This is a genomic window from Dermatophilaceae bacterium Sec6.4, from assembly GCA_039636865.1.
Taxonomy (GTDB): Bacteria; Actinomycetota; Actinomycetes; order Actinomycetales; family Dermatophilaceae; genus Allobranchiibius.
In genome coordinates, this window is record CP144172.1 from 1,549,842 (window position 1) to 2,011,214 (window position 461,373).

Below are 461,373 nucleotides of genomic sequence, written 5' to 3' on the forward strand. Positions count from 1 at the left end.
CGGTACGTGCCAGCCCCAGCCGATCGGGGTACCGCTCGATCATGAGATGCACGCCGTCGATCTGCTCCAAGGTGGCGGTCACCGCGGCATGACCTGGCAAGGTCGCCGGCACCCACACCGACCAGAACTGACCGCCGACCAGGCCGGCGCGCAACCGCGGCAGGTCTGTGTGGGTCCGCCCCTCGGTGCCTGCCCGCAGGTCGAGGCGGTCGAAGTCGTATCCCGCCAACTCGCGGGCTGCCCAGGGCAGGTCGTTGTGTCCGTCGATCAGCGGATAGTCGTGCAGCAGGTCCTGCAGGTCACGTGCCATCCGGCCATCTCACCACCCCGGGGGTTCGCGCCGGGCGGCGCGCCCGAGGCCAACTACGCTGTAATCCATGTCGACCTCCTCGCGCAGCGTTGCGCTGGTAACACTCGGGTGCGCGCGTAACGAGGTCGACTCCGAGGAGTTGGCCGGCCGTCTCGCCGCAGGCGGGTGGACGCTCGTGGACGATGCGGCGGATGCCGACGTCGCCGTGATCAACACCTGCGGCTTCGTGGAGCAGGCCAAGAAGGACTCGATCGATGCTCTCCTGGAGGCGAACGACCTCAAGGAGCGCGGTCGTACCAAGGCCGTCGTTGCCGTCGGTTGCCTGGCCCAGCGCTACGGCAAGAAGTTGGCCGAAGAGCTACCCGAGGCGGACGCCGTGCTCGGTTTCGACTCCTACGAGGACATGTCCGCCCAGCTGACCGCGATCCTGGACGGGGAGCGTCCGGAGTCCCATACACCCGGGGATCGGCGCAAGTTGCTGCCGCTCTCACCGGTGGACCGGCAGGGCAGCGGCGTAGCCCAGCCAGGTCATGGGAGTAACAGCAGCAGCCTTTCGACCGCAGTTCCGCAGGATGTCGCGGTGGAGTCCCCGATCGCGACGCCGCGGATCATCCGGGCCAGGCTGGACGGTCGCCCGTGGGCGCCGTTGAAGATAGCCAGCGGGTGCGACCGCCGCTGCGCCTTCTGCGCGATCCCGATGTTCCGGGGGGCCTTCATCTCCCGGCGCCCGGCCGACGTGCTGGACGAGGCGCGATGGCTCGGTCAGCACGACGTCCGCGAGATCTTCCTGGTCAGTGAGAACTCCACGTCGTACGGCAAGGACCTGGGCGACCTGCGGCTGCTGGACACCATGCTGCCGGAGCTCGTGGCCGTGGAGGGCATCTCCCGGGTGCGCGTCTCCTACCTGCAGCCGGCCGAGATCCGCCCCGATCTGCTGGACGTGATGACCTCCACGCCGGGTGTCGTCCCCTACTTCGACATCTCCTTCCAGCATGCCAGTGGTCGGCTGCTGCGTACGATGCGCCGTTTCGGGGACCGTGAGTCATTCCTGGGTCTGCTGGAGCAGGTCCGCGAACGCTCCCCTCAGGCCGGTATCCGGTCCAACGTGATCGTCGGCTTCCCCGGTGAGACGCAGGACGATGTCAACGAACTGGAGGAATTCCTGCTCGAAGCCCGCCTCGATGTGGTCGGCGTCTTCGGGTACTCCGATGAGGACGGCACCGAGGCGGAGACCTACGGGGCGAAGCTGTCGGGCGATGAGATCGAGGCGCGGGTGGACCACATTCGCACCCTGGTGACCGAGCTGAACGAACAGCGCGCGGGTGAGCGGATCGGTGAGCTGGTGGAGGTACTGGTCGAATCGGTCGAGTACGACGAGGACATCGACGGCTGGGAAGTACGCGGTCGCGCCGGTCAGCAGGGTCCGGATGTCGATGGAGAGACGATCCTGACCTGCGCCGACGGTGCGTTGCCCGCCGTGGGCGAGATCCTCTCGGCACGGGTGGAGGACACCCTCGGAATCGACTGGATCGCGAGCCCGGTGTGAGCGGTGAGCGCCGATTGGTGCCGCCATCTCTGGTGCCCGATCCGGCGACCGCACCGAGTACCGGGGTCTCCAACTGGAATATCGCCAATGCGCTGACGATGCTGCGTATTGCCCTGGTACCGGTGTTCGGGTGGGTGCTGCTCGCTCGTGGTGGGCACGAGACGACGTACCGGTGGGAGGCGCTCGCGGTGTTCTTCGTGGCCTCGATCACCGATCGCATCGATGGCAACCTGGCCCGGTCCCGGGGTCTGGTCACCGACTTCGGCAAGATGATCGACCCGATCGCCGACAAGGCCCTGATGGGGATGGCACTGGTCGGTCTGTCGCTGATCGGGGAGATCCCCTGGTGGATCACCACACTCATTCTCGTCCGGGAGATCGGCATCACCATGCTGCGGCTGTGGGTTCTGCGGCACGGTGTCCTGCCCGCGAGCCGGGGCGGAAAGCTGAAGACCGCACTCCAGGCGTTGGCCATCGGATTGTTCGTCATGCCACTCGGCGGGATCGTGCACGTCGTGGCCTGGGCCGTCCTGCTGGTGGCGCTCATGATCACGGTGCTTACCGGTATCGACTACATCTTCCAGGCGCTGCGGTTGCGCGCCGGGTCGAAGCAAACAGGTCAATGACGATGAGGTCGACGCCGATGTTCGAGCCGGCAGAGCTGATCGACGCGTTGCGACTGCGCTCAGCGACGGTTGCCGTAGCCGAGTCGCTGACCGGCGGGCTCGTGGTGTCAGCGCTGGTGGGGGTGCCCGGCGCGAGCGAGGTGGTGCGAGGGGGAGTCGTCGCCTATGCGACCGATCTGAAGTCCAGCGTGCTCGGCGTCGACGCCGACCTGTTGGCCCGCGGTGGCGCGGTACAGGCCCAGGTGGCGATGCAGATGGCGGCCGGCGTGCGCCGGGTGCTTGCAGCGACCTGGGGTCTGGCCACCACAGGTGTTGCGGGTCCGGCGCCGCAGGACGGGCAGCCCGTCGGTCGCGCGTTCATCGCGGTGTGCAGTCCGGGCTGGTCGCAAGTGCAACAGCTGGACCTGTTCGGCGACCGCGCCGCGGTGCGCGAACGGTGTACGAGCGCAGTGCTCGAGCTGCTGGCCACCGCGTTGGAAGAAACCGGTGCGAGGACTAATTCGCCCGGCTGAATTGTTGCGCGGTCATGGTGTCTGTGGGCAAAGTCTGTGTGCACGGTCAGGGCTGCGTGAGGCATTGGTTAGGCTGAAGCCAGCACGACATAGTCACGGCTCGACATTTCGATATCTGTTGCACGACATCTCGATGCGGACACCTGGGAGGCGCTCATGATCTTGCTACGACGCGAACTCGGTGATGTCCTGCGCGACGAGCGTCAGGAGCAGGGCCGGACGCTGCGTGAGGTCTCGGCAGCCGCTCGGGTATCGCTCGGCTACCTCAGTGAGATCGAGCGCGGCGAGAAGGAAGCCAGCTCGGAGTTGCTTTCCTCGGTGTGCTCGGCGCTCGGCATCCCGCTCTCGATCGCCCTTTCTCAGGTGTCCGAGCGGGTCGCTGCAGCCGAAGCCGTGTCTGCGCCGGTGCCGCTGCCGATGCACAAGCCTGCGACCCCGGTCGTCTCTGCAGCCTGACCGCAACCTGACCGCCTCGTCGCGGAAGTTGTGTGAACGGGCGCGCTCCATGAGGCGCACCCGTTCACACAACTTCTCGAGAACGCAGCCTCAACGGCCCAGCGGTCGCTGCTTTTTCCCGTCGTCGGTAGGCCCCAGGCCGCCCTGACAGGTGGGGCAGTAGAACATGGTGCGGTCCTGCGGTGGCTGTCCGATCATGGCCACCCGGATCTGGCGGCCGCACCGTTCGCACGGCAGGCCGCTGCGTCCGTGCACGTAGTTGTCGTCCTGCAGCCCGGTGCGTTGGGTGAGCGACCGGTTCGGGTGATGTGCTGAATGTTCGAGTTGCCGGTGGGCGACGTCGACCAGTTCGCGTAGTTGCGCGTGCTCCAGTTCTCCCACGGGCTGCCACGGCGGCATCCGCTGGGCGAAGAGGGCCTCCGCCGCGAAGAAGGTGCCGATCCCGGCGAGATTGCGTTGGTCCAGCAGCGCCGCACCGATCGGCACCTGCGGCGCGCGGGCGAGGTGGCTCACTGCCTGGTCCGGATCCCAGTCCGGGCCCAGGATGTCCGGGCCAAGATGTCCCACGAGCCGGTGTTCGCCCGACGTGGGGATCAGATCGAGCATTCCGAGCCGCCACCCCACCGCAGCCCAGGTGTCGGTGGCGAGCAGGGCCCGGATGTCGCCAGCCCGGGCAAAGCGCGGGGTGACCGAAGAGGTGGGACGCACCCGCCACGATCCCTCCATCCGCAGGTGGGAGTGGATGGTCAGTCCCGAATCAAGTCGGTGCAGCAGGTGTTTTCCACGACTGTGCACGCCGGTCGTGACCATGCCGTGCAGCGGGCGGTCCCCGATGTTGGGCCACCTCAGCTCCGCGCCTGCGAGTGGTTCACCCCGCAGCGCCGCATCGAGCCGTTGGGCGGCCTTCCACACCACATCTCCCTCCGGCATACGTTCGAACGTAGTTGCCGACGGTGCCGGCCGGCTGCGGGGGTCGAAATAGGATGGTCCTGCTCAGCGCAGGTATGTGAAGCTGAGTGCCGCGCCGCGCATCGTTGCGGCATGTTCGGGCACCGATGCAGCAGGAGGACACGATGACGCAGGAATCGCAGTCGAAAGAGCCGAACGCGAAGGACCCGCAGAACGGACCGGATGAGGAGATGCGGCGCAAGTTCCGTGAGGCGCTGGACAAGAAGCACGCGCACGGTGGGCCCAATGCCCCCGATCGCAGTGGTCGCTCCAAAGCAGCGGGAAAACACGATGCGGAAACTGGGGGAACCCAGCAGATGTTCCGCCGTAAGTCGGGCTGACCCAGCGCGTTGGAATGTCGAACAGCTGAGGCATTGATCGACGAGGGCGTTGATCAACTGCCGCGTTGGTCAACGTCGTAGTCGCAGGCCGCGGGGTGTCGTATGGAACCCCGCGGTCTGTAGTGCAGCGGTCAGCGGTGAGTCGGCACCGAGTACGGCGTCGCCGTCCGCAGTGTGCACGGTAATTCCACTCAGTGCGCCTTCGCGGACGGCGAGTACGAGCGCGTCCGCCGCGGCTTGGAGTTCGGATTCTTCGGTGGACCAGCTCAGCAGCGACTTGCCGCCGCGCTCTATGTAGAGGGCCAACGACCCGTCCACCAGCACCACGAGAGCACCGGCTTTGCGGCCCGGTTTGTGTCCGCCACCGGATTCGGGCCAGGGCAGTGCCGCGCCGTACGGGTTGGCAGGGTCGGCAGCGGCCAGGACGACCGCGCGCGCTGCCTCGCTCGGCGCCGGCGGATCCCACGGGTTGCGGTGCGAGGTGATCGGTTTGGTTCCCGCGCGGAGCCGATCGATCGCGCCGGAGGTGGCGAACTGGGCCGCGCCCAGACCTTCCACGAAGTATCCACGTCGCACCCGTCCGGTCTCCTCAGCCGAAGCCAGCACCTTGTAGATGACCGAGAACCCACCCGGCACCCCTTCGGCAGCCACCGATCCACGGGTCACCACGCCATAGCGGTCCAGCAGCACCTCGGTGGTCGCGAGCGCGCGCAAGGTCGCGTCGGTGTCTGCAGCGGGCAGCGCGGACCACCGCCCCGCGCCGGTTGGCGGACCACCGCGGACCGGCATTGCCGGGCGGGCAGCGCCCATCGCGCGCAGACCGGAGCCGGGTCGGGCATACCGCGTGCGCCGTGGGCCGGACGTACGGGCCTTGTGGGCCGTCTTGCCGCCGGCCAACAGGGCGCGTACCGGAGTCAGAGTGTCGCCGGTCATTCGTCCGGCCCACACCAGATCCCACAGAGCGGTGATGAACTCGGTGTCGTTCGTCGAGCCCACCGCGTCCGAGAGTGACCGGAAGAAGTAGGCGCCGCCCGCGCCGAGCGCTTCGATCAGAGCGAGGTGGGTCGGTGCCAGCTCGAGCGTCGTATCGGCCGGTGCCAGCGTGAGGTGGGCTGTCTCCGCCAGATGCAGGGACACCCATCCGTCGTCGCCGGGTAGTGCTGCGTGCCCCTGCCAGAGCACCTCACCACCACTGGTCAACTCGTCCAGCAGCGCCGGGGTGTAACCGACGACCCGAGCCGGCAGCACCAGGGTCTCCAGCGCGCTGGCGGGCACCCGGGCCCCGGCAAGCTGTTCCACTGCGCGCAGCAGGCCATCGACACCCCGGGCGCGCCCCTGGATGCCTTGCCAGGAGGGCATGAACCGCGCGAATTCCACTGCCGGCACCGGTTCGACCTCTGCCCGTAGCGATGCCAGCGAGCGCCGCTTGAGGATCCGCAGCACTTCGCGGTCGCAGAACTCCAGCGCGCCCTCGCCGGACTGCACGCCGGGCCTGAACTCGCCCTCCACCAACCTGCCGACACCCACGAGGCGCCGCAGGCCGTCGTTGACCACTGCGCGACCGAGACCGAACGACTCGGCGGCTTCCATGACGGTGAACGGGATATGCGTGCGGGCGTAGCGCGACAGCAGCTCCCCGAGCGGGTCGTTGACCGGTTCGAGGAAGACACCGGGCACGCCGGGTGGCAGGGCAACGCCGAGTGCGTCGCGCAGGCGGGATGCGTCTTCGATGGCGGCGTACCGCACAATTCCACCCCAGGAGGGCTCGATGACCCGCCGGGTCTGGATGAGCTCGGTCAGCCACCCCTGGACCTCGCCGATGGTGCTCTCGCTGCGGGCGGTGACCTCGGTGACGGTGAGTGGGCCGAGCACCCGCAGCAGGTCGGCGACATCCTCCATGTTTCGTGCGCGACGGTTCTGCGCCAGGCGTTGCAGCTCTTGCCCGGTGTCGGTGACGACCTGCGGGTCCAGCAGATCGCGCAGCGAGGCACCCTCGGCGGTTCCCAGCAGATCCGACAGCAACGACGGGTCGAGCGAGAGCGCGGCGGCACGACGTTCGGCGAGTGGGGAGTCGCCTTCGTAGAGGAACTGTGCGACGTACCCGAAGAGCAGACTCGCCGCGAACGGTGAGGGTCGCGGTGTGTCGACCTGCACCATGCGCACCTTGCGTGCCCCGATATCGCGCATCAGCTGAGTCAGGCCCGGCACGTCGAAGACATCCTGTACGCACTCGCGCACCGCCTCCAGCACGATCGGGAACGACGGATAGCGGCTGGCGACCTCCAGCAGTTGCGACGCTCGTTGGCGTTGCTGCCACAGCGCCTGCCGCTTACCCGGCTGCCGTCGGGGCAGCAGCAGGGCACGTGCCGCGCACTCGCGGAAGCGCGCTGCGAACAGTGCCGATCCGCCGATCTGCTCGGTGACCAGCTGATGTACGTCATCGGGGTCGAGGGCGATGATCTCCATCAACGCACTGCCCAACGACTGCTCGCCCTCGTCGAGATCCAGGTCGAGCAGCCGCAGCACGATGCCGTCGTCGCCGTGCATGGCCTGCACCTCCAGGCCGAACCGCTCCCGCATCCGAGCCGCGATCGCGAGTGCCCAGGGTGCGTGTACCCCGGCGCCGAAGGGTGAGTGGATCACGATCCGCCAGTCGCCCAGTTCGTCCCGGAACCGCTCGACGACGATCTGGCGGTCGTGGGACAGGTGGCCGGTGGCTTCCTGCTGATCGCGCAGGTAGGCGATCAGGTTGTCCGCGGCCCACTGGTCCAGGCCCGCGGCGCGCACCCGTTCATGTGCCTTGTCGTCGGGCAGGGCACCGACCTCGCGGACGAAGGCACCTACCGCGGCGCCCAGCTCGACCGGCCGTCCCAGCGAGTCGCCCTTCCAGAACGGCAACTTTCCCGGTTGGCCGGGGGCAGGCGTCACCAGCACCTGGTCGTGGGTGATGTCCTCGATCCGCCAGGTGCTGGTGCCGAGGGTGAACAGGTCACCGACCCGCGACTCGTAGACCATCTCCTCGTCCAGCTCACCCACGCGACGCCCGGGCCCGGTGCCGCCGGCCAGGAACACGCCGTACAGCCCGCGGTCGGGGATCGTGCCGCCGCTGGTGACCGCGAGTCGTTGCGCGCCGGGACGACCGGTCAGGGTCGCGCCGACCCGGTCCCAGACGATGCGCGGTCGTAGCTCGGCGAACTCTTCGCTGGGATACCGACCCGAGAGCATGTCGAGCACCGACTCCAGCACCGTGCGCGCCAGCGTGCCGAACGGTGCTGCTCGTTGCACCAGTGCGTAGAGCTCCTCGACGTTCCACTCATCCATCGCGCACATCGCGACGATGTGCTGAGCCAGCACGTCGATGGGGTTGGACGGCACCTTCAGGGCCTCGATGCCGCCGCTGCGCATCCGCTCGACGACGACAGCGGTCTGCACGAGATCGCCGCGAAATTTGGGGAAGACCACGCCGTGACTGACGGCACCGACCTGGTGCCCAGCACGCCCGACCCGCTGCAACCCGCTCGCGACACTGGGTGGGGACTCCACCTGGATCACGAGGTCGACCGCCCCCATGTCGATGCCGAGCTCCAGGGAACTGGTGGCGACCACAGCCGGCAGTGCGCCGGTCTTGAGTGCGTCCTCGATCTCGCCGCGCTGCTCCTTGCTCACCGACCCGTGGTGGGCGCGGGCGAGTACGGCGGGCGCACCGCGGGCGCTGCCTGCCTGCGCCATCATCTGGGCCGGTGGGCGCGACGCCTGATCGTCGGCAGTATCGGCCGATTCGGCGGTGCGTTCCTGCCAGATCTCGTTGAGGCGGGTTGTCAGTCGCTCGGCGAGCCGCCGAGAGTTGGCGAAGACCAGTGTGGACCGGTGGGTGGTGATCAGGTCGACGATGCGTTCTTCCACATGTGGCCAGATCGAGCTGCGCTCGCGGGGGCCGGCTGCGGCACCGCTCAGATCCTGGGTGACCTGGCCCAGTTCAGCCAGATCGGGTACGGGGACGACGACGTCGAGGTCCCACTTCTTGGTCGACGGTGGTTGGACACAGGTCACCGGCCGGCCGCCGGCGAGGAACCGGGCGACCTCCTCGACAGGTCGAACCGTGGCGGAGAGTCCCACCCGTTGCGCGGGGGTGTCGAGCAACGCATCCAGCCGCTCCAGGGACACGGCCAGGTGCGCACCACGTTTGGAGCCGGCAAGCGCATGCACCTCGTCCAGGATCACGGTCTCGATACCGGTGAGGGTCTCGCGAGCAGCCGAGGTCAGCAGCAGGAACAGCGACTCCGGGGTGGTGATGAGCACGTCGCTGGGGGTGCGGGTGAAGGCACGGCGTTCCTGCGCAGGGGTGTCGCCCGAGCGTACGGCGACCGTCACCTCGGGCGGCTGTTCGCCGAGGCGTATTGCGGCGTGTTTGAGGCCGACCAGCGGCGCGCGTAGGTTGCGTTCGACATCGACGGCCAGTGCCTTCATCGGAGAGATGTAGAGCACCCGGCAGCGTTTCTGCGGATCCTCCGGCACGGCCTGCGTGGCGATCCGGTCCAGCGCCCACAGAAAAGCGGACAGCGTCTTACCGGAGCCGGTGGGCGCGACCACGAGCGTGTGGGCCCCGCTGGAGATCGCGTCCCACGCACCGACCTGCGCGGTCGTGGGCTCGCTGAACGTGCCCGTGAACCACGCCCGGGTGATCGGGGAGAACCGGTCCAGGACATCGGCTGTGCTCTTGGCTGTGCTCTTGCTGGTGCTCATCGCGTGCTCAAGACTGCCATCCGCCACCGACAGCCGTTCAGGCGACGACCAGGGGATGGAGGTGCAGGGGGGTCACCCGAGGCTGGGCTGCTGCTGGGTGATGCAGTGGACGCCGCCGCCACGGGCGTACAGCTCACGGGCATCCACGCCGACAACCTCACGGCCGGGGTAGACCTGTCGCAGCACGTCCAGGGCGCGGTCGTCATGGGCGTCGTCGAAGGTGCACGCGATGACGCCGCCGTTGACGACCAGGTGGTTGACGTAGCTGTAGTCGACCGGGCCCTCCTCGTCGGTCAGGGTCGCCGGCGCAGGGATCGGCACGATCCGGACCGTGCGTCCCGCCGAGTCGACCGCGCCGCGCAGGCTCTCGATGAGCTGCTCGCTGACGGCGTAGTCGGGGTGGGAGTTGTCCTCCTGATGGTGCACGAGCACGACGCCGGGCGAGGGGAAGGTCGCGACGATGTCGACGTGCCCGCGGGTGCCGAAGTCGTCATAGTCGCGGGTCAGCCCGCGGGGCAGCCAGATGAACGTGTCGACACCGATACACCGGGTGAATTCGGCCTCGATCGACTCCTTGGTCGCGTCCGGGTTGCGGCCGGGGTCCAACTGCACGGTCTCGGTCAGCAGGACCGTGCCCTCGCCGTCGATGTGAAATCCGCCGCCTTCGTTGACCAGCGGGGAGGAGATGACGTCTGCGCCGGCGAGTCCCGCCACGAAGCGCCCGATCTTCTCGTCGTGCTCCCAGCTCGCCCAGGACTGCGCGCCCCACCCGTTGAAGATCCAGTCCACGGCGCCGAGCCGGGTTCCATCCGCAGATCGGACGAACGAGGGGCCCATGTCGCGCATCCAGGCGTCGTTCAAGGGCGCCTCGTGCAGTTCGACCGCCGGATCGAGCAGGTCGCGGGCGATCTGCACGTCGGCCGGTGCCACCACCATCGACACCGGCTCGAACGCCACGGTCGCGTTGGCCACCGCAGCCCAGGTGCGCCGGGCGGCACCGGCCTCCTCGGCCGTGTCGCCGAGGGTGTATCCCTGGGTCGGGAACGCCATCCAGGTGCGCTCGTGAGGTGCCCACTCCGGCGGCATCACCCATCCGCCAGCGGTATTCACTGCTGCACCGTCCGCGCGTGCTCGGACGTCACCGGCGCCGCCAGTGCGGCGTAGGTGTCCGGTCTGCGGGTCGCGAGGAAGGGGAACAGATCCAGCCAGTCCCTGCACTGCCCCAGATCGAGATCGGCGACCAGCACCGCCTCCTCGTCGCGGGGAGCCTGGACGAGCACCCGGCCGTACGGGTCGGCGATGAACGAACTGCCGTAGAAGGTGATCAGGCCCTCGTTGCCGCAGCGGTTGGGCGCAATCACAAAGAGTGCGTTGGCGATGGCATGCGCGACGATCGTGTGCTGCCACAGCGGCTGGGTGTCGAAGTCCGGGTGGTCCGGCTCGGAGCCGATAGCTGTCGGGTAGACCAGCAGCTGGGCGCCCGCGAGCGCGTAGGACCGCGCGACCTCCGGGAACCACTCGTCCCAGCAGGTCGGCAAGCCGATTTTGATATCGGGGTCCTGCACGACGGCGACCGGGTAGGCGTCCTGCGGCGGACCGGGGCGGAAGTATTTGTCCTCGTAGTAGCCGGCGGTGACCGGGATGTGGGTCTTGCGGGTGCGCTGCACCAGTTCGCCGTCGGGCGCCACCAGGATCGCGGTGTTGAACCCGCGGCCGTCCTCGGCGTCGGCACGCTCGTAGAGAGATGAGTGCACGTAGACGCCGAACTCGCGCGCTGCCCGCTGCACCAGCTGCATGGTCGGGCCGCTCACCAGGTCTTCGGCCGTGTCGCTCGGGGTGCCGGTGGGCAAGGTGTCGGCGGGGTAGCGCGAGAGGGTGATCTCGGGCAGGAACACGAATTTCGCACCTGTCTCGGCCGCCTGCCCGATGGCCGCGTGCAGGGTCTGCGCGAGCCGTACCGGGTCGCAATCCCACGCATGCTGGACCAGTCCGACGCGGACAGGCGGTGACTGTGGTTCCTGGACGCGGGCAGGGGAATCGGGGACATCGGGAGCGATGATGAGGCGCATCACTGCAGTATGGCGTGCGTCACCCGCCGCACGCACCGGATCAGCGACCGTGACTCACTGACACACTGAGCGGGTGCGAGTGAGCGAATTCTGGCGACTGATGGATGAGGAGTTCGGCTCCGGATACGCCCGGGTGCTGGCGAGATCCCACTCGATCTACGCGCTCGCCGATCGCACCGCCGATCAGGCGATCGATGAGGGCGAAAACCTGCGCGACGTGTGGCAGGCACTCTGCAAGGACATGGATGTGCCGCCGGACCGCTGGCTGGGTCGGGATCTGCCGGCTCCCCGCTGACTGTGGCGCGTGTCGCTTCGTACGCGTGTTCGGGGTGTGGTCTAGAGTTTCCACAGGTGCCCCACCGGGGAGTCGCTCATCCACACGTGCTGGATCAAGTGCGGCGGCTGTCGGTGGCGGCGCTTAGCGTCTGACCAGATCCAACGTCATCGCACGAGGCGTTGAGGAGAAGGTCGCCTGTAGGCGCGATCCACCGCGAGCAGAGAGAAGCACCCGATGAGCCCAGTAGCAGCCGGTCCCAAGCCCGGAGACAAAGCAAAGGCCCTCGAAGCCGTCATGGCCCAGATCGAGAAGGCGCACGGCAAGGGTTCCGTGATGCGCCTGGGCGAGGACGTCCGTCCCCCGATCGACGTCATCCCGACCGGTTCGATCGCGCTCGACCTGGCCCTCGGTATCGGCGGGCTCCCGCGCGGTCGGGTCGTGGAGATCTACGGCCCGGAGAGCAGTGGTAAGACCACGGTTGCGCTGCACGCGGTCGCCAGCGCCCAGCGGGCGGGCGGTATCGCTGCGTTCATCGACGCCGAACACGCGCTCGATCCCGAATACGCCAAGAAGCTCGGAGTCGACATCGACTCGCTGCTGGTCAGTCAGCCCGACACGGGCGAGCAGGCGCTGGAAATTGCGGACATGTTGATCCGCTCCGGATCGATCGCCATCATCGTGATCGACTCCGTCGCTGCCCTGGTGCCGCGTGCGGAGATCGAGGGCGAGATGGGTGACAGCCACGTCGGCCTCCAGGCCCGACTGATGTCCCAGGCGCTGCGCAAGATCACCGGCGCTCTCAGTAACACCGGCACGACCGCGATCTTCATCAACCAGCTGCGCGAGAAGATCGGCGTGATGTTCGGCTCGCCGGAGACCACTACCGGTGGCAAGGCGCTGAAGTTCTACGCGTCCGTGCGGCTGGACGTGCGCCGCATCGAGACGCTGAAGGACGGCACCGACCCCGTCGGTAACCGCACCCGCGTCAAGGTGGTCAAGAACAAGGTGGCTCCGCCCTTCAAGCAGGCCGAGTTCGACATCCTGTACGGACACGGCATCTCCCGTGAAGGTGGCCTGATCGACATGGGCGTGGAGCAGGGCTTCGTCCGCAAATCCGGAGCCTGGTACACCTACGAAGGCGACCAGCTCGGACAGGGCAAGGAGAATGTCCGCAAGTTCTTGCTGGACAACCCCGACCTGAGTGACGAGATCGAGAAGAAGATCAAAGAGAAGCTCGGTATCGGCCCGCAGGTCGACAAGCCTGCCGAGGTTGTGGTGTCGGCAGGGGCAGTCGCACCGGCCAAGGCTGCGGCGCCGGCCGAGGTGCCGGTCGACTTCTAAAGATGACGTCGCGGGGAATGTCCTCGCCCCGTCCGGCAGGCGACGGCGCGTCGGATCCGCATGACGTCGCGCGGGCCATTGTGTTGCAACAGCTCACGATGGCCCCGCGAAGCCGTCGCCACCTGGAAGACAAGCTCGTCGCCAAAGGGTGCGACGAGCAGGTGTCGAAGGTGGTCCTGGATCGGATGCAGGACGTCGGGTTGGTCGACGACGCGGCGTATGCGGGGATGCTGGTGCGCTCCCAACAGGTGGGCCGCGGGCTGGCCCGTCGGGCGTTGGCGCAGGAGCTTCGCCGTAAGGGCGTGGACGACGACGTGGCCCAGGAGGCACTTGAGCAGATCGATGACGAGAGCGAGCGGGCCCGCGCTCACGCGCTGGTGGCCAAGAAGATGCGATCGATGCACGGTCTCGATGCCCTGGTTCAAACTCGTCGCCTCGCAGGCATGTTGGCGCGCAAGGGTTATTCGTCGTCGATGTCGTGGTCGGTGATCCGGGAAGCCGTTGCCGATGCTCCCGAGCACCAGCGCGACTGACCTGGGCCGACTGACCTGGGCCGACTGACCCGGGCGGGCCGCTCAGCAGCGTAACGTCGGGCAGATGACTGACGTTGCCGAGGCGCTGCACGCACTGCGCGGAATGCTCGACCCCAGGGTCGTGCTCAGCGATCTGGATCTGATGGCGAGCTACGTGCATGACGAGGCGGAGTGGGCACCGTACGAGATGCCCATGGCGGTGGTCCGGGTGCGCAGCGCCGCCGACGTGCAGATAGTCGTCCGGTGGGCGCTCGAGCACCGCATCCCCGTGGTCGCGCGAGGTGCGGGCACCGGCCTGTCCGGCGGCGCGAACTCGCTGGCCGGATGCGTGGTGATCTCCTTGGATCAGCTGAACGCAGTACGGGAGGTCAACCCGCTGGAGCGACTTGCGGTCGCGGAGCCGGGAGTGATCAACGACGACCTGCGCAAGGCCGTTGCGGAGCACGGACTCTGGTATCCCCCCGACCCGGCCAGCTCACCGTGGTCGACGATCGGCGGAAACGTCGCGACCAACGCCGGCGGTATGTGCTGCGTCAAGTACGGGGTTACCCGCGACTACGTGCGTGAACTGCAGGTGGTCACCGGCACGGGCGACATCGTCCGGTTGGGACGCCGGACCGCCAAGGGGGTGTCCGGGCTGGACCTGATGAGCTTGTTCGTCGGATCCGAGGGCACCCTCGGCATCATCACCGAGATCACCGTCCGTCTGCTACCGCTGCCAGATCCCGGGCACACCGTGATCGGTTATTTCGACGACCTGGTCGCGGCGGGCGAAGCTGTGCGGGCTGTCGCCTTGTGTGGGCTGACGCCTGCAGCCTTGGAACTGGTCGATCGAACGACCCTTGAGGCAGTCGACGAATACGCGCATCTGGGCATCGGTGCGGAGGCGAACGTCGTCCTCATCGGCCGGATCGATGACGGCGGCGAGGCGGGCTCGGCCGGTGCGCTCGCGATGCGTGAGGTGTTCGCTGCGGCGGGCGCCACCTTTACCGCGGAAGCCGCCGACGCAGAGGAGGCGGAGGCGATGATGGCGGCGCGGCGGCTGGCCTACCCGGCGCTGGAACGGCTGGGGGAGGTGCTCACCGAGGACGTGTGCGTGCCGAAGGCAGCCGTACCGCAGATGCTGCAGGACGTTGCTGACATCGGCATCAGGCATGACATCAGGATCGCCAACATCGCGCACGCCGGTGACGGAAATCTGCACCCGCTGATGCTGATCGAGCGCGGCGATGTCGCTGCGAAGGAGCGCGCGCAGCTGGCGTTCACTGCCATCATCGACGCCGCATTGGCAGCAGGTGGCACGGTGACCGGTGAGCACGGGGTCGGTCTGCTGAAACGACCCGGGATGGAGCGCGAACTCGGCCCGCAGGTGCTGGCCATGCAGCGCGCCGTCAAGGCAGCCCTGGACCCGCACGGCATTCTCAATCCCGGCAAGGCCGTCTGATCTGCGCTGCGGCCGGCTGCCCTCGTCGACCACGGCCTGGCAGGAGGCCGACAGGAGGCCCGCGCAACACGCCGTATCCTGGACCGCGTTATGCGCACGTATGAGGTCCGCACCCACGGGTGCCAGATGAACGTCCACGACTCCGAGCGGATCAGCGGTCTGCTGGAGCATGCAGGGTATGTCGACCGGATGACCCTCGCCTCGGCCGAACAGCCGGAGGCGGCCGATGTGGTGGTCTACAACACCTGCGCGGTGCGCGAGAACGCCTCCGACAAGCTGTACGGCAACCTGGGAGCGCTCAAAGCGGTCAAAGACGTGCACCCCGGAATGCAGATCGCGGTCGGCGGCTGCCTGGCGCAGAAGGACCAGGGCACGATCGTCGAGCGCGCACCCTGGGTCGACGTGGTCTTCGGCACCCACAACGTCGGATCGCTGCCCGTCCTGTTGGAGCGGGCCCGCCACAACGCCGAGGCGCAGGTGGAGATCCTCGAGTCGTTGGAGACCTTCCCCTCCACGTTGCCGACCCGACGCGATTCGGCCTACAGCGGCTGGGTATCGATTTCGGTGGGCTGCAACAACACTTGCACCTTCTGCATAGTGCCTGCTCTGCGCGGTAAGGAGAAGGACCGTCGGCCGGGGGATGTCCTGGCCGAGGTGCAGGCGCTGGTCGACCAGGGAGTCGTGGAGATCACGCTGCTGGGTCAGAACGTGAACACCTACGGCGTGGAGTTCGGCGACCGCCTCGCGTTCGGCAAGTTGCTGCGGGCCTGCGGGCAGATCACGGGCTTGGAGCGCGTGCGATTCACCTCGCCGCATCCGGCGGCCTTCACCGACGATGTCATTGACGCGATGGCGGAAACTGCCAACGTCATGCCGTCCCTGCACATGCCGTTGCAGTCCGGTTCGGACAAGGTACTCAAAGACATGCGCCGGTCCTATCGATCGGCCAAGTTCCTCGGCATCATCGACCGGGTCCGCGCATCGATGCCCGAGGCGGCCATCACCACCGACATCATCGTCGGCTTCCCTGGTGAGACGGAGCAGGATTTCGAGCAGACCCTGCGGGTCGTTCGAGAGGCACGGTTCTCCTCCGCGTTCACCTTCCAGTACTCGATCCGACCGGGCACACCGGCGGCAGAGCTGCCCGATCAGCTTCCGAAAGCAGTGGTTCAGGAGCGGTTCATGCGGCTGGTCGCGCTCCAGGAGGAAGTGTCCTGGGCAGAGAACAAGCGGATGATCGGCCGCGAGGTGGAGGTCCTGGTTTCACCGAGCGAAGGTCGTAAAGACGCTGCGAGCGGGCGAATGTCCGGTCGCGCACAGGACAACCGGTTGGTGCATTTTGCGGTGCCGGAGGGCGCGGAGCGGGCCCGACCAGGTGACATGGTCACCGTTGGTGTCACCTACGCAGCCCCCCACCACCTGGTGGCCGACTCCGGTGTCGAGGGCGGCGCCTACTCCGTGCGCCGCACCGCCGGCGGCGATGCGTGGGCAGCACTGCAGGACGGCGCGACGCCGGGCGCGATCAACAAGCCGGCCGTCGCTCTCGGAATGCCGAGTATCGGTGCGCCGGTATTGCGCGAGGTCGCGGCTGGTCCTGCCTGTGCCGGCTGACCCATCCGGCCAGGAGCCGACCCGCACCCTGCGGGCGGTTCCGCCGCAGCAGCGACCGCTACGGACGCGACGCACCGCGCGGGTTCTGCTGATCGACCGAGCAGAGCGGGTGCTGCTCTTCTCCGACCGGGACCCGGGGGTCAGCGGTGTCACCTGGTGGATCACCCCCGGTGGCGGAATCGAGGCCGGCGAGTCCGATGTCGTAGCGGCCATCCGTGAGGTGCACGAGGAGACCGGTTTGCTGCTGGACGCGACCGCTCTGATCGGGCCGCTCGCGGCGCGGCGGGTGCGGCACGGTTACTCCGACGTGGTCATCAACCAGCACGACACCTTTTTTGCGGCGTACGTCGATGCGTTCGAGGTCGACACCTCCGGGCACACGCAGGAGGAGAAGATCACCATGACCGCGAGCCGGTGGTGGTCCCGCGACGAGTTGGCAACGACGACCGCGACGATCTGGCCTGCCCAGTTGGGTCAGCTGCGGGACGCCGCGGGCGAGTTCGAGGACAGCGCTCGGACGATGGCTCAGCTGCCCGATGCCGACGAATCCACAGTCTCACCCGACCTCGGTTGGGCCCGCTGACGACCACCCTCCGCGTTTTGGACATGCCGGGCGGGGCATATATGCCCCGCCCGGCATGTCCAAATGCAGGACGAGGCTGAGCGGGATGGTTGCAGGCACAGCGCCGACACCAGCCGGTTACCGTCGTAGGGAGCCCGGCTACCGGCGGATCACGCTGGCCCTCTTCGCGGCCGGTATGACGACCTTCGTTGCGATGTACGCCGCGCAGGCCGTCCTGCCTGCGCTGTCCGAAGATTTTGGCGTGTCGCCTGCCGGGTCGGCGCTCGCCGTGTCGGCGACGACCGGTGCGCTGGCATTGGCGGTCATCCCGGCGAGTGCTCTTTCCGAGAAGTTCGGCCGGGTCAGGGTGATGACGGCGTCGGCCCTACTCAGCTTGATCGTCGGGTTGGTGCTGCCCTGGGTGGGCTCTTTCGGGGTACTCATCGCGTTGCGGGCGGTGCAGGGCGTCGCGCTCGCGGGGGTGCCTGCTACCGCGATGGCCTACCTCGCGGAGGAAGTACACGCAGGTGATCTCGGTGCAGCAATGGGTCGATACATTGCCGGCACGACCATCGGTGGCCTGGCGGGGCGCATCATCGCTGCGTTGACACTTGATCTGTCCACGTGGCAGTGGGCGCTGGAGGCAGCCGCGCTGGTGAGCGTGGTGTTCACGCTGATCTTCATTCGCTCTGCGCCGCCGTCGGTGTATTTTCGCCCGCAACCGGTCGGCCTACGGACGACGACCCGCGCGGTGCTGGGACACCTGCGGAACCCTCGCCTGGTGGCTCTTTTCGCGACCGCGTTCCTGCTGATGGGCGGCTTCGTCTCGCTCTACAACCTGCTCGGCTACCGGCTGCTGGCCGGCCCGTTCAATTTGTCGCAGACGGTGGTCGGTCTGGTCTTTCTGATGTATCTGTCCGGGACCGTCTCCGCAGCCGCAGCCGGACGGTTGTCGGACCGTTTCGGTCGTGCCTCTGTCCTGATATGCGCTGAGCTCGTAGCCCTGATAGGGCTGCTGCTGACCTGGACGACGAGGTTGCCGGTCGTTCTGGCGGGGGTGCTGTTCTTCACCGCGGGCTTCTTCGCGGCACATGCCGTCGCGAGCGGGTGGGTCAGCCGTATCGCGAATGAGCACCGCGCAGAGGCCAGCTCGCTCTATCTGCTGGCGTACTACGCGGGCAGCTCGGTGTTGGGCGCAGTCGCCGGTTTCGCCTACTCCGGGGCAGGCTGGCACGGCGTCATCGCCTACATCGGTGCGGCGTTCGGCGTAGCAGTCCTCATCGTGGTCGCCCTCAGCCGCGCGACACCCTGATATCTCGCGATTTGGACTTGCTGAACGGGGCACATGTGCCCCGTTCAGCAAGTCCAAAAGGTGGGAGGTGCGGGGGTTAATGCAGCGCGACTTTCGTACTGGTAGCGCGCCGCGATTCTGTTGCCGGAGAAGGACCACAGCTGTTTGCGCAGCGCATAGTCCAACTCGCGTGACCACTTGTCCCGAAGCAGCTCGATGATCTGCTGATGCCCGGTGACGAAAGTCCCGCGATTTCGCCACACCGAGTCCTGGGAGTAGCCCATCGCGACCTTCCCCGGGTCGCAGGTGTTCCAGGCGTCCTCAGCGCCTTGCACCTTGTGCAGTGCGCTGTCCTCATCGAAAGGAGGAAGAGGGGGTCGCGGTTGCGTCATGACGGTCTTTTCGCTATCGGGGACGACGATCAGTTCGAAGCTTTGACGCCGTGACGTGCGAGCACCCTGATGACCTCGCCGGGGTTGTCCGGAGTGACGACGGGCTTGATGTGCCGACCGAGGTTGATAGCCAGGGCTGTCTTCTTCCTGGGACGTCCCACGTCGAGGTTGTGCCAGTCGACGAAGTTACCGGTGCCCCACACGCGGCCCCGACTTGCCGGGCGCGATTCGATCGAGTGGATCTTGGAGTAGGGAATGGTCTTGCTGCTCGCCAGCGGGAAGTAGTACCTGCGGATCACCAACGCGTCCTCGGTGCAGACCACGAGTCCGTCATCATATTCACTCACAATGCAACGATAGGCACATTCGCTATCCCCGGCAATCAGCTCCGCACCCGCCCTTCGTTGCGCGGCAGTAGATCGGAACAGACACGTGATCTGGGATCCGCGCGGGTTTTTCGACGCGGATCCCAGATGTAGAGAGGTGATCGGCCGGACCGATCAGACCGAACTGTTCAGACCCGAGGGTCACTCCAGCTCGCCGGACGCACCGCGGGCAATGCGCTCATACCGTCCCGTCGGCGAACGGCGGTGATCTGGTCCACACCCATCCGGCCGTCCTGGAACGCGAGCAGTCCGCCTGCGAGGTAGAGCTCCCACACCCGCACGACCTCTTCGCCGACCAGCTTGGTCAACTGGTCCTTGGAGGCTTCGAAACGGCGTTGCCACGCGCGCACCGTCCACACGTAGTGCTCACGCATGGCGTGTACATCGCGCACCTCCAGGCCGGCCCGCTCCAGGAAGGCAACGGTTTGACCGACCGGCCGCATGGTCATGTCCGGGGCGATATAGGCCTCGATGAACGGGCCGCCACCGGGGTGACCGTCGTGCCGGGACATTTGTTGGATGACGATCTGGGCCTCATCCGAGGCGCAACGGGCCAGCGTGTCGGCATAGGTCGCATAGTTGCGCTCGCCCACGTGCTCGCCCATCTCCAGCGACGCGACAGCCTCGAACGGCGGGTCGTCGATCTCGCGATAGTCCTGCAACCGGATCTCGACCTTGTCGCCCAGCCCGCGTTCGGCGATCCGGGCGTCGATGAAGGCCTTCTGCTCTTTGGAGATCGTCACGCCCGTGACCTGGGCGCCGAAGGCCGATGCGGCGTGCAGCGAGAGCGAACCCCAACCACAGCCGATATCCAGGAACCGCATTCCGGGGCGCTTGTCCAGGCCGGCCTTGCGGCACACCAGATCCAGCTTGTCGCGTTGTGCATCCTCCAGTGAATACGCCTCGGACTCCTCGCCGTCGAGGTCCGCACCCGTGACGTACGCGCTGGAGTAGGCCATGTGGTCATCCAGGATCAACGAGTAGAACTCGTTCGACAGGTCGTAGTGGTTGTGGATGACGTCCCGGTCGCGGCCTACCGAGTGCAACCGACCCCGTACCGCGATCTGTGTTGCCGGCGCCCGTAGCGGAGTGCCGAGGACGCCGAGTTCGCGTGCGAGCTTGGTGGCTTCCACGAATGTGCGTGCGGGCGGGCGACCACCCGTGACACCGCGCGCCTTGAGCGTCGCGCGTACCGCTGACAAACCCTGCACGAGGTCGCCTTCGACCTCCAGCTCTCCGGTGACGTAGGCCTGCGCGGCGCCCAGTTCACCCGGATGCCAGAGCAACCGGCGAATTGCCTGCGGGCTGTTCAGCGTCACGTGCGGAGCATCTGTGGGTCCGGCGCTACTGCCGTCCCATACTGTCAGATGCACCGGTAGCGCACCGCCGGCCAGCGGAGAGATCAGTGCTTCCAGGCGTGCGGCGATGCCCGTGTTCGACGAGGTGGTCATCGGGTCTTCCCCTTGGCGAAGGTCAGCTGGTGCACGTCCAGGTAGTCGGCCCGGAACCCGCCCTCGCTGTAGCGCAGGTAGAAACGCCACATCCGCTGGAACGTCTCATCGAATCCGAGCTCTTCGAGACGATCGCCCGCCGCATCGAATGCTTCGGCCCAGACGCGCAGGGTCTCCGCGTAGCTGGCACCCATCGCGAGGTCGTCGCCCAATGTCAGGCCCCGCCCTGCTGCACTGTCCCGCAGTATCTGGACCGACGCGAGCGCGCCACCGGGGAAGATGTACTTGTGGATCCAGGTATAGGTGTTCTTGGTCTCCAGCACGCGGTGGTGCGGCATCGTGATGGCCTGAATCACGGCGATACCTCCCGGCTTGAGCAGGCTGGCGATCTTCTCGAAGTAGGTGTCGAGGTACTCCAGGCCGACGGCCTCGATCATCTCCACTGACAGGACGGCGTCGTATTGCCCCGTGGTGTCTCGGTAGTCACGCAGCGCGATGTCGACCAGATCGCCGACTCCGGCATCATCGATCTTGCGCTGCGCCCAGGCGAGTTGTTCACGCGACAGAGTGACTGAATCGACGTGCGCGCCACGTTGCGCAGCGCGTAACGCCAGCTCGCCCCATCCGGTGCCGATCTCCAGCACGCGGGCCCCCGGCACGACGCCGGCCCGGTCGAGCATCCGGTCGATCTTGCGGTGCTGGGCACGCTCCAGGCCGGCCGCGTCGACCGGGCCGTCGAGCAGCGCCGACGAGTAGGACATCGACGGGTCCAGGAAGGTTGCGAACATCTCGTTCGAGAGGTCGTAGTGCCGTTCGACGTTGCTGCGGGAATTCTTGGTCGACGGCTTGTCCGACATCGGCTTACGAGCCAGGTAGGCGGACCGCATCGTCTTCAGCGACGCCGGCACGAGGGTGTCCACGCCGCCCGCGAATGCCGCGATCAGACCGGCGAGGTCGTCGCAGTCCCATTCGCGCGCCAGGTAGGACTCGCCGAACCCGATCAGGCCACCAGTGCCCATCCGACGCATCAGTGCGGGCGGATTGTGCACGATCATCGTCGGGGCGTCACGGTGATCGGCGCTGCCGCCCAGCGTCACGCCATCCGGCATCACGACACGGATCGGAAGGCCCGCGACGGCGCGGCGGAACAGTCCGCGCATCACGCGTTGAGCAGCGGTTGCCTTGAGGCTGCGTGGAATTCGTACCACGTCGGGCCACCGGATGGGATCGATTCCCTGGGCTGTCGGATCGAACAAGGCGGTCATACTGCCTCCTGGGGCGAGTGGTGTGGTCGAGGTTGGATGGGCAGTCGCCGGGTCCACAACCGCACTCCGTGCAGGTGGATCAGGGCGGTCACGACATAGGACGCGAGGGGGGTTGCCAACACAGCTTTCGCGGTATCACGACGGCCTTCTACGCGGCGTCCGCGCCAACCGGTCGCATACGGTCGCTGATCTGGGCGCCGCAAGGTGATGGCGATATCGAAATCGGTGTCCGGCTCGGGCAGCGACATCGTGTATTCGCCGCTCACGTCGTTGAACGGCGAGACATAGAAGTCCTTGTGCACGTTCGCGCGCCCTCGTGCGTCGGGTCGGATCAGATAGGCGTGCCGCTCGCCGTAGGTGTTGTGCACCTCAGCGATGACACATGCCAGTGCGCCGTCAGCGTCGTGGCACCAGTAGATGCTGACCGGGTTGAACACGTAGCCGAGGGAGCGAGCGGAGGTGAGCACGCGCACCGTTCCCTGCGCGATGTCGATTCCGTGTGTTGCGGCAAAAGCTGTCGCATTGTCACGCCACACCCCAGCCGGGTCGCCCAGGTGGTCGGCAGCCGAGAAGCGCACAAAAGCGCTTTGCCACCAGGGTAATTCGCGGGGACGGTCGGCTGCGCCGAGTTTGTCAAGATCCACCAGCCAGCTGATCCCGGGATAGGCAAATCCATGACTGAGCGGCGACGTGCGCTGATGCCTGACCCGAGTCAGGTAGGGGGTTGCTGTGGGGTGCGGCGTCAGTCCCATGACCCGCCCAGGCTTTCCGCCGCGCGTAATCCGGATAACGCGCCGTCTTCGTGGAAACCCCATGCGTGGTATGCGCCAGCGAAGGCAATCCGGTCATCGGACAGCGACGGGAGGCGTCGTTGTGCCTGGACCGATTCCAGGGTGTACAGCGGATGTTCGTAGGTCATCTGGGCGATCACCGTGCTCTGGTCGACCGTGTGCTGGCCGTTGAGCGTGACCAGCATGCGGGTGTTCGACGGGCTGGGCAGCCGCATCAGTCGGGTCATGTCGTACGTCACCACGACTTCCTCCTTGTCCTGGGGAGCCAGGTAGTTCCATGACGCCCACGCGCGCGGGTTGGACGGCAGGACGGAGATGTCGGTGTGCAGTTGGGCGACATTGACCGAGTAGGTGATCGCGCCGAGAGTGGCGCGCTGGGCCTCGGACGCATCGGGCGACATCGCCAACGCCTGACGCGGGTGCGTCGCGATGACCACGCCGTCGTAGTCCTGCGTCGTCCCTGCTGAGTCGGTGACCTGCACACGGTCACCCATTTTGCGCACGCTGGTGACCGCAGTGGCGAGCCGGGTGGCATGCAGACCGGCCACGACACGATCGACGTAGACCCGGGACCCGCCCGTTACCGTGCGCCAGACCGGAGAACCGTTCACGGTCAGCATCCCGTGGTGGTCCAGGAAGCTGAGCAGAGACCTCGCCGGGTAGTCCAGCGCAGCATCCGGGGCGCATGACCACACGGCAGCTATCACCGGGCGGATGAAGTTGTCGGTGAAATCCTGGCTGTAGGAGGTCTGCGACAACCACGCGCCCATCGTCAGTTCCTCGTGCGCAGGTCCATCCAGGAACACCCTCGCGCGGCGGTGAAAGCGTTTGATGTCCAACAGCATTCGCAAAAACCCGGGGCGTACGACGGTGCGTGGATCAGCAAGGATCCCGCCTGCACCTTTACCGCCCGCGTATTGGAATCCGGTCTGCGGGACAAAAATCGACATGCTCATGTCCGATGCCTGCGTCGGCACGTCCAGCTCGCGGAAGAGTCGTTGAAGTGTCGGGTAGGTCCGGTCGTTGTGCACGATGAAGCCGGTATCGACGGCGATCGTGGTGCCGTCCGGCATGGGCACGTCGTGGGTGTGAGCGTGGCCACCGGGCCGGTCGTCGGCTTCGTAGAGCGTGACGTCCCCGGTGCGGCTCAGGATGTGCGCGGCCACCAGACCCGATACACCGCTGCCGACGACGGCAAAGCTGCGCGTGGACATCTGGGCTCCCTGAAAGGTCTGGTTGTTGGACTGATGATGATTCGTCGCCGGACCGCCCGCGGATGGGTCCTGCAGCGACGAATGTCGCCGGCGGCGGTGCCGCATCGGATAATTCCCTATATGAGTGTGCGCGTCGAACCCGCGGTGATTGCGGTCGTCGGATCGACGGCAACCGGCAAGTCAGATCTTGCGCTGCATCTGGCGCGCGAGCTGGGCGGTGAGATCGTGAATGCCGACGCGTCTCAGATCTACCGCGGGATGAATATAGGCACGGCCAAACTTCCGTTCCAGCAGCGGCAGGGGATCGAGCACCACCTTCTGGATTTTCTCGACGTGAGCGATGAAGCCACTGTCGCGGCCTACCAGGAGCGTGCGACGCGCACGATCGACGAACTGCTGGCAGCGGGCACACCGGTCGTCCTCGTCGGCGGTTCGGGCCTGTATGTACGGGCAGCGCTGGACGTGCTGGACATTCCACCCACCGATCCGCAGGTCCGCTTGGCCTGGGAGGGACGGCTGGCGATCGAAGGGGTAGATGCGTTGCATCGGCGGCTTGCCACCGTCGATCCCCGCGCGGCCGAGGCGATCGGGGCGTTCAACGGACGGCGGATCGTGCGGGCGCTGGAGGTGATCCAGATCACCGGGCGGCCCTTCAGCGCGAGTATGCCGACCCGCACCTACCGGCATCCCACCCTGCAGATCGGACTCCGCGCCGAACGCGAGGTGCTGCAGCCACGGGTCGTGACGCGCGCCCACGCCATGTGGGCGGGCGGCTTCCTGGACGAGGTACGCACGCTGGATGGGCTCGGGCTACGGCAGGGTCGGACCGCGAGCCGCGCCATCGGATACGCCCAGGCGTTGCGGCAACTGGACGGCGACCTGTCGCAGGAGGAGGCGATCACCGAGACGGTGCTGCTCACGATGCGCTTCGCCCGACGACAACGTGCGTGGTTCCGACCCGATCAGCGCATCCAGTGGCTCGATCACGACGACCCGCAGCTCGCGGAACGCGCGTCGCACCTCGTGCACGCCGTTCATCCCTGACAATGGCTGGCATGTCGAGCGTCGAATTCGTCAAGGGTCACGGCACGATGAACGATTTCGTGTTGGTGGCCGACCACGACGGGGCGTTGCAGCTCCGTGCTGAGCACATCGGTTTCCTCGCCGACCGGCACGCAGGAATCGGTGCGGACGGCGTGATCCGGGTATGCCGGGCCGGCGCTGTGGCTGACGCGCCCGCCGGCATGGCACCAGATCTGTGGTTCATGGACTACTACAACGCGGACGGGTCGGCGGCTGCAATGTGCGGCAACGGCACCCGCGTCTTCGCTCAGTATCTGCTCGAGCACTCCCTGGTCTCCGGTTCGTCGTTCGAGATCGGCACCCGTTCCGGGGTCAAGCGCGTCGAGGTGGTGCCGGGCGGATACCGCACCGATCTGGGCCAGTGGGCGTTGTCCCGCCCCGATATCGCAGCCGAGCGCGGCATGGACTCGGTCGTACAGGTCGTCGGCGCCGAGGACCCACTACCCGCGCTCAGCCTCGACCTGGGCAACCCGCACACCGTCGTCGCGCTACCGCCGTCGATCGAGCTGGGCTCGCTGGACCTGCAGCATGCCCCGCATATCGACCCGCACCCACAAGAAGGCAGCAACGTGGAGTTCGTCCGCGTCATCGAGCCGGGTCACATCAGCATGCGGGTGCACGAGAGGGGCGTCGGCGAAACGCTCAGCTGCGGCACCGGGGCTGCCGCTGCGGTCCTCGCGACCTGGTTCTGGAGCGGCCAACCCGCCCAGGATCTGGAATGGATCGTCGACGTGCCGGGCGGCCGGCTGGGCGTCATCATCGCGGGCGACCGGGTGTCACTGTCGGGGCCGGCGACGCTGGTGGCGCAGGGTCGCGTCAATCTGCCCGACTGACACGCAGCAACCGATAGCCCTTCTCACTCGCGTGCCGGGTGGTGACCAGGTCCCCGAACTCCTCGCCCAACCAACGTTGCAGCGAGTCGGATCCGAGGTTTCGCTGGACGACGAGGTAGGCCGCGCCGGTGTCGGTCAGCTTCGGCAACCAGCCGGCCAGCAGCTCATGCAGTGCCTTCTTGCCGATCCGGATCGGCGGGTTGGACCAGATCAGGTCGAAGCGGATGTCCTCCGGAACGCTGTCGGGCAGCCCCGCTCGTACCTCGACTCCGACCGCTTCGGCGTTACGCCGGGTGAGGTCGAGCGCACGCTCGTTGACGTCGACGGCGTGCACCGTCGCGGCGGGCGAACGTAGCGCCATCGTCAGAGCCAGCGGTCCCCAACCACAGCCGAGGTCCAGGAAGGTGCCGGTGGTAGCCGGCGCGGGCACCTGACGCAGTAGCACTCCCGTGCCCTGGTCGATGCGGTCACCGGAGAAGACACCGCCGGCGACCTGAACGGGATAGGTGGTGCCCGCGAGCGGAATATTGATCGTGCGTCGTTCGGTGTCGCCGGCGGGTCGGGCGGTGAAGTAGTGCTGTTGCTCAGAATCCGTCACGAGCGAACGCTACCGACTCCGCTCGCGCCCCACCCGTCCGGCGCCCCGCCCCACTCTTCCTTTTCGCGTTGTGGTCGCTGGCGACGCAAACGTAGGCAGGATCGAGGTTTTCGCTCCTGTCGTGGTCGCTGGCGACCCAAACGTGGAGAGGGGCCGATGTCGCTAGCTTCGAAATAGCGCCGCCACTGTGGTTTCAGGCGAGATGGCTTGCCCCAGCGGCTTGCACCGCGCCGGTGATTCGTCGCAGAACGTGCTCCGGGTGCTGAAGAAGGTCCGCGCCGGTGATCACCATGAAGCGCCACCCCGCCGATTCGAGTTCCTCCCGCCGGGTTATGTCGTTTCGCCACTGGCTTTCGCGGTCGATGTGATCGCGCCCGTCGTACTCGATCGCCAACATCAGGTGTGGATAGCTGAGGTCGAAACGTCGCGCGGTCCTGCCCTGTCCGTCCAGGATGCAGTAGTTGATCACCGGCTCGGGCAGCCCGGCGAACATTATCAGCAGACGCAGCCGTGTCTCGTATGCCGAGTCCACCTCAACGCGAACCAGACGCGCGGCCTTTCGGGCGCGCACAGCACCTCGCACGCTGCTGGAGTCAGTCATCGAGATCAGCTGCTCCGGCGTTGTGCGTCCATGCCGGATGAGCGAATCACCCAGTACGACCAGGTCCACCAGATCCAGACACCCCGCAAGATCCACGAATGTCTGCTCGGCCGTGGTCGTGGGCACCCCACGACAGGTGGTCACTATCGGCGCTGCGGGGTAGCGGTGAGTTCGAATGCCATGGGTACGTGAGCGTTTGTCAAGCACCGTTGCCAGATGTACCTCATCGGTGTCAGGCACGATGCCGCCGAGCAGGCGTGCCGCAGTGTGGTGGCTGGCGGCGCTGGCGTGCATTCGCGCGAGACAGGGAATTTGACGAGTCCATCCATCGAACATGCCGTACATGGACGACGCGTCGGCGACTTATCCACAGGCCGTGACTTGCGGCGGAAACGCCGTTTAGGTCGCCAGCGACCGAGACGACCCGAAAGAGACCCATCCACGCGGCGTTTACGTCGCCGGCGACCAGAACGCGGGAGGGGGAGATGAGCGGTGGGGGAAGTGACGGCATAAAGCATTCGCGGATACCGTTCTCATCTGTAAGCCTAAGGAGAACATGCCAGCACACGACGAATTCTTCGAAACCCGAGCCAGCGCGTTGTCAGCGCGGGAACCCGACCTGTACGACGCCGACGGCTTCGTCCTCGACAAAGGCGACGAGAGCAGGGACGGCGACCAGTCCGAGCGTGAGGACCGCGCTGCGCTACGGCGTGTGCAAGGCCTGTCGACCGAGCTCGAGGATGTCACCGAGGTCGAGTACCGCCAGCTGCGACTGGAACGGGTGGTGCTCGCGGGTGTCTGGTCGGCGGGCACGTCGCAGGACGCCGAGAATTCGCTGCGCGAGCTGTCCGCGCTCGCCGAAACCGCCGGGTCCACCGTGCTTGCGGGAATGCTGCAGCGACGGAGCAAGCCGGATGCGAGCACCTGGATGGGCGCGGGTAAAGCGCGCGAACTACGCGATGTCGTGGTGGCTGAAGGCGCTGACACCGTGATCGCCGACGGTGAGCTCGCCCCGGGGCAGCGCCGCGGCCTGGAAGACGTGGTCAAGGTCAAGGTCATCGACCGGACGGCCCTGATCCTTGACATCTTCGCCCAGCACGCCAAGTCCAAAGAGGGCAAAGCGCAGGTCGAACTAGCGCAGCTGCAGTACCTGCTTCCGCGGCTCCGCGGTTGGGGTGAGTCGATGTCGCGCCAGGCCGGTGGCCAGGCGGCAGCCGGTCAGGGGATGGGTTCGCGCGGTCCCGGTGAGACCAAGATCGAGCTGGACCGTCGCCGCATCAACACCCGTATCGCCCGGCTGAAGCGTGAGCTCACCGGGATGAAGACAATGCGCGACACCAAGCGTCATTCGCGGCGCAGCAATCACGTGCCGTCGGTAGCGATCGCGGGCTACACCAACGCCGGCAAGTCCTCGATCCTCAACCGGCTCACCGGTGCCGGTGTGCTGGTGCAGAACCAACTGTTCGCGACCCTGGACCCGACCGTGCGGCGGGCCGAGACGGCCGACGGTCGCCACTACACGATGACCGACACCGTCGGGTTCGTCAGCAACCTGCCGCATCAGCTGATCGAGGCCTTCCGCTCGACGCTGGAGGAGGTCGCCGACTGTGACCTGCTGCTGCACGTCGTCGATGGGGCCCACCCCGATCCCGAAGGCCAGATCAGCGCGGTTCGCGCCGTGCTCGCCGACGTCGGGGCACACGATGTCCGCGAGGTCATTGTGATCAACAAAGCTGACGTCGCGGAACAGGACGTCCTGGATCGCATCCAACGCACCGAGAAGCACACCATCGTCGTATCTGCCCGCACCGGGGCAGGATTCGAGGAGTTGCGCGCACTTATCGACGAGGAGCTGCCGCGCCCGGAGATCATCGTGGACGTGGTGTTGCCCTACAACAGGGGTGACCTTTTGAGCCGGATGCACGACGAGGGCGAGGTGCTCACCACCGAGCATCTGGCCGATGGCACCCGGGTGCACGCCAAGGTCAATGCTGCGCTGGACGGTGAGCTCGCGGCGTACGCCCGTTGACCGTGCAGCTTGCTGAGGCATAGTCGCGTGGGTGAGCATCGAACACGAGCGTCTGGCCGCCTCCAACGACGACCTCGCTCCATGGCGGCTATGGGGGCCCTACGTGAGCGGGCGGCAGTGGGGCACCGTCCGCGAGGACTACTCCGCAGCGGGCGACGCGTGGGACTACCTGCCGTTCGACGACGCGCACCGGCGTGCGTACCGCTGGGGTGAGGACGGGCTGGCCGGGTTGTGCGACCGGTTCGGCTTCTTCAACCTCTCCCTCGCGCTCTGGAACGGCGCCGACGACCGACTCAAAGACCGGTTGTTCGGGCTCACCAACAGTCAGGGCAACCACGGTGAGGACGTCAAGGAGGTCTGGTGGCCCACCGACGCCACGCCGACGCATTCGTATGCCAGTTGGCTCTACCGCTATCCCCAGCAGGCCTTCCCGTATGCGGAACTGTTGCACGAGAACGCAGCCCGCGGCAGAGACGACGCCGAATACGAGCTGACCGATACCGGGATCCTGGCCGACGACCGGTTCTTCGACATCGAGGTCACCCATGCGAAGGCGACGCCCACCGACATCGTCGTGCAGGTCACGGCGACCAACCACGGCCCGGACGAGGCACCGCTGGATCTGATCCTGCAGGGCTGGTTCCGCAATACCTGGGCCTGGGGTCGCGATTCCCGCAAACCGAGTATGCAACGCACCGGGGACCACGTGCAGTTCCAGCACGACTGGCTGGGCGGCTATCAGCTCGTCGCAGAGGGCGAACCCCAGATCCTGTTCTGCGACAACGAAACCGATGACTTCGCTCTCTACGGCACCGCAAGCGCGTCGGACTGCCCCAAGGATGGTCTGGATCAGACCATCGTGCATGGCAACACGGCGTGCACCCGATCCGATCAGGGCACCAAGGTCGGCTTCCGGTGGCACTTCGACGCGGTCGGTGCCGGGCAGTCCGTCACGGTCCGACTGCGACTGACCGCGCTACCGCAAGAAGGCCCTGCAGCCACGACGGAGAAGGCGGGTAGAGACCTCCGCGCCACAGCGGGCGCCGACCACGCACCGGTCGCTGCGGCATCCGACGATGGGAGTGACACCGTGCTGACCGCCCGCCGCGCCGAGTCGGACGAGTTCTACGCGCAGGTGCTCGCCGGGGCCGCCGACGACCAGGAACGGCACATCGCCCGCCGCGCGTTCGCTGGACTGCTCTGGGGCCGCCAGCTGTACCGCTACAGCGTCGCGGAGTGGCTGGAGGGAGACCCGGCGCAACCCGAGCCGCCCGCGCAGCGTCGAACGGGGCGCAACTCGCGCTTCTCGCATCTGGACATCGCCGACATCATCTCGATGCCGGACGAGTGGGAGTACCCGTGGTTCGCCTCCTGGGACCTGGCCTTTCACACCCTGCCGTTGGCTGATGTCGACCCGTGGTTCGCCAAATTGCAGATCGAGTTGATGGTGCGCGAGTGGAGCCAGCACCCCAACGGGCAGCTCCCCGCCTATGAGTGGGACTTCGGCGACGTCAACCCACCGGTCCTCGCGTGGGCAGCGCGGATGGTGCACAGGGTCGACGGCGGCTCTGACACCGGGTTCCTGGTGCGGGTCTTCAGCAAGCTGTTGCTGAATTTCTCCTGGTGGGTCAACCGCAAGGACGCGGATGGCTCCTACCTCTTCGAAGGGGGCTTCCTGGGGATGGACAACATCGGGTTCTTCGACCGTTCCGCGCCGTTGTCGGGCGGTGCCCGCTTGGAGCAGTCCGATGCCACGAGTTGGATGGCGTTCTACGCGCTGTCGATGCTGCAGCTGGCGGTCGAGCTGGCCAGGAATGCGCCGGGCTGGGACGACGTGGCGCGGATGTTCTTCGAATACTTCCTGCGCCTGGCCGGTGCGATGGACGACTTCGGATCGGCAGGGGTATCCCTCTGGTCACCGGAGGACGGCTTCTACTACGACACGCTGGTCCGCGCGGACGGCAGCAGCGAGCAGTTGCCGGTGCGGTCACTGGTCGGCCTGTTGCCGCTGATCGCCGTGCACTCCATTCACCCGATCGTGCTGGACCAGATCGGCGAACTCGTCGACGAGGTCGAGTGGATGCAGCGGCGCGACACTGCGCTCGCCGACGCGCTGATCCATCACGAGTCGCACGAGGACGACCGGGTGACGATTGCACTCGTGCCGTCGCAGCGCCGAACGGCGCTCTACCGCAGGCTCTTCGACGAGGCGGAGTTCCTCTCGCCGCACGGGATCCGGTCGTTGTCGGCGGTGTACCGCGACGGTTTCGAGGCTGATGTGGACGGCTCCCAGATGTCGATCCGGTACGTGCCGGGGGAGTCCGACAGCGGACTGTTCGGTGGCAACTCCAACTGGCGCGGCCCGGTATGGATGCCGGTGAACGTGCTGCTGCTGGACGCGCTGCGTAGTTACGCAGCCGCAGAGCCGGACCTGCTCGTGGAGCACCCGACAGGAAGTGGCGTCTCGCTGACGTTGCAGCAGATCGCCGATGACCTACGGGCACGGTTGATCGGCTTGATGCGCACTGACGCGAACGGCCGGAGGCCGGGGACCCCGACCTGGTATTCCAGCGGCCCGTTGTGGGATCCGCACGTGACCTTCAGCGAGTACTTTCATGGCGACACCGGCGCGGGTCTCGGTGCCACGCATCAGACGGGATGGACGGCGCTGCTCGCGCATCTCATCTGTCACCCGGGCGGTCTGCGCGACTGAGCTGCATGAGTTCATCCACAGGGTGGGTCGGGCTGCCCTGCCGGAGGTCATACCCTGGCCCGATGCCCGCCGACCTGGACGACTTGCTTGCCGCTGCTGTCCAGGGTGTGGGCGGCACACCCCGCGAAGGGCAGTCGCGGATGGCGCACGCGGTGCACGATGCGCTCGCCGACGACACCCATCTGCTCGCGCAGGCGGGCACGGGCACCGGTAAGTCGCTGGCCTACCTGGTGCCCGCCATCGCGCACGCGGTGCAGAGTGGCAAGCCCGCGATCATCGCTACCGCGACGCTGGCACTGCAGGCGCAGATCGTCGACCGCGACCTGCCGCGCATCGCCGACGCGCTCGCCCCGGTGCTCGGCCGCCGACCGACGTACGGGCTGGTCAAGGGCCGCCGCAACTATGTATGTGTCAACAAGCTCGGGGGTGGGTACCCGGATGACGACGGTGACGGGCTGCTGTCGGTCGGCGAGGTCGACCAGCAGGCCGGCCGGCTCGGCGCCGAAGTGCTGCGACTGCGTGAATGGGCCGACGAGACCGAGTCCGGGGACCGCGACGACCTGGTTCCCGGCGTCAGCGAACGCGCGTGGCGGCAGGTATCGGTATCGGCTCTGGAGTGTCTGGGCTCGAAGTGTCCGATGGTGACCGAGTGCTTCGTGGAGCAGGCCCGTACCCACGCCAAGGACTGCGACGTCGTGGTGACCAACCACAGCTTTATGGCGATCGACGCCTTCGAGGGCCGTCGGATGCTGCCCGAGCACGACCTGCTGGTCATCGATGAGGGCCATGAGCTGGTCGACCGCGTGACCTCGACCGTCACCGACGAGCTGTCCGCCGGGATGGCCGGCGCGGCTGCCCGGCGTTGCGGGCGACTCGCCGACACCTCGGCGATGACCGACGCGGGTGAGTTCGTGCAGAGCGTGCTGGAGCGGTTGGCGCCCGGCCGGTTGACCGGCTTGCCGGAGGATCTCGCGCTCGGGCTGGGCCGGTTGCGCGATACCGCCCGAGACGTCATCAGTCAGCTCAAACCGGAGCAGGGCGCCGCAGCCGACGGTGGTCGCCAGGTCGCGCAGGCCGCCGTCGACGAGGTGTTCGACACCGCCGCCCGGGTGCTGGAGCAGCGGGCGTTGGACGTGGCGTGGATCTCCGATGATCCGCGCCGGGGCCACCTGCTGCGCGTCGCGCCGATGAGCGTGGCGATGGCGTTGCGTGACGCTGTCTTCGGCGAACGCACCGTCGTGATCACCTCGGCCACGCTGGAGCTGGGCGGCAGCTTCGATGCCATCGCAGGCAGCCTGGGCCTGCGCGGTGCGGGCGGGCCCAGCTGGAAGGGGCTGGACGTCGGTTCACCGTTCGACTATCCGAGCCAGGCGATCGCCTACGTCGCCCGGGCGCTCCCGGCACCGGGGCGCGACGGCCCGAGCGAGGCGATGCTGGACGAGATCGAGACATTGATCCGGGCAGCGGGCGGGCGGACCCTGGGGCTGTTCTCCTCCCGCCGGGCGGCCCAAGTTGCCGCCGAGGCCATGCGTGAGCGGCTGGGCACGACCTTCCCGGTCCTGTGCCAGGGGGATGACCAGATCGCGACCCTGGTGCGGCAGTTCGCCTCCGACGCAGCCACCTGCCTGTTCGGGACGATGACGCTGTGGCAGGGCGTCGACGTGCCGGGCAGTGCGTGCCAGCTGGTGCTGATCGACCGCATCCCGTTCCCACGCCCGGACGACCCGCTCGCGTCCGCGCGCACCGAGGAGATCGCCCGCCGGGGCGGCAACGGCTTCATGGCGGTATCGGCGACGCATGCCGCGCTGCGGCTGGCGCAGGGTGCGGGCCGGTTGATCCGCCGCGCCGATGACAGGGGAGTGGTGGCCTTTCTGGACCCCCGCATGGTGACCGCGCGGTATGCCGGATTCCTGCAGTCCACCCTGCCGCCGTTCTGGCCGACCAGCGACCGCGCCCTGGTGCTCAACGCGCTACGCCGGCTGGACGAGACCGCGACGCCGCTCGTAGCGGTGCAGGCCAAGGAGCGACGCCCTGCCGCCAACTCGCCGGCCCCCGTCGTGCGTGACGACGACACGTCTGCGCTCGCGACGCCCTCCACAGATGGGCCCGTCGAGCACCCCGCACCGGCGGAGAGCTTCACACCGGTTGCCACCCCGCTGCCCGACGCGTCAAGTCCCCAGCAGGACCTTCTCGACAGCCTGCGCGCGCAGGTGGCCCACGTTGAATCGCAGCCGCTGGCCCAGCCCTCGATCATGCCGCTGGGCGCCAACCGGCCGCTCGCCCCGCAGCAGCCGGCTGTGGACCGCGTCCCCGTGGCCGAGGAACAGCCGCAGGAGCCTGAGCCGGCCCGTGCGGAACCCACCTTGCGGGTCGTCGCAGCAGACGGTGAGCGGGTCTGGAGCGCCGACGACGACGACGAATTACGCGATGGCGTCGAGATGGGGTTGGACGCAGCCGAGCTGGCAGAACACCTCGGCATTCCGGCTGCAGAGGTGGCGGCGCGGTCCGTTGTGCTCGGCCTGGACCTGCAGCACTGAGCACGGTCGTCGGACCCGCATGGCAGGGTGTGCCGTATGTCGCAGACGCCCGCCTTCGTCCTGATCTCAGGCCCGGAGCGGGTGCTTGCCCAGCGCGGCCTGGACAGCGCGTTGGATGTCTACCGCGCCGCTGACCCTCGGTCGGAGGTGGTGCGCCTCACCGCATCGGACTACCTGGCCGGTTCGCTTCTGGTGCATGCCAGCCCGAGCCTGTTCGGCGGCACCACCGTGGTGGTCGTGCAGGACGTTGACGAAGCAACCGATGACCTGCAATCCGACCTGCTGACCGTCATCGGTCAGGGCGTGCTCGATGACCTGCGGCTGGTCGTCATGCACAAGGGCGGCAACCGCGCCAAGCGGGTTCTGGATGCTCTCAAAGGCGCCGGGGCGCGGCGTATCGATGCGCCGGCGATCAAGACCGACCGCGAGAAACACGAATTTCTGACCCACGAGTTCCGCCGAGAGCGGCGCAAGGCGACCCCGGAGGCCGTCCGGGCATTGCTGGAGGCCGTCGGCCGCGACGTGTCCGAGCTCGCGTCAGCCGCGAAACAACTGGTCGACGACACGCAGGGCCTGATCGACGTCGAACAGGTCGAGAGGTACCACGGGGGCAGAGTCGACGCGTCCGGATTCCGGGTGGCCGACGCGGCGGTCGCGGGTGAGGCGTCCGAGGCGCTACGGCTGTTGCGGCACGCCATTTCATCAGGTGTCGACCCGGTCCCGATCGTGGCCGTCCTGGCGAGTCAACTACGACAGATCGCACGGGTGGCGACCGCGGGCGGCGGGTCCGCCGCATCACTCGCCAGCACGCTGGGAATGGCGCCCTGGCAGGTCGACCGCGCTCGCACAGCGGCGCGGGGGTGGGACGGTGAGCGACTCGGCGCGGCGATTCAGGCGGTCGCCGCGGCCGACTTCGCGGTCAAGGGCGGTGGCCGGGACCCGGTCTACGCCGTCGAGCACGCCATCCTGACCATCACCCGCCACCGAGGCACCCGCTGACCCGCTCGCCTCTCCGACCGACTCCAGCCGTCGCAGCGATGCCGCTGATTTGGGTGCGCCTGGCTGCGCTGGTAGATTTGCCAATCGCGTGCGCGCTCCGGTCGTGCGCGCATGCATCATGTTCTTGTACGACGAGTTCGCCGGGTGTCGTCGATGCCCTCTTTATCGTCGTGAAAGTCGCCCTCATACGACACCATCGATTTCGACCAAGGAAGTTCATTCGTGGCAAACATCAAGTCGCAGATCAAGCGGGTCAAGACCAACGCGATCCGCACGGAGCGCAACAAGGCTCACAAGTCCGAGGTGCGCACCTGGATCCGCAAGGTCCGTGAGGCCGCCGAGTCCGGTGACAAGCCGGCCGCCGAAGAGGCGCTGCGTACCGCAGGCAAGAAGCTGGACAAGGCCGTGACCAAGGGCGTTATCCACAAGAATCAGGCCGCCAACAAGAAGTCGGCGATGGCCAAGAAGGTCAACGCGCTCTGAGTGCAGGCATCCCGCACCATCCGACGCCGGTCATCCCTGTTCAGGGGTGACCGGCGTCGCGCGTTGTTCGGGATCTGGTGGGTCGCGAGGTTGCGGTAACCTCTGACGCATGCATTGCCTGCGCCCCCTTATCTAGCCGCGTTCGATTCAGGCCCTTCACTGAGCCGATCGATACGCGGCCACCCCTTGCCTGAGCAGGGGGTTTTCTCATGCAGTCAGCTGCCGCACGCAGCGAGTCCGGCCCCGCAGGCGAGGATCTGATGAAGGAAGAATCTTGAGCGACACCGAACCACAGCACCGCTACACCCCCGCACTGGCTGCGCAGATCGAGCGCCGGTGGCAGGACCACTGGGAGCAGGAGGGCACCTTCCATGCCCCGAATCCGAGCGGTCCATGGGCGGGGCAGAGTGATGGTGGCGATGGCGCGGTGGAACGCCCCAAGTTCATGGTGCAGGACATGTTTCCCTACCCTTCCGGAGCTGGGCTGCACGTCGGCCACCCGTTGGGTTTCATCGCGACCGACGTTGTCGCGCGATACCAGCGGATGCAGGGCCGCAACGTGCTCTACACCTTGGGTTTCGATGCCTTCGGGCTGCCGGCCGAGCAGTATGCGGTGCAGACCGGTCAGCACCCCCGCAAAACCACCGAGGAGAACATCGAGACCTACATCGGTCAGTTGCGGCGGCTCGGGTTGTCGCACGACGACCGCCGGGCGGTGCAGACGATCGATCCGGCCTACTACAAGTGGACGCAGTGGATCTTTACCCGGATCTACAACAGCTGGTACGACGAGAGCGCGGGCCGGGCTCGCCCCATCGAGGACCTGATCGCGGCGTACGAGTCCGGTGACATCGCGCCGGCGTCGGGAACGCCATGGGCGCAGCTGAGCGCGCCCGAGCGGGCCCAGGCGATCGACTCGCGCCGACTGGCCTACAAATCGACGGCGCCGGTCAACTGGGCGCCAGGGCTGGGCACGGTGGTCGCCAACGAGGAGGTCACCAACGAAGGCCTCACCGAGCGTGGCGATTTCCCGGTGTTCCGACGCAATCTGCCGCAGTGGATGATGCGGATCACTGCGTACGCCGACCGGTTGATCGACGATCTGGACCGGGTCGACTGGCCGGAGTCGGTCAAGGCCATCCAACGTAACTGGATCGGTCGTTCGCAGGGTGCCGCCATTACCTTCACCGTGCAGGACGGTGGCCCCGGTATCGATGTCTTCACCACGCGACCGGACACCATCTTCGGCGCGACCTATATGGTGTTGGCGCCCGAGCACGAGCTGGTCGACGTCATCACGGCGGCCAGTTGGCCGCAGGGCACCGATCCGCGCTGGACCGGCGATGCGAATGACCCGCGGGCCGCCGTGGCGGCCTACCGTGCTGCTGCGAGTCGTAAATCCGACCTGGAGCGACAGGTCGACGACAAGACGAAGACCGGCGTCTTCACCGGCGCCTTCGCAACGAACCCGGTCACCGGAGCTGCCGTGCCCGTCTTCATCGCCGACTACGTCCTGATGGGTTACGGCACGGGCGCGATCATGGCGGTGCCCGCCGAGGACCCACGCGACTGGGACTTCGCGAAGAAGTTCGGCCTGCCGTACGTGCGCACGGTGCAACCCGCCGACGGTCACGACGAGGACAGCGCCTACACCGGCGCCGGCCCGATGATCAACTCCGCCAATGACCGGGTGTCGTTGAACGGCAAGGGCGTACCGGACGCGAAGGCCACGATCATCGAATTCCTGCAGCAGCAGGGCGCCGGCCACGGCACGATCAGCTACAAGCTGCGTGACTGGCTGTTCAGCCGTCAGCGGTACTGGGGTGAACCGTTCCCCATCGTCTACGACGCGACGGGCGCAGCGCATGCCATCCCCGAGTCGATGTTGCCCGTGCAGCTGCCGGAGGTTGCCGACTATTCGCCCAAGACGTACGCGGCCGACGACGCCGCCTCGATGCCCGAGTCGCCGCTGAGCCGCGCCGCCGAGTGGGTCACGGTCGAGTTGGACCTGGGCGACGGCCTCAAGACCTACACGCGCGAGACCGACACGATGCCCAACTGGGCTGGATCATGTTGGTATGAGATGCGATACACCGATCCTGCGAACAGTGAGCGGTTCGTGGACCGTGGTTGTGAGGAGTACTGGATGGGCCCCGGACGGGGTGCAGGCGAGGGAGTTGCCAACGATCCCGGCGGCGTCGACCTCTACATCGGCGGTGTCGAGCACGCGGTGCTGCACCTGTTGTACGCACGTTTCTGGCACAAGGTGCTCTTCGACCTGGGCGAGATCAGCTCCAGTGAGCCGTTCCGCAAACTGTTCAATCAGGGCTACATCATGGCGTTCGCCTATCGTGACGCCCGCGGCCAGGTGGTCCAGGCGAGCGAGGTGCAGCAGCATGGAGAGGGCGCCGCGACGACGTACACCTGGAACGGCGAGCCGGTCACCCGCGAGTACGGGAAAATGGGCAAGTCGCTGAAGAACGTCGTGACCCCCGATGAGATGTGCGAGCACTACGGCGCCGACACCTTCCGTGTCTACGAGTTGTCGATGGGCCCGTTGGATGCTTCTCGGCCCTGGGAGACCCGCGCGGTCGTCGGTTCGCAACGGTTCCTGCAACGGTTGTGGCGCAACGTGATCGACGAGGAGACCGGCGAGGTACGGGTAACCGACGAACCTGCCGACGAGGCCACGATGCGCTTGTTGCACAAGACGATCGAGGGTGTGCGCCGCGATTTCGAGCAGCTGCAGTTCCACACGGCGACCGCCAAGTTGATCGAGTTGAACAATGCGCTGACCCAGCTCGTGCAGGTCCCTCGCGATGTCGCCGAGCAGCTGGTCGCGTTGACCTCACCGCTGGCCCCGCATCTGTGCGAGGAGCTGTGGCAGCGCCTCGGGCACGGGCAGTCGATTGCCTACGAGCCGTTCCCGCAGGCGGACGCCGCACTGCTGACGCAGGTGACGGTGACCTGCGTCGTGCAGGTGACGGGCAAGATCCGCGATCGCATCGAGGTGGCCCCGGACATCTCACCCGAGGATCTGGAGGCGCTGGCGATCGGTAGCGCAAAGGTCGTGGAGTCGCTCGGCGGTGCCCAGATCCGAAAGATCATCGTGCGCGCGCCGAAGCTGGTCAATATCGTGGCGGGGTGACCACCGACCGGATGAACGTCGCCGTCGTCACCGATTCGACCGCCTACCTGCCCGCGGACCTGGCCGCCCGCCACCACGTGCGGGTCGTGCCGCTGCACGTGGTGATCGGTGGGAAATCCTATGACGAGGGTCGTGACATCTCCTCCGCGCAGGTCGCCGCTGCGTTGCGGTCCTTCAAGCCGGTATCGACGTCCCGTCCGTCCCCAGGTGCCGTGCTGGCGGTCTACGAGGAGCTCGCCGACGCCGGCGCGCAACACATCGTGTCGATCCATATCTCCGGAGAGATGTCGGCCACGCTCGCCTCCGCGCAGATCGCCGCCGCTCAGTCGCCCGTTCCGGTGACGGTTGTGGACAGTCGCTCGATCGGTATGGCGATGGGGTTCGCCGTGCTCGGCGCGGCGGAGGCAGCTGCGGGCGGTGCGCCGCCAGTCGACGTAGCCCGGATCGCGCGCGACCTGGCCGGTGCCGCATCGGTCAGTTTCTACGTCGACACCCTGGAGTACCTACGTCGCGGCGGGCGGATCGGTAAGGCCGCGGCATTGTTCGGTTCGGCGTTGGCCATCAAGCCGCTGTTGACCGTGACGAACGGTCGGATCGAACCTCTCGAACGGGTCCGCACGACCAGTAGGGCGCTGGCCCGGATGCGCGAGCGGGCGGTCGCGGCCGCGCAGGCGATGGACGCCACGGAAGGTGTCGATATCGCCGTGCACCACCTGGACTCCCGCGAGAGGGCGGAGCAGCTTGCGCAGGCGTTGGCCGAAGCAGTGCCGCAGGTGCGCCGGGTGCTGCTCGTCGAGCTCGGCGCCGTCGTCGGCGCCCATGTCGGGCCGGGCACCCTCGCGACCTCGGTCAGCCCCCGACTGCCCGGCCGATCGGCCATCCTGGGCGCGTCCGACTGAGCTCGTCCTCCTTCGTACATTTTCCTGAGCCCGTCCTTCTGCGCACGACCGTCCACATCCCCCGCGTCAGAGGCGGTTGTCCACAGCGGTGCGCGACGAGCGGTCGCCGCCAGTGCCGGGTACCTAGCGTGAAGCCATGTCACGCTCCCGGGACGAAGAAGTCGTGCCCGACCGGCTTGCCGCCATGCTCGACGAGATCGATTCCCAGCGACGCCCGGCCGGTTGGATACCCACGCAGGAATCGTTGCTGGACAGTCGCCGACCCGCGGTTCAGGCCGATTCGGTCAGCGATGGCCGATCTGCGGGCCACGGTGGGCGCGGTGGCGCGCGCCTGCACCGACGTCGGTCCGGGCGGCCGGCCCGACATGCTGACACCGGGGTCGACGTACGCCCGCATGCGCCGCTGCTGCAGGGTCCCGCGGCCCTGCGTCATGCCGAGATCGCACCGCGGAGACTCGCGGTGCTGGCAATGGTGTTTGTCGTGCTGGTCGCCGGGTTGGTGTTGGGCGGACGAGTCGTCCTCGCACGGGCGTCGGCGACCCCGCAGTCCGTCCCCACCTCGGCTGCGGTCAAGCAGCCGACGTCCGCGGCCACCGGTCGTGCATCCGGGTCCTCCTTCGGTACCACCGGGCCGCGTGCGGCACCGGCGGCCACCCAGGTCGTCGTGCAGGTGGTGGGTCAGGTCCGCCGGCCGGGCGTCGTCTCGTTGCGAAGCGGCGCCCGGGTGCAGGACGCTGTGGCAGCAGTCGGAGGGGCGTTGCCCAGCGCCGACCTGACCGCGATCAACCTTGCCCGGGTACTGAGTGACGGTGAGCAGATTCAGGTGCCGAAGCCGGGTCAGGTACCGAGCACGCCACCGGCAAATCCGGGCGGACCTGGGGGAACTGGGGGAGCGGCGGGCGCGAACGGCGCTGCGGCGGCGCCCAGCGGCGCGCCGGTCAACCTCAATACAGCGGACCTGTCTGCGTTGGACACCCTTCCCGGTGTGGGTCCCGTGCTGGCCCAGCGGATCTTCGACTGGCGCACCCGAAACGGTCGATTCAGCAGCGTTGACGAGTTGGGTGAGGTGAGCGGCATCGGCGACAAGATGCTGCAGCGGCTACGGCCCCGCGTGACCGTGTGACCCGACCGGCCGGGGTGTCGGGACAGACCCAGACGCCGCACCAGCCGGCACCACCGGCTGTGCTCGATCTGCGGATGCTTATCCCAGCACTGGCCGGGTGGGCTGCGGTATTTCTCGCGCTGCCGTATCCCAGCACGCGGGTCATCTGGGTGGCCGTCGGGTGTTTCAGCTGCGGCCTGGCTGCACTCGGCGCGCACTGGTGGACTGCACGTCGCTGGTTGCTCGCTGCGGCGCTCGGAGCCCTGTGCACGGCACTGGTGCTCGGCGCGGTCGCCGCTCATCAGGCCAGCCGCACGGCCGGGCCGCTGAGCGCGCTCGCTCGTGACTCCGCGATTGTGAAGGTCACCGCAGTCGTACAGTCCGACCCGCGCCTGATCGCGGGCGATCGGGGCCGTTCGACGGTGATCTACCGGGCGCTGGTGCGTACCGTTGCTGGTCGCGGCCAACACAGCGCGGTGCGGACACCGGTGCTGATCTTCGCCCGGCCGGACTGGAAGAGCCCCGACTGGCACGACCGCATCGAGCTGGTCGGCCGTCTGCAGTCCGCCGATCTGGGCGACGACGTTGTCGCGGTCCTGGACGCGCGTTCCGAGCCGCGCGTGGTGCGTCGCCCAGGTGCGGTCATCCGCTGGGTGGGATCGCTGCGCGTGCATACTCGCGCTGCCGCCGCACAGTTGCCGCCGGATCCGCGGGGTCTGGTGCCCGCACTGGTCATGGGCGACACATCGGCCATGCCGCAGCGGCTGAGCGATGACATGCGCGCTACCGGCCTGACCCACCTCGATGCGGTGTCGGGCGCCAATGTCACCTTTGTGCTCGCCGGCGCCCTCTGGTGTGCGGGATGGTGTCGGGTGCGGCGACGCTGGCGGTTGCCAGTGGCGTTCGCCGTACTGGTGTGGTTCGTGATGCTGTGTCGACCCGAACCCAGCGTGCTGCGGGCGGCGGCAATGGGGGCGGTGGGCCTGATCGGCCTGTCTGCCTCGCGGCGGCGGGCCGGGCCGCCGGCCCTGGCCGCGGCGATACTCGTGCTGCTGGTGTGGGACCCGTGGCTCGCGCGGTCCTACGGTTTTGCGCTGTCCACTCTGGCAACCCTGGGGCTGCTGGTCTTCGCCCGCCCCTGGGGCGACGCGATTGCCCGCAGATTGCCCCGGTGGGCGGCTCCCGTCGGCGATGCGACCGCCATCCCGTTGGCTGCCCAGGCTGCCTGCGCGCCGGTGATCGTGCTGTTGCAGTCCTCGGTGAGTGTGATCGGCCTCCCGGCCAATCTGCTGGCCGCAGTGTTTGTGGAACCGGCGACCCTGGCGGGCGTCGCGACGGTCCTGCTCAGCCCGTTGGGGGTGACGGTCGCGGTGGTGCCGGTGTGGTGCGCCGCGGTGCCGGCCTGGTGCATTGCGTGGATCGCCCACACGGGAGCCGACGTGCCCGGTGGATCGCTGCCGTGGCCGCCTGGCGTACGGGGTGCCCTGCTGCTGGCGGCTCTCCTTCTGGTCGTGGTTTGTTCGAGCGTCGGCCTTGTCCGCCGCGGCCGGGCCCACCCCGTGATCGCGACGGTCTGCGTCCTGGCGGTGACGGCTGCGGCCTGGCCGATCCCGCATGCTGGGTGGCCGCAGACCGGGTGGGTCTACACAGTCTGCGATGTCGGTCAGGGCGATGCCTCCATGCTGTCGACGGCCCCGGGCCATGCAGTGCTCATCGACACCGGGCCCGATCCGGCAGCAGTGGACTCCTGCCTGCGACGTGCCCATGTCGAGCATCTGGACGCGATCGTCCTGACGCACTTCCACCGCGACCACATCGGGGGCCTGGCGGGTGCGGTACGAGATCGCGGCGTCCGTGAGATCTTCGTAACGCCGGTCCAGGCCACCGACAGCTCCGCCAGGAGTGAGCAGAGCAATGTGTCGTCGGTGCGGGCCATCGCGACGGGTCGGCGTATCCCGGTACGACCGTTACAGACGGGTGACGTCGTGAACTGGCCGGGTATCCGGGTCGAGGTGCTGTGGCCCAAGCGGGAGATCGACGCCGGTTCGATCCAGAACAATGCCAGCGTCACCCTCGACGTGCGGACCCGCGGACTGCGGTTGCTCCTGACGGGCGATATCGAGCGCGAGGCGGGGGCCGCGGTGCTCGGGGAGCTGCTGCGCCGCCCGCCCGGGCCGCCGTTCGATGTGTTGAAGGTCGCGCATCACGGGTCGGCCAACCAGTCCGCCGACCTGGTCCGGTTCGCACATCCAGCGGTGGCGATCGTGAGCGTCGGTGCCGACAACGACTACGGACTGCCGGCGCCCTCGACGATGGCGCTGCTGCGCAGTGTCGACAGTGCGGCCTACCGTACCGATCAGGGTGGGGATGTCGCGGTGCTCCTGAACGGCGACCGGCTGACGGTGGCTCGCAGGTGATAACCGGTGAGTCAGACCGTCGGGGTCGGCCGCTGCACGGCGGTGGCGGCTGAGCAGAGGGCGCGCAGCGTGGCCGCGACGGCCGGAACCCGGGTCAGGTCCGGCGTGGTCACGGCGTAGACCGTGCGTCGTGGAGCCGGTTCGATCGCCACGACGCTCACCCCGTCGTTGTGAGCCGATGCCAGGATCAGGTCGGGCACCAACGCGACCCCGAGACCCGCGGCCACGAAGCCCAGCACCGCGACGTAGTCCTCGGTCTCGTACGAGACGGACGGACTGAAGCCTGCGTGCTCCGCCAACGCCAGCAGGTGACCGCGACAGCGCGGGCAGCCGGCGATCCATTCTTCGTCGACCAGGTCCGCCATTCCCACCGATGTCATACCGGCAAGCCGGTGGTCAGCGGGAACGACCAGCCGGACCTCGTCATCGAGCAGCGTGCGCGACTGGAACTGCGCGATGTCGTCTTCACCGCGGGCAGGCGTGGTGCCGTCGTAGGCGAACGCGACGGCGATATCGCAGTCACCGGAGCGCAACGCAGCCAGCGATTCAGGCGGCTCAGCCTCGGTGAACGTCACCTCGATGTCGGGGAACTCCCGGCGCACCATGGCCAGGGCGTGCGGCACGAGGGTCGAGGAGGAGGACGGGAAGGCCATTAATCGCACCCTTCCGGCCCGCAGGCCGGCAATGGCAGCTACTTCGGACTCGGCGGTCTCCAACGCTTTGAGGATCGGCCCGGCGTGCCGGGCGAGCACGGCGCCCGCCTGAGTCAGGCGCACGCTGCGGCCCAACCGCTCGACCAGGACCGTGCCGATGCGGTCTTCCATCCTGCGGACCATCTGCGAGATCGCCGGCTGGGAGTATCCCAACGAGGTGGCGGCCGCCGTGAAGCTGCCTTCGTCGGCAATGGCGCGGATGACTCGTAGCCCGGCTGCATCGATCATGCTGCCAATCATATAACTACTTGTTATCGAAAGGCGCGCTATCAACACATATCGTTGAGTGAGCGCCTCCTGTCGGGCCGCGCACGCCGAATGTCACACTGATCGAGTGCCCGCTGATGCCACACCCCCGCCGTCCGACGTCGTTCCGGAGCAACAGTGGGCCCGCCTGACCGAACTGGTCGCGGGTGGCGGCGTCGTGCTCCTGACCGGCGCCGGTCTGTCCACCGATTCCGGCCTGCCCAGCTATCGGGACGTTGCCGGACAACGGATCGCGCAACCGATGACGGTGTCGGAGCTGATGGCAACGTCTGAGGCGCGGCAACGCTATTGGGCCCGCTCCTACGTCGGGTGGCCCAGGTTTGCGGCGGCTCGCCCCAACGACGGCCATCGGGCGGTCGCCCAGCTGCAGGGTGCCGGACTACTGTCCGCGATCATCACTCAGAACGTCGACGGGCTGCACCAGGCCGGGGGCGCTCGGGGGGTGGTCGAGTTGCACGGCAGCCTCGCGCGGGTGGTGTGTAGGAACTGCTCAGCTCTGCATCGTCGGGATGACGTGGACGACTTGATGCGCGCGGCCAATCCGGGCTTCGATCGACATATCGGTGGCGCGGTCCGGCCGGACGGTGATGTCGCGCTGCCCGAAGCGGTGGTGCGGGGGTTCGTTCCCGCGTCGTGCCCGGCGTGCTCGTCCCAGCTGCTCAAGCCGGATGTGGTGATGTTCGGGGAGTCGGTACCCAAGCCGCTGGTCGACGACTGTTTCGCCGCCGTCGAAGCGGCCGGCTGCCTCCTGGTGCTCGGATCGTCGCTGGCGGTGATGTCGGGCTACCGGTTCGTGCGACGCGCTGTGCGCACCGGCGTACCGGTGGTCATCCTCAACCACGGATGGACCAGGGGCGACGGCGACACCGAGTTGAAGATCGACGCACCGCTCAGCCCGACCCTGCTCGCGTTGAGCGCGCACTGCCGGGACGCAACAGAGATCCCCGCCTGAGGCGGCGTGCGGACCTCAGACGCGACGCAGCACGGCCGTGACCTTGCCGAGCACGACCGCATCATCGCCGTCGATCGGGTCGTAGGCAGGGTTGTGCGGTAGCAGCCAGACCTTGCCGTCGGTGCGCTTGAACGTCTTGACCGTGGCCTCGTTGTCGAGCATCGCGGCGACGATGTCGCCGTTGCTCGCGGTCGGCTGTTGACGCACCACGACCCAGTCTCCGTCGCAGATCGCAGCCTCCACCATCGAGTCACCGACGACCTTGAGCAGGAACAGATCCCCCTCGCCGACGAGCTGCTTCGGTAGCGGAAAGATGTCTTCGACGGCTTCTTCGGCGAGGATCGGACCGCCGGCCGCGATGCGGCCGACGACCGGCACGTAGGTCGCTGCCGGACGGCGATCTCCGACACCCGTCTCGTCGACGTCGGTGTCGGTGGCTGCCGACACACTGGCGCCCCCGCGGTAGCCGCGCTGGTCCTGGTCCTGATCGGGAGAGATGACCTCGATGGCGCGGGGTCGGTTGGGGTCGCGCCGTAGGTAGCCCTTGCGCTCCAGCATCGACAACTGGTGCGCGACCGAGCTGGGGCTGGTCAGTCCGACCGCCTCGCCGATCTCCCGAAGGCTGGGGGGGTACCCGCGTCGGTCGACCGAATTACGGATGACCTCCAGTACCCGACGCTGTCGCGTGGTCAATCCGTCATCTTCGCGCTCGGGCATCTGATGCACCTCAGCCATGATCGGTCCCTTTCTCGGCACTGCTGCACCTGTCCGTGATCGTCCTCGAGGAGGCCTGTCGGTGGTCGGTGCTTTGGTGGATTCAGTAGACCCGAGAGTACGAGCTTCGGACACAGTTTCCAAACATTTGTTCGGGGCGTGTCTGGATTTTTTCGAACGCTCGTGCTAACAATCAGACAGATGATCGATCGCACACCCGTACGATCGACGACGTGATGGAGGACCATCTGATGAGTGTCGTGACAACAATGCGCACCCCGCCGGCGCGGCGTCCCGTGACCGACATGACTCGCGGGCATCTTCGCCTCGTGCCCGCCGGGGGCTCACTGCAGCCCCAGCATGCACTGCAGGCTGAGCATCTACTGCCGGCTGCCGATTCACTCAACCGCAGCACCCACATCACCCGACGCGGCCGATTGCTGATCAGCTGCTCGATCGGGCTGCTGTGTGCGGTCGGCCTCGGCTCAGGGGTACGAGTGCTGGCATCGGCGCAGGCTCCCGCGCCGGTGTTCCAGACGGTCACTGTGCAGGCCGGGCAGACGTTGTCGGAAATTGCGCACCGTGCATACCCCGATCTCGCTGTCGGTAACGCCGTTACCCGGGTGCAGCTGACCAACAACCTGAACACCAGTCAGGTGTTCGCAGGCGAGCAGCTGCGGCTGGCGCGCTGAGGCTTGCGTGCTCGGCTCTGGCGACATACGATCCCTACATCTGGTAGTTACATCGTTGGTATTCGTCCACATATAGTCCCCAGGGTGCGCGCGGTTATCCAGAGGTTGTCCCCGACTTATCCACCGGTTACCCACAACGCGCATCGAAAGTGCAGGAGATTCCACCATGCATTGCCCCTTCTGCCGACACGATGACAGCAGGGTTGTCGACTCCCGTTCCAGCGAGGACGGCACCTGCATCAAGCGGCGTCGTCAGTGCCCGAACTGCAACAAGCGCTTCTCCACCTTGGAGACCACGAGCCTGACCGTGGTCAAGCGTTCCGGAGCCAGCGAACCGTTCAGCCGCCAGAAGGTGCTCGTGGGCGTCCGTAAGGCCTGCCAGGGGCGCCCCGTCACCGAAGACGATCTGGCCCTGCTGTCCCAGCAGGTCGAGGAGTCGATCAGGGTGCAGGGTCTGGCCGAGATCGACGCGCACGATGTCGGCCTGGTCATCCTGGAGCCGTTGCGCGCACTCGACGAGGTCGCTTACCTGCGGTTCGCTTCCGTCTACCAGGCCTTCGATGACCTCGATGATTTCGAGTCGGCCATCGCGCGGTTGCGCAGTGAGCGGTCAGTGGCCGCGTCCGACGAGCCCCACAGTATTGATCCAGCCCATCACGTTTCAACGGAGGAAACCGCATGACCGAGACCACCGGCTCACGGACCGATGCCGCCCGCGCAGAGGCAGGGGTGCACATCGAGCGCATCTTCACCACGCCGGGGGTCCACCCGTACGACGAGGTCACGTGGGAGCTTCGCGATGTCGTCCAGCAGAACTGGAAGACCGGCGAGACGATCTTCGAGCAGCGTGGGGTGCTGTTTCCCGACTCCTGGTCGCTGAACGCCTCGACCATCGTGACGACCAAGTACTTCCGCGGCGCGCTCGGGACCCCGGTTCGCGAGACCAGCCTCAAGCAGCTGATCGACCGTGTGGTGCTGACCTACGTCAAGGGCGGCCGTGACCACGGTTACTTCGCCAACGATCAGGATGCGGAGATCTTCGAACACGAACTGACCTGGGCGCTGCTGCACCAGGTGTTCAGCTTCAACTCCCCGGTGTGGTTCAACGTCGGCACCAAGAGCCCTCAGCAGGTTTCGGCCTGCTTCATCCTGTCGGTCGACGACTCGATGGACTCCATCCTGAACTGGTACAAGGAGGAGGGCTTCATCTTCAAGGGTGGCTCCGGCGCCGGCCTGAACCTGTCGCGCATCCGCTCCTCCAAGGAGCTGCTCTCCAGTGGTGGCACGGCCAGCGGCCCGGTGTCGTTCATGCGCGGCGCCGATGCATCCGCGGGCACCATCAAGTCCGGTGGGGCCACCCGCCGCGCAGCCAAGATGGTCGTGCTCGACGTGGACCACCCCGACATCGAGGAGTTCATCAACACCAAGGCGCGTGAGGAAGACAAGATCCGCGCCCTACGCGATGCCGGCTTCGATATGGACCTCGGCGGCCGCGACATCACCTCCGTGCAGTACCAGAACGCGAACAACTCGGTGCGTGTCAGCAACGAGTTCATGCAGGCGGTGCAGGACGGCACCTCCTTCGGGCTGCGCGCCCGCTCCACCGGCGAGATCATCGAGCAGGTCGACGCGCGGGAACTGTTCGGCAAGCTGAACAACGCCGCGTGGGAATGCGCCGACCCGGGCATCCAGTACGACGACACGATCAACGACTGGCACACCACCCCCGAAAGTGGTCGGATCACCGCGTCCAACCCCTGCTCGGAGTACATGTCGCTGGACAACTCCTCGTGCAACCTGGCCTCCCTGAACCTGCTGAAGTTCCTGCGCGAGGACGACACGTTCGACACGGCGAGCTTCCAGAAGGTCGTCGAGCTGGTCATCACCGCGATGGACATCTCGATCTGCTTCGCCGACTTCCCGACCGAGGCGATCGGCCAGACGACCCGCGACTTCCGCCAGCTGGGTATCGGCTACGCCAACCTGGGCGCGTTGCTGATGGCCACCGGCCACGGGTACGAGTCCGAGGGCGGCCGCAGTATCGCCGGCGCCATCACCTCGCTGCTGACCGGCGCCGCCTACAAGCGATCCGCGGAGATGGCGGCGATCGTCGGCCCGTATGCCGGGTACGCCCGCAACTCCGATGCGCACCAGCGCGTCATGCGCAAGCACCGCAGCGCCAACGACGAGCTGCACACCCTGGACACCATGGACGGGGAGATCCACCGGTACGCCACCAAGGCCTGGAAGGACGTCATCGACCTGGGCGCGGTCCACGGTTACCGCAATGCACAGGCCTCGGTGCTCGCGCCGACCGGCACCATCGGCTTCATGATGGACTGCGACACCACGGGCATCGAGCCGGACTTCTCGCTGGTCAAGTTCAAGAAGCTGGTCGGTGGCGGTTCGATGCAGATCGTCAACCAGACGATTCCGCGCGCCCTGACCAAGCTGGGTTACCAGAACGAGGCGATCGAGGCGATTGTTGAGCACATCGCCGACAAGGGCCACGTCGTGAACGCGCCTGGTCTGAAGCCGGAGCACTACGAGGTCTTCGACTGCGCGATGGGTGAGCGGCCGATCAGCGCGCTCGGCCACGTGCGGATGATGGCCGCGTGTCAGCCGTTCCTGTCGGGTGCGATCTCCAAGACCGTCAACCTGCCCGAGGACGCCACCGTCGAGGACATCGCGCAAGTGCACCTGGAGGGCTGGAAGTCCGGCCTGAAGGCACTGGCCGTCTACCGCGACAACTGCAAGGTCGGTCAGCCGTTGTCCGACGGTGGTTCCACGGCGAAGAACAAGGCAGCCGCCGCAGCGCAGGCCACGACCGAAAAGATCGTGGAGTACCGCCCCATTCGCAAGCGGATGCCCAAGCGTCGCAACTCCCAGACCACGTCGTTCGCGGTCGGTGGCGCTGAGGGGTACCTGACGGCCGGCACCTACGACGACGGTCAGATGGGTGAGCTGTTCCTGAAGTTCGGCAAGCAGGGTTCCACGCTGGCCGGGATGATGGACGCGTTCTCGATCGCGGTGTCGATCGGCCTGCAGTACGGCGTGCCGCTGGAGAGCTTCGTGGAGAAGTTCACCAACCTGCGCTTCGAACCGGCCGGGCTGACCGATGACCCTGACGTGCGGATGGCGCAGTCGATCATGGACTACGTGTTCCGCCGGCTGGCTTTGGACTACACCGACTTCGAGACGCGTTCGTTCATGGGCATCCACACCGCCCAGGAACGAGCCCGCCAACTCGAGACCGGTTCGTACGCCGAGTCCACCGACACCGATTCCGATGAGGACCTCGTGGGGGAATTGGAGTCCTACTCCCAGTCCGCGGCGGAATCCTCCAAGCGGGTGGAGCCGGTCATCACGCACGCCGACATCACCCATGGCGACATTGCCTCCGGTGCTGGTGCGGCCAACGCCCGGGTGGTCTCCAGCGAGATCCACTCCTCGGCCGAGCTGATGGAAAAGTTTCAGGGCAAGGCTGCGGACGCGCCCATGTGCATGACGTGCGGTACAAAGATGCGCCCGGCGGGTAGCTGCTACGTGTGCGAAGGCTGCGGCAGCACCTCCGGTTGTAGCTGAAGTAGAGGTACTGCACCCAGGTCTCCTGCAGGGTCGGCTGTAGTCCAGCTGACCCTGCGGGTCTGAGGGTGGTGCGGGAGCCTGGCGCGTGCGACGGGTGTGGTCTGCGGGGTTGTGTGCAAGTCTCACGCGACCACCAGATGTTAGGGACCGCACTTGTCGATGCCACTTCCGCCGGCCACTACGACGCTGACCCGGCGGTGTCGACCACCTGGGTCCAAGACCAGGGGAATGTCGGGTCAGTTTTTGGTGGAGTCACCTGTCGACGCGTTGATATGCCATATCTCGAAGATGTGCTTGCGCTGCGCGGCGCTGGCGTAGCCGGTGTAGCTCACGCCCTGGCGGGGGTTTCGCGCGGCAATGCCACGGTGGGACGCTGGATCGGAGACGAACATGACGAAGCCGATTTGGTCCGGTCCGAGATAGCTGTCCTCGAAGATCAGGTCGCCGGCTCTTTCCTGGCCCGGCTTCACCCGAACGCCGTGACCAGAGGCCAGCCAGTTCCGCTGTTCCTGGGCAGTTCTGGGGATCTTCACACCGATCCGTGCGTAGGCGGCCTGCACGAAGGATGAGCTGTCCCAGGTGTCTGGTCCGTCGGCGCCAAAGCTGTACGCACGTCCGACCTGGCCGCGGGCCCAGGTCATCACACCAGCGGTCCGTGCCGGTGTGGCCGCATCGTTGGACGTGTTGGTGCAGGCTGTGCCGGCGGGCCCGGCGGCATACGATGCGGCGTAGTAGAGCACGTCGTTGACGTACCACGTCGCGTGGTTGTAGCGCAGGAGCGCCGCCCGCACGCCCGCCGCACCGTCCTTGACTCCTGATTCGCGCAGCAGGTGCGCCGCAGAGTAGACACTGTCGGAGTTGTTGTGGATGTCAAGCTTGCCGTCACCATTTCCGTCGACGCCGTAGAGCGCGAAGGTGGCCGGTAGGAACTGCATGAGACCCTGCGCGCCAGCAGTCGACTCGTGGTTGTTACGACCTTGCCCGGTCTCTTCCATGCCGACCCCAGCAAGCAGCGGCCAGGGCACGCCGTACTTCTGACCCGCCGCGACGTACAGATCCATGATTGCGGCCGGCACCGGCAGCGATTGTTGGGTGAGGCTGTCTCTGCGTACCGACCCGGGCGACGGGAGCGTAAAACCGGCAGACACTGCCGTTGTCGATGCCGAGCCGTTCAGTGCCGCCCTGTGCTGGAGCATAAAGGGCACCGGGTTGACCGGTTTACCGTTGACGTGGACCTCGAAGTGCAGGTGGTCCCCGGTGCTCTCTCCCGTGGAACCCTCGACGCCGAGCACCTGACCCGCCGCGACCTGGACACCCGCCTTGATACCGGAGTCGATCCGCGCCATGTGACCGTAGAGCGTCTGCACACCATCCGCATGCCGCAAAGTCACTTCGTTGCCCAGCCCACCGTAGGGGCCGGCATGAACCACGGTGCCCATGTCAGCCGCCACCACCGGCCCCGGGCCGGGCAGCATCGCCAGATCTACGCCGGCATGCAGTCGGTACGTATGGGTGATGGGGTCGGTCCGGAACCCGAAGGGGGAGGTGATGTCATATCGCTGCTCGACCGGCGCGCGCCAGCCGATCGGTCCTGACCCACAACTGGTCCCGGATTTGCTGGATGCCGAGGCCGACGCTATTGGCACCACCAGGACCAGCGCAGTGGCCGGGACCATCGCGACCGGCCGAATCCATGCTCTCAATCCCGTTGACCCAGTACCCATGCCACCCCCCTCTGTTAACCGTCATCATAGAAGCGACAAAGGCTCGACGGGTGGGTTTTGCGCATCCTCGTACCGCCCTTGATGAAAATGTTGACACCTCTGGCGGGATCGTAGAACGGCACAATCCGACGGCTCAACACTCGACACTGGCGGGGTCGCGGACGGCCCGTCTGCGGATCGCCTACCGACTTTGAAGGTAATCCTGTAGCGCGCGCTACTCGAGCTGCTCGCCGGTGATTCTGCGCGTCATCGCGCCGGCAACGCGCGTGCCTTGCAGCTTGGCCTGATCGGCTCGCGCGCCGCAATGCCGCTCATCGATGGTGCGGCACCACAACTGCAACCACCGCGCGAAGTGGGCCGGCGTCAGGTCCGCCTTGGCATGCAGCAGCTGGTGGGGCCGAAGTGCGTTGCGCTTGTAGGAGCCGGCGCGGAACAACACCGTTTCCCAGAAGTCGCAGATCACCGGAAGATGGACCTCCAGATCCATCTGCGCGATGTCGAGGAACACCGGGCCGATCAGGTCGTCCGCAAATGCTCGCTGATAGAAGTCACGCAGCAGAGCGACGACCTCCTCATGAGTGTCGATGTCGTGAGGTCGGTCCGTCATGCGGTCATCGGGCACCTGGGTCCGGCGCGGTGGCGCGGCCGGCGGTGACTGCCTCGCCGTCGAAGAGCGAACGCACCTGATCGGTGGTGTCGGGTCGGGACAGCAGCATCACCTGATCACCGGCGGCCAACGACACCGCGCCCAGTCCGAGCAGCATCGCGTCTCTACGTCGTACCGAGATGACGATGACGCCGCTGGGCAGTACTTCTTCGTTGAGTCGGTGCCCTACCAGCTGCGAATTCTTACCCACCTGCACCTCGAGCACACCGCCGTTGGCGGACACTCGCGAGATCTGCCGGGCTTCCTTGCGCTGCATGGAGTCGTAGGAGCGCACCACGTCACTGAACGCGACGATGCCGCGGACGGACCGATCGTCGTCCAGCACTGTCAGCCAGTGCGTGTCGGCCGGCATCGCGTCGATGGCCTGGTCCAGGGTCGAGGTGATCGAGACCGAGGGCGCGGTGGCGTCAACCTTGCGCGCCAGGGTGGCCGAGGGGTCCTTGCCGGCCGGTTCGAGCAGTTCGGCCATCGTGACAGTGCCCAGGAACCTGTCGTTGGCGTCGATCACGGGAGCTCCGGGAGCGCCGACCTGCGACAACTGCTGCGTTGCGTCGCTGAGTGTGTCCGTCTCGTGCAGCACCAGGCGCGGGGTGGCCATCGCGTCGGTGACTGCGATCCGCCCGAGGAGTGGCAGGCCTGCCCTCAGGCGTGCCCCGGCTGCTTCTTCGCGGTTGGTCAGCTGCGACTCGTAGATCGTCTGGTCGTAGTGCCGGACGATCAGGTAGGCGAGCCCTACAGCGACCATCGCGGGCGCCAGGATGGTCAGGTTTCCGGTCATCTCCGCAACCATCAGCATGATTGCCAGTGGTGCTCTGGCGATGCTTCCGAAGCAGGCCATCATGCCGACGATCACGAACGGTGCCGGGCTGGTCGGGACGCCCGGTGCGAAGGTCTCCAGTACGCGCCATACGGCGGCTCCGGTGAAGGCGCCGATGACCATACCGGGTCCGAAGATTCCGCCGGACCCGCCTGTGCCGATGGACAGCGACGTCGACAGGATCCGCGCGAACGGCAGCAGCAGGATGATCCACAGGGGGATACCGAGCAGTCCGTCGCGGGTCAGCGAAATCTGCACCCAGCCGTAACCGGTGCCCAGTACCTGGGGGATGGCGAGGGCGAGGATGCCCACGAGCAGCCCGCCGACGGCCGGCTTGATGATGGTGCTGCCGGGTAGCCGCTTGACCAGTTTGACCGTGCCGTAGAACGTCTTGCTGTAGGCCAGTCCCACGAACCCGGCAATGATGCCGATGACTGCAAACCAGATAAGCTGGACCGGTTGGTGGAACTGGTAGCTGGCGCCGGCGAATCCGAACATGGGGGAGAAGCCTTCGAAGAATCCGAAGACGGTGTAGGCGACGATCGAGGTCACCAACCCGGGGATCAGTGCCTCGACCTCGAAGTCGTCCTTGTAGACGATGTCTGCGGCGAGCACCGCTCCACCCAACGGTGCGCCGAAGATCGCGCCGATACCCGACCCGATACCTGCCGACACCGCGATCCGGCCGTCCTCGGGGGACAGGTCCAGGGTGCGGGCCAGCAGTGAACCGAATCCCGCGGAGATCTGGGCGGTGGGGCCTTCGCGTCCGCCCGATCCGCCGGAACCGATGGTGATGGCCGAGGTGACGATCTTGACCACCACGACGCGGGCCCGGATCATCCGTGGGTTGCGGTGCACGGCGTCGATCGCGGCGTCCGTGCCGTGGCCCTCGGCTTCGGGCGCAAGTTTGGTGACCAGGAAACCCGAGACCAACCCGCCACCGCCGACGACCAGCGGGATGGCCCACCAGCGGGTGAAATGGCCCGATCCGGCTCGCCCGCCTTCGGAGATCGGGGTGGGGTCCATGTATCCGCCGATGCCGTACAGCAGCAGATCGCCGGCCGTGCGCAGCGCAATGAAGAACACCACGGCACCGAGGCCGGCGATGATCCCGATCGCGGCTCCCAGTACAACCCACTTCTTGAGGTAGCTGGCGCGTCGCACCCACGCGCCGGCGGATGCGCCGACGGATCGCAGCTGCATCTGAACGAGTGTCATCGTGTTTTTTCCCTGGTGCCCGGTGCGGCTTTGGTAGGTGGAAGTGGTCGAGAGTCCCTGGTGCGGTCACTGGCGTGTGCTGCCTGCACCAGCAGGGTGAGTGAGGTGGCGAGCTGGGCCTGCAGCTCCACCGGTATGGCCGCCAGCAGCGCGTTGATCTCGGTGGTCCGCTGGGCGGTACTCGCCTCGATCAGCGCCCGACCCTCGGGCCGAAGAGTCAGAATCACCTGACGTCGGTTCATGGAGTCGGTGCTGCGGTCGAGTAGTTGTTTGCCGATCAACCGGTCGCACATCCGGGTTGCGGTGGAGGGTACGACGCCGAGTGCGTCGGCGAGATGGGCCACGGTCATCGATTCGTGCATATTGATCAGCACCAACGCCCGGAACTGAGGCATTGTCACCTCGTGTTCAACCCCTGCGAGCGCGTTGGCGGCCACTGCCACGAAGACTCGGTTCGCCGCGAGCACCGCGTCCACGATGTCGGCCTGACCGGCGAGCACACTGGCGGTTTCGTCGCCATCCAGCTCGAGGGCGACAGGGTCATCGGACGCAGTTGGTGGCACATTCACATAGGAAAGCATAGTGCAACTATTGCTACTGACACGCAAATGGTGGCGGTGGTGACCGGTGTCACGGCGCCGAGTGATCGTGGCCCTCGAGTAGCCGCGCTCCGGCGAAGTGGTGCAGCAGAAGCTGCGTCAGAGATGCCGGACCCCGGTGTCGTGCAAGAGGGCCGCATAACCTTCGCGGTAGGTGGGATAGGTGAACACGAATCCAGACTCGCGTAGCCGGGTGTTGCGGCATCGTTTGCCTCGACGATGTTCGGTGCCGATAGGCGCGGGGGCTGCTACCGGCACCGGTAGTTCGAGCCTGGCCGAGAGGTACTCGATGATTTCGCGCCGGTCGACGGGGTTGTCGTCGACGCCGATGTATACGGTCTCAGGCCCGTCCTGCCTGGTCATCAGGTGCACGACGGCTGCGGCGGCATCGTCGCGGTGGATGAGGTTGACGAACTCCGGCTGGTCGGAAACGGGCTGGACGCCGTCCCGGACGCGGTCGATCAGTCGAGTCCGACCGGGCCCGTAGATGCCCGCGAGGCGCAGGATCGTCGCACCGGGGATCCGCTCGAGCAGGGCTTCTTCTGCTTCGCGCAGCACGACTGCCGTTGGCGCCGTGGGTTCGGCCGGAGTGCACTCATCGACCCAGGACCCGTCCGAGACACCGTAGGTCGCGGTTGAAGATACGAACAGGACGCGCGGAAGCACAGTGCAGTCGCGTTGAATGGCCGTCGTTACGCGGCGAACACTGTGGACGTACGCCGCACGGTAACCCTCGACGCTGCGCTCATCGGGGCTGATAGCGATCACCACGATGTCCGTGTCCGCAGGCAATGTCGGCACTTCGGTGGACAGGTCCACCGACTGTCCTTCGATCGGCGGCGGCAGTTTGGCGCTCGAGCGTCGCAGGCCCATCACGCGATGCCCCAGAGCAGCCAACCGCAGTCCGGTTTCGGTACCGAGGTCACCGCAACCTGCCATCACAACAGTCATTTCGGCCTCCTTGCCGCACCGCATCGGGGCCGCCGGTTGCCTGGCGGACTTCATTCTGTGCATCACAACACATGGCCCCACCGAATGATCAAACCTGGTATTCAACCACATGACGCAGCACCGAGGCTCCACAAACGCAATATATTGCGGGTGACCCCGGATGGTAACAGAGATGAACTCCCACAAGGTCGTTCGTGGAATGCTTCAACGAACTTGACCAAACCTTGAAGGTTTGTTGTCACCCTACTGACCACCATGTGGGAGGGTCATGACCGACATTGCGGACGCAGGCATCGTGCCGCCGGCTGCGCTGGAGCTCACCGCAGCGGACCGGCTGTCAGCGGTCGGTTCCTGGGGTAGCGGCGCTGCGCTGCCTGCTCGCGGTGAAGGCGTACACACGCGTGACTGGATGAGGCCCTACCTGGTCGCAACCGTACTCGCTGATTTGATCTGCGCGCTGCTGTGTGGCGCGGCTGCCGTGGTGGTCTCGGGTGCTGTGCCGCTTCGGGGCCCGATCCCGCTGCCGTACGTGGTGCTCCTGGCTCTCAGCCCGTTGGCCTGGGTCGGGACGGTTGCGTCGTGCCATGGCTACGAGCGCCGCTTCCTCGGGGTCGGGGCGGAGGAATACCGCGCTCTGATCTCCGCGGCGATCCGGCTGCTGGCCTTGTCGGCGTTCGTGTCCTACGCCATCTACACCGACCGCCCCTATCTGTCCCGATTTTTCGTCCTCGTCTACTTCCCGACCCTGTTGGGCGGTGCGCTCATGGCGCGCTTCATTCTGCGCAAGCAGCTGTACCGGGCCAGATGGCAGGGGTTGGCCTGTCAGCGTGCGGTAGTGGCCGGCCGAGGCTACGCCGTAAGGGACCTGGTTGCCGACCTGCATCGAGAGACTCTGCACGGCATCCGTCCCATCGCGATCTGCACCACTGAAAGCATCGAACTGGTCGGTGGCGTCCGCCGAGAAGGGTCCGTGCGCGACACGGTTGAGGTCGCGCGCAAACACGCCGCTGACGTCGTCGTGGTGGCCAGCCCGTCCGACCTCGACGGGGTCGAACTGCGGCGCCTGTCCTGGGAGTTGGACGACCTCGGTATCGAACTGATCGTGTCTCCGGGAGTTGTCGAGGTGACCGGGCCGCGGATGTCGATTCGGCCGGCCGCGAACCTCTCGCTGTTGCACATCGAGCGACCCGCGCTCCATGGTCTCAATGCGGTGACCAAGGCAGTCTTCGACCGGGTGGTGGGGGGCCTGTTGGTTCTCCTGCTCGCGCCACTTTTCCTACTGGTCGCCCTGTTCATCAAGGTGCGGGACGGTGACTCCGTTTTCTTCCGGCAGACGCGGGTCGGGATTGACGGGCGGAATTTCACGATGCTGAAGTTCCGGTCGATGGTGCCGGACGCCGAGAGTCAACTCGCGAACTTACGTAGCGACGCCGACGACGGCAACGGTGTGCTCTTCAAGTGTCATGACGATCCACGTGTCACCCCGATCGGCAAGGTGCTACGCCGCTACTCGCTCGACGAGCTGCCGCAGCTGATCAACGTCATGCACGGTGACATGTCGATCGTGGGTCCCCGGCCACCACTGCGGTCCGAGGTCGACGGCTACGGCGCCGATGCAGTTCGGCGGTTGCGGGTCAAACCGGGGCTGACCGGTCTCTGGCAGGTGAGCGGCCGCAGCAACCTGACGTGGGATGAATCGCTGCGGCTGGACCTGCGGTATGTCGACAACTGGTCGATGTTCCTGGACCTGCAAATCCTGTGGCGCACAACACGCGCCGTTCTACGCGGAACTGGCGCCTATTGATGCCAGTCAGCCTTGACCACAACAAGATCGGAGTTCACCAGGTGATCAATCTCGCGGTCGTCGGGCTCGGCAAAATGGGGCTGTCTCATTTGTCGATGGCCCGCGCCCACCCCCGAATCAACCTTGCGGCAATCTGTGACTCGTCCGGATACGTCCTGGACGTCCTCAACAAATACACGAAAGTCCCGGTCTTCACCAGCTTCGACAAGATGCTGGCCGAGATGCAGCTGGACGCCGTGATCATCGCCACGCCGACCCACCTGCACGCACCGATGGTTCGAGCCGCGCTGGATCGTGGTCTGCATGTCTTCTGCGAGAAGCCGTTCTGCCTCGATGGAGACCAGGGGCTCGCGCTGGCAGACCTGGCGCAGACCCGCGGCCTCGTCACGCAGGTTGGCTACCACAATCGTTTCGTCGCCTCGTTTCGAGAGGTGAAGTCGCTTCTGGACCAGGGGGCGATCGGGCAGGTAAACCGGGTGCTTGCCGAGGCGTACGGGCCAGTTGTGCTGAAACCGAGCGGCGGCGGATGGCGATCGAGACGTGCCGCCGGAGGTGGGTGCCTCTACGACTACGCGGCGCACCCGATCGATCTCGCGAACTGGTATCTCGGATCGCCGATCGGTGCGGGCGGGAGCGTACTCAGCAAGGTTTTTTCCACGGAGATCGACGATCAGGTCTCCAGCACGCTCTATTACCCAGGTGATGTCAGCGCGCAGGTATCTGTCAGTTGGTCGGACGAATCTCAACGAAAGATGTCGACGAAGCTGAGCATCTGGGGCACGCAGGGAAAGATCTCGGTAGATCGACAAGATCTGAATGTCTACCTGCGGGATGGGGCGAGGATTCCCCCCGGGTACTCCGCCGGTTGGAATGTGCGGTACACGACTGAATTGACGCCTCCGGTGTGGTTTTACTTACGCGGCGAGGAGTACAGCGCGCAGATCGACAGCTTTGTGCACCGTGTCGAAGTGGGCGAACTACGAGGCCTCAACGATTTCGGCAGCGCCATTGAGACCGACCGGGCGCTGGCCCTCATTCTTGCCGATTCACAGCGCGGCGGGGCAATGGCCTCTCCTGTGGCTGCCGATATACCCGCGCCCAGCGCGCGCCGATGGAGAAGTCGAGTTTCTAGATGACAAGAGGTATGCAGATGATTGACACGAAACAGGCCCCGGCCATTGATCGGCTGATGCTCGGGGACAACCAATTCTTCGGTATAAACCACATGTCCGAAGATCGAGCGCGCGCGCAGACTCTGCAGTTTCAGGACATCGAGGCCATCATCCAGGTGATCGATGCGGCCTATGACGAGGGCGTTCGGACCTTCATGTGTACAACGCATGATCGGGTGTCGCTGATCTGCGACCATGTGCGGGCTCATCCCGACCGTTACGAAGGGATGTCGTTCGCTCCTTCCATGCCCTATGCGCACAAGTACGCGAACGCCGTCACCGACTCCGGCATGCTCGGCGCGATCAGGCGCTTCCTACCCCAGGAGGGCATGCTCAACGCTGCCTTACGCGGCGGCCGATCGCTGGCCGGCAAGGATATCGAGGGTGTCACAACGTTACTGGTCGATGCCGAGATGTCGATGTTCAAGGGCCTGTCGACGCCCGTGATCTTCCTGCAGAACGTGGTCGTGGATCTCCTGCTGGGGCTTGGATTCGACGACGCGTTTGCGATCTTTGCTGATCACATCCGCAAGCGGTACAACGCGGAGCCCGGTTTCATCACCATGAACCTGCCGATGCTCCTGGACACCCTCGACCGCGTCGGCGTCGAGAACCCGATTGTGTGCTCCAACATCAACAAGATCGGCTTCCGCATGTGCGGTGGAGTTGATGCCTACGAGGATGCGTTGCGTAACCGCCGCTTCCGAGCCGTCGCAATGTCGATCTTCGCATCGGGCGCGATCCCGCCCCGCGAGGCATTGGAATGGGTCTGCGAACACGAGAATATCGAGTCCATCGTGTTCGGTGCGTCGAGCCGCCGGAACATTCGGGCGACGCATGATCTGGTTGATGAGCTGTGGAGGCCGAGTCGTGTTGGGGTAGGCGGGGCGTTGGCCTCTCTGGCTACCTAACCGGGCCCTTCGCACTTGAGGGTCCTTCTCGTCCCACCCTCAAGTGCGAAGAACCCTTGAACGCTGTGCGCCCGTCCGGTACTCGAGATCACGCGTACTCATTGTTGAACCGCCGCTACCGGGGTTCCGTCGGTCCACACATTCCCGGTGTAGACGGTGCCAGGGGCGCTGGTGTTGATGGAAGTTGTCGGGCCGTAGTGACCACATTTGCCGTATGGACCTTTCTGGAAAACGTTGTTCGTCATCACCACGTTGGTGGACACCGGGTATTTCTTGCCCGGCTGGTAGCCGCCGTAGAGGCAGAACGACGGATCGGGCCCACCGAGCATCAAATTGCGGTCGATGATCACGTCGTTGACCTGCGCCAAGTCCCCGAAGAGCGCCACGTCCGCGGTACAGCCATCGCCTTGTCCAGTGGGTGGGTCGCAGGCGATCGAATTGTGCCGCAACAGAATGTGGTTACCGCCACTGGTCAGAAACCCCTGGATGTGCGCCCCACCATAGGAGCGTTGCCCATGCAGGTAGGAGTCCTGCACGTCACAGTTGCCACGGCATTCAACCGAGTCTTTTCCACCGGAGATGTCAGTTCGTCTGATGACCAGGTTGTACTGCGATTTTGGGGAGGTCAGGTTGTAGGAGATTGCGGCGCTGAACGTGGATTGGTTACCTGCGAAAATGTTCGAGTCGGTCACCGAGACTGTGCCTGGCCAGTCCGCTTCCACCCTCGGCAGCTTCGAGTCACTGATCACGAACGACCCGTTGTAGGCGAGCAACGCGTCACATTTGGCGGTGACGTCTTTGGCCGTGATGGTCACCGTCGAGTCATCTCTGATGGTGCACGGACCGGTATATGGTGCCAGCGTCGTACCAGCGGGAACACCAGTGTTCGACCCATTCGGGTAGGCGGATCGTTGGTAGGCGCCAGGTGCCGTCCTCGACGGAGCCGGCTGACGGGACTGCGCCTCGGCACGTGGGGTGGTGGCCGAACCGGACCGTGGACTGCGGCTGCAACCAGCGACGAAGGTCACGGCCGAAACGAGCAACCCGATGGCGATAGCGATCGCGATCCAGGCTGTGCCGCTGTGTTCCCCACCAGGCCTCCACCGGGCCGGATCTAGCGTGCGCACGCCGTCGACTCGTGGAGGTCGTCCGATACACGCGTTGAGTCGTCGCGCTCCCAAACTTGCGCATCCGCAACCGGGCGGCGTGCACGCACCGCGGCCCAGGCAGTTACTACGACGTAGACCGCTGCTGCAGGTGCGAGCCACGGATGAGGAACCACGACGTCCCGCAGCCAGGACATCCGGTCAGCAGCACGGACAGGGGCGTCGACCATACCGTCCCGTGCGGCTGCGCGCATCGCGGCGTTGCCCCGCCGAACCCTCACCAGCCGATTCACCAGGTCGCGCATATGCAGTGGAGTGGCGATCTTCGTGCTCACTGAAGATACGAGGCATCGTTCCTCGGAACGGAACTGCGCATCTAGGAAGAGGTCATCGGCAATCATCTCCGGGAATACGTCGAATCGGCGACGACCTTCCTCGGACAGGGCAATCAGTCCACGCCCGAACAGGCCGTTCTCGAAGGCCGGCAAGCGGCTGCTGACCGCGTAATATGCGCGCACCGACAGCGGGCGGCCCCGCACCTCGAGCTCCCGGCGTGGATAGGCCGCCAACGGTGGATCGGTGGCATCGACGAGGGTGTGCTGCAGGAGGCGAATGCCCGCTGCTGTCACCAGAATGTCGGCGTCGAGGTAGATCCTGGGATAGCTGCCAACCGCAGCATCACCCGCGTTGAGCGCACCCGCCTTACCAGGTCGAGCCAGCTCAATCACGTGTACACCGGTTCGCTGGCGCGCAACATCCGCAGTGCGGTCGGTGCACCCATTCGCCACCACGACAACTTCGAACTCCTGCGGCCGTGAGCCGCCCAGTAGCCCGTCGAGGCAACGACCGATCACCGCGGCTTCGTTGTGGGCCGCTATCACGATGCTCGTCACGGCGGTCATCCCTTCGTACGCTCATCGGATCAGGCCCTGCGTCACCGACTGCCGGATGCTTCGACAGCCCGGTCACATCCACACCTGCCCCGGATGTGACCGGTGTGGCGGACGCTCTCGCTCCAGATGATGCAGTAACAAATGCTTACCCTGCCGACTTATTGATCGACATGTTCAGTTCTGCAGATGCGCGGCAGCTCGGTGCTGTCGCACGTACCGTGGCCAGCGTGCCAAGGGACGTGAGATCGCGCGCCGTCAGCGTGCATGCTGTGTCGTACGGCCAGTTACCACCCGATGTGTTGGCCGCATGGCGAGGATTTCGTGATGCCGACCCGGCGTTCGACAGTCCGTTCTTCCACCCCGGCTTCGCGCAGGCTGTCGATCACTGTGGTCCGGCCGTTACCGTCGTCTTTGGTCGGGACCGTTCCGGCGATGTCGTGGCAATCTGGCCGATGCACAGGCGTGGCCGGGTCCTCCGACCGGTTGGCTGGCCGGCTGCCGATTTCCAGGGACCCATCGGTACTGCCACGCTGGCCCCTTCCTGTGTCCTGTCCGCCACGCGCGCATCTCTGCTGCTGTTCGACCACCTCACCGACAGCGCACCCGCTGTGAGGGCCGAGGTGCAGACCTGGCGCCCCTCGCCCTTTCTCGACACCACCGGCGGCCTCGAGGGTTATCTGACCCGCACGTCGAAGTCCGGTCGCTCGAACATGACTCAGGCTCGCCGACGCACTGAAAGTGCGACCCGCGATATCGGCCCGCTCCGCTTCACATCCGACTCCACGTCCGATGCTCTGCTCGATCAGGTCATCGCGCTCAAGCGGCAGCAGTACAAAAAAACCGATGCACGCGACTACTTCGCTCAGCCGGAGCGAGTCGACCTGATGCATCACCTGCTCGCGTTGCGTAATACCTCGTTCACCGGTGTGCTGTCGGCCGTTCACTTCGGAGAAACACTGGTCGCAGCTCACTTCGGTATCCGGGCGGACAATGTTCTGCACTGGTGGTTTCCGGTGTACGAACCTGAGTTTTCCGGGCTGGCACCGGGATGGATTCTGCTCCGTGAGCAGGTAGCTGCAGCGCCGGACCTCGGGATCACCCGCATCGATCTCGGTCGCGGTGAGGACATGTTCAAGCGCCATGCGAAGACCGGCGAGGTCGCTGTGGGCGAAGGATTTGTCTCGGCCTCGCGCATCGTGCACACCGGACTGGCATCACAACGAACCGCGCGGGAATGGCTTCGACACAGTGAACTTGCACCAGGTCTCAAACGTGTCGCTCGTGCGCTCGGGCGCTGACTTCACGGGCCGTCCGCCCCCTGTCGGCACGATCACGGAACATCCGGTGCCCTGGGCATCCCACCGTGCACGCACCCCACCAGCGGCAACCCGCACAGAAGTTGATCGGCGCATACGATGAGAGACATGGTGCGCCCTTCGGTCACAGATGGTTGGTTATCCGATCACGCGTCCCAGGAGGTCGAGGCCGACGATGCAGCGGCGTATGTCGATGCTGCCACGGTCGCGCTGCGGTTCTCCTCCATCCAACTGGACGCCGGCGCGACCCAGGACCCACGATCGTTCGAGACCGCCACGCCGCGGTCGCTGCGCGATGCCATGGGTTGCCTGGCCACGGGGGTATGTGTGATCACGACGTTCTGGGAAGGCGACGATGTCGCGATGACGGCCAACTCCGTCACCTCGGTGTCGCTGGAGCCCCCGCTGATCCTGGTGTGTATCGCCAAAACAGCAAGGTTTTACGAAGCAATCATCGAGGCGGAGCAATGGGGGGTCAGCGTGCTGGACGCCACGTCGCACGCATTGTCCACTCAGTTCGCCCGGCCGGGCCGAGAGCGCAACGGCCAACTCGAAGCGATTCGCTTCGACCGTGGACCTGCCACCGGTGTCGCATTGATCAGTAGTTCCGTCGCGCAGGTGGAGTGCGAAACGTCCGCGGTGTATCCCGCCGGTGATCACGACATCATTGTTGGCGCCGTCAGGACGGTATCTCGTTCGGGACCGGGTCAGCACCCACTGCTCTTCCATCGTGGCGGGTATCGCTGGTTGCTCTGACGGCGGCCAGTTGCGGCATGATCCGGCGACGCAGGAAGAGATAGTAGGTGCCGGTCATGGCGAGGCCACCGACGACCAGCGCAAGGATGGGCGTCCCCAGATAAGTAGCGATCAACCGGCCCAACAATCCGGCTGGGACAGCGGCTATGAGCGGGGGCCAGATAGCTTTGAAGAGCATCCGTCCTGAGCCGGGCACGGCCCGAAGCGATAGCAGCACAAGCGGAAGAGTCACGACGACGCCGACGAGCAGGCGTGCCGTGGCGCCGCCATCGATGCCGTACATCTCTGCACCGATGATCATCGCCGGCGCGAGGGCCGCCATCGATCCCAGGTTCAACCACATGACCGACCGCGACGAGCCCTGAGAGAACAGATATTGGGCCGTGAGGTCGAAGACGACTTTGAGCGCCCCGAACAACCCGAGGATGCCGAGGACGTTCGCCGACGGAAGCCACGTGTCGCCGTAGACGAACTTGATCAGCGGATCTGCCAGCGCTACCAGCGCCACACCGATGAACAGAGCCGCGGACCACGTGAGGGAGACCGAGTTGTAGAAAGTCTCGCGCAATCGGTCCGCATAAGTACGAGAGAACGCCGGCAGCGCCACGTTGGCGATCGCGTTACCGATGACGGTGGTCGGCCAGTTCGAGATGTTGAAGGCCAGCACGTAGAAGCCGAGTGCGACCTCACCGAGCACCCGGGCGATGACGATGGTGTCCAGGCCCAGCATGAGTGCAGCAATGAGGTTGACACCGGCGACAGGTATTCCGAACCGCAACGCCGAACGCGCGATCTCCCGGTCGAACCCGAGCCTGAGAGTGGTTCGGGTGAGGAGGAACTGCAGCGCAGTCGTGATTGCGTGAGCGAGCAGTCGGGTAACTGCCAACGCCATCGGGCCCCACCCCATCAGAACCAGGACGATGAGCGCGGTGTTGCTGACGATGAACGCACTGAAATTAGTGTGGAAGATGGTTTTCTGCCGAAACGATCGCAGTAGCATCGCATTCGGTTCCACCCCGAGCCCGGACAGCAGCAGGTTCAACGAAAGGACCTGGATGACGGGGGTGGCGCTCGGTGCGCCCATACCGCGAGCGATGCTTCCCGAGAGCGCGATCATGACCACGGTCAGGATCGCGCCTGTTGCCAGCGAGAGGGTGCTCACTGTCGGAGCCCGACGCTCGAAGTCGTCGGACCTGACCAGATCTGCGGTCAACCCGAGGTCGGCCAGCGTCATGAGAACGCTCATGACCGTCAATGCGACAGCGAAGACCCCGAAGACCTGTGGAGCGAGCAGTCGTGCCAGCACGATGCCGATCAGCAGATTTCCCGACCGGAGCATGATGCCGCCGGCGACGCTCCAGGCCAGCCCTTTGCGCACCTGAGATCCCAGGGAAGGACCCACAGCATCCGGGTGGTCGATCAGATCACCCACGTCCTGCCACCTTCTGACCCCGGTCCGGCATCTCAACTGTCAAGGTTCGGCGGTCGGCGCACCGTCCGACGTGCACTATGTGGACAGCAGGAACGGAGTCCGGTCCTGTGACGTCACGACCGAGTGATTCATCGCCCAGATGAGATCATCGGCAGTCAATTCGTTGGGGTCGCGACTGACCGCTACTCCACGACTGTCCAACTCAGCCGCGATCATCAGCTGGTGGTCATCGACCATTTCGTTGTATCGCGTCTTGAGCCTGGGCAGCAGCACCGGCATCTTGCCGAGGTCCAGCGCTGTGAGCGCGGATCCCACTCCGGCATGCGCAATGACCAGGTCCGCCTCTTTGACTGCCGAGCGCATCTCAGCTGCGGTCACCGATTCGAGACCGTCGATGCCCAGGCCGGTGACGTCGGTGACCCCGGTCTGCCAGAGCACCTCGGCATCTGGAGCCAGGACAGCGGGCAGGAGCGCGGCGACAGCCTCGGCCGCGCGGCGGAAGCCATATGTGCGCATCGTGCCCAGTGTCACCACGACCCGCTGGGCGCGATTGAGATGGCCATCAGGCCTGGGGCGTGGCTCGTACACGTCGAACAGCGACCCTCCGCAGGTCCAGCGATCACCGGCCCAGGATGGGTACTGGGTGTACAGATGCATGCCAGGGATGCGGGACACGATCGACCCTGTGACGCTCGGACCCTGCGCTCTGGCCGAGCTCTCGATGAAATGACACGGCACTCTGCGTGCTCGAGCGATGGGTAGGAACGAAAGGACGATGGCAGACCCTGTCGTGACGATCCGTGAGTAGTCGCCCTGACTGAGAATCCGATGGGCAGCCGGGATATTGCTCAGCACGGCCTTGAAATTGCGTGGCGCGACGTAGGGCACATGGTGCACAACTTCGCCGGCGAGCAACGACCGGGACTGCGGGTCGTCGAACGTGACCCACTCGACCGGTCCGACCGTGGGCTGAAGCCGATCTCGAAGTCTGAGGAGCTGCTCCAGGTGCCCTCCGGTCGAGGCCATCAGCAACGTCGTGCCGGCCCTGTTCCGATCAACCATCTCATTCCATCCTTACCGTTATGGATGCGTGAAAATGAGACTAGGCGGACTAAAACTCAATGGACCGATATTGTCCACGGGCTCTCAGCGCGGAAGAATAGACACATCGTTATCGCGGGGGCGTGGTACGTTCTGCAGCCCTTCCCCAGACCCGAGTGAGTCAGCATGGTTTCGATGTGAGCCAGAAAACTGTCGCGAATATCTGCTTCCACGGCGTTGGTGAACCACGTCGGGAACTGGAGCCGGGCGAAGGTCCCTACTGGGTGGATCGGCAGACGCTGACCGCCATCCTGGACACCGTTGCCGAACGCGCCGATATCGCGCTGAGTTTTGATGACGGCAATATTTCCGACGCCGATACCGTGCTCCCTGAATTGGTCGCCCGGGGACTGCGTGCGACGTTCTATGTTGTCGCTGGGCGTATCGGCAGCGCCGGGTCTCTTGGATCCGGTGACCTGGCCGCGCTGGTGGACGCCGGGATGCAGATCGGCACCCACGGAATGCATCACGTCCCGTGGCGGCACTTACCTGCCGACGCGTTCGAGGATGAAATCGTCCATGCCCGGCGGGTCATAGAGGATACCGTCGGTCGGCCGGTCAGGAAGGCTGCGCTCCCGCTCGGGCGTTATGACCGGGTGCTCCTGCGGGCTCTGCGGGAGCACGATTATGACGAGGTGTCGTCCAGTGACCGATGCCTGGTATCCGCAGGGGCCTGGTTTCAACCACGGTTCAGCGTTACCGGCACCGACAGTTCAGCATCGGTGATGCAGCAGCTGCAGGCTGCCAGTCGGCCGGGCTATCGGATCAAGCGGTCGGCCATCGTGGCCATCAAACGGCTGCGGTAGACCCAACTGTTTATCGTGCGCGTGGCGTGCGCTGGTGGCGGGTCAGAGTCTGTGGACCGGGCCGTTCGTTGCGTAGGGGCATGCTCACCAGTTCCCGGACCGCCGCCCGAGAGGTCGCCTTGCCGAGCATTGCCCGGCTGATCTCACGGCCGAGCACGACCAGATAGAAAGCGGTGGCGCGGAGGTGGCCGTTGCGACGGGTATAGAGACGGACCTTGTTCGCCGACAACAACGCCCACGACCCCGGACTCGCCGTCGAACCACCTTCCAGATGGGTGGCCTGTGCGCTCGGTACAAATCGAGTAGCCAGTCCAGCGCCTCGGGCGCGCAGGCCGTACTCGGCCTCTTCGGAGAACAGGAAGAAGGACTCGTCCCAGCCTCCGCACCTCGCCCAGCACTCGGCGCTGATGAGTTGGGTGGATCCCTCACCCCAGTCCGTCGTGGTCTCGGTCTCGTATTGTGCGGGATCTGCCACGACCTCGCCGAGGAGACCGATGCGCCCCGCACGCTCACCGCCGACGAGTGCATCTGCCAGGGCGCGCAACAATGTCGGCTCGCGCCGCATCGAGCTCACGAGCCGGCCGCGACCATCGGTCAGTCGCGGGATGGCAATCCCCGTGCCGGGGGTACTGAGACCCTGAACCAGGTGAGCGACGCTGCCAGGCCCGAGCCGGACATCCGGATTGAGCACCAGCACCGCAGAGAACTCACCCGCAGCAGCGACGCCGGCATTGATCCCAGCGGAGTAGCCGCCGTTTCGACCGGTCTGCAGGATCGTCGCGCCGGGCGCGAGCCGTCGTGCCACCTCCACGGAGTCATCGGTAGACGCGTTGTCGACCAGAATCAGTTGCCAGTCGGTGCCTTCAAGCCCCGGTGCAAGCGACTCGATCAGGTCGGGTAGCAGCGGGGCACTGTTGAAGAGAACCACCACCACAGCGATCGACTTCATTCGGATCCCTTCGTCAGCTACGCCTGGTGCAGCGTCACGGTAGTGAGGAAGATTCGAATGTGCCGAATTTTGGCGAAACATCACCGAAATCGGCGGTATTGGCGCTGATAGCGTCGAACTGTGAATCCCGACTTCTGCACCGGTGCCGGAAACCTTGACCTTCGGGTAGGCACTGATATTCAGTCCGTGGCCGAGGTTGAGGATGCGCTGCGCGAGCACAGGGCGGGCTACCTGGGCAGAATTTTTACCGACCACGAGGTGGACTGTGCCGGGGGGGCGGACGCGTCGGCAACGGTGCTGGCACCGGGTCTGGCTCGCAGATTCGCTGCCAAAGAAGCCACGTTGAAGGTCCTGAGACCGACAGAACTTGTTCCCCGGTGGCGCGATATCGAGGTGGTGCGTCACGCTGGCGGATGGGTCGGTCTTGCGTTGACGGGTGCCGCCGAGGAGTTGGCGCAGGCACAACAGCTGAAAACTTTTTCTCTCTCAATAAGTCACAGCGCGGGCTTTGCCGTGGCTACGGTCGTTGCTACGAGGCTGATGGAGATCGGCCCGACATAGCCTGAGGGAAAGGAATTTCACCATGGACGCTGAGATCCGCGAGGTCCTGGCCTCTTACGGCCGACTTCCGATGGGCGTCGGGGCACTCGGCCGCAGCGACGATCTGTACCGCGCCGGCCTCACGTCCCATGCGAGCGTCAACGTCATGCTCGGCCTGGAAGACACCTTCGACATCGAATTTCCGGACGCTCTACTGCGGAAAGGCACCTTCGAGTCGATCGTGTCCATTGCTTCCGCGTTGGTTTCGCTCGGGGTCGAACCCGCAGTGCACGAACAGGGGACGAAATGACCACCATCACACACCTCAACGAGCGGCAGTTCCAGGCGCCCGAGCGCCGGGTCGGGGAACAGATCGGAGCCGACGTCGCTGGTCCGGCCGCGGATGACGTCGACAGCAGATCCAGGTTTCCTCGCGAAGCAATCGACGCGCTCCGAGAGGCAGGCATGCTCGGTGCACTCATACCCGTCGAGCTCGGCGGCTTGGGCCTGAACCTGGAGTCGGTGGCCGAGTCGGTGACCGATCTGGCGCGGCACTGTTCCTCGGCCGCAATGGTTTACGCAATGCACCAGATCCAGGTTGCCTGCCTGGTGCGGCACGGAGACTCCGATGAGCTGCGTGCCTTCACCAGGTCGGTGGCAACGGAGGGGCTCTTGCTGGCCTCGGCCACGACGGAACTGGGTATCGGTGGCAACGTGCGCACGAGTAGTTGCGCAGTGCAGCGCGAGGGGGACCGTTTCACCCTGCAGAAACAGGCGCCTGTCATCTCCTACGGGCAGTACGCGGACGCCATTCTTGCGACGGCACGGCGCGCACCGAACAGCCCACCGAATGATCAGGTCCTCGTCGTGTGTCGAAAGGGCGGTTTCGGGCTGGAGGAGAAGTCGACCTGGGATGCGATGGGGTTTCGTGGAACCTGCAGCCTCGGATTCGTCCTCACCGCCGAGGGGCCCGCCACCGACATCTTGCCGGTGCCCTACGGAGAGATCTCCAGTCAGACGATGCTGCCGGTCTCGCACATTCTGTGGTCATCGCTGTGGTTCGGAATCGCGTCAGCAGCAGCCGACAAGGCGCGCCGGTTCGTGCAGGCCGCGGCGCGCAAGAATCCCGATATGACACCGCCGAACGCGATGCGTCTGTCCGAGCTGACCACCGTCCTGCAGCAGTTCCAGGACGTGGTGTTTGCTGCCCGGGCCCGATACTCGGAGATCTCCGACAACCCGGAGAAGACGACGTCGATCAGCTTCGCCATCGCGATGAACTCGTTGAAGGTCTCGGCCTCGACCCTCGTGGTGGACGTCGTCCAGCGTGCCCTGCTCATTTGTGGAATGGCGGGATACGCGAACAAGAGTCCCTTCACGCTGGCCAGGCTTCTCCGGGACTCCTACGGCGCCCAGCTCATGGTCAACAACGATCGGATCAATGCGAACAACGCTCAACTGTTGCTGGTGAGCAGGGGGGTTTGAACCCATGTCGATCACACCCGCGATCGAAGAACGACGCAGTCGTTTCCGTCATGAGCTGGTCGACGCCGGCGTGCTGCGACTCAGCTCGGTGGACGGTATCTACCACCTGTCGGGGACCTTCGAGAGCATCGTCCGTGCAGTGGAGCAGTGTGCTCAGAGTGCAGGTACTGGTACCGCTGAACCATTGATGTACTTCCGGCCGCTGATGTCTCGCGATGCCTTCATCCGCACCGATTACCTGCGGTCGTTTCCCGATCTGACCGGGTCGATCGACACCTTCGTAGGTAATGACCGTGCCCACAGTGAACTGCTGAGGATGCTGGATGCCGGCGAAGACTGGACAGCTGCGCTCACCCCGGCCGAGGTAATGCTCTGTTCTGCCGCCTGCCACCCGCTGTACGAGGGGTTGAGCGGCGACCTGCCCACGGGTGGGCGCACGTTCGAGGTGCAGGGATTCTGTTTCCGGCACGAGCCGAGCGTCGATCCGGCACGGATGCAGAGCTTCCGCCAGCACGAGTTCGTCTTCGTCGGCGAGCCCGAAGCAGCTGTCGAACATCGTGACCGGTGGCTGGAGCGAGGGTTGGAGATGCTGAGTGACCTCGGCCTCGAGGTGGACAAGGTGGTTGCCAACGACCCCTTCTTCGGCCGAGCCGGTCGGATGTTGGCCGCCAATCAGAGGGAGACCGACCTGAAGTTCGAAATCGTCTGCCCCATTACCTCCCGGGAGGAACCGACCGCCATTGCCTCCGGCAACTACCACCTGGACCATTTCGGTGCACCGTTCGGTATCCGCACGGCCGACGGCGCGGTGGCGCATTCGTCGTGTATCGGTTTCGGACTCGAGCGGATCACCCTCGCGTTGCTGCACACCCACGGGATGGCCCCCGATGCGTGGCCGGCCGCAGTTCGTCACCGTTTGTGGCCATGACAAGCTCGATTCTGCCGTTGTCGGCAGACACCTATCAGGTGCATCCGATCCACGCGACAGAACGGATCTGGACAGAGACCAACTGCTATGTCGACGTGTGGATCGAGGTTCTGCATTCCCTCAGGCTGGACCCACTCGCCGCTGCAGCGTTCACCCTGAGCACCGATTTCGAAGGTGATCAGTGGACGTTCTTCAAGTATCCACCGGAGGATCTACGCAGAGCCTACGGAATCGACGTCCACGAAATGAACCCTTGGCGCGGGGTTCTGCAGCACGTCACCGAACAGCTGCGCCTGGGCAGATTCCTCACAATGGAGACCAATTCCTACTACCTGCCGGACACGGCCGGTGTCTCTTACCAGATCGACGCGGTGAAATCGACGATCGTCCCCAACCTGGTCGATGTCGAAAAGCGGCGACTCGGTTACTTCCACAACGCCGGATATTTCGAACTGGAGGGTACTGACTTCGACGGTGTCTTCGGGGTCGGCGAGGGGTCAGGCAGCGCGGCACTTCCGCCATACGTCGAGATCATCCGGATGGAGCGGATGACTCAGAGGTCGCACGATGAGACCACCGAGATCGCGCTCGGTCTGCTTGCCGACCACATCGCGCAGCGTCCCAGGGACAACCCGGTGGCGCGGATGGCTGAGCGAATTGCGACCGATGTGGCCTGGTTGCAGGCGAACAGCCTCGAGGCATTTCACCTGTGGGCTTTCGGCACCCTGCGGCAGTGCGGTGCGTCCTCGCAGATGGCCGCCGCATTTTGCCGCTGGTTGGCCGAGCGGACCGGGGGTTGTCCGGAGCTCACCGAGGCAGCGGCGCATTGGGATGCGCTCGCTGGATCCGCCAAGTCACTGCAGTTCGTTCTGGCGCGGGTTGCCCGTGGCCGCAACGCCGAGTTCGGATCCACCCTCGCGTCGATGGCGCAGGACTGGGACCTGGCGCAGGCCATGTCGGCTCGCGCTGTCGGGTTGTGACGTGCGCAGGCGCTGGTCATGGCAGTGACTGACCTGCTGGCCGACGTGCAGTGGACGTGCAGTTTCAGTGCCACCGCGGACAGTGCGGACACACCACCAGGCGGTCAGTGGTGGCCGATGGCAGTTCCGGGCACGGCGGCGCAGGCAATGGTCGATGCCGGCGACCCGAGCGCCCTGACGCGCAACTACGACGACGTCGACTGGTGGTTCCGCTGCCACTTCACCGGACCGGGCGAGACTCAGAAATTCACGCTGCGTCTCGGCGGACTCGCGACTCTCGCAGATGTGTGGCTGGACGGCGAGCACCTGCTGCACAGCGAGAACATGTTCGTGGCGAACGAGCTCGACCTGGATCTGGAGCCCGGCCCATGCGAGTTGGTCGTTCGGTGCGCGGCGCTCACCCCAGCGCTGGCACCTCGTCGCCCACGACCACGCTGGAAATGCGCAGATCTCGTGCACCCCAACCTGCGCTGGATCCGGACCTCCTTGATCGGCCGGCTGACCGGCGGGGTGCCGACCCCCGCGCCGGTCGGACCCTGGCGGCCGGTGACGTTGACACCGGTACCGGAGGTATCAGTCGCGCGGCGCCGGCTTGTTGCTGAGCCGCTCGACGACGGGAGTGGCCGGATTCAGATCGAGGTCGAGGTGACGGGGTCACTCGGTCAGGAGGTCTGGGTCGAGGCTGACGGTTTCCGCGCGGTGCTGCACACGATGGATTCCGGGGAGAAAGTTCTCGCCACAGGCGTCCTGGAGCTTCCTTCTGTCCGGCGCTGGTGGCCGCACACGCACGGTGACCAGCCCTTGTACGAGGTGATCGTCGAGGTCGGTGCGGTCCGGACGTGTGTCGGCAGAGTCGGGTTCCGGACGATCGACGTGGACCGGTCCGCGGGCGCCTTCACGGTCCGCTGTAACGGGGTGCCCGTGTTCTGTCGGGGTGCCTGTTGGACACCGTTGGATCCCGTGAGCCTTGCCCCGTCGGCGCAACTGCTGCGAGACCGCCTCGACCAGGTCCGACGTGGGCACCTGAACATGATCCGGGTAACGGCGGTCGGCACGTACGAGTCAGATGAGTTCTACAACGTGTGCGACGAGCTGGGGATTCTTGTGTGGCAGGACTGCATGTTCGCCTTCTTCGATGCCCCTGTGGACCAGCAGTTCCAGACGCAGGTCGCAGAGGAGGTGACCCAACTGTTCGGCCGACTGCAGGCCAGGCCGAGTGTCGCGGTGATCTGCGGAGGCAGTGAAAACGAACAGCAGGCGGCCTACCTCGGGTTGCCGCCGGAGCGCTGGGCGGCACTGATTGCCCAGCAACTCATTCCGGCAATGGTCCGCGACCTGCTCCCCGGTGTGGAGTATGTGCGCAGCACACCGGGGGAGAGTCCGCTACCCAGCATGGTCGACCGGGGGCCCGGACACTACTTCGGTGTGGGTGCGTATTTGAAGCCGATAGAGGACGCACGCCGGGCACGGGTGCGGTTTGCTTCGGAGTGCTTGGCGTTTGCGAACCCGCCAGAGCCTTTGGACACCCTGCAGGGCCAGTCGATCGCGCGCGGGATCGGGCATCGTCCTGAGTGGAAATCAGGAATTCATCGAGATGCGAGTACCGCGTGGGATCTTGAAGACATTCGCGACTGGTACACCCAGAAACTTTTCGATGTCGACACGATCGAGGTGCGTAGGGTCGACGGGGAAGCTGCTGCGCAGATCGCTCGAGCCACCGTTGCGATGATCTACGAGGGCGTGCTGGCCGAGTGGCGCCGGGCGGACTCGCCGTGTTCGGGGGCGCTGGTCCTGGAGATGCACGATGCCCGCTTCGCCGGTGGTCTGGGACTTGTCGATGCGCTGGGGCGACCGAAGTCGTCGTGGTACGTGATGCGTCGGGTGATGAGCCCGGCAGTCGTGGTGTTCAGCGATGAAGGCGTCAACGGGCTGCTGTTGCACGTTGCCAGCGACAGACGGGACACCTGGCAGGCCCGGATTAGGCTCGATCTGCTCATTGATGGCGAGCGCGTCGGCGACTCGGTGAGCCTGGAGGCGAGCGTAAGTAAAGGCGGCGCCGAGATCGAGACCGCGACCGTCTTCGGCGGTTTCCGGGACCTCAGCTACGCGCATCGATTCGGACCACCCGCCTACGACGTCATCGTGGCAACGCTGTATGACACGGACGACCGCGAGCTGAGCCGGGCCGTGTGGCTACCGGGGCAACGCTTACGGCCGGTCGAACGCGACCTGGGGTTGCGCGCAGTGCTCACACCTGGCGTCGATCCTGCCGAACCGTGGCGAGCGACGCTGACAACACGGCGTTTTGCGCAATGGGTGAATTTCGACCTCGCAGACTGGGTGCCGTCTGACTCCTGGTTCCATCTGGTGCCAGGTGCGTCGGTCTTCGTGGGGCTCAGACCGCTCGGTGCCGCCGACAACATGCCGAGTGGGTCGGTGCGTGCCATGAACTGCCCGGTGGGGTGCCGGCTGGAGCAGGACGGGGCGACGTGATGGATAACCCGGGCTGGTTCGGACCACCGGATCGATCCCTGTTCGGATGGCTGTGTACGCCGCAGGATGGGAACGCCTTTCTGGGGGTTGTGATCTGCCCGCCGATTGGTGAAGAGGAGCACAACGCTCACGAGACTTTCCGCCGGCTCGCCTGGTCGTTGGCCGACCACGGCATTGCGTCCCTGCGATTCGATTACCACGGCACCGGTGACTCGCTGGGTCGATGGTCGGATCCGGATCGGCTCGATGCGTGGTTGACCAGCGTGACCGATGCCGTGCGCTCGCTGAAAGAGGCCGGTGCCACCGCCGTGGTTGTCGTGGGCATGCGGGTCGGTGCGACGCTGGCGGCAGTTGCCGCCCACCAGGGGCGTATCGAGATCGATGGGCTTCTTCTATGGGATCCGGTGTCCGGAAAGGGAATGCTCCGTGAGGGCCAGGCCCGCCGCCCCAGCGTGCTCGAGCCGCCTGCCGGGGCGGTGGACACCCCCGGTTATCTGTACTCGGCACCGACGGCTGCTGAGCTGCGGTCCCTCGACGTCGCAACCCTGGGCCCCGGCCCGATCGCGCCCCAGTTGCTCGTGGTGCTGCGGGAGGACCGTCCGGCCCCGCGGGGGTTGCGCAAGCGACTGGCCGGCCCAGACGTGGAATGGGCCGTGACCGATGAACAACCCGACCTGCTCGATGTTCCGATGACTGAGTCCGCCGTGCCGGAAAAGACGTTGGCGCGGGTGGTGGACTGGTTGGTGGCACGATCGACCGGCCATCCGCAGAAGATTAGTCAGGTCCTCACGCCGACCCTGACCTTCCGCACCGACATCGGGGTGCGGGTCAGCGAACGGGTCGTTGCATTGGGCTCGATCGGACTCTTCGGCATCCTGTCCGAGCCGGAGGCGGTGAACAGGCCGGTCCTGGTGGTGATGATCAACGTCGCGAATGATCGCCACACGGGGCCGGGCCGCCGATGGGTCGACTCTTCTCGGGAGTGGGCGAACGACGGTTTCCGGGTGCTGCGAATGGACCAGAGCGGGACAGGTGACAGCCCCACTCACGAGGGCCAGCAATTCGGCACCCTCTACGCGCGGGAATGGCTGGCCGACCTGCCGGATGCGCTGTCCTGCCCGATGCTCCAGCACAGCCCGCTGGTGCTGATCGGGCTGTGCTCCGGCGCATACAGCGCTATGGAGGCCGCGTTCTACCGCCCGGTGGTTGCGGTGTACGCCATCAACGTGATCCTGCATGCCAGGGTGACCAGTCGCTGGTCAACTCTTGCCGATCCGCGCCGGATTGCAGCACGCCCGGCCGGCTGGGCCTTCCAGAGGACCGGTGATCGTTGGCCCCGAACAGCCGCGCTGATGTGGCGGATCTACCGACAGGTCACCGTGTGGAACGCGCCCATGGCGGCGGTAGCCGCATTGGTGCGACAGGGGACGATCGTCATCCTGGTCATGAGCCCTGACGACGGTCGGCATTTTCGCGAGAGCGCTTTCTGGAGTGGACTGCATGCCTGGCGCTGGCGCCGTTCGGGTAGGTACGCACTGCTTGAATCTGAGCAGGTGGACCACCCGCTGATGACCCAAGAGGGGCAGACCTGGGCCATGCGGGCTATTCGCGGCGACCTCATCCGCCGATTCGTGGCAGCCCCGCACGAAGCACATTCGTCGCCCGCAGACCGACGTGCTGTTCGAAAGGTTTTGTCAGAAGGATGATCGGCTTCTGGTGAACCCACTCAGAGCGCCGCTGGTCCACTATTTTGGAGGTGCATCGTGTCGCCCACAGCGTCTCGCGTCGAAGACGAGAATTCACCGGTCTGGGCCCGAGTGGTCCAGGACTACGCCGAACTCAGCTCGTGGACGGATCCAGGCGAGATGATCGTCATCAGCGACCTCGCCGACACGGTACGTGGGCATCGCATCCTTGACGTTGGCGTGGGGGCCGGCCGATCAGCGTGGTTCCTTCGCCTGCTCAGCCAGGACTACCTCGGCATCGACTACACGCCCGAGATGGTCCAGGTGGCTCGCAGGATGCGGCCGGCTGTGCATTTCGAAGTCATGGACGCCCGTCACCTCGTAGATATTGCGGATGGCACCTGCGCCTTGGTGATATTCACCCACGCCGGCCTGGACTCACTCGACCACCAGGGGCGAGCCGAAGCGTTGTCGGAGTTCCGGCGCGTACTCGCACCGGACGGCGTGCTTGTGTACTCCACCCTCAACAGGGCAGGAGAGTTCTACCGGTGTGGGCCCGGGCCGGTCGCGCCACCAGGGCAGCGGGTCGGCCCGTACTCCACGGCACGATTTGCTGCTCGCGCCGCACTTCGCCCACGAAGCCACGTTCGCGGATTCGTCAACGTGCGTAGGAATCAGTCGCGGTTTGCTGACCACGGAGACTGGGCGGTCGACACGATGCCCACCCACGACTGGAGCCTCCTAGTCCATTACGTGACGACCGGGCGGGCGACCGCCGAGGTTGAAGAGGCTGGCTTGGAAGTGACCAGACTGGTCAGCCGGGAAGGTGAGGATCTGCCGATGGAATCGTCGGACTCGTCGACAGCATGGTTCCACGTGGTTGCCCGTAAGGCTTCTTCCTGATGGTTTGCCGTCACTGAAATATGTGGGTTGAGCCGACATACGCGGTGACATAGTTTCCGACATGGATAGATCGGACTCAGCGGTGCCGCGATTTTTCCGCGCCTGCCGACGTCTGTGGTTTGTTGCTGTTTTCGGGCTCGTCGCGACCGCTGCTGCCGCAGCGATGGTGCAACATCCCAAAGGCGTCTATTACGCAGATGCCTCGATCCTGTTCACTGGCCCCTCCATTGCTTTCGCAAATCCGGTGGTAGACCACAACAACTCGCTGATCAATACTGCCAGCATTATTCAACGAGCGGTAAGCGGACCGAATGGTGTCCGGTTCACGTCCACCGACATCACGCTGGCTGATGCTGGCGTGCGTCAAGGCAGTCGTGTCACGATGTGGAACGACGGGGGCCAGTGGAACAACCATTTCGACAAGCCCGTATTACGCGTCGAGGTAATAGGGCCCACGAGCCGTGACGCGTCCGACCGGATGACGTCTCTGGTAGCACAGATCAACAAGGAGCTTCTTGTCAGGCAGGTAGCTTCAGGTGCACCGTCGAATGCGCAGATCACGACCCGAACTATTCCAGCGGACCCCATTCCTACCCTTCTCAAGGCGAATCCACACAAAGCGTTGCTGATAGCCCTACTACTGGGTCTCGGGCTGACAGCCGCGGCCATCAGCATCGTTGACGCTCAGCTACCCGAGCGGGCAGCGGATGCCAGGGCACGCAGGTGGTACCCGGGGCCCGGTCGGTCCCCTGAAGTGTTGGATTCACAGGGGGAAACGCAGATGGCATGGCAGCGTTGATGAGTTTCGATGATGAATCCGATGGGGAGATGGTGGCAACATGTTGATGGCCGAGTTCTGGAGTTCACTGCGACACAGATGGTATTGGGTGGTGGTGGGGGCGGTTCTTTCTGCGGCGCTGGCCGCCGGAATCTTTGTTCAGGTCGGCCCGCAGTACTCCCTTGTCACCGAGACGGTGCTCCTGCCGCCGACGTCATCATCGCCGCAAGGCAAGAATCCTTATCTGGGGCTGAGTACTCTCACCCCGACGGTCGACGTGGTGCTGTCGGACGTCCGTGGTCCGAAGACGTCGGAAAGGCTGCGGGCCTCGGGAATTTCGGCGGCGGTCGCTGTCGAGGGCGCCGTGGGTGCCGACCCTTCGAGCCCGGCTCCGCTCATTATCTCCACGGTCACCGCCGATACACCGACGGACGCCGTGCGAGCGTCCAGATTCTTCCTCGCTGCGATCCCGGCAAGTTTGGCGAATTTGCAGTCGCGTTCGAACGTGCCCGACGCCCAGCGGATCACGAGCACCGTTGTTGTCGAGGCCAGTGCGCCGACTCTCGTGCGCAAGAGTCAGATTCGGGCCACGATCGGCGCCGCCATCTTCGGCGGGGTGTTGACGTTGCTGATGGTGGGTGCCCTGGACGCTTTGTTGACCGGTAGGCGTGGTCGACGCCGTGCCAGGAACAGAGGTGCCCGGACGATCGATACAGCAGGGACGACCGACACTACCGGGCTGAACGAAATCTCGGAGAAAGACCCGATCGAGGCGGAGGTGGTGAGGGCTGCAGAGGAAGAGCCTGCTGGGGACGAGGCTGCCCAAGAAGAAGCTGCGCGAGACGAGGCTGCACTCTTGGACCGCGCGCGAGCCGTGGTCGGTAGGCGGTGACTGAGCAGCCGATCGTCGCTGATCACCGCCGCCCATTCGGTACAGCGGACGGCACCACCTTCTTGTCGGTCTATGCGTTTCTGCTTTTTGCAGTGCCATCGCGGCTGATTTTCAAACCTCTGGGAGGCGCCGGAACACCGGCTGCGCTGATAGGTCTGCTGGGTGTGTTGTGGTGGTTGTGGCAACGACTTCACGGCTCTGGACCGCGCCGATCGTTCGGGCCGGTAGGTCGGTGCATGTTGGTTTTTTTCTGCGCAGTGATCGCCAGCTTTGTTGCAGCGATGACGCGGGTCATCAGCTCCGGTGAAATTACCGGCGCCGAACAAAGCATTCTCGGCTTGTTGGGCTGGATGGGCGTCCTGTTCGTCGCTATCGACGGCATCGGTTCCTGGTCACGACTTCAGGTACTACTTCGCAGGGTGTCGCTCCTGGTCGGGTTCGAAGCGCTGGTGGGGATCATCCAGTTTGCAGCAGGGAAGTCCTTCGTCGACGGACTTCATGTTCCCGGGCTCACCTGGAACGCGCCCGTCCAGATAACGGCTCGTGACGGTTTTTTTCGGCCGGCAGGCACTGCGACGCACCCGTTGGAGTTCGGGTTGGCGATTTCAGTACTCCTGCCAATTGTTCTTTTCGTTGCTTTCGACCCGGAGACAGGTGGCCGCATACGGCGGTGGTTCCCGGTATCGGCATTGTGTCTGGCGATTCCGATTTCGATCTCTCGCTCGGCGATCATCGCCACGGCGGTGGTGCTGGTGATTATTTTTCCGATCTGGTCCCGGCGAGCCCGTTACGCCGCACTAGCCGGTGGCTGCGCCCTGCTGGGTGGGATGTATCTGGTCCTGCCGAAGTTCTTCGGGGCGATCCAGGGTTTGTTCGTGGGGCTGTCGAACAACGCGAGTATCAGCTCCCGCACAGACAGTTACAGCATGGCGTGGGAATTTATCGTGCGTTCCCCGGTGGTGGGCCGCGGGTTGGGTACGTTCAACTCGGACTACCGAATTCTCGACAATCAGTACCTGGGGTTGATCATCGGGGTGGGCGTCCTCGGCGCCGGTATCTTTGTGGCCCTTTATCTGGTGGGTGCGTGGTGTGCGTGGCGCGTGTCATACCTGGCGGCTGATGAACCCATGCGAAATCTGGCACGGTCAGTGCTGGCGTCGATCGCGGCATCTGGAGTCTCCTACGCGTTCTTCGATGGGTTCGGCTTTCCGATGTTTGCCGGCATATCATTCTTATTGCTCGGTATCGCCGGACTTCTGTATCGGGAGGCCACGTTTCCCGACGCCGCCCTCGATCAGCGCAAGGGCCGACCTGCCGCCCGCCGTGCGCACACGGTGATGAAACCCTCCAGTGGCCCACGCCAGCGAAAGACTGAGAACAATCCACCGAGTGCCAGCACAACCGCTGCCTCCGGCCAGAAGGCAGCCGTGCCGAGGCCGGGCCACATAGGTGATCTGAGCATGACCAGATGCAGGCTGTAGCTGGTCAGTGACATCGCGCCGGCTCCACCTACGATCTGCCAGAACCTGGTAAACCGACGCGTGATCAGCAGGCTTGTTCCGATCATTGCGAGGGCGCATCCAGTTGTCTGCAGCAGGTCGAACGGAGTTGCTGAATGCGCAGCCTGAACTGTGAGCCACCACCAGGAACCAGTGGGAGTGCTCCCGGAGAACCCTGCAGACATTGCCGCCTGAAGCGCGGCCCACGACGGGTGATCGCCGCCGCCGCTCCAGGTCGACAGAAGCGCATTCTGGACCCGGGGTTGGCGGGTGATGACATCGGATACGGCGGTGGAGAGAGTCGCGAGGAGGGCGCCGCTGATCAGGAGACGAATCGCGAGATCAGTGCGGTGCAGGTTCATCCGGCCGATGGCAATTCCGACAAGTAGGAATGCTACCCAGGGGACTGCGGGGTAATCGCCGGTGAAACCGAAATAGGTTGCCAGGGTGAATGGATCCATCTGGCTCTGTTTGAGCCCGGAAGTATCCGGAAGGTGCGGGCGTATCTCTTGGCATATTGCCGGGACGATGATGGCCCAGCCGGTGGCGATGATCAGCAGCCGGCGGGGGGACAGGCCGAGGAAGGGAATACCGAGAAGAAAGAGGACCCCGTAATAGGGCAGAATGACACCCAGCCCGTTGTTGTGCAGCTTTTCCAGACCCAGGCCGAGCACTGTGATCAGCGCGGCTCGAACGACGAGACCGCGGCTGGCTTGCAGCCGGGCCCTCCCCACAACGGCTGTACGGCCGCCGCTCATCAGGGCAAGACTTGTGCCGGCGAGGACCGCGAAAAGGCCGGACGCCCTTCCGGCGACGAGTGTCTGCTGCCATGGCACCCGCCCGTCGACAAACTTGGGCAGAATGTGCGCCGCCATCATCGCGAGCACTGCAACACACCTGGCGATATCGAGCCCGACGAGCCGGATCTGATCCTCACGTCCAGTTCGCCGCCACTGCCTGAGCACATCGGCCACCGCGCCACGACCGGGCAGTTGGCGGGTCGGAGCCATTACAGACACGGCGGAAGACTACGTCGCGTCCGGCCGTCCGGGGTGGGTATGCCCAGGGGTTGCCGTCCACTGCAATAAAGCGGCTTTACCCTCAGTGCCCGGCAGGTGGCGCCCAGCTCGCTCTCTTGGTGTCGATCCCGCGCAAAGACGGGGTTTTGCCCCCGCTCAACCAGGAAAAACGGCTGCTTTCGGTGCGGCGCCGGCAGCGCGAGACGGTCAGCGGTTAGTCAATTTTCAGTAAAGGGCAGACATTCAAAAGGTAAAGCGGTACGTTCTCGAAAAGGCCGAAGAAGAGACCTGCGAGGGGTCATAACCCCTCGCACCAGATGGGTCTCGCAACATCGACGCGCCAGTCCAGTCCGCCCCCGAATCACGACGGGCCTGCGGTGTCATTTCAGTTTGCGACCTGCTGAGGGGCCTCAATGTCACAGGATCATCCGCACCCACGCCAGGTGCGACAACGTCTGCAGCTCGCGGTAGAGAATCGTAGCATTCTCGTCACCGGCGCCGGCGGGTCCGCCGGACGCGCTCTCGTGGAGCAATTGGTTGCTCGGGGACTCGAGGTCCACTGCGCCGACAGCCAACCGATGAGCACCTCGGCGTTCGCGTTCCACCTGATGCCTGACCCGGCGAACCCGAGCTTCCTACCCTCCCTGGCCAGGATCGTTCAGCGCTACGGCATCGACCTCGTCATACCCGCGAGCGGTGACTCTCTGCCGGCGATCTCGGTCGCCCGCCTGTCACTCGGCGTCGATGTCGTCGTGCCGGGACCGGGGCCGACCGGCACGGCACACGACCGACTGCTGACGGCGTGGAGCCTGTGGTCGCACGGTGTGGCGGTTCCCGACTTCGGCGTGCCGAGTGACTTCGCCAACGCTGACGCGGCGCTCGAAATGATGGGCGGGCAGCTGACGCTGCGCTCGCGGTGGGCCAGTGGGGGGCGATCGGCAACGGTCCTCAACGCATCGCAAGACCTGGACTGGTCGGCGATGAGCGATGACTGGTTCGTGCAGCGGTTCGTACCCGGTACCGGATACTCCGTCGTTGTCTATCGGCCGATCGACGGAAAGGGCCGACTGACAACGGTGTTGGAGGAGTTCGTCCAGGAGGACGGTACGAGCACGGCGACCCGGGTGAACGAAGGTGACGCAGTCGGGGTTGAACGAGTCGCGCAGGCTGCGGTCCGCGCTCTCGGACTGACCGGCCCCCTCGAGGTGGGCATCCGGTGCGGCGCGGATGGACTACCGGTGGTGCTCGACGTGAAGGCGTGCTTCGGGTCGCACTGTGGCTTGGTGCCAGAGGTGCTGGACGCGGTGCTGCGAGACCACCCCACGTCGACGCCGACTGGGGTCGGCCGTGACAGCACCGACGGTTTGACGCCAGGTTCGCCCGGCGGAGTGCTGAATCGCGCGGCGCGCAGGGGGGCAGTGCGATGAGTTGGGTTCCGGGACGCGGCCGTCCGGTCACTATGCCGTACGACTTCACACCGTTGCGCGGTCGCAGCGTCGACCCACAGGCACGCATCGCGTGGCTGCTGCGGATCAACAGACTTGCGATAGCACCCGGCCCCGCCGGCCAGTTCCTGCAGATGCTGCGGGCCCAGGGCTGCACCCTTGGCCCCAGCACCCTGTGTCGATACGAAACCGGCGCTGAGCGTGTCCCGCTCGCGGTGGTCCGCGCCTATGAAGCGGCGTTGAACCTGCCTGCCGGACACCTGGTCGGGGTCGTGTGCGGCATCGACCGGATGTTTGGACCAGCCCTCGCGCCGGAGGCTCCTTTGCCGATATCGCGTGCGCGGCTCAGCGAGGCGCTCGGCGACTGGGAGACCCGGGTGCCCGCAGGCACCATGCGCGGCGCCGATTGGATCCAGGCGGCCGACGTCATCACGCGACCGACCGGGCCGGTGCTTCTGCCATCGGTGCTGAACGGATGGGTGGATCAACTGCTGTCCGAGGCGATGCGATCGGTTCATCACGCGTTGACGACCCGGATGCACGCCATCGGCTTGTTGCTGGCCGATCGTGATGCCGGCCGGATTCTGGTCGATTCGGTAGAGCGTGTCTCCTCGGCGCAGGGAGCGCGGAACTGCATCAACATCGTGGCCATCCTCGGTAACAGCACCGACCCTGTCGTGCTCCGCTGGCTGGTCGGTCTCTTCGAGCGGTCCGATGGCGAGCAGCAGTTGGGTGCGGCGTACGGGCTGCTCACCTCGATCTGTCGCGGCACGCTTCCCGGCGATCTCGTGCCCGCAGTCACTCGCGCCGTGATGGACGCTGCCGGCGACGGGATGGATCGCGGCCGGCCCGCGTTCATGTTGGCGCAGCGGATGTCGGCGGGGCTCACCCAGCAGGTCGTGGCCAGACTGGGTCAGTACCCGGCGCCTACCGCAGTGGGTGCCCGGGTGCAGAGCCCGGCCGCGCTGAGTAGCTACCGGGTTGCCGCACTGCGGGAGTCCGGGCTGGACGACCCGATGCTGGATCGGCTGCTGCGCGAGGCGTTGTCCCCCGATTTCGTGGAGCGGCAACACCATGCGCTGTTGATGCTGGCAGCCACTCCCTATCGGGATGTGCTGGCTGATGTCGCCGTCAAGCAGATGGCTAACCCGACCGAGCCGTATGCAGCGCAAGCGGCGGCACACGTTCTCATCTACCTGGCGCGCCCTGAACAGAGCCGACACCTTGTCGAGTTGATGGTCACCTCGGGAAACCGTTACTCATTGCTGCAGGCCCTCGCCAACGCCGGGGGCGTTCCCGACGAGGTCGACCTGGCCGCGCTGGCAGACGACCCGGCGCTGGCACCGGCGGCAGTATTCGCCGCCGGTATGAGCAACCATCCGGATCTGCAGTGGTTCCAGACCAATCCGAGCCTTGCGGGCAGCGAAGTGCAGTGCGTTGCCACGTGGTGGGGCCGCGCGGGCTCGCGCATCACCGATGTCGCGCAAGCGTCGCAGAGCGACCGCCTGGTTGATGTCGAGCAAGGAGCGCGGAGCGACCGCCTGATTCTGGCGGGGTGAGCGACGCTGGATTCCTGCACCCCGGCGGGCTACTGGCGGGTACGTTGGGACCGATGATCCGTGACGAGGAGACTTCGGCGACCCCGTGGGCCGATGCAGCAGACGGTTCGAACGACGCAGGCCCCGCCTCCGACGACGCCGCACGCCAGGCGGGGACTGTTGTTCGTGCCGTGACGGGAGCGTTGCATGACACGCACGGCGCAGCAGCGACGAGGGCGTTCGCGAAAGCCCGCCGCAACCTCGGCCCGATCGTGACGCCGGTGGAGTTCGTGCACGACCAGATCCTGCGGACGACGTACGGGGCGGCCGCCGTGGCGCTGGAAGGGATCGCCGACGCTGCGGGCGAAGGAGCGATCAAAGCCGCAGAAGCAACCCGCGCAACGTCCTTCGGTCGCTCGACGAGTCGTTACTCCGGGGAAGTGCTGGCCTTCGTGCACGGCTTCAACGGTGACCGGATCGCCGCAACGAACGCGCCGTTGTCCTATTCGATGTCCTTGCGGCGTGCCGGACGCCGGGTGTCCGCGACCGTCGATGGGCTGGCGAGCGCCTACCCCGACGCCCGCCCGCAGCTGGTCATTTTCCTGCACGGCCTCATCGGCACCGAACAGATGTGGAAGCGGCACGCCGACCGTGATGACGAAGGTCGCCGGCTCAGTTACGGGCGACGCCTGGAATCGCTCGGTGAGCACTCCGCGCTGTGGGTGCGCTACAACACGGGCCTGCGGATCGCCACCAACGGGCAAGATCTCGCGGCTCTGCTGGACGACGTGGTGCAGAACTGGCCGGTGCCCGTCGAACGCGTGGTGCTGGTGGGCCATTCGATGGGCGGCCTGGTGACCACCAGTGCTCTGCTGCAGTGGCGCCCACCGGCGACCTGGGCTCCGCTGGTGACCGACCTGATCACGCTGGGCACGCCGTATCACGGCTCGCCGATCGAACAGGGCGCCAACTTCGTCGCGGAGCGGTGCGCCGCCTACAGCGGCACCAGGTGGCTCAGCGAGGTGATCCAGTTCCGCAGCGAAGGCATCAAGGACCTGCGACCGGGGGGCAACCTCTTCCTGGCCGACACGGGCGCAGCAGAACCCGGCGCAGCAGAACCCGGCGCAGCAACACTGGACGCAGCAATACCGGACGCGGCCCAGTGGCGACAACTGCTGGACCCGCAGCTGACCGTGCGACACCTCGCGATCGCGGGTGTGCTGACCAAGGATCCGCATTCACGCCTCGGGCGGATCATCGGCGACGGGGTCGTGTTGCGGGCCAGCGCGCGCGGCGGAATGGACAGCGATCTGAGCACGTCCATCATGATGGGCGATATGAGCCACAACGACCTGGTCAATCATCCGCTGGTCTACCGGGTTATCGCGGACTTCCTAGGAGTGCCCTCATGACCGGTGCAGCGTTCTTCGATCTCGACCGCACCTTGCTGCACGGTGCCTCCGGGCCGATCATCACCGACGCGCTACGGGCGGCCGGGCTGGTGAGCGGTTCCAAACTGCCCGGCGAGGGCCTGTTGTACGGGGTGTTCAACCGGTTCGGCGAGACACTTCCGTCGATGTTCCTGGCGCGCAACGCCACCCTGGTGGCTCGAGGCAAACGCGAGGGGGCCTTCGACGAAGCGGCCGAGCTCGCCGCGCAGGGCCTACTGCAGATGGTCGAGCCCTTCGCGCACCTGACCATCGAGCAGCATCGTGCCGCAGGCCGAAAAGTGGTCCTGGCGACCACCACCCCCCGGCATCTGATCCAACCGCTGGTCGACCTGCTCGGGCTGGACGACGTGATCGCCACCGAATACTCCGTGGACGCGGGCACGGGTCGGTACGACGGCGGCATCGACGGGCCGTTCGTCTGGTCCACGGGCAAATTGGCCGCCGTACGCGGCTGGGCGCGGGCCCATGACATCGATCTGGGTGAATCGTTCGCCTACTCCGATTCGATCTACGACCTACCGCTGCTCTCCGCTACCGGTCACCCGCACGCGGTCAACCCCGACCCGCGCCTGCTGGCGGTCGCGACGCTGCGGCGCTGGCCGGTGCTGCACTTCGACACCTCGCCCGGTGTCGCGAAGGTGCCGGTGATCGGGATGGAGTGGCAGCGCCTGGGTCAGTTGATGGCCCGGCCCGAGGCCTTCCCCTACGCCCGGTTCGAGATCCTCGGAGCCGAGAACGTCCCCGCACATGGCGCCGCGCTGCTGGCGGCCAACCATCGCAGTTACTTCGATCTACCAACCATGCTGATGGCAATGGGGCGCACCGGGCGCACCGCGCGGTTCATGGCCAAGCAGGAGATCTTCGACGTGCCGGTGGTCGGTCAGCTGATCTCCGGAGCGGGCGGCATCCCGGTGGATCGCGACAGCCGCGAGCCCGGAGCGCCGGACCCCATGACATCTGCGGAGTTGGCGCTGAGCGGCGGTGAGATCGTCGGGGTGATGCCGCAGGGCACCATCCCGCGCGGACCGGACTTCTTCTCCACCAACCTGGTGGGCTACCCCGGTATCGGCCGGCTCGCGATCGCTACGCGGGTACCGGTCATTCCGTGTGCGATCTGGGGGACCGAGCAGGTCTGGCCGCGCGCGTCCAAGGTCCCGCAGATCCTGAACTACCGGCATCCGCCGCAGATCACTGTCAGGTTCGGCGAGCCGGTGCAGCTGAAGTACCGGTCCGCCGCCGCCGACACCGATCGGGTGATGAAGGCGATCGCGGCGTTGTTGCCGTCCGAGGCCCGTAGTAAGCGTCGCCCCACCATGGAGCAGCTCGCCTCGACCTACCCCGACGGCAAGGTTCCGGGGTACGACCGCTGGTTCGCACGCGACGGTCACAGCCAGGATTGACGTCCTCTTCACGGGGGATTTCAACCGCGTCAAGGTGAACATCGGATGAACGCCGAAGGTCCGTTGCGTTCCCGCAGGTCACGGCGTTTGGTCGGGACCAAGGTAACTGGACGCCGCGCCCAGGTGCACCTCACACTGTCGCTATGAGCCCACACGCCCAAGAGCTCGTGATCCTGGTGCTGGTCGTCGTGACGGCTCTGGGTTTCGATTTCACCAACGGTTTTCACGACACGGGCAACGCGATGGCGACCTCGATCGCGACCGGTGCGTTGCGGCCGAAGACAGCGGTTGCGTTGTCGGCGAGCCTGAACCTGGTCGGAGCGTTCTTGTCCGTGCAGGTCGCCACGACGGTGACCACCAGCGTGCTGAAGATCCAGCAGTCCAGCTCCGGGGCGTTGGTCAGCGGCATCGACAAGGAGGGCGCGCTGATGATCATCTTCGCGGGCCTGGTCGGCGGCATCCTGTGGAACCTGTTCACCTGGCTGCTCGGGCTTCCCTCCAGTTCCTCCCACGCCTTGTTCGGCGGCCTGATCGGCGCCGGAATCGCCTCGGGCGGCCTGGGCAGGGTCAACTGGGACGGGTTGTTCGCCAAGGTGCTGCTGCCCGCGCTCGCCTCGCCGTTCGTTGCCGGACTGGTCGCAGTGCTGGGCACTTTCCTCATTTATACGATCACCCGCCCCGCCGATCACCGCGGTAAGAACAAGTCGTTCAAGTGGGGGCAGATCGCGACGGCCTCGCTGGTGTCGTTGGCGCATGGCACCGGCGACGCGCAGAAGACGATGGGTGTCATCGCGCTCGCGTTGATCGCGCACGGCAGCCTCACCACCGACAGCATCGTGGCCAACGGGCTGCCACCGTGGATCATCCTCAGTTGCGGCGTCGCGATCGCGCTGGGTACCTACCTGGGCGGTTGGCGGGTCATCCGCACGCTTGGTAAGGGTCTGATCGAGATCGACGCGCCGCAGGGGATGGCGGCCCAGGCCTCATCGGCCGCGATCATCCTGACGTCCAGCCACTTCGGGATGGCGTTGTCCACCACCCACGTCGCCTCCGGTTCGATCATGGGTGCGGGAGTGGGCCGCCCGGGCGCGAAGGTGCGCTGGGCAGTGGCCGGCCGGATGGCGTCGGGCTGGGTGATGACGCTGCCGTGCGCCGGTGCGATCGGCGCGATCTGCTACGCGGTGGCCCACCTTGCCGGTGGGTTGCTCGGCGCCGGCCTCATCTTCGTCGCGCTCGTGGCGATCTCCGCGGTGATCTTCGCCCGCAGCCGCCGCGATGCCGTACACGCGCATAACGTCAACGACCACTGGGACACCAAGCCAGCAAAGGCGACGCCGAAGACAAAGGGCAAGTCAAAGGCGACAGCGACGTCGAAGACCACAGCGACAGTGACACCTGCAGCGAAGGCGAACACCAGGTCGTTGTCCAAGGATTCGCGATGATCACCACTGCTACTTTCACTGCGCTCCTGAGGGTGCTCGTTGTGGGGCTGATCTTCGGCGCCGGGCTACCCGCGCTTTTCGCAGTCGGCGTTCGGCTGTTGGCGGTCGGTCACGGCGCGCCAGGGGATACCGACCCTGCCGGTGTTGCGACCCGGTCCCACCCGGCCGCCCTGGGCGTCGCCTACACCTTGTTCGCAGCTATTGCGGTGGTGGTGTTCCTCGGTGTTCTGTGGATCACCAAGGACAGCCTCAGGCACTACCTGGGGATCGAGGTCTTCTGATGGAGCGGCCGATATTTCTGGCCGGGCTCGTGGCGTGGTTGCGGGCCGGATACCCCGACGGTGTGCCCGAGAACGACTATCTCCCGCTCTTTGCGCTGCTGCGTCGCCAGTTGTCCGACGACGAAGTGAAACAGGTCGCTCGCCAACTCATCTCCGGTGCCCGTAAAGCTGGCGACGATCCGGCGATCTCGCGGGTCGACGTCGGAGTGCTCATCAGCCGGTACACCAACGGGATGCCCGCCCTGGGGGATCTGGAACGGGTACAGCGACGTCTGAAGAAAAAGGGCTGGCCGCTGCAGGACGCCGGCTGAGCCGCTCGAGACCGGTGGTCGGTCCGGTCGTCGCCCTTATAGTTTGACCACCATGCCCACGCCGCTGTCCGAGGTCGACATTCCGATGCCGATCAGGTTGTCGTTGGCGCATGCAGTGGTGGACCACCTCGCGCGGCAGGCCAAAGTCGATCTGCTGCATATCAAGGGCCAGGCGCTCGACCCCGTGCTTCGCTACGAAGACCGCAGGAGCTCAGACGTCGACATCCTGGTTCATCCGACCCAGGTCGATGCGCTGGTGGCGGTATTGATCACCGCAGGGTTTGAGGTCCGCACCCATTTTGAAACCGGCTCGATCTTCCGTCATGCCGCCAATCTGCATCACCCGCACTGGGGGTGGGTCGATGTGCATCGCTCGTTTCCGGGGATCGGCATCCCGCCCGCGTCGGCGTTCCAGCAACTGTGGGAGCACCGGTGCGCCAGCACGATCGCTGCCCAGGAGTTGGCTGTGCCGGCGTTGCTGGATCAGGCGTTGATCCTGGTCCTGCATGCTGCGCGCGACAGTGGCGCTGGAAAGCCAGATGTCGATCATCTGCGCCAGACGTTGTCCGAGCAGCAGTGGGCAACGGTGGTGCGCAGGTCGCAAGAGCTACATGCCGAGGTGGCCTTTGCGGCCGCCACGGGCGACTTGGACGATTTCCGCGATCGGCCCGAGCACGATCTGTGGGAGGTGGCCTCGCAAGGGGGCACCCGGTCTCAGGAGTGGCGAGCGCGGGTGCGCGCGGCCCCGAGTGTGCGGGAGAAGGCGCGGATCGTCGCCGAGGCGTTCTCGCCCAACGACGACCACCTGCGGATGCGGCTGGGTCATGAGCCGTCGGCGAGCGAGCGGCGTCGGGCCTACCTGAGCCGGCCGCTGGTGGCATTGGGTGAGTTGAAATCGCTCGTTGCGAGTCGGCGTGACCGGCGGGCAGCCCGGAGATGAACGAGATTGCGCCTTCCTATGCCGTCCCGCCGCGCGTCGCGTGGATGACCGACGAGCGCGATGGGCAGCTGCGGGTGTACCTCACGACGATGGACGACCTGCAGGCGGTGGTCCTGGAGGGCGCGGCGGCGGTGATCTGGCAGACAGCGCGCCAGGCCCCGGGCGCCGACATCACGTCACAGGTCGCCGATTTCATCGGTGAGCCGGCGGATTCGGTGCGCGGCGCGGTGACTCATTTTCTTGCTCAATTGGTTGAAGGCAGCCTGCTGGAGCCTTTACGCACGAAAGATTGAGCAGTAACAGGTAGCATGCACCCTGCCAAGAGGGGATCTTCAGTCATGCGCTGGCAGGCCCCACCCCTAAGCAAGGATTCGAAGATCACGTGACCGTCGTCGATTTCATCCGGATTGTTCGCGCCAACTGGCAGATTCTTATTGCGGCCGTGGTGGTGTGCATCGTGGCGGCGTTCGCGTATGAGTCCACACTCCCCGTGACGTATGCATCGACGGCGTCCGGTTTCGTGCAGGTAGGTGGCTCCTCCAACCTGGCCGACTCGATCAACGGCACGCAGGTCGCGCAGCAGAAGGCGCAGGCCTACAGCGAACTGGTGAACTCCTATCCAGTGGCGCAGGAAGTAGCTACAACGACCGGTATTCCAGTGGGTCGTGTTGCGGGCAACATCACCGCCACTGCCTCAACCGTTGGTGCATTGATCACGGTGACCGCGACCTGCAGTACGGCCTCGGACTGCCCCAAGATCGCCAACGCCGCGTTGGCCGCGACCGCAGCCACCGTCAAGAAAGTCGAGAATGCCGGTGGTGGGGCACCCTCCATTATCCGCGTGGTGCCACTTCAGGTAGCCGGCGGACAGGGCGCTCGCGTCAGCCCTAGTGTCAAGAAATATCTGGCGGGCGGACTCGTCGTGGGCCTAGTCCTGGGCGGACTGCTTGCTGCGCTGCGCGTGATGCTCGACCAGAAGCTACGCACCGTCAAAGATGTCGAAGACATCACCGGGGCGGGGACCCTCGGCATCCTGCCGAAGACCCCGGCGTTGAAGGGTGACTCCCGCCGCGACGCCGACCCGCACTCGCACGCCGGCGAGGCGTTGCGCCAGCTGCGTACCAACCTGCGGTTCGTCAACGTCGACAACCCGCCCCGGGCGATCGTCGTGACCAGCCCGAACCCGGGTGAGGGCAAGTCGACTGTCGCGGCGATGCTGGCGCGGGTGCTGGCCGATGCCGGCACCGACACCGTGTTGATCGATGCCGACCTGCGGCGTCCGACCGTCTCGGATGTCTACGACATCGACGGGTCGGTAGGTCTTTCGCAAGTCCTGGCCGGTGATGTGGAGCTGAAGGACGCGTTACAGAAGGTCACCACCGAGCGCTTGCTCGTGCTGCCCGCAGGGCGGGTACCCCCGAACCCTTCAGAGTTGGTCGGGTCGGAGCGGATGCGCGCGTTGATAGAGACCCTGCGCGAAACGCACATAGTCATCATTGACGCGCCACCGATCCTGCCGGTGACTGACGCAGGTCTGCTCGCCCACGCGGCCGACGGAGTGCTGCTGGTGACGGTGCAGGGCAAGACGACCAAAGACCACCTGCAGGTCTCAGTGGGTGCGCTGGAGCGCATCAACGCGCGTCTGCTGGGCTCGGTCATCAACCGAGCTTCCGCTAAGGGCCTCGGGTCGGCCTACTACGGGTACGGCTACGGCGGCTACTCCAGCGAAAGCGGGGACGCAGACCAGTCGCGTCGTGCGAAGCAGAAGGGCAAGGGTCGCGCGAAGGTATGACCTTCGGCGAGAAGTCACCACGTTCACCGTGAGGTGATCTCGGTGACTTTCTCGCGCAGGCGAGCGGCGAAGCGCTCCTCAGCGAAGGTCGCGGCATGCTCGATGACGGTTTCCTTGGTGAGCGTCGACCCGATGAAGTGGTCGATTGCCTGTGAGATCAACGCGGCCGTGGGCTCATCGAAGAACACCCCCGTTTCGCCCTCCCGCACCGTGTCGAGGAACCCGCCGGCACGTAACGCAATAGCGGGCGTGCCGTAGGAGGCCGCTTCCAGGATCGTCAGCCCGAAATCTTCGTGGCTGGCCGCCATCAGCACTTGCGCGTGGGCGTAACACCACCGCAGCTGTGCATCCGGCAGGTGGTGCGCGAAGCGAACGTTGGGCGGGGCCTGGCGGATGAGTTGCTCGCGCATCGGCCCGTCGCCGACGATCAGCAGCTGCTCCGCGCGGCCGGTGTAAGCCGCCAGCACACGGTCGACGTTCTTGTAGGGCAGCAGCCGGGCCACCAGCAGGTGGAACGGCCCGTCCGGGGCGTCCTGCGGGCGCTCCAAAGGTGCGGTGGCATCGATACCTGACGGCGGGTGCAGCAGCTCGGACGCGAGGCCGTAGACGTCGTTAATCCGCGTCTGCACCACGGTGGAATTAGCCCAGTAATGGTCTGCACGTCCTGCGGCGCGGCGATCCCAGCGAATCAGTGGTGCTTTCAACGCGAGCGCAGCGATGCCGCGGGGACTGCGCCTGGCTGATCTGCCGACGTACTGGTCGGTGAGGTAGAGCCACCGCGCGGGGGAGTGGCAGTAGACGAGCATCTTCCCCTCCGTGCGAAAGCCGTGCGCCCAACCGCTGGAGGAGGCGATCACCACATCAGCGGGTATGCGGATCCGATTAGCGGCACTTGCCAGCAACGGAAGCGCAGCTCGGTGCCCTCGTCGCAGTGGCGCGACCTTGTTGAGAAGGGAGGTGATGACCTGCGCATCCTTGAACTCCGGAAAGGTCGTCTCGGGGGAGTAGAGCGTCGTATAGATCTTTGCGTCAGGGAAGGTCCGGTGCATGGCCAGCACGACCCTCTCGGCTCCACCTCGTTGCGTGAGGTAATCGTGAGCAATCGCTACGATCGGCTGCTGAGCACTCATACCGTTGGTCTCTCGTTCGCTGTAATGGATACGAGGCCAAATTCCTGCAGGATCTGCAAAAAACGAGTCCGTCCAGCCGCGGGGGAGAATTCATCGGCCCATCGATGTGCAGCATTGTCGAGCATGCCTACAAATCCATCCGGGTCCGCCTCCCGAAAGCTCGAGGCCGCCTCGATGGCATCAGCGAGCGACTCGGGGTCACCGGCGCGTGCTACAAACGGATGGTCTGGCCCGGCGACCTCGGGAAGTCCTCCCGAATCGCTTACGACAAACGCGACCCGAGCCGACATAGCTTCTGCGGCGACCAATCCGAAGGGCTCGCGGACAGTGCTGGGGAACACAGCCAGGTCGATACTGCAGAAGAAGTCGGCACGGTCCACCCAGCCGAGCTGCTCGACAAGGTGGACCACTGGGAGCAGGGCAGCGTCAATGGCCACGGAGTCTGCGGAAGGGGCGAATCGCGCATCACCAGCCATCCGCAAGATGAATCGCCCCGCTTTACGGTCTTCGAGGATTTTCAGAGCCTGCAGCAGCACGTCGACCCCCTTTGCGCAGGTGATCCGGCCCAGGTAACCGAGGATCATCGGTGAACCCTGAGAGTCGGGGCGTGCCGTCACCTCCAGGGGTGAGGTCCAGTTCAACATGACGCGCGACGTCGGCAATAGGTCGGCCATGGCCTGGGAGGGCACGAGAGTGCATCGGGCCCGGATGGCGGCTACCCGAGCGGTAGCGACGTGCTTCCAGGTGGGCAACTGATGGATATGAGCTACTCGTCTGCGGCGGCCGGTGGTCGCCAGCGCCGGCGCCAGACCGTTGCACCACAGGACGTCCGAGCTCCCTCGCAGCAGCCTCCTCAGTGATCGGGCTTGTTGGAGCCGAGTAATGCCCTCGAACTGCAGGACGATAAATCCTTCCGCGCGTGCTGCGTCGACAATTTCTGGAGGGTACTTCGGTGCAATCACCCGGACATCGACGTCCGCTCCGCGAGCCAGTCGGGCCATCTCCAACAACATGACTTCACCACCCCCGATATCGCCGTTGTTCGCAATCAGGGCCAAGCCTGCCGGGAACGGGTTACTATACCGGTTCATGCGTGGGCAAGCTTATCGCTCCAAACGATCTGTTGGGATAGATCGGCGTCCTGATTAACAGACTCGGGGTCGGATAAGCCACCATTCATCCGGCGTCTACTTACTGCGATATGCCTAAGGGCGACGCCGACGGCCAGCATAACAGGCGGGGCAAGAAATACTTCTCCCAAACTGATTGCACACACGAGAGGTCCGATCAACGACGCTTCAACCCACCTGTTGCGGTATTCGCGGGGTAGCCTCAGCAGGGCGAAGAGGCTTAGCGTGATCAGAAGAACCACGAGCCCAAGCAGAATCCACCCCCCCTCCGCTCGAAGTGCTTCGTATGAATTGTGAAAGAAGAACGTCTCTCCTTGGACCGTAGTTTGGGCGGTTCCCGCACCATTTCCGGTCAAGGGGTGGATTTGGACTGACGCTTGAGCTGCCTCGTCGATTCTTTGGCGAAGGGCGTCGCTGCCCTCTCGTCCAGCAAACGCGCCTGCCGTGAAGTCACTCTGCGGCAACGTCGTTACGTACCAGATAAGTACACCAATAACGGCGAGGCGAATCCATGTTGGAATTCGCTCGCCGGCAGTGACCCAGATTCCCACGATGAGCAGTCCGAACAGCGAAGTTCTTGAAAGCGTGCCGACAACTCCCACAATGCAGAATATGCCGATTAAGGCCCGCGTCCGGTTCGTCCGAGAGTAGGCAATCGCAATTGCGCCGAGCGCAAGAATGCACATTCCAGCATTGTTGGGGTCACCCCAGCCCCCGGTAAGACGTCCCGGGTAGCTGGAACGGCTGAAGGTTGCGTAGGCCCACGCGGTTCCAGCGATGACAGCGACCGCAGCACCTCGTGCAATTGAGATCACGCAGACCCGTCCTGAGGAGATGACCAGAATCAGAAGTGCTTCCATCCCGATGTTGACCACCCGCTTCGTGCCGTTCACCCCGTTGAGGGCGGTGGTGATTGCCATCCAGATCGGGATAGCGAGGGTCAGCCAAACGCCCCAGTTCGGGCGCAAGAGCCCGCGAATGGGCCTGACGAAAGATGAGATCATGACGAGCGCGCCGAGGAGTAACGACGCAATCGGGATCGTCGTGCCTGCCTGGGTCTTATCCGCGCCGAGGGTCGCTATCACCAGAAAAACGGGGATCGTCGTCGAGATGACAGCCGGGTTATCCAACCTTTGCAGCGTGTCAACCCCGTGCAGCACTTTGGGTTGCCGATGTTCGAGAGTTATGCGGTCGGGTGTGATCATGCGTGCCGCTTTCGAGTGGGTGTGGTTCGAGAGCATCGGGGCACTGATGCCTCGCCGACACTACCGCTCACGAGCCGATGGTCTGAACTTGGAAGGGTCGGGAGGACCAGAGGTCGATCTAACCGACTGCATGTTGGCTCTCCGGGCTGGACCTGCCGCGAGACCTCCACGCGCCGTTCACTCTGCGCTGCACCTTGACAGCAAGCGCGTGCGTTCCAGCGGCGCACAGTAGGGCTGCTGGAACAGCCGCCCACCACATATGCGCTGGCGTTGTGTCGAGCGCTCGCTCGAACCATAAAAAGATTGGATAATGCCAGAGGTAGAGCTCGTAACTTATGGCACCTAAATAAGCGACAGGTGCCCACCCGAGCGCTTTCCCGAGCGTAGACGTCTTCGCCGATGCGACTCCGCGGATGGTCAAAATGGAACCCAAAGCAACGACTGGGAATGCAATCGACCACTGAGACTGATTCGCGCCAACGGCAGTCCCGCTCGCAATTAAGATGAGTCCGAAACTCGTCAGAAAGCCGGGTTGTGAGACTTTCGGTAGATGCCTGTGTGCAAACGCGTATGCGCATCCGGCGGAGATCCCGGCCACCCGCAGAAGGCTGATCTCCGTACCGTCGAGCAATAAGATCGCATATGTGCTGTAAAGAAAGATTGTAATTAGGGCAAGCGCGAATGAAGACTGCTTCCAAGACCATCGTCTATTCATCATAAAGATGAGCGTCGCTGGCCACGCGAGATAAAAGTATTCCTCCAAAGCGAGGGTCCACGTGTAATCGTATACGCCGTCCAGGTGCAGTAGGAGTCGCGTGAACGGGGTCAGATAGAGGAAGGCCGACGCCGTCGCGAGGAAGTAACCTTTCTCTGTTGTTCCGGAGATGAGGAGAAGCGCGGTAGCTCCGATCAGCACGATCGCGAGGGCGGGAACAAGGCGGGCAAATCTGCGTACGTAAAACCGTGGAAGGTCCAGCTGTCCAGTTTGACTCCGCTCTTGAATCAACAGTGTGGTGATGAGAAATCCGGACAGCACGAAGAAGACGTCCACTCCGTCGTTTCCACCAGCAAATGCCCCAAGGTGTAGGTGATAAAGGATGACCAAGCCGATGGCTACCGCCCGCAGGCCATCCAGTGCGGGTACGAATCCCAACTTCGTGAGGGTCGGGGTCGACTTTACTGCCGATAAGGGCGGTGACGGCATGCTGTCCTTTCAATGCCTACCGAGCTGACCTATGACGGCTGGCCTCGGGCAGACGGGTTTAATCCGACTATTTTCGACGGTGGCAGGCTACCGACTCAAGCATCGTCGGCGCGACTCGCGCGGTACGATCCTTCGCGAGCCGGATGCCGAACTGCCATTCTGAACGAAATTTCCGCGAAAGGTGCAACATGCCAATGAGCGTTATGAACCGACGCAGGTCCGTCGCGAACACGCCTGGGGTGTCAAAAGTTCTGCTTCAGCCGCGTGTTCGCTCAACGGCCGCGAAGGTAGGCTTCTGTCCCGGTTCGTGCGAGCTGCTCTTGTAACCACGACACCAGGGCGCGTTGTGTTGGGCGAGGTTCTACACCGCGGTGAGACGCGAATATAAAACTCGCTCGTCTGGAGTTGCAGTAGTGATGCAACACGGTAGCGATCTGGAAGCGTTATCGGAGTTGTTTGCTACGAAGGAGTACGAGCCGCCGGCTGAGTTAGCCGCCCGGCTGAATCTACCTGGCTTGCGGGTCCTTCACATCGGTGCCAACGTCGGTATCTTCAGTGTCTGGGCAGCCGGATGATTCGAAAAATGCCCGATCACCGCCTTCGAGTCGAGCGACGAGAATTTGCCTGCACTGCGTCAGTGGGTAAGGGAAGCAAAAAGCTCCGCTGAATTGATTGCAGCGTGCGCGATGACCCACGACGATCCGGTGCGATTTCGCGAGGGTGCAGGGTCAAGAGCGCAAATCGTCGACGATTCGGACACGAGAGCAGAGGACGTCGAGCATGACGGTGTTGATGTCTTTCCCTTTATGCACAGAGCAGATTCGGCCCAAGATCGACATCGAGGGTGGAGAGTGGTCTATCTTGGCCGATCCACGGTTTGCTGAGCTCGACCACCTGGTCATCGCCATGGAGTAGCACCGGTTCCTGGCTCCGTCGCTACCAGCGCGATTGGCGGCGGTTGAGCTGATGGCAGCGGCCGGTTTCGCGACGGGTCACGGCGAGGGCAACTACTGGGGGCACGGCGCTCTGTGGGCCTGGAAGGGCTAGTCCACCGAGATCTGAGCAGAATATGCGCTTGAGATCGCACTGGACATCTGTTTGCATGTCAGCCACGTGCCCAACGTGGGCCTGACCAACACCGATGTCGCCTGCTGTACGACTGTGTGCACGATTTCTTGTACGTCTATGGAATCAACGAGACAGCGACTGGGCAGGATTTCAGAGTTACCCCCTACCGGGCTCGCCACTACCCCCACGCCTGCTGCAACAGCGTCCAGCAGTGTGTACGAGCAGTTCTCCCAAACCGACAGCTGCACAACAACGTCGCACGTGGCGAGTGCCTCCGACGGTTCAACGATGCCCGGGAAGTTGACCTTGTTGGCGATACCAAGATTCGCCGTTAGTTTTCGTAATGGCTGTTCGAGCTCGCCCTCGCCAGCAACGGTCAACCGCGCACCGGGGTGGTCGCGCACGAGCACGGCGAATGCCTCCAGAAGCGCGTCAATCCGTTTCTCGGGCGCGAGCCTGCAAAGCGACAAGACGTGCGGATCGGAGGTCGGGGGGCGGTTGTTGCGCTCGGCCGGGGGGTTCACTCCGTTCAGGATGACCGTGATCGGCGCAGTGGTGTGCCAGTTGGTCCGCATGGTTTCGGCGGTGGATTGACATACCGCAATCAGCGCATCGGCCCGATGCAGCCGGGCCTGATGCACGCGACGCATGATCCGTGCTTTGCGGTTGCTGCCCTGGTAGATCTGGTCGTCTGCCGCGATTCCGTGCTCGGTGCTGATCCGCTTCACACCAGGCATCGGGGTGAGCGCGGCGACGATGTCGGCGTACGCCAGGTGGGTGTGCACGACGGCTGGTCGCAGCGTCCTGCAGACGCGCCGCAAGGTGCGGATGGAGGTAGTGAGGCCGGCCGCGGGACCGAAGGCATCGGCGACAACTGCGACGCCGATCTCTTCCAACGCGGTTACCAGCGGGCCTGGGGGAGCGAGCACGACGACGCGCCAGCCTGGGATTCCGGCGCCCAACGCGTCCAGTGTGTGTCGAGCGACGCCGGCAAGGTTGCTGACCGGAAGCACCCACAGCGCGAGCGGCTCAACGGCCGTCGCGTTGTGGGGTGGTGTTCCTGCGCTCAGAACCATGCCTCTAGGCGGTCCAGGGCCACCCAGAATCCTTCGCCCTGACCGACGTGTCCTTGCCAGATCTCGGGGATGAATGCGGCGTGTGGTGCCATTCTGTCGAGTTGGGTCGCCAGTGATGCCCAGTCGACTTCACCGTCGGAGATCTGTACCCCTTCCCCGTCGACACCCGTTGCGTCCACCAGGTGCAGGTGCTCGGTGTGCGGCGCCAACAAGTCGATGTACTCACTGAACGGGCGGCCGGCGAAGTTTGCTGCCAGCTTGGTATGCGAAATGTCCAGGGTGAGCTTGCGGTCGTACTTCTCGGCGAACGCGGCGGTATCGCGCGCGTCCAGGAACAGGTTGTGGAACTGCTGCCCGCCCATCAGCCAGGGGTAGGGCGGCAGGGTCTGCGCGGTCAGGCGGACCCCGGCCTCATCGACCTTGTCCAGCCCTTCGGCGATGCGGGCGTACATCCGGTCCCGCTGGGACGGGTCGACGTGCGCATCGGCGGTGAATCCGCCGAGGGTGGCCACGATCAGTGGGTCCTGCACACAGGTGAAGTGCGGGCGCAGCGATTTGGTAATGTCGATGACGCGTTGCAGTTCGGTGATCGAGCGGTCCCAGATTGCCGGGTCTTCACTGGCGAAATTGAGGATGAAGTCACCGCTGAACAAGTCGGGGGTGTGGGTGGTGAAGAAGTACGGCGCGGGATCAGCATCTTCGGGGAAGATCTCGCTCAGGTCCAGATCGAGATCCTTGTAACTGAAATGGAATTCAACGAAGTCGGCGTTGGAGCCGCTGACCAGTGAACGGAAGTCGTGGTACCGCACCGGGAGACCCCACGGCCGCCGGTAGGAGAAGACGCGCCGGTCGATCTGAGCAACGCCGAGGTCGCCGTCGTAGAAGAAGTCGCCCTCCGTGATGCTGCGCCGCGAGGTGCGGCCGATCAGCTTGGGCAGTGAGTTGGGCTGTAGGCCACGCCCTGGGCTTTTGATCGTCACGTCCTCAGTGGTGATGACCTCGCCGACACTGATCGCGCGCGTGGCCACGAGGCTCTTGGCGAGCGTGACGCGGTTCATCATTTCCCCGGTCGACACCTGGCGCGGCTCCGCTGTACCCAGTGCTTCCTCGACCTCGCGGATCCGGCTGACCATCTCAGCGAACTGCTGCGGGAGCAGCGACACCTTGTGGTCGTTGCCCTCCAGGGAACGGTCCATGGTGAAGTGCTTCTCCACGATGTGCGCGCCGCGGGCCACGGCCGCGATCGGCACGTGGTAACCGCGCTCGTGGCCGGAGTAGCCGACGACGCACTGGCCGATCTCGGCGAGCCGGTCCATGTAGGCGAGGTTGACGTCCTTGAAGGGCGCGGGGTACGTCGACTGGCAGTGCAGCATCGCGAAACTGACGCCCGTGGAGCGCACCAGAGCGGCGCTCTCTCGGATCTCGTCCTCGCGCGACATGCCCGTTGACATCACCAGCGGAATGCCGTAACCCGCTGCTTCACGCAGCAGCGCGTGATTGGTCAGGTCGGCCGAAGCGATCTTCAAGCCAGGGATTCCGTAGGCGGCCAGCGCCTTGACGCTCGGGCTATCCCACGGGGTGCACATCACGTCGATGCCGCGGTCGCGACAGTGATCGAAGACCACGCAGAGCTGGTCGGCATCGAGCGCGAACTTCGCGAGCAGATCCAGCGTGTACTGAGCACCCAGGTCCTCCCCGGCCGTCGAACCCTGGGGGCCGCGATACAGGGCTGCCATGTCGCGTAATTGGAACTTGACGGCGTCCGCGCCCGCATCGGCGGCCAGATCGACCAGTTCCTTGGCGAGGTCGATCGAGCCCTGGTGATTGTTGCCGATCTCGGCGATCAGGAACGACGGGTGACCCGGTCCGATCGCGTGCCGGCCGATGCGCATCTCATCGGCCCGGTCGATCGCGATCGCGACCAGGCGCTGCTGTTCGTCCACCAGCGGCAGGTGGGTGACGCCGGGTCTGAAGCCGGCCCGCATCGTGGCAGTGGGGGTGCCGAAGCGGGCGCTGGCGACATCGCGGTGGGCGGCCTGCACCGCAGCGGTCTGCAGGTCCGCATTGGGGTTCGCGACGATCCAGCGGCGGAAGTCACCATCGGACAGCGAACCCTCCAGCTGCCCGTGCGCGCCGACACAGAAGACGATGCGTTCCTTGTTGTCGCTGATCTTGCCCAGCGCGCGGACGATCGGATCTTCGGAGAAGACGATGTACGGCGCGATGTTGCGTTCGATGATCATTGGTTGCTCCCGGCTGCACTGCTGTGGTCTGAGGTGACGCTGCCTGACGTAGTGCCGCGCTCGGCGATGCGGCGCAGCTCATGGGCTGCGAGGCGCAGGTCGTGCTCCGTGTCGATGTCGATGCCTTCGACTTCGTCCATCACGAAGAGTTCGACACGCCCGCCGAGACGGTTGTTCTGCTCGGCATACACCCAGGGTCGGGTGATGTAGAGCGAGCCGGTCTCGCGGTAGCGCATCTGTAGCGGCGAAAGATCCTGGCGGCGGGGCCGAGCAGCTACCTCATAGTCCGCGCGCGGGGCCGCGCCACTATCGCCCGCCCACCAGAAGAACGGGGCGAAGGGCACAACGCCGACAAGGGAGTCAGCTCCGGATGCCTGGAACTGTGCCATGGCGCGATCGAGGGTGCCGGGCAACCGCAGCGGCGAGGTTGCCTGCAGCAGCATCACGGCCTCCGGCGGTGACCCATGCGCGACGCGGTGGGCGATGGCGTGCTGGACGACGGGCTCAGTCGGGGTGGCGTCCTGGGCAAGCTCGGGCGGGCGCAGGAAGGGCACATCGGCGCCGGCAGTCCGTGCGATCTCAGCGATGCGTTCGTCGTCGGTTGAGACCAGCACGTGCAGGCCGTCAACAGCGAGAGCCTGCTCGATGGTCCAGACGACCAGCGGTCGACCTTCTACCTCGCGGAGGTTTTTGCCGGGCACACCTTTTGAGCCGCCCCGCACGGGGATCACACAGAGGGTTTTCACCCATTGTTCCTTCCAATGACATCCATCACCGCTGCGCGGATTGCGGCCGCCGGATCAGCGCCGGTCCAAGGAGCCGGCGTGGGCTCTTCGCCCCACTGCTTCATGCCGTAGCGGTCCCAAAACTCTGCGAGCCACATCGGCGCCTCAGGGTAGTGGACGAACGAGGGCACCCCTCGCACAGCGGCTTCCAGCACGCCGGTCGAGAACGCAGCCACGACGGGACCGTTGTGCTCACGTAGGGGAGTCCCGCGGCGGTCGATGGTGATTCCGCGCCGTTCCCACAGCGCGTGCTGGGCGCGCGAGAGTTTGTCGATCTCGGAGGGATGCGGTCGGTAGGTCGCGTTGTTGTCGCGACAGAAGGTGAAGGCGGCGCGGGCCATCCCTCGTCGCGGGAGCTCGGCGCCATGCAACTGCCCGAGGTAGGCGGGCGGGCGGTCGCGGCCTGCGGTGGCAGCGGGGGAGGCCGCAGCGTCAGCCAGCAGCTGCGAACCCACAACGGTCGCAGAGACATCGTCGCGCCCGCTAGCCCAGAACTCAGCATCGGCAGCAGACCAGGCAAGAAGGTGAGCATGCTCGGGCAACGGCGGTTGAAACGGTGTCAATAGACCGTGCTGAACGATCAATTGGGCATGTTCGGTCTCCTCCGCCCAACAATGTGCAACAAAACCAGCGGATTCGTAGTGACCATGGGAGATCACCGCGCGCACCCCGGGCAGTAGCACTTTCATCGACTCGAGGGTTACCGACTGCGGGACCCGCCGCATGCCGGGGCGGGGCTTCGCGGTCGGGCGTTCGCTCAATGTGGCAGTCGCGAGGTCGTTGAGGGGACTGAGTAACCGGTCGGCCTTCGGTCCGTCTACGACGTCAAGGGCGACCAAGAGTTGAGCGGGAACGTCTGTGGGCAGTTCGAGAATCAGTTGCTGTGACGTGGCGCGGTGACGAAGCTGACGGGCGCGATTGAGGAGTTGGTGCTGCGATGTCTGCCACTGGGACCAGGACTGCAGGTCATGCGGATGGTTCAGCCCCACAACGACTCCAGGATTGTTACGCGATGGTCGAAAGTGTGCTCGGCGAGAGTGCGAGCGCGGGAGCGCTCACGCAGCGTGTTGCCCCACGTCGGCTCACGGACTGCGCGGGCGCTCTGCTCGGCGAGTTCGTCGGATGATGAGAAGGCAAGAACTTCGGTGCCGATCTCGTAAAGGTCAGCGACATCGGTCCGATCCACGATCTGTACCCCACCGGTTCCGGCTGCTTCGAAGGTTCGCATGGTGAATCCGTCTTGATCACCGTGCAGGTTCAGAGTTGCCGCGCTGCCGGCCATTACGCCATATGCCTCGGCTCGGGTGAGGGTGGGCCCCGACGGCAGATCGCAGGGGTGAATAGTGTGCGTGCGTAGGCGATCGCTCACCTTGCGTGACCAGTCCCGCCCGTACACGCGCACCGGAATGCCCTGGTCGCGCAGGTCGGAAAGTGAGCGTTCTCGATTGGGGTACCGCGCGCCGATGAAGGTGACAGCCTTCTGCGGCTGGGCAGCGAATTGGGTGCGGTGGTCAAACGCCAACGGAAGATGACGTGCGCCGTACGTCTCTGCATCAGCTGCGCTGTAGGTCGCGAGGGGCCCGATTGAGCTCAAACCAGACTCGGTGTACTGGGTGCGACGTACTTCGTCGTAGAGCCACGTCACTCGGGGCAATCGTCGCTCGTCGAGCAATTGCCAGAAAGCGTCTTCGAGCAGATCGCCCTTGACAATCACCACCGCCTGTGGATCCGTGGCCCGCAGCGCGCAAATCGCACGATCCGTCACCGCACTGCGTAACCGGCTGGGCACCAACGAGTCGGGTAGGTCGTGCAGCAGTTTGTTGCCTATTCGCGAACCCAAGGTCGGGGCCACGTCGTAGACGTGCGTTGTGACGTAGTGACCACGTGCGGTCAGCGCACCCTGAATCGCCTGCCAGTATCCGTGGAATCCCGGACTCACCAGCAGCACGCGGCGAGAGGTCACGAGGTCAGTCCGCGGTCCCGTAGCTCGTCCAATGCGACGTCCCACGAGCTGGAGTCTGCGCCTTGCTGGCCCCAGGAAGATCGGACGAAGTCCGCGACGGCGTCGGGAGTGCTCCATCGGGGCTCAGGTGCTCCGAGCGAGCGGCCGCGCGTCAGGTCAGCGCAGGCGTCCTGGATGTCGCCGGCCCGATGCACGTCGACGTGCACGATGTCGACCTTCGAGCCGAGCGTTGCTGCGACGGAGTAGTCGGCGAGCTGGCGCAATGAGGTGCGCACCCCGCTACCGCTGTTTAGCACGCGTGCTCCCTCACCGGCCTCGCTCGGATGCGTGATGGCCCAGGCGATGAGGGCGGTCAGGTCGGTGACGTGCACGAAGTCGCGCGTCGCCGATCCATCGCCATAGACAGAGATATCGCGCCCCTCCTTGAGACAAGCGAGGAAGGCCGCAAGAACGCCGGTATATGGGTTGTGTAGTGCCTGCCCTGCGCCGATGACGTTCTGCGGCCGCAGGATCGTCACTGGCACCGCGCCTGCGACTTCGGCCGCGATTGCATCTTCGCCTTCGGACTTCGTCTCGCCGTACACGGATACAGGACGATGTGGGTCGTCTTCATGGGAGGACACCGGCGAGGAGCCATCTCGAGCGACACCGTCGTAGGTGCGGGCCCCGTCAGGTTCGGCACGCGCGCCCTCTCCGTAGACCGCGCGTGAACTCACCGCGATCAGGGGCACGTTCCGGCGGACCGCCTCACGCGCTGCGAGCCGGGTGCCTCCCACGTTTACCTGCCGGTAGCGGTCCTGCTGGTACATCGACTGGCCCGTGCCGGTCTCGGCGGCCAAATGCACGATGACGTCGGTGCGACCGCACCGTGCCCACGTGTCGGGGTCGCAAACGTCGCCGACGACGACCTCGCCAGGGAAACGCTCTCGCGCAGCTTTCGGGTCCATGTGCACCTGTTCGCTCAGCAGGTCCAGCGCCATGAGTTCATGTCCTGCGGCGCTCAGGGTTGTTGCGAGGTGCTGCCCGATGAACCCAACTCCACCAGTGATCAGGACCTTCATCGCAGCCAACTCACTCGCCGAACGGCGGTGTGGTTGATGAGGGCGCGGAAAAATGGCATGCCGCACGATACCGCGATAGACCGAAATGAGCTTCAGTCCAAATTGATGATGTAATTCTTTCCTATGGATGACAACCCGGAGCGCACGTCGCTCGGCGTCGATCAGCGAGGTCTGGGCAGCAAAGCCGTTCGAGGAGCGGTATCCACGGTCTCGGGGCAGGCCATCCGAATGCTGTTGCAGATCGGCTCGGTTATCATCCTCGCCAGGTTACTGACCCCTCAAGATTATGGGCTCGTCGCGATGGTACTGGCTGTGATTGGCGTCGGTGAAATTCTTCGCGACTGCGGGTTGTCGCCAGCTGCGATTCAAGCTGAGCATCTATCTCGTAAAATGCAGTCCAACCTATTCTGGGTAAATTCAGCAATCGGTTTTGTATTGACGATCATTTGCGCGGCAAGCGCTCCTCTGATCGCGTACTTCTACGGTCGCTCAGCACTCGTCTTCATCACGTTGGCGTTTGCGCCTACTTTTCTACTGTCGGGCTTAGGCACTCAGTACCGAGCTGACCTGACTCGCCGTATGAAGTTCAAGACCCTCGCCATCACGGACGTAGGCTCAGCCGCGCTGGCTCTACTGATCGGAATCGTAACAGCGGCTATGGGGGCGGGATACTGGGCTCTCGTCATGCAACAGGTGTCGGCGGGCGTAATATCACTAGTGATAACTGGGTATGCGGCAGGTTGGTGGCCGACGCGATACGATAAAGATGAGAATGTGATGCCCTTTATCCGATTCGGCATCTCAGTTCTTTCGACGCAGGTCATCACTTATGCGACAGCTAATATCGACTCGGTGCTTATCGGCAGGCTTTACGGAGCGGTCTCGGCAGGTCTTTACAATCGTGGTGTCCAACTTGTGCGCATGCCTCTGAGGCAAGCCAGTGCACCGTTCGCTACCGTCGCCTTACCCGTGTTGGCGCGAGTGCGAAATGACAGGCCACGCCTCCTGCGGACACTTGAATCAGCGCAGATCGCCGTAGGATATCCGGTGCTTCTCGTAGTGGGTGTTGTTGTTGCCACCAGTAAACAATCGGTAACGCTCGCCTTGGGATCTCAATGGGTTGGCGCGGCTCCTATCGTCGCTTTCATTGCGATTGGTGAGGCTGTTTCAGTTGTCGGCACTGTGTCTTATTGGGCCTTTTTAACGCTCGACATCACTGACGAATTACTGCGATACACCATCTACTCGTCGATAGTGCGGGCAGCAATGTTGGTGGTTGGGAGTTTCTTCGGAGTCGTGTGGGTGGCGGCAGCTTATGCGGCATCCCAGGTGCTCTTTCTGCCGTTTACCTTCTGGCGCATTCAGGTCGCGTCGGGCCTACGCACGCGGGGGCTATTGTTTAACGCCGCGCGAATATTCGCCGTAGCGTCAATCGGCAGTTTGGCGGCCGCCCTCGTGGTTCGCGCGACGCCGCTAAGCCAGATCGAGACTATTCTCTTAGCTCTGCTCACACAGCTGGCGGTCACGATGGTCTTGATCTTCATCCCGCCTGTTCGCCGAGACCTCCAGCAGATGAGCGGACTCATGCGCATGCTTCGATCCAAGACAGGAACGTGAAGACGGTGACGCCTGACCCAGGCGCTGAGGTGGCAGCTTTTGCGTATTACCTACCGCAGTTTTACCCGCTTGAGCTGAACTCGACGTGGTGGGGCGAGGGCTTCACTGAGTGGAACTCAGTGTTGCGTGCTCATCGGGGCTGGCGTTCGCCGGAGAGCACTTTAACCGCCCCGTCTGAGCTTGGTTTCTATGACCTGCGAGCACCGCACACTCGAGAGCGTCAGGGTGAGCTCGCAGCGCTCGCTGGATTATCGGCGCTTTGTGTTTACCACTATTACTCCGCCGGTTCACGCCTCTTGCCAGAGGTAGAAGACGCCATCATGGCAGACGGGAAGCCAGATTTCCCGTTCTTTTTCGGCTGGGCCAACCATGACTGGACGCTTGCTTGGAAGGGCCGCCCGCAAGACGTCATCGTCAAGCAGGAATATGACGAACATCTCAACGATGACCACATCACGCGCATCGTCGATTCGTTCGCTGACTCCCGCTACTTCATGGTGAATGGTCGACACGTTGTACTCGTGTACAACCCCCTTCAGGTGCCGGAGTATCTTGCTGTCTTCAGGAAGTGGCGGCAGTTCGCAGCATCCCGAGGCTACGGTTTGTATCTTGTTGGAGCCGCTGCTCGCTTAGGCGTGCCTGCTGCGGAAGCAGCTGGGTTGGATTGCTGGGTGCAAGGCACGGGTGAGACGTTCGCCGTGCCATCGAGAGTCGCCCAGGCCCGTGCCTCCCTGCGCACCCCAGCACGAGCGCTACGTCATTACCGGCACCGAGATCGGTTTTTTCCGTACTCGGAACTCCTAGACAAACTAAACAAAGATTATTTCCGATATCCCGAGGGCACCATCCCGCTCGTCATCAGCGGATGGAACAACACGGGCCGGCGCACTCGCCGCGCGTCCTACACTGACGTGACCCCGGGCGGTCTGAGCGAAGCTATCCGCCGCGCGGTGGCTGTCGCGCCCCCGCAGGGTGAAGGCGACGGTGCTCGGCGCCTGGTGGCCATTAACGCTTGGAATGAGTGGGGCGAGGGAATGACGCTCGAGCCCTCCGTCCAATGGGGTCGCCAGATGATCGAGGCCTGTGCGCGTTCACTTGGGCATGTCACTTGAGTAAAAACGTTATCACTGTCATAAAAAGCTCGTGTCTATTCTGATGACTCACCGAAGGGAATCGGGTGTACCCAGCCTCGCAAGCGATCGTGGCGTATCAGCGTCCGATCAACTGGTCAGTGGTTCCACTGGTGGTCTCGTCTAAGTATGTTGCGGCTCGGCAATAGTCCGAAACTTCGGAAGGCTCAACTAGCAAAGGTGAAACCTCACGTGTCTAAGATCAAGTCAGAGAAGACGTCCAACAGGCGCCGAATACCGACGCGGAGCCAAGTCGATCGAAAGGTATCAAACGCGGTTTCGCGGGTTTTACCTGCAGCTTATGCTTCAGTAACCGGCGTAACTGATCAGTGCACAGTTCTTACCTTCGACGACGGTCCCACTCCCGGTGTCACGGAGAAACTTCTGGAAGTGCTCGATGAATTTAGCGTCACGGCGTCATTCTTCATGTTAACCGGGCGAGCGATTCGCAGCCCAGCGATGGTAACCTCCGTCGTTTCCTCCGGGCACCACATCGCGCTGCACGGGCCTGACCACCGCTACAATCCTGGCTTCGGCTTCCGGGACTCCCTTAAGCGCCTTGAGGCTGCAAAGGCACAACTAGAGGATCTGAGTCAGACGGCCATTGAATACTATCGGCCACCTTATGGCGCGCAGTCCCCATCTAATCTTCGTGCGGTAGCCCATCTTGGAATGCGCTCGGTACTGTGGGGTCCAAGCTTCATGGATTGGGTTGATGTGCCAAATGAGGAGCGCTTGGCATCGAGCGCTAGTCGAGCACCTCGTGGTCAAGGCGACATCGTGCTTGCTCATGATGGATTCGCATGCGAGGCCGATGGCGTTGATGATGGCCCCGAGCCTGATGTTGACCGGCCGGCCCTCTTAGGCGATTTCCTTGCGCGATGTGTCGCTGATGACCGTCAAGCGATGTCCTTGCGAGATGCGCTGGATACCGGCCACAAACTCATACTTACACCTAGATTAACCACCATCGGTCGAGTTTGGGGGATGTCTAAGGTGCCCATCAAAAGTGTGTGACCTGGACTCCCGCAGAGACTCCACCAGTAGCCGGGAACTGCTTCGTGCGACCGCGAGCGCCACATTAATTATGAAGTCTGGAGGGCGAGCACACTGTCTACAATCTGGCAATATTTGGTGATCGTGTGTCTGCTGGCTGGCGCCATTTAGCGAGGGGTGGTGAGTAGTTCCGTGAAAACAATTTCCGTGGAGATTAACTACGTGGTGTTCATGTGTGATGGCAACCTTGCAAGATCCCCGTCAGCTGAGTTTATCTCGCGTCATCGTGCGGGGGAGGGGTCGCCTTGGTCATTCACCAGCTGCGGAGCCCGGGCTGTGCGTAGTGACCGGGTGATGACTGACGTCGCAAACGCGTTGGGCGAACTGGGCGTACCGTCCGCTGGGTTCCACTCGCGACAGGCGACGACGTCGATCCTGCGTGAGGCGACGTTGATCCTGACGGCGGACGCCCGTCAGAACGCTTGGATCGTCGAGGAGACACCGGGGTTGTTCCGCCGCACCTACCTCATCCGGCAGGCAGCCCGGCTCCTCAGTGATCTCCCTGGTGGTGCTGACCCGGTCGCTTTTCTCGAACGAGTGAAGGATCGACCCCGCCCTGACGACGACATAGATGACCCTTACCGGAAAGGCCCGGAGGCCGCGCGGCGGGCCGTGCGCGAGATCGACGAGGCACTCGCCATCATCCTGCCGGCAATCGGAGCTACAGGTTCCGCGCACTCGGGATAGCGCTCGAAGCTCGGACACCTCGTCCCGATGTCAGCGCGGTCACGCACAATGGCGGCGTGAAAGCGTTGCTCCTGGAAAATATTCACCCCTTTGCTGTATCGATGCTGCAGGAATCGGGGATCGAGGTCGAGACCCGATCCGGCGCCCTCGACGAAGATGAGCTGATCACGGCGTTGGAGGGCGTCGACCTGCTGGGCGTGCGCTCCAAGACCGAGGTCACCGAGCGCGTCTTGCGGTCCGCGCCGCACCTACAGGCCGTAGGCGCGTTCTGCATCGGTACCAACCAGGTCGCCCTGCAGGTGGCTGCCGAGCGTGGGGTGGTGGTGTTCAACGCGCCGTTCTCCAACACCCGCAGTGTTGTCGAATTGGTTATCGGCGAGATCATCGCGATGGCCCGGCGGTTGACCGAGAAGGACACCGACCTGCACGCCGGCGTCTGGAACAAGGACGCCACCGGATCCCACGAGATCCGAGGCCGCGCGATCGGCATCGTCGGCTACGGCAACATCGGAAGCCAGCTGTCCGTAGTGGCTGAGATGCTCGGCCTGCGGGTGTTCTTCTACGACACCGAAGACAAGCTTGCGCTCGGCAACGCGCACCGTTGCGAATCGTTGGACGAGCTTCTCGACGTTGCAGAGGTCGTCACGTTGCACGTGGACGGTCGATCCGGCAACGCCGGATTCTTCGGTGCCGAACAGTTCGAACGGATGCGCCCGCGCGCCCTGTTCCTCAACCTCTCGCGCGGGTTCGTCGTCGACTACGAGGCCCTACGTGAGCGGCTGATGAGCGGTCACATCGCCGGTGCGGCCGTCGACGTGTTTCCCAAAGAACCCAAAGTCAAGGGCGAGCCGTTCGTCTCTCCGCTGCAGGGCATCCCCAACGTCATCCTTACTCCGCACGTTGGCGGCTCCACCCAGGAGGCCCAGGAAGATATCGGCCGGTTCGTTGCGACGAAGCTGCGCGATTTCGTCCAGCTCGGCACCACCACGCTGAACGTCAACCTGCCCGCGCTGACCCCGGCACCAGCCTCGGGCGGACGCCGCGTCACCCACCTCCACGTCAACATTCCCGGCGTGCTCGCCAAGGTGAACAGCGTCCTGGCTACCCACGGGGTCAACATTGAGGGCCAGACCCTCGCGACGTCCGGCGACAACGGATACGTGGTCACCGATGTGAAAGACATCCCCGACGCTGCAGTACGCGAGTTGACCGACCTCCCCGAGACCATCCGGCTGCGGGTCCTTTGACAAACCCGCACACGGCAACGGCGGTCAGCACCCTGGGACCGGGTGCTGACCGCCGCTTCATTCCGGTTGTGTGTCAGTAGACGTCGAAGGCGTCCAGCTCGGTGTAGAACGTGAGCTTGGTGAAGGTGATCGTGCTGGTGCCTGCGGGTAGGCGCACCGGGTAGTAGCGGGTTGACCAGTTGTCCCAGGTGGTGTTGGGGAACACCACGTCGGCGCGTTGGCGTCCGTTGACGCTGACCGTGTCGGTCGAGGACACCGCATACCCGCTGTTGTCCAGCGAGCCGTTGCCGTAGCGGATGCCGATCAGTGCCTGGCCGGCGTGCGCGCGGGTAACGGTGATCGTGACGAAACTGTCGGGGTGGTCCAAGCCGCCCACTTTCGCCCCACCGGACGCGCTGGGGTCTTGAACGACCCTCGCGTCGGTGATGGCGCCGGCCTCGGCGTCATACCGCGTGGGGGTGATCCCCGCCGGCGGTTGCGTCGGGGTGGTGTCGGGCAGCTTGTAGGTGCGGTAAACATCCACGGCGTCGATCTCTGCGTATTAGCTTCGCCCGCGGTTCCGCCGCGGTCGTCGTGTCTTGGCGCCACACGTGCCCACCCCGGTGCAGCGGCACTGGCAGGCCCCAACCTCCAGGGCCATCGGTCCCCCCACCGGTCGTACGCAAGCCGCCGGGTCGAGGTGGTCGAGGGCCACGCCCTGAAACCCACACCCGTGGCACACCAGTCATTCAACTCAACTTCTCGGCACGCGAACACAGTCCGCCCGGGTTCCAGGCGTTATCTGAGCACCTCCACCCCAGCTCATCAAGTCCGGCGAGCGTGTTCAGATGAAGGTGCGAATAGGGAGCGTCGGGCCTGTCGAGGCTTTCTGGATGGCTGGCGCAGGAATCTCCATATCTGGGATAAATCGACATGTGCCCACCGACCGAAGCCCCAGCTCGATTTACACCCTCGATTGTAAAGCCCCGCTTCGAGAGTCGAGTCGGTCCTGCACCTGTACCTTTACACGAGAATTTAGTTGTGGTGTTATCGTAAGCTGGCGAAACATGAGGGTCTCGATACAACGAATAGGTCCTTTCACCACCGTTCAGCTGGTGAAAGAACCTATTCGTCGTTTTACGTGGAAGTTCCGATTTACTCAGGGATCAGCACCAAAAATTCTGCGTAAGCGCATACCCCTGCAGGTTTCGGGTCTTGCGAGGTCTTACTTGCAGTACGACACGGTGACGTACCCGTCGGTCCCGGCGCCACCCTTCGTTCCGGTGGGGCCGCCAGTGCCGAACGTTGATCCTGATGCGAAGGACGTGCTTGACTGACCGCCACCACCCGCACGTGAGTACTGGTTTTCGGCGTCTTTGCCGCCGACTGTCTCGAACGTCTCGGTGGGTAACCCGCCAGCACCACCCTGTTTGTCGCCGCCGCCGCCGCCACCACCGCCAAAGGTTCCGGTGGTCAACTGGGACTTTGGGCCGTCCCGCCCGTCCGTACCATTGCCGGACTGATTGGTGTTGCCGGTTTGTCCACCGCCGTAACCAGAATCACTGGGCCCGGCGGGGTCTGCGGTCCCACCGTTCGCGCCAACGCTGGTGTTGTCACCACCGCCACCGCCACCGGTGCTGCCACCACCAGATCCACCGCCGCCACCACCAGCGACCAGCGTCCCCGTCTGAGAGCCAGTGATCGTTAGCTTGGTGCTTCCGCCGCCACCGCCGCCACCATCAGTACTTTTGGTTTTGTTGGTATCTGCTCCCACTGCTCCAGACCCACCTTTAGTGAACCCGTTCCCGCCGGATCCCCCGGCGCCATTCAACGTGCCTTTTCCCCCGCCGCGCCCGTAAACCGGGACCAACGTCAGAGCGCTAGTGGTGATCGGACCTGCCAAGGTCAATGTCACCTGTCCGCCCGCGCCCCCAGCGGCACCGTTACCGGTGTCGTTTCCGCTATCGGCTCCAGACGCGCCGCCACTGGCGCCGTACACGTTGATCACGACGGTGGTCGCACCCACCGGAATTTGGTCGATCGCATCGTTAGGTTTGTACTTTTTCGTAAACGTCTTACAGACGCTGGCCGAAGCTGTCGCTAGGACGCCACCGACCGCGATCACGGGCACTGACCACGCGACGCCGGTCGCGACGGTGCGTCGAGTAACGCCGAGCGCATTTGACTCGTGATTTGGCTCACGGTCTGTTCCTGGTGTAGTCACGAGCCGAAGAGTACACGAAGAAACCGGCGTAGCTAATGGTTCAACCATACGGTTGGCCGCTGGCGTTTGCGGGGCGATCAGGGCAGCTGGGCGCTGAGATCGAGGTGCATGCCTGCGGGTTGTGGGTTGTCAGGGATCGCCATCGTCGTGCAGCTCCTGGCGTGCGGTGACCAGTCCCTCGCGGGAGCTGACGCGAGGGACTGGTGTGCGTCACTTCAGAAGCACCCTCGATTTGTGAGTTCAGGGTGTGGCGAAGTTTCCTAGGTGCAGCGGCTCGATATCCCTCAATACGCTCAGATGCCGCTGGACCAGCTCTTGCAGTCCCGCGGACCTGGCCAGTGCCAGGCCCGCGGGACTGCACGCCGCACAACACAAAACTCGGATCATCGAATATTGCTGAGGTCGTGGGCGACGTGCGGTGGTCGTGCATCTACGAGAGTGCCTTCGTGATGGTGAAATCGGGGCTTTAAAACGTCCGATTTCGCAGCACGTCGAATTGATACGCGCTCGCGCCACCCAACCAAACGGTGGATCGAGGCTTAGCGCGGTGGCGATTTGGTTGCAGCCTGCGAGGCATCTGGTCGGATCGTGTCGATGACCTCAACGCTTCTGCTCCGCTGGTGTCAGTTTGCCAGCCTTACGTGCGTCTCTTTCGATGGGGCTTCATCACGGGATCTTGTTTCGGGTGCCCGGTGCTCGACGCTCAACGTGAAGTCCCTGGGCATCAGGGTCAGCCGTTCGGCGATCCGCAATTTGTAATCCGGGTCGGGGGTCAGGTCGTAGCGGTGCACGAGGCGGGCCAGCGCGAGCACGGACTCGTGCAGCGCGAACTGCCGCCCGATGCACGCCCGGTCGCCGACCCCGAACGGCAGATAGGTGTGCGCGGGGCGCGCCCTGATTTGCTCGGGTAGAAACCGGTCGGGGTCGTAGGCCTCGGCGTTCTCGCCCCACACCTTTGGGTCGCGGTGCACTGCGGTCAGCATCACCAGCACCCAGTCACCCGGGTGCATCGTCCACTGGCCGCCGATCGTCTCGGAGCTCTCGCGTGGCCCGCGGGCGAAACCTGGAGCCGTCGGCCACAGCCTCAGCGCCTCGTCCAGGCACCGACGGATGTACCGGAACTTCGGCACCTGCTCGAAGGTGGGCACGGCATCCGGGTCGGCCCCGAGGATCGCGTCGGCCTCTTGCTGCGCGAGGCGCATCACCTGCGGATCGCGCGTCATGTAGTACAGCGCGAACGACAACGCTCCCGAGGTGGTCTCGTGCCCCGCGACCAGGAATGTGTTGATCTGGTAACGGACGTTGGTCAGATCCAGCTTCTCCCCGGTGTCCGGGTGCGCAGAGTTCAACATCAGCCCCAGCAGGTCACCGGTGCTGGTGTCGCCCTGCGCTCGCCGGGCTTCGATGATCTCGTCCAGCATCGTATTGACGTAGGCGCGGCGCTCGTCGTAGAGCTTCTTCCCGCGCAGTAACAGCAACCGCCCACCCGGCACCGCCGACAGGAACCCCCGTTGCTGGCCACCGGCAAGCGCGGTGATCATGGCCGTTACGAAGGGGTGCTGCTCGGTGCTGGTGAACGATCCGAAGTCGGTGCTGAACGAGGTACGCCCGATCGTCTCCAGCGTCATCTTCGTTAGTGCGGGGGAGACCGCCACCGGCCCGCCGTCGCGGTCCCAGGACGCGATCAGCTCCGAGCACACTTCGTTCATCGTGTCGTGGTAGCCGCGCATCGAGCCCCGGGTGAACGCCGGAAGCAGCAGGTCGTGCGCCAGCGCCCAGTTCGGTTCGTCGCTGAACGCGGTGAAGAGGCCGTCACCGGCAACGTCGCGCAGCGCCTCCACGCCGGGGGCGAGGGTCTTCTGAAAGCGGCTCTCATCGCTCAGTTCAGCGGTCAGCGCCGCATCGGTGGTGAGCACGAACTTGCGGCTGAACGTGCGGATCTCGAACAACGGCCCCTGGTCCTTGGCCAGCTTCAGCATCTGCTGCACCGGCCCGCCACCCTCGGTGCGCATTACCGTCGGAATGTCACCCACCACGGGTCGCCGCCCGGGCGGGTGCGGGAGCTCGGTGTGGGCGAAGTTCCGGTGGGCCGGGGTCCTGCGTAGGCGGGTCCGCATGGCGCCACTGTATTCCAGGTCACACAACAGGTGTAGTGCCAGCGGCACCGCGTCCGGCGCAGAGTGAGGGGCGGCCGTCACTCACTGGGCGACCAACGCAGGACGGGCCTTGAACCGCGACCCCACCCGTTGCGCCAGTCGATGAGATGGGGCCTCACAGATGCGCCCGAACGCCTCCGCCACCAGAAGGCTGACCGGTAGGGCAAAGAACAGCACCAAAGCAGCTTTACTGGTCGCGCACAGCAGGTAGGCCACGGTGACCACAATCGGCTCATGCCCATGGCGGGGGTGAGTATGTGGTTGAGGGTGGTGTGCCAGCGCGCGGCGAGGAGGAGGTCGACGGTGGCGAGGTCGTCAGACCCGGTCAGGACGCTCCGGTTGGAGCAGCAGGGGCGGCCTCTTCTGGCGAAGCATCGTGATTTCAATACCGCGTTCCAGCTGTGGTTCTGAGGGCACAGCCACCATATTTGCGGTCGGATCCGGCGGTGACCATGTCGGGGATGTCGCGAGGGTCGTTGCGGGCCGAGTCCCATTCAGCCACGAGGTGCGGGTATTCCTCGGCGACTCATCCGCGGGGCGTGGTGTGTTGGTTGCGTGATTGGGTGCTTGTCAAGCACCCAATCGTGGACCAGTCCCGGTCGGAGGGCTGATTTTGGCGAACATTTACTAAACGACCGACTGGTGCCCACCATACGTGCCCGCGTAGGCATTTCCAGTAATACTTTCCGTTGGCCCCGGCGTGCACCTGGTTCGTGCTCAGGCCGTCACTGAGCGTGGACATCCGCATGGCCGCTGCGGTGGGGCAGATCACGTCCAGGGTGTTTACTTCCATGGATCGGTATTGTTCCCGCGCACTGGCGAAATCCCCTATTAGTCAGGGCGCGAGCGTTGATCTCTGTGACCCATTCAAACCCGCAGAGGTGACATTGCCACCACGCCCCGCGCGTGCTGCCAGCCCTGACCATTGAGGGTCTCAGGTCCCCGTTGACGGTGGGATGCCACTCATCGGCTAACGGCGGACGGATCGTCGCGAGGTCATCAAACCCAGGCAGAGCGGTACGTCCGGTGCAGACTGGGCACCCCTTGCCACTACTTGGACGGTCCTTGGGGGAAGCGCGCCAGGTATGACCAAGAAAACATTGTCACGATATTTTAAGAATCGACCCAAATGTGAAATAGGCGGATGTCAAATAACCATTGCGTGGGATTTGCCACTGACTCGTCAGGCGAGGAAACTGCGCACCTAACCGGTTAGTTGCGGCCACGTTTCGTAACCTCTTTTAAATCGGGGACTACAACGAGGAGTAGGCGCGGCGGCATATTTTATTAAGCCTTGATGCTCGCACCGGTAGCTTGCCACAAAAAATCGCCGGCACTTACTAATGGAAAGACGCTAAGAATCACGAGGGCCGAACCGCAGTTACTGTAACGGAGCGTGATTCATCAAAATAATGGGTTGGGCGCTACCGAGTAGCGCCCAACCCACAATACTCTACGCTCACGAATAGTCTTCCCGGCAACGGGATATCAACTGTTCTGATACCGGGTAACAGTTCCCCAGCGTGCATTTGTTATTTGGCTGTTGGAGCTGCCCCGCAGTACATGACGGTGACTGTGGCGCCATTGCCGTTGCCGTTGGTTTCAGTAGGTGATTTCTTTGATGGCGTGCTGGAACCGATGTTCCCAGGAACAGTGGATTTCGTTTCACCGGCGCCGCTCGTGGGGTTGCCCTTGCCGTTGCCGCCCGCCGCATTCAACTGGCCCAGGAAGACACCATTGCCAGTGACGGTGACGACCGTTTCTCCGCCGCCGCCGCCGGCAGCGCCTCCGGTGCCCTTCGTTCCGCCTGCGGCTAGACCGAAGGAGAACCCGAGGTCTTGGGTGGTGGGCCCGGAGACGGTGAAGGTTTCTACCCCGACTCGTCCAGTGGCCGGAGTACTTCCCTTGGCGCCGCCACTAGCTCCTATCACGGTCACGATGACTCCCGTGGCGCCCTTGGGGATTGTGACCGTCTGATCGGTCGTGTACACGGTCGTGGTGGTGACACACGCGCTCGCAGCGAACGCGGGGATAGTGCTGCCGATGGCCAGAACGGGAACGGACCACGCGATACCTTTTGCGACGGAGCGCCGACTGGTGCCCTGCGGTACAGCGCCGGCGGTATCAGCGTCAGCTGCTAGTTGAGTGTTCATGGACAGAAAATACCACCGTCCTCTCACTACCACTAATTTCTACACAAAGTCTTCAGATAGTCCAGCCAGGAAGGGTGCCCCCAATCTGAGAGACTCCTATGAGACGTGGGATCCGGCCGGAAATCAGGATCGGACAACGACAGAAAACTGGATCCGTAGAGTCCATCGAGTCGACTAGCAGCTGGTGAGCGACGATGTGGCCGGGGTGGCTGGCCCGCGTGAGGGTCGGGCGAAGCGGCGCATGTTGACGGCGAACTACAAGCGGGCGATGGTGGTGGATTACGACGCGGGCCGAAGGTGTCCAAGGGTGGGGTCCTGCGGCGGGAGCGTTTGTATGACTCCCACGTGCAGGAATGGCGGGCTGCGGCTGGTACTGGCACGCTGGATGGCCTGGAGCGGCGGGTCATCCGATTGGAGGCCGAGCTTGGTGCGAAGGGCGGTGTCATCGCTCGACGGGATGAGGCGTTGGACGTGCTGGGAAAGGGTGTCGCGTTCTTGGAAGCTCTGTCCGGGAAGAACGCGCGATGAGCCGGGCTGTGTATCTGCCTGGCAGACCGAGACCGTTGGTGACCTCGCCGCACTCCTGGGTGTGGTGACCGCATGCGAGCTGGTGGGCCGTTCGCGTCCACACATCACCGCCATGCCGACCCCAGGCCGCGGATGCTTGTACCGACGTGCAACGTGAGGGTCGCTTCTACAGCTGGACCCTCACGATGTGCCGGTTGCTGACCGCCGCGGTAATGCTCGGAGAACGTCGCCGCTGTGGCCGCGTCCGGCGCAGCCGCTACCCCCGACCGTTAAACTCGAACCTGCCCGTTGCGCCACCATATTCAGCCGATGCAGTCGATACGGAGTTCCTTCGCCCGTGGCTTCACCACACCTCGTGACCGAAGACCACCCCCGCTCAGGCGGGTCGTCCCCCGAACGGCAGCGTGACCTGCGCAGGTGGGCCACCACGTACGCGCTACTGACCGTGGCCGCGGCGGATGACCATGCTGCCTGCGCCCGCTGGAGCAGCGAAGACGAGCATCAGGCAGCCCGGCGCGCAGAACTACGCGGCATCCTCGAACAGCTGACCCGCGCCCGCGACCTGCCCGCGTTCTACGCAGCCGTGCAGGCGTGGAGCGTCCGGCCGGGCCCCTTCGGGCAGTTCGAGTCCGTGGTCACCAGCTGGCTCGGTCAGTTGATCGAGCATTACGACGGTCGCGAGCGCGACCTGGCCGATCTGCTCGTCGAGGTCTGCCAGACGCCACCCACTGAGGAACAGGCCGCACAGCAGATCGACGCGCTGGAGGACGCGGTCCGCGCGCACGGACAGTCCACCGGCCCGATCTTGACGATGCTGTCGTGTTTCTGGAGCACGGACGGGCACGTCCAGCTGCCCTGGTCCCCGGCCTGGCCGCCGGCGGTGTCCTCGTTCCTGACGCTGGGCTGGATGGGTCGGCACATGTCTCATTCCGAGCGGTACATCGCCTTTGCCCGCCTGTGTCGCGAATTCGCTCCGCAGGACCCGCGCTCGGTGGCCCGGATGATGACCTACCTCGACGTCGCCGCCCCGTTCGTCGGGATCGGTGCCGGACTGCCGCAGATCTGCGAAGAGGCCGCCGAGCTCGCCGCCCGCCACGACCCCATCCGGGGGTACGCCGAGCCCGAGCAGGAGGCCCGGGCGGCCGGACTGGCGGGCCAGCTGCGCGGCGCTGCGACGATACTGACCCGATCGCTGCACCACCAGCTGGAAGACGCGACCGGGCTGCGGTTGCGCGAGACGAACCTGCAGACCCGGATCGGCGCCACCCGCGATGCCCCGTTCCGCGCCGACCTGCACGCCACCTGGTCACTTCCGGGTGGCCCGGGCACGCCTGCGCTGCGTGTGTGGGTGACCCGCTGCGGAGTCGCCGCCGGGCTGCACGCCGGGTGGGACACCCACGGAGCCGGCCACCCAGACGACCGTCAGCACCGGATGGCCGCCGCCGTCAGCCGGCACCTCAGCGGCGACCTGCAGTTCCTGGCGATCGACACCGGCGCGGCCGGTGACCGGGTCGCTGCCGCGGGGCGCTCCTACCCCGGCGGGGAGATCTTCGTCGGCCGATGGTGGAAGCACCCCGAAGCCCTGAGCAGCGCCGACGTGCAGGAGCAGATCCTGGCCACCGCCCGCCAGCTCGCGCCTCTCGTCAACGTGCTCGCCGGAAACGACCCGGTGCCCACCGGGCCGGCCGACCTGGACCTGCTCACCCGGTTGGAACAGTTCCGCGCCCAACGGCCCTACCCGACCGACCGCGACATCTGGCACCAGGACCAACGCCGCGCGCAGGCCGCGCAGCTGGACCCCGAAGGGCTCGAGGCGTTCGACCTGCCCGCGCTACGCCGGCTGATCACCGGCCGGGCCTACGGGCGGGTGGGCCACCACTCGGTCCTGCAGGCGGCGCTGAACAGCCTGGACGCACCGGGGCTGGACCGTCTCGCCGGTGCGCTGGGCGACCTGCTGTGGGGGCAGGGCAGCGACGCCGAACGCATCGACCGGGCGCTCGCCGACCCGCCCGTGCCCGGCCTGGGCGAGCCGATCGTGATGAAGCTGATGGCGATCGCCCACCCCGACCGCTATCTGCCCGTCTACGCCCTCGGCGGGCCGGACGGCAAGGTCGCGATGGCCCGCGCGCTCGGCGTGCAGTTGCCCGACGCCTCGGCGATGACGCGCGGTCGCCTGCATATCGCGATCTCGGACCGGTTGCGCGCCCGGCTGGAACCGCTGCTACCCGGCGACCCGTGGGGTCAGGTGCAGTTCACCCGGTGGCTGCTGCAGCGCGGCCGGTTTACCGCCGACCCCGAGCGCGACCTCATCGCGGAGACCGCGGCCGAACTGCTGGTCGATGAAGACTTCCTGCGCGAGGTGCAAGCCCTGCTGGCTGACAAGAAGCAGGTCGTGTTCTACGGACCGCCCGGGACGGGCAAGACCTTCCTCGCGCAACGGTTGGCCGCCGCCCTGCAGCCGGACGCCGCCAAACGTGCCGTGGTGCAGTTCCACCCCTCCACTTCCTACGAGGACTTCTTCGAAGGATTCCGACCGCGGCTGGACGCCGCCGGGCAGATGGTCTACGAGCTGCGCAAAGGCCCGCTGGCGCTGTTGGCGGAGTCGGCCGAGAACGACCCGACCACCCCGCACGTGCTGGTGATCGACGAGATCAACCGGGCCAACCTGCCGCGGGTGTTCGGGGAGTTGCTCTACCTGTTGGAGTACCGCTCCAGCAGCGTGCTCACCACCTACCGGCCGGACGAGGGCTTCGAACTGCCGCCGAATCTGCTGTTCATCGGCACGATGAACACCGCAGACCGCTCGATCGCGCTGGTCGACGCGGCGCTGCGCCGACGCTTCCACTTCATCCCGTTCATGCCGCACGAAGGCCCGATGGAGGGCCTGCTCGGTCGCTGGTTGGCCGCCCACGGTGGGCCGCAATGGGTCGCCGAACTGGTCGACCGGGTCAACGACGAGCTACGGCACGCGCTCCGCGGCCCGCACCTGCAGATCGGCCACAGCCACTTCATGTCCGACCGGCTGGACGACGCGGCGCTGCGCCGGATCTGGGACTACAGCATCTATCCGTTCATCGAAGATCAGTTCTACGGGCGCGATGAACTGCTGCGCACCTTCACCTGGGCGGCCGTGCTGGAGCGCTACGGTCCGAAACCATCTGCGTCTGCGACGACAGTGCCACCGATCACCGCGGCACTCTGAGGGCGCGGCCGTCGCCATGCGCACCGTCACCCTCACCGAACACGGCATCAGCGACCCGTTCACGCTGGGCACCGCCGACCGTGAGGCGTTGCTGGAACTGCCCCCGGGGCGCCTGGAGGTACACGCGACCCCCGATCCCGGGCAGGTACGGGTGCGGGCGACCTCCTGGGTGGGAGCGGTCCACCTGCCCGAGGTGACGATCCGGATCACGCCGCGCGCGGGGATGGCGAACCTGTTCACGATGTTCTCGGCCGGAATCCCGGCCGGCACGTTGTCCCAGGACGACGTCGGGTGGGCCGGGCATCGCGAGCTGGTCGACGGGGTGGCGGCGTTCCTGCTGGCGGCGATCGAGGACTGTACGCGGCGCGGACTGCTGCACGGGTACGTCCACCGCGAAGAACAACTGCAGGTCATCCGCGGCCGGCTGCTGGTCAACGAACTCGCGGTACGCCCGTGGAGCGCGGCCAACCCGCCGTGCGGATACGACGATTTCACCATCGACGTTCCCGAGAACCGGGCGCTGGCCGATGCAGTGACCCGCGTGCTGCGGTGGCCGGGCTTACCGGCGGGCCTGCGGCGGGACGCGCTGCGGCTGGCGGCCCGCTTCGACGGGGTCACTCCCGGCGCACCCGATGATCCCCGCAGCGCAGTCACGATCACCCGCCTGAACGCGCACTACGAGGCGGCGCTGGACATTGCCGCGCAGGCCACAGCGGGGATGACGATCTCGCACGAAGAGGGTGAACACCGGGCGCGCGCGTTCCTGATCGACCTGGAACAGCAGTTCCGCAGGTGGCTGGGAGCAGAGTTGCGGGCCCGGTTGTGGCCCACGTTCGAGGTGCTCGAACAACCCAGGTACACCCTCGACCACGACGGACGGCTGCCGGTACGACCGGATCTGCTGATCACCCGCGCAGACCGGCCCGTGCTGGTCGTGCAGACCCGGCACCGGTTGCGGGCCGATGCGCACTCAACCCTCGGAGATCTGTCGGTCGGGGGCAGGTATCCCGTGCTGATGCATGCTGCCGCTCTGCGCACCCCGGCCGCTCTGCTGATCTATGCCAATGACGATGCCGACGCCGATGAGGTGCCGGCGGCCGAAGTGCTGATCCGGGGGACCGGGACCCGGCTGCTGTCGGTTCCGCTGTCGATGGCGGGTGCTGCCCAGGTGCTGGAGGCCCAACTGGACGAGATGGCAGACCTGGTGCGCGCTCTCAGCGGATCCGCGCAGGTCGGGAACCGGATGCCGACGCGAGGCGTCGCAGCTACACGTTGATCCCGCATTCAGGGATCATTCAGTGTTCGTTGTGAAAGCGCCGGACAGCAGACCGGTCGTCGGCGAGAATGTCGGCACCAGGAGAGGGGAGTACCTCGATGAATCTCGTTATTCGCGCGAGCACCGTCACGGCCGCAGCAGCCGGCCTGATGATCGGGCTCAGCGCCTGTGGGCCGCAAGCCCCCGGCGTCGCGCAACCCACCGCCGTACCGTCGTTGCAGGTGTCGACGTCCACATCGCCATCCACGTCGCCGTCCACCACTGCTGACCCGGGCACGTCGAGTTCGTCCTCGCCGGGTTCATCGCCGTCGGTGACCACCCCGAGTGGCTCCAGTTCGGCGAGCAACGTGTGCTCCAGTTCAACACCGGGAATCGGCCCGACCCCCAGCGCTGACACCCCGTCGCGCGCCTACGGATCGACGGCCGTCATCAAGAAGAACGATTCGCAGGTGAGGGTCGGTATCAAGGTGGAGGCACCTCGCGTGGTGACCGGGGGGAGTTTCCCGGCCCGCCCCGGCACCACATTGGTCGGCGTGCAGATCACCGCGAACCTGCTCTCAGGCGCCAGCGCCTTCATCGGGTCGACGACCTTCTCGATGTCCGACGAGCAGGGCAACCTGTGCCGCAGGTCCTACCTGAACGGATTGTCCAGCGACCAGACGTGGCGCGGGTCCAGCTTGGGCTCGAGCACCACCTCCGCAACCGGCAGCCTGGTCTACGAGGTGCCCTCCGGGCAGGACCTCACCAAGCTGGTGGTCGCCTACAACGGGCAGTTCCGCACCACGGCAACCGTCAAGTGGAACAGCTGAGCGCTGCCCGTCGCCCGACGCGTCGCCCCGGCGGCGATCGAGCACCCTGTGTCATCCCCGCGAACGGCATACGTCGTGATGACTCTCACCATGAGATCGTGGACCCCTACATCGATGGAGGATTGATGCGCCGACCAACTACCGGCTACCGCCTGGCAACGTGTGCTGCCGTGCTGACCGTTGCGGGCTCGCTCGCAGCGTGCGGACCCGAGAGCGCGCCCGGGGTGCAGGCGCCCCCAGCGGTGTCCGCAACTGCGTCGAGCTCAGCGAGTGGCGGCAGCTCGACCAGCGGGGGCGGGAGCAGCTCCAGTGGCGGCAGTTCCTCGGGTGCAACCGGCGCCGACGCAGGGCAGTGCTCTGCAGCAGGCACGAACTACGGCCCGCAGTACTCCACCACCGTGGCGCTGAAGTCGTTCGGCACGGCAGCAACCATCAACGACCAGTACGACCGTAAGATCGAGGTGTCTGCGCAGGCGCCCCGCGTGGTGTCCTCCCCGGCGGAGAGAGCGCCCGACGACGGCTACGAATATGTGGCCATCGACGTGCGGGCCAGTCTGCTCAAGGGTTCGTCGTTCTACTTCAGTTACATCAGCTTCTCGCTGTTCGACCCGGCCCGGACCGCCTGCGCCGCAAAGAGCTTCTCCAATGTGATCCCCAGCTCCCAGCAGCTGAACGGGGTCTCGATGAGTGACACGGTGAAGGAGGGGTCGGGCACCTTGATCTTCCAGGTCAAGGCCGGTTCGGATCTCAAGCAGCTGACGCTGCTCTTCTCCTCGACCAGCTCGGGCGCTGCGACCGCCGGGTGGAAGAGCTGAACACGGGCCGGCGCGCCCCGGGCCTGCTCCTGAGTGAGGGCGATGTGGCCCGCCGCGCCGGGCTGCGGCAGATGCGCCTGGTGGCCCTGAGTCTGCTGCTCTTCGCGGCGGTGGTCTTCGTGCTGACCCACGGGGCGGGCGGCGCCTGGGCCTACGTGAACGCGACGGCCGAGGCGGCGATGGTCGGCGCCGTGGCGGACTGGTTCGCCGTGACCGCTCTCTTCCGGCACCCGCTGGGGCTGCCGATACCGCACACCGCGATCATTCCCGAGCGCAAGGACGCCATCGGGGCCAGCCTGGAAGAGTTCGTCGCGGACAACTTCCTGACGCCGGACACGGTGCAGGAACGGCTGGCCGCGGCCCAGATCCCGCTACGGGTGGGTCGGTGGCTCGCCGTGCCGGAGAACAGTCGGCGCGTCGTGCGGACCGCCGCGCCGTTGGTGGCCCGCGGGCTGGAATCCATCGACGACCGCGAAGTGCTGGATCTGCTGGACCGGCTGGTACTGCCACGGCTGAGCCAAGAGCCCATCGCACCGATCGCGGGACACCTGCTGGAAGGGATCCTGCGGGACAAGTCGCATACCTCGCTGGTCGATCTGGGGGTGCGCGAGATCCACGACTGGGTGGCCGCCAACCCCGAAGCGATCGTGGACATCCTCAATGCACGTGCGCCCTGGTGGTCCCCGAAATGGTTGGACGACACGGTGACCACGCGCCTACACCTGGAGATGCTGCGCTTCCTGGCCGATGTACGCGATGATCCCCAGCACCAGACCCGGGAAGCGCTGGACAACCTGTTGCGCCAGCTCGCGGACAACCTGCAGCACGACGAGGCGACGATGGCTCAGGCCGAGTCGCTGAAAGCGCACCTGCTGACCCACCCGTCCGTGCCCGATGTGGTGCTGGCCCTGTGGAACTCGGTGCGCACGGCGGTACTGGACGGGTTGCGCGACGAAGAGAGCGACCTGCATGCGCGGCTGTCGCGGGCCCTGATCGACGCGGGGGAGCGGGTAAGCACCGACGACGACCTGCGTACGTCGCTGCAGAACCGGCTGGAGAGCATGGTCGGCTACATCGTCACCACCTACGGTCGGGAGTTGACCTCGGTCATCACCACGACCATCGAGCGGTGGGACGGCAAAGAGGCCGCGACCCGCATCGAGTTGCACGTCGGGCGCGACCTGCAGTTCATCCGCATCAACGGCACCCTGGTCGGCGGTCTCGTGGGGTTGCTGATCTACACGGTCGCCCAGCTGCTCTGAGGCTGCCAACCAGTGAGACTGTCGTCCGCATCGTGAGATGAACGGATTACCGCAGGATGTTCTGCCATAACATCCTGTTCTAGGTCATGAGTGCCAGCGTTAAGCCCCGGTTTGCTGGCCGGCAACCCTCCTCCGCGGTGGGGTGCCCCGGGTGAAGACCTGGCCGGTGGGCGCAGATCGCCTGCAGGCAAGCGCGGATCGTGGGCTACCCCGCAATCCGCTGCATCATCGATGCAGCGCGAGCTGCTCGATGTCGCCCCGCGATGAAAGGCAGCCTCATGACCGACACCCCCGCCTGGTCCTTCGAAACCCGCCAGATCCACGCCGGCCAGGAGCCGGACGCCGCGACCACCTCGCGCGCCCTGCCGATCTACCAGACGACGTCCTACGTCTTCCCCAGCACCGAGCGCGCAGCGAAGCTCTTCGGGCTGGAAGAGTTCGGCAACATCTACACCCGGCTGATGAACCCCACGACCGATGTCGTGGAGCAGCGGATCGCCAACCTCGAAGGCGGAGTGGGCGCGTTGATGGTCGCGTCCGGCCAGGCCGCCGAAACGCTCGCGATCCTGAACATCGCCGAGGCCGGTGACCACATCGTGGCCAGCCCGTGCCTGTACGGCGGCACCTACAACCTGCTGAAGCACACGCTGCCCAAGTACGGCATCGACGTCACGTTCGTGGAAGACACCAAGGACCCGGAGAGCTGGCGCGCAGCCGCCCAACCGAACACCAAGCTGTTCTACGGGGAGACGATCTCCAACCCCAAGGTGGAGATCCTGGATATCGAGGCCGTCTCGAACGTCGCGCATGAGCTCGGGGTGCCGCTGATCGTGGACAACACGATCGGTACGCCCTACGTACTGCGCCCGATCGAGCACGGCGCCGACATCGTGCTGCACTCGGCCACCAAGTACCTGGGCGGTCACGGTACGTCGATCGCCGGCGTCATCGTCGACAGCGGCAACTTCGACTTCGGCGCCGACCCGGAGAAGTTCCCCAACTACAACACGCCCGAGGAGAGCTACCACGGGCTGGTCTACGCCCGCGACCTCGGCGTCGGCAGCCCGCTGGGTGCCAACCTCGCGTTCATCCTCAAGGCTCGCGTGCAGGGTCTGCGCGACCTCGGATCCTCGGTGTCACCGTTCAACGCGTTCCTGATCTCCCAGGGCATCGAGACGCTCAGCCTGCGGATGGACCGGCACCTGGAGAACACCAAGGCCGTCGCCGAGTGGCTGCACGAGCATGAGCAGGTGGAGTCGGTGCGGTGGGCCTCGTTGCCGGACAGCGACTTCTACGAGCTGGCGCAGAAGTACACCCCGCGCGGGTCCGGCGCCGTGCTCGCCTTCGAGATCGCCGGCGGTGTCGAGGCGGGCAAGAAGTTCGTCGAGGCGCTGGTGCTGCACAGCCATGTCGCCAATATCGGTGACGTGCGCTCGCTGGTGATCCACCCGGCGTCCACCACCCACTCCCAGGGCAGCGACGAGGACCGGCTGCTCGCCGGAGTCACCCCCGGGCTGGTGCGCCTGGCGGTCGGTATCGAGCACATCGACGACATCATCGCCGACCTCGAGCAGGGGTTCGCCGCCGCGAAGTAGCCGCCCTAGTCCCGCCCAGTTTCCCGCCACTCGACCGGCGAGGCGTCGTAAATTTCCCGACACTCGGAGTGCTTTGCGACACTCGACCGGCGAGTGGGGGCGGGCGCCGACTGATCGGCACGGAATGTCGCACCGGTGGGCGTCGTTGGCTACTTCTGTGCGTATCTTTTGTGCCCTGCGACCACCGGCTGCGGAGGTGGACCGACTCGATGACTTCCTGGACGTACGACGTGATGCCGGTCCGTTCAGCTGGACCGACGCGCAGCAGTACCACCTGACGCTCGCGTTCCTGCCCGATGTGGCGGAGTACCAGATCGACGACCTGGTCGAGCAGACCGGTGCCGCGGCGGCCCGCAGGACACCGTTCGATCTCTGCCTCGGCGGGGGAGGCGCCTTCCCCGACCCGGCCCGCGCCAAAGTGCTGTGGGTCGGGCTGCGGCAGGACGAGGACGCCGCCGGCGAGTTGGACGCGCTCGCTGCCGGCGTGCGTGGATCCGCCGCGCACAGCGGCTCCGAGGTCGACGGGCAGCGGTTCCGACCGCACATCACGGTTGCCCGCACCGGGCGCCCGACCCCGGTGGACCGGTGGATCCGGGTGCTGGACACCTTCAGCGGTGCGTTGTGGACGGCGGATGAAGTCGAGGTCGTGCGTTCGCATCTCGGTGAAGGTCCACGCGGACGTCCGCGCCACGAGGTCATCGCCAGGCTACAGATCGGCCACTCGCCACCCGCGGCGCAGCAGTGACGCGCGGACCCGACGGGGCACCGGTCCATGGGTCGCGGACCGCGCGGGACAATGGGGCTGAATCCGCCATGACCTCATCCCCCCGCCGTTCCCGTCCGCCTCGCCGTCGACCGCGTACGCCGTCGACCAGCCGGGCCCCGCGCTTCGACGACGCCGCCCAGCAACGACGGCGCGAGTCGCTGCCCACCATCGAATACCCGCCACAGCTTCCGGTCGTGGCCGAGCGGGAACGCATCCGTGACGCCATCGCAGCCCACCAGGTCGTGATCCTCGCGGGGGAGACCGGGTCGGGCAAGACCACCCAGCTGCCGAAGATCCTGCTGGAGATGGGTCGCGGTATCTCCGCCGTCATCGGCCACACCCAGCCTCGACGGATCGCGGCGCGCTCGGTGGCCGATCGGATCGCCGAGGAGTTGAAGGTGCCGCTCGGCGGCGTCATCGGCTACCAGGTGCGATTCGCCGACCATTCCGGCGTGGACACGCTGGTGAAGGTGATGACCGACGGCATTCTGCTGGCCGAATTCCGCCGGGACCGCGACCTGCGACGCTACGACACCCTGATCATTGACGAGGCCCACGAGCGGTCACTGAACATCGACTTCATCCTCGGCTACCTCAAACAACTGCTGCCACGCCGACCGGACCTGAAGGTCATCGTCACCTCCGCGACCATCGACCCGGGCCGGTTCGCCGCGCACTTCGCCGCGCACGGGGTGCCCGCACCGGTGATCGAGGTCTCCGGTCGCACCTTCCCGGTCGAGGTGCGCTACCGACCGCTCGTGGAAGAGATCCCCGGCAAGTCCGGGCCGCAGCTCGTCGATGTCGATCAGACCACCGGCATCGTGCGCGCGGTGGAGGAACTGTGGAGCGAACCGGTCTCCGACGGGGGACCGCAGGACATCCTGGTCTTCTGCTCCGGCGAGCGGGAGATCCGCGATGCCGCCGAGGCGCTGGACGCCCTGCAGCTGCCGGGCACCACGACGCTGCCGCTCTATGCCCGGCTCTCGGCGGCTGAACAGCACCGCGTGTTCGGTTCGCACGGCGGACGACGGATCGTCATCTCCACCAACGTCGCCGAGACCTCGCTCACCGTGCCGGGCATCCGGTACGTCGTGGACTCCGGCACCGCGCGCATCTCGCGTTACAGCCAGCGCACCAAGGTGCAGCGGCTGCCCATCGAGCCGGTCTCACAGGCCAGCGCCCGCCAACGCTCCGGTCGGTGCGGGCGGGTGGCCGACGGAATCTGCATCCGCCTTTACTCCGAGGAGGACTTCGAGGCCCGTCCGGAGTTCACCGACCCGGAGATCCTGCGCACGAACCTGGCCTCGGTCATCCTGCAGATGGCGTCGCTCGATCTGGGCGACATCGCCAAGTTCCCGTTCGTCGAGCCACCGGATTCGCGGCAGATCAGCGACGGGTTGCGCCTGCTGGAAGAACTGCAGGCCATCGAGCTGCCGGGACGGCAGGGCACCAACGGCGCGACCCGACTCACCCCGGCCGGCCGCGCGATCAGCGGGTTACCCACCGATCCGCGGCTGGCCCGGATGCTGCTGGCCGCCGGCGAGAACGGAGCGCTCGCCGAGGTGCTCGTCATCGTGGCGGCGTTGGCCATTCAGGACCCGCGGGAGAGGCCCGCCGAGAAGAAGCCGCAGGCCGACCAGTCGCATGCCCGGTTCAAGCATGAGACAAGTGATTTCCTGTCGCTGGTCAACCTCTGGAACTACCTGCGTGAGCAGCAGAAAGCATTGTCCGGCAGCGCCTTTCGACGGATGTGTCAGCGCGAATACCTGCACTACCTGCGGGTACGTGAATGGCAGGACCTGCACACGCAACTACGCGAGGCGTGCAAGCAGCAGGGGCTGCATCGCGCGCACAGCCCGGCGGGGGAGGACGCCGTGCATCAGGCGATGCTCACCGGCTTGCTGTCGCATGTCGGATTGCGCGACCGCGAGCGTCGGGACTTCCTGGGTGCCCGGGGTATCCGGTTCGTGGTTCAGCCGGGGTCCGCGTTGTTCCGCAAACCGCCCGACTGGGTGATGTCGGCCGAGTTGGTCGAGACCAGCAGGCTCTGGGCGCGCACCAATGCCGCCGTCGACCCCTCATGGGTGGAGGAGGCGGCCGCACACCTCGTCAAGCGCAGCTACGCCGAGCCGCACTGGGAGCGGCGCCGCGGCAGCGTGGTCGCGGCGCAGCGGGTCACCTTGTACGGCCTGTCGCTGGCGGCGGATCGCAAGGTGGACTACGGCTCGATCGATCCGGTCATGTCCCGGGACGTGTTCATCCGGTCCGCACTGGTCGAGGGCGACTGGGACAGCAGGCACGCCTTCGTCGAGCGCAACCGGCAGACGCTGGCCCGGCTGCGGGATCTGGAGGCGCGCACCCGGCGCCGTGACGTGGTGGTGGACGACGAGACCGTCTACGCGTTCTACGATGCACGACTGCCCGAGACCATTGTGTCTGCAGCACATTTCGACGCCTGGTGGAAGAAGCAGCAGCGCGCGAGCGGCAACCTGCTGACGATGACCGAGGACGATCTGAGGGGCGAAGACGCCGACGAGATCGACCTGGAGGAATACCCGCGCACCTGGTCCAGTGGCGAGCTGGACCTGCGGCTGAGCTACCGCTTCGATCCCGGTTCCGGTGATGACGGGGTGACCGTGCACGTTCCCGTCGAGCAGCTGAACCAGGTGCAGCAGGACGGTTTCGACTGGCTGGTGCCCGGCGTCCGGGGTGAACTGGCGACCGCCCTGATCCGCTCGCTGCCCAAGGCGACCCGTCGCAATTTCGTGCCTGCGCCGGATGTCGCCGCGCGTGCGCTGCCGCTGCTGGATCCCACGCGTGGGTCGATCACCTCCGAATTGAGTGCCGCGCTGCAGCAGCTGACCGGCGTGCGGGTGCCGCCCGAACAGTGGGACTGGGCCAAAGTTCCTGCCCACCTCAAGGCCACCTTCCGGGTCGAGGACTCCCGCCGGCGCGCGCTGTCGCACGGCGGCGATCTCGGCGCGCTGCGTGATCAGCTGTCGGTGCGGGTGCAGTCGGTGATGTCGCGGGTGGGCAGCGACCTGGAACGGACCGGGCTGAGCTCATGGGACCCGGCGAGCATGCCGGAGGATCTACCCGCGGAGCTGACGGAGCAGATCGGCAAACGCACCGTGCAGGGCTACCCCGCGCTGGTCGACGACGGGGAATCGGTGAGTCTGCGGGTGCTACCCAGTGCCGCTGAGCGGGATGCCTGCCACCCGGCCGGCATCCGCCGGCTGCTGCTGCTGCAACTGGACGTGCCGTGGTCGCGCCTGCTGGGAATGTTGAGCAACACCCAGCGTCTCTCGCTCGGTTGGGGCCCGCACGCCGACCAGCGCGACATGCTTGCCGACGTGCTGGCCGCGGCGGTGGATTCGATTGCCTTCGGGACTGCCGCCAGGACTCCGGTGCGTACCCGCACCCAGTTCGAGGATCTGCTGCGCGAAGTACGACAGCAGGCGGCCGCCCGGGTGTTGCAGATCGTCGAGCTGCTGGTGCCGGTGCTGACCCACTCACGCGAGGTCACGCTGGCGTTGGACGCGACGGACCGGGTGTCGGTGGCCCACCTGATCGCCGACGTACGCACACAGCACACCGCGCTGATCTACCCCGGCTTCGTCACGGCCACCGGTGCCGCGCGGATGCGCGACCTGGACCGCTATCTACGCGGGATGCTCGAGCGCCTCGAACGCGCGCCGGACGACATCGCGCGCGACAACGAGCGGATCGAGCAGGTGCACGCCGTGGAGAAAGATCTGCGCCGGCTGGTCGAGGCGCTGCCACCGCACCGGCGCGGTGACGCCGCCGTCCGGGCGTTGTCCTGGCAGGTGCAGGAGCTTCGGGTGAGCCTGTTCGCGCAACGTCTCGGCACGGCCGGCTCGATCTCGGTGCAGCGCATCCGCAAGGCGATGGACAAGGTCAGGGCCACCCCCGCGACCTGAGATGCTGGACGGTATGAGCACCTTGTTCGAGAAGATCATCGATGGTCTGGTCCCCGGTCACTTCGTCTGGCAGGACTCGCTGTGCGTGGCCTTCCTGTCGATCGATCCGCAGACCGACGGCCATACCCTCGTCGTGCCCAGGACGCCCGTCGACCAGTGGCTCGACGCCGACGAGGAGCTGATGGCGCACCTGATGAAGGTCGCGGGGATCATCGGTCGGGCGCAACGCACCGAATGGCATTCGGGGCGGGTCGGGCTGGTCGTCGAGGGTTTCCTGGTGCCGCACCTGCACATCCACGTCTTCCCGGTGAACTCACCCGATGACTTCGATCAGCGCAACGTGACGCATGGTCAGGATCAAGGCGTTCTGGGTCGTAATGCGGATCGGCTGCGGGCCCGACTGCGGTCCGACGGACACACCGACGTCGTGCCGGACTGAGCGGGGGGAATCCAGGATGCTCGGCAGACGTTGGTCACAGGTAAGAAGGCGCAGCAGCGCACGCTCATCCAGCAGGAGAAGGACGATGCAAGATCCACAAGAGCTCTACCGCTTCGAGAACGACGCGCACGCCAGTGAACTGGGCGCCTCGACCCTGATTGCAGCGCTCGGTGGGCTGGTCGATGCCGGGAACACCCAGAAGCAGCTGGTGTCGCACCTGCTCGGTACCCTCGAGCACACCGTGGTCGCCTCCTTCGATGTCGACCAACTCCTGGACTACCGGGGTCGCCGGCCGTTGATGACCTTCGACCGCGACCACTTCAGCGACTACGACGACCCGGCAATGACGTTGTTCCGGATGATCGACGCCGAGGGCGCGCCGTTCCTGCTGCTCGCCGGGCCGGAGCCGGACTACCAGTGGGAGCGCGTCATCGAAGCCGTCCGCACCCTCGTGCGCCGCCTCGGCGTGCAGATGGTGGTCAGCGCCAACGGAATCCCGATGGCCGTTCCGCACACCCGCCCGGTCGGAATGACCCGGTACGCGAGCGACCAACGACTGATCCCCGAGAACCGCCCGGTCTTCGGAATGGTGCAGACACCCTCCAGTCTGGAGACGCTGCTGCACCTGCGACTGGGGGAGGCCGGCGTGGACACGGCCGGGTTCGCCGTCCATGTGCCGCACTACCTGATGCAGACCGACTTCGGTGACGCCACGGTCACGGCACTGGAAGCCATCTGCGCGTTGACCGGGCTGTCCATCCCGATGAACGAGCTGAGTGCGGTGGCCGGGTTGCACCGCGCTGAAATCGCCCGACAGGTCTCGGAGAACCCCGAGGTCGTGGAGGTCGTACAGGGCCTGGAGCAGCAGTACGACGCGTTCCAGGACGGTCTGCAGCGCCAGAGCCTGCTGGCCAACGAGATATCTGAGTTGCCGAGCGCCGATGAGATCGGTGCGGAGCTGGAGGAATTCCTGCGCGACGAGCAGGGCACCGACAAGTCCTGATCAGCCTTTTGCGTCGGCCCAACAGCTGATCACAGCGGTGTCCGTGACGAAACGGACACCGCTGTGACCGCTCCAGCGTCGTGCCGAATCCTGCAGACTCTCCTCGACGGCGTTCGCCACATCATCGGCACGTTCGGCGGGCACATCCAGGAGTAGCTCGTCGTGCAGGCACATCACGATGCGGGCATCGAGGCCACGAACAGCCGATTGCACCGTCAACGCCCACGCTTTGAAGAATTCGGCTGCGGCGCCCTGTACAACGGCATTCCTCGCGAACCGGCCGCGTGCGCGAACCTGCGCCTCGTCGGCTGCCGCCGGTGCCATCGCGATATGCCGCCCACCGTAGGTCGTGACCGGCTCGCCGTCCTCACCGGCACGTTGGGCCGCCAGCAGATAGTCCATCGCGACCGGATACGCCCGGTTCAGGCCCTCCAATGCGGCGGTGGCCCGCCCGGCCGACCCGCCGTACATGGCCGACAACACGGCGGGCTTGGCCACCGGGCGCTCTACCCGCAGCTGCTCTGCGACGGTCTGGTAAAGGTCATCCTGACGGGTGGCAGCCGTCAGCGCCGGATCCGCAGAGATCACCGCGAGCACCCGCGGTTCGATCTGGCCCAAATCGGAGCGGACAAACACCCGGCCGGGCTCGGCGAGGACAGCCGGGCGGAGCGTGGCCGGCAGGTTGTGCAAACCCGCGCTCGCACTCATCCGCCCGGCGCCGCCGTCGAACGAGCTCCAGCGACCTCGCAACCGATCATCTGCGCCGAGGTGCTGATCGAGCCAGTGCCATCCGTAGGTCGATGCAATGCGTTCGTCGACGCGCCACTGCAGCAGGGCGTCGATGATCGGATGGGTGTGCCGGTGCTGCTCGAGCTCCTGTTTGCGGGTGCTGTCGATTCGGATACCGAGGTCGGTCAGCAGGGCACGCACCTGTTCGGGATTTCGCAGGTCGACATTGCGGCCGGGCGGTACGTGACGTAGGACCGGTGCATCCCGAGCCCGGCGTGCGGCAACGTCCTCAGCGGGTCCACGTGGTCGGGGCCCGGCGCTGGCTTCGATGAGGCGTTCGATGGTCGGCCGATGAAGCGGTAGTCCGTCAGCCTGCAGTTCCAGGGCGAGCACTGCGGCGCCGGACTCGCTGTGGGCTGTCATGGTGCAGCGCTCGCGTCGCGCAAGTTGTTCGTACTGGGCGGCCGCCACCTGTAGCGCCAGGCGCGCCCAGTGCGGCGCGGTGCCCTCGGCCGCCAGGAAATGTGAACTCAGATACCCCTGGTCATCCAGTACACCCGGTTCTTCGGCGGAGTCCGGCCCGTGCAGCGCGTCGAACAAGTCGTTGCCGAGTCGTTGGGGGGTATGGGCCGGGTCGAGTCCGCGTGCGCACGCCCAGACGCGTTCCAGTGCCGTCTGCGGTGCGCCACCGTGCAGCAGCGCATGTGCTTGAACCAGGTCGAAACCGCGCCGCGGTCGCACCCCGTGGGAGAGCAGCGCCGCCACGACGTCGGTCGACCACCACACCCATCGTGCCGGCGGGCCCGGTGCTGCGTCGCGACGCGCGACGAGTTCGGCGGCGTCGGGTGCCGCCATCGAGCGGTGCGCAGCCGTCTGTGCACTCGGTCGGCCGTCGCTGCCTGCGATGACGACCTGGCCGGTCCTGGAGTCCAGGCTGATGGCGAGCAGAGGACCCCGCATCCACTCCGGATACGGGGTCCCCTGCACATCGTCAGCTGAGGCGGTCAGCGCTGACCGTTCTGGTCGTGTCCGCCATCTGAATTGTGCTTGCCTTCGGAATTGCGGTCATCCCGATCCGACTGGTCCGCGGGGGACGAGCCTGCGGGGTGGGCACCAGAGCCCTCTGCTGTCGGAATACCCGAGATGGCGGTGGTCGGCGCATCGGAGAAATCGGGTGCGGCATCCGCGTCCGCATCGTTGGCGGATGTGGCGGCGGCACCTCCGCCCTGTGACTGGGGCTGTGACTGGGGCTGCTGACCGTAGTAGCCGCCCTGCTGCTGACCGCCTTGGGGCTGCTGGCCGTAGCCACCTTGCTGCTGGCCGCCTTGCGAAGGCTGCTGGCCGTAGCCACCTTGCTGCTGGCCGCCTTGCGAAGGCTGCTGGCCGTAGCCACCTTGCTGCTGGCCGCCCTGCGGAGGCTGCTGGCCGTAGCCACCTTGCTGCTGGCCGCCCTGCCGTTGACCGCCCTGGGGCTGTTGACCGTAGCCACCCTGCTGCTGGCCACCTTGCGAGGGCTGCTGACCGTAGCCACCATGCTGCTGGCCGCCCTGCTGGCCACCTTGCGAGGGCCGCTGACCGTAGCCGCCCTGCTGCTGGCCGCCCTGTCGTTGACCGCCCTGGGGCTGTTGGCCATAGCCACCCTGCTGCTGGCCGCCCTGCGAGGGCTGCTGACCGTAGCCACCCTGCTGGGAAGACGCACCGTAAGCGCCGGGGGCTCCGTAGCCGCCACCGTAGGTACCACCCTGCTGGTACCCGCTGTAGGTGCTCTCGGGTGTCGTCTTCTTGCGACCGAGCAGTAGGAGTAGGGCGACTCCGATGATCCCGACGACCAGCAGGATGGCCCCGAGCGTGACGCCGATGGTCTGGAAACCGCCGCCGACCTTGTCAGCCCGCGGACCTACCTGAAGACCACTGGTCCCGGCACAGGTGAGGGTGTACGTGCCCTTGGACATGCCGTCAGTGCTTCGCGCCACCTCCCACAGCGTGCCGCCCGTGCCCTTCACGGAAAAGTCCGCGCTGGGCCGACCGAGGGTCGAGGTGCGACCGCCGGAAACCGCCGTACAGACGGTCGCGGTACGCGCGGCCTTGTCTGCGCTGTAGACCGAGAATCCGTCCGTTGTCGCACTGACACTCGACCCGTTCGTGAACGAGGTCACCTTGACGTTCTGACTCGATGCCAGCCCGATGATGAGCAGGACGAGTCCGATCAGCGCGACTACGGCTGGGATGGCTACTAATGCCTTTTTGTTCATAGAGCTTCGTAACCTCATCGATGTGGGTCAGACGGCGTCGGCGCCTGACGCGTGTTCACGGACTTGTCGTTTGATGCGGGCAAGCATGGCCAGCATCCCACGCATTCGCAATGGGGATACTGCCTCGGACAGACCGAACCGCCATGGGGCGTCGTCGGGAACGTCCAGGACAGCCTCTGGTGGTTGGCCGTCGAGTCCCGCGTGCAGAATCCCGGCGAATCCGCGAGTGGTGGGAGCTTCCGGCGGAGCCTGGAAGAAGAGGCGAACGAGTCGATCGTCGTCGACCTCGACGGCGAGGAACAGTGGTGTCTGGCACTCGTGCACCTGCTCGAGCTTCTCTGATCGGTCCAGGTAACGCGCAGGCAGCGCCGGGAGGTCGTCGCTGAGCTCGAGCAGCAGTTGCAGACGGTCCTTGGGCTCCAGGGCGTTGAAGTCCTCGGCCAGCTCAGCCATCGGGGCGGGCAGGTCACCTTTCACTGCGTGCCGCTCTCGATGGGTACGCGCACCGAGTTGCCCCATTCGGTCCAGGAGCCGTCGTAGTTGCGGACCGACTCGAACCCGAGCAGGTGCGTCAGAACGAACCAGGTATGTGAAGACCTCTCGCCGATGCGGCAGTAGACAACGACGTCGTCATCGGCGGCGAGCTGCTGCTCGTCCTGGTAGATGTGTGCCAGCTCCGAGCGTCCGCGGAACCGGCCGTCCTCAGCCGCGGCCCGGGACCAGGGCACCGAACGCGCGCCCGGGATGTGCCCGCCACGCATAGCGCCCTCCTGGGGGTAGTCGGGCATGCTCAGCAGTTCTCCACTGAACTCTCCGGGGGAGCGGACGTCCACCAGAGGTCCGGGCAGGTGGGCGAGCACGTCGTCCCGGAAGGCGCGGATCGGCTCGTCGTGGCGCTGCACCACCGGGTAGTCCACGTGGGCATCGGCGGGCAGGTCGCGGGTGATCGGGCGCTGCTCAGCCAGCCAGGCGGTGCGACCGCCGTCCAGCAGACGGACATCCTCGTGTCCGAAGAGCGTCATCACCCACAGCGCGTAGGCAGCCCACCAGTTGCTCTTGTCGCCGTAGATGATCACGGTGGTCTCACGGGTGATTCCGCGGGCGCCCATGACCTGCGCGAAGTGGTCTCCGTCAACGAAGTCGCGGGTCAGCGGGTCGTTGAGGTCCAGGTGCCAGTCGATCTTGCGCGCTCCGGGGATGTGGCCGGAGTCGTAGAGCAGGACATCTTCGTCCGACTCGAGGACGACGAGGTCCTCACCGCGATCCAGTGCAGCTGCGAGCCACTGGGTGGAGACAAGACGTTCGGGATGGGCGAAATCGGAGAAGGCAGGATCGGAATCCAGGGGTGCAGGCATATTGCAACGGTAGTACGTGCCGGCGACAAGGCTGCCGGGCCGAGCCCGCACCAAGATGGCCTCGCGGCCTGCCAAGTAGCGGTGCGATGACTATTCCGGGGGTTCACCTGGCACCATGGAGGCGTGGGAATCTTGCACCGAAAGTCCAAGTCCGCTGCTCCGGTCGATCTGAACCGTGGAGTATTCGCGGGTAGTTCCCTGACCTTGGCGAATCGTCTGATGCAGGTCGGTATCGACGGCAAAGGCAAGTTCGACTCCGCAGCAGTCGTCGCCGAACGGGCGCTGGCGGACGCCAAGGGCGATCGGGAAGGCGCGATCGACCAGATCGTCTCGGAGCATCGGCGACTTGCGGGAGCCGGCGGCTTCGTCACCGGGCTCGGCGGTTTTCTCACCATGAGCGTCGCCTTGCCGGCGAATATCGCCGGTTTCTATGTGCTGGCCACCAGGATGGCTGCGGCCATCGCTCACCTGCGCGGCTACAACCTGCGCGATCCGAACCTGCGTACCGCGATCCTGCTCGCGCTGATCGGAGGCGAGGCCGACGCCCTGTTGAAGAAGGCGGGCATCGTCAGCACCGGCCGGCTCGCGAATGTCGCGAGCCGCGGACTGCCACCCGCTGCCCGGATGGTGCTGGACAAGGCCGTGGGGTTCCGACTGGTCGCGCAGGTCGGCGAGAAGCTGTTACCGCGGCTGGGGCAGGCAGTTCCGTTCGCCGGGGCAGTGTTCGGGGCCGGTCTGGATGTCTACCTGCTCCACAAAGTCGCCAAGACCGCGCGCACCCAGTTCCCGCCCAACGCCGCGCTGCTGCAACGGGGTGCTTCGGCATGAGTTTGCGGTCGCGTGGCGGTGGCAACCTGGCTGCGGTCCGTTCGCTGCGGGAATCGGTCGCGTTGGTCTCAGCGCCCGGGGGTCCTTCGTTCTCGCGGCGGATCGGCGCCGTGCCGCGAATGGTTCGGGCGATTGCCGCCAAAGAATATGTCGGATCCTCACCGGCCCGCCTGGCGGTCATGGTCGCTGCCACCGCCTACATCGCCTCGCCGATCGATCTGATCCCGCGGCGTCTGGCGCCCATCGCAGGGCTGGCCGACGATGCTGTCGTGCTGGCGTGGTTGGCGAGTGCCATCGTGCAGGACACCGACGAATTCCTGCAGTGGGAAGCCACCCGCAGCCGTAGGCGCACGGTGCGCGGCAAACGTATTCGTTAACATCCCCGGCCGGAAACCCGTGTTGTCCACAGGTGGATCACGGACGCTGCGATGTCACCGCGGTGAGTACGAACCTGTTCGACATGACCCACACCTTGCGCAACCTCGGCGACCTCATTGCCTACCTGCCGTATGAGCTGGGCTTCGTCGCGACGGATTCCCTCGTCGCGGTCGGGTTGTCGCGCGATCGTGTGACGGTCGTTGCGCGGATGGATCTGGACGACGACTTCGCGTTCGCGGACTGTGCCGACACGACGGCCGACGCATTCGGTAGGGCAGGTATCGACGAGGCGATCTGTTGCGTTCTGCTCGATCCCGGAATGCCGGCGAGGCCGGCGGCAACACGTGCGGATCATCTGCGTCGCCGCTTCGCCAGGCGAGGTGTTCGGGTCCGTCACGTGCTGATGAGCACCGAAGGCACCTGGTGGGCGCAACGGTGCAGTTGCGGCGCCTGCCCCACCCGACCGACCCGGGTGCCCGGCCCCGAGCGGGTCGATGCTGTTCTCGCGTCGGTGGTGGAGGGGATGGCGCCCTGTGCATCCCGTGCCGACCTGGCGCGGTCCCTGCGGCAGACGCGGGCCGACCTCGCACGCCGCGTCGCAGCCCACGTCCCCGCGGCCCGAGCCCTGCCGGCACAGGAGCTGGTCGCCGTGTTGTGGCAGATCATGCATGGATCACAGGAGATCGCCCGGATCCCGGCAGCCATGCTGGCGGCCGTCAGCGTTTCGCTGCGTAACAGCAGGACCCGCGATGAGGTGTTCAGCTGGGTGACCCCGGCCCTGCCGATGCCCAGCTCGACGGCACACCCGGTGCATCGGGCCCGACAGCTGCGACTGGTCGATGCGGCTGCCGGGGCAGCACCGCGGCTGAGCACCGCGCAGACCAGGGACCGGATGATCGAGTGGCTGCAGTGCCTGCCCGATCCGCTGCGACCACCGGTGTTGACGCTGATCGCCGGTTCTGCGTGGAGTGCCGGCTCCGGTGCGCTGGCGTCGATAGCGGTGGAGCAGGCACTGCAGATTGACCCCGGCTATCGGCTGGCCCTGTTGGTGGGTCGTGCCTGCGGGTCCGGGTTGCGCCCGCATCTGTTGGCCGAGTCCAGGTAGCCGCGGCGGGGCACTGCTATGGTTTTTTTGGTCAAGAGTCTCAGCGACAAGCCCCGGCTTGCTGAGCGGCAACCCTCCTCCGCGGTGGGGTGCCCCGGGTGAGGACAAGGCCTGCACCGAAGTGGTGCGGGCAAGCGCGGGGTCCGCCGGTCGGTCTGACAGGCGCCCCCTGACCGGGAAGTCGCCATGACTGTTACCCAGCGACCCGCTGATCCGTGGACGGCGCGCGCAAAGCGCCGCTCAGATCACCAGGTGATACGCCCGCCCGTCGGCAGCAACCCGGGTGCGCGGGCTATCCGCCTACCGTGGCTGGAGTTGGAGAACGGCTCGCTGCTCCCGGATGTCGTGGTGACCTACCAGACGTGGGGCACCCTGAACGAACGCGCTGACAATGCCGTCCTGGTCGAGCATGCCCTTACCGGTGACTCGCATGTCGTCGGTCCGACCGGCCCTGCGCAACCCACGGCGGGCTGGTGGCCCGGCCTGATCGGTCGGCACGCGCCGTTGGACACCGATGAGTTGTTCGTGGTGGCCGCGAATGTGCTCGGGGGGTGTCGCGGTACGACAGGGCCCGGCTCACCGGACCCGACCGGCACACCATGGGGATCTCGATTTCCGGTCACCACGATCCGGGACCACGTCGCGCTGGAGGCAAAGCTGGCCGACGCCCTCGGTATCGACCGGTGGCGACTGGTGCTGGGCGGGTCGATGGGTGGAATGCGGGCATTGGAGTGGGTAGCAGGCCACCCTGAGCGGGTGGCCGGTGCGCTGATCATCGCCAGCACCGCGCGGGCTACCGCCGACCAGATTGCGTGGGGCCGCACCCAGGAGTTGGCGATCACCGGCGATCCGGGCTACCGCGGCGGAGATTATTACGGGCATGGTGCCGGCCCGCTCGTCGGACTGGGAATAGCGCGGCGCATCGCCCACACGACCTACCGCAGCGCTGCGGAGTTGAACTCCCGCTTCGGCGGCTCTGCGCAAGGTGACGAAGACCCGCTGGGTGGTGGGCGGTTCGCGGTCGAGAGCTATCTGGACCACCAGGCCGCCAAGTTGGTAGCTCGTTTCGATGCCGGTTCCTACCTGCACCTGTCACGCGCCATGGCCACCCACGACATCACCCGCGGCAGAGGATCCCTGGCGCAGGTACTGAGCGGATACGAAGGGTGCCTGCGCACCGTGGCCGTCGATTCGGATCGGCTCTTTCCCGTCGAATTGTCCGAGGACATCGTCCGCGCCCATGGCCGCGGACACGTGGATGTCATCGAGTCCAGTCACGGACACGACGGATTTCTGATCGAGACCGAGGCCATCGCCGACCGGGTCGGTCGAGCCGTCGAGGTAGTGCGAGCGGCGGTGAGCGGGCCGCTCGGGTAGCGTCGCGAGGGACCACCGGCCCACCGGACGCGCGATCGTGAGATCGATGGAGGCAGCAACCATGAGTGTCGTCGTCAGCTATCTACCCACCCCCGAGGGCGAGGTCGCCTTGTCGTATGCCGTGCGAGAGGTAGCCGCGCATGGTGGGAACCTGATCGTGGTCCCCTCGCGTGCCGGACGCGATGGCAACGAGATCGCTCGGGCGATGCGGGATGCCGGTGCCGATGACGTGGAGTCGGAGGTACTGGAGCCCAGCGGTGACGATGTCACCGAATTCCTCCTGGAGACGGCGCGCAGCCGGTCGGCGCGGTTGCTGGTCATCGGACTTCGTCGGCGCAGCCCGGTGGGCAAACTCATCCTGGGCTCGCACGCTCAGCGCATCCTGCTGGACGCGGACTGCCCGGTCATCGCCGTCAAGCCGTAACCCGCTCGAGCGCCTCCTGGGGTGGGGCGATTCTCCGATTGGGGTGGTCAGCGTTTTATAATGGGTACAGAGGTCGGCGCGCGCCGGGGCGGACAGTTCGTACGGGCGCGTTCATTTAAAGCATCCGATCCCCAAACTTCGATGCCGCTAGCTGCGGTAGGTCATGCGTGCGTGCACATCGTGCGAGTCCGTTGTTTCGAAAGGTAGTTGGTGACCACCCGTGTCCAAAGTACTTCCCGTCCTGCCGGCGCACATCTCCCATCCTGCGTTGGAGAAGCTTGTACAGAGTGCACGAGCGGGTGAGCGGGTGTCCGGGAAGCAGCTGACAAGCGCGCTGGATGAAGCTGGTCACGACAGCTCGCACACTCCGGTGATCCTGGCGGCCCTGGCAGCTGCGTGCGTCACCGTGACCCATGACGAGGACGGCGCCGCAGTGGCTGCGACCAGTCCTACCAAGACCACGGCGACCAAGCCGGCCGCAGCCAAGACCGCCAAAACCGCCGCGACCAAAACGGCCGCCACCAAAACGGCCGCGACGAAGACGGCCGCGACGAAGACGGCTGCTGCCAAGAAGACAACAGTCAAGAAGGCTGCTGCCAAGTCGACCACCACCAAGGCAGCCGACACGGCACCGACCGGCGAGACCAAAGGCCGCGTGACCGCCAGCACGACCAAGCGGGTGTCCAAGGCTGCCGCCACCAAGAGCAGCGCCGCAGAGACGGCCAAGCGCGTCAGAGCGGCGAAGGCTGCAGACGCCGCGGTTACTGCTGTCACCGAAGCAGGACCGGACGAGAGCACCGAGGACTCGACATCCAAGAAGGATGATCAGGCGGCGAAGGCCGCATCCGAGGCCGCCGGCGGTTTCGTGCTCAGCCAGAACGATGACGACGACGCACCTGCTCAGCAGGTCGTCACGGCCGGAGCGACGGCAGATCCGGTCAAGGACTACCTGAAGCAGATCGGCAAGGTCGCGCTGCTGAACGCGGAGCAGGAGGTCGACCTTGCGAAGCGGATCGAGGCCGGCCTGTTTGCCGAGGAGCGGTTGAACTCCGGCGACAAGATCGACATGAAGCTCAAGCGCGAGCTGTGGTGGGTCTCCCAGGACGGCAAGAATGCCAAGAACCACCTGCTGGAGGCCAACCTGCGCCTGGTCGTCTCCCTCGCCAAGCGCTACACCGGTCGCGGGATGCTCTTCCTGGACCTGATCCAGGAGGGCAACCTGGGTCTGATCCGCGCCGTCGAGAAGTTCGACTACACCAAGGGCTACAAGTTCTCGACCTACGCCACGTGGTGGATCCGCCAGGCGATCACCCGGGCCATGGCCGACCAGGCACGTACCATCCGCATTCCGGTGCATATGGTCGAGGTCATCAACAAACTGGCTCGTGTCCAGCGCCAGATGTTGCAGGACCTGGGTCGCGAACCGACGCCGGAGGAGCTTGCCAAAGAGCTCGACATGACGCCGGAAAAGGTCGTGGAGGTACAGAAGTACGGCCGTGAGCCGATTTCTCTGCACACTCCGCTCGGTGAAGACGGCGACTCCGAATTCGGAGACCTGATCGAAGACTCCGAAGCAGTGGTTCCGGCTGACGCGGTCTCGTTCACGCTGCTGCAGGAGCAACTGCACTCGGTGCTGGACACCTTGTCGGAGCGGGAAGCCGGGGTCGTGTCGATGCGGTTCGGGCTGACCGACGGCCAACCGAAGACGCTGGACGAGATCGGCAAGGTCTACGGGGTGACGCGCGAGCGCATCCGACAGATCGAGTCCAAGACCATGAGCAAGCTGCGCCACCCGTCACGTTCGCAGGTCCTGCGCGACTACCTGGACTGAGACCGGGCACGACCAGAAAGATCCGAACCAAACGAAACGGCCCGCACCATCATGGTGCGGGCCGCGTCGCGTGGTCCGCGAACTGCTCAGTGGCGTTTCGCTGCTCAGTGGCGCTTGCGGCCTGGATAGGCGTGCAGCAGTAGGGAGCGCAGCCGCTGCCGCCCGGAACGCGGGAACAACGCTGCACCTGCGCGGCATCGCAGGGAACGCGTGGCACGCACCTTCTCAACCAGGCTGTCGGCCGGCGCCGTCATGTCCAGCGCCGAACCGGACGTCTGGGTGTAGCGGGCCCGCTCCATCACCATCACCACTTCGTGCAGCGCACGTCGCCCCTCCTGGTCCACCGACAGTCTCAGCTGGTAGTAGTCCTCCTGGGACCGCGGTGACACCGGTGGCGGTGGCTCGATGCCCAGGTCCTGCATGCGCATCACCAGGTTGTCCCATTGGGCTTGCACTGCCGCCGGGTCGTCGGTGCTCAGCGGCCTGCTGGCCCGCCGGGCCAGCAGCGGCAGAATCGAGAACGCAACGAGCAGCACGATCAGGGCTGCGAGTGTCCAGAGCACTGCAGTGAGCCATTGCGGCACAGATCCGTTGCCGGTGGGGTCCGTCCCGGTGGGCGACCTGGGAGTGGCCGGCGTCGCTGTGCTCGGCGCATTCTTCGGGCGCGGCACGGTATTCGGGCGGGGCTCCGGCGCGGTAGGTGCAGTGACTTTCGGGGTGGCGTAGCCCGGCGCCGCGCCTGCCCGCGATCCGGGGGTCGGCTCGAAACGCGTCCAGCCCATCCCCGGAAAGAACAGCTCAGGCCAGGCGTGTGCATCCGACTGCTTCACGGTGTAGACGCCGTCAGGACCCGCCGACCCGGGCAGGAAACCGACTCCCAGTCGGGCCGGTACACCGATCGACCGGGCGGCCATTGTCATGGCCGTGGCGAACTGCATGCAGTACCCCTGTTTGGTTGCCAGGAAGTTGCTGATGGGATCCAACGTGCGGCCGGCGGCGTTCTTGCGGGTGGGAGCCAAGGTCAGGGAGTAGACGAAATTGCCACTGCTGCGAAGATACGTCTGGATGGCTATTGCCCGGTCGAAGGCCGAACCGCGTGGTGCGGCCCGCTTCACCAGGGCCTCGATCGCCGGCCGCGAGGTCGGATCCACCGCCAGGTCGGACCGGTACTGCGTAGGGTCCAGGCGCTGATTCGATGGACGAGCGGTAGTTTTCGGACTCAGGTAATCCAGGGAGTAGGACGTGGTCAGCTTCCTCGCGGACGGCTGAGACGACTTGGGGTCATAACTCCACCGGGCACCCTGGAAATCCGCAGTGCCGATCTGGGTGGGTCCCACGACGTACGGCGGCTTCATCGAGTTCTGCGAGATGCTGATCCGGTACCGGTTGGCCGATACCGGCCGAGGGTTGGACGCGGCGCGTTCCAGCTGGCTGCCGTCGGCACCTCGCAACGGGGTGCGGACGCGGTTCGGCTCCCACCGGTTGCGTGCATAATCGTCGGCGATCAGAGCGCGAAGTGGAGCCGGGTCGGGGTCGGTGGTGCGGAAGGTCAGCACCGGTGAGCTGTCCTGCGATGAGAGGTTACGACTGAGATCCAGGTTGTCGGAGAAACCCACCGTGCCCGACCCGCCGCCCTGTCCCCGGGCCAGGCCGTCACCGAGGAATTTCTGCGACGAGGCCGGGAGCATCCCGGCAAGGAGAAGAGCCAACACCAGGGCCAGCGCGCCGGCGGCGCGGGCGGCGAACCCGAACCCGTGCTCGCCGAGGGAAGAGGCGGCGCGGTAGTGCCCCGACGGGTTGACCCGCCGCCCGGACCAGTCACGGGCTGCCCGCGCAGAGGCCCCGTAGAGCATCACCAGCCACGCCGCTGCCGCGAGCAGGAAGAACTTGGGGCTCAGTGCTCCGCCGGAATTCGCGGCCGAGATGATGAACTCGACGAAGAGCGGCACCCCTGCGAGAGCCGGTGATCGACAGGTGACGGCAAGGAAGTCGACACAGATCGCGAGACCCGCCACGATCAGTGCGACGAAGAACACGATGCCCGCGGTCGTCGGTGCGGGGGCGGCGAACCTGGTCACCGTGGTGTTGGCGTCAATACCGAGGTCACGCAGCGCCCCCGGCAGCGACGTGTCGAGGTGGTCCGGCAACTGGGTGACGACCGCGACGGTGACGACACCGATCAGCTGAACCGACAGGGTGACCAGGGGTGAGGCTCCCGCCGCGCGCGCAGCCATCCCGAACAGCGCCGCGAGCAGGACCAGGGATATCGCCCCGAGCACCCAGGAACGACCTTCGAACAATGTGGTGATGGGCCAGGCCGCCACCAGCGTGGCGATTGCCGCGAGCAGTGTCTGTCCCGGCCGTGCGCGGTTCACCGGATGCCCCCAGCGGCGTGCGGTCCGGCAATCGCATGCCAGGCAGCCGGAATCCCGGTGTCCGGGCCGGCGATCGCAGTACGCCATCCGGCGGCCCGCAGGACGGCGGAGGTCCGCTCGGCTGCGACACCTGGCGCAACGGAGCCGGTCCTGTACGCGTCGGTGTCCACGATGATCGCCAGACTCGTCCGGCCGCGGCCGCTCGTGGCCGCCAGCATCGGCAGGGCAGGGTCGGGGTGGTCGGTGAACAGCCCGACCAGGACGCTGCCGGCGGCGACGGCCTGAGCTGCTGCCGCGCTGAGGTCGGCGTGCCGGCCATCGTCCGTGGTGTTGGCCAACGCGAGGCTGTGCACCACCTGCTGTGCATTGAGCAGGGAGGGCAGCCGGTGCTCTGCCGTGGTCGCAGCGCTCACCATCCGCAGTTGATAGTGCAGATCGTCCAGCAGGAGCGCGATCGAGGCAACCGCGCTGACCGTCCACTCGAAAGAGCTGCTCCGTCCGGTGTCGGCGTGTGCGCTGCCGCGCGCGTCGAACCACAACAGGGCGCGTCGGTGTTCGGGTTGGTCTTCGTGGCGCACCATCAACTGCCCGCGGTGGGCCGTCGCGGGCCAGTGGATACGCCGCAGCTCATCACCCTCGACATACCCCCGGATGCTGACGTCCTGTTCACCGTGCAGGGCGACGGAGTGCCCGGCCGCGCTGGCGCCACCGGTGGCATACGGCATCGAGCGCCTCTCGAGCGGGAAGGTGTGCGGGAGTACGACGATTTCGTCGCTGGCCGGCAGGATCGTGAGCGACGTGCACATCCCGAACGGGTCCGGGTGCGTGACGATGCTGGGACCAATGGTGTGACGTCCACGGGCCTGGCTCCGCACGGTGTATTCGATGGTTGCGGTGCCTCGGGTCGGGATGCTCGTCAAGGTGTACCGCGGCCGGTCCCCGAACCCCGGGTCGACACGGTCCTGAGCCGAGCCGAGCCGACTGGCGCGTCCGGCGTTGTTGCGAAAGACCGCGCGCACCGTCGCAGGATCACCCGGCCCGAGCAGGGTCGGGGTGATCTTCCGGCGCAGCTGCAGGTGGGTGGCGTGTGAGGCGGACAGCGCCCAGGCGATCAGCGGCAATGTCAGCACGAGCGCGCCGATCCTGGTGACGTCGCCGTATCCGAGCAGGAGCCCGGCGCCCATGAGACACGCGCCGACGATCAGGAACGCGCGCCCGCGGGTGGTCAGTCTGAGCCGGTCGTGACGGCGGCCGACGGATGGCTGGCGCATGGTCAGCGTGATCGGGAGGGCACGGGTACGCGCTGCAACAGATAGGACAGCAGCTCACCGGTGGATCTACCGGTGCTGTCGGGCCCGAGGATGACACGGTGGTCCAGCACCGTGGTCCACAGCCGTTGCACGTCTTCGGGAAGCACGTGGTCGCGCCCCTCCAGCGCCGCGTGTGCTCGAGCAGCCCGCAACAGCTGCAGGGCGGCACGCGGTGAGGCGCCGAGGCGTACTTCGGGCGAGGTGCGCGTGGCGCTCACGAGATCCACGATGTACTGGCGCAGTGTCACGCTGGCGTAGACGCTGGTCACCGTATCGATGGCGCGCATGACCGTTGCTGCGTCCGTGACCGGCTGCAGCGTGTCGAGGGGTTCTCGCGCCGAGTGGGTGTCGAGCATCTGCAACTCTGCGGACGCGGTGGGATAGCCCATCGAGATACGTGCCATGAACCGATCCCGCTGGGCTTCCGGGAGCGGATAAGTGCCTTCCATCTCAATCGGATTCTGGGTCGCCATCACCATGAACGGACGTTGCAGCAGATAGGTCTCTCCGTCCACCGTCACCTGATTTTCTGCCATGCACTCCAGGAGGGCCGACTGGGTCTTGGGGGAGGCGCGATTGATCTCGTCGCCCACTACGATCCCGGCGAAAACCGCACCCCGCCGAAATTCGAACTGCCGGGAATCCTGGTTGAAGATGCTGACCCCGGTGACGTCGCTCGGCAGCAGGTCCGGTGTGAACTGCAGGCGGCGCATCGAGATGTTCACCGACCGCGCGAGCGATTTGGCGAGCATCGTCTTACCGACCCCGGGGACGTCCTCGATCAGGAGGTGGCCTTCGGCGAGCATCACCACGACCGCAGTTCGGATGACATCGGGCTTGCCCTCGATCACGCCGGCGACCGCGTCCTGGATGGAGGTGGCGACACGGCGCACATCGTCCAGCGTGAACACGGTGCTGTCAGCCACCTCAGTGGTGAGTACATCGACCGGAGCAACGTGAGTCATGAATGAATCTTGCCCGATGTCTCGCAGTGGTAAGTCCGGCCATCGACTTCGCACGGTGCGGGTTCGATGCAGGAAATCTTCCCCCCACCTTCGGACAGCCTGTTGACCTGGGAATTTGTTGCTTTCGAAGGTGCAGATAGGCGCAATTCGCCCTTGTCGTGGGGGATTGTGGAGTAAAGTGGAGGGCAGCGGCGAAAGCTGGCGGGCTATGGGGCCCTTCGACGACAACGGGAGGTGGGCGCGGTCATGTTTCTGGGCACCCACCACCCCCGGTTGGACGACAAGGGTCGACTCATCCTGCCTGCCAAATTCCGTGATCAGCTGGCCGGTGGCCTGGTGATCACCCGTGGGCAGGAACGGTGCCTCTACGTCTTCGCGATGGTCGACTTCGAACGACTCGCCGAGCAGATGAACAACACTCCGGTCACCAACCGCGGGGTGCGCAACTTCCAGCGTGTCCTGCTGTCTGCGGCCTCTGATGAGATCCCGGACAAACAAGGTCGCATCACTGTCCCCTCGGTGTTGCGGGAGTACGCCGGCCTGGCCAAGGAATGCACGGTCATCGGCACCGGCAACCGCCTCGAACTCTGGGACAGCACTGCATGGACCCAGTTCCTGGCGGCCACCGAAGACGATTTCGCATCGCAGGGCGAGGAGGTCATTCCCGGAGGGTTCTTCTGAGGTTCGGCCTCCATCCGCTGCCCGGACCCTCCGATGCCACTTCCCCGGCACCGGAGAGTCCACCGCCACCAGGCAATGCAGCGGCTGGGGACCTGAGTTCAGAAGCCGAGTCCGCACAGCAGCCCGCAAGACCCATGCAGTACATCCGCACCACATACGCAGTACGTCAGGAGGAAGCGCACCGATGAGCCCCGCTGTTCGCGCGACCGCCGAGCGTCACACTCCCGTGCTGCGCGACCGGATACTGCAACTGCTGGAGCCGGCGTTGAGTGTCCCCGGTGCGGTCTTCGTGGACGCCACCCTCGGAATGGGGGGACACACCGAAGCGGTGTTGACGCATTTTCCGCAGCTCACCGCATACGGTGTCGATCGTGACGCCGAGGCGCTGGCACTCGCCGAGCAGCGACTCGGCCCGTTCGGGGACCGATTCATCCCCGTCCACTGCGCCTACGACGACGCCTTCGAGCAGTTGTCCCGCTTGGCGGTGCACCACGTTCACGGGGTGCTCTTCGACCTCGGGGTCTCCTCGCTGCAACTCGATGAGATCGACCGCGGATTCTCCTACAGCCACGACGCGCCGCTGGACATGCGCATGGATCAGGCTCAGACCCGCACCGCTGCCGACGTCCTCAACACCTATGAGGCACGCGATCTGGAACGCGTGTTGCGCGAGTACGGCGAGGAGCGGTTCGCCCGGCGGATCGTGGCGGCCATCGTGCGCCAGCGGGAGCACACACCGTTCGAACGTTCCGGCGTCCTCGTGGACCTACTGCGCGACGCAATCCCGGCAGCCTCTGCCCGGACCGGGGGGCACCCGGCGAAGCGCACCTTCCAGGCGCTGCGTATCGAGGTCAACGGTGAGCTGGAGTCCTGGGAACGAGCCCTGCCGGCGGCGGTGGATGCGCTCGCGGTCGGTGGCCGCATTGCCGTCCTCGCGTATCACTCCCTGGAGGACCGGATCGTGAAGCGGGCCTTCGCCGACGGCGCAACGAGTTCGACACCCGTCGACCTGCCCGTCGAACTTCCTGAGCATCAGCCCTACCTCGAGCGCATCACCAGGGGCGCCGAGCGGCCGTCGCCGCACGAAATCGAGACAAACCCGCGCGCGGCCTCGGCCAGGTTGCGGGTAGCAGAACGCTGTCGATCCACCCCGAAGGGACCCACGTCATGAGTCAGGCAACAGCGCCACAGCGCGCACCCCGCGTCCGCCTGCCGGTAAGCGCCACCTCGCCGGACGGGCGCAAGGCGCTACGGTCGCCCGCGGTCCACCTGCGAGTCGTCGCGCCGGCAGACTCCCGGCACAACAGCGGCATCGCCTTCATCGTGGCGTGTGTCACCGTGCTGGCCCTCGGGTTGGCCACGCTCCTGATCCTCAACACCCAACGCGCCCAGCAGTCATTCACCACCGACTCCCTGCAGGCTGACTCCGCGCGGGTCGCCAACGCCCAGCAGGACCTGCGCTCGCAGTTGCAGAGCGACGGATCTGCTGCGTCACTCGCCCGACGCGCCCAGCAGTTGGGTCTGGTACCCGCCGCGCGCATCCGCTACGTCGGACCCGATGGCAAAGTCGTCGGCGTGGCGAAGGCCGCCGCCGGGTCGACGCCCTTTATCTTGGGGTCGCTCACCGGTGACGCTGCGACGACCGTCGCAGCGCGTGCCTCGATGGGGGTTGCACTCGGTTCGACCGTCGGCGCTCCGGCTCCGGCCAAGGCGACGGTCACGCCGACGTCCCCCGTCACCAAGAAGTCGGTCCCGAAGAAAAACGGTACGAAGACGCCCAGCACGAAAAAGCCCGGCGACAAGGGCGGCGCCACCGGCACGAAGGGCAAGACGACGCCAAGCACGCCCGCGACGACCACTAGGTGACCTTCTTGAGCAAGCCACGCACGTCGAGAGTGACTTCTTCGAATCCTTCGCGAGTAGCAAAGTCGGCCGCGCGATCCGCACCGGAGGGGAATCCTTCAGCTCAGGGTTCCGGCGGGCCATCCGCGCCACAGGGGGCCGCTGCGATGTCGCTCGGACACCCGGGACGACGTGCCCGCATTTTGCTGATCGCGATGCTGTTCATCTTCAGTCTCTTCGCTGCTCAGATCGTCCGCGTGCAGGGTGTCGACGCAGCAGCCGTCTCGCTGAAGGCCAAGGACAGCCGGCTGCGTTCTCTGACGGTGCCTGCGTCCCGCGGTCAGATCGTCGACAGCAAAGGCACTGCTCTGGCGGTCAGCGTCCGGCGTTACGACGTCACCGCCGACGCGACGCAAACCGCGCAGTACAAGCGGGTCGTCAACAAGAAGACGACGGTCCTGGGTAACTCCGGCGTAGCAGTCGCCCTGGCCTCGGTGCTCGGCGGCGACCCGCGCCAGTACTACGCGACCCTGCAGAAGGGGACCGAACGCAAGGCCAAGTTCGTCTACCTGATCAAGAACATCACCCCGGCGCAGTGGACGAAGGTCGCTGCGCTGAACCTGAGCGGTATCTACAGCGCGGCCACCGACGAGCGCCAGTACCCCCAGGGAGCGAGCGCCTCGTCCATTGTCGGCTGGACCGGTGGTGACCTGTCTGCCGGAGCCGGGGGGGTGGAGCTGATGAAGCAGTCCGTGCTCAACGGCACACCGGGTAGCCGCACCTACGAAGAGGCTCCGGACGGCACCGTCATCGCGACCGGAAGCAGCGCCGACACTCCGGCCGTGAACGGTCAGAATGTCAAGCTCACCCTTGATTCCGATATCCAGTACTTCGCCAGCACTGCTCTTGCGCAACAGGTCAAGAAGATGCGGGCGGAGGCGGGCGACCTGGTGGTGATGGATCGCAACGGCAACATTCTGGCCGCAGCGTCCTATCCGACCTTCAACCCGTTGCAGCCGGGCAAGACCCCGGGCAATCTGCAGTCCCGACCGTTCGCCGTCGCCTACGAACCCGGGTCGACCAGCAAGGTCATCACGATGGCTGCGGCCCTGTCGGCCGGAGTGGTCACCCCGCTGTCACCCATCGTGGTCCCCCCGGTGTTGTACCGCGGCGGTACCAAGTTCAAGGACTCCGAGGACCACGGGACCGAAAACCTCACATTGGCCGGTGTATTGGCCAAGTCCTCCAACATGGGCACCATCCTCGCCGGCTCCCGGATCCCATCGAGCACCTTGTACGACTACATGCGAAAGTTCGGTCTCGGCACCACCAGTGGCATCGGATTTCCTGGAGAGTCCGCAGGGTTGGTGTCGCCGCCGGCCCAGTGGAGCGCATCGCAGAAGTACACCGTGATGTTCGGTCAGGGACTTTCGACCACCCTCCTGCAACAGGCGTCGGTCTACCAGACCATCGCGAACGACGGGGTGCGGTTGCCGCCGAAGCTCATCGCGGGTGTTTCCAACTCTTCCGGTGGGTGGACCGCGCCGAAGGACACCCGGAAACCTGTACAGGTGGTTTCCGCCAAGGTTGCCGGCGAAATGCGCACCATGCTCAACGGGGTGGTCACCAAGAAGGGCACTGCAAACCTGGCGAATGTGCCCGGGTACAACGTTTCGGGTAAGACCGGTACCGCCGACGCGTACGACGCGAAGTTGGGTCGGTACAGCGGCTACACCGCCTCGTTCATCGGGATGGCGCCAGCGGAAAATCCGCAGTACATCATCGCCGTATCGCTGCAGCGACCGAAGGCGACCATCTACGGCGGTGACGCGGCGGCCCCGGTGTTCTCCCAGGTGGCAGGTTTCGTCCTTCGTTCGCACGGCGTCCCGCCGAGCAGAGGGCCGGCCGCGCTGTATCCGTTGCAGTTCACTGCCGTCGCCACCAAACAGCAGCCCTGATGATTCCGCTCCGCCTCAGTCGCATTGCACAGATCGTCGACGGCACCATCGAGTTCGCCTCGAACTCCGGCACCGCGGAGGAGGGCCGACGGGCGCAGGACGTGCTGATCGACGGTCCGGTGGTCACCGACTCGCGTGCCGCGCAGCCGGGCAGTCTCTACGTGGCCAGGGTCGGTGAGCATGCCGACGGTCACCTGTACGCGGGGGCTGCCCGAGATATGGGTGCTGTCGCGATGTTGGGCACCCGGGCGGTCGATGAGCTACCCACCATCGTGGTGCCGGACGTGCAGGAGGCCTTCGCGACGCTGGCCCACCATGTTGTGGGCGAGGTCCCGGGCCTGAACATCATCGGCATCACCGGCAGTTCCGGCAAGACCTCGACCAAGGACATGCTGGGTCAGGTTCTGGCTGCTGACGGCCCCACAGTCGCTCCGGAAGGATCCTTCAACTCCGAGGTGGGTGTTCCACTGACTGCGTGTCGGGTGGACCTGAGCACCAGGCATCTCGTGGTCGAGATGGGCGCTTCGGGCGTTGGCCATATTGCCTACCTCACGCGGATCACCCCTCCCCGAATCGGCATTGTGCTGAACGTCGGTCATGCACATGTCGGTGCCTTCGGATCGGTGGAGGCCATTGCAGACACCAAGGCCGCTCTCGTGCAGGCACTGCCGGCCGACGGCGTCGCGGTGCTCAACCACGATGACGCGCTGGTCTCCGCGATGGCGCAACGCACGCGAGCGCGTGTCGTCACCGTCGGGTGCGGCGAGGGCGCGGACTACCGGGCCGTCGACATCGAGCTCGATGACGTCGGTCGGGCCACCTTCACGGTGGTGACCGCTTCGACCAGCAGCACGGTCTCGCTACCCGTACACGGCGTGCATCAGGTGGGTAACGCGCTCGCTGTACTGGCTGCTGCCGTCGAATCGGGGGTCGGGCTGCCCGATGCGATCCGGTCCCTCGGCCAGGCTCGCGCAATCGCACGGTGGCGGATGGAGGTGCGCCTACTGGCCGGTGGGATCACGTCGATCAACGACGCCTACAACGCCAACCCGGAGTCGATGGCGGCAGCCCTGGTCGCACTGGCCCAGATGGGCGGGCCCGACCGGAGCCGCCGCACGGTGGCAGTTCTCGGCGCGATGCGTGAACTGGGCAGTGCCGGTGACGCGGCGCATCGCGGGGTAGGTATGCGCGCGGGCGTCGAGGGAGTCGATCTGGTGATCGCCGTCGGCACCGAAGCCGCGCCGATAGCCGACGGAGCCGAAAAATCGGGGGTGTCGACCTTGCGGGTCGGCGATGTGGATGAGGCATTTGAGTTGCTGACTCAACAGTTACGAGACGGTGACGTCGTACTGTTCAAGTCGAGTCGGGACTCGGGGTTGCGTTACCTTGGCGACCGGATAGTCGAACACTTCAAGGTGGAGGGTGCTACGTGAAGGTCGTCCTGATCGGCGCGATGATCGCGCTGGCGGTGGGCTTGTTCGGCACCCGACTCTTCATCAAGTTCCTGGTCCGTCGGGGCTACGGGCAGTTCATCCGCGACGACGGACCGACCAGCCACCACACCAAGCGCGGCACCCCCACGATGGGTGGGGCGGTCATCATCGCGGGCACTGTAAGCGGCTATTTCATCGCGCATCTGGTGCTCTGGACCTCGCCGACGGTGTCGGGGTGCCTGGTGCTGTTCCTGATGGTCGGTCTGGGGCTGGTCGGATTCGCGGACGACTGGATCAAGATTTCCCATCAGCGTTCGCTCGGCCTGCGGTCGGTTCAGAAGCTGGTGCTGCAGGTCCTCATATCAACGATCTTCGCGGTCCTCGCGACCCAGTTCGCGGACAAGGGTGGTCGTACCCCGGGCAGCTTCCGGATCTCCTTCGTCCGTGACACCTGGGTCAACCTGGCCTTCGGCGGCACGGCACTCGGGATCGTGTTGTTCGTGGTGTGGGCCAACGTGATCGTCGCCGGTACCTCCAACGGCGCAAATCTGACCGATGGTCTGGACGGGTTGGCGACCGGGGTCAGCGCGATGATCTTCGGCGGCTATGTGCTGATCAGCGTGTGGCAGTACAACCAGAACTGCGAATTCACCCCCAGCAACAAGTGTTACCAGGTCCGCGATCCGCTGGATCTCGCGGTGGTTGCCGCGTGCGCGATGGCGGCGTGTTTCGGATTCCTGTGGTGGAACGCGACACCGGCGAAGATCTTCATGGGTGACACCGGATCGCTGGCCCTGGGGGGTGCGGTGGCCGGTCTGGCGATCGTTACCCGCACCGAGCTGCTGGTGGTGATCCTCGCCGGTCTCTTCGTGCTCGAGACGATGTCGGTGATCCTGCAGGTCGGCTCGTTCAAACTCCGTCGCAAGCGGATTTTCCGGATGGCGCCACTGCATCACCATTTTGAGATGCTCGGCTGGGACCAGGTGACCGTGGTGATCAGGTTCTGGATCATCGCCGGCCTGTTCCTCGCTACCGGACTCGGCCTGTTCTACGCCGAGTGGGTCGTCACCTGATGGCCGACCGGCTCGACCGGTCCCTCCAACTTGCCCACCTCGATCACGGTGGCGCCGAATGGGCCGATCTGCGGGTCGTGGTCCTCGGCCTCGGGGTGAGCGGCTTCGCGGCTGCGGACGCGCTGCTGCAGCGGGGAGCCGGCGTCACCGTCCTGTCCGGACCGCCCACCGAGGGTGAGCAGGAGCAGGCCACCGTGCTGGAGATCCTCGGGGCCCAGGTGCGGTTCGGGGCGGAGCATCAGCAACGACCGCCGGAGCGCACCGAACTGGTCATCGTCTCGCCCGGCATCAACCCGCGACACCCGTTCGTCACGGCGGCAGCTTTGGCGGATATCCCGGTATGGGGCGAGGTCGAGTTGGCGTGGCGGATGCGCCCGTCCGAAGGCGCCGCCCCCTGGTTGACGATCACGGGAACGAATGGCAAAACGACCACCGTCACGATGCTGGAGCAGATGCTGCGGGCTGCCGGCAAGAGGGCCATTGCAGCCGGCAACGTCGGTACTGCCCTGATCGAGGCCGTCCTGCATCCGCAGCCCTTCGATGTCATCGCGGTGGAGCTGTCCAGCTTCCAGCTGCACTGGTCCAGCAGCGTGTCGCCGTATTCCAGCTGTCTGCTGAACATCGCCCCGGATCATCTGGACTGGCACGGGTCCTACGCGGCCTACCGCGCAGCGAAGGCCTCCGTCTACGAACGCACGCAGCACGCCTGTATCTACAACAACGACGACGACATCACCCGGGTCCTGCTGGAGGAAGCCGACGTCGTCGAAGGTGCCCGCGCGATCGGATTCACCCTGGGAGTGCCGGGACCATCGATGCTCGGTCTGGTGGACGGAGTACTCGCCGATCGCGCCTTCGTACCGGATCGTCGGTACGCCGCGCAGATCTGCACTGTGCAGGATCTGACCCGCAGTCTCGGGTCGACGCCGTCGGGGCACTACATCGCCGATGCTCTCGCAGCGGCTGCGCTGGCGCTCAGTTTCGAGGTTCCACCGGCGTGCGTGCGCGACGCGCTCCTGGCGTACACGCCCGAGCCGCATCGGGGTCAGGTGGTTGCCACCACTGGGGGAGTGACCTGGGTCGACGACTCGAAGGCGACGAATCCTGGCGCCGCGGCCGCGGCGCTCAGCGCTGTCGAGGACGTTGTCTGGATCGCAGGCGGGCAGCTGAAAGGGGCCGACGTCGAAGACCTGGTCCGTGGCGCAGCGCATCGGCTGCGCGGTGCCGTCCTGCTCGGAGTCGACCGCGCCATGATTGCGACAGCGCTGGCGCGACACGCACCGGATGTCCCCGTGGTGCAGATCGACAGCGTCCACACTGACGCCATGGATCTTGCTGTGCGGCACGCTGCGTCACTTGCCCGCCCTGGGGACGTTGTCCTGCTGGCTCCGGCGGCCGCCTCCAAGGACATGTTCACCGGGTATCCGCAGCGCGGCGAACTGTTCGCACGAGCAGCACGCGCGCTGGGCGGGGAGCAGTCGTGACCGCAGGCAACATCGCCGGGCTGGCACCTGCGCGCGGTTACCTGCAACAGGTCAAGGAGCGGGTCAATTCACCGGTCGGGCCCTACTACCTGATCCTCGGATCGGGTGGGTTACTGCTTGTTTTCGGGCTCACCATGGTGCTGTCCGCGTCCAGCGTGACCTCCTACGCATCGCCCACCCACTCCTCCTACACCATCTTCAAGAACCAGGCGATGTACGCGGGTCTGGGCCTGATCGTGGCATTCGCCGCGAGTCGGGTCTCGGTACAGACCTGGAAGTTCCTCGCTTATCCGTTCTTCCTCATAGCCGCGTTCCTGCAACTGCTGGTCTTCACCCCGCTGGGTCTGACGGTCAATGGCAATACCAACTGGATCGGTGCCGCCGGGTTCACCCTGCAGCCCTCCGAGGTGGGCAAGATCGCCGTGGTTCTGCTGGTGGCGACCGTCCTGGCAGCCCGGCGCAAAGTACTGGCGAACACCCGCCTGCTGCTGATGCCGTTGGCTCCGCTCCTGATGCTGCTGATCGGTGCCGTGCTCGCGGGTCACGACCTGGGCACCACGGTCGTGCTGGCCACCATCGCGGGCACGATGTTCTTCGTCGCGGGGGTGCGGTTGCGACTGTTCGCCATAGCCGGCGTCGCGGCAGCCACCGCAGTTCTCGGATTCGCCCTGACCAGCCAGAACCGCACCGGCCGCATCGACGCGTGGCTGGGTACCTGTGTCAACGCACACACCCCCGGTTGCTGGCAGAAGGTTCACGGGATGTACGCCATGGCCGACGGCGGTTGGTGGGGCGTGGGGCTGGGTGCAAGCAGGGAGAAGTGGTTCTGGCTGCCCGAGGCGCACAACGACTTCATCTTCGCGATCATCGGCGAGGAGCTGGGTATCCCCGGCACCCTGACGATCGTGGGCCTGTACGTCGTCCTGGCCTACGCCTGTTACCGCCTGATCGTGTCCAGTCAGGACATGTTCGTACGCGTCGCCACGGCGGGAATCATGGTGTGGATCGTTTTCCAGGCCATGGTCAACATCGGTTCGGTGACCGGTCTGCTGCCGATCATCGGCGTCCCGCTGCCACTGGTCTCCTCCGGTGGTTCAGCGTTGGTGACGACGTTGTTCGCACTCGGTATGTTGGTGTCTTTCGCGCGCGCCCAGCCGGACTGCAAGGCAGCTCTGGCGACCCGGCCCAGCCTCGCCCGCAAAGCATCTGCGGTGCTGGCCGGTTCGCGCACCCACTGAGCGCCCACGCTCGTCAGGAGAGCCCGATGGATCAGTCCGAACGCATGCTCGACAGCGTGCTTCTCGCCGGTGGTGGGACTGCTGGGCATGTATCGCCCCTGCTGGCCACGGCCGAGGAACTACGCGCCCGGCACCCGGATCTGCGGATCACGGTGCTCGGTAGCCAGGGCGGGATCGAGGAGCGACTCGTCCCCGCGGCAGGCCTGGATCTGCGGGTAATTCCGAAGGTGGCATTTCCGCGGCGTCCGAACGGCGCGGCGGTTCGTTTCCCCGCAGCGTTACGGGGCGCAGTTGCCCTTGCCGCGGCCGTGCTCGATGAAGTCGATGCGCAGGTCGTGGTCGGTTTCGGCGGATTCGTGAGTCCGCCCGCATTCTTTGCGGCCAAGCGACGTGGGGTCCCGATCGTTGTGCACGAACAGAACGCCCGGCCAGGTCTGGCAAACCGTGCCGGCGCCCGGCTGACGCGGTACGTGGCCACGACCTTCAGCTCCAGCGAGCTGGCGCATGCACAGGCGATCGGGATGCCGCTGCGCTCGCAGATCTCGGGGCTGGACCGCACAGTGGGACGCGATGAGGCCCGCCAGTTCTTCGGGCTGTTGCCCGGACTGACCACCATTCTGGTGACCGGTGGGTCGTTGGGCGCGGCGCGACTGAACGACACCTTTGCCAGGCGCAGCCGCGAGCTCAGCGCGGCCGGTGTCCAGGTACTGCACGTGACCGGTCGGGGCAAGGAGATCGACCTCCCCGCCCAGCAGCCCGGCGGTGCTCCCTACATCTCGGTGCCGTACGTGGATCGGATGGATCTGGCCTACACGGCCGCCGATCTGGTGGTGACCAGGTCCGGTGCCGGCATGGTGTGCGAGCTGGCCACTGTCGGCCTACCGGCGGTTTTCGTGCCACTTCCGATCGGTAACGGGGAGCAACGCCTCAACGCCGCTGAGATGGTTGCGGCGGGCGGGGCGCAGCTCGTACCGGATGAATACTTCACGCCGGAGTGGGTCGATGCCCATTTGATCCCGTTGGCTCTCAACCCGGCCGCACTGGACGACATGGCGCAGGCAGCGCGTAGTACCGGCCACAGCGGCGCGGCCGCCGCTCTGGTGACGATGATCGAGCGCGCAGCGGTCGGGGCCTGAGCGGTGGGCAACGGCATCAACGAGCGTTTCGACTTCACCCTCGTTCTGCCGCGGCTGCAGGACATTCGCGCGGTGCACCTCATCGCGGTCGGCGGGTCCGGGATGTCCGGTGTTGCTGCCTTGTTCCTGGCGAGCGGCGTCCGGGTCAGCGGCTCCGACCGGGCAGAGGGTCCGGCACTTGCGAGGCTGCGCGACGCCGGTGCCCACATCATGGTGGGACAGCAGGCGGCCAACGTCGCAAATCTCGACGCAGCCACCGTGATCGTCGTGTCGAGCGCGATCGCAGAGAGTAATCCGGAGCTGATCGCGGCACGGGACCGCGGCATGGTTGTGCTGCACCGCTCACAGGCGCTCGCGGTGCTGAGTCGCAGTGCTGAGGTCCTTGCCGTCGCCGGTGCCAACGGCAAGACCACGACCAGTGCAATGGCGGTTGTTGCGCTGCGCGACGCAGGTGCCCGACCCTCGTTCGCCATCGGGGCCGACATCGCCGGCATCGGGAGCAACTCCGCGATCGGTACTGGCTCCTCGTTCGTCATCGAAGCCGACGAGAGCGATGGTTCGTTCGTCGTCTACCGGCCTGACATCGCGATCGTGACCAACGTGCGCGATGACCACCTCGATTTCTACGGCGACAGCGCCCGGCTGCACGCTGCCTACGACGACTTCGTCTCATCCATCGGCCCCGATGGCTTGCTGGTGGCGTGTGCGGACGACGACGGCAGTGCTCGACTCGCGCAGCGCCACAGTGGGGCGACCAGGGTCCTCACCTACGGGCGGTCCCGCGACAGCGACCTCGTGCTCGGTGACACCCGGCGCGGTGAGACGTCGTGGGCGGCCCCGCTGAGGTTCCCCTGCGGCCAGCAGTCGGAGCTGACGCTGGAGGTGGCCGGCGAGCACAACCTGCTCAATGCGGCCGGGGTCGCGCTCGCCCTGAGCGAGGGCCTCGGTCTGGCACCGGAGCACGTCGTGCACGGGCTGAGTCGTTTCCGCGGGACAGCGCGCCGGTTCGAATACCGGGGGACTGCTGCCGGAGTGCGGGTCGTCGATGACTATGCCCACAATCCCGACAAGTTGGCGGCTGTCATCCGCACCGGTCTCGCGTTGCGTGGCCAGGGCAGATTGATCGTGCTCTTCCAGCCGCATCTGTATTCACGCACGGTGGCGTTTGCTGCGCAGTTTTCCGCGGCCCTTCGGTTGGCCGATCTGGTGTTCGTCATGGATGTGTTTGCGGCGCGGGAGGATCCGCTGCCAGGGGTGAGCGGTGAACTGTTGTCCCGACCGGTGCCCGGCGCGCAGTTCGTGCCCACTGCGGCAGCCGCGGTCGAGGCGGTCGTCCTGGCTGCGCGCGACGGCGACCTGGTCCTGACCGTCGGTGCCGGCGATGTCACCAAGCTCGGCCCACTCATCCTGAATGGACTGGGGTAAGCCTCACCCTCAAGTGGAGGGTTAAGTGGGTGTATCTCCGGGCGGCAGTCGCGTACGATCGCGGTTGCGTGGATACGCCTGCTGTCTGCGGGTCGGTGTCGGGGGCTCCTCCTGTTGCCGACCTGAGGTCACAGTCATATCGCGTGTCGAGCTCTCCACCCCGGCAATCCCCGAAAGGCCCACTTCGTGCCCACTCCTCAGAACTACCTGGCTGTCATCAAGGTCGTCGGCATCGGTGGTGGCGGTGTCAATGCAATCAACCGGATGATCGAAGGCGGCCTCAAGGGCGTTGAGTTCATCGCCATCAACACAGACGCCCAGGCGTTGTTGATGTGTGACGCCGACGTCAAACTGGAGGTCGGGCGCGAGTTGACCAGGGGTCTCGGCGCAGGCGCCGACCCGGCAGTCGGCAAGAAGGCGGCCGAGGACCATTCCGATGACATCGAAGAAGTCCTGAAGGGCGCAGACATGGTCTTCGTCACCGCAGGCGAGGGCGGCGGCACAGGGACCGGAGGCGCGCCCGTCGTGGCCAAGATCGCCAAGGGTCTCGGCGCGCTGACGATCGGTGTCGTCACCCGACCGTTCACCTTCGAAGGTCGGCGCCGTGCCGGTCAGGCCGACCTGGGGATCAACGCCCTGCGCGAAGAGGTCGACACGCTCATTGTGATTCCGAACGACCGGCTCCTGTCGATCAGCGACCGCAACGTCTCGATGCTGGAGGCTTTCCACACGGCCGACCAGGTCCTGCTGTCCGGTGTGCAGGGCATCACCGACCTGATCACGACCCCCGGCTTGATCAACCTGGACTTTGCCGACGTGAAGTCCGTCATGCAGGGCGCCGGCTCGGCGTTGATGGGGATCGGTTCGGCCCGCGGCGAGGACCGCGCGGTGCAGGCTGCCGAATACGCCATCTCATCTCCGTTGCTGGAGGCGAGCATCGACGGCGCCCAGGGAGTGCTGCTGTCCATTCAGGGTGGCAGTGACCTCGGGCTGTTCGAGATCAACGAGGCCGCCAAGCTCGTCCAGGAGGCTGCCCACCCCGAAGCCAACATCATCTTCGGTGCGGTCATCGACGACGCCCTCGGCGACGAGGTACGGGTCACCGTCATCGCGGCCGGTTTCGATAGCGCGACGCCGCAGCGGCGGGCCGACGATCGCGGGATCGGACAGATCCAGGGTGGTCCCACGGCTCGGCAGCAGAACTCGCCCAGTGCGGGTGCATCCCCCGTCGGACAATCTGCGGGCCACCAGGGTGGTCACCCGGGCCAGGCACCGGGCAACGCGGCACAGCAGAACCCCGCACGTCAGGATTCCGGGAACCCGTCAGCTCAGGGAGCACCGGCGGGCCAACGGGTCGGTGACGGTGGGCCTTCGCAGCAGGGCCAGCAGGGCCAGCAGGGCGCATCGCAGGGCTCTGCAGCCCGCCCTCCGCGTCAGGTGCCGGTGGAACCCCCGGAAGATCTCGACGTACCCGATTTCCTCAAGTGAAGTTCCTCAAGTGACATGCCGCCGCTGACTCTGTTGTCGGTGGCCGTGATGTCGGTTCTCAGGCGGGAGTGCCGCGATGTTCTGGTGGCGTGACGAAGTGCATGGCGCACCTGACTCCCGTGGCCGGACTGGTGGGAGCGGTCTGGTCATCGACGTCGGTTTCACCGACCGGGTCGGCGGGCAGAGCAGTGGCGCACTGGATTCCTTGAATCTGGGTCTCGGGGTCGGCGATGACCCGGAGGTGGTGGGGCGCAACAGGGCCGGCGTCGCAGCATCGATCGGAGTTGCGCCGCAGAACCTGGTGTTCAGCCAACAGGTGCACGGAGCACAGGTGCGCACCGTGCGGGCCGCAACGCCGACGACCGCCGGGGAGGTCCCGCGCTGTGACGCGCAGGTGACCGACGTACCCGGGTTGGCACTCGGAGTGCTCGTCGCCGACTGCACACCGGTCATTGTGGTGGACGTCGAAGCCGGCATTGTGGCCACTGCTCATGCCGGGCGGCCCGGGATGACTCTGGGGGTTGTCGACGCAATGCTCGACCGGGTGGTCGAGATGGGCTCGAAGCGGCAGCAGGCCTTTGTCGGCCCCTCTGTGTGTCCCAGGTGCTACGAGGTTCCGTGGCAGATGCGTGAGGATGCTGCACAGCGCGACCCGGTAGCGCGGTCAGTCAGTTGGACCGGTACCCCGGCGATCGATGTCGCGGCTGCCGTTGTGGCCCAACTACGTCACCGGGACGTCGAAGTGACCTGGATAGGCGGGTGTACGCGCGAATCCGAGCGGTTGTTCTCCCACCGTCGTGACCCCGCCGCCGGCCGGTGCGCCGGGGTGGTCGCCATCAGGGCGCCGGACCACGGCAATGTCTGAGGCACGCGAGGAAGAACTCGCGAAAAATCTGGAGGGCGTCCGTGAACGCATCAGGATTGCGTGTCTCGCGGCGGGACGCGCAGAGGCTGACATCACGCTGATCGTGGTGACGAAATTTCATCCGCTGGAGGATGTGCGCCGGCTGATCGGACTGGGCGTGCGTCACATCGGTGAGAACCGTGATCAGGAGGCGGCGGCAAAGGTCGCCGACCTCGACGCCCAGGAACGGCGAGCCCTCACTGTCCACTTCGTGGGCCAGCTGCAGTCGAACAAGGCGGGTCACGTGGCCGGGTACGCCGACTGTGTGCAGTCAGTGGACAGGTCCAAGATCGCCGAGGCGCTCGACCGGGGCGCCGAGCGGGCCGGCAGGGTGGTCGACGTGTTCATCCAGGTCGACCTGGCAGGTACTGATGCCGGTCGGGGAGGCCTGCAGCTGGCCGATGTCCCCCGGCTCGCCGCCGAGATCGCGGTCTTGCCCGCACTACGACTACGCGGACTGATGGCAGTCGCCCCGTTGGGAAGTGATGCAGACGAGGCGTTCACCCACCTCCAGCAGGGTGGTGCCCAGTTGCAGTTGGAACATCCCGACGCGACCTCGATATCGGCGGGAATGAGCGGCGACCTCGAACAGGCAATCGCCCATGGAGCAACACACCTGCGTGTCGGCAGCGCAATCCTGGGTTCGCGGCCCCCGCAGCGGTAGCGTTTTCGCGACCCCACCTGAGCACGATGCCCGGCCGGATCCGGCCTGATAACGCAAGGAGTACGACGAATGGCTGGAAAGCTGCGCGCGATGACGGAGTATCTCGGTCTCTCCGAGACCGATCGTCGGTATGACGACGAGTACGACGACAACTACTCCGGCGACGAGCCCCACGAGTACGTCGAAAGCGGATACGACGAATCCGCGCCCTTCGAGCAAGAGCGTGAGGCGGCTCCAGTGACGCAACTACACAAGGGAACGGCAGCGACCCCGGCCGCGGCCGGCGGACCGATCAGCCGCATCACCACGATCCACCCCCGTACCTACAACGAGGCCAAGGAAATCGGCGAGAACTTCCGCGGCCGGGTCCCGGTCATCATGAACCTCACAGATATGGACGACAACGACGCCAAGCGTCTCGTCGACTTTGCTGCCGGTCTGGTCTTCGGCCTGCACGGCACCATTGAGCGGATCACCGCAAAGGTCTTCCTGTTGTCGCCGTCCGGAGTCGAGGTTGCCACCAGCGGCCAGGAGGCTGCCCGCACCCCCCGCGGACTGTTCAACCAGAGCTGAGCCCTCGACCCTCGCATCCTCGGGGGTCTTCGGTGCGGCGCTCCAAGTTGGGGCCTACCGCACCGAAACGGTTCTGGTGAGTGATACTGGAGCCATGACAAACGTGCTGGGCGTCGTGTCGATCTTCCTCTACCTCTTTCTCGTCCTCCTGCTGGCACGGCTGGCGTTGGAATGGATCCAGGTGTTCGCGCGCCAGTGGCAGCCACGAGGCCCCGTACTGGTGATTGCCGAGACCACGTACACCGCTACCGATCCACCCCTGAAGGCCGTGCGCAAGGTGCTCAAGCCGGTGCGCATCGGGTCGATTCAACTGGATCTGGCGTTCCTGGTGCTGCTTCTGGGCGTGTATCTGTTGCTCAACGTCATCAGATCGGTCCACTGACGTAGGAATTTATCCGTTCATGGTCGGCGGGCTATGGTGAAAGCTACGCGTGCATGCCTGCATGCCGCCCCATCTAGGTGCACCGAGGTGAACACATGGCGTTGACGCCTGAGGACGTAGTAAAAAAAGAGTTCACCAAACCCAAGGGGTTTGGCCGTAGCGGCTACGACGAAATCCAGGTGGACGATTTCCTCGACGAAATTGTCGCGGAGCTACGTCGTCTGAACACTGAGAACGAAGATCTGACAGGCAAGCTGGAGGACAGTCGCCGCTCCAGCGGGGTAGCCGGTAAGGACATCGGGTCGACACCCGCGAGCGCGGCTTCGGGGATCCCGGATGTGAAGTCGGCAAAGGGCGACGGCGCCGACAAGACGCAGGCGGTTCCTGCGGTGGCCCTGTCGAAGGACACCGCAGCATCTGACAGCTCTGCCAACGGCGCTGCGCTGGTCAAGGCGCGTGAGGATCTGGCCGGTGCTCGTCGCGAGTTGCAAGTGGCCAAGGATGAACGCGAGAAGGTGCAGCGCGAAGTTGTGCAGGCGAAGGAACGTCTGGCGGAGCTCCAGAAGCAGATCGATGCAGCGGAGGCGGGCTTGAAGGAGTCCGGCGCCGGGGTCGGCAAAGCTCAGGGGATTTCGTCGGCGGCTGTCGGAACCAACAGCGCCGCGGGTGTCATCGCGTTGGCTCAGCGGCTGCACGACGAGCACGTCAAGGAGGGTGAGACGACTCGAGATCGGCTGATCAAGGAGGCGCGCGAAAAGCACTCCACGGTGATTGCCGAGGCGACTGCCAAGCGCGATGAACTTCTGACGTCTGGGAAGTCGAAGCACGAAGAACTCATCCGCGAGGCCAACGAGCGGTCAACGGGCTTGGTCAAGGAGGCCGAGGATCGTAAGAAGCGCATCCTGGGTGAGTTGACGACGCAACGTGAAGAGATCAGCTCGGGAATCCAGCGACTGCAGACGTTCGAGAACGAGTATCGCTCCAAGCTGACGGTCTTTATCGACGGTCAGCTGCAGTATCTGAACCAGGACAGCGACGTCGCTCCGGACAATCTGGTCGACGCCAAGCCGGGCGATGCGGCTGCGGACAAGCCCGACGGTTCCGCGAAGTAGCTCCGTACGACCGCCATCAATGGCCCTGCACCGACGGTGCAGGGCCATTGTGCTGCGTCCAACAGCAGGAACACGGGACGCCCAGGTCGGTGAGTCGACTCCCCGTTACGGCGTGGCGCAAGGGTCGGTGCAGCGCGGAAGGGGTCTTATCGCCTAGTCTGCGGCAGACATATCGAGCGGGCATCAGTTGCTCGTTCGGACTCATCCGTAGAGAAGGCCGCCGTGAACCGACCAAACTCGCCCACCGCCCCGTCCGAACCAGCGGCGCAGTCCGCCGCGGGTTCCTCTAGTGAGCACTTCCAGGTACGCGAAGACGAAACGCCCTGGACGAACGAGGAATTGGCGGGCGTCAAAGACGAACTCGAAGCGGATGTCGCCAAGCTCACCAGTGAGCTGGCCGGCATGGAGCACGAAATGGCTGACCTGATCAGCGACAGCGGGGACGGCGCGGGGGACGACCACGCCGACGCGGGTGCCAAGTCCTTCGAGCGCGAGCATGAATTCTCCCTTGCAGACAACTCCCGTCAGATGCTGGAGCAGTCCGAGCACGCTCTGGAGCGCATCGCGGACGGCACGTACGGAATCTGCGAGGATTGCGGCACCCCCATCGGCAAGCTTCGTCTGCAGGCCTTTCCGCGTGCGACCCTGTGCATGCAATGCAAACAAAAACAGGAACGCCGCTGACCACGCACGCGCCTCGACGTAGGCCCCGCCCTCGACTGCTCGCGCTGCTCGTGGCGGTAGGGGTGAGCGGCTACGCACTCGACCAGGGCACCAAAGCCTGGGCGGTGGCGGGACTGGAGCCCGGCGTCCGACGCTCACTGGTCGGGTCGCTGCTACAGCTGAATCTCACCCGCAACGCGGGTGCGGCCTTTTCGATGGCGACCAACGCCACGTGGCTGCTCACCTTGATCGCGATCGTCGTGATCGGGGTGACGGTGTTCGCCGCCCGCAGGTTGGGTAGTGTCGGATGGGCGGCGGCGCTGGGACTGCTCCTCGCCGGTGCCTGCGGCAACCTGACCGATCGCTTCGTGCGCGCCCCCGGAGGCGGTCAGGGGCACGTGGTCGACTTTCTGGAGCTACCGCACTGGCCGATCTTCAACGTTGCCGATATGTGCGTGGTGACCGCAGCTGCGTTGATCGCCCTCCTCGCCGTCCGGGGGGTCTCACTTGACGGGACTCGCGCATCGAACGACACGGACGCACCAGGTTCCGAGGGCGCAGGTGAGACCGATGAGCAGTGAACTGAAGGCGATGCCGGTGCCCGAGGGGCTCGAGGGCGAGCGCGTCGACGCGGCCATCGCGCGTCTCCTGGGCCTGTCCCGCAGCCGAGCCGCCGCTCTGAGCGCGGATGGTCTGGTCACCCTGGATCAACGGGTCGTGGGTAAGTCGGACCGGGTGAGTGCCGGTCAGTGGCTGGAGGTCCAACTACCGCAGGTTCGGTCCGGCCCTGCTGTCGTGCCGCGCGCCGTCCCGGGGATGAGCATCGTGCACGACGACAGCGAGCTGGTCGTGGTGGACAAGCCTGCGGGGGTAGCGGCTCATCCGAGCGTGGGTTGGGACGGGCCTGACGTTGTCAGCGGACTGGCCGCCGCCGGGTACCGGATATCGACGTCCGGCGCAGCCGAACGGCAGGGCATCGTGCAACGCCTGGACGTGGGCACCAGCGGTTTGATGGTCGTCGCGAAGAGCGAACGTGCCTACACGGTCCTGAAGCAGGCATTCCGAGACCGCACTGTCGACAAGACGTATCACGCCCTCGTGCAGGGCCTGCCCGATCCCCTGGAGGGCACGATCGATGCCCCGATCGGGCGTCACCCGGCTCACGACTACAAGTTCGCCGTCCGCAGCACCGGCCGCGACAGCGTGACGCATTACGAGGTGCTCGAGGTCTTCCGCGTCGAACGCCTCATGTCGTTGGTGACCATTCACCTGGAGACGGGTCGTACGCACCAGATCCGGGTGCACTTCGCGGCTCTGCACCACCCGTGCGTCGGCGACCCGATGTACGGAGCGGACCCCACCGTGGCGCGTCGGCTCGGCCTGTCCAGGCAGTGGCTGCATGCCAGACGCCTGGGGTTCATCCACCCGGGGTCGGGAGAGTACGTGAGCTACGAGAGCCCCTATCCCCAAGACCTGCAGGATGCGCTGGACCTCGTGCGCGCGACCGGCTGAGACCGCCTGGCAACGTATCGACGGCGATCGGCGAGTACCACGCGCCTCATTCGTCACTGTGCGCGCGGTCTCGCCGCGACTGTCAGAGGACCGACCTAGACTCATCGCGATGTCCACTTCGTCTGCTGGCAATTTCGTGCACCTGCATGTGCACACCGAGTACTCCACCCTCGACGGTGCGGCCAAGATCAAGCCGATGTTCGCCGAGGTGGAGCGGTTGGGCATGCCCGCGATCGCGATGTCCGATCACGGCAACATGTTCGGGGCGTATGAGTTCCAGCAGGCCGCAAAGGATTCACCGGTCAAGCCGATCATCGGCATCGAGGCGTACGTAGCACCATCGACGCGGCATTCGCGCACTCAGGAATTCTGGGCAGGTTCGCGTGAACGCGACGCGAACGTCGACGGTGAAGGCGGCAAGGACGTCTCCGGCGGTGGTCGATACACCCATATGACGATGTGGGCCGCGGACGCGCAGGGTCTGCGCAACCTCTTCCGACTCAGTTCGCTGGCCTCTTTCGAGGGCTATTACATGAAGCCCCGAATGGACCGTGAGCTCTTGGCGCAATACGGCCGCGGGATTATCGCGACAACGGGGTGCCCTTCGGGTGAGGTACAGACCCGGTTGCGGCTGGGGCAGTACGACGAGGCGATCGCCGCCGCGTCCGCGTACCAGGACATCTTCGGTGCGGAGAACTACTTTCTGGAGCTGATGGACCACGGCCTGTCGATCGAGCGTCAGGTACGCGACGGGTTGCTGAAGATCGCCCGCGACCTGCATATTCCGCTGCTGGCCACCAACGACAGCCACTACGTCACCGAGGACCAGGCCGACGCGCACGACAATCTGCTGTGCGTCGGGGTGGGTAAGAACAAGGACGACCCGAACCGCTTCAGGTTCTCCGGCTCCGGGTACTACCTCAAGACCGCAGCGCAGATGCGTGAGCTGTTCGCGGAGTTGCCGGAAGCCTGCGACAACACCCTCGTGATCGCCGAGCGGATCGGTGACTACAGCGAGGTCTTTGCACCGGTCGACCGGATGCCGCAGTTCCCCGATGTGCCGCAGGGCCAGACGCAGGGTTCGTTCCTGCGCGAGAAGATCAAGGTCGGTCTGGGTCTTCGGTACGGCGAGCAGCCGCCGGTCGAGGTGCTCGAACGGGTCGAGACCGAGATGGCCGTCATCGAGCCGATGGGGTTCTCCTCCTACTTCCTCGTGGTGGCAGATATCTGCCAGTACGCCAGGGACAACGGGGTGCCGGTAGGTCCGGGTCGTGGGTCGGCGACCGGGTCGATGATCGCCTACCTGACTCGGATCACCGAGCTGGATCCGATCGAGCACAAGTTGCTCTTCGAACGGTTCCTGAACCCTGAGCGAATCAACCCCCCGGACGTCGACCTCGACTTCGATGACCGGCAGCGCGACAAGATGGTCCGCTACGTCATCGACAAGTACGGCACCGAGTACACCGCGCAGGTCAACACCTTCAGCACGATCAAGGCCAAGGCTGCGGTCAAGGACGCCAACCGCATCCTGGGCTTCCCGTTCGCTCTCGGTGAGCAGATCAGCAAGGCAATGCCGCCGGATGTGATGGGTAAGGGAGTCCCGCTCACCGGGCTGTTCGATCCCAAACACCCGCGGTACTCCGAGGGCGTGGAGTTCCGCGCGATGTACGAAGCGCAACCGGAGGTCAAGAAGGTCGTCGACACCGGGCTCGGTCTGGAGGGGCTGGTCCGCGGCACCGGTGTGCATGCCGCCGCTGTGATCCTCTCCTCGGAACCATTGCTCGATCTGGTCCCGATGCATCGCCGTGACAAGGACGGCACCATCATCACCGGGTTCTCCTTCCCGCACTGCGAGGAGATGGGCCTGGTCAAGATGGACTTCCTGGGCCTGCGCAACCTGGGCATCATCGACCAGGCGATCCGCAATATCGAGACCAACCGTGGCGAGCAGTTGACCACCGAGACGATCCCGCTGGAGGACACGGCCACGTACGAGTTGCTGGCTCGCGGTGACACCCTCGGCGTCTTCCAGCTCGACGGCGGGCCGATGCGCAGCCTGCTACGCCTGATGGTGCCGACCCGGTTCGAGGACATCGCCGCCGTCCTCGCGCTCTACCGCCCCGGACCGATGGCCGCCAACGCGCACATCAACTACGCCGAACGCAAGAACGGCCGCCAGCAGGTCGCCCCGATCCACCCTGAGCTGAAGGACGCGCTCGAGCCGATCCTCGGCACGACCTATCACCTGCTGGTCTACCAGGAGCAGATCATGGCCATCGCCCGCGAACTTGCGGGATACACCCTCGGTGGCGCCGATATCCTGCGGCGCGCGATGGGTAAGAAGAAGGCCGAGATCCTGGAGAAGGAGTTCGGCAGCTTCGAAGCGGGTATGCAGGCCAGCGGCTACAGCGCGGAGGCGACCAAGGCGTTGTGGGACGTCATGCTGCCGTTCTCCGGGTATGCGTTCAACAAGAGCCACACCGCGGGGTACGGACTTGTGTCGTACTGGACCGCCTACCTCAAGGCGAACTATCCGGCCGAGTACGCCGCCGCACTGCTGACCAGCGTCGAAGGTGACAAGACGAAGATGGCCATCTACCTGGCCGACACCCGCAAGCTCGGTATCAGGGTGCTGCCGCCGGACGTGAACGAATCGGTCGCGGACTTCACCGCCGTCGGTACCGATATCCGTTTCGGGATGGCCGCCATCCGCAATGTCGGCGCCAACGTCGTGGAGGAGATCCGCAAATCCCGCGAGAGCAAGGGGCGGTTCACCTCGTTCGAGGATTTCCTGCGCAAGGTCCCAGCCGTGGTCTGTAACAAGCGCACCATCGAATCACTGGTCAAGGCCGGGGCATTCGATGATCTGCAGCATCCGCGCCAGGGTCTGGTGCACATCCACGAGGCGTATGTCGATGCCGTCGCCGAGGAGAAGCGTCACCAGGAACGCGGTCAGGAGTCACTCTTCAGCGGTTTCGGCGACGAGGCGGCGATCGAACTCGCTGCGCTTCCGCAGATCCCACAGATCGAATGGGACAAGCAGACGCTGCTGGCCTTCGAGCGGGACATGCTGGGGCTCTATGTCTCCGACCACCCGCTGTTCGGCATCGAACACATCCTGTCCCAGCACGCGGACATGTCGATCGCCAGACTGCACGGCGAGGACGCGCCCAAGGACGGCAGCCAACTGACGATCGCCGGTCTGATCACTGCCATGCAGCTCAAGCGCAACAAGCGCGGCGAGCTGTGGGCCATCGCCACCGTGGAGGATCTCGAAGGATCCATCGATGTCATGTTCTTCGCCAAGACCTACATGACGGTCTCCACGATGCTCAGCACGGACGTGGTGTGCGTGATCAGCGGCCGGTTACAGATGCGCGACGACGGACCGCAATTGATGGCCTCCGAACTGACCCTGCCGGATCTGAAGGGTGACCTGCGGGGTCCGGTGGTGTTGTCGATGCCGTTGGCGCGCGCCAACACCGGCCTTGCGCAGCAGCTCCGCACGGTGCTCGTGGAGCATCCGGGTGCCACCGAGGTGCACTTGAAACTGCATCAGCCGGGCAGGTCGGTCACCGTCAAACTCGAAGACAGTTTGCGCGTCACCGCCTCACCCGCGTTGTTCGGTGATCTGAAAGCCCTGTTGGGCCCGTCGTGTCTCGTAGGAGCCTGAAATGTCTGAATCTGCTGTCGCTGCTCTGAAGCCCCCGGTGGCGCGCCGCGAATCATCCGTCCGCGAGCACCACGGCGATCGGTTCGAAGATCCCTGGGAGTGGCTGCGCGACAAGGAGTCCAGCGAGGTCATCAGCCACCTCGAGGCCGAGAACTCCTACACCACAGCAAGCACCGCCCACCTGGCGTCACTTGCGGACGCCGTCTTCGGTGAGATCAAGGGCCATATCGTCGAGACGGATGTCGACGTGCCGGTCCGTAAAGGGCAGTGGTGGTACTACTCGCGCACCGTCGAAGGCGCGCAGTACGCCGTGCACTGCCGGGCACCGTACGACGCGGATATGCCGGTGCCGGTGCCGGCCCCGGGCGAGCCCGTTCCGGGAGAAATCGTGCTGCTCGACGAGAACCGCGAAGCCGACGCGCACGAGTTCTTCGAGTTGGGGGGCCTGGAGATCAGCCCCGACGGGAACGCGCTCGCGCTGCTGGTCGACGTGCGTGGCGACGAGCGTTACGACCTGCAGGTGCGTGACCTCACTGCGGGGACAATTCTGGACGACAGCGTGCGCGACGTGCACTACGGGTTGGCCTGGTCCCTCGATGGCGGCACGCTGTTCTACAGCCGACACGACGATGCCTGGCGGCCGCATCAGGTCTGGCGGCACCGGGTGGGCGGCGACCCTGCCGACGATGTGCTGGTGCGTCAGGAGGACGACCCGGAGTTCGGGATCGGGTTCGAGGTGTCCCGCGACGACCGCTGGCTGATCGTCGGTTCTGAATCGCGCACCAGCTCCGAGATGCTCCTGGGTGACCTGTCCCGACCCGAGCAGCCACTGACGATGGTGCACCCTCGAACGCCCGGTCTGGAGTACTCCGTCGAGGTCGACGGAGACCGGATTCTCGTCGTACACAACGGCAACCGAGCTGACTTCGACATTGCCGAGGCGCCGCGCGAGAGCCCCGGACGCGAGTCATGGACCCCGGTATTCGTCGGTGACGAGGGGGAGCGGGTCGAGGGTATCGATGCATTCGAGAAGTTCGTGGTGCTGTCACTGCGTTCCGGGGGGCTGCCGACCGTTCGGGTGTTCCCGAAGGTCGCAGGTGACCTCGGCGCCGCACTACAGGTGCCGGTCGGATCCGAGCTGACGGTGCTGCGGGTGGGCTCGAACGCCGAATACAACACGGCGACAGTGCGTCTCTCCTCGGGATCTTTCCTGGTGCCTCCTACGGTGCTGGACTTTGCCCCCGCGACCGGCGAGGTCCGGGTGCTCAAACAGCGTGAGGTCCCTGGTTACCAGGCGCAGGACTACCTCGAGGAACGGCTGTGGGCCACTGCCGCGGACGGCGCCCGAGTGCCCATCTCGCTGGTTCGGCGACGCGAGGTCTCGGCCGATGGCACCAATCCCGGTCTCATCTACGGCTACGGCTCCTACGAGCTGTCGATGGACCCGCATTTCTCCGCCAGTCTGCTGTCCGCCCTGGACCGCGGCGTTGTGTACGCCGTGGCGCATGTCCGCGGCGGCGGAGAGCTGGGGCGTCGCTGGTGGGATGAGGGCAAGATGCTCGCCAAGCGCAATACCTTCACCGACTTCGTGGCGTGTTCGAAGGCCCTGATCGACACCGGCTGGGTCGCACCGGACCGCCTTGCGGCAGAAGGTGGCTCGGCCGGCGGTCTGCTGATGGGTGCGGTACTCAACCTGGCGCCCGAGTTGTACCGCGCAGCACACGCCGCTGTTCCCTTCGTCGACGCGCTGACGACGATCCTGGACCCGACGATGCCGCTGACGGTGGGGGAGTGGCAGGAGTGGGGTAACCCGCTCAGCGACCCGGACGTCTACGCCTACATGAAGAGCTACTCGCCGTACCAGAACGTCGCAGCGAACGACTATCCGGCCATCCTGGCCACCACCAGCCTGAATGACACCAGGGTCTGCTACGTCGAGCCCGCCAAATGGGTGCAGCAGCTACGGGCGACCGTGACTTCCGATCCCGCGGCCCGGCCGGTCCTACTCAAGTGCGAGATGGTCGCGGGCCATGGCGGTGTCAGCGGCCGCTACGACGCGTGGAAGGACCGCGCGTTCGAGCTGTCCTTCCTGCTGGACCAGCTGAACGCGGCTGAGCTGCTCCAGCCGCCTGCCTCACTCTGACTCAGCTGACCCCGGGAGGCACAGGTAGACCTGTGCCTCCCGGGGTTACCTGCGCCACGGTCGACGCGCCGAGCCGGTGCGAATGTCAGAGAGCGTCGTAGACGCAGCGTCCGCCGACCAGGGTCGCAGCCACCGGCATGGTGCGCAGTCGGTGGCCGTCGATCGCCGAGTTCGTGCCGGGCTCCACCTGCAGCGGGTCAGCGTCCAGGAACACGATGTCGGCCACCTCGCCGACGCGTAGGGTGCCCCGACCGTCGGTGCTGGCCGCCAATGCCTCCGCGGGGGAGATCGCCTGGCCCGGACCCCACGGGTCACGGGTGTCGGCGCTGCGATGGACTGCGGAGGCCATGGCCAGCCACGGGTTGAGTTGGGACACGGGGGCATCCGACCCGAGAGTGACGCGCACCCCGGCATCGAGCATCGACCGGAGCATGAACGACCGCTCGCTGCAGTCCGGCCAGAGCTGGTCGGACAGGTCGCGGTCGTCGACCAGGTGAGCGGGCTGAACGGAGGCCCCCACGTTCAGCGCGGCCATCCGTGGGATATCCACCGGATCCAACAACTGGGCATGCTCGATGCACCCGCGGATACCCGTCGTCTCGAACGCGTCCAGCACCATCGTCGTGGCAGCATCGCCGATAGCGTGCACCGCGGCGTCCATGCCATGCGCGCGCGCTTCACCGAGCGCCGTGACGAGCTCGTCGAACGACACATTGCACGTGCCGCGGGTCAGGTGGCCGGCATAGGGGGCGCAGCACAACGCGGTCATGGTGCCGAGGGAGCCATCGGAAATGATCTTCAGCGGACCCATCGTCGCCATCCCGAGGGTTCCCGGCAGCGCGTCGCCTGTACGTAGCCCCGCTTCGATCGTGCGGCTCAACCCATGCAGGTAGGTGCAGGAGCGCACGCGCAGCGTGTCGATGCCGCGCGGGATCAAATTCGTCCAGGTAGCCACCGAGCTCGCGAACTCCATGTCGGTAATGCCGACGACGCCCTTGCTCGCGGCATCCTGCAGCGCCGTGCGGTAGGCATCGACCGGATCGGTGGTAATGCCCGGAAGCCCCGAGAGGAGCGGGAAGACATCGAACCAGTCGTTCTCGACAATCGCGGTATCGCGGGCCGGTAGTCCGAGCATCCGCAGGGCGGTGGAGTTCAGCCACCCGTTGTGCGCATCACCGGATATCAGCACAACCGGCCGGGTCGGAGCCACCTGATCCAGTGCGTGCACCGTGGGCTGTGTCTGCCACCCGGCTGATCTGAAGCCGAACCCGACAATCGTCGTGGTGCGGTCTTCGATCATCGCCTCGTGGGCAGCGACGATCCGCAGGACGTCGTCCGGCCCACTGGTCGCACTGACATCGAGGCGGGAGAGCGTCATGGCCCATTGCGTCATGTGCACGTGATGGTCCCAGAGGCCGGGGATCAACCAGCGTCCATCGGCACGGACCTCGCGCGAACCGTCGTCCGGCAACGATGGCTCGATCGCTGCGATGCGACCGTCGATGATGCGAAGGTCCACGGGACCAGACGGTGCCGGTCTACCTACAGGGACCAGGCGGGCACCACGGATGGTGACGGAATCGTGGAGCACACCACCAGCGTATGGGTCCGATCGACGTTCGCGATTTGGACATGCTGAGCGAGGCATATCTGCCCCGTTCAGCATGTCCAAATGCTGGTCGTCAGCGATCGCGTTGGTGCCTGCGCAACCCACTACCCAACAGTCGTCGGATCAGGTCGCGGCCGGCAACCTCTTGCGCGCCCGCGTCGACGGCTGTCTGATAACGCTCTTGCGGCACGTCGTAGTGATCACCGTCGTACAACCGCTCCGGCAACCCCACCGCTGCAGCGAACTCGCGCAACTCTGCGTACGAGGTATCACTGATCAAGTGCGACCAGAGTCGTCCGTATGCCGGCCAGGTCGGCGGGTCGATCAAGATCACCCCGGCAAGCTACCCCTAGGGCTCGAGTCGGGCTGACCTCGGCACCCGCAGTGGGTGTTCAGGGGGGGTTGGGCAACGGGGCGGCACCGCTTCCGGTGCCGCCCCGCTTCGGCGCTTGTGCTTTCAGCTCGGCGCGATGACTTGTGCTTTCAGCTCGGCGCGATGACTTTTGCTTTCAGCTTGGCGCGATGACTTTTGCTTTCAGCTCGGCGCGATGACTGTCTTTATTGACGACATCTGATCCGCCGTTTCGCTGCGGCCGCATGCTCGCTTCGCTCGCCCACGGCCTTCGCTGCACGGCGGCTCAAATGTCGTAGTACATCTCGAACTCGTGCGGGTGCGGGCGGAAGCGCAACGGATCGACTTCATTGACGCGCTTGTAATCGATCCAGGTCTCGATCAGGTCCTCAGTGAAGACGCCGCCTTCGGTGAGGTAGTCGTGATCTGCTTCGAGTGCGTCCAGCACCTCAGGCAGCGAGCCGGGCACCTGGGCGATGTTCTCCAACTCCTCGGGCGGCAACTCGTACAGGTCCTTGTCGACCGGCTCCGGCGGTTCGATGCGGTTCTTGATGCCGTCCAGGCCGGCCATCAGCTGCGCCGAGAACGCCAGGTAGGGGTTGGCCGACGGGTCGGGTATCCGGAACTCGATGCGTTTGGCCTTCGGGGAGGTGCCCGCGATGGGAATGCGGATGCAGGCCGACCGGTTACGCGCCGAGTACACGAGGTTCACGGGAGCCTCATAGCCAGGAACCAGACGGTGGTAGGAGTTCATCGTCGGGTTGGTGAACGCAAGTAGCGACGACGCGTGCTTGAGCAACCCACCGACATACCAGCGGGCGATGTCCGACAGTCCGCCGTAACCGCTCTCGTCGAAGAACAGGGCCTCCCCGTCCTTCCACAACGACTGGTGGGTATGCATGCCCGAACCGTTGTCACCGAACAGTGGCTTCGGCATGAACGTGGCCGTCTTCCCGGCCTCGAAAACGGTGTTCTTGACGATGTATTTGAACTTCATCATGTCGTCGCCCGCGGCCAGCAGCGTGGCAAACGTGTAGTTGATCTCCTGCTGACCAGCAGTGCCGACCTCGTGGTGCGCACGCTCGACCCGCAGGCCCGCTTCGCCCATCGCAACCGCGATGTCATCGCGTAGATCGGCGAAGTGGTCCACCGGAGGCACCGGGAAGTAGCCGCCCTTGTATCGCGGCTTGTAGCCGAGGTTGCCGCCCTCTTCTTCGCGGCCGGTGTTCCATGCGCCCTCGACCGAGTCGATGTAGTAGTAACCGGCGTTCGCCTTGGTTTCGAAGCGGACGTCGTCGAAAATGTAGAACTCTGCCTCGGCACCGAAGTACGCGGTGTCGGCGATTCCCGTCGACTTCAGGTACGCCTCGGCTTTCACCGCGATGTTGCGCGGGTCGCGGCTGTACCGCTCGTCGGTGAAAGGGTCGACGATCGAGAAGTTCATGATCAACGTCTTGTGCTTGCGGTACGGGTCCAAGAACGCCGACGACGGGTCCGGGATCAGCTTCATATCCGACTCGTGAATTGCCTGGAACCCGCGGATCGACGAGCCGTCGAACATCTGGCCCTCGGTGAACGAGTCCTGCGACAGCGTCGATGCGGGCACATTGAAGTGCTGCATCACACCCGGGAGATCGCAGAAGCGCACATCGACGAACTTGACGTCCTCGTCCTTGATGAACTTCAAGACCTCATCGCTGGTGTTGAACATGGAACCTCCGTGGCTGGTGAATGGCGTGCGCGTCCGCCCTCGGGGGCATGCGCACAGTTTCCAAATTTAGCGGATGGCGGTTACCCGGTCGTGACTGAAGCGTTTCGGTGAGGTTACGAGCCCACCGCTGCTGCCTCACGAGGCCTGCCGCAGACGGCGTGCGCCACCCGCCCCATGTCGTCGGAGTGGGGGCCGAGCCGCAGCGAAATCCGGCTCTCTATCCTGGAATGCATGGCCGGCCCTACATCTTCCCCAGTGTCGAAGGTTCCGACCTCGGGATGGCCCGGCCAACAATTCGGCTGTGCCTTCAGCGGGCGCACCTCTGTGGTGCGACTGGTACCGAGGGCTGTTGCCCTCCTCATTGACTGGGGGCTGTGCAGTCTCATCGCCGCCGGGCTCCTGGGGTACCGGTGGGGAGGCCAGGGTGGATCCAGTTTTGCCCCGCTGCTGGTCTTCCTGATCGAGAACATTCTGCTGGTTGCAACACTCGGTTCGACGGTCGGTCACTTCATCGTCGGGGCCAGGGTCACCCGACTGGATGGATCGAGCGCCGGGCCACTGCCGGCGCTGGTACGGGCGGTGCTGCTGTGCCTGGTCATACCCGCGATCGTGTTCGATGTCGATCAACGCGGTCTGCATGACCGTCTTCCCGGTACCATCCTGGTTCGCACCAGGTAGCGGTGTGGCGGAACCGCTCGAGCTCGGTGCTAGGTACGAACCGTCAGCGCTGTGACTTGCGATCGGTGCGGGCCGACCGCGGGTCCATTCCCTTGGGAATCGGTGGCTTCACTCCGCCCAGTGCACGGAGCCGCTTGTTCACGGTCTGGACCTCTATGTCCGTCAGCTTGCGAGGCATCTTCGTCATCGTCGACGTCAGTTTGCTGACCGGCACTGCACCCTCGCCGTCGCCCACCCGCAGTGTGTGTACGGGCACCTCGGGACCGGAGATACGACTCACCCGCTTACGCTCGGCCTCCAGGAGTTTGACGGCACTACTGCGCGGCCCTTCGGCCACCAGCACGACACCCGGGCGCCCCACGGCACGGAAAACCATGGCTGCGTTGTTCATATCGCGTACATTGCGAGCCCTGCCGGATTCGGCCGCGACCGGTTCCTTCTCGTAGAACCAGCCCTTGCGTAGGCCGCCCATGGCAGCGCTGGTTGCTCCGGGCTGACCCTCCAGTTGACCGTAGGCTGCCCGCTGCGCCAACCGGCCGAACAGCAGCATGGTGAGCAGGATGGCCAACAGGACCGCGAAGAGCGTGAAGACAATCCGGGCGTACGTGGAGGATGCAAAAGCGAAGCCGAGGCCGGCGACGATGAGGAAGGTCACCAGAAAGGCGCCCGCGAGGTAGAGCGGAACGCGCGGGTCGCGGGAACTGGTGAGCTTGTAGAGCGTCTTGATCTGGGCGATACGACCGGGCTCGGCGCTCGAGGGGTCGCCAGCGACCTTCTTCTTACGGCCGAAGCGGCTCTTCTTCTCGGGTGCGGGTGTCGCGGGCATGCTGGTCAGGATACTTGCGGAAGTGCACGCTCGATGAGCGACGCGGCTTCCTGACGGGCGGGAGAACTCGCAGCGGCCGCGAGATGTGCGAGATTCGCGGGCAATGTGCGCCCGGAACGTTCCATTGCCTGTGCGTAGAGGCGACCGGCACGGTAGGAGGAACGCACGAGCGGGCCGCTCATCACGCCCTTGAAACCCAGCGATTCGGCCACTTCGGACCAGTGCACGAATTCCTGCGGCTTGGCCCAACGGTCCACCGGGTGGTGACGAGGTGACGGGCGCAGGTACTGGGTGATGGTGATGAGGTCGGTGCCCGCGTCGTACAGATCCCGCAGCGCCTGCTCGATCTCGTGCTCCTCCTCGCCCATCCCCAGGATCAGGTTGGACTTGGTGACCAGACCCGCTTCCTTGCCCATGGTGATCACCGAGAGTGAACGCTCGTACTGGAAGGCGGGCCGGATCCGCTTGAAAATTCGGGGCACCGTCTCCACATTGTGGGCGAAGACCTCCGGGGCCGCGTCGATGACCGCGCCGACCTGCTCCGGAACTGCGTTGAAGTCGGGGATCAGGATCTCGACGCCGGTGCCGGTGTTGAGCTGGTGCACCTGACGGATGGTTTCGGCGTAGAGCCACGCTCCGCCGTCATCCAGATCGTCCCGGGCCACGCCCGTGATGGTGGCGTAGCGCAGGCCCATCTGCTGGACAGAGTCGGCTACCCGGCGCGGTTCGTCGCGGTCCAGGTCGGCGGGCTTACCGGTATCGATCTGGCAGAAGTCACACCGGCGGGTGCATTGTTCGCCGCCGATGAGGAACGTAGCCTCACGGTCCTCCCAGCATTCGAAGATGTTAGGACAGCCCGCTTCCTGACAGACCGTGTGCAGGCCCTCGTTCTTCACCAGATTGTGCAACTGCGTGTAGGCGGGACCCATCTTCGCGGTCGTACGGATCCATTCGGGCTTGCGTTCGATCGGCGTCTGGCTGTTACGCGCCTCGACGCGCAGCATTCGTCTGCCTTCTGGTACCACAGTCATGGGTGTCGCTACTTCCTCGAGGTTGACGTCCAACCCTTGGGGTCGCTCGGTGTCTGCACGGATCAACCGCAGTCCGGTGCGGTTGATTCCACAGTACGCGGGGTGCATCGAGGCACCACACGGAGATCGGCCCGGCACCGGGCCTGACTGCGGCGGTCAGGCGAGGATGTCGGGCAGCCGCTTCTCGATCAGTGGGAGTACCTCACGCACCGTCACGTCCCGGTTCAGCTCTCTGCTGAGGGAGGTAACGCCGGCGTCCGGGATCCCGCAGGGGACGATCGTGTCGGCCCACGACAGGTCGCAGTCGCAGTTGAGCGCGAAGCCATGCATGGTCACGTCTCTGCTGACGCGGATGCCGATTGCCCCGACCTTGCGTTCGGGGGTCGAGCCCACCGCCTCGAACCACACGCCGCTGCGGCCATCGATCCGACAGGCATCCAGTCCAAGGTCGCTGCATACATCGATCATCAGTTGTTCCAGCCGGCGAACGTGGCTGACCACATCGATGGGGTTGGGCAGCCGCACGATCGGATAGCCGACAAGTTGTCCCGGTCCGTGCCAGGTGATCTTGCCGCCACGATCGACGTCGATGACCGGTGTGCCGTCAAACGGTCGCTCGTGCGGCTCGGTGCGTTTGCCGGCGGTGTAGACAGCCGCGTGTTCCAGCAGCAGCACCGTGTCCTCCTGGTCGGCTGACACGACACGTGCATGCACCTCACGCTGCAGATCCCAGGCGTCCTGGTAGTTCACCAGATCCGGTGCGAGGCCGAGCTGTTCGATGCGCATATTTTTCACAGTACGCCGCATCGCGGGTTACTCCGGCGTCACGTCGCCACTCGCAAACCGGCCCCTGTGGATAACTTCTCGCATCGCCATCATTGCGTGGCACCGTCAGCAGGTATGGACGATCAGCCGACCTTGAGGGGGTACGAACTCCTGCAGCTGCTCGGTGTCGGCGGTGCCGGACAGGTGTGGGCCGTCGCACGAGCCGACGGCGTGCGCTTCGCCGCCAAGTTCGTCACCGGAAGCGCCGCCGACACCGACGGCACCGAGACCGCACTGCGACATGAGGCCGCCGTGTTGCAGTCGTTGCATCACGAGCACGTGATCCGGTTGTACGAGGTCGTGCCGACCGACGGTGACGCGATTGCGTTGATCATGCAGCTCGCCGAGGGCGGATCGCTGGCTGACAGCCTACGAACCCGGGACCACCTCACACCCGGTGAGCTGGTGACGGTCCTGTGCCCCATTGCTCGGGCGATGCATGACCTGCACAGTATGGGTCTGGTGCACGGCGACCTCAGCCCCGGAAACGTTCTGTTCACGCACCGGGGGAAGCCGTTGATCGCGGACCTGGGGTTCTCGCGTCTCGCCGGGCACGACGACGAGCCGACGTGGGTCACTGAACACTGGGCTGCCCCAGAGGTGCTGGCGGGGGAGCAGCCGACTCCCGCCAGCGATGTGTACTCACTGGGCGCCATTGCGTGGGCAGCACTGGTCGGTCAGGCCCCCGAATGTGCAGCATTGCGACCGGATCTCGCCAGCAGCGCACCGTCGATACCCGACGCACTGCATGATCTGGTGCTTTCGTGTATGTCACACACCCCGACTGCCCGGCCGACACCGGAGGAGTTCGCACTCGCGTTGTGGCAGATGGCGCCGCCGGACCCGGCGCCCATCCAAGGGTCAACAGGCCGACGAGTAACGGATTCGGACCGGTCCGACGATCCGGGAGCAGCGCTGACCAGAAGAATCAGAGAAGAAGCCCATCGCGAGGTTGTCGGTCGTCACAGCGCCCGACCAGCAAAGTCAGCGGCGGGATGGCGCCGCCCCGTACTGCTGCGCACCGTGGCCGCCGCGGCATTCGTCGGACTCGTCGCCGGTGGCTTGATGCTGGTGGGCAACGACGTGTCCGCAGGGGCAAACGGAGACACTGCGTCAGCAGTCAGCGCACCCTCATCAGCCTCGCCGGCCGCAAAGATCGGCGGGCGCCCTTCGACGGCATTGACCACTAGTTCGCCGGGCCCCAGTTTGCCGGGCCCCAGTGCTCCGAGCAGTAGACCCGGTGCCGCGCCGCGGACGGCTGCACAGGGGCAGCAGCAGCTGCAACGGTCGCCGACAGCGGTGCTGCAAGGTCTTGTCGATGCCCGCGCGCACGCCTGGTCCACGGGACGGGTGGCGGACCTGAGCCGCTGCCTGATTCCAGGCTCAACCGCCTACCAGGGGGACCAGGCAGATCTGCTGACGGCGCGAGATCGGGGAGTGCGGTATCGCAATCTGCTCTTTCGGGTCTCAGCAGCGCGACTGCGCCCACCTGTCGGCACGGGTGCCGCCATCGAGGCAACGGTGGTCAGGTCCGGGTACCACGTCGTCAGGAGCGACCGATCCGACACCGTTGTACCCGCCCATGAGGTACGCACTCTGGTCACAGTTGCGTGGACGCCCGCAGGGTGGCGCATTGCGTCGTGGGCAGCGCTTTGAGCTACCTGTCTCCTGCGACGACTCAGCCGGCTGCGAGGTACGCGGCGACATCGGCCATCTCGCGATGCTTCCATTCGAATCCCGACTGCTCGAGCGCTCCAGGCTCGAGTCGAAGACTCGTCAGGATCTCGCTGGAGAATTCACCCAGAATGACGCGCAGGGCAGTAGCCGGTGCAGGTAGGACCGCCGGGCGGTGCAGAGCAGATCCGAGTGCCCGCATGAAATCACGCTGCCGGACAGGCGACGGGCTGGCCATGTTCACCGGACCCGTGATGTCAGGGTTGTCGATCAGGTGCACGATCGCGCGGACCTGATCTTCCAGGGAGATCCAGGACCACCACTGCCGCCCCGATCCGAGGGGACCACCGAGGCCGAGCTTTGCCAGCAGCATGACCTGCTTCATCGATCCCTGCGCGGGCGCAAGCACGAGACTGGTGCGCAGGAAAGTCGTCGGGCACCCGGCCGCAACGGCCGGCTGGGTCGCTGCCTCCCACACCCGCGTGACGTCGGCGAGGAAGGATTCACCCGTGGAGGCCTGCTCGTCGACCACGTCATCACCGCGGTCGCCGTAATAGGACATACCGGACGCGCTGACAAACCGCACCGGTTCACCCATCGAGGCCATTGCATCAGCAACGGTCGACGTGGACGAAACCCGCGACTGCTCGATGGTCTTCTTGTAGTCCGCTGTCCACCGGTGGTCGCCGATACCGGCGCCGGCCAGATTGACGACGGCAGTCACGCCGGCGAGCTTCGTGGGATCCAACCGACCGGCGGCCGGATCCCACGAAACCTCGTCGGCAGCGCGCGGCTCCCGACGAACGAGTCTCACCACGTCGTCGCCTCGGTTCGAGAGGTATGCCGTGAGGGCGGTACCGATCATGCCGGACGATCCAGTGACAGCAACTCGCTGCTTCATATGTGTTCCCTACTTGTTGGTGACGGGTCAGACGTCGAACGCGCCGTCTTCGAGGCGGGCCTTCATCGTGCCGAGGAACCGGGCGGCGTCGGCACCGTCCACGATTCGGTGGTCATAGGACAGCGCGAGGTAGACCATCGAACGGATCGCGATGTTCTCGCCCCCGTCCGCATCCTTCAGCACCACGGCTCGCTTGACGACCGAACCTGTGCCGAGAATTCCCACCTGCGGCTGGTTGATGATCGGGGTGTCGAACAACGCGCCCCGGCTGCCGGTGTTGGTGAGGGTGAACGTCCCGCCGCCCAACTCATCCGGAGTGACCTTGTTGTCACGGGTACGCGCCGCCAGATCGCCGATCTTACGGGCCAGGCCGGCGATGTTCAGATCGCCGGCGTTCCGGATGACCGGAACAAACAGACCCTTCTCGGTATCGACGGCGATACCGAGGTTCTCCGCCGGGTGGTAGACGATCGAGTCGCCCTCGACGCTCGCGTTGAGCACCGGGTGCGCCTTCAGAGCGTCGACGGCCGCAAGCGCGAAGAACGGCAGGAAACTGAGCTTCACGCCCTCGCGGTCGGCGAATCCGGCCTTGGCCCGATCACGCAACCGCGCAATCTTTGTGACGTCCACTTCGACGACGGTCGTCAGCTGAGCCGACACCTGCAACGACTCCACCATTCGTGTCGCGATGAGACGACGCATGCGGGTCATCTTCTCGGTGGTTCCACGCTTGTCCGAGACGTCCGGTACCGACGAGGCTTTCGAGCCAGTTGACGATTCCTGAGCCGTCGACGGAGCCGGAGTCGACGCGGGCTCACTCTTCTTCGCAGCCGCCGCTGCGTCGGCTTTGGCCGACTCGGCTGCGTCGAGAACGTCCTGCTTGCGGATGCGCCCGCCGATGCCGGTGCCCTTGATCGAGCTGAGATCGACCTGGTGTTGACCGGCGAGTTTACGAACCAGCGGCGTCACATAGATGTTCTGATCGGACCCCTCGCTCTGATCGGACGCCGTCTTCGACTCTGTCGTGGTGGATGCGGCAGGTTCGGCCTTCGCGCTGGGCGTATCGGTCTTGGGCGCCGCCTTCTGCACAGCAGCGGCCGGCTTCGCCGGTTCGGGTGCTGCTTCTTCCGGCACCGCGGCAGGAGCGTCCTTCGCTTCGTGCGACTGCGACGAGTTGGTATCGGAGGTGCCGGCAGCATCCGAACTCGAGCCGCCGATCACGGCCAACGCTGTGCCGACCTCGACGGTCTGGTCCTCTGCGACCAGAATCTTGCGTAGCGTGCCGGCCGCTGGGGAAGGCACCTCGGTATCGACCTTGTCGGTCGAGACCTCGAGTAGCGGCTCATCGACCTCAACCTGGTCACCTTCGGCCTTCAGCCAACGGGTGACAGTGCCCTCGGTCACCGATTCGCCGAGAGCCGGCATCGTGACGGTCTCACCGTCCCCGTCACCGTCGCCGCTGGAGTCACCGGTGTCGCTGGACGTAGTGCGATCGGCCTGATCCGTGGCGGTTTCCGACGTGGTCTGAGCTTCAGCGTCGTCGGAGGAGGACCCGCTACCGGCATCGGCCGAGTCCTCGGAGTCTGTGGGGTCCTGGGTGTTCTGCTGATCCATCTCGGCTGCCGCCGACGGTTCGGCAGCGGCGTCGTCGGCATCGGAGGCATTGTCGTCGGACTTGGGCGCTGCGCCCTCACCGATCACTGCAAGGTCGGCTCCGACCTCGACAGTCTCGTCCTCCTGCACCAGGATCTCCTGGACAGTGCCCGCTACCGGTGACGGGATCTCCGTATCGACCTTGTCGGTCGAGACTTCCAGCAGGGGTTCATCGAGTTCGACTTGCTCTCCCACCTGCTTCAACCATCTGGTCACGGTGCCTTCGGTCACAGACTCACCGAGGGCGGGCATGGTCACGCGTTCAGACATGGCCGTCATTCTCCTTCATGTTCGGGCTTCATGGTGGGCGGTCTCAGCTATGGGCGTGTAACGGTTTGCCGGCGAGCGCGAGATGCGCTTCGCCGAGTGCTTCATTCTGCGTCGGGTGAGCGTGCACGAGGGGGGCGACATCATCGGGGAGCGCTTCCCACCCGACGATCAGCTGCGCCTCGCCGGCCTGCTCGCTCATCCTGGAGCCAATCATGTGGATGCCGACGACGGGTCCGTCGGCTCGACGTACGAGTTTCACCAACCCCTGGGTGCCCAGGATCTGACTTTTGCCGTTTCCGCCGAGGTTGTATTCGTAGGTGAGTATGTCGTCGTAGCGCTCGCGAGCAGCGCTTTCGGTCAACCCGACGGCGGTGATCTCCGGATCGCAGTAGGTAACCCGGGGAATGGTGGACTCATCCACCGGTGCCGGTGCCAGACCTGCGATGTGCTCGGCAACAAAAATTCCCTGTGCGAAGCCGCGGTGCGCCAACTGCAGCCCGGGAACGATATCGCCGACCGCGTAGATCGTGGGTAGGTTCGTTCGCAGGTCCTGGTCGGTCGGTACGAAACCACGGTCCACGTGCACTCCGACATCTTCGAAGCCCAGACCATCGCTCACGGGACCTCGCCCGACCGCCACCAGGAGTAGGTCTGCGCTCAGGGTCTCGCCGGATTCCAGCGTGATCTCGACGTCGTCGGCGTTATCGGTCGCCGAGCTGAAACGCTCCCCGGTTCGCACCGTGATCTTGCGTTTACGGAACGCGCGCTCCAGCGCTTTGGAAACCGCGGCATCCTCGGTCGCCACCAGTTGGGGCAGGGCCTCCACGATCGTGACGTCGGCACCGAACGACCGGTAGATCGACGCGAATTCGACACCGATCACACCGCCGCCGAGCACGACGACGCGTTCGGGTACATGGTCCAGGGTCAATGCCTGGGCGCTGGTGATGATGCGGGGTCCGAGCTCCAGGCCCGGCAGTAACCGCGGCCTGGACCCGGTGGCCAGGACCACGTGCTGACCCGTCAGCACCCGGTCACCGACGGTGACGGTCGTCGGGGAGGAGAGCCGACCAACGCCCTCCACGTAGGTGATGTCCTGCCCACCGACCAGCCCCTGCAGGCCCTTGTAGAGCCGGGCGATCACGGCGTCCTTGTACGCGTGTACACCAGGCATGTCGATTGCCTCGAAGGTCGCACGGACCCCGAATTTCTCACTCTCACGGGCCGCGTCGGCCACCTCGGCCGCGTGCAGCATCGCCTTGGTGGGGATACAACCCTGATGCAGGCAGGTTCCGCCCAATTTGCCCTGCTCGACCAGCGCCACCTTCAGCCCGAGCTCGGACGCGCGCAATGCACATGCATATCCACCGCTGCCGCCCCCCAGGACGACGATGTCGAACGTGTCGTCATGATCCGTCTGCTTTTTCTGTGTTCCGGGCACTGTCATTGAAATCTTCGCTCCTTCGGCGCATGTTGGTTCAGGTCTGATACCGAGGCGGATCAGCTGCGTCCTTCGGCCACCGTCACCAGCGTGCGTACTGCGTACCCGGTTCCTCCGTACGGGGTGTATCCGTGAGCCTTCTCGTTGTACGCCGGACCGGCAATGTCCAGGTGCGCCCAGTTCAGCGGGTCCCCGTTCTTGTCGTTTCCGACGAACTCGCGCAGGAAGAGGGCGGCGGTGATCAGTCCGCCGGTCTTCCCGCCGGTGTGCTTGACGTCGGCGATCTCGGAGTTCATCGCCGGACGCAGGTCTTCCAACAGCGGCATCGGCCACAACGCCTCACCGGCGTGGGCAGCAGCAGCGAGGATCTCCACGCGCACCGCGTCGTTGTTGCTGACCACGGCAGCGGTGCGTTCGCCCAGCGCGACGACGGCCGCACCGGTGAGAGTCGCGACATCGACCGTCAGGTCCGGGTACAACCTCGAAGCCAGGCTCAGACCATCCGCCATCACCAGCCGACCTTCGGCATCGGTGTTGATGATCTCCACCGTCTTGCCGTTCGGCATCCGCACCACGTCACCAGGTCGCTGGGCGTCCGCGCCCGTCATGTTCTCGGCAAGGCAGAGGTAGCCCGTGACCGCAATCGGAAGTTTCAAGGCGGCGATGGCCTCGATCGTCGCCGCCACCGCGGCGGCTCCACCCATGTCGCACTTCATGGTGCGCATCCCGTCGGCAGGTTTGATGCACAGACCACCGGAGTCGAACGTGATTCCCTTGCCGACCAGCGCGAGATGACTTTTCGCCCCCCGCGGGGTGTAGCTCAGCGTGACCAATGCGGGACCGCGTGCCGACCCGCGACCTACCCCTATCAGCCCGCCGCAGCCATCCTTTTCGAGCCGGGCACCCCGGGCGACCTCCACCGAGACTTTCGATCCCGAGAAGCGGTTCTCGACGGCTTCGGCGAACGAGTCGGGGTAGAGGTCCAACGGCGGCATGTTGACCAGGTCGCGCGCCCAGTGCTGGGCGCCCGCGAGGATCTGCGCGCGGGCCAGGACGGACTTCGCCTCTTTCGCAGGAACACCGCCGTTGTGGATGCTGAGCACCTGGATGGCGACCTTCGCGTCCGAGTTCTTGTAGGTTGTGTAGGCGTAGGCGCCGAACAACCCACCCTCGGTGGCCGCGGCCAGCAACTCGACGGTGTCTGTGGGTAGAGCGAGGTAGGCGCTCTTGCGTCCGTGCAGCGAGCGGGTGGCCGCACCGGCCGCTTCACGGACGGTCTCCGCGTCCAGAGCGACAGGATCCGCCGTCAGGCCGCAACCGGTCGCCACGACCATCGACGAAATGCCCGCCACCCGTGCGAAGCGCACGACCTCGTCCTGGGCTCCGGTGGCCTGGACCGCCGAGAGCGTGGTGTCCAGCGCATCCCAGCTCTCCTGGCTGAGCGCGCTCGTGCGCACGGTGATTGCGCCGCCGGTGCCTTTACGGGTCAGGACAACCGTTACTTCAGTGTCGTCCGGGGCATTGACGCTGGTCAGGGAAGCGGTCGTGGTCACGGGTGCTCGTCCTCTCGATGGGGTTCGGCAGGGTAATGCCTCTGACGACTGTAGCCACGGCGCCCGGTTAACGTTGAGTCATGACTCCCTCGGGCACCGACACGACGTCCTCAACCGCCTCCGCCCCTGCGGCCAAGTTCTCTCCCCTGGATGAGCGTCATCGCGCGCTCGGTGCCAAGATGGCCGATTTCGGTGGCTGGGAAATGCCGATCGAGTACGCCGGCGGCGGTGTTCTGCGCGAGCACGAGGCGGTACGCGAACGCGTGGGGATCTTCGACGTGAGCCACCTGGGCAAGGCGTCCGTCCGAGGGCCGGGCGCTGCCGACTTCGTCAATCGTTGTTTTACCAACGATCTTCGTAAGATCGCGCCGCCGAAGGCGCAGTACACGATGTGCTGCGACGAGGCGACCGGCGGAGTGATCGACGACCTGATCCAGTACTTCACCAGCGAAGATGAGATCTTCCTGGTGCCCAATGCCGCCAATACGGCCGAGGTCGTCCGACGGTTGCAGGCCGCCGCGCCTTCCGGTGTCGAGGTCGTCAACCAGCACGACGACTTCGGAATCATTGCGGTGCAGGGTCCCTGCAGTGCGCAGGTGCTGACCTCGCTGGGACTGCCGACCGACCTGGCGTACATGTCCTTCACCGATGCGCGGACGAGCTGGCAGGGTCGTGACATCACCGTTCTGAGGTCCGGCTACACCGGCGAATCAGGGTTTGAGTTGGTGACGCACTGGAGCGACACGGCCCTGCTGTGGGACGCGTTGATCGCTGCCATGGTGCCCTTCGAGGGTCTGCCCTGCGGACTGGGCGCTCGCGACACGCTACGTACGGAGATGGGTTACCCCCTGCATGGAAATGATCTCTCGATGACGATCACTCCCAACATGGCACGCGCGGGATGGGCTGTGGGGTGGGCCAAGGAATCGTTCTGGGGCAAGGACGTGCTGACCGCTCAGCGTGCCGAGAAATCATGTCGGCTCGCCGGGGCGCTGCGCGCAACGGGCCGCGGGATACCCCGGGCCCACTGTGCGGTCACCCGCGGGGACGGCACCGTCGTGGGTGAGGTCACCTCCGGCACTATGTCACCAACCCTGAAGGAGGGGATTGCGCTGGCGCTGCTGGACCGGGGAATTGCGGTCGGGGACCAGCTCTTCGTGGACGTCCGTGGTCGCTCGCTTCCCGTGACCGTCGTCAAAGCGCCATTCGTGCAGGTGCAGCCGACCTGACCTCGGTCCGAGCCGCGGATGCCGCGGGAATCTGCGACTCAGTTCGGGGCGGGCGCCACCAACGTGGCCTGGGAAAGATCTACCACTCGACCCGAGAGCACCAGATGAGTGCGCGTGCTGGCTCCGGATACAACCGCGTTCAGCTCCTCCAGCACATCTCGCAACCTGAGTGCACGATCGTCCTCGGGTGCAGCTCCAAAGCTGACCTCGCGGCTCAACGCAACGCTGTCATAGGGGGCGTTGGCCCAGATGGCGCAGAATTCGGCGATTTCCTCCCGGACAGCCAGGGCCCCCGGCCCATCGCCGGACCATGCGTCGTGCTTGTCCAGCAGGGCGATGGCCCACGTCTCCAGCGAGTCGACAAGGACCGATGAACGGCCGCGCAGGATGGTGCGTGTCAGATCGACTGTCTGCACCCGCTGCCATCCATTGGGATCGCCGGTCACAGGTAGGTCCTGCGGAACTATTACGGTGACTGCTGTTTGTGCAGGCAGCAGGGATACGGCATGTCTGCGTGCGCTCAGCGGGGTGCCCCCCAGAACCAACGTCGTGCTCATGGGCCCAGGGTAGGGGGTTCGGCTACCCCCGTCGTCACCGCGGCTGGCGCGTTACAACGCCAACCCCACTGGCGCTGCGGCAGACGCGGCCCACCCATAGGCTCGGGGTCATGAGCGACGAATGGACCTGGACCTACGCAGATCGCGATGGTGCCCCAGTCAGCGGCACTGTCACAGTGGATGCAGCTTTCCCGACCCAGAGTGATGCCGAGTCATGGCTGGGTCAGGAATGGCAGGAACTAGCAGCTGCAGGCGTTGCCACTGTGAGTCTGCTGGAGAACGGCGAGCCGGTCTACGGCCCGATGGGTCTTTCTGCAGAGCTCTGAACGCACCCCGAACGACTGACCGCTACCTGCTGCTGGCGGTCCGGTCTGGTGCCGGGAGATCCTCGAATGCCATCCCGCGCGGCACCTGAGGCTTGGGCATCCGGGTGAACCGCATCTGGAATGCCCGCATGCCTGCATACAGCCACGACCAGCGCGGCGGCTGCTGCCCGGTGAGTGCGACGAGTCGCTTCTTGCATCGGCGCCACATGAAGGAGGCATCGATCACTCCGGCAAGGGCGATCAGCCACACGATGAAGAGCCCGCTGGCCTTCAGGACGCTCGGCAGCGCCACCGAGACGAGCAGCATGACCAACATCAGGGGCAGCATGATCTCGCCCACCCGTACGCGCGCGTCGACGTAATTGCGGATGTAGCGCTTGGCCGGACCGCGGTCGCGGGGGAGCATCGCGCTCTCCTCGCCGCGGGCCATCGCGTCACGTTGAGCCATCCGTGCCTTGCGCTGGCCATCGCGTGACGTCGACTTGGCCGCTTTGCGGTCGGCAGGCACCAGCGGCTTGCGTCGGGCGGCCTGCTGGTCACGGCGTTTGGGGGTCGGGCGCCCTTTTCGTCCGTCTGCTGACGGCTCGACGAGCGCCTCCGCCTCGGTGGACGTTGCGGTGGGTGACTTACTGCGACCTAACACAACACCAGAGTCTACGGGGACGCCGGTACCGTAGCCGGGTGAGTGACACGAATTCGGAAACCACCCAGCGCGCCGACGCGTCGACACAGGAGTTGAGGGCTCGGATCAGTGCCCTGATGCCCGGTGTTCGTCGCGACCTGGAAGCACTGACCGCCATCCCCAGCGTCTCGCTGGACTCTTTCGATCAGACGCATGTCGACCGCAGCGCACACGCGGTGGCGGATCTGCTGAGGGCAGAGGGCCTGCAGGTCGAGATCGTGCGAGAGGGTGGACGCCCTGCGGTGATTGCCACCCTCCCGGCACCCCCCGGCGCTCCGACCGTGTTGTTGTACGCCCACCACGATGTCCAACCGCCCGGCGACGAAAAGGACTGGATCAGTCCGCCGTTCGAACCGGTCGAGAGGGACGGTCGGCTCTACGGCCGCGGTGCTGCCGACGACAAGGCGGGGGTGATGGCCCATATTGCCGCTATCCGGGCGCACAGCGGGCGCCCGCCGGTCGGGGTCACGGTCTTCGTCGAAGGAGAGGAGGAGGTCGGTTCCGACTCGTTGGCGACCATCCTGGAACGGCATGGTGACCGGTTACGCGCGGACGCGATCGTGCTCGCAGACTCCACGAACTGGGAGATCGGCACGCCGGCTCTCACGACGACGCTGCGCGGCATGATCCGGGTCGTGGTGACGGTCGCAACCTTGGATCACAGCGTCCATTCCGGTATGTACGGCGGGCCGGTTCCCGATGCCATCACCGCGCTGATCGCCTTACTCGCTTCGCTGCACGATGCGGCGGGCGAGGTTGCCGTGGCGGGTCTACGACGCGGCGAAGCCGCCGATCTGGACTACGACGAAGCGCGACTCCGGCAGGAATCCGGGCTGTTGGACGGCGTGCAGATCATCGGCTCGGGACCGTTGTTGTCAGCCCTGTGGACGAAGCCGGCGATCACGACGATCGGTATCGACGCCCCGTCGGTGGACACGGCCTCCAACACGTTGGCGGCCACTGCCCGCGCCAAGGTGTCGATGCGGATCGCACCGGACGAAGATCCACGACATGCCTATGAGCTGCTACAGGATCACCTGCGCCAGCACACTCCGTGGGGAGCTCGGGTCGAGGTAAGCCTCGATGACGAGGGCGCCGGGTTCGTCGCACCGTCACACGGCCCGATCCAGGACGCAGCACGGTCGGCCTTCAGAGACGCGTGGGATGGCGCGGAGCCCGTCGATATCGGGGTCGGCGGGTCGATACCGTTCGTTGCCGCCTTCGCGGAGCGATTCCCCGAAGCCGCGATCCTGGTGACCGGGGTGGAGGACCCGGACACCCGGGCGCACGGTGCGAACGAGAGTCTGCACCTGGGCGAGTTCGAGCGGGTCTGCCGAGCCGAGGCCCTCCTGCTGCAGCGACTGGCAGAGGTGAAGTGATGGCCGGCTACCTGGAGCCCTCCTTCGAGCGCGATACGAACTACATCAGTGATCGGATCACGGCCGACCCCGGTGCACAATGGCCGGTGCAGGCCGGTCGGTATCGACTGGTCGTCAGTCGGGCGTGCCCGTGGGCGAGTCGGTTGACCACCGTGCGTCGCCTGCTCGGCCTGGAGGACGTGATCTCGCTCGGGATCTGTGGACCGACGCATGACACGGACAGCTGGACCTTCGATCTGGACCCAGGAGGTCTGGATCCGGTGCTGCGGATACCCCGGCTGAAAGACGCCTTCGAGAACCGGGTGCCCGGATATCCGCGGGGGATCACCGTCCCGGCTCTCGTCGAGGAGTCGTCGCGTGCGGTTGTGACGAACGACTTCGCCCAGATGGATATCGACCTGATCCAGCAGTGGAAGTCATTGCACCGCGTCGGCGCCCCCGATCTCTACCCGGAGGCGCAGCGCTCGGAGATGGATGTGGTCATGCGCCGCGTCTACACGGAAGTGAACAACGGCGTCTACAGGTGTGGCTTCGCCAGCGAACAGACGGCGTACGAAGACGCGTACGACCGTCTCTTTGCCGCCCTGGACTGGCTGGAGGACCGGCTTACCGACCAGCGGTACCTCATGGGAGGTCAGATCACGCTGGCCGATATCCGACTGTTCATGACGCTGGTCCGTTTCGATCCGGTCTATCACGGTCATTTCAAGTGCAACCGCAATCTCCTTGCGCAGCTGCCGGCCCTCTACGGATACCTACGGGATCTGTTCCAGACACCCGGCTTCGGTGACACGGTCGACTTCGAGCACATCAAGGCCCACTACTACGTCGTGCACTCCGACATCAACCCCACGGGGATCATCCCGAAGGGGCCGGATCTGTCCGGGCTGATGAGCGAGCACGGCAGGGAGGCGCTGGGCGGCAGCCCGTTCGGCAGGGGAACGGCACCGGGCGCGATCGCCGAGGTCGAGCGGGTCGACCCTGCACACAATCGGGCAATCGGCGCCGACGGACAGTTGCGTCATCGGTCGTAGGGTCTTGGCGCGTCAACCGGTGAACGCAGTCACCTGATGGGTGGCGAATGGGACCGCCTGACGGTCGCCGCGCCGCACGCGTCGATCGCTGTCGTCGTTGCCTCGGCAGTGCTGGCGCTCGCCCTGGTCGGATGGCCGCGCGCGTGGCGCTTCGCGCGAGTGGGCATCACGCTGGCGCACGAGGGCTCCCACGCGCTGGCGGCCCTGGTCTGCGGTCGTTCGCTGCATGGAATGCGGATCCACCGCGACACGTCCGGCGTCACGGCCTCGCGGGGCCCGGCGCGTGGTCTCGGTGCGGTCCTCACCTTCGGTGCGGGCTATCCCGGCCCTGCCGTGCTGGGTGTTCTGGGTGCCTGGCTGCTGCGCGGGGGATACCCGGGTCTGTTGCTACTGGCGGTCCTGGTCGTATTGGTCGGGATGATCTTGCAGATCCGCAACTGGTTCGGTCTGCTCGCGGTCGCAGCCTGCGGCGGGCCCGTTGCTGCGATCCTCTGGTGGTGCCCCCCGAGCGTGCACATGGCGGTCGCGTTGGTCATGGTGTGGCTCCTGCTGTTCGGCGGACTCCGTACGGTGGTGGATCTGCAGCACGACCGATCAGCCGGCGGGAGCGCCGGCGGCGGTCAGCTGTCGGATGCTGACCAGCTCGCCAGGCTCACACCATTTCCGGCGCTCCTGTGGGTCACCGTGTTCGCGTTGATCAGCGTGGCGGCCGTCCTTCTCGGGGGCGCACTGCTCTGGGGCGAACTGCGTTGAGTGGCCGGCCCGGGCGAGCGACGGGGGAGACTGTGCAGGTGTCTGTACTCGTGGTCTGCGACGCTGTCGACTCGGCCAACCCTGATGAGGTCGCCGAGGGCATCCGACTCGGCTGGCTCGCGAATGAGAGCGGTAGCTCGACGGCTCTGCAAGTTCGTGCTCTGGGCCTGTCCCGCGGGGGCAGAGGGTTCTGCGCCGCGGCTGCCCGGCTGGCGGGTGCCTGCACAGAACCAGTTGCATTGGCCGAGGTCCTCGCGACCGTCGTGCTGCTGCCCGACGGCACCGCGATTCTGGAGGCGGCACAGGTCACTTCCGGCAGGTCCTCCCATCCACTCGGTCTGCTCATGCAATGGACCGTCGCACGGCCGGAGGTGGGCACCCTGATCGTGGGAGTCGGCGACCTGACCTGTCTGGACGGTGGCCTGGGAATGCTGCAGGCTCTTGCTGGCCGGGCCGACGACCCGAACGAGAGCGACCTGGGATGGGTTGCCGATGTGCGGCAGCAGTGGCTCGGCCGTCAGATCATCGCGGCAACTGCAGAATCACTGCCGTTGTTGGGTTTTCACGGTGCGGCCTCCTACGCCCGGGAAAGCCTCGGCCTCGACGGCGCACAATCGCAGGCGTTCGAGAACCGGCTCGGTCAGTACGTCGACCATCTGCGTCGCGTCCTGCCATCGCATCGCGACCTTCTGACAGGTAAGGAACGTCGGTTGGATCGGGAATCCGGCGCAGGTGCGGGGGGCGGTGTCGGGTACGCGCTTGCGGTCCTGGGCGCGCAGCTACGGCCGGGTCCGCAGCTGTTCTGCGAACTCGCCGACGTCGACCACGCGATCGCGCAGAGCGAGCTGGTGGTGATGGGCGCTGACGTCTTCGACTGGAAATCGTTGCAGGACACCGTGATTTCCGAGGTCGGCGCGCGCGCTGCGCGTAGCGGAAAGCCGGTGGTGGTGTTGTCGTACGAAGCGCACATCGGGCGAAGGGAGTCCGCTGCGCTGGGGGTGAGCGGGGTGTACTCGGTGGTCCCAGCCGGGCGGATGGCTTCGAATGTGTCCACCGGCGCAGCATCGGAGCCGGTGGACGGCTGGCAGAGATCCCGCGACCTGGCCATGTTGGCGACCCGGGTGGCGAGGACCTGGACTCCATCCTGACCGCGGGTCCAGGCCGGGGTGCATGCCCCTCACCGAGCACCGGGGGACCGGCCCGGTGGCGCATGCGCTGGAGGAGAAGGAGCGGACGCCGTACCCTGGTCAGTGGACACACCCATCCAGACGGGGCGGCAACCCGGCGGGACGGGAACAACCCGCAGGCAGCCGTAGTTGTCTTCGGTGAACCTCGATCGTGGCGATACGGACACGGTCACCCAGCAAGTTCAGTGGAGGATCCATGAGCGTGGACAGCAGCACCAACCTTTCGACTCCGACCGCCGACGTGGTCACCACGCACGGCATCGAGCTGAGCGACGTGGCGGCGGGCAAGGTCAAGAGCCTCCTGCAACAGGAAGGCCGCGACGACCTGCGTCTGCGGGTGGGAGTTCAGCCCGGCGGTTGTTCCGGACTCATCTACCAGCTCTACTTCGACGAGCGCTCGCTCGACGGTGACCTGGTCCGCGACTTCGACGGCGTCGAAGTAGTCGTAGACAGGATGAGCGCCCCGTACCTGGAAGGGGCCAGTATCGACTTCGCCGACACGATCGAGAAGCAGGGCTTCACGATCGACAACCCAAATGCGGGAAGCTCCTGCGCCTGCGGCGACAGCTTCAGCTGAGCTGAGAACTACAGTCCCGCGATTTCGGCGGTCGGAGCCGGCAATGCCGGCCCCGGCCGCCTTTTTCGCGCCATGACCTCCCACGAGCCGCGACGAGCGGATTCGGATGCGGGTCCGCCGCCGGATAGGTTCGCGGCATGAAGATCGCCGTTACCGGTTCCATCGCCACTGACCACCTGATGACCTTTCGAGGTCGCTTCGCGGATTCGCTCGTTCCGGACCAACTCAGCAAGATCTCGTTGTCGTTCCTGGCCGAGGAGCTGCAGATTCGCCGGGGGGGCGTAGCGGCAAATATTTCGTTCGGGATGGCGGCGCTGGGGGAGCGCCCGGTGCTCGTCGGCGCGGTCGGTGAGGATTTCGCCTCTTACCGGTCGTGGTTGGAGCGGCACGGTGTCGATTGCGAATCGGTGTGGACGTCCGAGACCAAGCACACCGCGAGGTTCGTGTGCACCACCGACGACGATCATGCGCAGATTGCAACCTTCTATGCCGGCGCGATGGGCGAGGCACGCGAGATCGAACTCGGCCCGGTGTCCGCCCGCTGTGGTGGTCTGGATCTCGTCCTGATCGGCGCCAACGATCCGGAAGGGATGCGGCGCCACTCCGACGATTGTCGATCGCGCAACATCCCCTTCGTTGCCGATCCATCGCAACAGTTGGCCTTTGCCGACGGTCCGTTCATCAAAGAGCTCATCACCGGCGCGGCGTACCTGATGACCAACGAGTACGAAGCCCACCTCACCGAGCAGAAGACTGGTTGGAGCGGAGCGCAGATCCTGGACCACGTGGGGGTGCGGGTCATCACCAAGGGTCGAGACGGCGCGTCGTTGCTACGTAAGGGACATCCGCCCATCGAGGTGCCCATCGCCGGTGCTGTCCACAGCGCCGATCCGACCGGTGTCGGCGATGCCTTCCGAGCCGGATTCCTCTGCGGGCTCTCGTGGAACCTGGACCTGGTCACGTGTGCCCAACTTGGTTCGACGCTGGCTACCTATGTCGTTGAGACGGTTGGCACTCAGGAGTACGTCCTCGGGAAAGCGCATTTCATGGCCCGGATGTCTGCTTCCTACGGAGAGACGGCAGCAGCCGCCGTCGAGTCGAAACTACGCATTCAGCGCCCCTGAGGGCGATCGCCGCCATGCCAGCCAGACCCGTTGAACCTGAACCGTCCGCCTGGTCGATGGCGTATGACGAGACGTCGCCGGCTGATCTCGTCGCGGTCGGCGCCGACCTGGCGCCGGGCACACTGCTTGCGGCGTACCGCCGAGGACTCTTCCCGATGGGCACCGGGCGGGGCGGGCGTAAGCCGATGGGGTGGTGGTCACCAGCGACCCGTGGGGTGCTGTTGCCCGGCAATCTGCACGTCTCGCGATCTCTGCGACGATCCCGACGGGCATTCACGACCAGCGTCGACCGCGATTTTGCCGCCGTCGTGCGCGCCTGCGCAGATCCGAGCCGCCCCGGCCGGTGGATCACCCGTCCGATGGTAGCTGCCTACCAACGGCTGCACGAGCTCGGTTGGGCGCATTCGGTCGAGGTTTGGGACCATGACGGGCGTCTCGCCGGGGGCCTGTATGGGGTGTCCATCGGCGGCTTCTTCGCCGGCGAATCAATGTTCCACCTGGTCACCGATGCAGGAAAGGTAGCGGTGTGGGCGGCGGCTGACCGGGTCCTGACCGGCAGCGGCGCCGGCGTCTTCGATGTCCAGTGGTGCACCCCCCACCTGGCCACGCTCGGCGTCGTCGAGGTGCCGCGGGCACGCTATCTGGACCTCCTGCACGCCGCGCTCCATGCCGAACCGCTCGAGGGCTTCGGCGAGGTTCCAAATGCCACCGGGCATGCGGGCCCGGTCTGCCTCAACGGTTCGGACTGAGATAAGGTTTCGACGTGTCCGTATCCTGTGAAAATCACCCTGACGACGTGTCGCGCCGGTCTGCCAGGAGCACCCGCCCCCGGCTTCGTCGGGTAGGCATGACAGCCGGTGTAATCGCTACTGCGATAGCTCTTTCGGGTTGCAGCGCAAAGGTGCACCGGGGGTTCCTGCCAGAAGGCATTACGAAGGTCACCCCGGACATCACCAGCTTCTGGGTGGCGTCCTGGCTGTGGGCGCTCGGAGTGGGTGTCCTGGTGTGGGGTCTGATCATCTACTGCATGGTTCGCTACCGACGTAAGAAGACCGATACGGGACTGCCGCCGCAGCTGGCGTACAACGTGCCTATCGAGATCCTCTACACCGTCGTACCGGTCCTGATGGTGGCCGTCCTCTTCGGAAAGACGGTGGTGCTGGAAAACAAGATGCTGGACACCTCGGGCACCCCCGACAACATCGTGAACGTCGTCGGTAAGCAGTGGTCATGGGACTTCAACTACGTGAACGACAAGGTGTACTCCTCCGGGCAACAGGCACTTCTCAACGGGAAGGCGGGTGCGGAGAAGACCATCCCCACCCTCTACCTGCCGGTCAACAAGCGCACCGAATTCATCCTGACCTCCCGCGACGTCATCCACGACTTCTGGGTTATCGCATTCCTGCAGAAGATGGACATGATTCCGGGCAAGGTCAACAAGTTCGACGTGACGCCCACCCAGATAGGCACTTACCGCGGCAAGTGCGCGGAGTTGTGTGGTGCTTATCACTCACAGATGTTGTTCAACGTCAAGGTCGTCAACGCGGCGGACTACGCCAAGCAGATGCAACGTCTGCGTGCCAGTGGGCAGACGGGTTTCCTGTCCAATGCGCTCAACCGCTCCGGTCTCATCAACGGTCAGCAGCAGTACCTGCCACCGGGGCTTAAATCTTCGGACGTCGTCAAAGTAGGGACAAAGTAATGGCGAGCATTGCAGCGCGCACGACCGAGGGCATCGGCGATTACCGCGAATCGCGCACGATCGTGCGCCACCCCGGGCGTACAGCCGTCAAGTGGATGACCACGACCGATCACAAGATCATCGGCAACCTGTACTTCATCACGTCGTTTGCGTGGTTCCTGATCGGCGGGCTTCTTGCGCTGCTCATCCGCGCTGAACTGTGGATGCCCGGTTTGCAGATTGTCGACAACCCGGAGCAGTACAACCAGCTCTTCACCATGCACGGCACGATCATGCTGTTGCTCTTCGCGACTCCGCTGTTTGCGGGCTTTGCCAACGCGTTGATGCCACTGCAGCTGGGCGCACCGGACGTGGCCTTCCCCCGGTTGAACATGTTCGCCTACTGGCTCTACCTGTTCGGCGGACTGATCGCGGCCGGTGGATTCCTCACCCCGCAGGGCGCCGCCTCCTTCGGCTGGTTCGCCTACGCGCCGCTGTCCAACTCGGTGTACAGCCCCGGTGTCGGCGGGAACCTGTGGGTCTTCGGTCTCGCACTGGCGGGCTTCGGCACGATCCTCGGATCGGTGAACTTCATCACCACGATCGTGTGTATGCGCGCACCCGGTATGACCATGTTCCGGATGTCGATGTTCGTCTGGACAGTGCTGGTCACCTCCATCCTGGTGATCATCGTGTTCCCCGTCCTGGCCGCAGCGCTGTTCGCCCTGGGCGCGGACCGGGTGATGGGTGCGCATGTCTTCGACGCCCAGAACGCCGGTGCAATGCTCTGGGAGCACATGTTCTGGTTCTTCGGGCACCCGGAGGTCTACATCATCGCGTTGCCGTTCTTCGGCATCATTTCCGAGATTCTCCCGGTCTTTTCCCGCAAGCCGCTGTTTGGTTACAAGACCCTGGTCTTTGCGACCATTGCCATTGCTGCTCTGTCGGTGAGCGTGTGGGCCCACCACATGTACGCCACCGGCCAGGTGCTGCTGCCGTTCTTCGCGGTCATGACAATGCTGATCGCCGTGCCCACGGGAGTGAAATTCTTCAACTGGGTCGGCACGATGTGGGGCGGTTCGATCACGTTCGAGACGCCCATGCTCTGGGCGATCGGCTTCCTGGTCACCTTCCTGTTCGGTGGTTTGACCGGTGTCATTCTGGCCAGCCCCGCGCTGGACCTGAGCCTGTCGGACTCCTACTTCGTGGTCGCGCACTTCCACTACGTGGTGTTCGGCACCGTAGTCTTCGCGATGTTCGCGGGCTGGTACTTCTGGTGGCCCAAGCTGACCGGTCGGATGCTCGATGAGCGCCTCGGAAAGATCCACTTCTGGCTGCTGTTCGTCGGCTTCCACACCACCTTCCTGATCCAGCACTGGCTGGGTGTCGACGGTATGCCCCGCCGGTACGCCGACTACCTGCCCGAAGACGGCTTCCAGTGGATGAATGACGTGTCTACGGTTGGTTCGTTCATCCTGGGCATCTCGATGTTGCCGTTCCTCTACAACGTCTACAAGACCTGGCGCACCGCGCCGATGGTCGAGACCGACGACCCGTGGGGCTATGGCGCCTCGCTGGAATGGGCTACGTCGTGCCCGCCGCCGCGTCACAACTTCGACTCCATCCCTAGGATTCGTTCCGAGCGCCCCGCGTTCGACCTGCACCACCCCGAGGTGGCAGCCACATCGGTGGCCCCTGCTCCAGATGCGCTGTCCAAGCTTGTCGGTCCAGGTGACCGCGGCTCGCAGACGCTCGGTGGCGAACGAAAGGGTGACCGATGAAGGTCGAGTACAAACTGTTCGCCATTCTCGGCGCGTTCTTCCTGATCATGGCGATCATCTACGGTTTCTTCAGCGGAGGCAGCGAGCCGGTCGGGGTTGTCGGCTTCGGCCTGTCGTTCGGTTTATGTCTGATGATCGCGTTCTTCCTGTGGTGGACCGGTCGCAAGACAGATCTTCGCCCGGATGACAACCCGGAAGGGCTGATCAGCGACGTCGAAGGTGACTACGGATTCTTCAGCCCGCACTCGTGGTGGCCGCTGTTCTTGGCCGCATCCGGCGCCATCGTCTTCCTTGGCCTGGCTGTCGGTTGGTGGATGGTCATCTTGGGCACGCCGCTGTTGGCGCTGTCTGCGGTTGGTTTCGTGATGGAGTATTTCCGCGGCGAAGACGCCATCTAGCAGAGGTTGTTGTATGCAGTCATCTCGAATCGCATTGCTGTCCCGCCCGCACGGCGCACCGGCGCAGGAGAACTTCCTGCATGAGAGTGTCGAGCTTCCGGCGGCCGGTAGTGACGAGGTAGAACTCGAGACGCTGTTCTTGTCGCTGGATCCCTATATGCGCGGCAGAATGAGCGACGCACCCTCTTACGCCGCTCCCGTTCAGCTGGGGCAGACCATGGTGGGCGGCACCGTCTCGCGGGTTCTGAACTCACCTGGTGGACAGTTCGCACCCGGGGACATCGTCTCGGGGTACGCAGGGTGGCAGAGTCGTTCGGTGGAGAAAGCAGCGCAGCTACGTGTTGTGAACACCGGGTCGGCGCCACTCAGCGCTGCCTTGGGCGTTTTGGGGATGCCTGGTTTCACGGCCTACGCCGGTCTGTTGCAGATCGGCCGGCCCCAACCTGGTGAGACCGTCGTGGTTGCAGCTGCCAGTGGACCCGTGGGTAGTGCAGTCGGTCAGATCGCGCGTCTGCACGGGGCGAGGGCGGTAGCAATTGCGGGGGGTGCACGAAAGGTGCAGTACTGCCGCGAGATCGGTTTCGATGACGCCGTCGACCACCGGTCGGAGTCGTTTCGGGCCGATCTGAAGGCTTCGGTACCCGATGGAATCGACGTTTACTTCGAGAACGTCGGTGGCGCGGTCTGGTCAGCGGTGCTGCCCCTGCTCAATCCCTTTGCACGGGTCCCGGTATGCGGGCTCGTCGCTGGTTACAACGCCACCAGCCTGCCGGAAGGCCCGGACCGCTCAGCCCAACTCATGGGTGCCATCCTGCAGAAGAGTCTGACGCTCCGCGGATTCATCCAGAACGAGTTCGTGGCTGAGCACTACAAGGCATTCGAGCAGCAGATGGCCGCGTGGATCGCATCCGGTGAGGTGAAGTACCGCGAGGATGTCATCGACGGGTTGACCAATGCCGTCGACGCGTTTCAGGGCATGCTCACCGGAAAGAACTTTGGCAAGGTCGTCGTCAGGGTCGCTGACTGATCCCCTTCGTTCTGTCTGATCCGATTCGTCCACGGCGGTATCAGGGGGCGCCTCCAAGCTGCGGTCACTGATAAAGCAGCGGGGGAGTCGCCACCCCACGCGTCTCGGTTGCCTCGTGATAACGCAGGCAGTCAGGCCTTGTGATCGACGGCCGCGATAGCGTCGCCGCGCCTCACTTACCCGCGTCACCAACGCCAAAACCGAGGCCGCGAACGTCACGATCAAGAACAGCAAACGCTGTGGTCGTGGATATCCGGTCCCAAATCAACTTCCTATGCCGGACCATGCTCTACAGCACGGTTCCGACGGCGGCGTGATCACCCGATCCGCACCAGAGCATCATGCGGAAACTGAAGAGCTCCATTGCGGTGGGTCTGTCTGGATCCATCCGGCCCAGCGCTGATGCTCGCCCTCGCCTGGACCATTCTGCCGGACCTGACCGCCAGGCGATGGGGCCTGATGCGTTGTTGTCCGCCACCGTCGGACAACGTCCTCAGGTGGAGTTGAGTTGAGTCCCTGATAGTGGTGTAGCGCAGTTGGCCGTGTTCATCACCGTGGTGGACATAGACGCGGTCACCGCGTGATCCTTCGAGTGATCTCTGACAACCGACTTGAAGAAGGACACACGATGACCGCTCCTCATATTGTCGACCCTGCTGGTCTGCTGGGCGAGGCCCTGACTGATGCCAGCCCGGATCTGATGCGTGACCTGTTGCAAACGATGATCAACGCGTTGCTCTGCGCTGATGCTGATGCTGATGCTGTTGTCGGGGCTGAGTACGGCCGGCCCAGCCTGGATCGCACAGCGCAGCGCACTGGGTACCGGCACCGACCACTAGACACCCGGGCGGGCACGATCGACGTGGCTGTCCCCAAGCTGCGCACCGGGTCCTATTTCCCCCAGTGGCTCCTGGAGCGGCGTAAACGTGCCGAATCAGCGCTGATCACGGTCGTAGCCGACTGCTACCTCGCAGGTGTTCTACCCGGCGGATGGATAAGCTCGTCAAGACGTTGGGGATCAACTCGCTGTCAAAATCGCAGGTCTCACGGATGGCAACCGATCTTGATCAGATCGTTGATGAGTTCCGCCACCGCCCGCTAGGTGAAGCGGGACCGTTTACGTTCCTGGCTGCTGACGCGCTCACGATGAAAGTCCGCGAAGGCGGGCGCGTCGTCAACTGCGTCGTGCTCGTCGCATCCGGCGTCAACGCCGACGGGCGCCGCGAAGTCCTCGGCATCCGGGTCGCGACCAGCGAAACCGGGCCAGCGTGGAACACGTTCTTCGCCGACCTCGTGGCCCGTGGCCTGGGCGGAGTACGGCTGGTGACCTCTGATGCCCACGCCGGGCTCAAAGACGCGATCGCCGCGAACCTACCCGGCGCATCATGGCAACGATGCCGCACCCACTACGCCGCGAACCTCATGGCGGTCACACCCAAAAGCATGTGGCCAGCGGTCAAAGCGATGCTCCACTCGGTCTATGACCAACCCGACGCCCCCGCCGTCCACGCCCAATTCGATCGACTCTTGGACTACGTCCAGGACGCGTTGCCCGGCGTGTTCGAGCACCTCGCCGGGGCCCGCGAAGACATCCTCGCTTTCACCACTTTCCCCGAAGGCCTGTGGCAGCAAATCTGGTCCAACAACCCCAACGAGCGCCTCAACCGAGAGATCCGCCGCCGCACCGACTCAGTCGGGATCTTCCCCAACCGCGACGCGATCATCCGCCTCGTCGGAGCCGTACTAGCCGAACAAACCGACGAATGGGCCGAAGGACGCCGCTACCTCGGCCTGGACATCCTGGCCAAAAGCCGCCTGGCCACCGCACCTACCAACAACACCAACGTCGACAAGGAGACCTCCCAGCACTCACCGCCTGACACCTCAGAAGGAATCACGCAGCGCTACACCACCTCCAGGGGCTTGACCTGGAGTTGACGGGGTTCACCCTCGGCAACGCCGTCGGCCCAGCACGTAGACGATCAGGTTGTGCCGTTGCACACCGTGGACCGAGCCAGCACCGGATCAACCTTCCTTCCGCACGCACGGTGGGGCGGCAGGGCGTCGTCCGTACCGTCAAAAGAAGGATGGGATGCACTCGTCACGAGTGCATCCCATCCTTCTTCTGGAGCCTTAGATCAGGAAGGTTCCTGGTCTTGCGGGTGGGAATACGCGTGGCCTGAGGAAAGCTCCTCGGAACCACCGTGCAGGTGCTGGTCGAACTCGTCGCCGCCCTCGATCTCCAGGAGGTTGCCATCCTGGGGTGCCTCGATAGCCTCATGTGCGATGCCATCGTGGTGGGCTGCTGCGAGCTCAGCGGGCGTGACCGCTTCTATCCGATCACTGAAGTAGAAGTGCGACAACTTGGCCCGCACCTTGTCCTTGGCGATCTGACGACGGCCGACACCGTTGGAATCGGTTGCGGTCGGAGCTGCAATAGGCACATGTGACTCGTAGGAGACAAGCGCCCAGCGCTTCTCTGCCGACAATTCCTCGTGTGCTTCGAAGAAGCGGCCTTCGGCGGTCCGAACCAGACGACCCGATTCTCTGCCGTGCAACACCAGGTCCCGATCACGACGTTGCAACGACATACAGATCCGTTTTGTGATCCAGAAGACGATGACCGGACCGACGAACAACAACACCCGGTTCGCATTGGTGATGTCGTTGATGGATAAGTGCAACGTAATTGCCATGATGTCGTTACCAGACGCCACCAGCAGCACGAAGTAGAACATGATGAAACCCATTCCGAGACCCGTGCGGGTCGGAGCGTTGCGCGGTCGGTCCAGAATGTGGTGTTCGCGGGTGTCCCCGGTGACCCACCGCTCAAGGAACGGATAGGCACCCATGACTCCGAACATCACCGGAATCAACAAGATCGCGCCCAGCATCACGTTGAAGCTGTATGTGTGCCCGAGCAAGGTGAACTCGAAGAATCCCGGCGTGATGCGCAGTGCGCCGTCAGCGAATCCCATGTACCAGTCAGGCTGCGCGCCGGCGGTGACCATCGTCGGGTTGTACGGCCCGTAGGACCAGATCGGGTTGATCGTGAACAGCCCCGAGATGAGAGCCGTGATCCCGAAGACGATGAAGAAGAAGCCACCGGCCTTGGCCGTGTAGACGGGCATCAGCTTGAAGCCGACGATGTTGTTGTTGGTGCGGCCGGGCCCGGGGTACTGGGTGTGCTTCTGCACCAGTAGCAGAATCATGTGCGCTGCAAACAGACCCATGAGGATGGCCGGCAGCAGCAGCACGTGGACCGTGAAAAGGCGAGGGATGATCGCGGAACCGGGGAATGCTCCGCCGAACACCATGTACGAGATGTAGCTGCCCAGCACTGGAATGGAGAGCATGAACCCCTGCGCGGCCCGGATACCGGTGCCTGAGAGCAGGTCATCCGGCAGCGAGTAGCCCGCGAATCCTTCGATCATGGCGAGCATGAACAAGATCACGCCGATGACCCAGTTGATTTCGCGGGGCTTACGGAAAGCACCGGTGAAGAAGACACGGAACATGTGGCACATGATCGCAATGACGAACATCAGAGCCGCCCAGTGGTGGATCTGACGAATCAGCAGACCACCCCGGATGTCCATCGAGATGTGCACAGTCGAAGCAAATGCTTCACTGACTGTTTGGCCCTGCAGGGGAACATACGAGCCGTTGTAGACCGTCTCACCCATGCTGGGCACATACCAGAACGTCAGGAACGTCCCAGTGACGAGCAGGATGATGAGCGAGTACATGGCGACTTCACCGAGCATGAACGACCAGTGGTCTGGAAAGACCTTGTTCATGAGGTGGCGGATGCCTTTGGCTCCACCGGTACGTTCGTCCATCCAGTTAGCGACACCGCCTACGGCGCCACCTCCGGATTTCTTCGGTGGGGTCGAGGTCTCGTCATCATCGCGTAGTGCGTTGGCGGGACGGGGGGACTGTGCGTCTGCGGTCATGCGCGCTCCCAGAAGCTAGGACCGACGGGCTCTTGGAATCCTTGGTCAGCGACGATGTAACCCTCGTCGTCGACCGAGATCTTCAGCTGGGGAAGCGGACGCTTCGCAGGGCCGAAGATAACGTTGCAGTCATTTGCCATGTCGAAAGTCGACTGGTGGCAGGGGCACAACATGTGGTGTGTCGTGTGCTCGTACAGTCCGACAGGACATCCGACGTGGGTGCAGATCCCGGAATAGGCGACCACACCCTGGATGCCCCAGTCCTTTTCTTTCTGGTTCTTGATCGTCTCTTCGCGCATGCTCACCAGGATCACTGCGGCTTTGACTTCCGCATCCTGCACATTGGGCACCTTGTCGATGCCCTCAGGAAGAATGTGGAAGACGCTACCTATGGTGAGGTCCGAAAGCTTGATGGGCGTGAGCTCAGGATCGAGTAGGAGACGTCGTTTGCGACCGTTGATCCCTTTGTCCCACAGCGTGGTGCTCAGATCATTGTGTGGAAGCGGTCCCAGGGAGCCGACGAGCTGTAGCCCGAGCGGAACAGCGAAGAGACCCAGGGCACCGCCGAGGGAGTACTTGATCAGCGGGCGACGGGTCAGTTGCGACGACTCGGCGCTGTCCGTCAGGTGTTTGACCGTGCCGGCCCGGTCTTCATCCGAAGACCGCAAGGTGTGGCGTTCTTCGGTGACCTCCGTGTCGGACATCAGGGTCTTCGCCCAGTGCACGGTGCCCAGGCCAATGCACAGAAGTGACAGACCGAGAGAGACGCCCAGCCCCACGTTCAATGCTTTGGTGGATCCGATGAGCGGGAGGGTCACGACCTGTGAACTGTCGATCACGATGTAGGCGACGACAAAGAGCAGGGTCGCGATCATCGAGATCCCGAACAGCGTTGCCACCTGCCGTTCATAGCGCCTGGCGGCTACCGGGTCGTCGTCTCCCATCCGGTGTACGTGTTCCGGAATTCCTGGGTTTTCGAACCGTGCCGGCAGTGCGTCGTGCTCGCCACCTACGTTGGCAACGGCCTTACCGGTGGCCGGTTCTTCACGAGCGTCGTTGTCGTGACTGGAAGAAATCTCTGACATCAGGCTGCCTTCCGTCCGAGCCAGACCGCAGCGCCGATCATGAGACCGATGCCGATGGTCCAGGCGAACAATCCTTCGGTGACCGGGCCGAGATTGCCCAGGTCGTTACCACCCTGGCTCGGTGCGGTCTTGACGTTGTGGAGATACGCGATGATGTCTTTCTTGCTCTGCGGGGACAGGTTCTGGTCGTTGAAGATCGGCATCGACTGCGGACCTGACAGCATTGCTTCGTAGACCTGGCGACCGCTTGCAGGCATGACACTCGGCGCGTACTTGCCCCGGGTCAGGGCGCCACCGGCGCCGCTCACGTTGTGGCACATGGCGCAGTTGACCCGGAACAGTTCACCACCCTTGGCAATATTTCCTCCGAGGCTCGTGTACTCACTGGGAGGGATGCCGGGGCCGGGGCCCAGGGAAGCCACATAAGCCGCCAGTTGGGAGATTTCTTCCTTGGTGAACTGGACGTTCGGGTTGCGCTCGGCCTGTACGGCCGGATTGGCCAACGGCATCCGCCCACTGCTGACCTGGAAGTCGACGGCGGCTGCACCGACCCCGACGAGCGAGGGGTTGTTCGCGCGGCCATTGCCGTCCTGGCCGTGACACGTTGCGCAGTTGGCGAGGAAGATCTGCTTGCCGGCCGCGGCCTGCGTGGTGGATCCCTCCGCGGCACTGGCGTTCGTCGGTGCGAAGAGTGCATAGAGGCCGCCGGTGACGACCAGACCGAAGAGGAGTACCAGCACGAGCGATGCTGGGTGCCTACGGTGTGCTGCGAGCGAACTCACGGTGCGTAGTTCCTGTCGTCGAAGGAGGCGGCCGGGGTCCCGACTGTCGGATGCGTCATTTGAGGAGGTAGATCGTCGCGAACAGGGCTACCCAGACGACGTCAACAAAGTGCCAGTAGTAAGACGTGACAATGGCGCCGGTCGCTTGGTGGTGGGTGTACTTCTTGCTGGTGAAGGTGCGCCCGATGATCAGCAGGAACGCGATCAGACCGCCAGTCACGTGCAAGCCGTGGAAGCCGGTGGTGAGGTAGAACATCGAGCCGTAGGAGTCGGAGTTGAGGCTGATGCCGTCGCCGAACATGTTCGAATATTCCAACACCTGACCGCTGACGAAGATCGCCCCGAAGATGTAGGTCAGGACGTACCACTCCCGCATGCCCCACTTCTTGAACTGGAGCAGGGTTCCCGTGCGTGCGGGGATTCCCTCTTCCGCCTTGAAGACGCCCAACTGGCACCACAACGACGACACCACCAGAACGGTGGTGTTGGCCGCGGCGTACGGCACGTCCAGGTGCGACGTGCGGTCCGCCCACAGAGGGCTGGCGACAGCGCGAATGGTGAAGTACATGGCGAAGAGTCCAGCGAAGAACATCAGCTCACTAGAGAGCCACACCATCGTTCCGACGGCGGTCATGTTGGGGCGAGTGACGGGTCCGTGACCTGCCGGAAGCCCTTGTTCGCTGGTCGTCGCAGTCGTTGTTGTGGCCACCCGATCATTATGGCCCTACGACTTCCACAAGGACACGACCGACCCCTCGGGTGTTGCCGTCGAGGCGCCACAGCACGCGCAGAAACGGTGTCACGGCACGGGTCCTGCAGTCGGGGAACATGAGTCGAGAGCAGGTCCACAGTGCACCGGCCGTCCTCGCTGCAAGAAACGCTGCGTGGCCGTGCGAGGTTCCCGCTCGTCATGAGTAGCATTCCAGGCATGGCTGAGACCTCTAGATCACAGACCCCGCGGGCGATCAAAGTGTTGCTGTACAGCGACGACATCGCCACTCGTGACGCGGTGCGTATCGGGGTCGGCAAGCGACCCGCAAAGGACGTGCGTATCGAGTCCTGGCGTGAGTGCGCAACTGCTGCGGCCGTGATTGCTGCCGCTGACAACGAAGCGCTCGACCTGCTGATCCTGGACGGTGAAGCCACCCCGGTCGGTGGGATGGGACTGACCAAACAGTTGAAGAACGAGATTTTTCAATGCCCGCCGATCATCGTGCTCACCGGACGTCCCTCGGACGGTTGGTTGGCGTCGTGGTCCCAGGCGGATGCAGCGGTGTCCCACCCGATTGATCCCCTGGAGCTCAGCTCGACGATTGCGGCCGTCGCCCGTCGGCACGGTCGCCTCGTGACACCGACCGCAGGGTGAGTGTGCCCGACGCTCAGACCGACCGGAGCTGGCCCCGGCTGTTCACAGATCTGCTGAAAGGCAGCGACCTGTCGAGCGAGGACACGTCGTGGGCGATGGAGCAGATCATGGCCGGCGGTGCGTCTGCTGCCCAGGTCGCCGGGTTCCTCATCGCGTTGCGTGCGAAGGGCGAGACCGTGTCCGAAGTTCGCGGTCTGGCAGACACAATGCGCGAATTTGCGATTGCGATCAACGTGCCGGGCGAGACGCTGGACATTGTCGGGACAGGCGGCGACGGAGCACATACCGTCAATATCTCGACGATGTCGGCGATCGTGGCGGCGGGCGCGGGCGCACGGGTCGTCAAACACGGAAACCGGGCGTCGTCATCGTCCTCGGGGGCTGCCGACGTGCTGGAGGAACTGGGGTTGGCGCTGGATCTGCCCGCGCAGCGTGTTGGTGCGGTGGCGGTAGATGCCGGCATCACGTTCTGCTTCTCCCAGACGTTCCACCCCTCCATGCGCCATGCTGCGGTACCTCGACGGGAGCTGGGAGTTCCGACCGCGTTCAATATTTTGGGACCACTGACCAACCCCGCCCGTCCGAAGTACTCCGCGGTCGGGTGCGCCGACTCACGCGTCGCCGACCTGATAGCCGGGGTGTTCGCGGATCGGGGTAGTGCGGCGGCGGTGTTTCGTGGTGACGACGGACTCGATGAACTCACCGTGGCAACGACATCGACGGTGCGATGGGTGCGAAACGGTCAGATCACGCTGCACCGCGTCGATCCGGGAGCCCTGGGAATTGCGACTGCCTCGGCCGACGCGCTGCGTGGTGGAGACGCAGCGCACAATGCAACAGTCGTGCACCGGGTACTGGCCGGTGCCGAAGGGCCGATACGCGATGCGGTGCTCTTGAACACCGGCATTGCGCTGTCGGTCGTCGGAAATGGCGGCCCTGGACGTTACGGGGGACAGTCCTCATTCGAGGAGGCATTGCAGATCGGTGTCGATCGGGCCCGAACCGCCATAGACGACGGTTCGGCCGCGCGCGTCCTCGAGCAGTGGATCGCGATCACTCGAGACGGAGTGGACTCCTCGAGGCGCTGAAGCCGCTGGGCCGAAGTGGCACTCAGTCGTTCAGGCTTGCTCAGTCGTCCAGGCCCAACGAGAAGCCTGCGCCCAGATCCCCGCTGGAGTACGTGCGGAACGCGATGTGGGTCTGCGACTCTCGCATCCCTCGAATCTTGTTGATCCGGTCCGCGATGACATCGGCAAGGTCCTCGTGGCGAGCAACCCGGACTATCGCGATCAGGTCGACATCACCGGTGGTGGAATAGACCTCAGTGACACCCGATATTTCAACGACTGCCTTCGCGACCTCTGGAATACGGTCGATGTCGGCTTTGATCATGACAATTGCTGAGATCACCGCATCAGCTTAGAACGCTTCGGCGGTCCTCACTTTCCAATCGGGCAGCGCCGTAAGGAGTGTCGTCGGTGATCTGCTTCAGCACGGACTCAAGACGCGTGCGGACCGATCCGGCACCGTGCACCGGGCAACTCCATTGCCCGTCGATCCTGACAATCCGCACCCCCGCGGTCTCCAGCCAGCGCAGGATCTTCTCGGTCTCCTCCGGATGCGTCGCCGGCACCGGACCGCAGGGAGCAGCCACGATCTCTGCCATGGTCACCACACTGTCTATGTACGGCGTGGGATCGGCCCCGGGCGGACACAGGGTGGTGCCTGCGAGCTTTCCGTATCGCACGCAGATCAGCTCCCACCCGCCGACCGCTGCCGGGCGGGCAGCAATCAGCTGCTGCGTGGTGGCAATCGGTGTCAACCGTTGATTACGGTCAGCGGCGCGGATCAGGACCACCATCCGGTCGCGAACCTGCGCTGCTTCCTCGAAGCGTTCCTGCTCGCAGAGTCGCTGCATCCGTTCGTCCAGAATCTGTGACACAGCCCTGGCGTCGCCGCTGAACAGCTGGCCGACCTGGTTGGCAACTGCGGCGTAATCGAACACGCTCTGCTGGCCGGTGCACGGGGCGCCGCACCGGCCCATTTCCGCCAACACGCATGCGGTCGAACGGGACGTCGCGGTGAGTCGCTGGGTGCACTGCCGCAGTGGCACGGCCTCGTGGATGGCTGCTGCTGCCAGCTGAGCCAGCGCCTTGGATGCGAAAGGACCTGCATAGTGGGCGCCGTCCCCGCGCGTCTCTCGGACCACGGACAGCCGTGGAAAGGTCTCGACCGTCAGCTTTAGCCATACGCATCGTTCCGGATGGCGAGAGCGTCGGTTGAATCGCGGTTTGTGTTCGGCGATCAGCCGGAGTTCACGAACCTGAGCCTCCAGGACCGTCGCGCACACGATAGGTGTGACCGTTGCGGCGAGGCCGACCATCTGGGCCATCCGGGAGCGTTGCTCGCTCGCCGTGAAATAGCTGAGCACCCTCCTGCGGATATCCACCGAGGTGCCGACGTACAGCACCCGTTCCCGATCGTCTTTGAAAACGTAGACGCCTGGTGCATGCGGGAGCCCGTCAGCAAGGAACCTCTTGCGGCGTTGCCGCGGATCGACGCGGCTGGTGAAGGAGGACAACTCCTCCAAGGTGTGGACTCCGAGGTTGCCCACCCGACCGATCAGCGCGTGCAGCACGTCGACGGTCGCCTGCGCGTCGTGCAACGCGCGGTGATCCGGGGTGGTCGCGGCACCGAAGAGCTGTGCCAGCGATCCCAGTTTGCGATTGGGCACCTCATCGTCGCCCACCAGATGTCGGGCCAGGTGGACCGTGTCGATCACGCGATGGTCGGGCCATGAATGACCCAGTCGCGCACAGTTGTTGCGCAGAAACCCGATATCGAAGCGGGCGTTGTGGGCCACCAGAACACTTCCGGCGGCGAACTCCAGGAACGCGGGCAGGGCCGATTCGATGGTCGGTGCCGAAGCAACCATCGAATTGGTGATTCCTGTCAGGACCGCGATGAATGCGGGAATGGCGCTACCGGGATTGACAAGCGTCTGGAACTGTCCGAGCACTTCTCCGCCGCGAACCTTCACAGCGCCTATCTCGGTGATCCGGGAGGTGCTCGGATTGCTGCCGGTCGTCTCCAGGTCGACCACCACGAACGTGACGCCCGACAACGGGGTGCCGAGGTCCTCGAAAGCTGCCTGGAAGGGGTGGGCGTTTGCCATGTCCAGGACGGTAGGTGCCGGCACCGACAGGCGGACCCGACGGCGGTCCGGAGGCGTTGTCGGACCCCGCAGTTAGCGTTTCGGGGAAGGACGACATGAAGGAGTAGTGAGATGCACATCGATTGTGAAAGTTGCCCGGTGCGCGACCGGCATTGCGCCGACTGCATGGTGACCGTGCTGCTGCAGATGCCCGTACCGCGTGCTGACCTGTTTCCCGCGGAAGCGGGCGGTCGCAATGAGGTGGGACTCACTGTGACGGAGCGGGAGAGAGCCGCATTGGATATTTTCGTCGACGCCGGGATGCTGAGTGCCAGCCAGGCGCGCGCCGCGCGCCCGGTCGCGGAACCGCTGGTCGGCCTACGCAGTACCGGGTGATGTCTGACCCGAGAGCGGAGTCAGCGCGATGACCCGCGCCTAGGCTCCTCACGTGTCATCCACCACGCGGGCCGCCCATATACGGCAACGGCGTGCAGTTCTGACAGCCGTGGTCGCGATGACTGTGCCGACGCTGGCCGCCTGTCAGAGCAGCGATCCAACCGGATCGAACTCCAGCCCGCGACCTGATACCTCTTACACACGGTCAGCGACGGCTGGAGCGCTGTCAAAGAGTGGCCCCGGCGTTCGGGTACATGGTGCGGTCAGTGGAGCATCATTGGACGTCGTTCTCGAGCAGGCTGTCCAGGCCCGAGCCTGGGTCGAGCAGCTCTGGCCACAGCAGGTTGCCGCTTTTGGAACGGTGCAGATCGTGATTGCCACCACCGGTGCCCAATTCGCTGCGCTGCGCGGTGGCGCGCCCGGCACCGACGACCTCGCAGCAAGCACCACTGCAGAGGGCACGGTGATTCTCTCCGAGACAGCGCTTCAACTGCTCACGGCCCAGGGTCGTCGCGTGGTGCTGGCTCACGAGCTGACCCACGTCGTGTTGAAGCAGACCCAGCGCCGCGGGTTGCCACCGTGGATCGTCGAGGGTTCGGCCGAGTACACCGCCTACCGGTGGGCGGGCCTTTCTCTCGCACGCGCCTGTCCCACGCTGCGTGCCCAGGTGCACTCCGGTGATGTTCCCTCCCTTCCGCCGACGAAGGATCTCTTCAGCGGGTCATCTCGCCAGTCGGCGTATCAGCAAGCGCACGCCTACATGAGCTTCCTCATCGCCCGTTTCGGGCTCGCTGCGTGGAAGCGGTTTGTCATCTCCGTTGACGGCGCGGCTCCGGGAGCATTTGCGAAGAGCTTCGCAGGGGCCGCACCGGCAGAACTTCAGACCGCGTACAGCTCCTATCTGCGGAAGGTGATGGGGTGATCAGCTGCTGCACCGCGGTAGCAGACGCAGTACCGGCGGCCGTTAGTGTCTGGGCTATGTCGCAGAGCACTTCTTCCTCTCTCACTATCGACGCAGAGGCCGCGGTGGTGCTCGACGTGATTGCCGACTTCGACAGTTACCCGCAGTGGGCCGAGAATGTGGTCCGCGCGGAGGTGCTCACTCAGGATGAAGACGGGTGGCCCCGTACCGTCCGGTTCGAACTCGACGCGGGGGTCCTGCACGACACATATGTCCTGGCCTACGACTGGGCGGTGCGTGCGGACGGAACGGGTGAGGTGACGTGGAAACTCGTTGATTCCACGGTGATCCGCGCACTGGACGGCAGCTATCGGCTCGCCGATCACCGCGATTGCACGCAGGTGACCTACGAGCTGAGTGTCGACGTCAACATTCCCGTGGTCGCCGTGCTGCGCCGTAAGGCAGAGAAGAGCATCATCGATCAGGCGCTGCGTGGACTGAAACAGCGCTGCGAACAGTGACGAGCGCGCGATGCGTGATGGTGGCAGGAGCCGGCGGAGCAGGTTCCTCCACCTTTGCTGCGAGACTCGCGCTCGGGTACGCAGCCCGCGGTCGGCCGGTCGTGCTCATCGGTGCGGATCCGGTCGAGGACGCCACGTCGATGATCAAGAAATCGACCGGCTCCCTGCGTTTGGTGTCCAGTTCGCAGGAGCTGCCCGGTCGAACGCCTGCACTCGGACCGCTGCTCGATCTCGTAGGTCTGGATCCTCGGTTGGCGCAAGAGCTGGGATTGCTCTCAGAGGCGAGCGGCGCGCGCCTGCTATGTCATCTGGCGACCAACGTCCGACCCCACGAGACGGTGGTGATCGATGCCGGACGTGACGGGGTCGACCTCGTCCGCCTCGCAGGTGCCGCGCCATGGATCCTGCAACGGTTGGCTCCGGCGCAACGTGGGTGGCTTGGCGCGTCACGGCCGTTGCTCGCCGGCGCGTTGGGGGCCCGGTGGCCCGGTGCGGGTCTGACACGCGCCGTGCAGGAGGCCGGGCGGCACGCCGCGGCTGCTGGTGAACTGTTGCTGGGCCAGGGAAGTGCGGCTGTGGTCGTGGCGGGGACGGCTCCCGTGGCGAAAGCGCGCCGGTTCGTAGTAGGTCTTGGGCTCAACGCTGCTCCCGTGACCGCCGTGCTCAGCGTCGAGCCCGACGCGGTTCCGGGTGTCGCCGGTTGGGTATCCGGTGTCGACACCGATGTGAGCATCGATGAGCTGGACCGGCATGCGCGGGTCAGCCGGAACGGTGACATCTCGTGGGAACGGGCAGGTGAGAGCTTTGTGTGGCGGATGCCACTACCAGGCGTCCGCCCGGGTGAGCTGTCGCTCTCGATGGTCCTGGATGACCTGGTCCTCAACGCGTTGGGTCACCGAAGCGTGATGACGATGCCGACAGTGTTGCGTCGGTGCGCACCGCAGGACGCGCGGGTCGGCGACGGCGTGCTCACGGTCCGCTTTACTCCAGTGGGGCAAGATGAGACCCGTGACAGGCGATAGCGGGGAACCGGCGGGGCAGTCTTCGAAACCGGGGCCCGGACATTCAGCGCAGGATGTTACGGACGCCCTCGGCGCCGAAGCAGCACGTCTCGCGGACGCGTTCAGCGTCTGGGTCGGCGATCGAGCGGGCCAGGACCCCGATGAATCTGATGCGGTGGACGACGAACCTGCGCCGAAACCGGAAGCTGCGGCGTCCACCGACGCTACGCCGGTGTGCGGTTGTGGTCGCGGAACCGCTGTCGATCTTGTGTGCAAGATGTGTCCGGTATGTCGAGCTGCGGAGTTTCTGCACACGGTCCGGCCGGAGACGCTGGAGCGTTTCGCTGACGTGCTCGCGATGGTCGCCGGGAGTCTGCACGCTATCGCTGCCGACCGCAGCGGCACGCACGGAGCGGACCCGTCGCCAGCAGAACCGTCGAGTCCGGGGAACAGGCAGAACGCTGATCGTGCCGACACAGCCGACACAGCGCGGGCCCCTCGAGGCCCGGCGCAGGGGATTGAAATCCCCGTCCATGACGACATCACAGATCTGGAGGAAGGCCGCTGATGACGCTCAGCATCGGAATCGACGTCGGTGGGACCAAGATCGCGGCCGGGCGGGTGGACGAGGACGGCGTCATCGTTGCTCGTGCCAGGAGGTCCACCCCCGCCCAGTCACCTGACGAGATCGCAGCGGCCATCGTCGATCTGATCGAGGAGTTGAGTGCTCCCGACGTCTGCGCCGTCGGCGTGGCATGCGCCGGGTACATCGACAAAGCGGGCACAACCGTTCTCTTCTCCCCGAATCTGGCCTGGCGGGATGAGCCGCTCAAGGAGCGGATCTGCAGGCACACAACATTGCCGGTGGTGATCGAGAACGATGCCAACGCGGCGGCCTACGGTGAATTCGTGCACGGGGCCGGGCGGTCTCTGCAGGACATGGTGATGATTACCGTCGGCACCGGAGTCGGTGGTGGTGTCGTCAACGACGGTCGTCTCCTGCGCGGAGCATTCGGTATCGGCGGTGAGATCGGGCACATGGTGGTCGTTCCTGGTGGGCGGCTCTGCGGTTGCGGCAACCGCGGGTGTCTGGAGGCGTACGGCAGCGGAACCGCGCTCACCCGCGAAGCCCGGGAGTTGGTACGCAGCGGCGCCCAGTTCAGCGCCCGGTTGTCGCAACTGTGCCACGGAGATGCGAATCGCCTCACCGGCGCGATGGTGACAGGCGCCGCGGTAGAGGGCGATGCGGCCTCCATCGACCTGTTGGCGCAGATCGGCAACTGTGTCGGTGAGGCGGCATCCTCGATGGCGGCCTTGCTGGATCCCGAGGGTTTCGTCATCGGCGGTGGTGTCGCAGATGCGGGGGAGTTGTTGATCGAGCCGATGCGGGCGGCGTTCGGCCGGTCGCTGACGGGACGCGGCTACCGACCGATTGCGCAGTTCGTCCAGGCTGAGCTCGGTAACGATGCAGGTGTCATCGGGGCCGCGGTGCTTGCCCTGAGCGCCGTCGACCAGTGACGGACACGCCGTGTTCCCTGCCGCGGGATGGAGTGGGTGCGGATCAACCACGCGGAACGGACCCGCGCAGCCTGGCTATCGGGGTCGACATCGGCGGTACCAAGGTGCTGGCCGGTCTCGTGACGCACGACGGGTCGTTGTTGGCAACAGCGCATCGGGACACCCCGCACCGGTCAACGTCGGCCCGGGTGGTCGAAGACGTCATCGTCGATGTGGTCGAAGAACTGCTCGCGGTGGCTTCCCCCGGTGTGCCCTGCGCTTTGGGGGTCGGCGCGGCGGGCTTCGTCACGGCGGACCGGTCGACCATTGCCTTCGCACCCCACCTGTCCTGGCGCCATGAGCCGTTGAAAGACGCTCTGGCCCAGCGTCTGCCGATGCCGGTATTTATCGACAACGATGCCAACGCGTCATGCTGGGCGGAGTGGCGTTTCGGCGCCGCGATCGGCGCTTCTCACGTGGTCATGGTCAACCTGGGTACCGGTATCGGCGGAGCGATCATCTCCGACGGAGCCATCCAGCGGGGTCAGTTCGGCATCGCCGGCGAATTCGGGCATATGCAGATGGTTCCCGGCGGGCATCGATGCGAGTGCGGTAACCGGGGGTGCTGGGAGCAGTACGCGAGTGGCAATGCCCTGGTTCGCGAGGCGCGGTCGATGATCGCGGCGGGGGCCCCTATTGCCGCCGACCTCGCGAACATGGTGGGAGCTGACCCGACGGCACTGACGGGACGCATGATCACGCAGGCGGCGCGCAGCGCTGACCAGACAGCGGTGGAACTGCTGGCCGATATAGGTACCTGGCTGGGGGTGGGACTGGCGAACCTGGCCAATGCCTTCGACCCAGGGCTGTTCGTCATCGGCGGCGGGGTGAGTGCGGCTGGAGAGCTGCTTCTCGGGCCGGCCCGGGCGGCCTTCGCGCGATCGTTGACGGGGCGCGGATATCGTCCCGCAGCGCGGATCGTCCAGGCCGCGCTCGGCAACAATGCGGGATTTATCGGTGCCGCCGATCTCGCTCGCGGGGGAGACGGGCGTACCGCCCGTCCGCCGGTCGGAGATGGCAGTGGATGAACAGTCCCCGCGTCCGGCAGGTGTGGTGCGGGTGGCTGCGTACAACGTTCGGGCGCTCAGGGACGACCGAGACGCGCTGGTTCGCGTAGTACGTGGCATTGCTGCCGATGTCCTGCTGCTGCAGGAGGCCCCGCGGCATCCCGGCTCAGGGCATCGTGTTGCGGCCTTTGCGCAGGACGTCGGCATGACCTGGTCCGATGGTCGGCGGGGTCGAATGAGTACGACGTTGTTGACCAGCCTGCGCCTGGACGTGCTGGCGTGCTCCCATCAGAATCTGCCTGTCGCGCGACGTGAGGAACCTCGCGGGTTCGCCCTCGCCCGGCTGCGGCTGCCCGGGTACGTCCCCTTCACCGCGGTCAGCGTCCATTTGAGTTTGCGCAGTTCCCAGCGGCAAGCACACAGCGCGCAGATATTGCGGGCGATCGGTGACTCAGGTCCTGCCGTCGTCGGGGGAGACCTGAACGAGACGTACGGGCAGGGGGCTTGGATCACTCTGCAATCTCGGTTGTGCCAGGTGACGGGCGATGTGCTGACCAGCCCGTCCGGCACACCGGGCAAGACGATCGACGGGTTGCTGGCAACGCCGTACTGGGGTTGCGTAGTGCCTGACCTCGAGCTGGATACGGCAGATCTCCGGCGGGCCACCGATCACCGACCGGTCTACGCGGATCTGGATCTGGGTACGCCAGCGATCCACACGAGGTAGGTCAGTTTTAGAAGTCGTCTGCACTGGAGCGGTAGTGCCTCGAACCAACTCTGTCCGGTCGTCGCCGCAACGGGATCGTTGTCTGCTGCTGTTGTTGTTCACCACCGACGCCATGCGGTCCGCGTTTGCATTGCTGATCAATCTGAATCGCTGATGTCGACGAATACCCCCTGCAGCCGGGCATCGTGTTCGGTGTTGAAGGAGTACCCGCGATGAGCACCGCTACGGACGTTTCACACCCCGCACCAGCGCCCCGCACCGCGACCGACCGCCTCACCGGACTGCTGGATGATCGCGCCGAGCGCTCGCCATGGCGCCTGGTGGCAGCGGTCGCAGCCGCAGGGATGGCGGTCTCTCACATCCCCGTCATCCAAAAGCACCTCACCGAAGCGCCCTACATCGGGATCGGTTTCGTCCTGATCACGATCGCCGGACTGGTGCTGATGCAACTGCTCCTGACCCGCGACACCCTCACCACCTGGATCGCCGCCCTGGTCGTCAGCACGCTGTCACTGCTGGGATACCTGGCCTCCCGCACCGTTGGCCTGCCACAGATCACCGACGACATCGGCAACTGGGCCGAACCGCTGGGCCTGGTGGCCATCGTGGCCGAAACCATCCTGCTCATCACCGCCATCACCCACCTGGCAACCCGCACGAGCCACCCCCGCTGCTGACCACCGCAGCGGCCAAGAAACCAGCAGACCCCGTAGGTCAGTCAGGTCGTCGACGGGACGAAGAAGTCCCCGCACTGGTTGACGACGTATCGACCCACTCGCCGCCTGCGCGGCCCGGGATCCAGGGCCAAGGTCAGTCTGCTGGACGAGATCTACCGACCATCGGTGAGCGGCTCGAGGGCCTCACGTAACTCCAAAGTCATCACGATAGTCATGCTCAGCTCGGCGCCTCCGGCCTCGCCACCACCAGCCACGGCCGGCACCACCCACAGCACCGAACCATCGCCAAGACCAGCAGTGGCAGCTACCCAAGGGTCTGAACCCCCTGCTAAACCGTGGGGCAAATGCCGACCGCGCCAGTGCTCGACACGCCCTGTCCGGTCAGCGATCGCTGACCGGTGCTCGTTCGAAGGCGCGGCACTCCCAACAGGTTTCGAGCAACGGACCGCTTCAGCAGTTGCCTGATGCGGTGGTGACTGTGTCCAGTCGGGGGTGTCTGTGAATTCGAAGCGCGCGTCCTATGTGGTCTGGGCTCTGATGGTCGTCCTCGGCGTCGTGTACGCCATCTCGGGAGCCCTAAAGCTGCTCTCCGTCGCGATTGGCCTGGGATTTGTTGCCCTGGGTGGCGCCGGATTGATTTCGACCCGGCGACGCTCAACGCAACGTTCCACGAGACTCTGAACCGAACACCGGGCGAGCCGCATGAGGATCCGCTTGCGGACGCGGTCACCGCGTCGTGTTCCGTAGAACACCCGAGTGGGACGGTCCAGCTGATGTGAGCTCGAAGGCCGATTGCTGCTTACGGTCGCCGGTGGCCGTTCCGCTACCGGAATAAAATTGGGATACGGCGGCGGCTGCGCTGGTCCGAGTGTCTGATCTTCGAGAGCTCAGGCTCCGTCGGACAACCATCTGCGCGCTTGTTCCTGGACCTCTGCCGCTCTTGGGTGCGCGTAGAACGCTAAGTGCGTGCCCCGGTCCATGATGACGAGCGTGCTGTTGGGGAGTTCGTCGTGGGCTGAAATGCTGTAGGCGGGCAGCGCGTCGGTGTCAGTGTCGCCATGCACTAGCAAGACAGGGCACGTCACCCGGGCAAGGTCTAGGGAGTCGATACGTGCGAAGTTCGCGACATCGTTGCGCCAACCAGCGCGACGGCGACCGCCTGTACCGACCGTGGCCGCGACCTCTAGAACCAATTGGCGCTGCTGTGGGTCAGCCATCACTTGCTGGGTGAGAGTACGAAGTTCCTCAACGCTCAGCGAACCCTCGCTTTCTAGTGCCCCACGGATGAACTGCTCCGGCGACCGCCGCGATAGAAACCTCATCGACCACGTGCCTGCTGACGTGCCGAAAAGGAATCGCTGCACGGCGGTTGATGTAGGTGCGATGTAACGCGAGCTCAGTGCAGCGATGGACACAACCGATGACACACGCCCCGGGTGCCGGACCGCGAGGCGGTACGCGGACGGTCCCCCTCCTGACCAGGCCAACACCCCGGCGCGTTCAACACCAACAGCGTCAAGGACCCCCGCGAGCAGGTCCGATTCGTGGTCGATCGATCGGCCGGTTGCGTCCAGCGGGGTCCCGAGATACCCCGGGCGCGAGACACAGATGGTCTTGAATGCATTTTCTGGGAGGAATCGGCTCATCGCCCGTGCCGCGTCCACGCCACCCGGGCTGCCGTGGACCACAATGACCGGCGCACCAACGCCATGTACCTCGACCTCGACCACGCCTACCGGAGTGGTGATGATTTCCGCAAAACGCTCCGGCATCAGATGATTCTGCCTGTGTAGCCGTCGGCGTGCGCACATTTCTCATGCGACATTTACTTCGGTCGAGCATCCGCTCTCACGATCTCGCTAGCCAGCTGTGAATACGAGACCAACCCCTTCTTCCCAACTGAATCGACCGCCCCCAGGACACGAGTGGCGACGCCCGGGCCGAGTAGAGAGTCTGTCACTTCCAGATGTCGCCCGTGCCGCCATCAATGATCGACCGCACCAGCCCCGGCACCCAGATAGTTTTAAGAGGGCCCGTAGACGGATCGGCTACCGGGCGATCTTCGTTCGCGACGGACGGCGCCCACAGTAGCGTCGGACGGTGATGTTTAGTCGCGAGCTGCGCGAGGCTGTGGCCGGGGGCGAGATCACTGTCTCGATCCGGCTTTGGAGCCGCTTGAAGGTCAAGGTCGGCGGTCAATACGCGACCGCAGGTGTCGTCATCGAGATCGACTCCGTTGAGCTGCTGCCCTTTTCCGCCGTGACATCGGAAGATGTCCGCCGCGCAGGTGAGTGCGATCTGGAGACGCTTCGTAGTCGTGCCGCTCACGCTGGCCCGATCCTGGACAAGACGCTCGTCTACCGCATCGAGTTCCACGTCGTGTAGCACCACGAAGCCGCGGAGCACGAAGGGAGCTACCAGAGGCCGGGGAACAACCGGTTGCGACTGGCGGCATAGTGGCGATAGGGCTCGCCGAGCGCGTTGAGCAACGTCCGCTCTTCGACGTGAATGCGGAATATGAGACCGCCTGTGGGCACGACGGCGAGGACGAATAGAGAGAGCCAGTTGCCCAACGTCAAGCCCATGCCGAGGAACGTGAGGATCATGCCACTGTAGGAGGGATGGCGCACCCACCGGTACGGGCCGCGATCAATGACCATCTGGTCGGCTTGGACCCGGACGTCGACGGTGAAGAAGCGGCCGAGCAGAGTGATCGCCCACTGGCGCACAGCGATGCCGGCCCACATCAGAACTATGCCCACGGCGAACACGCCCCATCTCGCAGGTCTGATCGCGGCCCCTGGGGTGTCACTGGCTAGGAGAAACGCCGCGACGACGCCGACGGCGACCGACGGGATCACCACAAGCAGGCTGCTCTGATCCGAGCGTGACCCGCGCCGGTTCAGCAAGCTGCGAAGCCGCGTCCGCTGTTCCAGCAGCACGAAGACGCCGATGGTCACGTAGAGCGCGATCCGCGCCCCCACATGGGTGTACGGGATCGGGGTCACCGTGCAAGTCTGCCTTCACCTCGTCGGTAGCGACCTTCAACGGGCCGTCACAGGTGCCGCCAACAACCGGAAGCCGATCGGCGACCGGGACGGATCGTCCTCTCGATGGTTCGTTGAGGCTTCTTGAGCGTTGTGAGGCTCTGCTGCCGCAGCCCGCGCGGAGATTACCGTGGCGCTAGTCGTTCTGCTGGGGCATGGGGGCATCGTCCACCTGATCCTCGCGGACACCAGAGTTGTGCACAAGCGAGATTTTCATCTGCAGTTCCGTAGCCGGCCGAACATGCTCTGGTGCTTGGCCGACCCAAGGGGCAGGCTGAATATGCGCAGCTGTCTGCTAGTTCACGCCAGCTTCATATCCGCGCAGCCAGCTGGTACTTACAGTATGAAATACGACGCAACGCTGGCTTATCTTCGCCCGGGGGTGGACGCAAACTCAAACAATTGGCGGACCCGCCCGGTCACTCTGTAAGCAGGTGACGCCCGTTCCGCGCCGCACCTTCATGTCCTCCCCGCGGTGGAGTGCGCGACCATGCTTCTCTGCCCGCATCAGAACGACCAATGACGATAAGACCGGCTCGCCAGACCCAGAGCGTCACCGACCGTTCGGTTGCCGCTCAACCCCTGTCTCGATATTCGATAGGTCAACAGCCCCGACACGTAACTACGCGTGTTCACCCCGTGAGGCCAAACGGCTCAGTTGCAGCGGAGACCAGTTCTCACTGGTCGGGGATTCTCCTGCGGGGGCGTGGTTGGCTGCAACTGCTCCGTACAGTGGACTGACAGGAGAACCTGAGGAGGTGCTGGCAGCGTGTGGATTCTTGTGCTCGGTGCTGGCGTGATCGGCAGTGTCTATGCGAACCGGTTAATGGAGGCCGGACACGAGGTCGTTCTGATGGCTCGTGGCAGCCGACTGGAAGAGCTTCGGGAGCACGGTTTGATCGTGCAGGACGCCGAATCCGGAGAACGTAAGACGACGCCGGTCGTTGCGGTCAGCCGACCAGATCCTGATGATCACTTTGATCTAACGCTTGTACCCGTGCGCGCCGAGCAACTTGGTGACACGCTCCCTTTCTTGACCGCGATGACGGACCGTTCAGACGTGCTGTTCTTCGGCAACACCGCCAACCGTCAGGCCGAGCTGGTGGACGCTCTTGGAGAGCGCGCCTTCTTCGGTTTCCCCGCGGTCGGCGGGACCCGAGACGGCCCGATCATCAAGTACGTTCTGATCGCGCAGCAGAAGACGATGCTGGGCGAGCCGAGTGGCGCGACGAGTTCGCGGGCTCGACTCCTTCGAGACACCCTCGAGAGCGCTGGCTTCCCCATGCAGACCAGCGCCGACATCGACGCCTGGCTGGTGGGACACGCTGCCTTCGTCGTACCGATCGCCTTCGCCCTCTACCGTGTAGGTGTCGATCCGCCCAGGCTGGCCGCCGACCGGCCCACGATGCGACTGATGGTGAACGGCACCCGGCAGGCGTTCAACGCACTGCAGTCCGCCGGCAACACCGAGATTCCATCGAACCTGCGGGTTCTGTACCGCCTGCCTAACTTCTTGGTCATCGCCTATTGGCGTCGCGTGCTTGCCAGTCCCCGCGGAGAACTTTGGTTCGGGGCCCACAGTCGGGCAGCTCGAGAAGAAATGCAGACCCTCGCGCAGCAGCTGCTTGTTTCCGTCCGAGCTACCGGTCGCGCAACACCTGACCTCGACCAGCTACTGGATATCCGCACCTGACACGTACCGGGACCGATCCTGTTCACGACCCCCGTAGGCAGATCCCGTTACGGACGCGTCCACCGCACCCGGCGTCCCGCACGGAGCACTCGTGCGGGAAAGATCGCCACGGTTCCTGCCGGGAGTCAACGATCAACTCTTACGGCACCGACGTGCCTGCATACCGCCCGGCGCCGAGTCGCAGACGAACCCACAAGCGACAGTGTCGGGCAAGATGTCGATGTGCGACGTTTGTTCAAGACCCGGGGCATTGGAACGAGTCTCGTGATTTACACGGTCATGTACGTGCTGGCCGTTCCCGTCTTGGGGGCCTTTGGGTTTCATGCGTTTTGGGAGCAGATTGGGGTCGCAGCCGTTGTCGGCATCGTCAGCTATGCGGTCCTGCGGTTGGTACAGCACCACCCGGCTGAATCCAACAAACACACATAACCAAGCCCCGTGCCGAACCTCTTCGACCAGGTGCAGCTGCAGCTAGTGAGGCGAAGGTGTCGGAGCCGCACGTCAGACCTGTCAGCCTTGTTCTGAAGGGTTCAAGAACAGCAGCCAGGCCGACGACCTACGGGTGGATCCCCGACAACTTGACGAGTCCCGCATCACGATCGATGACTGGGACGGACGGGAGCGGCTGCTGGTCCACCCGGCTGGCCTTGAGAACTCCAGGAAGAGGAGTGTTCTATCCGTAGCTGATGTTCTCGTCGCTCCCGTAGCCCAAACGCGGCCGACTCTGCGTCTCAGACCAGATCTGCATCATGAACTGTTCACTCTCATCGGTTGAGGTCAGCTCACGAAAGTCGCGGCCACGCGCGAACACCCGAAACCGGGTCCACCCCGACGCCTCAAACAACGATGCCCCACCGAGCCCCGAGTTACCCATCACCGCATCAACATTGATCACCGAACCATGCATCTCGACGGAGAACTCCTCACAGATCGTCCACTCCCCAAGATCACCCACCGGCTCCGGCGGCCCATCAAGACCATGCACCGTGATGGTCACTAACCCACGCTGCCGCCCGCACGACACCACGAATCCAGGACCCGACAACAACGGCGTACACATCATGAGTGACTCGGTGTCGTACATCTCCGCATCCTCATCGTCAGCCAGTTCGATGTAGAACGTGGACTGTTCAACCTCGACCCTGCCGATCGTGGTTTTCACTCCTGCACCGCCGACAGACCCTGAAACATGTCCCCAGCCTCGCACGAGATCACTAGATTCAACGGGCCGCATAATCACGGCACGCGCCCCGATTCAGGATCGTCTAAAGAAGCAGGGCAAGTTCGGCTGGTCGCTCACAGCGGAAGAATCATCTGTATCTCGCCAAGGTCGTTAGTTCCCGTCACCGTGAAGTGCGCACGTTCGTAGAGCGCGATCGCGGGTGCGTTGTCCGGGTTGACGGTCAAACGCAGCGCACGGCACCGCTGATCACGCTGCCCAAGTTCGATCAGGTGCTGCAGCGCTGCTCGGCCGTAGCCGTGTCCTTGGTGGTTGTGATCGATCAGTAGGTGAAAGATTCCCAGCGATCCGTTTCGTGATCGTTCATCAGTAACAGCCACCACCCCGACGACGTGCCCGCCGTCTCGTATCAGGAACGGCCACCAGTCCATGTCGCCGGCTTGTACGGCCGACTTTGCCAGGATCACGAGCAGGACCGGCTGGTAACCAGCGACGAACCGTGCCTGGTGCGGGGCAGCGCTCACGCCGAGCCCTTCGCGCCAGTTGGAGTTGGTGACGGTTTCCAGGTCAATCACCTACATCACCTTGCCGGATCGCATGAGTTGTCCAACAACTGCATACCCAGGCCCGTCTCGTGCCACAAGGCGATCGCCGTCCGCAGACGGGTTCGGACTTGTGGGAGTGCGAGCCTTGCCTCCGGCCGGGCGGTGAGATGCTCGCAGCCATGGATGACTTCGAGCTCGCGCGCGACATTGAACAGGCCTGTCGGCTGACAGGGTCGTTCACTCTTCGTTCCGGGCAGGTCGCGACGGAGTATTTCGACAAGTATCTGTTCGAGTCCCGCCCGGCGCTGCTGCGGCGGGTGACCGAGGCGATGGTGCCGTTGCTGCCGCACGACACCATGTTGTTGGGTGGCCTGGAGCTCGGTGGGGTCCCGATCGCGACGATGGTCAGCTCGTTGACGGGTCTACCGGTGATCTTCGTACGCAAGAAAGCCAAGGAGTACGGCACCTGCCGCCTGGCCGAAGGCGCCGATGTCGACCAGGTTCACGTCACGCTCATCGAGGACGTCATCACTACCGGTGGTGCTGTCCGGGCCGCGACACTTGCCCTACGCGAACAGGGCGCGACCGTAGAAACCGTGGTGTGCGCCATCGATCGAAGCGGCGACAGTGAGGGTCCGCTGACGGACGTCGGGGTGCAGACACGCGCGGTGCTCACCAGGGCCGACCTAGACGATGCGCGGATAGCCGGCGGGTAGAACCGCCCACGCGGTAACCACGCGCCGGTGTTCAGTAGCCGATGGCTGACCGGGACGGCACCAGCGCGGGCGTGAATCTCCACTCACGCTGCATCGCCGATTTGTCCCTGACCACTTGCCGACAAACTTGGCTCGTTTTTGGGCCCATCAGGCGAGGGGAGCATCCGTCCACCAACCCGTTGCTGCTGCGATTTTCCACTCATCTTCAGTTGGGTCAATCAGCCCCCAGTAAAACCCGTCCTGATCGTGGTCGTGGCCAACAGCAAAGCTGATCGGCTCCTCCTCAAGCCCGAAGAAGTCAACCAGGCAGTGATTTAGACCAGGTCCGACGAAGCTGTTAATCACGCCAGGGTGGCGAGGCATCAGCACATGATGGCGTGCGCGAAGGGTGGGGAAAGGACATCGCTGGCGTCTTGGACTTGACCAGCAGAGAGAACCCGCTTGCCAGCCACAGCTTGCTGCACATTCAACAGCCTCATGGCGACAGCTTTACATGCCCCCCGCACGTCTTTGCACGCGATCTTCGCACTCGTCATCGCGATGTCGGCAGAACGTCACCGATGAACGATCGGCGTGCGACACGCCTCGCGAGCTGACATCCATCAGATGTGACGGACGTGCTGACCTGCGCTGCGGCGCTACTAGAGCCCGATGGATCCAGGTGCTGGGCCGATCGTTGAGTAGCGCAACAGGCCTGCCAGGCCGGCCGGGTCTAGTCGGCGAGTCCGAGGAAGACCAAGAGGGCGCGGTCCAACCGCACCAGATCAGCATCGGGCAGGTGACCGAGGCGATCATGCACGTTCGCTCGTGGCATTGTCGTGACCTTGTCGACCATGATGTGGCTTGGCCGATCGATCCCAGCTGTCCGAGTCGGTTCCACGGAAATCCGGAGCAGTGGAGCTTCCAGCGAGTTCGTTGTCAGCGGGCATACCGTCACCGAAGCGGTCCCGTCAAACCGATCATCCTGGACGATGACCACGGGCCTCGGCTTGCCGGTATAGGCGCCGCGGGCAGCGGCGGTATAAAGGTCGCCTCGCCTCACTTGTCGAACTCCGCCTCGGCGTCCCAATCGACCGATATCGCGTCGACGAACGCCTGGTCAGCCGCTTCGTGCTCGCTGGCGGCGATGGCAGTGGACTGCAGGTGTGCTTGCGCGACAAACTCAGGAGCCCGGACATCGGGCACCCAGATCTGAACAGGCCGTAGGCCTTGTTCACGCAGACGCTGACGATGCGCGCGTACCCGATCTCGCGTTCCAGCCATACCGCAATGTTACATGTAACGGGTTCGAACGACAACGCCTCAGCGTTTGTAGGACGATTCAGCTGCGGACAAAAGCCGGGTGTCAGATGGCGAGGCGAGCGTGGATGCCACCCTCATCATCCGACTGCGTGAGGTCGAAGCGGAGATGTTCCAAAACCCCTAGCGCGCAGGCGTTGCTCGCGGTGGTTTGTGCACTCACGGAGGTGAACCCCAGCGCGGCGGCCTCGTGCAGGGCCGCTTCCATCGCGGCCCGACCGACGCCGCGACCGCGGCTGCTACGCGTCAGCCACGCGCCGGTCTCCAACTCACCGGACTGCTGGGTGCGTTGCAGACGATCCGAGCCAACAACCTGCTGATCGAGAGTGACTGCCCAGGTGATTTCACCAGCGGGGCCATCCAGACCAGCGCGCCGGTCAACGTGAAAGGCTCGAAGCCACGCGATCCGGGTGGGTGTCCACGCTGCGCAGGCGGTCAACGGTGGTGTCACTTCATCAGCCGAAGCGTCGGTGGACGCAACTTCAACGAGCCGCTCAAGCACGGCGCGATCCACCTCACCAGATTCACTTGGCAATCGCTATCCGGCACCCAGGAACTCTATCTACGGCACCAAGGCGCATACGCCACGCACCACCGGGCTGTCGCCGTAACGGGATCGCTACCCGGGCAGTTTCGGACGATCGTGTGATGGCAGACGGCGAAGGCGCACTCTCGTGCGGTGACGTGATCCAGAGCTTCCTGAAGCTGTCGACACCTGGTGCGATCGAGGAAACCGTCACGGTGGAACTGGGTGGGATCCCGCAGGTTGTGACGATCCGTGGCGCCGACCGCAGCAACCCTGTTCTACTCTTCGTCCACGTCGGGCCAGGCACTCCGCTAGCCCCGACAGCGTGGATGTGGCAGCGGCCAATTGAAGATTTCTTCACGATCGTGCACTACGACCAACGCGCCGCGGGCCGCAGCCACGCGCTGACCGACCTCGACACGGTGCGCGCCGCGATGCGCATCAAGGACTACGTACACGATGCGGTGCATCTGACCGAATGGCTCTGCCGCAAACTCGGCGTCGACCAAGTCCTACTTGCCGGCCACAGCTGGGGCACCGTCATCGCGACGAAGGCAGTCCTGGCACGACCGGATCTGTTCACCGCCTACCTTGGCGTGGGTCAGGTCGTGAACTTCCGCGCCGCTGAGCAATCCAGCTTCGATTGGGTCCTGCAAGAGGCCCACCGCCACCGCGACGAGCACGCTATCCAGGAACTGCAATCACTGATGCCCTACCCGGGGGAAGGGCCTCTGGACGCGCAGAAGCTGATCACCCAGCGCAGATGGGTGACCACCTACGGCGGGTACGCGGCAGGTCGAAGCGACTGTGACTACTTCATTTACGGCGAGGTCACCTCACCGGATTACCAGGGCCTGGACCAGTCCGCTGCCGAGGAGGGCAACCTGCTCAGCTTCTAGATGATCGTGCCCCAGCTCACCGAAGTCGACCTCACCGCGATCACCCAGTTCTCCATACCGATGGTGCAGTTTCTTGGACGTCACGACCAGATGACACCAGCTGCCCTTGTGCCTGCCTGGATGGACGGCTTGACCGCACCCCACAAGGCGATCGAGTGGTTCGAACACTCTGCGTACATGGTCATGTACGCAGAACCAGGAAGGTTCCTCACCGCCCTACTGCAGCACCTGCCCCAGCTGGCGAACACAGGTAGCCGTCCCGAAGAGGCTCCCGCGTAGAAGAGCTCTGGAGAGATAGAGCGAATCCCCGCTCAACGATCGACGACCGGAACGTGTTGGCGGGTATCGGGGGCTAGGCATTCCGCCGGGAGCGAAGCGGGGGTGAGATCGGGGCCTGAATGAGCGAACGTGAGCGGATGCCAACAGACCTGTCCGTAGATGTCGGAGGCATCACCCTCATGGTCCGGCTGTGGGCCGCCGAAGAATCATCCGACTGCGTGCCGTTGGTGTTGCTGCCCGCCACCGCCGAGACGGCCGAGGATTGGGACCTTGTGGCGTCGACGCTGTGCCGGTCGCGTGCCGTGTATGCGGTCAACTTGAGAGGCCATGGCCCCAGCGACTGGCCAGGGACGTACTCAATCGGGCTGATGGCAGACGACGTGACGCACCTACTGGACTGCGGGCTAACCGGTGGTGCTGTTGACCTTGTCGGCCATTCCTTGGGCGGGCTGGTTGCCTGCCAGGTCGCCGCCGCTCGTCCGGAGTTGGTGCGCAGGCTTGTGCTCGAAGACGTTGGCCTGCTGCATCCCCGCTCAGCCGATTCTCCGCCGAAGCCCGCTGGCGTTCTGCTGTTCGACTGGGGCGTTGTCGAGCAGGTACGCCCAGAGATCGATAACTTCGACCCTGGGTGGGCCGATGTGATCGCTGCGATCCCAACTCCAACCCTCGTAGTGGCCGGCGGTCATCGCAGCCCAATTCCGCAAGAACGGATAGACGACCTCGTCCGCCTCCTTCCGAATGGCCAGATGGTGACTATCGACGCTGGTCACCTCGTGCACGCCACCCAGCCCGACGCGTTCATTCACCATCTGGTGACGTTCCTGGGCAAGTAGCTCGTGACGGCCGAGGAAACTCTGTTCCTACCCGCTGAGAGTCAGTCGCCCGTCCCGATCGCCGATGGGTAATCGGAATGCTGCGGGTGCCGATCCCTCAGCAGACGGGCCTGGCGCGCATCATGTGTGAGAAGGTAGCTTGATGATTTCCATGCCTTGATAGAGACCGACACCGCGGGGATCGTCAAGCGTTGGAGCCTAGGCGCCGAGGAGTTGTTCGGCTACTCGGCCAGGGACGCGGTTGGGCGCAAGGTGGACTTCATCGTTCCCGAACATCTGCGCGAAGCCCACTGGGCGGGCTTCCATCGCGCGATGGACGAACCGGTTATCAAGGATCTGGCAGCGGACCTCCCGGTACTGTGCGCCGACGGTGCGATCCGGCCTTTCCCCGGTCGACTGCTAGTTCTCAGCGACGGACTCGGAACAGCACTCGGTGCTATCGCCATCTACGCAAGCGAGGGTACGACCGGGGTGCATCCGTTCGGTTGAGGATCGCTGACCGGAGATAAAGCTCACCGGTCAGCGATCGGCAAACGGTGCGTCGTCGTGGGTGTCCCGTATAGATCACCTCTGCGGACTTTCATCCGACGTGCTCGATGCTCGGCCCGTCCGGGTCTCATCCGTCGCCGGTGACCGTTCGATTTGCGGGACGCGGGGAGTCCCGGTTGGTGCGTTTTCCAGATGGCCTTGGCGATTGCAGCGGAGATGGTGCCGCGTCGAGCTGGGTCTGGGCGGAGGTTTGCTGGCTGCAGGAAACCTCGAGTGTTCACTGAAGCTGAACCGTGTTGTCGGAGCGCGAGTCTGGACCATCGGGAGATTAGTCAGACAGAACGCACACACTTATCCATTGAGTGAGCGTCTCGTCTGCCCACTGAACGGCATATCGGACACCGGCATACGTAAACGCTCTGTTGCTCAACTCGGCTCTGGCTTCTTCCACGGACTGGTATCCCTCGTCCCAAGGGGCATTCGGATCCAAGGAAATGCGCCATCGAACGACTTCACGCGTGCTCCCGCGACGAAGCACGCCTTGGCCGCCCGTCAGCGTCGTGAGCCTGATCGAGAGAAAGCCTATGAGAGCTTCCGACTGGCAGAGCATTGCAACGTAGTCGTGCTCAGTAAGAGGCGAACCACTCGAGAAGGGGCCGTCCGTCGCTGAGATCATCACCATGGCGCCCACCTGTGCGGAGGACGATGATTGATCTGGGTCGACCTACAGGTGTTGTAGCCCTCGGCACTCGAGATGAGGTTGGTCGGAACATGGGAGCGATCAGGTCCTTCAAGGCTACCGATCGCACCCTTCAGCTCTGAGTGCAACATCAGCAGGTCCCAGCGTGTCGCAAGTGCGACAAAGGCTCTAAGACGTCGTCGGTCATGTACCCGATTATCTCGGAGCCGCACACCCGTCGTGCACGCATCGAGAGCATCCCCGATTAGGACCGACACCGTTAATCGATCGATGACCGGGACGGGCTGGTTCACCAGTGCGGCCGGGAGGCGACTGTCCTCAACAGCCGGGGCGAAGCAGATCGTGGGTGCTCAGAGCGTTGCTCATTCAGGGTCAGCGACCTGTCGTGGAGGCCTCACCCCAGGGGTTGAGGCATAAGACACCGAGGGGTTGGAAGTGTTTGGTGTTGCGCGTTGCGACGGTCATTTGCCTGGACTGCGCGACAGCGGCGATGAGGGCGTCGTCGAAAGGCGCATGTTCGGGAACTCGATAGGCCGCAAGGATCCGCGCGGCCAGCAGGTCGAACGACAGCACGCGGTCAGCGAACGTGGGCAAGACGTGCTCGTCGAGCCAACGCCGCAAGATTGTTCCTTGGCTGGTGTCGGATCGTTCCTTGGCGATAACGCCCCGCTCGATCTCGGCGACGGTCGTAGCGGCGATGAACTGATCGCCTAGCGGGACAGATGTCGCCCAAAGCTCGACAAGTCGGTTGCGCCCTCGGACTCGTAGGGCGGACACCACATTCGTGTCCAAGACATATTTCACAGCTCCGCTGTGCGCGCAGTTAGGCCCAGGCGGTCAGGCTCGAATTCGATGTCGCCACCCTCATCCATGCTGAGCATGTCGAGGATCGAGACAGGATCACGCTCTAGGGCTCGGGTCAGAACATCGCGTGCCTCTGCCTCGACCGAGCGGTGGCGCTGCTCGGCACGTGCGCGCAGCGCGGCTTTTGTCCCGGCGGGTAGGTTTCGGATCAAAATTTGTTCCATGATGACTTCCTCCGATATCAAGACGATGATATCGCAACTGGCCTCGGCGTGGTGTTCGTAAGGCGATCGTCTACCGGGCCGGCCGGGGCGGACTACAGCTATGGCGTCGTCGTCAGAGTGACGATTGAGGAAGAAGGTTGGTCTACCTAAAGACGTGTTCGTCGGCGACACGTCGGGAGCGGCATTCTGGCCCTGTCTCGCCGAGCTGATTGGCGCATTCCAGCCCCGATCGCCCTCGACCCGCCCGATGTCGGGAAGAGCCCATCACGCAGTGGGGCGACAGTGCGTCTGGTGTTTCTCAGGATGGCTTCAGCGCTGTTGGTCCAAGATGCAGCGTCAGCTGGTGTTCCGCGAGTCCTCGCAACCGCATCTAGGGCTTGCACCATGGTCGGCACCCGCCTCAGCGGGGGCTGACCGGTTTGTCCTCCAGCGCCGGTTCTTCCGCTCTGTCCGATTGAGCCTGGAATGACCCGATCCGCGTGGTCACTGGTAGCGCGTATCAAACGCACCTTTGATCTGGGTTGCTGTCGGTGATGGCGGGCACCGGCAGCACCGAATTGAAAGGTATTACCTGATGATTGTCGCCTCGCTGCGGATCTACGACGGTTCGCATATCGATGGATCGTTGTTCACGACGGTGACCAACTTCGCCCGCGACACCGCGTGGCTGAACACCCCGGCCGAGCTGTGGACCAACGCTGGACTGGGAGTGTTCGCGATCCTTGTGGTGCTGGGCTGGTGGAACGCTCGCCACCGCGACGCCAAAGCCATGACCTTGGCGTTGGCCGCTCCAGTGAGCATCCTCGTGGCGTTCGCGGTTGCTGAGGTGGTCAAGAAACTCGTGGCCGAGGTCCGACCCTGCTATTCGATACCGCACGACTATTTCGTCGCTGCCTGCCCCGCGCGCAGCGACTACGCCTTCCCCAGCGGTCATACCTCCGTCGCTGTTGCCGCCATCGCCGCGCTGTACTTGTTGAACCGCCGGCTGAGCGCGGTCGCTGCGGTCTTCGCCCTGCTGGAGGCCTTCACCCGCGTGTACATCGGCGCCCACTACCCCCACGATGTGCTCGGCTCCGCTGTCATCGCGCTGCCCGTAGCATTTCTCGTCAGTTTCGTCTTGGGACGCACCGCCGTCCCGCTCGTTGTCCGCCTCCGCAACGGCATCCTTGCACCAGCGCTGACCACTGGGCAGCAGGCGATCGCAACTACACCGCCCACCCCACCAGACCACAAGTAAACTTGCCCCTGCCAGCAGCCCCGGCCACCTGGTGCGCGTGGAGTCTCGCCCGGGGTCGTCACATTGGCACCCAACTCCTGAACACTCCGCCTCACCCGCTGGCCCGCCCAGGTGCACGATTCTCCGCGCTGGGCTCCGGAGTGGCGTCCACTCCTGCTGAGGGGTGGCATGAGATGTCTGAGAGGTCCGCATGAGCTGTGGAAGTAGCGTATTTACCCAGGTGACCCGATGTTTCGCGCGACCTGGGTTCACTGACCCAGGCCAGGCCAGGCCAGCCTGCAGGACGCGGACATTACGAAACCTGGACGGGCCCGGCGGCACCCGCCGTCCCCTGGCGTACTGCCCGTCCTAGTCGGTGAGCTCATCAAGGTCGCGGTTGCAGCCCTCGGGAGGTTAGGAGTTTCATGACTGGCGCAGCGCTTTTCCTTGCGGTGTTCCTGGCGTGTGCTGTGGAGGCGGTCGAGGCGTTGACGATCACTCTTGCTGCCGGAACGTCGCGGGATTGGCGCTCGGCGTTGACCGGTGTCAGCGCCGCGGTCGCGGTCCTGGCCGTGTTGGTTGCTGTCCTCGGGCCGGTGATCAGCGCTATCCCGTTGACCGCTCTGCGGTTGGTTGTCGGTGGCTTGTTGCTCACCTTCGGCATCGGCTGGTTACGTAAAGCGATCCTGCGGGCCAGCGGGCACAAAGCATTGCGCGATGAGGACGCCGCCTACCAGCGGGTGCTGACCTCGGCGGCGGATGCGGCACCTGAGCAGCGACCCCTGGTCGGGGATTGGTTCGCCTTTACCCTCGCCTTCAAGGGTGTCCTGCTGGAAGGTCTGGAGGTGGTGTTCATCGCGCTCACCTTCGGCACCAACCAGCACAACCTGCCATTGGCAGCGATCGCTGCGACCACGGCCGTACTGGTCGTGTCTGTCACCGGTTTCGTGGTGCGGGCTCCTTTGGCGCGGGTCCCGGAGAACGCGATGAAACTGGTCGTGGGGGTGATGCTCGTATCGTTTGGGATGTTCTGGGGCGCGCAAGGCGCCGGTGCGCGGTGGCCGGGCGGGGACGCCGCCCTGCTCGTGGTCGTACCAGCGGTCGCGGTCATCACCGGGGCCTACATCGTCCTCTTCCGGCGGTGGCAACCCGTCCCCGATGCCCACCACGCCCGCACAAGCCAGGTGACCTGACATGCGGTGGATCCGCGGGTTCGTCACATTCTGGTGGGACTTCATCATCGGCGACGACTGGCTCGTTGCTCTCGCCGTCATCGCCGGGCTCGGCGCGACATACGCGATCGCCCACTCCAGCGCCGCACCGATCTGGTGGCTGCTGCCCGTGGCCGTCATCCTCGTACTGCCCCTCAGCATCGTGCGACTCACACGACGATCTCGGCGGCCCTGACCGAAACATCTCCCTCAAAAATTGCCCAACTTCAATAGGCGCAAGATCTATGCAACGCCGCTCAACCCACACCGTCGCTAGCTTCGTGCGTCTCGTAAAGCGAACCCGAACTGACAGCACCGCAGATCAAGACGCGGTCCTGCCCCTGCATGGCGACATCCGTCCCGCAGGGGTCGTGCGGGTACCCATTGCGGGACGGGGACGTCTTACGAGGCAGTGCATGACTGTCTGGTAACCCTTGTGTCACGAGAGGTCTCACCGACAGCTCCACTGCCCACCCGAAACTGCCGGTATTCCGTGACCTGGCGATTCTCGTAACTTTGTCTCGCAACCTGGCGGGTGAATTCGCCCAGCTACTTACTGTTGGTTACGAGACACTGCAGGAGCACGCGGTGGACAAGCAGATCGGATATGCCCGGGTCTCGACCAAAGGGCAGTCCACCGACCCCCAAGACTCCGATCTGCACTGACCAGCAGATGTCAACAGTCGCCGGTTCAACCCGTGCCATCACTGGGGTCGTAGTGCAAACGACTTTCGAAACTGACAAAGCAGTCCAGCGACGTGGGCGAGGTCGTCGGATCGCGCTCGTGCGGTGAGTCAGAAATAGCGCGGATACGGGCTAGAGCCGAGCGCCGTCATCGAAGGGATCCAGGTCGTCGCGGTTGGCCGGTTGACGCAGCACGAGCAAGACCAGACCCAGCACGCTGAGACCGCAGGCCAGGATCCACCACAACGGACGGGTCTCGCGGTCGAAGGCGAAAAGATAGATCAACCACAGCGGTCCGCCGATGAGGGCTCCGCAAATAGCCCAGAACTGGAAATCGTCGCGCGGCAGGGGTGCAGGGGCAGGCGGTTCGTAACTGCCCTCGTCGTCCAGGATGTCATGTGCAGCGCCGTTGTCGGGTACCCGCCACTGACCCGGCATCACAATGTTGACGGGCGGGGGCTTCGCAGCGGGCTCCTGGGGCTGCGTGGCCGCCGCCTCGGGGTCGCCAGGACCGGACAACTGTGACACGATCTCGGCAAAACGGGCGTCGAAGTCGGTCTGTTCGTCGTGGCTCTCGCTACCCGGTGCGCTCATTGCTGGGAAACTCTCGTGATGAAGTCGACAGCTTGATCCTCGATGAGTTCCGCGTCGTGGTCCAGGGTCGCGACATGGTAGCTGTTCTCCAGCACGACGTCGGTGACGTCTTCGCTGGAGATCCGGGACAGCAACAATTGGGAGCACTCCGCAGGGACCACGTGGTCCTGCGGCGAGTGGAACAGGATGACCGGTTGGGTGATCTGCGGCAGATCGCGCGTGACCTGCTCCCACATTTTCATCTGCGAGCGCAGCGCCTTCAACGGGGTACGGGAGTACCCGACTTCGATGGCACCGGGTTTTTTGATGTCCCCGCTGATCGCGCCGAGCGAAGGAACCAGGTGCTGAAGAAGTGGGACGGCCAGCAGACGTTTGTCGTTCATCATGTACGCCGGGTTGATCAGCAGCAGACCGCTCACGCCGCTCGCATATGTCTCGGCGATCAAGGTGGCCAGGGTGCCCCCCATCGACAGGCCGATCACGAATACCTGCTGACAGGTCGCCGCCAGTTCGCAGTAGCCGGCATCGACCTCGGCGAACCAGTCTGTCCAGCGGGTCTTGTTCATCTCCTGCCACGTTGTGCCGTGACCCGGCAACCGAGGAAGACGCACAGAGAACCCCTCGCGGGCGAAGCGATCGGCCAGCGGTCGCATGCTCTGGGGTGAACCGGTGAACCCGTGGCAGACCAGCACGCCGACCGGTCCGCCGTCGTGGCTGAACGGTTCTGCACCGGGAAGTATCTGCATCCCGGTATCTTCGCACTTCACCGCGCGAGCCGTGCGGAGTGCCGTATTGTGCGATGCGCCGGGTACGCAACGAAGGAGTCCAGCGGACGTGTTCTATTGGTTGCTCAAATGGGTTCTCCTGGGACCACTGCTGAAGAGCATTTTCCGTCCTTCGGTGGAAGGCGCCCAGCACGTGCCCGATGAGGGCCCGGCCATCCTGGCCAGCAATCACCTGTCGTACTCGGACTGGTTGTTCATGCCGTTAGTGATCACCCGCCGAGTGACCTTCGTGGCCAAGGCGGAGTATTTCACCGGCACCGGTGTGAAGGGGACACTGCAACGCTGGTTCTTCAAGGGTGCCGGCCAGGTGCCCATCGACCGATCCAGTGCTAGCGCCGCAGCGGGGGCCATCGCCACCGGGCTGCGCATTCTCGCCAACGGTGAGCTGTTCGGCATTTATCCCGAAGGCACGCGGTCACCCGACGGGCGCCTCTACAAGGGTAAAACCGGTGTTGCGCGGATGGTGCTGGAAGCCAAGGTGCCATTGATCCCGGTCGCGGTGATCGGTACCGACGAAGTGGCGCCGCCCGGCAAGATCTTCGGCAGAATGGCGCATCCGCATGTCCGGTTCGGTGAGCCGATGGACTTCTCACGTTATGAGGGCATGGAGAACGACCGTTTCATACTGCGGTCGATCACCGACGAGATCATGTACGAGCTGATGTTGCTGTCCGGCCAGGAGTACGTGGACGTGTACGCCTCCTCTTTGAAGGACCGGGTTACACAGAAGGCGAAGGGCATCGGCGGCGGTGCCGCAGCTCTGGCGAGCACCGCCGCGCACAAACTGGTGCCCGGTTCGGGTGCCGACAGCGGCGATCACTCCAAGAACAGCAACACCGACAGCATCGCTGCGGGTGCGGTCGACCAGGACGTTGTCGAGGCCGATACGCAGAGCACTGTCGCCAGCGGTTGAGCTTAATCCGGACGCGTCTTTACGACTTCTCCCAGCTTGGCGGCCTACGGTTCCCGGAGTCAGAGGTGCGAGCTGCGGGTGAGCGGAGAGTTTGACGATGGCATTCGGTCGACGGGACAACGAACAGTCAGCTGCGGTGAGCCCGCAGGGCACATCTCCAACCGGCGCGGCCTTGCCTGCTGCGGCCGTCAACAGGATCCAGCGCTTGGCCGCCCGGGAACGGGGCGACAAATCGGCGTTCACCTCGGATCTGTCGGTGAACGAGTTCGTGCTTGTCCACAAGCTCGGGTTCGAGCCGCTCGGCTACGTCATGGGTACCTCGATATACCACATCGGGTATCAGTTCCAGAACTGGGGACAGTCGATGGAGCTGGATGTGCTGTCGTCGGCGATGTACAACGCCAGGTCACTGGCCATGGATCGGATGCGCAGTGAGGCGCACGCGTTGGGCGCCGACGGAATCGTCGGTGTGAACCTGAAAATTCAGCGATACGCGTGGGCGACCGATGAGTTGGAGTTCATCGCTCAGGGCACCGCGGTGCGGGCGCGTGAACCCAACCCGTCCTACAAGTTGCGCGACGGTGGGCCATTCACCTCCGACCTGTCCGGGCAGGACTTCTACACGCTGGTCAAGGCCGGGCACTTCCCGAGGGCGCTGGTGTTCGGTGCCTGCGTCTATCACGTCGCGCACCAGAGCGTTCGCCAGACGATGAAGATGGCGGGCCGCAATATGGAGATGCCGCAGTTCACCGAGGCCGCCTACACGGCGCGGGAGTTGGCCATGACACGCATGGAGGACGAGGCGAACCGGTTCGGGGCCGATGGAATCGTGGGTGTGTACACCGATGTCAACGCGCATATGTGGGGTGCGCACGCGTCCGAATTCCTCGCGGTCGGCACTGGCGTGACGAGCTCGCCGGAGAGCGGCATCTCCGACCCGACGATGACGCTCTCCCTGCAGTAGCCGATGGGATTTCTGCGTGGTCGGGGCCGGGAAGTGAACCCTCCTGCCCAGTACGGACCGTCGGTACCTCGACCGTTCTCGGAACTGATCGAGACCGGACCGTCCTCTGCTCTGGAGTCGTTGGCGCGACATGCCAGGGTGCCTGACGACGCGCGCGAGCGACTCCTGCGCCTGGACACTGCGCTCATTCAGGCCGGGCAGTATCTGGCGGACCGCGGGATCACCGGAGTCGACGCCTACGAGGTTGCTCAGATCCGTGACGACTTCGCGCCGTCGGCCGTCAACGCGTACCTCGGTCTCCCGCCGGGCACCGCAGGAACGGCTGTGCTGATGGACGAGATGACTGGCGCTCAGCTGCTGGTGCGCGAACTGGACCTCCTGTTGTCGGCTGTGGATCAGCTGGTGGCCCGGGCGGGAGAAGTGGGGCAGACCCGACTACGTGCGCATCACCGTTTCGTGGAAGAGAAGTACGGGGCACGCCCGACCGACCTGGAGTTGTAAAGCCGGCTGCGCTGCTTCGGTATTCTGGAGCAGTGAGCATCGTGAGTCCTGTAGCGCCCATCGCGGATCCTTCGCCACTGCCGGAGTGGGTCGACGTACCCGCTGCCCAGCAGCCGACCTGGCCCGACCAGGATGCGCTCGCCGCCGTCCGCGAGGAACTCGCCGCCAGCCCGCCGCTGGTGTTCGCCGGCGAGTGCGACGTGCTGCGAGAGCGCCTGGCGGCAGCATCCAAGGGTGAAGCGTTCTTGTTGCAGGGTGGCGATTGCGCGGAGATGTTCGCCGCCGCGACTGCGGACGGTATCCGCGATCGCATCAAGACGATTCTGCAGATGGCAGCGGTTCTGACCTATGGAGCGAGCACTCCGGTCATCAAGGTCGGGCGTATCGCCGGTCAGTACGCGAAGCCCCGCAGCAGCGGCAACGAGACCCGCGGTGAGGTCACTCTGCCGGCATACCGCGGTGACATGGTGAACGACTTCGCGTTCACCCCTGAATCACGCACCCCGGACCCGCGACGGTTGATGCGGGCGTACCACACGAGTGCTTCGACGTTGAATCTCGTGCGTGCTTTCACGCAGGGCGGATTCGCCGATCTGCGGCATGTACACGAGTGGAACCAGGGCTTCGTCGCCAACAGCGCCTACGCGCGGTACGAGAGCATCGCAGCCGATATCGGTCAGGCGATGAAGTTCATGGCTGCCTGCGGAGCGGATTTCGACGCCCTGCGCGCCGTGGAGTTCTTCGCCAGTCACGAGGCCCTGCTGCTGGACTACGAGAAGCCGCTGACCCGCATCGACAGCCGGACGGGGAACGCGTACGCGGTGTCCGGACACTTCCTGTGGGTGGGGGAGCGCACCCGACAGCTGGACGGCGCTCATCTGGACTTCGTGTCCAAGATCCACAACCCCATCGGCATGAAGGTCGGCCCCAAAGCCGACCCGGACGATCTGATGCGGATCATCGACAAGCTGGACCCGCACCGTGAGCCCGGTCGCCTGACGTTCATCACCCGGATGGGTGCGGGCGTCATCCACGATGCCCTGCCGCCGATCGTCGAGCGGGTGACTGCCGAGGGCGGCAAAGTCACCTGGGTGTGCGATCCCATGCACGGCAATACCTTCGAGTCCTCGACGGGGTACAAAACCCGCGAGTTCGACGACATCATCGCCGAGGTCCAAGGGTTCTTCGAGGTACACCAGGGGCTCGGCACCGTGCCCGGCGGCATCCACGTGGAGTTGACCGGTACCGACGTCACCGAGTGCCTGGGCGGTTCGGAGAAGATCCTGGCCGCAGACCTGGAGAAGCGCTACGAGACCGCGTGCGACCCACGGCTGAACCACCAGCAGAGCCTGGAGCTGGCCTTCCTCGTTGCGCAGATGTTGAGCGCGCGGAACAAGGGGATCAGACGACCGACAGCGTGACGCTGCTTCCCTTGCGTACCTTCGTGCCGGCAGACGGATCGGTGGCCCGTACGGTATCGAACAGGCCGCCGAAATAACGGCGTACCTTCACGGTGAGACCGAGCGCCTCCAGCGCTGATTTCGCCTTGGCCGTCGGCTTGCCGGTGACATCCGGCACGGTGATCAGCTCGGGACCCTTCGACACGGTCAGCGTGACGGTGTCGCCGCGAAAGCCGGTCCCGTCTGCGGGAGTCTGCGAGATGACCGTGCCCGCGGGCACGGTATCGCTGAATTCATCGGCAGCCTTGGTGACAGTGAATCCGGACCTGTCCAGGACACCAGTGGCGGCTGCGACGGTCTGTCCCGTGACGGCGGGCACGGCGATCGGCTCGCGACCCATACTGATGGTGAGAGCAACCGCGGCACCTCTTTTGAGCGATGACGTTGCAGCAGGATTGGAGCTGACGACCTCCCCGGCCGGCACCGTGTCGTCGTACGCCTGCGTCACCGTTCCCACTCGCAACGTCGCGGCACTCAAGGCGGTCTGCGCCTGTTCCTGCGTTTTCCCGTCGAGTGTCGGGACGGTATGACGCTCCGGGCCGCGGGAGACGGTCAGTGTGATGTCTGCGCTTTTACGGACCTGGGCCCCCGGTGTCGGCTTGCTTGCAATGACGTCACCGACGGGCACCTTCTCGCTGACGGCCTGTGTGACGGAGGTGTCCAGATGCTGGGCCCGAATCAGCGAGATGGCCTGACCCTGCGGACGCCCGAGGACGTCGGGTACCGAGGTCTGACCGAGGGGGCCCAGAGTGAACAACCAACCACCGGTAGCTATCAGCGCGACGGCCAGTAACGCCACCAGACCCAGCAGGATCGATCGACGACGCTGTGGGCTCGCGGGTGCGTCCGTGGGCTCGACCAACGCGTGGGTGGCATCTATCCCCAGACGTGAGGTGTGCGCCGGATGGTCGCTCTGGCCGGAGGCGGGTCCGACCGGCGCCGCATCAAGTTGATCGTCGGTGAGGCCGGCCCGTATCGCGTTCAACTCCTCCAGAAGTTCGGCCGCGTCTGCGGGACGTTGCAGCGGGTCGGTCGCCGTTGCATCCTCGATCAACGCGTCGACCGCTGCGGGCACCGTCGGCACCGTCTGGGAAGCAGTCGGCACGGTGCCGTGTACATGCTGGTAGGCGACGTGGATGGGGGAGTCACCGGGAAATGCCTTGTCACCGGTGAGCATCTCGAAGATCAGTAAGCCGACGGAGTAGACGTCGGACCGTTCGCTGGACCGGCCGGTCTCGACCTGCTCGGGAGACAGATAGGCAGCCGTCCCGAAGATGACGCTGGAGTCGGCACTTGCAGTGCGTGTCGTCACCGCGCGAGCCAGGCCGAAATCCACGACCTTCACGGTGCCGTCGTCGCGTAGCAGGACGTTCTCGGGCTTGATATCGCGATGCACGATCCCACGTGAGTGGGCCACGGCGAGAGCCGCGAGGATGCCCTCCGCGATCTGCAGGACCCGGCGGACGCTCATCGGCGATGTTGTGCGGATCAGTTCCCGCAGGGTGGTGCCCTCCACCAGCTCCATCGCGATGAAGACGTAGTGCTCGTCCTGACCCTGGTCGGTGACGGCGACGATATTGGGATGGGACAAGCGCGCTGCGGACCGCGCCTCCTGCCGGAAACGCTCGACGAACTGCTCATCGCGGGCCAGGTCCGGACGCATGATCTTCAGGGCCACATGCCGGTCCAGTCGTTCGTCCAACGCTACGTAGACGGACCCCATGCCGCCATCGGCGAGGTGATGCAGCACCTGGTACCGCCCGTCGACCCTACGGCCCACGAGAGAGGACGAGGCGGTTGACGGCACGGTCGCAGTCTACGAACCCTGGCGGCGGTCATCGGGAGGCGCGGCCCGTGGGAAACTGATGACATGGCTGATCTGGAGACAATGGTCGGGGACTGGCTCTCAGTTCCGGAGGTAGCCGAGGCACTCGGGCTGCGTCAGCGGCAGGTTCGCCAGATGATCACTGACGGTGACCTGCTCGCCCACCGCATCGGTGCAAATCTTGCGCTGGGCGTTCCGGCGGTGTTCATCCGCGACGGCGAGATCCTGCCCTCGTTGCCCGGCACGGTGACCGTGTTGCGCGACGCACGCCTGACCGACGACGAGGCGTTGGAGTGGTTGTTCACTCCCGATGAAACGCTTCCGCTTCCGGGGGCACCTATGCAGATGCTGCTCGCCGGGCGAAAGTCGGAGATCCGCAAGCGGGCTTCCGAACTGGCCTTCTGATCAGCTGCGGTCGCGCGGTCTGCGTTACGCAGTGCGCGCGGTGGCGACCTCGACGAGAGAGCTCAGCACCTGCGCGGCTTCATCGGTGACGTGTGCCCGACTGAGGTGCAGGCGGGCGGCAGACACGCGTTCGGTGATCATCGACTCCACGCGGTCAACCGCGCCGGAACGCGCGCACAGCTCGCGCATCCACTGCACGTCCTGCGGACTCAGATCCGGTGAACCGAAGGTCGCGGTGAAGCGGCGCAGCTCATCGTCTCCGACATCGTCCAGGGCCAGCGCGATGAGCACCGTGCGTTTGCCCTCTGCAAGATCGTCTCCGGCCGGTTTGCCGGTCTGCTCCGGGTCGCCGAAGACCCCCAGCAGGTCGTCGCGAAGCTGGAAAGCCTCCCCGAGGGCCTCCCCGTACTGCGCCAACGTCGCCATCGTCTCAGTGTCTGCGCCGGCGCAGGCAGCTCCGATGAGCAACGGTTGCACCACTGTGTAGTTGGCGCTCTTGTAGAAAGCCACGCGTAACGCCTGCTCGACCCGTTGAGCGGTCTGCAGCCCGGCCCACGGGCGCACCGAATCCAGCACATCGAGGTACTGCCCGGCCATCAGTTGGGTACGCATTGTGTCGAAGTCGGGTCGTCCGCGGTCCAGCTCCGAGGCGGGCAATCCACATCCGGCAAACATTTCCCCGGTCCAGACCAGACACAGGTCACCCGCCAGGATCGCTGCAGCGTCACCGAAATCGTCCCCGTCGCCCTCCCAACCCTGGTCTGCGTGCAGTACGGACATCCGACGGTGGGCCGTCGGCTTCCCACGGCGTAGATCGGAGTGATCCATCACGTCGTCGTGGATCAGGGCTGCTGCCTGGAACATCTCCATGGCAGCAGCGAGCGCGACCACAGAATCGGAATCAGGACCCCCGGCACTGCGGTAGCCCCAGTAGAGGAAGGCTGCGCGCAGCCGCTTGCCACCACGCAGCAGCCCGAAGATCGATTCGGTGAGATGCTCGACGTCGGCGCCCAGGGGGGCGAGCACGGAGTGTTGGCGGCTCTCGTGGGTATCGAGTACCTCCTGCACCCGGGCACGTAGATCCGCCACGTCCAACGGATTTCGCACAGCAGGATCCTTCCGGGAGCTCTTGAGAACAGTTGCCGAGAAGAGTAGTTGTCACCGGCCCGCCTATCATCGTCGGCATGTCCCAGGCTGAACAAGCGAGCGAATCCGAGCGTGGTCCCCGGGTTGATATCCCGGCGCTGTTGTCCGATCCGACCCCGACCTTCAGCTTCGAGTTCTCTCCACCGCGCGACGATGCCGGAGAAAAGCTGCTGTGGGAGGCCATCCGTCGCGTCGAGCAGGCGAGGCCCTCGTTCATATCGGTGACCTACGGCGCTGGAGGTTCCACCCGCGATCGGACGGTACGCGTCACTGGTCGGATCGAGCGCGAAACCACGCTGAGCACCATGGCGCACCTCACCTGTGTCGGCTCCAGCATCGCGCAACTACGACAGGTCGTCGGCGAGTACGCCGATGCTGGGATACGCAATATCCTCGCGCTGCGAGGTGATCCTGCGGGCGGGTTGGGAACATCCTGGACCGCGCACCCGGAGGGGTTGGATCATGCCGATCAGCTGGTGTCCTTGGTCGCCTCGCTGGGTGCTTTTACGATCGGGGTGGCGGCATTCCCCGACAAGCACCCGGAGTCCGCCACCTTGCAGGAAGAAGCTGACGTGCTTGTTCGCAAGGCTGACGCCGGTGCATCGTTTGCGATCACCCAGATGGTGACGGACGTCGACACCTATCTGCGGTTGCGCGATCTCGTCGCGTCGCGGGGTCGTGACCTGCCGATCGTGCCAGGGTTGATGCCGGTCACCTACGCGAGTCAGCTGGAGCGGATGACCAAACTCAACGGACAGCCGTTGGCGTCGGATGTGGTCGAGCGGATCCAGGGTGTTGCCGGCGACAAGGACGCGGTCCGCAGGGTCGGCGTCCAGATCTGCACCGAGCACGCAACCCGGCTGCTGAAGGAGGGTGCACCCGGCATTCACTTCATCACGATGAATCGCAGCGTTGCCACGTTGGAGGTCTACCGCAACGTGGCGGGCAGTACAGCGTTCGCCCCGCACACTGCTCGGACCCCGGTCACCGCCTGACCGGCGGGCACACTGCTTCGTGGCGGCCCGCTATGTCGGTGGCCCGCCATACGATGTTCGAACACAGTTACGAACATTGGAGGCGGGCGACCATGATCATCACTTCTCGAACCCTGGATTCTTCTCAGACCCTCGACACCAGAGCCGAACAATCCGGATCGATTCCCGCACGGCAAGGGTCGGACACGGCAATTGCAGCCGCTCCTCCCGCCACGGTGCTGGAGCTGATCGACCGGGCTCGTGATGCTTTGCTGGAGGCCTGTCACAGCCAGGACACTGTCGAACGTCATCGCCTTGCCCAACTCGGTGCGCTGCGTGCGGCGGCCGCTGCGCTGGCCAGCCGATCAAGATCGAAGAAGTCGCCTCGTCGCCGAGATGTCTGGGACTCCCTGGGCGTGCTACATCCCGAGCTGGCCGAATGGGCTCAGTTCTTCGCAATGACCGCAGTTCGAGGAACAGAGGCGGCTCAGGGGCGCGTGCACCTGAACGGTCGAGAGGCCGACGATCTGTTGCGCCAGGCGGAGGTTTTCATCGAGTCGGTGATGTCCCGACTCGGCCTTCCGATGATGGGCCCGCTTCCTGGGTGTGTGCCCGCGTTTCAACGGACGTAGGATGGATACGAGATTTCAGGACCCTGCCTTCACGGGTCCGGGTGTCGACATTTATTCTCGGAGTGCTGAGGGCGACGCGACTGTCGTTCAACGTTTTTCCCTGACAGATCGCCTGGAGGTCACCGTGCCGCTCTCCGAGCGCGAGCAACGCCTGTTGGAACAGATGGAACAGGCGTTAAGCGCTGACGACCCCAAGTTTGCATCGCACATGGTTGCCGACCCGGCGCGACTGCGCGCTCGCCGTCGGCTCGCACTAGGCGTGTTGTTGTTACTGCTGGGCGCAGGAGCGCTGGTCGCCGGAGTGCTGATCAAGAGCGTCCCATTGGGCGCCCTGGGGTTTGCGGTCATGGTGGGCTCTGGTGCCTACGCGATCGGCCCTCCCGGCCCTGGCGGCCCAGCCCTCGGCTCGGTCCGACCTGACGGGTCAGTGCAGCGGAGTCCCCGCCGCCGGCGGCGCGACAATTCTGCTGGCCCGGCACGTCCGCAGGGTGGCTTCATGCAGCGGATGGAGCAGCGCTGGGAGCGTCGCCGCAACGGGTCAGGCCGGTAACAGCAGCAAGGTGCGACCCGCACAACGCAGAACGCCCACCACTGGTTGTGGTGGGCGTTCTCCGTTGTGCGGGTTGTGTTGTTACGAACCTGTCGGGTCGAGACGGTCGGTTTCGTCAACCACTTCCAGTGCGATGCTGCGAAGCTTCTCCAGGTGCTCTCTTCCGTGGTGTGCGCAGAAGAGCAACTCGTGGTCTTCGGTGAGGCGCGCGCGGATGAAGGCCTGGGCGCCGCACCGGTCGCACCGGTCAGCAGCTGTCAATGTCGGGGCGAGGGCTGTTGCCATGGTCGTTCATCCTTTCGTCGGGACGCCTGTCGGCGCCTACGGCGGAGGTCCGTTCGGACCGAGTTCCGCTGGTCGTTATTCGGACCCGAGACTTGTTTGGATCTTCGTAACGTCCTTCAGAACGAACAACAGTCAAGCATGGGCGGCCATTCCCATGTCGCAGGCACCCCCCGTGTGGTGCGTATCACGTGTCGGTGGGCCGGGATAGCCTGCGAACGCAGCATCCGAAGACTGACTCTTGCGAAGGAATGACAGGTGGCCGACGGCAGACAGCGCGTAGATCGACCTGAGGACTACTCGGCCCGGCATTTGCAGGTCCTGGAAGGCCTGGAGGCGGTGCGCAAACGTCCCGGTATGTACATCGGCTCCACAGATTCCAGGGGGCTGATGCACTGCCTCTGGGAGATCATCGACAACTCGGTCGACGAAGCCCTCGGCGGGTACGGCGAGCAGATCGACGTCGTGCTGCACCGGGACGGGTCGGTGCAGGTCATCGATCGCGGGCGGGGCATACCCGTTGACGCCGAACCGCGCACCGGGTTGTCCGGCGTCGAGGTGGCCCTGACCAAGCTGCATGCCGGCGGCAAATTCGGTGGTGGCTCCTACACCGCGACGGGCGGGTTGCACGGGGTCGGAGCCTCGGTCGTCAACGCGTTGTCGAGCCGGTTGGATATCGAGGTCGACCGCGGCGGGACGACCCACTCGATGAGTTTTCGTCGTGGTGAGCCCGGACTGTACGACGATCGCTCGGGTCTTGGACCGGACAGCCCGTTCACCCCTTACGTCGACCGTAGTGAGCTGCGGACATCAGGTCGCACCAAACGGGGAGTGACCGGCACCCGGATCCGGTACTGGGCCGACCACCAGGTGTTCCTGGCTGACGCGAGTTTCGACTACGCGGGCCTGGCAGATCGCGCCCGGCAGACGTCGTTCCTGATACCCGGCCTGCGGATCGTGATCCGCGACGAGCGCGGACTACCGGGCACACCGCCTGCGGATGGACCGCTTGAAGAGGTCTTCCAGCACGACGGGGGCATCTCGGAGTTCACCGACTTCCTCGCGCCCGACGCAGCCCTTACCTCGACCTGGCGTCTGCAGGGGTCCGGCACCTTCCACGAGACGGTGCCGGTGCTGGACGAGCACGGTCATCTCAACTCTCAGGAGGTGGCGCGTGAGGCCACCGTCGACGTCGCCGTGAGATGGGGCACGGGATACGAGACGTCGGTGTCTTCGTTCGTGAACATCGTGGCCACGCCGAAGGGCGGCACCCACCTCGCGGGCTTCGAGCAGGGGCTCGTCAAGGCGTTCCGCAAGCAGTTGGACGCCAACTCACGGCGTTTGAAGATCGGGTCGGACAAACCCGAAAAAGACGATATGACCGCTGGGATGACCGCAGTGGTGACAGTGCGCCTGGCGGAACCACAGTTCGAGGGTCAGACCAAGGAAATTCTCGGTACCTCCGCGGTACGGGGCATTGTCGCCAAGATCATCGAGAAAGAACTGACGGCCCACCTCACCGCGACCGGTCGGGACGGCAAGACGCAGTCGACGCAGCTGCAGGAGAAGATTGTCAATGAGATGAAGGCGCGCATCAGCGCCCGGACAATGAAGGAGACTCAGCGTCGCAAGACCGCGCTGGAGAGTTCCTCGCTGCCAGGGAAGCTGAAGGACTGTCGCTCGACGGACATAGCGCACACCGAGCTGTTCATCGTCGAGGGGGACAGCGCTCTTGGCACCGGCCTCGCCGCGCGCAACTCGGAATACCAGGCTCTGTTGCCGATCCGCGGCAAGATTCTGAATGTTCAGAAGGCCTCTGTCGGGGACATGCTGAAGAACGCGGAGTGTGCGGCGATCATCCAGGTCGTCGGTGCCGGTTCGGGGCGTAGCTTCGAACTGGAGGCCGCCCGGTACGGCAAGATCATCCTGATGACCGACGCGGACGTGGACGGTGCCCACATCCGCACGCTGTTGCTGACGCTCTTCTTCCGGTACATGCGCCCGTTGGTCGATGCCGGGAGGGTGTACGCCGCCGTGCCTCCCTTGCATCGGATCGAGACCGTGGCCCAGGGTCGCGCCAAGGGCGAGGTGCTCTACACCTATTCCGAGGCGCAGATGCGTTCCACCATGGCCCAACTGCAGCGGCGCGGCCGTAACGTCAAGCCTCCGCAGCGATACAAGGGGCTGGGTGAGATGGATGCCGATCAGCTGGCCGAGACGACCATGGAACCGCGCCACCGGATGCTGCGACGGGTAACCCTTGCCGACGCCGAAAAGGCGGAGGCTTGTTTCGATCTGCTGATGGGTAGTGACGTCGCACCGCGGAAGGAGTTCATCGTGGACTCGGCGGCCGCACTGGACAGAGAGCGCATCGACGTCTGAGATCCAGGTGGCGCCCACGGCGTCCTGGTGCGAACATGTGTTCGTGTCTTCATCGGTCAGCGTGTCCGTGCCGGGGATCCTGCACGCCGATCTGGACTCGTTCTACGCGTCGGTAGAGCAACGTGATGACCCGTCCCTGCGCGGTCGCCCGATGGCGGTGGGAGGCGGCATCATCCTGGCTGCCAGTTATCCGGCCAAGGCGTTCGGCGTCCGCACCGCCATGAGTGAGCGGGTGGCCCGCAGTCTGTGTCCGGATCTTGTCATCGTTCCTCCCAGGATGAGCGCCTACAGCCAGGCCAGCCGGGCGGTGTTCGATGTGTTCCACGACATCACGCCACTGGTCGAGGGCATCTCGATCGATGAGGCATTTCTGGACGTATCCGGGCTGCGACGGTTGGTGGGACCCCCGGAGCAGCTGGGCGCCATCGTGCGTTCCAGGGTGCGTGCCGAGGTGGGACTACCGATCTCCGTGGGCGGCGCGAGCACGAAGTTCCTCGCGAAGATCGCGAGTGCGGTGAGCAAACCGGACGGGTTGCTCATCGTGCCGGTCGGCGGTGAAGAGGACTTCCTGCATCCGCTGCCCATCGAGCGACTCTGGGGCGTCGGGAAGGTGACCTCGGCAAAGCTGCATGCCCGGGGCATCGCCACGATCGGCCAACTCGCTGCGGCGCAGGAAACCGACCTCGTGGGCGTCATCGGTGGTGCTGCGGGCCGCCAGCTGTGGGCGCTGGCCAATGTGCGTGACCCACGTCCGGTGGCACCAGGGCGGCGCAGGCGGTCGATGGGAGCCCAGCGGGCCATCGGCGGCCGTCCGCGTACGGGCGCAGAGCTCGATGAGATCCTGATGGGGCTGGTGGAGAAGGTGACCGAGCGGCTACGCGATTCGGGGCGGTGGGGAGTGACATTCACCCTGCGGTTGCGGCTGGCCGACTTCAGTCGCGTCACTCGTTCGCGCACTCTGCCACAGGCGACGGCGGCAACGGCGACATTCCTGCAGATCGGTCGGGATCTACTGGCTGAAACTGCTGCGTTGATCGCGGATCGGGGAGTCAATCTGGTGGGAATCAGCGTCGCGGGGCTCACCGAGCCCGATCGCCTGCAGCCGACACTGCCGTTCGATGTGGTCCAGTCCGGGCAGGTGGATGCTGCGATGGACACGGTGCGTGAGCGCTTCGGGCCCACCGCGCTGACCCGGGGCGTGCATCTGGGACGCCCGGTGGGGTGGGAGACCCCCGTCCTGCCCGACTGAGGAGCGGGTGCGGATACGGGCAAAGTTCCTTGATGGTCGCGCCGCGCCCGAACAGCAACCATCCCCGTATCTGCACCCGCTCTATTTCTGACTCACCGCACTAGGGTTCGGGTATGTCCGACGATCCTCAGGCTCCGGTACATCCCATCCAGATTGCCCAGGAGCCGCGTGCTGATGAGTTGCTCAGCCGCGATCCGTTCGCGCTGCTTGTCGGAATGCTGTTGGACCAGCAGTACCCGATGGAGCAGGCGTTCCGCGGGCCCGCGAAGATCGTCGATCGTTTCGGCTCCCTGGACCCTGCCCGGATCGCCGACCAGAACCCACAGGAGTGGGCCGATCTCTGCTCCACACCGCCCGCGATTCATCGCTACGGTCGGTCAATGGCCGGGCGCGTCCAGGCGCTCGCAGTCGTCATCCGAGATGAGTACGACGGTGATGCCTCTCGCATCTGGACCACGTCCGGCAACACCGAGGACCTGCTGAAGAGGTTGCAGTCGCTGCCCGGATTCGGGGAGCAGAAGGCCCGTATCTTCGCCGCGTTGCTGGCCAAACAACTCGGGGTGGCTCCCCGAGGGTGGCGTACTGCAATCGGCCCCTACGCCGAGCAGGGTAGTTTCCGGTCCGTCGCGGACGTCGTGGGATCGGAGTCGCTGCAGAAGGTGCGCGATTTCAAGAAAGCGTCGAAACTGAAAGCCAAGGAAAGCGCGGCTGCGAAATAAGGCACGAATAACAACGCGTTCGAGGTCGGGCCTTAGACAGAACACCAGAGTCGTCGACAGCACGTGCCCTAGCCTTGACGTGTGGGCATGGGAGAAGGCAATGGGATCGGCCCGATCACTGGGGCGGACTCGGTCTCGGCAGAGGTTCTGCTGCGTGAACTTCGCAGTGGGGCGGAAACGGCAGCTCGCGACCGCGAGCGACTGAGTGCGTTGCTGGACGCCGTTCTGGCCGTCACCACCGACCTCCAGCTCGCGGAGGTACTGCAGAGAATCGTCAGTGCGGCCTGCACACTGGTCGATGCCGAGTACGGCGCACTCGGTGTGCTCGGGCACGACCGAGAGCATCTGGCGGAGTTCATCAGCAGTGGGGTGAGCGATGATCGGCGCGCTGCGATTGGGCAGACTCCTTGCGGTCAGGGAGTTCTCGGTCTGCTGATCGAAGACCCCAGCCCACTGCGCATCGCCGACGTCAGTCTTCATCCGGCGTTCCAAGGGTTTCCCGACCATCACCCGCCGATGCGTACCTTTCTCGGTGCGCCGGTCCGGATCCGGGATCAGATTTTCGGGAACCTCTATCTCACCGAAAAAGTTGGCGGAGAGTGCTTCACCGAACAGGACCAGGTTGCGCTGGTCGCATTGGCGGCCGCTGCGGGCGTCGCCGTCGAGCATGCCCGGCTCTATGAGAGCGCGCGGAGTCGGGAGCGATGGCTGGAAGCCACCGGCTATCTGCGGCAGATGCTCTTCGATGGCGCCTCGGAACGCCGGGCGATGAACTTCCTGGCTCAGCAAGCCCGCACCTTGGCCACTGCGTCCACAGCCGTCGTCGGGCTCTACGACTCAACGCATCGGCTCGCGGTGACCGGTTTCGCCAGCGACTACGCCGCTGGTGTTCCTGATGGCGCAACGCTCGACGATCCGGGGTGGAGCAGGATCGTGGCGAGCGGCGCACCCTGCGTGTTGGACGCAGATTCAGCTGCCGAGGAACGGCGGATGGTTGCAGAGCTGGTGGCCATGCGCGTGCCATCTGCCCCGGCGCGCACCGCGGTAGTGCCGATCAGAGTTGGTAGTGAGGAGCTGGGCGTCCTTGCAGTTGCGTGGGAGGTCGATGACGAGGGCGTCGAGAACACCGTGTTGTCACTGAGTCGGTTGGCCGACCAGATCGGTCTTGCCCTGCTGGCCTCGCGCACCCGGTCCGATCGCAGCAGACTGGCGCTGCTGGAGGATCGCGATCGAATCGCTCGGGATATGCATGACCATGTCATTCAGCGGCTGTTCGCAACGGGCTTGTCGCTGCAGTCCACCTCGCGGATGAGACTGGACTCGACGGTGCGCGGGCGACTGGATGAGGCGGTCAGCGAGCTGGATGAAGCGATCAAGGACATCCGGCACAGCATTTTCGAACTGCAGCATGCCATGCGCGACGTGGCGGGCGAGGTCACTGAGCTGGTTCGCGACGCGTCCGAAGTGCTGCCCACGCCGGCCTCGCTGAAGATCACCGGCGAACTGGATGCCCTACCGGCGCAACTCATTCCCGATTTGATGGCGGTACTACGAGAGGGCCTGGCCAATGTTGCGCGACATGCGCAGGCGCACACCGTCACCGTCCATGTGGCGCACCTGCTCGATGAGCTCGCGGTGACGATCCAGGACGATGGAGTGGGGCTGCCGAATATTCTGCAGGAGAGCGGTCTGGCCAATCTGCGGCGACGCGCCATGGATCGCGGCGGCGCCCTGAGGGTCTCAGGCAGCGCACCCTGTGGCACCACCTTCTACTGGCGGGTGCCGATGGGGGACCTCACGGGTGATGCGGGATAGGACCGAAGTCCCTGGCGTCAGCCTGCGCGAGCGCGTGTAATACCACTGTGACCACTACGATTTTTCTCCTGGACGATCACGAGATCGTGCGCCGTGGGTTGCGAGAACTACTGGAGTCGATCGAGGGCTTCGTGGTCGTCGGAGAGGCTGCCACTGCAGCGCAGGCTCGCGCGCGGATCCCGGCACTGCGCCCTGATGTGGCTATCTTCGACGCCCGTTTACCCGACGGATCGGGCATTGATGTGTGCCGCGAGATCCGGTCGCAGGATCCGTCCATCGCGGCGCTCGTGCTGACGTCCTACGACGATGAAGAGGCGCTGGCGACCGCAGTACTCGCGGGCGCCGCTGGATACCTGCTCAAAGACATCAAGGGCAACGGACTGGTTGATGCGGTCCGAGATGTCGCGGCCGGCAAACAGCTCATCTCGATGGCTGATGTCGAGCGGGTGCGGCGCTCGTGGGTGCGATCGGAGCAGGACCCGCGACTTGCGCGCCTCTCGCCCCAGGAACGCCGGATCCTCGACCACGTCGCTCAGGGCAAGACCAATCGGCAGATCGGAGCCGAGCTGTCTCTCGCGGAGAAGACGGTCAAGAACTACGTGACATCGATCCTGGCGAAGTTGGGAATGCAGCGGCGCACCCAGGCAGCGGTCTTCGCGGTGACCCACGAGACCCACCCTCTGCGGACCTGAAAGCTGCGGACCTGAAAGCTGCGGACCTGAAAGCTGCGGACCTGGAAGCACTGCGGGACCAAGGTCCCTGTCTGATCGGTAGCTGGGGCGCCAGGGTTGGGTCATGAGTTCTATGTCGCATCCCGAGACTGAGATTTTGGCGCAGCATGAGTGTCTGCAGATGTTGCGATCCACGCCGTTCGGTCGATTGGCCGTGGTGATCGACGGCAAGCCGCAGATCTTTCCGGTCAACCATGTGGTGGATCACGGTGGCATCGCATTCCGCACGGCGGCAGGCACCAAGCTCGCGGGCGCTGCCCGCCAGCCGGTGGCCTACGAAATCGACGGATACGACCTGGTCGAGGGCAGGGCGTGGAGCGTCGTCGTGCACGGGACCGCGCAGGAAATGAGGGATATCGACGAGGTGGTTGCTGCCTTGGCGCTGCCGCTGCACCCGTGGGCGCCCGGTGCGCCGAAACCACACGTACTGCGAATAGAGCCCGAGGAGATCAGCGGTCGCCGGTTCCACATCGGCGGCGGCGAAACGTCGGCCACGTGACCGCGCACGAAAGCGTGCACGCAACCCGTGGGGAGACCAGATCTCCCGCATTGATGCTGACGATGGCAACCGTTGGTTTCGCGATCAATTTCTGGGCATGGGCGCTGCTCAGCCCGCTCGGGCCGCTCTTTCGCGCGAAGGGCACGCTGGGCGCCATCTCCGAATCCGACGTGGCGCTGCTCGTTGCCGTCCCCGTCATCGTCGGGTCCGTGGGTCGTATCCCGGTCGGAGCGCTGACGGACCGGTATGGCGGGCGGGTGATGTTCCCGCTGGTGTCTGCCGCCACGATCGTCCCGATCCTCTTCATCGCCTTCTTTGCGCAGACCTCGTACATCGGCCTGCTGGTCGGCGGATTCTTCCTCGGTATCAGCGGGACCTCGTTCGCTGTCGGAGTACCTTTCGTGAACTCCTGGTACCCGCCGCAGCGTCGTGGTCTCGCGGTCGGCATCTTCGGTGCCGGGATGGGTGGCACCGCGATCAGCGCTCTCACCACCGTCAAGCTCTATTCGAACGCGGGCACAAAAGTGCCGTTCTTGATCACAGCCGTGGCGCTCGCCGTGTACGCGGTGATTGCGTGGTTCGTACTGCGAGACGCGCCGGGTCGAGTCGTGCCCACGACTTCCATGGTGGCGCGAGTGACCGCCAACGCGCGACTTCCCATCGCGTGGCAGGCCAGCGTGCTCTACGCCGTCGCCTTCGGCGGGTACGTCGCCTTCTCGGTCTACCTGCCGAGCTACCTGAAGGTTGCCTACTCGCTGACGCCAGCAGACGCGGCGAACCGGATGGCGGGCTTCGTCGTGGTCGCGGTGGTGATGCGACCGGTGGGCGGGTGGCTCTCAGACCGTTTCGGGGCTGTGCCGGTGCTCGCGATCGGCTACGGCGTTGTTGTCCTGGGCGCTGCAATCGCAGCTACCACGCCACTGCTGGAGCACTTGGGCACCGTGTCATTCCTGGCGATGGCAGCGGCACTCGGCTCGGGCAGTGGAGCAACCTTCGCCTTGATCGCGGCTGTCACGGACCCGGCAAAAGTGGGCGGCGTGACCGGGCTGGTCGGCGCTGCGGGGGGACTCGGCGGGTTCGTTCCGCCACTGATCATGGGCTACATATACGGCCGCACCGACTCCTACGCAATCGGGCTGGTCCTGCTGGCGGTCACGGCGGCGCTCGCATTGCTGCTCACCGTCACCATTGTGCGCCGACTCTCCCAACAGCATGCCGGTTCCTATGCCGCCCCTGTACCTTCCACCGTCTCCTCTTAAGGATGTTCCGTGACTCAGACAGCCGATGACAAACGCGGTGGAACCGGCCTGGACGGCGACATCAGTGAAGCATTGGTGCGCACCCGGCGGTTCTTCACCAAAGGCGAGGTGTCGCCCGATCTACGCACCCTGCACAAGAAGGGCGGACGATCTGCCGATGACTTCTACCGGGAGCGATGGAGCCACGACAAAGTGGTGCGCTCGACGCACGGGGTGAACTGCACGGGCTCGTGTTCGTGGAAGGTCTACGTCAAGGACGGGATCATCACCTGGGAGGCGCAGCAGACCGACTACCCCTCGGTCGGTCCGGATTCCCCGGAGTACGAGCCGCGCGGCTGTCCCCGCGGCGCGGCATTCTCCTGGTACACCTACTCCCCGACCCGGGTCCGGTACCCCTACATCCGCGGCGTGCTGCTGCAGATGTACCGCACCGCAAAGCAGGAGTGCGGCGGAGATCCGGTGGCCGCATGGGCCTACATCGTGGATAACCCGGCGCGGGCGAAAGCCTACAAATCGGCTCGCGGCAAGGGTGGGATGGTGCGGGCCAGCTGGGAGGAAGCAGTCGAGATCATTGCTGCCGCTCACGTGCACACGATCAAGAAGTGGGGCCCGGACCGGGTTGCCGGATTCTCTCCGATTCCGGCGATGTCAATGGTCTCGCACGCGTCCGGCGCCCGGTTCGTGAACCTGATCGGCGGCTCGATGCTGAGCTTCTACGACTGGTATGCCGACCTGCCCGTCGCGTCCCCGCAGGTGTTCGGCGACCAGACCGACGTACCGGAGTCGGGGGACTGGTGGAATGCGGGCTACCTGATCATGTGGGGCTCGAACCTGCCGGTCACCCGTACCCCGGACGCGCACTGGATGACGGAGGCGCGCTATCGCGGCCAGAAGGTCATCGCGGTCTCGCCGGACTACGCAGACAACTGCAAGTTCGCCGACGAGTGGTTGGCGCCCAAGCCCGGCACCGACGGCGCGCTCGCGATGGCGATGGGGCACGTGGTGCTCAAGGAGTTCTTCGTCGACACCCAGGAGCCGTACTTCGGTGAGTACGTGCGCAGCTACACCGACCTGCCGTACCTGGTGAAGATCGACATCAGCCAGGACGGCAGCGCGGTGGCCGGCAAGTTCCTGACCGCTGATGACCTGGCGGAGCACCGCGATCAGGAGAACGCCGCATTCAAACCAGTGCTGTTGGACTCCGCCACCGATGTGCCCGTTGTGCCCAATGGTTCGCTCGGGCACCGCTTCGGCGAGTCAGGTGTGGGCCACTGGAATTTGGATCTGGAGGGCGTCTCGCCCCGCTTGTCGCTGATGAACGACGACGGCTCAGTGGGTGATGGTGAGACGGCGCTGATTACGATGGCGCGTTTCGATGCGCCGGACGGTTCGGCGAACCAGTCCGTGCGTGGGGTGCCGGTGCGACGCGTCGATGGCCACCTGGTCACCACGGTCTTCGACCTGTTGCTCGCACAGTACGGCGTGCAGCGGCCCGGTCTTCCGGGGCAGTGGCCGAGCGGTTACGACGACGCGGCAGCGCCGTACACCCCTGCCTGGCAGGAGACCGTCACCGGCGTGCCTGCGTCTGCGGCCGCCCGGATCGGCCGGGAATTCGCCCGCAACGCGGTGGAGTCCAAGGGTCGGTCGATGATCGTGATGGGCGCGGGCACCAACCACTGGTTCCACTCCGACACGATCTACCGGGCGTTCCTCACGCTGACCAACCTCACCGGGTGCCAGGGCGTGAATGGCGGCGGTTGGGCGCACTACGTGGGCCAGGAGAAGGTGCGTCCGCTCACCGGTTACAACCAGGTCGCGAACGCGTTGGACTGGAATCGGCCGCCGCGCAACATGATTCAGACGGCGTACTGGTACCTGCACACCAACCAGTTCCGCTACGACCCGTTCAGTGCGGACGCTCTGTCTTCGACGTCGGCCAAGGGAGCGTTTGCGAACAAGAGCACGGCGGACGTGTTGGCGCAGAGCGCGCGGATGGGGTGGATGCCGTCCTATCCCACGTTCGACCGCAACCCGCTCGACCTGTGCGACGAAGCTGCTGCAGCGGGCCAACCGGTCGCCGAGCGGATCGTGGAGCAGCTCAAGAGTGGCGAGCTGAACTTCGCCGGCGAGGACCCGGATGCGCTGCAGAACTACCCTCGCATCCTGAATGTATGGCGTTCCAACCTGCTCGGATCTTCTGGCAAGGGGCACGAGTACTTCCTCAAACATCTCCTCGGCACCGACTCCTCGGTGCGGGCGACCGAGGCGCCACAGGGTGCACGACCGCGTGATGTGCGCTGGCGCGAGCACGCGCCCGAGGGCAAACTCGATCTGTTGATGACCATCGACTTCCGGCAGACCAGCACCACGATCTTCTCCGACGTCGTGCTTCCAGCGGCGACGTGGTACGAGAAGTACGACCTGAGCAGTACCGATATGCACCCCTTCGTGCACTCCTTCAATCCCGCGATATCGCCGCCCTGGCAGACCCGTAACGACTGGGACACCTGGATGACGATCGCCGAGAAGTTCAGCGAGCTCGCCGCGAGCCGGCTCGGGGTCCGTCAGGACGTCGTCGCGGCGCCGCTGACCCATGACACTGCGGATGCGATGGCCAATCCACATGGTGTGGTGCGGGACTGGAAGGCCGGGGAGTGCGAGCCGATTCCCGGTGTCACCATGCCGAAATTGATCGAGGTGGAGCGCGACTACGGCGCGATCGCAGCCAAGATGGGCGCGCTGGGTCCGCTGATGGACACCCTGGGCGCGACGACCAAGGGAGTCACCTTCGAGGTGGGCGCCCAGGTCGACTACCTGCGGCACAAGAACGGCGTGGTGCGCGGTGGCGTCGCCGACGGTCGTCCGCTGCTGGTCCGCGACAAACAGGTATGCGAGGCGATCCTGGCGTTGTCGGGCACCACGAACGGTGCGCTCGCGGTGCAGGGTTTCAAGACTCTGGAGAAGCGCACCGGGGTGAAACTGGCGGATCTCGCCGAAGAGAATGAGGGCAAACACATCACCTTCGCCGACACTCAGGCCGCTCCGGTAGCGGTCATCACGTCGCCGGAGTGGTCCGGCTCGGAGACGGGCGGACGGCGTTACTCCCCGTTCACCATCAACGTGGAACGGCGCAAGCCGTGGCACACCCTGACCGGGCGGATGCACTTCTACCTCGATCACGACTGGATGACCGAGCTCGGAGAAGGACTACCGGTCTACCGGCCGCCGCTGAACATGGCCTCCCTCTTCGCCGAACCCGTGCTGGGGAACGTCTCGGACGGCACCGGCGGCGAGGTGGAGGGGCTGACTGTGCGGTACCTGACACCACACAACAAGTGGTCCATCCATTCGGAATACCAGGACAACCTCTTCATGTTGTCGTTGGCTCGCGGTGGTCCGAACATCTGGATGAGCGTCGAGGACGCCGCGAAGGTCGGGATCAAGGACAACGACTGGATCGAGGCGGTCAACCGCAATGGCGTGGTTGTCGCGCGCGCCATTGTCTCGCACCGGATGCCCGAAGGCACCGTGTACATGTACCACGCACAGGACCGACTGATCGATGTACCGCTCGCGGAAACCTCCGGGAAGCGTGGTGGTGTGCACAACTCGTTGACCAGGCTGCTGATCAAACCCAGCCACTTGATCGGTGGATACGCGCAACTCACCTATGCGTTCAACTATCTCGGACCGACCGGCAACCAACGCGACGAGGTCACGGTCATCCGTCGACGCTCACAGGATGTGGAGTACTGATATGCGGGTCATGGCTCAAATGGCGATGGTGATGAACCTCGACAAGTGCATCGGGTGCCACACCTGCTCGGTGACCTGCAAACAGGCCTGGACCAACCGCTCAGGAGTTGAGTACGTGTGGTTCAACAACGTGGAAACCCGGCCCGGCCTGGGGTACCCCCGCACGTACGAGGACCAGGAGAAGTGGAAGGGCGGCTGGGAGCTGAACTCGCGTGGGCGCCTGAAACTCAAAGCGGGCAACCGTTTTCGCAAACTGGCGACTATTTTCTCCAACCCCAAACTGCCCTCGATCAATGAGTACTACGAGCCGTGGACCTATGACTACGCGACATTGACCACGGCCCCCGCCCAGGAGCACATCCCGGTCGCACGACCCAAGTCGTTGATCACGGGCAAGAACATGAAGATCGAATGGTCGGCCAACTGGGACGACGACCTCGGCGGCTCGACCGCGACCGCGCATCGGGACCCGATGCTCGCGAAGATCGCGGACAAGGTGAAGTTCGAGTTCGAGCAGACCTTCATGTTCTATCTGCCGCGGATCTGCGAGCACTGCCTGAACCCGTCATGCGCGGCGTCCTGCCCGAGCGGCGCGATCTACAAACGTGAAGAAGACGGCATCGTGCTGGTCGACCAGGACCGGTGTCGCGGCTGGCGGATGTGCGTGTCGGGATGCCCCTACAAGAAGATCTACTTCAACCACCGCACCGGCAAGGCCGAGAAGTGCACCTTCTGCTTCCCACGGATCGAGGTCGGCATACCGACCGTCTGTTCCGAGACCTGTGTCGGGCGGCTGCGCTACATCGGGCTGATGCTCTACGACGCCGACCGGGTGCTGGAGGCCGCGTCCACCGAAGACGACCAGGGACTCTACGAAGCGCAGCGGTCGGTTTTCCTGGACCCCAACGACCCGGACGTGATGCGCGAGGCCGAACTCGCGGGCATTCCCTACGACTGGGTACAAGCCGCTCAGCGCTCGCCGATCTGGTCGCTGATCAGCAAATACAAGGTGGCTCTGCCGCTGCATCCGGAGTACCGCACCATGCCCATGGTCTGGTACATCCCACCGCTGTCGCCCGTGGTGGACGTGATCAAGGACACCGGTTTCGATGCCGAGGACAAGGGCAATCTCTTCGCGGCGATCGATGCGCTACGGATCCCGGTGGAGTACCTTGCCGAGCTCTTCACCGCTGGTGACGTCGAGCCGGTGAACCTGGTGTTGCGCAAACTCGCGGCGATGCGCTCGTACATGCGCGATATCAACATGGACCGCGACCCGGACGCCTCGATCGTGCAGGAAGTGGGGATGACCGAGGAGGACATGTACGACATGTACCGGCTGCTCGCGCTCGCCAAGTACGACGAGCGGTACGTCATCCCGCCCGCGCACACCGAGCAGGCGCACTCGCTAGAGGAACTGGCCACCGAGTGCTCGCTGGACTTCGACGGCGGACCGGGGATGGGCGGCTCGGGCCCGTTCGGCGAAGGGTCCGGTGGCGCCGCGCCGATCGCTGTGGAGAATTTCCAGATGCTCAAAGCCCGCCAGATGAGTGATGCATCTGCAGGCCCACCGGATCGCAGCAGTCGGGTGAATCTGCTCAACTGGGACGGCAACGGCGCGCCGGAGGGGTTGTTCCCAGCGCACTCCGGCGCTGGTGACCCGGAGTCGGCGGATACGAGAGAGGCGGCAGACGCAGCCTCCATCGAGCCTGGATCAAAGCCCCTGCCGGAGGCTCGGAAGTGAGACGCCGCGCGCACGCCAAACAGCGCAGCGACGAGCAGCTGACCATTGTGTGGCAGGCCGCCTCGCTGCTGCTGGACTATCCGGACGAGGTGCTGCTGCGGCGGCTGCCGATGTTGCGGATAGCTGTCGCGAGTTTGCCGGACGCGATGAGCGAGGGCCTCGGAAAGCTGATCTCACGGCTTGAGTCGACGCCGCTGGATCAACTGCAGTGTGACTACGTCGAGACGTTCGACAACCGCCGTCGGTGCAACCTCTATCTGACGTATTTCGCGCACGGCGACACCCGTAAACGAGGGCTGGCACTGCTGCGGTTCAAGCAGACCTTCCAACGGTCTGGTTTCGACCTCGCTGAAAGTGAACTCCCGGACCACCTCTGCGTGGTGCTGGAGTACGCAGCGACGATCGACCGGGAGGCGGGGCGGGCGCTGATGCTCGATCACCGTGCCGGCCTGGAGTTGCTCCGGTTGTCGCTGCAGGACCTGCACTCACCGTGGTCCGGAGCCGTTGACGCGATATGCGCGACATTCCCGCCACTGGGTGGAGACGAGCGGGACGCCGTACGCCGGTTGGCAGCAGAGGGTCCACCGGAGGAGGAGGTGGGGCTCGCGCCGTTCGCCACACCCGAATTCAGTCCGTCCGCCGCGCAGGCTGGGGCGCCCGCGGCCGGCGGCCGTGTCTCCCTGCCGATGCCGAGCTTCCGTGGAGCCAGTCGATGAACGTGTTCCTGTTCGTGGTGTTTCCCTACATCTGCCTGACGGTCTTCGTGGTGGGCCACTTCTGGCGCTACCGGTACGACAAGTTCGGCTGGACCACCCGCTCGTCACAGCTGTACGAGAACAAGCTGCTACGAATCGGTAGCCCGCTTTTCCACTTCGGCATCATCGGGGTGTTCTTCGGGCACGTGATCGGGTTGGGGATACCGCAGTCCTGGACCAGCGCGGTGGGAATCTCCGAGCCGATCTATCACGTCGTCGCGCTGGCAGGTGGCGCTGTGGCCGGTGTGATGACACTCGTCGGAATGGTCATCCTGATCTATCGCCGCCGCACCACCGGACCGGTGTTCTCCGCGACGACGCGGATGGACAAGGTGATGTACCTCTTCCTCGGCACCGTGATCGTGCTCGGCGTCTACAACACGTTGGTCGCCAACGCCGCGGGCGCGTACAACTACCGCGAGGGCGTGTCGGTCTGGTTCCGCGGGATCTTCCGCTTCGACCTGCACCCTGACCTGATGGGGGCTGCTCCGCTCGGTTTCCAGGTCCACGGGCTCGTCGCGATGGCGCTCTTCGCGCTATGGCCGTTCACCCGGTTGGTGCACGTCTTCAGCGCACCGATCGGATACCTCACCCGGCCCTACATCGTCTACCGCAGTCGCGACGATCAACTCGGTAATCAGCCGACCCGGCGTGGGTGGGACCGCATCGACTCCTGAGCCACAACGATCTTGTCCGCCGCGCTTCTGTACTTCAGCGTTTTGGCCACTGCCAGGAGGGGGTGCTGAGCAGTCCCTGGTCACGCAGTTCGGTCTCCCCGTCGCGCTTCTGAAGGTGCAGCCGACCGGCGTCACGCCCGCTGGCACGGTCGATGCAGGTGGCCAGTTCGACGGAGTGCGTGACAACGATGAGCTGGGTAGTGGCGGTTGCTGCGGCGATCAGGGCGCCCAGGGCGGGGAACAGGTCCGGGTGCAGGCTGGTCTCGGGTTCGTTCAACACCATCAGCCCAGGGGGATACACGCTGAGCAGGGCGGCCGCCAACATCAAGAACCGCAATGTGCCGTCCGAGAGCTCAGCGGCACCGAGCACCCGCAGTAGTCCGGGTTGGCGCAGCCCGAGTGAGAAGACGCCGTCTCGGGATTCGACGATCAACCGCGATCCCGGGAACGCCGACGTGATCGCATCATCCATCAGATCGGCATGTCCGAGCTCGATGATCGTCTGGAGAGCTGCGGCGAGGTCACCGCCGTCCGAGCCGAGAACGGGAGTCCGGGTACCGACCTGTGGGGACCGAGCCGGCGCCCCGGGGTCGGTGCGCAGGTGATCGTAGAAACGCCACTCCCGCACCGAGTTCCGAAGCGCGAGTATTTCTGGAGCGCCCTGCGCATCGGCTATTTCGGCGAGCACGCTGCGGTGCCCGGAGAGCTTTGCCGGCAGCTCATGCCAGGTGTCGTCGCGCACCCGCACCACCTGTCGGTTGCGCTCGGCGAGCAGCGTTGCAGGCCGAGGGAACGCACCGGCGAACACCCACTCCCGCTTGATGACCGGATCGCGGACGAAGAGCGATGCCGTGCCGATGTCCATCGGCGTCGGTAAACCGAGATCGACGGCGTACCCGAGGTCGTCACCTGAGAAACCCAGTCGAAGGGCGACCGGTGCCTTCCGCCGGGTGCCCTGGGTCGGATGCCCGCTGTGGGTACCTGTCTCTGGGCCGGCCCACAGCACCGCGCCCAACCCACCCTCGCGGGCCAGCGCGCTGATGGCGCTACCGGTCGCCATCCCGGCGATGAGTCGCAGGGAGCGGTAGACATTGGACTTGCCGCTGCCGTTGGCGCCGGTGACGACGTCCAGCCCGGTGAGGGGCAGCACGAGGCTGCGTACTGAGCGGTACCCGCAGATCGCGACAGTGTGCAGCATCCGCTCATGCTGCCATTCGCTACCGACAGTGCCCGATGATCTGGGCGCGAACCTGCACCGCGCGGATTACCTGCGGTTGCACTCGTAACGACCAGTCCTGCGGCATCAGAGAAACGTCCTGACCCATTCCTCGCTGCCGGAGAATTCGAGACACTGCCTGCCCCCTCCTGGACCATCAACGGGTCTTTTTCTGCGCCTGTCACACTTTGCACAATGGCGGGGGTGGTGTGGTTGTCCGGTGATTCGCGGCAGTCCGTCTCGGTGCTCGACGTGTTCGTCTTCGTGGCCGAGCTGCTGATGTTGTCGGCATTCGGCATAGCTGGAGCGCGGCTGGGACCTGATGCGCTCACCGCCGTGCTTCTCGCGATCGCGCTACCGCTCACAGCTGCCGTGGTGGGGGGCCTGTGGCTGGCACCTCGGGCCAGCCGTGGACTGCCGTACCCGGGCAGCCTGGCCGCGAAGTTGCTCCTGGTCGCCGCCTCGGCCGCATTACTCGCCCTGAGCGGCGACCTCGTCTGGGCAGCACTCCTCCTGGTCGCGACCGGATCGGCGTTCATCCTCGGCGAACGCTCCCAGCGCGGCGATGGGTGAGCGGTCAGATCGGCCAGATGACGGCGTCGTACTGCGCACGCAGGCGCGCGCCGCGCCCGGCGTTGAGCGACTCCACCCAGCCGATCCGCCCGTCGAGATGTCGTCGAAAATCGGGGTGACCGTCGCGGTTCGCGGCGTCGACGCCATGTATGTGCGCGTCGTGTAGGACTGCGCGGAGCTGGTCGTAGTACTCGCGTGGCACGTTCGGTCGTTCGTTGACCACGACCCCGGTGACTTCGTGCCGTTGATGAGGCCCGCGTACCCGCGTCTTGGCCGCGTTGAGCGCGAACCCCTCCTCACGCACGATCGCGTTGGCCGCCGATACGAGACGTTGCGCTGAGCACTGGGGCCCGGAGAAGGTGAGGTCATCGGCGTACCGCGTGTAGGTCAGTCCCGCAGCCGCGGCGTATCCCGCGAGGCGCTGGTCGAGCCCGAAACAGGCCAGATTGGCCAGTGCGGGTGACGTCGCAGCGCCCTGGGGGAGGTGGCGCGAGCGCAGCCGCGACCTCAGCAGATACCGCTGTGAGCTGTCACCGCCGGTGGGTATCTCGGACAACACATGCGCGGGGGTCTGGTGGGTGCACAGCGCGGTCAGCGTCCAGGCCACCGACGCCGGATACCCCATCGAGCGGAAGATGCCGTTGACGCGGTTCGCGGTGATGGTGGCGAAGAAGGTCTGCAGGTCCAGGCAGAGCACCGTGGACGCGCCGAGGTGTGCGGTCGCGTTCGTCACGGCGCTGCGACCACGTACGAAGCCGTGTGCGGCCGGATGCACCGGCACCCACACCAGGATCTCCTGCAGCACCCGGCGCAGCACCGCACGCAAGAGCGGGGTGGGCGACTCGAGCAGTCTCGGCACGGCACCAGGGCGCTGCACCCACTGATGTCGGTAGAGGTGCAGCGGGCCGGGCGGGGTGCGGCGTTGCAGGCCGCGAGTGTCGGCAGCCCACCCCAGCTGCTCCAGTGGTAGGTCCAACAGGTCGGCCAGCGATGCGAGGTCCTCGATCGGCGGCACCGGCCAACGCTGCCGACCCATCGAGGCGGGGGCCAGCACCAGCTGACGCACCCGGGCCGGAGCACCCCGATGGGCCTGATCGGCCAGGGCCTGACGTAGCGGGGTGTGAGTGAGCACGAACCGGGAGAGCGCCTCGGGGCGATCCACCGGAGGACGGTGATAAGTCGCCATCACGGGCCGCACGACGCGCTTCATCCACCGGTACCGGTAGCCGAGGGTGGTCACGGCGGAGGCCACCAGGTCCCTGTCGGTCCATTCGGGTGCCGCGAGAAAGCCCCAGGCCAGCGCTCGGGCGACGTGCTGCGCTGGATCACGTCTCATGGTCGGACTCGGAGGTGAGATGTGGTGACGCCAGGCGACCAGTCCTGCACGAACGGGTACGCGGCTGCGCGAAGCGCAGTGCCGCACCTGTGGGCCTGCTGCAAGGTGAAACTGCTGCTACCGGAGGGAGCCTCGGGCGCCGACCTGTCGAAACAGATCGATGTATCTCGCCGGCGCCACCACACGCGGTTCATCATGCACCCCCGCCGCTCTGACCGACCATGGCTCAGCAAACCCCGAGGGGCACACGTCCACCTGAGCCTCTCGGGGTTTGCTGAGCCACAGTGCCGTGGGCCGGTCAGGCGAGGCGGTGGAGTTTGGCGTGGCGGGCGGTCACCCGGTCGCGCCACCGATTGCTGCGATCGCTCCCGACGCCGGTATACCGCTGCCGTCGCGGCGGTCGTCGATGTCGGGCAGATCCACTGCGAGCCCGGTCGAGCCAGCCGCGCGGGCGGGGGTCGGTCCGACCCACGCTGCCACCAAGGCGTTCTCACCGCGGATGAAGCGGTGCGCACGCACCCCGCCAGTGGCTCGCCCCTTGCCGGGGTAGGCCCAGAAGTCGGTCACTTTCACTGATCCGCCGTCGGTCCCCGGTAGCGCATCGTCGCCACCGGCAACCGTCACCACGGCGTTCGCCACCTGCGAATCCACAGCCCCGAACCAGAGCGCGCTCTGGCCAGCACCGAGCTTGATCCCCGCCATGCCGCCACCCGAACGTCCTTGCGGACGCACCACAGCGGCGCTGAAGTGCAGGAGTTGCGCGTCGGTGGTGACGAAGACCAGCTCCTCCTCACCGGTGTGCAACTCGGCGGCGCCGACCACAGCATCCCCGTCTTTGAGAGTGATCAACTCGAAGGAGTCCCTGCTCGGATAGTCCGTGTTCACCCGCTTCACCGTGCCGGCCCGGGTGCCGAGCGCGAGACCGGGGCAGTCCGCGCGAAGCGAGGTCAGCGTCACCACGGTCTCGCGCGCCGCAAGATCGACGTAAGCCCCCACGGGAGCGCCGCCGGACAGTACCGGCGAACCACTGGTCGGGGGCATCGTCGGCAGATCGATGGCTGTAACCCGCACCACCCGTCCGGCCGAGGTCACCAGCCCGAACTCGCCGCGCGCCGTCGTGGTGACCGCGGCGACCACGACATCGTGCTTGCGCCGAGCGCCGCCCTGCGGCAACGGGTCGTCTGTCGTGGTGCGTGCGAGTAGGCCCGTGGAGGACAGCAATACGTGACACGGGTCGTCCGGCACTTCCAGAGACGCTGCGGTCGCGGTCGTACCCGAAGCCTCGAGCAGCGTCGTACGACGCGGTGTGCCATGGGTCTTCGCTATCTCTGCCAGCTCGGCGGACACCGTGCGGCGCAGCAACTTCTCATCCGAGAGAATCTCGCGCAGTGCCTCGATCGCCTCGATCAGCTCCTGCTGCTCCTTCTCCAACTTGATGCGCGAGAACTTGGTGAGCGCACGCAGCTGCAGATCCAGGATGTAGTTGGCCTGCGCCTCTGAGAGGTCGAAGACGTCGATCAGCCGGGTGCGCGCCGATGCTGAATCATCGGAGCTGCGGATGATCTGGATGACCTCGTCGATATCAACGATCGCGACCAGTAGGCCCTCCACCAGGTGTAGACGGGCCAGCCGCTTGTCCAGGCGGAACTGGGTGCGGCGGCGCACGACGTCGATCCGGAAGTCGACGTAGACCCGCAGTAGTTCCTTCAGGCCGAGCGTGCGCGGTTGGCCCTCGACCAGCGCGACGTTGTTGATGCCGAAGGATTCCTCCAGCGGCGTCAGCCGGTAGAGCTGCTCGAGCACCGCATCGGGATTGAAGCCGTTCTTGATCTCGATGACCAGCTGCAGTCCCTTGGTGCGGTCCGAGAGATCTTTCAGATCCGCGATGCCCTGCAACTTCTTGCTCTGTACGAGGTCTTTGACCTTGTCGATGACTTTCTCGGGTCCGACCAGGTAAGGCAGCTCGGTCACGACGATGCCCTTTCGGCGCGGTGTCACGTTCTCGATCCGGACCGTCGCGCGGGTGCGGAAACTGCCGCGACCGGTCAGGTAGGCGTCGCGAATACCTTCCAGACCGACGATCTGTCCACCGCACGGCAGGTCCGGCCCGGGAACGAACCGCATCAGATCGTCCAGTGAGCAGTCCGGACGGGTGATCAGGTGGCGCGCCGCATCGATCACCTCGACGAGGTTGTGCGGCGCCATATTCGTCGCCATACCGACCGCGATACCGCTCGCGCCATTGACCAGCAACGTCGGGAACGCAGCGGGCAGCACGGTCGGCTGCATGAACTGGTCGTCGTAGTTGGGCTCGAAGTCGACGGTGTTCTCATCCAACCCCGCGAGCATCGTCATCGACACCGGCGCCGGTCGGGCCTCGGTGTACCGGGCGGCGGCCGGCCCCTGGTCCAGCGAGCCGAAGTTGCCGTGTCCGTCGACCAGCGGTACCCGCATGGTGAAGTCCTGCGCGAGCCGAACGAGAGTGTCGTAGATTGCCTGGTCACCGTGCGGGTGATACTTGCCCATCACCTCACCGATCACCCGGGAGGACTTCACGTGCGGGCGCTCGGGGCGAAGCCCCAGCTCATCCATCCCGAAGAGAATGCGCCGCTGCACGGGTTTGAGTCCGTCACGGGCATCAGGGATCGCACGGGAGTAGATGACCGAGTACGCGTACTCCAGGTACGCGCTCTGCATCTCGTCCTGTACGTCGATGTCGACGATGTTCTCGACGAAATCGTCGGCGGGGGGTGGGGTCTTGGTGCCGCGCGCCATGCTCCGCGTGTCTCCTTCAAGGTGGGACGGTGACTGCGGGGTCAGTGTCCCTCACCCCGCCGACCGGTACGCAGTGACCACGCCGTTGCGCCATCCGCCGCAGTCGTCGACCGGGCCACGCGAGATGATCGAGGTATGCCTGAGAAGCTCAGTGATCAGCCGCTCACCTACTCCCCGATCGGCGCGACCCGGCCAGGGCAGCCCACCCCGCCTGGGATGCGGCGTACCGGCGCATCCCGCATCGTGGGTGGACCCGAAGTGTTCGACAAGGCAGCAGCTTTCGTGCTCGGTCTCGGCATGCAACGGGGTCTGAAGATGCGCGTCCAGGCACCGGACCGGGCGCTCGCCGTGGGGGATGTCGTGGTGCTGCACGCCGGGCCGGGGCGCGTGGCGTTCCGGATTCCGACCAGGGTCGTCTACCTGGTCGATGAGCCGGACCGGCAGGGATTCGCCTACGGCACGCTGCCCGGACATCCCGAACGTGGTGAGGAGTTGTTCGTGGCGCAGCGGCTGCCGGACGGCCGCACGCAGGTCAGTGTGAGCGCGGTGTCGGCGCCGGGACGCTGGTACACCAGGGCGGCCGGCCCGCTCGGGCATCTGGTGCAGTCCGTTGCCAGCCGGGGGTACGTGGCTACTGCCGCGCGACACTGCCGCTAGTCGCGGGCAGCGCGCCAGCCTGCCGCTACGGCGTCGGACTCGCTGCAGAACCAACGCTCACCCTTGCTGAGCGTGATTTTCGTCTTGTCGTAGCTCCGCCCGCCGGGCACGTGGTAGATCTTTTCGCCCTTGGAACTGATGTTGCCCTTGATGATGCAGGCACCGGCGGGTTTCGCCGGTTGAGCCGGTGGCGCAGGGGGAGCGGGGCGCCTGGTCGGCTTCGGCGCAACGCTTGGTCGCGCGCTGGCCGAAGTGGGCGTCGCAGCCACCAGCGGAGCACCGAAGAAGGGACACGCTCCCCAGAGTCCCGAGCGGGTGGATTTCGCGCTGACCTGCGCGGACCGGAACTGTTTCTGGAACCGGTACGGCGCGGCATAGGTGTACTCGCGACCGAAGCCCCCGGCGATCAGCGTCTGGGCGACATTGACGCCATCGGCGGTGAAGACGTACCGCAGTGAGCGGTCGTACTTGTCACGGTCGCCCTGGGTGGGGTCGGCCTGCAAGCGGACGCTGCGGCTCTGCACCAGGCTCTGCATTTTGCTGCTGGCCTGTTTCCCGAAGCACTGCACCGGCGTGTTCGGTTTACGGGTCTCTGGCGTATCGACGCCGATCAGTCGGATCTTGACTCTGGCACCGTCGATCCGGACCGCAATCGTGTCCCCGTCGATCACGCTGATGACGGGTACGAGTGGACCCAGTGAGGATCCGTCAGAGCTGGTCGGTGAGTTGCCGGCTCCGGTGCTGGAGGTGGCAGACCCAGAAGCTACGGATGCTGCGACCGAGGTGGCCTTTCTCGGACTGGACGCCGCGGAGTCCGTCGCCGGCTGACACGCTGAGATCGCCAGTGTCGTAGCAGCAAGTGTGAGGACCCCGGCCGCGCGTACCCCGCCGCGCGGCGCTCTCAAAGACAGCTTCATGGGCACAGGGTAGATGGTCTCAGTTATCGAAAAACTATTGGTTGCAGGCAAATTCGCTCCCTATCAAGAACGTCGCCTGTTCTTTACGAAATCGTTGACTACAGATTGCTCCGGATGTCGGTCCTTGCGAGTAGTTTCATTTCGTCGCCACAGCCGTCGTCACCATCGGAGAAATTCATGCCCGAGTCCCCTGCGCCCTTGTCCTCACGGCGTTGGTGCGCTGCTCGCCGAATCACCGTGATCGCGGTCGTTGCGACGGTGCTGCCCGCTCTGGGTATGGCTACGGCGAATGCGTCGAGTCCCATCGGAGCCAAGAGCGTGGCACCTGGGGCCCCCGGTTCGGCGCAGCCGGACCTGCGCCAGTTGCACCGCAACATCGACCGCACACTTTCCCCGCGTACCCAGTTCACGATGGCACCTGACGGCTCCAGCGGACTGACTCAGGGCGGTGCAGGGATACCCAACATCGACTCGGTGAAGTCCACGGTGCGCACCTACTACAACGCCGAGAACGGCATCGCGAACAAGACCAGTTCGCCCTACATCAGCGAAATGAACGCACTGATGGCCCGCGAGACCGCGAAGTTGCCGCGGTTGCTCACGCAGGCAAAGAAGACCGGGAAGAAGCCCGCAGTGGTCTTCGACGCGGACGACACGACCCTGTGGACCTACGACATGGAAGACGCGGGGATGCACTTCAACTTCGACCCCGCGTTGCAGGACGTCTACGTGCAGGAGCAGCGTTTCCCCGCGGTCCCGGCAATAGTCGCCTTCGAGAAGAAGGCCAAGGCAATGGGATTCACCATCTTCGGTCTCTCCGGGCGCAACGACGACCAGAAGACCGCAACTGTGGCCAATCTGAACAAGGTCGGCTATCGCGGCTTCACCGCCAACCGGACCTTCACGAAGTGGACCGGTAAGGGCGCCAGCCAGCAGCCGTCGTACATCGCCTGCGTCACGGTGAAATGCACCACGGTCGAGTTCAAGGCCGGCACCCGCGCACACATCGAATCGCTCGGCTACAACATCGCCCTCAACCTTGGCGATCAGTGGTCGGACCTGCAGGGTGGGCATGCATCGAACTACTTGAAGGTGCCCAACCCGACGTACTACCTGCCGTCACCGGACCTGCCAGGACTGTCCGAGCCGAAGCTCGCGCCACGCAGCCACTTCCGGATGAAGGCCGATGGGTCCAGTGGCAGAACTGCCGGGGGAGAGGGCATTCCGAATGTCGACTCCACCAAGTCGACCATCCGCACCTATTACGGCACCGACGCGACTGGCATCGCGAACAAGGTGACCTCGCCGTACATCAGCGAGATCACCAGACTCACCCGCTCGATCTCGCCGATCCTGAACGCGGCCTGCGGTGTCAGCCGTTTCGTCGGGATCCGCCCCGCGATCGTGCTCGACGTGGACGACACCACCTTGTCGACCTACGACATGGAGGATGCCGCGATGCACTTCAACTTCGACCCCGCGTTGCAGGATGTCTACGTACAGGGCCAGAAGTTCCCCGCCACCCCTGGCATGGTCGCCCTGGCGAATGCCGCGACCCGGTCCGGATGCACCATCATCGGGTTGACCGGCCGCAACGATGACCAGAAGGCTGCAACGCTGGGCAACTTGAGCAAGGTCGGCTACACCGGATTCACGTCGGCGAACCTCTATACGAAGTGGACCGGTAAGGGGGCGAGTCAGCAACCGTCGTACATCAAATGTGCCACGGCAAAGTGCTCGACGATCGAGTTCAAGAGTCAGACCCGCGCCTTCAAGCAGACGTCGGCCGGCGGTCGCTACACGATTCTGGCCAACTTCGGCGACCAGTTCAGTGACTTGATCGGAGGCTCCGCAGTCGTGCCGGTGAAGTTGCCGAACCCGACGTACTACCTGCCGTAAGCCGCAGCGATGTCGATGCGTGAGGTGCTGGGCGACCTTGAGGTATCAGCGCGGGAGAGTCTTGACCCGGTGGTCTGGCATTACATCTCTCGCGGGTCGGGCACCGGGCAGAGCGTGCAGGAAGCCGAGACATCCTGGGATGGATGGCGATTGCGTCCTCGGGTGTTGCGCGACGTCTCCCGGGTCCGCACCTCGAGTGCCGTCTTCGGTGACTGGGATACTCCGATCGGGATCGCGCCGACCGCGTTCCACCGGCTGGTGCACCCCGAGGGTGAGGTGGCGACCGCGAGAGGCGCGGTAGCCGCTGGAGCTCCTTTTGTGCTGTCCAGCCGGTCGACGGTGCCGATCGAGCAGGTCGCACAGCAGGTCGCCGGGGCGCCGTGGTGGTTTCAGGTCTACCTGATGCGCGACGGGACGATCAGCGATGCACTCGCGCTGCGCGCAGCAGCGAGCGGCGCAAGGGCACTCGTGCTGACTGGCGACACGCCGTACCTCGGCTACCGCCCCCGGGCGGGCCAGACTCGCCCGCTTCCATTGGGGCAGGAGCTGGAACTGACCGGTGTGCGGCCGCACCTACCAGCGGGCATCACCGATCCGTGGCCGCTGATCGATCAGACCCCGCACCAGACGATGGCCGATATCGGGCGCCTCGCAGAGCTGACCGGACTCCCGGTGATCGTCAAGGGCGTCCTGCGCGCAGATGACGCCCGGACTTGCGTGGAGGCCGGCGCCGAGGGCGTATGGGTCAGCAACCACGGCGGTCGACAACTCGATGGCGCTGTGCCACCGGCCTGGGCATTGCCGGAGGTAGTGGCCGCGGTGGGTGACCGGGTGCCGATTTTCGCGGACGGCGGCATCCGGGGTGGCCGCGATGCGCTGGTCGCGATCGCTCTCGGAGCCTGTGCTGTGTTCTTGGGCAGGCCTGCGCTCTGGGCGCTCGCTGACGGTGGTGGCGACGGGGTGGAGACCATGTTGACCGGGCTGCGAGACGAACTCGCACACTTCATGGGTCTGGCCGGTGCCCGCGACCTTGCTCACCTGGACCGCTCACTGGTGACCCGGCTGCCGGCCTAGCTGTTCACCACGGGCGGCGTCGTCAGGTCAACGGGGTGCCGTACCGGCCGTCGTGGAACACCTCGGCCAGCGGGCGCCTCGATCGGGTGCGGGTGCTACCACTGCGCCGATCCTCGGCGGCATACCCCAGAGCGATCACCCCCACGAGGTGGTGCCCGCCCGGTATGCCGAAACGATCACGCACCGCCGTCATACGATCGGCAGGCGTACCGAAGAAGAGCCCGCTCAGGCCTTCATCGACCGCCCCGAGCAGCATCAACATCGCCGCCATTCCCGTGTCGACGTCCCAGTAGGGGACCGGCCAACGCTCCTCGCTCCGGTCGCTCCACCCCTTGTCCGGCTGTGCATACCTGTCCAGGTAACGGCCTTTGTCCGAGCAGCAGAGGATCAGGACCGGCGCACTGGAAACACCCCGCAGCCAGGCGTCCGACGTACCGTTCGGGCCCGTCGTGGCCGACCAGTAGGCCGACCGGTCACCGGCGTCGCGAAGAACCACGAAATCCCAGCCCTGGCTGAAACCGGCACTCGGTGCCCGGACCGCCAACGACGCGATCCGGCTGAGCGCATCGCAAGGTACGGGCCGATCGGAATCGAACCGGCGCACCATCCGACGTCGCTGGATCGCCTCGCGTAGCTCCATCGGCGTTCAGTCCTTGGACGCGGAGTTCTTCAGGTCAGGGAAGTCAGATTCCCAGAACTCGCTGGGCGCTGTCTCGTGGGCGCCTGGTGATCCCTCCCCGCGGCGCTCGACCTCTTGGCGGCGCAGCTCGACGCGGCGGATTTTGCCGGAGATTGTCTTGGGCAGCTCGGCGAACTCCAGTCGGCGAATTCGTTTGTAGGCGGCGAGGTGCTCCCGGCAGTACGCCAGGATGTCGCGCGCTGTCGCAGCGGTTGGTTCGTACCCGGCGGCGAGCACGATGTAGGCCTTCGGTACCGACAGCCGGGTCGGATCGGGGGAGGGCACGACGGCGGCCTCGGCGACTGCGGGGTGCTCGATCAGCACCGACTCCAGCTCGAACGGCGAGATGCGGTAGTCCGAGGCCTTGAAGACGTCATCCGAACGGCCGACGTAGGTGATGTACCCGTCCGAGTCCCGGCTCGCGACATCACCGGTGTGGTAGACCCCGTCCCGCATGGCGTCAGCGGTCCGCTCGGCATCGCCGTCGTAACCGACCATCAGCCCGACCGGGCGACCCAGCGGGCCGGCCAACCGCAGGCAGATCTCACCCTCCTCCCCTTCGGTTTCCGATGCCGGATCGACCAGCACCACGTCGTAACCCGGCAGCACCCGTCCCATCGAGCCGGGCAACAGTGGTTGGCCGGGGGTATTACCGACCTGCGCCGTGGTCTCGGTCTGCCCGTACCCGTCGCGCACGGTGATGCCGAGCGCGCTGCGGACCTGCTCGATGACCTCCGGGTTGAGCGGCTCGCCCGCTCCGACCATCTCCCGCAACGACAACCGGTTGCGCCACGACGCGAGGTCGGTCTGCACCAGCATCCGATAGACCGTGGGCGGTGCGCAGAATGTCGTTGCCTGCTCCTGCTCCAACGCCCGCAGCAGGCCATCGGCATCGAAGCGCGGCTGGTTGACCATCAACACCGTGGCGCCTGCGTTCCACGGCGCGAAGACGCAGCTCCACGCATGCTTCGCCCAACCTGGTGAGCTCACGTTGAGGTGTACATCCCCGGGCTGCAATCCGATCCAGTACATCGTGGACAGGTGACCCACCGGGTAGGACGCATGCGTGTGCGTCACCAGTTTCGGTGCGGCGGTCGTTCCGGATGTGAAATAGACCAGCATCGGGTCGGTGGCCCCGGTGTCCGCGGTCGGCGATGAGCCTTCGAAGGCGTCGCTCTCGTTGTATGACGTCCACCCGGTCGGCGTATCCGGTCCTACTGCGATTCGGGTGAACTCGCCCGGCACCGTCTCGAATGCTGCGCATGCGCTGGTCGTCACAATTGCGTGCGAGACGGCGCCGCGCTCGATCCGGTCGCGGATATCGGCGGAGGTCAGCAGCGTGGTCGCAGGGATGGTCACCGCCCCGAGCCGGATACACGCCAGCAGGCTCTCCCACAGCTGCACCTGATTGCCGAGCATCAGCAGCACCCGGTCACCGGCGCGCACCCCCGAGGATGCCAGCCATCCAGCCACCTGGGCCGAGCGGGCCGACAGTTGTGCGAACGTCACACTGGTCCGTCGATCGGCTGCTGAGTCCCTGGGGTCCCCGCCCTGGTCGACAATCGTCAGTGCGGCGCGATCGCGCGAGTCGGGGTCGGCGGCCAGGACGTCGAACCAGTCGGTCGCCCAGTTGAAGTGGTCCAGTAGCGGGACGTCGTAGCCGGACAGTGCTGCGTCGTAGTCGGTCCGGTGCGCCTGCAGATGGTCGCGCGCGGCTCGGAAGACTTCTGTGGGGCTGGCGATAGGCTGCGAGCTTGTCGGATGCATACCTGAATGTAACCAGCGTCACGTGCGCCGGTCACTGTCGACAGCCAACCGAACGGGCGTCAGCGGCGTCGCAGAGAATGTGAGCACCATTTCTCTGCCGTTACGCCGGTCGCGCCCGGTACGTACGCAGAGGAGCACGACCGTGACCCGGGGGCAAGCGGCACGTGAGGCAGACGTGCGTGAGGTGTACGACGCGCACTTCGGTCGACTTGTCGGCTGGGCGACGTCGCTGGTGGGGGACCGCGACCTCGCGCACGACTTTGTCACCGAGGCATTCATCCGGCTGATCAACCACTGGGGTCAGGTCTCCGAGCCCCGTCCGTGGCTCTACACCACGGTGGCCAACCAGGTCCGTGACCACTGGCGCAAACGCGGTCGTGAGACGGCGGCCTACAACAAGTACACAGCAGGTCGGCCCGTCGGTATCGATGTCGCTGCGCCCGAACCGGATGCCGCCACGCGGCTCAGCGTCCGGGACGCCGTAGAGTCCCTGCCGAACCGATTGCGGATGACGGTCCTGCTGCACTATTACGCCGATCTCTCGGTCGCTCAGGTCGCTCGCGAACTCGGAAAATCAGAAGGTGCTGTGAAACGAGACCTGTTCGATGGGCGTAAGCTATTGGCTGCGCATTTGAAGGACATCCGATGAATTTCGGTAACCGGCACGAACCGCCGGAGCCTGTAGAACCGGCAGAATCCGCGAACTTCAGGGAACCCGCCTACGACGATGACCCCGTCGCCCAGTTCTTCGCGCAGGAGCGGCGTGCTGTGCAGCCGCAGGTGGCCGATGATCTGGCCTGGGCGCGCATCACCAAGGGTGCCCGCCGCGCGACCCCGGGCCGGTTCCTGATGGGCGCAGTCGCAGCGGCAGCCGTCGCCGTGGTCGCCGGTTTCGGCATCCTCACCCTGCATGAGCCCCAGGCGACGACTGCCGCGACACGCGTCACGTCACCTGTGCAGTCCTCGATGGCTCAACCCGATCAGACCAACAGTGCACAGCAGAAGGGTCCGGCCCCGTCCGCCGGTCCCTTCCAGTCCAGCACTCCCTCTACTCCTTCCAGGCCCCCTCAGTCCACGCCACCGGAGTTCGTCACCTGGTCCCTCAGCAATGCAGGGGGTCGGCGGATTTTCAACCTCGGCGCGAGTAAATGCGGAAGTGCTGTCTGCCCGGTGCTGCTGCGTTCGGTCGACAACGGAGCACGGTGGACGCCGGTTCACATCTTCCCGGCATCAGTATCGACGCCGACCGTAGGTCCGGGGACCGGTCGGATCGGCAGTTCCGACGCGGTGCGCGACGTCCGTTTCGTGACTCCGCAGATCGGCTACGTCTTCGGCAGCGACCTGTGGGTGACCCGTGACGGTGGCGAAAAATTCTCCCGGATCGCGCACCCCGGTCGCTTCGTGCTCGATATCGAGGCTTCCCGCGGCCGTGCCCTGGTGGTCACGTCGGACAGCTGTGCTGCCTCGGCATGCACGGGCGCAGTGAGTGTCACAACTTTGGACACTGCGGCCGACGCCTTGCCTGCCGCAGGTTCGGCGAACACCGACCTGACCTCCTCGGTGTCTGCAGCCGATCTGGTGGTGCACGGCAACCAGGTACTGCTGTCGCTGACCAAAGCTGCGGACGGCACGCCGCTGCCACTGTTACGGATGCAGGGTGGCTCCCTCAGCCCGGTGTCGACCCCGAGTGCCTGCCGGGGAAGCAACCTGCAGGCGGTGACCGCTGCGGCCGATGCCGACCTTCGCCTGTTCGCGCTCTGTAACCCGCAGGACGGGCCATCGCAGTCGACCTACACGCTCGTGACCAGCACCGACGGCGGCGTCACGTGGGGGGCGGTGTCCTCCGGGGCGGTCCAGCTGCCCAAGGGTGGTCGACCTCAGCTCGCTGCTGTGGACAGTACGCACCTTGCCGCTGCCGTAGGTACGACAGACGGGTCGACCGCGCTCAACGGCGCGCGTCTGCTGGTCTCGCAGAACGGTGGCCGCACCTTCGCCGCCAAGGACAGCCGGTTGGGCCTACCGGCGACGGGCATCGATTGGATCGCGAGCCCGGGAGCCGGCCAGTACTACGCCGTGACCACCGATGGCTCCGGGTACTACTGGTCCACGGACGCCGGGCAGAGCTGGCGCAGGGTCGATCCCAGGGCGTGACGTGGCAGGGTGGCGGAATGACTCCAGTCGAGCAACCACCGGTCTACCCCGCCCACTGGGAGGCGGACGTGGTGCTGCGGGACGGATCGATCGGTCACGTGCGCCCGATTCAGCCGAGCGACGCCACGTTGATCCAGGCTTTCCACGAGCGACAGTCCAAGGAGTCCATCTACCTGCGCTTCTTCGCCCCGCTGCCGCGACTGTCCGACAAGGATGCGTTCCGATTCGCGAATGTCGACCACAGTTCGCGGGTCGCCCTGGTCATGGAAGCCGGCGGGCAGCTGGTGGGAATAGGACGGTTCGACAAGGTCGGTGACGATCCACCCAGTGCCGAGGTGGCCTTCAACGTCGCCGATGACTTCCAGGGCCGTGGGGTGGGGTCGGTGCTCCTGGAGCACCTGGTCGCGATCGGTCAGGAGGTGGGAGTCGAGCAGTTCACCGCGGATGTGCTCCCGCAGAACCGCAAGATGCTGGGCGTCTTCTCCGAGGCAGGGTTCGAGGTGCGACGCCACTTCGATGACGGGGTGATGGCGCTGTCGTTTCGGATCGAGAGCACCGAGCGCAGCCGTGAAGTTCTCGAGGCGCGTGAGCACCGGTCGGAGTCGCTGAGCATCCGGGCGTTGCTGGCGCCGTCCAGTGTCGCGGTGGTCGGGGTCGGATCGCGCCCCAACTCGGTGGGGCGGCAGATCTTCGAGAGGGTACTCAGCCAGGGGTTCGGCGGCACCGCCTATGCCGTCAACCTTCACCCTCACGCTGAGGTCGAGGCTGAGGTCTACGCCCATGTCACCGACCTGCCGGGTCCCGTGGATGTAGCAGTCATCGCAACACCCGCGGGCGCTGTTCTCGACGTCGCCAGAGACTGCGCACAGCACGGTGTGCGGGCACTGGTCGTGGTGTCCGCAGGCTTCGCCGAGGCGGGCCAGGAAGGTGAGGCGTTACAGCGCGAGTTGCTGCAGGTGGCGCGGCGCGGCGGAATGCGGGTCGTCGGACCCAACTCCTTCGGGATCATCGACACCAGGGAAGGTGTCTCTTTGAATGCTTCGGTCGCGCCGACGATGCCAGACGCCGGCGGTTTCGGTATTTTTGCGCAAAGCGGGGTGCTGGGTATCTCGGTGCTTGCATCAGCGGCTCGGCGGGGCCTCGGGCTCAGCGATTTCGTGTCGGCAGGTAACCGGATCGATGTGTCCGGCAACGACATCATGCAGTTCTGGATCGATGATCCCCAGACTCGGGCGGCCGGTCTCTATCTGGAATCGATGGGTAATCCGCGTAAGTTCGCCCGGATCGCACGACGCCTGGCGAGTGAGAAGCCGGTGATCGTCATCAAATCGGGCACCTCGTCGTACGGCGTACCGCCCGGCCACCGCGTGCGCGAGACCACTGTGGGCCCGCGCGCCTTCAGCCAGATGCTGCGCCAGACCGGCGTCATCCGGGTCGAGAACATTCACCAGTTGCTCGATGTCGCGCAACTGGTCATCAACCAACCGGTGCCCGCCGGCACCGGGGTCGCGATCGTCGGCAATACCGCCTCGCTCGCCGCACTTGCAGCCGACAACGTGGTCAGCTGGAACCTGGACGTGGTGCACGGGCCTGTGACGATCTCGCCGCTGGCGAGTGAGGAAGCAACCACGCAGGCGCTGGAAAAGGCGTTCGCCGACCCCGACGTGCACAGTGTGGTGGCCTGTTTCCTGCATGCAGAGGCGGAGCAGAGCATCCGCTCGGCGACCACACTCGCCCGGGTGGCTGCACAGCACGAGAAGTCATGTATCTCCACATTCGTCGGCGTGCAGGAAGTTCGATCTGCGCTGGCGTCCGGGCGAAGCGAGCCGGACGGGCCGAATCGGCCGGCGGGTGTCGACGCAGGAGCAGCTCCTCAGCGCACCGCAAAAGTCATCCCGGTGTACGGAACGCCTGAGGACGGGGTGCGCGCGCTGGCTGCGGCGACACGCTACGGACAGTGGCGTCGGGCCGATCACGGAGAGCTGGTCAACCCCGACGGCATCGAGCGCGCGAAGGTGGATGCCGTGGTGGAGCAGGTGCTGGCGGACTGCCCGAAGGGCCGTGCCCTGGCGCCCACGGAGGTACGCGAGGTGCTGGCCGCCTACGGCATCGACGTCTGGGAAACGGTCAGCGTCGACTCGCCCGCGCGCGCCGCCGCCGCCGCTGTACACCTGGGATTTCCAGTCGTGGTGAAGTCGACATCGCCGTTGGCCACCAGTTTGCCGGTCGCGAGTGTGCGGCTGGACCTCAATACGCGCTCTGCGACCCGGTCCGCATTCATCACGTTGCAGGAGCGTCTGGCTCCGCTGCGCGCAGATCGAATGGTGGTGCAACGAATGGCCACGCCAGGCATCCCGTGTGTCATCTCCTCCGTTGAGGATCCCCTCTTCGGGCCGGTCATCGGATTCGCGGTCGCCGGGCCGCCGCGCGAGGTGATGGGCGATATCGGTTACCGGATTCCGCCACTGCGCACCGGCGACGTGCGAGATCTGATCGGCTCGGTGCGTGCCGCGCCACTGTTGCGCGGTCACGGCGGCCGCCCACCAGCGGATCCGGTCGCCCTGGAGGACCTGATCGCCCGGGTCTCGATGATTGCCGAGCACTTCCCGGAGGTCGCCGCGTTGGAGCTGAACCCCGTCAACACCCACGCCGGCGGGGTCGAGGTGCTGGGCGCGAGCATCACGGTCGCGCCCAGCGCAGTGCGTACCGATCGGGGACGACGAGCCCTGGCCTGACGGCGGGGATGCGACAATGCCGCAATGTCTTATGCCGGCCCACGCAGCGAGGCGCTGCCCGCAGCCCTGCTCTCCGATATCGAATCCTCGGGGTACTACCCGGCTCTGGTCAGCGACGTGGTCGTCACCGCACTCGGTGACGACCAGGTGCTGTCCCACCTGGTGCATGCCGAGACCACGTTCGACAGTGAAACTGTCCGACGGCACGTGACAGTGCTGGTACTGGCACCGCACAGGCTGGTGGTGGTGCACGCCGATGACCACGCGCCATCCGCCGACACCCCGGCCGAGCACCTGGGTGCTGTCGCAACCGCGACGTCCGAGACGATCCCGCTGCAGCGGGTGCGCGGGGTGATGCTTGCTCACGTGGTGGCCGGACCGGAGGACTACGTACCGGGCACGCTCGGTCGCGAGATCAGCCTGAAAGTCGGCTGGGGCACCGTGTCCTCGATCGATCTGATGCCCGCCCAGTGCGCCGACCCGCAGTGCGAGGCCGACCACGGGTACGAAGGGACCATCGGCGACGACGACATCACGCTGCGGATAGCCGGCGACGTCGATGGCGACGCCACGCTGCACCAGGCGAAGGAATTCGCAGCGACCCTGTCGCGTGTCGTCGGCCGATCCACTCGGTGAGCTCGATCGACGCGGCTTCTTGGCAGACGGCCTACCCGGGGTTTCTCATACCGAGCTACGACCGTGGCGGCCTCGCTGGCGTTCTCCCGGCGATCCTCGGCTCGCTGGGCATTCCGTTGGATCTACCCTCGCCCCGCCACGCGGTGCCTGCTGCACGACATGCCGTCGTCGTGCTCGCCGACGGTCTCGGCTGGGAGCAGCTACGCGAACGCAGCGGGCATGCGCCGTTCCTGCGCAGAGCAATGGCTGCCCAGGGCGTCATCGCAGAGCCCCTCACCGCCGGTTTTCCGTCGACGACGGCGACGAGTATGGGTAACTTCGGCACCGGCCGCGGACCGGGCGTACACGGACTTGTCGGCTACCAGGTGCAGATACCGGGCACCACCAGGATCTTCAACGAGTTGGGTTGGCAGGGCGGACCGGACCCGGTGCAGTGGCAACCGGAGCCCACGATGTTCGAGCAGGCCACCGATGGCGGCGTCGACGTGACGATGGTCGGTCCGAGCCACTTCGATGGGTCGGGGCTGAGCACCGCTGCTCTTCGCGGAGCACGTTTCACTGGTGCTGAGGACCTACCTGGCCGGGTGGACGCCACGTTGGCAGCATTGCGCGCAGCGCCACGGGACCGGTCGGCACTGATCTACCTCTACTGGGGGGAGGTGGACAAGGCCGGCCACGTGCATGGTGCCTTCTCCTGGCAGTGGGGTGAGGAGCTGGAGCAGCTCGATGCCGAACTGGCTCGACTGCACCGCTCGTTGCCGACGCAGACCTCGCTGACACTGACCGCCGACCACGGAATGGTGGACGTGCCCGCGGACGCACGCATCGATGTAGCCCACGATGCAGAGCTGCGCGACGGAGTGCGGGCCGTGGGGGGTGAGCTGCGAGCACCGCAGGTGTACTGCCTCCCAGGCGCGGCGTCCCACGTACTCGCGACGTGGCGCAAGCGACTCGGCGATCAGGCGTGGGTCCTCAGTCGGGAGGAGGCCGTGCAGACAGGCTTGTTCGGTCCGGTCCTACCCCGGGTCCTGCCGCGCCTGGGCGACGTCATCGTTGCCATGCATGCACCGGCCGGGATCTTTGACGGCCGCGTCATGACGCCGAGGGTGTCCGGGCTCGTTGGGCACCACGGTTCACTCACCAGTGCGGAGCAGCTCGTACCGCGCATCCACTGGTCTGCGGCCTAGGCTGGTCGATCGTGGCGCAACTGGTTTTCTTCTCCGGCACGATGGACTGCGGCAAGTCCACGCTCGCTCTGCAGATGGAGCACAACCACCGCGCGCGCGGTCATGACGGTCTGGTCTTCACCAGGAATGACCGGGCCGGCGAAGCGGTGCTGTCCAGTCGTCTGGGACTGGCCCGGGAGGCCCTCGAGGTCACCGACGAACTCGATTTCTGGGACGTGGTGGTCGAATTCGCGACCCGTGGTCGTGCCTTGCGTTTCCTGATCTGCGACGAAGCGCAGTTCTACACGGGCGAGCAGGTAGAGGGCCTGGCCAGGATTGTCGACGAGATGGACATCGACGTCTTTGCGTTCGGGATCACTGCCGACTTCCGGGCCCACCTGTTCCCCGGCTCGCAGCGGCTGATCGAGCTGGCTGACTCGGTCAGCTCGCTGCAGGTCGAGGCGCTGTGCTGGTGCGGACGTACGGCGACCCACAACGCACGGGTCGTCGACGGGCAGATGGTCGTGCAGGGCGATCAGGTACTCATCGGAGACGTGCGGGAGAGCCCCACTGTCGGGTCGGTGGAGTACGAGGTGCTGTGCCGACGCCACTACATGCGTCGGATGACCTCCCATGCCGCGCAGGCGACGGCGCAACACCCATTGCCCTTCGACGCCGGCCTGTGCCCGGTGTCGTCGCTACCGTCTGCGTGACGCTGGCAGGTCGTGATCGCCGGCACTGGGTCGTTCCAACGCGAGGTGACCCTGCGGTGACACCCTCGACCTGCATGATGGACCCATGACCGACTCCTCCAGCGATCAGGACCGGACGCGTCCGATGTCCCGCAAGAGGATTGCCGAGCTCGAAGCCGATCGTCTGCGACGTGGGCGGGTCACCCGACCGCTGCCCACATTCGGTGGACCCCGCTCTGCTCCTACCGACCCGGCCGATCCCGGCGCAGCTGCGCCGGGATCGACGCTGTCCTGGCGATCGACCGAGGATGACGTCGAGTCCGAGTCCGAGGTCGAGTCCAACTCCGGGGTCGGCGCCGACGGACCGGCCCGCCCTGGTACCCGCGCCGGTACGGCCGCCCATGGCGCCTTCAAGGGCGCGGCACTCGTGGCACGTGGTGGAGCCGGCGTGGGCCGGTCCTCCTACCGGCTGGCCCGTCGAGCCAGCCAGGCCCAGGGAGCGGGAGAATCCGGCCTGTCGCGGCTGATCGAGGTGCATGCTTTCAGTTCCGCAGGAGATGCGGCCGTGGCGGTCGGCCTGGCCGGAACGGTCTTCTTCGCCGGGACCAACGTCCAGGCCCGGGGCCACACCTTGTTGTTCCTGGTACTCACGATGTTGCCGTTCGCCCTGGTCGCGCCGCTCCTCGGCCCGCTGCTGGACCGGGTGCGACATGGGCGGCGGTGGGCGATCGGGGCGACCCTCGCCGGTCGGGCGTTCCTGTGTTGGGTTCTCGCCGGCGCTGTCGACGCGGACTCGTTGTGGCTTTTTCCAGTGGCGATGAGCGTCCTGGTGGCTTCCAAGGCTTACCTGGTGACCAGGTCAGCCGCGGCGCCGAGACTGCTGCCGAGTCAGTTGACCCTGGTCAAGGCCAACGGGCGGTTGTCGCTGTCCGGAACGGTGGGCGCCGGCGTTGGTGGCGGCATTGCAGCAGCTGTCTCGGCGCTGGGTGGTGCCAGTTGGTCGCTGCGGGTCGCGTTCCTGCTGTTCGTGGTCGGTACGGTCCTCGCGGTGCTCCTTCCGGCCCGCATCGATTCCAGCGAGGGGGAGAAAGAGACGTCGGTGGTCGATCTGGCCACGGGAGAGAACCTCTCCCGGCGCGGCATCTCTCACGAGGTGATCTCCGCGTTGCGCGCAAACGTCGGTTTGCGATGGCTCTCCGGCTTCCTGACGATCTTTCTCGCGTTCCTCATGCGCTCTCACCCCTTTGCCGGCTGGGAAAATCGCACCGGTCTGCTGTTGGCGCTCGTGGTGGGCGCGGCGGGCCTCGGAAATGTCCTCGGAACGGTCATGGGTTCATTGCTACGGGTGGCGTCGCCTCGAGTGATCGTGCTCGCGACCCTGCTCGCGGATGCGGTTGCCATCGTGGGCGCTGCAGCCTTCTTCAGTTTGTGGACAGCCGTAGCCGTCGGACTGGTGGCTGGAATCAGTCAGCAGCTCGGCAAGCTCGCGTTGGATTCGCTCATTCAGGACACGGTCCCCGAACGCATGCGAACCAGTGTGTTCGGGCGATCTGAGGCTCTGATCCAGCTGTCATGGGTGCTCGGCGGCATCGTGGCGTTGGTGATTCCCGACAACGCCACGGTAGGAATGGTGCTGGCCGCGTTCGTACTGGTGCTCTGGGCGTTCGCTGTGCTGGTCTGGCACAGCGGCCGTGGATTACGACCCGTCAGTCGCGGCCGCGTCGGCCACCGAACATGATGTCGTCCCAGCTCGGAACGCTGGGTCGCCCGGATCGAGCAGCACCGGGACGGCTGGGCGGCGTCGGGCGCTCGCCAGCCTCCGGTTCTGCTGCCGGTACCGCCTGCTCGGACTGCTCGGACTGCTCGGACTGCACTGGATTTTCGGCAGTGTGATCGGTGTCGGCGACGTCATCTTGCACCACCTCGTCCTGTTCCTCGTCCTGCGCATCGTGCTCCGCCGCGGCATCGTTGTTCGGCGTCCCGCTGTCCGGGTCGTTGCTCGAACTGATGGCGGGAAGATCGTCGTCGTCACGTTCGCTGCCCGAGACGTCGGCTCCAGCGGTCGCGGGGAGTTCGCCGGTCGGAACAGCGCGGAACAAATCGACTGTTCCGGTGACGGGGTCGTGGCCCAACTCCTGCACGGTGGGCTTGTTCACCTCGGCGGTGGCGTCGTCCGACCCGCCGTCGTGACCTTCACCTGCACCGGCAGTTGAATCTGCCGGGCTCCCGTCACCTGTGCGGTGCGAGTCCAGCAGCTCCGCGGATATGGGCCCATCGTGAGGTCGGGTCGGGGGGACCCGTCGGTTGCGTGCCCGCCGCCCGCGCGAACGCGCCTGCATCGCCGAGACGAGATCCACCGGTTCCGCACTCTCGGTCACGCCGCCTTCGGCTTCCACGTCGAAGACCTTCACCGGGCGCGCAGGGGTCTGGACCGATCCACCCTGACTTCGTTCGTCCTCACCGAGCCAGCGTGCCTCGTCATCAATGGGGGACAGCGAGCGTGTTGCCGGGCGGAAGTCCCAGGAAGCCTCCCGCGCACGACCGCCCGCGCTGAACCGGCATACGACGACCCACCCGCGGCCGGCACGACGCGATGCGTCCCACTGCACGGAGGCGGCGTCGACTCCGCGATCCTGCAGGCGGGCCGCTATCCGGTCGCCGACGGTGCTGGCCGAGTGGCCGGAGGCGGCGCCGACCGGCAGGTCCTGCACCAGGCCGGCGATGTAGGACCGCTCGGCTTCGATCGGTGCGGCGTACCGCTCCACCTTTGCCAGCTCCCAGTCGGCTGCCGCGGCCACGTGAGTAACGGAGTGGCCGGCGCGCAGGAGCTCCTGGACGGCCCGTGGCGTCACCAGCTCACCAGGCGGCAGCATCGGGACGTCGCGGACCTGCTGCGCAGGTGTGACAGCGGTCGCGAAAGCCGTTGCGGGTGGGACGGCCACCGGACGCAGGGCCCGATCCTCCGAGGCACTTGCACGGTTACCCGAGCTGTCGGCGTCGGTTCCGGGGTTCGGGCCGCGCTCGCTGTCCAGATCGCCCAGGTCGGACTGATCCCGCAGTGTCGCGAGCGAAGATCGCAGCAGGTCGGTGACCGGCAACGCGAACTCTTCGCCGTCATCGTCGACCAACTGCAGATCGGCACCATCGATTCCGGTCACCTGTAGGTACCGCATCGCTCGTCCTGCCTCTCGGAGTCCTGGAGTTCGCAGAATGCCACGATCTCGGTGCGCACCATGCATGGGCACGCCGACCTCCCGCACGTGCGCAGCACCCGACGCGCGACACTTAGCGTATGAGTTCGCCGATTGCCGATCCAGAACCCGCCGAGCCGAGCACCCCCCGCCAACCCGATGCCGACCAAGCAGACGGGTCTACGACTCCTCCCACAGCCGGGGACCCAGTAGGCACAGAAGGCGCGGGAGGTAGGGAAGGCTCAGTCAGCGACGAGGTGTTGCGGGCGGCTCTCGAGCCGGTCGCGCAGACCGGCTCTGCGGCCGAACTGGCCGCCCTCGAGCCGTACGACACCATCGTGCTGCTCTCCTTCGGGGGGCCTGAGGGTGTCGACGAGGTCATGCCGTTCCTACGCCGGGTGACGGCCGGTCGCGGCATCCCTGATGAGCGGCTGGCGTCGGTGGCCACGCATTACTACGACTTCGGCGGTGTCAGCCCGATCAACGGTCAGTGTCGCGAGTTGCAAGCTGCCCTGCACGGTGAGTTGCGCCGCAGAGGCATCGCGACGCCGGTGCTGTGGGGTAACCGCAACGGAGAGCCGTTCCTGGTCGACACGCTGCGCGAGGCATACGACGGCGGTGCCCGGCGGGTGCTGGTCGTGACCACGAGCGCGTACTCCTGTTACAGCTCCTGCCGTCAGTACCGCGAGGACATCGCCGCCGCGCAGCTGCAGTTGCGCGACGAGGGTCGCGAGCTGAGCATCGACAAGATCCGCCCGTACGCAGCCCATCCGAGCTTTTCCAGGGTCAACACGCGGCTCGTAACCGATGCGGTGCGCGCTATCGAGCAGCCCGACGACGACAAGCTGCGCCTGGTTTTTGTCACCCATTCCATCCCGGAAGCCATGGACGACACCTCAGGCCCGGGCGACGGCGACGGCAACCTGTACGAGCAGCAGCACGATGAGATCGCTCACGTCATCATGGACGAAGCGGGCATTACGTTGGATCGCGATCTGAAGGGCGCGCTGGTCTACTGCTCGCGGTCGGGCGCGCCTGGCCAGCCGTGGTTGGAGCCCGACGTCAATGATCACCTGCGCACCCTGGCAGCTGCCGGCATCACCGACGTGGTGGTGGCCCCGATCGGATTCGTGTCCGATCACATGGAGGTCAAGTACGACCTGGACACTGAGGCCCGTGAGACGGCGGACGAGCTCGGACTGCGCATGGTTCGGGTGCCCACGGTGGGTATTGACGCGGAGTTCGTCAGCGGTCTGATCGATCTGACGCAGGAACGCGCGGCGGTGGCGCGCGGAGAGCAGATCGTGCCGGCAGCGTGGCCGGGCGCGGCGATGCCGCCGGTGTGCGCCCCCGGTTGCTGCCCCAACCTGCGAATCTCCAAACCGGCCGCCTGCGGCAGCGACTGATGGCAGCGGACCCCGAAGACCTGAAAATGAGCGGCACCCCGATGCATGACGCCGTGACACCGGATGAGTCGAGCATCGGATTCATCACGGGGGCGACCGCTGAAATGTCTCAGGAGCTACTGGTCGAGCTGGAGCAGATTGCCTGCGACCTGGCGGTGGCGGCCGGGCGACTGATCGTTGACGAGCGTCCTGAGGGCCTCGGTGTAGCGGCCACCAAATCCAGTGATACCGACGTCGTCACCGTGATGGATCAACGCAGTGAGGCGTTCCTGCACCAACGACTCGCCGAGCTGCGACCCGATGACGGGCTGATGGGTGAGGAGGGAGCCAGCAGTCAGGGCACCTCCGGCATCACGTGGGTGGTCGATCCCATCGACGGAACCGTCAACTACCTGTACGAGATCCCGGCATACGCCGTGTCGATCGCAGCGTGCGTGGGCGACGTCACGACCGTCGGCGGATGGCGCACGGTGGCCGGTGCGGTGTACAACCCGGTGACGGATGAGCTCTTCCACGCGCGGTCCGGAGGCGGCGCGATCCTGCGTCAGGGCGAGCGGGTGCACCGTTTGACGGTCAGTTCTGAGCGCGAACTGGGCCACGCGTTGACGGGGACCGGCTTCGGTTATGACTCCGCGAAGCGCACGCGGCAGGGTGACATCGTGGCGCAGATCGTGGGCCAGGTCCGCGACCTGCGACGGATCGGCAGTGCCGCGCTCGACCTGTGCTTCGTGGGGGCCGGGCGGCTCGATGTGTACTACGAGTCCGGGCTCAACCCGTGGGATCAGGCCGCCGGACAGTTGGTCGTCACCGAGGCCGGGGGCGTCGTGCAGGGCCGCGGATCGGACGCGCCGAACAAGGACCTCGTGGTCGCCGGACCGGTACTTCTGGTGGACGCATTGAAGGCTCTCCTGAACGCGTGACATCGGTCGGGAATGACCCCGGTTGTGGACGCGTTCTTCGGGTAAGTAACAATTCCCCCGCACCGCGTCCCGATCGGACCGGTTGCGCGCGCGAATCACCTGGAGAGGGCACGAAGCATGGCGACCGACTACGACGCCCCACGCAAGACCGATGACGACCTCAGCGAAGACTCCATCGAGGAGCTGAAATCACGACGGGTCGACAAAAACGCCGCGAGCGTCGATGTCGACGAAACAGAGCAGGCCGACGGCTTTGAACTGCCTGGTGCGGACCTGTCCGGCGAAGAGCTGTCAGTGCAGGTGATTCCGCGTCAAGCGGATGAGTTCACCTGCTCCCGCTGCTTCCTGGTGCACCATCGCAGCCAGCTGGTCAGTGAAGTCGCCGGGCTGCCTGTCTGCAGTGAATGCGCTGCCTGACCTGATGATGGGGCTGTGACGTCGCTGCCCGTCCGGATCGTTCGACTCGATACCGGGCTGCAGCTTCCGTCGTATGCCCGGCCGGGTGACGCGGGGATGGATCTGCTTGCGCGGACCGGTCTCACGATCGCGCCGGGCCACCGGGCGTTGATCGCGACCGGGATCGCCGTGCAGCTTCCGGACGGGTATGCCGCCTTCGTGCATCCCCGGTCCGGCCTGGCTGCCCGGCACGGGATCTCGATCGTCAACGCACCAGGGGTCATAGACTCCGGATTCCGCGGCGAGATCCAGGTGATTCTGGTCAATCTCGATCCGAGAGAGTCATTCTCGTTCCATCGTGGGGACCGCATTGCCCAGCTGGTCGTCCAACGCGTCGAAACGGTGAGCTGGATCGAAGCGGACTCGTTGACCTCCAGTGAGCGCGGCAACGCCGGGCACGGGTCAACTGGTGGTTTCTCCGGTGCAGCATCGCGGGATACCGTGCGCTGACACCATTTCGAGGAAGGGACGTAGCAGCTGTGGGCATCTTCCGCCGCAAGGCGCAGGAAGACAGTCGGAGCGTGACGCAGGCTGACGCGGCCGTGGATGCGGACGAGATCACGGATCCGGACGAGGTCATCGATGCGGACGAGGCGGTCGACGACGATCAGTCCGAGGTCGTCGACGGTGCAGCTGGTGATGCTGGTGTCGACGGCCCCGGGGCCGGCACCGAACATGCCGCTGCAGATATCGATACGCAGTACACCCGACTGCCGCGGCCCTTCGACCTGGACCGGACCCAGGGTCCGTTCGACCGTTCCGAAGTCGATGAGCTGGGTGACCGGCTTGATTTCGGTGCGCTCGCTGTGCAACCGGTCGCGGGTATGGAGTTGCGCCTGGACCTTGATGAGGCCACTGGCAGCATCACCGGGCTGACAGCGGTCCTCGGGAATTCGGCCGCTCAGGTGCAGGTGTTCGCTGCGCCCAAGAGCAGCGGCATCTGGGACGACATCCGTGATGAGATCGCAGACGGACTGATCACCGGCGGTGGCAGTGCCACCGAACAGCGCGGCCCGCTGGGTATCGAGTTGGCCGTGCGCATCCCGTCTCGCGATGCAAGTGGCCGGACGACCTATTCTGCCGCGAGATTCGCCGGGGTCGACGGCCCGCGGTGGTTCTTGCGCGCGGTGTATTCAGGGGCGGCGGCAACCGATGAGGAAGCGGCGGCTGCGCTGCTGATGTTCATCCGTAACGTCGTGGTGCTGCGCGGATCTGCGGCCCGCGCGCCGCGGGAGTTACTGGAGCTGAAGGTGCCCGAGTCGCTCATCGAGGCAGCCGAGCAGGAGGCTGCCGACGCAGCGGACAACGGTAGTGGCACAGACAGCGCGGACAGCGAAGACATTGAGTCTTTCAAGCCGTTCGAGCGCGGGCCCGAAATCACCGAGGTCCGCTGATGGGGGCGGCGTCGTCGTTGCGTGATGCGGCGCGGCGCTTCTCCCGCTCATCGGCGGCGATGGAAGCTGACGAGCTGCGTGATGCAGCGAGTAAGCACGGCGGTACGCCGATCGAGGCCTGCCGTGACGGGCAGATCGCGGGGTGTTGCGGCACAGTGCGTTACACGAGCCTTCGACCACGCACTGATTCGGTACCGAGTTTCGTCGTGGGGTTGGACGACGGTACGCGGATGATGCAACTGATCTGGCTGGGCCGTCGCAGCATCGCCGGGGTCGAGCCTGGGGTCTACCTCACCGTCAAGGGCAGGGTGCTGCATCGGCGTGGTGTGCCGACGATCTTCAACCCGGAGTACGAGATCAAACCGTCCGCCGACCTGGGCTGAGGGTCGCAATCTCGCGGGAGCGGCGCGGCACTAGAGCGAGTCGAGGGCGCGGATATCGGTGACGTCGCGGCCGGTGAGGGCCGTCGCGAGCTCGGATTCAGCGGCTGTAGTGGCGATGAAGAGCAATTCGTCCAGGCCCTCGATGGGCTCGGTGCGGGTGGGCACGATGGGGCGTCCGTCGCGGATGATGCCGACGAGCACGCAATCAGGCGGCAGATCCAGCGTGCCTGCAGTGCGTCCGGCGGCGGGGCTGCCGGACGGGATCGTGATCTCGACCATGGTGGCTTTGCCCTGCTGGAACTGGAAGAGGCGCACCAGATCTCCGACACTGACCGCTTCCTCGACCAGAGCCGTCATGATCCGTGGGGTCGACACGGCGACATCCACTCCCCACGCCTCGTCGAACATCCACTCGTTCTTTGGATTGTTGACCCGGCCGACGGTTCGAGCGACACCGAATTCGGTCTTGGCGAGCAGCGATACGACGAGGTTGACCTTGTCGTCGCCGGTGGCGCAGACGACGACGTCGCAGTCCTGCAACGAAGCTTCTGTCAACGTGCTGATCTCGCAGGCATCGGCCAACAACCAGGACGCTTCCGGTAACGATGCAGTGCGGTCGTCCTCGGCGTACTTGTCGATGAGCAGCACCTGGTGACCGTTGTGGATCAGTTCGCGGGCGATCGAGCGGCCGACACTGCCCGCTCCGACGACGACGACGCGCATGGTGGTGACTCCTACAACTCTGCCGGTCGGGGTGCGGCCAGGATGTGCTCGATGTCTTCTCGACGGTTGTTCTCGATGAGGACCTGCAACTGGTCGCCTTCCTGAAGCACCGTGTCGACGCTGGGAAGTCTGCCGTCACCGAGACGGGTGAAATACCCCACCCGTACGCCGGACGCGTTCTCGATGGCGCGCAGGGTGGTGCCGACCCAGCTGATGTGGGGTTCGATGTCCAGCAGACTGATCTTGCCGCTGGGGTCCACGTGTAATGGGCTCGCGCCCTGCGGCAACAGCCGCCGCAGCACCTGATCGGCGGTCCAGCGCACCGTCGCGACGGTGGGGATCCCCAGACGCTGGTAGATCTCGGCGCGGCCAGGGTCGTAGATGCGCGCCACGACGTGCTCCACGTCGAAAGTCTCCCGAGCGACCCGGGCAGACAGGATATTCGAATTGTCACCGCTGCTCACCGCTGCGAACGCGTATGCGCCGCGTAGATTTGCTCGCTCAAGTGTGTCGCGGTCGAAGCCGATACCGGTAATGCGGCGCCCGTCGAAGCTGGGTCCGAGCCTGCGGAATGCCGCCTCATCGTGATCGATGATTGTCACTTCGTGCCCGTGGCCCTGCAGGCCGATGGCGAGTGTCGAGCCGACGCGTCCGCATCCCATGATCACGAAGTGCACGTAGGCGACGCTACCGGAACTTCTTCAGCAAACACTCATCTCGTCCTGCTTCTGCTTCATGCCTAGACTCATCGCTTGTGTCAGTGACTGGACGGACGATCAAGCGTGTGTTGGTCGGCCGCGCGATGCGCAGCGACAAGCTGGGCGACACGCTGCTACCGAAGAAGCTCGCGCTGCCCATCTTCGCCAGCGACGCGCTGTCCTCGGTCGCCTATGCGCCGGATGAGATCCTGATCGTTCTCGGCGCGGCAGGCGGCGCGTTCGTGACGACCAACTCCTGGTACATCACCGCGGGCGTGGTGTTCGTGATGGCGGTCGTGGTCGCGTCCTACCGGCAGAACGTGCACGCCTACCCGTCCGGTGGCGGTGATTACGAGGTGGCCACCACCAACATCGGCCCGAAAGCCGGTTTGACGGTCGCGTCGGCTCTCCTGGTGGACTACACGCTCACGGTCGCGGTCTCGGTGTCCTCCGGTGTGCAGAACGCGGCGGCGGCACTGCCCTTCGTGAACGGTCACGAAGTCATCATCGCCGTCCTCCTGGTGGTCCTTCTGACAGCGTTGAACCTGCGTGGAGTGCGTGAGTCAGGCTCTTATTTCGCGATCCCGGTCTATTTGTTCATCCTCGGTATCTTCGGTATGGCAATCGTCGGCGTGACCCGCAAGCTGCTGGGCGACCTGCCGATGTCCGCGAGTGCGAAGTTCGAGTTGGTTCCGCAACAGGGCATGTCGACGCTGTCCCAGTTCGCGATGCTCTTCCTGCTGCTGCGCGCCTTCTCCAGCGGCTGTGCCGCGTTGACCGGTGTGGAAGCCATTTCCAATGGTGTGCCGGCGTTCAAGAAGCCGAAGAGCAAGAACGCGGCAACGACGCTGCTGTTGATGGGGTCTATCGCGGTCGCGATGTTGGTCTCGATCATCGCGTTGGCGCGATGGACAGGTATCAAACTGCAGGATCCGGACCACCCGGGCAGTTTGCTGCTGAACGGCAAACCCGTCACCAACTACAACGAAGAAACTGTCATCGGTCAGCTGTCCAAAGCGATCTTCCAAGGCTTTCCGCTCGGTGTGCTGTTCGTGGCGGCCGCCACCGGCGTGATCCTGGTGCTGGCCGCGAACACCGCTTTCAACGGGTTTCCCGTGCTCGCATCGATTCTTGCGAAGGACGGCTTCCTGCCTCGCCAGTTGCACACCCGCGGCGACCGGCTCGCCTACTCCAACGGCATCCTGATCCTCGCTGGTGTCGCGGTAGGGCTGATCGTGCTCTACAACGCGGAAACGACCCGGCTCATCCAGCTCTACATCGTCGGTGTGTTCGTGTCGTTCACGACCAGTCAGAGCGGCATGATCCGGCACTGGAACAGGCACCTGCTGGAGGAACGGGATCCGAAGGCCCGGGCTCGGATGAAGCGGTCGAGGGTGATCAACGCGGTCGGCGCCGTGATGTCCGGGCTGGTACTCGTGGTGGTGCTGCTGACCAAGTTCACTCACGGGGCGGGGTACGCCGTCGGTGCCATGATCGTGCTCTACATCCTGATGCTCGGAATCCGCCGGCACTACGCGCACGTCCGCGACGAGCTGGCGCTGTCCGATCTGGACGGCGACGAACAGGTTCTGCCGGCCAGGCTGCATGCCATCGTGCTGGTCTCCAAGATTCACAAACCGACGATGCGGGCGCTCGCCTACGCGCAGGCGACGCGTCCAGCCGTGTTGGAGGCACTGACGGTCGACGTGGATCCCGAGGAGACCAGGGCACTCAAGCAGGAGTGGACCCGCCGGGAGATTCCCGTCACGCTCAGCACCGTGACGTCGCCCTACCGGGAGATCACCCGTCCGGTCATCAACTATGTACGCGCGATCCGGCGGGACAGTCCGCGCGACGTCGTGATGGTCTACATACCGGAGTACGTTCTCGGGAAGTGGTGGGAGCAATTGCTGCACAACCAGTCAGCGCTGCGCCTGAAGGCGCGGCTGCTGTTCATGCCGGGCGTGATGGTGACCAGCGTCCCGTGGCAGCTGCAGTCCTCAGAGGGCTCGGAGGACCGCTTCGACGGCTCGGGTCCCGGGTCCGTTCGGCTCGGTCGGTGATCGCCTCGTGACACCTCGCGGCGAGCGTCCTCGCCAAGATCGTCCGGGCGCCTCCCAGGCATCGAACGCAGCTCATTCCTCGAAAACAGGCGGGGCACCCCGCCGTCCTGCTCGACGACGAACCGGTGCTCCGGCAGCCGACTCGATGGTCGGGCAGGAAGTTGTCCTCGACATCGGGCCCGTCGCGCACGGCGGGTCCTGCGTGGCGCGCAGCGATGGCCGGGTCGTCTTCGTCCGCCACACTCTGCCTGGGGAGAAGGTGCGTGCCCGGATCACCGACGGCACTGCCACCTCGCGCTTCCTGCGCGCTGATGCCGTGCAGGTCCTGCAGGCCTCTGAGCAACGACGTACCCCGCCGTGTCCCTGGTCCGGACCGGGGCGCTGCGGCGGCTGCGACTGGCAGCACACGAGCGCGGAGTACGGGCGTGAGCTCAAGACGGCGGTCGTCGCCGAGCAGTTGCAACGACTTGCCGGTATCGAGTGGGACGGGCAGGTCGAGCAGATCACCGGCGATGAGGACGGCCTGCGGTGGCGCACGCGGGTCGAACTGGCCACCGACGACCATGGGCGGGCCGGCTTCAGGGCACATCGCTCACACGAGATCGTGCCGGTGCAGGACTGCGTGATCAGCGTGCCGCAGGTCGGTGCGACGGGCATCTTCACCGAAATTTTCCCGTCCCGCATCACCGGTGTGGATGTCGCAGTGTCCACCGATGAGTCCGCGACGGCGGTGCTCCTGCCACATCGCGCAGAGGTGCCCTCAGTGCTGGAACAGGTGGTGGTCGGCGGGACCACTTTGGACTTCGAGGTCTCTGCGCGTGGCTTCTGGCAGGTACACCCCGGAGCTGCGCCGACCTTCGTGGCCGAGGTGCTGCGGGGGCTCGCACCGCAGCCGGGGGAGTCGGTACTCGACCTCTACTGCGGTGTTGGACTGTTCACCCGGTTCCTGGCCGGCGCCGTGGGAACGCAGGGCACCGTCCTCGGTATAGAGGGTGATGCCCGGGCCGTAGCCGACGCGCAGCCCGCGCTGCAAGAAACCCTGCAGGCGCACATCGAACACGCTGACGTGCGCCACGCCGCGCCACTGGTCGAGCGGCACCTCGGGAGCCACGCCGATCTCGTCGTGCTGGACCCGCCTCGCACCGGCGCGGGGCGAGAGGTGATGGGGCAGGTAGTGGCACTCGCGCCGCGGGCCATCGCCTACGTCGCCTGCGACCCATCCGCACTGGCGCGCGACATCGCCTACGCCGCAGAGTTGGGGTACGCGATGACCTCACTGCGCGCGTTCGATGCCTTCCCGATGACCCATCACGTGGAGTGCATCGCGATTCTCGCGCCGGTCGGCGACCCCACCTGACAAACCCCGACCGCCCCCTACTGACCCCGGCTGCCCCCTACCGACCCCGACCCTCCCGACCCCGACCCTCCCGACCGACCCCTTTGCCGCGTTGTGGTCGCTGGCGCCCCAAAAATGGCCGGGATGGCCGGATCCGTCCCCGTCTGGGTCGCTGGCGACGACAACGCGACGGACGTGAGGGGCGGTTGAACGAGGCGGATCCTCGATGCCGGAGAGTTTCGCGCTATGGTTGAGTTATCTTGACGTCAAGATAAATGAACGCGGGCGGAATGACGCCAGCAGTGAAGGAGTGGCGATGAGCACCAACAGCTTCGACGCAAAGGACACCCTGCAGGTGGGGGAGCAGTCCTACGAGTTCTACCGACTGGACAAGGTTGAGGGCTCCGCGGACCTCCCGTTCAGCCTGAAGATCCTCCTGGAGTGCCTGCTACGCACCGAGGATGGCGCGAACATCACCGCCGACCACGTGCGCGCCATCGGCAGCTGGAAGGCCGATGCCGAGCCCGATACCGAGATTCAATTCACTCCGGCCCGCGTGCTGATGCAGGACTTCACCGGGGTTCCGTGCGTTGTGGACCTCGCAACAATGCGTGAGGCAATGGCTGACCTCGGCGGTGACGCCAAGAAGATCAACCCACTCGCACCTGCTGAAATGGTCATCGACCACTCCGTCATCATCGACGTCTTCGGTCGGGCGGACGCCTTCGAGCGCAACGTGGAGATCGAGTACGGCCGCAACAAGGAGCGCTACCAGTTCCTGCGCTGGGGGCAGACCGCGTTCGACGACTTCAAGGTGGTGCCCCCGGGCACCGGCATCGTGCACCAGGTCAATATCGAGCATCTTGCCCGCACCATCATGACCCGTGACGGCGTCGCGTATCCCGACAGCTGCGTCGGTACCGACAGCCACACCACGATGGTCAACGGACTAGGCGTGCTCGGTTGGGGTGTCGGCGGGATCGAGGCCGAGGCTGCGATGCTCGGCCAGCCGGTCTCGATGCTGATCCCACGCGTTGTCGGGTTCAAGCTCTCCGGTGAGATCCCTGCGGGCGCCACAGCGACCGATGTCGTCCTGACCATCACCCAGATGCTGCGTGAGCACGGTGTGGTCGGAAAATTTGTCGAGTTCTACGGTGAGGGCGTCGCGGCAGTTCCGTTGGCCAACCGCGCCACGATCGGCAACATGAGCCCTGAATTCGGCTCGACCTGCGCTATTTTCCCGATCGACGACGTCACCCTGACCTACCTGCGACTGACCGGACGCGAGGAGGAGCAGGTCGCGTTGGTCGAGGCGTACGCCAAGGAGCAGGGTCTGTGGCACGACCCGTCGACCGAGCCCCGGTTCTCTGAATACCTCGGGCTGGACCTGTCGACGGTCGTTCCTTCGATTGCCGGGCCGAAGCGCCCCCAGGACCGCATCGTGCTGGCGGATGCCAAGACCCAGTTCGCGCTGGACGTGAAGAACTACGGCGTCGAAGGTGACTTCCGCGAAGAGCAGGTCACGCCGGAACAGGGCGCGCCCTACGGGTTGAAGGACGGCTCGGTGGTCATCGCCTCGATCACCAGCTGTACCAACACCTCCAACCCTTCGGTGATGATGGCGGCGGGCATGCTGGCCAAGAACGCCGTCGAGAAGGGCCTGACCGTCGCGCCCTGGGTGAAGACCTCCATGGCGCCCGGGTCACAGGTCGTCACCGGCTACTACGAGAACGCCGGCATGTGGCCCTACCTGGAGAAGCTTGGTTTCTACCTCGTCGGCTACGGCTGCACGACGTGTATCGGCAACTCCGGCCCGCTGAACGAAGAGATCTCCCAGGCGGTGCAGGAGCACGACATGACGGTGGTCTCGGTGCTGTCCGGCAACCGCAACTTCGAGGGCCGGATCAACCCGGACGTGAAGATGAACTACCTGGCCAGCCCGCCGTTGGTGATCGCCTACGCGCTCGCCGGGACGATGAACTTCGACTTCGAGGTGGATGCGCTCGGGCAAGATCAGGCTGGTAACGACGTCTTCCTCAAGGACATCTGGCCGGATCCCGCCGAGGTCGAGAAGACCATCGCGAATTCGATGGACCGCGCGCTGTTCGTCAAGGACTACGCCGACGTCTTTGCGGGCGATGAGCGGTGGCAGAGTCTGGAGACCCCCGAAGGCGACACGTTCGCGTGGGACAACGAGTCGACGTACGTGCGCAAGCCCCCGTATTTTGACGGTATGAAGGCCGAGCCGGATGCGCTCACCGACATTACCGGCGCGCGGGTGCTGGCCAAGTTGGGCGACTCGGTGACCACCGACCACATCAGCCCCGCCGGTTCCATCAAGGGCGACAGCCCCGCCGGTGAGTACCTCAAGGCGCACGGGATCGAGCGCAAGGACTTCAACTCCTACGGCTCGCGGCGCGGCAACCACGAGGTGATGGTGCGTGGCACCTTCGCCAACATCCGGCTGCGCAACCAGCTGCTGGACAACGTGGAGGGTGGCTACACCCGCAACTTCCTGGACGAGGGCAAGCAGACGTCCATCTTCGACGCTGCGGAGGCCTACCAGGAGGCGGGAATTCCGCTGGTGGTGCTCGGTGGCAAAGAATATGGGTCAGGCTCTTCAAGAGACTGGGCAGCCAAGGGCACCCGGTTGCTGGGCGTCAAGGCGGTCATCACCGAGTCCTTCGAGCGCATCCATCGCTCCAACCTGATCGGGATGGGCGTGTTGCCGCTGCAGTTCCCCCAGGGCGAGAGCATCGAGTCCCTCGGTCTGGAGGGCACGGAAACCTTCGACATCACCGGCATTGAGGCAATGAACGAAGGTGGGATCCCGAAGACGGTGCACGTGACGGCGACCAAGAACAACACAGCTGACGATGGTGATCAGGCCGTGATCGAATTTGACGCGGTCGTGCGTATCGACACCCCTGGAGAAGCGGCGTATTTCCGCAATGACGGGATCCTGCAGTACGTGTTGCGCTCGTTGGTGAAACAAGACGCCTAGTCCCCACCGCCGAGTGGCATAGACAATCACCGAGTGGCGCGCCTACAAGTGCGCCACTCGGATTTTTCCCATGCCGCTCGACGCTGGGGATAAGCGACTGCGCGCGTAGAACTACCTATATGTGCACGGTGGCGACAGCGGTTCGATGGAAGTGCAGATAGCTATCTGCTCTCCGTTGTTACCCGAGAGGTCCGCCATGCATCGTTTCGTCCTACTTACCGGTGTCCTTTTAACGTCCGGCGCACTCGTGCTGAGCGGGTGTGGATCGCAGACAGCGGGAAGCACCTCTGCGACGACGTCACCCTCGGTGACGTCGCCCTCAGCCTCGGGGGTCTCGACGAGCGCGAGAACGTCCAGGGCTGGCAGTGACCCGCTGGCAACTCTGACCGGCGCTGACCTCAAGTCCATCCTGCTCACCCCCGCTCAGGTCGCGCGCTTCACCCCGAAGATGTCCCGGGAGGCGCCGACCTCTCTGGGGTCCTCCACGATGGTCGGCAAAGGAGGCACCTGTCCCGCGCTCGCCACCCTCCTAGATGGCAAGGGATTCTTCGAGGGCGGAATCGAGAAGGCCAACACCGCCCAGGTCTCCTACACCAACCTCGCAGCCGTCGGGGAAGCACAAAAAGAGATCCGGTCGGTCGCGCAGATCGTGCAGGTAACGCCGAAAGGTCATCTTGCGCCGCTGTTGGGACGGTATCGCGCTGCGGTCGCGGGTTGTTCCACCCCATTGGTCAACGAGGATGGAAGCCGCATCACCATGAGTCTGTTGCCCGATCCGACGGGTCTGGGAGACCACGCCCTCGCCCTCAAATCGACGTACGTCAACCCGCCTGTCGCGCTCCACATCCCGTTTGAGGCTGTCATGGAGCTCGCAGTGTCGGGGCCGAACGTGCTCAGCATCACGACCATGGGCTACTCCACCAAGGAACGAGCAACGATTACGGCGCAGGCCTGGAAGAACCTGGGGTCACGTCCGTGAGTAAGCAACGGCAACAGCCCTCGCTGTTGCAGTAGGCGCCGAGGTCCCGCAGGCAGACGCCGGGTGCGGGGCCTCGGCTCCGTCCGGGCAGTCGAACTTGGGTGCCCTGCTGAGTGCAGCACGGGAGCACGGGCGGTGACTGGGTATTCACGTCCGTCTTCCGCGTACTCAGCCAGATCCCGTCCCAACCGCCTGGTTCCGCCTTCGATGAGCACGCATACGCCGGTGACGAATAGCGCGAGAACAGTGGTTGATTCAGACCGTCGGCCCGACCTGAGGGTCCTAGGGAGGCACCGGCAGACCGATGCGCATGCTCACCAGGAAGGGTTACCCGCCCGATCAGCAGGCGTGACCGTTTAGACTCAGTTCTGGACCGTCACCGATAAGGGAAGTTCTTCCGTGGGTTTACTCCAGCGCATCAACAGTCCGGCGGACGTCCGGTCGATACCGGTCGAGCAGTTGGACGAGCTCGCCGCGGAGATCCGGGCCTTCCTGGTCGAATCGGTTTCCAAGACCGGTGGGCATCTGGGGCCGAATCTCGGCGTAGTCGAGCTCACGATCGCGATGCATCGTGTCTTCGACTCTCCCCACGACGCTTTCATCTTCGACACGGGCCATCAGGCATACATCCACAAACTGCTGACCGGCCGACATGACTTCTCGGGTCTGAAGAAGCAGGGCGGACTGTCCGGCTACCCCAGCCGCGCAGAATCCGAACACGATGTCGTCGAGAACTCGCACGCATCTGCGTCACTGTCCTGGGCTGAAGGCATTGCGCAGGCTCGTGTCCTGCAAGGCCGCCGCGACCGGCATACCATCGCGGTCATCGGTGACGGAGCTCTGACCGGTGGGATGGCCTGGGAGGCGCTCAACAACATCGCGGTGAACAGGGCGTTGCCGCTGGTCATCGTGGTCAACGACAACGAGCGTTCCTACGCTCCGACGATCGGCGGCCTGGCCGAGCATCTGGCGACGTTGCGTACGACGCGCAGCTACGAGCGGATGCTGGACTGGGGAAAATCTGCGTTGCAGCGCACCCCGGTGTTCGGCACCGTCATGTACGAGACGCTGCATGGGGTGAAGAAGGGCGTCAAAGACATCGTCGCTCCGCAACACGGCATGTTCGAAGACCTCGGGTTGAAGTATCTCGGACCGGTCGACGGCCACGACGAGCAGGCTGTGGAGTCGGCACTGGGTCGCGCCAAAGAGTTCGGCGGCCCGTGCATAGTGCACGTCATCACCCAGAAGGGGCGCGGGTACCAGCCCGCGATGGATGACGAAGCCGACCAGTGGCACGGAATCGGCAAGTTCAACCCCGAGACCGGTCTGCCGTTCGAGGTGTCGGGCCGCATCTGGACCGACGAGTTCAGTGACGAGATGGTGCGCATCGGCGCCGAACGGCCCGATGTCGTCGCTATCACCGCAGCCATGCTCATCCCGGTCGGTCTCGATAAGTTCGCCGAGAAATATCCCGAGCGGGTATTCGATGTCGGCATCGCCGAACAGCACGCCGTCACGATGTCCGCCGGCCTCGCCTACGGCGGACTGCACCCCGTGGTTGCGCTGTACGCGACATTCCTGAATCGCGCCTTCGACCAGTTGCTCATGGACTGCGCGCTGCACCACCAGGGTGTGACGTTTGTGCTGGACAGAGCGGGCGTCACCGGGTCGGACGGCCCGTCGCACAACGGTATGTGGGACATGGCAATCTGTTCGATCGTGCCCGGCCTGCGGCTGGCTGCACCTCGGGACGGCGAGCAGGTCAAGCTGCAACTGCGTGAAGCGCTCGACATCGACGACGCTCCGACCGTCATTCGGTTCCCGAAGGGTGATGTCGCGCAGCCGCTGACAGCGGCGCGCTCGGTGGGCATGATCGATGTGTTGCGTGATGGGCAGGATTGTCCCGATGTACTGCTCGTGGGTGTGGGCGCAATGTGCCCCACTGCACTTGGCGTCGCGGACAAACTTGCCGCGCAAGGCATCTCGACGATGGTGATCGACCCCCGGTGGGTGTTGCCCGTGTCGCCCGACCTCGTGGATCTGGCACGTAAGGCCCGACATGTGGCGGTCATCGAAGACAATCTGGTCACCAATGGCGTAGGTGTCGCGATCGCTGCCCGGTTGTCGGAGCTGTCCGTTGATGTTCCGGTGTATAGGTTCGGCATACCGAAGCGATTCCTGGAGCATGCTTCACGGGGTCAGGTGCTGGAAGAAATAGGCCTGACCTGCGACGTCATTGCCACCGACCTGATCGGCCGCGTCGGCAGCTGAAGTCGGCACTCGGCATCCGCGTCGCCAAGCCGATACCTTGGTATGACGTAGGTCACATTCAAGAGGTGTGGCTGCGTCGAGATGTGGAGGTTCGGACATGGCAGGTAACAGAGTTGTCGTCTACAAGGGCGCTGGTGAAGTAGCGGTCGAGGAGATTGATTACCCGTCCTTGGAGCTCCCGGACGATGTCGTGACAGGTCTGAACATCCAGCGCAAGGCGCCGCATGCAGTGATTCTGCGGCTGGTGACCACGAATATCTGTGGCAGTGACCAGCACATGGTGCGAGGCCGCACCACTGCGCCGATCGGTCAGACGCTGGGTCACGAGATCACCGGCGAGGTGGTCGACATGGGGGAGGATGTGCTCTTCGTCAAGAAGGGTGACATCTGCTCGGTCCCCTTCAACATTGCCTGCGGCCGGTGCCGCATGTGCAACGAGGGCAAGACCGGCATCTGCCTCAACGTCAACCCTGCACGGGCCGGCGCCGCCTACGGGTACGTCGACATGGGCGGCTGGATCGGCGGCCAGGCCGAGTACGTGATGGTGCCGTACGCCGATTTCAATCTGCTCCCGTTCCCTGACCGCGATCAGGCAATGGAGAAGATCATGGACTTGACGATGCTGTCGGACATCTTCCCGACCGGGTATCACGGGGCGTACACCGCAGGTGTGACCACGGGATCGACGGTGTACGTCGCGGGGGCCGGGCCCGTCGGTTTGGCTGCTGCTCACGCCGCCCAGCTACTCGGGGCGTCGGTGGTCGTCGTCGGCGATATGAACACCGAACGTCTTGCCCAGGCGCGTAGTTTCGGCTGCGAGACCGTAGATCTATCCGGTGGCGACGATCTGGTCGACCTGATTGAGGCGGTCGTCGGGGAGCGCGAGGTCGATGCCGCTGTCGACGCCGTGGGTTTCGAAGCCCGCGGGCACGGTGCGGATGCCGAGGAGGCACCTGCGACGGTGCTCAACGCCTGCATGACCCTCACGCGCGCAGGTGGCGGAATCGGCATACCGGGGCTCTATGTCACCGGTGATCCCGGTGCTGCCGACGACAATGCCAAAGAAGGCACCCTCGGTATCCGGCTCGGTCTGGGATGGGCGAAGTCGCACTCGCTGATGACCGGCCAGTGCCCGGTGAAGAAGTACAACCGCCAGTTGATGAATCTGATTCTGCGGGACAAGGCGCAGATCGCCAAGGCCGTCAACGCGGTCAAGATCACCCTGGATGAGGCGCCGAACGGGTACGCCGACTTCGACAAGGGCGCAGCTAAGAAGTACGTCATCGATCCGCACGGCATGCTCGGCTGATCGAAATACGTGTTCGAGCCCGTCGAGGTGTCATCTGTGCAGCTGGGTCGACCCAGATCTAGCGCAATCGACATCTCGGCGGGTGACACGCATTGGACAATGTGCGGCATGACTGCGAACGAACCGACAACGCGCGATGCAGACAGCCATGGCGTCATCAGAGTTGTCGGTGCCCGCGCCAACAACCTGCGCAACATCAGTATCGAGATTCCGAAGCGACGCCTCACCGTTTTCACCGGAGTCTCCGGTTCGGGCAAGAGTTCCCTGGTTTTCGGCACGATTGCGGCGGAGTCCCAGCGGCTGATCAACGAGACGTACAGCTCCTTCGTGCAGGGTTTCATGCCGACCCTGGGTCGTCCTGATGTTGACATCATGGACGGTCTGACGACTGCGATCGTGGTTGGTCAGGAGCGGATCGGCGGCGACCCACGTTCGACTGTCGGCACAGTTACCGACGCAGGTGCACTGTTACGCATTTTGTTCAGTCGTCTCGGTCACCCGCATATCGGATCCCCTCAGGCATTCTCCTTCAACGTCGCGTCGATCAGCGGCGCGGGGGCGGTCACCACCCAGCGTGCCGGCCGCACCGTGAAGGAACGGCGTAGCTTCCAGGTCGTGGGCGGCATGTGTCCGCGGTGCGAAGGTCGGGGGAGTACGTCGGATATCGACCTGGGTGAGCTGTTCGATGAGGACGTGTCCTTGAACAATGGCGCGATCACGGTGCCCGGTTACTCGATGGAAGGGTGGTTCGGGCGGATCCTGCGCGGCTGCGGCTTCTTTCCGGTGGACCAGCCGATCAGGAGGTTCACCAGGCGCGAGCGCGAGGCGTTCCTCTACAAGGAGCCGACCAAGATCAGGGTCGATGGAATCAACCTCACGTATGAGGGGTTGGTGCCGAAGATCCGCAAGTCGATGCTCGACAAGGATCGCGATGCGCTGCAGCCGCACATCCGCGCGTTCGTGGACCGGGCGGTCACGTTGGAGACCTGCACGGACTGCGGGGGAACGCGGCTGAGTGAAGAAGCACGTTCGTCCACCATCGACGGGACCAGCATTGCTGAGGTCACCGCGATGCAGGTGTCGGATCTCGCCCAGTGGGTGCGGACGATCAGAGATCCAGCAGTTGCTCCCCTCGTTGACGGTCTCACGGACATTCTCGATTCTTTCGTCGACATCGGTCTGGGCTACCTGAGCCTTGATCGAGCCTCCGGCACGTTGTCCGGGGGTGAGGCACAGCGGGTCAAGATGGTCCGCCATCTGGGGTCAGCACTGACGGACGTGACCTACGTCTTCGATGAGCCCTCCGCGGGTCTGCACCCGCACGACATCGCGCGGATGAACGCCCTGCTGTTGCAGTTGCGCGATAAGGGCAACACCGTCCTCGTTGTCGAGCACAAACCGCAGACCATCGAGATCGCTGATCACGTGGTCGATCTCGGACCAGGCGCGGGTACCGCCGGTGGTCGGGTCTGCTTCGAGGGCACCGTCGCCGGCGTGCGCGACAGCGGGACTGCGACGGGCAGGCACCTGGATGATCGGACGGTGCTGAAAGGTCAACTGCGCGCGTCCACCGGTGCTCTGCAGGTGCGTGGTGCTGCCGCTCACAACCTGCGGGAGGTGGACGTCGACATCCCGCTCGGTGTGCTGTGCGTGGTGACCGGTGTGGCCGGCTCCGGCAAGAGTTCGCTCATGCATGAGTCGGTTGCTCGCCGTGACGGTGTGACAACGGTTGATCAGAGTCCGATTCGTGGCTCGCGTCGAAGTAACCCCGCAACGTACACCGGGCTGTTGGACCCGATCCGCAAAGCGTTCGCGAGGGTGAATGACGTCAAACCTGCGTTGTTCAGTGCCAATTCCGAGGGCGCCTGCCCGAATTGCAAAGGCGCGGGCGTCATCTACACCGACCTGGCCGTGATGGCCGGAGTCGCTGTCACCTGCGAGGTCTGTGACGGTAAGCGCTACGACATGTCCGTCCTCGAGCACACCTTCGGTGGTCGCAACATTGCTGAGGTACTCGGGATGTCAGTATCGGACGCGGCCCAGTTCTTCGCCGCGGGCGAAGCAGCCATTCCTGCCGCACACAAGATCCTGCTGCGGTTGGCCGATGTAGGCCTTGGCTACATCTGCCTCGGACAGCCGCTCACCACCTTGTCCGGCGGCGAACGCCAGCGCCTCAAGCTGGCGACCCACCTCGGCGACAAGGCCGACGTATTCGTCCTGGACGAGCCGACGAACGGTCTGCACCTGGCCGATGTCCAGCAGCTACTCGTGCTGCTGGACCGGTTGGTGGATTCGGGTAAGTCGGTGATCGTGATCGAGCATCACCAGGCGGTAATGGCGCACGCGGACTGGATCATCGACCTAGGCCCCGGCGCCGGCCACGACGGGGGCAGCGTGGTGTTCCAGGGGACCCCCGCAGACCTGGTCGCGGATGCGTCGACACTGACCGGTGAATACCTCGCGGCCTACGTCGCGGGCTGACATCTGCACGGCCGAGATGTCAGTTTCGGAGGGTGTTTAGGGTGCAACATCCTCCGAAGATGACATGTCGGCAACCCATCACAGGTCAAGTTCGGGACACAACTTGGACAGCGTGGGTCCTGGGGTGTGGGCGCGTTCGTCCGGGGTCTGGTGAGCAAGTTCGCCAACGATGACTGCGTCTTGTCCGCTCCCTACGATGACGACGTCGTAGACGAAGTCATCGCTCGGCCGACGCCAACTGCGTCTGCTTCCTGGGTGCGGCGGGATGTCGCGTGGTGCAGAAACTTCCTGCTGCGCGGGCCCGGGCGCTGGCTCTGCCGCTGCGATCGCCGTGAGCCGGCATGAGCGCAGATCAGCGCATCAGCTGTTCGTCATTCGGTATCGGTGCTCTGGGCGGCCGGCGACGCCGTATCGCAGTTGCAGGGTGACGACGCCATGTCGTTCCAAGTAGGTCAGATACCGCTGAGCAGTGGCCCGACTGATTCCGACCAGATCGGCCACCTCGGCGGCCGAAATGTCAGTCGGAGCGGCCCGTACGGTGTTGCGCACCAGTTCCAAGGTTGGAGCCGAGTGCCCCTTGCTGGGAGCTTGGCCCACGCTCACCGGGTTACGCAGGATGCCGAAGAGTTTGTCGACTTCGGTCTGCTGGGGTGACTCGCCCAACTCATCGAGATAGTTGTGCAGGGTGCGATAGGCGATCAGCCGTTCGGCGAGTGCCTGATATCCGAAGGGTTTGACGAGATAGTGCAGTGCACCCAGCTGCATCGCGTTGCGCACAGCGTCCAGGTCGCGTGCCGCAGAGATCACGATCACATCGGGTGATGGTGGCTTCTTCAACAGCTTTCGGATCACCTCCAATCCATTGCCATCGGGTAGGTAGATGTCCATCAGAACCAGATCAGGGGTGTGCGACGCCGCGAGGTCGCGGGCGTCGGTTGCCGTGTGCGCCTGCCCCACCACCTCGAATCCGTCCGTGCGCTGCACATATGCCGCGTGAATTCCCGCTACCCGGTAGTCGTCATCGACCACGAGCACCTTGATCGGAGATGTCCTCACCGCCGAACCCCCGATTCAGCGGTCAACGGACGGGGTGTGGACTGCTCTCTCGGCAGGGTGACCGTTAGGGTGGCACCCACGCCGGCGGCGCCCGTCGTGACGGCAACGGAGCCCCCTAATTTTGTGACTGACCGGTACACGAGGGCGAGACCCAGACCACGCAGTCGACCGCCGGCAGATGACTTCGTGCTGTACCCGTCAAGGAAAATACGAGGCACCAGGCCAGGCGGGATGCCGGGCCCGTTGTCGCTCACCGTGACGACGACCGTGTCATCGTCCTCGACGATCAGCACGGCGATCACCCGAGGCGTAGGACGCCCGGTCAGCGCGTCCATCGCGTTGTCGATGAGGTTGCCCAGCACCATTGTCAGAAGTTGCAATCTGTCGGGTGCCTCGCCGAGCCAGGTATCGCCCGAAACCTCCAGCTGAATTCCCCGTTCATTGGCCTCAGCGGCCTTGCCCAGGATGAGACCCACAATTTGCGGCGCCGCGATGTGGCTGCGCAGAGTGTGGTCGAACTCCGCTGCTGTGCCCTGAATCTCTGTCAGATAGACCATCGCCTCCTGCGTTTCGCCGAGCTCCAACAGGCCGGCGACGGTGTGCATTCTGTTGGCGAATTCATGCTGTTGGGCGCGCAGGGAGTCGGTCAGCCCGCGCTCGCCGTCAAGTTCGCGCAGCAGTGCGGCCAGTTCGGTGCGGTCGCGCAATGTAACGACGGCGCCGGTTGACCTGCCGGCGAGGCGCACCGGCATCCGGTTGACGACGAGCGCGTAGTCGTCGGTGAGCACCAGGTCATCGGGCGTGTTGTCGTCGCCGGTCAGCGCATCTCGCAATGGTCCCGGCGGCAGCAGCTCGGGCAGCAGGTGCCCGACGGCCGAGACACTCAGGCCGAGTAGTCGCTGCGCCTCGTCATTGACCATGCTCACTCGTCCCAGCGTGTCGAAGGCGATGACGCCCTCGCGCACTCCGTGCAGCGTCGCCTCCCGTTCCTGCAGCAGTAGGGAGATCTCATCCAACTCCAGGCCGAAGGTGCGTTGTTTGAGCCGGCGCGCCAAGCCCCAGGAGGCGATGGCGCCAAGGCCGAGGGCAATACCCAGCCAGGCGGCGTACGAGGGCAGCTCTTGCCACAGGGCTGCGGACACCGAACTCTCCTGCAGGCCGACCGAGACTTCGCCGACCAGCCGGCCGTCCGGGCCGTACAGCGGAGCCCGGGCGTTGGCGGAACGCCCGGTGCTGCCGTCATCGACCCCGACGTGGGTACGTCCGTCGGTGACCACGATCGGTTCGCTGACCTGTTGACCTATGAGGGCGGGGTCGGGGTGGGAGTGCCGTACTCGATCCATATCGATGATCACCACATAGGACGCGGTGGTCTTGCGGGTGACGTCCATCGCGAGCCGCTGAACCGTGGTTGCGCATCCGGGACCCTCCTGCTGCATACATCGACGAATGTCAGGTACCAGGGCAGTGGTCTGTGCGATGGCCGCCGCGCGGTCCTGATACTGCTCGTCCAGAGAGGAACGCTCGCGGCTGATGAGGAGCAGAAATCCGATCAGAACAGTGGCTGTCAAGATGACCAGCTGAGCTACGAAGATCTGGCTGGACAACCGGCGCATTCGGGTACGCATCACACACCAGTGTGACTGCGCACACATCTTTGAGCAACATGTTCCGACGGTGAGCACAATGCGCAGAACCCTTTTGAATGCGCATAACAGGCGTTGCGCGCGCAATCTCGACCGTGACTGCGATCACACCGTAGGTTCTTTGCCAGGAACAAGATCATGTTGATAAAGCCAGCTATAAGTAGAGGTCGCTCAATGACGAATGAAATGAAAGCTGGTTCCTCAGCAGCCGCTGCGGTGCGACACAAACCGGTAAAAATCGAACTGGCTCATCTCACCAAGAGATTCATGACGCCCAAAGGGGAAGCCTTTACCGCGATTCGCGATGTGACACTGACAGTGCAACCCGGCGAATTCTGCGCCATTGTCGGCCCAACGGGATGCGGAAAGTCCACTACCCTCGGCCAGGTATCAGGCCTGGAGAAGCCCAGCGGTGGCAGCGTCCGTGTCGGAGATGAGCCGGTGCGTGGCATCACCAAGGGCGTCAGTTTCATGTTTCAGGTCGATGCGTTGTTTCCCTGGAAGACCGTGCTCGGCAACGTGATGATCGGTCCGACGCTGAATGGTATGAACAAAAAGGATGCCACCGCGCTGGCCCGCGACTGGTTACGCAGAGTGGGGTTGGCCGGGTTTGAGGACCGCTACCCACATCAGCTGTCAGGAGGTATGCGTAAACGAGTTGGAATGGCGGCCGCCCTGATCAACGAACCACAGATTCTGCTGATGGATGAACCGTTCGGCGCTCTCGACGTGCAGACGAAGGCCATCATGCAGACCGAACTACTGGGCCTGTGGGAGCAGACTCGTCCATCGGTGTTGTTCATCACCCATGATCTCGACGAGGCAGTCGCTCTTGCCGATCGGGTGTTTGTGATGACCAGCAGTCCGGGGTCGATCAAAGAGAGCTTCGAGATCGACCTGCCGCGGCCACGCGGGCAGGTCCAGGAGATTCGCCATCAACCCCGGTTCCTGGAGTTGCAGAACAAGATTTGGGCGTCATTGAAGGATGAAGTCGACCGCGCCTACGCGCAGACTGCAGGTGCAGCATGAGCATGGATTTAAAGGGCGCAAACCGGACTCGCAACGAAGAAAGCGAGCAATCCATCAGGCAGGCCAGCCAACATGCGCGGCGAAAACGCGGCGTGGTGCTATGGGTGGCTCGGATCGGCGCAGGCGCACTGTTCCTGGGTGGCTGGCAGGTCCTGGCCATGACGAAAACTCTCGATCCGTTCTTCTACGGTGAACCCTCCTTGATCTGGCAGTCTCTCGTGACGCTGTTCACCAAAGGAACGGCCTTCGGCTCCATCTGGGTGGACATCGGCGTGACCCTGCAAGAGGCGGTCTACGGTTTCTTCTTAGGCTCCATCACCGGCGGCCTGCTCGGACTCGTGCTTGGGCAGAATGTCTTTCTGTCCGAGGTCCTGGGTCCATATATCAAGATTTTGAATGCCGTCCCTCGCATCATCCTCGGGTCGATCTTCGTCGTGGCGTTCGGTCTTGGGCAGTTTCCGAAGGTTCTGCTCGCGGCAGTGCTGGTCTTCTTCATCGTCTTCTTCAACGCCTTCCAGGGCGTGCGTGAGGTCGATCCCAACTTGGCCGCGAATGTGCGGGTTCTTGGCGCATCGCCACTACAGGTAGCCCGTCACGTGACTATTCCCTCGGCACTGACCTGGATCATCGCGAGCCTCCACACGGCCTTCGGGTTCGCGATCATCGGCGCGCTCGTCGGAGAAGTCCTGGGTGCCACTCGTGGAATCGGCCTCATAATTACCCAGGCACAGGGCAAACTCGACCCAAATACTGTCTTCGCCTGTATGGCGATTATGGCCGTCATCACCCTCGGTGCCGAATTCCTGATCACGCTGCTAGAGAAGCGCGTGCTGTCGTGGCGCCCGCCAAATCGATCGGAGATTTCGGCTGGACTATGACCCCGTTTCCCCGTATCGAATATGAGAAGAAGAAGGTATTCACATGTACAGACGTATTGTCAGCGTAGCCGCAGTTGGCGCCATGGCTATTGGAGTGGCTGCTTGCGGAAGTAGTAGTAGCAGTGGCGGTAGTAAGAGCGCGAGTGGTGGCGGCGGATCAAGCAGCTCTGCTTCAATGCCGAAGGTGACCATGATGGTCGGTGGAATCGACAAACAAATCTACCTGCCGTATGAACTCGCCCAGCGCCTGGGCTTCTATAAGAAGTACGGCGTGAATATGGTGCTGTCCACCGAAACAAACGGCGGCGTGGGTGCGGAAGACGCGATGGTATCGGGCTCGGTCGACATGGCCGGGGCGTGGTATATCCACACCATCGACTTCCAGTCCAAGGGCAAGGACGTAGTCGGTATCGCGCAGTTGTCCGGGGCCCCTGGTGAGCGGGAGATGTGCGCCACCGGTAGCGGCGTACATTCGGCCGCAGACTTCAAGGGTAAGAATCTCGGCGTCACGGACCTGGGCTCCGGCACCGATGAACTCACCCAGTTCCTGGCGTCTGAGCACAACATCACCAAGAAGGGGTACAACACGATTGTTGTGCATGACGGGGCGACTGCAATCGCGGCGCTGCAGCGCGGTTCGGCCAACTGCGTGATGACCACGCAGCCCACGGTCGGTGCGATCGAATCGAAAAAGGTCGGCTACTCCGCCATTGACCTCGCGACGACGCAGGGCGCCAAAGCTGCTCTCGGCGGCGCGTGGCCGGCTGCATCGGTGCTCGCGACCCAGAAGTGGGTCGACAACAACAAGGTGGCGGCGCAGGACGTCGTTGACGCACTGGTGGCGACAATGCACTGGATCAGCACACATTCCGCCGCGGATATCGCGAACATGTTGCCGCCGGATTACGTACAGAACCCGACGATCAGTAAGGCGCAGTACATCGCGGGCCTCACCACTGACAAGGGTCAGTTCCTACCCGACGGGATCATGCCTGCAGGTGGCCCGAAGACCGTCTACGCGATGGCGAAGACGATCGGCACCGACGTCTCCAAGGTGAAGATCGGCGATACCTTCACCAACACCTTCGTGCTGGCCGCCCTGAAGAAGGAGGGTCTGAAGGCGACGTCCACCCCAGCCGGCCCGACCGGCTGACCGAGCACCCACTGGAGGCCCCGCACCTGCGACTACTCGTCGGTGTGGGGTTTTCGGCTACCTCTCGTGCCATTGGCCGCGCTCGATGAGCACATGTTTCAGTAGGTCCGCGCGGTCGGTCATCAGCCCGTCGACGCCGAGATCGAGCAGCCGGTGCATCGCGTCCGGATCGTCGACGGTCCACACATGGACCTGGGCACCGGCGCCATGCGCCTGCCGCAGGAGTGTGCGGGTGAGCACCGGAAGATTGCGCGTGCGTTCGGGGATCTGCAGGCAGTCGACAGCGCCGATCGGAATCCGGGCAAACGGTGTCCGCCCCAACAGCAGAGCTGTTCCGACCATCGCCGGAGTGGCTACCGTCGCCACCGGCCGCGACAGCAGTGACAGCACCACTCGGCGGCGACGGTCGGAGAACGACGCCACGCACACCCGATCCCACGCGCCATGTCGTTCGATCGCCCGCGCGAGAAGGGGAGCGGCTGCGTCGGACTTGCAGTCAATGTTGAGGCGAAGGTGCGGCCAGGTCTCCAACAGTTCATCGAACCGGGGGATCAGCTCCACCCCACCGATCCGCACCGACGACAACTCGGTCCACGACACCTCTGCGACTTCGCCGGCGACACCGGCGACCCGGTCCAGCGATGCGTCATGAAAGGCGATGAGCTCACCGTCGGCCGTGGCGTGTACATCGGTCTCGACGTAGGTGTAACCCAGGTCCACGGCCGCACCGAACGCAGCCATTGAGTTCTCCAGGCCGTTGCGAGAGAACCCCCGGTGAGCCAGCGCGATCGGACCGGGCCAGTCCAGGTACGGCGTCCGCGACATCAGCGCTACGGGCTTGCGACCGGGTCGGCTCAGATGTCCCGGAAGGACTGGATGTCCGCGCCGAGCGCGTTCAGCCGGGTGTAGATGTCCTCGTAGCCGCGGTTGATCACGTAGACGTTGCGCAGCACTGATTCGCCTTCGGCGGCCAGCATCGCGAGCAACACGACCATGCTCGGACGCAGCGCCGGCGGGCACATCACCTGGGCTGCACGCCACTTGGTGGGCCCTTCGATCAGCACCCGGTGTGGGTCCATCAGGTGCACCTTGGCGCCAAGCGCCGTGAGCTCGGTCAGGTAGATGGCGCGGTTCTCATAGACCCAGTCGTGAATCATTGTCTGGCCCTCGGCAACCGCGGCAATGGCCGCGAAGAACGGCAGGTTGTCGATGTTCAGACCTGGGAACGGCATCGGGTGGATCTTGTCCTTGGGAGCAACAAGAGGCCCGGGGATCGTCTTCAGGTCGACCAGGCGTGTGCGCCCGTTCGCCGACTGGTACTCAGTGGTCAACTCGTACTTCATCCCCATGCTGCCCAGCAGGGTCAGCTCGATCTCCATGAACTCGATCGGTACCCGCTTGATGGTGATCTCCGAGCCGGTCACGACCGCCGCCGCGAGTAGAGACATCGCCTCGATCGGATCTTCGGACGGGAAGTATTCGACGTCCTGATCGATATGAGGGTGACCGTGGACCGCGAGGGTCGTCGTTCCGATGCCGTCGATACGTACTCCGAGCTTCTCCAGGAAGAAACAGAGGTCTTGCACCATGTAGTTGGGGCTGGCGTTGCGGATGGTCGTCTTGCCGTCGAACCGCGCTGCCGCGAACAGCGCGTTCTCGGTCACTGTGTCACCACGTTCGGTGAGGATGATGGTCGCGCCTGCAGCAACCTCGCGGTCCACGGTTGCGGTGTAGTAACCGTGGCTCGCCTCGACCTTCAGACCGAATGCGGACAGCGCGTGCATGTGCGGCTCGACGGTGCGGGCGCCGAGGTCGCAGCCACCGGCATTCGGTAGTTTGAACTCGTCGAACTCGTGCAGCAGCGGGCCGAGGAACATCAGGATCGTGCGGGTGCGTTGCGCGGCCGCCTCATCCATGGAGTCCAGGTCCAGCCGTGCCGGGGGAGTGATCTCCAGATCACTGGTTCCGGGCAACCAGCGGGTCTTGACCCCGATCGAGTTCAGTACCTCTGTGATCCGGTTGACCTCCTCGATGCGCGCCAGGTTGCGCAACGTGGTTTTGCCCTTGTTGAGCAGGGACGCACACAGGCACGCGACGGCGGCATTCTTGCTCGTACGGACGTCGATCTCGCCGGAGAGCTTGCGGCCGCCCTGGATGCGTAGGTTCAGTGGGGTGCTGGAGGCGACCTGGACGACCTCGGTGTCGAGTGCGGCACCGATACGGGCCAGCATCTCCAGGCTGAGATTCTGATTGCCCTGCTCCATACGGGCCACGGCGCTCTGGGAGGTCTGCAGAGACTCCGCGAGCTCGGACTGGGTCAGCTTGCGCTGCCGGCGTGCGTCGCGGATCAAGGTCCCGACGCGCTCCAAATAGTCTTCAGGCATGGCTGAGACCCTATCTCACATGTGAGATATCGACCGGGTCGAAGTCCTCGGGCGTGTCGCGATCCGCGTTCGTGCGGTGTATCAACAGCGTTCTGATCCCATCGCGAACAGGTGCTCCAGGACAGTCGGGGAGCTGCGCAGGCCGTCGTGTTCGTACTCGTTGGTCACCCAGGCTCGCGCGTTGCCGGTCTGCTGCACGGTCTGCAGCTGTAGAGGTGCGTCGACGTAGAGATCGTCGTAGTACACGGCCGCGGCGAGGGGTACCGCGTTGTCGGCCAGCCGCCGCGCGTCGTACAGCGGCGGCCAGTCGGTTCGGCTGGCGAGCAGGTCTGCTGCTTCGGCGAACGGCCGCAACGCGCGGATCTCGCGGAACATCCACGGAAACATCATCTCTGCAGTCATCAGTACCGGGCGGGCATCGGCTGCGAAGTCAGGACGTCGGTCGTACTCGCGCTGTGCCGCCCATGCCGAAGGTGCGTCCGCTGTGGCGTAGCTGTACTCCTGCAGTGGATACAGCACATTGTCGATGAACCCGGTCGTGACCTGAACCTCTGACAGGAATCGCGGGTGCAGTTGCGTGCCCGCCCACGCGTCGTCCAGGAGCCAGTGCAGAGTCTCGAAACCGTAGCTCATACCGAATGAGGCACCGAGCGTCCGCACGCGGTGGGGTGTCAGAAGATCACCATCCGGCAGTCGTACCTCGTGCTCGCTCACGTGGTCGACCAGTGCGGTGATGGCTGCTTCATCCTCGGGGTATCGGGCGTAGAACTCGCGTGTCCGCGCGGCGGCGCGGGTGAACGTGCGGGCGTACACGTCCGCGGCGCTCGCAGTGATCCCCGGTAGGCCGCCGGTGACGTAACAATGCGCGAGCCCCTGCGGCGCTATCGAGAGATAGGTCAGCGTCACGAAACCGCCGTAACTCTGGCCGAGGGTGTCCCACTTCCGCTCGCCGGACAGGGTGGCGCGCAGGATCTCGGCGTCGGCGACGATTGCGTCTGCACGGAAGTGACTCAGGTAGTCGGCGACCTCCTGCGCAGTGCGGCCCTGGGTGATCGACGGCGTGATCGGGGTACTGCGTCCGGTGCCGCGCTGGTCCAGCAGCAGCACTCGGTGGGTCCGCAGCGCAACGTCGATCCAGCCCGATCGGTCCAGTGGGCGGGGGGACTTGCCGCCGGGGCCGCCCTGCAGGAAGAGCAGGTAGGGCAGGTCGGCGTCCTTCTTGTCCGGGTCCACCAGCTCGCGGGCGAACACCTCGATCGTGGGGCCGTCCGGAACATCATGGTCGAGCGGAACAATGACGCGATGTTCGGTCGCGAGGTACCCGGGCAGTCGGATCATGTCGCCAATCGTGCCCCATCTTGCGTTTTGGACATGCCGAGCGGGGCGTATACGCCCCGCTCGGCATGTCCAAAAGGTGAGACTGTCAGCTCGCGACGCCCGCGGGCAGGAAACGCCCACCGGTGATCTTCTCCGAGATGCCGGTGCGGTCCAGCAGCGGTGTGACCCCGCCGTTCCAGAACGGGAAACCTGCACCGGTGATCATCGCGAGGTCGATATCCATCGGCGCGGCAACCACGCCTTCGTCGAGCATTCTGCGGATCTCGTCAGCCAACGCGGACAGCGCCCGGTCGCGGATCTGCTGTTCGTCGAGCACTACCGGTTCGGCAGGCGCATGGAACAGTTCCAGCACTGTGGGATCGAGGGCGCCGTCGGAGCCGTAGAAGCTGCCGATCTTGGCCGCGACGACCTTCGCCAGGTTGGGCGACGCACTGAATCGGTCCGGGAAAGCCCGCGAGAGGGTCTCGCTGTTGTGCAGCGCAATGGCCGGACCGACAAGGCTGATCAGCATGAACGGCGGCATCGGCGTCAGGCCGGCGAAGGCCCGCTCGACGACCTCGATGGGAGTGCCCTCATCGACGATGGCCCCGGACTCGCCCATGAACCGGCCGAGCAGCCGGTTGACCACGAACGATGGCGAGTTCTTCACCAGGATCGAGGTCTTCTTCAGGCCCTTACTGGTGGCGAACGCCGTAGCGAGGGTCGCATCGTCGGTCGCGTCGCTGCGGATGATCTCCAGCAGGGGCATCACGGCAACCGGGTTGAAGAAGTGGAAGCCCACGACCCGCTCCGGGTGCCTCAACTCAGCGGCCATCTCGGTGATCGACAACGAGGAGGTGTTGGTGGCGAGCACACAGTCGTCGGAGACCACGGCCTCGACCTCGGCGAAGACCTGCTTCTTGACCGACATCTCCTCGAAGACGGCTTCGATGACGAAGTCCGCGTCGGCGAACGAGTCCTTGGAGACCGATCCGGTGATCAGTGACTTCAGCTGATTGCCCTTGTCCGCGGAGACCCGACCCTTAGCGAGCAATTTGTCGATCTCGCCGGTGCAGTATCCAACGCCCTTGTCGACGCGCGCCTGATCCAGGTCGGTCAGGACGACCGGAACGGACAGGCGGCGGGCGAAGAGCAACGCCATCTGGCTGGCCATCAGTCCAGCGCCCACGATCCCGACCTTGGTGACCTTGCGGGCCAGGGTCTTGTCCGGCGCGCCCGCGGGCCGTTTGGCTCGCTTGCTCACCAGGTCGAAGGCGTAGAGCCCCGCACGCAGTTCATCACTCATGATCAGGTCGGCGAGCGCGTCGTTCTCGGCTTCGAAGGCTACGGCGCGGTCGGCTGTGCGAGCGGCTGCGATCAGGTCCAGCGCACGTAGTGGCGCCGGCGCAGCGCCGCCGGTGCGGGCGAGGACCTGCTTGCGTGCAGTCTTGATCGCGGCGTTCCACAAAGACTCGTCGAAGTCGACCTCGGCGCGCTCGACCGTCTCCTCGCCGGCAATGACGCGCGCAGCGAAGGCCAGGGAGTCCTCCAGGAAGGTCACCGGCTCCAGCATCCGGTCGGCCACCCCCATCCCGAACGCCGCCTTACCGTTCAGCACCTTGTTGTTGGCGAGCGGGTTGCCGACGACGAGCGTCAGCGCGTTCTGCACCCCGATCAGTCGAGGCAGCAGGTACGTGCCGCCCCAGCCCGGTACGAGCCCAAGGAAGCACTCCGGTGTCGCGTACGCAGGTATGTCGGCGGAGATGGTGCGGTAGTCGGCATACAGCGGAAGCTCGACGCCGCCGCCCATCGAGGCGCCGTTGATGAAGCCGAACGTCGGCACGTTCAGGTCGGCGAGCTTGCTGAACGTCTCGTGGCCCAGCCGGGCGATCTCCCGAGCCTGATCACGGGTGGTGATCTGCGGGACGCCGGTCAGGTCGGCGCCGACAGCGAAGATGAACGGCTTACCGGTGACGCCGACCCCCACGATCTCGCCGGCATCGCAGCGGGCCCGCGCCGTGTCCAGTGCCTGGCCCAACTCGGCCAGACCCTGCGCGCCGAAGGTGTTCGGCTTGGTGTGATCGAAGCCGTTGTCGAGCGTGATCAGCGCGAAGGTGCCTGCGCCGTCGGGGAGTTGGATATCGCGTAGGTGCGCGTGGGTGACGACCTCAGCGGTCTGTGACACGGCGGTCAGCGTGCTCGTGGTCATCAGTGAATCTCCTTCGAAGCGACCGAGCCGGTTGGGACGCTCGGCGCATAGTCGGCATGGTGTGGGTTCTCCCAGATGACGGCGCCGCCCATCCCGATACCGATGCACATCGCCGTCAGGCCGTAGCGGACCTCGGGATGCTCGGCGAACTGGCGGGCCAGTTGCGTCATCAGCCGGACGCCGGAGGAGGCCAGCGGATGACCGATCGCAATGGCGCCGCCCCAGGCGTTGACGCGCGCATCATCGTCGGCGATGCCGAAGTGGTCCAGGAACGCGAGCACCTGTACTGCGAACGCCTCGTTCAGCTCGAAGAGGCCGATGTCCTCGATCGTGAGACCGGCCTTGGAGAGTGCCTTCTCGGTTGCCGGTACCGGTCCGATTCCCATGACCTCGGGCTCGACCCCGACGAAGGAGTAGTTGACCAGCCGCATCGCGGCGGGCAGGCCGAGGTCGGCTGCAGCCTGCTCGGAGGCGAGCAGGCACGCGGTGGCGCCGTCATTGAGGCCAGCAGCGTTTCCGGCCGTCACGTGACCGTGCGGGCGGAACGGTGTCTTCAGGCTCGCGAGGTTGTCCATCGTGGTGCCCGGACGCGGCGGTTCGTCCGTCGTGGCCAGGCCCCAGCCGAGCTCGGCGTGCCGGGTGGCAATATCGACGAGGTCGGGCTGGATCTTGCCGTCCGCGTATGCCTGCGCCAGTTTGGTCTGGCTACCGACAGCGAACGCATCGCAGCGCTCCTTGGTGATCTTCGGGTAGCGGTCGTGCAGGTTTTCCGCAGTGGAGCCCATCACCAGCGCGCTGGGGTCGACGAGCCTCTCAGCGACGATGCGCGGGTTGGGGTCCACGCCCTCACCCATCGGGTGGTGGCCCATGTGCTCCACGCCGCCGGCGATGGCGATGTCGTAGGAGCCGAAGGCGATGCTGGACGCGGTGTTGGTGACGGCGGTCATCGCGCCTGCACACATCCGGTCCACGGAGTATCCGGGCGTGGTCTTCGGCAGTCCGGCGAGCAGCGCGGCCATCCGGCCGAGGGTCAGCCCCTGGTCGCCGATCTGGGTGGTCGCTGCGATGGCGACTTCCTCGACCTTTTCCGGCGGCAACTGCGGTTGGCGACGCATGAGTTCACGGATGCATTTGATGACCAGGTCGTCGGCGCGGGTCTGGGCATACATGCCCTTGTCACCGGCCTTGCCGAACGGGGTACGGACACCGTCGACGAATACGACCTCTGAGAGCGTGCGAGGCACGACGTCTCCTTCACGGGTGAGGCGATGGGGGAACGTCGGCCACTCTAGCCCGGCTTGTTACTCGTCAGTAACGGGGTCGGTCGGGTGATCCTCGACTGCCTGCAGGACCAACGGCACCACGACATCGACCTGCCAGCGGCGCGCTCCGTAGGAGGTGAGTTCCGCGCGCATGGCGGCCTCGTCCCATGCGGTCGGGGCATGCCACAACAGCCGTCGGAGGCTGTCGGGGGTCACCAGATTTTCCAGCGGCACACCGTGCTGCTCGCCGAACTGCGAGAGCTCGGCGCGTACTTGTGACAGTCGGGCAGCAGCGATCGGTTCGCGGTCGGCCCAGGCCCGCAACGGCGGCGGTCCGTCGCCCTTGACGGTGACGACGGGCAACTCGCGCTCGGACAGGGCACCGGCCCGCGTGAGTGCTGCGAGCCAGTCCCGTTGGTAACGCATCAGGCCGTGATGGGGCTTGCGCGGGCGTCGTGCTGGCGCGCCGTTCTTCGGAGCGGCGGTGAGAGCCGAAAGCTCGCCCGCCGATCTGGGCGGCGTGCCGGCCATGGCCACGATCAACGCGTCGGGCAGCAGGCGCCCGGGTGCGATATCGCGATCGCTCGCAAGCTGGTCCCGGGTCTGCCACACCTCACGGACCCTGGCCAACGCGCGACGGTCCCGAATTGTGTGCATTCCAGAGGTGCGCCGCCACGGCTCGGCGCGCTGCGGGGGGCCGGTGAAAGACAACAGCGCCTTGAAGTCCTGCAGTGCCCAGTCCAGTTTGCCGCTGGCTTCGAGGTCGGCGTACATCAGGTCACGCACCTGCACCAGCACTTCGACGTCGAGCGCGGCGTATCTCAGCCACGGCTCGGGAAGCGGGCGGGTGGACCAGTCGGCTGCGGAATGCTCCTTGGCGAGCGTCACGCCGAGGTAGTGCTCGATAACTGCGGCGAGGCCCACCCGTGGCAGGCCGGCGATCCGACCGCCCAACTCGGTATCGAACAACGCCGCAGGGCGCAGGCCCACTTCGGCCAGGCATGCCACGTCCTGGGTGGCCGCATGCAGCACCCATTCGGCATCCCCGATCGCGTCGTTGATGGGGGACAGGTCGGGGCAGGCGATCGGGTCGATCAGAAATGACCCGGAACCTTCGCGGCGTAGCTGGACGAGGTAGGCGCGGTTGCCGTAACGAAACCCCGACGCCCGTTCGGCGTCGAGGGCCACCGGTCCGTGGCCAGCGGCAATCAGCTGAGCTGCTGCGGTCAATGCCCGTTCGTCCACGATGACATCGGGCACGCCCTCGGCAGGCGCATCGAGCAACGGGTAGGACGGCGCTGGTGCCGCGTCGGATTCTCCCGTTGCCTCAGCACCGGACGCAGCGGCAATGTCCTCGGCGCCCGTGGTCGGCGCTGTCATCGACGCTGTCCCGGCAGCGCGATCACGCCGTCGGGAAGCGGGGGTAGGCCGGCGATGGTGCACAGCATCGTGCCCCACGCCTCCAGGTGGGTGCGGAGATTGATGCCGACAGAGATCGCCGGAGTCCAGGACGCCCGCACTTCCATCTCCACGGTGGTGCCGTTCTCGGCCAGCCCGCCGTAACCCTGCGACACCACGCGCGTCACCGTGCCGGCCTCTGCCACGGCCCGGGCGCCGCACGAATGCAAACTGTCGGTCAGCCAACTCCAGCCCACGTCACCGAGCATCGGGTCGTTCGCCATTTCCGGCTCCAGTTCGGCGCGTGCGAAGGTCACGATGCGCCATGCCCCGCCCCAGGCCTCCGGCTCCGACGGGTCATGCAACACCACGAATCGGCCGCTCGCCAGCTCGTCGTCGTCATCGGTCACCCGTGCCACGTCAGCGGTCAGCGCCACGGAGTACGGTGCGATCCGAGTCGGAGCCGGCACCTCCGTCAGCCGGACCTCGGGGCGCATTCGCGCTGCCGCCATGTCGCTGGTGGCGCGCTGGAACTCGGTCGCTGCGTCGCCGCCTAGGTTTCTGGTGCCCACATCAATGAGCGTAAATCGCACATGCGCTCGAATAGTGCGCGACGCGCCGGACACCCGCGCCTGTGTGCCGTCGTGCCTGAGACCATGCGCAGATGCCCACCACAGTGCAGGACCGTCGTCGTCGATACGTGCAGCTGCACGAGAGCGGCACCTTTCTGATCCCCAACCCCTACGACGAGGGTTCGGCGGTGCTGCTCGCTTCGATGGGCTTTCCTGCCCTGGCGACGAGCAGCTCAGGGTTCGCGGCAACGCGGGGTAGGAACGATCAGCAGATGAGCCGTGAAGCTCTCGTCGAGCATGTACGCGCCGTCTGCGCCGCTGTCGACGTACCTGTGCAGGTCGACGCCGAGGACCTGTTCGTCGACGCAGCGGGCGGAATCGAGCGCACCGTGGAATTGCTCGCCGAAGCCGGCGCCGCGGCTGTCTCGTGGGAGGACTATGACCAATCCGCCGGTCGAGTGCTCGGCGTCGGACCGGCCACGGATCGAGTGCACGTGGCAGTGGGTGTGGCTCACGCCTATGGGATGTCGTTGACCGCGCGGAGCGAGAACTTTCTGTATGGCGTCAACGACCTCAGTGACACGGTTGCTCGTCTCACTTCTTACCGGAACGCCGGCGCGGACGTGCTCTATGCGCCCGGTGTGACCACGCAGGAGCAGGTCCGTGCCGTCGTAGAGATCGGTGCACCCGTCAATGTGCTGCAGCTACCCGGTGGTCCGGACGTATCGACCTTGCGCGACTGGGGTGTTCGACGTGTGTCTGTGGGCGGAGCGTTCGCCTGGGCTGCGTATGGCGAGCTAGCCCGCGCTGCAACGGAGTTCGCCGAAGAAGGAACGATGACGTACGCCGAACGAAGTCTCACTCCTCAGCAGCGACAGGTGTTCGGTCGCTGATGGGGGTGTTCCTGGCGCTCGCGTCGAGCGCGATGTGGGGCACGTCGGATTTCGGCGGTGGACTGCTCGCCAAGCGGGCGTACGCGGTGCGGGTGGTTTTCTGGTCTCAGGTAGGAGGCCTGCTGCTCATGTGCGGCGCGATGCTGGTGGCGATTGCTACCGGCCATACCCCGACCGCAGGAGGTTGGCTCATCTACGGCCCGATCGCCGGACTGGCCGGATGCCTGGGGTTGTGTTCCTTCTACGCAGCGCTGTCACTGGGCACTATGGGCGTGGTTTCGCCGATCGCCGCACTCGGGGCGATCGTCCCGGTACTGCTGGGAGTCATCAGTGGCGAACGGATCGGTCTGCTCACCGGAGCAGGCCTGACGCTCGCGCTCGCCGGAGCAGCGCTCGCCTCCGGCCCGGAGTTGTCAGGTGCGGTGGGCAGACTGCCGATCGTGCTCGCCGTCGTGGCAGCATTCAGCTTCGGGACAACGCTGTACCTGGTGCATCTGGCAAGTGATTCGAGCGTAGTGGGCGGGCTGTGGGCAATGCGGACAGCGAGCGTAAGCGCCTTGGGAATGGCCTGGCTGCTGTGGCCGGGCGGCATCCCCGGCCCCGCGCTGACCCGTCGGTTGATCCCGATCACGATGCTGGTCGGGACGGGGGATCTGACTGCGAACGCCCTCTTCGCCGTCGCCTCGAACAGTGGGGCCATCGCGGTGGTGAGTGTGCTCGGATCGTTGTACCCGGTAATGACGCTGCTCTTGGCGCGTGGGTTCCTGCACGAACGGCTGCGGCCGATCCAGCTCGTTGGAGTCGCCTGCGCGGTCGCAGGGGTGGCCCTGGCCGTCACCTGAGGGTCCCTGCGCCTCTGCCACGTTTGCGTCGCCGGCGACCTCACAACGTCTGGAATCGCTCCTGGTAACAGTCGTTCACGTCGCTGGCGACCACAACGAGGTAGCGGCCGGGTGGCTGTCCGGTCGGCCATGGAAAGATCGGATCGTGACTTCTGTGGATGCCGCCGCCGCCCCTGCACCTGGCTCGAATGCCGACCTACCGCTGCTGATCCGGGCCGCGCGGGGACTGCCCGTCGAGCGGACGCCGGTGTGGTTCATGCGTCAGGCCGGGCGCTCCCTGCCGGAGTACCGAGCCCTGCGTGAGGGCACCGCGATGCTGGATGCGTGCCGCAACCCCGACATGGTCACCGAGATCACCTTGCAGCCGGTACGTCGACACGGGGTTGACGCGGCGATCTTCTTCAGCGACATCGTGGTGCCCTTGGCTGCGGCCGGAATCGATCTGGACATCGTGCCGGGAGTAGGACCGGTCGTCGCGTCACCGATCCGGGACCGCGCTGCGGTTGAGGCGCTGCCGGAGCTACATCCCGAGCAGGTGCCAGATATCACCCAGGCGGTGCAGCAGACGGTGGACGAGCTGGGCGGTATTCCGCTGATCGGTTTCGCGGGTGCGCCGTTCACTCTCGCCAGCTATCTCGTCGAGGGCGGGCCGTCGAAGAACCACGAGCACACCAAGGCGCTGATGTACGGCGACCCGGATACCTGGAACCTGCTGTGCTCCAAGCTCGCGGCCATCGCGACGACCTACCTTCGGGTGCAGATCGAGGCCGGCGCGAGCGCGATCCAGGTGTTCGACTCCTGGGTCGGCGCGCTGTCGCGAGCCGACTACGTGCGGTTCGTGCAGCCGCACTCGGCGTCGGTGCTCGGGGGAGTCGCAGACCTCGACGTGCCCCGCATCCACTTCGGTGTCGGCACGAGCGAGTTGCTCGGCGTGATGGGTGAAGCAGGCGCCGACGTGGTCGGTGTCGACTTCCGCCTCCCGCTGGATGAGGCCAACGAGCGACTCGGCGGTCGCTACCCGCTGCAGGGAAACCTGGATCCAGCACTGCTTTTCGCGCCGTGGGAGCCGTTGGAGCGCGCCGTCGACGCCATTGTCGAGGCGGGGCGGTCAGCGCCCGGACACATCTTCAATCTGGGGCACGGCGTGTTGCCCGCCACCGACCCCGACGTGATTACGCGGGTTGTGCAGCGGGTGCGCAGTCAGTCGGCTCGCTGACGGACAGGTCGAGGGTCACGATGCATCGCGGCAGGAACGCCTGCACCAGCGGTCCGATCGCGACCGCGTAGGCGACGGTGCCGACGCCCACGATCCCGCCCATCAGCCAGCCGGTCACCAGCACGGTGAGCTCAAGCGCAGTGCGTACGACGCGCAGGCTGATGCCCGTGCGGTGATGTAAGCCGGTCATCAGGCCGTCGCGCGGGCCCGGCCCGAGTTGGGCACCGAGGTAGAGCGCACCGCCGATGCCGTTGATGACCAGGCCCGTCGTGAACACAGCAATCTGCAGGGGCAGTCCGTGGATCGTCGGGATGACGGCGAGCGTCAGATTGGTGGCGATCCCGATCCAGATGGCGTTCGCGACAGTGCCGAGGCCGGGCCACTGACGCAGTGGGATCCACAGCAGCAACACCAGCACGCTGACCGCGATGATCACGGTGCCGAGGTCCAGGCCGAGGTGTTGCGCGATTCCGTAATGGAAGACGTCCCAGGGGTCCAGGCCGAGCCCCGAGCGCACGAACATTCCCATCGCGAGGCCGTACATCGTGAGACCGGCGAAGAGTTGGACCAGCCGTCGTGGCATCCGCCCGGCATGCAGCTGCTGCTTCGGACTCAGCACAGCGAGCAGTCGGGGAGATGCGTTTGTCATGCTGCTAGCGTGCCAGAAAAGTGGCCTCAATAAAAAGGGCCAATGATGAAGAGGTGGACTGATGCAACACATCACCGGTCACCGTCTCGCAACCATGCTCGGACCTCCGGATCCAGCGCACTCGGCCTACCTGTGGCTGGCGGACGGGATCCACACGTTGATCGCCGACGGACGCCTGCTGCACGGCACCAGGCTGCCCAGCGAGCGCGAGCTCCTCAGCGCGCTGGGGGTGAGTCGCACCACAGTGACCAGGGCGTACGCCGTCCTGGCCGAGCGCGGTTACGCGGCAGCGCGGCGCGGCTCGGGGACAATCGCCCAGCTGCCGGGTGGACCCGTCGCCGGCGGCGGGGAACCGGTACCGGGGTGGGATGGCAACAACGTGGGTCTCGACGACGCAGGACCGGACGTTATCGATTTGCGGCGTGCCGCGCCGCCGGCCCCACCGGGTCTGCGGGAGGCGGTCGCTGCTGCAAGTGACCGACTGGCGGCCTACCTGGGCGGCGCGGGCTATTACCCGCTCGGGGTGCCCGCACTACGTGAGTCGATTGCCCGCCGGTACACCGAGCGCGGAGCGCTGACCGACCCCACCCAGATCGTGGTGACCTGCGGAGCGGTGGCGGGACTCAGTGTGGTTACCCGCGCGCTGGTGTCACGCGGGGATCGCGTCGTGATCGAAACGCCGACCTACGCGCACTCGTTGGCTGCCCTGGAGCGGGCCGGCGCCCGGCTGGTGCCAGTGCCTATCGGTCCGACGGAGCCAGATCTGCACCATGGGGAGGTGCGGGATCGAGCACTTGTCGGCGGTGTGACCGCGATGTTGGCGATGCCGGACTTCCACAACCCGACAGGTATCTCGCTGGACGATGCACAGCGGGCCGAGCTGGCCGACCGCTGGAGACGGCTCGGTGTCGTGGGCATCGTCGACGAGACTCTGGTCGAGACGCGCCTGGACGAGGCGTCCGACCCGCTCGCGATGGCGGCTCACGCGGGCGAATGCATCAGCATCGGTAGCGCGAGCAAGACGTACTGGGGCGGGTTGCGGATCGGATGGGTGCGCGCACCTCGCGCCCTCGTGGGTGCGATCGCTTCGGCTCGCCTGTCCCTCGACCTCGGTGCGCCGGTGCTCGAACAGCTGATCACCGCGGAGCTGATGCGGGTCAGCGCGACGATGCATCCAGCCCAGCGCACCGCTTGTCAGGAAAGTTGCGCGACCCTGCTGGAGCTGCGAGAAGTGCTGCCACAGTGGGAGGTCCGCGTACCCAGCGGCGGACTGTGCCTCTGGTGGCGAATGCCGCTACCGCGCGCATCACGATTTGCGCAGTTGATGCGTGAACGAGGGGTGCTACTGGACCCAGGCGGGGTCCAGGCCGTTCGCGGGCAGGGTCTGGCCCATTTCATCCGTACGCCGTTCACCCTTCCCTCCTCGACGTTACGCAGCGTGATTCCGGTATTTGCACACGCTTGGGAGCAGGTGCTTGCGGAGGAAGGGAGCAGGACTGCAAGGCTGGACGGATGAGCTCGATAGCAATCGTCGGTGGGGGCATCACCGGGTTGAGTGCCGCCTGGCATCTGGCGACACAACACCCGGAACACGATGTAACGCTTCTGGAAAGCACCGACCGGCTCGGCGGCAAGCTGGACTCGATCCAGGTCGCTGGTCACACCATCGATGCGGGTGCTGAATCCGTGCTGGCCCGGCGGCCGGAGGCATTGGAACTGCTCGCACAGATCGACGCGCCTGTCGTCCACCCCCAGCGACTGACGGCGAGTATCTGGAGCCGGGGCGAACTGGTGCCGATGCCGTCCGGCACCTTGATGGGGGTGCCGTCCGACCCCTCGGCACTGCACGGTTTGTTGGACAGTGCGGAAGTCGCCCGGGCGTCCGCAGAGCGACCGGTGACCCTGAGCGGCAACGACATTGCGGTCGGTGAACTCGTCGAGCAGGCATACGGTGCCGCTGTGGTCGATCGACTGGTCGAGCCCCTGCTCGGTGGTGTGTACGCCGGCCACGCACGGGAGCTCTCCGCACGGGCCTGTGTGCCGGCGCTGTGGGAGGCCGCGAGCACCGGACGTCTGCTCACCGAAACGGCTGCTCGAGCAGCGCAGGTGGGCGCAACTCGGGCAGATCAGCCGGTTTTCGCGGCGATCGAGGGAGGACTGGGCACCCTTCCCGGGCGCGTTGCCGAGGCGGTGCGCCACGCAGGGGTCACCGTCCGGACGTCCGCAGTCGTCGCGCAGTTGCAGCCCGTCGGCTCCGGGTGGCGGCTGCGGCTGGGCGGACCGGATACGGGTGCAGGCACCGGCGACGGCGCGGGATCGGCCTGGCTGAACGCGGACGCAGTGCTGCTCGCAACGCCGGCCGCGCCGACCGCGCGGTTGCTCACCGAACTCGACCCCGTCGCGGCCGAGACGTTACGTCGCATCGAATACGCCTCGATGGCGATCGTGTCGTTTGCATTTCCTGCATCGGGTGCGGCGCTCTTCGACGTCTCCACGGGGTTCCTCGTGCCCCCGGTCGACGGCGCCCAGATCAAGGCATCGACGTTCAGCAGCAGCAAATGGCCGTGGCTCGCCGAGGCAGTGCCGGATCTGCGGTTCGTGCGGGTATCGCTGGGGCGACATGGTGAGACGCGCGTGCTGCAGCGCCGCGATGACGAGTTGATCGCGATCGCGCTCGCCGACCTACGACGCGCAGTCGGGCAGATTCCGGCGCCCGTCGACGCCGTCGTACGTCGGTGGGGCGGGGGTTTGCCGCAGTACGCGGTCGGTCACGTTGATCGGGTTGCCGCGATCCGATGTGGGGTCAGCGGCTACCCGACCCTCGCACTGGCCGGCGCTGCGTACGACGGGGTCGGCATTCCGGCATGTATTGCCTCCGCACGGCATGCCGCCGAGGGGCTCGTCACCCGGTTGTGACCGTGGACCGCGACGTTGGGACGATGGAGGTATGACCCATCACGAGAACACGGTAGAAAGCACCGGCCACGGCACTGATCACGGCACCGAACCCAGCGCAGAGCATGTCGCGGCGATCAACTCCTCCATTCGTTACACGATGTACTCGGTGTTCCGAGTCATCCGGGAGCTCCCGGCGGACCGTGCGGAGCTCGTCGTGCAGACGGAGGGGTTCTTCACGAATCTGGAGCAGCAGGGTGTGGTCGTCGTGCGTGGCATCTATGACGTAGCGGGGCTACGAGCCGACGCCGACCTGATGATCTGGTGGCACGCAGAGTCGATCGACGATCTGCAAGCGGCGTACCACGCGTTCCTGCAGACGCCGCTCGGTCGCCATCTGGACCCCGTGTGGTCCAACGCCGGGATCCACCGACCCGCCGAGTTCAACAAGGGCCACGTTCCCGCGTTCCTCGCGGGGGATACAGCGCTGAAATACATGTGCGTCTACCCGTTCGTGCGCTCCTACGACTGGTATCTGCTCCCGGAAGATGAACGACGCACCATGTTGAAGGACCACGGCATGGCCGCGCGCGACTACAAGGACGTGCGCGCCAACACCGTCGCAGCCTTCGCGTTGGGCGACTACGAGTGGCTCCTGGCGTTCGAGGCTGACGAGCTGCACCGCATTGTGGATCTGATGCGCGATCTGCGCGCTGTGGACGCACGTCTGCACGTACGCGAGGAGATCCCGTTCTACACCGGGCCGCAGGTCAGCATCGCCCGCTTCGTGGAACAACTGCGCTGACGGACAACCCCTGTATAGAGATCGACCCCCGTATGCGTCATCAGCGACGTGAACGGGGGTCGATCTCTGCGTGAAGTGCTTCGTTCAGGTCGCCGGCGACCCAAACGTGAAGGCAGCTGGTCAGCTTTCGGTGGGCTCGAGGGTGATGCTGACCGAGTTGATGCAGTACCTCTGGTCGGTCGGGGTGTCGTACCCCTCGCCCTCGAAGACGTGCCCGAGGTGGGAGCCGCAGTTCGCGCAGCGCACCTCGATCCGAGTCATGCCCATCGTGCGGTCCTTGATCAGCTCGACGTTGTCGCCCTGGGACGGCTCGTAGAACGATGGCCAGCCGCAGTGGCTGTGGAACTTGCCGGTGCTGCGGAACAACTCGACGTTGCAGGCCCGGCAGTTGTAGACGCCGGTGGTCTCGGTGTCGGTGTATTCGCCGACGAACGGGCGTTCGGTGCCGGACTTGCGCAGCACCTTGAACTCCTCGGGTGACAACTGCTCGCGCCACTGCTCGTCACTCTTGGTGACCGGGTACGACTTCTCGCTGGTGGTGTCGGTGGTGCGTCCGAACATGGTGGTTCCTCTCAAGGATCGACTATCTATCTCAACGCAGCGGGTCCCCAGGTTGTTTCCGGTGCAAGGACACAGATATGACACCAGCCGCCATGCTCGGCGTTGCTGGCTAGGGTGCTCGCATGGGTGCCACCAAGCCGGTCATGCTCGAGGTGCAGAATCCGGGCGGAGACACGCGCACCGTGCGCATCTCCAGCCCGGATCGGGTCATGTGGCCCGATTGTGGCATCACCAAACTGGATCTGGCGAAGTACCTGATTTCAGTGGCCGAACCGTTCATCGCGGCGAACGGGGGTCGCCCGGTTGCGCTCGAACGGTTTCCTGACGGGGTACAGGGCGAGCGTTTCTACTCCAAGAATCCGCCGCGCGGAGTGCCGGAGTACGCGCGGTCGGTGACCTGCACCTACCCCTCTGGTCGCTCTCACCCGCAACTGGTGCTCGACGAGATCGCTACCGCCGTGTGGGCGGCTCAGATGAACACGGTCACGTTCCACCCGTGGCCGGTGCGCGCTGAAGACAATGACCACCCCGATGAGTTGCGGATCGATCTGGACCCGCAGCCGGAGCGGTCTTTCTGCGACGTTATCGTGGCAGCCACAGAACTACGGGAAGTGTTGCGCAGCTGCGGGTTCGACCCAAGGGTCAAGACCTCGGGAAGTCGCGGGCTGCATGTGTACGCGAGCATCGAACCGACATACGAATTCCTCGACGTGCGGCACGGCGTCATAGCGATCGCCCGCGAGCTGGAGCGGCGGCTGCCGGATCTGGTCACCACGGCGTGGTGGAAGGAAGAACGCGGGGAGAAGATCTTCGTGGACTTCAACCAGGCCTGCCGCGATCGGACGATCGCTGCCGCGTACAGCCCGCGTCCGCTGCCGGGAGCGCCGGTGTCGATGCCGGTGCGGTGGGCGGACCTGGGCGATATCGTCACCTCCGACTTCACCATCAGTACCGTTCCGGGGTTCTTGCAGGATCGTGGTGACGCCTGGGCTTCGCCCGGTGCTGTCGGCGATATGGGCAGGGCCATCGAGATGTGGGAGGCCGACGTCGCTGAGCGCGGTCTGGGGGAGATGCCCTTCCCTCCGGAGTACCCCAAGATGCCCGGTGAGCCACCGCGCGTGCAACCGTCACGCAAGAAGATGGAGGGTTGAGTCATGCAGCTTCCCGTGAACCCGCCCGTCAAGCCCATGCTGGCCAAATCGGTGCCGAACATCCCCGAGGGCGCTTCCTACGAGCCGAAATGGGATGGCTTCAGGTCGCTGGTCTTCCGTGATGGCGATCAGGTGGAGCTCGGTAGTCGCAACGAGAAGCCGCTGACCCGGTACTTCCCCGAAGTGGTTGCTGCTGTCTTGAGAGAACTGCCGCAACGGTGTGTGGTCGACGGCGAGATCGTCGTCGCAACCGATCAGGGACTGGACTTCGAGGCGTTGCAACAGCGCATCCACCCGGCCGCATCGCGAGTGAATATGTTGAGCGAGAAGACACCTGCGTCGTTTGTCGCGTTCGACCTGCTGGCGCTGTCCGACGAGGATCTGACAGGGCGGCCGTTCAGCGAGCGGCGCGCGCTGTTGGTCCAGGCACTCGCGGAGACTGGGGACTGCATCCACGTGACCCCGGCGACGACCGACCGGCAGGTGGCGCAGCAGTGGTTTACCGAGTTCGAGGGTGCGGGCCTGGACGGGGTGATGGCCAAACCGTTGGACGGCACCTATCAACCTGACAAACGCACGATGTTCAAGATCAAGCATGCCCGGACCGCAGATTGTGTGGTGGCGGGTTACCGGGTGCACAAGTCGGGTCCGGACCTGATCGGATCGCTGATGCTGGGTCTGTATCGCGGCGAGACGCTCGTTTCGGTCGGCGTGATCGGCGCATTCCCCATGGCCAGGCGGCGGGAGTTGTTCGCCGAACTGCAGCCGCTGATCGCCGATTTCGAGAAGCACCCCTGGAACTGGGCGGCCCACGAGGCCGGTGAGCGCACGCCACGCAAGAGCGAGGGGTCGCGGTGGAACGGGGGCAAGGACCTCTCGTTCGTGCCGCTTCGGCCGGAGCTGGTCGTCGAGGTCCGGTACGACCACATGGAGGGTGACCGGTTCCGGCATACCGCGCAGTTCAACCGCTGGCGCACCGATCGGACCCCGGAGTCCTGCACCTACGAGCAGCTGGAGGAGCCGCTCACCTTCAGCCTGGAGGACATCGTTCCCGGTCTGACGAAGGCTGCGCAATGACAGTCCCACCTCCGTGACGGACGCGGGTCTGCTGCTGGCTGCAGGGGCCGGGCGAAGGATGGGGCGCCCGAAAGCGCTGGTCAGCGACGAGCGTGGCGGTTGGTTGGCCAGGGCCGTGGACGCGCTGGCCAGCTGCGCGACCGTCACCGTCGTGCTGGGAGCGGGCGCCGAGGAGGCCGTCCGGTTGCTCGGGCCGTACGACGTCACGGTGGTGGTAGCGACCGACTGGGCGGACGGGATGGGTTGCTCGCTCGCTGCCGGCCTGCGGCACCTGGTGGATGGCGAGGCGACCCGCGCCGTGGTCAGTCTGGTGGACCTGCCCGACGTCGGCGCGGACGTGGTACGCCGGGTACGCGCACACCCGGGGCGCACCGAAACACTCGCCCGGGCGACCTATCTCGGACATCCCGGGCACCCGGTACTGCTCGGGAGGGACCACTGGGCTGGCGTGCTGACAACGTGCACGGGTGATGAAGGAGCCCGCGCCTATCTCGCAGTGCACGACGTCACATGGGTCGAGTGCGGTGATCTCGCGAGTGGTCAGGACGTGGACCGGCCATCCAACCCCGGACCAACCGCGCATGCATAGGGTGCCACTCATGCAGTCACCGCAGGCCGTCGCCACAGCTCTGGAGTCGACGGGCTATCTGTGCGACGAGTCGCTGGCCACCGTCGTGTTCCTGGCCGCTCGGATGCAGCGTCCGTTGCTGCTGGAGGGCGAACCGGGCACTGGCAAGACCGCGCTCGCCGAGGCCCTGGCCGAGCTCGCCGGCGTACCGCTGATCCGGCTGCAGTGCTACGAGGGCATCGACGCCAGCCAGGCTCTCTACGACTGGGATTTCCCTCGTCAGATCCTGCATCTGCGGACCCTGGAAGCGTCGGCCCGCGACGGATCACTGGACCCGGTGGAGGCCGAGAAGTCGCTTTTCGATGAGCGTTTCCTGCTGACCCGGCCGGTGCTGCGAGCGCTGCGCGAGACGCCTGCGGTGCTGTTGATCGACGAGGTGGACCGAGCCGACGATGAATTCGAGGCATTCCTGCTGGAGGTGCTGTCCAGTTGGACGGTGAGCATCCCCGAGTTCGGCACGGTCGCGGCGCGTACCCCGCCGACCGTGGTGCTCACCTCCAACCGCACCCGGGAACTGCACGATGCACTGAAACGACGCTGCCTCTACCACTGGATCGACCACCCAGGGTTGGAGCGTGAGGTGGCGATCGTTCGCAATCGAGCTCCGGAGGTGCCCGAGGCGCTGGCTCGTCAGCTCGTCGGGGTGGTGCAGCGCTTGCGGGATGAGCACCTGATGAAGACCCCAGGAGTTGCGGAGACCCTCGACTGGGCGCGCGCCCTACACCAGCTCGGAGCGCAGGAACTGGACCTGGAGACCGCCGCCCACACCCTCGGAGCCGTGGTCAAATATCGCGAAGACACCGACCGGGTGAAGCACGCGATCGACCGGATGCTGGCGGGTTGAGATGACGCCCGGTCAGGTCGACACCGCGGTCCGGAACAGTCCGGAGGAGATTCTGCTGGGCTTCGCACGCGCCCTGCGCAGCGCGGGCGTCGGCGTGACCCAGGACCGGTCGACCTCCTTTCTGGCGGCCACTGCCCTGGTGGGCCTCGGCGACGTCGATGCCGTGTACGTCGCCGGCCAGGCCACCCTCTGCTGCAGCCCGGATGACCTCGATCGCTACGACCAGATTTTCTTCGCCTGGTTCGGTGGCCGGGAGGGACTGCCGCGGCGCACGTCGCGCGAGCACCCCGCGCATGTCTCCAGTTCGCTACCCCTCACCGACGATGTGCTCGAGGCCGGGGCCGACGAGTCGTCGGAGCAGATGACCGCCACCGCCTCGGACACCGAGTTGCTGCGCCACCGCGACGTCGCGTCCCTCGGTCCGCGGGAGAAGGCACTGCTGGACGCCATGATCCGGGCCCTCGCGCCTCGCCCGCCCTACCGCCGGGCCACTCGGCGTTCGTCGTGGCGGCGCGGCGAGGTCGACCTGCGCCTCACGTTGCGCAGCTCTCTGCGGAACATGGGCGAACCGGCACGAATCACGCACCGCCGCAGAGGTGTCCGCCCGCGTCGCGTCGTGCTCCTGGTCGACGTCTCAGCGAGTATGAGTCCTTATGCCGATGCCCTTCTGCGGCTCTGCCACCTGATGGCGCGCGCCGGGGCGCCGAACGCCGTCGAGGCCTTCACGGTGGGTACCCGGCTGACCCGGATCACCGACGCGCTCCGCACGGCCGATCCCGAGCGGGCGCTGGTCCGGGCCGGGCAGGAGGTGCCGGACTGGTCCGGCGGCACCCGGTTGGGCGAGACCCTCGGGGTGTTTCTGGACCGCTGGGGCGCGCGTGGAATGGCCCGGGGTGCGGTCGTGGTGGTCTTCAGTGATGGCTGGGAGCGCGGAGATGCGGCCGACCTCGGGCAACAGATGCAGCGGCTGTCCCGGCTGGCGCACCGGGTGGTCTGGGTCAATCCGCACCGCGGCAAAGAGGGCTACCAGCCGGTGCAGACCGGGATCGTCGCCGTGTTGCCGCACTGCGACGATTTTGTGGCCGGACACTCGCTGCAATCGTTCGAGAAGGTTTTGGAGGTGGTCGGGAATGCGTGAGGTACTCACCGAGCTGCTGCAGTGGTACGACGCCGGCCAGACGATCGGGATGGGCACCGTCGTGGCGACGTTCCAGTCCGCCCCACGCCCGCCGGGTGCGTCGATGCTGGTCGGCCCGGACGAATCTGCGGTCGGCTCGGTTTCCGGAGGGTGCGTCGAAGGTGCTGTCTACGAGCTTGCTCGGCAGGTCATCGATACCGGCGAACCGGTGCTGCAGCGATACGGGGTCTCCGATGAGGACGCCTATGCCGTGGGCCTGACCTGTGGCGGAATTCTGGATATCTATGTCGAGCAGGTGAACCGCTCCACCTTCCCCGAGCTCCCCTCGGTGGCAGATGACATTGCGAACGACCGCCCGGTGGCGCTGGCAACCGTGATCGAGCATCCTGATCCGTCGTGGGTGGGCCGACGACTGGTGGTCCGGCCCGGTCAGGCTGCGGTCGGCGATCTGGGCAGCAGCCGCGCGAATGACGCGGTCCACGACGACGCGCTAGGCCTCCTGGCGAACGGTCGGGACGCCACGTTGTCCTACGGCCCCGACGGTGAACGCCGGGGAGAGGGCATGCGGGTCTTCGTCTGGGCCTGCGCACCGGCTCCGCGGATGCTGGTGTTCGGGGCCATTGACTTTGCCGCCGCGGTGGCCCGGGTGGGTACGTTCCTCGGGTACCGCGTCACGGTGTGTGATGCCCGACCTGTCTTTGCGACGGCGAGCCGGTTCCCCGAGGCCGACGAGGTGATCGTGGACTGGCCGCACCGATATCTCAGCGCTGAGCAGGAGGCCGGCCGGTTGGACGGGCGCACTGTGCTCTGCGTGCTGACCCACGACCCGAAATTCGATGTGCCACTGCTCGAGGTGGCGCTGCAGCTGCCGGAGGTTGCCTACGTCGGGGCGATGGGCTCGCGTCGTACCCATGAAGACCGGTTGGCGCGACTGCGCGAGGCCGGGGTGACCGAGGCGCAGCTGGCCCGGTTGTCGAGCCCGATCGGTCTCGATCTCGGGGCCCGGACGCCGGAGGAGACGGCGGTCAGTGTGGCGGCCGAGATCATCGCCGGCCGGTGGGGCGGGTCAGGAAACCGGCTGGCTGTCACCGACGGCAGGATTCACGCCGAAACCGAGTGAGACACCCACCACTGCGGGATACGGTGAAGGCACGCACCCACCTGCGTTTGGCCCTGGAGAAAGAGTGCGATGAGCACTGCGCACGGCGAACTTCGACATCGACGAACCGACCTGGTTCGCGCCTGGACCTCTTTCGTGCTGGACGGTGACATATCCGCCCCGCTGGTGCGTCCGGAAATCCTGACCAGTTGGCGACGCTGCGCCACCGGGGTGCCCGTCGACGTCAGGCAGGCGCCACTCAGCGATGAAGGCGACACAGCGGCATTCTGGCGTGGCTCACCACTGCAGGTCGGTGTCGCCAACGTCGAGGATGAGTTGCGGCGCACCGCGCAGGACGGTGACCTGGTGCTCGCGGTGACCGATAAGCAGACCCGCATCCTCTGGACCTATGGCGGGCGGGTGATGCGGCGCAGGGCCGAAACTGTCAACTTCGTCGCCGGTGCCCGATGGGACGACACCAGCGTCGGCACCAACGCCCTCGACCTGGCCGGCCGGCTGAACACGCCGGCCATGGTTTTCTCCGCTGAGCATTACGCGCCGATCGTGCACAACTGGGTGTGTTGGGCGGCGCCCATTCACGACCCTGGTACCGGCGAGGCGCTCGGTGTTATCGACCTTTCGACCACCTGGGACCGGGCTCACCCGATCGGTTTGGCAACAGCCAGGATGATGGCCCGACTGATCGAGAGCGCGATGCCGGTCGGTGCCGCGCACCCGGTTCTGGACGGAACCACGTACGGGCACGGGCTGACGCTGACGATTCTGGGCGCCGCCCAGGCGCGGCTGGACGGACGACTGTTGCCGCTGAATCGTCGTCAGATGGAGATCCTGGCGCTGCTGGCCCTCAATCCGTCCGGATTGTCGCTGGAACAGCTCCATGCCCACCTGTACGGTGACCAGTTGATCAGCAGGTCGACCCTGAAGGCCGAGGTCTCACATCTGCGGGCTGCCCTCGGTGGTGCCCTGTCGTCGCGGCCGTACGGGTTGATGATGCCCGTGACCGTCGACGTCGACACTGTGGTCGAGCGGGTCAGGCGCGGCGACGTCCGTGGCGCCGTTGCGGCATACGGGGGCGACCTGCTGGCTGGTACCAGATCCCCGGCCCTGACCGAACTCGCCGACTTCGTCGCTGTCTGTGTGCGTGAGGCGCTGCTGAGCAACCCGCAGCCGGACGCCGTGATCCGGTACAGCGAGGTCAGGCCCTACGACACCGAGGTGGTCGAGGTCTGCCTCAACCGGCTGGGTCACCGCCCGCACCCCTCGAAGGCGTTACTCAGGGCTCGTCTGGCAATGGCGCGTCAGTGAACCTGCCGGACTGACGCGCCGACCATCCAGATCATCCGAAGTAAACCGCGGTCAGCCGGCTTTCACGTCGTACCGGTCGGCCATCATCACCTTGTCCCACACCGAGATGAAGTCGCGTACGAAGCGGGGGTGACCATCGCTTCCCGCGTAGACCTCGGCGACGGCGCGTAGCTGCTGGTTGGAGCCGAACAGCAGGTCGTTGCGGGTCGCCCGGTATTCAGGCCGGCGGGTCTGCCGGTCGGTGAGGGTGAACGAGGTGCCGACCTCGTCGTTCTTGCTCCACTCGTAGTCCATGCTGGTTACGGCTTGGAAGAAGTCGGTGGTGAGCTGCCCGACCCGGTGGGTGAAGACCCCGCTGGCCGACCCGTCATGGTTGCAACCCAGCACCCGCAGGCCACCCGTGAGCGCGACCCACTGCGGCGCAGTGAGTCCGAGCAGCGCCGCCTTGTCCAGGAACATCTGCTCCGGTGCCACGCTCGTCATCCGCGCGTAGTCGCCTTCCACGTAGTTGCGGAAACCGTCGACGACCGGCGCCAGCCACTGGAAGGTGGGTACGTCGGTCTGTTCCGCGGTGGCGTCGACCCGGCCGGGAGTGAAGGGCACCTGCACCTGCTCGCCCGCGGCCTGTGCAGCCTGCTCGACCGCGACGCAGCCACCGAGCACGATGAGGTCGGCGAGGCTGACCTGTTCGGCCCCGGAGGCGTTGAAGGTGTCCATGACGCCTCGTAGTGCGGCGATGACGTCGATGGTGCGGTGGTTGACCGCCCAGTCCTTCTGCGGCGCCAACGCGAGCCGGGCACCGTTGGCGCCGCCGCGTTTGTCCGAGTCGCGGTAGGTCACGGCGGAGGAGAACGCGGTGAAGACGAGATCGGAGACTGAGAGGCCGCTGTCGCGGATCGCCCGTTTGAGAGCAAGCACCTCCGCGTCGCCGATGACCGGGTGATTCAGCGTCGGCAGCGGGTCCTGCCAGGGCAGGTCCTCCGCGGCGACCTCGGGTCCGAGGTAGCGGGACTTGGGGCCCATGTCGCGGTGGGTCAGTTTGTACCAGGCCTTGGAGAACGCCTCGGTGAAGGAGTCGAAGTCTGCGAGGAACTTGTGGCAGATCTCGCTGTACACCGGGTCGACCTTCAGCGCGATGTCGCTGGTCATCATCATCAACGGGTGCTCGACGCCCGCCAGGTGTGCATCCGGTGTCTTCGGCGCGCTCGGGTCCACCGGCATCCACTGCAACGCGCCGGCAGGGCTTCGGGTCTTCTGCCATTCCAGGCCGAAGAGATTCTCCAGATACGAGTTGTCCCACTGGGTGGGGTTGGGCGTCCAGGAACCCTCGATGCCGTTGGTCATCGTGTATTCCGCGAAGCCGGTGCCCTCGGGGTTGGCCCAGCCCAGACCCATGGCCTCCATCGGGGCGATCTCCGGTGGGGGTCCGACCCGGTCGGCTGAGACCTTCCCGTGGCTCTTGCCGAACGCGTGACCGCCGGCGATGAGTGCCACGGTCTCCTCGTCGTTCATCGCCATCCGGGTGAAGGTGATGCGGATGTCGACCGCAGATGCGGCCGGGTCACCGTTGGCATTGGGGCCTTCGGGATTGACGTAGATCAGCGCCTGGTGCGAGGCGGCCAGCGGCTGCTCCAGCTCGTAGTCGTCGTCGCCGGGCTCACCGCGCCAGCGCTTGGTGCGCATCACCATCGCGTCGAAGGAGTCGGGATCGCTGTTCTCGATGTACTCCGCACCCCAGTAGGTCGCGTCATCCGCTTCCCACGCGTCGCGGCGGCCACCACCGAAACCGTACGTCGGGAAGTCCATGATCTCCAGCGCACAGTTACCGGTGAGGATCATCAGGTCGGCCCAGGAGAGGGCGTTGCCGTACTTCGCCTTGATCGGCCAGATCAGCCGGCGCGACTTGTCGGTGTTGCCGTTGTCCCACCAGCTGTTGATCGGAGCGAACCGCTGTAAGGCCTGGCCTGCACCGCCCCGGCCATCGGCAATGCGGTAGGTCCCGGCTGCGTGCCAGGCCATCCGGATCATCTGCGGTGCGTAGTTGCCGTAGTCGCCAGGCCACCACGACACCGAGGTGGTGAGGAGTGCCTTGATGTCTGCCTTGAGCTCGGCCAGGTCGATCGTGGCGAAAGCAGCCGGGTAGTCGAAGTCGGCCAACGGATTGGCTGCCGCGCCGTCGCGGTGCAGTTGCTCGACGCGAAGCCGGTCGGGGTACCAGTCCGACAATGTCGGTGTGGAGCCGTAGGCGCCACCGATGGTGTTTCCACCGAAGGGACACGCTCCATCGAGAACCTCGGAGTAAGTGGTGTATTCGGTCATGGCACGGGCCCTTCCGGTAGGTCAGGAACTGCGGGACTTCTCGGCGGCACCGACTCGGTGTCCCGATGCGAGCCTGTCGTGTCGAACATCTCGACCCGGCCCCGGAAACAAAAATGTTCCAGCTACGAACGTAGGAGCCTGCGCAGCGTTGCGCCAAGAAGGCCAGGCTGGCCTCCAGAACCCCGGACAAGGCAGGACCCACCTGCAGGACGGGTCCGGCTACTGTGACGCGAATCACGATATGACCAACCTTCTGCCAACCCGCCGGGCTTAGGTTCAGGAGCATCGCCAGACGTAGGCACACCGAACGGGAGTTGGACAGATGATGAAGATCAGCCTCACGGTCGACGGGGACAAGGTCTCCGACGATGTCGAACCGCGGATGCTGCTGGTTCACTACCTGCGAGAAAAGCTGGGCAAGACCGGCACCGTCGTCGGCTGCGACACCAGTAACTGCGGCGCGTGCACCGTGCATTTGAACGGGCAGAGCGTGAAGTCCTGCAACGTGCTCGCGGTCCAAGCGGACGGTGGCGAGGTGACCACCATCGAGGGGCTGGCGCAGAACGGCGAGTTGCACCCCGTACAGGCCGCCTTCCACGAGTGTCACGCACTGCAGTGCGGCTACTGCACGCCCGGAATGATCATGCAGACCGTCGACCTGCTGAACACCAATCCCAACCCCACTGAGCAGGAGATCCGCGAGGGCATCGAGGGCAACCTCTGTCGCTGCACGGGTTACCACAACATCGTTCGGGCTGTGCAAACGGCTGCGGGACAGGAGACGAACGCATGACCGTTGTCGAGGACAAGCCGGCCACCGAGATCGGCCGCGATCGTCGCCGAAAGGAAGACCAGCGACTGATCACCGGACGTACCCGCTGGACCGACAACATCACGCTGCAGGGCATGTTGCACATGGCGATGGTGCGCAGCCCGTACGCCCACGCCAAGATCACCAGCATCGACACCTCGGCCGCCAAGGCCGCCCTCAACGTGGTCGATGTACTCACCGGCGCCGACCTCGGTGAGTCCCAGGGGGTGCTCATCAACGCCTGGGCGATCACCCCTGACCAGTTGACCCCGACGCACCTACCGATGCCGATCGACCGGGTCGCGTTCGCCGGCGAAATCGTCGCGGTGGTCATCGCGCGCAGTGCCGCAGAGGCCCGGGACGCCGCCGAGTTGGTAGATGTCGACTACGAGGAACTGCCCGCTGCCTTGGAGCTCAAGGACGCCGCGGCAGACCGGGTGCTCGCACACCCCGATCTCGGCTCCAACAAGTCGGCGCTCTGGGTCTTCGACTCCGCTGAGGCCGGGTCCGGTGGTGACGTCGACGAGGCCATCGCCACGGCCCGCGCCGATGGCATCGTGATCGAGCGCGAATACCGCCAGCAGCGGTTGATCCCGGCGTTCATGGAGCCGCGCTCGGTCGTGGTCGACCCGACCGGTGAGCAGAACACCATGTGGTCAGCCACCCAGGTCCCGCACATCGTGCGGTACGCACTGGCCGCCACCACGGGTGTACCCGAGAGCAAGATCCGGGTCATCGCCCCCGATGTCGGCGGCGGGTTCGGCGGCAAACTGCAGGTGACACCTGAGGAATGGCTGACGTGGGCCATCGCCCGTCGCCTCGGCAGGCCGGTCAAGTACACCGAGACCCGCTCGGAATCGCTGATCTGCGCGCATCACGGTCGTGACCAGTGGCAGAAGCTGACACTGGCCGCCACGAAGGACGGCACGGTCACCGGCCTCAAGGTGGATCTGCTCGCCGACCTGGGTGCCTACGTGTCCCTGGTCGGTGGGGGAGTGCCGGTGCTCGGCGCTTTCATGTTCAACGGGATCTACAAGTTCGGTTCCTACCGGTTCTCCTGCCAGACGGTGCTCACCAACAAGGCCTGGACCGACGCATACCGCGGCGCCGGGCGCCCGGAGGCGACCTTCGGGATCGAGCGGATGATGGACGAGCTCGCCGCCGAGCTGGGTGTCGACCCGCTCGAAGTTCGCGAGAAGAACTGGATCACCCATGAGGAGTTCCCGTTCGCGACGGTCGCCGGTCTGGAGTACGACTCCGGCAACTACGAGGCTGCCACCGCCAAGGCCAAGAAGAACTTCGGGTACGACGACCTACGTGCCGAGCAGCGTCGACGTCGCGAATCCGGCGACCCGGTGCAGTTGGGAATCGGTGTCTCGACGTTCACCGAGATGTGTGGGCTGGCCCCATCGCGGGTGCTGGGCTCGCTCAACTACGGCGCAGGCGGTTGGGAACACGCCAGCGTGCGGATGCTGGCGACCGGCAAGGTCGAGATCGTCACCGGGGCGACCGCCAGTGGGCAGGGTCACGAGACGGCGTTCAGCCAGATCGTCGCCGACCGACTCGGGGTCCCGTTCGAGGATGTCGAAGTGCTGCACGGAGATACCCAGATCGCGGCCAAGGGCATGGACACCTATGGTTCGCGCTCCCTGGTGGTTGGTGGTGAGGCGTTGGTCAAGGCTCTGGACAAGGTCATCGAGAAGGCCAGGCCCGTGGCTGCACACCTGATGGAGGCGAACGTCGACGACATCGAGTTCTCCGCAGGTCGCTTCGGGGTCCGCGGCACCGATCAGGGGCTGGCGATCCAGGAGATCGCCGGTGCCGTCTTCGCCGCGCACAACCTGCCCGACGGGATGGAGCCGTCGCTGGACTCCGACGCTACGTACGACCCGATCGCCTTCAACTTCCCGCACGGAACACACCTGTGTGCTGTCGAGGTGGACACCGAGACCGGGCAGATCTCGATGCGTAAGTACACCTGCGTCGACGACATCGGCACCGTGGTCAATCCGATGATCGTGGAGGGTCAGGTGCACGGAGGTCTTGCCCAGGGCATTGCCCAGGCCCTCTTCGAGGAGGCCGTCTACGACGACGCCGGCACCCTGGTCTCCGCCTCGTTCGTGGACTATCTGGTGCCGACTGCTGCCGACCTGATCAGCTTCGACGTCGATCACACGACGACGCCGTCGTTGACCAACACGCTCGGCACCAAGGGCGTGGGGGAGGCGGGCACGATCGCGTCGACCCCTGCGGTGGTGAATGCCGTGGTGGACGCGCTGCGCCCGTTCGGCGTGCACGACGTGACCATGCCCTGCACCCCCGAGCGGGTCTGGCGAGCTCTGCAAGGCGGTCAGGGCGACGACCTGACCACCGGCGCGGCTGCTGCGCACTTCCACCCCGCTGACACCGCTGACCGCTCGGAAGGAGCAGGACGATGATCCCGGCACAGTTCGACTACGCAGCACCGACGACAGTGCAGGAGGTGCTCGATCTCCTCGCGGAACACGGCGACGACGCCAAAGTGCTCGCGGGCGGGCAGTCCCTGCTCCCGGTGCTGCGGATGCGTCTCAACGCACCGGAGATGGTCGTGGACCTCGGCCGGATCGACGCGCTCCGAGGGATCCGCGAGGACGGTGACTCGCTGGTCATCGGCGCGATGACGACCCACTCCACCGTCGGCAGCGATCCGCTGGTTGCTGAGCATGCGGCCCTGATCACCAAGGCCGTTCACCACCTCGCCGATCCGCAGGTACGTCACCGGGGCACCTTCGGCGGTGCCCTCGCGCACGCCGACCCCGCGGGCGACCTCGGTGCGCCTGCCCGGGCACTGGGCGCCGAATTCGTGATCGCCGGCCCCGATGGCACCCGCACTGTGTCGGCGGACGAGTTCTTCGTGGACCTGTTCGAAACCGCGGTGCAGGAAGGCGAACTACTGACCGAGGTTCGCATCCCCAAGCACACCGGGTGGGGCGCGCACTACGAGAAGTTCGTCCGGGTCGCGCACCAGTGGCCGATCGTCGCGGTGGCCGCGACCGTCCGGGTCGAGGGCGGCATCATCGTCGAAGCGGGCGTCGGCTTGACCAATATGGGCTCTACGCCACTGCGGGCGCGATCGGTGGAGCAGGCGCTCATCGGGCAACCGCCGACCGATGAAGCCGTCCGCGCTGCGGTCCGTTCGGTGACCGATGGCACCAATCCGCCCTCGGACCTGAACGGTGACGCCGACTACCGCAGTCACCTCGCCGGGGTCCTTACCCGGCGTGCGGTCCTGGCCGCAGCCGCAGGATGAGGCCGTTATGGAGCTGACGCACGAATTCACCGTCCCGGCGCCGATCCAGCAGACCTGGGACGCCCTGAACGACATCGAGTCGGTGGCGTTGTGCTTCCCCGGCGCCGTGGTCACCTCGGTCGACGGCGACAGCTTTGCAGGCTCCTGCAAAGTGAAGCTCGGGCCCGTCGCACTGGTTTACAACGGCTCGGGCACTTTCGTCGAGAAGGACGTGTCCACGCACACGATGAAGGTCGAGGCCAAGGGCAAGGACAAACGGGGAAACGGTACAGCGGGTGCCCACGTAGGGGTCGCGATGTTCGACACGGGTGGGCAGACCCGCGTCGAGATCGTGACCGACCTGGCGATCACGGGAAAGCCGGCTCAGTTCGGCCGCGGGGTGATGCAGGAGGTATCGAACAAGCTGCTGCGTCAGTTCGTCGAGTGTCTACAGACAAAGGTAGGTATAGAAACAGCGCCGACCGAGGACGCGAAGCCCATTGCGGGCATGGTGCCCGCAGGCTCGGCACCGCAGGGGGCGCCCGGCGGCCCGGACACTGCGCCGTCTGCGGTCTCGGCGCCGCATGCGTCGCGTGGTGGCGAGGCTGAGCAGAACGATGCCCTGGATCTCGGCGGCGCTGTGCTGCCGGTATTGGCGAAGGCCTACTGGAAGCCCGCCCTGGCCGCCGCCGCAGTCATCGGGGTGATCGTCTATCTGGCTTCTCGTGGCCGCTCGGTATAGGACCCGACGCCACCACCTGGCACGATGACACCGTGCACAAAGCCATCGTCAGAACAGCCACCGCCAGTGCCGGAGTGGCCGGACTCGCGGGTGTCGTCGTGGCCGGTCTGGGCAGCTATTTCGTTCGTCAGATCCTGACTCCCGCGACGGCATCGCAGGACGAGTCGATCATCGAAGTAACACGCGACACGATCCTGCTGAAACGCACGGCGGCGGCAGTGGCGCCTGGCCGGTACAGCTTGTTCTGGGACAAAATGGCCGGACACGCGAGGGTCGGTGAGGTCCTACAGACTGATGACCGCGCGGTGCTGCGTGAGTTGCTGGGCGTCGATTTCGGGCAGCTTCGGCCGGGGCGAGCACGACTCGCCGGCTATTTCTACCCCGCACCGTCTCAGCAGGACGGCACCGCGCTGAGCGATGTCAGCCTCGATGGGCCCCTGGGGCCGATCCCGGCATGGTGCAGCGACGAGGGTGAGGCGAGCAACCACCCGGACGTCTGGGCGATTCTGGTGCACGGGCGCGGTGCGACGCGTGCCGAGACGCTACGAGCCGTACCTCCGCTGCGCAGGATCGGGGTGCGCATCCTGGCGCCCAGTTACCGAAATGACAGCGACGCGCCGCCCAGCCCGGACGGGCGGTACCACCTCGGCTTGTCCGAGTGGCGCGATATCGAAGCCGCGATGGCTTACGCCGTGGAGCGAGGCGCGCAGCGGATCATCTTGTTCGGATGGTCGATGGGTGGTGCGATCGTATTGCAGTTGCTGGCGCACTCCGCCTATGCCGACCGGGTCGTGGCTGTGGTTCTGGATGCTCCCGTGGTCAGCTGGCGGCAGGTCATCGATTTCCACGCAGGCGTGCACAAGGTGCCACTTGCACTCAGCCATACCGGACAGCGACTGATCGGCAAATCCTGGAGCAAGTCGTTCGGTGGGGTGAGTATGCCGCTGCCCATCCCGCAGACCGACTGGATCGCGCGCGCCGACGACCTGCACGTGCCGACCCTGCTCATCCACTCCGAGGACGACGACTTCGTGCCCTACGGTCCATCCGCCGACCTGGCACGCGCGCGACCGGACGTCATCCAGTTCGAGTCGTGGTCCGGTGCATTGCACTGCCGCGAGTGGAACGTCGATTCCCACCGTTGGGATGGGGTCGTCGGTGACTTCCTGGCAGCACGCCTCGCCGATTCGACACCCGTCATCGACCCGGTTACCTGAGTACAGTCGAGGCAGTCAGATTTGTCCCCCAGCATCAGGAGTGAAGCCCCGTGAAGGTCAATCCGTTCTCTGCCGGCCCTGCCGGAGCCCTCGCACTCGCCGTATTACTACCCAGTGCGCTGCCGAAGCGTCGTCTGCTGTCCGTTGCGCTCGTCGGCGGTGCGTACGCCGCGACGATCATCCAGGATCCGTCGAACCCGCGCGCGTTCACTGTGTCGACCGACAGTCTGCCGATCCCCGAAGGGCAGGAGAAGCTGGCGAAGATCGCGCTGCCCAGCCTCATCGTGGGTCTGGCGGCAGTCCCGCTGGTCGGCCTTGCCCGGCTGCTGCCGCTGGGTCGGATTCCTGCGGCGCTCGCGCTCGGTGGGGCCTACGTCGGCGCGGAGTCCTACCTTGCCGAGAACGGCAAGCAGGCCGTGGCCAAGGTCGATCTGAGCAGCAACCCCGACTCGATCGACTGAGTAGAGCCTGTAGGAGGTGAGGCCCGCGACCACGGTGGTCGCGGGCCTCCTCGCATAGTGCAGTGAAACAAAAGCAGGGCGCACGCACCGCAAAGGCGTGGCAATGACTCTTTGAGCAGTACGAGCGATAGGAAGAGCCGAATGGGCAAGTCAGCAGTTACCAAGGACCTTGCAACCTCACTGACGGAGGCATTGCGTGTGCACGACGGATTCGTGCTGTCCGACCGTGATCCGTCCTCGACGCCAGGTTTCGAACACGGTAAGAAAAAGGCCGCGAAGCTGCGCACCAGAACCGGTCCGGAGCTCTCGGATCTGCAGGAGCGGATGTTTGCCGAGAGTCGTCTGGGTGGCACCCGCAACGTGCTGCTGGTGATGCAGGGTATGGACACCTCGGGCAAGGGCGGCATCATGCGCCATGTGATCGGCCATGTCGATCCGCAGGGGGTGCATCATCATGCGTTCAAGAAGCCCACCGAGGAAGAGCTGGGCCACCCGTTCCTGTGGCGGATCCGCAATGCCCTGCCGCCGGCTGGCGACATCGGGGTCTTCGATCGGTCGCACTACGAGGACGTGCTGATCGCGCGGGTGCACGAACTGGCATCGCCAGCCACCATCGGGCGCCGTTACGGACAGATCAACGACTTCGAGAAGTCCCTCGTCGATGGCGGCACGTCGGTGGTCAAGGTGATGCTGCATATCTCGCGCCAAGAGCAGGGCAGCAGACTGGCGCGCCGCCTGGACCGACCGGACAAGCTGTGGAAGTTCACCGAGAACGACGTACGGGAACGCACATACTGGGCTGCCTACCAGCAGGCCTACCAGCTCGTGATGGACAAGACCTCCACTGACAGTGCGCCGTGGTACGTCGTACCCGCCGACCACAAGTGGTACGCCCGGTTAGCAGTCCACCACCTGCTGCTGAACCATCTACGCACCATGGATCCGCAGTGGCCGATGCCGACCTATGACGTGGACGAGCAGAGGGCAGCGTTGGCCCGCACCTGATCTGTCCCACCGGGCCTCGTTCATCTCGGCGGGACAGATCGGTGCAGGAGGAGGATCAGTCCAGGGGGCTGTGCAACACGAGCATCGAGCGGGCCGGTAGTGAGATCTTGTCGCCACTCTCGTAGGACTCGATTTCGAGAGCTCCCGCGTCCTGCTCCGACAGCGGCGCCGTGCGCAGTGCAACGCCCCAGGTAGCGTCGGCCACATCCTGCGGTACTACGAAATCGACGTCCTCGTGGTGGGCGTTGAACAGCAGCAGGAAGTGGTCGTCGCTCACCTTGCGGCCTGCGGAGTCCGGGGTGAGGATCTGTGCCCCGTTCAGGAAGACCATCAGCGTGCGCGCGTACCCGTTGCTCCAGTCGTCCTCACTCATCGGCGACCCGTCCGAGGAATACCAGATGATGTCGCCGATCTCGCTGGCGCCACCACGCTGCGCTGCCCCTTGGAAGAAGCGACGACGACGGAACGTCGGGTGGTCGTTGCGCAGCGCAATCGCCTGCTGGGTGAATTCCAGCAGGGACTTGTCGTAGTCCGACAGCTCCCAGTCGACCCAGGCTATTTCGTTGTCCTGGCAGTAGACGTTGTTGTTGCCGCCCTGGGTGCGACCCAGTTCATCACCGTGCGCGAGCATCGGCACGCCCTGGCTGAGTAGCAGCGTCGCGATGAAGTTTCGTTCCTGCTGCTGGCGTAGGGCCTCGATGTCGGGGTCGTCACTGGGGCCCTCGACTCCGCAGTTCCAGGAGCGGTTGTGGTTCTCGCCGTCGTTGCCGTCCTCGCCGTTGGCGTCATTGTGCTTGTCGTTGTAGGAGACCAGGTCGCGCAACGTGAAACCGTCGTGCGCGATGACGAAGTTGATCGACGCGATCGGCCAACGGCCGGACTGGGCATAGAGATCGCTGGATCCGGTCAGCCGGGAGGCGAACTCACCCAACGCAGCCGCCTCGCCGCGCCAGAAGTCGCGCACCGTGTCGCGGTACATGCCGTTCCACTCGGTCCACAGCGGCGGGAAGTTGCCGACCTGATAACCACCGTCACCGAGGTCCCACGGCTCGGCGATGAGCTTGACCTGAGAGACGACCGGGTCCTGCTGGATGATGTCGAAGAACGCCGAGAGACGGTCGACCTCGTGGAACTGTCGAGCCAGCGTCGCGGCGAGGTCGAAGCGGAAACCGTCGATATGCATGTCCTGCACCCAGTAGCGCAGCGAATCCATGATCAGCTGCAAGACGTGCGGGTGGCGCATCAGCAGGCTGTTGCCAGTGCCGGTGGTGTCGTAGTAGTGCTCTTTGGCGTCGTCGACCAGGCGGTAGTAGGCCGAGTTGTCGATGCCGCGGAAGCAGATGGTCGGGCCCAACTCGTTGCCCTCAGCCGTGTGGTTGTAGACCACGTCGAGAATGACCTCGATGTCCGCCTCGTGCAGCGCTTTGACCATCGACTTGAACTCGGTGACCTGTTGGCCGTCGGTGCCGTGGGCGGAGTAACCGTTGTGCGGAGCGAGGAAACCGATGGTGTTGTAACCCCAGTAGTTCGACAGCCCCTGGTCGACCAGCGTGCTGTCCTGGACGAACTGGTGCACCGGCAGCAACTCCACGGCGGTCACGCCGAGGTCTTTCAGGTGTTCGATGATCGCCGGGTGTGCGACGGCCGCATAGGTGCCGCGAATTTCGTCCGGCACATCCGGATGGGTCATGGTCAGACCCTTGACGTGCATCTCGTAGAAGACGCTGTTGTGGTACTCGTGCTGCGGCGGGCGGTCGTGGCCCCAGTCGAAGAACGGGTTGATGACGACCGAGAGCATCGTGTGGCCCAGGGAATCGTCGTCGTTGAACTGCTCAGGGTTATCGAAGCGGTAGGAGAAGAGCGACTCGTCACCGTCGATCTGACCGTCGATTGCTTTTGCGTACGGGTCCAGAAGCAGCTTGGCGGGGTTGCAACGGTGGCCGTTCTCCAGATCGAACGGCCCGTCGACCCGGTATCCGTAGCGTTGGCCGGGCTGCATACCCGAGACGTACCCGTGCCACACGTGGCCGTCGACCTCGGTCAGCTCGTGGCGTACCTCATCGCCGGTGTCGCTGATCAGACACAGGCTCACGCCCGTTGCCGCTTCGGAGAAGAGTGCGAAATTCACGCCGCTGCCGTCGTACGTTGCGCCGAGGGGGTAGGGGTGGCCGGGCCAAATGTCCATACGGGCCATCATGCTGCATGGCGGGAGCGGATCTGACAGCTACCGTGTGGGCGTGAGTACTGCGGCGCTGCGGGCGGATTGCGGCTCGTGGGGCTGAACAAATCAGCTACCCGTGAGCAACTCGGGCGTGTTCCCGGGCTGCTGGCACTCGTGCGTCTACTGCTCGGTACGCTCCGGATCTGCATGCGGTACCGGGTGACCGGCCTCGCAGCGGAAGCCGGATTTTTTGCCCTGCTCTCCCTGCCACCACTGGTCTACGGGCTGCTCGGGGCGGTTGGTTACGTCGGCACCTGGCTCGGCTCCGACGTGGTGACGCAGGTCACCCAGAACATCGAGCGGTACGCGTCCCAGTTCTTGACGGAGCAGAGTCTGCGGGACGTCCTGGTGCCCACCCTGCGGGAGGCTCTTACCGGTGGTCGCCCGGACGTGATTTCGATCGGCTTCCTATTGTCGTTGTGGTCAGGATCACGCGCATTGAACGTTCTACTCGACACGATCTCGATCATGTACGGCCAGGGTGGACGGCGGGGCATCGTCCGCACCCGGTTGCTGAGCCTGTCGTTGTACTTCGTGTCGTTGATCTTCGGCGCCCTGGTGGTGCCGTTGATCGTCATCGGCCCGCAGTTGTTGTCCTCCTGGTTGCCGCCGAAGTTCCTGTTCCTGATGAATTTCTACTGGCCGCTCGTCGGTGGCCTGACCATCCTGGGTTTCGCAACGCTCTACTACATCGCCACTCCGCGCCGCACTCCGTGGGTGCGGGCCCTGCCCGGAGCCGCGCTGACGTTGATGATCTGGGTGGTCGCGTCGATGGTGCTGAGGCTCTTCCTGGGCGCGTCGATCAACGGGGTGAGTATCTACGGGCCGCTCGCGGCGACCATCGTGGTGTTGATCTGGCTATATTTCCTGGGTATCGCCGTGCTCATCGGCGCTGCGTTCAATGCGTCGGCGGCTTGGATCTGGCCGATGCGCGAGGTGCCGAGTTTGGGTAGCCGTGCACGGGAATGGGTCGGTGCGGCGCGGGTAGGGCAGCCTGGCTCTGTCGCTGCGCGGCTGCCCGGTCCTACGTCCCAGCACGACGGTGGGCCGACGGGCGAATCGGAAGCGTCCCGCTCGCACACCTGACCTGCGCAAACGCCAGGTCGAGTGGCTGTATTTGGACTGGCCCCGACGATCGGATAATGTTCGCCAGGCGCTCGGCGGCCCTTTCCGCCAGTGCGTAGATGCGAACATAGCTCAGTTGGTAGAGCGCAACCTTGCCAAGGTTGAGGTCGCCGGTTCGAGCCCGGTTGTTCGCTCTGCTCCGGTCCGGTCAGCCCTTCGGGGCATGCCGGCCGGACGTGGTGGCGTGGCCGAGAGGCGAGGCAACGGCCTGCAAAGCCGTCTACACGGGTTCGAATCCCGTCGCCACCTCTCTTTCGTATGCGAGGCCCTGGGCCCGTTCTACCGACGCAATGATGCGCGGACCTCCTGCAACTGCCAGGAGTTGCAGTCCGGATCCACGCAGAGTCCGGCGGCTCAGCTGCACGATGCGCATTCTGGGTGCTGCGGGCTCGGTATGTGACGCTGACGCGGGTATCGGTTGCGTGAGGTGAAGGAGGCAAAATGAAGGCTCTGGTCTTGGGTGGCGGCGGAGTCGCTGGAATCGCCTGGGAGCTCGGGGTGTTGTTGGGTGTCGGAGACGCCCAACCCGACGTCGTGTCGGCAATCTTGGAAGCTGAGCTGGTGATCGGCACCTCGGCGGGCGCGGCCGTAGCAGCGCAGATCACCTCCGGGGTGGAACTACAGGAGCTGTACGACGCCCAGTTACGCGCCGAGACCGCGGAGATCGAGGTCGACCTCGACACCGAGGTGCTGGCCGCGTCCTACGAGAGTGCGGTGCGGGGCGCCGCGTCCACTCAAGAGGCGCGTCGACGACTCGGCGAGCTGGCGTTGACCACGAACACCGTCAGTGAGGCGCAGCGGCGTATTGCGATTGCGGCTCGGTTGCCGTCGGAGGTATGGCCCGAGCGCCGCCTGACGGTCACAGCGGTGGATACCGCTTCGGGAGATCTGATGACGTTCACCTCGGCCTCGGGGGTGGCGCTGACCGACGCTGTAGCTGCCAGTTGCTCGGTACCCGGGGTGTGGCCACCGGTGACCATCGGCGCCCGGCGATACATGGATGGTGGTGTGCGATCGAGTACGAACGTGGACCTTGCGGTCGGATGCGATCGGGTTTTGGTCCTACTACCCAGCCTCCCGGGTGCGCCTTCACTGCTGGGTGATCTGGGTGCGCAGGTGGTGCCGCCACGCGGGGCGGACGTCCTTTTGGTGCGGGCCAACCTTCGGTCGATGGCGGCTTTTGGCCGCAATGCGTTGTCGCCGGCCACGCGGGCGGCGTCTGCGCGTGCAGGACGTGCGGTGGGAAGGGCGAAGGCAGCCCAGGTAGCGCAGTTCTGGACCCCCTGAACTGCTACTGCACCTACCTGTTGCGGGTGCGATACGGCCGGTGCGCGGGGCTCGTTTTGGGAGCTGGGGGGTACCTCGGCTACAGTTCCGATCGTTGTCCACCCAGACGCGAGTCTGAGTGAATGGCAGGCGGACATAGCTCAGTTGGTAGAGCGCAACCTTGCCAAGGTTGAGGTCGCCGGTTCGAGCCCGGTTGTCCGCTCTTTCCCTTTACCGGGGCGATTGGCGCAGCGGTAGCGCACTTCCCTGACACGGAAGGGGTCACTGGTTCGATCCCAGTATCGCCCACCAGCACGAAATAGCCCCTGACCAGCGAAGATGCTGGTCAGGGGCCTTGTCTTTCTCCGCTGTGCATCGGATATGCATCGGATCGCGGGCCTGTGTTTGGCCCATGGGTGGGCATTCGGCTGGAGGTCATCCGTCGAGCGGGGTAGACCGATTGGGTCTCCAACGACCTACCGTCCCGAATCACAGCAGGCGCATCAGCGAGAGCAGGATCAGCGCACACCAGAGCACGACCCGGCCGAGACCGATTGCGCGACAGGAAGCCCCATGACTCCTGCGAGTTTTACGTCGTCTCAGATGAGCCACCGCTGCCTAGCAGTTGGAGGAATGGGTAACCGCGAGCCAACAGGATGCCTAGCCCAGCGAGGAGAACGTCCAGACTGTGTGTCGCAATCGACCCAAAAAAGATGGCGGGCAGCGAGGCGACCCCGACGGGGCGTAGAACGTGATCTAGCAACTGGTGCACCTCGACGTTGACGGCGGCCAGCCAGGCCAGGCGATGACCAGCGGTGATTGCGGATGGCGCTTGGGTGTCTCCAGAAGTAGCGTTTCGACTCTTGCCTCGCGGGCCTCGGTGTTAGTGCGCACTTATTGCAAAAGATTTCGCTTGAGTCGAGTCGAGGCGTGCATCTCGGTGGATGGTCATCGCCGAGGGCTGATCGGCTTGTCGGTCGCGGTGGCCGCTACGTGACGTTCCTTCGCTGCCCCTGTTGAGGGCGCGGTGGTGTTCGGTCCGTCGGTGCCGATGGGGACGTCGAGTGTGGCGACCAGCCGGTAGCGCAGGTCTTGGGCTGGTTGCTGGGCGAGTGGTCGTTCGGCGAGGAGTTGGCGGGTTACGGCGGGCACGTTGTGGCCGTCGTTGTGTGCTTGGTCGAGTAGTTGTGCGAGGGCGGGCCAGTCGGGCTCGTGGGGTAGGCGTGGGTCGAGTTCTGCTGCCAGGCCTGCCCAACGCTGCGTGGGTGGTTTCAGGGCGGCTTGCTGCATGCGTGTTCGCGCGTCGGCGAATCCGTCGAGCTGGGTGCGCGCAGCCTGGTGTCGGTCACGTGCCCAGGTGTCTGCGGCGGGCAGGAGGTCGCGGTGCGTCTGGGCGGTGCTGAGGTGGAGGCGGGATGCGATCCGCGCGGTGCCGTCGTTCCAGTGGCGGGCTGGTCGGGTGGCCAGGATCTGGGCGGCGGCGGTTCGGGCGTGGTCGGTGGGCAGGTTGGTCAGGCGTTCGTCGAGGAGGGTGGTAGCGAGGGGGCCGGGGTAGTGCAGTGCTGCCCTGAGTGCGGCCGGGCCACGCAGGGTGAACATGTCAGCCGGGTCCAGGCCCGCTGGGAGGAGTGCGTGGCCCGGGTCGAGGTTGTGGGGTGCGAGGAGCCAGAAGTCGCGTTCGGCGGCGACTTGTCCTGCCAGGTTGGTGTCGTTGTCAGTGGCGACGATCAGCCAGGGGTCGAACCCGGTCATCGCGGGGTCCAGACCCCGCGTGTTTCCGACGCGGGCGTGCTCTCGGATTGCCGCGAGTTGCTGGGCTTGTTCCTCGGTCAGGGACGTGCCCAGCGGTGCTATCCCTACCCGTGCGCCATGGGTGGCGAGGGTGACCGCAATCGCGTCCATCGGCCCTTCGACTAACACGGGCCGCGCGCCGCGTTCAAACGTGCTGGGCTCGTACAGGTCGGTTCCGGGGATGTACAGCTGCGCGCCCATCGCGAACAGTGCGGTGGTGGGGCTGTTGAGGTATTTCGGTCCTTTCCGGTCGGCGTCGGTCAGGTCGGGCTGGCGTCGCCCGACAAACCCGAGGATCACGTCGGGTCCGGCGAAGGGGACTGTCTCAAAGTCTTCCCAGCCGTGGCGGCGGTGGATGATCGGCAGCACCAGCCGGTCGACGAAGTGATCGCGCACGCGCCCGGTGGCCTCATTGCGTTTCGCGACCCCGGCGGCGACCATCTCGCCATCGCTGACCCCTCGTGCGCGCAGGTGAGTGGCGAGCCGGTCCCACCCCGACGGGGCGTACCCGGGTCGGAAGCGTTCGTCACCGGCCAGGTCCGTGCCGAACCGATCGGCCAGGTGGTGCGCTGCCCAAGAGTTGGGGAACTGTTCGCAGTAGTAGGCCAGCGTCAGGCTGTTGATCGCAGCGATGCGGTCGGTGCTGACCGGGCTGTCAGCAAAGAGCATCGCGCGGCGGCTCGCCCGTTCGATCTGGGCATCGGAGACCTCCAACGGACCCAAGGCGTCGCGGCGTAGCTGCGCCAGGAGGATCAACTGATCGAGATCGTCACCGGCGTTGTCGACCTCAACGGGCTCAGGACGGTTCGATACCGGCGCCCGTCCGTCGTGGTAGGTCGTGGCTGCGTCGTCGGGGAGGGGCACGTGTTCCCACAGGTCCTCGTTCTGCTCGGTGGGTTCGTTGCGGTATTCGTCGGGGATGGGGTCCATCGCGACTGAGATCTGCCACACCAGCGATTGGCAGGGGTCATCACCAGCCGGCGTGGACTGGAGTGACTCGGGACGCAGGAGGTCGTTGATGGGCCAGCCGCGCGCGAGGGCGTTGTCGATGGTGGTGACCAGGGTCGGCCACCAGGGGCTGTCCTGGACCTGCCGGGCTGAGTCGGGCCCGAGCAGTTCGGGTAGGTGGGGCGCCCAGGGGGTTGAGAGGTGCTGGTCGTTGGTGACCTGTTCGGCGACGGCGGGGGACAGGTGCCCGGTGATGCGCCACCACAACGCGGCAGCCGGGTGATCGTCGGGCAACACGCCCATGCCGGTGGCTCGGCGCAGCATGGCGGGCGCGTCCAGGCCGCTGCGTGTCATCGCGGCGAGCCGCTCAGCCAGGATCGGCGCGAACGGATCCCGACTGGTCGCGGGGCAGGTCGCAACGATTTGCCGCCCCCATTCCTGCATCGCTGGGGCGCGGTCACCGTGAAGACGCGTGTCCAGGCAGCGTTGCCACAACGCGGCCGCCTTTTGGAGCTCCGGGCGTCCGGTGGGGCGCTGGTCGCCCGGTTCGACGAGCATCGCGGCTCGCCATACGGCGACATCACCCAGGAGCACTTCAGCTGGGCGAGTGCCGCTGCTGGCCCACGACGGGGTCGCTTCACCGGTGGCCGCGTCCCGGACGGTCGCTGCCAGATCGGTCACGAGTGTCGCGCGTTGGGTGAGGTACGGGCCCCACGTGAGGTCCTCGGCCAGAGAAAGGGGCACTCCGGGCATCCACGGCAATGGACCCTGGCCTGCTCCGCGCAGGCCGCTGTCATCCAGGCGCCAGTCCAGGACAGCGGCGGTATCACCGGCAGTGTCCAACTCACGGGACTGCGCGGCCGATTGCAGGTGGACGATCGGATCCCCACCGCAGGCGCCGGTCAGGATCAGGTGCGCGCATAACGCGGGCCATGCGGGTTGCTCAGTGACACCAGGGACGACGCGGTCCGCGTCGGCCTCCAAGGCTCGCACTGTGTCGGCGCCGAGGTGCTGTTCGGCGCCGACGTAGAGGGCGTCGAGGTACCGCTGCGCGGCCTGTCCCAGCAACGTGACTGGGTCGCTGCTGTCGCGCAGCATGGTGGACGCCGACCGGGGAGCAAGATCGCGTGCCAAGACGCTCTCCAGCAGGTCTGTCGCGGTGAGCGGATGGGTGGTGTCGGGGCGGATGATGTTGTGCGCGTTCCCGTCGCCGACCACCTGCAGGTACACGTGGTTGGCGTGCCTGCCGCGGGTCAGCATCGTGTACAGCTGTTGGCGTGACTCCTCCCCGGTGGCCAGGCCGTGCACGGTGTCCACGGACACGCCCTGGGCCGCGTGCACGGTGCTCGCGTACCCCAACTCGGTAGAGGCCTTTACGTAGTCGGCGGGCAGGGTGATCAACCGGCCGTTGCGGGCGTGCTGCACCCGCACGGTGCCCTCGCAGATACCAAGGACCGTCCAGCGGTCACCGTTCTTGACCCAGTCAGTCGATGTGGTCCGTAGCCGCCGGTCGTTGGTACGGGTGATGACCAGGTCCCCGATGCTGGCGTGGTTTCCGTCGGCCAGCCGCACCGTTGGTGCCGAGGCACCGGTGGGGGAGTGGCCCGCCAGGCGGTGGGCGCGGGCGCGTTGGTTCAGGTCGCTGACCAGGTCCCGGGTGGGTGCCAGCATGATCGAGTCCAGGCCCGTGCCACGGTCGGTTTGCCAGGCGGTGAAGACGTCGTCGGTCATGGTGGCCAGGTCACCGACGTGAACCCGCCCGTGGTCCAGGTAGAACCCGAGGGCCTCTGGGCGACCCTGCCGCAGGGCGAGCGAAGCGGCGCCTTCGGCGGGGTCCGCGAAGCGGACCAGTTCACTCAGGCGGCACGCCCCGTGGGTGGCCTGAATGTCACGCAGCACCCCACCTGCGCCGATCGCGGCCAGTTGTTGGTCATCACCGATCAGCCGGACACTGCCCCCACAACCCAGCACAAACCGGACAGCGGTATCCAGGGACAGGGTGTCGGCCATCCCGGCCTCATCAATCACCACCAACGTCGACGGCCCGATATCGGTAACGGCGACCCGCCACCGCCCCAGTGGTGAACCCTCGCTGGACTGGGTTGCACCGCCCGGGGCGTACCACGAACGGGCATGCGGGTCCCACCAGGCGCCAGCAGTTTTCGCCGCGGCTGTGTCTGCGGCGGGGACGTCCAGCCAGGTCCGCATCGCGGGGTCACGCGTGGTGATCTCGTGGACCAACTTCGCCAACGTGTCCGTAGTCGTTGAAGTGGCGCTGGTGGTTGTCGCGTCGGTCGTCGTGGTGCTGGTCGTGGTGGCGTGAGAGGTGGTGATCTGTGCGCGGAGCGCGGCAGCAGCCGCGGCAGACGGTGCCAACCCCAGGACCTGGCCACCGGCCTCGGTCCAGGCCCCGGCCAACGCCAGCATTGCAGTGGTCTTCCCGGAGCCGGCCGGCGCGATCCCCAGCTGTACCCGGGCACCAGACGTCGCCATCGCGCGCACCAGGGAGGCCTGCCCGGCGTTCAGCTTTGCGCCGTTCGCGGTGGCTTCCATCAGCGCCAGGTCGACCGCCAGGTCACTGGCGGCGTGCCCGCCGGTGCGCCCGGCCGCGGCCACCAACCGGCGTTCAGCGGCCAGGATGGTGGTCGATGTGAACAGGTCCGCGCCCGCCACCATGTACACACTCGACCCGTCCCGGCGCCGTAGCTCGTTGGGTTCGCTGATGCCCGTCTCGGGGCGCGCCAACGAGGTCGACATCGGATTGGACAGTGCCCCAGCGACGACCTGCTCCACCAGGCGCGGCATGCGATCCGGGGAGGCACCCGAGGCGCGGACCCGGCGCTGCGCTTCGGCGCGCACGTGCCAGACCTGCCACGTCGACCGCCGGTGCTCCAGCTGCGAGATGACAGCCTGTGCGGTCGTGTCGACATCCACATCGGCGAAGACGTTGCGCTGCGTCGAAGGGTGAGAGCCCAGCGTCGCGTGGAGCATCGAGGCGATTCCCGAGTCCCCGCCGAGCACGTCACACGCTTGGGCTCGCCAGGTGGTGCGTTGCTCGGCCAGGGAACGCGGTTCGTGCTTGGCGTCGCGGGTTTCCAAGGTCGCCTGCTGCGCCAACTGCACTGACTCCACGGGTGTCGGGGGACGACCATGGTCGCGGTGAAAGCCGGTGGCGAGCTGGCCACGTCGCTGCTCAATGTCCACGCGTCGGGTGGACCACGCCTGGTTCAGTACGGGGTCGACCCCGACAATTTCGCGGATCGGCCGCTTGCGCTGGTCGCCGTTGTTCCGTTCGGCGAACCGCAGCCCTAGGTCCTCGTGCAGGTGGCGTTCGAGGGCGGTGTTGTACGTCTCGGACGCGGCCACGGTCGCTTTGAACAGGACCCGGCCATCGATTGCCAACCACTTCCCGCTAGTGGTTGGACTTTGTTCGCGATGGCGACGTGGGTGTGCAGATCGGGGTCCCCGGCGCGGCTGTCCCGGTGGGTGAACGCCGTCGCGACCAGGCCCTGGACGTCGACCTGGCGGACCCCGTTGGTGCCTTCGCGGGAGTACAACGCGTGCTGCTCGACGAACGTCAGCGCGTCCTGAACTGCGGCCTGGTGGGCGCGTTCGATCTGCGCCGCGACGGCCGGGTCTGCGATCGCCCACAGCGTGGAAACGGACTTGACTGGGCTGAACGTCAGGTCGAACCCGGCGACCGCGGTGGTCTTCGGCCGGGAATATTTCGCGATCGTCGCCGCCACCTCGCGGGCATCCACCGGATCGCGCCCATGCTCGGCCCTAAAGAATTCTCGGGCGACTTGGGTGCGGACCCGGGCACGTTCCTGCGCGGGGACGGGCCAGTCAGAAGGCAGACCATCGGCCCGGTTCACCGCCTCCAGGCGGGTGGCGACCTCCAGCCGGTAGGCGGACACATCGGCGGTGTACACCTTGTACGGAACCCCCAACCGGGTCACCGCCCGGAAGTCCCGATCGCTCAGTCCTGGGCCTTGTAACTGTTCCCGGCGTTCGTGAGCCAACGGGTGATGGCCCGACCCGAACAACGCCTGCATCTGATCCGCGGTCACCACGTCACCAGCAGAGAGACCGTCGACCCCGGTCATCCCCGATCCCACCCACACCCCGGGCGACTCGCCCTTCTCGGTGTAATACGAAGACAGCCCGGTATGGCCCTTATCGGTGGCGTCCAGGGCAGCGACCTGACGGGTCAGGTAGTCATACCCGACCCCGCCGTCAGCTTGTGGATACTCATCGTCACACCCACCCGAAGGCAGGAACGTGACTCCTGGAGGTCGGTGCTTGAAACTGAAATGACCCGGAATGCAAGAGGTGTGTAGGACTCGGCCTTTGGCATTTCTGGAGGGGGTACGAGGTCGGGCACTGCGCGACAGGGGTGGTGACCACTGGAAGTGGTCGGCGGTCTTTGGGAATGTGAGCGGTCGACATGAGAAGGATGCGCATCCCATGAGCAAACAGACGATCAAACAACAGGCTCGGCGAGCAGCGCTGGATGCACAGTCAGTGCGGCGCGTCGAACGTTCGGAACGTGAGCGCAGGCTGAACCGGCTCGCGGTCAAGGTTCTTGTTGCGATCCGCGAACGCGCCCTCGCGGTATCGGATGCTGACCGACGAGCGGGTGAGGCGCTGACTGAGATGGTCGAAGCTGAGGGGCTCACAGCACGCGACGCATCCCAATGGTGCGGCGGCGAAGTGAGCGCCCGAGAAGTCGCACGGCTACGGCGTATCGCAACCGCCGCCAGCACGGAGAGCGAGACTCCGCACCCGGAAGATCTCGATACCTGAACCCAGTAGGCCGCGACCGACGCCGACGCCGACAGCAGCGTCGTGATCCCGCGCCTGAGCGAGCGACCGACCCAATCGGGTTGGTGGCATTGTCGGGCACGCGGTGCGACCCGGTGATCATCGCGCTACGACAACGATCGTGAAGACTCTTGCAAACGCCGGTGGACCGGCACACCCAGCGGGTGGGAAGCACGGGTGTTTTCGAGATAGGGACCGGTAGAAGGTCATGCTGCATCTAGTCCCGGTTGGGCCGGCCGTGGGTGTGGAACTTCTCCACGTTGCTACAACAATCCACATCGGTAGCAGACGTCTTTGATGCCGATAAGCACCCCTTATTGCGGGTAACCGTCGGCAGTCAGGAAGCGAGTGGGGTGCCTGCCAGGCCACATCCTGAATGCGCCGGTTCCCCTCGGCCACGATGGGGTTATTCCAACCGGCATCACCTCGGGGGAGCGGGGCGTGAAGGTGCCATTGAGGCGTCAGGGGATTGCACCCGGGGTCGGCCCCGGGTGCGACCAAGGAGTCTGGCGGTGGCCGCGCCGTGAGGGGGTTACGTGTCGCTGAGTCGTTGGTGGCGTGTCCACGCCCGGGCGCCCAATGCGGTCAGGGCGCCGGTACTGACGCTGACCCCGACATCGAGCACCATGACTTCCCACAGCACGGGAAGGTCCACGAGCAGGTTCACCACGACCGCGGCACCGAAATCGGGACTGCCCAGAGTTTGGTTGACACCTGACCTGTGAGGATTGCTCCTCGCTGGAAGGATGTCTGTCATGCCCAAGCCCTACCCACGAGAGTTCCGCGATGATGTCGTGGCGGTGGCCCGTAAGGGCGATGCGCCGTTGAATCAGATCGCCAAGGACTTCGGGATCTCTGATAGTTGTTTGGCGAACTGGATGAAGCAGGCCGATGTCGAGGATGGCAACCGTCCCGGCGTCACCGAGAAGCAGTCCGTTGAGGTGCGCGAGTTGAAGAAGCGCAACCGGTTGCTGGAGCAGGAGAACGAGGTCCTACGCCGCGCAGCGGCGTACTTGTCCCAGGCGAATTTGCCGGGAAAATAGTCTTCCCGCTCGTCCGTGAGATGGCCGCGACCGGTGCCCGCATCAGGGTGCCGGTCGCGGTGGCGTGCAGGGTCCTGAGGTTATCGACGCAGGGGTACTACAAATGGGTCAAGAACCCGGTGTCGCAGCGGGATTGGGACGATGCGCAGCTGATCAACGCCGCGGTAGATATTCACGGTGATGACCCGGGGTTCGGGTACCGGTTCATCGCTGACGAGCTGCCTGCTCGTGGGATCAGCGCGTCGGAGAACCGGGTATGGCGGTTGTGCTCGGCCCAGCGGATTTTCTCCATCCACTCGGTCAAGCGGGGCACCGGTCGCAAGCCGGGCCCGCCGGTGCACGATGACCTGCTCGCGATCAAGACCGCTGACAGGAAGGAGGGTGGTCCGGGTCGTGACTTCTCCGCGACCGGGCCGAATCAGAAGTGGTTGACCGATATCACCGAGCACCCCACGAGTGAAGGCAAGTTGTACCTGTGCGCGGTGAAAGACTGCTACTCCGGGCGGATCGTGGGCTACTCCATCGATTCGCGGATGAAGTCCTCGCTGGCGGCCTCGGCGATTCGTAACGCGATCAGCCTGCGATCACCACACCGGACGATCCTGCATTCGGATAGGGGCAGTCAGTTTCGGTCCAAGAAAGTCGTGCGCCTCCTGAAGAAGAACGGGCTCCTGGGCTCGATGGGACGGGTCGGTGCATGCGGTGACAACGCCGCGATGGAATCCTTCTTCGCGCTGCTACAGAAGAACGTGCTGAACACCCGACGGTGGGAAACCCGCGAGCAACTCCGCTTGGCGATCGTGACCTGGATCGAAACCAAATACCACCGCCGACGTCGACAACGACGCCTTGGAAAACTCACCCCGGTCGAATTTGAGATGATCTACACGACCGCAAACGCGGCCTAAGAACAACCCACCCGAAGTGTCAACCAAACCGGGGGCAGTCCCATCAGCGGCACAACACCCCAGCACGAGGGGGAAGCGCATAGGCCTAGTTTCCGGCACCGTGCAAACGAATGGCGCGGTACCTGGCGGGGGTTCTTACCGCCGTAGGACGGGCATGGTGTATCGCCGCGGTTGAATCTGATCATTGCGTGCCACACTTTTGATCACGGCCAGTGACGGGTACGCGCGGATGTCCACTGGTTCACGCCACGGCGATCTTCCATGCAGCGCCTTTGACCTGGAGGCGGCAGGGTTGCTGGGTGTGAGCGGAGGTCGTGCCCGACGTGCGGGCAGCCTGCCGCTTAGCACCCATGAGGCGTTGCAGCGGCGGCAAGATCTCACCATCATTTGGCTGCATTAAGGCTGTTCTGACGGGCTGATTACTGAAAGTGTTTCTGCATGCAGTGTCAGCCCTACGGCAGGGACCCCACGACGGTGCTATGCGCACAGTGTGGTGATGGTCCCTTGTTGAGTGGCACAATCACCGATGACCTCGAGGGCCACGTGTGCGGCCCGGTCCAGTTTTGGTTGACCGACAGAGGGTGGCAGTTCAACCCGGAACCGTTTGTGCCCCCACCACCAGCGGGTGACACGGGCGGCGACCCATGCGTGACGGACCTACCGAGGGCGCTGGCCACGTGCGCTCTGCTCGCGACCAGAACGCGGCGCCTTCGCTGCTGCTCGCGGTCGGAGGTCCGGTCGACGTGCCGGGCGGGTTCGAGGTGCTGGCGGGGGGTGTCGTCGATGTCGAACTGCCCGACGGTGACGATGGAGGGGGCGGCGTCGATGTCGAACTGCCCGACGGTGACGATGGAGGGGGCGGCGGCACGGTCGCAGTTGAGGTCACGGTCGAGGGCGGCACGGTCGCAGTTGAGGTCACGGTCGAGGGCGGCGGTGTACCGATGTAGAGCGTGATGACGGAGTTGACGGCGACCGTTTGCCCCGCGTTGTCGACCGTGACGATCTTTCCGATCAGATTCGAGTTGATGGTTGTCACTGTTTGGAGTGTGTAGTTCAAGTGGGCGGCGCGTAGCTCGGTCTGCGCGGCCTGACTGGTCTTTCCTTTCAGGTTTGAGGGCACGGTGACCTGCCCGTCGCTCACATTGAGCATGATCTGTGAGTTCGGGTCGGCCGAATTGCCGGCGGCCGGTGTGGTGCTGGCGACCTGCCCGTCGTCGTACTGGGTGTCGGAGACCTTCGTACCGTTCGCGGCGACGTTCGGGAAGCCGTCGTCCTTCAACGTCTGAATCGCGTCGGCGACCGTTTGACCTGCGACGTTCGGGATTTGTCGGGAGTTCGGGCCGGTGGAGACATCGATCGTTACGGTGCTGCCGGATGGGGCGTCCGCGCCGCCGGCAGGATCCTGTTTGACGACCTGGCCCACGGTTGCATCGTTGGTCACCTTGTTGACCTGGACGCCGAAGTTCGCGCCCTTCAGAGAGGCAGTAGCCGCGTCCTGGGACAGGTTGACGACGGGGGGAACTGTCGCGAGTTCGGTGCCGGAGTTGGAATTCATCACCAGGTAGCCGATGCCGAGGATCGCTACCAGCAGGGCGACCGCGGCAACCACCCAGATTGCCGTACGACGGGGTGGGGACTGTGATCCGTCGTATTCAGCCGTGGGGTCGCGGCGTTGCGGCACCGGGGCAGCGTGGGGTTGAGGGTCGGACCCGGTGCGCTGACCCAGCATGGCGGCTGCTGCGGCGCTGAGCGGTTCTCCGGTGCGCGCTCGTTGCAGGTCGGCCCGGAAGTCGGCGGCGTGTTGATAGCGCCCCTCGCGCGGCTTCTGTAACGACAGCAGGGTTACCGCGTCCATCGCTGGAGGCACGGATGTCTCGTACACCGACGGAGGCTTGGGTGCATCGGTGATGTGCTGGTAGACGAGGCTGACCGGCTCGCCGACGAACGGCGTACGTCCGGTGAGCAGCTCGAACAGCACACAACCGGCGGAGTAGAGGTCCGATCTGGCGTCGACTGTTTCGCCCTGAGCCTGTTCGGGGGACAGGTAGCGCGCGGTGCCCACGACAGCCTGTGCCGAGGTCATGGTGGCGCCGGTGTCGGCCAGCGCACGCGCAATACCGAAGTCCATTACCTTGACGCTGCTGCCACGGGTGAGCATCACGTTCGCGGGCTTGATATCGCGGTGGACGATGCCCTTCTCGTGGGAGTAGTCCAGCGCGGACAGGATGCCCATCGTGATGCGGGCTGCCTCGTCGGGCGCGAGCTTGCCCTCATCATCGAGGATGTCGCGCACTGTCTGGCCCTGGATGTACTCCATGACGATGTAGGGGACGTCGATCCGGGCCCCTCCGGTCTCGAAGAAGACATCCTCACCGGAGTCGTAGACGGCCACGATCGCGTGATGATTCAGACCAGCGGCTGACTGCGCCTCGCGGCGGAACCGGGTAAGGAAGGAGGAGTCGCGGGCCAGGTCCGAGCGCAGCATCTTGATCGCCACGGTGCGCCCGAGGCGGGTGTCGTGGCCCAGGTGGACCTCGGCCATTCCGCCGCGGCCGATCAGTTCTGCGACCTCGTAGCGGCCTCCGAGGATGCGTGGTGTGTCGCTCACCGGATCTCCTTCGGCGACGCACCGGGATGGCCGAGCGTCACAATCTGGATGGGCTTGGTGAAGTTTTCCTGCGGGTCTGGTGAGGAGGTCCGCTGGGTGAACACGATCCCCACCACGATCGCCATCACCGCGACCAGCGCAACACCTGCGATCAACGATGATGCGTTGGTGACGACGCGCATGGTCACGAGTAATTCGACGAAGAGCAGCAAGGTGCCGTTGGTGGAGCTTAGGTCGTCGACGAACCAACCGCCGCCGTCGCGGTAGACGTGCGCGTGGCGACCGGAGGCGGAGTCGTCGGACAGGACGGCACGCACTCGGGGTTGCGGTTGATCACCACCACGCTCTCGGACGGGCATCGCATCGGCTTATGCAGGTGGTTCGGGATGACGCGCTGCGCGTGGTCCTAGAGGAAGAGCGGCCTCGCGCCCGGTGACGAATCGAGTGTGATCGGGGCCTGGTTGCGTTCCCCCGCCGGTGGCGCAGTATCCCGCCACCGCCGCGAAGTGGTGAGTCCTAGGGAAAGGCACTGGCGTCAGGTAGGGCGCAGGAGGGGCAGCGGCTTCGTGGGGGGAGTCCGGTTGAGCACCGGGTGGGGAGCATGGTTGGCCCACCCCTTCTGTGACCACGTCGTGCTAGATGTGATCACCGAACACCCCTTTACCGAACGCGCGTCATCTTGCACAGATCAGCGCCAACTTCATCCTGCTCCCCGCTGGTCAGAATCTGCCCCTCCATCAGGGCGGTGAAAGTCGCCTGGGATAGGCGCGCGAGATCTGGGTCGGTGGTGAGTTCACCGGCGAACTGTTGCGTAGCGGTGGAGGTATCCATGTGCGGTGGCAGGATGTTGCTCATGCTGGGGATGACGGCGTGCGTCACGGAGGAATTGAGTAGATTCGCGGTCACGAAGTCCTGTTGCCGCAAGGCCCAGATCTCAGTGGTGCTGCGTTTCGCGGGCGGGTTGCACCTTATCGGCGGTAACGTCGTGGTCGAGGCCGAGTTGGGGACTGCGGCCACCGCGCGCCCACTGCGGCAGGACATTGTTGCGGTCTACGGGCAGAATTGCGACTTGGTCGTGATGAGTGCCGGTGGCATCACACGCGGGCGTCGGTACGTGGTGCGGGTCGCCTCAGAGGGTGAGGTGCTGGCCCGTCAGACGGGGTTAATCGACGCCAGGGGGCGTCCGGTCAGGGGTCTTGCGCCACGGGTGGTCAACGCCCCGGTGTGTGACGCGGAAGCGGCTTGGCGGGGCGCTTTCCTAGCTCGCGGGTTCTTGACTGAACCTGGCCGCTCCGCCTCGATGGGGCTCGCGTGCCCCGGACCTGAGGCTGCGCTGGCGTTGGTGGGTGCCGCACGACGGATGGGGATCGTCGCGAAGGCCCGTGAGGTGCGGGGGGCGGACCGGGTGATCATCCGGGACGCCGATGCGATCGCGGCGATGTTGACTCGGCTAGGGGCGCATGAGGCGGTCCTGACCTGGCAGCAGCATCGGATGCGTCGGCAGGTCCGTGCTACGACTCGCCGGCTGGTCAACTTCGATGACGCGAACCTGCAGCGCAAGGCGCGGGCTGCGGTGACGGCCGGTGCCCGGGCCGAGCGGGCGATGCACATCCTGGGTGAGCAGGCACCCGATCACCTCGCCCAGGCGGGCCGGTTGCGGATCGAACACCCGCTGGCCAGCCTGGAGGAGTTAGGCCACCTCGCGCAGCCCCCCATGACCAAAGACGCGATCGCTGGCCGTATCCGACGGTTACTGGCACTGGCCGACCAGATCGCCGGAGACCGCGGCATCCCGGGCACTGATGCCCACCTCACCCCGGACATGCTCGAGGGTTGAACCCGTGCCAACGTCACCACTCGACGCATCAGGGGTGGTCAGCCCGTTAAGCGGGTAGGCGCCAACGGCTTCGTAATCAGGCACCGATGCTCCTGTTGGGTCAAGCGACGTTGAGCCAGTGGCGGTATCGGTCTCGGTCATAAAGCTCGACGAGTAGTTAAGACGTCCCGTTGCGGGGGCAAAAATTGCTTAAGTTAGCCATCGAGTGACCGAATGATCACTTTTTCTTTACTCTTTGCATTCAGTGCGGGCGGGCGCCCGGGAACATACTGGGATGGTGGGAATCGGGGAGGCTTTTGAACTTATCGTGGGTGTTCTGCTGGTTCTTGGGTTGTTGCTGTTTGTGATGGCGTGGCTGGAGAGCACGATGCATGAACCGATCGGTGGTGGCGTCGACGGCGGGGTCAGTGAGGGCCTGTGCGCCGCGCCAGGTGCCGATGATGTTGACAGGGGTTGACCGAGCAAGGTGGCTGGGGCCTTTGCTGACCTGGCTGTGAACTGACCTTACGATCAATCGACCATTTTGGTCGATGAAGACGCTAACATTCCGTCCGGGCGGTTTTTCCGGCCCTTTGGGGATGTGCTCGAACAGTGGAGTCAGCGTGTGGCGCGACCGAATTGCCCGTAAGACATTGTGCTTCGCAACGACGATAGCGCTGGGGTTGTTGCCGATGGGCGCGGTTGCCTATGGCGCGTCCACGGGCGACCCGGCGATTGCTTCACCTGGTGCCACGACACAGGACGCGTCCTCCTCGGGGCGCGCGAACTCGGTGACGCCCACGACGGCCACACCCTCGGGTAGTTCGAATCGGCCATCAGCCAGCGTGCCTGGGTCGGCAAAACCCAGCCCGACGACAACCAGCCCGACGACAACCAGCCCGACGGCGACCCCCAGGACGGCGACGCCTAGCTCGACGGCGCCTCGCTCGGTGAAGGGTAAGGCGCCGGCTGTTCCGGTTCCTCTGGCTGATACCAATACGGTGGGGATCACCAAAGAGGCAGACGTCGACGGCGGGGGGCCGCTGACGCCTGGGAAGGACGTCACCTACCACTTGACGGCTCGGTGTTCTGGGTTGACGGAGGGTTGTGTCAACGAGGTTGTGACGGACACGTTGCCGGCGGATCTGGAGGTTACCAGTCTGCCGAAGAGTAATTCCGTCTACACGGTGAAATACGACGCGGTGACGCGGGTTTTGACGATCACCTTTGTTCAGGCTTTGGTTAACCCGCCTGGATCGAAGGGGCTTCCTGATGGTGGTGTCGCCACTGTCGATGTCGGGATGAGGTTGCCGGCCGGTACCCAGCTCACGGATGGGACATCCGTTAAGAACACGGCCGTGGTGGACGCTGATAACGCGCCCCCAGCGACGGACTCGGTGACGACCCCGGTGAGTATTCCCAGTGTCATCACGCCGGTGACGACCAAGTCGTGGTCGGGTGGGTCGGCTGTTGCTCAGAGTCAGGAGCCGAGCACTGTCACGCTGGGCACGAAGAACTCTTCGTCTACGGCGGCGCAGGTGACGAGCTTGACGGTCGAAGACGCAACTGCGGCGACGTTCGAGGACTTCGACTTCACCGGCGTGACGCTGCGCTCATTTCCCAAGGGTGCTGACAGGGCCCAACTGCTGGTCTGTACTAAGCCGTTGTCGGTGTGCACGGATAGTGACTACCGGCCCGGCCCGGTCGTATCGTCGGCTGGTCCTGTGGGTCTTCCCGCTGGAGTGTCGGCCGCGGATGTGACCGGTGTGCGGGTCCGGTTCAGCCAGTCGGGCGGAGCGGTGCTCCCGGGGCCGGACACCACTGACGGTGGATCCGTGGCACTTGCGTTGGTGTTGCGAGACACCGTGCGGTCTACCGGGGACGCGTTGGAACCGGCCACGACGCTGACGGTCAAGAACTGTGCCGCGACGACCGCGGTGGATGCGGTGGCTGGCGTTAAGACTGGCGCCGACGCGTGCGCGTCGTATCAGGTGCTGCCGAACCTGGTGAATCTGGGGACGGCGAAGTCGTTCTTCCCGGACACGAACCACAACTACACCCAGAGCGCGAACGAGTACGCCGTCCTCGGCCAGGACTCACCGGTGTCCGCGCTGATAACTGCCAAGAACAATTCGGCGTTCGCTCTGGGGACGGTCACGATCACTGAACCCTCCGCCACCGCAGTCAGCGAGTTCGACAAGGTCGATGTCACCTCGGTGCGGTTGACCTTCCCGGCCGGCGCGACCCAGGGCGTCCTGTCGGTCCTGTGCCGTGACGGATCCGCGCCAGCCGATCGCACCTTCACCTCCAGCCAGTCCTCGGTTGAGAGCGGGTGCCCGGCCGGTAGCGCACCTGCCCGCATCTCGGTCCGTTACACCGGCACCATCGCCCAGGGCGCCACCGCGACCCTGGGGGTGACTGGAAATCTGAACAGCAAAGTCGACCAGTCCGATGTCCCGGATAAGGCGAACCCTGGGGCTGGGGTGGTGGACTGCGCCGACGTGACCGCAGTGCGAGCCGGTACCGAGACCGGTGGTGCTGCGGGTACGGCGTGCCGCACCTTGGCGATCCAGCCGCCACGGACCTCAGGTCCGGGCGTCAAGTCGGTATCTCAAACCAGCGTCCCGGCGGGCCAGCCGATCGATTTCGGTCTCAACCTCACCAACAATGGCAACGTTGATCTGGTCAAGCCCGGCATCAGCGACCCGCAGGTCGATGGCAGCGGGTCGCCGACGTCGCCCAATCCCTTTACCAGCCTGCGCATTACCGGTGTCGACGCGCCGAAGACCGTCGGCGGTTCAAAGGTCACCACCCAGCTTTTCGATCCGGCTGCAGGCCAGTGGGTGGCCTACAACGCCACCGATGTTGTGCTTCTAGCCAGGGCTACCGGCGTGCGTGCTGTGGTCAACGGTCCCCTCGCGCCGGGACAGAGCGTGAAGTTGACGATCCACACCCTGCGCCGGGACGGCGTGCCGGACGGCGTGTCGATCACCAACTGTGCCAACACCATCGGCTCGGACGGTGTCAGGTATCCGGGTATCGATCCGTGGTGTTCCCCGACCATCAACACCGGCCCCGCCGACGCGAGTGCGTCGTTGCAGAAGGGAATCACCCCGGCCAGCCTGGTTCACCCGGTGCCCGGTTCACCGGCGCAGACCGCGCAGGTGCGGTTGGCGGTCGCCAACAACGGCAACCTCAGCCTCAAGCGCCTCGAGGCTGCCGACACCGACCGGGGCTTCTTCGATGGTGTCGACTTCGTCAAGGTCGATGGCATCAACTTCCCCCTCGGCGCGGACCGGGTACAACTGGATGCCTGTACCTCTGCCGCGAACTGCGCAGCAGGAGTATTTGTTAGCGGCGCTCCCACGAGTAGTTCTACGCCCGCCCTGCCAACAGGGGTGACCGCGACCAGCGTGCGCGGCGTCCGGTTCACGTTCACCAGCAGCAGCACCGTCAACGGCGGGTACCTGCTCACACCCGGCAGCAACCTGGGCGGTAACGCGTGCAAAGGCTCCAGCATCTGCTTCTCCGTCGCACCGCGACAGACCCTGGTGTCCACCGGGGCAGCGGTGCCAGATGCGTTGCCGGACACTGCCACCGCAGGGTTGGAATCGCAACTGCAGCCCCCCGGTGTCCTAGCCCCCATCCCACCCTCGACGGCCACCTTGACCCTCACCAAGGGCAGCCCTCAAATATCGTTCGACAAGGGCCCAAGCTCCGCTGTTGGCCCCGGTGAGCCGGCGCCCTTCACGCTCACGGTGACGAACACCGGATCAGCGAACGTACCGAACCTGACCGTTACGGATCCGATCCCGACCGGTCTCCTGTTCGATGACACGTACGTCGGGAGCACTGTTGGCGGCACGGTCGTGCCCTACAAGGTCACCATCACCGGGCTACCGACGGGTGTTGCCCCAACGCAACCGGTCTTTTCCACCACCGTGACCGGGTCGAGCATTACCGACGTCAACTGGGACTTCGGCGACTGGAACCTGCCACCCGGCGCGAGGGTTGAGATTCAATTCCAAACGACCCTGGCCCCCGGTAACCAGGCCGGCCAGCAGATCATCAACAAAGCCGGCGCGACATCGCCCATCGACGGGTTGACGTGCCAGGGCACGCCCAAGGACCCCACGTTCCTTAACGGGTCGTACTGCACTCACACAGCAACGGTCACGACCAAAGCCGGTGCAGCGTTCAATGCCAAGAAATGGGTCGCCGGCAACCCGGATCTAGGGTGGTACAACACCGTCAGCGCCCAGCCCGTGGCTGTCGGCGGGCCGACGTGCCCCTCGTTCACGGTGCAGGCCCGCGCGTACACGGCGTATCCATGTATTGCACTGGTCAACCCTGGTGACCAGTTCGACTACGCGCTGCAACTGGTCAACGCCGGCACCGAATCCGCGACTCAGATGCGCGTCATTGACAAGTTCCCCATCAAGGGCGACACCGGGGTCGTCCTGGACGGCCAGGCGCGTGGCACTCAATGGGCCAACCGGCCCACCCTGGTGTCCGCACCGGAACTGGTCGCCGCACCTACCGGTGCGGTCTTGACCAATTCGTTCACCAACGGCGCGGTATGCGCCACCGACCTGGACCTGACCGGTGCGACCACGTGCCCCGCCGGTGCCTGGAACGATGCGTTCTCGGGTGCGAATACCGGCGCCAAAATGGACCTTCGCTTCGGCCCTAACCTTGCCCCTGGAGCCGGCGTCACCATGACGTTCGCGATGAAGACACCCCTGGACGTGCCGCAGGTATCGGACCCGACTATCGCGTGGAACTCCTTCGGGCATGCCGAATCAACCATCCGAGCGAATGGTTCCACCAGGGTCCTGCCACCCACCGAGCCGTTGAAGGTCGGTATCGCCACGGCATACGGGCAACTGCGCCTGGCCAAGAAGATCGGCGACAACCCGGCCGACCTTCCAGTCGACGGCATCGCGTTCGGCTTTCACGCCACCTGCGTGATCAACCCCGTCGGCGGCACCACTCATACAGTGCTCGACCAGGACTATCAGGTGTCCTCCACCACCCCGGTCGATATCTCCAACCTCCCCGCGGGAGCCAAATGCAGCGTCTACGAGTCCGGTACGCACGGCGGAGTTTCTGACCATCCCCAGAGCAATCCATTGCAGCTGACCATCCGGCCGTCGCTGGGTGCCACGCCCAGCATCCAGACCGCAACGATCACGAACAGCTTCCCAGAGGCGGTCCTCAACCTGGACAAAGTCGTCAACGGTGGCGCCGGAGCAAAATACGGTAAGGGACCCTTCACGATCCAGGTGACGTGCACCTACGCCGGAGTGCCCGTAGCCGGGTTCCCGAAGGACGCGACGTTCGACGGTCCAGGATCGCAGCAAATCAAAGGGGTCCCTTCCGGTGCGGCATGCTCCGCGGTGGAGACCAAGAACGGTGCGGCAACGTCGGTCACCTACGACCCTGCAGCGGGCGGGGACGGTTCCGCACCAGTGGTCGCCAAAGACGGCATGCCACAAACCATCACCGTGACCAACACGTTCGACGCGGGCAACCTCGTCGTCGACAAGTCACTCCAAGGGGCGGGGGCTCCACAACTGTCCGACGGCCCCTTCACCTTCTCCGTCACCTGTACCTTCAACGGCCGCCCCTACGCCGCAGGAACCATCACGGTGAGCGGCAACGGCAAGGACAGCACCCTTACCTCAGCGCCGTTGACCGGGCTGCCCATCGGCGCCCGGTGCGTTGTCACCGAAACTGACACCGGCCACGCGGACAACACCCCGCCCCCGGTCACCGTCACCATCACGGCCGGACCGGCGCACGGCGCACTTCCCGCGGACACCGTCGTTGCAGCCTTCATCAACACGTTCTCCGCGGGCACCCTGCAGGTCAAAAAAGTACTCACCGGAGACGCAGCAACCCAGCCGTGGGCAACAGGCACCACGTTCACCGTCCAGCTGACCTGCCAGATCGAAACCACCGACCAGAGCGGTAAACCGATCCGCGCGACCCTGTACTCAGGTGCGATCAACATCAAGGGCGGCGACACCATCACGGTGACCGACCCCGCGGGGGACGAACTGAAGCTGCCCGTCGGCGCGCACTGTTGGGGGCTAGAGACCGATGCCGGGGGCGCCACCTCCAGCGCGGTCGACTACAACTCATGGGATACCGCGACGGTAGTCACCGTCCAGGACCCTGCAAGCCAACTGCAGCAGCTGACAATCACCGCGACCAACACGTTCGACTCAGCCGCGGTGGTCATCAGCAAGAAAGTGGTCGGCGACGGACCGTCCGGGCCCTACACATTCGCTTTGACCTGCACCACCTCCGGGCCTGGCAACGCAACGAACCCAGTAACCCTGGGGTCGGGTAATTCAAAGTTCTCGCTGTACTCCGGCCAAGTGCGTCGGGTCGTGGTGCCCGAAGGTGCCGACTGCGTAGCCAGCGAAATAACACCACCGTCCGACGCGACGGTAACGATCGTGGATTCTGACCCGGGAACACCCGGCGGCATCTCGGACGGCAAAGTCGACCAGGTGAAGGGCGTGGCCACGATCGCGTTCACCAACACCTTCACCACAGGGCCCCCGACCTCACCACCACCGACGACAGGGCCGCCGACCTCACCACCGCCGACGACAGGGCCGCCGACCTCGCCACCCCCAACGGGGCCGCCGACCTCACCACCCCCAACAACGAGGCCCCCGACCTCACCACCCTCAACGACCGGGCCCCCGACCTCACCACCCCCAACGACAGGGCCCCCGACCTCACCACCCCCAACGACAGGGCCCCCAGTCGTGACCGATGGTCCACTGGGCGGGTCACCAACGTCCAGACTGCTCCTCGGACTCGGGTTCCTCGGTGCCGCATCAGTGCTCGTTGTGGGCCTGCTTGGTCGGCGACGCAGGATGACCAAGCACTAGGTGTACTAACCCGAGACGTTAGGTACGGCGGGTCGGCGTGACATGAGGAAGACCTCCGAGTGAGGTGTGGAGCTGTCTAGGAACCGCTCCTGCACCCGGAGGTCTTCATGTCCCACCGTAATTCACCCCTGTCACCCACCGGCCGGCTGCGCCTGGCTCGGTGCGTCGTGGAGGACGGGTGGCCGCTACGTCGCGCGGCGGACCGTTTCGCGGTCTCGGTCACCACCGCGAAACGGTGGGCCGACCGGTACCGCCAACACGGGCAGGCCGGGATGGTGGATCGGTCCAGTCGCCCGTGCCGGTGCGCGCACCGCACCAGTCGCCGCGGAGAACACCGCGTGGTCGGGTTACGCGTCTCACGACGCTGGGGCCCGGCACGGATCGCCTATCACCTGGGCATGAATGTCTCCACGGTGCAGCGTGTTCTGGCCCGGTATCGGTGTGTTCGGCTCTCGTGGACCGACCCAGCCACCGGCGTACCGGTCCGCGCCCGCCGTCGGCAGGTGCGACGCTACGAACGCGATGCACCTGGGGACCTGGTCCACGTGGACATCAAGAAGCTCGGCCGCATCCCCGACGGCGGCGGGCACCGGATCCACGGCCGCGCGCAAGGGACCCGTAACTCCAGTGCGCACCGCGAACCGGGCCGGGCCCGCAAGGCCCACGGTCGTCCGAACCTGGGGTACGCGTTCTTGCACCACGCGGTCGATGATCACTCCCGGTACACCTACTCAGAAATCCTGACCGATGAGAAGAAGGAAACCGCGCGAGACTTCATGGCCAGGGCCTTGGAGCACTTCGCCTCCGTCGGGATCACCACCGCGCGTGTGATGACCGACAACGGGTCCTGCTACCGGTCCAAGATCTTCGGAAAACTTTTGGCAGACAGGGACATCAAGCACAAACGGACACGACCGTACCGGCCGCAGACCAACGGCAAGGTTGAACGCTTCAACCGCACCCTGCAAGAAGAATGGGCCTATGCCCGCCCATATACCAGCGAGACCGAACGCGTAGCCGCGTTCCCGCAGTTCCTGCACACCTACAATCACCATCGCGGCCACACCGCACTCAAGGGCGACTCACCCGCCGACCGCGTACCCAACCTGGCGGGTCAGTACAACTAGGCAGTCCTCACCTGTGGCGATGCGACGGTGTCCTCAGTGCTGTTCAAAACTGGTTCAGCATCTGGTGCTCGACGTGAGACAGGGGCACGGTGCCCGCGGTGTCACGCGCAGCGCGGGAGTGATCTTACGACGGGTTATGCGATCTGACAGAAGTGCCACCGCGATCGGCGAAGTACTTCCGGACGGCACCGCGCCGGCAGAACCCTGGTAGCCAAGTGCCTGGTAGTCACTGGTGGCTATGTCAAGTTGATTCACTACCAGGGTGACGGTCTGATTCGCTACTACTGGTCGTCGCGGCGGCCTGCTGTTGTTGAGTGCTTGAGGATTTGGCCCGCCGGACCCTGGGAGACCGCAGTGGGGTTCTGTTCGACGTCTCGCCGCGATCGGTCGATGCGGGCGGGATCCCCCTCCCATTGTGCGCGGCAATCTCCCCCATGGTTTGCCCAACAGGGCCATAGTGGACGCATGGGAATCATCGACACCGTCAAAAACCTCCTCAGCGGGCACGACAAGGAGGTCGACCAGATGTTGGGCAAGGTGGGCGACACCGCGAAAACCCGTTTCGCCGGTCACGACGACCAGATCGACGGTCTGGTCGGTCAGGCCCGCCAGCGCACCGGTGATGGCGATACGACCACATCCGCGAGCACTAGTAACCCTGAGGGACCCGACGCCGCCACGCCGACCACCGGGCCGGTCGAGGGTGAGGAACGCTCTTAACGCGACGGCACTGCAGCGAGTGATCGTGGTGGTGGGCGGTCGCCTACGTTCAAATACCCGGTGGCACGCGAACGTCGTACTGCTTGAGTGCTGCACCGGGTGGTTGCTCCGGGTCTTTGCTACAGAATGAACCCATATGGTGCATTTTGAGACCACCGGGTCATGGCTATGACATTGCGACTGTCGGCTGAGGTGCACGAGGCGCTGCGTGCAGCCGCGGCCGAGGAGCACCGCAGCGTGCAGCAGGAAGTGGCTCACGCGATTGAGGACTATCTTGCTCGGCGTGAGACCGAGGAGGTCAAGGCCGACCCGGAGGCACTGCGTGCTCTGGTCGAGGCGCGCGAGTCCGTTCGTTCCGGTGATGTGGTCTACGGCACCGAGGCGGCCCGCGCGCTGGTCTCAGACCGTCACGCTTCGTGAATGAACGAACCCTATGAACTCGGGACCGCCGCGCCCGCGCGACGAGCCCTCGCTGATCGACTCCCTCCCGAGGTGCCCGCAGCGGCCGTCGAGTTCATCACTGGCCCTCTGGTGGAGAACCCCCAGCGCGTCGGTAAGGCACTGACCGAGGAGCTCACCGGTATCCACAGTGCGCGACTCGGCCGGGACTGGCGCGTTCTCAACGAGATCGATGCCGACAAACACACGGTGATCGTGCTCGACATCCAGCACAGGGCGAACGCCTACCGACCTCGCTGACGCAACGCGATCCTCACCCTGGACCGATCGGCATTCGGGGGGGGGGGGGGTCAGAGCCGCTGCAGGCCATTGCAGTGCCGCTCTAGAGTCAACGAATGGACTATCTGGCGCGTCCGATCGACGGGGCTCATGTGAAGCTGATCCAGGTCCGGTGGGGCACGCAGGCCCGCCCGCTGATGCGCTGCCCGCAGTGCTCACAGCGATTCTTACTCGCTCGGACGGGCACCCTGGAGACGGTGACAAAGACCGAGTAGGACCAGCGCCCGGCGCCCTATGAAGGAGATCGCCCGTGGGAGTGCTCGCCTTCGCGGCCCCGAGCCCGAGAGGCCACCCACCGGTTCTGATCACGACACCCCCAGCCCTTCACCGACCCGGGACCAAGACCATCAAGGTAGGGCACGGTCACGACTGCGTGACAGTCTTCTCATGTGTCGCCGTTGGGAACACCTCACCGGGTAGGTTCCCTGTGCCGGAAGTCATCGAGGGCAGGGGGGCACATGGAACCGGTCCCTCTGGACGTGATGTCGGTGCGCGAACTCATCACCGAGCTCTCCGAGGTAGAAGCAGGTCTACGCCAATGGCGCCATCCCGGCGCCACCGACAATCCGAGGCCCGCCGTAGCGGACCTCGTGCACCGCGAACAAGTCATCCTCCACGAGCTGCGCCGCCGACGGGCACGCTCCCACCACCTCGGATCGCGCTGATAACGGCCCGCGCATCACCCAGTTGGAAACGCCCCGGCTGATGCGGTCGCCAGCCGCGTTGACCGTTCGCCGATCGCCTACGGTCAGAGAAGCGGGTGGAGATCGGCTGTTTCCCGTTCGGCTCGGTGCCACGGTGGGGCGATGGATTCGTCTCCGGAGGACACAACAGTGGGGTGCTCGTTTTGCGGTCTCGACAAGCGTTGGGGTGTTTGCGGCACGACTCGATCGCTGTTCGTCTGCGACGACTGCCTCTCGCTGATGGTCAATATCCGCCGCACCGAACTCAGAGATGACGCGTGGCCACACGGTTGAGTGACAGATCAACGCCTGCGACCCTCGCCATGCCCGGATACCGATCGGTCTGCGGGAAGCCAGGCCGGTGCCCTGGGCAGCGATGAATCAACCGGTGGTGGTTGTTGAGTGAGACACAAAACGTTTACGTAATTGCGCTCTGCGCGAAGTTTCATCTGTCCCACACGGGCGGGATGGGTCAGGCCTCATCCCCAGGCGGACAATCTGTCTTTGGTGGCGATCAATGGGCTCCGCTGGTCCACACGACGAAGTTGTTCACGTGGTGTCCTTGCACGAGTGGAGTCCTAGGATCACACGTGATCAGTACAACGACGGGCACACGCGAGGACCCCCACACGCTTTGATCCGTCTGGAGCGTAGTTTTCGGCATGGAACGTGTCCGATTTACCTGCAATTTCAATATTCTCCCCCCGCTGCAGGAGATCATCACCCGATCACGCGCGGTCGCGTTTACCAGATTGTAAAAGTTGTCAGGGCCGTCATAGGTGACGTGTCCGGCGATCACCGAGATCCCGTCCTGACCCGGCATCGCTGAGCCGTTGTACCACATCGTGGTGCGCTGCGGGGGGTAAACCTGACCTTGCGCATTCAAACCCAGGGCTCGGATTGAATCAGAGATCCCCAAGGACGGAATTTCGAGTGCCGTTGGTAAACATCCGGGAGAGGCGGACAACCCATGATCGGGTGTAGAGAAAGAGGTGGGGTTCGGAATCCCAGCGGGGGTTCCACTGCGGTTTTTCGTTGTGGGGCCGGGATGTTCTGGGGTCTTGGTCCTGGAGCCCGCTACCTTCCCGCCGGCGCCGCTCACGCTGCCGGTGGGACGCCAAGAGCATCCCACCATGAAGAAATAGACGACAATTATGACTAAGGCAAAGGAAAATAACCCGCGACGCCAATACTTCGCACGGGTCCCCCCATGATGACCGGCCATTAGTTCATGCTTCGGGGTGAGAGGGGCTTGGATCGGGGGCCCGACGTTGCGATGACCCGGAAAATACCTGATCGGTGTGATGCCGAACGCTCATCGGACTGTCTCCCGATATTCCCTCACAAAGTCGCGCGCGAGAACAACGATTATTCCGGGCCGATGTAGCCTGCCTGGGTGACCTTGACCTCCACCTAGGGCAACCACAGCGACGCGTTCGTGTCCTTGAAGTTGCCGCGGGGCATCCCAATCGGTAGAAGGACCCTCACCTCCCTGGAGCACATCCTCATGATAAGCACAGATCGAGGACCGGAGGCCATTGCCAGTCTCGACGTTCCGAAGGGTAATCGGGAAAGGTTCTGTCATCGGATAGTCGTTCGCCGGTCGAGCGGGGTTGGGGTGTCGGTGTCACCATCGGATGACGGTGAGTGCAGTTGGCCGTCGGCTGTCGATAGACATGATCCCAGTCGCCGCCGAACCTACCGGCAAGTAGCAGTTAGCGCGACTGCGCCTGAGGGGTCGTCACTACGTCGACTCAGCTGCTAGCGGTCGCGGGGGGAGGGGTTGGTGTGGAGTCCAGTACGGGTTCTACGGCGGTGTCTTCGGGGGCGGTTACTTCACCGGGGTAGAAATACGTGCTGGCCAGTGCTGCGATCGCGCCGCCGATCAGGGGCGCGACGATGAATAGCCATAGTTGACTTAACGCGGTGCCGCCCACGAACAGTGCCGGGCCGATGCTGCGCGCGGGATTGACCGAGGTACCGGTCAGGGGAATGCCGATCAGGTGCACCGCGCCTAGTGCCAACCCGATGGTGACCCCACCTATCTGTGGCCAGGCCGCTTTGGTCGTGACGGCCAGCACCACGAACACGAACAGGAAGGTGAGAACGACTTCGGCCAGGAATGCGCTACCGGCGTTGAGGTGGATCATTGATTGGTCCCCGAACCCGTCGGTGCCTAGCCCTGTTTTCTTGGTGGAGTAGCCCTTGGCCCCGGCGAACATTCCCCGCAGCACGCCCGCGCCGAGGATGGCACCCACGATCTGTGCGATCCAGTAACCGACAGCCTCGCGCAGGGGGATACGTCGTGCTATCAGGAAGCCGATCGTGACCGCAGGGTTGATGTGCGCGCCGGAGATGGGGCCCAGGGAGTAGGCCAGGATCAGCATCACGAGCCCGAACGCCAGGGCGGTGGCTACCACCCCTGCCGATGTGCTCGAACCGGTCGTCGCGAACCCGAAACACAGGGTTGCGGTCCCTACACCGAAGAACACCAGGCAGGCTGTTCCTAACGCCTCAGCGACCAGTTTGCGCAGATCCATCCGAGTGCCTCCTAGAGGAATACGCGATCAGAGGAGATCACGTGAGCACATCCTCATCGGCGAAGCCCGCCCGTGTCCAGCACCCACGCCGATCGTCTCACGCCAACACCTTTGCGGCAGTGCACCTCCCAGCTCAGCCGGGTGCTGCTAGTGACGCAGACTTGTGAACCTGGCAACAGCAGCGCGGCGCAACCCCTGGTTGACCTAGGGGGTGACCGCGCTGCTGTGAGCCGATGACCGGTCCTAGGTGGTCAGCTATCGGTGTCGACGACGGTCGCGCCGTCGGCGGCGCGTTGCACGGCCTCGGTGCCTTTGTGGGCCGCGGTCTTGGTTTCATACCCCTGGCCTTGGGCCACGACCTCACCGTTACCGGCCTTGAGTCGGAAACGGTACTTGCCCGACTTGTCCTCATAGACCTCAAACTTGCCCGCCATACGCGTCTCCCTTGCCCTCACAGTGGTGACCGAGTAGCACGTGCTGCCCGGTAGGCCCGACGTTACCGACCACGACCGCCCCCGGTAGGGCAATCGCATAAAGCTGACCGGCGGCCAATGTTGGGATGCCACCCCGCCGGCCCTGTGGAACCGGGTAACTACCAGGGATGACCGATATTCTGCGTGGTGCTGCAGGAACCTGTTTTCCCGAGAGGTACTACCCATGCGCGTCACCCGTACAGCACTAGTCCCCGCGGCCGTTCTGGGCATCGCCCTGGTGGCCGGTTGCGGACCGTCCAGCTCCAGCGCCGGCAGTTCCAGTGGTAGTGGCGGTTCCTCGACCGCTTCGCACGTAGCTGCTGGCTCCTCGGCCAGCTCCAGTGCCGCCAATGCCGCGGCCAGTTGCCCGACATCCAACACCCGTTCCTTCGCCAAGACCCGGTTCGCTGGCGATGTGGGCCTGGCGATCGGGACATTCCACCGCTATCTGTACAAGCCCTACCGGGCGGGTTCCTTCACCAAGGGCGCCAATGGCCGGATCAAAGCACTCCTGAAGGGCGGCACGACCGCGGCCCTGGACGTGAGACTGCTGCACAACGCGCAGGAAATATCCAAGCCAACCCCACCTTGTGCACAAAGCTGTACGCGCCGATGGCGAATGCCATCACGAAACTGGACTCCATCAAAGGCAACATCATCCACGGTGATGTCAGCGAACTCACCACGACCAACGGTCTGCTCGAGGGTGTCCTATCCAGCGGCAACTCCAACGGTGTGGGCATCAAAGAAAGCACTGACACCAGCACCGGCGACGCCGGTTAACTCACCTCGGGCTCCGAAACCTCGCAGCCACCATGTCCGGGTCACGATGGTGACCCGGACAAACGAGCCAACGCTTTCACTACTGGGCCCCTGACGGTGTCCAGTAGTGCCCGCAGTGGTCGTCGTGTGCCCAATCAACGGCGCGCGTTCGCCCCTTCAATGTCTCAGATGAGGACCCGCCACCGGTCAGCGATTGGTAGCTGATTTGAGCTTCTGCGTCGACCACGAGGCAAGTTCTACAGTCAATCAATTGATTACCTGTTCTAGAGTCAATCAAATGGTTACCTGTTCTAGAGTCGGTCAATGGACTACCTGGTGTGCCCGATCGACGCGGCGCAGTTGATGTTGATCCAGGTCCGGTGGGGCGTGCAGGACCGCCCGCTGATGAGCTGCCCACAGTGCTCTCAGCGCTTCGTACTCGCCAGAACGGGCACCCTCGTCAGGGTCACAGACCCTGAGTGAAGCCGGTGCCCGAGGCCGGTGCGCGGTCTGCCAAAGCACATTGAGGGGCTCCAGCTCACCTCGAGGTATTACCGCTGGGATATACCCGACCAGGGCGGGGCTGGGGTGGAGTCCAGCAGAGGGACGCTGCGTGGCGCTGACGCGTGGCCACCGAGAGGGCGTCGAGGGCTGATTTCCTGAGTACACATCACAATCTGGTGTTCTTTGAGTGTGCGGGGCACTTGAGCGGATTACGCTTCAAATGACCGCGTCACGGTCCCGCCGACGCCCCAACGGGGCGTCACCGGGCGATTTCGTCATCAAGCCCCGAGCGCCTCGCCGTGATCGGAGATCCTGGGTGTCCGCCCGGGTGCTGTGCCACCACTTGAGGAGATTTTCATGGGATTCATGGATAAGGCCAAGAACGTCGCGCAGGGCCTGCAGGGCAAGGGAAAGAAGGCCGCTGGTGATGCTACGAACGACAAGAGCATGCAGGCCGAAGGCCAAGCCGACCAAAGCAAGGCCTCAGCCAAGAAAGCTGGCGAGAACGTCAAAGACATCTTCAACGACTGACTGTGCTGCGTGAACGAGGGAGACCCCCCCACCCCAACGGTCACACTCCGACACCCATAAGTGGGGACTGGGGTTGATCACCGGCAAATCTGGGAGGCCACCTCCCCTTTACTGGAGGCCGCTCATCAACCGCACACCGGGCACATCCTGCAGGTAGGACCGCGGGCCGGCCACCCCACGACCTCGGACTGCCTCAAATGGCGAACCATGACCAGTTGCTCACCCATTCGTGCCCGTCCCGCGCTGCCTCCCCGATTCCGAAACACGGTGGTGAGCGGGGAACCATCACCGGTCAAACCCGGCACGATAGTCCAGAACCCACGACAGGCTCTGGCGCGTTCTCGTGCCGTGAAGGCCAGCCCACCGACCTGGCCCGAGCTCCCGGCCTGCACGTGCTCCAACTCGGCGCGACCGGACGTGAAAGCCGTTATGCCCCTGAAGAGACCTACCGCCTTGAACCCCGTGCGCCGCCGTGCCGGGGACGTACGGCCGGCGACGTGGTCCGTTATCCCCGAACAAGGACGCTATGACCCCAACAGCAACGCCGCCTGAGCCGCGTCGAACGCGGTTGATGTCGCGGGGGTCGCGCGCCGAAATTAACCGGGTCGCTGCGATCATGCGCAAGGAGACCCTCGGCGGCGCGCTTTTGCTGGGCGCGACGGTGGTAGCGATGCTGTGGGCGAACTCACCGTGGTCCGCCGGCTACGAAAGGTTGCTCCATTACACCCTCGGTCCGCGGGTGCTTCACCTGGACCTGACCATGTCGCAATGGTCTGGTGACGGGCTGTTAGCGATCTTCTTCTTCGTCGCCGGGCTGGAACTGAAACGGGAATTCGTGGCCGGTGATCTGCGGGACCCCCGCCGCGCAGCAGTGCCAGTAGCGGCGGCCATCGGCGGGGTACTGGTGCCGGCGGTCATCTTTACACTCGTCAATCTCGGGCCGGGCGGCGACACCCGCGGGTGGGCGATCCCCACCGCCACCGACATCGCATTCGCGCTAGCGGTGCTGGCGATCATCAGCACCAACCTACCCAGCGCGTTGCGGACATTCCTGTTGACGTTGGCCGTCGTCGATGACCTCATCGCGATCACGATCATCGCGGTGTTCTACACCTCCAACCTCCAAGTCGTGCCACTACTCCTAGCGCTGGTTCCACTGGCCCTATTCGGGGTCGCAGTGCAACGCCGGATCCGATCCTGGTGGCTACTGATCCCGCTGGCGTTGCTGACCTGGGGCCTCGTACACGCCTCCGGCATCCACGCCACCGTCGCCGCAGTACTCCTCGCCTTCACCGTCCCGGTCCTGCGCTCCCACCGGGCCGGGGGCCCAGATGCGGGACCGGGGATGGCCGAGCACTTCGAACACGCCTGGCGGCCGCTGTCCACCGCCGTCGCGGTCCCGATCTTCGCGTTCCTATCCGCCGGCGTCACCATCGGCGGACTAGCCGGACTGCAAGCCTCTCTGTCAGACCGGGTCGCGGTCGGCATCATCCTCGGGCTGGTCGCCGGCAAAACCATCGGTGTCTTCGGGGCAACCTGGCTGACCGCACGATTCACCCACGCCGACCTCGACTCCGACCTCGCCTGGACCGACGTATTCGGCCTGGCCATCCTGTGCGGGGTCGGGTTTACCGTGTCGCTACTCATCGGCGAACTCGCCTACGGCGCTAACAGCGCCCGCGAGGATCACGTCAAAGTAGCGATCCTCCTCGGCTCGCTGGCCGCCGCCATGCTCGCCGCCGTCATCCTCCGGCTACGCAACCGCACCTACCGGCGCATCTACGAGCACGAAGAAAACGATAACGGCGCCGCCAGCGACGTCGTCCTCGAAACCCACAAACCTCAGAGCTGACACCTCGACTCCCACCACCGCTAGGAGAACAGAACCCCCCAAAAATCAGGTGTGTCACCGACTCACCGTCACCGGTCGCTTCCCCCGGCCCCGCCCTGGCAACCGTGTTCGATGTTCAACAATCTCGGTTTCACCATACCTATTCTTGTCACAGTTGCCATTCGCTGGAAGTCGCTATCTGAGTGCCAGTTCAGCAAGATCGTGCGGTGAAGCCGCACCCGCGAAACTGTCGGTCTGAGGTATACCCCAGAAAGACAGGGGGAGTATCGCAAACTTGGTGTTTTTGATCCGTGACACGCCTACTTGATCGGGGTGGGCGGGATCGGAGAAGAAGAGCATGAAACTGCCTGACATGAGCGTTACGAGCCAGGACAACCGTGAGCAGCCGGCCGCGCCGGTTGCTCGCCCGGGGCGTGCCCCGGGCGACCGTAAGCCCAAGAAGAGCGTGATCGAGGCGCAGCAGGCTGCTGCGGTCGCTGATCTGGTGCGGGCCGCGCGGGCCAGTGGTGACTCGTTGACGGGCCCGACTGGGTTGCTGAAGCAGGTCACCGCGATGGTGCTGGAGGCGGCGCTGGAAGAGGAGATGACGCAGCACCTGGGCCACGCCAAACACCGGGGCAACCCTGCGCTCGAGGATGAGGGTGTCGATGACGTTGATCATCATGACGATGACGATGGTGGTGGTGGTCACGGGCGAACTCGTAATGTTCGTAATGGTTCCCGCACCAAGACCGTGCTGACTGATAACGCGGGCAAGGTGGATATCACGGTCCCGCGGGACCGCGCCGGGACGTTCGAGCCGGTGATCGTGCCCAAGCACCACCGCAAACTGGGTAGCGTGGAAGAGCTCGTGCTCTCGCTGACGTCCAAAGGCCTAACCAGCGGTGAGATCAGCGCGCACTTGTCCGAGATTTATGGGGCGTCGGTGTCGAAGGACACGATCTGTCGGATCACGGACCGGGTCAGTGAAGAGATGAATGAGTGGCTCGCCCGCCCGTTGGACCCGGTGTACGCGGCGATCTTTATCGACGCGATCGTGGTGAAAGTCAGGGACGGTCAAGTCGCGAACCGCCCGTTCTACGCTGCGATCGGCGTCACGGTCGAGGGCGGTAAAGATGTCCTGGGCTTGTGGGCCGGTACCCCGGGTCAGGGTGAGGGCGCCAAGTACTGGCTCGCGGTACTGACCGAGATCAAGAACCGGGGCGTGACCGACACCATGTTCGTCGTGTGTGACGGCCTCAAAGGACTACCCGACTCGGTCGCTGCGGTATGGCCTAAGGCGATCGTGCAAACATGCGTGATCCATTTGTTGCGCAACAGTTTCCGGTACACCTCCCGCAAGTACTGGGACCAGATCGCGAAGGAGTTGAAGCTGGTCTATACCGCCGGAAGTGTGGCCGAGGCCAGAGCCCAGTTCGAGGAGTTCAGCGCCACCTGGGGCCAGCGCTACCCTGCGTTGATCAAGCTGTGGGAAAGTGCCTGGGAGGAGTTCATCCCGTTCCTCGCGTTCGACGTGGAGATCCGCCGGATTCTGTTCAGTACGAACGCGATCGAGTCACTGAACGCCCGCTACCGGCGCGCAGTGCGGGCCCGCGGGCACTTCCCCAACGAGCACGCCGCACTGAAGTGCCTCTACCTTGTCACCAGGAGCCTGGACCCCACCGGGAAAGGAGCCACCCGCTGGACCATGCGCTGGAAACCAGCACTGAACGTGTTCGCCATCGTATTCGAGGGCCGCTGGCCCACCGCCGAAAAGTACTGACCACCAACAGGATCAGAAACACCTAAATTGAGACACTCCCAAGACAGGTGGAACGAGGCCGAAAAATGTCGTTCTGCTGGGATGAACCCGGTACTAGCGCTGATCTGTCGGTAATATCCCGGGTATGAAGTTTCAGACAGTTGCGTATGTGCGGGTGTCTTCGGCTGATCAGCACACCGACCGGCAGGTGGCGGCGGTGGGCGTTGTGGATCGCACGTTCTGCCGAGATGAATAGGACCTGGTCACCCAGGCGCTTACCGACCGGATCGAGTAGCAGTGACTTGTCCTAGGTGGTGACTGGTCGTGAGGGTCCACTCCTTGCGCCGGGGAATACGCCCAGGCGTGCCGGGTAGGTTGCTGCAGTGGCCTTCGCCGGGGCCAGGAGGTGTGGGACGTGGTGGATCACCAAGCGTGGTTGGCGGACATTCCCGCCCAGATGCCGGTGCGGGCCCCGTTGCGGATGGTGACGTATTCGGTTGATACCGGCGTCATTAAGCGGGGACCTGATCACTACATCGCCGGGGTTACCATCGTGGTCACCGATGACTCTGCGGGTCCGAGTGTCGCCGTGCAGGCGCTCACCCCGGATCAGGCACGGAGTTTGGCCGGCGCTTTGCTGCGGGGGGCCGATGACGCCCAGGCGTTGTCCTGGTCCGTGCCGGAAGCGACTGACCAGGAACTGAGTACATCGCACACCCAGTAGGACCCCCGCAGCGTTGCTGATGGGACAGACGCGGGGCTCTTTGATCTGGCCTCTGCCCCGACCCCCGAATGGGGCACGCGCGCCCTTGGACTCTCGCGCGGTCCGCCACCGAATCCGGCGGCGGGCCAGCCCGGCGAGTGGCCGCCGGCCCGTTATCCCAGCCCCGCGGCGCCGGTCTGCTCAACTGTGAAAAGGCATGTAAGGATTCGGTGGTTGGGTCGGGTCCGGGGAGAGGGGCAGCACCATGGCGACCTCGTCCGCATCTTTTTGGGTCGCCCCCTGTGCGACCCGCACCGCCCGACGCTCTTCTGTTGGACGAAAGCCGAAGGAGCTCGCGAAGCCGACCGCGGAGGCGTTGTCCGAAGGTGCCCAGAAGTACAGGAGCCTGCACCCGTCCTCGGCAGCCTTCAGGGCCGCGGCTGAGACCAGATCATGCGCAATATGTTCACCACGCACCGTCGGTGCGGTCCACAGCGCGAACACCTCGCCGGTCTCGGGGTTCTCGTTGTGCAGGCCCAGACAGACCAGACCCACCGTGTCGCCACCGCGCTCGGCGATGAAGCGATGCGCGCGGGTCATCCGCAGGCCCCACACGTCCTGGTTGTCGGCGGCTTCGTCCTCATAGCGGGCGACGAAGGCCTCCGGTGCGTCTGCCAACGCAGCCAACCGGGCTGCACGGTAGAGCTGCCATTCGTCGTCGTGGAGGAGACGAACCTTGATGTCGACCATGCTCACAGGCTCGCATATCCGCGGGACCGGCATGAACGCCTCCGCGAACGCGAAGACGACGGTCATCACTCACATCAAGGAACAGGTCCGAGAAACGACGACCTGAGCGCGACCCCGGCACACGGTCCACGCTTCGACCTGCGCAACCGGCCCGGTAGCCGATCGATGACCGGGACGTCCTACCTCGGCCGGCCCTGCCGGCTCGCGTCGGTCGGTCTACCGCCCATCCGATTTTCGTAATACGATATTTGTATGGTGAGCGAAGAGCAGATCCAGCAATGGGCAGACGAGGCCGAGGACGGGTACGACGTCGAGGAGTTGAAGCGTCGCGGGCGCGGTCGTCCAGGGCGTGGCGCAGAGCCAATGCAGGTTGTTGCTGTGCGCCTGACAGCGGAGGAGGTCGCCGCGTTGGATGAGGTGGCCAAGCGCGAACACCTGTCGCGTTCTGAGGCCATCCGACGGGCTCTGGCCGACTTCGCAGCGTGAAAGTTCACCGAAGCGCGCTCAAACATGGTGTGTCGAGCGAGGACGCAGTGCAGGCCGCCAACTGGTCGCAATGGATCGAGCCCCTTGAAGACGACGGCTGGCCGCATCGTGAGCTGCGGCTCGGCTTCGATACCCGAGCGCGGCTCCTCGAGACCGTCGTGCTGATCTTCGACAGTGGTGAGGAGCTCGTAATCCACGCGATGCCAGCCCGCAAAGAATTCTGGGAGCTTCTGCCCTGAGGCGGACAGCGTCCCGTCAGCCTCACGCAACCATCACGAGTCAGGAGAATCGTCGATAGAGGATCCGCTTACGGCCGGCTCGGGGCCGACTGAGGACTGAGGCGTGGCGTCTCTTCCGTCAGGTCATCGTGCAACCAGCCCGGTCGGCTTGTGCCGGATCACTGTCAACGATGGTGCAGTCGCGGCGACAGGACCCGAGGGGGTGGACAAAGCCCCGCGGGGGTACACGCAGACCTCGACCTTTGCGCGGTTGGCCCCGTCATCGGGCCTGGACCTGCCCCATCATCCCGAGGTCTTCGTGGTCGAGGATGTGGCAGTGGTAGACGGTCTTCCCGCCGTAGTCACGCACCGGGATGCGGACCGTGACCCGGCCGCCAGCCGGGACGATGATCACGTCACGCCAGTCGGGTGGCCCGTTGGGGTCGCTGTCCGGGGCATCGGTGACCTGCATCGGCCACACGTGCAGGTGAAACGGGTGGTCCATCATCGTGGAGTTGGTGATGGTCCATTCCTCCAATGTGCCCAGGGAGAGCTGTTGGTCGATGCGGGCCGGGTCGAACGGGCGTCCGTCGAAGCCGAAGACCATTCCCATTCCCATGGTGAAGGCGAGCGAGCGGCGCTGATCAACTCTGGCGGAGCGGAGGTCGAGGGGCCCGGCTGCGACCGACGGCCACGACGTGGCCGCTGAACCGGTTCCGACCCCAATGAGGACAGTGGCCAGCACGGTTTCGGCGGAGGTGGCGGAGCCGCCGCCCATCATCATGCCCATCCCACCACGGTCGTGCCCGGCGGTGCGCAACATGAAGGTGCCGGCGACGGTGGGTCGCAGCAATAGGTCCGCCCGGTTACCGGGGGCTAGCAGCACCGACTTCTCATCAGAGGGGGCGTGCAGGCCTTGCCCGTCGTAGCCGAGCATCCCCCAGGTATGCCCGTCCAGGCGCAGATTCAGGAAGCGGGAGGTGCACGCATTGACGACGCGCCACCTCTCCAAGGTCCCGGCCGTCACATCTATACGGGGCTGGTGCTGGCCGTTGACCAGGACGAGGTCACCCTCTCGCCCCCGCATGACTTGGGCATTGCTCACCCCCGCGACCTGCCCACCGGCGGTGAGCGTGGTGTCGCTGATGACGATGACACGGTCTCGAGTGACGCTGGGCTCGTGCGCCCCGGTGACCAGCAGCGCCCCGAACAGGCCGCCGAACACCTGATCGGCGACGCTGCCGTGCAGATGGGGGTGGTACCAGAACGTCCCCAGGGGGTGGTCGGGCGGGATGTGGAATTCGTAGCCGGCGGATGATCCGGGTGCAATGGAGCGGAAGATATTGTCGCTGGTGCCTTCGGGTGAAACGTGCAGACCGTGGGTGTGCAAGTTCGTTGGGCCCGCGAGGTCGTTCTGCAGGGTCACTCGCAGCACATCGCCCGGCTGGACGCGCAGCGTCGGGCCGGGACTAGAGCCGTTGTAGCCCAACGCCTGGGTATGTCGCCCCATGAGGGTGACCCCCCGGGCGGCCCGCAGCGTGACGGCGAGAACGCCACTGGAGCTGGCCAGGCTCGCCGGTTCGCGCATCCCCTGCCCCGTGGGAGCCGAGAACGTACCGCTGGGCCAGAAGGCGCGCCCCGTCCCGACGCCGCCAACGATGGTCCCCACCGCGCCGAAACCCACGATGGCCAGTGCCCGTCGTCTGCTGACCTCACTGCTCATCGAGAACCCTTCTGCGCTGTTCATACTCCGCCTGGTCGATCGCCCCACGGGCGAGCCGCTCGGTGAGGATGGCGCCCGCCATGTCATCGCCCCCGCCCGGCACCCGGCGTGCCGGGCGTCTGACGCCGGCGCGTCGCAGAAGCGCAAGGCCCCACACCAGCACCGCCACACTCAGCAGTAGCACGCCGGGCCAGACCCACATCAGGCCCGAATTTGCAACGGTCATCAGTCTCCATCTCGATGCTGCGGGGGGGGCGGACATACCTGCCCAGGTATCTGGCCGTGCTCTGGACCTCGTCCCTTCGTGGCGGTGAGAGGTCCCCCCACACTGCGACTGCACGTCGGGATCGTCCCTGACCAGGTAAAACACCAACTGCATGACGTTCTCGGGGTTCGATATCGGTGGAGTTTCACTGCAATCGCTGGCTTACCTGCGGCCGTACCGGTCGGGAATGTTGCCCCTGGCTGAAGCAGGGCATGAGCCGGGCCGGGCCGGGCTGGTCCGGCGTGATGGCGAGGACGGTTTTGTGCCCGTTGGGCGTCGGCGGTGTGCCGGTCCTTGAGTCGTCGTGGTCAGCGGCCGCGGAGGGCGGCTTTGCGGCCTTCGTATTCCTCGCGGTTGATCTCGCCCCGCGCGAAACGATCATCGAGGATCCCGAGCGCGCCACGGTCTTGGATGACACCGCCACTGCGGCTCTTGCCGCTACCGCGGAAGATCATGACGCCCGCGAAGATCACCAGGCCCCAGAAGAGCGCCATCACCACAACCATGACGACCCAGCCTCCTGTGCCCATGCCATTTCCGTACCAGCCCATCATTAGCGACACCCTTCTTTCAACTGCCTGAATTTCTTCCATCATGGCCCGCGCGCCCTACTCATCCGGTTGTGGTTGTGTGAAGGTTCGTTGAAGAAGTCCCGCGGGGTGGCATAACGGCACGCTGCCCGGGGGCCGTGTTGGCACCATGGGGGCCATGTCGCCTACAAGCTCGGGTCACCCGGCGGGAGTCCAGGCTGCCGCAGCGACGGTTGCTCCCGCGAAGCCGCGGTCGGGGATGAGAGCCCTGGTGGTTGAGGACGAGGCAGCATTGGCCGGGTTGCTCGTGAACTATTTCGAACGCGACGGCTTCGATGCCTCCTGCACCGGCGACGGGTTGCAGGCGGTACAGCTCGCGCGAGAGATCGATCCCGATGTGGTCGTCCTGGACCTCGGCCTGCCCGGCCTGGACGGGGTCGAGGTCTGCCGCCAACTTCGTACTTTCTGCGACGCGTACGTGATCATGGTGACCGCGCGCAGTGAGGAAGTGGACACCCTCATCGGGCTCTCGGTGGGCGCGGATGACTACCTCACCAAGCCCTTCAGCCCCCGCGAGCTGATGGCCCGCGTACAGGTCATGTTGCGCCGGCCGCGTCTGCGTTCCCACCATGACACCACCGTGGTGCGCCCTGATTCCTTCGGAACGCTCAGTATCGACCGAGCGGGGCGTGAGGTCTGGCTGCAGGGTGAGCGGGTATCACTGACCCGTACCGAGTTCGACCTGCTGGCGACGTTGTCTGAACGACCCAAGATCGTCTTCACCCGGCATCAGCTCATCGACCACGTGTGGGGACCGGGCTGGGTGGGCGATGAGCACCTGGTGGATGTCCACATCGGGCATTTGCGACGCAAACTCAAAGATGATGCATCCGGTAGCCGGTTTGTGCGCACAGTACGCGGTGTCGGCTACCGGATGGGAACCGGGCAATGAGCAAACGCGAACCCTTCCGGACAGGTTTCGGGGCCCGGCTGCTGGGCGCTCAAGCGCTGGTCCTGCTCGCTGGCGCGGTAACCACGTGGGTTGTCGCCGCGATCATCGGGCCCGGTATTTTCCGTGACCACCTGCACCTGGCAGGTATCTCCCGCAACGCCTCCGAAACCCGTTACGTGGAAAGTGCCTTCACCTCCTCCCTCGCCTATTCGATCTCGATCGCGGTGATCGCAGCGACCCTGGCCGCCCTGGGCGTCACGTGGTACTTCTCCCACCGGGTGCAGCGCTCCATCGCTCAAGTAGCTACCGCGTCCGCGCACCTGGCCGCTGGACAATACGAAGCCCGCGTCACCGACCCCGGGCTAGGCCGAGAATTCGCCGTCCTGGCCGCGACAAGCAACGCCCTCGCGAAACGTTTGCAAGCCACCGAAACCACCCGGCGTCGGATGATGGCGGACCTGGCCCACGAGATGCGCACCCCATTAGCCACCGTTGAAGCTCACCTGGAAGCAGTCGAAGACGGTGTGCGCACCCTGGACGAGGACACCCTCTGCGTGATCCGGCTCAGTACCCACCGGTTAAGCCGCCTCGCAGAGGACATCTCAGCGATCTCACGCGCCGAGGAAGGCACGTTGGACCTCACCCGCGGGCCCATTACCGCCTCCACCATCGCCCACAGTGCGGCCCAAACCGCAGCCGACCGCTTCACAGCCGCCGGCTTGGCGCTGGAGACCCTGTTGGACACCAACGCCCAACTCCTGGGCGATCCAGACCGAATCGGCCAGGTACTGACCAACCTGCTCGACAACGCCCTGCGACACACACCACCCGGCGGCACCGTACGGATCACCTGTTCCCTACAACGAGATTGGGTCCAGTACGTCGTGACCGACAACGGCCACGGCATCGCGCCCGAACACCTCAACCACGTCTTCGAACGCTTCTACCGCTCAGACCCCGCACGTACCCGCGCGCACGCAGGCTCCGGCATCGGGCTCAGCATCGCCAAAGCAATCGTCGAGGCCCACGGCGGACAAATCACCGCAACCAGCAACGGCCCAGGACAAGGCGCCGAATTCACCGTCCGACTACCCGCGATCTAAACCTCCCACCCCCGGCGACCGGACTTCACAAAACCCGCGCCAGAACCTCGCACAAGCCCGCAGGTGGGTGATGGGCGGTGATGGCCCCGGACGCGGCGAGGGTACCGGACAGGGCGATCAGCTCGACCACGAATAGCCCGGAGAGGTCTTCGGCACGCCCGTAACCGTAGGTGCCGCGTTTGGTCGCCGACCAGGCGCGGTTACGGGGGTTAATGGGAAAACCGGATGTTGGGCAGGATCCGGGCGAGCCAGCCGGGGGTGTGCCATGCGGCGTGGCCGGTCAGGCGTAGGGCGACGGGAAGCACGATGAGTCGGATGCACAGGGCGTCCAGGAAGACCGCCACGGCCAAGATGATGCCCATCTCTTTGGGTGCCAGCGGCCCGGACAGGGCGAAGGTCATGAAGACGGCGACCATCACTCCGGCGGCGGCGATGACGACGCGTCCGGAGGTGCGTAGTGCTTCACGCATGGCGTGTTGGGGGTTCCCGGTGGCGTCGTAGTGTTCCCGGGCTGCGGACAGTAGGAACAGGGTGTAGTCCATTGCGACCCCGGTGAGCATGGCGCCGAAGAACAGTGGCGCCCAGGCATCAATGAAGCCTTGGGGTTGGAAGCCGAGCAGGCCTGAGAGGTGCCCGTCGCTGAAGATTAGTTGTCCGACGCCGAACGCTGCGGCGATGGAGGCGAGGTTGGTGATGGTGCCGACGAACGCGACCAGCGGGCTGCCCAGTGCGACCAGCAGGAGCAGGAACCCCAGGCCGATCAGCAGCGCGAAGACCAGGGGCGTCCGTGAGGAGAGCACTTTTTCCAGGTCGTGGTTCTCTGCGGCGGCTCCACCGACGAGTGAGCCGGGGGGTAGTTCGGTGCGGATCCGGTCGATGGTGGTACCGGTCGCTTTGGCTGACGCGTCGGTGGTGGGGACGGCCGTCAGCATCGTCCACCCGTTGTGTTGTCCGCCGGGCAGTGTTGCTGCGATCCCGGTGTCGCGAGCGAGGGCGGTGCGTGCGGGCGCGGCCTGGGCGGTGGGGGTGAGTACTTGGAGTGTCCCGGGTGCGCCGGGCCCGAACGCGGCGGTGACTTGTTGGTACCCCGCGCGTGCTGACTGGCTGGCGGGGATGATCGTGATCGAGGGCATGCCGGTGCGCAACCCGAGAGCGGGGGTGGCCAGGATGGCCAGGACGGCGAGGGCGATTGATCCGGTGGCCCAGGGGTGGCGGTGTAGTAGTGCGCCCCAGCGGTGCATCAGTAGTTCCATCCCGCGGTACCCGTGGCGGGTGGGCGTGCTGGCGTGGCGGGCGGCTTTACGGCGTGTACCGGGCAGTCTTGGGCGACCGGCATCGATTTTGGTGCCGAGCTTGCCCAGGACCGCGGGTAGCAGGGTGAGGGTGGCGCCCAGGACGGCGATGACCGAGAGCATGATGCCCAGGGCCATGGACCGGAACGCGGGGCTGGGCACCAGCAGCACGGTGGACAGGGATACCAGCACGGTGACGCCGGAGAAGGCGACGGCTTTGCCGGCGGTGCCCATGGTTTCGGCGATGGCTTCGACGGCGGCGTGGCGGTCCCCGGGGGCAGCGCCGCGCCGTTGGAGGGCCGATCTGAAGCGGACCACGAGGAACAGGGCGTAGTCGATGCCCAGGGCGAGGGCGAACATCATCGCGAAGTTCAGGGCCCACACGCTGACGGGTGCGACGTGGGTGGCGATGACCAGGGCGCCGGCGGCGGTCAGGAGCCCGACCATGGTCAGCATCAGTGGTAGGCCGGCGGCCACGAGGCTCCCGAAGGCGAGGACGAGCACGATCATGGTGACGGGCCAGGACAACACTTCGGACTTGATCATCGCGGCGTGGTTGACGTTGTTGAAGTCGGACCACAGGGCGCTGCTGCCGGTCAGGTTGACCGACACGGTGGAGGTGGCCAGGTGGGCCAGTGGTGCGGTGAGGTCGCCGGCGGCGCGGACCATGGTGTTCGCGTCGGCGGCGGCGCCGGCCGCAACGATGGCGGTCCTGCCGTCCCGAGAGAGTGAGGAACCCGGTTGTGGGCCCACCACGGTGCTGACGCGTGGGTCGGCTTTCAGGAGCGCCTCGACCCGGGTGATCACTTGTTGAGCTGACGGGTTCTTGGAGATGGGGCCGGTGCCGTCGTGGACGACGACTTGTAGGGCGGTGGATCCCATCCCGGCGAAGTTGTGGGCGATGACCTCGCGGGCTTGAACAGATTGGCTGCCGCTGTCCTGCCAGCCGGCCCCGGACAGGGCCGATTCGACTTTGGGGGCGAACGCTCCGAAAGCAACCAGCACGATCACCCAGAGCGCGAGGACGGCGCCCAGGTGGGACCCGGTCCACGCCCCGAGACGGGCTAAACCGGTGCGGGGCGCAGCACCAGGCCCGCTGTCATCGGTGGGGTGGGCTCCAGGGTTCGGCCGGGCGGTGGTGGTGGGTCGGTCGGTGGGGGGCATAGCGATCTCCATCGGTGTACAGAAACGGTGTCGGGGTGGGGGCCCTTTGACGGGTTAACTGGGGCCCGGTCGCCTCAGGTGAGGCTGAGCGCGCTGCGGATCGCTGTGTAGACCGCGACGAGGATGAGCAGCCCGGCGAATGCCCGGCTCAGGGTGGCGTTGGAAACCCGGTTGGCGACGCGGGTGCCGAGCAGAGACCCGGCGATCGCGGCCACCGTGAAGGGAATGATCACCGACCAGTCGAAGGTCGCGTGACCGGCCCGGGCGGCCAGCGCAGCGGCCGAATTCAGGGCGATGATCAGTAGTGAGGTACCGACCGCGACGGGCATCGTGAAGCCCAGCACCATGACCAGGGCGGGCACGATGATGAATCCGCCGCCGACGCCAAGGAACCCGGTCAGGAACCCGACCACCAGTCCGGCGACGATGAACTTCGCAACACCGGCGGGGCTTATCCCCTTCTGATCTCCCGACGTCTCCCTTCCATCAGGTGAGCTTGGGCCGGTCGCGCGGCGCAGCATGCCGGCTGCTGCCAGCAGCATCAAGGCCGCGAACGCGAGCAGGAGCACGTTGGGGTCGACCTGCCGGTTCAGTACGGTGCCGACCAGGGACGCGGCAATACCGGTAATCCCGAAGACGATCCCGGTCGCCCAGCGCACATGTGAGGACCGGGCGTGCCCGAACGCGCCGATCAGCGCGGTGATACCGACGATGACCAGACTGGCGGTGGTGCCCGCACGGGCTGACTCACCCAGCACATACACCAGCGCTGGGACGGTCAGGATCGAACCGCCCCCGCCGAGGGCGCCCAGGCTGATTCCGATCAGCAGACCCAGCAGCACCGAACCGGTGAGGATCAGCATCGACTATGGGCCTTAGCCACGGCCGAACAATCGGCTCAGGAACGAGCCCTGCCCACTGCTCGGCGCGGCCGGGTGCCCGGGGCACCGGTCAGCGCGTGGGACGCGGCCCATGACCTGGTCCACGTGTTGGCCGCAGCCGGCCCAGGTGGTCTTGCCGCAGATCTTGCAGGTGGTGGCACGACACATAGGTGTTCTCCGATTCAGTCGATGGTGCTGCGGGGTGAGTGGTCAGGAGGTGAGCCGGAGGCCACTACTGGCGGCGTGCTCATCGAAGGTGTCGTCGATGAGCACGACGGGCATGTCGTGGGCAGCCAGGACCGAGGCGGCGATCGAGGCGCGGTAACCGCTGGCGCAGTGCACCCAGACCTCCCCTCGCGGCACCCGGTCCAGGTGGCCCAGCAAGTCATGCAACGCGATGTTGAGGGCACCCTCGATATGGCCGGTCGCGTACTCAGCAGAACGCCGCACGTCCAGGACGGACACCGTCCGGTGGTGGCGCACCTGTGCCAGGTCCGCGAACTGCGCACGGTCAAACGAACCCAATGCCTCGGTGGTCCAGTCGCGGGGCTGCCCGGTAGCGGCGCCATCCACGCGGTCGATCCCGATACGAACCAGCTCGCGCTGGGCCTGCGCGACCTGCTCGGGGCTTTCACCCAGCAGGGTCAGCGGGGTATCCCACGGGATCAACCACCCCAGGTAGGTCGCGAACTGACCCTCGACGCCGATGTTGAGGGTGCCGCTGACGTGCCCCGCAGCGAACGCGGTCCGGTCCCGCAGGTCCACGATCCACTCCCGGTCAGCGATCCGGTGCGCCAACGTCGCGGCATCGACGGCCGCAGGGGTATCCAGGTGTGGTGCGGTCGGCCCGGCGGCATTGCCCGGTGACATGTGCACGTAATAGGCCGGGTAGTCACTCAGCCCAGCGAGGATGTCCTTTATCCACCGCTGCTCGTCCTGGGTCAGCGCCGGGTTGATGTCCTTCTCGGCGCCAATCGTGGAGTCCGTGGCGCCCCCGGTCGAACCGGCCGAACAGAACGAACCAAACCCATGGGTGGGCAGCACCTGCGTCTGATCAGGCAACTCTGTCGCCAGGCGGTGGACCGAGGCGAACTGGTGATGCAACAAGTCCTGGGTGTGCTCCTCCCCGAGCAAATCAGGGCGCCCGGTCGCGCCGTACAACAACGACCCACCGGTGAACACCCCCACGGTTTCGGTCTCCTTGGCACCCTCGGGACTAACGGCCTGCAGGGCGTAGGACAGGTGGGTGTAGGTGTGGCCCGGAGTAGCGATTGCCCGCACCCGCATCGACGCCGACACCTGCACCACGTCACCATCGCGGACCGGTTCCCGCTCAAAAGAAACCTCGTCGTCAGCGTTCACGTAGTACCGGGCACCCGTTGCCTGCGCGAGAGCCAAGCCACCGGTCAAATAGTCGTTATGCAGATGCGTCTCGAACACGTGCGTGACCCGCACCCCATGCTCAGTCGCCAGATCCAGGACCCGGTCGATATCACGCTGCGGGTCGATCACCAGCGCCATCGTCCCGTCGTGCACCAGGTAGGAACGATCGCCCAGGGTCGGCGTCTCTACAGTCAGCACCGTTGGTTGCGTCGCAGTCGTCATCACAGATTCCTTCTCCTTAGAAGTTGGTCACGTCAGGGATAGGACCAGCGGCCCTGCTGGGCTCAGCACCATCCCTGAAATACCCTGTGGGGTATATTTCTGAGAACAAGTTATACCGGTAGGGGTATTCCTGTCCACCGCATCCACGCACCGTGCCCTCATCCGATTCGGCGAGGGAAGGGGCTGGAATCGTTACCCCCTACTCTTTGTTGCATACCCCAGCGGGTATGAACCGTCACCGAAGGATCTCGACCCCATCCCGCGAATTGCAGCCCCCAGCGCTCCACGATCGAACGAGGAAACCCATGAGCTACGCACTGCGCACTACCGTCGACCAACCATTCGCTGTGACCGTCCAAACCACCCGGGACGCGCTGGCCGACCAGGGCTTCGGTGTGCTGACTGAGATTGACCTCGCCGCCACCCTCAAGGCCAAGATCGACCAGGACATCGCGCCCCAGGTCATCCTGGGCGCGTGCCGCCCACCGCTGGCCTACGCCGCCGTGCAGGCCGAGCCCTCGATCGGCCTGCTCCTGCCCTGCAACGTGGTCGTCCGCTCCATCAGCGAACACCAGACCGTCGTGGAGGCAATGGACCCCGACATCATGGTCACCCTGACCGGCAACCAGGACCTGAACGACGTCGCCACCGACGCCCGCGACAGACTGACGCGAGCCCTCGCCGCAGTCACCAGCGCCGCTACCCGCTGACCCCCACCCCGGACCGAACCCGCAAAGGACCACCCATGGTCACTCTCGACCCGACCGATATGACCCCTGTGCTCAACCGGCTACGCCGAGCCCAAGGTCAACTCGGCGGCGTGATCCGCCTCATCGAAGAAGGGCGCGACTGCAAAGACGTCGTCACCCAACTCGCCGCTGTCAACCGGGCGCTGGACCGCGCCGGGTTCGCCATCGTCTCTACCGGCATGCGTCAGTGCCTCACCTCCCCCGACGGCATCAGCACCGAAGACCAAGCCACCATGGAAAAACTCTTCCTCACCCTGTCCTAAGACCTCGCCACCACCCATCGGACACGCCCAGCAGAATGCACCATTAGACGAACGGCATACGGCGGCCGATCAGCACGGTCATGATCGTCGATCGAACGCCCCGAGCGATCGTCGTAAGCGGATCGGCGTGCGGGATCGTCGGATCGTGTCGGGGCGACTCACCCGGTGGCGATCACCCGGAATATCTCGGCCAGGCGCCCAGGCTCCATCCCGGCTTTCTCAGCGATGCCGGTGCCCCATGAGCGCAGCCTGTCCTCCAGGCCGTCGCCGAGGTGCGCGGTCTGGCTGGCATGGGCGCGTAGCGCGGAGAGCTTGGCGTCGAACGTGTCGGTGATGTCGACTACGTGGTCGGCCCGCTCGTCAGCCATCAACCATGCCTCGTCCACCGTCCACGGCTCCAGCCCCTGCGCGAGCAGTTCGGGAAAGGCGAAGGGGTTGCGCGCTGCGGGGTAGAGCGCGCGGATGGTGGCTTCTCCGGCGGCGAGGTGGTCTGGGTGGGAGGCGCCGATGCGGTCCCACCAGCGCTCCGGACTTTGTGTCAGCACCCGTTGCGGGCGCACCTGGCGCATCACCCGGACGATGTCGCGTTGCAGCTCGCGGGTGGGGTCCAGCGACCCGTCGTGGTACCCGGTCAGGAAGCGGACGTCTGACACTCCCACTGCAGCTGCCGCCGCGCGTTGCTCGGCCTCACGGATGGCGGGCACCTGCTCACGGGGGGTGTCATCGAAGCCGCCCTGGTCGCCGTAGGTGCAGATCAGGTAGGTCACCTCGATCCCCGCGCGTGTCCAGGTGGCGGTGGTGCCGGCGGCGTCGACGTCGGCGTCGTCGGGGTGGGCGACCACGACCAGGACGCGATCGACCTCGGCGTCGGGTAGGGGATCAGGCATGGAGAGCTCCAAAGAGTGCGACGGCGAAAGGATGTGACGATACGGCCCTCACCCACACAATGACCGAGCAGGAGGAAGGGGCAAACCATAGGGTGGACGGCGATGACGAGGCGGGTACGAACCGACGACACAGCAGATCACACGCGACGAGAAGCGCTGCCCGATACGCCGCTAGCGCGAAGAACCTTCGTACGTAGTAGACCCACGTTTTGCTGACCGGGATGGGATCCGGTTATGGAGGCGACCACCGCACCCGGCGTCCCGTATGAAGCACCCGTTCGGGACGGATCGGCACGGTGCCCGAATTCCCGCCCGGCGTTGCCAGATGCGGTTTGGCTTGCGGGTCGTGCTTGAGTGTTTGTGGTCCTGGTCTAGGTGGCCGCGTGGCTTAGAGCGCAGCACATCATTTGTGAATGGTGGGGATCGTGCTGTGCTGGTATCGGGGCCTCAACCCGTACCGGACGTAGTCGGCTTTTACCGGCTGGGGAAGTGATGTTTGTGGAGCCAGCGCGGACGCTTGGTGTCGAGGCGGAGCGCGCAGGAGGGGCACCGGCAGTAGGTGGAGGGCCATTCTTGCCCGGCCAGCGGCCAGGGGTCGCCGAGGAAGGGCGTGTCGGCTCCGCAGAGTGAGGTGGTTTGCCCGGGGTAGGTCGCGTGGGCCATGCCGACTGTGCCGTCTGCCGGGTCGGTGGTCCAGCCGATGCGTGGTCGTTGGGTGCTCATCTGGCAGTTCGATCTGTCGATCCGCCACCACGGCAACCGGGCGGTGGCGCACTGCCTGCCCCATTGGTGGGGGTTGTTCGTGTCATAGGTGGTACATCCCGTCCCTGGGTGGCAGATAGCCATGACCCCAGTGGGATGCGTGCCCGTAGTGGTGGTAGATGCTCGCGTGGTAGGCCTGGTCATTGATCAGGCTGGGGACATAGGCAGGCGCGGACGTGACGTGCTCGCGCGATTGGTCGATGAGAACCTCATCCGCGGTGGTTGTGGTGATGGCTTCGACAGGTACCAGGGTTCGGGTCTCGCCGATGCCCAGGAATCCGTTGTGTTCGACGACTAGGAATCGGACGTGCTGCTCGTGATCGTCGATGAGGAGATCGGCCACCATGCCGATATCGGTGCCGTCGGTGTCTTTCACGGTCCGGCCGCGCACGTCATCGACGGTCCCGTCGATGGTCTGACCTCGGTCCCCGAGTGTGTACAGGGTGGCGATGTCGTCCTGGGTATTGGGTGTCATGGGGTGTCCTTTGTAGGGGGAGGTCCGGGGCTAGTACTGCGCCGGTGGCGTAGTTCGTCGGTAATGGCTCGTTCTCGTTTCCTGATCACGGCACGCCGGGCGACCCCACCGGGTGAGGACCGGTACCCGTGGGCGGCGGCGTCAGCGCTTACCCGGTCCTGCAGGGTCGTCAGATCCTGCAGCAGCTCTCGGATGCTGAACCCGGCCAGTGCCCTGACCTCCGGTGTACTCGGGGCGCTCATCGCGGCCCCTTGACGCTGCGCGGACCCGTTTGAAGGTGCTCGTCGATGCGGGCGGGGTCGATGCGGGTGGGGGCGCAGGAGCGGTTGAAGAGGTGGGGACCGGGTCGCGGGGAAAGGTGCGTCATCTGGTGCTCCTGAATCGGTGCGCCGCAGCGGATAGCCGATCCCGTGTCGTTGCGCGGGATGTGGCGCTGTTGCGGACGGCTCCGGGTGGCTGTGGCCACGTGATGGGAACCTGGGTAACGGTCGCGGTGCCGTTGTGAGGGGGTGCGGGGTGGTTACCCCTGCGGTGCGGCGGCGGACGGCCGCACCATTCCCAAACAGGCTGAGCTGATCAGCACCTTCGAAGCTACACCCATGGGATGGGACCGGGTCCGGCTGCGGTATGTGTTGGGGCGCGGCATGAGCGAGACCACTGAGCTGCCGCAGCGTGGGGTCCCAGATGCGGGGAAGGGGTGGTTCTTGGTGGTTGGCGGTACGGTCAAGGAAGCCCAGTTTTGCGGCAAATGTCTCTTCCATACCGGGCGTGCTGTCGTCACCTGTGCCCCATGTGTCTCCAACAAGAGGGAACGGCAATGAGCAGCCAGCCGCATCAAGCAGATCGATGAAACCAGCGACCGAGGCGGAACAGCAGCAGATTCAGGACGACGTCGATGATCTGCAGACCAGCCTGGCGGATCTGGCCGCGTTAGTGACCAGTTCGCGTGGCTTGGATGAGTTGCTCGCCCTGGTCGCGACGTACGCGGCTCACGCGATTCCCGGTGCGGATGGTGCGGGGGTGACTCTGTTACGGGTTGATCGCCCGGATAACCGGGTGCAGGCGTTAGCGGCCAGCGACCCGTTCGTCGCGGAAATCGACCAAATCCAGTACGTGACGGTGAACGAGGGCCCGTGTATCACCGCCGCGTTGGAGGGCCGCACCGTGCGCTCAGGATCGCTGGGTGGGGAGAAGATGTGGCCCCATTTCGGCCCACGGGTAGGCCGGTTGGGTGTCCACAGCGCCCTGTCGTTGCCGTTACTGCTGCCCGGGCAGGTCGTGGGTGCGATCAACGTGTACGCCCGCGGTAAGGACGTTTTCGATGATCACGCCCAAGAGCTGGGGGGAGTTGTTCGCCGCTCCCGCGGCGGTGGCGGTCCACAACGCGCATACCTTGTCCCAGGCGATCGCGCTGACCACCCAGCTACAAGCGGCGTTAGCCGTCCGACCGATCATCGATGAAGCGATCGGCTTGATCCGTAGCCGTACCGGCGCCAGTTCGGTGCAGGCACTGCAGCGGTTGCAGACGATGAGCCAGCATGAGCACGTGAAGATGGCCGAGGTCGCGCAGCAGATGGTCGCGGAAGCGGTCCGACGCGCCCGCGCCCGCCACACCGATAGCTGAGCATTCCGCTGTCGAGGCCACGACGGTCCCCTCTGTGACATCGCAGCTGTGAGGTCACCGGGCTGGCACGGTGAGTGCCGTACGGTGAGTTCGGGACGTGCATCGACGTCGGGCCTCCTGATTCCCGCCGTACCCACACCCCACCGCACAGCGACAAGATGTCGCCGGCGGCACCAGGCTCGTCAGTCCCGCGCTCGGGAGCGCATCGGAGTTGATGAGGCATGGAGCTGAGCGCCTCGCTGGCCGCGGATCTGGGGCTACTTACCGCCGCCCTCTACGACCCCGCGACGGGCATCACGACCGAAATAGCGCAGACGGTGCTGGGGTTCGCCACCAACGCCCGTCTCGCGGTGGCCTCTTTCCTGGGGTTGAGCATCACCATCACTAAGCGCACCGACGCTGTGGCCGACCAGGTCCTGCTGCACCTGACCCTGCTCGATGATCACGCTGGCCCGGGCGACGTCAAGACGTCCCTGGTACTGCCGGGGGCACCCGATGCGGTGCGCGAGCAGCCGCATATTCGGATCGTCCTCTACGGCGCAACACCGGGCGCGTTCGTTGACCTGGCCGCTGACCTGGCATTCCTGACCGGTAGCGCATTGGATGGCGCCGACCTGGACCATCACCACGGCCTGGCAGGCGAACCCGACATCACCGGCATCCTCCAGGACCAGGCGGTGATCAGCGAAGCCATCGGGGTGCTCATCGCCGGTGGCCGCACCCGTGAACAGGCCTCCACTGAACTGGACACCCTCGCCGGCGCGGCACACACCGACCGGGTCACCGAAGCGACCGCCATCCTGACTGCTCTGGCCCCGGACCGGTCAGAACGTCGCCCACTGATGGCCCCCCAACCGTAAGAGGCCTACCTGACTAACGGGGGTGGTGGCGCCCGCTACGGAGGAATTCCCGGATGGCCTGCGCGGGGCCGAGGAAGAGAGGACCAGATTTAGGAGCGAGTAGTGTTTGTAGTGCTGGGACTCCAGCACGTTCGAACCAAGGCTGGCCGTCCGCTGCTGCCCTTCAGGAGTATCCCCTCCGATTCGGACACTACGGCGATCACTCGTTGCTCGTCAGGATCACCATGTCCCACACCATCACCACATCCCCCAACCGTGCACCGGGCTTTTTGCGGTTCTCGTCATACCGGGCGAGGAGGCGATCGCTCAGGCTGCCGCAGGTCATAACACTCCCCACCGACCCTCCCGGTCTTTCCCCCGCCCCCAACCAAATCCCGGTAGGCACACCGCGAGTAATCGGGCCATGTCGCAAGGCGCTCACCTATGAGGACTGGATAGGCGGCGCCGCACTTCTGGAGCGCGACTAACAACCCTCCCACCGAACGGGTCAACCTCAGGGGAGCAAGACACACCGTGAGCATGGCGCCGACCAGACAATCCGCCCATCTTGTGGAATCCCTACAAAATGCGGAACCCGGTCCAGATCCGATCGTTTCCGGACCGCCACACCCGCAGCGTCGGCACGCCGGTCAAAGCCGGTCCAGAACGCTGGTCCACAAGTGGCCTGGTTCAGAACTTGTCGACAGTGGGACTTCCGGACCAAGGGTGGGGGAGTGGTCTGGTGGTCGGAGCGAGGGGTGACCTTCAGGCAGCGCAGTTGGTTGTCATGTTGATGGCGGTCATCGATCCCGTGGCGGTTAGGGCTAGGTGTCTGCTTGTCAGCCGGAACAGTCGGGCACGTTTAGCGGGTAGGGCCCGGCCTTGACAGAAACTGAGTAGATCGGGGTCAGGTTTTCGACCTGGTATCCACCTTCGGGGACCCAGCCCCAGAATTGCTTCGTCCCGTTGTAACCGGTGCAGAGGTACGCGTCCGCGGATTCGTGGAAATGGTTGTCGTAGTGCTGGTTATTGACGATCAGATGGTTGTTGAACTGTTTGTGCAGGTTGTAGATGCCGTAGTTGTAGAAGCGCAGTTCGACTCCGGAGCCGAATGTTGTCCCTTTGTAGATGCACACGTAACCGCTGCTGCACCCGGGCACAGCCTGTCCAGGCCTGAGGCCGCAGTCACGTCCGATTGGACAGTTCGGCGGGGACGCTGTTGAGGCCTGCGCGGCTGGCAGAGCAACGCCCATCGCTATTGCGCCGCACGCGATGGTCGCGGCGAGCTTTGGCCGCAGACGGGAACGCAGTGCCGAGCCTCGTCGATTACGCATGAAGCCAGACGTTACTACTTTCTATTGGTATACGGGGGCGTGTAGATCTGTTCCGTGCCCGTCGGTGGACTGCCCTCGGTTCCAGACCCCGGGCGTACCCGATCAGCTGACCACCAACAGCTCCCGCAGTGTCTCGTAACTAACAGTGAGTACACGGATCTACCCACTGGGTTGCGAGACATAGTTACGAGAATCGTCGGCCCGCAGGATTCCGGGAGTTTGTGTTGGTGGGGGAGTGGCCTACGAGACGCCTCGTAACCCATGGGTTACAAGAGCGTCGAGGTCGCCCACAGAGCGATCTCCGCTCGGTGAACGATCGTGGGATCGGCAAGGGGCGAGATCGGAGACTGTCGATAGAGACGGCGGTGACTGGCTCGCTGGTTCGAACATTTCGTTGCCCGCCAAGCTCCTGCCGCGACGACGGAACGACTGCCCCACACACGTCGTACGCCTGCAGAGCTGGAAAACGACGATTAGGGATTGCATATCCCGGCCCAGGAGCTACGTGACCGAGGTACTCCGCAGTCCGATGGACAACATTCGTGAGCTCACTCTGTCCTCGCGTTCAGGGAGTTGGCGGCCGCACGCAGGAGAAAGGCGAACATCACCAGAACCGCCCCGGTGAACCATCCACCCAGCGCGACGGGAGCGGGCACCCACACCAGGAGGATGACACCAGGCAGGACCAGAGCTGCCGCCAGGTAAGCGAACATTCTCATGCCGTACAGGAAGACAAACGGGAGGTAGTGAGCACCAACGACCATCATGCTGGCTGGAAAGAACAGTTCGTCGCGCCCTGCCAGCAGGGCCACGACCACCACGAAGCCGATGGGTACGGTGAACGCGATCTGCATCGCTAGCGCCGCCATTGGATGTCCGGTTGGCAGCGATGCTGAACGCCCAGTAAGTCGGATGCTGAGCCACGTGAGCGGGAAAATTAGTGTTCCGCCGAGGAAGAGCACGGCCACGGCGCCCTCGGTGGAGACCCACGTCGTTGTTGCAGCTGCCGATAGCCACACCACCGCAGATACCAGTTGGCCATAAAAACCTCCGGTATAGAGGCGCCGTACTTCACCTTGCGCTTCGGCTATGAGCATTCTTGGTCTTCCTCATCCAGCACAGTTGTTGAAATTCCTTCAAGATCGTGGCTGGTTCGTATGCCGCGTCCAGTCGTAGTGCGGTGATGGGCTCGACGACCGCCCTACGGAGATCGTGAGTCAATAGGTCGTGTTGGCCATAGGTCGGTGATCTGGTGTGGGAAAAATTCACCGTCGGGCCACCAGTCGGTGCCGAAGTACCATCCTCTTGCGATCACGTTCGTAATCGTGATCGCAAGCAAGGTCAGGACCCAGGACCTACCCGTAGTCCGTTGGCAAAGGTGTCGTGTGGAAGTCCGCGACAGGCCACCGGTACGTGGTGTGGAGCGTGCTCTATTCGGCGTCGCGCTCCAAGATGACCAGGACCTCAGAGCTCATGCTCTTCCAAGTGCTGCTGACGACATGCCAGCCGTCGGCGGCATTGCTATTGAGTGCTGCCTCCAAGCTCTGCGGGTCGAAGCTTCCTGTGAAGCGGCGGCCTTTCTCAATGTGTACCTTGTACTGCTTGCCGGTCATTTCAGATCTCCCATGGTTGTTGTGTTTGACGCATCCTGCATTCCTGGTGGTCTGTTCGTGTCGCGCTGGGCGCCGGGCAGATGTGAAGCTCCAACTGGCTCGTGTCCCGGCTACTCGAGCGAAGCGGGCACCGCACCACCGCCCATGGGGTCGTCCTTTTGTCAGCTCCGACCTCGGTCCAGGATGCGCCGACGCCCGGACTCCAGTACGGCGCTGGACAAGGTGAAGCCTCCGATGAGTACAAAGAGTAAGTAAATAGAGTTGCCACTGGTTTTATTTACGACTACGGCTGCGAGCATCGTCGCGATCCACACGAAGGACATTTGCAAGATCAGTCGACCGTAGGCGGCACTCAGCTGCTCCCGGCTCCAATCGGTCATCAGGTTGTCCCTCCCACTCACTGCAGTGTCTTTCAGCGTTCCTGAAGCCCTGAATCGCCCCGGCATGTCCGGACACTCTGTTAAACGGTCAGCTCAGCTGGTTGCTGGGCTGTGAATTGAGCGTAGTGGGCGGCTTCTAATTCGGCTGGTGGGATGTCGCCGCAGTACTCGTACAAGCGCCGGTGGTTGAACCAGTCGACCCATTCCGCAGTCGCGATTTCGACGTCGTCGGCGCCTTTCCAGGGCTTGCGGGGTTTGATGAGCTCAGTTTTGTACAGCCCGTTGATTGATTCTGCCAGAGCGTTGTCGTACGAATCGCCGGTGGTGCCAATAGATCCCGCGACACCGGCGTCAGTAAGAGCTTCACCGAACCGGATAGAGGTGTACTGCGACCCGCGATCGTTGTGATGGATAAGGTTGGTGAAATCGGCTGTGCCGTAACGGTTTCGGGTCCAAACAGCCTGCTCGAACGCGTGCAACACGAAGTCGGTGGTCATCGAGGTGGACACCGACCAGCCCACGATCCGGCGGGCGTAGGCATCGATGACGAACGCGACGTACACCCACCCCGACCACGTCGAAACGTAGGTGAAATCGGCAACCCACAGGGTGTCTGGTGCCAACGGCTCGAAGCGCCGCTTGACCAAATCCTGCGGCCGCGCAGCGTGCGGGTCAGCGACCGTGGTGCGTTTAACTTTCCCGCGGACCGCGCCGACCAGGCCCTCACCGCGCATAAGGCGTTCCACGGTGCACCGGGCAACGTGGGTCCCTTCACGGTTGAGAGTCAACCAGACCTTCCGGGCCCCGTACACCCCGAAATTCTGCGCGTGGACCCGGCGGATCTCGTTGATCAACAAAGCATCCCGCACTTCCCAGTCGTGGGCGGGACGGTTGACGTGCTCGTAATACGTTGATGGGGCGATCTTCCATCCGTGCTCGCTCAGCACGGTGCAGATCGGCTCGACACCCCACCGCAGACCACCGGGCTCACACCTATCGGCGTGAGCCCGGATGAAATCTACGATCAGCCGTGTGGCCGGTCGAGCTCGGCCGCGAAGAAAACCGACGCGGCTTTCAAGATCCCGTTGGCCCGTTTCAGCTCCGCGACCTCCCGGCGCAGGTCCCGCACCTGCGCCGACTCCGTCGGCGCACCCACCTCCGCACTAGCGGCTTGGGCTTCGGCCCGGCGTATCCACCGCCGCAACGTCTCGGCCGACGTCACCCCCAGCAACGGCGCGACCCGCTTGATCGCACCCCATTCAGACTCCGTCGATGGCCGCTCCGCGACCATCCGCACCGCCCGCGCCTTCAACTCCGCAGGGTACCGACTCGACGTATTTCCTGGCATAACTCCAACCTTCCCAAGGTTCAGAGTGTCCGGACACACCGGGGCGATTCACCCACAGCGGGCGCCAGGGCCGAAAGCCCCTCCCACCCCACCATCTGCTGTTCCCTCCGGACGTCCCGCCATTTGTCGACCTCGGCCCTACGAAGTCCGAAATCCTGTGCACGGCGCCGTTCTGCGTACCGGTCATTGATCGGCTGCAGATATTGCTGTACGCCGGGATCCAACTCGTTGCCCCAGGCTCACACGGCCTCATGGTGGGGCGCCCAGGAGGAAGATACGAGGGGCGATAACCCGGATCAGGAGTTGGTCAACTACTAGGGATTCGGATACGCACCCTGGACGGCGAGATGGTCATCATGCGCAACGGGCTGATCCAACAGGTAATCAACCTGTCACGAGACTGGGCGCGAGCCGTGGTGGATGTACCCGTGCCCACCTCGGTCGGGGTGCCCCTCGCGACGCAGTCGCTGCACCAGGACGGCCAAGCCATCTTCGCCGACCTGGTACTGCGGCTTTGGTGATATGCGGGTACGGTGGCAGATTGCTGGGAAACCAGCCAGCCTGGACCCGGGTATGCCGCGCATGCCGCGCCCGGCCGAGTGATTACTCGTAGCCAGGCATCGGGGGACAGGCCTGCTCAGCGGTCACGATGATCGCAATAAGAGGCGTGCGTGGCCCTTGCACTGTGTGACCCGCCGTTCAGGGTTGATCTTGAGCGCAAGGAGCGTGTTGATGACTATCACCGCCCAGGACGTGTACAGCACACTCAGACCCCGCCTCGGCTGCCCGCCGCTTGGAGCACACGACATCGATCGGGTCGTGCGGGTCCTGAATGCTCATTGCGCGTCCACCGGCACGGTAAGGATTCCGATTGACGTGGAACTGTCCAACGACGGCCAAGATGCCGCTGGAGCGCACCCACCGCTGCTACGCGGTGCCGAGTACTGCATGGATGGATCGGCAAACGGGGGGACACCGACATGAGCGCAGTGGCACGTCCTGCAATCCGGGATCTCATCGGTCAACTCGCGCGCATCGAGGACATCCTGCGTGTCACCCCGACCCACGTCACCGGCAGGCGCTCGAGCGAGCCGAGCCCGGTAATGGCCGCTTTGTTAATCACTGAGCAGGACATCATCAAAGAGTTGCGCCGACCCGGGCGACCCGGGCATCTCCCTGCGGGGCGACCCGGGTATCTCCCTGGCCTCGCCGACGGCCCGTAAAGGGTCCGCAACCGGGTTCTGTTCATGCTTCGGTCACTGCAGGACAGCGACGGGGCAGTGCGCGCCGCGGACGAGGCTGTGGCTGACTGAGCCCAGGACCAGACCAGTGAAGGCGCCACGGCCGCGTGAGCCCAGGACGAGTAGTTGCGCGTGACGCGTGGCGTCCAGGAGGGCGTCGATCGGTTGACTGTTGTACACCTGTCCGGTGATCTCGACGTTCGGGAAGTCTGCCCGCACACCGGCCACGGTCTCGTTGACGAGATCGACAGCGTGCTGGGCGAGCAGCGGCCAGTCTTGGATATCTGTGGCAAGTGGGGCGGTGATGCCCGGGTTGTCTGGGGCGGCCCAGGCGTGCACCACGCTCACTGTGGTGTGCCGCAAGGCGGCGGCTTCGGTGACGGCAAACCGCACGGCCCGCTGGGCGGGTTTAGACCCGTCTACGCCGACGACAACGGGGTCACCGGGCTTGACTGGGCCCTGCTCGGTGTCGCGCGGTCGGACGACCACCACTGGTGGTGCCACTTTCCCGAGTACTTGGGTGGCGGTGGAGCCCAGCAGCAGGCCGGTGAAACCGCCGCGGCCCCGGGAGCCCACGACGACCAGGTCGGCGGACTTGGCTTCAATGATGAGCGCCATAGCCGCAGATTGGCCGACGTGTACCTTAGTCTCGATCTGCAGCTGAGGGTGCAGTTGCCGCAGCGGCTCAGTGGCAGCCGTGAGCAGGTCCGCGGTCAAGTCCTCCCAATCGACCATCGCCAAGGTCGACGCGTCAGGAAAAGCGGGTGGGTACATCGGCATCACAGCGTAGATCACCCGTAGCCGGGTGTTGCGGCGCGTGGCTGCTGATGCGGCCCACCGCGCGGCGTCTTCGCTCGTAGCCGAACCGTCGACTCCCACTACAACTGCTGGTGAACTGTCCACTGTCATCTCCTCATCGTGGTCGCCGGACTTCTCCCGCGGGGTCAGTCAGTCGGTGTCTTGTGTGTGGGGCCGACCGACCCGGCCGGGTAGTCCTGCAGTGGTGCTCCGCCGGCGGCCCAGGCCCCCAGGATTGGTTCCATCACGCGCCACGCCTCTTCGGCCTCATCCCCGCGTAGGGACAATGTGGGGTCACCGGCGAACACGGCGGCCAACAGGTGAGCGTAGGTAGGCAGGTCGGGAGGTGCGAACTGGGCACCGAGGGTTGCCGGTGCGAGCTCGAAGGGGCGTCCGGCGGCGCTGACGTTGACCTCGATGGCGATCGAGTCTGGGTCGAGGGAGAGCCTGAGCACGTTCGGATGAGCGGGGCGGTTGGCCCCGAACGTCAAATGGGGAACTTCCCGGAAGGTAATAGCGATTTCACGGCGGTTCTGTGCGAGGGCCTTTCCCGCCCGTAGGGTGAACGGCACCCCGGACCACCGCCAGTTGTCCACGGTCAGCGTGACCTCGGCGAAAGTCTCAGTCCCTCGGTCTGGGTCGACACCGGGCTCGTCGGCGTATGACGGAAGCGCACGGCCGTCCACCATCCCAGCGGTGTAGCGCCCGCGCCGGGTTCGTTCATCCATCTGACCGGAGGTGGGTGGGTGAGTAGCGCGCAGAACCTCGGCCTTGCGGTCGCGCAGATCTCGTTCACCCAGCGATGTGGGCGGTTCCATCGCTATGAGGCACAGCAGCTGCAGTAGGTGGTTCTGGAGCATGTCACGTAGTGCGCCGGCCGAATCGTAGTAACCGGCGCGGTCCTCCAGGGCCAGGGTTTCCTCCCAAATAATGTCTACCCGCTCGACGTGTCCGGCGTGCCAGATCGGTTCGAAGATGCGATTGGCGAAGCGCAATCCCAGCAGATCCAGGACGCTCTGCATGGTCAGGAAATGATCGACGCGGAAGACGGCATCCTCCGGTAGCAGCGCGTCCACCAGTTGGTTGAGCCGCCGAGCCCCTGCGAGGTCGGTACCGAAGGGTTTTTCCACCACCAGCCGGCTGCCTGCAGGTAGGCCGACCTCGCTCAGCGCGGTGATCGTGGCCGCGAACAGCGTGTGGGGCAGGGCCAGATAGATGATGAGCGGTCCGTCGGCGCGCTGCATGAGCGGACGCAGCTCAGCAGCGCAGCCGACGTCGGCAACCGCATAGCGCAACCGGGAACACAGCGCCGCCCGGTCGACGGGGTCGAGGTGAGCGGCATGCTCCTGCAGCGCGGCGGCGGCCACCTGACGGAACGCGTCATCGTCACCATCGCGCCGTCCGACCGCGACAACCGAAACGTCCAGGGGCAATAACTCGTCACGTTGTAGGTGGGCCAGTGCTGGTAGTAGAAATCGTCGCGTCAGATCCCCGTGCGCGCCGAGCAGCAAGAAGGTGGATGTCATCGCTGTACCTCCATAGGTTGCTGCTCACTGGCGAGCGTGGGAGATGCGCCTTCTCTGGCCCGGATAAGGCGCAACGTCCCGGTCAAGGATCGCGCCGAACACGTGGGGGAGTGGCTGCGCGGTGCGCACAGCCACTCGATGGCGCCGCGGGAGGAGACCAGTGCTGTTGTCTCACCGTCGGCGAGCAACACGTGATCCTTGATCGGGGGAAATCCGTGTGCCGTGTTCACCTGAGTCTCCTCGTGCTGACGTCGTTGGCCACCTCAGATCTGCCGAGCGGGCGTCGGTTGTGAGCAAGGCCCCATCTCAGTGGCTGGGGCAATTGTGAATTCGTGGGTGGCCGTCATGCCGGGGGCCGTCCAGGTCGGCGCGCGGTGGGGCCGATCGGCAGCCGTGCCCCGCACGTGGTCGCTGCCCGCACGCCGGTGCGGTACGAGCAGCGATGGCCGCGACCTGGGTGGGAAAAACCTCAGCTGCTGGTCTCGCCTGCGGGGGCTGGTTCAGCTGTGAAAGGCCATGTAGGGGTTCGGTGACTGGGTGGGGTCGGCGGTCAGGGGTAGCACCATGGCGACCTCGTCCGCGTCGTATGCGTCTGTTCCTTTGGCGACGCGTGCGGGTCGACGTTTTGCTGAGGGGCGGAAACCGAAGTAGCTGGCGAAGCCAATGGCGGTCGCATCGTCTGATATTGCCCAGTAGTACAGGAGGCGGCACCCGTCCTCGGCGGCTTGCATGGCGGCAGCTGAGACCAGCGCGTGCGCGACGTTTTCGCCGCGTACTGCTGGTGCGGTCCATAACGCGAAGAGTTCACCGATTTCTGGGTCGTTGTTGTGTAGCCCGAGACACACCATGCCTACGGCGTCGTCACCTCGTTCGGCGATGAACCGGCGGGCGCGGATCATTGGTAGACGCCACATGCTGTCTTCGTAGGAACGTTCTTCCTCGTAGCGGGCGAGGAAGGCGTGCGGCGCATCTCGTAGCGCAGCTAGCCGGGTTTCACGGTAGAGCCGCCATTCAGTGTGGTGCAGCAGGCGCACCGTGACGTCCGCTGGCGCGGTCTTGATCTGGCGCGACTCGTAGAGTTGCGGCTCTGCAGGGCGTGAAGAAACCGGAGTGATCATCGCGGAAGTGGTGTTGTGAGACATGGGGATCCTGACAAACGAATGTCGATCGCGGTGGTGTCCGGTTCGGAGCAAGCGCTCCTGGAGGGCGGCAGCGGACGGCCAGCCATCGTTCGGACTTACTGGGCTTCCAGAACAAACCAGACTACCGGAGTGGGCGGGGCGTTACCACCGCCCGGCACCTAGTGTTGCCGCCACCGCCGCCACCGCCGCCACCGCCGGGACCGAGGCCGGGACTAGGGCGCCACGAACGGACGTGTCCTGCACTCACGACGTGCCCCCATCACCGCCGGTGAGGGTGACCAAGATCTGGGAGGCCTCAGTGGTCCGGTTGGTGTTCGCGGCCATGGCAAGGGCATCGAGCTCCGCGTACGCCTGGTCGTGCGTGTGGCCGCGGTCGATGAGTACGCCGACCGCTTCGCCGATGGTTCTATCAGCCTGCAGGACACCGGTGACGTCGGGTTCGCCAGCCAAGCTCAAGTGCTGATCGAGGTCGGCAGGGTCCAGTTCTTGGCCGGTCAAGAAGGCGATGTCAGCGGCCAGGTCAACGAACGCGCCGGGCACCCCGGCGTAGAGCACGAACTGGATGATCGGCTCACCGGCGTCTGCCCCGCCCGGTAGTCCCGAAAGCAGCAGCGACGTGGTGATACTCCCGGGATCAGCGTGTTCATCCAGCAAGGTCAGGCGCAGCACCACCTGGCCGGGTGTGGAACAGGTTCGTTCTTCCTCAGCGGCGTGCTCGGCTGCGGTGATGGTGGCGGTTAGTCCCACGAAGGACTGCACCGCCGAGCGGGCGTTGGCAGCAAACCCCAGAACGGTTTGCGCGACGTCCGTTGTGGAGTCCGATGCGGGGTCGTAAAGGGCAGCGGACAGCAGCGCTAGATCCGCAGCCAGCGGGGTGGCTATCCGCATAGGGGCATCTACTCCGATCGCGTTGCTGGAACCAATAGGTCTGATGCCGACCACACCACACCGATCCCGCCGGCCCTGGGTGCGACACGATCCGCGCTGGACACGACAGACGTCAGTCCTCGGCATGCCGGGCCCGGGCTCGGCGAGCCGCTTCGTCCACGAGTTGCTGGGCGACCTCGACCATTTTGAGGTGTTCGTGTTGGCTCATGGTCTGCAACCGCTCGCCGGCCTGGGCGGAGCTGAGGCCGGTACGGCTACGGATCAGGCCGATGGCCTGGTCGATGACTGGGCGAGCAGCCAGCGCGGCCTGGAGCCGGCTTGTCAACGCGATCGCCTGAGACAACGTGTGCGCGTTGTGCACCGCGACGGCCGCGGGCGCGGCGAAGAGCTCACCGAGCTCTTGGGCGTGGTCATCGAAGACGTCCTTGCCGCGGGCGTACACGTTGATCGCGCCCACGACTTGTCCAGGAAGTAACAACGGCAGCGACAGCGCGCTATGGACACCGAGCCGCCCGACGCGCGGGCCGAAACGCGGCCACATCTTCTCCCCACCCAGGCACCCTGAGCGCACGGTGCGTTGTTCCAGGGCTGCGGTGATGCACGGACCTTCGTTAACCGTCACGTACTGGATCTCATCGATCTGCGCGACGAATGGGTCGCTGGCCGCTAGCGCCTGTACCCGGTTGTCCGGGCGATCTACGCGTAACAGGGTGACTCCGGCGCCGTCCGCGCCGGGGATCGCGTGGGCGGCGTAGATCGCGACCTGTTCGAGAAGATCGGGTAGACCACGGGCACTGGTCACCAGGGCGGCCAGATCGCTCAGGCTGGTTTGCAGATCGTCGACGTCATCCTCGATCTGCTGCGCCCTGACTTCATCTGCGGATAAGCCTGGGGCAGCGTCGTGCAACTGATCACTCATGGTCATTCCCTCGTTCTAGAAAATGTGAGGCCACCGGACGAGATCAGATGTGTGGGTGCAGACGTAGTCCTCGCCTCGCTGGCTTCAACGCACGATATCCCTGACGATGCCCCGACCCACAGTGACAAACGCGCTAGAGGAATCCGAAGCAGTTACTTTTTTTGGGGGTAGCCTCAGAAGTGCTGACCAGGTCAGCCGCTACGGGAATGGTCCGGCCGTCCGCCGCCGCACCGCAGGAGCACCTGCTCCGCGTCCCCTCCTAACGGCACCACGAGCGTGATGCAGGCGCCCATGACTTCCCGCCACCACGTGGATCCGCACTCCAACTTCTCGGCGTGCGCCGGCGACCAAATCTGGCACCTGACTGACCATGCGCCATCCGCGACCGCTTCATTTAGCCCGTCGGCAACAAACGTGTTGACGTGTGGGATCCACTTACGCGAAGAACAGCTCATGGCTGCACGCCCGGGGAAACCCGGGCACCCGACCCGACCCAGGAGTGATGATGATCGACCCCAGAAAGATCGACTCAGACCTGAGCGCCTATTTCGCCATCGACCTGACGGTGATGCCACCGGAAACCGAACCCCCGCTGACCACAGCCGCATCGGCGTCGGCGTCGGCGTCGGCGGCAGCCGAACGCGCACTGCACCGGTGGGACAACGAGGGCGGACGGGCTGCACCCCGATCCCGCGCTACGGCGAGGGCCCGTCACGAGGCGTTACCTGAGCGGCCGACCACAGGGTGAGAAGAACCCCGCATCCCGCCGCGGCCAAGTACAGGAGGACAACCCCATGACCGACACTCAGATCCGTGCGACCGACCCACTGGTCGATATTGATTCCTTGCCGCCATCTGGTCGACGTGATTCTTCCCGCCAGCACGCCTCAAGCACGGAGCAACCCGCTACCCGCGCCGTGGTGTACGGGGACTTCACCTGCTGGAAATGCGCTCTGGCCAACCGGCGGACCGATCTGTTGCGCAGGTCGGGATACACCATCGAGTGGCGCGCGATCGAAAGCGAGCCTGGCCTGCCGGTGCGCGGGAGAGGACGTACCGCACAGGAATCGGATCACGTGGCGGCGGTTCGCCGCGTGGTGAGCACGCAGTTGCGAACCGGGGAGGTCATGTCCCAAGACCTGCCCGACTTGGTGCCCAAGACGACCGCCGCGGTCTCGGCGTACGCCGAAGCAGTAGTCGCGAATGTCCCCGACCAGGTCAGGGCCCAGCTGTTCACCGCGTACTGGCAGCACGGAACCGACATCGGTAACCCGGAGATCCTGCGCACCTTGCTGGCGGCGCAGTTCATGAGGAGCGAGGCCACTAGTGATCCCATCGTCCGGTTCGGGTACGCCGTTGCGATGACCCGCGAACCCATCACCACCGCAGCGTGGCGCCTGATCCGGCAATGGCGCCGAGAGTGGCAAACACTGCAGTGCGATCAACTGCCCACCGTGACCGATGCGTCCGGGACGTACTGCGGCGACGCGGCGCTGCGGCGGCTCGGCGACCTTCTTGACCAGCCGTCTCCGATCGCCGGGGATGGCTTTCATCGCGCCAGCTCAACGCTGCCGGATTGGGAACCGCCGACCACCGTGGAACCACCCATGCAGTGGACATCCCAAGCAGGTGACCCGTGGCGACGAGCAGCATTAATCCGGCAAAGCGGGCGATGACACTGACACCATGATTCTGGGGTGCCGCTTGCCTGCAGATACACGGTTGCTGCGATCGCTCTGCCCGTCCCACGATTGTGGCTGCTACCGTTAATGGACTGCTGAGTAGGGTCAGCCAGTCCGAAAGAGCGTGGCCGTCCGCCGCCACGCTCCAGAGTTAATAGACTCACCGCCGGACAGCACGGGGTCACCGAAAATTTCGGAGTCACCGCCATGCACAACCATTCAACGAGCGTCGAAGAACTTTCAGCCGATACCGCGCGCCACCTCAGTTCCGTACTGTGCCGGCTCGGACACTGCTGCGACGGGCCGTGCGATCTGCTCTCACCCGCACTAGGCACCGTGTGGTTTACCTGGCAACGCGAAGGCATAGCCACGACCCTGGTCGTCCTGGAATCAAACGATTCCAGCGCGCTCAGTCCTTTGGTGCACGCAGTGAATTCCTGCGCACGCGATGCTCGGATCCGCATACGAACACGAGGCATCGATGACCGAGGGCGGGCGCTGAGCGTTATCTGCCCCACCCCGCTAAATGGTGGGGTGTCACCCCGATTGGGAGGACATTATGAATCTATCAATTCGCACTGAGCTCAGATCATTAGCTAATCGGGGTCCGGAAGGCGTGTACGTCTCGCTTTTCATGCCCACGCACCGCTTCGGTGATGCCATCGAGTCGGACAAGTTGCGGTGGAAGAACCTGGTGGTCGGGGTCGAAGAGCTACTGCTGAACACTGTGCGACGTCCCGACGTCGAGGCGCTGCTTGCTCCTGCCTATCAACTGCGGGAGGACCCGATGGCATGGCAGTACATGAGTGACGGGCTGGCCATGTTCCTGCGACCGGACTACACCCGCACGTTCAAGGTAGCGGCGCCGATGCCAGAGCTAGCCACAGTGGGTGACCGGCCGGTGATCGGTCCCATGGTCCGACTCTTCTCCGGTGACGAACGATTCCTGCTCCTCGCCCTGAGCCAGCGCGACGTGCGCCTGATGCAGGGCACCCGCGAGACCGTGGAACAGGTGTCGGTGACCGAGCTTCCCACCAGCCTGCTCGAGACCGTCGACCCGCAAGAGCCACGTTCGAACACGATGGCCCGCTCGGCCGACCGGGCCACGCGTGGGGGACCCGCGGTTTTCTACGGACACGGCGCGGGCGACCAGGATCTGAAAAAGGAGGAAGTGCTGCGTTTCCTTCGCTCGGTCGACAACGGGCTGCATGACGTGTTGGCAGCTGAGACCGCCCCCATGGTGCTGTTCGGCCTCGAACAACTCGTGAGTCCCTACCGAGAAATCACCACCTACGGGCACGTGCTGGACGAAGCGATCGAACTCAACCCTGACCAGCTACGCGTTGAGCAGCTACACGAGGCCGCGTGGCCCATCCTCGAGAAGCGACTTCGCGACGAACGAGGCCAGGTGATCGATCGCTTTCACGAATCGGCGGCGATGGGTCGCGCGTCGGCTGACCTGCCGGCGGTGGTCGAAGCGGCCGCCCAGGGGCGTATCGAAACGCTGTTCGTCAAGGCCGACCCGTGGTGCTGGGAGCAGGCTGCGGGCAACGACCTGCCGATCGTCGCGCTGGGGACCGAGGACCGGTACGCCGACTGTGAGCACGTTGACGCCGCTGCCGTAGCGACCTTGAACAACAGCGGTCAGGTGTACGCAACCTCAGAAACCTTCATTCCTGGTTGGCAAGTCGCGGCGATCTTTCGCTACTAAGATCCTCGGTCCCCGCCATGCCCGGCGCCGATCAGAACCGTAGATGTCCAGGCAGTCTGATCGCGCCCAGTAGACGGCATTCATGAGAGGAACAAACCCCATGGTAGGAAATTTCGTGGCTAGTGCCCGGCCGTACGAGATGGTTGGGGGTACCTACGTGGATACGAATATCCCCTCACAGACCGGTGAACTATTGGCCCGGGTCGAGGTGGGCGACGAGCTGGTCTGCGGAGTGGTGGGCCTAGATAGCCTGCCGTCCATCAGCGTGGCACTGTCCTTACTTCGGCTGATGCTCATCGTGGATCGACCTTCACGTCTTATTTTGGCCGGGCTGTCCATCTCGCCACTCTTGTCGCTGATGGAGCCAAATGAACTGGCCAGATTCAAGGTCCTGAGCAACGCAGGAAGGCTCACGATCGAAACAACACCGGTCGAAGATATGAGTCAGAAATACATCGATTCGTTGATGCTTCGCCTCAGATCAGACTCTCGCTGCTGAACTTGGCACGAGAAGGGTGGGCCTTACCCGACGACAGCCAGGTGGTTTCGTTTCGCGAACGTGTCGTTCGTCATCGTCGTTTCCTCAGGCGGGTCGTGGTCTGCTCGACCTGTACCCCGGGGATACCGTCGTAGACCTCGAATGCGTCCGAAGTGCGATGCCGTCGTAGCGAGGCTCGCCCGCCAACGTGCCCCGACCGCAGGACGATCCGCCGTGGGCGGCATCCGAGCGCGTCAGGGCTGGGTCGAGTCGCGACGCCGAAGCGAGACGAGAGCACCGGCGACCGCCAGGCCCACCAGGGCGCCGATGATGCCTGATACCCAGCCTCCCGGCCCCAGGACCGCCCAGATGATGATGAACGCTACTAGGACTACGAACGTGCCGGTCTCTACTCGAGTCACGAACTGCTCCTGACGTTCTGGCTTTGGATCCTTCTGGTCACCCGGCCGGGCCCTCAGGTCCAGCATGCTTGATTTTGAAACTCAATAAGTTGGGTTTGAGCAACCGGTTGGCGATCGTCACTCGGTCATCATTCTTGATTCGACGCAGCGGGCAGACTTGGGCTCATGTTGATCGTGGCTGGTTACCTTGAGGTGTCTTTTGATGTCCGTGATGTGTATCTGAGCGCGGTTTTGGAGGTGACGCGCCTCGCGCGTGACGCGCCTGGGTGTCTTGAGTTCGTTCAGGCTGCTGACCCTTTGATGCATGATCGGGTGATCGTCTATGAACGCTGGGAGTCGCAGGAGCATCTTTTAGCCTTTCGGGACACTGATCCGGGCCCGAACGTGACTCCGTTCCCCGACATTCGGGGCGCTGAGGTCATGCGCTACGAGATTTCTACGGTCGGGCTGCCATGAACAGAATTAAGGGGTGTCGTAGGTCGATTGCCGGCTGGTGACCGGTAGCGATTCTTGGGTTGATGACGGGCTGAGCCGCGTCGCTTTGCGTAGTTGGGCGGTGCGCTGCGGTGTAACTATCCCTTCCCAGTAGTTGTGGTGCGACGAAGAGGAGGGCCTGATATGCGGATCCCGTTCATCGCAAAAGTCTCGAGCCAAGGTGAGCTGGGTGTTGAGGATGCCAGGCTGCGGTTCATCGCTGATACCCGCGGCGGGAGCGCTTTTCTCCTCGCGGGCGCGGTGTTTTGGCTTACCGGTGCGCTGTTGGCGCTGGTCTTCCCAGCCGTGCAAGTTCCGTGGGTGCTGTACGGCGGGTTGTCTGTGCCGGTCCTTGGCGTGCTCATCGCCAAGCTGCAGGGCGCGCACCTGTGGGGTCACCCGGGGTACGCCTCCCTGGTCATGTTCGCGACCATCACGGAGCTGACGGCGCTACCGACGATGTTCTACCTTCGCGGTGAACACCCCGAGGTCCTGCCGGGCATTCTGATGATCGCCGATGGGGCCCATTTGCTCATCTTGATGTGGCTGCACCTGGACTTCACCTACTTCGTGGCCGGTTACTCCAAGGCACTCTTTGGCGCCCTGTTCTTGTTCGGGGCGTTCTGGCAGGGGTCTTATCCAGCGCAGCTGGCACTCAGCGGTGTCATCTCGCTGGTCACCGCGCTACTGGTATGGCGCGACAGCGCGAGAACTCTGCAGCTGTACCTCAGGGGCGTTTAAAGCGTCGCCAGATAATCCGGGAAGTGTTCCTCACATCGAAAACCCAGCAAGGTCGTTGTCGCAAACTAGGCCCACCTGGTGACCCGTGCAACCGTGGCCGAACTTGTTACGCTTGGTTGTTTCCGGGTCAACGTGAATGATCACAACGGATGGGACAGCGACAATGGAGGGCATCGACAAGGCCGAGGTCGACGAAGTGATCGTGAAGGCGTTCCTTGAGTTGAAGCGCGCGATCGACACCCACAGCAAAGCCAGCGTGGAGCTTTACAGTTCAGCGCTGCTGCCGCTCACGATGCTTCGCCGGGAAATCGTGGCAGACGAGCGAGACAGCACATGAGTCCGCACCTTGATCGTTATTGAGATTAAACGTAGGTGTATGGATCACCTCGGGAAATTCTTGTAGCTTCCGTTCTTTCTTACAAGCTAGTTCCACGACTTATCCGGTGAGGGATTCCGTTTCGGTGATGTCCAGACGGCCGCGATGGACCCTCAGGGAGTCGCCGATCCGTTGCCGCACTGTCATGGCCGAGGGCGCCACCCGAACGGCTCGTGCTCCGTTCGGATCGCGTGAACGTGACGACGCCCACCAGTAAAACCGGTATTCCCAGTTAGTTTCCGTGACAAACGGGGGAGCCGTCGATATCTGATGGCGCTATCGTGCAGTGACGCCAGTTGATGTCCATCCCGCTCGGGGTGGGCTTGTGTCTGCCTGTCGTGGCGGGTTTGAATGGCGAAGGGAACGGCGATGAGTGAGCAGCCGCACGACCCTTATCCCGATACCGACCCCCCGGGGGTCACCCCCCAGCAGATGCAGGCCGATGCCGAGGACCTGCACACGAGCTTTGCCGATCTGGCCGCGTTGGTGATCGGTTCGCGTGGCCTGGATGAGTTACTTGCCCTGGTCGCGACGTACGCGGCCCACGCGATTCCCGGCGCGGACGGGGCAGGGGTGGCCCTGCTGCGCGTCGATTGCCCGCAGAACAGGGTCGCGGCGTTAGCTGCCAGTCACCCGTTCGTCGAACAGATCGACCAGATCCAATAGGTGACAGTGAATGAGGGCCGTGTATCACCGCGGTGGTGGAACGTCGCACGGTGCGGTCGGGGTCGCTGGGTGGGGAGCAAAGGTGGCCACATTTCGGCCCACGAGCGGCGCAGTTGGGTGTCCATAGTGCGTTGTCGTTGCCGTTGCTGTTGCCCGGGGCGGTTGTGGGTGTGCTCAACGTGTACGCCCACGGTCCAGGCTCCCTGCCAAACTAGTGGACACCCTGCGTATTGAGACTGGTCGTATTCGTCGGGTTGAGCGTGCGCAGTTCGTTGGGTGGCCCGCTCGTACGTCCTGGCGTGGATGAAACGAGTACGTGGGGTTCCGATGTTCGAGCCGATCGTGGCGAACTAAAGGTTTCGCGCGAGCTGCTGGTTGCGCCAGCCGTTGAGCATCGTCGCGAGCACCTGCTCGTCGGGTCGCAGGACCGGCATCGACTGCACGAGGTGGACTCGTCCGGAATTATCTATCCACATTGAAGCTCCCGCACATCTGGTTGCATCCAGTGATTCAATGATGCATTAGATGAGAATCACGCTATCAGCGCAGGTCAGCGGCGTGTCGTCATGACAGCGCTGGACCTGCAGGTCGGCATCTGAGGGTCCTGTTCGCCGAGTCGTGAGCGCCTAGTCCTACTCGTTTTCGCAGGTCAGAGACTCGGAATACATCGCCACTGGGGCAGTGCAGTCGAACGGTGCGATTGATTCATCTGATGCAATACGCAGACTACGACTTGTCATAAGGGCCGTTATCGGCCAGTAAGCTGGCTAGTGACTGGCTAGATATCAGGCTATGGTGGTGGTCATGAAGACGGTAGCTCTGAGTGAGGCCAAGGACAAGCTGTCAGCGTTGGTTGATGAAGCGAGTAGCACCCACGAGATGATCGCGATCACCAAGCATGGGCATACCGCTGCGGTGTTGATGTCGGCGGATGATTTGGAGTCATTGCACGAGACGCTGCACGCGTTGTCTGCTCCTGGTGCGGCGGAGGAATTGCGTGCTTCGGATGCGGATTTCGCGGCGGGGAACATTGTCACGGGCGAGGAGCTGCGCCGACGGTACGGGCTTGATTCGTGACTGGTGATGACCAGCAGGGGTGGCGGGTGGAGCTGTCGGCGACTGCGCTGCGATCGTTGGACCGGTTACCCGCCAAAGTTGCGGTCGCAGTGGTGGAGTTTGTGACGGTGGTGTTGCCGAGTAACCCGCGCCGGATGTCCAAACCGCTGCGGTACGAGCTGGAAGGTCTGCACGTCGCGCGGCGTGGGGACTACCGGGTCACGTTCCGCATCGATGAGGACGATCACGTGCTACGGATCGGGCGTATCGAGCACCGCGCGCACATCTACAAGGCGCACTGACCGCGTCCAGGCCGCGCGCATCGCCGGTGGTCGTTGGTGGTCGGGTCAGTGTCGCTCGGGTGTGTACAGGTGGTGCGCGCAGGACGGGCAGCGGGAGAATGCAGGTGGCCAGTCCCGGCCGCTGGCAGGCCAGGGATCACCGCGGCGAGGGGTGTCTGCGCCACACAAGGCGGTGTGCTGGCCGGGTGGGGTCGCGTGGACCATGCCTTTCGCGTTCGTGGCCGAACCATGGGCCCATCCCATCTGCGGCAGGGTCGCTGAATCTGTCATCGCTGCACCGCTCTCCTTGAGTGCCGGATGCCACCACGTGCGGGCGACCGAGGCGAAGCCAGGCCACACCTGGTTCGGGATCCAACCTAGCGACGTGCAGCAGTTGATGCGCGCTAGCGACGACTGACATCCGCTGTTCACACGTGGATGGGGTTGTGCGCATGAACCACGCAGTTACGCGGGATTCCGGTCACTATCCCGCGTGTTCGACGGACTCTCGGTGGTGTCTCCGGGGGTCGCAACGGTAAGACAACTTCCCGAGACACCAGCAGGTCCCCGAAGTACTGTCCGGTCGCCGTCACTGAAGACGATGTTCGTGGTTTTCCATGAGCGTAGGTTCCTGAGACCGGGACGACTTGCTCCGTAGAATGGCCCCTATCGCGGAATTCACCTCCGGAACGGCCTGGCGGAGACTGAGTCGTCTAGCAGGCTGTGTGGCAGCTCAGCCCAGCGACCACAGACGACCACAGGCGGTTCAATGTGGTTCTGCGAGAGCGATCTGGCTGAGTGCTTCAGCGATTTGGGCGTCTCGACCGCGGGCGGCGTGTTGATATTTCAGAGCTGCCTGGGGAGTTGAGTGACCGAGTCGCGCCATCAGCTCTGCGAGGGTTGCTCCGGTTTGAGCAGCGAGCACAGCGCCGGTGTGTCGAAGGTCGTGCCAGCGAAGGTCAGGTCGGCCGGCAGCCCGTCGTGCTGGGTAGAACACCCGGTAGAGAGTGCTCGGTGCTAGATGAGATTCACCATCGGCGGCCGGAAAGAGGATTCCCTCCCGCCCATGCACAGTCAGCAAGTGCTCCTGAAGCATGGGTAGCAGGTGAGGTGGGATAGAAACCTCGCGTGTGCCCGCCAGGCTTTTCGGCGTTCCGATGATGGTCCGCCCGTCGGAGCGCACAACGCCGCGTCGGACCTGGAGGGTGCCTTTGGGGAGGTCGATGTCCTTGCGCCGAAGTTCGGTGATCTCGCCGAACCGAAGTCCGGTCCAAGCCGCAAGAAGCACCAGGGGTCGGTACTGAGGGGGCATCGCAGTCGCGATAGCTTCCAGTTCCGACAGCGAGGCTGGGGCAATTTGTTTGACCCGTCGTGTCGATCCGGCCCCTCGGATGTGGCACGGATTGGCTGCGATCTCTTCGTCCTGCACGGCGGTGTTGAGGATCGTGCGAAGGAGCCCGTACGCATGACTGCGCAGGGTTGGCCGGTCGGGGTCCAGCGAACCGTACCAACGTCGGACCTGCGGGGGAGTGATCGCTTTGAGCGGGTGGCCATCAAGAGGTGCCAACTGGTGGCGCAACAGCGACGAGTAGTGCGCGCGGGTCCGTGGTTTCAGATCACGCTCGCTGAGCCAGGTTTGAGCGTAGGTGCCGAACACGATGGGATCCCGCTTCGAAGCACCGCGATCAGCTGGAGGTGTCCAGTGGTCTGCGACGACCAGGCGCCGTTCGTCGATGAGCCAGGCCTCTGCATCAAGGCGGGCCTCGAACGTGTGCGGTGCCAGATGAAGTTTCATGTCTGGACCGGTGTAGCGGGCTTGCAGTCGCCCACTGCGTTGTTTGCTGATCTGGCCGAATCCACGCTTCCGTCCCGGCATGGTAATTCTCCTTGCATCGGATATGCATCGGATTGGAGTCTATCCAAGGGGCCTTCTGGCATCTTTCGTCACGGGTCAATTTCCCTGAACTCCCAGCTCAGAGGCCTAAATTGGGGTAACGCCTAATCATCCGAGGTACTTTGAAATCTGATTCGATCCCAGTATCGCCCACCAGCACGAAACGGCCCCTGACCAGCGAAAACGCTTCGTCAGGGGCCGTCTTTGTGCGGCAACGTGCTATCCACGTGCGATTAGATCCGGCTTCGTGGGTTCGGGAGGCACACCATCACGTGCACTGGGCAGACGCCTTCAGAGCCGGCCATGCGAAGTAAGCCGCGCTCTCGTGAGCGGGACGCTCGCAGTGTTCACGGATCATTCCCGTTTCCCATACGTGTGTCTCTTCGATTGTTGGAGCACGGTCGCGTCGCGTGCCTGGTGTTCCTGACCAGGGCTGATCATCAGGGTCATCGAGAGTTCGACGTCACAGTTTCGGATCCGGATACTCCTAAGGGGCAACCGCGCCGAGCTGATCTTGAGAACGACCGCCTGCTTCGGCTGGTATATCGACAGCTCGATATTGCCACCAACGGTCACGCAGAGCAGGTGAAAGCTCCGTCTGCTGACCCTGCTGACCCTGCTGCCGCGGCCGTGGGACCCACCGACGCCCAGAGCTGAGACAGCAGCTGTTGGAGACGTAGTCAACTGGCGCAACTGCAAGTACGGGTGGAACCTGGCGGGGATGATCCCGTCCTGCTGGCCCCAGCCCTGCACCTAGTACACGAGACCGCGGCCTGGCCGATCGACGGCGCCGCGTCGGCCGACCTTCAACAGCGAGGCGACGGAGGAGTGGAACTGTTATGCGTTGCCTCCGGTGTGTTCCTGTACCCAGGCACAGGAACACTGCGAGGAGGGGCGCCAGAGCTGGCTCGCTCGCGGCCGATACACGCGACAGCTCGGTGAATTGACCGGCCCACGACCGCCAGCCGATTTACACAGCCGACGCGCAAAGCAACGTCCACGGACGCGATGTCGAGCCGGTGGCTGAAGACGCGGCCGAGGCTCGCGTCTGTGAACTTTGATACCCCGAAGCGTGAGCCCCGGACTCCAGGGATTTGAGTCGGTTAATTCGAGCTCGCGGCCGCGGAGGTCGTGTCGGCACCGGTAGCCAGCACCGGCGAGGGCCGCGCCCAGCAGGCGGGTAGCGAGGCGGCCTCGACACGGTCCCAAGACACGATCTGGAAACCGGTGCGCGTCCAAGTAGACCGCGGCCAGCCACTGGACTGCGATCGCCAGCGGGGGAGTATCGCAAACTTGGTGTTTTTGATCCGTGACACGCCTACTTGATCGGGGTGGGCGGGATCGGAGAAGAAGAGCATGAAACTGCCTGACATGAGCGTTACGAGCCAGGACAACCGTGAGCAGCCGGCCGCGCCGGTTGCTCGCCCGGGGCGTGCCCCGGGCGACCGTAAGCCCAAGAAGAGCGTGATCGAGGCGCAGCAGGCTGCTGCGGTCGCTGATCTGGTGCGGGCCGCGCGGGCCAGTGGTGACTCGTTGACGGGCCCGACTGGGTTGCTGAAGCAGGTCACCGCGATGGTGCTGGAGGCGGCGCTGGAAGAGGAGATGACGCAGCACCTGGGCCACGCCAAACACCGGGGCAACCCTGCGCTCGAGGATGAGGGTGTCGATGACGTTGATCATCATGACGATGACGATGGTGGTGGTGGTCACGGGCGAACTCGTAATGTTCGTAATGGTTCCCGCACCAAGACCGTGCTGACTGATAACGCGGGCAAGGTGGATATCACGGTCCCGCGGGACCGCGCCGGGACGTTCGAGCCGGTGATCGTGCCCAAGCACCACCGCAAACTGGGTAGCGTGGAAGAGCTCGTGCTCTCGCTGACGTCCAAAGGCCTAACCAGCGGTGAGATCAGCGCGCACTTGTCCGAGATTTATGGGGCGTCGGTGTCGAAGGACACGATCTGTCGGATCACGGACCGGGTCAGTGAAGAGATGAATGAGTGGCTCGCCCGCCCGTTGGACCCGGTGTACGCGGCGATCTTTATCGACGCGATCGTGGTGAAAGTCAGGGACGGTCAAGTCGCGAACCGCCCGTTCTACGCTGCGATCGGCGTCACGGTCGAGGGCGGTAAAGATGTCCTGGGCTTGTGGGCCGGTACCCCGGGTCAGGGTGAGGGCGCCAAGTACTGGCTCGCGGTACTGACCGAGATCAAGAACCGGGGCGTGACCGACACCATGTTCGTCGTGTGTGACGGCCTCAAAGGACTACCCGACTCGGTCGCTGCGGTATGGCCTAAGGCGATCGTGCAAACATGCGTGATCCATTTGTTGCGCAACAGTTTCCGGTACACCTCCCGCAAGTACTGGGACCAGATCGCGAAGGAGTTGAAGCTGGTCTATACCGCCGGAAGTGTGGCCGAGGCCAGAGCCAAGTTCGAGGAGTTCAGCGCCACCTGGGGCCAGCGCTACCCTGCGTTGATCAAGCTGTGGGAAAGTGCCTGGGAGGAGTTCATCCCGTTCCTCGCGTTCGACGTGGAGATCCGCCGGATTCTGTTCAGTACGAACGCGATCGAGTCACTGAACGCCCGCTACCGGCGCGCAGTGCGGGCCCGCGGGCACTTCCCCAACGAGCACGCCGCACTGAAGTGCCTCTACCTTGTCACCAGGAGCCTGGACCCCACCGGGAAAGGAGCCACCCGCTGGACCATGCGCTGGAAACCAGCACTGAACGTGTTCGCCATCGTATTCGAGGGCCGCTGGCCCACCGCCGAAAAGTACTGACCACCAACAGGATCAGAAACACCTAAATTGAGACACTCCCCAGCAGTCAGGCCGCGATAGGACCTGTCCCGGCTCATTGCAAACGAGGGCGTATTCGGGGTTCGAAGCAGGGGCAACGAAACAAGACCTACGTCTATGTCGGTACCTGTGCGTGTCGAGGCAAACTGAATACGTCGAGTACAAGATGCACTCGCGGATAAGAGGAGACGACATGTCCGAGCCTGTAGAGAACGCCCCCGCTGCAACTGACGCTGCACCCGCGAAGGAGAACGCGGAAACAGCGCTTCCGGACGATGAACTTGAGTGTGTCGCCGGCGCGGGCTACCCGGCCGGCGAAACGCCGGCGGATTACGGTATCGCCGACAAGATGCGTAACGGGTGGCGGAATTGAGAGGGCACTGGTGGAACAGCTGGCCTACTCGGAGGACAACTGGGGTAGCGAGGTGTTGCTCGGCCGCGTCGATCTCGAGCCGTGGTCATCAGCAGATTGGGCTGCGGATCGCCACTGGGAAATGACCAGTGCTGCGCGTGACAAGGTGTGCAGTTGAGCGAGCAATACGCACAGTTGCGTGCTCCTAGCGATGAGATCCTGCGCTATCTTCCTGGTTCGGTCAGTCGTTCGGATACGTTGAGCAAGACCCAAGATCGTCATATTGGCGAGGCCTTTTCACTGCGCTGGGTGATCATTCACCTTATCGAGGAGTACGCCCGTCACGTTGGACACGTGGACCTGATTCGGGAGGCCATCGACGGGGAGACTGGGAAATAACGCGATCGGGAACAGCACCTTGTGAGCGGGTCTCGGCATCCGGGCAACTCGTCGATGTAAAACCGGGCAGCACCGGCGACGAGCCGTCACCAGGCGAGGATCGTCAATTCGAGGTCTGAAGCCGGCGCGACGAAACAAGACCTAGGCCTATCTCGGTACCTGTGCGTGTCGAGGCAAACTGAATACGTCGAGCGCAAGATGCACTCGCGCATAAGTGGAGACGGCATGTCCGAGCCTGTAGAGAACGCCCCCGCTGCAACTGACGCTGCACCCGCGAAGGAGAACGCGGAAACAGCGCTTCCGACTATGAACTTGAGTGTGTCGCCGGCGCCGGCGAAACGCGGCAACCTCTCGACAGAGGACGTCCTCGACAGGCTACTAAGGGGTGGTAGCGAGACGGCCACTGGCAGTGGCCACGGGAAACTACCCGGAGACGGTCATGTAGTTGCTCGGAGACGGTGCCGAGTGATCATGAACATGTCGGAGTGGTTCGCCCTCACCGAGTCGCTGCGTGATGCCGGGAGATGCGGGTGTGCTCGCACCACACCGTGGCCGGCTACGTCGCCGCTGGGGAGGCGCGGTGTTGTAGGCGCGGGTTACGCCGAGGGGGGTTGGTAGCCGAGTATGTGCACAGAGTCGAGGAGTGGGTCGAGCGTTACTGGGCAAGATCCGCGCCGATGTGGTCCACAACAAGGGCCTGGGCTTGGCGGGTCCTGAGCACACGTCGAGACGGTTGGTGGCGGTGGTGAAGGCCGACCACCACCTGGGCCAGGTACGGGTCCATTGGCGGTGGGTGACGCGAGCTCGGGATGTGGTTGTAGTACGACTTCGGTGACGGTTCGGTGACGGTTCGGTGATCGGCGGGGCGCCGGGCATGTTGTTCTGCGCTTCGCTGGGGCCCGGTCCCGGGTGGTCCTAGGGACGAGTCTCTAATGCGCCGAGGTCTCACCTCGCGTCCTCAATAACCGCTGCTTGTCCCAGCAGCTGTCACAAAACGGTGAACCGGGCGCGGCGCGAGACCTGTGTCCGGAGTGGTGGTCGCGACCTAGGTCTATGGTGTGGTTTCCCGGCAGTGGGCAGGCTCCTATGCATGTATATAGGTGGTTGTGGTTTTGGCGCGTGGGTGCGGGCGCTGGCGGCGCTGACCGTCACAGGGATGGTGTGTGCGCTCACTCCTGCGGTGGCGCAGGCTGCGCCCAGTACGTCGTCGGGGAGTTTGTGGGCCGGCCCGGTGCGGGCCGGCGCCGGTGCGGTGGTGCATCCCTCGTTCGCGCTGCGGACAAGGGTGGCTGCGGTCAAGCCTGCCGAGCCGGGGGATCACCTGCAGGTGAGCGTGGGTGACAAGACGTATCCGGCGCCCACAGCAGGGTCGTGGGCGTGTTCGACCGGGGTGTGGGTCCTGCAGCTCGAGCGTAAGAGCCTGGAGGAGACTCACGACGGGTCGACGGTCTACCCGCTGTGTTCGGCCGGTGACGCGACCAAGCTCAAGGACGCGCTGGTGAAAATCGGCGACGAGCAGATCACCGTCGTGAACACTCTCAACCGCGGACCGGGTGGGGATTCGCGGACTCTGCCAGGGCTGGGTGACGCGTTGAGCAAGATCGGTGTACCCGCGCAGCAGTTTGCGTCGATCGACCTGGCCAAGACGTCGTTCTCCGTATTCGGGATCCCTGGCTTGTCGTCGGGGCAGGCCCACACCGCGACACAACCCCTGGTCGATGAAGCGAACGAAGCTGCCGGCAGTGCCACCGCGGCCAGTATCAACGGCACGCTTATCCCGGACAACCACGGCAACTTCACCCTCACCATGCAGGACTACGTCACTTATGACATCGCGGCGGGCGGGGCGATCGTGCTCGACGGTCACGCCTACCCGGTGCCGGGCAGGCCGAGCGGGTTCAGTGGCGGGTTCCATCTGCTGGTCGTCGATCGCCGCACCCTCGCGCCGGTATCGGACACCCTGTACGCGACGAACAACGATCAGGGCGAGCAGTACCGGATGGGGAGCGACCTGGCTCGGCTCAGGGCCGCGGACAACCAGTCCGTGCTGGTGTTCCTCGCCACGGTCGGTGACCCGGTCGGCGGTAGTGCACTGTCGCCCGGTCCGATCGATCTTCCGAAGCCGTGCGTCGGGAGCGCGGCGTTCACGGTCACGTGTACCTACCGACCGACGGGTGATGAGCAGGACGGTTCCGAGCAGCAGTTCACCGTCCCGCGTCAGATGGGCGGCTACCCCGTCTCCCAGCTACAGATCCGACTGCAGGGCGCTTACGGCAATCAGGCCGATGACGGTGGCCAGGGAGGCGACCCCAACCGAGTGACCACCACTCAGCTACCGATTGGCGCGGATGCACAGGTCAAACCCGGCCAGACCCTTTATGTCGAGGTGGGCGGGACGGGCGCCGGCGGCGGGCGGCGCGACGGTGGACGCGGAGGTTGGAACGGGGGCGGTAACGGCGGCAGCAGCGGGCCGTATGCCTCGTACGGATGGCCTGGGGGCGGCGGCGGCGGCGCGTCGGATGTTCGCACCATGTCCCGCGCGACCGGCAACTCCACCGCCTCCCTGGACTCGCGGTTGATCGTGGCGGCCGGCGGAGGGGGTGCTGGTGGCGACTCTCATGACGCGGGCGCGGGCGGTGACGGTGGCGATGCCGGCAGCAGCGGCTCCAACGGGGTGCCCGGAAACCGCAGCACCGGATACGGCGGTGGTGGACACCCGGGGACCGCCACCCAGGGCGGAACGGCGGGGGACGGCGCCCTGACCGGGTACACGGCGGGCACGCTGGGTGTGGGCGGTGCCGGAACGTATACCGACGACAATTTCGGCGCCAGTGGCGGAGGGGGCGGCGGCTATTTCGGCGGGGGAGGCGGCGGAACGGGCCGACACCGCGGCGGCGGCGGCGCCGGTGGTGGTGGCGGCGGGTCGGATCTGGTGCCGGCCGGTGGCACGGTGGCGCCGGTGATCACCCATGAGCCGGCGGAGGTCTCTGTCAGCTATTCGGTGCCCTACGGCACGCTGGGTGCGGCGCTGCGACCGTTCGGCGCCACCCCGAGCGTGATCAACGGGCTGGGCACTTCACCACGGTATGCGCTGGTCGGCATGTTGGCCCCGCCCCAAGACATCGCGAATGGACTGTCGCTGGACTCACCCGAGGCCAGCCCGCAGATTGCGAAGGGCTCGACCGGGCAGCTACAGGGTGTGCTGGAACGCGGTCAGCAGAACATGTGGTACTCCTCGCTCACCTCGAATGCTCCGGTCATGGAGGACGGAAATCAGCCGAGCGTGACGAACTATGGCCTGTACAAGGTCATCGCTCAGGCGCCGAAACACTGGCCGCTACCCGCGCCCGGCCCGGAGTACGACGCTCAGCAGAAAGCATTGACCTACCTGAGTCAGCAGACCTGCGGCGATGAGTGCACGAACATCCGTGATCAGTACAACGCCAACCAGAACACCATCCTTACCTGGCAGAAGGCGATGGATCCCAAGGGCGGGGTGGCGTACAAGTCCGGTCTCGGGTTCGACAAGCGCGCGTTCGGCGCAGTGAAAGCACAGTTGAACACCGAACTGGGCGATGTGTTCGTGGTGGATGGCCTCAAGGCTGGAATGCGCACTCTGCTCAGCGATCAGCAGCAGATGTTGCAGCCCACGTTGAAAAGCGTTTATGCCCAGGTCCGTGAATCGATCCCGGAGGTCGCAGACAACACCAAACTAGGCGTCTCGATCGCCAGCTTCATTCTGGAACTTTTCACCATCGCCGCCGAAATAACCGGGCAACACGAAATCGGTGCTGCCCTCGGCGTTGTGAACGCCGTCCTGAAGTTCAGCACCGAACTGGCCGATGAGCCCAACGGCGACGGGAAGGACCTGCTCAGCACCACGGTCGACAAACTCGGGGAGAAGACAGCCCTGACGTTCGCCGCGGCACTGACCAGCCTTTCGCAGACGTTCAATTACGTCTACGACGACTGGGGCAAGCTATCCGTGGTCGCCGACGGGCTCCTTCATCACGAGCCGGAGTGGGACGTGAGCGCGGCGGACGCCGGGCAGTACGTCACGGTTGCGACCAACGCCATCAGGCTCAGTTACTACCGCGCGCTGGTCCCGCTTGTCTACAACCATCGCTACGAAGCGCAGGGAGCGCCAACAGATGACCTTCAAAAATGGTGCGTGGACTCGTCGGTCACGTTCAGTAAGAGGGTGTGCCAGGCCTACGCATCGGGAAAATACTACAAATTTGCCTATCCGAGTAGTGCCTATGGATTCAAGGTCGCGGCTCCTGCACTGAACTTCAAACCAGCCCACGACATCATCCTGGTCTCTAGCCTAGACAGAGTTCCCTCACCGCTGCCGACCGAGCTGATGAAGCAGATGACCGAATCCGGCTTGTACGCGCCGTACCTCTTTCTACGTTGGCGACTGGAACACAACATCACCTGCCAGGTCGGCATCTCCATCAACCGGGCAACCAAATGCGTCGACGATGACGGCCCTGTCTTCGGCGCACACCCACCGACCATCACCACATCGCAGTTACCAGCTGCGACCGTGGGACGGCCATACCGAGCCGTACTCAACGCCACCGGCGGTGGTGCGCCGGACTGGTCGCTGGCGCCGGGTGAGCAGTTGCCGGCCGGCCTTGCGTTGAGCCGCGGCGGCATGCTCTCCGGCACCCCCACCCGGGCCGGTCAATACCGGTTCACGGTCACCGTCGGCAGCCGGCTCAAGGCGAGCCTCGATCTCACCGTGCGCGCTGCCGGCCCTGGGGCGTCCGCACCGCGCCCTACCTCCTCGCAGGGCCCTGCACCTGCGCGTACGACCGCCGCTTCGTCGTCGCAGCGCCAGTCGCCTACGAGCAAGGCTGCTGCGTCCTCGCAGGGCCAAGCGCCGGCGAACACCACGGCTGCCGTGTCCTCACAGAGCCCAGCGCCCGTGCGCACGACCGCCGCTGCGTCCCCGCAGAGCCAGTCGCCCACGAGCAAGGCTGCTGCGCCCTCGCAGGGCCGGGCGCTGGCGAACAGCACGCACGCTGCGTCCTCGCAGAGCCGGGGGCCGGCGTACAAGCTGCCGTTGCTGATCCTGGCCGGCCTGCTGTTGCTGGCTGGCGCGGTGCTGGCTGCGGCGCGGTGGCGAAGGCGTGTTTAGCGACTCGTCGAAGTAAACGTCTCACGACTGCCGTTCAGGCGCCTGAGTGCGGCGAGCCTGCGGCACTCGGTGCCGGAGCACGGTGCGATCCGCAGTCGCCCGGTGGTTCTGGAGTGGACCTAGGTCCATTGTGACTGCACTCGCCGTGGATCAAAATGAAGTTGCTGAGGAGGAACCCCCTTCTCTCACAATTGACAGGAGCATTCCGTGGTTGATCACGAGGCAGAGAACAAGGCCCTCGCAGCAGTAGTTGCACGTGGTTGGGGCGACGCGGATTTCCACGCGGAGCTGATGGCCGACCCGACTGCAGTCCTGAAGGCCAACGGAGTACACGTACCGGACGGGAAGCGGGTGGTAGTGGTCGAAGACGACGACACCGTCCTGCACATCACGATCCCGCAGCGCCCGTCGGAGCTGACTGACGAAGAACTCGACTCTGTCGCGGGCGGGTACCTGAGTTTCCCGTGCGCCACCAAAGACGGGCCCATCTGGTAGGACGCACGCGGGCTGTCGGATTCATCGAATAAGAGGGGTGGGCTGTGGCCACAGCTAAGTTCCGCGCAAACGCTATGGCACATCTCTCGAGCCCGGAGCAACTGGACGGCCTCGTGCGGGTAACGCGGCCGCGCAGCTGGGTTGTTCTCGGAGCCGTCGGGCTGGTCCTGGTCGCGTTTGTGGCATGGACGCTGTTCGGGACCACGCGGACGACTTTCCCGGGGCCCGGCGTTCTCCTTACCCAGTACGGAACGTTCAACAGCGTCACGCCGCAAGCCGGCCAGGTCACCCGGGTCCTGGTATCGGCGGGTGACGAAGTCAGAGCCGGTCAGGGCCTTGCCACTCTTCAGACCGACGGTGGGAAAGGCCTCACCATCAAGGCTCTGACCGACGGGCGGATCGAAGAGATGCTTGCCTATCCCAGCGATCAACTGAAGGTCGGTTCGCCGATCGCAACAATTCAGCCCCGCGATCAGGAATTACATGCGTTCGTCTACGTGCCCGTCACCGGTCGTCAGCCCATCAAGAAAGGTATGACAGTTCAACTCTCGGTGACCACCGTGCCCGCTGAGGAATACGGGCTCCTTCTCGGCACCGTCGAGAAGGTCGGCAGCTTCCCAGTGACCCGAGCCGGCGTCGACGCGCTGTTGAACAATCCCGACATCGCCTCATTGGTCATTGCAGCGGGCCCCGTCATCCAGGTGGAGGTGAAGCTGAGGGCATCATCGGCCACGCCATCGGGCCTGTCCTGGACCTCCGGTAGCGGTCCACCCGAACCACTCAGTGCCGGCACCTTGGTCAACGCGTCGGTGATCACCGCAGTTCGGCACCCGATCTCGTTGTTGTTTCCCTCCGCCCGGTCACCGCAGTGAGCGTGACACAGGAGTCGGCGGCGCCCGCGATCCGCAAGAAGCGGCGGGAGAGTACGCCGACCGTCCTGCAGATGGAGTCCGCCGAGTGTGGCGCCGCGTCGTTGCGGATGATCCTGGCTCACTACGGTCTATGGGTTCCTCTGGACGAACTGCGCCAAGTGAGCGGCGTCTCTCGCGATGGCGTCAAGGCCAGCAATATCGTCAAGGCCGCTCGCACCTACGGGATGACGGCAAAAGGTGTCCGTCACGACTTGGACGAGCTGCGATCCGGTCCTCTACCGGTGATCGTGTTCTGGGACTTCAACCACTTCCTCGTCGTGGAGGGCTACGCACCTGGCCGGTGGTTCCTCAACGACCCGGGTCACGGTTCGAGAGTGGTCACCGAGGAGGAGTTCGATCGTTCGTTCACGGGCGTCGTCCTTCAGATAGCACCCGGCCCGGACTTTCGACGAGGCGGCTCGCCACCGAACGTCCTCGCGGATCTCGCGCGTCGGTTGCGGCATTCGCTCGGTGGTCTTGTGTTCGCGGTGCTCGCCGGCCTAGGTCTGGTGATCCCGGGGCTCGCGGCGGCTGTCCTGACGAAGGCGTTCGTCGATCAGGTCCTGGTCGCGGATCAACCGGGCGCGATCTGGCCCATTCTGGGGCTGCTGGCCGGTGCCGCGGTCGCCATCATCGTGCTCGCTGCCTTGCGCGCCCACTATCTGCTCCGCCTGGAGACCAAGCTCTCCCTGCACAGCTCAAGCGTCTTCCTCTGGCACATCCTGCGGCTTCCGGTCGCCTTCTACGCCCAACGCTCGCCCGGCGAAGTTGCTGGGCGGGTACCTCGCAATGATCGCCTTGCGATTCTGTTGTCCACCGAAGTCGCAGCAGCGCTGATCGACTCCGTCGTCGTCGTCTTCTACTTCATCGTCATGTTCGGCTACAGCAGCGCGCTGACGCTCGTCGGCGTCGCCGCAGCTGTCGTCAACGTCCTGGTCCTGCGCTCGGTCGGCCGGCGGCGACGGGAGGGCAACCTGCGGGTGCTGCAAGATCGCGGAGCACTGCTGGGCAGCGCGATGAGCGGCCTGAAGTCGATCGAGTCGGTCAAGGCAGCAGGCAGGGAATCCGACTTGTTCACGCGGGTTGCTGGACTGCACGCCAAGACGGTGCGGGGCACTCAGGAGCTCGGCGCGGCATCCCTTCCGCTCTTCGTCGTTCCTCCACTTCTGGCCGCATTGACGACGGTCGCGATCCTCGGCTGGGGCGGGTTGTCCGTCGTCAACGGTGCGCTGAGCCTCGGCACCCTGATCGCTTTTCAGACGCTGATGACGCGCTCCTCAGAACCGATCGGTCGATTCGTCCAACTGGGCGGCTCGCTGCAGGAGATCAGTGGAGACCTGGAACGGCTCAACGATGTACTGGCCAACCCGGTAGACGACCTCATCGACGCGTTCGACAGTTCGGAGGGGGTGACACCAGCTCCCGCTCGGTTGGTCGGCCAGCTGGAGTTGAGGGATGTCACCTTCGGGTACAGCCTGCTGGAGCCGCCGTTGCTGAACAACGTGAGCTTGGTGGTGCGACCGGGCAGTAGGGTCGCCGTTGTCGGCGGATCAGGCAGTGGGAAGTCGACCGTCGCTCGACTCGTGGCAGGCCTCTACCGACCATGGAGCGGTCAGATCCTCTTCGACGGTAGGCCCCGCGACCAGTGGCCGCTCGACACGATCACCGCCTCCGTGGCTCTCGTCGACCAGAGCATCACGCTGTTCAGCGGCACGGTGCGGGACAACCTCTCGCTCTGGGACGACACCGTCGCGGAGCAGCAGATGGTCCATGCGGCGCAAGACGCCGGCATCCACAACCAGATCGCTCAACGCCCGGACGGTTACCTCACCACGGTGCGTGAGGGCGGATCGAACTTCAGCGGGGGCGAAGCGCAACGGCTGGATATCGCGCGAGCTCTCGTGGGCGATCCACGGATCCTCATCCTCGACGAGGCGACCAGCGCGCTCGATCCACACACCGAGGAACTGATCGATCGGAACATTCGCCGACGGGGGTGCACCACACTGATCATCGCGCACCGCCTGAGCACTATTCGAGATTGCGATGAGATCGTCGTGATGGACCGCGGTCACATCGTCGAGCGCGGCACGCACGAGCAGATGATCGGCTGTGATGGCCCCTACAGCCGACTATTTCCCGCAGATATCGCCGTGCGCAGATGACCACCATCGAGCAGGATGCGCTCGGAGGTGACTCGGGCGGGCGGCGACAAGTCGGCGCGGATCATCCGCTCGTGTTGTCCGGAGCCGGATCCTCGTGGCGTGTCACCAGCGGCATTGTCGAGGTCTTCGCGGTCGCGGCATCGGACAGCCCGGACCTTGCACGCTTGCACCTGATGACCGCGACCCCGGGCACACTTCTGTTCGGCTCCCACGAGGAGGCTGACCACGATTTTCGACTGCTCGCCGTCGGCGGACCTGACTCCACGGTTCAGATCGTTCCGATCGTCTCCGATGAAGCGCAAGAAGCTCGTCGCCGGTGGTTCGCCGAACTCGCGGGGTCCCTCGTAGGCGGTTCTGTCACCGCGGCACGAGTAGCTGACGCATCTGGTTCCGAAGCGCAGGAGATGACCCTGAACCGGGCCATTGCGCACCGACGCGAGCAGATCGAGTCTGAGGATTTCGCGCGGGTGTCCGCGCAACGTGCCACCCGCGGTGGTGCACTCGCAGCCGGCCTCGAGCAGCTCGGGTCATTGCTCAGATCGGATGGCGACCAGCCACCGCGCACGAAAACCGGCGAGTCAGTCCTGGTCGGCGCATTCCAAGTGGTGGCGAACGCTCAAGGAGTTTCGCTCACGATGCCGTCCTCGGGTGCTGCGGATGAGGACCCGTTGACCGCCCTTGCCCGCTCCTGTGGTCTGCGAACCCGACGGGTCCGACTCGACGAGGATTGGTGGCGTCAGGACTGCGGGCCGATGCTTGCGTTCCTTGAAGTCGGACATCATCCGGTAGCACTGGTTCCAGTCGGATCCGGGCGGTATCAACTCGTCGATACAGCGGCGTCTGCCCGACGGCCGGTCGACGGTCCTCTTGCTGCGAGCCTCGAACGCGACGCATTCGTGATCTACCGGCCGCTGCCCGATGGCCCGTTGAGCATCAGGACATTACTGAGGGCCGGGCTCGCCGAGACCCGAGCGGACCTGCTCATGCTCGTCGGTCTCACCTGTGGTTCGGGGTTGTTGGCGTTGGCCGTGCCGTTGGTCACGGGCCAGATAGTCGGCAGCGTGATTCCAGGGGCCAACCGTTCCCAGCTCGTGCAATTGACGGCGGCACTTCTGGTGGCGACCGTCGCGGGTGCGCTGTTCCAACTGGCTACCTCCATCGCCGTACTACGGGTGCAGGGCAGACTTGATCGCTACCTCGGCCCGGCCATCTGGGGAAGGCTGCTCGCCCTCCCGACGTCATTCTTCCGCCGCTACAGCGCAGGTGACCTCGCTCATCGCGTGCTGTCGAGCGAGTCGATGGTGCAGCTCATCAGCGGATCGGCCGTCACGTCCGTTCTGGGCGGTACCTTCTCGATCTTCAGCTTCGGTCTCATTTGGTTCTACAGCGTGCAGTTGGGAATCGCGGCCACGATTCTTCTCGCCATGATGATCGTCGTGACCATCCTGGCTGGTCGAGTGCAGTTGCATCGGATGCAGGCGGTCGAGGACCTCGCCGGCCAGTTGAACGGGATGCTGCTGGAGTTCGTCAGCGGGATCAGCAAGCTGCGGGTTGCCGGCGTGCAGGAGAAGGCCTTCTATCGCTGGGCTGAGCTCTTCACCGCCAAGCGTCGGCATTGGAACTCCGTGCGAAGCGTGGAGAACCTCACGGGCGTCGTGACCGCGGCGTTTCCAGTTGTTTCCGCGATCGTCTTGTTCGCGGTCGTGGGGTTGAGCCCGCGGTCGACGCTGTCGCCGGGCGCGTTCCTGGCCGCCAACGCCGCCTACGCTCAAGTTGCTGTCGCGATGGTGACGATGGCCAACTCGTTCAACCTCGTGGTGCGCACACTGCCTGGTCTGCAGCACCTACGGCCGATCCTCGCGGAGGTACCCGAGGAAGACGTCGCGAAATTCGACCCCGGCATCCTTGAGGGCAGGATCGAGTTCAGCAGTGTCTCCTTCCGATATCAGCCCGATGGGCCACTGGTACTGGACGACGTCTCCATCCGGGTTGCGGCAGGAAGCTCGATCGCGCTCGTCGGACCATCCGGGTCGGGTAAGTCCACGCTCGGCAGATTGCTCCTCGGCTTTGAGGAACCGGAGCACGGTGCAGTCTTCTTCGACGACCAGGACCTGTCCGGTTTGGATATCCGTGCCGTGCGTCGCCAACTGGGCGTGGTGCTGCAGTCGGTGGAACTGCTGCCGGGCAGTGTTCTTACCAACATCATCGGATCGGCGGTGAACCTGACGGTTGATGACGCGTGGCGTGCCGCGGAGAGGGCGGGGCTCGCAGGTGACCTGCGCGCCATGCCAATGGGCATGTACACCGCGGTCAGCGAGGGCGGATCCACGTTTTCCGGTGGTCAACGCCAGCGTTTGTTGATTGCTCGAGCTCTGGCCGGGAGTCCGCGGATCCTGCTGTTCGATGAGGCGACAAGCGCCTTGGACAATGCGACGCAGGCCGTCGTCGCCGAGAGTCTCGTCAAGGTGCGCGCGACCCGCATCCTCATCGCCCACCGGTTGAGCACCGTGATGGACGCCGACCGTATCTACTACCTGGAACAGGGCCGGATCGTCGAAGACGGATCGTACGACGAACTGATGGCGCTGAACGGCGCGTTCGCCTCGCAGGCACGTCGCCAATTGACGTGAACGATCGATATCGACGATCCGCAAACGGCCCGATGAGAGAGTGCAGACAAGCATGACAGACCCAGCAACGCCTACCCCTGAGGATCGGCGTCGGGTCAGTGCCGTGCGCGCGGATCACGCGTGGGCGCTCGATCCGCGCGTCGTGCTGCGTGTCGTCCCGAGAGATGGCGTCTACGTACTTCGCGGTGAGGACACTGTGCTGCTGCGCGGTGCTGCGTACGAGGCCGTCGCGCCGCTCATCAATGGTCGACGGACGTCGGATGATGTGGTGGATGCATTGGACGGAACACTTCCCGCTGCACAGGTGTACTTCGCGATCCAGCGGATGCAACAACGGGGGATTCTTGTTCCGACTGCGACGCAGGAGAAGCTTGTCGAGCGGGCCTGGTGGCTCGAGCTGGGTGCGGACCCGGGTGCAGCCGTCGATGCGATGCGCAGCACTGTGCAGATCTGTGCGACCGAGGGGGTTGACCCCGAAACTGTCGACGCCGCGGCGAGCTGCCTGGAAGCGGCGGGCGTCCAGGTGCTGACCTCCAGGCACCTGCCGACACTTGAGTTGGAGTCTCCGGATATTTTGCTGGTATTCGCGGGCGACTACACCGACACCGACCTTGCAGCAGTCAATCGAGTCTGCCTGGCAGCCCATGTCACCTGGTTCCTGGTATGGCCCGGTGCGCGCCGGCTCTGGCTCGGGCCCCTGTTCAGGGATGGTGACTCGCCGTGCTGGGAATGTCTCATGGCGCGCAGGCACTCGCATCGACGCGTCGCGTCGTTTCTTTCATCGCTTCCAGGCGGCGATCCGATCGTGATGCCGACAGTCACGACTCCGGCAGCAGTTCAGTTGACCGCCCGGATCGCCGCGATGGAAGTCGTGAAGATCCTTGGTGGGTTGAGCAGGCCCACCGTCGAGGGTGCGCCAGGAGACTCTGCGGTGCTGACGGAACTGGACATTGTGGACTGGAGCGCGACGCAGCACGTCCTGGTCCGTCGACCGCAGTGCGGCGCCTGCGGAGATCCCACACCACGCCCGACGACCCCGATCAGACCGACAGCCGAACCGGTACATGACGGCAGAGAAGGGGATTTCCGGACCGTTACGGCGGACGAGACCTTCCGTCGGTACCGACACCATGTCAGTGCGATCACGGGAGTGGCCAGCATGCTCGAACCGGTGCGCACGCCGGATCCAGGGATGCATGTCTGGCACTCTGGCGCTAACCTCGGTCTGCCCATAAGGAGCCTGCTCCAACTGCGGCGCAGCCTGCGGGCGTCTACTGCCGGTAAGGGGACCACAGCGGCGCAGGCCAGAGTGGGCGCGCTGAGTGAGGCACTGGAGCGCTATTCGGGGATGAGCACCGGCGACGAGCAGCGTGTCAGAGGGTCGATGCGCAGTCTGGGCAGTTCGGCGATTCATCCGAATGCGTGCATGCTCTTCAGCGCCGCCCAACTGAAGGATGCCGAACGGCTCAACGCGGCAGATTCCTGGTTCAATTTCGTCCCCGCCCGCTTCGATGAGGACACGGTCACGGACTGGACCCCGCTATGGTCACTGTCCTGGGAACAGCAGGTGCTCCTACCGACCGGGAGCCTATACTTCGGTGGCTCCCGTGAGCCGAACTCGGGTGTTTTCGCGGACTCGAACGGCTGCGCTGCGGGTAACACCCTGACCGAGGCGATCCTGCAGGGCACCCTGGAACTGGTGGAGCGCGACTCGGTGGCCCTCTGGTGGTACAACCGGTTGCGCAAGCCAGGTGTGGATCTCGTCGGGATGGGTGACCCGTGGGTCCAGGAACTGATCGCGAGCTATCGGGCGCGCGGGCGTGAGGTGTGGGCGCTGGATCTGACCACTGATCTCGAGATCCCCACCATCGCGGCGTTCTCACGCCGGGTGGACCACCCGACCGAGCGGATCCTGATGGCGTTCGGGGCTCACCTCGACAGTCGCCTGGCCGTGCTGCGGGCGCTCACCGAACTCAATCAGATGGCTTTCACCGGTGATGATCCGAGCAGCGCGGATGCCGGACTGGATCGGGATATGGAGAGCTGGATGAGCACGGCAACGGTCGCCAATCAGCCGTACCTGCTGCCCGATCCGGCCGCGCCCACGTGGCGGGCGACAGACCATCCGAACCGAGTCGATGAAGACCTCGCAGCGAATGTCCTGCTCTGTCGTCAACGGCTGGAACGGGCCGGCCTCGCCATGCACGTACTGGACCAAACGCGCCCCGACATCGGGATGCCGGTCGTGCGTGTCGTCGTGCCGGGCATCCGCCCGTTCTGGTCCCGACTGGCTCCCGGACGTCTTTACGACGTGCCGGTCGAACGCGGGTGGCTCGACGCACCCACCGCCGAGGCCGATCTCAACCCCATTGCGATGTTCCTGTGAGTGTGCCGTTGATGATTGCGCTGCGCCCCGAGGTGGAGCGCCGGACGAGGATCGGCGCCGACGGCGAAGAGATCGAGATGCTGGAGGCCAGGTGGGGGGCGCTGGCCCTCCCGCGCGCAGGCACTCCCGAACGGGCTCCCGTCGACCTGCTCATCAGGAGGCCGGCGACGCCTTCCGAGTGCGAGGCATCGGTCGCCCCGACGGGGACGACAGGCCTGGCGAGATGGATGTTTTGGGCTGCCCGGGCCAGCCGGCGTGGCTTTCTCAGCTACCGTCTGCTGACCCCTGACGGCACGCTGGTCGCGGATGTGGTGCCGACCTCGCCGGAGGCTCCGAATCTCATGCTGGGCCCTCCTGCCGCACCCTGTCCGGCCCGGTTGCAGCTGTCCCAATTCGCGGTACTTCACCGGGGCCCGCGCGGCATGATTCTGGAGTCGCCCTGCGCGAATATGCGAGCCGAATTGACGGTGGCTGCTGTGGCGGTGATCGCTGCCTTCGTCGTGCCGATCACACCGGCTGACGCTGCCGACACGGTTCTTGTCACGCCCGGCTTCGGCGCCGCGCAGCTCGATACTCTGGTCGCCGTCCTCCTTCGGGCGGGCCTCCTGGCCGAGGTCGGCGATGACGACCTGCTCGCCGAAGATCGTGATCCAGCACTGTCGCAATGGGAATTTCACGACCTGCTCCTGCACGACCGTAGTCGGATGGCCCATCCGGATGAGCCGCGCGGCGGAACATACCGATTCGCTGGTGCGCGACCCGCCCCTGCTGCTGCGGGGGACCGTGAGCGCACCGCGAGCGGGTCGGGCACGGACTCCAGGGTCATCCTTCCCCCGCCGGATCTGGCGGCTGTGATGGCCGCTGATCCCCCCTTCGCGCAGGTGATGGAGGACCGTTCCTCCCGACGTAACCTGAGCCCGCTCACCATTGCCCAGCTGAGCGAATTCCTGTACCGGACGATGAGGGTCCGAGGGTGGCGAGGCACGGTCGAGCAGGCGGACAGCTACCCGAGGCCATCGCGCCCCTACCCAGCTGCCGGTGGCCTGTATGAACTCACCACGTATCTGGCAGTCGCCGACTGCGAAGGATTGCCCGCCGGGCTCTATCGTTACGACCCCTTCGACCACGAACTGATCCTCGTGACCCCGTCCAACCCGGATGTCGATCGACTGCTGCGTGAAGGGGGAGGGGCAGCCACCCTGACGACTCCACCGCCCGTTCTCGTGATCCTCGCGGCAGATTTTCGTCGCCTCAGCTGGAAATACGAAGGCATTGCCTATGCGCTGACACTGAAGAACGTCGGCGTGCTCTTCGCGACGATGCAACTCGCGGCAACCGCGATGGGCCTCGGCAGTTGTCCGGTCGGAGCTGGGGACTCTTTCCTCTTTGCTCGTACCGCGGGAACCCGCCTTTACGAGGAATCCTCGGTCGGTGAATTTCTGCTGGGAACGTGATGGTGCTCCCCACTGCTCAGCCTTTTCGGTAGAGCACGTCCGTCACGGCGGCTTCGTCGCTGAACACCGGGAGAACATCGTTGATGCTGTTGATCGGGCCGTAGTCGTTGAGACAGATCGCGAACGCGAGTCGGTGTCCGGCGAGGGTGTCCACATACCCGGCGAGGGTCTGCGCCTTGAGTTTTCCATCGAGCAGTGTCGTGCCGGTCTTGGCGTAGACGTGTCCCTTGGCGGCGAGGTCGGTGCCGGTGTGGGCGAGCGAGCCATCGACGCCGAGAACGGGAAGTGCGTTCTGGTAGATCCCTGCGACGTTGGTGTGGCTCATCATGGTGAGCAGCTTGACGATCGCGAGAGGGGTGGCGCGGCTGTCCGGGCTGCCACTGCCGTTGGAGGGGAAGTCGAAGCCGCTCGCCGGCACGCCCATACCTATGACGGCTTTGCGTTCCGCCGCGAGCGCGCCGGACCGGGTCTTGTCTCCCTGAGTCAGTCCGAACTGGGTCAGCGCGAGGTTGGCACCGAGGTTCAGACTTACCTTCAGGATGAGCTTCGCCTGGTGCGCGTAGGTCGGTGAGATCAGGGCGGCGACACGGCTCGTGCTCGGATAACTCGTCGAGGCGGGAAGCGTGGCGGTCGGGTTCGGCCCCACGGTGGGTGTGGCAACCTTGACGCCGATGCGTTGTAAGGCCTGGATGAACGCGGTGCGGGCGAAGGCTTCGGGATCCTCGACGCGGAACGTGCCCACGTAGCTGCGGTCGCCGGACAGCGGTGCCCGATAGTCAACGGGGATGGTGCCGCTCACTCTCGCGGTACAGCCGACCGTGGCAGCGCAGGTCACGAGACCGGTCACAGATTGGCCGTTTGATGCTTTGACGTCGGGCACCGAGACGGTCGGTGTGGTTCCCGCCGCGGTCGTGCGCACGCTGCTGATCACTTTCAACGCGGCTGTCTTGGGCCGGTATTGCAGCGTGGCGGGCTGTCCGGGGCGGGTCGGCGTGATGGTGACGTCGACCATGTTCTCGTTGAGCATGGTCGGGGTGATGAGCAGGTCGTTGTTCGGCACTCGGTAGGCGGGAAAGAGCCGGTCGTCGATCACGACATCGCCGTCGACAGTGGTGATACCGGCGGCTCTGACCTGCCGGGCCAGTTGATCCACGCCGGCAAGCGGGTCCTGTGGGGTCAGGCTCGCGGTGCCGAGGTTGTTCGCGTCATTGTGATCGAAGTCGGTGTAGGCCAGAGCGCCATTGGCGGTGCGTCGTCCGCCGAGCGTGAGATCGCCGGCGCCGACCAGGTTGAGGTTGCCGTGCAGCACACCGGCTGTGTCGAGCGTGCCGGTGCGGTAGACGGGGGTTGTCGTGCGGTGGTCGGGGCCCAACGTCTTCAGAGCGAGTCCGACCGAGAACAGCTTGCGCACCGATCCGGTGAACGCCAATGTGTCGGGATGCTCGGTGTAGAGCGACTTCCCGGTGCCCAGGTCGGCGACCACCACGCTCCAGCTTGCTTTGGAATAGCGCGCATTGCCGGTGATTGCGTTGATCTCACTGGTGAGATCGCTTGGTGCGGCTGCAGTGCTGCGCCCTGTGTTCGGCGGTGGCACGGTGCTCGAGCGTGGCGCCGCGCCCGAGCCGTTCGTCGTGCACGCGCTCACGGTGGCCAGGACCCCGACGGCGACCGTTGAGGTGCGCCACCGCGATCTGCGGGCGGTCACGACACGGCCTGCTGGATCGCGGCGGCCACAGCCGCTACGTCGTTGCCTGCCTGACCGATGCCGGTCTGTACATCGGGGTAGGTGCCGCTGCTCATGGCTATGTCGAACACCAGTTGGCGACCGTCGGAGGTCGTCATGAATCCGGCGAGCCGCTGGACGTTGAACAGCGCCCTGTCGTTGCCCGGATCGAGGTGCGCGCTGGTGCCGGTTTTGGCCTGAATTTTGCCCTTGGCGGGGCTGTTTGCTCCACTGCTGGCCAGCGTCCCGCTCTCGCCCAAGACCGGTTGTCCTGCCTTCAGCGTCGCTCCCCACGGTTGCGTCTGAGTCCAGCGCAGGTACGTGACCATCTGCGCGGGCGATGCTGAGGCCGGGTCAGCGCCCTGCCCGTCGATGAGCACGACGTCGGCGGCGGTCAGGCCGGCCTTGTCGACCATGGCGCGGATCGGCTTGAGCCCGGCTAAGCAGTCGGTGGAGCCCTGATGGACGGCGAGCAGACAGAGCATGGCGTTGGCGCCCGTGTTGTAGCTGGTCTTCAGGATCAGCGAACCGAAGGCGGACAGCGGGGGCGAGGTGAATTTCGCCACCTGTCGGGTGGGCTGGTAGCTGCTCTTGGAGGGCAACTGGTCTGCGGGATTGGTGGCCAACGGGTCAGCGGTCACGGTGACGCCGGCGCGTTTGAGTGACTCGATGAACAACGTACGGGCCCACGACGCCGGGTCTGGGATGCGGTAGATGGTCAGCCGTGGCCCGGCACTGGCCCCGATGGTGCCGGTGACTACCAGTCGGTGCGGTTGGCGTGTGTCGGGCTCGACCTGCAGTGCCACCTTCGAGCCGGCCCCGGTCTTGACCTTCGAGATCACTTGGTAGGCCGTGGTGACCGGGCTGGTGGCGATGGCTGCGAGGGCACCGGACGCGCCGGGAGTGACGGTTATATCGAGCACATTGTCGTTGATGAACATCGGCTGGACGGTGCCTTCCCCTCCGGCGAAGGGTTGCCACAGTCTGTCGTCGATGAGCACGTTGCCGCTGACCTTCCGAATTCCCTTCGCGGCGATTTGTTGCGTGAGGCTGTCCAGACCGGCGAGCGGGTGGCCGAGGGGTTTGACGGCATTGGGTGCGAGGTCGCCGTAGACGTGGTCGATGTGTGCCTCGTTGAACGACTCGTCGGCCCGACCCTGCGGTGCGTTGCGACCGCCCATCGTCAGGTCCCCGGAAGCAACGAGTGCCAGGTTGCCGTGCAGGACACCGTTGGTCACGGTACCGGTCGCGTAGACCGGAGTGGTGAGCTTGGTGTTGGTGCCGATCGTGTTGTATGCCGCTCCGACGGTGAACTGCTTCGCAGTCGAGGCAGTGAACGCCATCTCCGAGGGCCTGTTGGCGAGCAGCACCTTGCCGGTCTTCAGGTCGCTGACCTCGTAGGTCCAACGGGCGCCCTGATATGCAGGCTTGGCCATGATCTTCTGAGCCGACGCCGGCAGCGACACCGCGCGCGCTGTGTCGGATGAGCTTGCCGGGCTGGACGAGCCGGCGGGCGAGGTGGGCGTCTGACCACCGCCGCTGGAACAGGCGGTGGCCGTACAGGCGACCACGAGGATCGCCATACCGAATCGAGTGCGCATTCAACCAGAGTGCTCCGACGCCGTTCATAACCCCATAGACCCAAGTCGCCTTCTCAGAGGCGACCTAGGTCATGCGCGCTGTATCGCAGCAGCATGCGACCAGTCGGATCGCGCGCTGCGCATGGAGTGAAACTCTCACCAGATCGACGACTCAGGTCTATCGGCAATCGGATGTTGTGGCGACATGATGTGAGACATGGCACCCCGACCCGGAACACCTATGGCGGCCGGCCGGATGGGCGGGCACACTTCGATGGTGAACGCCGCCCCGGAATGGCCATCTCTCACGCAGCGGCCGCTGCGACGCGCGCTGGTGCTGTTGGTGGCAGCGATGGCAGTGATCGGAGTCCTCGAGATCGCCTCCGCCGTCACATCCGAAGCGGGTGGGCAACGGTGGATGGGGGTCGCGTACGTGGCGGCCAGCTTGGTCTATGTGGCGGCCGGGGTGCTGGCCTGGGCGCGACGTCCGAGCAACCGCTTCGGATCCCTGATCGTGTTCGGCGGTTTCATGATGCTGGTCGGGCGGCTGGACGCCTTCGGGATTCCCCTACTCAGCGCGGTGAGCGTGATGTTGGCGACGTTGCCTCTGGCGGTGCTGGTGCATGTGCTGCATGCATTCCCCTCCGGTCGCCTCCCGTCGCGGGCATCGCGACTGACCGTCCTCGCGGTTTATATGGTCTCGCTGGTCTTGCAGGCGCCGCTTTATCTGTTCACCGCAGACCATGCGCCCGTCGAAATGCTCGTGGTCGCAGATCGGCCGGACCTGGCCGAGTTGGGCCATTTGGTTCAAAGCGGGGTCGGCGCCGCTGTGATGGTGTCCACCACCTACATTCTCGCCAGCCGGCTGCGCCGCGCGGAACCGCGACGACGTCTGATCCTGGCGCCGTTGTACGGCTATGGCATCGTGGCGGTGTTGTTCATCCCAGTCAGTGCAAACCTTCTGCCGAGCTCGTTTTCGCCTGACTGGGTGTTCTGGGCACAGCTGGTTGCAGTGACCGGTGCACCGGTGGCGTTCACCATCGCCCTGCTGTTCGGCGGCTTCGCCCGTACCGGTGGGATCGAGGAACTCGGTGCCTGGCTGAGCACAGCCGAGGGTAGCCGCAGCTCACTGCGTACCGCACTAGCACGGGTGTTGGGCGACGACTCGGCGCAGCTTTTTTTCTGGGCGTCCGCCCGCCAGGCGTATGTGAATGCAGACGGTGACCTCGTCGATTTGGCGGCGGACGATCAACGCGGCTTGGTCGAAATTGCACTGGCCGGTGAGCGGGTCGGCGCCATCAACTACGACATCACGCTCAATAGTGATCCGGCGCCAGTTCGCGCGGCTGGACGGGTGATCGCCATCGTGGTCGATCGAGAGAGAGTCGCTGCGGAGTTGCGCGCCAGTCGGCAGGCGGTGCGCCGCTCACGGGCCAGGATCGTCGAGGCGGGCGATATCGAACGGCGGCGCATCGCCCGCGATCTGCACGATGGACTGCAGATGCGCCTGGTGCTGCTGGCCATGCAGGCACAACAGGTCGCTGCCTACCCGGACATATCGCCCGACGCGCACGACGCGGCCATCGCGTTACGAGTCGGCATCGACTCAGCAGCCGCGGAGCTGCGCGATCTGGTGCACGCGGTACTTCCTGCGGCACTGATCGAGCGTGGGCTGTGCGCGGCCACCGAAGACCTCGTGGATCGACTGCCCATCCGCACGGAGCTAGAGATGACCATTGCCGATCACAGCCTCCCACCCGTGGTCGAGAGCACCGCTTACTTCGTGGTCGCTGAAGCGCTGACCAACGCACTCAAGCACGCCCAGGCCACTGCGTTGACAGTGTGCCTGGACCGCATCGGTGACCACCTGCGTATCCAGGTGACAGACGATGGGGTCGGCGGCGCACACAACGAGGGCGGGACCCGGTTGCGGGGGTTGGCCGATCGCGTTGACACCCTCGGTGGACGTCTGGACGTGCACAGTCCACGGGGCCACGGCACCCGGATTACCGCGGAGCTGCCATGCGTATCGTGATCTGCGAAGACGAATCCCTGTTGCGACGAGGCCTTACCCATGTTCTGGAACACAACGGATACGAGGTCATAGCCGCCACCGCAGACGCGAGTGAGCTGGTCCGGCACGTCGACGAACGCGAGCCGGATCTGGTCATCACCGACATCCGAATGCCGCCGGACTACACCGACGAGGGGCTGCAGGCTGCGCTGAAAATTCGTTCCTTGCATCCGACGATCGGCATCGTCGTGCTGTCCCAGTACGTCCAGCGCCGATATGCGGTGGAACTGGTCGCCGGGAGCACCGGCGCAGTTGGCTATCTGCTGAAGCAACGCATCGCCGACATTCCGACGTTCTGCGCCGACCTGGAACGCGTCGCCGCCGGCGGTACGGTGTTGGATCCTGAAGTGGTCGCGTTGATGGTCGCTCGCGCCGACCGGGAGCGCCCCCCGGTGCGACGGCTCACCCCACGTCAACAGCAGGTGCTCGCGTTGATGGCCGAAGGTCGCACCAACGCGTCGATCGCCCACCACCTGACCATCACCGAAAAGGCAGTGGTACAGCACGTCTCACGCATTTATGACCATCTGACCCTCCCGCCCAGCCAGGATGACCACCGCCGGGTGCTTGCCGTCATCCACTATCTAGCGCAATAGCGCCAGCGACAGCATTGCAGTCCGTCCCGGGCCTCACTGGGCGGATTCGACGGTGTTCGGCATGTCGTTCATGCGCGGGCAAGCGCAACGGATCAGAACGCCAAGGTTGAAATCTGATTTGATCCCAGTCGCCCACTCGTAAGAAATGGCCCCTGACCAGCGGCACGCATGGTCAGGGGCCCATTTATGCACTGACGTGCTACCCAGGTGTGATCAGGTCCGGCCCCGCGGGTACTGCAGGCCGCTTTTGCGGGCACCCGGTAACTCCCACTGAGCCGGCGTGCGGACGCGGGATGATGGGGCATGTCTGCCTCCCCGTCCGCGGTCCGGGACCCCGGTGGTCATCGGGTCCGGCACCTCGCCGCTCGAGTGGCACCGTACGGATTCCTGGTCGTGACCTCTGCCGTGCTGGGCGTTGTGTTGGGCCTGCTGGTCGGCGGCCAAGGTATACCGGCGCGGTGGCTGGCGAGCGGATTCTGTCTGGCGATGGCCGCCTACATCGCGGTGGGCATGGTGCGCGATCTGCTGCACGGGAACTGGGGAGTAGACGTCCTCGCGTTGACCGCCATCGTGAGCACGGTCGCGGTCGGCGAATACGTCGCCGCCACCTTGGTCGTGCTGATGCTCACCGGTGGGCAGGCCCTGGAGCAGTACGCCTCGGCTCGGGCGGGACGGGAGCTGCAAGCGCTTCTGGAGCGCGCGCCCCGGCTGGCCCATCGGTTGCACCCGGTCACCAGGGCCCTGCAGGATGTCGCCGTCGAGCTGGTTCGTCCGGGTGATCTGCTGTTGGTCCGACCGGCGGAGGTCATCCCCGTCGATGCCACCCTCGCCTCCAGCGAGGCAGTCTTCGACGAGTCCTCACTGACCGGTGAGAGCATGCCGGTCACCCGGATCACAGGGGACGCCGTCCTCAGCGGCGCGATCAACGGCGGGTCAGCCGTTGACATCGTCGCGACTCAGACCGCCGCGGACAGCCAGTACCAGCGCATCGTCGCACTCGTCACTGATGCCCAAGGTCGCAAGGCGCCCATCGCCCGGTTGGCCGACCGGTACGCCATCCCGTTCACGGCGGTGTCGTTGCTCATCGCCGGCACCGCCTGGGCCTGGTCCGGAGACGCCGGCAGGTTCGCAGCCGTCCTCGTCCTGGCCACGCCCTGCCCGCTGCTGATCGCGGCGCCGGTCGCATTTCTGGCAGGTATGGCACGCGCTTCGCGCAGCGGCATCATCATCCGTGGAGGCGATGTCGTGGAGCGCCTGTCTCAGGTGCGCACAGTGGCGTTCGACAAGACCGGCACCCTGACCCAGGGCAGACCCTCGCTGGTCGACGTGCGCCCGGTCGCGCCCTTCACGACTGATGAGGTGCTGCGGTTGGCCGCCTCCGCGGAGCAGTACTCCAGTCATGCGCTGGCGAGCTCGGTGGTGAAGGCGGCCGAGGTTGCCAAGCTGCCTCTGGAGTCAGCGGGTGAGGCGAGGGAGTACGCGACTCAGGGTGTCTTCGCTGCGCTACCCAGTGGCGACGTGATCGTGGGCAAGCGCGGTCACGTCGCGGAGCAGTCCGGCCCGATCACCGCGGTCAGCCTGCGCAGCGGGGAGTTGGCCGTCTATGTCTGCGTTGACGCGAAGTATGCCGGTGCCCTGGTGTTGCGAGATGAGCTGCGGGTCGACGCAGCAGTGACTTTGCGCCGCCTCGCCGATCTCGGTGTGCAGGAGACGATGATGCTCACCGGCGACGCTCAGGCAACGGCTGAACAGGTCGCGGCCGACCTGGGCATCGACGACGTGCGCGCCGAGTGCCTACCCGAGGACAAGGTCCGGGCCGTCCAGCAGCATTCGCGCGGCCCGGTGATGATGGTCGGAGACGGCGTCAACGACGCGCCGGTCCTGGCGTCCGCGGGCGTGGGTGTGGCCATGGGCGCCCGCGGGAGCACCGCCGCGAGCGAGTCTGCAGACGTTGTAGTGATGACCGATGACCTGGCCAAGGTCGCCGAGGCCGTCGCGATAGGTCGCCGCACGATGACCGTGGCGCGACAGAGCATCTGGCTCGGTATCGGGTTGAGCCTGGTTCTGATCCTGATCGCGGCATTCGGTTTCATCCCCGCCATCGCAGGTGCACTCATCCAGGAACTGGTGGACCTCGCAAGCATCGGCAACTCACTACGGGCCCGCGGTGCAGGACGTCCGGGAGATGCTTCACGAGTGCGGGGCAGCTGACGGAGTCAGCCCGACATCCTTCAGCGGTCAGAAATCCTCTGCGGGGCTACCTCGTCGGCATACTCAACGAGTCTGGTCTTCACCGGGCGCGGTTCGACCACGTCGGACGAAACTTCCATCCTCGGCCCACCACGACTCCTGGACAGGGTCCTGCGGGATTAAGAGCGCATCCCGTAGGCGGTTCACTGCGTCGCGGCGTCGTTGACAATCGTGATGACCTCCGTCAGGGACGATGTGCACGATGCCCAAATCCCCCAACGGTCAGTTCGCGACCTCCCGGTCCCTGAGGGGAAATTGTGCTTCCTCTCAGCAACGCACCCATCGGTCGACGCGGTGCGGGATCCGGTCGAGTGCTGCCTCGTAGGGTGCCTGCACCGCCTCCCCAACCTGCTTCTCCAGGGCGAGCAGGCGGTCGTAGGTCACGCCCGACTCGCCCTCCTGTTCCGCCTGAGCCTTGAGCTCCGTGAGCTTCTCGCACGCCACGACGGAGTCCTGGTGGGCGCCGAGAACCTCCTGGATTCGCTTGGCCCGCCGGGACAGCTTCTTGGCGCGACGACCGAACAAAGGGACCGCTGACTCCGCGGCATACCGCAGCCGCTTGGCTTTCTTGCGCACCTCGTGCAGGTTGCGGTCCCGAGTCTCGACGTCCGATGCCTCGTCGACGGCCTTTGCAGCCCGCCGTAACCGTCGGACGTCCCGGCGAAGCAGGCCCGGTACGGAGGTCCGCGCCGGCCGGTCGGCCAGCGGGGTAGCAGGCAGGTCAGCGACAAAGACGTCGAGGGCGTCGAGCAGCCCGAAGTACCGCGCGGAGTCGAGCGCCTCGACCGCGGTGAGGCGGCCGGTGGCGTATGCCGCGTCGAAGGTCGCGTCGATCCGCGCGGCGGCGAGTGCATCGACGTCGTCGGCTCGCTGCTTCGCGAGGAGGCCGCGCAGCCGTTCGCCGAGCACCTGGGCGTCCCGCGCCTCGCCGAGGACCCGACCCAGCCAGCGTAGGTCGGAGCAGATCTCATCGACCGAGCCCTCCTCGAGGAGGGGGCCGTAGGTGGTCAGCGCAGATCGGAGCCGCCGGGCCGATATGCGCATCCGGTGGATCGCGCCAGGCGCGTCCAGGCGCACGTCCCGATCCTGGTCGACCAGCCGGGCGAGGTGCCGGGCGAGGTAAGCCCGAAGCAGCTCAGAGGTCGTGACCTTCTCGGGCCTCCTTCGCTTGGTCGCTGTCGAGGTCGGCGGCAGTCGGTCGCCGAGCGCTCGCGCCAGTTTCGAGGGGGAGTCGGCAGGGCGCGCACCGGCCCTGGTCAGCGCCGCGCCGACCACGTCGAGGAGCTTGCGGTCGCCGCCGGCCAGCTCGACCTCCCATTCACGCCAGCTCGTCGTGGTGTCACTGCCAAGTACCTCGGCGGTGACAGAGTCGTCGCACACGTGCGCGAGCGTCTCGCCGCCAGGGGCGAGCAGTGGTGACTCGACCCGCACCGTGGATAGTCGAACCACGCCCACGAGGTCGCGGCCCCGCACCACGGCTTGGACAAGGTCACGCAGTGGCCGCGGCACGGTCCGCACCGCCCGGCCCAGCGGCAAGCGGCGTTCGGCGCGCTCATCGGCGACCGACGTCGTGGTCTTGAGGTGCCATCCCGCGTCGTCGCCGCCGGTGCGCCGCCGCAGCGTGATGCGAGCTCGGGCCAGCGCGAAGTCCGTGGTGTCGAAGTACGTCGCCACAAGCAGGTGCTCGACGGACGGGCCGACCCGGACCTCCTCGACCTCGGCCAGGTCGGGGAGAGGCGTGCCGGCGGGCACGTCGTACTTGCGCTCGATCTCGGGCTGGGTGGATCCGCTCCTGGAGGGCACATCTCATCATCGCGCAGCGCGTCGAGTCGGCAACACCTATAGGCCCCAACACAACGGAGGGAGTGTGTTCTCCACGGGCACAAACGCAGGTGAGACAAGCGCGGTGGCCGGGTCAACCCAACGTGGCCCGTCGGGATCACTATCCACGCACCACCGACGGCAGAGTCGGACGTTTCGCAATGCGTCGCGTGATCGATGACCAGACAGGGCCCTAGCTCTGTGTTGCCCTTTACCGCGTGGAGCGACCGATCCACATCGGATGCTTGGTCCGGGGAATGTGCAGTGCGGAGTCCGGGTTCTCTGTCATGGTGACCAGATGCGCGCGACAGGCGTGACGGCGGACCCGGAAGGAACGTTATGAATGACGAGCAGCAGGCCAACATCGGGGTCGTGGGCCTCGCGGTAATGGGCTCCAACCTCGCGCGCAACCTTGCCTCACGTGACGGCAACATCGTCGCGGTCTACAACCGCACGTATGCCCGCACCGAGGATCTGATGCGTGAGCACAGTGACGCAGGGTTCGTGGCCTCGGAGACAATCGACGACTTTGTGTCATCTCTGTCCACTCCACGCACGGTGATCATCATGGTGCAGGCCGGCAAGGGCACAGATGCGGTGGTCGAGCAACTCGCCGATCGCTTCGAGCCGGGCGACATCATTGTGGACGGCGGCAACGCGAACTTCCAGGACACTATCCGGCGCGAGAAGGACCTGCGCGAGCGTGGGTTGAATTTCGTGGGTGCTGGAATCTCCGGCGGTGAGGAAGGCGCGCTGCACGGGCCTTCGATCATGCCGGGTGGTTCAGCCCAGGCGTGGGAGACCCTTGGTCCCATTCTTCGTTCGATCGCGGCCGTTGCCGAGGGCGAGCCATGCGTCACGCATATTGGCACCGATGGTGCCGGGCACTTCGTCAAGATGGTGCATAACGGCATCGAGTACGCCGATATGCAGCTCATCGCGGAGTCCTATGACCTGCTGCGTCGGGTCGCGAAGCGCTCGACCGACGAGATCGCCGATGTCTTCCGTGCCTGGAACGAGGGTGATCTGCAGTCCTATCTGATCGAGATCACAGCTGAGGTCCTCTCCCAGACCGATCAGGACACCGGTGGTCCTCTGGTCGATGTGATCCTGGACCAGGCAGGGTCCAAAGGCACCGGCGTGTGGACGGTCCAGAACGCGCTCGGCCTCGGGATACCGGTATCTGGGATCGGTGAAGCGGTCTTCGCGCGTGCGGTCTCCTCCAAGCCGGCGCAGCGTGCGGCCGTTCGCTCCGCGGTCGCCTCCCGCCCGGAGATTGCCCCCGTCCAGGACGGATTCGAGGACGATGTACGCGCCGCGCTCTACTCCTCGAAGGTCATCGCCTACGCACAGGGCTTCGACCTCATCATCGCGGGCGCGCGGGAGTACGGCTGGGATATCGACCTCGGGCAGATCGCGAAGATCTGGCGGGGCGGGTGCATCATCCGCGCCCAGTTCCTGAACCGGATCGTGGAGGCCTACGACCGAAATCCCGACCTGGAGACATTGCTGGAGGACCCGTATTTCGCGAACGCCGTTGCCGAGGGAGATGCCGCATGGCGTCGCATCGTCGGCATTGCGGCAGCCTCTGGTATACCGGCCCCGGGCTTTTCATCGGCACTGGCGTACTACGATTCGCTCTACTCCGAACGGCTACCTGCGGCGCTCATCCAGGCCCAGCGCGACTTCTTCGGCGCGCACACCTATCACCGGGTCGACAGAGAAGGCACGTTCCACACTCTGTGGTCTGGGGACCGAACCGAAATCGAGACGGCGGCATCGACCCACTGACGATGTCCGGCCGGAAAACGACCATATCTCTGGGTAGAGACTCGCTGAAGGGCTCTGATCCGCTGCTGCTCCACTGCAGATGACCAGGGTCGCAATTTCTGGTGGGCGCACGGTCGCACCTGGTGGTGAACATGACCAGGGTTTGTTTTGATGCGACGGCCTGCCCGAGCCAGGCAGCGCGGGGAGGTCCACCTGGCTGGTCCGGAGGCGGGCGTCGGGCCGAGGCAGGATGGTCGGATGACCGGCTTCGACTACGACCTCGACTATCCCAATTTGGATCTTCGCCGGCATCCCGAGCTCTACCGGGTCGGCCGCGGCGAGCAGGGCGTATTGCTGGTGCAGCCTTACAAGTCGGAGCTGTTACCGCTGTGGCGTTTCAAGGACCCCCAGGTTGCCCGGGAGAGCGCTGACGCGATCCGAGACAAGTTCGACGCCTACCTGGCCGCAGGCGACTTCGTCGGCGCCGACCTGGCTCGGAAGTTCTTGCAGATGGGCTTCACTCGCGCACGCCGGTATGCCAACCACAAGGGCGGCAAGAAGTACGACGGGCCGGTACCGACTGACCAGCGAGGTCGCAGCGGGTCACATGGGCGGGCAGAGCTGCCACGTCAGGAAGACGATCCCGTCAAGGCCGAGGCGGCTGCGGTTTTCAAGGCTGCCTGGGATGCGGTGGAACAAGTAAGCGCGTACACCACTCTGCGCGACGCCCACCGAGCTGCTCACGGCTGACCCATCACGACCGGACGACGCCCAACGAACAGGCCCTGGCCAGCAGAGCTGCTGGTCAGGGCCTGTTGGTTGAGCAGTGTCAGTTGAAGCGGGGTATTACTTTCCAGCAACGCGAAGGAACGGGCTCACGCGGTTGTTGGCGAGGGTGCCGGGGAACTTGTAGCCGAGCACGTCCATCATGGGCTGGTCGACCTTTGCCTGCGCCGAGACGTGGTCGTAGGCCAATCCTGTCCTGGTGGGGGACAGGTAGTTCGCCTCGTAGCCGAGGAACCCGTTCTGCGTCGTGCACCGGTAGTCGGCGCCGATCAGGCGGTTGGTGTTCGTGTTCTTGTCGATCAGGTTCACGATGTAGTTGCGCTGCGCGTTGCAGGTCGCCTGCGACGTGGTGCCCACCTTGTGCTGGGTCACGTGAGCGAACGTGTAGACCGCCTGCGTGTCGAGGCTGGTGCCTGCATCAACATCTGCCGCGCGGTTGCTGAGGTCGAGGTAGATGTCCTGCGGCTGAATCGGATTACCGGTCTTGGATGTGTAAGCCGTCAGGTAGCTCCAGTTACCCGTCCGCAATGGGTAGCACCGGAAGCGAAGGGCTGAGCCCACCGAGTTCTCGTTCTGGACACCGGACAGCGTCGCCGCGAACGAGGAGTTCTTGGCCACCAGCGCGACCTCATAGCTCGCGTGCGCCTCGCAGTTGGACCGCGTCGGGAACTGCGCCAAGGCGGCGGTGCCGTGCATGTAGATGGATCCCGGCGCGTGCGTGGGTGCCGGGGGGGCCGCGTTCGCAGGACCGGCCGCGAGGGTGACTCCCATCCCTGCCAGTGCGGTGGCTCCCGCTATTGCTGCAATTTTTCTGAGCATTTGGTGTTCCTTCACTGAGAGCAGATTGCGGGCTACCGCACGCCCCCTCACCATACGAGACTGAAAACCCGCTCAAGACCAATTAGGTGTTTTAGACATCAGATGCGAATGGGTCGCATTAGCGTAGAATGGCCGGACTTTTGATGGCGCTATTTTGCACGGCAAACCCGCATTGTCAAGGTTTAAGTAGGTATCAATTTACGGAACATCTGAGGATACTTTTGAGTGCGGAGGTTTTGTCACAGATCCCCACTTTGCGGTGTTAATCTCAGAACGCGTTGCGATCCGTGACGCAGGTCCCGAAGTGGACTGCAGAATTTTACGATCGGAGATCGTATGGAAGATTCAACTCGCCGAAAGTTCTTCGCCGTCACGGGTGTGGGCACAGCGCTGGGCATTGCTGCCATGGCTGCTCCCAGCCCCGCTGATGCCGCTGTCGCCGGTGACGTGAAGGTCCCGCACGGTGCGGAGCCCACCATGGTCGCCTTCGTCAGCAATGTCCACCGCGGTGAAGTGACCTTGATGGTCGGCGATCGTGAGGTTGCAGTCACTGACACGCAGCTGGCGGCCCGTCTGTCGCACGCTTTCCACCAGGCAGCCCGAGGCTGATCCGCAAGCTTCACGCTCTGCTCGACTCCGATTTAATCCTGCCTGCTCGAAAGGTTTTGTATGTCATCGCACCGCGAAGCACCAGAAATCTCCAAGGATCCGTCAGCTGACAACACCGACGTCTACGCGTTTGTCAGTCCGGACAAGCCCGACACGGTCACTCTGATCGCCAGCTTCCTGCCGTTCGAACTGCCCTACGGCGGCCCGAACTTCAACGAGTTCTCCGATGACGTGGTGTACGAGATCAACATCTCCAACGCTGGAGACGCTCAGGCAGACATCTCCTACCAGTTCAAATTCACCACGACCGTGCGTGACCCCGAGACGTTCCTCTACAACGTGGGCCCGATCAGCTCGCCCACCGACAAGACCTGGAACCGCCCGCAGACCTACACGGTCACCCGTGTGGACCGCAAGGCCTCCCCGAAGTACGTCCCGCGTGGCCTTGCGGGCGTGCTCGGTCGCAACCTGACCTGCCCGCCGGTCAACGTCGGTGTGCGCAGCACCCCGGACTACCCGAAACTGGCTGCGCAGACCTACCACAGCCTCGGTGGTGGCCGGATGGTCTTCGCCGGCCAGCGCGCGGACAGCTTCCAGGTCGACGTAGGCAGCATCTTCGACCTGGGCGACCTTCGTCCGTTCCAGGGTTACTACAACAAGGGCATCCCGCCGATCCTGGCCGGCATGCCTGGCGTCAACAACCTGAAGGGCCTGAACGTGCACACCATTGCACTACAGGTTCCGCTCACCGATCTCACGGTCGATGGCAGGGAGCCCACCGACGTCATGTCCTTGAAGTCGGTCATCGGGGTGTGGGGCACAGCCAGCCGTTCCACCAGCCGTGTCCTGAACAAGAGCACCGGCGCGTACGAGAACTACGGTGCCTGGACCCAGGTCTCGCGGTTGGGTAACCCGCTGATCAATGAGGTCATCATCCCGATGGGCCAGAAGGACGTCTGGAACATCACCCCGCCGCGCTTCGACAGCAAGTTCGCGAAGTACGTAACGCAGCCCGAGCTGGCGAACCTCATCGCGAACGTGTTGTACCCGTCGGCGTTCCCCAACCTCGCGGCGTACATCAAGACCAAGAAGCCGCGTGCGGACCTGGCTGCTGTTCTGCTCACCGGAATTCCGGCAGGAGTCATCCCGGGCTTCCAGAACTACACCGGTTCTGTCCAGGCGGACATGCTGCGCATCAACCTCGCAGTGCCACTCACCGCGCCGAAAAAGGTCAGCAAGTACGGTCTGGTCGGCGGCGACGCCGGCGGTTTCCCCAACGGCCGTCGGCTGGGCGACGATGTCACCGCCATCGAGTTGCGTGCAGTTGCAGGGGCGATCCTGCCCCTCGTCGACAAGACCTACACGCCGGATAAAGCCGCAGGTCTACTGGAAGACGGATCGACCGACGGTGCGAGCAACGAAAATGCTCCGTACGGCCAGCTGTTCCTGGATTCCTTCCCCTACATCGGCAACCCGAACAGCGGTTTCACGAGTATGCCCGGCACGCCCGGCGGGAACCTGAAGTAGCAGTACATGCCTGACGCCGAGAATCCTCATGCCGGTCAAGGCATGGTTGTCCTCGACATCGGTGGCGACGTTGGTGCTCTCGTCGTCTCCATGCCGGCCGAACTGGTCGGCATGGAGATCGAGATCTGCCCAAGCGGAGCTCGCGGTGGTGTGCCTGATGAAGGGGCCGACTGGTGGGACGGTGACTGGCACTCAGATCATCATCACGACCACTCGGAAGCCGATCATCAGCATGAGCACCAGGCTGCATGGCCGCACGTTGCGGTGATCGCACGACCGTCACCCACGGGCACGCAAAACAGCGCTGTCTACCCGGGCTTGAAGGAAGGCACCTACGACTTGTGGGTGCGACCTGACGGGCCGACTACCTTGACGGCCAGCGTCAAAGGGGCCGAAGTCACCACGGCCGACTGGGTCTGAGCTTTTAAAAACACACGATGGTTCCGAACGGATCGGCTTAAATGCTGATTTGTTCGGGACCATCGTGCGTTAGCGCGCCTGAGAACGTGGCGTTGTGCAACCGCTCCTGGTTTTCCCCACCGTCCACCGGACGACATGTCGTACGCTGCAAAAATGGCGTATATGGCACGTGGCCTGCGGAGCGAAGTCGAGTTTGCAATAACAGACCACTGCAGCTCGGGCATCCTGAGAGGAACGAGGTGAACTCGGCGCCGTTCGTGCAACCCGCGACGGACCCCCCGACCCGCCCCACCTTGTCAGGCTCCTTCGGAATGTCGGCCACAACGCACTGGGTGGGCTCGGCAACCGCCCAGTCCGTGCTGGAGCGCGGTGGCAACGCGTTCGATGCGGCGGTGGCGGCAGCGTTCGTGCTGCACGCTGTGGAGCCACACCTCAATGGACCGGGTGGTGATCTCATCGGGATCATTGCGCCACTGGGCCGGGACCCACAAGTGGTGTGCGGGCAGGGACCCGCGCCCGCAGCGGCGACCATCTCGGGGATGCGAGCCGACGGCATCGATGAGGTGCCGGGCGCCGGCGCACTCGCAGCGACGGTGCCCGGTGCGGTGCCGGCCCTGCTGTGGATGCTGGAGCGGCACGGCACCTGGGAGCTCGGCGACTGCCTTGCCTACGCGATCGGCTACCTGGAGGACGGACACCCGGCGGGTCCGCAACTGAGCAGAGTCATCGGGGCAGTCGAAGCGCTGTTCCGAACCTCATGGCCTTCGTCGGCCGACATGTGGTTACTTGAAGGCCGTGCACCGACCGAGGGGGAGTGCATCACGAACCGGGGGTATGCCGCGACGCTCCGGCGCCTCGTGCAGGAGAGCGAGCGCGGCGGCGACACCAGGCTGACCCGCGTCCGCGCTGCGGGGCGGATATGGCGCGACGGATTCGTTGCACGGGAAATCGCGCAGTTCGTGGGGCAACCGCACCTGCATTCAGACGGGCGCGAGCATCGTGGCCTGCTGCAACGCGGCGACCTGAGGGCCTTCGAGGTCAGTAGTGAGCCGCCGCTATCCCTCGATTTTCGAGGTACGACGGTCCTCAAACCCGGTTTTTACACGCAGGGTCCGGTCATGCTTCAAGCGCTGGCGATCCTTTCGCATTTCCCGGACGACCGCATCGACCCGTCCACCGCGATCGGGGTGCACACCATCACCGAAGTGCTCAAGCTCGCTCTGGCAGACCGCGACACCTATTACGGCGACGCACACGGTCAGGATGCCGCGCCACTCGGCCTGCTCGACCCGTCGTACTCGTTGCGTCGGGCAGCGCTGATCGGCGACACGGCGTCGCTGGAGTACAGACCGGGCACCGACGTGCCTGGATCGCCGATGGGTCAGGTGCCGCCGTTGCAGGAGACACCGCGCGAGCCTGCCGACCCAACAGCCGGTGAGCCGACGGTCGCCCGGAACGGGGAGACCAGGGGCGACACGTGTCATGTCAGCGTGGTGGACCGATGGGGCAACACCGTCGCGCTCACCCCGTCGGGAGGGTGGCTGCAGTCCTCGCCGACGATCCCAGCCCTGGGCTTCTGCCTCGGCTCACGACTACAGATGACGTGGCTGGATGAGCGCAGCCCCAGTGCGCTCGTGCCGGGCCGACGTCCGCGTACGACGCTGAGCCCGACGATGCTTGCGCGCGGCGGCCAGGTGGTTGCGGGTCTGGGTACCCCCGGTGGTGACCAACAGGATCAGTGGCAGCTGCTCTACCTGTTGCGGACCCTGGTCGGCGGCTACCAGGCGCAGCAGGCTATCGATGCACCTACCTTCCACACCACGGCGGCGGTCGGGTCGTTCTGGCCGCGCACGTGGACACCGGGTGGACTGGTCGCCGAGGCACGTCTGGGCACGCGCGTGTTGGACGAGCTGGAACGACGCGGGCATCTCCTCACGGTCTCCGGCGATTGGACCCTGGGCCGACTGTGTGTGGTTACCCGCGACCCGGCGTCCGGCCGGGTCGGCGCAGCGGCCAATCCGCGGGGCGCGCAGGGGTACGCAGCCGGTCGTTAGGCGCTCATCCGGTCACGTGCGCGTCCGGCCGTAGATCTGTTGTCATGGATCTGTTCAGGCCGGGTCGGTGTTGCGGAACAGGTAAATGCCGACGGTTTCGCCGCTGACCGCCACATTCTGGCCACTGACCAGGAAGTTGGCGCGACTGTTCTCCCCGGTCACGACGAACACATAGCCCACGTGTTCGAGCTTCCAGCCGATGGCCTCGATCGCGGCCAGTGTTCCGGCGTGGCTTTGAGTTCTGACGTCTTTGGGCACGGCAGTTGCGCCGAAAGGCATCGGGTCGCGCTGGGAGAAGCCGACCTGGAGTTGGATCTCGAAAAAGCCCTGGCGCTCCTCTTTGGCGGCGACAGCTTGTCCGATCGGTAGGTCGATCGCGGCTTGCCGGTTGGCCTCGATCCGTGCACCCTCAAGCGCTAGTCTGCGCTTGTCCGACAGCGCGGCGAGCCTACGCGCATCTGCTTCTTTGTCTTCGCGACTGGTGCCGAACGCCATGTCATGCCTCCCTGGGAATGTCGTTATCTTTGCGGAATTGAGTGTCCTCTTCGGCGGATGGTGGTCAGGACTGCCGTGTCGCTGGAGGCGGGGACCGGGGCTCCCAATGTCGGTGTCATCACCGAACTGAACGTTCGGGTTCGCTGCGCCCAGCGCTGGCCTGGGGGATCCGTGGGCATACTTGGCACCGATGGAAACGATCGAGGGCTGCGCGGATTTTGCCGGTATCCGTGCCCGTGGCGTGCTGGAGGTGCGTCATGACGTCGCGGCGCTGGACGAGCCCGGTTTCTGGGTCGTCGTCGATACCTTCGAGGGCGAGTTGACGGCCGTACGGATGGCGCACGTGGTCCGGTTCGAGGAGCCGGTGGTCGCCGGGACCATCGAGCCGCTGGTGATCGACCCGGAGCTGAGCGCATGGTCCTCATCGCTGGACCAGGCTGCCTACGAACGCAGCGTGCATGATGTGCGCGACCTGGTGGCCGCGGGCGAGATCTACCAGGTCAACGTATGCCGGGTGCTCAGCCGGGTCGTACCTACCGACTTCTCGATGGCCCTGCTGAGTCAGTTCGTGCGGCAGGGCAATCCGGCGCCGCACGCGGCATTCATCGATATTCCGCAGGCGCGGCTGGAAGTGGTGTGCGCCTCACCCGAGCTCTTTCTGCGACGCGAGGGGGAAACGTTGTGGTCGGCGCCTATCAAAGGCACCGCGCCGAACGCCGAAGAACTACTCCCGAAGGACCGCACCGAAAACGTGATGATCACCGACCTGGTCCGCAACGATCTTTCGGTGGTGTGCCGGCCCGGCACCGTCGCGGTGGACGCGCTGCTGATGCCGCAGTACAACCCCGGCCTGGTACACCTGGAATCCACGATCTGCGGATCGTTGGTCGATGGAGCGACGTGGAGGGAGATCCTGGGCGCCACTTTCCCGCCGGGATCGGTATCGGGTGCGCCGAAATCGAGCGCTCTGAACGCTATTCACGATCTGGAACCGGTTGAGCGCGGACCGTACTGCGGCGCAATCGGCTGGGTGGAGAACGTGCCGGACCCGGGCAGCTCGAGTGCGCCGCGTGGAGTGGGTGGGGGTCACTCCCAGCAGACGGCATCGTTGTCCGTGGGGATCCGCACGTTCTGGTTGGAACAGGATCGTGGCGGCAATCGTTGGCTGCGGTACGGCACCGGTGCGGGCATCACGTGGGGTTCTGACCCGGAGAGTGAATGGTGGGAAACTGTCCTGAAGGCGCGGCGCCTGCTGGCGCTGGCGGAGTCGGTGATCGGGGCAGCACAGTGACATGGCAGCGCGGCGACATTGGCAGCACGGCGACATTGGCAGCACAGTGAAGAGGTCGGCGTTATGAATATCCGGGTATGGGTGGACGGTGAACGCGTCGATGACACGCCCAGCCTGAGCGCACTGGACCACGGTGTCACGGTCGGCGACGGCGCCTTCGAGACGTGCAAGGTGCTCGACGGTCACGTGATCGCTCGATCGATGCACCACGCCCGGTTCAATCGCACCCTCGCGGGTTTGAAGTTGCCGTCTGCTGATCGGGACCGGCTCGACGAAGGAATCGCGGCCGTCCTGAGCGAGCCGATGGCGCTGGGGAGGTTGCGCTACATGGTGACCGGGGGAGCGGGGCCGCTGGGTTCGGGGCGCTTGAACTCCCCGCTGACCTACATCGTCACGGCTGGCGAATCGCAGCCTTCTGCGGCCAGTTGTGCGCTGGTCACGTTGCCGTGGGTTCGCAACGAACGAGGCGTGCTTGCCGGTTTGAAAACGACGTCCTACGCCGAGAACGTTGTTGCGCTGGCCTACGCAACGGAACGCGACGCCGACGAGGGGATCTTCGCCAATACGATGGGCGAGCTGTGCGAAGGTACCGCCACCAACATCTTCGTTGTCATCGACGGTGAGATCCTGACGCCACCATTGGCTTCTGGCGCGCTGCCCGGAATCGGCCGTGCACTGACGCTGCGGTGGTGCGCGGCGGCCGGTATGCCGATCCGGGAGGTCGCGATGCCGCTGGAGGTGCTCACTCGCGCCGACGAGTTGTTTGTGACGTCGTCGCTGCGAGACGTGCAGGCCGTACACGCTGTGGACGCACGCACCCTCACCCCTGGACCTGTCACCGCCCAGGCTGCGCGCGTGTTCGCAGATGCAGTGGCGCAGGATGAAGACCCCACCCCCTGACCACCGACACCGACACCGGAGCTATGTCCATGAGTACGCCCGTCAAGAATCATGAGGGATCCCGGGAGGCGACGCCGGCCCGATGGGCCTGGCAGCGCAAGATCCGCGCCAACCCCACGGCCTATTTCATCTACCGGATCTTCATTGCGGTATTCGGTTTGGCGATCGTGGTGGGGGGCATCATCCTGTTGCCGCTTCCAGGGCCGGGATGGGTCATCATCTTCGTCGGATTGGGCGTATGGGCCTCAGAATTCGCGTGGGCCTCGCGGCTGCTGAGGTTTGCCAAGGACAAGGTACGGTCCTGGACCCGCTGGCTCGGGAAGCAGAACATTCTCATCCGCGGCCTGGTCAGCCTTGCTGTCGTTGCGCTCGTACTGGGATGCATCTACGGATACCTGCTGTGGCAGGGCGTACCCACCTGGTTGCCGTCGTTCGTCACGACACCGCTGGTGAGGCTGCCCGGTCTCTGATCCGCACCGCTGCGCTCAGAGCGTGCGGGCGATCAGCTCCTTCATGATCTCGTTGGTGCCGCCGTAGATCTTCTGTACCCGTGCTGCGGCATAGGCCCGCGCGATGGGGTACTCCAGCATGTAGCCGTAGCCGCCGAAGATCTGCAGGCACTTGTCGATGACCTCGCACTGCTTCTGGGTGGCGTACCACTTGGCCATCGATGCTGAGGAGGCGTCTAGTTCACCTTTGAGGTGCTGCACGATGCAGTGGTCCACGAAGGTCCGCACAGCCCGCGCCTCGGTGGCGCACTCGGCGAGCACGAAGCGGGTGTTCTGGAACTGCATGAGGTTGCGGCCGAACGCCTCACGCTCTTTGGCGTAGGCCACAGTCTGCTCGACCGCGACCTCCATCCCCTTGGCCGCGGCGACCGCGATGATGAGTCGTTCCTGGGGTAGTTGCTCCATCAGTTGAGCAAATGCCTGGCCTTCTTCGCCACCGAGGAGGTTCGTGGTGGGGACGCGCATATCGCCGAAGAAAAGCTCGCGGGTGTCCTGACCGGGCATCCCGATCTTCTCCAGTACCCGTCCGCGCTCGAAACCCGGTAGATCATCGGTCTCGGCAACGAGTAGCGACAGGCCCTTGCCGCCGGCTTCGCCGGTGCGGACCACGACGATGATCAGGTTGGCGTGCGAACCGTTGGTGATGAACGTCTTCGAACCGTTGACGACATAGTGGTCGCCGTCGAGTCGGGCCGAGGTCCGTAGGTTCTGCAGATCCGATCCGGCACCGGGCTCAGTCATCGCGATGGCTCCGACCAGCTCGCCGGAGACCAGGCCGGGCAGCCACCGCCGCTTCTGCTCCTCGGTACCGTAATTGGCGATGTAAGGCGCCACGATCGTGCTGTGCACGCTGTAACCGAAAGCGTCGTCGCAGGCCACGGCCTGCTCTTCCATCACGACGGCTTCGTGCGCGAAGGTGCCGCCGCCGCCGCCGTACTCCTCGGGTAGTCCGATACACAGCAACCCGGCCGATCCGGCGGCGTTCCAGAACTCGCGGTCCACCTGATGCTGCTGTGCCCACTTCGCGTGATGAGGCACCGACTCCTTGGTGAAGAAGGTGCGGGCCAGGTCGCGGATGTCGTCCAGGTCCTCGGTCATCCACGGGGAGCGGTAGGTGCTGGTCAGCTGCATGTCAGGCCTTTTCGTCTCGTTGTGCGTTGTCCTGGTGCGCGTTGCGTGTCATGGGGCTGCCCGGTGTTCTGACGGCGGCGATCGGCAATCCGTGCTCTTTGCCCCAGGCTTCCCACTCCTCGGCGGTGCGCGCCTTAAAGGCCGCCGCGAGATCGGCGCGACTGCCCTCGACCCCGAGCCGTGCGGTCAGACCCGCCCAGAAGTGCGCTTCGAGAGCCGCGACGGCGATGAATCCCCGTGCGGTGTCGT

At 65.1% G+C, this 461,373-nt stretch carries 407 protein-coding genes, 4 tRNA genes, 3 pseudogenes and 2 riboswitches (2 of these 416 running past the window's edge); of the genes and pseudogenes, 268 read left to right on the forward strand and 146 right to left on the reverse strand.

Annotated elements, in window-relative coordinates:
* Positions 1–310: the beginning of a dipeptidase gene (locus tag V3G39_07615; protein XAS77888.1), read on the reverse strand. It extends 866 nt beyond the left edge of the window; only the first 310 of its 1,176 coding nucleotides appear in the window; it begins with the start codon at positions 308–310; the stop codon falls past the left edge of the window.
* A gap of 67 nt (positions 311–377) precedes the next feature.
* On the opposite strand from V3G39_07615, the gene rimO reads away from it, so the two are divergent.
* The 4 genes from rimO to V3G39_07635 all read left to right on the forward strand — a co-directional run bounded on the left by rimO (position 378) and on the right by V3G39_07635 (position 3,450).
* Positions 378–1,856, forward strand: coding sequence for a 30S ribosomal protein S12 methylthiotransferase RimO (gene rimO / locus V3G39_07620; protein ID XAS77889.1), 1,479 nt, complete (start codon positions 378–380; stop codon positions 1,854–1,856).
* On the forward strand, positions 1,853–2,482 hold the full coding sequence (pgsA, locus tag V3G39_07625) for a CDP-diacylglycerol--glycerol-3-phosphate 3-phosphatidyltransferase (GenBank protein XAS77890.1): 630 nt from the start codon (positions 1,853–1,855) through the stop codon (positions 2,480–2,482). Before rimO ends, pgsA begins: the two co-directional genes overlap by 4 nt.
* A gap of 2 nt (positions 2,483–2,484) precedes the next feature.
* Positions 2,485–2,994, forward strand: coding sequence for a nicotinamide-nucleotide amidohydrolase family protein (locus V3G39_07630; protein ID XAS77891.1), 510 nt, complete (start codon positions 2,485–2,487; stop codon positions 2,992–2,994).
* Between the two features lie 156 nt (positions 2,995–3,150).
* Entirely contained in the window at positions 3,151–3,450 is a 300-nt protein-coding gene (locus tag V3G39_07635) for a helix-turn-helix transcriptional regulator (GenBank protein XAS77892.1), read from the forward strand.
* 90 nt (positions 3,451–3,540) lie between these two features.
* On the opposite strand, the gene V3G39_07640 is transcribed toward V3G39_07635, so the two are convergent.
* Complete coding sequence (locus V3G39_07640; protein ID XAS77893.1) at positions 3,541–4,380, reverse strand: DNA-formamidopyrimidine glycosylase family protein; 840 nt, start codon at positions 4,378–4,380, stop codon at positions 3,541–3,543.
* 143 nt (positions 4,381–4,523) lie between these two features.
* Between V3G39_07640 and V3G39_07645 the strand changes: the two genes are divergently transcribed.
* Positions 4,524–4,739 carry a DUF5302 domain-containing protein gene (locus V3G39_07645; GenBank protein ID XAS77894.1) on the forward strand — a complete coding sequence of 72 codons (216 nt, stop codon included), beginning with the start codon at positions 4,524–4,526 and terminating at the stop codon, positions 4,737–4,739.
* Between the two features lie 69 nt (positions 4,740–4,808).
* Here the strand turns inward: V3G39_07645 and V3G39_07650 are convergent, their stop codons facing one another.
* The 3 genes from V3G39_07650 to V3G39_07660 all read right to left on the reverse strand — a co-directional run bounded on the left by V3G39_07650 (position 4,809) and on the right by V3G39_07660 (position 11,551).
* A complete protein-coding gene (locus V3G39_07650) occupies positions 4,809–9,482 on the reverse strand; it encodes an ATP-dependent helicase (protein XAS77895.1) in 4,674 nt (1,557 codons plus the stop codon).
* Between the two features lie 72 nt (positions 9,483–9,554).
* Complete coding sequence (locus V3G39_07655) at positions 9,555–10,568, reverse strand: agmatine deiminase family protein (protein XAS78203.1); 1,014 nt, start codon at positions 10,566–10,568, stop codon at positions 9,555–9,557.
* A 20-nt stretch (positions 10,569–10,588) separates the two neighbouring features.
* Positions 10,589–11,551: a nitrilase-related carbon-nitrogen hydrolase gene (locus V3G39_07660; GenBank protein XAS77896.1), complete on the reverse strand. Its 963-nt coding sequence runs from the start codon at positions 11,549–11,551 to the stop codon at positions 10,589–10,591.
* Between the two features lie 73 nt (positions 11,552–11,624).
* On the opposite strand from V3G39_07660, the gene V3G39_07665 reads away from it, so the two are divergent.
* From V3G39_07665 to V3G39_07695, 7 genes are all read left to right on the forward strand, one after another.
* A complete protein-coding gene (locus V3G39_07665; protein ID XAS77897.1) occupies positions 11,625–11,846 on the forward strand; it encodes a DUF3046 domain-containing protein in 222 nt (73 codons plus the stop codon).
* A 216-nt stretch (positions 11,847–12,062) separates the two neighbouring features.
* Complete coding sequence (recA, locus tag V3G39_07670) at positions 12,063–13,169, forward strand: recombinase RecA (GenBank protein ID XAS77898.1); 1,107 nt, start codon at positions 12,063–12,065, stop codon at positions 13,167–13,169.
* Between the two features lie 2 nt (positions 13,170–13,171).
* Complete coding sequence (locus tag V3G39_07675; protein XAS77899.1) at positions 13,172–13,702, forward strand: regulatory protein RecX; 531 nt, start codon at positions 13,172–13,174, stop codon at positions 13,700–13,702.
* Between the two features lie 64 nt (positions 13,703–13,766).
* Positions 13,767–15,146, forward strand: a complete 1,380-nt coding sequence (locus V3G39_07680; protein XAS77900.1) for an FAD-linked oxidase C-terminal domain-containing protein — start codon at positions 13,767–13,769, stop codon at positions 15,144–15,146.
* A gap of 90 nt (positions 15,147–15,236) precedes the next feature.
* Positions 15,237–16,757, forward strand: coding sequence for a tRNA (N6-isopentenyl adenosine(37)-C2)-methylthiotransferase MiaB (miaB, locus tag V3G39_07685; protein ID XAS77901.1), 1,521 nt, complete (start codon positions 15,237–15,239; stop codon positions 16,755–16,757).
* Positions 16,747–17,340 carry an NUDIX domain-containing protein gene (locus tag V3G39_07690; protein XAS77902.1) on the forward strand — a complete coding sequence of 198 codons (594 nt, stop codon included), beginning with the start codon at positions 16,747–16,749 and terminating at the stop codon, positions 17,338–17,340. Before miaB ends, V3G39_07690 begins: the two co-directional genes overlap by 11 nt.
* A gap of 85 nt (positions 17,341–17,425) precedes the next feature.
* Positions 17,426–18,631, forward strand: coding sequence for an MFS transporter (locus V3G39_07695; protein XAS77903.1), 1,206 nt, complete (start codon positions 17,426–17,428; stop codon positions 18,629–18,631).
* Positions 18,632–18,675: 44 nt separating this feature from the next.
* Here V3G39_07695 and V3G39_07700 read toward each other — a convergent pair whose 3' ends face one another.
* The 6 genes from V3G39_07700 to V3G39_07725 form a co-directional block, all read right to left on the reverse strand.
* Entirely contained in the window at positions 18,676–19,002 is a 327-nt protein-coding gene (locus V3G39_07700) for a DUF1348 family protein (GenBank protein ID XAS77904.1), read from the reverse strand.
* A gap of 29 nt (positions 19,003–19,031) precedes the next feature.
* The gene (locus tag V3G39_07705; protein XAS77905.1) at positions 19,032–19,349 is read right to left on the reverse strand and encodes a hypothetical protein; all 318 of its coding nucleotides are present in this window, start codon (positions 19,347–19,349) and stop codon (positions 19,032–19,034) included.
* 167 nt (positions 19,350–19,516) lie between these two features.
* Positions 19,517–20,839: a cyclopropane-fatty-acyl-phospholipid synthase family protein gene (locus V3G39_07710; protein ID XAS77906.1), complete on the reverse strand. Its 1,323-nt coding sequence runs from the start codon at positions 20,837–20,839 to the stop codon at positions 19,517–19,519.
* Entirely contained in the window at positions 20,836–22,104 is a 1,269-nt protein-coding gene (locus V3G39_07715; protein ID XAS77907.1) for a cyclopropane-fatty-acyl-phospholipid synthase family protein, read from the reverse strand. Before V3G39_07715 ends, V3G39_07710 begins: the two co-directional genes overlap by 4 nt.
* On the reverse strand, positions 22,101–22,856 hold the full coding sequence (locus tag V3G39_07720; protein ID XAS77908.1) for a DUF1365 domain-containing protein: 756 nt from the start codon (positions 22,854–22,856) through the stop codon (positions 22,101–22,103). Before V3G39_07720 ends, V3G39_07715 begins: the two co-directional genes overlap by 4 nt.
* Entirely contained in the window at positions 22,847–24,109 is a 1,263-nt protein-coding gene (locus tag V3G39_07725; GenBank protein XAS77909.1) for an FAD-dependent oxidoreductase, read from the reverse strand. The genes V3G39_07720 and V3G39_07725 overlap by 10 nt, the downstream gene beginning before the upstream one ends.
* A 120-nt stretch (positions 24,110–24,229) precedes the next feature.
* Here V3G39_07725 and miaA point away from each other — a divergent pair, with 120 nt between their 5' ends.
* Together miaA and dapF are read left to right on the forward strand one after the other, a co-directional pair.
* Positions 24,230–25,153 (forward strand): tRNA (adenosine(37)-N6)-dimethylallyltransferase MiaA, encoded by a 924-nt coding sequence (gene miaA, locus V3G39_07730; GenBank protein XAS77910.1) that lies wholly within the window; start codon positions 24,230–24,232, stop codon positions 25,151–25,153.
* 11 nt (positions 25,154–25,164) lie between these two features.
* Positions 25,165–26,025, forward strand: coding sequence for a diaminopimelate epimerase (gene dapF, locus V3G39_07735; protein ID XAS77911.1), 861 nt, complete (start codon positions 25,165–25,167; stop codon positions 26,023–26,025).
* Here dapF and V3G39_07740 read toward each other — a convergent pair.
* Both V3G39_07740 and V3G39_07745 read right to left on the reverse strand, forming a co-directional pair.
* Entirely contained in the window at positions 26,009–26,623 is a 615-nt protein-coding gene (locus V3G39_07740) for a methyltransferase (GenBank protein XAS77912.1), read from the reverse strand. The two genes, dapF and V3G39_07740, sit on opposite strands and share 17 nt — an antisense overlap.
* A 193-nt stretch (positions 26,624–26,816) precedes the next feature.
* Positions 26,817–27,518 (reverse strand): DUF559 domain-containing protein, encoded by a 702-nt coding sequence (locus V3G39_07745; protein ID XAS77913.1) that lies wholly within the window; start codon positions 27,516–27,518, stop codon positions 26,817–26,819.
* A gap of 262 nt (positions 27,519–27,780) precedes the next feature.
* Between V3G39_07745 and hflX the strand changes: the two genes are divergently transcribed.
* From hflX to V3G39_07790, 9 genes are all read left to right on the forward strand, one after another.
* Entirely contained in the window at positions 27,781–29,253 is a 1,473-nt protein-coding gene (gene hflX / locus V3G39_07750; protein ID XAS77914.1) for a GTPase HflX, read from the forward strand.
* A 31-nt stretch (positions 29,254–29,284) separates the two neighbouring features.
* Positions 29,285–31,966, forward strand: a complete 2,682-nt coding sequence (locus V3G39_07755; protein XAS77915.1) for a glucosidase — start codon at positions 29,285–29,287, stop codon at positions 31,964–31,966.
* Positions 31,967–32,028: 62 nt separating this feature from the next.
* Positions 32,029–34,503 (forward strand): helicase C-terminal domain-containing protein, encoded by a 2,475-nt coding sequence (locus V3G39_07760; protein XAS77916.1) that lies wholly within the window; start codon positions 32,029–32,031, stop codon positions 34,501–34,503.
* A gap of 36 nt (positions 34,504–34,539) precedes the next feature.
* Positions 34,540–35,502 (forward strand): DNA polymerase III subunit delta, encoded by a 963-nt coding sequence (gene holA / locus V3G39_07765; protein ID XAS77917.1) that lies wholly within the window; start codon positions 34,540–34,542, stop codon positions 35,500–35,502.
* Between the two features lie 222 nt (positions 35,503–35,724).
* Positions 35,725–35,985 carry a 30S ribosomal protein S20 gene (gene rpsT / locus V3G39_07770; GenBank protein XAS77918.1) on the forward strand — a complete coding sequence of 87 codons (261 nt, stop codon included), beginning with the start codon at positions 35,725–35,727 and terminating at the stop codon, positions 35,983–35,985.
* Positions 35,986–36,259: 274 nt separating this feature from the next.
* Positions 36,260–39,133 (forward strand): leucine--tRNA ligase, encoded by a 2,874-nt coding sequence (leuS, locus tag V3G39_07775; GenBank protein ID XAS77919.1) that lies wholly within the window; start codon positions 36,260–36,262, stop codon positions 39,131–39,133.
* Positions 39,130–40,032, forward strand: a complete 903-nt coding sequence (locus V3G39_07780) for a DegV family protein (protein ID XAS77920.1) — start codon at positions 39,130–39,132, stop codon at positions 40,030–40,032. The genes leuS and V3G39_07780 overlap by 4 nt, the downstream gene beginning before the upstream one ends.
* A gap of 136 nt (positions 40,033–40,168) precedes the next feature.
* Complete coding sequence (locus V3G39_07785; GenBank protein ID XAS77921.1) at positions 40,169–41,155, forward strand: ComEA family DNA-binding protein; 987 nt, start codon at positions 40,169–40,171, stop codon at positions 41,153–41,155.
* Between the two features lie 74 nt (positions 41,156–41,229).
* Positions 41,230–43,551 carry a ComEC/Rec2 family competence protein gene (locus tag V3G39_07790; GenBank protein ID XAS77922.1) on the forward strand — a complete coding sequence of 774 codons (2,322 nt, stop codon included), beginning with the start codon at positions 41,230–41,232 and terminating at the stop codon, positions 43,549–43,551.
* Between the two features lie 11 nt (positions 43,552–43,562).
* Here the strand turns inward: V3G39_07790 and V3G39_07795 are convergent, their stop codons facing one another.
* Positions 43,563–44,492: a LysR family transcriptional regulator gene (locus tag V3G39_07795; GenBank protein XAS77923.1), complete on the reverse strand. Its 930-nt coding sequence runs from the start codon at positions 44,490–44,492 to the stop codon at positions 43,563–43,565.
* Positions 44,493–44,598: 106 nt separating this feature from the next.
* Between V3G39_07795 and V3G39_07800 the strand changes: the two genes are divergently transcribed.
* Positions 44,599–45,483: a Sir2 family NAD-dependent protein deacetylase gene (locus V3G39_07800; GenBank protein ID XAS77924.1), complete on the forward strand. Its 885-nt coding sequence runs from the start codon at positions 44,599–44,601 to the stop codon at positions 45,481–45,483.
* Between the two features lie 15 nt (positions 45,484–45,498).
* Here V3G39_07800 and lexA read toward each other — a convergent pair whose 3' ends face one another.
* The gene (gene lexA, locus V3G39_07805; protein XAS77925.1) at positions 45,499–46,218 is read right to left on the reverse strand and encodes a transcriptional repressor LexA; all 720 of its coding nucleotides are present in this window, start codon (positions 46,216–46,218) and stop codon (positions 45,499–45,501) included.
* A gap of 230 nt (positions 46,219–46,448) precedes the next feature.
* On the opposite strand from lexA, the gene V3G39_07810 reads away from it, so the two are divergent.
* From V3G39_07810 to V3G39_07820, 3 genes are all read left to right on the forward strand, one after another.
* The gene (locus V3G39_07810) at positions 46,449–46,889 is read left to right on the forward strand and encodes a hypothetical protein (protein XAS77926.1); all 441 of its coding nucleotides are present in this window, start codon (positions 46,449–46,451) and stop codon (positions 46,887–46,889) included.
* Between the two features lie 166 nt (positions 46,890–47,055).
* Positions 47,056–47,571 (forward strand): transcriptional regulator NrdR, encoded by a 516-nt coding sequence (gene nrdR / locus V3G39_07815; GenBank protein ID XAS77927.1) that lies wholly within the window; start codon positions 47,056–47,058, stop codon positions 47,569–47,571.
* Positions 47,568–50,474, forward strand: a complete 2,907-nt coding sequence (locus V3G39_07820; GenBank protein ID XAS77928.1) for a vitamin B12-dependent ribonucleotide reductase — start codon at positions 47,568–47,570, stop codon at positions 50,472–50,474. Before nrdR ends, V3G39_07820 begins: the two co-directional genes overlap by 4 nt.
* Positions 50,475–50,713: 239 nt before the next feature.
* Here V3G39_07820 and V3G39_07825 read toward each other — a convergent pair whose 3' ends face one another.
* The 5 genes from V3G39_07825 to V3G39_07845 form a co-directional block, all read right to left on the reverse strand.
* Positions 50,714–52,153: a peptidoglycan DD-metalloendopeptidase family protein gene (locus V3G39_07825; protein ID XAS77929.1), complete on the reverse strand. Its 1,440-nt coding sequence runs from the start codon at positions 52,151–52,153 to the stop codon at positions 50,714–50,716.
* Between the two features lie 262 nt (positions 52,154–52,415).
* Positions 52,416–52,808 carry a group III truncated hemoglobin gene (locus V3G39_07830; protein ID XAS77930.1) on the reverse strand — a complete coding sequence of 131 codons (393 nt, stop codon included), beginning with the start codon at positions 52,806–52,808 and terminating at the stop codon, positions 52,416–52,418.
* A 4-nt stretch (positions 52,809–52,812) separates the two neighbouring features.
* Positions 52,813–54,888 (reverse strand): chloride channel protein, encoded by a 2,076-nt coding sequence (locus V3G39_07835; protein XAS77931.1) that lies wholly within the window; start codon positions 54,886–54,888, stop codon positions 52,813–52,815.
* An 11-nt stretch (positions 54,889–54,899) separates the two neighbouring features.
* On the reverse strand, positions 54,900–55,472 hold the full coding sequence (locus V3G39_07840; GenBank protein XAS77932.1) for a MarR family transcriptional regulator: 573 nt from the start codon (positions 55,470–55,472) through the stop codon (positions 54,900–54,902).
* A gap of 129 nt (positions 55,473–55,601) precedes the next feature.
* Complete coding sequence (locus V3G39_07845; protein ID XAS77933.1) at positions 55,602–56,453, reverse strand: NAD-dependent epimerase/dehydratase family protein; 852 nt, start codon at positions 56,451–56,453, stop codon at positions 55,602–55,604.
* 268 nt (positions 56,454–56,721) lie between these two features.
* Between V3G39_07845 and V3G39_07850 the strand changes: the two genes are divergently transcribed.
* The 3 genes from V3G39_07850 to V3G39_07860 are packed head-to-tail and all read left to right on the forward strand — an operon-like array spanning position 56,722 to position 60,340.
* On the forward strand, positions 56,722–58,257 hold the full coding sequence (locus tag V3G39_07850) for a sugar transferase (GenBank protein XAS77934.1): 1,536 nt from the start codon (positions 56,722–56,724) through the stop codon (positions 58,255–58,257).
* Positions 58,257–59,393 (forward strand): Gfo/Idh/MocA family oxidoreductase, encoded by a 1,137-nt coding sequence (locus V3G39_07855; GenBank protein ID XAS77935.1) that lies wholly within the window; start codon positions 58,257–58,259, stop codon positions 59,391–59,393. The genes V3G39_07850 and V3G39_07855 overlap by 1 nt, the downstream gene beginning before the upstream one ends.
* Positions 59,394–59,407: 14 nt before the next feature.
* The gene (locus tag V3G39_07860; GenBank protein ID XAS77936.1) at positions 59,408–60,340 is read left to right on the forward strand and encodes a hypothetical protein; all 933 of its coding nucleotides are present in this window, start codon (positions 59,408–59,410) and stop codon (positions 60,338–60,340) included.
* A gap of 98 nt (positions 60,341–60,438) precedes the next feature.
* Here V3G39_07860 and V3G39_07865 read toward each other — a convergent pair whose 3' ends face one another.
* Together V3G39_07865 and V3G39_07870 are read right to left on the reverse strand one after the other, a co-directional pair.
* Positions 60,439–61,155: a hypothetical protein gene (locus tag V3G39_07865; GenBank protein ID XAS77937.1), complete on the reverse strand. Its 717-nt coding sequence runs from the start codon at positions 61,153–61,155 to the stop codon at positions 60,439–60,441.
* 299 nt (positions 61,156–61,454) lie between these two features.
* Positions 61,455–62,339: a glycosyltransferase gene (locus V3G39_07870; GenBank protein ID XAS77938.1), complete on the reverse strand. Its 885-nt coding sequence runs from the start codon at positions 62,337–62,339 to the stop codon at positions 61,455–61,457.
* 227 nt (positions 62,340–62,566) lie between these two features.
* On the opposite strand from V3G39_07870, the gene V3G39_07875 reads away from it, so the two are divergent.
* Positions 62,567–63,637: a GNAT family N-acetyltransferase gene (locus V3G39_07875; protein XAS77939.1), complete on the forward strand. Its 1,071-nt coding sequence runs from the start codon at positions 62,567–62,569 to the stop codon at positions 63,635–63,637.
* A gap of 126 nt (positions 63,638–63,763) precedes the next feature.
* Complete coding sequence (locus V3G39_07880) at positions 63,764–64,411, forward strand: flavin reductase family protein (protein ID XAS77940.1); 648 nt, start codon at positions 63,764–63,766, stop codon at positions 64,409–64,411.
* Here the strand turns inward: V3G39_07880 and V3G39_07885 are convergent.
* Together V3G39_07885 and V3G39_07890 are read right to left on the reverse strand one after the other, a co-directional pair.
* Positions 64,335–65,843, reverse strand: coding sequence for an oligosaccharide flippase family protein (locus tag V3G39_07885; protein XAS77941.1), 1,509 nt, complete (start codon positions 65,841–65,843; stop codon positions 64,335–64,337). The genes V3G39_07880 and V3G39_07885 overlap by 77 nt on opposite strands.
* A gap of 75 nt (positions 65,844–65,918) precedes the next feature.
* The gene (locus V3G39_07890) at positions 65,919–66,905 is read right to left on the reverse strand and encodes a glycosyltransferase (GenBank protein XAS77942.1); all 987 of its coding nucleotides are present in this window, start codon (positions 66,903–66,905) and stop codon (positions 65,919–65,921) included.
* Positions 66,906–67,081: 176 nt separating this feature from the next.
* Here V3G39_07890 and V3G39_07895 point away from each other — a divergent pair, with 176 nt between their 5' ends.
* Entirely contained in the window at positions 67,082–67,750 is a 669-nt protein-coding gene (locus tag V3G39_07895) for a polysaccharide deacetylase family protein (GenBank protein XAS77943.1), read from the forward strand.
* A gap of 10 nt (positions 67,751–67,760) precedes the next feature.
* Here the strand turns inward: V3G39_07895 and V3G39_07900 are convergent, their stop codons facing one another.
* Positions 67,761–68,699 (reverse strand): glycosyltransferase family 2 protein, encoded by a 939-nt coding sequence (locus V3G39_07900; protein ID XAS77944.1) that lies wholly within the window; start codon positions 68,697–68,699, stop codon positions 67,761–67,763.
* Between the two features lie 120 nt (positions 68,700–68,819).
* On the opposite strand from V3G39_07900, the gene V3G39_07905 reads away from it, so the two are divergent.
* From V3G39_07905 to V3G39_07955, 11 genes are all read left to right on the forward strand, one after another.
* Complete coding sequence (locus tag V3G39_07905) at positions 68,820–69,260, forward strand: holo-ACP synthase (GenBank protein ID XAS77945.1); 441 nt, start codon at positions 68,820–68,822, stop codon at positions 69,258–69,260.
* Between the two features lie 22 nt (positions 69,261–69,282).
* Complete coding sequence (locus V3G39_07910) at positions 69,283–69,549, forward strand: acyl carrier protein (GenBank protein XAS77946.1); 267 nt, start codon at positions 69,283–69,285, stop codon at positions 69,547–69,549.
* A complete protein-coding gene (locus V3G39_07915) occupies positions 69,546–70,724 on the forward strand; it encodes an acyl-CoA dehydrogenase family protein (protein XAS77947.1) in 1,179 nt (392 codons plus the stop codon). Before V3G39_07910 ends, V3G39_07915 begins: the two co-directional genes overlap by 4 nt.
* Positions 70,725–70,728: 4 nt before the next feature.
* Entirely contained in the window at positions 70,729–71,652 is a 924-nt protein-coding gene (locus tag V3G39_07920; protein XAS77948.1) for an amino acid--[acyl-carrier-protein] ligase, read from the forward strand.
* Positions 71,649–72,632: a DUF1839 family protein gene (locus V3G39_07925; GenBank protein XAS77949.1), complete on the forward strand. Its 984-nt coding sequence runs from the start codon at positions 71,649–71,651 to the stop codon at positions 72,630–72,632. Before V3G39_07920 ends, V3G39_07925 begins: the two co-directional genes overlap by 4 nt.
* An 18-nt stretch (positions 72,633–72,650) precedes the next feature.
* A complete protein-coding gene (locus V3G39_07930; protein ID XAS77950.1) occupies positions 72,651–75,125 on the forward strand; it encodes a hypothetical protein in 2,475 nt (824 codons plus the stop codon).
* Entirely contained in the window at positions 75,125–76,831 is a 1,707-nt protein-coding gene (locus tag V3G39_07935; GenBank protein XAS77951.1) for an alpha/beta hydrolase family protein, read from the forward strand. The genes V3G39_07930 and V3G39_07935 overlap by 1 nt, the downstream gene beginning before the upstream one ends.
* 57 nt (positions 76,832–76,888) lie before the next feature.
* The gene (locus V3G39_07940) at positions 76,889–77,713 is read left to right on the forward strand and encodes a class I SAM-dependent methyltransferase (protein ID XAS77952.1); all 825 of its coding nucleotides are present in this window, start codon (positions 76,889–76,891) and stop codon (positions 77,711–77,713) included.
* A 61-nt stretch (positions 77,714–77,774) separates the two neighbouring features.
* Positions 77,775–78,512: a hypothetical protein gene (locus tag V3G39_07945; protein ID XAS77953.1), complete on the forward strand. Its 738-nt coding sequence runs from the start codon at positions 77,775–77,777 to the stop codon at positions 78,510–78,512.
* Positions 78,513–78,606: 94 nt separating this feature from the next.
* Positions 78,607–79,383, forward strand: coding sequence for a hypothetical protein (locus V3G39_07950; protein ID XAS77954.1), 777 nt, complete (start codon positions 78,607–78,609; stop codon positions 79,381–79,383).
* A 236-nt stretch (positions 79,384–79,619) separates the two neighbouring features.
* Positions 79,620–80,864 (forward strand): O-antigen ligase family protein, encoded by a 1,245-nt coding sequence (locus tag V3G39_07955; GenBank protein XAS77955.1) that lies wholly within the window; start codon positions 79,620–79,622, stop codon positions 80,862–80,864.
* A 374-nt stretch (positions 80,865–81,238) separates the two neighbouring features.
* Here the strand turns inward: V3G39_07955 and V3G39_07960 are convergent.
* Together V3G39_07960 and V3G39_07965 are read right to left on the reverse strand one after the other, a co-directional pair.
* Positions 81,239–81,892, reverse strand: a pseudogene (locus V3G39_07960) (heparan-alpha-glucosaminide N-acetyltransferase domain-containing protein).
* 425 nt (positions 81,893–82,317) lie between these two features.
* Entirely contained in the window at positions 82,318–82,476 is a 159-nt protein-coding gene (locus tag V3G39_07965) for a hypothetical protein (GenBank protein ID XAS78274.1), read from the reverse strand.
* Here V3G39_07965 and V3G39_07970 point away from each other — a divergent pair.
* The 10 genes from V3G39_07970 to V3G39_08015 all read left to right on the forward strand — a co-directional run bounded on the left by V3G39_07970 (position 82,426) and on the right by V3G39_08015 (position 92,501).
* Positions 82,426–83,328 (forward strand): hypothetical protein, encoded by a 903-nt coding sequence (locus V3G39_07970; GenBank protein ID XAS78204.1) that lies wholly within the window; start codon positions 82,426–82,428, stop codon positions 83,326–83,328. The two genes, V3G39_07965 and V3G39_07970, sit on opposite strands and share 51 nt — an antisense overlap.
* Positions 83,325–84,905 (forward strand): hypothetical protein, encoded by a 1,581-nt coding sequence (locus V3G39_07975; protein XAS77956.1) that lies wholly within the window; start codon positions 83,325–83,327, stop codon positions 84,903–84,905. Before V3G39_07970 ends, V3G39_07975 begins: the two co-directional genes overlap by 4 nt.
* On the forward strand, positions 84,902–86,296 hold the full coding sequence (locus tag V3G39_07980) for an alpha/beta hydrolase (GenBank protein ID XAS77957.1): 1,395 nt from the start codon (positions 84,902–84,904) through the stop codon (positions 86,294–86,296). The genes V3G39_07975 and V3G39_07980 overlap by 4 nt, the downstream gene beginning before the upstream one ends.
* Positions 86,293–87,735, forward strand: coding sequence for an HAD-IB family hydrolase (locus V3G39_07985; GenBank protein ID XAS77958.1), 1,443 nt, complete (start codon positions 86,293–86,295; stop codon positions 87,733–87,735). Before V3G39_07980 ends, V3G39_07985 begins: the two co-directional genes overlap by 4 nt.
* 143 nt (positions 87,736–87,878) lie before the next feature.
* On the forward strand, positions 87,879–89,177 hold the full coding sequence (locus V3G39_07990) for an inorganic phosphate transporter (GenBank protein ID XAS77959.1): 1,299 nt from the start codon (positions 87,879–87,881) through the stop codon (positions 89,175–89,177).
* Positions 89,174–89,458: a hypothetical protein gene (locus V3G39_07995; protein ID XAS77960.1), complete on the forward strand. Its 285-nt coding sequence runs from the start codon at positions 89,174–89,176 to the stop codon at positions 89,456–89,458. Before V3G39_07990 ends, V3G39_07995 begins: the two co-directional genes overlap by 4 nt.
* Positions 89,458–89,769: a DUF3349 domain-containing protein gene (locus V3G39_08000; protein XAS77961.1), complete on the forward strand. Its 312-nt coding sequence runs from the start codon at positions 89,458–89,460 to the stop codon at positions 89,767–89,769. The genes V3G39_07995 and V3G39_08000 overlap by 1 nt, the downstream gene beginning before the upstream one ends.
* 52 nt (positions 89,770–89,821) lie before the next feature.
* Positions 89,822–90,709, forward strand: coding sequence for a nucleotidyltransferase family protein (locus V3G39_08005; protein ID XAS77962.1), 888 nt, complete (start codon positions 89,822–89,824; stop codon positions 90,707–90,709).
* On the forward strand, positions 90,706–91,002 hold the full coding sequence (locus V3G39_08010) for a hypothetical protein (GenBank protein XAS77963.1): 297 nt from the start codon (positions 90,706–90,708) through the stop codon (positions 91,000–91,002). The genes V3G39_08005 and V3G39_08010 overlap by 4 nt, the downstream gene beginning before the upstream one ends.
* A gap of 89 nt (positions 91,003–91,091) precedes the next feature.
* The gene (locus V3G39_08015; GenBank protein XAS77964.1) at positions 91,092–92,501 is read left to right on the forward strand and encodes a polysaccharide biosynthesis tyrosine autokinase; all 1,410 of its coding nucleotides are present in this window, start codon (positions 91,092–91,094) and stop codon (positions 92,499–92,501) included.
* A 23-nt stretch (positions 92,502–92,524) separates the two neighbouring features.
* Here V3G39_08015 and V3G39_08020 read toward each other — a convergent pair whose 3' ends face one another.
* From V3G39_08020 to V3G39_08065, 10 genes are all read right to left on the reverse strand, one after another.
* The gene (locus V3G39_08020) at positions 92,525–93,631 is read right to left on the reverse strand and encodes a glycosyltransferase (GenBank protein XAS77965.1); all 1,107 of its coding nucleotides are present in this window, start codon (positions 93,629–93,631) and stop codon (positions 92,525–92,527) included.
* The gene (locus V3G39_08025; protein ID XAS77966.1) at positions 93,628–94,722 is read right to left on the reverse strand and encodes a glycosyltransferase family 4 protein; all 1,095 of its coding nucleotides are present in this window, start codon (positions 94,720–94,722) and stop codon (positions 93,628–93,630) included. The genes V3G39_08020 and V3G39_08025 overlap by 4 nt, the downstream gene beginning before the upstream one ends.
* The gene (locus tag V3G39_08030; protein XAS77967.1) at positions 94,719–95,966 is read right to left on the reverse strand and encodes a hypothetical protein; all 1,248 of its coding nucleotides are present in this window, start codon (positions 95,964–95,966) and stop codon (positions 94,719–94,721) included. Before V3G39_08030 ends, V3G39_08025 begins: the two co-directional genes overlap by 4 nt.
* 118 nt (positions 95,967–96,084) lie before the next feature.
* Positions 96,085–97,119 carry an acyltransferase gene (locus V3G39_08035; GenBank protein ID XAS77968.1) on the reverse strand — a complete coding sequence of 345 codons (1,035 nt, stop codon included), beginning with the start codon at positions 97,117–97,119 and terminating at the stop codon, positions 96,085–96,087.
* A gap of 1,094 nt (positions 97,120–98,213) precedes the next feature.
* The gene (locus V3G39_08040) at positions 98,214–99,314 is read right to left on the reverse strand and encodes a glycosyltransferase (GenBank protein XAS77969.1); all 1,101 of its coding nucleotides are present in this window, start codon (positions 99,312–99,314) and stop codon (positions 98,214–98,216) included.
* Positions 99,305–101,557: an N-acetylneuraminate synthase family protein gene (locus V3G39_08045; protein XAS77970.1), complete on the reverse strand. Its 2,253-nt coding sequence runs from the start codon at positions 101,555–101,557 to the stop codon at positions 99,305–99,307. Before V3G39_08045 ends, V3G39_08040 begins: the two co-directional genes overlap by 10 nt.
* Positions 101,554–102,303 carry an acylneuraminate cytidylyltransferase family protein gene (locus V3G39_08050; protein ID XAS77971.1) on the reverse strand — a complete coding sequence of 250 codons (750 nt, stop codon included), beginning with the start codon at positions 102,301–102,303 and terminating at the stop codon, positions 101,554–101,556. Before V3G39_08050 ends, V3G39_08045 begins: the two co-directional genes overlap by 4 nt.
* Positions 102,300–103,331 carry an RNA-binding protein gene (locus tag V3G39_08055; GenBank protein XAS77972.1) on the reverse strand — a complete coding sequence of 344 codons (1,032 nt, stop codon included), beginning with the start codon at positions 103,329–103,331 and terminating at the stop codon, positions 102,300–102,302. The genes V3G39_08050 and V3G39_08055 overlap by 4 nt, the downstream gene beginning before the upstream one ends.
* Entirely contained in the window at positions 103,322–104,305 is a 984-nt protein-coding gene (locus V3G39_08060) for a glycosyltransferase (GenBank protein XAS77973.1), read from the reverse strand. Before V3G39_08060 ends, V3G39_08055 begins: the two co-directional genes overlap by 10 nt.
* Positions 104,302–105,366, reverse strand: coding sequence for an NAD(P)-dependent oxidoreductase (locus tag V3G39_08065; protein XAS77974.1), 1,065 nt, complete (start codon positions 105,364–105,366; stop codon positions 104,302–104,304). Before V3G39_08065 ends, V3G39_08060 begins: the two co-directional genes overlap by 4 nt.
* A gap of 123 nt (positions 105,367–105,489) precedes the next feature.
* Here V3G39_08065 and V3G39_08070 point away from each other — a divergent pair, with 123 nt between their 5' ends.
* From V3G39_08070 to serA, 5 genes are all read left to right on the forward strand, one after another.
* Complete coding sequence (locus tag V3G39_08070) at positions 105,490–106,983, forward strand: lipopolysaccharide biosynthesis protein (GenBank protein ID XAS77975.1); 1,494 nt, start codon at positions 105,490–105,492, stop codon at positions 106,981–106,983.
* Positions 106,980–108,095, forward strand: coding sequence for a glycoside hydrolase family 99-like domain-containing protein (locus V3G39_08075; protein XAS77976.1), 1,116 nt, complete (start codon positions 106,980–106,982; stop codon positions 108,093–108,095). Before V3G39_08070 ends, V3G39_08075 begins: the two co-directional genes overlap by 4 nt.
* Before the next feature lie 210 nt (positions 108,096–108,305).
* Positions 108,306–109,130, forward strand: a complete 825-nt coding sequence (locus V3G39_08080) for a polysaccharide deacetylase family protein (protein ID XAS77977.1) — start codon at positions 108,306–108,308, stop codon at positions 109,128–109,130.
* A 210-nt stretch (positions 109,131–109,340) separates the two neighbouring features.
* Positions 109,341–109,856, forward strand: coding sequence for a hypothetical protein (locus tag V3G39_08085; GenBank protein ID XAS78205.1), 516 nt, complete (start codon positions 109,341–109,343; stop codon positions 109,854–109,856).
* Positions 109,857–109,912: 56 nt separating this feature from the next.
* Entirely contained in the window at positions 109,913–111,103 is a 1,191-nt protein-coding gene (serA, locus tag V3G39_08090) for a phosphoglycerate dehydrogenase (GenBank protein ID XAS77978.1), read from the forward strand.
* A 73-nt stretch (positions 111,104–111,176) separates the two neighbouring features.
* Here serA and V3G39_08095 read toward each other — a convergent pair whose 3' ends face one another.
* The 5 genes from V3G39_08095 to V3G39_08115 form a co-directional block, all read right to left on the reverse strand.
* Complete coding sequence (locus V3G39_08095) at positions 111,177–111,626, reverse strand: CBM35 domain-containing protein (protein XAS77979.1); 450 nt, start codon at positions 111,624–111,626, stop codon at positions 111,177–111,179.
* 681 nt (positions 111,627–112,307) lie between these two features.
* Complete coding sequence (locus V3G39_08100; protein ID XAS77980.1) at positions 112,308–112,856, reverse strand: hypothetical protein; 549 nt, start codon at positions 112,854–112,856, stop codon at positions 112,308–112,310.
* Between the two features lie 1,073 nt (positions 112,857–113,929).
* On the reverse strand, positions 113,930–115,423 hold the full coding sequence (locus V3G39_08105) for a cytochrome P450 (protein ID XAS77981.1): 1,494 nt from the start codon (positions 115,421–115,423) through the stop codon (positions 113,930–113,932).
* Between the two features lie 81 nt (positions 115,424–115,504).
* Entirely contained in the window at positions 115,505–115,678 is a 174-nt protein-coding gene (locus V3G39_08110) for a hypothetical protein (GenBank protein XAS77982.1), read from the reverse strand.
* Positions 115,679–116,994: 1,316 nt separating this feature from the next.
* On the reverse strand, positions 116,995–117,615 hold the full coding sequence (locus V3G39_08115) for a hypothetical protein (protein XAS77983.1): 621 nt from the start codon (positions 117,613–117,615) through the stop codon (positions 116,995–116,997).
* A gap of 297 nt (positions 117,616–117,912) precedes the next feature.
* Between V3G39_08115 and V3G39_08120 the strand changes: the two genes are divergently transcribed.
* From V3G39_08120 to V3G39_08130, 3 genes are all read left to right on the forward strand, one after another.
* The gene (locus tag V3G39_08120) at positions 117,913–118,143 is read left to right on the forward strand and encodes a hypothetical protein (GenBank protein XAS77984.1); all 231 of its coding nucleotides are present in this window, start codon (positions 117,913–117,915) and stop codon (positions 118,141–118,143) included.
* A gap of 337 nt (positions 118,144–118,480) precedes the next feature.
* Positions 118,481–121,345 (forward strand): AAA family ATPase, encoded by a 2,865-nt coding sequence (locus tag V3G39_08125; GenBank protein XAS77985.1) that lies wholly within the window; start codon positions 118,481–118,483, stop codon positions 121,343–121,345.
* 16 nt (positions 121,346–121,361) lie between these two features.
* Entirely contained in the window at positions 121,362–122,621 is a 1,260-nt protein-coding gene (locus V3G39_08130) for a hypothetical protein (GenBank protein XAS77986.1), read from the forward strand.
* A gap of 19 nt (positions 122,622–122,640) precedes the next feature.
* Here the strand turns inward: V3G39_08130 and V3G39_08135 are convergent, their stop codons facing one another.
* Entirely contained in the window at positions 122,641–123,018 is a 378-nt protein-coding gene (locus V3G39_08135) for a hypothetical protein (protein ID XAS77987.1), read from the reverse strand.
* A 52-nt stretch (positions 123,019–123,070) separates the two neighbouring features.
* On the opposite strand from V3G39_08135, the gene V3G39_08140 reads away from it, so the two are divergent.
* From V3G39_08140 to V3G39_08175, 8 genes are all read left to right on the forward strand, one after another.
* Complete coding sequence (locus tag V3G39_08140) at positions 123,071–123,430, forward strand: hypothetical protein (GenBank protein XAS77988.1); 360 nt, start codon at positions 123,071–123,073, stop codon at positions 123,428–123,430.
* A 125-nt stretch (positions 123,431–123,555) separates the two neighbouring features.
* Positions 123,556–124,245 carry a hypothetical protein gene (locus V3G39_08145; GenBank protein ID XAS77989.1) on the forward strand — a complete coding sequence of 230 codons (690 nt, stop codon included), beginning with the start codon at positions 123,556–123,558 and terminating at the stop codon, positions 124,243–124,245.
* Positions 124,233–125,507: a DUF445 domain-containing protein gene (locus V3G39_08150; protein XAS77990.1), complete on the forward strand. Its 1,275-nt coding sequence runs from the start codon at positions 124,233–124,235 to the stop codon at positions 125,505–125,507. The genes V3G39_08145 and V3G39_08150 overlap by 13 nt, the downstream gene beginning before the upstream one ends.
* 82 nt (positions 125,508–125,589) lie before the next feature.
* A riboswitch (SAM riboswitch) is annotated at positions 125,590–125,707 on the forward strand.
* A gap of 78 nt (positions 125,708–125,785) precedes the next feature.
* Positions 125,786–127,102: a bifunctional o-acetylhomoserine/o-acetylserine sulfhydrylase gene (locus V3G39_08155; protein XAS77991.1), complete on the forward strand. Its 1,317-nt coding sequence runs from the start codon at positions 125,786–125,788 to the stop codon at positions 127,100–127,102.
* A gap of 124 nt (positions 127,103–127,226) precedes the next feature.
* Positions 127,227–127,847, forward strand: coding sequence for an RNA 2',3'-cyclic phosphodiesterase (gene thpR / locus V3G39_08160; protein XAS77992.1), 621 nt, complete (start codon positions 127,227–127,229; stop codon positions 127,845–127,847).
* Positions 127,848–127,915: 68 nt separating this feature from the next.
* Complete coding sequence (hrpA, locus tag V3G39_08165; protein XAS77993.1) at positions 127,916–131,809, forward strand: ATP-dependent RNA helicase HrpA; 3,894 nt, start codon at positions 127,916–127,918, stop codon at positions 131,807–131,809.
* Between the two features lie 13 nt (positions 131,810–131,822).
* On the forward strand, positions 131,823–132,248 hold the full coding sequence (locus tag V3G39_08170) for an HIT family protein (GenBank protein XAS77994.1): 426 nt from the start codon (positions 131,823–131,825) through the stop codon (positions 132,246–132,248).
* Between the two features lie 85 nt (positions 132,249–132,333).
* Positions 132,334–133,251, forward strand: a complete 918-nt coding sequence (locus V3G39_08175; protein ID XAS77995.1) for a PAC2 family protein — start codon at positions 132,334–132,336, stop codon at positions 133,249–133,251.
* On the opposite strand, the gene V3G39_08180 is transcribed toward V3G39_08175, so the two are convergent.
* From V3G39_08180 to V3G39_08195, 4 genes are read right to left on the reverse strand one after another with little or no spacing between them, the layout of a single operon-like run.
* The gene (locus tag V3G39_08180) at positions 133,252–134,940 is read right to left on the reverse strand and encodes a DNA polymerase (protein XAS77996.1); all 1,689 of its coding nucleotides are present in this window, start codon (positions 134,938–134,940) and stop codon (positions 133,252–133,254) included.
* Positions 134,941–134,984: 44 nt separating this feature from the next.
* Positions 134,985–136,232 (reverse strand): hypothetical protein, encoded by a 1,248-nt coding sequence (locus V3G39_08185; protein XAS77997.1) that lies wholly within the window; start codon positions 136,230–136,232, stop codon positions 134,985–134,987.
* A 27-nt stretch (positions 136,233–136,259) separates the two neighbouring features.
* Positions 136,260–136,685, reverse strand: a complete 426-nt coding sequence (locus V3G39_08190) for a SufE family protein (protein ID XAS77998.1) — start codon at positions 136,683–136,685, stop codon at positions 136,260–136,262.
* A 20-nt stretch (positions 136,686–136,705) separates the two neighbouring features.
* Positions 136,706–137,587, reverse strand: a complete 882-nt coding sequence (locus V3G39_08195) for a sulfurtransferase (protein XAS77999.1) — start codon at positions 137,585–137,587, stop codon at positions 136,706–136,708.
* A gap of 123 nt (positions 137,588–137,710) precedes the next feature.
* On the opposite strand from V3G39_08195, the gene V3G39_08200 reads away from it, so the two are divergent.
* The 6 genes from V3G39_08200 (at position 137,711) to V3G39_08225 (ending at position 143,530) form a co-directional block, all read left to right on the forward strand.
* Positions 137,711–138,415, forward strand: coding sequence for an EcsC family protein (locus V3G39_08200; protein XAS78000.1), 705 nt, complete (start codon positions 137,711–137,713; stop codon positions 138,413–138,415).
* The gene (locus tag V3G39_08205) at positions 138,412–138,792 is read left to right on the forward strand and encodes a YkvA family protein (protein ID XAS78001.1); all 381 of its coding nucleotides are present in this window, start codon (positions 138,412–138,414) and stop codon (positions 138,790–138,792) included. The genes V3G39_08200 and V3G39_08205 overlap by 4 nt, the downstream gene beginning before the upstream one ends.
* Before the next feature lie 62 nt (positions 138,793–138,854).
* Positions 138,855–139,898 (forward strand): DUF4192 domain-containing protein, encoded by a 1,044-nt coding sequence (locus V3G39_08210; protein ID XAS78002.1) that lies wholly within the window; start codon positions 138,855–138,857, stop codon positions 139,896–139,898.
* A gap of 29 nt (positions 139,899–139,927) precedes the next feature.
* A riboswitch (SAM riboswitch) is annotated at positions 139,928–140,041 on the forward strand.
* Between the two features lie 43 nt (positions 140,042–140,084).
* Positions 140,085–141,275 (forward strand): homoserine O-acetyltransferase, encoded by a 1,191-nt coding sequence (locus V3G39_08215; GenBank protein XAS78003.1) that lies wholly within the window; start codon positions 140,085–140,087, stop codon positions 141,273–141,275.
* Between the two features lie 61 nt (positions 141,276–141,336).
* Positions 141,337–141,699 carry a universal stress protein gene (locus V3G39_08220; protein ID XAS78004.1) on the forward strand — a complete coding sequence of 121 codons (363 nt, stop codon included), beginning with the start codon at positions 141,337–141,339 and terminating at the stop codon, positions 141,697–141,699.
* A 220-nt stretch (positions 141,700–141,919) separates the two neighbouring features.
* Complete coding sequence (locus tag V3G39_08225; protein XAS78005.1) at positions 141,920–143,530, forward strand: RNA polymerase sigma factor; 1,611 nt, start codon at positions 141,920–141,922, stop codon at positions 143,528–143,530.
* Positions 143,531–143,634: 104 nt separating this feature from the next.
* On the opposite strand, the gene V3G39_08230 is transcribed toward V3G39_08225, so the two are convergent.
* The 3 genes from V3G39_08230 to V3G39_08240 are packed head-to-tail and all read right to left on the reverse strand — an operon-like array spanning position 143,635 to position 148,180.
* Complete coding sequence (locus V3G39_08230) at positions 143,635–145,905, reverse strand: transglutaminaseTgpA domain-containing protein (protein XAS78006.1); 2,271 nt, start codon at positions 145,903–145,905, stop codon at positions 143,635–143,637.
* A complete protein-coding gene (locus tag V3G39_08235; GenBank protein XAS78007.1) occupies positions 145,902–147,176 on the reverse strand; it encodes a DUF58 domain-containing protein in 1,275 nt (424 codons plus the stop codon). The genes V3G39_08230 and V3G39_08235 overlap by 4 nt, the downstream gene beginning before the upstream one ends.
* 2 nt (positions 147,177–147,178) lie before the next feature.
* Complete coding sequence (locus V3G39_08240) at positions 147,179–148,180, reverse strand: AAA family ATPase (protein XAS78008.1); 1,002 nt, start codon at positions 148,178–148,180, stop codon at positions 147,179–147,181.
* Positions 148,181–148,426: 246 nt separating this feature from the next.
* On the opposite strand from V3G39_08240, the gene mraZ reads away from it, so the two are divergent.
* From mraZ to V3G39_08345, 21 genes are all read left to right on the forward strand, one after another.
* Positions 148,427–148,861 (forward strand): division/cell wall cluster transcriptional repressor MraZ, encoded by a 435-nt coding sequence (mraZ, locus tag V3G39_08245; protein XAS78009.1) that lies wholly within the window; start codon positions 148,427–148,429, stop codon positions 148,859–148,861.
* 184 nt (positions 148,862–149,045) lie between these two features.
* Complete coding sequence (rsmH, locus tag V3G39_08250) at positions 149,046–150,032, forward strand: 16S rRNA (cytosine(1402)-N(4))-methyltransferase RsmH (GenBank protein XAS78010.1); 987 nt, start codon at positions 149,046–149,048, stop codon at positions 150,030–150,032.
* A complete protein-coding gene (locus V3G39_08255) occupies positions 150,029–150,727 on the forward strand; it encodes a hypothetical protein (GenBank protein XAS78011.1) in 699 nt (232 codons plus the stop codon). The genes rsmH and V3G39_08255 overlap by 4 nt, the downstream gene beginning before the upstream one ends.
* Before the next feature lie 143 nt (positions 150,728–150,870).
* Positions 150,871–152,661: a penicillin-binding protein 2 gene (locus V3G39_08260; protein XAS78012.1), complete on the forward strand. Its 1,791-nt coding sequence runs from the start codon at positions 150,871–150,873 to the stop codon at positions 152,659–152,661.
* Positions 152,661–154,094 carry a UDP-N-acetylmuramoyl-tripeptide--D-alanyl-D-alanine ligase gene (gene murF / locus V3G39_08265; GenBank protein ID XAS78013.1) on the forward strand — a complete coding sequence of 478 codons (1,434 nt, stop codon included), beginning with the start codon at positions 152,661–152,663 and terminating at the stop codon, positions 154,092–154,094. The genes V3G39_08260 and murF overlap by 1 nt, the downstream gene beginning before the upstream one ends.
* Positions 154,091–155,167 carry a phospho-N-acetylmuramoyl-pentapeptide-transferase gene (mraY, locus tag V3G39_08270; protein XAS78014.1) on the forward strand — a complete coding sequence of 359 codons (1,077 nt, stop codon included), beginning with the start codon at positions 154,091–154,093 and terminating at the stop codon, positions 155,165–155,167. Before murF ends, mraY begins: the two co-directional genes overlap by 4 nt.
* Positions 155,167–156,651: a UDP-N-acetylmuramoyl-L-alanine--D-glutamate ligase gene (murD, locus tag V3G39_08275; protein XAS78015.1), complete on the forward strand. Its 1,485-nt coding sequence runs from the start codon at positions 155,167–155,169 to the stop codon at positions 156,649–156,651. The genes mraY and murD overlap by 1 nt, the downstream gene beginning before the upstream one ends.
* Positions 156,648–157,889, forward strand: coding sequence for a putative lipid II flippase FtsW (gene ftsW, locus V3G39_08280; protein XAS78016.1), 1,242 nt, complete (start codon positions 156,648–156,650; stop codon positions 157,887–157,889). Before murD ends, ftsW begins: the two co-directional genes overlap by 4 nt.
* Positions 157,890–157,915: 26 nt before the next feature.
* Entirely contained in the window at positions 157,916–159,025 is a 1,110-nt protein-coding gene (gene murG, locus V3G39_08285) for an undecaprenyldiphospho-muramoylpentapeptide beta-N-acetylglucosaminyltransferase (GenBank protein XAS78017.1), read from the forward strand.
* A 3-nt stretch (positions 159,026–159,028) separates the two neighbouring features.
* Positions 159,029–160,450, forward strand: coding sequence for a UDP-N-acetylmuramate--L-alanine ligase (gene murC, locus V3G39_08290; GenBank protein XAS78018.1), 1,422 nt, complete (start codon positions 159,029–159,031; stop codon positions 160,448–160,450).
* A gap of 186 nt (positions 160,451–160,636) precedes the next feature.
* On the forward strand, positions 160,637–161,938 hold the full coding sequence (gene ftsZ / locus V3G39_08295; GenBank protein XAS78019.1) for a cell division protein FtsZ: 1,302 nt from the start codon (positions 160,637–160,639) through the stop codon (positions 161,936–161,938).
* A 76-nt stretch (positions 161,939–162,014) separates the two neighbouring features.
* On the forward strand, positions 162,015–162,803 hold the full coding sequence (locus tag V3G39_08300) for a polyphenol oxidase family protein (protein ID XAS78020.1): 789 nt from the start codon (positions 162,015–162,017) through the stop codon (positions 162,801–162,803).
* The gene (locus V3G39_08305; GenBank protein ID XAS78021.1) at positions 162,796–163,506 is read left to right on the forward strand and encodes a YggS family pyridoxal phosphate-dependent enzyme; all 711 of its coding nucleotides are present in this window, start codon (positions 162,796–162,798) and stop codon (positions 163,504–163,506) included. Before V3G39_08300 ends, V3G39_08305 begins: the two co-directional genes overlap by 8 nt.
* Positions 163,507–163,575: 69 nt before the next feature.
* Complete coding sequence (gene sepF, locus V3G39_08310; GenBank protein ID XAS78022.1) at positions 163,576–164,079, forward strand: cell division protein SepF; 504 nt, start codon at positions 163,576–163,578, stop codon at positions 164,077–164,079.
* A gap of 94 nt (positions 164,080–164,173) precedes the next feature.
* On the forward strand, positions 164,174–164,461 hold the full coding sequence (locus tag V3G39_08315) for a YggT family protein (protein ID XAS78023.1): 288 nt from the start codon (positions 164,174–164,176) through the stop codon (positions 164,459–164,461).
* A gap of 95 nt (positions 164,462–164,556) precedes the next feature.
* Positions 164,557–165,573 carry a DivIVA domain-containing protein gene (locus V3G39_08320; GenBank protein XAS78024.1) on the forward strand — a complete coding sequence of 339 codons (1,017 nt, stop codon included), beginning with the start codon at positions 164,557–164,559 and terminating at the stop codon, positions 165,571–165,573.
* A gap of 222 nt (positions 165,574–165,795) precedes the next feature.
* The gene (locus tag V3G39_08325; protein XAS78025.1) at positions 165,796–166,257 is read left to right on the forward strand and encodes a TraR/DksA C4-type zinc finger protein; all 462 of its coding nucleotides are present in this window, start codon (positions 165,796–165,798) and stop codon (positions 166,255–166,257) included.
* Positions 166,230–166,817 carry a signal peptidase II gene (lspA, locus tag V3G39_08330; protein ID XAS78026.1) on the forward strand — a complete coding sequence of 196 codons (588 nt, stop codon included), beginning with the start codon at positions 166,230–166,232 and terminating at the stop codon, positions 166,815–166,817. The genes V3G39_08325 and lspA overlap by 28 nt, the downstream gene beginning before the upstream one ends.
* Positions 166,807–167,748, forward strand: a complete 942-nt coding sequence (locus V3G39_08335; protein XAS78027.1) for an RluA family pseudouridine synthase — start codon at positions 166,807–166,809, stop codon at positions 167,746–167,748. The genes lspA and V3G39_08335 overlap by 11 nt, the downstream gene beginning before the upstream one ends.
* Positions 167,749–167,857: 109 nt before the next feature.
* Positions 167,858–171,424 (forward strand): DNA polymerase III subunit alpha, encoded by a 3,567-nt coding sequence (gene dnaE / locus V3G39_08340; GenBank protein ID XAS78028.1) that lies wholly within the window; start codon positions 167,858–167,860, stop codon positions 171,422–171,424.
* 1 nt (position 171,425) lies between these two features.
* On the forward strand, positions 171,426–173,567 hold the full coding sequence (locus V3G39_08345) for a S9 family peptidase (GenBank protein ID XAS78029.1): 2,142 nt from the start codon (positions 171,426–171,428) through the stop codon (positions 173,565–173,567).
* An 85-nt stretch (positions 173,568–173,652) separates the two neighbouring features.
* On the opposite strand, the gene V3G39_08350 is transcribed toward V3G39_08345, so the two are convergent.
* The 3 genes from V3G39_08350 to glnA all read right to left on the reverse strand — a co-directional run bounded on the left by V3G39_08350 (position 173,653) and on the right by glnA (position 177,239).
* Positions 173,653–175,086: an amidohydrolase gene (locus tag V3G39_08350; GenBank protein ID XAS78030.1), complete on the reverse strand. Its 1,434-nt coding sequence runs from the start codon at positions 175,084–175,086 to the stop codon at positions 173,653–173,655.
* A gap of 163 nt (positions 175,087–175,249) precedes the next feature.
* On the reverse strand, positions 175,250–175,510 hold the full coding sequence (locus tag V3G39_08355) for a DUF4031 domain-containing protein (protein ID XAS78031.1): 261 nt from the start codon (positions 175,508–175,510) through the stop codon (positions 175,250–175,252).
* Between the two features lie 304 nt (positions 175,511–175,814).
* A complete protein-coding gene (gene glnA / locus V3G39_08360; GenBank protein XAS78032.1) occupies positions 175,815–177,239 on the reverse strand; it encodes a type I glutamate--ammonia ligase in 1,425 nt (474 codons plus the stop codon).
* A 255-nt stretch (positions 177,240–177,494) separates the two neighbouring features.
* Here glnA and V3G39_08365 point away from each other — a divergent pair, with 255 nt between their 5' ends.
* Positions 177,495–177,917: an RDD family protein gene (locus V3G39_08365; protein XAS78033.1), complete on the forward strand. Its 423-nt coding sequence runs from the start codon at positions 177,495–177,497 to the stop codon at positions 177,915–177,917.
* A gap of 43 nt (positions 177,918–177,960) precedes the next feature.
* Here V3G39_08365 and V3G39_08370 read toward each other — a convergent pair whose 3' ends face one another.
* The 3 genes from V3G39_08370 to lipB all read right to left on the reverse strand — a co-directional run bounded on the left by V3G39_08370 (position 177,961) and on the right by lipB (position 180,560).
* Positions 177,961–178,743 carry a DUF4191 domain-containing protein gene (locus V3G39_08370; GenBank protein XAS78034.1) on the reverse strand — a complete coding sequence of 261 codons (783 nt, stop codon included), beginning with the start codon at positions 178,741–178,743 and terminating at the stop codon, positions 177,961–177,963.
* Between the two features lie 5 nt (positions 178,744–178,748).
* A complete protein-coding gene (gene lipA, locus V3G39_08375) occupies positions 178,749–179,774 on the reverse strand; it encodes a lipoyl synthase (GenBank protein XAS78035.1) in 1,026 nt (341 codons plus the stop codon).
* A 156-nt stretch (positions 179,775–179,930) separates the two neighbouring features.
* Positions 179,931–180,560, reverse strand: coding sequence for a lipoyl(octanoyl) transferase LipB (gene lipB / locus V3G39_08380; protein ID XAS78036.1), 630 nt, complete (start codon positions 180,558–180,560; stop codon positions 179,931–179,933).
* A gap of 114 nt (positions 180,561–180,674) precedes the next feature.
* Between lipB and V3G39_08385 the strand changes: the two genes are divergently transcribed.
* On the forward strand, positions 180,675–182,255 hold the full coding sequence (locus tag V3G39_08385; GenBank protein ID XAS78037.1) for a serine/threonine-protein kinase: 1,581 nt from the start codon (positions 180,675–180,677) through the stop codon (positions 182,253–182,255).
* A 22-nt stretch (positions 182,256–182,277) separates the two neighbouring features.
* Here V3G39_08385 and V3G39_08390 read toward each other — a convergent pair whose 3' ends face one another.
* The 4 genes from V3G39_08390 to V3G39_08405 are packed head-to-tail and all read right to left on the reverse strand — an operon-like array spanning position 182,278 to position 188,091.
* Positions 182,278–183,174, reverse strand: coding sequence for a TIGR01777 family oxidoreductase (locus V3G39_08390; GenBank protein ID XAS78038.1), 897 nt, complete (start codon positions 183,172–183,174; stop codon positions 182,278–182,280).
* Between the two features lie 27 nt (positions 183,175–183,201).
* Positions 183,202–185,097: a 2-oxoglutarate dehydrogenase, E2 component, dihydrolipoamide succinyltransferase gene (gene sucB, locus V3G39_08395; protein ID XAS78039.1), complete on the reverse strand. Its 1,896-nt coding sequence runs from the start codon at positions 185,095–185,097 to the stop codon at positions 183,202–183,204.
* A gap of 43 nt (positions 185,098–185,140) precedes the next feature.
* Positions 185,141–186,544 (reverse strand): dihydrolipoyl dehydrogenase, encoded by a 1,404-nt coding sequence (gene lpdA / locus V3G39_08400; protein ID XAS78040.1) that lies wholly within the window; start codon positions 186,542–186,544, stop codon positions 185,141–185,143.
* Positions 186,545–186,597: 53 nt separating this feature from the next.
* The gene (locus V3G39_08405) at positions 186,598–188,091 is read right to left on the reverse strand and encodes a leucyl aminopeptidase (protein XAS78041.1); all 1,494 of its coding nucleotides are present in this window, start codon (positions 188,089–188,091) and stop codon (positions 186,598–186,600) included.
* 80 nt (positions 188,092–188,171) lie between these two features.
* Here V3G39_08405 and gcvT point away from each other — a divergent pair, with 80 nt between their 5' ends.
* The gene (gene gcvT, locus V3G39_08410; protein XAS78042.1) at positions 188,172–189,320 is read left to right on the forward strand and encodes a glycine cleavage system aminomethyltransferase GcvT; all 1,149 of its coding nucleotides are present in this window, start codon (positions 188,172–188,174) and stop codon (positions 189,318–189,320) included.
* A gap of 38 nt (positions 189,321–189,358) precedes the next feature.
* Here the strand turns inward: gcvT and V3G39_08415 are convergent, their stop codons facing one another.
* Entirely contained in the window at positions 189,359–189,877 is a 519-nt protein-coding gene (locus tag V3G39_08415; protein XAS78043.1) for a bifunctional adenosylcobinamide kinase/adenosylcobinamide-phosphate guanylyltransferase, read from the reverse strand.
* Positions 189,878–189,987: 110 nt separating this feature from the next.
* Between V3G39_08415 and V3G39_08420 the strand changes: the two genes are divergently transcribed.
* A complete protein-coding gene (locus tag V3G39_08420) occupies positions 189,988–190,203 on the forward strand; it encodes a hypothetical protein (protein ID XAS78044.1) in 216 nt (71 codons plus the stop codon).
* A 22-nt stretch (positions 190,204–190,225) separates the two neighbouring features.
* Here the strand turns inward: V3G39_08420 and V3G39_08425 are convergent, their stop codons facing one another.
* Positions 190,226–190,846 (reverse strand): DUF3043 domain-containing protein, encoded by a 621-nt coding sequence (locus V3G39_08425; protein XAS78045.1) that lies wholly within the window; start codon positions 190,844–190,846, stop codon positions 190,226–190,228.
* A gap of 38 nt (positions 190,847–190,884) precedes the next feature.
* Here V3G39_08425 and V3G39_08430 point away from each other — a divergent pair, with 38 nt between their 5' ends.
* The 12 genes and pseudogenes from V3G39_08430 (at position 190,885) to V3G39_08485 (ending at position 203,709) form a co-directional block, all read left to right on the forward strand.
* On the forward strand, positions 190,885–192,264 hold the full coding sequence (locus tag V3G39_08430) for a dipeptidase (protein XAS78046.1): 1,380 nt from the start codon (positions 190,885–190,887) through the stop codon (positions 192,262–192,264).
* Entirely contained in the window at positions 192,264–193,298 is a 1,035-nt protein-coding gene (locus V3G39_08435) for a glutathione S-transferase C-terminal domain-containing protein (GenBank protein XAS78047.1), read from the forward strand. Before V3G39_08430 ends, V3G39_08435 begins: the two co-directional genes overlap by 1 nt.
* A gap of 36 nt (positions 193,299–193,334) precedes the next feature.
* Positions 193,335–194,051 carry a M50 family metallopeptidase gene (locus tag V3G39_08440; protein XAS78048.1) on the forward strand — a complete coding sequence of 239 codons (717 nt, stop codon included), beginning with the start codon at positions 193,335–193,337 and terminating at the stop codon, positions 194,049–194,051.
* A gap of 38 nt (positions 194,052–194,089) precedes the next feature.
* Entirely contained in the window at positions 194,090–195,199 is a 1,110-nt protein-coding gene (locus V3G39_08445; protein XAS78049.1) for a glycerate kinase, read from the forward strand.
* A 235-nt stretch (positions 195,200–195,434) separates the two neighbouring features.
* Positions 195,435–195,815, forward strand: a complete 381-nt coding sequence (locus V3G39_08450) for an iron-sulfur cluster assembly accessory protein (GenBank protein XAS78050.1) — start codon at positions 195,435–195,437, stop codon at positions 195,813–195,815.
* A gap of 137 nt (positions 195,816–195,952) precedes the next feature.
* Positions 195,953–196,939 carry a carbohydrate kinase family protein gene (locus V3G39_08455; protein XAS78051.1) on the forward strand — a complete coding sequence of 329 codons (987 nt, stop codon included), beginning with the start codon at positions 195,953–195,955 and terminating at the stop codon, positions 196,937–196,939.
* A 14-nt stretch (positions 196,940–196,953) separates the two neighbouring features.
* Positions 196,954–197,688, forward strand: a complete 735-nt coding sequence (gene aat / locus V3G39_08460) for a leucyl/phenylalanyl-tRNA--protein transferase (protein XAS78052.1) — start codon at positions 196,954–196,956, stop codon at positions 197,686–197,688.
* A gap of 98 nt (positions 197,689–197,786) precedes the next feature.
* Positions 197,787–198,644, forward strand: a complete 858-nt coding sequence (coxB, locus tag V3G39_08465) for a cytochrome c oxidase subunit II (protein XAS78053.1) — start codon at positions 197,787–197,789, stop codon at positions 198,642–198,644.
* Complete coding sequence (gene ctaD / locus V3G39_08470; GenBank protein XAS78054.1) at positions 198,644–200,404, forward strand: cytochrome c oxidase subunit I; 1,761 nt, start codon at positions 198,644–198,646, stop codon at positions 200,402–200,404. Before coxB ends, ctaD begins: the two co-directional genes overlap by 1 nt.
* On the forward strand, positions 200,401–200,802 hold the full coding sequence (locus tag V3G39_08475; protein XAS78055.1) for a cytochrome c oxidase subunit 4: 402 nt from the start codon (positions 200,401–200,403) through the stop codon (positions 200,800–200,802). Before ctaD ends, V3G39_08475 begins: the two co-directional genes overlap by 4 nt.
* A 13-nt stretch (positions 200,803–200,815) precedes the next feature.
* Positions 200,816–201,829 carry an NADP-dependent oxidoreductase gene (locus tag V3G39_08480; GenBank protein ID XAS78056.1) on the forward strand — a complete coding sequence of 338 codons (1,014 nt, stop codon included), beginning with the start codon at positions 200,816–200,818 and terminating at the stop codon, positions 201,827–201,829.
* Positions 201,830–202,457: 628 nt separating this feature from the next.
* Positions 202,458–203,709 (forward strand): annotated as a pseudogene (locus tag V3G39_08485) (IS256 family transposase).
* Between the two features lie 258 nt (positions 203,710–203,967).
* On the opposite strand, the gene V3G39_08490 reads toward V3G39_08485, so the two are convergent.
* From V3G39_08490 to V3G39_08505, 4 genes are read right to left on the reverse strand one after another with little or no spacing between them, the layout of a single operon-like run.
* Positions 203,968–205,785, reverse strand: coding sequence for a cytochrome bc complex cytochrome b subunit (locus tag V3G39_08490; protein XAS78057.1), 1,818 nt, complete (start codon positions 205,783–205,785; stop codon positions 203,968–203,970).
* Complete coding sequence (locus V3G39_08495) at positions 205,782–206,870, reverse strand: Rieske 2Fe-2S domain-containing protein (protein ID XAS78058.1); 1,089 nt, start codon at positions 206,868–206,870, stop codon at positions 205,782–205,784. The genes V3G39_08490 and V3G39_08495 overlap by 4 nt, the downstream gene beginning before the upstream one ends.
* Positions 206,870–207,652, reverse strand: coding sequence for a cytochrome c (locus tag V3G39_08500; protein XAS78059.1), 783 nt, complete (start codon positions 207,650–207,652; stop codon positions 206,870–206,872). The genes V3G39_08495 and V3G39_08500 overlap by 1 nt, the downstream gene beginning before the upstream one ends.
* 55 nt (positions 207,653–207,707) lie before the next feature.
* Positions 207,708–208,286, reverse strand: a complete 579-nt coding sequence (locus V3G39_08505) for a heme-copper oxidase subunit III (protein XAS78206.1) — start codon at positions 208,284–208,286, stop codon at positions 207,708–207,710.
* Positions 208,287–208,580: 294 nt separating this feature from the next.
* Here V3G39_08505 and V3G39_08510 point away from each other — a divergent pair, with 294 nt between their 5' ends.
* Together V3G39_08510 and trpD are read left to right on the forward strand one after the other, a co-directional pair.
* Positions 208,581–209,018, forward strand: coding sequence for a hypothetical protein (locus V3G39_08510; GenBank protein ID XAS78060.1), 438 nt, complete (start codon positions 208,581–208,583; stop codon positions 209,016–209,018).
* Positions 209,015–210,106 (forward strand): anthranilate phosphoribosyltransferase, encoded by a 1,092-nt coding sequence (trpD, locus tag V3G39_08515; GenBank protein XAS78061.1) that lies wholly within the window; start codon positions 209,015–209,017, stop codon positions 210,104–210,106. Before V3G39_08510 ends, trpD begins: the two co-directional genes overlap by 4 nt.
* A 40-nt stretch (positions 210,107–210,146) precedes the next feature.
* Here trpD and V3G39_08520 read toward each other — a convergent pair whose 3' ends face one another.
* Positions 210,147–210,428 carry an Lrp/AsnC ligand binding domain-containing protein gene (locus V3G39_08520; GenBank protein XAS78062.1) on the reverse strand — a complete coding sequence of 94 codons (282 nt, stop codon included), beginning with the start codon at positions 210,426–210,428 and terminating at the stop codon, positions 210,147–210,149.
* Positions 210,429–210,432: 4 nt separating this feature from the next.
* The gene (locus tag V3G39_08525) at positions 210,433–212,193 is read right to left on the reverse strand and encodes a DEDD exonuclease domain-containing protein (GenBank protein ID XAS78063.1); all 1,761 of its coding nucleotides are present in this window, start codon (positions 212,191–212,193) and stop codon (positions 210,433–210,435) included.
* Positions 212,194–212,331: 138 nt separating this feature from the next.
* On the opposite strand from V3G39_08525, the gene V3G39_08530 reads away from it, so the two are divergent.
* From V3G39_08530 to V3G39_08570, 9 genes are all read left to right on the forward strand, one after another.
* Entirely contained in the window at positions 212,332–212,568 is a 237-nt protein-coding gene (locus tag V3G39_08530; protein ID XAS78064.1) for a hypothetical protein, read from the forward strand.
* A gap of 277 nt (positions 212,569–212,845) precedes the next feature.
* Positions 212,846–213,490, forward strand: coding sequence for a hypothetical protein (locus V3G39_08535; GenBank protein ID XAS78065.1), 645 nt, complete (start codon positions 212,846–212,848; stop codon positions 213,488–213,490).
* Between the two features lie 56 nt (positions 213,491–213,546).
* Entirely contained in the window at positions 213,547–213,990 is a 444-nt protein-coding gene (locus tag V3G39_08540) for an SRPBCC family protein (protein XAS78066.1), read from the forward strand.
* Complete coding sequence (locus V3G39_08545) at positions 213,987–215,012, forward strand: hypothetical protein (GenBank protein ID XAS78067.1); 1,026 nt, start codon at positions 213,987–213,989, stop codon at positions 215,010–215,012. Before V3G39_08540 ends, V3G39_08545 begins: the two co-directional genes overlap by 4 nt.
* Positions 214,999–215,559, forward strand: a complete 561-nt coding sequence (locus V3G39_08550) for a hypothetical protein (protein ID XAS78068.1) — start codon at positions 214,999–215,001, stop codon at positions 215,557–215,559. The genes V3G39_08545 and V3G39_08550 overlap by 14 nt, the downstream gene beginning before the upstream one ends.
* The gene (locus tag V3G39_08555) at positions 215,559–216,509 is read left to right on the forward strand and encodes an ROK family glucokinase (GenBank protein ID XAS78069.1); all 951 of its coding nucleotides are present in this window, start codon (positions 215,559–215,561) and stop codon (positions 216,507–216,509) included. The genes V3G39_08550 and V3G39_08555 overlap by 1 nt, the downstream gene beginning before the upstream one ends.
* Before the next feature lie 32 nt (positions 216,510–216,541).
* Entirely contained in the window at positions 216,542–217,576 is a 1,035-nt protein-coding gene (locus V3G39_08560) for an ROK family glucokinase (GenBank protein ID XAS78207.1), read from the forward strand.
* A complete protein-coding gene (locus tag V3G39_08565; protein ID XAS78070.1) occupies positions 217,569–218,282 on the forward strand; it encodes an endonuclease/exonuclease/phosphatase family protein in 714 nt (237 codons plus the stop codon). The genes V3G39_08560 and V3G39_08565 overlap by 8 nt, the downstream gene beginning before the upstream one ends.
* 212 nt (positions 218,283–218,494) lie before the next feature.
* The gene (locus V3G39_08570) at positions 218,495–218,959 is read left to right on the forward strand and encodes a hypothetical protein (protein ID XAS78071.1); all 465 of its coding nucleotides are present in this window, start codon (positions 218,495–218,497) and stop codon (positions 218,957–218,959) included.
* 887 nt (positions 218,960–219,846) lie between these two features.
* On the opposite strand, the gene V3G39_08575 is transcribed toward V3G39_08570, so the two are convergent.
* The gene (locus V3G39_08575; GenBank protein ID XAS78072.1) at positions 219,847–220,731 is read right to left on the reverse strand and encodes an alpha/beta hydrolase; all 885 of its coding nucleotides are present in this window, start codon (positions 220,729–220,731) and stop codon (positions 219,847–219,849) included.
* A 331-nt stretch (positions 220,732–221,062) separates the two neighbouring features.
* Here V3G39_08575 and V3G39_08580 point away from each other — a divergent pair, with 331 nt between their 5' ends.
* Positions 221,063–221,344, forward strand: coding sequence for a hypothetical protein (locus V3G39_08580; GenBank protein XAS78073.1), 282 nt, complete (start codon positions 221,063–221,065; stop codon positions 221,342–221,344).
* Positions 221,345–221,373: 29 nt separating this feature from the next.
* On the opposite strand, the gene V3G39_08585 is transcribed toward V3G39_08580, so the two are convergent.
* Positions 221,374–221,967 (reverse strand): isoprenylcysteine carboxylmethyltransferase family protein, encoded by a 594-nt coding sequence (locus V3G39_08585; GenBank protein XAS78074.1) that lies wholly within the window; start codon positions 221,965–221,967, stop codon positions 221,374–221,376.
* An 808-nt stretch (positions 221,968–222,775) separates the two neighbouring features.
* On the opposite strand from V3G39_08585, the gene V3G39_08590 reads away from it, so the two are divergent.
* Complete coding sequence (locus V3G39_08590) at positions 222,776–223,699, forward strand: 2-dehydropantoate 2-reductase N-terminal domain-containing protein (GenBank protein ID XAS78075.1); 924 nt, start codon at positions 222,776–222,778, stop codon at positions 223,697–223,699.
* A 673-nt stretch (positions 223,700–224,372) separates the two neighbouring features.
* On the opposite strand, the gene V3G39_08595 is transcribed toward V3G39_08590, so the two are convergent.
* Both V3G39_08595 and V3G39_08600 read right to left on the reverse strand, forming a co-directional pair.
* The gene (locus V3G39_08595; protein XAS78076.1) at positions 224,373–224,861 is read right to left on the reverse strand and encodes a hypothetical protein; all 489 of its coding nucleotides are present in this window, start codon (positions 224,859–224,861) and stop codon (positions 224,373–224,375) included.
* Positions 224,862–224,995: 134 nt separating this feature from the next.
* Positions 224,996–225,454: a GNAT family N-acetyltransferase gene (locus V3G39_08600; protein XAS78077.1), complete on the reverse strand. Its 459-nt coding sequence runs from the start codon at positions 225,452–225,454 to the stop codon at positions 224,996–224,998.
* 149 nt (positions 225,455–225,603) lie between these two features.
* Between V3G39_08600 and pyrE the strand changes: the two genes are divergently transcribed.
* Positions 225,604–226,140, forward strand: a complete 537-nt coding sequence (gene pyrE / locus V3G39_08605; protein ID XAS78078.1) for an orotate phosphoribosyltransferase — start codon at positions 225,604–225,606, stop codon at positions 226,138–226,140.
* Positions 226,141–226,287: 147 nt separating this feature from the next.
* Here pyrE and V3G39_08610 read toward each other — a convergent pair whose 3' ends face one another.
* From V3G39_08610 to V3G39_08625, 4 genes are all read right to left on the reverse strand, one after another.
* Positions 226,288–226,503: a hypothetical protein gene (locus tag V3G39_08610; GenBank protein XAS78079.1), complete on the reverse strand. Its 216-nt coding sequence runs from the start codon at positions 226,501–226,503 to the stop codon at positions 226,288–226,290.
* Between the two features lie 349 nt (positions 226,504–226,852).
* Positions 226,853–227,182: a type II toxin-antitoxin system PemK/MazF family toxin gene (locus tag V3G39_08615; GenBank protein ID XAS78080.1), complete on the reverse strand. Its 330-nt coding sequence runs from the start codon at positions 227,180–227,182 to the stop codon at positions 226,853–226,855.
* Positions 227,179–227,403, reverse strand: coding sequence for an antitoxin MazE family protein (locus tag V3G39_08620; GenBank protein ID XAS78081.1), 225 nt, complete (start codon positions 227,401–227,403; stop codon positions 227,179–227,181). The genes V3G39_08615 and V3G39_08620 overlap by 4 nt, the downstream gene beginning before the upstream one ends.
* Positions 227,404–227,485: 82 nt before the next feature.
* Entirely contained in the window at positions 227,486–227,941 is a 456-nt protein-coding gene (locus V3G39_08625; GenBank protein ID XAS78082.1) for a GNAT family N-acetyltransferase, read from the reverse strand.
* Between the two features lie 146 nt (positions 227,942–228,087).
* Here V3G39_08625 and V3G39_08630 point away from each other — a divergent pair, with 146 nt between their 5' ends.
* The 4 genes from V3G39_08630 to V3G39_08645 all read left to right on the forward strand — a co-directional run bounded on the left by V3G39_08630 (position 228,088) and on the right by V3G39_08645 (position 230,465).
* Positions 228,088–228,864: an alpha/beta fold hydrolase gene (locus tag V3G39_08630; protein ID XAS78083.1), complete on the forward strand. Its 777-nt coding sequence runs from the start codon at positions 228,088–228,090 to the stop codon at positions 228,862–228,864.
* Positions 228,865–229,143, forward strand: coding sequence for a hypothetical protein (locus V3G39_08635; protein XAS78084.1), 279 nt, complete (start codon positions 228,865–228,867; stop codon positions 229,141–229,143).
* A 137-nt stretch (positions 229,144–229,280) separates the two neighbouring features.
* Complete coding sequence (locus tag V3G39_08640) at positions 229,281–229,976, forward strand: alpha/beta hydrolase (GenBank protein ID XAS78085.1); 696 nt, start codon at positions 229,281–229,283, stop codon at positions 229,974–229,976.
* Positions 229,977–230,132: 156 nt separating this feature from the next.
* Positions 230,133–230,465: a PAS domain S-box protein gene (locus tag V3G39_08645; GenBank protein ID XAS78086.1), complete on the forward strand. Its 333-nt coding sequence runs from the start codon at positions 230,133–230,135 to the stop codon at positions 230,463–230,465.
* A 1,072-nt stretch (positions 230,466–231,537) separates the two neighbouring features.
* Here V3G39_08645 and V3G39_08650 read toward each other — a convergent pair.
* Positions 231,538–231,969, reverse strand: a complete 432-nt coding sequence (locus tag V3G39_08650; GenBank protein ID XAS78087.1) for a type II toxin-antitoxin system VapC family toxin — start codon at positions 231,967–231,969, stop codon at positions 231,538–231,540.
* Positions 231,966–232,193: a toxin-antitoxin system gene (locus V3G39_08655; protein XAS78088.1), complete on the reverse strand. Its 228-nt coding sequence runs from the start codon at positions 232,191–232,193 to the stop codon at positions 231,966–231,968. Before V3G39_08655 ends, V3G39_08650 begins: the two co-directional genes overlap by 4 nt.
* Before the next feature lie 574 nt (positions 232,194–232,767).
* Here V3G39_08655 and V3G39_08660 point away from each other — a divergent pair.
* The 4 genes from V3G39_08660 (at position 232,768) to V3G39_08675 (ending at position 235,286) form a co-directional block, all read left to right on the forward strand.
* Positions 232,768–233,430: a phosphatase PAP2 family protein gene (locus V3G39_08660; GenBank protein ID XAS78089.1), complete on the forward strand. Its 663-nt coding sequence runs from the start codon at positions 232,768–232,770 to the stop codon at positions 233,428–233,430.
* Positions 233,431–233,834: 404 nt separating this feature from the next.
* Positions 233,835–234,602, forward strand: coding sequence for a hypothetical protein (locus tag V3G39_08665; GenBank protein ID XAS78090.1), 768 nt, complete (start codon positions 233,835–233,837; stop codon positions 234,600–234,602).
* A 1-nt stretch (position 234,603) separates the two neighbouring features.
* Positions 234,604–234,816 (forward strand): hypothetical protein, encoded by a 213-nt coding sequence (locus tag V3G39_08670; GenBank protein ID XAS78091.1) that lies wholly within the window; start codon positions 234,604–234,606, stop codon positions 234,814–234,816.
* Positions 234,817–235,136: 320 nt separating this feature from the next.
* Positions 235,137–235,286: a hypothetical protein gene (locus V3G39_08675; GenBank protein XAS78092.1), complete on the forward strand. Its 150-nt coding sequence runs from the start codon at positions 235,137–235,139 to the stop codon at positions 235,284–235,286.
* Positions 235,287–235,436: 150 nt separating this feature from the next.
* On the opposite strand, the gene V3G39_08680 is transcribed toward V3G39_08675, so the two are convergent.
* Both V3G39_08680 and V3G39_08685 read right to left on the reverse strand, forming a co-directional pair.
* A complete protein-coding gene (locus tag V3G39_08680) occupies positions 235,437–235,898 on the reverse strand; it encodes a hypothetical protein (protein XAS78093.1) in 462 nt (153 codons plus the stop codon).
* Positions 235,895–236,644: an alpha/beta fold hydrolase gene (locus V3G39_08685; GenBank protein ID XAS78094.1), complete on the reverse strand. Its 750-nt coding sequence runs from the start codon at positions 236,642–236,644 to the stop codon at positions 235,895–235,897. The genes V3G39_08680 and V3G39_08685 overlap by 4 nt, the downstream gene beginning before the upstream one ends.
* An 88-nt stretch (positions 236,645–236,732) precedes the next feature.
* Here V3G39_08685 and V3G39_08690 point away from each other — a divergent pair, with 88 nt between their 5' ends.
* The 4 genes from V3G39_08690 to V3G39_08705 all read left to right on the forward strand — a co-directional run bounded on the left by V3G39_08690 (position 236,733) and on the right by V3G39_08705 (position 240,482).
* Positions 236,733–237,596: a lysophospholipid acyltransferase family protein gene (locus V3G39_08690; GenBank protein XAS78095.1), complete on the forward strand. Its 864-nt coding sequence runs from the start codon at positions 236,733–236,735 to the stop codon at positions 237,594–237,596.
* Positions 237,597–237,693: 97 nt separating this feature from the next.
* Positions 237,694–238,560 (forward strand): heavy metal-binding domain-containing protein, encoded by an 867-nt coding sequence (locus V3G39_08695; protein XAS78096.1) that lies wholly within the window; start codon positions 237,694–237,696, stop codon positions 238,558–238,560.
* A 3-nt stretch (positions 238,561–238,563) separates the two neighbouring features.
* Entirely contained in the window at positions 238,564–239,061 is a 498-nt protein-coding gene (locus V3G39_08700; protein ID XAS78097.1) for a hypothetical protein, read from the forward strand.
* A 38-nt stretch (positions 239,062–239,099) separates the two neighbouring features.
* The gene (locus V3G39_08705; GenBank protein XAS78208.1) at positions 239,100–240,482 is read left to right on the forward strand and encodes a 3-deoxy-7-phosphoheptulonate synthase class II; all 1,383 of its coding nucleotides are present in this window, start codon (positions 239,100–239,102) and stop codon (positions 240,480–240,482) included.
* On the opposite strand, the gene pknB (V3G39_08710) is transcribed toward V3G39_08705, so the two are convergent.
* Positions 240,463–242,328, reverse strand: coding sequence for a Stk1 family PASTA domain-containing Ser/Thr kinase (gene pknB / locus V3G39_08710; GenBank protein XAS78098.1), 1,866 nt, complete (start codon positions 242,326–242,328; stop codon positions 240,463–240,465). The genes V3G39_08705 and pknB (V3G39_08710) overlap by 20 nt on opposite strands.
* A 63-nt stretch (positions 242,329–242,391) precedes the next feature.
* Between pknB (V3G39_08710) and V3G39_08715 the strand changes: the two genes are divergently transcribed.
* Positions 242,392–242,751 carry an Rv2175c family DNA-binding protein gene (locus V3G39_08715; GenBank protein ID XAS78099.1) on the forward strand — a complete coding sequence of 120 codons (360 nt, stop codon included), beginning with the start codon at positions 242,392–242,394 and terminating at the stop codon, positions 242,749–242,751.
* Positions 242,752–242,775: 24 nt separating this feature from the next.
* Here V3G39_08715 and V3G39_08720 read toward each other — a convergent pair whose 3' ends face one another.
* Positions 242,776–243,858, reverse strand: a complete 1,083-nt coding sequence (locus tag V3G39_08720; GenBank protein ID XAS78100.1) for a polyprenyl synthetase family protein — start codon at positions 243,856–243,858, stop codon at positions 242,776–242,778.
* Positions 243,859–243,935: 77 nt separating this feature from the next.
* Here V3G39_08720 and V3G39_08725 point away from each other — a divergent pair, with 77 nt between their 5' ends.
* The 3 genes from V3G39_08725 (at position 243,936) to V3G39_08735 (ending at position 246,053) form a co-directional block, all read left to right on the forward strand.
* Complete coding sequence (locus V3G39_08725) at positions 243,936–244,892, forward strand: methylenetetrahydrofolate reductase (GenBank protein XAS78101.1); 957 nt, start codon at positions 243,936–243,938, stop codon at positions 244,890–244,892.
* Between the two features lie 92 nt (positions 244,893–244,984).
* Positions 244,985–245,503 (forward strand): SAV_6107 family HEPN domain-containing protein, encoded by a 519-nt coding sequence (locus tag V3G39_08730; protein ID XAS78102.1) that lies wholly within the window; start codon positions 244,985–244,987, stop codon positions 245,501–245,503.
* 1 nt (position 245,504) lies between these two features.
* Positions 245,505–246,053 carry a DUF3040 domain-containing protein gene (locus V3G39_08735; GenBank protein XAS78103.1) on the forward strand — a complete coding sequence of 183 codons (549 nt, stop codon included), beginning with the start codon at positions 245,505–245,507 and terminating at the stop codon, positions 246,051–246,053.
* Positions 246,054–246,134: 81 nt separating this feature from the next.
* Here V3G39_08735 and V3G39_08740 read toward each other — a convergent pair whose 3' ends face one another.
* The gene (locus V3G39_08740; protein XAS78104.1) at positions 246,135–246,338 is read right to left on the reverse strand and encodes a hypothetical protein; all 204 of its coding nucleotides are present in this window, start codon (positions 246,336–246,338) and stop codon (positions 246,135–246,137) included.
* Between the two features lie 255 nt (positions 246,339–246,593).
* Between V3G39_08740 and V3G39_08745 the strand changes: the two genes are divergently transcribed.
* The 11 genes from V3G39_08745 to narI all read left to right on the forward strand — a co-directional run bounded on the left by V3G39_08745 (position 246,594) and on the right by narI (position 261,921).
* Positions 246,594–248,717 carry a DNA topoisomerase IV subunit B gene (locus V3G39_08745; GenBank protein ID XAS78105.1) on the forward strand — a complete coding sequence of 708 codons (2,124 nt, stop codon included), beginning with the start codon at positions 246,594–246,596 and terminating at the stop codon, positions 248,715–248,717.
* Between the two features lie 43 nt (positions 248,718–248,760).
* Positions 248,761–249,966, forward strand: coding sequence for a DNA polymerase IV (gene dinB / locus V3G39_08750; protein XAS78106.1), 1,206 nt, complete (start codon positions 248,761–248,763; stop codon positions 249,964–249,966).
* 113 nt (positions 249,967–250,079) lie between these two features.
* Positions 250,080–250,685: an HhH-GPD-type base excision DNA repair protein gene (locus tag V3G39_08755; protein ID XAS78107.1), complete on the forward strand. Its 606-nt coding sequence runs from the start codon at positions 250,080–250,082 to the stop codon at positions 250,683–250,685.
* Positions 250,686–250,772: 87 nt separating this feature from the next.
* Positions 250,773–252,500, forward strand: coding sequence for a GAF domain-containing protein (locus V3G39_08760; protein XAS78108.1), 1,728 nt, complete (start codon positions 250,773–250,775; stop codon positions 252,498–252,500).
* Between the two features lie 47 nt (positions 252,501–252,547).
* On the forward strand, positions 252,548–253,192 hold the full coding sequence (locus V3G39_08765; GenBank protein ID XAS78109.1) for a response regulator transcription factor: 645 nt from the start codon (positions 252,548–252,550) through the stop codon (positions 253,190–253,192).
* A gap of 103 nt (positions 253,193–253,295) precedes the next feature.
* Positions 253,296–253,730 carry a pyridoxamine 5'-phosphate oxidase family protein gene (locus tag V3G39_08770; GenBank protein ID XAS78110.1) on the forward strand — a complete coding sequence of 145 codons (435 nt, stop codon included), beginning with the start codon at positions 253,296–253,298 and terminating at the stop codon, positions 253,728–253,730.
* Entirely contained in the window at positions 253,727–254,989 is a 1,263-nt protein-coding gene (locus tag V3G39_08775; protein XAS78111.1) for an MFS transporter, read from the forward strand. The genes V3G39_08770 and V3G39_08775 overlap by 4 nt, the downstream gene beginning before the upstream one ends.
* Before the next feature lie 9 nt (positions 254,990–254,998).
* Complete coding sequence (locus tag V3G39_08780; protein ID XAS78112.1) at positions 254,999–258,745, forward strand: nitrate reductase subunit alpha; 3,747 nt, start codon at positions 254,999–255,001, stop codon at positions 258,743–258,745.
* Between the two features lies 1 nt (position 258,746).
* The gene (gene narH, locus V3G39_08785) at positions 258,747–260,489 is read left to right on the forward strand and encodes a nitrate reductase subunit beta (GenBank protein ID XAS78209.1); all 1,743 of its coding nucleotides are present in this window, start codon (positions 258,747–258,749) and stop codon (positions 260,487–260,489) included.
* Positions 260,486–261,205, forward strand: a complete 720-nt coding sequence (gene narJ / locus V3G39_08790; protein ID XAS78113.1) for a nitrate reductase molybdenum cofactor assembly chaperone — start codon at positions 260,486–260,488, stop codon at positions 261,203–261,205. The genes narH and narJ overlap by 4 nt, the downstream gene beginning before the upstream one ends.
* On the forward strand, positions 261,202–261,921 hold the full coding sequence (narI, locus tag V3G39_08795; protein XAS78114.1) for a respiratory nitrate reductase subunit gamma: 720 nt from the start codon (positions 261,202–261,204) through the stop codon (positions 261,919–261,921). The genes narJ and narI overlap by 4 nt, the downstream gene beginning before the upstream one ends.
* Positions 261,922–261,955: 34 nt before the next feature.
* Here the strand turns inward: narI and V3G39_08800 are convergent, their stop codons facing one another.
* Positions 261,956–263,119: an AAA family ATPase gene (locus tag V3G39_08800; protein XAS78115.1), complete on the reverse strand. Its 1,164-nt coding sequence runs from the start codon at positions 263,117–263,119 to the stop codon at positions 261,956–261,958.
* Between the two features lie 213 nt (positions 263,120–263,332).
* Here V3G39_08800 and V3G39_08805 point away from each other — a divergent pair, with 213 nt between their 5' ends.
* Complete coding sequence (locus V3G39_08805; protein XAS78116.1) at positions 263,333–263,710, forward strand: YrdB family protein; 378 nt, start codon at positions 263,333–263,335, stop codon at positions 263,708–263,710.
* 4 nt (positions 263,711–263,714) lie between these two features.
* On the opposite strand, the gene V3G39_08810 is transcribed toward V3G39_08805, so the two are convergent.
* Entirely contained in the window at positions 263,715–265,046 is a 1,332-nt protein-coding gene (locus V3G39_08810; GenBank protein XAS78117.1) for a reverse transcriptase family protein, read from the reverse strand.
* 333 nt (positions 265,047–265,379) lie between these two features.
* The gene (locus V3G39_08815) at positions 265,380–267,821 is read right to left on the reverse strand and encodes a DNA topoisomerase IV subunit A (protein ID XAS78118.1); all 2,442 of its coding nucleotides are present in this window, start codon (positions 267,819–267,821) and stop codon (positions 265,380–265,382) included.
* 135 nt (positions 267,822–267,956) lie between these two features.
* Between V3G39_08815 and V3G39_08820 the strand changes: the two genes are divergently transcribed.
* Positions 267,957–268,478 carry a DUF1990 domain-containing protein gene (locus tag V3G39_08820; protein XAS78119.1) on the forward strand — a complete coding sequence of 174 codons (522 nt, stop codon included), beginning with the start codon at positions 267,957–267,959 and terminating at the stop codon, positions 268,476–268,478.
* On the opposite strand, the gene V3G39_08825 is transcribed toward V3G39_08820, so the two are convergent.
* Positions 268,475–269,395, reverse strand: a complete 921-nt coding sequence (locus V3G39_08825) for a thermonuclease family protein (protein ID XAS78120.1) — start codon at positions 269,393–269,395, stop codon at positions 268,475–268,477. The genes V3G39_08820 and V3G39_08825 overlap by 4 nt on opposite strands.
* Before the next feature lie 177 nt (positions 269,396–269,572).
* On the opposite strand from V3G39_08825, the gene V3G39_08830 reads away from it, so the two are divergent.
* Positions 269,573–271,294, forward strand: a complete 1,722-nt coding sequence (locus V3G39_08830) for an HAD family acid phosphatase (GenBank protein ID XAS78121.1) — start codon at positions 269,573–269,575, stop codon at positions 271,292–271,294.
* A gap of 9 nt (positions 271,295–271,303) precedes the next feature.
* A complete protein-coding gene (locus V3G39_08835; GenBank protein ID XAS78122.1) occupies positions 271,304–272,368 on the forward strand; it encodes an alpha-hydroxy acid oxidase in 1,065 nt (354 codons plus the stop codon).
* 22 nt (positions 272,369–272,390) lie between these two features.
* On the opposite strand, the gene V3G39_08840 is transcribed toward V3G39_08835, so the two are convergent.
* Positions 272,391–273,008, reverse strand: a complete 618-nt coding sequence (locus V3G39_08840) for a nitroreductase family protein (GenBank protein ID XAS78123.1) — start codon at positions 273,006–273,008, stop codon at positions 272,391–272,393.
* Between the two features lie 6 nt (positions 273,009–273,014).
* The gene (locus V3G39_08845) at positions 273,015–274,814 is read right to left on the reverse strand and encodes an AMP-binding protein (GenBank protein ID XAS78124.1); all 1,800 of its coding nucleotides are present in this window, start codon (positions 274,812–274,814) and stop codon (positions 273,015–273,017) included.
* A 142-nt stretch (positions 274,815–274,956) separates the two neighbouring features.
* Between V3G39_08845 and V3G39_08850 the strand changes: the two genes are divergently transcribed.
* From V3G39_08850 to V3G39_08880, 7 genes are all read left to right on the forward strand, one after another.
* The gene (locus V3G39_08850) at positions 274,957–275,463 is read left to right on the forward strand and encodes an RNA polymerase sigma factor (GenBank protein XAS78125.1); all 507 of its coding nucleotides are present in this window, start codon (positions 274,957–274,959) and stop codon (positions 275,461–275,463) included.
* Positions 275,460–276,965: a hypothetical protein gene (locus V3G39_08855; GenBank protein XAS78126.1), complete on the forward strand. Its 1,506-nt coding sequence runs from the start codon at positions 275,460–275,462 to the stop codon at positions 276,963–276,965. Before V3G39_08850 ends, V3G39_08855 begins: the two co-directional genes overlap by 4 nt.
* A 17-nt stretch (positions 276,966–276,982) precedes the next feature.
* Entirely contained in the window at positions 276,983–279,700 is a 2,718-nt protein-coding gene (locus V3G39_08860) for a GNAT family N-acetyltransferase (GenBank protein ID XAS78127.1), read from the forward strand.
* 24 nt (positions 279,701–279,724) lie between these two features.
* On the forward strand, positions 279,725–280,336 hold the full coding sequence (locus V3G39_08865; protein XAS78128.1) for a DUF5998 family protein: 612 nt from the start codon (positions 279,725–279,727) through the stop codon (positions 280,334–280,336).
* Positions 280,333–281,523 (forward strand): nucleotide pyrophosphatase/phosphodiesterase family protein, encoded by a 1,191-nt coding sequence (locus V3G39_08870; GenBank protein ID XAS78129.1) that lies wholly within the window; start codon positions 280,333–280,335, stop codon positions 281,521–281,523. The genes V3G39_08865 and V3G39_08870 overlap by 4 nt, the downstream gene beginning before the upstream one ends.
* An 11-nt stretch (positions 281,524–281,534) precedes the next feature.
* A complete protein-coding gene (locus V3G39_08875) occupies positions 281,535–282,215 on the forward strand; it encodes a thymidine kinase (protein ID XAS78130.1) in 681 nt (226 codons plus the stop codon).
* A gap of 85 nt (positions 282,216–282,300) precedes the next feature.
* Positions 282,301–283,932: an MFS transporter gene (locus tag V3G39_08880; GenBank protein XAS78131.1), complete on the forward strand. Its 1,632-nt coding sequence runs from the start codon at positions 282,301–282,303 to the stop codon at positions 283,930–283,932.
* Here V3G39_08880 and sepH read toward each other — a convergent pair.
* Positions 283,901–285,367, reverse strand: coding sequence for a septation protein SepH (gene sepH, locus V3G39_08885; GenBank protein ID XAS78132.1), 1,467 nt, complete (start codon positions 285,365–285,367; stop codon positions 283,901–283,903). The genes V3G39_08880 and sepH overlap by 32 nt on opposite strands.
* Before the next feature lie 119 nt (positions 285,368–285,486).
* Between sepH and V3G39_08890 the strand changes: the two genes are divergently transcribed.
* From V3G39_08890 to V3G39_08915, 6 genes are all read left to right on the forward strand, one after another.
* Positions 285,487–286,791 (forward strand): ferrochelatase, encoded by a 1,305-nt coding sequence (locus V3G39_08890; GenBank protein ID XAS78133.1) that lies wholly within the window; start codon positions 285,487–285,489, stop codon positions 286,789–286,791.
* Entirely contained in the window at positions 286,791–287,711 is a 921-nt protein-coding gene (locus tag V3G39_08895; GenBank protein ID XAS78134.1) for an inositol monophosphatase family protein, read from the forward strand. The genes V3G39_08890 and V3G39_08895 overlap by 1 nt, the downstream gene beginning before the upstream one ends.
* Positions 287,712–287,828: 117 nt before the next feature.
* On the forward strand, positions 287,829–288,128 hold the full coding sequence (locus tag V3G39_08900) for a DUF4193 domain-containing protein (protein XAS78135.1): 300 nt from the start codon (positions 287,829–287,831) through the stop codon (positions 288,126–288,128).
* Between the two features lie 15 nt (positions 288,129–288,143).
* Complete coding sequence (gene dut / locus V3G39_08905) at positions 288,144–288,617, forward strand: dUTP diphosphatase (protein XAS78136.1); 474 nt, start codon at positions 288,144–288,146, stop codon at positions 288,615–288,617.
* A 71-nt stretch (positions 288,618–288,688) separates the two neighbouring features.
* On the forward strand, positions 288,689–289,561 hold the full coding sequence (locus V3G39_08910) for a DUF3710 domain-containing protein (GenBank protein ID XAS78137.1): 873 nt from the start codon (positions 288,689–288,691) through the stop codon (positions 289,559–289,561).
* On the forward strand, positions 289,561–289,944 hold the full coding sequence (locus V3G39_08915) for an OB-fold nucleic acid binding domain-containing protein (GenBank protein ID XAS78138.1): 384 nt from the start codon (positions 289,561–289,563) through the stop codon (positions 289,942–289,944). Before V3G39_08910 ends, V3G39_08915 begins: the two co-directional genes overlap by 1 nt.
* Before the next feature lie 30 nt (positions 289,945–289,974).
* On the opposite strand, the gene V3G39_08920 is transcribed toward V3G39_08915, so the two are convergent.
* Together V3G39_08920 and V3G39_08925 are read right to left on the reverse strand one after the other, a co-directional pair.
* Positions 289,975–290,667, reverse strand: coding sequence for a TrkA family potassium uptake protein (locus V3G39_08920; protein ID XAS78139.1), 693 nt, complete (start codon positions 290,665–290,667; stop codon positions 289,975–289,977).
* 11 nt (positions 290,668–290,678) lie between these two features.
* On the reverse strand, positions 290,679–291,344 hold the full coding sequence (locus V3G39_08925; GenBank protein ID XAS78140.1) for a TrkA family potassium uptake protein: 666 nt from the start codon (positions 291,342–291,344) through the stop codon (positions 290,679–290,681).
* A 125-nt stretch (positions 291,345–291,469) separates the two neighbouring features.
* On the opposite strand from V3G39_08925, the gene V3G39_08930 reads away from it, so the two are divergent.
* The 7 genes from V3G39_08930 (at position 291,470) to V3G39_08960 (ending at position 304,808) form a co-directional block, all read left to right on the forward strand.
* Entirely contained in the window at positions 291,470–293,428 is a 1,959-nt protein-coding gene (locus V3G39_08930; protein XAS78210.1) for an APC family permease, read from the forward strand.
* A 145-nt stretch (positions 293,429–293,573) separates the two neighbouring features.
* Complete coding sequence (locus tag V3G39_08935) at positions 293,574–294,785, forward strand: TRAM domain-containing protein (GenBank protein XAS78141.1); 1,212 nt, start codon at positions 293,574–293,576, stop codon at positions 294,783–294,785.
* Positions 294,786–295,074: 289 nt separating this feature from the next.
* Positions 295,075–297,768, forward strand: a complete 2,694-nt coding sequence (gene acnA, locus V3G39_08940) for an aconitate hydratase AcnA (protein ID XAS78142.1) — start codon at positions 295,075–295,077, stop codon at positions 297,766–297,768.
* A 307-nt stretch (positions 297,769–298,075) separates the two neighbouring features.
* Positions 298,076–298,747 (forward strand): hypothetical protein, encoded by a 672-nt coding sequence (locus V3G39_08945; protein XAS78143.1) that lies wholly within the window; start codon positions 298,076–298,078, stop codon positions 298,745–298,747.
* 399 nt (positions 298,748–299,146) lie between these two features.
* Entirely contained in the window at positions 299,147–301,018 is a 1,872-nt protein-coding gene (dxs, locus tag V3G39_08950; protein ID XAS78144.1) for a 1-deoxy-D-xylulose-5-phosphate synthase, read from the forward strand.
* A 97-nt stretch (positions 301,019–301,115) separates the two neighbouring features.
* Positions 301,116–302,327 (forward strand): formaldehyde dehydrogenase, glutathione-independent, encoded by a 1,212-nt coding sequence (gene fdhA / locus V3G39_08955; protein XAS78145.1) that lies wholly within the window; start codon positions 301,116–301,118, stop codon positions 302,325–302,327.
* A gap of 108 nt (positions 302,328–302,435) precedes the next feature.
* Entirely contained in the window at positions 302,436–304,808 is a 2,373-nt protein-coding gene (locus V3G39_08960) for an excinuclease ABC subunit UvrA (GenBank protein ID XAS78146.1), read from the forward strand.
* A 360-nt stretch (positions 304,809–305,168) separates the two neighbouring features.
* Here V3G39_08960 and V3G39_08965 read toward each other — a convergent pair whose 3' ends face one another.
* Positions 305,169–305,864: a response regulator gene (locus V3G39_08965; GenBank protein XAS78147.1), complete on the reverse strand. Its 696-nt coding sequence runs from the start codon at positions 305,862–305,864 to the stop codon at positions 305,169–305,171.
* Positions 305,861–307,492 carry a sensor histidine kinase gene (locus tag V3G39_08970; GenBank protein ID XAS78148.1) on the reverse strand — a complete coding sequence of 544 codons (1,632 nt, stop codon included), beginning with the start codon at positions 307,490–307,492 and terminating at the stop codon, positions 305,861–305,863. The genes V3G39_08965 and V3G39_08970 overlap by 4 nt, the downstream gene beginning before the upstream one ends.
* A gap of 156 nt (positions 307,493–307,648) precedes the next feature.
* Here V3G39_08970 and V3G39_08975 point away from each other — a divergent pair, with 156 nt between their 5' ends.
* From V3G39_08975 to V3G39_08985, 3 genes are all read left to right on the forward strand, one after another.
* Positions 307,649–308,539, forward strand: a complete 891-nt coding sequence (locus V3G39_08975) for an ABC transporter ATP-binding protein (GenBank protein ID XAS78149.1) — start codon at positions 307,649–307,651, stop codon at positions 308,537–308,539.
* Complete coding sequence (locus tag V3G39_08980) at positions 308,536–309,417, forward strand: ABC transporter permease (protein ID XAS78150.1); 882 nt, start codon at positions 308,536–308,538, stop codon at positions 309,415–309,417. The genes V3G39_08975 and V3G39_08980 overlap by 4 nt, the downstream gene beginning before the upstream one ends.
* Before the next feature lie 175 nt (positions 309,418–309,592).
* Positions 309,593–310,570 carry an ABC transporter substrate-binding protein gene (locus V3G39_08985; protein ID XAS74812.1) on the forward strand — a complete coding sequence of 326 codons (978 nt, stop codon included), beginning with the start codon at positions 309,593–309,595 and terminating at the stop codon, positions 310,568–310,570.
* A 57-nt stretch (positions 310,571–310,627) separates the two neighbouring features.
* Here the strand turns inward: V3G39_08985 and V3G39_08990 are convergent, their stop codons facing one another.
* The 7 genes from V3G39_08990 to V3G39_09020 form a co-directional block, all read right to left on the reverse strand.
* A complete protein-coding gene (locus V3G39_08990) occupies positions 310,628–311,395 on the reverse strand; it encodes a glycerophosphodiester phosphodiesterase (protein ID XAS74813.1) in 768 nt (255 codons plus the stop codon).
* Positions 311,396–311,424: 29 nt separating this feature from the next.
* Positions 311,425–312,954 (reverse strand): UDP-N-acetylglucosamine 1-carboxyvinyltransferase, encoded by a 1,530-nt coding sequence (locus tag V3G39_08995; protein ID XAS74814.1) that lies wholly within the window; start codon positions 312,952–312,954, stop codon positions 311,425–311,427.
* Positions 312,955–313,035: 81 nt separating this feature from the next.
* Positions 313,036–314,292 (reverse strand): alpha/beta fold hydrolase, encoded by a 1,257-nt coding sequence (locus V3G39_09000; protein XAS74815.1) that lies wholly within the window; start codon positions 314,290–314,292, stop codon positions 313,036–313,038.
* An 85-nt stretch (positions 314,293–314,377) separates the two neighbouring features.
* Complete coding sequence (locus tag V3G39_09005; GenBank protein XAS74816.1) at positions 314,378–316,480, reverse strand: 3-hydroxyacyl-CoA dehydrogenase NAD-binding domain-containing protein; 2,103 nt, start codon at positions 316,478–316,480, stop codon at positions 314,378–314,380.
* Entirely contained in the window at positions 316,480–317,724 is a 1,245-nt protein-coding gene (locus V3G39_09010) for a thiolase family protein (GenBank protein ID XAS74817.1), read from the reverse strand. The genes V3G39_09005 and V3G39_09010 overlap by 1 nt, the downstream gene beginning before the upstream one ends.
* 57 nt (positions 317,725–317,781) lie before the next feature.
* Positions 317,782–319,122, reverse strand: coding sequence for an HRDC domain-containing protein (locus tag V3G39_09015; GenBank protein ID XAS74818.1), 1,341 nt, complete (start codon positions 319,120–319,122; stop codon positions 317,782–317,784).
* Positions 319,119–319,712 (reverse strand): DUF3000 domain-containing protein, encoded by a 594-nt coding sequence (locus tag V3G39_09020; protein XAS74819.1) that lies wholly within the window; start codon positions 319,710–319,712, stop codon positions 319,119–319,121. Before V3G39_09020 ends, V3G39_09015 begins: the two co-directional genes overlap by 4 nt.
* Before the next feature lie 92 nt (positions 319,713–319,804).
* Here V3G39_09020 and V3G39_09025 point away from each other — a divergent pair, with 92 nt between their 5' ends.
* The 3 genes from V3G39_09025 (at position 319,805) to hemE (ending at position 322,663) form a co-directional block, all read left to right on the forward strand.
* Positions 319,805–320,605, forward strand: coding sequence for an isocitrate lyase/phosphoenolpyruvate mutase family protein (locus V3G39_09025; protein ID XAS74820.1), 801 nt, complete (start codon positions 319,805–319,807; stop codon positions 320,603–320,605).
* Positions 320,605–321,447, forward strand: a complete 843-nt coding sequence (locus V3G39_09030) for a DMT family transporter (GenBank protein XAS74821.1) — start codon at positions 320,605–320,607, stop codon at positions 321,445–321,447. The genes V3G39_09025 and V3G39_09030 overlap by 1 nt, the downstream gene beginning before the upstream one ends.
* 145 nt (positions 321,448–321,592) lie before the next feature.
* Complete coding sequence (gene hemE / locus V3G39_09035; GenBank protein XAS74822.1) at positions 321,593–322,663, forward strand: uroporphyrinogen decarboxylase; 1,071 nt, start codon at positions 321,593–321,595, stop codon at positions 322,661–322,663.
* Here the strand turns inward: hemE and V3G39_09040 are convergent.
* On the reverse strand, positions 322,620–323,312 hold the full coding sequence (locus V3G39_09040; GenBank protein ID XAS74823.1) for a hypothetical protein: 693 nt from the start codon (positions 323,310–323,312) through the stop codon (positions 322,620–322,622). The two genes, hemE and V3G39_09040, sit on opposite strands and share 44 nt — an antisense overlap.
* Positions 323,313–323,373: 61 nt before the next feature.
* Between V3G39_09040 and V3G39_09045 the strand changes: the two genes are divergently transcribed.
* Genes V3G39_09045 through hemQ form a run of 3 tightly spaced genes read left to right on the forward strand, consistent with a single transcriptional unit; the run spans position 323,374 to position 327,012 of the window.
* Positions 323,374–324,828, forward strand: coding sequence for a PLP-dependent aminotransferase family protein (locus V3G39_09045; GenBank protein ID XAS74824.1), 1,455 nt, complete (start codon positions 323,374–323,376; stop codon positions 324,826–324,828).
* Entirely contained in the window at positions 324,825–326,228 is a 1,404-nt protein-coding gene (hemG, locus tag V3G39_09050; GenBank protein ID XAS74825.1) for a protoporphyrinogen oxidase, read from the forward strand. Before V3G39_09045 ends, hemG begins: the two co-directional genes overlap by 4 nt.
* Positions 326,229–326,259: 31 nt before the next feature.
* Positions 326,260–327,012 carry a hydrogen peroxide-dependent heme synthase gene (gene hemQ / locus V3G39_09055; protein XAS74826.1) on the forward strand — a complete coding sequence of 251 codons (753 nt, stop codon included), beginning with the start codon at positions 326,260–326,262 and terminating at the stop codon, positions 327,010–327,012.
* 120 nt (positions 327,013–327,132) lie between these two features.
* Here the strand turns inward: hemQ and msrB are convergent, their stop codons facing one another.
* Positions 327,133–327,573: a peptide-methionine (R)-S-oxide reductase MsrB gene (msrB, locus tag V3G39_09060; GenBank protein ID XAS74827.1), complete on the reverse strand. Its 441-nt coding sequence runs from the start codon at positions 327,571–327,573 to the stop codon at positions 327,133–327,135.
* A 122-nt stretch (positions 327,574–327,695) separates the two neighbouring features.
* Here msrB and ligD point away from each other — a divergent pair, with 122 nt between their 5' ends.
* From ligD to V3G39_09095, 7 genes are all read left to right on the forward strand, one after another.
* Positions 327,696–328,724 carry a non-homologous end-joining DNA ligase gene (gene ligD, locus V3G39_09065; protein ID XAS74828.1) on the forward strand — a complete coding sequence of 343 codons (1,029 nt, stop codon included), beginning with the start codon at positions 327,696–327,698 and terminating at the stop codon, positions 328,722–328,724.
* A 3-nt stretch (positions 328,725–328,727) separates the two neighbouring features.
* Entirely contained in the window at positions 328,728–329,801 is a 1,074-nt protein-coding gene (locus V3G39_09070) for an ATP-dependent DNA ligase (protein XAS74829.1), read from the forward strand.
* A 13-nt stretch (positions 329,802–329,814) separates the two neighbouring features.
* Positions 329,815–330,390 (forward strand): nucleotidyltransferase family protein, encoded by a 576-nt coding sequence (locus tag V3G39_09075; protein ID XAS74830.1) that lies wholly within the window; start codon positions 329,815–329,817, stop codon positions 330,388–330,390.
* A 10-nt stretch (positions 330,391–330,400) separates the two neighbouring features.
* Positions 330,401–331,273 (forward strand): MoxR family ATPase, encoded by an 873-nt coding sequence (locus V3G39_09080; GenBank protein ID XAS74831.1) that lies wholly within the window; start codon positions 330,401–330,403, stop codon positions 331,271–331,273.
* A 1-nt stretch (position 331,274) separates the two neighbouring features.
* Positions 331,275–332,411: a VWA domain-containing protein gene (locus V3G39_09085; protein XAS74832.1), complete on the forward strand. Its 1,137-nt coding sequence runs from the start codon at positions 331,275–331,277 to the stop codon at positions 332,409–332,411.
* Complete coding sequence (locus V3G39_09090) at positions 332,404–333,531, forward strand: XdhC/CoxI family protein (GenBank protein XAS74833.1); 1,128 nt, start codon at positions 332,404–332,406, stop codon at positions 333,529–333,531. The genes V3G39_09085 and V3G39_09090 overlap by 8 nt, the downstream gene beginning before the upstream one ends.
* Before the next feature lie 69 nt (positions 333,532–333,600).
* Complete coding sequence (locus V3G39_09095) at positions 333,601–334,836, forward strand: transcriptional regulator (protein ID XAS74834.1); 1,236 nt, start codon at positions 333,601–333,603, stop codon at positions 334,834–334,836.
* Between the two features lie 51 nt (positions 334,837–334,887).
* Here V3G39_09095 and katG read toward each other — a convergent pair whose 3' ends face one another.
* Positions 334,888–337,155: a catalase/peroxidase HPI gene (katG, locus tag V3G39_09100; protein XAS74835.1), complete on the reverse strand. Its 2,268-nt coding sequence runs from the start codon at positions 337,153–337,155 to the stop codon at positions 334,888–334,890.
* A gap of 322 nt (positions 337,156–337,477) precedes the next feature.
* Here katG and V3G39_09105 point away from each other — a divergent pair, with 322 nt between their 5' ends.
* The 7 genes from V3G39_09105 to V3G39_09135 all read left to right on the forward strand — a co-directional run bounded on the left by V3G39_09105 (position 337,478) and on the right by V3G39_09135 (position 344,659).
* Positions 337,478–337,948 (forward strand): (2Fe-2S)-binding protein, encoded by a 471-nt coding sequence (locus V3G39_09105; GenBank protein XAS74836.1) that lies wholly within the window; start codon positions 337,478–337,480, stop codon positions 337,946–337,948.
* A complete protein-coding gene (locus V3G39_09110) occupies positions 337,945–340,404 on the forward strand; it encodes a xanthine dehydrogenase family protein molybdopterin-binding subunit (protein ID XAS74837.1) in 2,460 nt (819 codons plus the stop codon). Before V3G39_09105 ends, V3G39_09110 begins: the two co-directional genes overlap by 4 nt.
* The gene (locus V3G39_09115; GenBank protein XAS74838.1) at positions 340,401–341,255 is read left to right on the forward strand and encodes a xanthine dehydrogenase family protein subunit M; all 855 of its coding nucleotides are present in this window, start codon (positions 340,401–340,403) and stop codon (positions 341,253–341,255) included. Before V3G39_09110 ends, V3G39_09115 begins: the two co-directional genes overlap by 4 nt.
* A gap of 7 nt (positions 341,256–341,262) precedes the next feature.
* Entirely contained in the window at positions 341,263–341,976 is a 714-nt protein-coding gene (locus V3G39_09120) for an SRPBCC family protein (GenBank protein XAS74839.1), read from the forward strand.
* 32 nt (positions 341,977–342,008) lie between these two features.
* On the forward strand, positions 342,009–343,193 hold the full coding sequence (locus V3G39_09125) for an alpha/beta fold hydrolase (protein XAS74840.1): 1,185 nt from the start codon (positions 342,009–342,011) through the stop codon (positions 343,191–343,193).
* Between the two features lie 50 nt (positions 343,194–343,243).
* The gene (locus tag V3G39_09130) at positions 343,244–343,654 is read left to right on the forward strand and encodes a hypothetical protein (protein ID XAS74841.1); all 411 of its coding nucleotides are present in this window, start codon (positions 343,244–343,246) and stop codon (positions 343,652–343,654) included.
* A 141-nt stretch (positions 343,655–343,795) separates the two neighbouring features.
* Positions 343,796–344,659 (forward strand): PPK2 family polyphosphate kinase, encoded by an 864-nt coding sequence (locus V3G39_09135; GenBank protein XAS74842.1) that lies wholly within the window; start codon positions 343,796–343,798, stop codon positions 344,657–344,659.
* Positions 344,660–344,714: 55 nt separating this feature from the next.
* On the opposite strand, the gene glgX is transcribed toward V3G39_09135, so the two are convergent.
* Positions 344,715–346,844: a glycogen debranching protein GlgX gene (gene glgX / locus V3G39_09140; GenBank protein XAS74843.1), complete on the reverse strand. Its 2,130-nt coding sequence runs from the start codon at positions 346,842–346,844 to the stop codon at positions 344,715–344,717.
* An 87-nt stretch (positions 346,845–346,931) separates the two neighbouring features.
* On the opposite strand from glgX, the gene V3G39_09145 reads away from it, so the two are divergent.
* From V3G39_09145 to V3G39_09170, 6 genes are all read left to right on the forward strand, one after another.
* A complete protein-coding gene (locus V3G39_09145; GenBank protein XAS74844.1) occupies positions 346,932–347,966 on the forward strand; it encodes a YihY/virulence factor BrkB family protein in 1,035 nt (344 codons plus the stop codon).
* A 100-nt stretch (positions 347,967–348,066) separates the two neighbouring features.
* Positions 348,067–348,139: transfer RNA gene (locus V3G39_09150), tRNA-Gly, on the forward strand.
* A gap of 44 nt (positions 348,140–348,183) precedes the next feature.
* Positions 348,184–348,254 (forward strand) — tRNA-Cys (locus tag V3G39_09155).
* A gap of 192 nt (positions 348,255–348,446) precedes the next feature.
* Positions 348,447–349,292 carry a patatin-like phospholipase family protein gene (locus V3G39_09160; GenBank protein XAS74845.1) on the forward strand — a complete coding sequence of 282 codons (846 nt, stop codon included), beginning with the start codon at positions 348,447–348,449 and terminating at the stop codon, positions 349,290–349,292.
* A 129-nt stretch (positions 349,293–349,421) separates the two neighbouring features.
* Positions 349,422–349,494 (forward strand) — tRNA-Gly (locus V3G39_09165).
* 14 nt (positions 349,495–349,508) lie between these two features.
* Positions 349,509–349,583, forward strand: a tRNA-Val gene (locus tag V3G39_09170).
* A gap of 636 nt (positions 349,584–350,219) precedes the next feature.
* Here the strand turns inward: V3G39_09170 and V3G39_09175 are convergent.
* Entirely contained in the window at positions 350,220–355,412 is a 5,193-nt protein-coding gene (locus tag V3G39_09175) for an AAA family ATPase (protein ID XAS74846.1), read from the reverse strand.
* Positions 355,319–356,479 carry a MobF family relaxase gene (mobF, locus tag V3G39_09180; GenBank protein XAS74847.1) on the reverse strand — a complete coding sequence of 387 codons (1,161 nt, stop codon included), beginning with the start codon at positions 356,477–356,479 and terminating at the stop codon, positions 355,319–355,321. The genes V3G39_09175 and mobF overlap by 94 nt, the downstream gene beginning before the upstream one ends.
* Here mobF and V3G39_09185 point away from each other — a divergent pair.
* On the forward strand, positions 356,478–356,816 hold the full coding sequence (locus V3G39_09185; GenBank protein XAS74848.1) for a hypothetical protein: 339 nt from the start codon (positions 356,478–356,480) through the stop codon (positions 356,814–356,816). The genes mobF and V3G39_09185 overlap by 2 nt on opposite strands.
* Positions 356,817–357,366: 550 nt before the next feature.
* Here the strand turns inward: V3G39_09185 and V3G39_09190 are convergent.
* Positions 357,367–357,504 carry a hypothetical protein gene (locus V3G39_09190; GenBank protein XAS74849.1) on the reverse strand — a complete coding sequence of 46 codons (138 nt, stop codon included), beginning with the start codon at positions 357,502–357,504 and terminating at the stop codon, positions 357,367–357,369.
* Positions 357,505–357,589: 85 nt separating this feature from the next.
* Here V3G39_09190 and V3G39_09195 point away from each other — a divergent pair.
* Positions 357,590–358,785 (forward strand): IS3 family transposase gene (locus V3G39_09195; GenBank protein XAS74850.1). Its coding sequence is split into 2 segments (ribosomal slippage): positions 357,590–357,868 and positions 357,871–358,785, totalling 1,194 coding nucleotides; the frame shifts between segments, so codons are not numbered across the junction.
* Positions 358,786–359,374: 589 nt separating this feature from the next.
* Here the strand turns inward: V3G39_09195 and pknB (V3G39_09200) are convergent.
* The 3 genes and pseudogenes from pknB (V3G39_09200) to V3G39_09210 all read right to left on the reverse strand — a co-directional run bounded on the left by pknB (V3G39_09200) (position 359,375) and on the right by V3G39_09210 (position 362,248).
* Positions 359,375–361,393: a Stk1 family PASTA domain-containing Ser/Thr kinase gene (gene pknB / locus V3G39_09200; GenBank protein XAS74851.1), complete on the reverse strand. Its 2,019-nt coding sequence runs from the start codon at positions 361,391–361,393 to the stop codon at positions 359,375–359,377.
* Between the two features lie 206 nt (positions 361,394–361,599).
* Positions 361,600–361,701 (reverse strand): annotated as a pseudogene (locus V3G39_09205) (FHA domain-containing protein).
* Between the two features lie 352 nt (positions 361,702–362,053).
* Positions 362,054–362,248 (reverse strand): hypothetical protein, encoded by a 195-nt coding sequence (locus V3G39_09210; protein XAS74852.1) that lies wholly within the window; start codon positions 362,246–362,248, stop codon positions 362,054–362,056.
* 1 nt (position 362,249) lies between these two features.
* Between V3G39_09210 and whiA the strand changes: the two genes are divergently transcribed.
* Entirely contained in the window at positions 362,250–363,230 is a 981-nt protein-coding gene (gene whiA / locus V3G39_09215) for a DNA-binding protein WhiA (GenBank protein ID XAS78211.1), read from the forward strand.
* Positions 363,231–363,504: 274 nt separating this feature from the next.
* The gene (locus tag V3G39_09220; protein ID XAS74853.1) at positions 363,505–363,687 is read left to right on the forward strand and encodes a hypothetical protein; all 183 of its coding nucleotides are present in this window, start codon (positions 363,505–363,507) and stop codon (positions 363,685–363,687) included.
* A 228-nt stretch (positions 363,688–363,915) separates the two neighbouring features.
* Here the strand turns inward: V3G39_09220 and V3G39_09225 are convergent, their stop codons facing one another.
* On the reverse strand, positions 363,916–364,275 hold the full coding sequence (locus V3G39_09225) for a hypothetical protein (GenBank protein XAS74854.1): 360 nt from the start codon (positions 364,273–364,275) through the stop codon (positions 363,916–363,918).
* A gap of 292 nt (positions 364,276–364,567) precedes the next feature.
* On the opposite strand from V3G39_09225, the gene V3G39_09230 reads away from it, so the two are divergent.
* The 7 genes from V3G39_09230 (at position 364,568) to V3G39_09260 (ending at position 373,370) form a co-directional block, all read left to right on the forward strand.
* Positions 364,568–370,120 (forward strand): DUF5979 domain-containing protein, encoded by a 5,553-nt coding sequence (locus V3G39_09230; GenBank protein XAS74855.1) that lies wholly within the window; start codon positions 364,568–364,570, stop codon positions 370,118–370,120.
* Between the two features lie 107 nt (positions 370,121–370,227).
* Entirely contained in the window at positions 370,228–371,247 is a 1,020-nt protein-coding gene (locus tag V3G39_09235; protein XAS74856.1) for an IS481 family transposase, read from the forward strand.
* Between the two features lie 465 nt (positions 371,248–371,712).
* Entirely contained in the window at positions 371,713–371,967 is a 255-nt protein-coding gene (locus V3G39_09240) for an antitoxin (GenBank protein XAS74857.1), read from the forward strand.
* 162 nt (positions 371,968–372,129) lie between these two features.
* Positions 372,130–372,387: a hypothetical protein gene (locus tag V3G39_09245; GenBank protein ID XAS74858.1), complete on the forward strand. Its 258-nt coding sequence runs from the start codon at positions 372,130–372,132 to the stop codon at positions 372,385–372,387.
* On the forward strand, positions 372,388–372,666 hold the full coding sequence (locus tag V3G39_09250) for a type II toxin-antitoxin system RelE/ParE family toxin (GenBank protein ID XAS74859.1): 279 nt from the start codon (positions 372,388–372,390) through the stop codon (positions 372,664–372,666).
* Positions 372,667–372,761: 95 nt separating this feature from the next.
* The gene (locus tag V3G39_09255) at positions 372,762–372,920 is read left to right on the forward strand and encodes a hypothetical protein (protein ID XAS74860.1); all 159 of its coding nucleotides are present in this window, start codon (positions 372,762–372,764) and stop codon (positions 372,918–372,920) included.
* Positions 372,921–373,163: 243 nt separating this feature from the next.
* Positions 373,164–373,370, forward strand: coding sequence for a hypothetical protein (locus V3G39_09260; protein ID XAS74861.1), 207 nt, complete (start codon positions 373,164–373,166; stop codon positions 373,368–373,370).
* A 1,772-nt stretch (positions 373,371–375,142) separates the two neighbouring features.
* Here V3G39_09260 and V3G39_09265 read toward each other — a convergent pair.
* Positions 375,143–375,928, reverse strand: a complete 786-nt coding sequence (locus V3G39_09265) for an MIP family channel protein (GenBank protein ID XAS74862.1) — start codon at positions 375,926–375,928, stop codon at positions 375,143–375,145.
* Between the two features lie 251 nt (positions 375,929–376,179).
* Positions 376,180–376,362: a DUF1508 domain-containing protein gene (locus V3G39_09270; protein ID XAS74863.1), complete on the reverse strand. Its 183-nt coding sequence runs from the start codon at positions 376,360–376,362 to the stop codon at positions 376,180–376,182.
* A 651-nt stretch (positions 376,363–377,013) separates the two neighbouring features.
* On the opposite strand from V3G39_09270, the gene V3G39_09275 reads away from it, so the two are divergent.
* From V3G39_09275 to V3G39_09300, 6 genes are all read left to right on the forward strand, one after another.
* The gene (locus V3G39_09275) at positions 377,014–377,184 is read left to right on the forward strand and encodes a hypothetical protein (GenBank protein XAS74864.1); all 171 of its coding nucleotides are present in this window, start codon (positions 377,014–377,016) and stop codon (positions 377,182–377,184) included.
* Between the two features lie 303 nt (positions 377,185–377,487).
* A complete protein-coding gene (locus V3G39_09280; protein XAS74865.1) occupies positions 377,488–377,646 on the forward strand; it encodes a hypothetical protein in 159 nt (52 codons plus the stop codon).
* A 378-nt stretch (positions 377,647–378,024) separates the two neighbouring features.
* Positions 378,025–378,198 carry a CsbD family protein gene (locus V3G39_09285; protein XAS74866.1) on the forward strand — a complete coding sequence of 58 codons (174 nt, stop codon included), beginning with the start codon at positions 378,025–378,027 and terminating at the stop codon, positions 378,196–378,198.
* A gap of 616 nt (positions 378,199–378,814) precedes the next feature.
* Complete coding sequence (nhaA, locus tag V3G39_09290) at positions 378,815–380,050, forward strand: Na+/H+ antiporter NhaA (protein ID XAS74867.1); 1,236 nt, start codon at positions 378,815–378,817, stop codon at positions 380,048–380,050.
* 337 nt (positions 380,051–380,387) lie between these two features.
* On the forward strand, positions 380,388–381,812 hold the full coding sequence (locus tag V3G39_09295; protein ID XAS74868.1) for an IS256 family transposase: 1,425 nt from the start codon (positions 380,388–380,390) through the stop codon (positions 381,810–381,812).
* A gap of 394 nt (positions 381,813–382,206) precedes the next feature.
* Positions 382,207–382,515, forward strand: coding sequence for a hypothetical protein (locus V3G39_09300; GenBank protein XAS74869.1), 309 nt, complete (start codon positions 382,207–382,209; stop codon positions 382,513–382,515).
* A 180-nt stretch (positions 382,516–382,695) separates the two neighbouring features.
* Here V3G39_09300 and V3G39_09305 read toward each other — a convergent pair whose 3' ends face one another.
* On the reverse strand, positions 382,696–383,310 hold the full coding sequence (locus V3G39_09305) for a GNAT family N-acetyltransferase (protein ID XAS74870.1): 615 nt from the start codon (positions 383,308–383,310) through the stop codon (positions 382,696–382,698).
* Between the two features lie 186 nt (positions 383,311–383,496).
* Here V3G39_09305 and V3G39_09310 point away from each other — a divergent pair, with 186 nt between their 5' ends.
* Entirely contained in the window at positions 383,497–383,730 is a 234-nt protein-coding gene (locus V3G39_09310) for a ribbon-helix-helix protein, CopG family (protein ID XAS74871.1), read from the forward strand.
* Complete coding sequence (locus V3G39_09315; GenBank protein ID XAS74872.1) at positions 383,727–383,969, forward strand: toxin; 243 nt, start codon at positions 383,727–383,729, stop codon at positions 383,967–383,969. Before V3G39_09310 ends, V3G39_09315 begins: the two co-directional genes overlap by 4 nt.
* A gap of 259 nt (positions 383,970–384,228) precedes the next feature.
* Here V3G39_09315 and V3G39_09320 read toward each other — a convergent pair whose 3' ends face one another.
* The 3 genes from V3G39_09320 to V3G39_09330 all read right to left on the reverse strand — a co-directional run bounded on the left by V3G39_09320 (position 384,229) and on the right by V3G39_09330 (position 386,466).
* On the reverse strand, positions 384,229–385,671 hold the full coding sequence (locus V3G39_09320; protein XAS74873.1) for a multicopper oxidase family protein: 1,443 nt from the start codon (positions 385,669–385,671) through the stop codon (positions 384,229–384,231).
* Positions 385,661–385,897 (reverse strand): SHOCT domain-containing protein, encoded by a 237-nt coding sequence (locus V3G39_09325; protein XAS74874.1) that lies wholly within the window; start codon positions 385,895–385,897, stop codon positions 385,661–385,663. Before V3G39_09325 ends, V3G39_09320 begins: the two co-directional genes overlap by 11 nt.
* Before the next feature lie 347 nt (positions 385,898–386,244).
* Positions 386,245–386,466 carry an SHOCT domain-containing protein gene (locus V3G39_09330; GenBank protein XAS74875.1) on the reverse strand — a complete coding sequence of 74 codons (222 nt, stop codon included), beginning with the start codon at positions 386,464–386,466 and terminating at the stop codon, positions 386,245–386,247.
* A gap of 259 nt (positions 386,467–386,725) precedes the next feature.
* Here V3G39_09330 and V3G39_09335 point away from each other — a divergent pair, with 259 nt between their 5' ends.
* A complete protein-coding gene (locus V3G39_09335; GenBank protein XAS78212.1) occupies positions 386,726–387,418 on the forward strand; it encodes a response regulator transcription factor in 693 nt (230 codons plus the stop codon).
* On the forward strand, positions 387,415–388,521 hold the full coding sequence (locus V3G39_09340; GenBank protein ID XAS74876.1) for an ATP-binding protein: 1,107 nt from the start codon (positions 387,415–387,417) through the stop codon (positions 388,519–388,521). Before V3G39_09335 ends, V3G39_09340 begins: the two co-directional genes overlap by 4 nt.
* 209 nt (positions 388,522–388,730) lie before the next feature.
* Here V3G39_09340 and V3G39_09345 read toward each other — a convergent pair whose 3' ends face one another.
* The 3 genes from V3G39_09345 to V3G39_09355 all read right to left on the reverse strand — a co-directional run bounded on the left by V3G39_09345 (position 388,731) and on the right by V3G39_09355 (position 393,463).
* Positions 388,731–390,977, reverse strand: a complete 2,247-nt coding sequence (locus V3G39_09345; GenBank protein XAS74877.1) for an MMPL family transporter — start codon at positions 390,975–390,977, stop codon at positions 388,731–388,733.
* A 74-nt stretch (positions 390,978–391,051) separates the two neighbouring features.
* Entirely contained in the window at positions 391,052–391,840 is a 789-nt protein-coding gene (locus tag V3G39_09350; protein ID XAS74878.1) for a sulfite exporter TauE/SafE family protein, read from the reverse strand.
* 228 nt (positions 391,841–392,068) lie between these two features.
* Positions 392,069–393,463, reverse strand: a complete 1,395-nt coding sequence (locus tag V3G39_09355) for an MBL fold metallo-hydrolase (GenBank protein XAS74879.1) — start codon at positions 393,461–393,463, stop codon at positions 392,069–392,071.
* Positions 393,464–393,768: 305 nt separating this feature from the next.
* On the opposite strand from V3G39_09355, the gene V3G39_09360 reads away from it, so the two are divergent.
* Both V3G39_09360 and V3G39_09365 read left to right on the forward strand, forming a co-directional pair.
* Positions 393,769–394,173 carry a DUF302 domain-containing protein gene (locus tag V3G39_09360; protein XAS74880.1) on the forward strand — a complete coding sequence of 135 codons (405 nt, stop codon included), beginning with the start codon at positions 393,769–393,771 and terminating at the stop codon, positions 394,171–394,173.
* Positions 394,174–394,208: 35 nt separating this feature from the next.
* Positions 394,209–394,475, forward strand: coding sequence for a metal-sensitive transcriptional regulator (locus V3G39_09365; protein XAS74881.1), 267 nt, complete (start codon positions 394,209–394,211; stop codon positions 394,473–394,475).
* Positions 394,476–394,633: 158 nt separating this feature from the next.
* Here V3G39_09365 and V3G39_09370 read toward each other — a convergent pair whose 3' ends face one another.
* The 4 genes from V3G39_09370 to V3G39_09385 all read right to left on the reverse strand — a co-directional run bounded on the left by V3G39_09370 (position 394,634) and on the right by V3G39_09385 (position 396,841).
* The gene (locus tag V3G39_09370) at positions 394,634–395,362 is read right to left on the reverse strand and encodes a PIG-L deacetylase family protein (GenBank protein ID XAS74882.1); all 729 of its coding nucleotides are present in this window, start codon (positions 395,360–395,362) and stop codon (positions 394,634–394,636) included.
* Between the two features lie 474 nt (positions 395,363–395,836).
* Complete coding sequence (locus tag V3G39_09375; GenBank protein XAS74883.1) at positions 395,837–396,085, reverse strand: hypothetical protein; 249 nt, start codon at positions 396,083–396,085, stop codon at positions 395,837–395,839.
* An 82-nt stretch (positions 396,086–396,167) separates the two neighbouring features.
* Positions 396,168–396,599 (reverse strand): PRC-barrel domain-containing protein, encoded by a 432-nt coding sequence (locus V3G39_09380; protein XAS74884.1) that lies wholly within the window; start codon positions 396,597–396,599, stop codon positions 396,168–396,170.
* Positions 396,596–396,841 carry a hypothetical protein gene (locus V3G39_09385; GenBank protein XAS74885.1) on the reverse strand — a complete coding sequence of 82 codons (246 nt, stop codon included), beginning with the start codon at positions 396,839–396,841 and terminating at the stop codon, positions 396,596–396,598. The genes V3G39_09380 and V3G39_09385 overlap by 4 nt, the downstream gene beginning before the upstream one ends.
* 604 nt (positions 396,842–397,445) lie before the next feature.
* On the opposite strand from V3G39_09385, the gene V3G39_09390 reads away from it, so the two are divergent.
* The 3 genes from V3G39_09390 (at position 397,446) to V3G39_09400 (ending at position 399,083) form a co-directional block, all read left to right on the forward strand.
* Positions 397,446–398,060, forward strand: a complete 615-nt coding sequence (locus V3G39_09390) for a GAF domain-containing protein (GenBank protein XAS74886.1) — start codon at positions 397,446–397,448, stop codon at positions 398,058–398,060.
* A gap of 10 nt (positions 398,061–398,070) precedes the next feature.
* The gene (locus V3G39_09395; GenBank protein XAS74887.1) at positions 398,071–398,223 is read left to right on the forward strand and encodes a hypothetical protein; all 153 of its coding nucleotides are present in this window, start codon (positions 398,071–398,073) and stop codon (positions 398,221–398,223) included.
* 221 nt (positions 398,224–398,444) lie between these two features.
* Complete coding sequence (locus tag V3G39_09400; GenBank protein ID XAS74888.1) at positions 398,445–399,083, forward strand: hypothetical protein; 639 nt, start codon at positions 398,445–398,447, stop codon at positions 399,081–399,083.
* Between the two features lie 199 nt (positions 399,084–399,282).
* On the opposite strand, the gene V3G39_09405 is transcribed toward V3G39_09400, so the two are convergent.
* The 5 genes from V3G39_09405 to V3G39_09425 form a co-directional block, all read right to left on the reverse strand.
* Positions 399,283–399,408 (reverse strand): hypothetical protein, encoded by a 126-nt coding sequence (locus tag V3G39_09405; GenBank protein ID XAS74889.1) that lies wholly within the window; start codon positions 399,406–399,408, stop codon positions 399,283–399,285.
* 493 nt (positions 399,409–399,901) lie between these two features.
* Positions 399,902–400,198 carry a hypothetical protein gene (locus tag V3G39_09410; protein ID XAS74890.1) on the reverse strand — a complete coding sequence of 99 codons (297 nt, stop codon included), beginning with the start codon at positions 400,196–400,198 and terminating at the stop codon, positions 399,902–399,904.
* Between the two features lie 746 nt (positions 400,199–400,944).
* On the reverse strand, positions 400,945–401,493 hold the full coding sequence (locus V3G39_09415) for a hypothetical protein (GenBank protein ID XAS74891.1): 549 nt from the start codon (positions 401,491–401,493) through the stop codon (positions 400,945–400,947).
* A 333-nt stretch (positions 401,494–401,826) separates the two neighbouring features.
* Positions 401,827–402,009 carry a DUF4177 domain-containing protein gene (locus V3G39_09420; protein ID XAS74892.1) on the reverse strand — a complete coding sequence of 61 codons (183 nt, stop codon included), beginning with the start codon at positions 402,007–402,009 and terminating at the stop codon, positions 401,827–401,829.
* A gap of 460 nt (positions 402,010–402,469) precedes the next feature.
* A protein-coding gene (locus V3G39_09425; GenBank protein ID XAS74893.1) for an IS3 family transposase occupies positions 402,470–403,737 on the reverse strand; the annotation gives its coding sequence in 2 pieces (ribosomal slippage) (positions 402,470–403,452 and positions 403,452–403,737; 1,269 coding nt in all).
* 356 nt (positions 403,738–404,093) lie between these two features.
* On the opposite strand from V3G39_09425, the gene V3G39_09430 reads away from it, so the two are divergent.
* A complete protein-coding gene (locus V3G39_09430; GenBank protein ID XAS74894.1) occupies positions 404,094–404,258 on the forward strand; it encodes a hypothetical protein in 165 nt (54 codons plus the stop codon).
* A gap of 459 nt (positions 404,259–404,717) precedes the next feature.
* On the forward strand, positions 404,718–404,960 hold the full coding sequence (locus V3G39_09435) for a hypothetical protein (GenBank protein ID XAS74895.1): 243 nt from the start codon (positions 404,718–404,720) through the stop codon (positions 404,958–404,960).
* 33 nt (positions 404,961–404,993) lie between these two features.
* On the opposite strand, the gene V3G39_09440 is transcribed toward V3G39_09435, so the two are convergent.
* From V3G39_09440 to V3G39_09465, 6 genes are all read right to left on the reverse strand, one after another.
* Positions 404,994–405,887 (reverse strand): universal stress protein, encoded by an 894-nt coding sequence (locus V3G39_09440; protein ID XAS74896.1) that lies wholly within the window; start codon positions 405,885–405,887, stop codon positions 404,994–404,996.
* Between the two features lie 35 nt (positions 405,888–405,922).
* Positions 405,923–407,302, reverse strand: coding sequence for a glucose-6-phosphate dehydrogenase (locus V3G39_09445; protein XAS74897.1), 1,380 nt, complete (start codon positions 407,300–407,302; stop codon positions 405,923–405,925).
* The gene (locus tag V3G39_09450) at positions 407,299–407,532 is read right to left on the reverse strand and encodes a trehalase-like domain-containing protein (protein XAS74898.1); all 234 of its coding nucleotides are present in this window, start codon (positions 407,530–407,532) and stop codon (positions 407,299–407,301) included. Before V3G39_09450 ends, V3G39_09445 begins: the two co-directional genes overlap by 4 nt.
* A gap of 270 nt (positions 407,533–407,802) precedes the next feature.
* Positions 407,803–408,444: a GNAT family N-acetyltransferase gene (locus V3G39_09455; protein XAS74899.1), complete on the reverse strand. Its 642-nt coding sequence runs from the start codon at positions 408,442–408,444 to the stop codon at positions 407,803–407,805.
* Between the two features lie 243 nt (positions 408,445–408,687).
* Positions 408,688–409,332 carry a hypothetical protein gene (locus V3G39_09460; protein XAS74900.1) on the reverse strand — a complete coding sequence of 215 codons (645 nt, stop codon included), beginning with the start codon at positions 409,330–409,332 and terminating at the stop codon, positions 408,688–408,690.
* 112 nt (positions 409,333–409,444) lie between these two features.
* On the reverse strand, positions 409,445–410,251 hold the full coding sequence (locus V3G39_09465) for a GAF and ANTAR domain-containing protein (GenBank protein ID XAS74901.1): 807 nt from the start codon (positions 410,249–410,251) through the stop codon (positions 409,445–409,447).
* 424 nt (positions 410,252–410,675) lie between these two features.
* Here V3G39_09465 and V3G39_09470 point away from each other — a divergent pair, with 424 nt between their 5' ends.
* The 4 genes from V3G39_09470 to V3G39_09485 all read left to right on the forward strand — a co-directional run bounded on the left by V3G39_09470 (position 410,676) and on the right by V3G39_09485 (position 414,143).
* Positions 410,676–410,999 carry a hypothetical protein gene (locus tag V3G39_09470; GenBank protein ID XAS74902.1) on the forward strand — a complete coding sequence of 108 codons (324 nt, stop codon included), beginning with the start codon at positions 410,676–410,678 and terminating at the stop codon, positions 410,997–410,999.
* 46 nt (positions 411,000–411,045) lie between these two features.
* The gene (locus V3G39_09475) at positions 411,046–411,927 is read left to right on the forward strand and encodes a hypothetical protein (protein XAS74903.1); all 882 of its coding nucleotides are present in this window, start codon (positions 411,046–411,048) and stop codon (positions 411,925–411,927) included.
* Between the two features lie 640 nt (positions 411,928–412,567).
* Positions 412,568–413,644, forward strand: coding sequence for a hypothetical protein (locus V3G39_09480; protein ID XAS74904.1), 1,077 nt, complete (start codon positions 412,568–412,570; stop codon positions 413,642–413,644).
* A 157-nt stretch (positions 413,645–413,801) separates the two neighbouring features.
* A complete protein-coding gene (locus V3G39_09485; GenBank protein ID XAS74905.1) occupies positions 413,802–414,143 on the forward strand; it encodes a hypothetical protein in 342 nt (113 codons plus the stop codon).
* Positions 414,144–414,376: 233 nt separating this feature from the next.
* Here V3G39_09485 and V3G39_09490 read toward each other — a convergent pair whose 3' ends face one another.
* On the reverse strand, positions 414,377–414,544 hold the full coding sequence (locus tag V3G39_09490) for a hypothetical protein (protein XAS74906.1): 168 nt from the start codon (positions 414,542–414,544) through the stop codon (positions 414,377–414,379).
* Positions 414,545–414,709: 165 nt separating this feature from the next.
* Here V3G39_09490 and V3G39_09495 point away from each other — a divergent pair, with 165 nt between their 5' ends.
* The 4 genes from V3G39_09495 (at position 414,710) to V3G39_09510 (ending at position 416,801) form a co-directional block, all read left to right on the forward strand.
* Positions 414,710–415,000 (forward strand): antibiotic biosynthesis monooxygenase family protein, encoded by a 291-nt coding sequence (locus V3G39_09495; protein ID XAS74907.1) that lies wholly within the window; start codon positions 414,710–414,712, stop codon positions 414,998–415,000.
* Between the two features lie 162 nt (positions 415,001–415,162).
* Positions 415,163–415,759, forward strand: coding sequence for a hypothetical protein (locus V3G39_09500; protein ID XAS74908.1), 597 nt, complete (start codon positions 415,163–415,165; stop codon positions 415,757–415,759).
* 163 nt (positions 415,760–415,922) lie between these two features.
* Positions 415,923–416,096 carry a hypothetical protein gene (locus tag V3G39_09505; GenBank protein XAS74909.1) on the forward strand — a complete coding sequence of 58 codons (174 nt, stop codon included), beginning with the start codon at positions 415,923–415,925 and terminating at the stop codon, positions 416,094–416,096.
* Between the two features lie 408 nt (positions 416,097–416,504).
* A complete protein-coding gene (locus tag V3G39_09510; protein ID XAS74910.1) occupies positions 416,505–416,801 on the forward strand; it encodes a hypothetical protein in 297 nt (98 codons plus the stop codon).
* A 350-nt stretch (positions 416,802–417,151) separates the two neighbouring features.
* Here V3G39_09510 and V3G39_09515 read toward each other — a convergent pair whose 3' ends face one another.
* Positions 417,152–417,277: a hypothetical protein gene (locus tag V3G39_09515; GenBank protein XAS74911.1), complete on the reverse strand. Its 126-nt coding sequence runs from the start codon at positions 417,275–417,277 to the stop codon at positions 417,152–417,154.
* A gap of 328 nt (positions 417,278–417,605) precedes the next feature.
* On the opposite strand from V3G39_09515, the gene V3G39_09520 reads away from it, so the two are divergent.
* On the forward strand, positions 417,606–417,878 hold the full coding sequence (locus V3G39_09520) for a type II toxin-antitoxin system Phd/YefM family antitoxin (GenBank protein XAS74912.1): 273 nt from the start codon (positions 417,606–417,608) through the stop codon (positions 417,876–417,878).
* Positions 417,875–418,159, forward strand: a complete 285-nt coding sequence (locus tag V3G39_09525; protein ID XAS74913.1) for a type II toxin-antitoxin system RelE/ParE family toxin — start codon at positions 417,875–417,877, stop codon at positions 418,157–418,159. The genes V3G39_09520 and V3G39_09525 overlap by 4 nt, the downstream gene beginning before the upstream one ends.
* Positions 418,160–418,904: 745 nt before the next feature.
* On the opposite strand, the gene V3G39_09530 is transcribed toward V3G39_09525, so the two are convergent.
* The gene (locus V3G39_09530; GenBank protein ID XAS74914.1) at positions 418,905–420,014 is read right to left on the reverse strand and encodes a tyrosine-type recombinase/integrase; all 1,110 of its coding nucleotides are present in this window, start codon (positions 420,012–420,014) and stop codon (positions 418,905–418,907) included.
* A gap of 1,374 nt (positions 420,015–421,388) precedes the next feature.
* Here V3G39_09530 and V3G39_09535 point away from each other — a divergent pair.
* The 11 genes from V3G39_09535 (at position 421,389) to V3G39_09585 (ending at position 438,769) form a co-directional block, all read left to right on the forward strand.
* A complete protein-coding gene (locus V3G39_09535) occupies positions 421,389–422,813 on the forward strand; it encodes an IS256 family transposase (GenBank protein ID XAS74915.1) in 1,425 nt (474 codons plus the stop codon).
* A 211-nt stretch (positions 422,814–423,024) separates the two neighbouring features.
* Positions 423,025–423,204: a hypothetical protein gene (locus tag V3G39_09540; protein XAS74916.1), complete on the forward strand. Its 180-nt coding sequence runs from the start codon at positions 423,025–423,027 to the stop codon at positions 423,202–423,204.
* Between the two features lie 153 nt (positions 423,205–423,357).
* Positions 423,358–423,582: a DUF664 domain-containing protein gene (locus V3G39_09545; protein XAS74917.1), complete on the forward strand. Its 225-nt coding sequence runs from the start codon at positions 423,358–423,360 to the stop codon at positions 423,580–423,582.
* A gap of 643 nt (positions 423,583–424,225) precedes the next feature.
* Complete coding sequence (locus tag V3G39_09550; protein XAS74918.1) at positions 424,226–424,417, forward strand: hypothetical protein; 192 nt, start codon at positions 424,226–424,228, stop codon at positions 424,415–424,417.
* A 255-nt stretch (positions 424,418–424,672) separates the two neighbouring features.
* Entirely contained in the window at positions 424,673–428,728 is a 4,056-nt protein-coding gene (locus V3G39_09555; GenBank protein ID XAS74919.1) for a glycine-rich protein, read from the forward strand.
* 207 nt (positions 428,729–428,935) lie between these two features.
* Entirely contained in the window at positions 428,936–429,223 is a 288-nt protein-coding gene (locus tag V3G39_09560) for an NHLP leader peptide family RiPP precursor (protein ID XAS74920.1), read from the forward strand.
* Positions 429,224–429,297: 74 nt separating this feature from the next.
* The gene (locus tag V3G39_09565; GenBank protein ID XAS74921.1) at positions 429,298–430,095 is read left to right on the forward strand and encodes an HlyD family efflux transporter periplasmic adaptor subunit; all 798 of its coding nucleotides are present in this window, start codon (positions 429,298–429,300) and stop codon (positions 430,093–430,095) included.
* On the forward strand, positions 430,092–432,299 hold the full coding sequence (locus V3G39_09570) for an NHLP family bacteriocin export ABC transporter peptidase/permease/ATPase subunit (protein XAS74922.1): 2,208 nt from the start codon (positions 430,092–430,094) through the stop codon (positions 432,297–432,299). The genes V3G39_09565 and V3G39_09570 overlap by 4 nt, the downstream gene beginning before the upstream one ends.
* The gene (locus V3G39_09575; protein ID XAS74923.1) at positions 432,296–434,929 is read left to right on the forward strand and encodes an NHLP bacteriocin export ABC transporter permease/ATPase subunit; all 2,634 of its coding nucleotides are present in this window, start codon (positions 432,296–432,298) and stop codon (positions 434,927–434,929) included. Before V3G39_09570 ends, V3G39_09575 begins: the two co-directional genes overlap by 4 nt.
* A 52-nt stretch (positions 434,930–434,981) precedes the next feature.
* Positions 434,982–437,315 (forward strand): TOMM precursor leader peptide-binding protein, encoded by a 2,334-nt coding sequence (locus V3G39_09580; GenBank protein XAS74924.1) that lies wholly within the window; start codon positions 434,982–434,984, stop codon positions 437,313–437,315.
* Entirely contained in the window at positions 437,312–438,769 is a 1,458-nt protein-coding gene (locus tag V3G39_09585; protein XAS74925.1) for a SagB family peptide dehydrogenase, read from the forward strand. Before V3G39_09580 ends, V3G39_09585 begins: the two co-directional genes overlap by 4 nt.
* 16 nt (positions 438,770–438,785) lie before the next feature.
* Here V3G39_09585 and V3G39_09590 read toward each other — a convergent pair whose 3' ends face one another.
* Positions 438,786–440,474 (reverse strand): D-alanyl-D-alanine carboxypeptidase, encoded by a 1,689-nt coding sequence (locus V3G39_09590; GenBank protein ID XAS74926.1) that lies wholly within the window; start codon positions 440,472–440,474, stop codon positions 438,786–438,788.
* On the reverse strand, positions 440,471–442,093 hold the full coding sequence (gene dacB / locus V3G39_09595; protein ID XAS74927.1) for a D-alanyl-D-alanine carboxypeptidase/D-alanyl-D-alanine-endopeptidase: 1,623 nt from the start codon (positions 442,091–442,093) through the stop codon (positions 440,471–440,473). The genes V3G39_09590 and dacB overlap by 4 nt, the downstream gene beginning before the upstream one ends.
* Positions 442,094–442,289: 196 nt before the next feature.
* Between dacB and V3G39_09600 the strand changes: the two genes are divergently transcribed.
* The 3 genes from V3G39_09600 to V3G39_09610 all read left to right on the forward strand — a co-directional run bounded on the left by V3G39_09600 (position 442,290) and on the right by V3G39_09610 (position 446,953).
* Positions 442,290–444,107 (forward strand): ATP-binding protein, encoded by a 1,818-nt coding sequence (locus V3G39_09600; GenBank protein XAS74928.1) that lies wholly within the window; start codon positions 442,290–442,292, stop codon positions 444,105–444,107.
* The gene (locus tag V3G39_09605) at positions 444,095–444,742 is read left to right on the forward strand and encodes a response regulator transcription factor (protein ID XAS74929.1); all 648 of its coding nucleotides are present in this window, start codon (positions 444,095–444,097) and stop codon (positions 444,740–444,742) included. The genes V3G39_09600 and V3G39_09605 overlap by 13 nt, the downstream gene beginning before the upstream one ends.
* Positions 444,743–445,045: 303 nt before the next feature.
* Positions 445,046–446,953, forward strand: coding sequence for a heavy metal translocating P-type ATPase (locus tag V3G39_09610; GenBank protein ID XAS74930.1), 1,908 nt, complete (start codon positions 445,046–445,048; stop codon positions 446,951–446,953).
* A 306-nt stretch (positions 446,954–447,259) separates the two neighbouring features.
* On the opposite strand, the gene V3G39_09615 is transcribed toward V3G39_09610, so the two are convergent.
* Complete coding sequence (locus V3G39_09615; protein ID XAS74931.1) at positions 447,260–448,795, reverse strand: CYTH and CHAD domain-containing protein; 1,536 nt, start codon at positions 448,793–448,795, stop codon at positions 447,260–447,262.
* Between the two features lie 357 nt (positions 448,796–449,152).
* Here V3G39_09615 and gndA point away from each other — a divergent pair, with 357 nt between their 5' ends.
* Positions 449,153–450,604 (forward strand): NADP-dependent phosphogluconate dehydrogenase, encoded by a 1,452-nt coding sequence (gene gndA / locus V3G39_09620; protein ID XAS74932.1) that lies wholly within the window; start codon positions 449,153–449,155, stop codon positions 450,602–450,604.
* A 237-nt stretch (positions 450,605–450,841) separates the two neighbouring features.
* The gene (locus V3G39_09625; GenBank protein ID XAS74933.1) at positions 450,842–451,333 is read left to right on the forward strand and encodes a DUF4385 domain-containing protein; all 492 of its coding nucleotides are present in this window, start codon (positions 450,842–450,844) and stop codon (positions 451,331–451,333) included.
* 96 nt (positions 451,334–451,429) lie between these two features.
* Here the strand turns inward: V3G39_09625 and V3G39_09630 are convergent, their stop codons facing one another.
* A complete protein-coding gene (locus V3G39_09630; GenBank protein ID XAS74934.1) occupies positions 451,430–452,188 on the reverse strand; it encodes a hypothetical protein in 759 nt (252 codons plus the stop codon).
* Positions 452,189–452,524: 336 nt separating this feature from the next.
* On the opposite strand from V3G39_09630, the gene V3G39_09635 reads away from it, so the two are divergent.
* The 4 genes from V3G39_09635 (at position 452,525) to V3G39_09650 (ending at position 456,798) form a co-directional block, all read left to right on the forward strand.
* A complete protein-coding gene (locus tag V3G39_09635; GenBank protein XAS74935.1) occupies positions 452,525–452,797 on the forward strand; it encodes a hypothetical protein in 273 nt (90 codons plus the stop codon).
* 60 nt (positions 452,798–452,857) lie between these two features.
* Positions 452,858–454,324, forward strand: coding sequence for a DUF4331 domain-containing protein (locus V3G39_09640; GenBank protein ID XAS74936.1), 1,467 nt, complete (start codon positions 452,858–452,860; stop codon positions 454,322–454,324).
* A gap of 6 nt (positions 454,325–454,330) precedes the next feature.
* Positions 454,331–454,744 (forward strand): hypothetical protein, encoded by a 414-nt coding sequence (locus V3G39_09645; protein XAS74937.1) that lies wholly within the window; start codon positions 454,331–454,333, stop codon positions 454,742–454,744.
* Positions 454,745–455,055: 311 nt separating this feature from the next.
* Entirely contained in the window at positions 455,056–456,798 is a 1,743-nt protein-coding gene (locus V3G39_09650) for a gamma-glutamyltransferase (GenBank protein XAS74938.1), read from the forward strand.
* 54 nt (positions 456,799–456,852) lie between these two features.
* Here V3G39_09650 and V3G39_09655 read toward each other — a convergent pair whose 3' ends face one another.
* Complete coding sequence (locus tag V3G39_09655) at positions 456,853–457,293, reverse strand: hypothetical protein (GenBank protein ID XAS74939.1); 441 nt, start codon at positions 457,291–457,293, stop codon at positions 456,853–456,855.
* 190 nt (positions 457,294–457,483) lie between these two features.
* On the opposite strand from V3G39_09655, the gene V3G39_09660 reads away from it, so the two are divergent.
* The 3 genes from V3G39_09660 to V3G39_09670 all read left to right on the forward strand — a co-directional run bounded on the left by V3G39_09660 (position 457,484) and on the right by V3G39_09670 (position 459,954).
* Positions 457,484–458,584 (forward strand): chorismate-binding protein, encoded by a 1,101-nt coding sequence (locus tag V3G39_09660; GenBank protein ID XAS74940.1) that lies wholly within the window; start codon positions 457,484–457,486, stop codon positions 458,582–458,584.
* A gap of 63 nt (positions 458,585–458,647) precedes the next feature.
* Entirely contained in the window at positions 458,648–459,484 is an 837-nt protein-coding gene (locus V3G39_09665) for an aminotransferase class IV (protein ID XAS74941.1), read from the forward strand.
* 29 nt (positions 459,485–459,513) lie between these two features.
* Entirely contained in the window at positions 459,514–459,954 is a 441-nt protein-coding gene (locus V3G39_09670; protein ID XAS74942.1) for a TIGR02611 family protein, read from the forward strand.
* Between the two features lie 15 nt (positions 459,955–459,969).
* Here V3G39_09670 and V3G39_09675 read toward each other — a convergent pair whose 3' ends face one another.
* Together V3G39_09675 and V3G39_09680 are read right to left on the reverse strand one after the other, a co-directional pair.
* The gene (locus V3G39_09675; GenBank protein XAS74943.1) at positions 459,970–461,124 is read right to left on the reverse strand and encodes an acyl-CoA dehydrogenase family protein; all 1,155 of its coding nucleotides are present in this window, start codon (positions 461,122–461,124) and stop codon (positions 459,970–459,972) included.
* A gap of 1 nt (position 461,125) precedes the next feature.
* Positions 461,126–461,373 carry the 3' portion of a CoA transferase gene (locus tag V3G39_09680; protein ID XAS74944.1) on the reverse strand. It continues 655 nt past the right edge of the window, so only the last 248 of its 903 coding nucleotides appear in the window; its start codon lies off the right edge, out of view — the gene reads right to left on this strand; it ends in the stop codon at positions 461,126–461,128.

Coding starts and splice junctions, on each gene's coding strand:
- V3G39_08420 (XAS78044.1), top strand. CDS start 189,988: ATGAGCGACGAATGGACCTGGACCTACGCAGATCGCGATGGTGCCCCA.
- V3G39_09105 (XAS74836.1), top strand. CDS start 337,478: ATGATGAAGATCAGCCTCACGGTCGACGGGGACAAGGTCTCCGACGAT.
- V3G39_08175 (XAS77995.1), top strand. CDS start 132,334: ATGCAAGATCCACAAGAGCTCTACCGCTTCGAGAACGACGCGCACGCC.
- V3G39_07825 (XAS77929.1), bottom strand. CDS start 52,153: ATGGTCCCGGCCACTGCGCTGGTCCTGGTGGTGCCAATAGCGTCGGCC.
- nrdR (XAS77927.1), top strand. CDS start 47,056: ATGCATTGCCCCTTCTGCCGACACGATGACAGCAGGGTTGTCGACTCC.
- V3G39_07785 (XAS77921.1), top strand. CDS start 40,169: ATGTCACGCTCCCGGGACGAAGAAGTCGTGCCCGACCGGCTTGCCGCC.
- V3G39_08810 (XAS78117.1), bottom strand. CDS start 265,046: ATGAGACGTGATCCAGCGCAGCACGTCGCCCGAGCGCTGGCCTGGGGC.
- V3G39_09380 (XAS74884.1), bottom strand. CDS start 396,599: ATGACACCCAATACCCAGGACGACATCGCCACCCTGTACACACTCGGG.
- aat (XAS78052.1), top strand. CDS start 196,954: ATGCCAGCCAGACCCGTTGAACCTGAACCGTCCGCCTGGTCGATGGCG.
- V3G39_08695 (XAS78096.1), top strand. CDS start 237,694: ATGGCATTCGGTCGACGGGACAACGAACAGTCAGCTGCGGTGAGCCCG.
- V3G39_09240 (XAS74857.1), top strand. CDS start 371,713: ATGGGAATCATCGACACCGTCAAAAACCTCCTCAGCGGGCACGACAAG.
- glgX (XAS74843.1), bottom strand. CDS start 346,844: ATGGACATTTGGCCCGGCCACCCCTACCCCCTCGGCGCAACGTACGAC.
- V3G39_09110 (XAS74837.1), top strand. CDS start 337,945: ATGACCGTTGTCGAGGACAAGCCGGCCACCGAGATCGGCCGCGATCGT.
- holA (XAS77917.1), top strand. CDS start 34,540: ATGTCGCAGACGCCCGCCTTCGTCCTGATCTCAGGCCCGGAGCGGGTG.
- V3G39_09455 (XAS74899.1), bottom strand. CDS start 408,444: ATGTCTCACAACACCACTTCCGCGATGATCACTCCGGTTTCTTCACGC.
- V3G39_08770 (XAS78110.1), top strand. CDS start 253,296: ATGAGTTCTATGTCGCATCCCGAGACTGAGATTTTGGCGCAGCATGAG.
- V3G39_07955 (XAS77955.1), top strand. CDS start 79,620: ATGTTGGTTTTTTTCTGCGCAGTGATCGCCAGCTTTGTTGCAGCGATG.
- V3G39_08130 (XAS77986.1), top strand. CDS start 121,362: ATGCGCACCGTCACCCTCACCGAACACGGCATCAGCGACCCGTTCACG.
- V3G39_08155 (XAS77991.1), top strand. CDS start 125,786: ATGACCGACACCCCCGCCTGGTCCTTCGAAACCCGCCAGATCCACGCC.
- V3G39_09305 (XAS74870.1), bottom strand. CDS start 383,310: ATGACCGTCGTCTTCGCGTTCGCGGAGGCGTTCATGCCGGTCCCGCGG.
- V3G39_09495 (XAS74907.1), top strand. CDS start 414,710: ATGTTGATCGTGGCTGGTTACCTTGAGGTGTCTTTTGATGTCCGTGAT.
- V3G39_07935 (XAS77951.1), top strand. CDS start 75,125: ATGGATAACCCGGGCTGGTTCGGACCACCGGATCGATCCCTGTTCGGA.
- lexA (XAS77925.1), bottom strand. CDS start 46,218: ATGGCTGAGGTGCATCAGATGCCCGAGCGCGAAGATGACGGATTGACC.
- V3G39_09465 (XAS74901.1), bottom strand. CDS start 410,251: ATGAGTGATCAGTTGCACGACGCTGCCCCAGGCTTATCCGCAGATGAA.
- V3G39_07845 (XAS77933.1), bottom strand. CDS start 56,453: ATGACTGTTGTGATGGCAGGTTGCGGTGACCTCGGTACCGAAACCGGA.
- thpR (XAS77992.1), top strand. CDS start 127,227: ATGTCGCACCGGTGGGCGTCGTTGGCTACTTCTGTGCGTATCTTTTGT.
- V3G39_09500 (XAS74908.1), top strand. CDS start 415,163: ATGCGGATCCCGTTCATCGCAAAAGTCTCGAGCCAAGGTGAGCTGGGT.
- rimO (XAS77889.1), top strand. CDS start 378: ATGTCGACCTCCTCGCGCAGCGTTGCGCTGGTAACACTCGGGTGCGCG.
- V3G39_09375 (XAS74883.1), bottom strand. CDS start 396,085: ATGAGCACCCAACGACCACGCATCGGCTGGACCACCGACCCGGCAGAC.
- V3G39_07860 (XAS77936.1), top strand. CDS start 59,408: ATGATTGACACGAAACAGGCCCCGGCCATTGATCGGCTGATGCTCGGG.
- V3G39_09435 (XAS74895.1), top strand. CDS start 404,718: ATGAGCGCAGTGGCACGTCCTGCAATCCGGGATCTCATCGGTCAACTC.
- V3G39_09335 (XAS78212.1), top strand. CDS start 386,726: ATGAGAGCCCTGGTGGTTGAGGACGAGGCAGCATTGGCCGGGTTGCTC.
- narH (XAS78209.1), top strand. CDS start 258,747: ATGCGGGTCATGGCTCAAATGGCGATGGTGATGAACCTCGACAAGTGC.
- V3G39_07790 (XAS77922.1), top strand. CDS start 41,230: ATGCTTATCCCAGCACTGGCCGGGTGGGCTGCGGTATTTCTCGCGCTG.
- V3G39_08855 (XAS78126.1), top strand. CDS start 275,460: ATGAATTTCGGTAACCGGCACGAACCGCCGGAGCCTGTAGAACCGGCA.
- V3G39_07990 (XAS77959.1), top strand. CDS start 87,879: ATGAGCCCACACGCCCAAGAGCTCGTGATCCTGGTGCTGGTCGTCGTG.
- murD (XAS78015.1), top strand. CDS start 155,167: ATGGCCGACCGGCTCGACCGGTCCCTCCAACTTGCCCACCTCGATCAC.
- V3G39_09355 (XAS74879.1), bottom strand. CDS start 393,463: ATGACGACTGCGACGCAACCAACGGTGCTGACTGTAGAGACGCCGACC.
- V3G39_09090 (XAS74833.1), top strand. CDS start 332,404: ATGCGTGAGGTACTCACCGAGCTGCTGCAGTGGTACGACGCCGGCCAG.
- V3G39_09280 (XAS74865.1), top strand. CDS start 377,488: ATGGACTACCTGGTGTGCCCGATCGACGCGGCGCAGTTGATGTTGATC.
- V3G39_09580 (XAS74924.1), top strand. CDS start 434,982: ATGACAGACCCAGCAACGCCTACCCCTGAGGATCGGCGTCGGGTCAGT.
- V3G39_09625 (XAS74933.1), top strand. CDS start 450,842: ATGACCGGCTTCGACTACGACCTCGACTATCCCAATTTGGATCTTCGC.
- V3G39_08070 (XAS77975.1), top strand. CDS start 105,490: ATGGATGACAACCCGGAGCGCACGTCGCTCGGCGTCGATCAGCGAGGT.
- V3G39_08255 (XAS78011.1), top strand. CDS start 150,029: ATGAGTCAGGCAACAGCGCCACAGCGCGCACCCCGCGTCCGCCTGCCG.
- V3G39_09310 (XAS74871.1), top strand. CDS start 383,497: ATGGTGAGCGAAGAGCAGATCCAGCAATGGGCAGACGAGGCCGAGGAC.
- V3G39_08845 (XAS78124.1), bottom strand. CDS start 274,814: ATGCATCCGACAAGCTCGCAGCCTATCGCCAGCCCCACAGAAGTCTTC.
- V3G39_09185 (XAS74848.1), top strand. CDS start 356,478: ATGAGCAAACAGACGATCAAACAACAGGCTCGGCGAGCAGCGCTGGAT.
- V3G39_07680 (XAS77900.1), top strand. CDS start 13,767: ATGACTGACGTTGCCGAGGCGCTGCACGCACTGCGCGGAATGCTCGAC.
- V3G39_07925 (XAS77949.1), top strand. CDS start 71,649: ATGACAAGCTCGATTCTGCCGTTGTCGGCAGACACCTATCAGGTGCAT.
- V3G39_09340 (XAS74876.1), top strand. CDS start 387,415: ATGAGCAAACGCGAACCCTTCCGGACAGGTTTCGGGGCCCGGCTGCTG.
- V3G39_07830 (XAS77930.1), bottom strand. CDS start 52,808: ATGACGGACCGACCTCACGACATCGACACTCATGAGGAGGTCGTCGCT.
- V3G39_09430 (XAS74894.1), top strand. CDS start 404,094: ATGCGCAACGGGCTGATCCAACAGGTAATCAACCTGTCACGAGACTGG.
- V3G39_09070 (XAS74829.1), top strand. CDS start 328,728: ATGCAGCTTCCCGTGAACCCGCCCGTCAAGCCCATGCTGGCCAAATCG.
- V3G39_09255 (XAS74860.1), top strand. CDS start 372,762: ATGGACTATCTGGCGCGTCCGATCGACGGGGCTCATGTGAAGCTGATC.
- V3G39_08630 (XAS78083.1), top strand. CDS start 228,088: ATGGCAGACGGCGAAGGCGCACTCTCGTGCGGTGACGTGATCCAGAGC.
- V3G39_08935 (XAS78141.1), top strand. CDS start 293,574: ATGGTCGGGCAGGAAGTTGTCCTCGACATCGGGCCCGTCGCGCACGGC.
- V3G39_09350 (XAS74878.1), bottom strand. CDS start 391,840: ATGCTGATCCTCACCGGTTCGGTGCTGCTGGGTCTGCTGATCGGAATC.
- V3G39_08635 (XAS78084.1), top strand. CDS start 228,865: ATGATCGTGCCCCAGCTCACCGAAGTCGACCTCACCGCGATCACCCAG.
- V3G39_09265 (XAS74862.1), bottom strand. CDS start 375,928: ATGGATCTGCGCAAACTGGTCGCTGAGGCGTTAGGAACAGCCTGCCTG.
- V3G39_08305 (XAS78021.1), top strand. CDS start 162,796: ATGTCTGAGGCACGCGAGGAAGAACTCGCGAAAAATCTGGAGGGCGTC.
- V3G39_08890 (XAS78133.1), top strand. CDS start 285,487: ATGAGTTCGCCGATTGCCGATCCAGAACCCGCCGAGCCGAGCACCCCC.
- V3G39_07645 (XAS77894.1), top strand. CDS start 4,524: ATGACGCAGGAATCGCAGTCGAAAGAGCCGAACGCGAAGGACCCGCAG.
- katG (XAS74835.1), bottom strand. CDS start 337,155: ATGACCGAATACACCACTTACTCCGAGGTTCTCGATGGAGCGTGTCCC.
- V3G39_08205 (XAS78001.1), top strand. CDS start 138,412: ATGAGTTTGCGGTCGCGTGGCGGTGGCAACCTGGCTGCGGTCCGTTCG.
- V3G39_08865 (XAS78128.1), top strand. CDS start 279,725: ATGTCTTATGCCGGCCCACGCAGCGAGGCGCTGCCCGCAGCCCTGCTC.
- V3G39_08495 (XAS78058.1), bottom strand. CDS start 206,870: ATGTCAGAGATTTCTTCCAGTCACGACAACGACGCTCGTGAAGAACCG.
- V3G39_08800 (XAS78115.1), bottom strand. CDS start 263,119: ATGCTGCACACTGTCGCGATCTGCGGGTACCGCTCAGTACGCAGCCTC.
- V3G39_07635 (XAS77892.1), top strand. CDS start 3,151: ATGATCTTGCTACGACGCGAACTCGGTGATGTCCTGCGCGACGAGCGT.
- dapF (XAS77911.1), top strand. CDS start 25,165: ATGTCGAGCGTCGAATTCGTCAAGGGTCACGGCACGATGAACGATTTC.
- V3G39_09390 (XAS74886.1), top strand. CDS start 397,446: ATGAAACCAGCGACCGAGGCGGAACAGCAGCAGATTCAGGACGACGTC.
- V3G39_08040 (XAS77969.1), bottom strand. CDS start 99,314: ATGGTTCTGAGCGCAGGAACACCACCCCACAACGCGACGGCCGTTGAG.
- V3G39_07715 (XAS77907.1), bottom strand. CDS start 22,104: ATGACCGCCTTGTTCGATCCGACAGCCCAGGGAATCGATCCCATCCGG.
- V3G39_08555 (XAS78069.1), top strand. CDS start 215,559: ATGACGCTCAGCATCGGAATCGACGTCGGTGGGACCAAGATCGCGGCC.
- V3G39_07945 (XAS77953.1), top strand. CDS start 77,775: ATGGATAGATCGGACTCAGCGGTGCCGCGATTTTTCCGCGCCTGCCGA.
- V3G39_08190 (XAS77998.1), bottom strand. CDS start 136,685: ATGGCTGAGCTGGCCGAGGACTTCAACGCCCTGGAGCCCAAGGACCGT.
- V3G39_07910 (XAS77946.1), top strand. CDS start 69,283: ATGGACGCTGAGATCCGCGAGGTCCTGGCCTCTTACGGCCGACTTCCG.
- V3G39_08115 (XAS77983.1), bottom strand. CDS start 117,615: ATGAACACTCAACTAGCAGCTGACGCTGATACCGCCGGCGCTGTACCG.
- murF (XAS78013.1), top strand. CDS start 152,661: ATGATTCCGCTCCGCCTCAGTCGCATTGCACAGATCGTCGACGGCACC.
- V3G39_07745 (XAS77913.1), bottom strand. CDS start 27,518: ATGCACGCCAGCGCCGCCAGCCACCACACTGCGGCACGCCTGCTCGGC.
- V3G39_08480 (XAS78056.1), top strand. CDS start 200,816: ATGCAGTCATCTCGAATCGCATTGCTGTCCCGCCCGCACGGCGCACCG.
- V3G39_08730 (XAS78102.1), top strand. CDS start 244,985: ATGATCATCACTTCTCGAACCCTGGATTCTTCTCAGACCCTCGACACC.
- V3G39_08660 (XAS78089.1), top strand. CDS start 232,768: ATGATTGTCGCCTCGCTGCGGATCTACGACGGTTCGCATATCGATGGA.
- miaB (XAS77901.1), top strand. CDS start 15,237: ATGCGCACGTATGAGGTCCGCACCCACGGGTGCCAGATGAACGTCCAC.
- miaA (XAS77910.1), top strand. CDS start 24,230: ATGAGTGTGCGCGTCGAACCCGCGGTGATTGCGGTCGTCGGATCGACG.
- V3G39_08740 (XAS78104.1), bottom strand. CDS start 246,338: ATGGCAACAGCCCTCGCCCCGACATTGACAGCTGCTGACCGGTGCGAC.
- V3G39_09030 (XAS74821.1), top strand. CDS start 320,605: ATGGGGGTGTTCCTGGCGCTCGCGTCGAGCGCGATGTGGGGCACGTCG.
- V3G39_08715 (XAS78099.1), top strand. CDS start 242,392: ATGGCTGATCTGGAGACAATGGTCGGGGACTGGCTCTCAGTTCCGGAG.
- V3G39_08390 (XAS78038.1), bottom strand. CDS start 183,174: ATGAAGCAGCGAGTTGCTGTCACTGGATCGTCCGGCATGATCGGTACC.
- V3G39_09665 (XAS74941.1), top strand. CDS start 458,648: ATGAATATCCGGGTATGGGTGGACGGTGAACGCGTCGATGACACGCCC.
- V3G39_08385 (XAS78037.1), top strand. CDS start 180,675: ATGGACGATCAGCCGACCTTGAGGGGGTACGAACTCCTGCAGCTGCTC.
- V3G39_08900 (XAS78135.1), top strand. CDS start 287,829: ATGGCGACCGACTACGACGCCCCACGCAAGACCGATGACGACCTCAGC.
- V3G39_09505 (XAS74909.1), top strand. CDS start 415,923: ATGGAGGGCATCGACAAGGCCGAGGTCGACGAAGTGATCGTGAAGGCG.
- V3G39_08620 (XAS78081.1), bottom strand. CDS start 227,403: ATGGCTGGAACGCGAGATCGGGTACGCGCGCATCGTCAGCGTCTGCGT.
- V3G39_08145 (XAS77989.1), top strand. CDS start 123,556: ATGCGCCGACCAACTACCGGCTACCGCCTGGCAACGTGTGCTGCCGTG.
- V3G39_08195 (XAS77999.1), bottom strand. CDS start 137,587: ATGCCTGCACCCCTGGATTCCGATCCTGCCTTCTCCGATTTCGCCCAT.
- glnA (XAS78032.1), bottom strand. CDS start 177,239: ATGTTCAACACCAGCGATGAGGTCTTGAAGTTCATCAAGGACGAGGAC.
- V3G39_07915 (XAS77947.1), top strand. CDS start 69,546: ATGACCACCATCACACACCTCAACGAGCGGCAGTTCCAGGCGCCCGAG.
- V3G39_08700 (XAS78097.1), top strand. CDS start 238,564: ATGGGATTTCTGCGTGGTCGGGGCCGGGAAGTGAACCCTCCTGCCCAG.
- lipA (XAS78035.1), bottom strand. CDS start 179,774: ATGACTGTGGTACCAGAAGGCAGACGAATGCTGCGCGTCGAGGCGCGT.
- V3G39_08030 (XAS77967.1), bottom strand. CDS start 95,966: ATGATCACACCCGACCGCATAACTCTCGAACATCGGCAACCCAAAGTG.
- V3G39_07675 (XAS77899.1), top strand. CDS start 13,172: ATGACGTCGCGGGGAATGTCCTCGCCCCGTCCGGCAGGCGACGGCGCG.
- fdhA (XAS78145.1), top strand. CDS start 301,116: ATGGCAGGTAACAGAGTTGTCGTCTACAAGGGCGCTGGTGAAGTAGCG.
- V3G39_07640 (XAS77893.1), bottom strand. CDS start 4,380: ATGCCGGAGGGAGATGTGGTGTGGAAGGCCGCCCAACGGCTCGATGCG.
- V3G39_07810 (XAS77926.1), top strand. CDS start 46,449: ATGAGTGTCGTGACAACAATGCGCACCCCGCCGGCGCGGCGTCCCGTG.
- V3G39_09645 (XAS74937.1), top strand. CDS start 454,331: ATGCCTGACGCCGAGAATCCTCATGCCGGTCAAGGCATGGTTGTCCTC.
- V3G39_08640 (XAS78085.1), top strand. CDS start 229,281: ATGCCAACAGACCTGTCCGTAGATGTCGGAGGCATCACCCTCATGGTC.
- V3G39_07660 (XAS77896.1), bottom strand. CDS start 11,551: ATGCGCCTCATCATCGCTCCCGATGTCCCCGATTCCCCTGCCCGCGTC.
- V3G39_08975 (XAS78149.1), top strand. CDS start 307,649: ATGTTGATAAAGCCAGCTATAAGTAGAGGTCGCTCAATGACGAATGAA.
- V3G39_07855 (XAS77935.1), top strand. CDS start 58,257: ATGCCAGTCAGCCTTGACCACAACAAGATCGGAGTTCACCAGGTGATC.
- dnaE (XAS78028.1), top strand. CDS start 167,858: ATGTCCACTTCGTCTGCTGGCAATTTCGTGCACCTGCATGTGCACACC.
- V3G39_09235 (XAS74856.1), top strand. CDS start 370,228: ATGTCCCACCGTAATTCACCCCTGTCACCCACCGGCCGGCTGCGCCTG.
- V3G39_07695 (XAS77903.1), top strand. CDS start 17,426: ATGGTTGCAGGCACAGCGCCGACACCAGCCGGTTACCGTCGTAGGGAG.
- V3G39_09360 (XAS74880.1), top strand. CDS start 393,769: ATGAGCTACGCACTGCGCACTACCGTCGACCAACCATTCGCTGTGACC.
- V3G39_09085 (XAS74832.1), top strand. CDS start 331,275: ATGACGCCCGGTCAGGTCGACACCGCGGTCCGGAACAGTCCGGAGGAG.
- V3G39_08315 (XAS78023.1), top strand. CDS start 164,174: ATGACAAACGTGCTGGGCGTCGTGTCGATCTTCCTCTACCTCTTTCTC.
- V3G39_08000 (XAS77961.1), top strand. CDS start 89,458: ATGGAGCGGCCGATATTTCTGGCCGGGCTCGTGGCGTGGTTGCGGGCC.
- V3G39_07630 (XAS77891.1), top strand. CDS start 2,485: ATGAGGTCGACGCCGATGTTCGAGCCGGCAGAGCTGATCGACGCGTTG.
- V3G39_08540 (XAS78066.1), top strand. CDS start 213,547: ATGTCGCAGAGCACTTCTTCCTCTCTCACTATCGACGCAGAGGCCGCG.
- gcvT (XAS78042.1), top strand. CDS start 188,172: ATGACTCCCTCGGGCACCGACACGACGTCCTCAACCGCCTCCGCCCCT.
- V3G39_08680 (XAS78093.1), bottom strand. CDS start 235,898: ATGAGCGCACCGGGTAGCGAGAGCCACGACGAACAGACCGACTTCGAC.
- V3G39_08170 (XAS77994.1), top strand. CDS start 131,823: ATGAGCACCTTGTTCGAGAAGATCATCGATGGTCTGGTCCCCGGTCAC.
- V3G39_08345 (XAS78029.1), top strand. CDS start 171,426: ATGTCTGAATCTGCTGTCGCTGCTCTGAAGCCCCCGGTGGCGCGCCGC.
- V3G39_09400 (XAS74888.1), top strand. CDS start 398,445: ATGGAGCTGAGCGCCTCGCTGGCCGCGGATCTGGGGCTACTTACCGCC.
- V3G39_08990 (XAS74813.1), bottom strand. CDS start 311,395: ATGTCGCGGACGCCGTACCTGGACTGGCCCGGTCCGATCGCGCTGGCT.
- V3G39_07700 (XAS77904.1), bottom strand. CDS start 19,002: ATGACGCAACCGCGACCCCCTCTTCCTCCTTTCGATGAGGACAGCGCA.
- V3G39_09210 (XAS74852.1), bottom strand. CDS start 362,248: ATGAGCAACATCCTGCCACCGCACATGGATACCTCCACCGCTACGCAA.
- V3G39_07890 (XAS77942.1), bottom strand. CDS start 66,905: ATGGTTGATCGGAACAGGGCCGGCACGACGTTGCTGATGGCCTCGACC.
- mraZ (XAS78009.1), top strand. CDS start 148,427: ATGTTTCTGGGCACCCACCACCCCCGGTTGGACGACAAGGGTCGACTC.
- V3G39_09475 (XAS74903.1), top strand. CDS start 411,046: ATGACCGACACTCAGATCCGTGCGACCGACCCACTGGTCGATATTGAT.
- V3G39_07900 (XAS77944.1), bottom strand. CDS start 68,699: ATGAAGTCGATCGCTGTGGTGGTGGTTCTCTTCAACAGTGCCCCGCTG.
- V3G39_09270 (XAS74863.1), bottom strand. CDS start 376,362: ATGGCGGGCAAGTTTGAGGTCTATGAGGACAAGTCGGGCAAGTACCGT.
- V3G39_09420 (XAS74892.1), bottom strand. CDS start 402,009: ATGACCGGCAAGCAGTACAAGGTACACATTGAGAAAGGCCGCCGCTTC.
- V3G39_08335 (XAS78027.1), top strand. CDS start 166,807: ATGAGCAGTGAACTGAAGGCGATGCCGGTGCCCGAGGGGCTCGAGGGC.
- narI (XAS78114.1), top strand. CDS start 261,202: ATGAACGTGTTCCTGTTCGTGGTGTTTCCCTACATCTGCCTGACGGTC.
- V3G39_09220 (XAS74853.1), top strand. CDS start 363,505: ATGGTGGGAATCGGGGAGGCTTTTGAACTTATCGTGGGTGTTCTGCTG.
- V3G39_09460 (XAS74900.1), bottom strand. CDS start 409,332: ATGCGGATAGCCACCCCGCTGGCTGCGGATCTAGCGCTGCTGTCCGCT.
- V3G39_09370 (XAS74882.1), bottom strand. CDS start 395,362: ATGCCTGATCCCCTACCCGACGCCGAGGTCGATCGCGTCCTGGTCGTG.
- V3G39_08960 (XAS78146.1), top strand. CDS start 302,436: ATGACTGCGAACGAACCGACAACGCGCGATGCAGACAGCCATGGCGTC.
- V3G39_08840 (XAS78123.1), bottom strand. CDS start 273,008: ATGGAGCTACGCGAGGCGATCCAGCGACGTCGGATGGTGCGCCGGTTC.
- V3G39_09610 (XAS74930.1), top strand. CDS start 445,046: ATGTCTGCCTCCCCGTCCGCGGTCCGGGACCCCGGTGGTCATCGGGTC.
- V3G39_08880 (XAS78131.1), top strand. CDS start 282,301: ATGACCGACTCCTCCAGCGATCAGGACCGGACGCGTCCGATGTCCCGC.
- sucB (XAS78039.1), bottom strand. CDS start 185,097: ATGTCTGAACGCGTGACCATGCCCGCCCTCGGTGAGTCTGTGACCGAA.
- V3G39_07760 (XAS77916.1), top strand. CDS start 32,029: ATGCCCGCCGACCTGGACGACTTGCTTGCCGCTGCTGTCCAGGGTGTG.
- hflX (XAS77914.1), top strand. CDS start 27,781: ATGCCAGCACACGACGAATTCTTCGAAACCCGAGCCAGCGCGTTGTCA.
- lipB (XAS78036.1), bottom strand. CDS start 180,560: ATGCGCATCGAACAGCTCGGCCTCGCACCGGATCTGGTGAACTACCAG.
- V3G39_08805 (XAS78116.1), top strand. CDS start 263,333: ATGGCGGGGGTGGTGTGGTTGTCCGGTGATTCGCGGCAGTCCGTCTCG.
- hemQ (XAS74826.1), top strand. CDS start 326,260: ATGACCCATCACGAGAACACGGTAGAAAGCACCGGCCACGGCACTGAT.
- dacB (XAS74927.1), bottom strand. CDS start 442,093: ATGCGCACTCGATTCGGTATGGCGATCCTCGTGGTCGCCTGTACGGCC.
- ctaD (XAS78054.1), top strand. CDS start 198,644: ATGGCGAGCATTGCAGCGCGCACGACCGAGGGCATCGGCGATTACCGC.
- V3G39_08105 (XAS77981.1), bottom strand. CDS start 115,423: ATGCGGACCCGCCTACGCAGGACCCCGGCCCACCGGAACTTCGCCCAC.
- pyrE (XAS78078.1), top strand. CDS start 225,604: ATGGATGACTTCGAGCTCGCGCGCGACATTGAACAGGCCTGTCGGCTG.
- V3G39_09555 (XAS74919.1), top strand. CDS start 424,673: ATGTATATAGGTGGTTGTGGTTTTGGCGCGTGGGTGCGGGCGCTGGCG.
- msrB (XAS74827.1), bottom strand. CDS start 327,573: ATGTTCGGACGCACCACCGACACCACCAGCGAGAAGTCGTACCCGGTC.
- V3G39_08185 (XAS77997.1), bottom strand. CDS start 136,232: ATGAACAAAAAGGCATTAGTAGCCATCCCAGCCGTAGTCGCGCTGATC.
- V3G39_08505 (XAS78206.1), bottom strand. CDS start 208,286: ATGACCGCCGTCGGAACGATGGTGTGGCTCTCTAGTGAGCTGATGTTC.
- V3G39_09440 (XAS74896.1), bottom strand. CDS start 405,887: ATGACAGTGGACAGTTCACCAGCAGTTGTAGTGGGAGTCGACGGTTCG.
- V3G39_08760 (XAS78108.1), top strand. CDS start 250,773: ATGGGAGAAGGCAATGGGATCGGCCCGATCACTGGGGCGGACTCGGTC.
- V3G39_08580 (XAS78073.1), top strand. CDS start 221,063: ATGTTTAGTCGCGAGCTGCGCGAGGCTGTGGCCGGGGGCGAGATCACT.
- V3G39_09650 (XAS74938.1), top strand. CDS start 455,056: ATGTCGGCCACAACGCACTGGGTGGGCTCGGCAACCGCCCAGTCCGTG.
- V3G39_09520 (XAS74912.1), top strand. CDS start 417,606: ATGAAGACGGTAGCTCTGAGTGAGGCCAAGGACAAGCTGTCAGCGTTG.
- V3G39_09040 (XAS74823.1), bottom strand. CDS start 323,312: ATGACAAACGCATCTCCCCGACTGCTCGCTGTGCTGAGTCCGAAGCAG.
- mobF (XAS74847.1), bottom strand. CDS start 356,479: ATGGGATGCGCATCCTTCTCATGTCGACCGCTCACATTCCCAAAGACC.
- rsmH (XAS78010.1), top strand. CDS start 149,046: ATGAGCCCCGCTGTTCGCGCGACCGCCGAGCGTCACACTCCCGTGCTG.
- V3G39_09445 (XAS74897.1), bottom strand. CDS start 407,302: ATGACATCCACCTTCTTGCTGCTCGGCGCGCACGGGGATCTGACGCGA.
- gndA (XAS74932.1), top strand. CDS start 449,153: ATGAATGACGAGCAGCAGGCCAACATCGGGGTCGTGGGCCTCGCGGTA.
- V3G39_08930 (XAS78210.1), top strand. CDS start 291,470: ATGCGCAGCGACAAGCTGGGCGACACGCTGCTACCGAAGAAGCTCGCG.
- V3G39_09115 (XAS74838.1), top strand. CDS start 340,401: ATGATCCCGGCACAGTTCGACTACGCAGCACCGACGACAGTGCAGGAG.
- V3G39_08970 (XAS78148.1), bottom strand. CDS start 307,492: ATGCGTACCCGAATGCGCCGGTTGTCCAGCCAGATCTTCGTAGCTCAG.
- V3G39_09385 (XAS74885.1), bottom strand. CDS start 396,841: ATGAGCGCCCCGAGTACACCGGAGGTCAGGGCACTGGCCGGGTTCAGC.
- V3G39_09480 (XAS74904.1), top strand. CDS start 412,568: ATGCCCACGCACCGCTTCGGTGATGCCATCGAGTCGGACAAGTTGCGG.
- V3G39_07930 (XAS77950.1), top strand. CDS start 72,651: ATGGCAGTGACTGACCTGCTGGCCGACGTGCAGTGGACGTGCAGTTTC.
- V3G39_09510 (XAS74910.1), top strand. CDS start 416,505: ATGAGTGAGCAGCCGCACGACCCTTATCCCGATACCGACCCCCCGGGG.
- V3G39_08180 (XAS77996.1), bottom strand. CDS start 134,940: ATGCGGGGTCCTCTGCTCGCCATCAGCCTGGACTCCAGGACCGGCCAG.
- sepF (XAS78022.1), top strand. CDS start 163,576: ATGGCTGGAAAGCTGCGCGCGATGACGGAGTATCTCGGTCTCTCCGAG.
- V3G39_08665 (XAS78090.1), top strand. CDS start 233,835: ATGACTGGCGCAGCGCTTTTCCTTGCGGTGTTCCTGGCGTGTGCTGTG.
- V3G39_08670 (XAS78091.1), top strand. CDS start 234,604: ATGCGGTGGATCCGCGGGTTCGTCACATTCTGGTGGGACTTCATCATC.
- V3G39_09540 (XAS74916.1), top strand. CDS start 423,025: ATGTCCGAGCCTGTAGAGAACGCCCCCGCTGCAACTGACGCTGCACCC.
- V3G39_09660 (XAS74940.1), top strand. CDS start 457,484: ATGGAAACGATCGAGGGCTGCGCGGATTTTGCCGGTATCCGTGCCCGT.
- V3G39_09330 (XAS74875.1), bottom strand. CDS start 386,466: ATGGGCACAGGAGGCTGGGTCGTCATGGTTGTGGTGATGGCGCTCTTC.
- V3G39_07835 (XAS77931.1), bottom strand. CDS start 54,888: ATGCAGCTGCGATCCGTCGGCGCATCCGCCGGCGCGTGGGTGCGACGC.
- V3G39_07725 (XAS77909.1), bottom strand. CDS start 24,109: ATGTCCACGCGCAGCTTTGCCGTCGTCGGCAGCGGTGTATCGGGTCTG.
- V3G39_07850 (XAS77934.1), top strand. CDS start 56,722: ATGACCGACATTGCGGACGCAGGCATCGTGCCGCCGGCTGCGCTGGAG.
- V3G39_09120 (XAS74839.1), top strand. CDS start 341,263: ATGGAGCTGACGCACGAATTCACCGTCCCGGCGCCGATCCAGCAGACC.
- V3G39_09635 (XAS74935.1), top strand. CDS start 452,525: ATGGAAGATTCAACTCGCCGAAAGTTCTTCGCCGTCACGGGTGTGGGC.
- V3G39_09670 (XAS74942.1), top strand. CDS start 459,514: ATGAGTACGCCCGTCAAGAATCATGAGGGATCCCGGGAGGCGACGCCG.
- V3G39_09320 (XAS74873.1), bottom strand. CDS start 385,671: ATGAGCAGTGAGGTCAGCAGACGACGGGCACTGGCCATCGTGGGTTTC.
- V3G39_08920 (XAS78139.1), bottom strand. CDS start 290,667: ATGCGCGTCGTCGTCGTCGGAGCGGGCAGTGTCGGCCGCTCGATCGCC.
- V3G39_08415 (XAS78043.1), bottom strand. CDS start 189,877: ATGAGCACGACGTTGGTTCTGGGGGGCACCCCGCTGAGCGCACGCAGA.
- V3G39_08220 (XAS78004.1), top strand. CDS start 141,337: ATGAGTGTCGTCGTCAGCTATCTACCCACCCCCGAGGGCGAGGTCGCC.
- lpdA (XAS78040.1), bottom strand. CDS start 186,544: ATGACAGTGCCCGGAACACAGAAAAAGCAGACGGATCATGACGACACG.
- V3G39_09600 (XAS74928.1), top strand. CDS start 442,290: ATGGCACCCCGACCCGGAACACCTATGGCGGCCGGCCGGATGGGCGGG.
- V3G39_08835 (XAS78122.1), top strand. CDS start 271,304: ATGTCGATGCGTGAGGTGCTGGGCGACCTTGAGGTATCAGCGCGGGAG.
- V3G39_09260 (XAS74861.1), top strand. CDS start 373,164: ATGGAACCGGTCCCTCTGGACGTGATGTCGGTGCGCGAACTCATCACC.
- V3G39_08045 (XAS77970.1), bottom strand. CDS start 101,557: ATGATCATCGAACGCAACATCGCGCCGTACATCGTCTTCTCCGAAGAT.
- V3G39_07880 (XAS77940.1), top strand. CDS start 63,764: ATGGTGCGCCCTTCGGTCACAGATGGTTGGTTATCCGATCACGCGTCC.
- V3G39_08065 (XAS77974.1), bottom strand. CDS start 105,366: ATGAAGGTCCTGATCACTGGTGGAGTTGGGTTCATCGGGCAGCACCTC.
- V3G39_08300 (XAS78020.1), top strand. CDS start 162,015: ATGTTCTGGTGGCGTGACGAAGTGCATGGCGCACCTGACTCCCGTGGC.
- V3G39_09575 (XAS74923.1), top strand. CDS start 432,296: ATGACCACCATCGAGCAGGATGCGCTCGGAGGTGACTCGGGCGGGCGG.
- hrpA (XAS77993.1), top strand. CDS start 127,916: ATGACCTCATCCCCCCGCCGTTCCCGTCCGCCTCGCCGTCGACCGCGT.
- V3G39_09095 (XAS74834.1), top strand. CDS start 333,601: ATGAGCACTGCGCACGGCGAACTTCGACATCGACGAACCGACCTGGTT.
- sepH (XAS78132.1), bottom strand. CDS start 285,367: ATGCGGTACCTACAGGTGACCGGAATCGATGGTGCCGATCTGCAGTTG.
- V3G39_09675 (XAS74943.1), bottom strand. CDS start 461,124: ATGCAGCTGACCAGCACCTACCGCTCCCCGTGGATGACCGAGGACCTG.
- V3G39_08655 (XAS78088.1), bottom strand. CDS start 232,193: ATGGAACAAATTTTGATCCGAAACCTACCCGCCGGGACAAAAGCCGCG.
- V3G39_08450 (XAS78050.1), top strand. CDS start 195,435: ATGAGCGTGGACAGCAGCACCAACCTTTCGACTCCGACCGCCGACGTG.
- V3G39_08370 (XAS78034.1), bottom strand. CDS start 178,743: ATGCCCGCGACACCCGCACCCGAGAAGAAGAGCCGCTTCGGCCGTAAG.
- V3G39_07650 (XAS77895.1), bottom strand. CDS start 9,482: ATGAGCACCAGCAAGAGCACAGCCAAGAGCACAGCCGATGTCCTGGAC.
- nhaA (XAS74867.1), top strand. CDS start 378,815: ATGCGCAAGGAGACCCTCGGCGGCGCGCTTTTGCTGGGCGCGACGGTG.
- hemG (XAS74825.1), top strand. CDS start 324,825: ATGAGCTCGATAGCAATCGTCGGTGGGGGCATCACCGGGTTGAGTGCC.
- V3G39_09275 (XAS74864.1), top strand. CDS start 377,014: ATGGCGAATGCCATCACGAAACTGGACTCCATCAAAGGCAACATCATC.
- V3G39_09295 (XAS74868.1), top strand. CDS start 380,388: ATGAAACTGCCTGACATGAGCGTTACGAGCCAGGACAACCGTGAGCAG.
- V3G39_09640 (XAS74936.1), top strand. CDS start 452,858: ATGTCATCGCACCGCGAAGCACCAGAAATCTCCAAGGATCCGTCAGCT.
- V3G39_08995 (XAS74814.1), bottom strand. CDS start 312,954: ATGCCTGAAGACTATTTGGAGCGCGTCGGGACCTTGATCCGCGACGCA.
- V3G39_08725 (XAS78101.1), top strand. CDS start 243,936: ATGTCCCAGGCTGAACAAGCGAGCGAATCCGAGCGTGGTCCCCGGGTT.
- V3G39_09530 (XAS74914.1), bottom strand. CDS start 420,014: ATGCCGGGACGGAAGCGTGGATTCGGCCAGATCAGCAAACAACGCAGT.
- V3G39_08510 (XAS78060.1), top strand. CDS start 208,581: ATGGCTGAGACCTCTAGATCACAGACCCCGCGGGCGATCAAAGTGTTG.
- V3G39_09630 (XAS74934.1), bottom strand. CDS start 452,188: ATGCTCAGAAAAATTGCAGCAATAGCGGGAGCCACCGCACTGGCAGGG.
- V3G39_07920 (XAS77948.1), top strand. CDS start 70,729: ATGTCGATCACACCCGCGATCGAAGAACGACGCAGTCGTTTCCGTCAT.
- V3G39_08820 (XAS78119.1), top strand. CDS start 267,957: ATGCCTGAGAAGCTCAGTGATCAGCCGCTCACCTACTCCCCGATCGGC.
- V3G39_08235 (XAS78007.1), bottom strand. CDS start 147,176: ATGCGCCAGCCATCCGTCGGCCGCCGTCACGACCGGCTCAGACTGACC.
- V3G39_09415 (XAS74891.1), bottom strand. CDS start 401,493: ATGCTCATAGCCGAAGCGCAAGGTGAAGTACGGCGCCTCTATACCGGA.
- V3G39_09535 (XAS74915.1), top strand. CDS start 421,389: ATGAAACTGCCTGACATGAGCGTTACGAGCCAGGACAACCGTGAGCAG.
- lspA (XAS78026.1), top strand. CDS start 166,230: ATGCAAACAAAAACAGGAACGCCGCTGACCACGCACGCGCCTCGACGT.
- V3G39_08320 (XAS78024.1), top strand. CDS start 164,557: ATGGCGTTGACGCCTGAGGACGTAGTAAAAAAAGAGTTCACCAAACCC.
- V3G39_08435 (XAS78047.1), top strand. CDS start 192,264: ATGGCCGGCTACCTGGAGCCCTCCTTCGAGCGCGATACGAACTACATC.
- murG (XAS78017.1), top strand. CDS start 157,916: ATGGATCAGTCCGAACGCATGCTCGACAGCGTGCTTCTCGCCGGTGGT.
- V3G39_09000 (XAS74815.1), bottom strand. CDS start 314,292: ATGATCCGACTGCCCGGGTACCTCGCGACCGAACATCGCGTCATTGTT.
- V3G39_08735 (XAS78103.1), top strand. CDS start 245,505: ATGGATACGAGATTTCAGGACCCTGCCTTCACGGGTCCGGGTGTCGAC.
- V3G39_08475 (XAS78055.1), top strand. CDS start 200,401: ATGAAGGTCGAGTACAAACTGTTCGCCATTCTCGGCGCGTTCTTCCTG.
- V3G39_09080 (XAS74831.1), top strand. CDS start 330,401: ATGCAGTCACCGCAGGCCGTCGCCACAGCTCTGGAGTCGACGGGCTAT.
- V3G39_09605 (XAS74929.1), top strand. CDS start 444,095: ATGCGTATCGTGATCTGCGAAGACGAATCCCTGTTGCGACGAGGCCTT.
- recA (XAS77898.1), top strand. CDS start 12,063: ATGAGCCCAGTAGCAGCCGGTCCCAAGCCCGGAGACAAAGCAAAGGCC.
- V3G39_08755 (XAS78107.1), top strand. CDS start 250,080: ATGTCCGACGATCCTCAGGCTCCGGTACATCCCATCCAGATTGCCCAG.
- V3G39_08575 (XAS78072.1), bottom strand. CDS start 220,731: ATGCCGGAGCGTTTTGCGGAAATCATCACCACTCCGGTAGGCGTGGTC.
- V3G39_08490 (XAS78057.1), bottom strand. CDS start 205,785: ATGACCGCAGACGCACAGTCCCCCCGTCCCGCCAACGCACTACGCGAT.
- V3G39_09045 (XAS74824.1), top strand. CDS start 323,374: ATGCAACACATCACCGGTCACCGTCTCGCAACCATGCTCGGACCTCCG.
- V3G39_08440 (XAS78048.1), top strand. CDS start 193,335: ATGGGTGGCGAATGGGACCGCCTGACGGTCGCCGCGCCGCACGCGTCG.
- V3G39_09250 (XAS74859.1), top strand. CDS start 372,388: ATGAACGAACCCTATGAACTCGGGACCGCCGCGCCCGCGCGACGAGCC.
- ligD (XAS74828.1), top strand. CDS start 327,696: ATGGGTGCCACCAAGCCGGTCATGCTCGAGGTGCAGAATCCGGGCGGA.
- V3G39_08915 (XAS78138.1), top strand. CDS start 289,561: ATGGGGGCGGCGTCGTCGTTGCGTGATGCGGCGCGGCGCTTCTCCCGC.
- V3G39_09285 (XAS74866.1), top strand. CDS start 378,025: ATGGGATTCATGGATAAGGCCAAGAACGTCGCGCAGGGCCTGCAGGGC.
- V3G39_07820 (XAS77928.1), top strand. CDS start 47,568: ATGACCGAGACCACCGGCTCACGGACCGATGCCGCCCGCGCAGAGGCA.
- V3G39_08685 (XAS78094.1), bottom strand. CDS start 236,644: ATGCAGATACTTCCCGGTGCAGAACCGTTCAGCCACGACGGCGGACCG.
- V3G39_07995 (XAS77960.1), top strand. CDS start 89,174: ATGATCACCACTGCTACTTTCACTGCGCTCCTGAGGGTGCTCGTTGTG.
- V3G39_09565 (XAS74921.1), top strand. CDS start 429,298: ATGGCACATCTCTCGAGCCCGGAGCAACTGGACGGCCTCGTGCGGGTA.
- V3G39_07795 (XAS77923.1), bottom strand. CDS start 44,492: ATGATCGATGCAGCCGGGCTACGAGTCATCCGCGCCATTGCCGACGAA.
- V3G39_09405 (XAS74889.1), bottom strand. CDS start 399,408: ATGACCTGCGGCAGCCTGAGCGATCGCCTCCTCGCCCGGTATGACGAG.
- V3G39_08240 (XAS78008.1), bottom strand. CDS start 148,180: ATGACTCACGTTGCTCCGGTCGATGTACTCACCACTGAGGTGGCTGAC.
- V3G39_07710 (XAS77906.1), bottom strand. CDS start 20,839: ATGACCACCTCGTCGAACACGGGCATCGCCGCACGCCTGGAAGCACTG.
- V3G39_08005 (XAS77962.1), top strand. CDS start 89,822: ATGCCCACGCCGCTGTCCGAGGTCGACATTCCGATGCCGATCAGGTTG.
- V3G39_09515 (XAS74911.1), bottom strand. CDS start 417,277: ATGTGGATAGATAATTCCGGACGAGTCCACCTCGTGCAGTCGATGCCG.
- V3G39_09245 (XAS74858.1), top strand. CDS start 372,130: ATGGCTATGACATTGCGACTGTCGGCTGAGGTGCACGAGGCGCTGCGT.
- V3G39_08815 (XAS78118.1), bottom strand. CDS start 267,821: ATGGCGCGCGGCACCAAGACCCCACCCCCCGCCGACGATTTCGTCGAG.
- coxB (XAS78053.1), top strand. CDS start 197,787: ATGACAGCCGGTGTAATCGCTACTGCGATAGCTCTTTCGGGTTGCAGC.
- V3G39_09025 (XAS74820.1), top strand. CDS start 319,805: ATGCCCACCACAGTGCAGGACCGTCGTCGTCGATACGTGCAGCTGCAC.
- V3G39_08020 (XAS77965.1), bottom strand. CDS start 93,631: ATGAGTGCTCAGCAGCCGATCGTAGCGATTGCTCACGATTACCTCACG.
- V3G39_08455 (XAS78051.1), top strand. CDS start 195,953: ATGAAGATCGCCGTTACCGGTTCCATCGCCACTGACCACCTGATGACC.
- V3G39_07655 (XAS78203.1), bottom strand. CDS start 10,568: ATGCCGCCGGAGTGGGCACCTCACGAGCGCACCTGGATGGCGTTCCCG.
- V3G39_08215 (XAS78003.1), top strand. CDS start 140,085: ATGACTGTTACCCAGCGACCCGCTGATCCGTGGACGGCGCGCGCAAAG.
- V3G39_08570 (XAS78071.1), top strand. CDS start 218,495: ATGAGCACCGCTACGGACGTTTCACACCCCGCACCAGCGCCCCGCACC.
- V3G39_09005 (XAS74816.1), bottom strand. CDS start 316,480: ATGACCACGAGCACGCTGACCGCCGTGTCACAGACCGCTGAGGTCGTC.
- V3G39_08085 (XAS78205.1), top strand. CDS start 109,341: ATGTGTGATGGCAACCTTGCAAGATCCCCGTCAGCTGAGTTTATCTCG.
- V3G39_09655 (XAS74939.1), bottom strand. CDS start 457,293: ATGGCGTTCGGCACCAGTCGCGAAGACAAAGAAGCAGATGCGCGTAGG.
- V3G39_08010 (XAS77963.1), top strand. CDS start 90,706: ATGAACGAGATTGCGCCTTCCTATGCCGTCCCGCCGCGCGTCGCGTGG.
- V3G39_08260 (XAS78012.1), top strand. CDS start 150,871: ATGTCGCTCGGACACCCGGGACGACGTGCCCGCATTTTGCTGATCGCG.
- V3G39_07975 (XAS77956.1), top strand. CDS start 83,325: ATGAGTTGGGTTCCGGGACGCGGCCGTCCGGTCACTATGCCGTACGAC.
- V3G39_08830 (XAS78121.1), top strand. CDS start 269,573: ATGCCCGAGTCCCCTGCGCCCTTGTCCTCACGGCGTTGGTGCGCTGCT.
- V3G39_08825 (XAS78120.1), bottom strand. CDS start 269,395: ATGAAGCTGTCTTTGAGAGCGCCGCGCGGCGGGGTACGCGCGGCCGGG.
- V3G39_08610 (XAS78079.1), bottom strand. CDS start 226,503: ATGCCTCGCCACCCTGGCGTGATTAACAGCTTCGTCGGACCTGGTCTA.
- V3G39_08025 (XAS77966.1), bottom strand. CDS start 94,722: ATGAACCGGTATAGTAACCCGTTCCCGGCAGGCTTGGCCCTGATTGCG.
- V3G39_07985 (XAS77958.1), top strand. CDS start 86,293: ATGACCGGTGCAGCGTTCTTCGATCTCGACCGCACCTTGCTGCACGGT.
- V3G39_08525 (XAS78063.1), bottom strand. CDS start 212,193: ATGGCAAACGCCCACCCCTTCCAGGCAGCTTTCGAGGACCTCGGCACC.
- V3G39_09325 (XAS74874.1), bottom strand. CDS start 385,897: ATGACCGTTGCAAATTCGGGCCTGATGTGGGTCTGGCCCGGCGTGCTA.
- V3G39_08895 (XAS78134.1), top strand. CDS start 286,791: ATGGCAGCGGACCCCGAAGACCTGAAAATGAGCGGCACCCCGATGCAT.
- V3G39_09365 (XAS74881.1), top strand. CDS start 394,209: ATGGTCACTCTCGACCCGACCGATATGACCCCTGTGCTCAACCGGCTA.
- V3G39_07720 (XAS77908.1), bottom strand. CDS start 22,856: ATGGGACTGACGCCGCACCCCACAGCAACCCCCTACCTGACTCGGGTC.
- V3G39_08980 (XAS78150.1), top strand. CDS start 308,536: ATGAGCATGGATTTAAAGGGCGCAAACCGGACTCGCAACGAAGAAAGC.
- V3G39_09015 (XAS74818.1), bottom strand. CDS start 319,122: ATGACAGCGCCGACCACGGGCGCCGAGGACATTGCCGCTGCGTCCGGT.
- V3G39_09160 (XAS74845.1), top strand. CDS start 348,447: ATGAAGGCTCTGGTCTTGGGTGGCGGCGGAGTCGCTGGAATCGCCTGG.
- V3G39_09135 (XAS74842.1), top strand. CDS start 343,796: ATGGGCAAGTCAGCAGTTACCAAGGACCTTGCAACCTCACTGACGGAG.
- V3G39_08860 (XAS78127.1), top strand. CDS start 276,983: ATGACTCCAGTCGAGCAACCACCGGTCTACCCCGCCCACTGGGAGGCG.
- V3G39_09345 (XAS74877.1), bottom strand. CDS start 390,977: ATGCCCCCCACCGACCGACCCACCACCACCGCCCGGCCGAACCCTGGA.
- V3G39_08985 (XAS74812.1), top strand. CDS start 309,593: ATGCCGAAGGTGACCATGATGGTCGGTGGAATCGACAAACAAATCTAC.